The sequence below is a fragment of the Parapedobacter indicus genome, assembly GCF_900113765.1.
GTDB lineage: Bacteria > Bacteroidota > Bacteroidia > Sphingobacteriales > Sphingobacteriaceae > Parapedobacter > Parapedobacter indicus.
The window spans coordinates 403,700-789,661 of record NZ_FOQO01000002.1 but is presented as its reverse complement, the minus strand read 5'-3'; the positions used below and the strand labels follow the sequence as shown (position 1 = coordinate 789,661).

Below are 385,962 nucleotides of genomic sequence, written 5' to 3'. Positions count from 1 at the left end.
ACGGATGCTGCGGGCAATGAGACCACCGTGAACTTTACGATTGATAAAACTGCTCCTGTAGTGACGGGTGTTGAAGATGGCGGATATTACAATGAAAACGTGACCCCTGCATTTAACGAGGGCACGGCCACATTGAACGGCAATGCCTTTACTTCGGGTACAGAAATCACCGACGCGGATGAATATGCATTGGTGGTCACCGATGCAGCGGGCAATGAGACCACCGTGAACTTTACGATTGATAGAACAGCGCCAGTAATCACCGGTGCGGAAGACGGCGGATATTACAACGAGGACGTGACGGTAACCTTCGATGAAGGCACGGCGACGCTGAATGGCCAGCCTTACGTGGCCGGCACGCCGGTTACCGGGGAAGGTGAATATACATTGGTGATCACCGATGTTTCGGGCAACGAGACCGCCATAAGCTTTACGATTGATAAAACCGCACCGCAAATTGACGGTGTGACAAACGGTTCAAACTACGAAAATCTTGCCACACCTGCTTTTGAAGAAGGCAGTGCGCTATTGAACGGTAAGCCGTATCAGTCGGGTACACCGATTACGGAAGAGGGAACGTACGAATTGATCGTTACGGATGAGGCTGGAAATACGACCATCACCCATTTTGCGGTGGCAGATCTGCCGGGTACGCCTACTGACCTTCGGGCCATATCAGGAAACAAACAGGCCACGCTGAGTTGGCAGGCACCCGCAGGCGAGCTGCTTCCGATAACGGATTACCTCATTCAATACTCGGGTGATGGCGGGCAGACCTGGACCACAGCCGAGCATCCACAATTGACCGGCACACGGGTCGTAGTGATTGGGTTGGACAACAACCGGTCGTACCGGTTCCGTATAGCTGCGGTCAATGAGTTTGGTGCCGGCACCTTCAGCAAACCGCTGAATGGTATCATTCCAGCCGAACCGACGCCGGACAACGAAGGGAATCTTCCCGAACCTGCTGCGGGGGAAACGGTGGTGATCACGGATGGCAAAGTGGAAGTAGTAACGCTGGAAGTGGTCGACCAAGAATACCTGCGACTGCGGGGTGACGGTTATGAAATGGCACTGGCTTCACTGGGCGTAGACGGCGAACGGATCCCGGTATCGGCGATCGACGCGGTGATCAGATTGGTGCGCGGCGTGGGGGCAGGCGTGTACGTCAGCGGCGACGGCTTTGAGCCGGGCACGGTGGTGACGGTATACCTGTTTTCAGTACCGGAGCTGGTAGGCCATATATCCGTGAAAGCGGATGGCACTTTTGCAGGTACGCTGCCGGTCCCAGTTCACCTCGAAGCCGGGCGCCACACCTTGCAGGCCAACGGCATTGTGGCCGGTGGTGGCCAGCGCTCGGTGTCGGTGGGCTTACTGCTGGTGGATAACAAGCCGCAGGAGATTGCCTTTGATACGCTTGCGGACCGGACCTACGGCGATAGGCGGGTGGAGCTTTCGGCTTCAGCTACGAGCGGACTTCCGGTGAGCTATACGGTGACGGATGCGGAAGGAAACGAAACGGAAATCGCCTCGATAAAAAATAACGATGAATTGCTTATCCATGGTGCGGGCGAGGTGTTAGTCACGGCTACCCAGGTAGGCGATTTGGAATACGGACCGGCAGATCCGGTATCCCGGACGCTACGTATCGCCAAAACACCGCTGCAGGTTGGTGTATCGGATGTAACCCGTGCTTATGGCCAATCCAATCCGATGTTCGAACTGTCGTATAGTGGCTTCGTGAACGGTGAGGGTGCCTCCTCGCTTGATCGGATACCTACAGCATCCACAGATGCAGATGCGATGAGTGTGCCAGGCAGTTATGCAATTACCATAGACGGCGGTGCGTCGGACAACTATACTTTCAGGTACCAGGCAGCTACCTTCACGATAACGAAAGCTACGCAGACGGTCAGCTTCAATGCCCCTGCGGAGGTGAACCGGGATGCGGGTACGGTGCAGCTGGATGTAACGGCCAGCAGCGGGCTGCCGGTAAGCCTGACGATCGACGACGGGCAGGTGGCAACGCTCAGCGGCACGGCGCTGAACGTGCTGCGGCTGGGCACGGTGACGATCACGGCCACGCAGGCGGGCGACGTGAACCACGAAGCGGCTGAGCCGGTAACGGTGACGGTACGGGTGGTCGACCCGGCCTCGGACTTCCCGGTTAGGGTGCATCGAGCGGTATCACCCAACGGCGATGGCATCAACGAGTTTCTGATGATTGAGGGTATCCGCGATTACCGGGGCAACCGGGTGAGCATATTCAACCGCAACGGCACGGTGGTGTGGGAGGCCTCAGGCTACGACAACGACCGGGTGGCATTCCGGGGTATCGGAACGGGGCAGCAGCTGCTTCCTGCGGGCACGTACTTCTACATCGTGGAGATCGACACAGGCAGCGGTACGGAATACCGGAAGGGTTATTTCGTGCTGCGGTATTAAGAGAAAGTAGCCTGGGTGGCTGCGAGCACATGGACTATAGCCTACGCACAGCAGCCATTAACCCATACGCAGCACGGACAGCTGCGTACGGTGATCAACCCGGCGGCGAGCCTGATGGCCGGCGGCGGTGAGGTGAGTGTGATCGGGCGCCGGCAGTGGGTGGGGATGGACGGTGCGCCGACGGTGTTCTGGGGCAGCGGGCATGTGGGCTTCGAAAGCTTCGGGGCGACGGCGGGTGTGAACATCCGGCATGAAAGCCTGGCGGTGGAGAAGCTGACGGAAGCCTCGGCATTCTTTGCCAAGAGCGTGCGGATATCGGAATCGGAATACGTGGGGCTGTCGCTGAATGCGGGGATAAGCTACCTGGACGGGCGTTTCTCGCAGCTGGACCCGATGGATCCTGCCTTCCGGGAAGACGTGCGGGAGACGGACGCGCTGGTGGGCTTCGGGGTGCTGCTGTACCGTCCGGAGCGTTACTATGTGGGCCTGTCGCTTCCGCGGCTGATGCTGGGGAGCCTGGGGGTGGACAGTGACAGCAGGTACAACTTCCGCAACCTGTACCACCTCACGGCAGGGGCGCTGTTTAACATGGGGCCGGACTTCCAGTTCCGGCCGAGTGTGCTGGTGACGTATGCGGAGAGCCTGCGGCCACAGGCGGAGGCCTCGGCACTGGTGTTCATCAAGCGGACGTTCGGCATCGGTGCGAACGTGCGGAGCTACGGTGAGTTTGCGGGGATGGCGCAGTTCAATTTCAGTGGCTTCGGCCTGGGCTACAGTTACCAGTTCAACCCGGGCAACGAACCGCTGAACCGCCGCATCGGCAACACCACTCACGAAATCGGTTTGCAATACAGATTTGGTGGGATGGTTGGACTATTGTAATGTATTCCACGTATCGATGTAATCGTGCAGTCAATAGGATATTCCAAATTAATAGCGATCGCTTGATCTCCAATCCCGGTATCCTGCAATAGGCGTATGACCTGCTCTGGCAGTGTTGCAGGAACCTGTATTCGTACCCGCCGGTATATTCCATGATAAACAGCGTGAGCTTCAGATCGATGCCATGCGCCCGGCACCACCTGCCAAGCTCGGTGAAGCCTTTGCGGCCATTGTCAACCTTGATGCGTATCCGGCGGCTGGCACAGCACTTTTTAACATCCCCACGCCCCCCGATTCCAACAACAATAAACAAGTGAAAAACTAACCTTTGAAAACAAAGGTTTCGTTGGGATTTCTACTCGCGACAATACTTCACTATTTCTTAATTTCCGATGAAGGTTGCCGTAACATAGGCCGGATAGCTTTGCAACCGAATTTAATCGTTGCAAAAACATGGTTCTTAACTACGTCAAACTAGCATTGCTTTTAGTTATGGGTTCATTCGCGGCGTTGGTGGCAACCAGCGGCACGTTGCGTGCAGGCACCCGGGGCTTGTATGTGCAGCAAACCACCCTTTCGGGTACGGTAACCGACGAAGCGGGCACACCGATTGCCGGTGCCACGGTCACCAACACGTCCAACCAATCCGCTACGCAGACCAACAACGACGGAGCGTTTACGGTGGGCGGTAAGGTCGGCGATCAACTGCTTATCCGGTACTTGGGATACACCGAAGTGACGCTGGACGTTGCCTCGCCAACCGGCAACCGGGTGGTGTTGAAAGGGGCAGAGACCCTGATGGAAGAGGTACTCGTATCCATCGGTTATCAGCAAGTGCGCAAATCCGACGTTACCGGAGCAATCGCCAATGTAAAAGCCGGTGAGCTCAACCTTACGTCACCCAAGCTATCCCAGGCACTGGTGGGTAAGCTGGCCGGTGTGCAGGTATCGCAGACCAGCGGTGCGCCCTACGATGGCATGAAGATCCGCGTGCGGGGCATGGGGTCGATCAATGCCGGTTCCGAACCCCTGTATGTGATCGACGGATATCCGGCAGGCAACAACCTGAACATCAATCCGAATGATATCGAATCCATCGATGTATTGAAGGATGCGGCCTCCGCGGCCATCTACGGATCGCGGGCTGCCGGCGGGGTAGTGCTGATTACCACAAAAAGAGGGAAAGAGGGACGAAGCACGGTCGACTACGAGGTGCTGGCAGGCTTTGGCCAATTGTCAAAAAAAGTAGACCTGCTGAATGCAGCGCAATTCATCGACCTGATTATCGACGGTAGGAACAACATGTATAGAGACCTGGTGGTAAACGGGGGGCTCACTTGGACCGACGATATGCTGAAAGACGACAACGCCACCCGCGTAGCCTTGGTGGGCAACGCCGGATCGGTCAGCATCCCCGAAGAATATTACGATTTCAGCACTGGTCTTGCCAAACCTTCCCAGTACGATACCGATTGGCAGGACGCATTGTACCGCAATGCACCGTTCCAGCGTCATAATTTATCTATTTATGGCGGCAATGACAAAACCCGGTACTTCCTGAGCGGATCCTACCAGAACCAGGACGGGATTATGCTGGGCACGGACCAACAGGTATACAATTTCCGGGTCAACGTGGATTCGAAAGTCAGCAAGCGCCTTACGATAGGGGCCAACGTGGCGTTTACCTACAATGACAACAACGAGGTTTCGACGGGCCGTTACAACCAAAGTCCGTCCATGGCTGCGCTGCTCTATTTGCCCACCCTGCCGGTGTATAACGAAGATGGCAGCTATGCGCAGTACCTTATGGCCGATCTTTCGGCGAACAACTACGGGATACAGAACCCGGAAAACCCACTGGCGTATGTGACCATGATTAAAGATAACCGCCGGGGCAAGCGCGGTTTTTACAATGCGTTTGCGGATTTCAGCATCCTCGAAGGCCTGAACCTGAAAGTAAACGGCGGTATTTCCACGTACGATGAAAAGTACGATTATTACCTGCCAACAAGTCTTTCAAACGGCAACAATCCGCCGTTTTCGGATAATGCAAAGACAGCGGCTTACGCCGATGCCAATACACGGGGTGAAATCGATAAGTTGGTCGAAACGACCTTGAATTATAACAAGACCTTCAACGAGGTCCATCAACTCAACGCCTTGCTGGGGTATTCGGCCCAGCAGACGAACATCGACTACGTAGCGGTCCGTGCCAATGGATTCCAGAGCGACGCGATCGGGGAGATCACCGACAAAGGGGCCGATCCGTCCAATTTCCAGCTGCGCGATGCCTATAAGCGAAACACCACGCTGCAATCGTACTTCAGCCGGGTGATGTATACCTACGATTCGCGGTATTTCCTGTCGGCTTCGTTCCGTACCGATGGCTCCTCGCGTTTTGGTCCGGAAAGCAAATGGGGCACATTCCCTTCGGTTTCCGCCGGTTGGACACTATCCAACGAGGGCTTTTATGACAACTGGCTGGGTGAACGGTCTACCGTGAAGCTGCGTGCCAGCTGGGGGTTGAGCGGCAATAACAACATTGGCGATTACCGGGCCATTACAGTGTACAATGCACCGGGTGGCGTGATCATCGGCGACAAAGTGGCCACCGCATACTGGCCAGGCGACCTGTACGATCCCAAACTGGGTTGGGAGTCGACCTCCCAGTACAACGCCGGCCTGGACCTGGGGCTGCTTCGCGGAAGGCTCAACATCTTTACGAACCTGTACCTGAGCCAGTCGTTTAATCTGTTGTTTAACCAACCCATTACCGCGGTATCGGGAGCCACCACGATCCTGACGAATCTGCCGGACAGCAAGGTCGAAAACAAAGGGTTCGACATACAGGTGGACGCCACGATCGTACGGAAGCAGGATTTCGATTTCGGTTTCAGCGGCAACATCATGGTGAACCGCAACAAGGTGCTCGACCTCGGCGGTGCGTCAACCATCATCACCAACGGGGCCGAGCGTTCGTACCTGACGCACATCACACAGGAGGGCAGCCCCATCGGGATGTTCTACGGCTTTAAGGTGCTGGGAATCGCCACCGAAGAAAATTACCAAGACGTGGCCCCATCCGCGGCATCGACCAATCCCATGCAGCCCGGCGATCTTTACTTTGAAGATGTGGACGGCAATGGCGTGGTAAACGACGATGACAAACGCGTTATCGGCAACCCGCACCCGAAATTTACCTACGGATTTGCGTTGAACGGCCGGTACCGGAGTTTCGATCTGCGTGCTTCGTTCAATGGATCGCAGGGCAACCAGATGCTGGATGGCTACGACTACTACCTCTACAATATGGAAGGTTCAGGCAACCAATATGCCGATGTGGCTCAACGGTGGCGGTCGGCGGCCGAACCGGGCAACGGCCAGGTATACCGGGCGTCGCGGGGCGGTACCCAGAGCAACAGCACGCGGCTGTCTACATTTTACCTCCAGGACGCTTCGTATTTCCGGATGACCAATGTCCTGCTGGGGTACAACCTGTCCCAAGAAGCGGCTAGCAAAATACGGTTGAGCGGGTTGCGTATCTATGCCAGCGTAGATAACCCCTTCACCATCTCCAAGTACAAAGGGTACAATCCGGAGTCCGATTACGACCAGCGCGGCAACCTGACACCGGGTGTCGATTACGGCTTGTATCCGTTGGTACGCTCGTTTAATTTAGGTTTGAAAGTGACGTTTTAATTGTGATAGCCATGAAGAAAAGATATGTATTGCTCGTTGTCCTTTTTGCACTCGCGGCCTGCGAGCAGGATTTCCTGAATCAGCAAGATCCGAATGCGGTGTCTGTGGATTCGTATTTTAAAACAGAAAATGACGTGCTGCTCGCCGTTAATGGGATTTACCAAGTGCTGCGTTCGGGCAACACCGTGGGAGAAGGCAGTGCCTTGTACAGCGAAGAGCGCTCGGACAATGCCGGAAGGAACGACAACCAGTCGAATGCGGGCGAGCCCTTCCAGTTCAATGATTTTTCACTGCTCGCGGGCAACACCTACCTGCGTACGCATTGGTCATCGATGTACGATGGCATCGCGCGGTGCAATACGTTACTCTCACGCATTGACCAAGTAGCGTTTAGCGACGACGCGCTGAAGCAGCGTTATATCGCCGAAGCGAAGTTTGTGCGGGCGCTGCTGTACTTCCACATGGTCAGGAAGTTCGGCGATATCCCGCTGTCCGTACAGGAAATCAGGACCAAAGAAGAGGCCTCCGCCATTGCCTACCGGCAGCCGGAGGCAACGGTATACCAGCAGATCGTGGCCGACCTGACCGACGCACTGGCCAGCAACCTGCCCGATACGCAATGGGAGTATGCGGTAGGCCGCACGTCCAAAGCAGCCATCAATGCCCTGCTGGGGCAGGTGTACCTCACCATGGGGGCTACACTGGCCGACAATAAGACGGAACACTTCCAACAGGCCGAGCAATACCTCGCGGCCGCGTATGACATGCGTACGTTTGACAAGCTTTCGGAAATCCCCTATGCGCAGGTGTTCGACGTCGCCGCCAAAAATACCTGTAAGGAATTAATCTTCCAGGTACAGTACCTACAGGGCGACCCAAGTTACAGCTCTAGCATCGCCCGCAACAACCAGGCGCGCGGAGAGACGATCAACTCGCAGTTCAACTCGACGGGCAGCGGCACCAACCTCAAGCTAGACCTGGTCAAGGATTACGAAGCGGGCGATCTCCGCAAGGAATTTTCCGTGAAGTTTGCCCCACATGCACAGGTAAACGACTGGTTCATCACCAAGTTCAGGGACAATAGCGACGCCGCCGGCACAGCCGGATGGGGCGGCAACGACTGGATACTTATCCGCTATGCGGACGTGATGCTGCTGCTGGCCGAAGCCAAGATGCATTTGAATAAAGACGCCGAGGCGATCGCGTTGCTGGACGAGGTCCGTGAGCGGGCAGGGTTGCCAGCTTATGCCGAAGCACGCGCAAACGCGACCTATAACGCGAAGTATCCGACGTTGAAGGATGCGATCCTGCATGAGCGCCGGGTGGAACTGGCGTTTGAAAACCACCGCTGGTTTGACCTGATCCGCAATTATAACGCGGAGGAATTGGTTGCGTACTTCGGCCAAAAAGAGCAGGCCGATTACGGCAATGCGCAGCTTTCCAACATTTCGACGAAAGACCGGTACTATCCGATCCCGTTTGACGAATACAAGCTGAACCCGGAGAAAATGTACCAGAATCCCGGGTATTAAAAATCCCAGGTAGTAATATAACTCTTGGAATCAGATGATGAAATATGGTATAAGCGTTGTGTTCTTAGTGCTGGTGATGGGCTTAGGACCCCGAGCCGCGGGACAGTATCATACGGATTACCAGTCGCGACAGGACTGGGTCATTGTAAAAAACTATTTGGCTACCTCGCTTTTGTACCAGGATAGTACCCTGAGCAAGCGGTTGCTGGGAACTCCGGAGTTGCGGCAGGTGCTTTCCCAACGGCACGAACGCTACGTTCGCAGCCTCGATTGCCGAGATGTCGCTTGTTTTCTCGAAGCCTTTAAATGGCAGGAAGCAGAGGTGGATGTGCTAGTGGGGTTGTTGGTCAGGGAGGCGGAAAAGGACGACGCATTGAAGGCGAAACTAAATGAGCGGTTGCTTCCTTCCATGGCTTATGGCGTTCCGGCACAGACAACCGCCAGCCAGTATTTCGGAAAGGCGTTGCGGCAGGACCTGAATGCGATGAACTATGTGATTGATGTCTACGCCGGAGCAAAGAAACCCAATTATCCGCGCATTGATTCCATTTCTTTTGACGTTACCCAGCGTTCCTATTTAGCGTTGCTGTCGGACGTCAGGCAGGATGTGTTGCGCGACAGCAAGTACCCTTATCAGGCGTTTTACGAGACAGTCCTTACGGCTGTGCGATTACTGGAAATCAACGAACGGTGGGACGCCGCGCAGTTGGAACCGCTGATCGAACGGGAAAACAAACCGGCATTCGAAGCCATACGTAAAACAGATTTTGAGCAGTATCCGTATGCGTTGCTGCTCACATTGGGGGCGGGTCCATCGGTCTACGACCAACCGATCAGTCCGGGAGGGATGCTCCGCACCCGCATGGCGGCACGTAGTTATTTCGACGGGCTGGCCCCGTTTATCGTGGTTTCGGGAGGCCGGGTACATCCGTACAAAACTCCGTATATCGAAGCGCTTCAAATGAAAAAGTACCTGATGGAGGTGCTGAATGTTCCGGAAGAAGCCATTTTGATCGATCCGCATGCGCGTCATACGACAACCAATTTGCGCAATACCGCCCGGATTATGCTAAGCTATGGATTCCCCGCGGACAAATTTGCCATCGTAACAAGCAGCAAACCGCACATAGACGCCGTTGAAAATATGGCGGAGCGCTGCATGAAGGAGCTGGGATATGTGCCTTACGAGCTAGGTAAGCGGGTTAGTGATGTGGTTATTGAATTCAAGCCAAGGCCGGAGGCACTTACCATTGATCCGGATGAGCCGCTGGACCCGTAGTAATTTTTGGGCTTCCTAACTGTATAAAGAACGAAGAGATTTCAAATAACGCTCCGCATGCTGCATGCGAGATTGCGGGAAATATTTGATTTTTACATGGCAATGTCTTATCATTGGACGTTTTCAATCCAATCGTGCATATGTCAGTCGAAGAAGAAGGAGATCATAATAACAGTTCGAAATACCACGTTCCCAATTTAGAGCGCGCCCTTTACATGATTGAACTGCTTTCCAGTTCGCCCGCTGGGATGGGGATCACCGAGATCAGCAACCAGCTCGGCATTTCGAAAAATAGTACCTTCCGGATCGCCATGACATTGTTGCATTATGGATACCTGACGCGGGATGAAAACTCAAAAGCCTTTAATCTTTCCGGTAAGCTCCTATCTGTGGGCTACGCGGCAGTAACTGAGCAAAATCTACTGGAGAAGTCGATGGATGTGTTGCGCGACCTACGGAATACGACAAAGGAGACCGTGCTGATCGGGATTATTTTGGCAGATGAAGGCGTGGTACTTGAACAGGTGCCGGGCTTGCACTCCTTTAAATTCTGGATCGACGTGGGTACCCGGTTTCCCCTCCACACCGCGGTGCCCAGCAAAGCGATCTTAGCGTACCTTCCGGAAAAGATGCAGCAATCGATTTGTTCACGCATTGAATTCAAAAAGTATACCAACAAGACCATTACCAAGCTGAATAAATTTCTAGATGAGCTAAAAACGGTAAAGGACACGGGGTATGCCATTGATGGAGGAGAAGAGGTGGAAGGGATGCACTGCATCGGAGCACCGATTTTCAATGGCAATTCATACCCTGTCGCTGCTATCTGGGTTACTGGCCCATCAGATCGCCTTCCGGTGACGCAATTCGGTCACGTAGGGAAAGTAGTCAAAGAACACGCACTACGTATTTCTCAACGGTTGGGCTACTTCGCTAAATAACAGCTACTTCACTATTCGTTTCTAAACAACATTTTTCGCTGGGAGCACACAAACGTGCTTCCCTGGGGACTTGTTTTTTTTAAATATTTTGTTTGATATATAAAATTAGTTTCTACATTTGAAACTGTAAGCTATATTATAAACGAATTATGGGACAAAAGAAATTCATGAAGGCTATGCTGATGATGGGGATATTGGCGTTGGCCGTATGCTTAAATCAGGTGTGCTATGCTGTTGAGATGATACAGCAAGCGGTACAAGGTACCGTACGCGACGCACAGACTTCGGGGCTACTCGCGGGTGTAAGCGTAAGTGTAAAAGGAACGGGCCATTCGGTAACGACCGATGCGGACGGTAAGTTTAGCATAACGGTTCCGGACCGGTTGGCAGTGCTCGTATTTACCAATGTAGGCTACATCAGCAAAGAAGTGGCAGCGGAGGGTGGAAGACTCGACATATCACTGGCTCCGTCGGAGACGGAATTGGACGAGGTAGTTGTCGTGGGCTACGGCACCCAACGAAAAGCGGACCTTACCGGGTCGGTATCGATTGTAGGCGCCAAGGAAATTACGCAGCGGCCGGTCGACCGAGTCGAACAGGGATTGCAGGGAAGGATACCGGGGGTGCAGGTAACGTCAACCACGGGTGCTCCGGCCGGCGGTATGCGCATTCGTATCCGCGGGAGTAACTCCATTCAATATGGAAATAGCCCGTTATATGTAATAGATGGCTTTCCGATGGGCGGATCAAGTGAGTTTATGAATCCGAATGATGTCGAGTCCATCACGGTGCTCAAGGATGCTTCCGCAACAGCGATTTATGGCGCGCGAGGAGCAAATGGGGTGGTATTGATCACGACTAAAAAAGGCATTCAGGGTGCCACCCAAATTACGTATGATGCGTATTATGGCAGCCAAAGCGTAACGAAAAAGCTTGACTTGCTAAACGCGAAAGACTATGCAACATTGGCACGGACGTTTTGGAGCAGATTCCGGAACGGTAGTTTGGTCAGTCGGGCCTATTCGGAAGCGGAAATTGCTCAGATGGGCGATGGCACGGATTGGCAGGATGCGATTTTTCAAACCGCGCCAATGCACAGCCACAACTTATCGGTACGAGGAGGAAATGAAAAAACACGGTTTGCAATATCCGGAAACTACTTCGATCAGGATGGCATCGTCATTTTCTCCAAATTTCAAAAAGGGAATGTGGCCCTGAACTTAGATCATTCGGTGTCGGAACGATTGAAGATTGGCGCAAACGTATCCGTTGGGTATAACAAAGATCGCCCCATCCAGCACAGTACATCCGGCCATGGCAATTCCGGTGTGATCTATGCGGCGCTGCAATCGGATCCGGTGCAACCGGTAAAGTACGAAGATGGGACGTATAGTTCGCAAGACCGACTGTGGACAACCCAAGGCATCTACGCCAATCCAGCCATCCAAAATCCGGTAGAAATGGCCGAAAAGGCGGAAGCACTCAATACGCGGATGCGGTTGCTGGGTAATTTTTATGCGCAATATGAACTGGCAGAAGGACTGATTGCAAAAACGACCTTCGGCACGTACCTCACCAATGGACGGAGCAGAAGCTACCTGCCGTCGTACTTTGTCAATTCACGGACTACCGGGGGCAGTGGAGGCGTTTCTTCCTCTGAACTGTTTAACTGGGTAAACGAGAATACGTTGACCTACAAAAAGTCAATTGACGACCGGCATAACCTGGAGGTATTGGGGGGATTTACCATGCAACGCGAATCGGAGGAATCGCTTTCGGCCACTTCGTATGACTTTTTTACCGATGTGCTCGGTTTTTACAACCTGGGCCTCGGCGAGGATCCACAATATCCGTCCACCGGATATTCCCGTTGGTCCATGGTTTCATTCCTCGGTCGGGTGAATTATGATTTGGATAGCCGATATCTCCTCACGGTTTCGGCAAGGTACGATGGATCCAGCCGGTTTGGAAAGAATAACCGCTTCGGTTTCTTTCCTTCGGCGGCGGTTGCCTGGAATATCAAAAACGAGGAGTTTTTGGAACCCATTACCTGGCTTAGCGAGCTGAAAATACGTTCCAGCATTGGGGTTACTGGCAATCAATCGATTCCGCTTTATCGCAACTTACAGACGTACGGATTGGGGAGCCCATATTCGTTCGGCGGCCAATTCGTCACATCCATCGTGCCGGAAGCGCTTGTGAACGAGGACATGAAATGGGAAAGCACCCGGCAGATTGATGTGGGGCTTGACATCGGGTTCTGGAATAACCGCCTGAGTCTGGTAGCCGACTATTACCACAAAAAAACAAGTGATCTGCTCTTTAGCGTAGAAATACCCCGGCAGGGTGGGTTTACGTCCATGTTGCAGAATATCGGCAGCGTACAGAATAAAGGCATCGAGCTCGGTATAACGGGTGTGATCAGTGAGGGCGATTTCCGGTGGGATGCATCTGCTAACATTTCCTTCAACCGGAATAAAGTGTTGCAATTGGCAGATGCGGATCGCTTTTTCGGCTCTTCCATCAGCTCGTATATGATTCAACGCAATGGCGGGGCGGGAACCGTCGTGATGGTGGACCAACCCATTGGCATGTTTTGGGGAAATATCTTTGATGGGCTCTGGCAAACGCAAGCTGAATTTGATGCCGGCCACATGGCAGGAAATGGCAATTCAGGCCCCGGATTTGAGAACTTTAGGGACATCGATGGAAATGGTAAGTTTGAAGAAGGGTTGGACGAGACCATTATCGGCAACCCGCATCCCGACTATGTGTTTGGATTCAATACCAACTTGGCTTATAAAGGGATTGATCTCAGTGTCTTCCTGAACGGGGTTCAGGGCAACGATGTGCTCAACCTCAACTTGATTGACCTGACTACCCAGGTGAACGGCATGAACGGACTGGCGATTTACAAAGAAGCGTGGGATGGCCCGGGAACCAGCAACCGTATTGCGAAGATCGACCGTCCCGACGGAAGGCAGGGCACGTTCCCGAACCGCGTGGGTACGAATTACCTGGAAGACGGATCGTTTGTGCGGCTGAGCAATGTGACACTGGGGTATACGCTTCCCTTGGCGAATAGCAAGTTACGCACGGCACGGGTGTATGTGGCCGGCGAAAACCTATATACCTGGACAAACTACACCGGGTATGACCCGGAAGTCAATTCGCTCGGCGACAACAACACAGTATTCGGAGTAGATATGAACGCATACCCGCGGGCGCGGATGTTCCGCTTAGGTGTACAGGTTGGGTTTTAACTAATTTTAATCGATAAGAGCAATGAAAACTTCGATTTATAGCAGTTTGGTCATCATGGGGTTACTCACCATGGGATGTGAAAAGTTCCTGGATGAACAGCCTCGATCTGCCATTGGAAGCGATGGTTTTTTTCAGACGCAAGCCGATGCACTTGCGGGCGTAAATGCTGTCTATTCGGCATTGAGTGGTCATTACAATGGGAATGCCTGGTATTTTGGCGATGTATCTACGGAAGTGGCCAATAGGGGAGAATTGACAGGGGGCCTCGATGTGATGGACTATACGGCCGCCGATCCGGTATTCCGTGATTTCTGGACAAGCATGTACCGCGGGATCAACTACGCGAACAACGTCGTCAAGTGGGTGCCCGCAATGGAGATCAATGAGCAGCTTCGCGATCGGTACGTAGGGGAAGCGAAGTTCCTGCGCGCGTTGTTTTATTTCGAACTGGCCCGCGGGTTTGGTGGCGTGCCGTTGATTACGGAGCCGACCGAAAACACCGCAAATAATGGTATTCCGCGTGCGGATTTGGCAGACGTTTATGCGCTGATCGTTAGTGACCTACAGGCAGCGTCGGCTGCGTTGCCACCGTCTTACAGCGGTTCGGAACGCGGCCGCGCAACCAGCGGCGCGGCGCTGGGTTTGCTAGCGAAGGTTTACCTTACTCAGGGCAATTGGCAGGAGGCCCGCGAAACGGCGAAGGCAGTTATGGAGAGCGAAACGTATGGTTTGTTTGCAAATTTTGCAGACGTATTTAAGCCGGCCAATGAAAATGGAAAGGAACACCTGTTTTCCGTGCAATACACTTCGGGAAATTCAAGGGGGGGCGGTAGCTCACTGACGTCGGCGTTTGCGTCCCGGAACCCGAACATCTTGCTGAACGGTGCCATCGCAGGTACAGCCGTTGCCACCGAGCGGGCGTTCTATGATGCCGTGCCGGATCATTACCGGAAACGGATTTCCATGGTGGCTGAATTTCCAAGCGAAAACTATCCGGAAATTACAGTTTCGGGTCCTGCGCAGGCAGGGCCAGCCCCGATGAAATATTGGGATCCCACCTTCGGCATGAATATCGGTGGAGACGCCAATTGGATTGTCTTGAGGTATGCCGATGTGCTGTTGGTATTTGCGGAGGCTGAAAACGAATTGTCCGGCCCTACCGATGCGGCTTATGAGGCCGTTAATGCCGTCCGTAAGCGCGCAAGGGATGAAAATGCGAATGGAATGGACGAAGCGGAGGAATTGGCAGAACTGCCCAATCTCGAAGGACTATCAAAAGAGGGTTTCCGGGAGGCGGTGTGGGCCGAGCGCCGGATGGAACTTTGTTTTGAAGGGCATCATCGGTGGGATTTGCTGCGCACCGGACGCTTCGTGGACGTGATGAAGGCCAGTGGCCGGAACGCGGAGGCGAAACATGCATTATTTCCAATTCCGCTGCTGGAACTGCAGGCCAATCCGGCGTTGATCCAAAATGATGACTATTAGCGGTAATTGAGGATGGGATTGACAACAGGTCAAAAAACACTAGCGGTAGGTTGCGGCTGGTGGGGGTTCCGCGAACGTTCGTTTGCGGCCCACCTGGACTTATGCGCAGCCACCGGGTTCCGTACGTTGGAGATCGGTATCGGCGATGAATTTGCGGCAACCTTCCCCATGAACACAGGTCAGCAACAGGCTGCCGAAGCCATGGCCGCGGCAACGGCGGCCGGCATCAAGCTTCCCTTTGCGACCGCGGAGAACGATTTTTCACTCGCCGACCCGCAAGCGCACCGGCGGATGGTGGCGCACGTGCTTGCCGTGCTCGACATCGCCCGTTTGTTCGGCATATCGCATCTCCGCCTGTTTGCCGGGTTTACACCGGCAAAGGACGTGACTGTCCGGCTGTATGAACAGGTTGTCGATGCATTCCGGGTCGTGAATGAACGGTGCGTGGAATATGGGATTGCGATCAGTGTCGAAACGCATGGAAAAATCACTTGGAAGGGCGGGGTGGCCTACCATGAAAATACCATCAGTACGGATCCGCATTACCTGGAGCGGCTCATGCGGGATCTGCCAACCAATATCGGTTTTAACTACGATCCCGGAAACATAAAAGCCGTTTGGCCCGAAGAACCGGATTGTTGGGTGTCCATCATTAACGAGCGTATCAACTACTGCCACCTGAAAGACTGGATGGCGCGCGACGGCGGATGGGTGGCCGGCGCGATAGGCGATGGCACCCTTGACTACGGCTCGCTGCTGCCTAAGATTTCATTTGACGGAATTTACCTGATCGAATACGAACCGCTTAGCGATCTGGAAGCGGGGATCAGGCGGAGTTTGAGGTATCTGGAGCAACTTGATTATCAAATTGATCTGAAATAATGCGTCATAAAGAAGAACAGGTGAACCGCATTGCCTTGGTAACGGGTGCTTCCAAGGGGTTGGGTGCTGCCATCGCTGCACGGCTGGCTGACACCGGGCTTGCGGTGGCGGTAAATTACCACCGCGACCGAAGCGGTGCCGAGGCCGTTGTTAAGCAGATCAGGAAAGCGGAAGGAATGGCGGAGGCGTTTCAGGCGGATGTGACCGATGTGGACGGGGTGAAGGCATTAATTGAGGCTGTCAGCCTGCGCATGGGCGCGCCAACGGTTTTGGTAAACAACGCAACCGGTCCGCAGCCGTTTATTCCAATCGAGCGCCAGGAGTGGCGCGATTACCAGGCCCAGCTTGATTTTTTCCTGAAGGCGCCGCTCCTGCTTGTACAACGGGTGTTGCCGTACATGAAAAGTGCGGGTTTCGGGCGGGTGATTAATATCGGTAGCGAGGTGGTAGAACTGGGAAACGCTGAATTCAGCCACTACGTCGCCGCGAAGGCAGCGATGCTGGGTATCACCCGGTCTTGGGCGAACGAATTGGGGCAGTATGGGATTACGGTGAACCTGGTGGCCCCCGGCTGGATACCGGTGAAACGGCACGAAGGGACACCCCAATCGGAATTGGATGCGTATGGCGCCGGTTTGCCATTGAACCGCATGGGTAAGCCGGATGAGGTGGGGGATGCCGTGGCGTTTTTAGCGAGTGAGCGCAGTGGATTTATTACCGGACAACGGATTGCGGTAAATGGGGGCAAGACACTCAGTTAACGACTTTTTAAACGATAATTACATAATAGATAAATTAGAATGAGCGAACTAACGAATAAGGTAGCATTGGTTACAGGGGCGTCCTCGGGATTTGGTGTAGGTATAGCAAAAGCGTTGGCTGCCAGTGGGTGCAAGGTGTGGATAACGGCTAGAAATATTCAAAAGCTGGAACAAACAGCGGCTGAAATCGGCGCGACTCCGTTGCAGGCGGATGCAACCAATCCGGCCGACTGGGATCGGGTGATCGATCACATCCTAGCGGATGCCGGGCGGTTGGATATTTTGGTGAATAATGCCGGTGGTGCATTGAAAATAGCGCCGATTACCGAATTCAGTGATGAAGCAATGGCGGAGGTAATTAACGTAAACCTGATTTCGGCCATGATGGGTAGCAGACGTGCAGCTGCGGTGATGAAAGCGCAACAATCGGGTACCATTATCAACATATCTTCCATCTGCGCGCAACAGGCGTGGACCGGCTGGGGGATCTACGCGGCGGCAAAAGCGGGGCTCGACCAGTTTACGCGTTCGTTGTATGTGGAAATGCGACCATTTAATGTGCGCGCCACCGCACTGATCCCTTCATGGGGTGCCACCGATTTCAATCGGAATGCGCAACTGGAACATCCCCTGCCGGAGGTTGCCGCACGGATGATTAGTCCGGAGCAAATCGGGAAGTTGGTGGTGCAAATCTGTTCGCTGGATGCAAACCTGGTCGTTCCCGAACTCACGGTCTTACCGCTTATCCAACAAATTGAACCGTATTAAATAGACATGATGAAGACATCTCAAAAGGAGCATCTTAACGTAGACCTGGTGATCATCGGTGCGGGAAGCGGTGGGGTTGCCGCGGCGATCGCTGCGGGCCGGTTGGGCATAACGGTGTTGTTGGTGGAGAAACAACACGGGTTGGGGGGCAACGCTTCGCTGGGTGGCGTAAACGTGTGGGAAATGGGCGTTGGCGGTACGGGGATACCCTTTGAGATCTATAAGCGATTAAAAACAAAAGCCGATGGCGTGGGAATCTATCGGTTCAATATCCATCGGAAATGGCAGCAGAAGCGAGGGGAGCAGCCACTGCATCCGGGAGCGGAGCTGACCATAGACCCCAGCTTGCGGTACATAGACACCCTGCTTCGGCACGGCTCGGAAACGGGTATTGACAACGAGGCGTTTGTACGCGCAAACTGGCATGGCGTGCCGTTTGACCCCCATGCGTATCAGGAAGTATTGGGTGAGTTGCTGGCGGAACCGGGGTGCATATCGGTTAGGCTGGGTACCACGTTTAAGCGGGTCATCGATGATGGTAACGGTCGGCTGCGCGCGGTTGAGCTGGACGATGGAACGTTGGTTCACGCCCGATATTTTATCGATGCGACGGATAATGCATACCTCTGTGCGGCCGCGGGTGCGCAATTGTGCATGGGGCAGGAAAGCCGCGACGTGTATGGCGAACCGGATGCCCCGCTGCAGCCCACGCAGCGGTTAAACGGCGTGTCGCTAATCTACCGGATAGGGGACGCCGGAAACGGAGAGCTGCCGGTATCGGCTGCTGAATTGGATGCGGTGCCCGGCCAATGCTGGTGGGCGGCTGATTTTCCGTTGGCCAGTATGGTGCAATACCCCAACGGTGACTTGAATGTGAACATGCTCCCCACGATGGAGGGCGTGGAATTTGCCGGTTTTGAACGTTACGAAACGGCATATGCCGAATGCCGGAGGCGGGTGCTCGCGCACTTCCGTTACCTCACGGAAACCTATCTGCCATACCGGAACTATGTGATTAAATGGATAGCCCCACGATTGGGCGTGCGTGAGGGGCGTCGCATCATCGCAGCCTACCAGCTTACCCAGCACGACCTGCTAAAGGGGCTCGCAGGTCAGGACCACCCGGATAGCATAGCGATTGCCGATCATCCGATGGACACCCATGGCTCGACGACCGGGCGCGCTGGCTGTGTGGAGTTGGACCAACCGTATGGGGTTCCGTTCCGGTCACTGATCCCTAAGGGCTTCCGCAACCTGTTGATTGCCTCAAGGGCGGCGGGGTTCAGCTCATTGGCGGCTTCGAGCTGCCGGCTTACCCGGACCATGATGCAACTGGGCCAGGCCGCCGGAACGGCTGCTGGGTTGGCGAGCGTGCAGGACAGCGATTTCTCCGAACTTGACCCGGCCAAACTGCGGGAGAGCCTGAAACAGCAGCATGTTCAGCTCACGTACCCGATGGATGATCACTTAAAAAATTACCTGACCCATGAATAACCTCGATATCACCATCGTTGTGTTTTACCTGCTCGCACTGCTGGCAGTAGGGCTCTACGTCAGTTTTACACACAAGCAGAAAAAGAGCAGCGACCTGTTTTTGGCAGGCAAGTCATTGACGTGGAAAACCGTGGGACTTTCTATCTTCGGAACCAACGTGAGTCCGCTTAACATCATCAGTACCTGCGGGCTGGCCTACACGTACGGGATGGTGGCATGCAATTTCCAATGGTTGGCCTGGATTTACATCCTGTTGCTTAGTTTGGTGTTTTTGCCGTATTACCTACGGCACAACATCCAGACGATGCCCCAATTCATGCTGAGGCGGTATGACGAATCCTGTAGGAAAGCCCTGTCCTGGATTGTGTTCCTGCAGATTTCCATCGGAGCGGGGTCGGTACTCTATGCCGGATCCATGCTGGTCAGCCAACTGATCGGTTTTCCCATTTGGCAATGTGTGATACTGATGACGGCATTTGCGATGAGTTTTACCGTTACCGGAGGGCTCAAAGCCGTGGCGATAACGGATTCGTTCCAATCGGTGGTCATGGTTTTCGTGTGTGTGTTCATTGGCTACGTTGCCCTGACTGATGTATCCGACTGGAGTCTCTTCACCCAAAAACTGGATGTGGATTACTGGAAACTGCTGCGTCCATCGGACGATCCGAATTACCCGTGGCAAGCCATTGTTTTTGGTTACCCCATCATGTCCATTTGGTATTGGTGCGCCAATCAGAACATTGTACAGACCACACTGGGCAGCAAAAGCCTCGAAGAAGGTAATAAGGGGATATTGTTTCTCGGCTATTTGAAATTACTGATTCCGGTGTTGTTTATCTTGCCGGGTATTCTGGCGAAAGTGTTGTTGCAGGATCTCGAAAACCCAGACGATGCCTTATTGCGCTTGATCTACCAATACCTGCCGCATGGCCTCGTAGGACTGGCGATCGGGGTGTTGATAGCGGCACTGGTTGGATCGCTAACGGCCATGTATAATTCAGGGAGCACGATTTTCGCATTGGACATCTTGCCTAATTTCAGCAAGTCCGATGCACCCCCCACACTGGCGCAGGGGCGGATGGTGATGGCTACACTGGCTGTGCTGGCGATGTTGATAGCCATCGGGCTGGACCGGGTGGAAGGGTTTAACCTGTTTGAAAAGGTCAATGCCATATTCTCCTTTTTGTGCCCATCATTGGTGGCGGTATTCATTTGGGGCATCTTCTGGAAAAAGATTTCTTCGAAGGCGGCATTGTATACGCTCATCGCCGGGAATATTCCCTGCATCCTGATCAGCATCCTTTACTTGTCGCAATACCCAAGCCGGGAATTCTATCCGAATTTTTTCCTGATTTCCTTTTACTTGTTTGCCGCACTCAGCGTGTTGTTGATCGTGCTCTCCTACCGATATCCCGACACGGACGGGAAGCCGCGGCCCATATTTGAAAAGACGCAATGGAACGAAAATCCGTTTTCACGATCGCTGAAGTGGGGTTGGGGAATCTTAGCAGTGATCATGATCGCGCTGTATAGCTATTTTAACTAATTAAACCGATTGAGATGATGAATCAATTCAAACAAATTTTGGTACGCACGCGCATCGCATTGCTGGCAGCGGGTGTGTTGATGAGTTGCGCGGTAAAGGGCCAAACGGTGATCTACGTTGCCCCGGAGGGGAGTGATGCAGCAGATGGCTCTGCACAACACCCCGTTGCAACCCTCGAAGCTGCCATCCGGATGCTTGAAAAGCGCCCCGCTGCGGATTCCTTGACCCTGCAACTGGCTGGTGGAACGTATCGGTTATCAACACCGCTTGTGCTGGACGGCACGTCGCCCATCGCAAAATGGAAGCACGTGGCACTCAAAGCCGCTCATGGGCAGCAAGTTATTATTTCCGGCAATCGGTTGATGGAAGGGAAGTGGCAGGCCGCGGGCGATAACCTCTGGAAATGCCCTGTGGAAGGTGTTTTCAATCAGCTGTTCGTGAATGGCAAACGGGCAACCCGGTCGAGGTATCCCAATGCAAGTGAATGGTTGGAGCCGGATTCGATTAATTTCGGGAAGCATGAACTGTACTTCCAAGGCAAGCTACCCGCCGCCTTCGAAAAAATAAAAGGGGCCGAACTTCATGCCACGGGTATGTGGCATTGGAACCGTCAGTACATCGAACGTTTCGATGGTAAAAAACAACGCGTCGTGACGGTAACCTATCCCGGTACCGAAGCGAGCTATACCAAGATCGGTAAACGGGACCGTGTTCATTTCGAAAATGCCAAGGCGTTTTTAGACACCGAAGGCGAATGGTACCTGGACCGCGAAAAGCGGTTGCTGTATTATTTTTCCAAAGAAAAGCCGGACGATCAGGTCTTCGAATACCCGGCGTTAACCCAGCTGTTTCGCCTGTCGGGGTCGGTCAACCAGCGGATCAGTGATTTTTCAATCAACGGGATTACGTTTGAGGGCACCGAATGGGACATGACGGCCGTCGAACGGAAAGGATTGCAGGCTGGTTTCTGGGGTACAGGGCGGACGGATTCCGTGTATGCTCCCCCGGCTGCGCTTTCGCTGGCATGGGTTGCGAATAGCCGGATTACGGATTGCACCTTCCGCAACCTGGGTGAGGGCGCCATTTCGCTTGGCGATGGGTGTACTTATAATGCAATTGAGGGTAATCGATTTGAAGACGTTGGCAGTAATGTGATCCAAATCGGATACCGCCGTGCGTACCTGGGCAAGGGGCATCCGTTGCACCTGGACTTTGAAGATGCGGCCCTCGTATCGCACCACAACCTCATCCGGAACAATGTACTGGATAATTTCGGTACCACGGATCGCGGGGCCGTCGGCATATGGATCGGTTATTCACACAATAACCGGATTGATCATAATCGGATATCCAATTTCCCCTATGCGGGAATCAACGTGGGATGGTATTGGGGAACGGATACCACATTGGTCGCGACCCATTGCCACCACAATACCATTGCTTGGAATGATATATCCAAAGGTATGCGCTACCTCTCGGATGGTGCAGGGATTTATTTAGTAGGTAACCAGCCCGGTACCGTCATCCACGATAATTTTGTGCACCAGATCGGCGGTGGATTTACCATCACATCGGGTATCTATGTGGATGAAGGCGGGGCGAATATGACCATCACCGGCAACTATTTCGATGCCTTGGATAACCCGAACGAAGCCCACGCGATTAAACTGCACAAGAATGCCATCCCGACTATGACCATCTATAACAATGGCGGTGAATACCGGGTAAACCCCATCCATACCAATCCGGCGTATAAATACGGTAAATATGCGGAGGTGAGGTTGGTGAGACCGCCGTTCCCGCGGCTTTATGGCGTCCAGGAAAAATAGCGGGGTGGATATGACAAGGTCACGATCGGAAACCATCGCTCGTTTTCAAAGCCAGCCGGAAATACCGGTATTGATCCTTGGTGCGGGAATCAATGGCGTGGGGTTGCTGCGCGAGCTTGCGCTCCAAGGCATCGATGCGCTTTTGGTAGATAAGTCGGATATCGCTGCGGGTGCCAGTTCGGCACCTTCGCGAATGATTCATGGGGGGCTGCGCTACCTGGAAAACCGGGAGACACGCTTGGTACGGGAAAGTCTGAAAGAGCGAAATCTCCTCCTGCAGAACGCGCCGCATTATGTGAAGCCGTTGGCAACAACGATTCCCGTTTTTCATCGGACATCTGGCATTTTTAATGCTATGAAGGTTTTTTTTGGCTTAAAAGGGAAGTCGGTAAATCGGGGGGCACTGTTGGTCAAAATTGGATTAACCGCGTACGATTGGTATACGCGTCGCAACCGGGTAATGCCGAAACATCGGCTGTGGTCCAAAGCGGAGTCGCTGCGGCATCGGCCAGCGCTTAACCCGGCTATCGTAGCCACCGCAACGTATTACGATGCGTGGATATCATATCCGGAACGCCTCTGCGTAGAGTTGGTCAATGACGCGCTGCAGATAAACCCGCGGTGCGCCTTTCTGAATTACTGCAGTCTTGCGCAGCTGACACCAAACGGCGGGGTCATGCTGCAAGACCATCTCACAGGCGAAGCCTTCGAGGTGAAACCAGAGGTGGTGGTCAATGCTACAGGCGCGTGGATCGACCAAACCAACTTGGCAATGGAAAGCAAAACGTCGTTCATTGGCGGTACGAAGGGCTCGCACCTGGTTATCAACAACCGGGAACTTTATGAGGCCACACAGGGCCAGATGCTTTTTTATGAAAATGCGGAGGGACGGATTTGCATTCTTTTCCCGATACATGGCAACGTGTTGGTGGGATCCACCGACGTACGTATAGATCATCCCGATAAGGTGATCTGCGAACCGTGGGAGGTGGAATATATGCTGGAGTCTGTCAAACAAGTGTTTCCTTCCATCGATATCAAGACTTCGGAAATTGTATTCCGGTTTACCGGCGTGCGCCCACTGCCGCATTCGGGGGCGACCGTAACGGCGCAGATATCCCGCGATCATGCCATCCAGACGTTGCCACCCGTTGGTAGGCGTCGGTTTCCCGTTTATTCACTGGTTGGGGGCAAATGGACGACCTTCCGTGCTTTTTCAGCCATTGCCACTTCACAGATCGCGGCTTACTTAAACGTACCGGTGGTTGCCGACAGCGAGCAAATGCCCATCGGCGGTGGTAGGGACTTTCCGACGACCGATTTGGCGAAGGATGCATGGTTGGCGAAGATGAAGCGGTTACATCCGGCGCTTACCGATCAACGCTTGGAAGTGCTGCTAGCGCGCTACGGCACCACGGCCGAAGCAGTCTGTGATTTTTGCGGTGCGGACGAAGACAGGTCGCTGCATGCTCTGCCCGACTATACGTGGCGTGAAATCGAGTTCCTGATTCGATTCGAATACGTGGTACACTTGGATGACCTCATCCTTCGCCGCACGGTGATGGCCTTTACCGGCGCCGTAAGCCGGCCGCTGTTGGAGGAACTGGCCACAATTTTTGCAAGCGTAAAGGGGATGCCGGGCATCGAGGCGCAAGAAATAGCACGAACAATAAGCATTTTACAGCAAAAACATCAAGTTAATAGTAACTAATTATGTATCAATCAACAAAGGTCCGATTAAATCGGATGTTTAACGAATCCGGCAAATGCTTGGATGTGGCCGTAGATCACGGTGTTTTCAATGAGTATGACTTCCTAGACGGACTGGAAAATATGGAATCGGTTGTCTGGAGTCTGGTCAACGCAGGTCCGGACGCCATACAGACCAACTATGGGCAGAGCGATATTCTGCAACGCATACCCGGTAAATCAAAACCGGCATTGGTGATGCGGGTCGACTACGGAAACCCGTATAATGCCCAGACCCATAAGGTGATGTTTAGCGAGCTGCAGAACGAAGAGGAACCGATACTGGAGGCTTTACGCATGGATGCATCCTGCATTGTGGTCAATTTGCTTTTGGTGCCGGGCGAGCCCGCGCTTCACCGGGCAAGCCTACGGAATATCAGCAGACTTCGTGGGGTATGTGATCGCTATGGGATGCCGATGATGATCGAGCCCCTGGTGATGAAGGGCAACGACAGCCGCGGCGGATACCAAGTGGATGGCAATAAAAAGCTGGTGGTTCCTTTGGTGAGGCAGGCACGGGAGCTGGGGGCAGATGTCATCAAAGCCGATCCTACCGACCATGTGGAAGATTATCACGAAGTGGTGGAAGCGGCACGCTGCCCGGTATTGGTGCGCGGCGGCGGCAAAGCGGATTTAAAGGATCTGTTTACAAAAAGTTATGGGTATTTACAACAAGGGGCTATGGGGCTGGTGTACGGCAGGAATATTTACCAACATCCCAACCCGTCACAAATCGTGAAGGCATTTATGCAGATGATCCATAACGGGGCTACTCCGGAAGCGGCCTGGCAAATCTATTCGACCGATGGAAAAGGCAACTGATTTTATCGGCCGGTTTAGCCATGTGCCATTGCTGATCGGCAATCAGTGGACAGGCAGCAGGGGTAACGACACCACACCGGTGTATAACCCATCCAAGGGACAGGTCATCGCGCATACGCCCTCCGGCATTGCAGAGGATGTGGACCGGGCCGTGAAAGCGGCCAACGACGCGTTCCCATCGTGGGCAGCTGTCCCCGCTCCCAAGCGGGCCGATATCCTGTTTCACTACCGGGAGCTGCTCGCGGAGCACCTCGAACACATCGCCTGGCTGATCGCTACCGAAAACGGAAAAACCATCGAAGAGGCGCGCGGGGATATACGCCGCGGATTTGAAGTGGTTGAGTTTGCCTGCGGCATTGCGCACCTGACCAAAGGAGAGAACCTGGGTCAGCTTGCGGCCGAAATTGACGGATTGACCATGCGTGAACCATTGGGTGTATGCGTGGGCATCAGCCCGTTTAATTTTCCGGCTATGGTGGCCATGTGGATGTTTCCCCTCGCGATAGCGTGCGGAAATACGTTTGTATTGAAACCAAGTGAAAAAGTGCCGTTAACGGCATTGTACCTGGCTGATTTATTGGTGCAAGCGGGTCTTCCTGCCGGCGTATTCAATGTGGTACACGGAGGCCGTGAGGTGGTGGAAGCGCTGTGTGTGCATCCGGATGTTGCCGCCATCAGTTTCGTGGGGTCGTCTGAAATTGCCTTGCGGGTGTACCAACTGGGTACCAGTCGCGGTAAACGTGTTCAGGCAGGTGGGGGTGCCAAAAATGTCCATGTAGTGATGCCTGATGCAGATTTTGATTCGGCGGTCCGGGCAGTTGTTGGGGCAGCATTTGGATGTAGCGGCCAGCGTTGTATGGCCGGATCGACGTTGATGATTCCGAATGGAACCGACGCTGCATTTCTGCAGCAGTTGAATGCGGCGGTTGATCAGCTGGTCGTTGGCGACACAACTGGCCAAGTGGATGTGCAGATGGGGCCGGTCATCGATGGGCTGGCAAGAGATCGGATATCTGACACGATTCAACATGCCGTTTCGCAGGGTGCCAAACCGATGCGCGATGGACGTAGGTTTCAAGATACCGACGGCTTTTTCTTGCGACCTACGTTGTTGGATGAGGTAAGCCCGGATATGGAAGTGTTCCGTCGGGAGGTCTTCGGTCCGGTATTGTCGATCGTACACACGAGTACGTTGGATGAATCCATCCGCCTTGCAAATACACTGCCTTTTGGGAACGGCGCAACAATCTATACTAGCAACGGCGGAGCAGCACGGAAATTTGCGCGGGAAATGAAATGCGGGATGATCGGCGTGAATGTGGGGGTTCCGGCGCCGATGGCTATTTTCCCGTTTTCGGGGTGGAACCAGTCGTTTTATGGCGATTTGCACCTTCAGGGAACCGAAGGAATACTGTTCTATACCCGTCAAAAGGTATTGCTTTCCCGATGGGATACGAACTACGAACGGATAAATGGATGGTAATGGAACAACCGATTGTAACTGCTTATGACTTTAACGCCCCCCGGCAAATCATTGCCGGGGGCGGGACATTCGGGAAGCTGCCCGAGCTGGTCATCGGGTTGAAGGGTACCCATGTGTTGATCGTAACCGACGGATACCTTTTGGAACAGGGGTTGGTCCGCGAGGCGATCAGCAGCCTTTCGGAAGCCGGCATCAAGAGCGTCGTTTTCCACCGCATTTCTCCCGACCCTACAATGGATAGCGTACTGGAAGGGTTGGCACTGCTGCGGCAGCATTCCTGTGATGCGATCGTCGCATTGGGTGGGGGCAGCCCCATCGATGCAGCAAAGGCCATTTCAGTATTGGCAACCAACGACGGGCCGTTGACCCGTTACGCCGGCTATCACCTGATTCCAAATCCTGGCTTGCCGTTGATTGCCGTGCCCACCACCGCAGGCACGGGGAGCGAGGCGACCCGGGTAGCTGTAATCACCGATGAACTCCGGCAGGTAAAGATGATGCTATTTGACAATGCCCTTTTACCGGACATCGCGGTGGTAGACTACCGGTTATCGATGACGATGCCGCCCCAACTTACGGCGTATGTCGGTGTGGATACACTCACGCATGGATTGGAGGCCTACGTGTCAAAAAAGCGGAATCCCTTCTCGGACCCGATTGCGTTATCTTGTATCGGGCTCGTTGGCCAGCATCTCCTTAGGGCGTATACATGCCCTACAGATGAGGCTGCACGTGAAGGCATGGCTATCGCAGCATGCCAAGGCGGACTGGCGTTCTCCAACAGTAGTGTCTGCCTCGTTCATGGCATGAGCCGTCCATTGGGTGCGGTGTATCATTTGGCCCACGGCCTGTCCAATGCAATCTTGTTGCCCGCGGTCACCCGGTTTTCAGTAGCGGGTTGCGAGGCGCGCTATGCTACCGCGGCACGGACCATGGGCGTCGTAGCGCCTGAATTGACCGATGTAGAGGCGGCTGATGCCTTGGTTTACGCGTTGGAAGCGATGAATCGGCAGCTAAACGTTCCGCGATTACGCGATTGCGTCGGCGTATCATGGGCCACGTTCGAGCAGTCGGTCAGCAAAATGGCGGCCGATGCCCTGGCATCCGGAAGTCCGCAAAACAATCCGGTGGTGCCGACAACGACGGAAATTGAGCAATTGTATTTGACCTGCTGGTAACCTAAAAAAGTGAATGCATGGAATCGTATCTATTGGGGATAGATTGCGGTAACACCGTATGTAAGGCGACCCTCTTTTCCCTGACAGGGCGATCCGTTGGCACCGCTTCGAGCCGTCTGAACACGCGGTTATCCAAACCGGGTTTTTACGAGTATGACCTAAGCGAATTATGGACGGTCGTGGCCGGTGTCATCCAGACAGCCATCCAGTCTGCAGGCATTTCTTCATCGGCGATTTTAGCCGTGGGTGTTTGCGGCCACGGAAATGGCCTTTATGGCTTGGATGGAGATGGCAAACCGCTGGTGGGCATCCAGTCGCTGGACTTCAGGGCCGAGGCGATTTGCCAACGGTGGAATGACGACGGGGTGTCCGCCGCTGCGCTTCCGCTTTCGAGGCAATATTGCTGGCCGGGGCAGACCAATTCATTATTAGCTTGGTTACGACTGCATGATTTGCCGACTTATGGCCAACTCGGAACCGCGTTTTTCTGTAAGGACTACCTGAATTATTGTTTAACGGGAGTGGTTTCTACTGACTATTCAGACCTGTCGGTTACCAATTTAATGGCCATTGAAGACCGCAAGCTGAATACCACATTGTTCGACCTGTTCGGGCTATCCGAGCTACAAACCCTAATCCCGCAACCCCGCCGAAGCGAATCCGTGATCGGGGGGATTACCGCGGAAGCATCGCGCGAAACCGGATTGCCCGAGGGCATACCTGTGATTGCCGGAATGATTGATCTGGTTGCCAACATGGTTGGCTGCGGCTCAATCCACCCGAGTTCAGCAACGGTCATCTCCGGATCGTGGAGCGTTAACTGCTTGCTGTCTGACGGTCAAATTCAAGCCGAAGAATTGGCCATGGTTTCCCTGTTTGCAGATCCTATGTTGCAAATCGCCGTGGAAGCCAGCCCTACGGCCATGACAAACCTGGAGTGGTTTGTCAATCAATTTATGAAAAGAGCGAAAAAGAAATGCATTCGCAAAGGCACATCCGTTTTTGCTTATTGCGATCAAAGGCTGGCGGATCGCGGCCGTGTGGACTCGGACGTCCTGTTCTTGCCCTTTTTGCACGGTAACAACCTAAACGGGATTATCCGTTCGGGGTTTTACAACCTATCGGGTTCCCATACGAAAGACGATCTGTTGCAGGCGGTGTATGAAGGGATTGCATTCAGCCACTTGGCTCACGTGCAGCGGCTTCGTTCGACCGGTCCGGAAATCCGCAGTGCACGGTTTACCGGCGGTGGTGCCCGCAGCCCCGTTTTCTCCCAATTGCTTTCGAGCGTTTTGCAGACGCCGCTGGAATCCGTGCAGGTAGCAGAAACCGGTTGTTTGGGTGCGGCCATAGCAGCCGCTGTCGGCATTGGCCGGTACCCCGATTATCACGTGGCTTGCGGGCAGATGGTCATCCCCGGAAAAACCTATGTTCCCGATGAAGCCATGGCGAGTTATTATCAAGGAAAATTTGATGGCTATACAGCATTGGTGCAGTCAATAATCAAACGAAGGGCATAGCGTTTGTAAAACTGCGGCTATTCCATTTTTGTCACCGATTTTACTCCGCGTATTTCTTTGACGCATATACACAGGCAATCACCCCCACGGTAACCGCTAGCATGCCGGGGCTTATGTGTTCGTGAAGCAACGTTGCCGCGAGTGCCAGGCCGAAAAATGGCTGCAGCAGCTGCAACTGACCCACCGAGGCGATGCCGCCCTGTGCCAGGCCCCGGTACCAGAAGATAAAACCGATGAACATGCTGAACAGCGACACGTAGGCCAGACCAATCCACGCGGCGGGACGAACGCCTGCCACAGAAGGAGGTAGGTAGACAAACGCGAGCGGCAGCATGACGGGCAACGAAAGGACCAGTGCCCAGGAGATGACCTGCCACCCGCCGAGTTTCCGGGATAGTGCGGCGCCCTCAGCGTAGCCCAGTCCGCACAGGAAGATGGCACCCAGCATCAGTACATTACCCTTCGGCGATGCCGTAATGCCCTGCCACACTGCATAAGCAATTACCAATAAACTCCCGATGACAGAGAAAAGCCAAAATAGGGGGTGTGGGCGCTCTCCGCCGCGTAATACACCGAATGCAGCGGTTGCAAGCGGGAGCAGCCCGAGAAAGACAAGAGAGTGGGCAGACGTAATGTATTGCAATGCCAACGCGCTTAACAGCGGAAAACCCACCACCACCCCGATGGCTACGACAAGGAGGGAAAGGAGCTGACTTGGCGCAGGGCGCTTTTCGCCCGAAATCAACAGCACGGCGAGAGCAAGTACCCCCGCAATAGCGGCGCGGGCCAACGTAAGAAACACCGGATCAAGGTCGAGTACCGCGGCACGTGTGGCGGGCAATGAGCCACTGAAGAGGACGACGCCGATGAATCCATTGATCCAGCCGCGGGTCGTCTGGGGAGTCGTCATACACGATCTATTTTTTTGTCAACGCGGTGCCTTTGTGAGCAGCGATGTGATCCGATTTATCGCTTTTGATTTCATACTGCGGATCTGCTTCGGTAGCGTGATGGGTATACCCTTTATAATCGAAATCCGCCGTATGCACCTTAATGATGGTGCCCGAGACGCGGCCGGCTTCCGAATTCCAGCTTACTTTATCGCCGACTTTAAATTTTTTGGCCATGATGAGGAATTTTGTCGATTTTACAAATTTTCGTCTGAATAAACAACTCGGTCGCCCACAATTCGGGCAGGCGACGTATAGGGGTGCTCCTGCGTTTTACCGGGCGCCATAATATGTAATACCGTCCAGCCTTTTGCCTTTAAATAGTCGGACACCATTGAGCGATGACACCGCCACCAAACGGCCTCCGCACACATGTACGCGATTGGATGTTTCAAAGCAACCGTTTCAAGCTGGACGATAGCCCGTTCAAAATCTTCGGTTTCCATATAATCGGCATAACCGCGGAATGAAGCATTATGCCATCGATTGTTCCTCGAATCTTTTTGTACCTGTCTTCTGCCACCCAGCTCTTTCAGATACAAGTAATGTATCCCATTTTTTTTCAGCGAGATTTTCAGATTTTCTTGGTCAAACCAAGGGTACTTCCGTGAGCCGGGAAGCCTTCGTATGTCTACCAGCTCCTTGATGGCGAAGGACTGTAGCATCGTCACAAAATCATCCAGACAATGGTTGGAATGTCCGACGGTATATACGACAGGTTGTTCGGGTGGCTTCACAAAGTAGCTAACGGACTATCCGCCGGAATGTTTTCACCAGGGTATCATCGTGCCCTCCTTGGCATGATCCGCAGCAGCCACTGCTAATTTGTTTGAATAGATGGTTAAACCACCTGAATCATTGTTGCCGCATTTATGTGTTCTTTGTAATCCATAGGGCGGCCGGTGTACCAATGATAAACCATGCCTTTGGCTTACCCTGAAGTTCCTGCTATGGATGTGGTGTGGGAAACGGATAAAGATCACTGAAGGGCAATTATGAAAAGAGCTACTTGGGATATTTTCGTGAAAGAGCTGTACGATCGGTACTACCTGCGCATGTGTGAATTCGCGTACCGGTTAGTTGCATGCCGTGAAGCCGCCAGAGATATCGCGCAGGATGCTTTTGTAGTGCTATTGGAAAGTCAGTCGCGGGTAAGTGATAATCCGGCAGCCATAAAGAGCTATTTGTATAGTATCGTGAAAAATGCTGCGCTTAATAGGGTACGGCACCAACACATCGCAGCTCGCATCCACACGCAACATAAAATGGATGAAGCCGATGAAATGGGTGCGCTTCAGGCGATGGTACACGCTGAAATCATCGGCGAACTCCATACCGCGCTTGATTCATTGCCCGGACGATGTGCCAGCGTATGCAAAATGGCTTACCTGGAGGGTAAGAAGAACCAGGAAATAGCCGATGAGTTGGGCGTCAGCATCAATACCGTTAAAACTCAGAAACAACGAGCAATTTTCCTGCTCCGCAATAAACTGTCGCCACAGTCATTTGCCGTGATCCTTTCGCTCCTGTTATCCTAGAACCGGAGTTTCGCTTTTTCAAAAAAAAATCTTCGCGGCTTTTCACCCATTTTTTAAGTTCATGTTTCTTATTCATAAACCAACGGGAAAGATCGGTTATGGACAAAGATCATATAGAATTGGTACAGCTTGTTTTGGCGCATATAAAGGGTACGCTGAATGAGGCTGATGCCGCGTTGCTGAAAGGGCGGGCAGCACACGATCCCTTTGTCCGCGAATTGCTGCGTGAATACCAAGATGACCTCATGACAGCAGAAAAGCTGGATGCGCTGGACGCAATTCCACAGGCAGCGGATTGGGAAGAGGTGTTATCCAAACGCCGTGCACGACGCAGAAAGATAATAAAGCGGATGTGGATGGGAATGGCCGCTGCCGTACTGCTCATGGTTGGAATGGCATGGCTGATGATGTGGCCAACGATAAACGGAACAACAGTTCCGGATACGCAATATGGCCACAAAAATGATGTCTTGCCCGGGGGCAATAAAGCGATACTTACCTTGTCCGATGGCAAACAAGTAGTCTTGAACGACCGGGAATCAGGGCAGCTGAACGATGCATCGTCTGTTGTTGACCTGCAAGCAGGCAGGTTGGTATACCACGGCGGGGCCTCCCAAACCCAGGGAGCGGCTAAGCATCAGATAGTCGTGCCGGTAGGGGGTACCTATCAACTGGTACTCAGCGACGGTACGAAAGTATGGGTGAATGCGGATTCCAAACTGATCTTCCCCGCAGGGTTTGCTACTCACGAACGCCGGGTAACCATAGCCGGAGAAGCGTACTTCGAAATTGCCAAAGATGCCGCCCGCCCATTTATCGTGGAAGTAGACAAGCTGCAGATTACCGCGCTGGGTACGGCCTTCAACGTGAACAGCCACGCGCGAACCGGTCAGGTAAAGACGATCCTGACAGAAGGAGGAATCAAAGTAAGCAACGGCAGGCGCGAACAGCTATTGCAGCCTGGTTTTGCATTGGTTTCACAGGCGGATGACATGCGCGTAGAGGCCGCAGATCTCGAAGAGGCACTGGCCTGGAAAGATGGATATTTTTATTTTAACCATAAAAACATGGAGGAAATCCTCGATGAAGTGGCCAGGTGGTATGGCGTGGAGGTGGTAAGCACCGTGGCGTGGGGCAGCAAAAAATATATCGGCGATATCAAACGGAGCTCCACACTGGGTGGGGTGTGTGCACTGCTCGCCGACCTGAGCGGTAAACAATTTTCCATCGAGGGAAAAAAACTCATTGTAAATTAACTGAAAAAGGAGGTGCGTTTTGAAAAAAACTAGCTAACACAATACGATGCATCACTAAAAGTCCGAAGGTAAGCCACTACCTCCGGACACGATAAGGTAGGATGTACAGGAACGATTATAACCCAATACAATAACCTTAATAATCAAATTTATGGATAAAATTTCGCACGGCCAATTTATACGTATCATGAAACTTACGTGGATTTTCATCAGTATATTTTCATTGGGAGGATATGCGAACACATCGGGGCAGACCGTAGACCTCGATGTGAAAAACAGTTCAGTAAAAACGGTTTTTTCGGAAATCAGGAAGCAGACAGGCTACCGGTTTATCTACGAGGAAAGCCTGCTCAGGAGCGGCTTGAAAATAACGCTCACCGCTAAGGGAGCGTTGAAGGAGGTATTGGATAAAATGACCGAAAAATACCCATTGGAATACTACATGCATGAGGGTACCATCGTGGTAAAAGAGAAGGTGGGCGTTCCCGTGGCCGTCAACCCGGGCCCAAACCCTCGGGCACAGGTTCAGGATCGGATAACCGGCAATGTGTACGACCAAACAGGCACGGCCTTGGCGGGCGTGTCTGTAAAGGTAGCGGGTAAACCGACGGAGGCAGCCACAGATGAGAAGGGGCGGTTTCGCATTGCAGCCGTTGTGGGGGATAGCTTGGTGTTTAGCTACCTTGGCTATGAGACCGCTACGGTACTGGCCGATAGATTGTCCGTAAACGTGACCATGCGGCAAGCAGAGGCGGCAGACTTGGATGAAGTGGTCGTAGTGGGCTACGGCACCGTGCGACGTTCAGACCTGACGGGCTCCATCGCATCGGTATCGGCCGAGAAGCTGACGCAGGTCAATGCGGTTTCCACCATTGCGCAGGGATTGCAGGGACATGCCGCAGGTGTGCAGGTAACACAGGCGTCGGGCCAGCCCGGCGAATTTATGCGGATAAAGATAAGGGGGACCAATTCGCTGGGTGCCAGTAACGATCCCTTGTACGTGATAGACGGCATGCCGGTGGATGGCCTCACCTCGCAGCTTAACCCCAACGATGTGGAAAGTGTCAGTGTATTGAAAGATGCTTCATCAACGGCTATCTACGGCTCGCGCGGAGCTAACGGCGTCATCATGATCACGACCAAAAAAGGAAAGGCGGGCGAACCGTCCATTAGCTACAGCGGCTACGCGGGAGCACAAGACCTCCGCAAAAAGGTGGAGTTGATCAATGCTGCGGAATTCGCGCAATTGCAGAACGAGGTGGCCACCAATGACGGAACCTCCTTGCCATGGACACCGCAGGAGATTGATGCACTCGGCGAAGGAACCGACTGGCAGGACCTGGTGTACCGCACGGCGATGGTACAGAGCCATGACCTGTCCCTCTCGGGCGGGAATGAAAAGACCCGGTATTTTAGCTCCTTCGGTTATTTCAATCAGGATGGGATTATCCGTAACTCGTCGTTCGACCGATACTCGTTCCGGGTTAACCTGGATCAGAAAATTAGCGAAAAGCTGCAGTTCAATACGAACCTTTCGGTGCAGCAATCAAACTTTGAACGGGCGCAATACCAAAGCGCCGACGGCAGCGGTGGCATCCCTTTTACCACCATGGTGATGCCGCCTACGCAGGGCGTGTACAATGCCGATGGGGTATATACTCGATTTACGGGTGTACCATGGGGAGAAACCAACCCAGTGGGCCTCTCCGAAAACTGGCACAACCCTTCCAAAAATCTTCGCTTGCTGGGTAACGTGAACCTCTCGTACCAGATCATGGACGGCCTGAAGCTGAATGTGAGTGCGGGCCTGGACCACAGCAGCGATAAATCGGAAATCTATTATCCGGGCAACATTACGCTTGGGCAAGGTACCGATGCCGACGGCCAACCGGTATTCGGCAGAGCCTCCAGAAATTACGGAACCAGCTTTTCGTTCCTGAACGAAAATACACTGGAATACGCCAGGGAGATAGGCAGCCACAACCTGAACGTAGTGGTGGGGCTGACCTACCAGGACAGCAGGAGCGACGAACTGAAAAGTGGATCAGGATTGGGTTTTCTCAGTGACATCTTTGGGGCAAACAACATCCAGGCGGCAGTTACCAAAGCGCAACCATCTTCGTCTTTTGGCGATAACAAATTGGTTTCCTACCTGGGACGCGCCAATTACCATTACAACAACAAATATTACGTAACCCTCACCGCGCGCTACGACGGCTCTTCGCGATTCGGTGCGAATAACAAATTTGCATTTTTCCCTTCGGGTGCGCTAGCGTGGGCGGTCTCTGAGGAAGATTTCCTGAAAGACAGCGAAGCCATTTCCAATTTGAAACTGCGGACAAGCTTCGGCTTCTCCGGAAACCAGGCCATTGCCAATTACCAGACGCTGGCCAACCTGACCAGTGTGGATATTGCATTGAATAACACACAACATACGGGCTTTTCATTGTCGGCACTGGAAAACAGGGATTTGAAGTGGGAAACCACGCGGCAGTTGGACCTGGGGCTAGACCTGGGTCTGCTCAACGGCAAGCTCAACATCACGGCCGATTGGTACGACAAAAGGACAACGGATCTGTTGCTGGGGATCAATCTGCCGGGTTCGAGCGGATTCAGCAGGGTGTTGCAAAATGTGGGCGCAGTGCGCAACAGGGGGGTGGAATTCCAGGTGTCCTTACAGCAAAGCCTTGGCAACGTTACCTGGAATCCGATCCTTACGGTATCACACAACCGGACAAAGGTGCTGGACCTAGGGGTGGATGCGCATAACAATCCGATCTCCTTCATGGAAATCGGTACAGGAGGCAATTGGTTTCCCACCATCGTGGGACAGTCCATGATGCAGTTGTACGGCTATACCGTGGAAGGCATCTACCAAACCGATGCCGAAGCGGTGGAAAATGGCGAACCGACGAAGAAGGCGGGCGACTACCGGTTTAAGAACTGGGACGGAGAAGGGGTAGTCAACGACCAGGAGGATCGTACGGTGCTGTCTAACTTCGAACCGAAGTTTACTTTTGGTTTCAACAATCACTTTACGTATAAACGGCTGGATTTTTCATTCCTGATCGTAGGTAGCTATGGCAATGACATTGCCAATGAATTCCGTAAATACAACATTACGATGAACGGCAATTGGACGCCTACCCGCGAAGCGTTTGAGCAACGCTGGCAGGGTAGCGGCAATGTGATAGACAAGCCTTCCGCGGGCAGCGGAAGCGCAGTGAGAGATTACGCCAACAGCCTTTGGTTGGAGGATGGTTCGTACCTGCGGCTGCGGGATGTGACGCTTGGTTATTCATTTGCTCCACAGGTATTCCGCAGGGAGAAAGCATCATCCATTAGGGTATACGTAAGCCTACAGAATTACCTCACCTTTACGAACTATTCAGGATATGACCCTGAAGTATCGTGGGCTTCGGCCAGCATCGTGGGATGGGATAGGGGCAACTACCCATCTACTAAATCCATTACTGCAGGACTGAATATTACTTTTTGATAGAAACATAGCGTAGTTATGAAACGATATATAAAATACACATGGGCCGGGTTATTTTTGGTGGTTGCGGCTGCCCACACCGGCTGTGAAAAAATGCTAGCAGAAGATCCAAAAACGGTGCTTAGCCCAGGAGGTATTCTTACTAATCCGGACGGCTATGAGGCGGTTGCGAAAGGTATGTATGCTTCTTTTCCAATGTATGTGACATTTACACACGAACTGATCGCTGATATTTACCGCGCACCGGATGCAGGCGTGGAGCAGGCGCTGCCGATCTATAACAACAATCCTACGCCTTCGTATTACAATGCACGGGATGCCTGGAACGGTCCCTATGGAGTGATCAAAAACGCGAATTTCCTGCTTGAATACTTGCCGGAAGCGCCGCTTGACGACACCAAGCGTGCACAGCTGACCGCCGAGGCACGGTTTCTCCGGGCATACGCATTTTTCGACCTGGTGCAACTTTTTGGCGATGTACCGATGCCAACCAAGGTGGCTCCTAGCTACGCCGAGCTTCAACTGCCCCGCACGCCGCAAGGAGAAGTGTATAACCTGATCGTGGATGACCTGCTTTTCGCAGAGTCGAATCTGCCGGATGTAGGCCCCCAAGAGGGGCGCGTATACAAAGCGGTGGCCACGGCATTGCTGGCCCGGGTATACCTTACGATGGCCGGAAACCCGCTCAACCTGACGGATTATTATACACAAGCACGCGACAAGGCCCTAGCGGTAATCGGTGATGGCCGCTTTGCACTGCTGGATGATTATACGGCGGTATTCCATAACGAAGCATACACCTCCGAATCGATCTGGGAACGGCAATATGTGCCGGGAAGAGGCGGTAATGGCCTGCACAATACGATGTGTACAGCAGAAGGTTACCGCCCTGTACTGATGCCCACAGATGCTTTTGTCAGCAGTTTCCCCAACGGCGATCGACGGAAAACCTGGGGTATACAGCAAAACTACGCAGCACCCAACGGCCCCCTGCGGTTGCCTTTTTTTCAGAAATTCGTGGATACCGACTTGATTGACCGTGGAGTGGGGCCCTCACAGGCGATGGTCTCCTGGTCGCGGCCGATCATTCGGCTGGCTGAAATGTACTTGATTGCGGCGGAGGCTGAAAACGAAATCAATGGCCCGGCAGATGCGTATCGCTACATCAACAAAATCCGCGAAAGGGCACGTTTGGATAAGGGCAATGCTTCTCACGTGCCGGATCTGGCCGGATTGACCAAAGAACAGTTTCGCGAGGCGGTAATCAACGAACGGAATTGGGAACTGCATGCAGAAGGACTGGGCTGGCAAACCATGAAACGAACCAATACGTTTAGCCGGATACAGGAAGCTAGGGGCAGTTCGTTGAATGTACCGATTGGACCTTACAACCAAACTTGGTTGATTCCGGTGGAAGAAATCACGACAAATAACATCCCGCAGAATCCGTTGTACCAATAAATGAAATCCCATGAACGATACGATTTTTATGTACGGTGTAATACGACTGCGGCAGATGATGTGGATCTGCGGTGTGTGGGTCCTGGCCTCGTGCGGTACCGACGTAACCACCTACTACGTGGCACCCACAGGTGCCGAAACGGCAGCTGGCACGAAAGACCACCCGTTTGGCTCGTTGGCAACTGCCAAGCGTGCGGTGGCCGAAGAAAAGGCATCGGGAAACACGAATCGGTTTGACATCGTAATGCTTCCGGGGACCTATTTCTTGTCCGAACCGCTGGTTTTTGGGCCTGAAGAGTCGGGAACGCCCGATGCACCCTATACAATCCGGGCGGAAGAAGGGGGCAGTGTGGTGCTAAGCGCCGGTGCGCCGTTGCAACTCAGCTGGCAAAAACAGGGTGACCATATTTGGAAAGCTCACGTGCAGACAGTGGATTCGATCGAAAGCTTATATGCAGGAGGGAAGGCACTAACCCGGGCGCGCTATCCCAACCGAGCGGAAGGCGTATATCCCTTCGGCGGGTTTGCGGCGGATGCGCTGGCGCCCGAACGTGTGGTCCGTTGGGCAAACCCCGAAGGGGGATACATTCATGCCATGCACAGCGGCAGGTGGGGCGGCATGCATTACCGCATCACCGGCAAAGACGCAACCGGCATGCCTACCTACGTGGGTGGATGGCAAAACAACCGGCCCAGTGCAATGCATCCCACCATGCGCTTTGTGGAGAATATCGCCGAGGAACTCGACGCGCCGGGCGAATGGTACTTTGACCGGGCGGAACGGATGCTCTATTACCTCCCTGAAGAAGGCGAGCAGATCGATGAAATGGACTTCATTGCAGCACAGTTGGAATCGGTGATTCAGTTAAAAGGGAATGAAGAGCATCCGGTTACGGACATTTTCTTTGAAGGACTCACCTTCCAGCATACAGTGCCGACGTTTATGAAAACGCAGGAACAGCTCATGCGAAGCGATTGGAGCATCTACCGCAACGGAGCAGTGCTGTTTGATGGCACCGAGCGGTGCGGTATACACAACGCCACATTCAGCCTGCTGGGAGGGAACGCGGTATTTGTGAGCAACTACAACAGGCAAGTCGACATCACGGGAAACCTCATCGAACACATCGGTGGGAGTGGCATTGCCTTCGTGGGGAACGCCGCGGCGGCACGTTCGCCATCCTTCCGCTACGAGGAGTACGTGCCCGCCAACGAGATAGATACCATCGCCGGCCCGAAGAGCGAAGCGTACCCGGCGGATTGTATCGCGGAAGACAACCTCATTCGCTACATCGGTACCATTGAAAAACAGGTAGCTGGGATACAAATCCAACTGGCTGCCCGCATCGGTGTGCGCCATAATACAATTTATCAGGTGCCGCGCGCCGGAATCAACATCGGCGACGGTGCCTGGGGCGGCCATGTCATCGAATACAATGATGTTTTCCAGACGGTGCTGGAAACAGGTGACCACGGCGCGTTCAACTCCTGGGGTCGCGACCGTTTCTGGCACCCAAACAGGGCGGTAATGGACAGCCTGGTAAAGGTACACCCGGAATGGATTTTACTGGATGCGGTAGAGACAACGGTGATCCGCAACAACCGTTTCCGGTGCGACCATGGGTGGGATGTTGATTTGGATGACGGGTCGAGCAACTATCAAATCTATAACAACCTCTGCCTGGCCGGCGGACTGAAACTCCGGGAGGGGTTCTACCGGAAGGTGTATAATAATATTTTAGTAAACAATGGCTTTCATCCGCACGTGTGGTTTGAAAATAGCCACGACGTCTTCACCCGTAATATCGTGATGACCGCCCATCAACAGATTCAGGTAAACCATTGGGGCGATACAGTAGATCACAATTTTTTTGTGGACAGCACAGACCTGGAGGCAACCCAAAAGTATGGCATCGAACGCAACGGCGTGGTGGGCGATCCACGGTTTGTGGATGCAGCAGCCGGGAATTTTACCTTGGGAAAAGATGCTGATTTTTTGGCGGATGGGTTTGTGAATATACCGATGAACGAATTCGGCGTAGTAGCCGACCGCCTGAAAGCCTTAGCCGATGCGCCGGAAATTTCGCCGCTCGCGATAGGAAGTTCCCTAGCTGCGGGCGAAGTAATACAATGGTACGGCGGCAAGCTGAAAAATGTAGAGACTCTGGGAGAGCAATCGGCTGCAGGTTTGGCGGAGGTTGCCGGAGTGCTACTATTGGAAGTGCCTGCCGGATCTCCCTTGGCACGTGCCGGAATACAGCCGGGAGATGTGATCTTGGCTTGTGAGGATACTCCTACGGAAGACGTGCTTGCCCTTCGGAAAGCGGAGGCATCACACAAATGGAAAGGCCGCCTGCTGCTGGATATATGGCGGAACCAACAACGTAATCGGGTGGAATTGCCGCTGGAATAACTTTCGTTGCATACTAGTTTCCTAAAATTGTGTTAACTTAGGAGGGCATCAATAACCCATACCTATGAAAACCGATAGGAAACGCCTCACATGGCTATGGCTGGCTATATGCTTGCTGGGAACACAGGTGGTATCCGCGCAGGTGGATGAAACTACAGGCTTAAAACGGTTGCTGGAAAGGATTACGGACAGCACGGCGTATGTAGACGCATTGAACCGCTTGGCGATGATTTCGTACGAAACAAGCGCAGATACCACTTTTTACTATGCCGTCCGTGCTCGCAAGATAGCGGACCGCCTGGATTACGACAAGGGAAAAGCGGATGCGCTCAACAACCTGGGAGTAGTATACGACATCAAAGGAAACCAACAGCTTGCCTTGAAATACTATAACGATGCACACCAGGCATACACCCAATTGGATGACTCGGCCAACCAAGTGCAGACCGCCATGAACATCGGGGGCGTATATAAACAGCTGGGAAAAGACCAACGCTCTCTTGAGCACTTCAAATCGGCACTCAAAATCGGGCACCAGCTTTCCAACGATTCGATCTTGTCTTTGGTGATGTATAATTACCTGCTGTTGTTTCCAGACCGAATTCCGCATGGGGAGAAGCAAAGGTACATTCAGGAGGCAAAGGCCATAGCAACCCGATACAACGATGTGCGAGTGCTGATCGCATTGGATCACCTGAGTGCGACAGAATTGATTGAGCAGGGCAATCGGCAAAGAGGTGTCGCCCTGTGGGATAGTGTCATTAACAGGGCAATCCAGAAACAGCTTTACTACGTGAGCATGGACATGCTGGTGGGAATAGCAGACTACTTCGCGCCGGATCATGGGGATCGGGCCGTAGCATATTACCGGCGCGGGTTAGAGATCGCAAGAGGTCATCAGTACCTATTTTATAGTCAGCTATTTGCCCGGAAACTATTTGACTTGCATACAGCGCACAACGAGCAACAAGAAGCGGCAACCTATAGTCAGTTGCTCATTCGTTTGTTTGATGAACAGGAGCGACTGGATAACAGTGCGGGCATTGATTACCTGGATTATGCCATCAAAGAGCAGCAACTGGAGCGACTGGCTGAAAGATCCAGGTATCAAACGTTCTTTCTGGCACTGGCGGTGCTGGGATGTGTGCTGGCGGCTGGAATCATTGTGGTTATCCGGCGGACACTGAAGATATCCCGACAATTGAACGCACAGATCGTCGAACAGAACCAGCAGATGCAAATCACATTAAACGTACTGGAGCAAAGCCAGGCCGAGAACGGTAGGATGATGCGTATTGTGGCACATGACCTACGCAATCCCATCGGAGCAATCGGCTCCGCTGCATCGCTAATACTTGATGCAGACAATCTGCCAACCAACGAACAGAAAATGCTTGAGCTGATCCATAAATCGGCAACAGATTCCCTGGAATTGGTAAATGACCTCCTGCATACGCATAAACATACCGATGATATGCCTAAGGACACCGTAGATCTCGACCGGCTGCTTCTTTATTGCATAGACCAGATGTCAACTAAAGCGGCTGCAAAGAATCAGCTTATCACGTTGCATAGCCAACCGTGCGCCATTACGGCCAACCGTGAGAAACTTTGGTGTGTTTTCAATAACCTAATCGGAAACGCCGTCAAATTCAGTCCCCACGGCGAACGGATTTCAGTGTCGCTTGAGGCAAATCTGGACTATGTCCACATTTCCGTCCAAGACCGAGGTATCGGCATACCGCAACATTTGCATACCAAGGTATTCGATATGCTTACCCCTGCACAGCGCCCGGGTACTGCGGGCGAACAACCATTTGGTTTGGGATTGGCTATTTCTAAACAAATAGTGGAGGCGCATGGCGGCCGGATGTGGTTTGAAAGTGATCCGGAGCGGACACGGGGTACTACATTCGTTGTCGAACTGCCGCGCTGATTGGGGAGTTTGCTGGAAAGTGGTGGTCCCCCCATAGGGTATCTTATTTTGTTGGATGGTAGGTGTCGGCAGATTTTTTTGTTTCTTTGAACAATGAGAATTTCAAGTAGCCTAATTGGTCTGATAGTCGGTTTGATCGGAACTATGAGCACGCAGATAGTCGTTGCGCAAGCGGTGGAAAATGTACTGGACCATCCGAAACTTCGCGATGGATTGCCGCATTTTTTTTCAAGGCTGGAAGCGGGGGATTCCGTAACGATTGCTTTTCTTGGCGGTAGTATCACCGCGGCTGCTGAAGGTTGGCGCGATCAGACGATTACCTGGTTACAGCACCGTTTTGCAGCGGCAACGATCAAGCAAGTCAACGCTGGTGTGGGCGGTACAGGGTCTGACCTGGGTGTGTTCCGGTTAAAAAAGGATGTGCTGGTGCATGCGCCGGATCTGGTATACGTGGAATTTGCCGTGAATGACAACGGCAAATCGCAGGAAATCGTCCGCCGGGCGATGGAAGGTGTTGTGCGGCAGGTCCGGGCGGCAAATCCGAGCGCCGACATCTGCTTTGTATATACGCTAACGGCGGATATGGCGCCCGTATTGGGCGAAGGACGGCTGACCAACACGATTGAAAACATGGAACGTATTGCTGACCATTACGGCCTGCCGTCCGTATTTATGGGACGTGAGGTGATTCGGAAATTCCGAAACAATACGCTTGTTTTCCGCGGTGAGTTGGATGAATATCCCGGAAAAATGGTGTTCTCAAAAGATGGGGTACATCCCTATCCGGCAACGGGACATCGGCTATATACCAACGAGCTGACCCACACCATGCTTGCACTGCAACCGGTAGGGAAACCAACCGTTCGGGAGTTGCCAATGGCGTTGGACCCTTCCAATTGGGAGGATGCGACCCTGGTTACACCGGATGAGCTGATCCAGCAGGGCCATTGGGAACAAATTGCCGACTCGGATACCATCCTGCCAGCATACCTGAAAAAAGCATTTCCACAGTTACTGCGGGGTGCAGCGGATGATCAACCCACTGCATCGATAACGTTCGAAGGCCGAGCCGTTGGGTTATATGACATCGTCGGACCGGGAACAGGACAATTAGCTATTTATATTGATGGGCAACTGGTAGAAAAAAGAACACGTTTCGATAGGTATGCCACGTACTATCGTCCGCAGTATTTCCTGCTTCCTGAAATTCCGGCAGGCAAACACACGGTACGTTTTCGTGTTCTGCACGAATCGATAGATAAGGTTGGAATTTTGGGCGACAAAGCTCTCGCGGAAGGCGAGCGGCAAGCTTATGAACGTGCCGATGTTTATATTGGCTATGTGATGCTGTTGGGTGGCTTAACTCAGTAGCTACCTTAAGAGAATAAGTGGCTCAAGGCTTTGAAACTAGCCAACGCCGGATGTTCGGTTTGGCGATGGTGGGCCATGACAATTTCGGTGTAGACGGGGATGTCCGCCAGTTCGGTGAATTGTAATTTCAAATAGGGGTATTGATGCCGGATGGATGACGGGACCAGCGCAATGCCAAGTCCACTTTCAACGAGGCTAAGGATGGAGTGCATGTTATTGCATTCATGCATTACTTGTGGGGTAAAGCCCAGTCGCTGACAGCACGTAATAAATTGCTGGTGATAGTACGGGGCGTACCTGCTGTTATAGGAAATGAACGGTGCATCTGCTAAGTCGGTCATCCGCAAGGTGTAAGAGCCGCTGGCTCCGCAAACCAATGTGAAGTGGTCCTGCCGCAGGGAAATAATTTCTAACTGTATGGAAGTGACCGGTGCACGGAGAATTCCGATATCCAACTTGCCTGCTTCCAGGGCTTTTACCTGCTTGGCGGTAGAAAGCTCATAGAGACGGGTTTTCAGTAACGGATATTGATGGTTCAGTTGTTGCAGGACCTTGGCCAGGGAAGTCAACGGCGTGGAACTGATATAGCCGATCTGAAAATCACCGCTTACCGATTCGTGGATCTGTCTGACCACTTGTTTGCTGCGGTCCAATTGCTGGATGAGCGATTCGCATTGACCCAGAAAAAAATGTCCGGCATCGGTCAGTATAACTCGTTTATTGTTCCGGTGAAACAACACGGCACCTAATTCTTTTTCCAATTCTTTGATTTGCCGGGTAAGGGGCGGTTGTGAAATATGTAACTGCTCTGCCGCTTTAGTGAAGTGTAATAACTCGGCCACGGCTTTAAAATAAATGAGGTGTCGTAGTTCCATGATACTTCAAAGGTATTAATAATTGCAATTATTAGTATTTTTAAAGTATTACTTGAACCTATAGATTTGTACACAAACAACGATAGCAATGGAAAATTTTTCAGACAAATCGACCGTACAGGAAATTAAAGCGCGTTTTGATACCGACGTGGACCGTTTTTCAAATTTGGAAACGGGGCAACAGACCACTATCGATGCATCCTTTAGCATGGAACTGATCGTCGACAGCATCATGGCTTATTCGCCTAATTTGAAAACGGTGTTGGACGTAGGCTGCGGTGCGGGAAATTATACCCTTAAGCTGTTGTCCCGAAAGGCACCGCTGGATTGCACCTTGTTAGATCTTAGCCAACCTATGCTTGATCGTGCGAAAGAGCGTATTGCGGCGGTAAATACCGGAGCCATTACCCTCATGCAGGATGACATCCGTACAGCAAACCTACCGGAGAATCACTATTGCACCATCATGGCTGCGGCGGTATTGCATCACCTGCGCGACGACAGCGATTGGGAAGCGGTATTTTCCAAGTTGTACCGCCTGCTGAAGCCCGGCGGCAGCCTGTGGATTACGGATTTGGTTGTTCAGGAAACGCCGGCTATTCAGCAACTGGTGTACCGCGAGCGCTATGGAAGTTATTTAGCCGGATTGAAAGACGAAGCGTACCGTGACGGCGTATTTGCCTATATTGAAAAGGAGGACAGTCCGCGCTCGGTGAATTTTCAATTCAAACTGTTGGAGAAAGTAGGGTTCCGCAGCGTCGAACTCCTCCATAAACACCTGTGCTTTGCTGCTTTCGGGGCCATTAAATAGCTTCCATCCGCTTCCGGATCAGTTGGCTATCCAACGGGTTCTGGGCGAGGGATAAAGCCTCCTCATAGGCTGCACGCGCCCGGGTTGTATTTCCGGCACGCTGGTAAACATGCGCCTTCGTTGCGGCAAGAAGAAATGCGATTCCGGGAGTTCCATCCACGGCGATGGTTTCCAACTCGGTAATAACCGGAAGCGGCCCAATGGCGTAGCTTTTGGCAATAAGCCGGTTCAGACGGATGAGTGTGGAGGCAGGTTCCAGGTTTTCCAGCAGTTGATACAGGTGGTGGATGGCTTTCCAGTCGGTTGCTTCGAAATCAGGCGCTGCACAATGGTGCGACGCGATCAATGCTTCCAGGTAATAGTTGCCTGCATAGCCGCTGTGCTGTGCCTGGTCAAGGTACCGGAATCCTTCCGCGATCAACTGCTGATCCCATAGCGAACGGTTCTGGTCTTCCAGCGGTATCCAGTCGCCATAGGCCACCAACCGCGCCGGAAAGCGTGCAACACCGAAAAACATCAACACCAGCAGCGCATCCACTTCGGCTTCGGCAGGCGCCGCGGTGTGCAATAACTTCGCGAGGCGCAGGGCTTCATAGCAGAGGTCGAAGTCGATACCCTTGGCATTACGCGTCGCTTTATATCCTTCGTTGAATACGAGGTAAAGGATGGTACAGACGGTGGGCGACTGCCGGGCAGCGTCTGCTAGGTTCAGTTGGCGCAGGTTGGGCGTTTTTTGCCGCAGCAATGCTTTGCTGCGCTGCACGGCCTTTTTGACAGCTTCTGTTTTCATTTGCAAGGCATTGGCGAGTTCAGGTATTCCAAAGCCGCAGAGGATGTGCAACGTGATGATGATGCGGTCGCGCTCGCCGAGTGCCGGATGGCAGCACGCCACCAATAATTGGAGCTGGCCGTCGGTGTTTGCCTCATCAGCCGGCCAGGGATCCGGATCGGTTGTCGATACGTCGTGCAGCAGCGCTTCAGTGTCGCCCACGTGATGGTGCCGCGAGGCATGTTTCAGGGCGTTGATCAGCTTGTTGCGGGCCACCCGCGAAAGCCATGCGCGCGGATGGTGGGGAGGACCGTGATAACGCCAGTGTGTCAAGGCGGTCTCAAACGTATCCTGTACCGCATCCAGAATAGCATCCAGGTGCTCCATGCCATACACCCGGGCGAGGGATGCTACCATCCTGCCCGAGTGTTCACGGAAAAAGTGCGCCGCAAGCTGTCCGCTCGTGTCCATGGGTTGATCAATCTTCCATGGGCATGATTTCGCGCACTTCCACCGCGCGGTCCCAATCCAGATCGGGATTTCCCTTGGCAATCTCGATGGCCTCTTCCAACGATTCGGCCAACAGGATGTAATAGCCGCTGACGCATTCCTTGCCTTCCAGGAAAGGACCATCGGATACGATCCGCTGCTTGCCACGGATATGGGCGCCGCCGGCTTCCAAGGGCTGCGCCTCTTTAAATTGTCCTTTTTCCGTAAGCTCTTCTACCCAACGGTAATGCTTCTCGATACAGGCTTGCATTTCTTCCGCCGATAATTCACCGTAGTTGGCGTCTTCGCGGATCAACATCAAAAATTCTTTCATCTGAAAATAATTTTGTTTTTAATTTTTGTTTATACCCCAGACAATCGGCGCTTGCTTTTGGGGACAATTATTTTTTAATCCTCCCGGCTACCGTCGTCGGCCATGCGCACAAGCCGGGGTGTGAACGTAGCCAGCACAGCTACCAAATCGGTCTGGGCAGCCATTACGGTGTGGATATCCTTATAAGCCATGGGAGCTTCATCGAGCCCGGCACCTACCAACGTGACACCGTGTTGCTTCAGCTGTGCCCTCATGGTTTCGTGGCTGATGGTCTTAATGGCCTGTGTACGGCTCATTTGCCGTCCTGCTCCGTGCGATGCGGAGTTGATGGACGCTGTTTCACCCTTGCCCCGTACCAGGAAGCCCGGTGCAGTCATGGAGCCGGGAATGATGCCCAGCACATCCTTGCCCGCAGGGGTGGCTCCCTTGCGGTGTACGATCACCTCCTGCCCATTCCATTGTTCTTTCCACGCAAAGTTATGGTGGTTTTCTACCTTGGCCAGTACTTCCGCTCCCAGTGCTGCCGCCATCTTGCGGTGGATGACCTCGTGGTTGGCCGAGGCGTAGTCGCCCGCCAAGGTCATCGCTTGCCAGTATTCTTGTCCGGCTTCGGAATCCAGTCCGAGGTACGCCAGATTTTGCGCTTCATATGGCAGCCGGCACAGCTCTTTGGCCAGCTTGGTGTAGTGACCGGCCAGCGTGGCACCCAATCCCCGTGAACCGGAGTGGGAGAGGAGCGCTACGTACGTTCCGGCGGGTACACCCAGGGCAGGGTCGCCTTCCGCGAATTCGATGATGCCAAATTCCACGAAGTGGTTGCCGCCGCCGGAAGTGCCCAATTGCGCCCAGGCCTTGTCTTTCAGGTCGGCTACGAACGGATTCATGCCAAAGGCTGCGTCGGTCAGCACAGCATGATCGGCCCGCTCATCGGGCTTGAAGCCATGCCCTGCGCCGAAACGTGTCTGGGCAATCAGCTCCCGCTTGAACTGTGCCTGGTTTGTCTCGAAAAAAGCCTTGGGGATGTCATAGATAGACAACGCCATGCGGCAACCGATATCCACACCCACGCCGTAGGGAATGACGGCATTCTCCACCGCCAGCACGCCGCCGATGGGCAGGCCATACCCCTGGTGCGCATCGGGCATCAGCGCGCCCGCTACAGTTACCGGCAGTTGCATGGCTACGGCCATTTGCGTGCGTGCACCGGCTTCAATGTGCGATTCGCCGTAGATAGCATAATCGGCACCGGCATCCCGCAGGGGAATATAAGCATCTTCGGGAATGCTGGCTTCATCGATGAGGGCAGCCGCTAGTTTGCTACACACGGCGTCTGTCAAATAGGCTTCGGGTGTAGCCAGCACGTCCGCGAGCTGGGCAAGCAACACTTCTTTGCCAAGGTGCTCATGCTTGTGTGCGACGCGGAGGGCGATGCCGAAGGCACGGCCGGGTGTATATCCGAGAGACATCAGCTCTTCGCTATTGATTAGGTAATTTGTCGATGTATTCATTTTTGTTGACTCTTTTGACAGTTAAACCTTGCCGAGCGCAAACTCCCTCGGCAAGGTACGTGATTTTAATTATTTGGAAAACAACTCCTTCAACTGCCCGACGATGTTTCCACCACCCGAGAGGGTGATCTCACCGATTTTTTCGGCGATTTTCTCCACATGTTCCATCTCTTTCATTTTCCAGAGCATAGCGTTGTCTTCCATCAGCTTCGCTGTATTCAGCAGGCTGCGCATCGCGGCGGTTTCCTCCCTGCGGGTGATGCCGTTGGCTTGGGCGCGCTTTTCGGCCACCAGCACCTGATTCATGATCTCCTTCACGTCACCCGGCAGGATGATGTCCTTCACGCCGCAGTCGACAAGCCGTACCCCAAGGGCTTCGGCTTTGTCCATGCAGGCAGTTTTTACCGCATTGCCGATTCCCTGCTTGCCTTCCATCAGCTCGTCGAAGCCCTTGTTGGAAATCAGCTCGCGCAGGGCCAGTTGCACCAGCACATAGAGCTGTTTTTCAAACTCTTTGTTTTGCACTACGGCTTTCACCAGATCCACTACCTGATAGGTGAGCGTGAAGTTAATGCGCAGCTGTGCCTTGTCCTTGGTCAGGATCTCTTGTCCGAGGATCTCCATACCCAGTTGGCGCATATCCGTCTTCGTTACCGCAATGGTCGTGCTGTTTTTCCAGTACACATAGGTGCCCGGTTCCAGCACGCGGTCAAACTTGCCGTCTACAAACAAGAGCCCCTTTTCGAAGGATTCGACCGTATAAGCTCGCACATATTGATAGAGCGGCTGCCTACCCAGCAGGTTGCGGTCAATCGCTCCGTCGATTTCCAGCTCCGCGGTTTCGGTACGGATGAAACGGTAGCCGCCCACATCTTTCCAGAAGGCATATTTGCCCGCAGTGAGCACAGTGGCAAAGCGTTGGTCCTGGTAAACGAGCACCAGTTCATTGTCGGCCACGTCCACCACTTCCAGCAAGGAGGCCAGCGGTTCGTAGGCAAGTAGCGTGCGTAGGTCCTGCTCCGGCGCAAATGCCTTGGTCATATCGAAACGTTGTACGCGCTCTCCCCAGAAAAGCCAGTGGGAGCCCTTGCCCAGTACGCGTTTCAATTCACCATTCCTGAAAACCAGACCAACCGTGTTGGTAGTGATGTTTACCTTTTCCATCGTGTTATTGTTTAAAAATTAATCCATTCGTTTAAATAAAGTTGGGCATGCCGGGATTTCCCGTCGCTGCGGCGGAGCCGGACGCGGCGCTGGCGTATCTCCGTTCTGTGGGCATTCTCCCCGTTCGCCGGCATGTCCCTGCCCGTAGGCAGGGCGGCTGGCATGACGGGGCGGTAGCCGTCCAGACCGGGGCCTCTTCCTTCGTTGCCCGGCTGCAGGCCCAACGGCGGTTGCGGTGCCCGAATGGTACCACGGATGCCGTGCCTGCCCAACTTTCTGCTGTGGGAAATTTGAAAAGTATCCCTTCTTTGCATGTACCAATTTTGCGATTCCAAACCTAACTTGGAAGCAGGACTCGAACCTGCATGGGAGTTGTGCTCTAACCACTGAGCTATACCGGCTTGGCCGGCAGTGGGAGTCGAACCCACGACACCAACGTAATAAAAACAACCTTTGCTTCCCTCGGCCAGTATATGGACCACCAGTGGTGGCCACACCGCTACGCCATTTGAAACGTGTGCCCCAGGGCCTCGTGTCAACTCAGGTCGTTGTCAAAGAACAAATTGTCATCTGCTGACGGTACAAAGATGCACCCAGTACTGCGCAGTGATTTTGCGTAGTTTGGAACGGGTGGGTAATTTTGTTATAAGTGATTGTATAATAGTATTATAAAATTATTTTCCTGTCGGATTATTCGAATGGTAATTATAACTGCGCAATTGTATTGCGTAGTTATCGGCGGAACGATTATATTTGAACCGCGAAAGATCAACACCAACTGCTATGGCAACAAACAAACTTGCCCTCATCCGTTATAAAACCATCGACAATTGCCTGCGTAATCGCTATCGCAAGTGGACACTGGAGAACCTGATTGAAAAGGTTTCCGATGCGCTATATGAATATGAAGGTATCAAGGATGGGGTAAGCAAACGTACTATCCAGGCTGATATTCAGTTGATGCGGAGTGATAAGCTGGGATACAATGCACCCATCGTGGTCAATGATCGGAAATACTATGCCTACGCCGATCCGGATTACAGCATCTCTAATTCGCCCATCAACGATGCAGATATGGAAAAAATGCGGGAAGTGGTATCGGTACTGCGCCAGCTGAACGGATTTCAGTACTTCGAAGAGATGAGCGATCTGGTGGCCCGGCTGGAAAATACCCTGCAACAACGCACTACCGGCGGGCACAGCCATATCCAATTCGAGGGCAATGGCCAGCTGAAAGGGCTTCACTTCATTACCCCCCTGCATCAGGCGATCCTTCGTAAGGTGCCGTTGCTCATTGAGTACCAATCTTTCAAGGCTGCGGTGCCTACGCAGGGTGTCTATTATCCCTACCTGCTGAAAGAATACCGTAACCGCTGGTTTCTTATCGCCCGGCCGAAGAAGGGAAAGGTGTTGGCAACGCTGGCATTGGATCGCATCGTAGAGGTACAGGAAATGGCTGCCAATGGGTTTGTGGAGTATGACGGGGTGGATTTTGAGCGATACTATGCCGACACGGTCGGTGTAACTAAATCAGGACGTGACCGCGGAAGGAAGATTGTTTTATGGGTACATCCCCGCCATGTGCCTTATGTATTGACGAAACCACTGCATGCATCGCAGGAGTTGTTGAAACACGATGAAACCGGTGCCATTATCTGTATTTGCGTAGTGCTCAACTTCGAATTGGAACGGGAGCTATTAGGCTTTGGTGAAACCCTGAAGGTGCTGTCGCCGCGTGATCTGCAGCGACGCATCACCCGGCGCATTGGGCAGATGCAGGCGTTGTACGACGAGACTAGACTAATGGCTGAAACTTCGGATAAACCGCTCGTAACCCTGCCGCAGTAATGCCAGTTTGGAATTAAACAAGGAGAATTGTACCATTGTTAACCGTATTATCTTTTTGTTAAAAAACAGATAAGCTTGGAGAGGCAGTGATCTTTCTTCCTGCTTTGTGATATATTCGCGACCAATGAATGCCGGGGATTACCATCATTTGAGTTTATTAAAGAAAGGTCGCCAACAGGGCCTGCGGTATTTTATGCAGCGGCATATGCGAGCACTTACCTACTTCGCCCAGAATTTGGTGAACGATACGGCTGTCGCGGAAGAAATTGTTCAGGATTGCTTCGTGAAGGTTTGGGAATCGCGTGAGCGATTTGTGTCGATTGAAAACATAAAGGCCTTTCTCTATATCGCAACGCGCAATGCATGTATTAACCATTTAAATGCGTCTGCTACGAAGCGCCAGGCGCAATCCGAGGAACTATCGGAAGGCCTCCCGATACCCGATAACGACATACTCACCAGGATGATCCACGCAGAGACTATAACGCGTATCCATGCGGAACTGGATCGGCTACCACCACAACAAGCTACGGTTTTCCGGCTCAGTTATTTCGAAGGTTTCACGACCGACGAAATCTGCCGGACGCTGGGCATCAGCAACAACGCCGTATTCCTCGCCCGCTCAAGGGCTACACAAGCCCTACGGCTGATTTTTAAGGGTAAGGGCTTGCCTTATCTGTTGTTCATTTTTTTTATTTTCTGAGGGTTAGCTAAACATAATAAAAAAAAGTCATTTTTTGTGACAGGTTCTTTCGGCTTTCTTGTATCTATTAATAGATAGGAAAAAGAGAGCATGCCGTTGCCTGAAGATATACCCACATTGATTCTGAAAAAACTTCAGGAGCGCATTACGCCCGAAGAAGCATCCCGGTTGGAGGCGTGGGTGGCAGCCGATCCGGCCAACCGTGCGCTATTAGATCGTTTGCTGGATGAGGAAGCCCTTATGGCCGACACCAAAACGTTTGACGAGCTTTGGGGAAGTGAAAATGGCGTCGCACGATTCGACCGCATGGAAGAGGCTGTATTGGCGAAAACCGCTGCGACGATGGCGAAATTTGGCCGCCCGTGGCTGCGATATGTTGCCGCGGCTGCGATTATGCCGTTGATGATTACCGCTTGGCTATTGCTCGATCATCACATGCGCTCATCCGTTGACCAAACGCTTGTTGCTGCCCAAATAGCTGATATCCCGCCGGGAAGAAATCGAGCTATGTTGACCCTTCCCGATGGTCAGACGGTTACACTGGATGAATCGCAGCATGGTATTTTGGTCAGCGATACATTGAGGTATGCCGATGGCAGTGAAGTGCTGTCCACCGCCGGGAAGTATCCATCATCGGACGTCTCGGAACCGATGGTCATTTCCGTACCCCGTGGCGGTCAGTATCAGATCACGCTTTCGGACGGAACCAATATATGGCTTAATGCCGGGTCCACATTGCGTTACCCAAGTAAATTTGGAGCAGGCGACCGCGTGGTAACGTTTGAAGGTGAAGGTTATTTCGTCGTCGCGCACGACAGTAACAGGCCTTTTAAAATAGTGAACCAACGGCAGACGATTGAAGTGCTGGGTACAGCATTCAACTTTAGTGCCTACCCGGATGAATCCGAAGCTCGGACAACACTTGTAGCAGGAAAGGTACTCATAAATTATGGAAACTCCCTCAACCGTGAGTATATACCGCTTGTCCTGTCACCCGGCCAGCAGGCGGTGGTCAACGGATCATCCGGGCGTGTTGAAACGGTAGACACCGGTGCCTTTACGGCTTGGAAAGATGGATTTTTTTATTTCGATGGAGACTCGCCGGAAAGCGCATTCGCGCAACTGTGCCGATGGTACGACTTGGAGTTGGTTTACCCGCACAAAATACCCAATGTGGAATTCTATGGCAAGATTGAACGGAATAAATCGTTGGGAGCGATCTTGAAAATACTGGAAAAGGCCGGATTGGAATTTCAGGTTATCCCGCGAGAAGCGGGATATCAACTCATCATTAACAGTGAGGAGTAAAATAGCCGCATAGCATATGTAACCAAAATAAATAACCGATTAAATTGAGCGTAATGAAAGAGACAGTTCCTGAATAACCCTTTAGAAACAGCAATAAAAAAGCCGGATGGTGTTAGCAGCACCATCCAGCCGATATGTCTGGACCGTTGTATGCCAGCGTATTGCTACGTGGAGTTTAACCAATTTTACTATCCAAACATCCAAATATATGAGTTTTTTACAACTTGTGATGGGAGATACTTGTCCCATACGATACCGGTTCATCCTGATTATGAAGATAACGGTTTTTATTACACTGGCATTGGTCCTGCAAGCTACAGCGGAAACCAAAGCGCAGAAAATCACGTTGACAGCGCGTGGTATGACGCTTCAGGAAGTCATGAATACCATACAGCATCAGCAAGGATATTCATTCTTTTTTCTGGGCGACCAAATAGCCCAAACGCGTATTGATGCCGAGGTAAAACAGGCAGATTTGGTCGATGCAATGGCTGTTATATTAGCCAAAAAAAATCTTGATTGGTATGTCGAAGACCGTACGATTATCATCACGCGTTCAAATCGCCAACAGTCACGTACTAATCCTACTGTATCAGAACCCCAAACCTTCGCGCAAAACGCCGTTGTCGGGCGGGTTACCGATGGGGAAGGGAGGCCGCTCGACGGGGTAACGGTCCGGGTGAAAGGCACTTCCGTCGCGACTACAACCGATACCAATGGGCAATATACGCTTACTATTCCCGAAGGAGGCACTGTAATTTCCTATTCAATTGTCGGATTTGAGGCCGTTGAACAAACGATCGATAGCCGAATGAGGATAGATGTTTCGCTGCAGGCGACTGTCAGCGATCTGAATGAGGTCGTAGTGATTGGGTACGGTACCATGAAGCGCAGCGACCTGACCGGCTCGGTTACCGATATTTCGGCAGAAAAGCTGGGCGATCAGCCCGTCACTTCGATCGATCAGCAATTGGTAGGCAGGATAGCCGGGGTGCAGATCCAGCAGGGGTCCGGTGCGCCCGGTGTCGGTACGTCTATCCGGATCCGTGGAGCCGGCTCGCTGGGTGCGGGCAATGAACCGCTCTATGTCATTGATGGCATGCCCTACTCATCGTCTACCAATTTCGATCTGAACCCGCTTTCATTTATCAATCCTGCCGATATCGAGAACATATCGGTGTTGAAAGATGCGTCTTCCACTGCTATTTATGGCTCGCGGGGAGCCAATGGGGTTATTTTGATTACCACCAGGAATGCTGGAAAAGAGACGGATGAGATCAACATTTCCGCCTATGTCGGTGTCAATCAGATTCCGCAGCGGGGCCGGCCGGAGATGATGAACGCGCAGGATTTCGCGATTTACCAGCGTGACCGGATCGCGGCAGGTGTACGGCAGCGGCTGAACCGCGAACCTGTTGAGTCTGATTACCCCGTAATTTACCAAAACGTAGAAAACATCGGAGAAGGGACCAATTGGTACGATCTGATCCTGCGTGATGCCGTGGTGCAGAATTATACGGTTGATTTACAGAAATCAATGGATCGTTCGAGGTTTTACCTCGGTTTTGGTTATTACGATCAGGATGGCGTGGTTTATAACTCCGGATTCAAACGCTTTTCTACGAATTTCAACTACACCTATAAATTCAATGACAAGATACAGATCGATGCCTCGTTACGACCTTCTTACGTCGATCAGGATCGTATAGCAAGTGGTGGAAGTCGCAGCGAGGCCATGAGCATCGCACTGTGGGCTCCTCCCAACATGGATGCCTATGACGAGATGGGGAACCTGATTCCCTTTATCCAGATGCCAGCCAACGTCTATGCATCTAATCCATGGAGTTTCCCCAATCCGCTATTTATGTTGGAAGAAACCAGCAGCAGATATAATGAGCTCCGTAACTTGGGGAATGTTGCCTTTCAATGGGACATCATTCCCGGGCTTCGATTTCGGACGGCTTTGAGTACCATATACAATACCACCAATAACAATGTGTTCGTGCCAAGCACGGTCGGCTCGCCCAATGCAGCGCCGCGCGACGGGTCCGCAACGGCGGGCCGTGTACGTGCGGGAAGCTTTAATTGGCTGGTGGAAAATACGCTGAATTATCAACAAGCGTTTGGTAACCACGTTGTTTCCGGCTTATTGGGCTACACAACACAAAAGAGCAGGGCAAGATCGCTCAATCTCAACGCGGGTCCTTTTGCCAATGACCTCATCGAAACGATCAATGCCGCGCCTGGAATTACTTCTTGGGGTGAAAGCATCAATGAATGGAGCATGATTTCCTACTTAGGGAGGGTCAACTATACGTACAACGATAGGTATCTGTTTACAGCGACGCTTCGCAGCGACGGATCGTCGCGGTTCGGTACGAACAACCGCTTTGCCCTGTTTCCGTCGGCGGCGGTTGCCTGGCGCGTATCGGAAGAGGACTTCCTAAAGGATGTCAGCGCAATAGACCAATTGAAGCTACGGGCGTCTTATGGTCGAAGCGGTAACAATAACATCGGAAACTATTCGCATCTTTCGTCCGTCAATGCCACGCAGTATGTCTTCAACAATAAAACGGTATCTGCGGCTACAATCAGTCTTTCCAATCCAGATTTGGGATGGGAGGAGTCGGAGCAAATCGACGCTGGATTGGATTTGAACCTGTTGAATAACCGGATTTCCTTTACTGCCGATCTCTATCGGCGCCGGAGTGTAAGAATGCTGCTTAACGACTATATCCCAACGATTACAGGGTTTTCCACGCAGTTGGTAAACAAGGGAACCGTGGAAAATAAAGGGGTCGAACTGGCCATCGATGCTATTCCGTTTCAAGGGGCATTTACGTGGAATCTGGGCTTTAACATCGCGTTTAACCGCAATAAGATTATAGCCACCAACGAGAATAACGACCCCATTCTCTCGGGCAGCGTCGACGGGCGCGCCTCCAATTATTCCGAAGTCGGGAAGCCAATCGGTATGTTCTATGGCTTTATCCTCGATGGCGTTTATTCGCAAGCGGATATTGACAATCCTGAAGTTCCAAAATACCCCGGTGCTACCGCAGGATGGCCTAAATACCGGGACCTCGACGGCGATGGCTCCGTTACAGAGATATTGGACTACACGACATTGGGCAGCCCGCATCCTGCCTTTACATTTGGCTTCTCGAGTACGATGACTTATCGTGATGTTGATTTTTCCATTGCTTTAAACGGGCGCCAGGGCGGGTATATCATGAACGGTGTCCGGCAAACGACCGATAATTTGCAGGGGTTGTTTAATATCGGGAAAGAATGGGTGAATCGCTGGCGTGGCCCGGATAACCCCGGTGATGGGATGCACGCGGCCGGTCCACAGATTGTTCACCGTGTGAATACCTTGTGGTTGGAGGATGCATCGTATCTACGCGTCACGAATCTATCCCTGGGTTACACTTTGCCCACAGGACTGTTTAGCGGAACAACCACTTTTAAACGTTTTCGGGTGTACGTAAGCGCACAAAACCTGTTGACCTTGACTGATTATAAGGGGGCAAATCCGGAGGGGCAAGCGTCAAACGTGGATGATACGCTCTCCCCGGGTTTTGATTTCAATGCCTATCCGATTCCCCGTATTATTACCGCTGGCCTAAATGTTAAATTCTAATCTGCAAAATCATGAGAATTCGTCCAATCATATTCGCCCTGGCGCTGCTATCTGTTTCATGTTCTAATGAGTTTCTGGACCTCTATCCGGAGACGGGCCTCAACGAATCCAATTTTTACCAATCTGACGAGGAGTTTATCTTACTGGTCAACGCAGGTTACATTCCCCTGCGAAATCTGGGGAAAACGGTGAACTGGGATATCAACGAGGTAAAATCAGACAACATGACCACGCAAGCCCTGAATACCAACATTGAGCAATCGCGGAGCGATGGGTTTACATTAAGTCCTGCCAGCATCACGCATGAGAGCTTCTGGAGTAATTCCTATACCGGGATATACAATTGCAACACCGCTATTCGGGCTTTGGAGACGCTGGAACATGTCTGGTCAACGCCAAATCTGGAAAACCGATCGCTTGGCGAGGTGTACTTTCTACGTGCGTTGTATTATTTCGATCTCGTACGTCAGTTTGGAGGGGTACCGCTGGTTACCAAAGAGGTCACGGGCCAAGAGGCGGTGGGTATCAAGCGTTCGCCCGTTGAAGCAGTTTATGCGCAAATTGTCTCAGACCTCGAAACCGCCATCGGATATCTCGGTAATATCGGCGATACGGAAGAACTGGGACGGGCAAATATAGGAGCTGCCCAAGCCTTATTGGGTAAAGTTTACCTGACCAGTAAAAATTATGCCGCTGCCGAGCAACACTTGCATGCCGTCATTCAATCAGGCCGCCATGGATTGCTACCTGATTATGTGGATGTATTTGACCCCATGAATAAGGATTATTATGAAACGCTGTTTTCCATCCAGTATTCGGAAAGTGCATCGGCGTTGGCCAATACGTTTATCTTCTTCAATGCGCCTGCCACGTCCGCTGGTGAGGTGACGGGCCGGCCGAATGTCGCGCTGCCAGTGGGCAGTTCAATACGGCCCACTGCCGAACTTTTGGAGGCCTTTGAGGACGGCGACAAGCGATACGAAGTATCCATCGGTAAGTGGGTCGGCCCAGATTTGAACGGCATAGATGATGAGTTTTTTTACTGTGCCAAATACAAAGGTCCGCAGAGCGCGACGTTGGGGTGGAGCGGTGATAATTTTCCCATCCTCCGTTATTCCGATGTACTGCTGATGTATGCGGAAGTACTCAACGAACAGGGGCGCACCGACGAAGCAATTCCTTTTGTGGAACAGGTACGGTTTCGTGCCGGATTGATGGACGATCTATCGGGCTTAACCAAAGCCCAATTGACATCGTTGATTGAACAGGAGCGGCAAGTGGAATTCTGCTTCGAGAACCAGCGTTGGTATGATTTGTTGCGTACCGACCGTGCCCTGGAGGTATTAAGGGCTCAGGGGAAAAATATTCAACCTTTTCATCTGCTGGCCCCGATTCCTGCGGAGCAGATATTAATAAATCAGCTCGAACAGAATCCAGATTATTAAATTAGAAAATTATGAGATTGCTCTTATTATTTTGCTCATTATCTCTGCTTGGCTGCTCCAAGTCGGCGAAGCCCGAATCGTCCAACCCACCTCCCTCGGAGTCCAAGCCCAATATTGTCTTCATTGTCGTAGACAGTCATCGGGCGGATGCCCTTGGAGCGGCGGGGAATCCGTTTGTGATTACTCCCAATTTGGACCAGTTGGCCCATTCGGGCGTTATGTTCAGCAATGCCTATGTAACGACGGCGATTTGCTCGGTAAGCCGGGCCAGTTTGTTGACCGGGCAGCACCGTGCCCGTCACGGCATCAACGATTTTACCACCAATTTTACGCATCAGGCGATGCTGGAAACTTTTCCCATCGTGCTGAAGGCAAACGGTTACAGTACGGCATCCATCGGCCTGTATGGTGTAGGTAATATCGCACCCAGCGGCTATTACGATTATTGGGAATCAGGCGTTCCATGGATGGCCGATGGAGTTCACAATACGGATAATATTGTCCGTAAGGCCGAAGCGTGGTTGGAAAAACAGACAAACGATAAGCCCTTTCATCTGTACCTAGGGTTCAGTGCAGCCCACGAGATCGATCCTACTGCCGATGCGCCCGCCCATTACCTTGTTCCGGAAAGGCATCAAGTTCTTTACCAGAACGTTACGATTCCTAAGCCGGAAACAGCGGATGAACGCTATTGGAATGCATTTCCGGATTTTTTTCGCACAGACGAAAATATAGCGCGGGAACGCTGGCATGGCTTCTTTTCCTCCGACGAGCTTTTCCAGCGGAATGCAAAGGATTATTACCGTCTGATTACAGGTTTGGATGAAGCGGTGGGGAGGATACGCGAGAAACTGGCATCCCTGGATCTTGAAGATAACACCATCATTGTTTATACAAGTGACCATGGCGTTTCCCTCGGCGAGCATGGAATCATGGGGAAATGGTACGGGTTTGACGTGGGTATTCATGTTCCGCTGATCATTTATGATCCCCGGGAGCAAGCGTTGAAGGATGTTAAAAGCTCATCGATCGCGTTAAATATAGACGTAGCGCCTACTATTTTGAAAATGGCCGGACTACCCGTGCCGGTACGGATGCAAGGAATTGACCTGGTTGATCTTGCGCGTGGCAATGTCGATGAACGTGCTGCTTTTTTTTATGAACATACGGTATTCAGTACCCCCAAATTGCCCAAAGTGGAGGGCGTGGTCACGAAGACGATGCGGTATATGAAATATACGGAGCACAATTATGAGGCGCTTTACGATTTTGCGACGGATCCGCAAGAGCGCGTTAATGTAGCCAATGACCCCGCTTATGAGGACACCTTGGTAAAGATGAGGACAACATATGAGAAAGAACGGGCTGCTGCTCGATGACCGATGAGATCGGCTTGTTTTTAACGCTAGCCCCGCGATAAGCGGGGCTTTTTTTAATATCGGCGGTATATTAGCGGGTGGCAATGGTAATTTCGTCGGAATCAGCCAACAGCATGTCGACACGTTCGATGGATTCATTTACGTAGCTTTCCACTTCTGCGAATACAGGCAACGTATTTGCAAGGCCTGCATACGTACGTTTCGTTTTGTTCAATGCCTTTGCTTCGCGCTTCAATGCATTTTTCAGTTGAATTTGCAACGCAGCGATGCGAAGGGCTTCTTCAGCGGAGCGTTTTTCGTGCGCACTGAGGTACCGTGCTTTAATGTCGGTAATGGCTTTTTTGCTTTCTTCTACTCGGATGTCATTGTCGATGTCTTGCTGGTACACGCTTATGAAGAAGGCTTCGTCGCGTTCAAGACTGGCGTGGTTTCCTACGCTGTTGCGGATCCGTTGAACCGCTAGATCGTATTGTTTCCACAAGGTGCTGATCGTAAATTGGTGAAAGGCGATCTGCGATTTGAAGGCAGTCGCAGGAGTAGCGTCCGGTGTTTCAGTCGGATTGGCAAAAAGGGAAGTTCCTAGGTTGGCAGTGGCAAAGAGTGCGATAATTACGAGCGTTTTCATGATTTCTTTTTTTACAATTATTGTTTTGTTCTTTTTTATTTCCAGTGGCTTTCGCGTTACCGGGCGTCCCCAGGTTTTGGCGTTGTCCTATGTGCCAATCCATTACATTTTTATACCAAAACTGTAATGTTCTGAAAAACAATAAGATGTATTTTGGACGGAAAGAGAGGCTGTTCGATAGCGGACAGTCGGGTGTCCGCTTGCGCACAAAGCGTACAGGCAATTTGCTTGCAGAACTGTAAATTTGTGGCCACGAAACATGCAGGGTGAAGCGCCTAACCCTGTCCGGCACCAGGCATGAGTTGCATGCCCGGTGCCAGCCAACCAGCGCGAAGGGAATCGAAAACGGGTCGATCAGTAATCATGGTTTCCAGAAGTCATTAGGCGCGCACCAATTCCAATAGGGTAATTTCGGGGGGCATTCCCAACCGGCCGAGGTAGCCCAGGAAGCCGAAACCACGGTTTACATACAGGTACTGGCGGCCTTGCTGGTACAGACCCGCCCATTGTTTGTAAAAATACTGCACGGGACTCCACCGAAGCCAACGCGATTCAAAGCCGAATTGCATGCCATGCGTATGCCCGCTTAAAGTAAGGACAATCTGTGGATGAGTGGTCACTACCTCGGCCATCCAATGCGAAGGGTCGTGGCTCAGTAAAATAGCCGGTTGATTACGGGATGTACCCGAAAGCGCCCGGGTTAGGTTGCCATACCGGGAAAAAGCACCCCGGCCACTCCAGTTTTCGACACCAAGTAAGGTAAGGTAGTCTCCATCTTTATGTAATGTCGTCGATTCATTCAGCAACAGCTGCCAGCCAGCCCGACGCTGATAGTCCATAAGCCGGCGAAGGTTTTCCTGTTTAGCGGCGAGCGAAGGCCAGCGAACGTAATCGCCATAGTCGTGATTGCCCAGCACGGAATAGACACCCAGCGGCGCACGGAGATGGGTGAAGATATCGAGATATGGCTCGAACTCGTCCGCTCGGTTGTTTACGAGATCTCCTGAAAAGAGGATGAGATCCGGTTTCAGCGCCATCACCTTGTCCACACCCCTGCGCACAGCAGCAGGATTGTCAAAACTTCCCGAGTGGATATCCGAAAGTTGAACGACACGCAACCCGTGAAATGCCTTGGGAAGACCGCCAATCGGAACCTGCACAGTCCGGACCTGATACCGATAGCGCCGCGACACCCCGTATAACAAACCGAGGAACAACAGACCACCTGAAAAGAGGGCTAATTGGCCCACAAAAGGACTTCGGGAAATGACGGTGCTTTCGGCAGACGCCGGGGCGGCCCACGCCACATGCAACCCGGTAAACACGGCCTTAATGCCAATCAACACATCGCCGACAAACATGACGGCGGCTGTGGCCAACATCCCCAGGAATACGGCAATGAGCGTGTGCACGGTATATTTGACAACGGCATTGGGCCAGCCGTTGTCTGACAAACGGCGGTAAACGACCAGACTGGCCAAGGCGCAAATACCAATGACCGAATAGCCTGCCAGCCATAGCTGACGGGCAGGTTCATCTAGGTACTCAAGTCCGATGGATGCCGCCGTAAAGGCGTAATACACCAGCCAAGCAAAGAATATAAGAAGAAAAAGAAGGGTTTTCATTGTTTTTACATGTAAAGACGCAAATATCGGACAAACATTACGTAAGCTGTGTTGACCTAACGTCATATAAAGGACCGACATTTATCAAAAAATCCTTGTAAATGTGAAATACCTTTCTTTACTTTGTAACTCAAAGTGCTTTTATTATGAATCATGAGCAACTGCAATCCGAATTGCTTTCCATCCGTCACCTGATGGAGCGGTCGGCCAAATTTATCTCATTGAGCGGTCTATCCGGAATTCTGGCCGGATGCTATGCCCTGGTGGGAGCGGCATTGGGTTATCGCGAGGTTTACGGGTTGTCCAGTAAGGTAGGATACCGCGACCATTACGTGACAGAAGAGGCGGTGTTGGTTAAGCTGGTGATCATCGCTTCGGTGGTGCTGCTGCTGTCGATAGGCACGGCCATTTGGCTATCGGCACGGAAAGCACGCAAACAGGGACAGGGCATTTGGAATCCAGCGAGCCGTGGATTGCTTAACGCAGTGGGTGTACCGCTGGTTGCGGGTGGTTTATTCGTGCTGGTGATGATTGCCCGCGGAACCTACGGCCTGGTTGCCCCCGCCTGCTTGATTTTCTATGGATTAGCGCTGGTGGCCGGGAGCCAGTATACCTACCGCGACGTGAAAGGATTGGGAATCTTACAGATTGTACTGGGACTGCTGGCGGCATGCCTGCCGGGTTATAGCCTCATTTTTTGGTCGCTTGGATTCGGTGTGCTACATATCCTCTATGGATTTATCATGTACGTCAAATACGAGCGGGGGGTAGCGTGATGCTCGAACATTTCGATAAGGCATTTGAAAACCGGGTGCGCCTGCAAATCATGGCAGTGCTGATGGCCAATGAAAGGTACGATTTCAACGCGCTCAAGGAATTGCTCGGAGTAACCGATGGCAATTTAGCCTCACACCTTAAAGCATTAGAAAAAGTGGCTTACATCGAAGTAAATAAAGCATTTGTAGGCCGTAAAACGAATACCAGTTATTGCGCCTCTGAAAAGGGAAAAAAAGCATTTGCCAAACACCTGGAAACATTGGAAAATTTAATTAAACAACAGAAACAATAAATTTTTTTGACTAATTACTTTGTAATGCAAAGTGCTTTTAACCTTGAGAAAAATGGAAACAAAAACACAGTTGACATCCGGATTAGGCTATTGGCTCAATAATTCGGTAACCCTTAAGCTTTTCGTAATCGGTCTCTTAGCCATCGTATTATTAATTCCTTCGTTTCAGATTACCTCACTCATTCAGGAACGACAGCAACGGCAGCGGAGTGTAGTCGCTGAAATTGGCCGCAGTTGGTCTGGTCCACAGGTGTTGGGTGGTCCTGTATTGGTGGTGCCTTATAAAACGATGGTCAAGACGATGGTGGGTGAAGTGGAAAAACTCGAAGAGCGCATTCAGTACCTATACCTGCTGCCGGAAGATCTTCAGATTACTGCCGAGACGGATACCAAATTGCTGCACCGGGGTATATTTGATGCGGCCGTATACGAAGCCAAGGTAGGTATGAAAGGCCGGTTTGGAGCACTTGACCTAGCCAAGGCCGATGTAACTCCCGAGCAGGTATTGTGGGAAAAGGCGCGGCTTGCCATCGGAGTAGGCGATCTCCGGGGCCTTAAAAACAGTCCGACCATTACGGTGGGTGAACAGGCCTACGAACCGGAAACGGAATACGCAGATATTGGGGTATTTAACAGCAACCTCGTGGTCGCACCCAAGCTTTCGGGCGAGCCATGGGAACAGCTACTCTTTGCGTTTACCCTGGATCTCCGCGGCAGCGAAAGTCTCCGCTTCCTACAACTGGCCAAACATACCCACGTGGAGGCTACGGGAAATTGGGGTGCACCGAAGTTTTATGGGAAATTTCTGCCCGATGAACGTGAAATCCGTGATTCGGGTTTTTCCGCGCAATGGGAGGTGCCGCACTTTTCGCGGATGTTACCCCAGCAATGGACGGCCGCTCAAGCAACCATCGGCGAGCGTATGGAACCGGATGATAGTGGCGATTATTATGCAGGTGAGGGGACATTTCCTGATGTCCCTGCCGCCGTAGCGCAGCATAAAACACACGAAGCTACGGGATTTGGTATCCAGTTTCTCCAGCCGGTAGATCATTATCAAAAAGCGGAACGCACAGCTAAATACGCCATCTTGATTATTGTGCTGACATTCGTGGCACTGTTTTTTACGGAAGTGATCACCCAACGGCGGATACACATCATCCAATATGTGCTCATCGGTGCGGCTATGATTGTATATTATACGTTGCTGCTTTCTTTTTCAGAACACGTGGGCTTCAATGCGGCGTATGCGATTGCTTCGGTGGCTACCATTGCTCTGATTGGGGGCTTCATTGCACAGCTTTTGCACCGGCGCCGGGTAGCGCTGATCTTTTCGGCAATCCTTGCGGTATGTTATGTGTTTATTTTTGTGATCATCCAACTGCAGGATATGGCACTGTTATTTGGTAGCATTGGGTTGTTTGTCACGGTAGCCCTGTTGATGTATTTTTCCGGACGCATTAACTGGATGCGCGATGATGCGGAAGAGACCACCGTACCTACGCCCCTAAACTAGCGATTGGTTGGAATTTTCGCGCCAGCCGACTGTGAGCGGCTGGCGTTTTTTTCTAAAAAGTAGAAATTTCCGATGGGGTTTTAAAATTCGTCTGTTTTTTTATTATAATTGAGCATGGTAATAGTTAATCGATCGATGTGGTTGTTACTTTTTGTATTCATCGCATTCAACCTGCATGGGCAGGCTACAGATACACTCCGCGTCTTAGCAATTGGCAACAGCTTTTCGCAGGATGCTGTTGAACAATATTTACATGAATTGGCCGAGGTATCGGGCAAGCCGATGATCATTGGTAACCTGTACATCGGCGGGGCACCTTTGTCGTTGCATTGGAAAAATGTGCAAACGGATAATCCGGCTTATAGCTACCGGAAGATCGGTGTGGACGGCGAGAAAACCACCACAGAAAAAATCCGTATTTGTACCGCGTTGCAGGACGAGCATTGGGATTACGTATCGCTTCAGCAGGCCAGCCCGCTATCGGGCAAGTTTGATACCTATGTGGAACCGCTCAAGGGAGTATTTCAATATATAGATAGTGTAACCGGTGGAAGCGTTCACGTGGTTTGGCATCAAACCTGGGCGTACGCACCTACTTCTACGCACAAAGGCTTTGCCAATTACAACCACGATCAACTGACCATGTATCGTGCCATTATGGATGCATCTGCAAAAGCGGAAGCATTGATGCCCTTCGATCGGTTAATTCCCAGCGGTACAGCCATTCAAAATGCACGGACCGCGCTGGGCGATAACCTGACACGCGACGGGTATCACCTGGATTTGCACATTGGGCGGTTTATCGCTGCTTGTACGTGGTTTGAATCTTTATTTGGCCAACAGGCCCCGGTAGCCGAATATCGCCCGGAACAGGTATCCCTAGCGGAAGCGCAGGTAGCGCAACAGGCCGCGCACGCGGCGGTCCAACAACCGTTTTCGGTGACGAATATTTCAGTGGATGAAATCGAGGAGGTAAGCCCATAGGTCACATCCGCAGTGATGATACTGCAGTTAAATGCATGCCCAAATGGAAGTACGTCATCCCCTTACTACCCGGATACATTCCATAGACCGGGTGCGCGGATTGGTGATGCTTCTCATGGCACTTGACCATATCCGCGACCTGATGCATATCGGATCACTTTCGGGAGATCCAACCGATCTGTTGTCTACCACACCAGCTTTATTTCTCACGCGGTGGGTTACACATCTGTGCGCACCGACATTTGTGTTTCTGTCGGGTGCATCGGCTTATCTTTCCTCCCAGAAACGGTGCGATGTAGGAACTACTCGACGATTTCTCATTAGCCGGGGGCTATGGTTGGTGGTGCTTGAGTTTACCCTTGTCAATTTCGGAATTTGGTTCGATGTGCATTTCAATGTGTTTCTCATGCAGGTCATTGCAGCCATCGGTTTGGGCCTTATTACGCTGGGTGCCTTACTTACCGTGAATCCGAAAGTAGTTGGCGTAATTGGTCTGGCCGTTATTGGACTGCATAATTTTTTCTCCCTGACCTCACCGTTGTTCGCGCCAGGTTTGATTCCCCTCGGGGAAAATCACAACTTAGTGGTTGGTTATCCGCCTATTCCTTGGATCGCCATCTTATTTGTCGGTTTTTGGTGTGGCAGGTGGTTTGAACGCCCCCGGCTCGATAGGCGGCGGCTGTTTGCCATCGTCGGACTCGTCTGCATTGGCGTGTTTGTCGGATTGCGGACGTTCAATATCTATGGCGATCCACTGCCTTGGAGTGATCAGAAAAATGGATTATTTACGTTCTTGTCTTTTATCAACGTTACCAAATACCCGCCGTCGTTGTTGTTTGATTTGGGGATGCTCGGGTGGATGTTTTTATTGCTTTCCTCGGCCGAATGTGCGGGTAACCGCATGACAACTGTATTGGAAGTGTATGGTAGGGTACCGCTGTTCTATTACTTGTTGCATTGGTATGTAATCCACCCGCTTTTATTCGTCGTGCTGCTTGCACAGGGTTTCTCACCGGCCGATTTTAGGTTTGGTTTCAACTTTGGCCGACCGGAAGGCGCCGGTGGCCTGGAGCTTTGGGCGGTTTATTTGTTGTGGCTTGGCGTGGTTGGAGCGCTGTATCCAGTTTGCCGCTGGTACGGGGCTTACAAGCAGCGAAACCGGGATTTAATGTGGCTGAGCTACCTGTAGCAGTCGTTTCCTAACAGCAACGGAGAGATCGATAACTGTGCAGCAATAACGAACGCTTATGAAATCAGGCCGCTGCAAATAACGTTGCTTTATATGAATGGAATTATTGTATAAAATTTTTGATTATATTAAAGCAAATTTATCTAAGTTTGGCAGGTATAAATAAATAATTATGACGCAACCTCAGGATGCTAAATCGAATTACAGCGTTTCTTTAGCCACTTTGACCACTTTGTTTTTTATGTGGGGTTTTATTACCTGCATGAATGACATCCTCATTCCGCATTTGAAAGCGTTGTTTCAACTGAATTATTTTCAGGCGATGCTGGTGCAATTTGCTTTTTTCGGGGCCTACTTCATCGGATCAGTAATTTATTTTGCCGTATCTTATTTTTCCGGAGATCCGATCAATAAAATTGGCTATAAGGGAGGGATTATCATCGGACTGTTAATTTCCGCACTGGGTTGTTTATTGTTTTATCCGGCAGAACAGATGGCCGTATACCCGATGTTTTTACTGGCGTTATTCACGCTTGGCTTGGGATTTACGTTGCTGCAGATTTCTGCCAATCCCTACGTGGCCATTCTAGGACCGCCCGAAGGGGCGTCCAGCAGGCTCAATCTGGCCCAGGCATTTAATTCATTAGGAACGACCATTGCACCCGTATTGGGAGGATACTTGGTTTTTGAATTTTTTGCCGAAGGCGGTGAGATTACACCGGATGCCACCAAGATTCCGTACCTGATATTCGGATTACTGTTTGTATTGCTGGCAGTGTTTGTAAGAATGATCAAGCTACCGAGGTTTCAGGCTGAGGAAGTAGGTGGCGGTAAACTGGGGGCGTTGGCCTTCCCGCAGTTGCGCGGCGGTGTGCTGGGCATTTTCTTTTACGTCGGTGCGGAAGTGGCAATCGGAAGCTTGATCATCAGTTTTATCAGTCAACCGGATGTGATGGGACTGGATGAACAGGTCGGCAAAAACTACCTGGCCCTGTATTGGGGCGGCGCGATGATCGGCCGGTTCCTGGGCTCGATTTCACTGAATGACAGATTGAATGCAACGAAAAAGATGAGTTATATGGTGGTGGCGGCAATAGCGGTTTTTCTGGTGATTTACAGCATCGTGAATCTTTCCTTTAATCAAATCGCTACTTTCCTTATTTTTATTGTATTAAATTTCGTGGCATTTGCCATCGGAAAGTCGGTGGCTGCCCGCGCGCTGATGGTGTTTGCCTTAGTGAATATTGGACTGATACTCGCCACGGTATTGGGTACAGGAAGCTGGGCCATGTGGACCTTATTGGCCGTAGGGTTATTCAATTCGATCATGTGGTCCAATATCTTTACGCTGGCAATTACCGGGCTGGGCGCACATACTAGTCAGGGCGCGTCCTTGCTCGTAATGGGAATTTTGGGCGGTGCACTAATTCCGCTTCTACAGGGCTGGCTGGCTGATACCGTTGGGCTGAAACCTTCTTTTGTCATTCCAGCAGTGTGTTATGCGTATGTCGCTGGATATGGGTTGTATTGCAGTCGCAAACTGGGAAAGATTACGCAATCTGAGCCGGTGGCAGGGGGGCATTAGCCCCCGTTTGCTATAAATTCCGTGGTTTTACCTTTTTTACCGATAACCTGGTTCATCTGTCGATATTCCTTCGGTGAGATTCCAATGTTTTTTTTAAATAGCCTAGAAAAGTAATAGGGATTGTCATAGCCAAGTTCCATCGCAATTTCTTTGACGTGATTGGTTCCAAAATAGAGAAGCTGACAGGCTTTTTGCATTTTTAATTGAATAAAGTAGTCGATGGGAGGCATGTTGGTGGCTTTGCGGAAAAGCGTGGAAAAATGAGATGCTGACATTCTATTTTTTAACGCCATCTGTTCGACTGTAAGCTTTTTGTGTAAGTTATTGCGCATCTCTTCAATGGTTTTTATAATAATGTCTCCGCGATCTTTATCGTCTACATGCCGCTCAGGGAATAAAAAAGTTGCGATCAGATAAAAAAGAGAGAAGGATGCACTTACCAAATTTTCGTGACTATAACCCATCTCCAGGGTTTTATAGATCGTATGCCAAACTCGGATAGAATTTTCATTTGCCGGGATAGCGATGGGTGAGGCGGAAACGGTAATGTGTAGTGACTTATTAATCACATCAATCTGGTCGCTTGTATAATGAAACCAGTAAATAGTCCACGGCGTTGATTCGTCTGCCCAATAGCATATATACTTGTCGGTAGCTGGTATTAATATGAATTGGTTGGCGCTAACCTCATGCTGCTTGTTATCAAGTATACAATGTCCTTTACCCCGGGTACAATAAATAAGAATATTTTCATGGCATCCTGTTTTTCTTTCCCTATAATGATGTGCTGCTTTCGGAAAGTAACCTATTTGGGTAATGTAAATAGGAAATAGTGCCGGTGTTCGATCTTTGGCATCTTTCAAGATCTTTTCGGGTATATAAATCACTTTTTCCCCCTCAAATCCGTCTCTTATTTTTGGTTTTCTAAGCAAGTCTTTCATACAGGCTAATCTAATCGAATAATGCATGAAATATAAGTAAAACCTTCGTCAATCCTATTTGAGATAATATAAATACATTGTTTATGAGGGTGAATAAATCGAAAAGTGTATTTTTATAGTGGGATAATGCATTTTTTGCTCCCGTTGGAGTGCCTAACTTAGCCATGTAAACTTAATAACATGCCGATAGATTTATCCGTTTCCAGAAGGGGGTTCCTCCGTGCGGCGGCACTGCTTTCCCCGGTACTGCTTGGTAGCAACGCCTTTTCAATGGGCCGTCTTCCTTTCCCTTTTATCCAACATCCGCCGGTTCCATTCCCGCATTTTCCCGGCCGGTTGCACGCATTCGTGTGGCGAAATTGGAACTTGGTTCCCCTGGCGCGAATGGCGTCGATACTGGGAGCCAGCGAAAACCAACTCCTCAAGCTGGGACAGGCGATGGGGTTAGATAGGCCGAAGCCGGTGTCCGATGAACAATGGCGGCGGAGTTACGTGACGATTATCCGGAGGAATTGGCACCTGCTTCCGAAAACGCAACTTGAAGCGCTGTTGGGCTGGACTGCGGAACAAATGGAGTTTACGCTTCAGGAAGACGATTTTCTGAATGTGAAATTGGGTAATCTGAAGCCCGATTGCGAATTACTCACTTGGTCTTCTTCGACCGATAAAAGTGCTGAAAATTGGATTCGGGAAGTGGTCAAACAGGAATTTTCGGAGTTGCAGATAACCCGGGAGGAGCCACTGTTTCAGTTCGTTAAGGACCTTTCAGCTGCGCCTAAACACCGCACAGAAACCTTAGCGTCAAACTTTTCACCCCGGTTTGGATACGGATATTTTACGTTATTTGGAGATCCGCTATTGGACACAGACCTCGATCCGTATCCAGACGGATACCTGCAGCGGATGGCGGCTACGGGGTTAGATGGCACCTGGATGCACATCGTGCTGAGTAATCTGACGCCTTTTCCCTGGGATCCCGCCGTTAGCAAGGGCTGGGAGACGCGATTGGCCAATCTCAAGAAGTTGATCGAAAAGTGCAAGCGTCAGGGTATTGGTATCTATCTGTATCTCAATGAGCCGAGGCGTCAACCGTTGTCATTTTTTGAGAAGCATCCGGAGCTTAAAGGCGTGACAAGCGGGCAGCACGCGGCGTTATGCACCAGTCATCCCGATGTCCAGAACTACCTGGAAAATGCAATCGCGCAGATTGTGTCGGCAGTGCCCGATTTGGCTGGTTTCTTTACGATCTCGGCATCCGAAAACCCCACGCATTGCTGGTCGCATTTTAAAGGGGATACGTGCCCCCGTTGCGCTTCGAAGGGGCCAGAAGCCGTCATTGTGGAGCTCCATCGCGTCTATGAAAGCGGAATCCGGAAGGGAATGGAAAGGTACCGGAAAGAGGTGGGTGACTATAAGGGGGCCGGCCCTCAACTGATCTTGTGGGATTGGGCTTGGCCGGATGGGTGGGCTGAAAATATTATTCCGAAGTTGCCTTCCAATATTTCGTATATGTGTGTCAGCGAATGGAGTTTGCCCATCAACAGAGGCGGAGTAGAGAGCAAGGTGGGTGAATATTCCATTTCCGCAATCGGTCCGGGTCCGCGGGCGAAAAGGCACTGGGCAATCGCGCGCGAACACGGCCTCCGGATTTTGGCAAAGATACAGGCCGGCACGACTTGGGAGTGCGGCGGCGTACCTTATATCCCGGCACTGGAAAATGTGGCACAGCATATTGTCAATCTCCGGGATGAAAAGGTGAGTGGATTGCTGACCGGGTGGACACTCGGCGGCTATCCGGGTTCGCCAAATCTGGAAGTGGTTTCGGTGATTGGAAGCGATGATCGTATTTCTGTGCGTGACGCCCTGACACAGGTGGCGAAAAGGCGTTACGGCGCAGCGGCCGAAGATATGGTGGACGCTTGGTATGGGTTTAGTAAAGCTTTTCGGGAATTTCCCTACCACATTGGTGTAGTCTACCAAGCACCCGTGCACTCAGGCCCGGCCAATCTATTGTGGAAGGAGGCTACAGGCTATTCCTCAACGATGGTAGGCATCGGTTACGACGATTTAAAAGGCTGGCGATCGATTTATCCCGAAGAGGTGTTTATCAACCAGTTGTATCGGGTTGCGGAAGGATTTGACCGTTCGTTGGCTACGTTGAATGAACGAACGAAATCCCTGACGTTGACGAAGGAACAACGGTTGGAATTTGAGCGGGAGCTGAGTATCGCCGAAGCGGTAGCGATCCTGTATAGAAGCGTGGCCAATCAGGCGGATTTTATCCGGCACCGCGATCAGCTCGGCACCGTAGCCGATCGCTCGGGGGCGAAATCGAGGCTGAGGGAGTTGCTGTTGAGTGAAATCAAGCTGGCCCGTCGCCTTTATGAACTGCAATCCGCGGATTCGCGCATCGGTTTCGAAGCCACGAACCATTATTTTTATGTGCCTGACGACCTGATGGAGAAGGTGCTCAATTGCCGGTACCTGCTCGAAAATTGGGTGGAGAAGATTTAGTAACGAAGTAGATAAACCAAGGTAGATGCGATACGAATTCATGTTTCCTTCCCAAATACGGGAGGCGATTGCGAACAACACGCCCGTTGTGCTGGCGTTGGGGGTGTTGGAATACCACGGCGAGCACCTTTGCACCGGCGTCGATACACTCGTGATTACCCGGGCGCTGGACGAACTGGAAAAGGAGATGCCACTGGTCATTTTTCCGCCGTTTTATTACGGTGCCAGCAGCTTTGCCGTGGCGCCGGTAAGCCAGGGCAGTGTCCACAGCGGTCCGGAGCTGTTGTATCCGTTTGCGCAGAACTTATTCGATAACCTGCTGCGCATCGGATTCCGCAACATCCATGTGCTGGTACACCACCAAAGTGAAAACTTTACGGCCGGGATGCCCACGGATCTATCGTTCAAGCTGGGCGCGCGGCAGGCGATTTTTAGCTACCTGGAACGGGAACGTGGTGCGGGTTGGTGGGGCAATGCGGATGGAGCAGACTACTACGAACAGCACGAAGCGGGTGACGACCCATTCAGCTGGATACAAATCCATCCGTTCCTGAGCGACGAGATACAAAAGAAACATCCGATAGATCATGCCGGTAAGCTGGAGACGGCCATGATGATGGCATTCTGCCCGGAAGGGGTATCCATGGAGCAATGGGAGCAGGGAACCTGGTATACACGAACGGCGGCAGCGGCCACGCCAGCCTACGGGGCACAGGTAAAGACACTGGTGATGGAACATTTGCGCAACTTATTAATACCGGTACGCCATGATACCTAATGCGAAGACTCCCTTGTTGCCCTTGCTGATTATCGGAAGTATGTACGTGATCCTGGGCTTCAGCGTGGGGATCAATGCCTATTTTATTCCATTCGTGCAGGAGGCTTTTACGGTTTCTACAGCCGCCTCTTACCTGATCATGACGGCTACCTTCTCGGCCTATATCCTTTTTGGGCTGCCTTCGGGGCGGATATTGAAACGGGTGGGCTATCGCCGGGGAATCACCGTTGCATTCGCCATGATTGCGGTGGGATTTGCGCTGATCGGTTATTCGGCCACCGTCAGACAATTTCCGCTCTTCCTGGCAGCGCTATTTATTATCGGAATGGGACAGACCCTGCTCACGGGTGCGATCAACAGCTACGTGACCATCATTGGGCCTGCCGAAAGCGCCGCGAGCCGCATCAGTGCGATGGGCATCGCCGATAAGCTGGCGTTGGCTGGAGCTTCCTTGGTGCTGGGCTCGTTCCTCGACCTGTCTGCGATCCGGTTGACGGACGCCGTTATCCCGTTCTATGCCATTGCCGTAACCCTGTTTCTCCTGGGATTGGCGGTACTGCGCTCGCCACTGCCGAATATTCACGCCGAGGGTGAAGCAGACGAAACGTCAAACGGAACTTCAAACGGTCACGATACACGGGGAATATGGGCGTACCCGCATGCGGTTTTGGGGGCTGTGGCGATCTTCTTCGACGTAGGGGTGGAGATCGTGGCGTTGGGTTCAATCAACGACTATGCAAAGGTATTGGGGTTGCCTTCGCCCGAACATTATGTGTGGCTGACTACCTTTGGCATGGTGGGCGGCTACCTGGCCGGTATCGTCTTTATCCCGAAGTTGGTGAGTCAGCGTACAGCGCTGGCCTTATGCTGCCTATTGGGTGTCGCTACGGTGGTATCCATTACGTTGGTTCCGCCAGCGATTTCCATCTACCTGGTCGGGGGATTGGGACTGGCCAACTCGTTATTGTGGCCGACCATTTTTCCCCTCGCTTTAACCGGACTGGGTCGATTCACCAAAACCGGCTCCGCCATGCTGGTAATGGGGATCATTGGTGGCGCAATCCTTCCGCTGGTTTACGGATTTGCGGCAGAACGGGTGGGCTATCAATGGGCTTACCTGGTTTGTCTGCCATCTTACCTGTTTATGTTTTACTATGCCCTATGGGGAAGCCGTATCCCGCCGCGGAATGCGCCGCATGCCGTGCTGGCAGAAAGCGAGGGAAGTCATGGATAAGTTGTTGCACATTCATCCCGCAGACAACGTGCGGGTCTTGCGCGAGCCGCTGGCTGCGGGCGAAGCTGTGGTGATAGACGGACAAACCGTCCTTTCGGCGGTACCGCTGAGTCTTGGGCACAAAGTGGCCACGCGTTTTATCCAGAAAGGCGAGCAGGTAATTAAGTTTGGCGTCCCGATTGGTTCGGCGACCGAAGATATCCCCATGGGTACACATGTGCACCTGCATAACCTGAAAAGTGATTATCTTCCCACCTATACGTTGACTGATGAATACATTGCCAAATAGTGAAGCTGCCCCGATACCGGGCTACCTGCGCAGCGATGGGCGGAAAGGTATCCGCAACGTGATATTGGTTGCCTACCTGGTAGAGTGCGCGCATCATGTGTGCAGTGTGATTGCCTCCGGTTACCCCAATGATCCGGTTCAGGTGATCGGGTTCAGTGGCTGCTATCCCAATGCCTATGCCGACCGGATGATGCGGGCGTTGTGCACGCATCCGAATGTCGGGGGCGTGTTGTTGGTATCGCTGGGTTGCGAAAGCTTCAACCGCAGTCGGCTGCTGGAAACCGTTGAGGCCAGCGGGCGCCCTGTGGAGTTGGTGGTCATCCAGCAGGCAGGGGGAACGAGTGCTGCCGTCGCCCGTGGCCGTACATTTATTTCCGAAACCCTTCTGAAGCTCGATGCGGTGCCGCGGGTCTCCCTGCAGCCTCAGGAACTCACTGTCGGAATCGTCTCGGGGGGAAGCGATGCCACCAGTGGCATTACCGCTAATCCGGCGGCCGGTTGCGCATTCGATCGGCTTCATCGGATGGGATGTACGACGATATTTGAGAATACGGGCGAGATGATCGGTTTGGAGCGGCTGATAGCCGCACGGGCCACCACACCGGAATTGGCTGATGAATTGGAAAAGACCATTGTCAAGGCAGCGCGTTATTACGCGACGATGGGGCATGGCAGCTTTGCGCCGGGTAACGCCGAAGGCGGGTTGACCACGTTGGAAGAAAAGTCGATGGGCGCGTACGTAAAAAGCGGAACCGCACCGATCCGCGGACTGATCAAGCCGGCGGATATTCCACCCGCACCGGGTCTGTATCTAATGGACATCGTCCCCGACGGGGAACCGCGTTTCGGTTTCCCCAATCCCACCGATATAGCGGAGATGAATGAACTCATTGCTTCCGGTGCACATATTGTGTTATTTACTACGGGTCGTGGATCCGTGGCCGGATCGGCCATTTCACCGGTCATCAAGATCTGTGCGAACCCCGAAACGTATGCGCGGATGCGCGAAGACATGGACGTAAATGCAGGGCGAATACTTACCGAAGGGGTAACGGCTGAAGAGGTCGGCAATGAGATCGTCGAACAGGTCCTAGCCGTTGCGGGAGGTACACCCAGCTGTCCGGAAAAGTTGGGCCACCGGGAGTTTTCGTTGCAGTACAAAAGTTTTGAGCCGCTGGGGCCTTCGTGCTTGGCGTAAGCTGTTGATCGATGAAGAAAATAGACAGTCACCTGCACTTTTGGAACTATGAGCCGGTGAAAGATGCGTGGATCTCCGATGAAATGGGCGTGCTGAAACAGGATTTCAGTCCCGATCAACTGCTGCCGCTATGTATGGCAGAAGGCATTGGAGCTGGGGTGGCCGTGCAGGCCGACCAAAGCGAGGCCGAGACAGCGTATTTGATTGGATTGTCCCAAGCCTATGATTTTATCCAAGGTGTAGTGGGTTGGGTAGATTTACGTTCGCCCGATGTCGCCGACCGCCTGGATCATTTTTCGCAATACCCGGTGGTTAAAGGCTATCGTCACATCGTGCAATCGGAACGGCAGGACGACTTTCTGCTCAGGGGCGACTTTTGTCGGGGGGTTGCGGAGCTTGGCAGGCGCGGACTGACCTACGATGTGCTGATCTATCCGAAGCACCTGCCTTATGCCCTGGAGTTTGTGAGGCGATTCCCGAACCAGCGGTTTATGATCGACCACATCGCCAAACCCGCTATCCGGGACGGGCAATTTGAGACGTGGCGCCGGGCGCTGGAACCTTTTGGCAGGGAAGCTCATGTTTCGTGCAAAATAGCTGGGCTAACCACGGAGGCCCACTGGCATGTCTGGCAATCCAGTGATTTCGCCCGTTACCTGGATGCGGTGCTGGAAATATTCGGTTCCGACCGATTGGTGTTCGGCAGCGACTGGCCGGTGTGCTTGGTTGGTGCCGACTATACCCAAACCTGCCGCATATTGTCTGAAAATATGGCCCAACTCAGCGAAGCGGAAAAGGAAAAGATCTGGGGAGGCAATTGTGCGCGTTTTTATGACTTGCCGGGATAACGATTGTATCTCTGCCGTCTGACTGCAGCCAGACTGCTGCCAGACTGCTGCGGGTGGCTTAGTGATATACGTGCGGTGAAGGGGCAGTCTGCTGGCGGTTTTTTGCACCGGTATTGCAACGTGACCGCACCGAAAGCGCCAGCGGACCGCTCGATGATGCGGAACGTTTTGACAACGGACATATCAAAACGTCCTCGTCGGGGCTGTCGAAGTATTACTCTGTGCTTAGTTTTTTAAAGTAGACCATCAGGTGCGTGCGCATCTGGCTCCTGAATTGTTCCGGATTGCCGTGTGGCCACCATCGCCGGCAATTTCAATCGGTAGCCGGTGTAATATCACCGGCGAAGAGACCATTGCCAACGCTGCCTTCGGCCGGCTGGCTACGACGCATATAAAATTGGATGTAGTGTAAAAGTCTTGGAAAAAAAATGTAAAATTGTTAGACTTTCAGAATCTCTGAACCAGTATCGTTGGAACATCTGCCAGTTCAGGGTCAGGTAGTGAGTAGTATTTTGGTGCTTTTCGATTTCAGAAAACACACTGAACCTCGAACTTAATATATAGGCCAGAATGACGAATATGATCAAAAACAAACAAGAAAAATAACCAGTTAAAATTATTTAAATGTGTATAAGAAATAGCGGTTGGCAACTTACGATGCTGTGTGTTGTACTCCTGGTGGGAGGTTGTCAGAATTCCAATTCCAAATCGGCTGATAAACCTGTTAATGAGCGGGTACTCCATTTACCGCCCGGCCCTGACAATCCCCGCAATAGCGAAGGAGATTTTATCTCGTTAAAGGATGGACGCATATTGTTTGTATATAGCCGTTACACGGGAGAATCTACGAGTGATCACGCACCCGCTTATTTGGCGGGACGTACCTCGTCCGACGGTGGAAAAACCTGGTCTATGGAAGATCGGCTGATCGTTGAAAGGGAGGGCGATATGAATGTGATGTCGGTATCACTCCTGCGGTTACAGAACGGAAATATAGCCTTGTTTTACCTGCGGAAAAATGCGGTGACGGATTGCATACCGATGATGCGCATCTCAACTGACGAAGCGGAAACGTGGAGCGAACCTATTGCCTGCATTACCGATAAGAAAGGATATTTTGTCTTAAATAACGATCGGGTTATTCAACTGGAGGATGGACGTTTGATGATGGCGGTGGCGCTTCACCAGACCCCCAACGGCGAGTGGAAGAACGAGGCGTCGTTGTACGCGTATTACTCAGACGACAACGGGCAGAACTGGGTGTCAAGTGAAGTCGTACCCAATGAACAAGGGGTCATTACCCAGGAACCAGGGCTGATAGAGTTAACGGATGGCCGGATCATGATGTACATTCGCGCCAGTGGCGGCGCGCAGCAATTGTCCTATTCATCGGATCGCGGAGCTACGTGGAGTCCAATTGAAAAGAGTAATATTGCCTCTCCGCTTTCACCTGCGACAATCAAACGGATTCCGAAAACCGGAGATTTATTGCTCGTGTGGAACAACAACGATGGAAGTAATCCTGATATCAAGGATAAGCGGACACCGCTGACCGTGGCGATATCCAGCGACGAGGGAAAGACGTGGACACACGTTAAAGATATCGAAACCGATCCGGATGGCTGGTATTGCTACATTGCCGTGGACTTTGTAGCGGAAGACTGGGTATTGTTAAGCTATTGCGCGGGTAGTTCATCCCAAAAAACGCATCTTTCAGTTACCGATGTCCGGCGGCTGGATGTAGATTGGCTGTATTTGTAATGGCTGATTGACCAAAATATTGTTGAGAGAACGACGACTAGGCGAGGCAATTTGCATTCTACTGTGTGAAGATGATTTGTTGGGTAAATGAGGCGGATTAATCCGTACTCAATTTTTTAAAGTAAACCATCAGATGCGTCCGCATTTGACTTCGAAATTGTTCCAGATTGCCATTTTTTAATGTGTTAAGCAAGTCACGGTGGGAGACGGGACTCATGTCTTCCGGTATATTGCCCGTATAGGCTTCAGTATCCTTAGAAAGATTCGCATATACATGATCAAATATCGGTAACAGCATTTTTTGGAACCTCATGATCGTTTTATTGCCCGAAAGCTTATAAAGCATGGAATGAAACTCGATGTCGTATTTAACGATATCGATCTTTTTAGTTGTCTTTTCCTCTTTTTCAACAATTCTTTCCAGCTTAGACAGATCGGCATCATTTTTTCGGAGGAAAAGCACATCGCCTAAACCCACTTCAATGACGAGTCGCATTTCAAAAATCTCGTTCATCGTCTCGTCGTCGAGCAATTGCGGGTCGAGCACGCGTTCCATATTATTAAAAACGTCCGGCTTAGCTATGACCATGCCTCGGTTTTTGCGCGATTCGATGATGCCTAAAGTACGAAAGCGGGAAAGAGCTTCCCGAATAGCTGTTCGGCTAACGCCCATTGCTTGGGCGAGTTCTAATTCTTTTGGTAAAGAATCACCGGGCTGGAAATTTTCGCTGCGTAAATATTCCTGCAGGCTCATTTCTATTTTGTCGACCTGACTTAAATTTTCGACAGGTCGTAATTTTTCTAAAGACATCGAAAAGGATCCATTTAATGCGGTTGCAAAAATAAGGCATTTTATTCTGGAAAAATAAATATGTCGTACATTTTTAAAAAATGTTTGGAAATTGAACATTTAGTTTCTATGTTTGCTATACATATGTCGTACATATGTATTAAATCTAACGCGTTATATATTATGAAAAGACTTTTATTTTATCTCCTTTTGGTTTCGGGGTGCGTTCATGTCGCGTTTGGCCAGAGATTGGTAACAGGCAAAGTACGCGATACGGGCGGTAATCCGCTGGTCACGGTTACGATTACAACCGACGATCAAGCGGTTCAAACCCAAACAGACGACAATGGCAGCTTTAAACTGACAGTGCCGGAAACATCGAAATTTCTGATTTTTTCGTTGGTTGGAAAACAAGAAGTAAGGAGCTCGATAGGTGCGAAAGAGACGTTCGACATCGTCCTTGAAGATGCGCAGACCGAGTTGGACGAAGTTGTAGTCGTGGGATACGGCACACAAAAACGGGTAAATCTAACTGGATCTGTAGATCAAGTGGGATCGGAGTATTTTGAAAACAGACCGGTACCATCGGTTTCAAGAGCACTACAAGGAGTTATTCCCAACTTGAATGTTAACCAATCCAATGGAAACCCAACATCCAACCCTGCGTTCAATGTGCGGGGTTTGACTTCTATTGGTGCTGGTGGAGAAGCGCTGGTACTCATTGACGGCATAGTAGGGGACCCCGCTTTTCTGAATCCGAATGACATTGAGAGTGTCACTGTGCTGAAGGACGCCGCCTCAGCAGCGGTCTATGGAGCCCGAGGTGCTTTCGGCGTGATTCTGATTACAACCAAGAGTTCAAAGGGGTCGAGAAGCCAGATTGACTATTCAGGGGCGTTTTCATCATTGGATCGTACGGTCAAACGCAATTTAGTAACCGATGGGTATAGATGGGCGAAAATGTTTGCAGAGTCGTACGCAGGATGGTATGATAATGCATCTTTTCCCGCAACCGTGGGGGCAAGTGGCCTGCTATTTTCACAAGAATACCTCGATGCGTTGAAAGAACATTCGGAGAATCCGGGTTTGCCGGAAGTGGAAGTTGATCCGGCTACGGGCAATTATGTGTACTATGGAAACACGGATTGGGAAAAATTACTCTATGCCGATGGGATACAGGGGATGGATCACACTATCTCTTTCTCGGGAGCCAATGAAAAGCTGGATTATATGGTATCCGGTAAATATTACAAGCAGGACGGGATTTACAGGCTTGCAGATAACGGATTTGACCGTTATAACGTTAGGGTTAAAGGTGGTGTCCAAGTGACCGATTGGCTAAAGGTATCAAGCAATTCCAACTTTTCGAACTATAATTATACCGATCCTTTTAGGGGCGCCAATGTATTTTCTTTGTTAAATGTTAATGGGTATGGTGCCCCAATGGGGATTTTGTATAATCCAGATGGAACACTGACTCAACAGGCTGCAGGCGCATTGGGAATCAGTATGGCTGGTAATGAAAATCAATCAAGCAGATTTTTATTTCAACAGGATATTAGCTTGGCGGCGTCGTTTCTCGATGGTAAACTGAATATTCGGGGCGATTTTTCTTATCAGAATACACGTACCCAAGACATGACTAAGTTGGTATCGGTGCCTTATAGCCGGAGACCGGGTGAGGTAATTGACCAAAACGTACGTCAGCTCACTAAAGCCTCGATTTTGCAGAACTATTTTACCTATAACCTATACGGCGATTACCAGTATACAATCGGTAAACATAATTTCAAAATTTTGCTTGGCGGCAATTTAGAGGACAATCGATTGGAAAATCAAAGTGTTACCCGCGACGGGTTGCTCATCCCCGAATTGTCCGACTTGAATTTGGCCGTAGGGCAGAACTTCACAATAACCGGAGGGGGTAATCAGTGGGCTATCGCGGGTGTGTTTGGACGTATCAACTATAATTTCGATGAGAAATATCTGTTAGAAGTGAATGGGAGATACGATGGCTCATCGAAATTTCCAAAAAGCCAGCAATTTGGGTTCTTTCCTTCGGTGTCTGCCGGTTGGAGGATTAACGAAGAAAGCTTCATGGATTGGTCGGACATTTGGCTGAACGATTTGAAGGTACGTGCATCATACGGTGCTTTGGGCAATAGCCAGATTGCTCCATACCTCTTTGTTGAACAGCTGCGAGCCGCAAAGGCCACCTATATCCTTAACGGACAACAACCAGCCTATATCCGAAACCCGGCGGTCATTGCAGATGATTTTACTTGGGAAACCGCTCGGACTTTTAACCTTGGGTTGGATGCCGCATTATTGGATAACCGGTTGAGTGCTACCTTTGATTGGTACCGGCGTGAAACCATCAATATGATTACTGCCGGCCCACAGATTCCCGTGGTATTCGGCGCGGCAATCCCAACCGGCAACTATGCAGATCTACATACCAAAGGGTATGAATTGTCCGTTCAATGGCGGGATCAGATCGATATGGCCAAACCACTGTTCTATGGAATTAGAGCGATCTTCTCAGATAATATATCTTATATCACGCGATTTAACAATCCGTTGGGACTGATTACGCAAAATGACTATACATTCGCTACTAATTTTTACGAGGGACAACGATATGGCGATCTGTGGGGTTATGAAACAGAAGGATTTTTCACTTCTGCAGAAGATATTGCGTCACACGCTGATCAGTCGGCGGTGATTGCTTCCGGAGGCAATATTCCATTGCCGGGCGATGTCAAATTCAAAGACCTGAATGGTGATGGAATGATCAATAAAGGGAATAGAACCCTCGATGATCACGGCGATTGGACCATTATAGGCAATACAACGCCTCGCTACAGTTATGGCCTTACGGCCGATTTGAGTTGGAGTAATTTTTCGGTTTCTGCCTTCTTTCAGGGGATAGGTAAACGTGATTGGTACCCAAGTTATGGCGCGACGGAATTTTGGGGCCAATATACGGTTTGGTACGGCAGTTTGCCGGTTCATACCTACGAAAACCGATGGACACCGGATAATCCGGATGCGTATTTTCCGAGGTACAAAGCCCCGATGCCTTATGGCGAACGACAACTGCAACCGCAAACTAAGTACATTCAAAATGCCAGTTATGTGCGGTTGAAGGATTTAACAATCACGTATCGGATTCCACAGCGAATTTCAGAACGTATAAGACTAAAAAACGCGGCTATCTATCTATCCGGTCAAAATATCTGGACGTATTCCCCCATGTTTAAATTGACCAAAGATATCGACCCGGAAGCGATTACGGGGAATCCGGGAACCGGTGGTCAGCACGGGCATGCTTATCCTATGCTGAAAACCTATTCCATTGGAGTGAACCTAACCTTATAAATAATTAAAAGAAACAAAGTCATGAAAAGGTTATATGTAATTTTAATGGTTACCACCTTATTCTCCTGCGAGAAATATCTTGATAAGGGCCCGTTGGATAGTCTAACCAATGAGCAGGCTTTTGCGAGTGAAGAAAATCTGCAACTGTACGTCAACTCTTTTTATGGAGCATTGCCATCCGCACAAGCAATTTATGGCACATCGGGCGTGCTGGAGGGATATTATTTTATCGGAGACGTTATGAGCGATGTGAACGCTTGGACACAAAATATTACATACCTCACGGGCGGATTTACCAGCCAGAATTCTCAAGGTTGGATATGGACAGAGTTGCGTAATATCAATTATTTTCTGGCAAATTATCACAAAGCCAATACGACAGCAGAGCGGAAAAACCATTTTGCCGGGATTGCGCGTTTTTTTAGGGCGAACTTCTATTTCGAAAAAGTGAAGCTATTTGGCGATGTGCCGTGGTACGGTACCCCTCACTCGCCGACCGATGAAGCGCTGTATAAACCCCGTGATTCCAGAGAACTGGTTATGGATTCGGTGCTGGCTGATCTTGACTTTGCAGTACAGCATATTGTTGATGTAAAAGATAATTCGGCTACGATGATTACCAAGAGTGCGGCGTTGGCGTTGAAATCGAGAATTTGCCTGTTTGAAGGAACGTTCAGGAAATACCATGACGAATTGGGTTTGGTTAGCTCCGCAAACTTTTGGCTTGAAGAGGCTGCCGATGCTGCGAATGATTTAATTCAATCGGGGGCATACTCGTTAGTAAACAACGGTAATCCGGCTAGTGATTACAGAAGTCTTTTCACAAGTACAACTCCTCCAAGCAATGAAATTATACTGGCGAGAGTATTTAGTGACAATCTGCGTATATGGCACAATGCAACAGATGTATACGCCAACACGGGCGCATATCAAACCAGCCTGACCAGGAGGTTTATCAATACCTATCTGAATGTAGACGGAACGCGGTTTACCGATCAGCCAGGATTCAATGAGATAGAATTTAACGAAGAGACAAAGAATAGAGATTTCCGGCTGTCTCAAACAATCCGGACTCCGTCTTACCGCCGTGCAGACGGGTCGGTGGAGCCCCCGTACTTGGGGCAGGCCCGCACCGGATACCACATACTGAAATTTTCATTGGACGATCGTCGGTACGATAATCTAGGCCAATCGAACAATGCCATTCCATTGATCCGTTATGCAGAGGTATTGCTGAATTACGCGGAGGCGAAAGCGGAGCTGGGATCCCTATCCGACGCCGATTGGAATACAACAGTCGGTGCGCTTCGGAAACGGGCTGGCATCGCATCCACTGCAATGCCCGCAACACTTGATCCCTATATGAAAGCGAATTTTTACCCAACGATCAATTCAATTGCGGTAATGGAAATAAGAAGGGAACGTGCTATTGAACTGGCTGTTGAAGGATTTAGGTATGCGGATTTACTACGTTGGAAAGCAGGTGATTTGCTCGAAAAGTCCAAGGACGGCATTTATGTGAAGGCAATGAATGAACCGATTGATCTCAATGAGGATGGTCAAACCGATGTGATGTTCGTTGCAACAGCGCCGTCTGAACCACTACCCCGTGTGTACTATTATGTGGTTGATAATGCCGTGATTAGGCTGTCTAATGGGACTTCGGGGAATGTAGTGTGGCAGGCCAATATGAATCGTCAGTACCCGGATTATAAATATTACATGCCCTTGCCGTTTGGTGAGTTAGTGATAAACGATAATTTAGTGCAAAACGACGGATGGGATCATCCATAATTTAAATAAAATAAACCAAAATTTTAGTCTTTAACTTCTAACAATTATAAATGATGAAATTTTTCAGTTATGTACTTGTATTGGCCTTAGGAATCGGTTTTTGCCACGCACAGAATGTTTTGGATATAGGGTCCCGAAGAGAGTTATTTGTGGATGATTACCTAATTGGGGAATTGAGCGGCGCGACGCTAAAATTGCACGAACCCGTAAAACGAGAGATCGTATTGGTGCATGACGAACCCTGGGAAGGCAGCGGAAGCGGATATCACAGTGTGTTTAAAGATGGTAACTTATATCGGATGTATTACAAAGCGTGGCAGCATGATGCAAGCAGCGATTTGGCCAATTATCACCCACTGTATTGTGCATACGCCGAAAGTAAGGATGGGATCCATTGGTATAAACCCCATTTGGGTTTGCATGAGTTCAAGGGCTCAACAGATAATAATATTGTATTTGCGAGTGAGGAAGTAGGTGGACTGGAAGTCGATGCTGGGCATCCCGCAGTGTTTAAAGATGAAAACCCGAATGTGCCCGTCGACGAACGCTATAAAGCTTTTTTGGTACAATGGAAGAAACCTAATGCAGGGTTGGTTGCGTTTAAATCTCCCGATGGGATCCACTGGTCATTAATGGCTTCCGACCCGGTTATCAAAGATGGTGCTTTTGATTCCCAGAATTTGGCATTTTGGGATCCGACTATCAATAAATACCGGGCGTATTGGAGATACTTTAATAAATTGGATTCTGGAAATGTATCCGATGTTGTGTCAAAATCAAAAACCATGCAGGAATTTGGCGGGTTCCGGGCGATTCGCACCGCCGTCTCGGATGATTTCGTCCATTGGGAAAATCAGACCAATGTAACTTACGCAGATTCACCACCGGAAGAACTTTATACAAACCAAATAAAACCGTACCATCGGGCTCCCCATATTTTGATGGGGTTCCCTGCTCGTTATGTCGACCGTGGATGGTCAACGTCTATGAGAGCATTACCGGAATTGGAAGAACGGGAAAAAAGAGCAAAAAAATCACAACGGTACGGTACAGCGATAACGGAAACACTCCTTATGACGAGTCGTGATGGTCAATTGTTTAAACGATGGAATGAAGCTTTTCTCCGGCCAGGCATTGAACGGCCAGGCACGTGGACATATGGGGATAGCTACGCTGCATGGCATGTAGTTGAGACCAAATCTGAAGATGCGGGAGCACCCAATGAACTGTCTTTTTACGTGACCGAGACTTACTGGAAAGGCCATGCTAGTTCCGTAAGGCGATATACATTGCGTTTAGATGGGTTCGTGTCGGTAAATGCGTCAGCAGCTGGCGGAGAATTGTTGACTAAGCCGTTTACTTTCGAGGGCGATGAGTTAACACTTAATTTCTCGACTTCTGCTATGGGAGATATTTACGTTGAATTGACAGACGAAAAAGGTGATCCCCTGCCGGGATTCTCAATGGATGACTGTGAGCCAATATTTGGTGACGCCGTTGAACGTGTTGTGTATTGGAAAAACGGAAGCGATGTTTCTGCATTAGCTGGCAAGCCGGTAAGAATTCGGTTTAAAATGCACGATGCGGATCTCTACGCATTGAAATTCCAATAAAGGGAGGCGCCTTGCCCGTCAACGGCAAGTTTTTGGTCACCGCCATTGAATTTAAGGCGCTATAATATCGAAGAGAGTATGCATTCGCGTAGAAACTTTTTGAAGGCTGGTTTGCTGATCGCGGGAGCGATTCCGTCGACGGCTGCGTACCAGGCCTTTGCCGGCGATCAGCGATTCCGGGACGATAACCAGGGCATCGACGACCTCCGCGCGATAAAATCGCGCCTGGAGGGCGGGGATCCCTCGGTCTGGCTATTTACGGGCGACAGCATCACCCAAGGGGCAAAGCATACACACGGATGGCGATCCTATCCGGAGGTGTTTTCCGAGCGGGTCCGGTGGGAACTGAGCCGCGTACGGGACGTGGTCATTAACACCGCCGTGAGCGGGAACACCACGGCCGATTTGTTGGCGGATTGGAAATGGCGAGTGGATCATTTCAAGCCGCAGATCGTATCTGTGATGATGGGAACCAACGACTGCGCGACATCCAAGAAGGTAAATCGTACCGATTTTGAACGGAATCTATCGGCAATCGTTAGTCGGGTGCGCGACATGGGTGCGATTCCGGTGCTCCATGTGCCTACGCCTATTATCGCGGCAAAGGCGACGGAAAGAAGCAACCTCCCTGCCTATGCGCAGACCGTGGCCGAGGTGGCTGAACGCAATGGGGTGGTCGGCGTAGACCATTGGGCGTATTGGCAGGATGCGATCCGGCAAAAAGGCGAATCACAGGTGTTTGCGGATTGGCTGAATGACCCGTTGCATCCCAATGGGATGGGGCATTTGGAAATGGCACGGTTGCTTTTCAAACGGTTGCAAATTTTTGACGAGAGTGCGGCTACATGCGGTGCACCCTATTACGAAGGCGAGCATTGATATGAAACAAACCTGGCAGATCAACGGCGATGAAACCGGCCCGCATGTGCTCTTGCTGGCGGGGGTGCATGGCGATGAATATGAACCGATGATTGCGTTGGTCGAACTGGCAGACGAACTGGCTCGGACCATCCGCCGGGGCCGCGTCACCATAGACCCATTGGTCAATGCGGGGGCTTACGTGAAGCGCAATAGATTGGGCGATGATGGATTGGATTTGGCGCGGGTGTGCCCGGGATCGGAGACCGGATCGTCGTCCGAACGGGCGGCGCATGCCGTGAGCCAGCGTATCCGTCAAGCCGATGCGGTGATCGACCTGCATACCGGTGGCCTGGCGTTGGAGATCTATCCGCTTGTGGGCTATATGCTGCATCCGGATCGCCAGGTGCTGGCGCAGCAGCAGCAGTTGGCCGTCGCCACGGGAATGCCGTTGATATGGGGTACGGATCATCGGCCCGACGGACGGACACTTTCCGTTGCACGGGACGCCGGCGTACCGGCAATCTACCTGGAATACGGGGGAGGAAGCGGCTTCCGCGAACAGGTGGCTGATCGCTATAAAGATGCCGTTAGGCGGGTACTGACGCAACTGGATATGTTGGAATCAGGCGAAGTCGCCGCGCCGGACTGGCAATATTGGCTGGAAGACCACCGCCGCGATAGCGGGTACCTGCAGGTAAAAATGCCGGCTCCGGGATCGGGGGTATTCATTTCAGCAGTATCGATTGGCGATTGGGTTACCGCCGGCCAACGCTTCGGTCGCATCGTGGATCCCGCAAGCGGGCAATCGACGACCGTACTCGCGGAAGAAACCGGATTGGTATTCCTGCTGCGATGCTCCGTACAGGTGGTAAAAGGCGATGCGTTGGGTGGAATTATGCCGATAAAACGAAATGAAAAACTGATAATAAACGATGGAGAAGGTAGCATTAATTAGTGGTGCATCGCGGGGTATCGGATACGAAACAGCCTTTAAATTTGCTGAGCAAGGTTACCGGATTGCGGTGATGGCAAGGGATGAACATGAACTGATAAAATTACGGGACGCTGCGGAAAGTAAGTGGGGTGCTGAGGTGCTTATCGTAGCGGGCGATTTGGCCGATTCGGCCTATTGGAAAGCGGCTGTGGAAACTACGGTGGCCCGCTGGGGGCGTGTCGATGTGTTAGTGAACAATGCGGCGTGGCGGACCATCGAAACGATGAAAACTATCCACCTGGAGGACTGGGAACGAACCGTGCGGATATGCCTGACCGCCCCGGCTTTCCTGGCTAAATACGCCGCGGCGGTAATGGCAGCGCAGCAAGATACAGGTGTGATCATCAATATCTCCAGTGTGATGTCGCAACGCGCAGGCGGGTATAGTCCGGCTTATATAGCCTGCAAGGGCGGTATGGAGAGCTTGACCTACGAACTGGCAACGTGTTACGGAAGGGACCGCATTCGCGTGGTGGGGGTAAGTCCGGGGAATGTACAAACCGCCATGAGTGGGGATTATCAAGATGCGAAAGGAAATAACATTTCCAAGCAGCTGGAGGCGGAAATGAATGAGATGACACCCCTGGGAAGGGCCGCCTCACCCCGTGAGATAGCCGAACTCGTCGCTTGGCTGGCGTCAGATCAGGCGTCTTTCATTACGGGAACAACGATCCTTGCCGACGGCGGGTTCAGCCACAATTTCAATAGTTATGCCAGTAAGAAACTCCAATTTCCCCGCGCGTTTTGAGATGAAGAAAATGATAAATCGCCGTCGCATTTGGAGGCCCCTACCGATTCTTGCGCTCGTCTTGTTTTTAAATTTCTCGGTTGGGGAAGGAATTGATCACCTTCCATTCCGTGTGCAAACCGAAGTCGCCCACCAAGCGTTGAATCCGACATTCGCGTGGTTTCATCCCCGTACAGCAGCAATTCCGGGGTACGGTGAAAAAGGAAAACCCGCAGTGATTATGACGCTGCAAAAACACCTGAAAGTCAGCGATTTTTATTCCGGACTATACTATATGAGAACCGACGATCTTGGCAAAACCTGGACGGATCCCATAGAGGTGCCCGAACTAGCGTGGACCTATGAACCGGATGGTACGACCGTCAGTGTTGCCGATGTGACACCGGGTTGGCATGAAAAGACAGGGAAGCTTCTCGGCATTGGGATCAAAGTAAGATATGATCGAAACGGGAAGCAACTGACGGAGAAACCACGTGCACGTGATGCCAATTATACCTTATTTGATCCGGCGAAAAATACGTGGACCCCTTGGCAGGCGATAGCGGGCATCCCGGAGGAAAATGGGAAATTTTTTTCGGTTAACCCCGGTTGTACACAATGGCTGGTTAAGCCGAACGGGAATATTCTGCTGCCCATTTACTTCCGGGGGCCGGGCGGAGGGGACTACTCCGTTACCGTGTTGGAGTGTTCGTTTGACGGTGTGCGGTTATCCTATCTGAAACACGGTACGGAAATGACCGTGGAAGGAGGCCGGGGTCTCGTCGAACCGTCGCTTGCTTTTTACAAGGATACGTATTACCTGACCTTGAGAAACAATGACGCCGCATATGTCTCGAGAAGTCAGGATGGGCTAAACTGGGAGGAGATAAGACCGTGGAAATTTGATGATGGGACCGCGCTGGGTAGCTATAATACGCAAGCACATTGGTTGGTTCATAGCGACGGATTATTCTTGTCTTATACGAGAAAGGGAGCAAATAACGACCACATCGCGCGCAACCGGGCGCCCTTGTTTTTGGCGCAGGTACACCCAGAAGAACTGTACGTCATCCGGGCGACCGAACAAGTCCTGATGCCGGAACGCGGGGTCATGCTGGGTAATTTTGGGGCCGCATCGATCACAAAGGATGAATCATGGGTTACCGATGCGGAATTCATGATTGGTAACGAACCCCATCCAAGAGGTGCCAATGGGACCTTATGGAACGCGCGGGTTATCTGGGGAAAAGAGAATAAGCTGGTATTTTGAAAGGAATCTGGACATATCACGCGTTGCTTCCTGAGGTGGAGAACCGTGCGCGGATGTCGCTCGGAGAAGGACATACGCCTTTGGTAAAATCCCGATTTATCGGTCCGTCGCTCGGGTTAAATAACCTCTACTTCAAGTTGGAAAACCTGAACCCGACGGGATCATACAAAGACCGATTCGCGGCCATGGCCCTATCACGCTTCGTGCAGCAAGGGATAAAGGTGTGCTTGGCAACATCCAGCGGAAATACCGGGGCCGCACTCGCAGCGTACTGTGCCGCGGCACAATTGCCCTGCATCATGGCCGTCGTGGACGGCGCGCCGGAAGGCAAACTTCAGCAAATGCGGCTGTACGGGGCTGCAACGTTGATGGTGAAGGATTTTGGTAAGCGCCCGGAAGTGACGGAACAGGTGATGACGATGCTTGGGCGGTTGGCCGAAGAACAGCAGACCTCCGTGCAGATCAGTGCGTACTGCTTTTGCCCGGAGGCGATGGCAGGTGTGCAGACCATTGCCTATGAAATCGCGGCTGCGTTTGACGGCGGAACACAGGTATTTGTGCCGGCCGGCGGGGGCGGGCTTACCTTGGCGGTCGCACGAGGCTTTGAGCGCTGGCAGCGACAGTACGGTTCGGCTGGCCATCATGTCGTGCACTGTGTGCAGCCCATGGGTAATGACACGATCGTGTCGGCGTTGGCCGGCGGAGAGATGCATCCGACGGCTGTGCCACAGAGTACGACAGCAATCAGTGGTTTGCAGGTACCGAATGTGTTGGATGGCTTTGAAGTGATCGCCGCATGTCGGAGAAGCGGAGGAACGGGATTCGGCGTGCAGGACGAACAGGTGTGGGAATGCCAGGATTGGCTGGCGAAAAAAGAGGGAATCTTCTGTGAACCCGCTGGTGCCGTGGCGTTGGCGGGCGTACGCCGGGCGTTGGCTGCGGGAGCGTTAGATCCCGACCGGCCCATCGTTTGTCTAATAACGGGACACGGTTTTAAGGATGTGCAGCGTGCGTCAGTTATGGCGTCGACCAGTGCAAATGCCTATTTGGCTAATGAAAAAGAACTTAAAAATTACATCATACAATTAATCAATAAATAGAATGAGCGATAAATTTAGTGGGTTGTGGCCTGCCATGTTCACCCCCGTCGATGATGAAGGAAACCCAGCGTTGAATGAGCTGGCAAAGTTGGTGGAATTGTTAATCGGACAGGGACTCGACGGCTTGTATATACTGGGCTCAACGGGACAGGGTGTCCTGTTTACCGAGGCGCAGCGGAAATTGGTGACGGAACAGGTTATGCAGGTAACGGCCGGACGGGTGCCCGTCATGGTGCAGGTCGGCTCGATGACGACCGACGAATCGGTTCGGCTGGCAAAGCATGCAGCGGCGAAAGGCGCGGATGCGGTTTCATCCGTAGGGCCTATTTATTTCACAGGCAACACGACAGCGGCCTTGGCTCACTACCGGCAGATTGCTACGGCAACCGATCTTCCCTTTTTTCCGTATCAATTGGGTAGCAATACCATGGGCGATATCGGAAACTTCGTCACCCGGTTGCTGGACATTCCCAACGTGGCGGGAATGAAGCTGACGACCGGGCAATTGATGGAAATCAGCACCATTCATCTCCATGCGGGGGAACGCCTTCGGCTGTTCAGCGGTGCAGACGAATTGTTTTGCCAAGCATCGCTTTGTGGTACGGTTGGCGCAATCGGCTCCTTTTACAACCTTTGGGGTGAAGCGTGCAAGCGGGTATTGGAGGCATTTCAGCAGGGGGATTATCAGCAGGCGAAGGAGTTTATGCTGGAATTCCAGCGGATCATCTTGTTTGTATTGCCCAATATCTGGACATTCCTGAGGAAGGCAATGCAGCTAAAATATGGCATTGACATCGGCCGGACAAAGGCTCCCCTCGGGACCATGCAGCAGGAATGGGAAGATGCGGAGGTACGATCGATACTGGACCGGATGGAAACCTTTGTGGCGTAATAAAAAAGAACGTAATAAAAAGAGACGATACAATGGAAAATGTAACATACATCACTGGTGACGGGGTACCGCAGAGCTTTTTGCCTTTCTCCCCGGCTGTTCAGGCAGGGCAATACGTATTCATTTCGGGACAGGCATCCGTAGACGAAAGCGGTACCATCGTAAAGGGCACGTTTGAAGAGGAATGCAGGCGGTCTTTTGACAATTTGGGGAAGATACTGAAAGCGGCTGGACTCGGTTTTGAAAATGTGGTGCAGGTGCGGAACTACGTGGGTAGCCAGGAAGACCTGGCCGCCTTCAACCAGATTTACAAGGAATATTTCAGCGCTCCGTTTCCCGCCCGGACCACGTTGATCGGGTGCTTGGGCGATTTGCTGAAATTTGAGGTGGATGCCGTGGCGATGGTAAAACAGTAGGCATGGGGTTCCGGGTAGCCTTAGTGGGGATTTATCACGAGTCGAATACGTTTATCGGCGACCTGACTGATGCGGCTGATTTCCGCAATAGCCATTGGCTGTGGGGCGCCGACATCCGGAAGGAATACGAGCATGCCCATCATGAAATCGGGGGGATGCTGGAGGTCATGGATCGGGAAGGGATCGAGGTGATTCCCGTTGTATTTGCCGAGGCAACGCCGGGGGGTGTGGTACGCGGGGAGACGTATCGGGCGCTACTGGACGGAATACGGGAAGGGTTGCAACGTTCGATGCCGATAGACGGTTGCCTGGTGGTGCCGCATGGAGCGGGGGTTAGCGAACCGGAACGCGACATGGATGGGCATTGGCTGGAAGCGGTGCGGAGGATCGTCGGACCCGGGGTGCCGGTGGTAGGCACGTTGGACCTTCACGCCAATGTGAGCGAGCGGATGGTCAACGCGACCGATGGATTGGTTATTTATAAAAGGAACCCGCATCTCGACCAGCGCGAGCGGGGAAAAGAGGCAGGGGAACTGATGATCCGTTGCCTGCGGGATAAAATGAGGCCTTGTCAGAAACTGGTGCAACTGCCGCTGGCGATCAGTATCGAACAGCAAGGCACGGATGTGCAACCCTGCAAGGGGATCTATGCGTACGCCCGGCAGCTCGAGAAGGAGCAGGGAGTGTGCTCTGTGAGCGTGGCGCTGGGATTTCCCTATGCTGATGTGCCGGAGATGGGCAGTTCAATCATCGTGATAACCGAGGGCGATGCCGTGCTGGCGGACCGTATTGCGCAACAGATGGAGGCGTATATCCTCGAAAGAAGGGCTGATTTTGTGGGCGATAAGATCGGTGTCGTGGAAACCATGGCCAAACTGTCCGACTTGCAGAAACCGGTTTTATTACTGGATATGGGCGACAACATTGGTGGCGGTACGCCGGGCAATGGACTGGCCCTCGTGAAGGCATTGGAAACGCGTGGACTTCGGTATTTTAGCTATCAACCCGATGCTGAGGCGGTGAGGCAGGCAGCTGGCGTGCCGGTTGGAACTGCATTCGATCTTTGCCTTTCTGGCTTTGACGATGAAGGGCAGGGGCCATGGAAGCAGCGAGTGGTGCTGAAAAACCGGGTGGCGGGAAATTTTACGGAACCGACCCCGAGGCATGGCGGACAGGTCCGGTTTGACATGGGCGAGACCTTGATCGTAAATACGGAGGGCGGAGGTACCCTCATGGTGAGTACGCTGCGCATACCGCCCTTCAGCCTCCGGCAGCTGACGGCTTTTGGCCTCGACCCGGAAGCGTTCGACGTGTTGGTGGCCAAAGGGGTCAACGCGCCGCTTGCGGCGTACGGGCCGGTTTGCCAGACCGTCCTGCAAGTGGATACGCCCGGTCCAAGCCGGGCGGACGTGAGCAAACTGACTTATCAATTCAGGCGGAAACCGCTTTTCCCCTTTGAACCGATCTAGCATGGCAATCGATTTTACGCAGCAGATATCCGTTCGTCGGGAGGTCCTGTTTGAAGGTGCATTTTACACCGAAGGACCGGTCTGTGACGACCAGGGCGGCATTTATTTTACGGACCTGATGGGTGGAACCCTTTGGTATTGGCGCCGAGAAAGCGGCGCATCGCGCTGTGTGGAAGGGGGATGGCCCAATGGGCAAGCCCGGGATTCGATGGGCAATTGGCTGGTATGCGACAGCAAAACCCGGCAATTGAGGCGCTACGATGCCAAGGGGAATTTTACGGGGAATGTAGTCGACGGACATTGCGCCGGCAGACCGGTGACCACACCGAACGACGTGATTACGGACAGCGGGGGCGGTTTTTATTTTACGGATTCGGTGCGCCATCGGGGCTATGTGTTTTACCGGTCGAACACGGGTACGGAACGTGTCGTAGCAGAAGGATTGGACTATCCGAATGGTCTTGTACTTTCTGCCGATGAACGGCATCTTTTCGTGGCAGAGAGTTATGCCAACCGGTTGGTCCGGATCCAGTTGGACGGGCCGGATGGTGCGGCAGATTGGGACGTGTTCTGTGAGTTGCCATACCATGCTTCCGGGCATCCGCAGGCAAATCTGCCGGATGGCTTGGCCATTGACAGCGCGGGCAACGTTTGGGTAGCTCACTACGGGATGGGCGCCCTTCAGGTGGTGGACAAGCAAGGGAGGTTACTTGCATCCATTCCGACAGGTATTCCGTTGACCAGCAACGTTTGCTTACTGGAGCCGGACAGCCTCATCGTGACCGGTGGTGATGCCGAACCGGGTCCGGGAAGGGTTGTGAAACTAACGCTGACTACAAATGAACACGACGAATAAATTGATATCGATGATCGGATTGATCGTAACGACGATGATAACGTATGAGATAAAGGCACAAGAGTCCATTGTGTGGTCAGAATTGCCACCGTTGCCTGATACCGCGGGACGTGCGGGCATGTTTGCCGGGGTAAGCCACGGGCGTCTCTTCTGCATGGGAGGGGCCAATTTTCCGGATGGCTACCCGTGGGAAGGGGGGCGGAAGAAGTGGCACAACGATATATTCATGCTGGAAGCCGGGGCCAACCAATGGCAGCAGTTAGGTAACGTATTGCCCGGCGGGCTAGCCTACGGGGTGTCGGCATCGTACCGAGATCGTATGGTGCTGGTGGGCGGAAGCACCGCTACCGAACACAGTGACGGAACGTGGCTATTTCGCTGGGAAAATGGGGCGCTGAAAATGGAAGCAGGACCGCGGCTTCCCCATCCACTGGCGAATATGGCTGGAACACGGGTGGGGTCACTGCTGATTGTTGTGGGCGGAATGGAAAAGCCGGATGGGGTGCCGCTCCTTTGTTGTTATGGTCTGGACCTGGATGCGCTGGATAACGGCTGGTTTGCGTTGCCGGAATGGCCGGGCGAAGGACGGATTTTGCCGGTAACGGGAAGCTTCGGTGGTAAATTTTACCTCTTTAGCGGCGAGAACAAGAAACGGAACGCCGCCGGACTGGATCAACGGCATATTTTCCAGGATGCATTTTGTTTTGCGCCTGCAAAGACCGGTAACCGCTGGAGCGGCGAGTGGCAGCGGCTGAGTGATCTGCCGGTGGGCATGTCGGCGGGCGCAAACCCGGCGCCACTGGTGGCCGGCCGGGCATTTCTTTTCTGGGGCGGGGTAGACCGGTTGACGGCCCTGCATGCCCTTCCGCAGACGCATCCCGGTATCGGCGGGGAATTGCTCTGGTATGATCCGGCAGCGGATCGTTGGGGGTATCAGGAGGAGGCGGAGCGGGAGCCCGGCAGGGTGACGCTTCCGACGGTCGACTGGAATGGCCGGACTTATTACATCAGCGGTGAAGTTAAACCGGGTATCCGCACGAACCGGATAACGGGAGTGACGGCGGAGAAAGGACAACGAAAGCCATGAAGGTATCACCACTTACACTGGGAACGGTTCAGTTAGGGTTAAACTACGGTATTGCCAATGACGGTGGTAAACCGGATCGGACGGTGGGCGAGGCGATACTGAAAGAGGCGTTGCAATCGGGAATCACGACCTGGGATACTTCCCGGTACTATGGCAATTCGGAAGAGGTGATCGGAGGCTTCCTGGCCGCCAATAGCCGGGAGGCGGCAGATTTGCTGGTCGTCAGTAAATTTAAATGGAGCGCTGAGGCGGTGACCGATTTGCAGAAAGCCCGCCAAGAGGCGAAGGATAGCGTACGGCAGAGCCTGAAAGCATTGGGCATCCCGGTGCTGCCTATCTTGCTTTACCACAAGGGTAAGGATGAACCTATTGATCAGCTGCTGCGGTTTCTGCCGATGGTTGTAAACGAGCTGCAGGAAGAGGGGTTGATCCGCAAGGGCGGGATATCGCTGTATTATCCGGACGAGGCAATGGCCGTCGTGGAGGAACGTTCGTTGCAGGCGGTACAGGTGCCGATCAATATTTTTGACCAGCGGGTGGTCCGCAATGGCGGATTGGCACGGATGAGGGAGCGGGGAAGTTTGGTGTTTGCCCGCAGTGTCTTTTTGCAGGGACTGTTCTTTTTGGACGAGGGCAAAATTCCGTCGCACCTCCGGGATGCCCTACCCTTTTTACAGCGGTTGCGGCGGCTCGCTCAAAAAGCACAGATGGATGTTGCGCAGCTGGCATTTTCGTATGTAAGGGATTTGACAGGTGTAACCAGCGTGGTGTTCGGTGCGGAAAATCCGGATCAGGTGAAAGAAAATGCGGCATTGCAGCAAGCTCCCGCGCTCCCGTTGGACATACGTGAAGAGATTGCAGATGCATTTCAACAACTTCCCCTGAAGGTGATTACCCCGGGGATGTGGTAAATTTTAACTCGTTTGATGATGAATGTTCGAAACAGTTTTGAATTAACGGACCGCCTATGCGTGGTAACCGGCGGCGCGGGATTATACGGTAAACCCATCGCATTGGCGCTGGCCGAGGCGGGGGCATGCGTGGTAATCGCGTCGCGCAATGCAGAGCAATGCCAGGCGGCTGCAACGGAACTGGTTGCCAACGGATACCAGGCGGTAGGCATGCAACTGGATCTGGGGGAGGAAACGTCTATTGCGCGGTTTATAAAGGAGGTAATCGAACGGTTTGGCCGACTGGACGTGCTGGTGAACAATGCGGTCTCACGCGAGGGCTTCAAAACGCTCGACCAAATGGAGAAGTCGGAATGGGAGGCCTCGCAACGGATCAACTCAACCGGGTTGATGTTGATTACGAAATATGCCGTGCAGCACATGGTTGCCAACCGAATGGGGGTAATCATCAATATCGGATCCATACAAGGGGTGGTCGGACCTAATTTTCCGGTCTACGGCGATACGGGCATGACCAGCCCGGTAAACTATACGTACGATAAATCCGCGATGGTTGGCTTTACCAAATGGCTCGCCAATTACTACGGGCGGTACGGGATCCGTGCCAATTGCATAAGTCCCGGTGGATATGGGCCGGGCGTGGAAGAACAATACGGAGACAACGAATTTGTGGCCAACTACAAGCGCCTGACACCGCTGGGAAGGTTCGCGAACGAGGACGACATTAAGGGGCCGATCGTTTTTCTTGCATCGGATGCCTCAGCTTACGTAACCGGACATAATTTGCTGGTGGATGGGGGATGGACAAGTTGGTAAGCGTTTAAAAAATTAGATTATGCAGAAGAGATACCATACCGATAAACCGGCACCGAAGGCGTGGCTGACCGTTGGATTGCTGTTTGTCATTGCGTTATTGAACTACATCGACCGGACGATGATTACGACCATGCGGGGATCAATCGTCGACGCGATACCCATGACGGATGCGCAATTTGGATTGCTAACCGCGGTTTTCCTGTGGATATACGGTTTCCTGAGTCCGCTGGCCGGCTTCATGGCTGACCGATTGGGAAAGAGCCGGGTGGTGCTGGGTAGCCTGTTCGTCTGGTCGGCGGTGACCTGGCTCACGGCCTATGCCACGACGTTCGAGCAGCTACTGCTGACGCGGGCACTGATGGGGATCAGCGAGGCCTGTTACATACCGGCTGCGTTGGCATTGATCATGGACTACCATCGGGGCCCTACGCGGTCGCTCGCCACCGGAATCCATATGGCCGGCATCATGTCCGGACAAAGCTTAGGGTTTCTGGGCGGTTGGATCGCCGAAAAGCATACATGGAATACCGCATTTCTGCTGTTTGGTATTTTCGGTGTTGTCTATTCCCTTTTGCTTATCTTTTTATTGAAAGAAGCTCCCCGGGAAAAGACACCAGATACCAATGAGGGGAATAAGATTGGATTTGGAAAGGGGTTGGTGTACCTATTCAGGCAGCGATCGTTTATTCTTTTGGTTGTGTTTTTTGCATTGGTTAGCATTCTGACCTGGTTGGTCGTGGGGTGGTTGCCGACTTATTTCAAAGAGCAGTTCGGGCTTTCGCAGACCATGGCGGGTGTGTATTCAACGGCTTACGTCTTTACGTCTGCCATTGCCGGTGTGTTATTAGGCGGCTTCTTGGCCGATCGATGGGGACGGCGTGATCCAAGAGGCCGGATATGGGTGCCTGCAATCGGGCTTTGCATTGCAGCGCCTGCTATTTTTTTGGCAAGCTATACAACGATGTTGCCGATAGCCGTTTTCTGCTTCATAACCTATACCGTGACCAAATCGTTCAGCGACGCGAATACGATGCCGATACTCAGCATGATTATCGATCATCGGTACCGGGCTACCGGCTACGGTATTCTCAATTGCTGCGGTACGTTGGTAGGTGGGGTTGCACTTTATTACGGCGGATTTTTACGGGATACGCACATCGGGTTGAGTACGATCTATCAATTTGCCGCATTGTTTATCGTTTTGGCGGCGATTTCCCTTTTCTTGATCCGTCCAAAAAAAGAACTGATTGAACAGTAGGTTTTGATTTAACTAATATTTTCCAATGATGTACGAGAAATCGAAGGAGCTGCTCAATCGGGCAGAAAAAGTTTTGGCGTCGGGTGTATCTTCCGAATTCAGGAAATACAACCATCCGCACGCATTGTTCTACACCCACGGGAGCGGAAGCCGTATCTACGATGTAGACGGCAACGAATACCTGGATTTTACGCTCAGTCAGGGTCCCTTGATACTGGGACATTCCCATCCGGAGGTCCTGCGTAAGGTGGAGGAATATTCGCGGGAAGGGCAGCTCTATGCCGGACAGCACATCCGGGAAATCGAGTTGGCCGAGAAACTGAACAAACTGATTCCCTCGGCCGAATTAATGCGTTTCTGCCTGGACGGCTCCGAGGCAGTGCAGACAGCCTTTCGGGTAGCCCGGGCAAAGACCGGCAGGCAGAAATTTTTGCGTTTCGAAGGACATTACCATGGCTGGTTGGATAACGTGGCTTACGGAATCTCCACACCCGGGATCGAAGCATTAGGGAGCAGGGAGCAACCGAATGTGTTTCCGTGGACGGCGGGTTTACCGGAATCTTCCCGGGAAGATTTTATCGTCCTACCGTGGAATGATTTAGCACTGGTGGAGCAGACGGTTAAGCGCTATCACGAAGAAATCGCCGCGATTATTACCGAGCCTATCATGTGTAACAACGGATGCATACTGCCGAACGAGGGGTTTTTGGAGGGATTACGGGCTCTTTGCGATCGGTTTGGAATCGCGTTGATTTTAGACGAGGTAATCACCGGGTTCCGCGTAGGTCTGGGCGGTGCTCAGCAGTACTTCGGCGTGACGCCGGATCTGTCTATTTTTGCAAAAGCCATGGGCAGTGGCTATCCCATCAGCGCCATTGTGGGCAAACGCGAATGGATGGAGCTGATCGCCGAAGGAAAGGTAATCCATGCCGGGACGATGAATTCGGGCAATCCGACGGTAGCTGCGGCACTGGCGACTATTGAGGTCTTGGAGCAGGAAAATCCTTATGAACGCATGTATCGCTTGGGCAGAAGATTAATGGACGGGTTACGGGAAGCGGCAGTCGATACGAAACAAGATCTCGTAACACAGGGATTAGGCCCGATGTTCGTGACCTATTTCGGCAAAAAAAGGCAATGTAATGATTATCGGGATACCCTGGGGAATGATAAAGCTAAACTTTCGCGATTTATCGCTGGATTACACGACCGGGGTATCAGGGTAATCGGCAGGGGCCTGTGGTATGTCAGTGCGGCACATACAGAAAAAGATGTCGATAAGGCCATCCAAACGGCTGCCGACGTATTGAAGGAGTTGCCAATCACGTAGGTTACATTTACTGGATTGTTCTCGCAAACATACCCATTGCCTAGGCTTTTCTTACCCTTTGCCTATCGGTTATTGAGCGCCAAGGTACAGAATACAAGGTACGGAATAGGTACAGAGTAGGTACGGGATCGGTAACCGAAAGACAGGTCGTTTCTAGCAGGTGCATGCGCTTGGCATTTGTGCACGGTAGGTGTTTTAGCCTGCTGCTCACAAGCTGGAATCCACTGCGCTGCGCTTGCGTCTTCAAGGCTTGCTCTGCAGCAGACGTAAAACACCAGATGTGGCGAGTACCCCGGATAATATTGGATGCGCAAAAGAAGCCTAGTGACGCGGAGCGTTACCGCTGCGTTGCGTATCCAAAGTTATCCGTAGCATCCATTTCTTTCGGATCCGTCTCCCTCGCTTTGCGGCGACCGTGAAATCAAAACAAGGACCGATTAGTGACCGGTTGAACAGCGTAGCCCCCGGCGCATGTATTTGCTACCAAAACTTGCATAGCTAAATAGGTTTATCTAAGTTTGCGCTAACAATTCGCAGTGTGAGCGGTTCTTTCGGATAAAAAGCAATTGTAACCTATAGGATGAGCAAATGAACAGAAGAACATTTATCGGCCAGACGGCTATCAGTATTTCAGCAATGGCAGTAAAACCTGTATTTTCCGACAAAAAGGAAGTTCCCTTTTATGGACACAATGGGCGAGTATATCGTCAGGTAAAAGGTTGGGGCGAATTAAACGCCTCCCAATTCCCGGTCAAGGATTGCCATGAAATGGTGCAAGATAGAAAAGGTCGTATTCTGTTGCTTACCAATGAGACCCGAAATAATGTATTGATATACAATACTGGGGGAAAATTGATAAACAGCTGGGGCAAGGAATACCCCGGTGCACATGGCTTAACCCTAGCTGGAGAAGGTAAGGACGAATTTCTGCTCATTACGGATACGGCAAGGCATGAAGTGTATAAAACAACATTGGATGGCGAGCTATTGATGACGTTGGAATTCCCTGAAGCAGCTGAACTATACGAAAAGAAAGAAGCTTATGTGCCTACTGAAACGACCGTAGCGCCGAATGGTGATATCTATGTCGCAGACGGATATGGACAACAGTATATTCTCCATTACGGCGCTGATGGAAAATTAAAGGGTTGGTTTGGCGGTCGGGGCGAGGGAGATAAGTTTCTGGATAATGCCCACGGTATCTGCGTCGACAAGCGGAAAGGCGATGCGACATTATTGGTGACCGATCGGACCCGGTGCTGTTTCAAGCGATTTACGATGGCAGGAGATCTATTGGAAATCATTGAAGTGCCCGGTGCTTGCGTATGTCGGCCGGTAATTCATGGAGATTTGTTGTATGCCGCAGTGTTACGGTCGCCCGACATGAATCACGCTAAATCTGGCTTTGTTACAATTTTAGATAAAGAAAATCGTGTTATCTCGAACATTGGCGGTTCCGAGCCTGTGTACAAAGATGGAAAACTCCAGCCGATGTCACAGCAGACACCCTTATTCATACATCCCCATGATGTATGCGTCGATCGGGATGAAAACATCTATGTGGCACAATGGGCATCCGGTAACGTGTACCCCTACAAGTTTGAGCGGGTTTGATATGTGATGGGCAGTGCCTCAAAAATAATCCTGAATAAAGTATTCCTCTGTATTGCAGTAAAGGAACGAATAGATGATCAGGTTCGATTTGTTGGTGTGCATACTGCGCTTCATGTGTAGTATGGGCTTGCCTGGTTTGACAGAAAGCAGGTCGGATACAGCTTTGTCAGCCGCTACCGCCCATATCTTTTGTTCGCCTTCTTTAATCTCAACCTTGTGATACTTGTTCAAGGTTTCAAACAATGAGTTTTTTTCGAGGTTATGCATCGTAAAGCGAGGCAGGTCGATATCCGTAATATACGTTTCTTCGTACAATGTGGGCAAGCCATTTACAAAACGTAAGCGAGATAAGTATAGGCAGCCTGCATGACGTTGTGCTTCGGTAAGTTCGTAAGGAAAATCGATAGGCCAGTTTGTTTTTGCCGTTTTTGCCAACACTTTCGTTTGTAGATTCTTTTTACCCACGCCAGCCGTGGAACCTTTAATGGAAAGAATGCCGAGTCCGTTTTTTGGCTCCGAAACAATACTTCCTTTTCCATGATGCCTGACGATATATCCCAAACGGGCTAACTCACTCAATGCTTGTCTGACGGTGGGTCTGGTGGTACTGTATAATTTGCATAAATCATTTTCCGACGGAAGTAAATCCCCCTTTTTATAATGTCCATCATCAATCTGGCCCTTCAGATTGTTAAAAAGCACTCGGTATATAGGAGTTGTCGGTGTCCTCACCATGTAATAACAATTTGGGCAAAGCTAATCAAATTTTTTGGTTGTGTACACAAGTACGGTATGCTGTTCGTAAATCGAATCGGATACAATTGGTTTTTGTTCTGGTTCTTGTATAGACAAATAAATTCAATTATTCATTTGTTTTCCATTTGTTTAAAAATAAAATTATTTGTGTTCTTGTATATACAAGATTTTTTGTCTTAGTTTGTTACTAACTAACTGATAGGGAAAGATTAATCTGGAAACAAATCTGATTATTATGTGGAGAAATGCATCTTGTAAAAAGGGAAAATATGCCTTAATACCTTTTTTAACAATCTGTCTGACCATCATAGCTGCTGCCGCTTCGGGACTGCCGACCGCCGCTCCGGTTTTCAAAGCGGGTTTCTCGCAGAAAGACATTACACCGGATATCGGTATGGAGCAACCGGGGAATTATGGTAAAAGTTACCATCGGAAATTTCATGATCCGTGTAAGGTTCGGGTTGCCGTTTTTGATGATGGCAAAAAGCGGGTAGCATTTGTTGGTGTGGATTTATTATTTATTACCCGGAAAGTTGTGTTGATGGCGCGGGCGGAGATTCAGGAACGCTGCGGGATTCAACCTGAAGACATCATGATCGGCGCATCGCATTCTCATTCGTCAGGACCGATTGCGATGTCAGAACCGGGGGATTATGACAACGCATCCCCGTTGGTAAAAGATTTAGTTACCAACAAATCCATTATTTCTGATCCGGGTTTTATTCAGCACCTGGTACATCAAATCGTTGAAGCAGTTGTTGACGCTGATGCGAATCGGCAAGATGCAAAGCTCGCGGTTGGTGTCGGCCACGAGGATAAAGTATCCTTTAATCGTCGCCTTCGTATGAAGAATGGGTTAACCTACTCGCATCCCGGTGTCGGAAATCCGGATATTATCGACTATGCCGGCCCTATCGATCCGGATGTTGGTACGATCGGGGTGTGGGACATGGATGACAATCTGCTGGGCGTAATGGTAAACTTTGCTTGTCACAATACGACGAACCCGGGTGGGATATCTGCCAATTGGGTGGGATCTATGGAGCGGACGCTACGCGGTGCCACAGGCAATGCGGCATTGCCGGTAGTTTTTCTGCAAGGCGCATGCGGTGATATCACACAGGTAGATAATCTGGCAAAATATGCAAATCCCGATCCAGAGGAATGGTGGGAGCTTGTTGGGGGGCGTGTGGGTGCGGAGGCGTATAAAACGCTATTGCTTGTTCGCCGGGGTGCAGGGAGCGATATTCCGTTGGACTCAAGGCAAAAAGTGTGGAAAGTAAAACGAAGGATACCGGCCCCCGAAAAAGTTAAGCGGGCGCTCGAATTGGTAAAACAGGATCCGCAAAAGGTTGGCCCTGTTGAATGGACATTTGCGAAAGAAACGGTCATGCTCGATGCGTTGATCAAACAGCGTCCCGAAGTTGAAGTGGAGGTACAAACGATTCAAGTAGGGCCAGTTGCTTTTGTATCCAATCCCGCAGAATACTTTGTCCAATACGGACTCGATATCAAAAAAGGGAGCCATTTTCCATTTACGTTCGTCGTCGAATTAGCCAATGGTATTGTTGGATATGTGCCAACCGAGGAAGCATTGGGGCCTAACGGCGGCGGGTATGAAACCCGCCTAACCTCTTACTCTAATTTGGAAGTCTCTGCGGGCCGTCAGTTTGCCGATACGGGCATTGAGTTGGCCAATCAGATGACACCGGGTAAAACGCCTGTGCCACCCCCACCCCCGCCATTCGTTGCTCCATGGGCGTATGGGAATGTTCCACCGGAACTGGAATAAGTCCGGAGTCGTTTGAAAGAATGAGACAGTCATGACGAAGAAATATAATCGGCGTCGTTTCCTTGGCGATACTGGAAAAGGAGTAATCGGCACGGCGGTAGCAGCGACATTTCCGTCTTTCCCGGTTTTGCCATCTGTTACACCAGCAGCGCCGGACGCGGATCCTCCATCGATTTCTGCTGAGCAGTTCGCTCAGGAAATTGAACGAGTGCTACCACCAGATAAACTATTTGGTTATCATGAACGTGTAAGAAATGCGCTCATCCATGAAAATAACCGCAATCCGGAAATACAGCCGCGTCCCGGAGAAATGGCGCTTCCGACGGATGGATGGAAGTTGATCATTGTGGATGGTAGTGAGGAAGCTTTCTTGGATCTTGCAAAAGATTTTCAAGACTATCTCGAAGGATCCATGGGCGTCCGGATAACCGTCGAAAGCCGTGATTCGCTGGTAGACTGGAAAAAGCTAACACGTAGTATTTTGCTGGGGGTAAGGGAGCATTTCCCAGGCTTGGGCAGTTCGCTGGATACGCCAAAAAGCTACGAACTGTTAGCGGATTCTGAACGAATTGTTGTGTGTGGATACGATTTATCCGGCGTTCGGCAGGGCCTTTTTAACCTGGAAGCCCGAATGAATCTGCGCGAGGCACCGTTTTTGCCCCAAGGGTTACACGCCGTTCGAAACAGCTTGTATCAACGTCGCATGGCCCTCTCATGGCTGGGGTGGATGGAGTGGCCCGATCAGCAACTTTCCCGGTTGGCGCACGATGGATTCGATGGTCTGTTTACTTCTGTCTATGCTAATCCGAACGGCGACCGTAACACGGCTGAAAACTCAACCGATTTTTATGCACGCCTGCTAAAACGGGTGCGTAAGCAGGATCCGTCCAGCATACATGATCTGATCCGGCGGGCGTCCCGGTACGGTATCCAAGTATTTACACCCATTATTTACCAATATACGGGTACGCCGGACAGCGAAGCCGGATTGCGCACGCTCGTAAAAGACATCATCCGGGAGTTTCCGGATATGGGAGGCTATGTGTTGCTTACGGAAGGATTTTGGTATGGAAAGTGGGGTGGATTGCACGGAGCGCCGGAAGACGAAGTTAAAGATTGGGCACGGAACTGGAGCCGAGCTATCGGCATTGTAACCGAGGAATGTCATCGGGTAAATCCAGCAACCGAAGTACTGGCTTGGGAGTATAATATTGATTTCCGGCCGCAAAATGAAAAATTAAAGCGATATTTTGTCCAGCAACTACCTGCTGCTGCCATTCCTATGCTCACCTGGGAGAATGGAAAGAGTTTTGAGCTGGACGGAATGAAAGGATATCTCCGCGATTATTCCCTTTCCCAAATCGGTCCCGCAGAAGTGACCCGTGGTCAGTTGGAAGAGGTAGCGGCACGCGGGATGAAAGCTTATGCCAAAGTGGATACCTTCGCGAGTTGGCAGTTTGGAACGCAACCTTACCTGCCGTTCCCGGGTCAGTGGAAAACCCGCTACGATGCACTGGAAAAATACAAGATTAGCGGTACGCTGGAAAGCTGGAGCAGCGGATACAGTGCAAATTTTATCGTAGCATTGCGTGCATGGTCTTGCTGGAGTGATGCACCTCCTTTTGAAGAACTGCTAGCAAACTACGCATCGTTTATTTTTGGCGACGACCAAGAAGAACGCGTGCTTCAGGCATGGCATTATTTTGATGAGGCAATCCGACTGGTTCCCGATACGGGACCCAATATGGGTACGAATCATGCAGTCGCGAATCCCTTGTTCTTTCAGGAGCCTCCGGCCCGCACTGCAACGTTCAATTATTCGTGGACGGACCAATCCCAATGGATGGGGTATCTCGGGAGTAACCTCAATCCTTACTGGCCTTTTACCGTTTCCCGGATGGTTTTTTACCCCGATTTCACTAATCGAACGAATCAGGCGGAGCGCTATGCACAACGGGCAACGGGTATCGTCGTCCCCGAAGGAAAGTTAATTCTTCCCGTTTTTTTGGATTATTTAAAACGGGCTTCCCATACCATGGAACAGGGACTTAAGTTGTATCGAGAAGCCGCTTTAAATAGCCCGGAGCGTAAGCGGAAAAGAGCGGTCCGGGAGGTACTCATTGCTGAACAGCTGAACAGAATGATGCAAAGCAATGCAGCCGTATTGGAATTTGAAAATTTGCGGCTGAAATGGGCTTCGTCGAACGATCCGGTTCGATCGTCGGCAATATTGGAACGCATGGAGTCATTGCTAAAGGAAGAGATCGCACGCACCCGTTTGTCGTTGCTGGCAGCAACCAGGGATTCCCGGCTGGGTTTTCAGTTTGAACAGGACTATGTCTATACACCTTATTCGCTCCAGCAAAAGCTGGAACTGCTCGAGGAAACGTTGCATAAGCAACTCGCTGCCGTCCGGAAGTAGTTGCTGGACAAAATTGAAATCTTTTCTCTTGTATATACAAGTTGTATTCTTATCTTTGCTTTATATTGTTCGGAACGAACATATACAAAGAAAGACCTTTAATTATGAGCGTAAATCCAGGTAGTCTTGTGTCTGCTCCTCCTCTCACCGCTTTACTCTTGGCGATGATGTGCGGCGCTACGTTACCTGTTTGTGCGCAATCCTATGCGGGTATTGCGCAAGCCAACATCACGCCACGTAGGCGGGCTGTCAAAATTCGTTCACTATATCGGATGCGACAAACAGGGGAAGCGATTCCGCCCACCGTGGGTTCATTACCTTGGACATTGCCGCTCCATGTGCAGGTAATGCAGATCAGTGACAGCGCGGCAATCGTCGGGTTGCCGGGGGAACTTTTTGCAGCGTTAGGAATGGCGATCAAGGAAAAGTCGCCTTTCCCGACCACGCTGATCATAGAATTGACCAACAGCCATATTGCATACGTCCCAAACAGGGAAGCATTCGCTCAAGGGAGTTATGAAACGATTAATTCGAGGTTGGCACCGGGAGGAGGAGAACTAATGCTTGACACGGCTGTTCGCCTTCTTCATGAACTAGCAGGCGACGATCGGAAAGTAGTCCGGCATTTGACAAAAACGATCAGGCAATGAATCAACTATTAGGAAGAAAATGAAAGCAATAACCCGATTTATTGAAGTAAGGAAAATTTCCATTTTGGTGGGTTTTCTCTGTTTGTCCGGCTTACAAACAAGGGGGCAATCCAATGCCGACCCCACCAAACAACTGGTTTTCAGAGCCGGAGCATCCATCAGTAACATCACGCCTTATCTGGGTGGGGGCATTGTTGGCAACTTTGGCATTCCGCCGGAGGCGAAAAATGTACACGACCAGCTGCATGCGCGTGCGCTGGTGCTGGATGACGGTACGACGAAGCTGGCCTTCGTTGTTTCGGATAATATATCCATCGCGCGAGAGGTGTATGATGAGGCAAAACGGATTATCCACAAGCGAACGGGTATACCTCCCGAACACGTGCTAACCTCGTCTACGCATACCCATTCTGCTACGAGCGCGCAAGGCGACGGCGCATTAAGAAGAGCATGGAATTTCGGCAAACCATTGGATGAATATCAGCAGTTTGTCGCCCATCGGATCGCCGATGGCGTGGCCATCGCGTTGGAGCATCTGGGGCCCGCCCGGATCGGCTGGGGTGCGGTGAACGTGCCGGAACATGTTTTTAACCGCCGCTGGAAAATGAAAAAGCCGGTAATCAACCCCTTTGGCGGGATGGATGCCGTGAAGATGAATCCTGGAATCGGAAACCCTGATCTGGTGGAACCAGCAGGGCCAACGGATCCCGAAGTATCCTTTATTTCCGTCCAAGCGGTGGATGGTCGTCCAATTGCGCTGTTGGCAAACTATTCGCTGCATTATGTAGGCGGCGTGCCGAAACACGATATATCCGCGGATTACTTTGCCGTTTTTGCGGATCGTATCCAGGAATTGCTCCATGCAGATCGGCAAGAGGTGCCATTCGTAGGCATCATGAGCAACGGCACTTCAGGAGACATCAATAACATCAATGTAAAGGGGCCGAAGCCCAAAGATCCTCCTTATGCCAAAATGCATTTTGTTGCGGATGATGTCGCTAAAGAAGTTTTTCAGGCTTACGAATCCGTGAATCATGTGCCTTGGGTGAAACTTGGGGCCGCACAGACCATCTTGCCGCTCCAGGTAAGAAAACCAGATGCAGAGACGCTCAAGTTAGCCAACCAGATCCTGTCTCGACCCGAAAATAGTAAGCCCCTGCACCATTCATTGGAACGGGAATATGCGGTGAGGGTTGTCGATCACGCGGCGGGATGGCCAGATCAGATTGACGTGATTTTACAGGTATTCCAAATCGGTGACCTGGGCATTGCCGCGATTCCGTTTGAAACCTTTGCAGAAACCGGACTCGAAATAAAATCAAGGTCTCCGATGAAAAAAACATTCACGATTTCGTTGGCAAATGGTTCCTATGGCTATCTGCCAACGCCCGAACAACATGAAGTAGGGGGATATGAAACGTGGCTGACCACGAACAAAGTCGAGAAAAATGCATCGCGAAAGATTGTAGAGACATTGCTGAATATGTTTGGAGAGTCTGAATAAAAAATGAATTTGATGAAACCGAGATGTAAATCGTATTGCCACACAGGGCAATCATTATTTACATCGAGCTCTCATCGGCCGCTTAAAAGAAAATAATTCGATGAAAAATTTTGGTTATTATTTTTTCGTTTGCGTGGCACTGATAGCCACATCCAACCGGGGTTTTGCTGTTGCTGATTCGCTGATCTTCCAGGCAGGCGCGGCTACCAGCAACATCACACCTAAAATTGGCGGGTCGATCAATGGCAATATGCAGGATGGATTAGTCAAGAATATCCACGATGAGACGCACGCGCGGGCCTTGGTGTTGGACGATGGTCATACCCAGTTGGCATTCGTGGTGCTTGACCTTTGTATGGTATATCGCGAAGTACTGGATAAAGCCAAGCAGCGTGCACACGAGTTTACCGGAATCCCGACCAGTCATATGCTGATGTCTGCCACCCATACGCACTCCGCTGGAACGGCATGTGGCTTGTTTCAAAGTGATCCGGATCCAGCTTATCTGGAATTTTTGGTCGACCGGGCCGCGGATGCGTTGATCCGGGCCTATCGCAATCGCGTGCCGGCAAAAATCGCTTGGGGCGTGGGGGAAGAACCGGGCGAAGTATTCAACCGCCGCTGGCACATGAAACCGGGTACGCCACTGCCAAACCCGTTTGGTGGTCAGGATCAGGTAAAGATGAATCCGGGCGTGGGAAATCCGAACATGTTAAAGCCGGCAGGGCCGGTCGACCCGGAAGTACCGGTCATCTCCTTGCAAACACTGGATGGCACCCCGATTGCACTATTGGCCAATTATTCTCTGCATTACGTTGGGGGCACAGGAAGCGGCGAGATCTCTGCCGATTATTATGGGATGTTTGCAGACCAGATCGGCAAGTTGGTAGGCGCAGACCAATCGCCACAGCATCCTCCTTTTGTCGGCATGATGACCAATGGTACAAGTGGCGACATCAACAATATTCCCTGGACGGCCAAGAAGCGGGAGACGTTTTCTCCTTATGTAAAAATGAAGTCTGTTGCCGATAACCTGGCGGCTGCGTCTTTTGAGGCCGTGAAGGATGTACCGTACCAGAACTGGGTTTCGCTCGCCGCGGAACAGGAAGAAATCACGCTTGGCGTGCGGAAGCCAACCGATGCAGAGGTTATGCGCGCGGAGGAGATCGTCGCAAAAGCCGCAGGTCCGACCATGAAATCAATGGAAGAGATTTATGCACGCGAGACGTTGTTCATGAAAGACTATCCTTCCCAAGTAGCTATCTTGTTGCAAGTGTTCCGGATCGGGGATCTGGCCATAGCGGCCGTCCCGGCTGAGGTCTTTGTTGAAATCGGCCTGGAACTGAAAGCGAAAAGCCCATTTAAGCCGACGTTCACCATCGAATTGGCCAATGGATACAATGGATATTTACCCACGCCGGCGCAACACAAGCTGGGCGGCTACGAAACATGGCGGGCACGTTCTAGTTACTTGGAGGAGCAAGCTTCTGACAAAATTTTACAGACACTTTTTAGACTACTAGCAAACCACAAAACCAAAACTAACTGAACTCGTACGCAATGAATCGAAATTTTTATATCCTCTTATTCGCCTTAATAGGAATAGTCGGTTGCCAGACAAACTCAACGAATCAGCGCATACGTCAAGCCTTGGAAAGTTTCCAAGTGGAAGAAGGCATGCGTATTGAATTGGTGGCTGCTGAACCCATGGTGATTGATCCGGTGGCATTTGCTTTTGATGAGGACCGGCGGCTATACGTGGTGGAAGACAGGGGATATCCCGACCCGGCAGAGGGAGGGAACCCGACAACATTGGGGCGCATTGCACTACTGGAGGATACCGATGGGGACGGACATTACGACAAGCGCTATGATTTTGCGACCGGATTGACTTATCCCAATGGAATTCTACCCTGGAAGGGAGGGGTATTTGTAACCTGCGCGCCTCACATCTATTATTTTAAAGATACAAATGGCGACGGAGAGGCCGACATCAAAAAGATCGTACTGACCGGATTCAACGATACAAAAACTTCGCAAATCCGGATGAGCCATCCGACGCTCGGCCCGGATGGCTGGATTTATGTCACGGGAGGACTAAATGGAGGAAGTGTTACTTCACCCGATCACCCCGATCGTGCACCGGTTACGTATACGGCCGCCGATGGGCGTTTTCATCCCGAAACGCTGGAATTCCAGGTAACTGGCGGCAAAAGCCAATTTGGACTTACCATTGATCCGTATGGGCGCCGGTTCGGTACATCCAACCGACATCCGGTGATGCAGATCGTGATGGAACCTTGGTATCTTCGTCGCAATCCCGACTTGCTTTTTAATGAAACAGTGGAAAATGTTTCGCCCGTGGAGGCCGATGCGGTGGTATATCCGATTAGTAAAGCGGTGACGACGGCGGATTACATCCCCAAGCTGATCGGACGTTCTCATGCTGGAACATTCACTGCGGCCAGTGGATTGGTGGCGTTTTATGGGAACGGCTTAACTCCCGCGCATAAAGGCAATATTTTTATCTGTGAATCTGCGCAAAACTTGGTGCAGCGGCAAGTATTGCATGCGGACGGTCCAAGTTTCAGTTCGGAAATAGCGGAACACGGTAAAGAGTTCTTGGCATCTACAGATGAGTGGTTCCGACCCGTATTTGCTCAACATGGCCCGGAAGGAGGGCTTTACATCGCGGATATGCATCGGAAGGTGATTGACCATCCTTCTTATGTCCCGGAAGAAATGCGCGATAAGCTTGATTTTGAGAGCGGTAAGACGGATGGGCGTATTTATCGAGTAATCCAGGAGGATTTCGAGCCTTCCGACCGGGACACCGTAGGCAATGTGGAATCCGGTGCGAGTGTTTCGCAGCTTGTGCGAGCGTTGTCTTCGCCGGATGGGTGGAAGCAGGCAACCGCTTTCCGATTATTATTGGAACAGCGTCCGAAAGATGCAATAGCGTTGTTGAAGGATACAGCGGTTCGTGGGGCCCTGCCTGAAAGCCGGGCTCGTGCGTTTTGGCTGCTCCGCTTATTCGACGGCTTGGACACGGAGACCTGGAAACAATTGTTCGCAGACAGCGTAGCTACCGTACGTGAACAGGTAGTTCAGCTGTCGGCTTCCGACAGCGGGCACCATCCGGAGCTGATACCGGTATTATTGGCGGCTGCGGATGATGAATCTCCCCGCGTCCGATACCTGGCGGCCTTGGCGTTGGGAGAGGTTACATCTCCCGATGCGGTGACCGCACTCGCACGAATCGCCGCGAAGGACGGAGCCAATAAATGGACAAGGGCAGCCGTGCTGAGTGGGGTAGCGGCACGCACTTCGACTTTTTTGGAAACTTTTGGCGCGCTTCGATCCATAGATACCGCAGCATTTGCGGCGGTCATGCAGGATTTGGGACGTCTGTTGGGGCATGGGGGAACCGTGTCAGAAACCCGTGCTTTTTTCCAACGCTTGGTATCAACGGACCGAATTGAGGAATGGCAGGTTTCTGCTATGCTGGGTCTAGCAGAAGGATTGGGTGGTACGCTTTACGCAATAGGCGGTTCTGCTGGAACATCCCATTTGGATCGCTTCATCCGTGGTATTAAAGAAGTGGCGGTCGAAGCGGAAACGGGCCACCGATTGCGGTTACGCGCGATCGCATTATTGGGTTTTACGAACTATAAACAATCTTCCGATATATTGCGCAATCTATTGGATGCGCAATATCCACCGGATGTACAGCGCGAGGTTGTTGGAGCCATTTCCAGGTTGCAGGACCCCCGGGGGGCTGAGCTGCTTACAGAAAAAGACAAGTGGTCTGCTTATTCTCCCAACGTGAAGCCTGCAGTCATTTCGGCTTTAGTTTCCAATAAAAAATTCTTACCTGTGCTTTTCTCGGCAATTGAAAAAGGGACCGTAGCAGCGGCGGAAATATCGTCAGTAGACCGCGTCCGATTGATGAAATCGGAGGATTCGGTGATCCGTGAACAGGCTGAAAAACTATTCGGTGAATTAGAGGGTGGTGATCGGATGGCTGTGTACCAGGAGTATCGAAGTATTTTGGAACAAAAGGCAGATGCCAAGGCGGGTGCAGCGGTATTTCAAACACATTGCGGAGTTTGTCATTCCTATGCAGGTAAAGGTGGTCAAGTGGGACCGGATTTAACGGGCGTTAAAAATCAGCCGCCGGACGCGTTATTGCTACATATTTTGGTCCCGAATTACGAAGTATATCCCACGTATCAATCGGTCGTTGTCCGTACGAAAGACGGTGGAGCTTTTTCGGGGTGGGTAGTGTCCGAGACGGAGAATAGCTTAACGTTGCGCACTGCGGCTGGTACGGACGAGGCAATCCTGCGGAGTAATATTGAATCATTAGTCAACTCCGGGCTTTCGCTGATGCCGGATGGATTGGAACAAACCATGACCAAAGAAGAGTTAGCGAATCTAATTGCTTATCTAAAAGAAGGAAATACAAAGTAATAAAAAGGAGAAAGATATGAAAAAAGTACTTTATGCAGGGTGTGTATTGTGGTTGGCCGCGACTTGGTCCACAGACGTAAACGCGCAATCTGGTGCAGGTAAGGCTCCCAAAAAGACCATCCATTTATTCAATGGACAAGACTTAGATGGTTGGTATACATTTATCAGGGACCGAGGTAAGAATCAGGATCCAAAAGGCGTATTTTCCATTCAGGATGGTGTGTTACGTATTTCAGGCGAGGAGTGGGGTTGCATCACCACCGACGAAGTCTATGCAGACTACCGACTGGTGATGGAATTTAAATGGGGAGAAAAGACGTACGGTTCGAGAGCGGACCGCGCGCGTGATAACGGTATCCTGTTTCACTCTGTTGGTGAAGACGGCGGTTATTCGGGAACGTGGATGCATTCCATTGAATGCAATATCATTGAAGGCGGAACCGGCGATTTTATCGTGGTTGGGGATGGAAGCGATCGCTTTTCGATCACCAGTCCCATAGCTTCCGAGCGGCATGGCACAACTCCGGTTTATCAAGCCGGTGGCGAGTTGGTGGAAGTGAACAGAGGAAGGATTAACTGGTATGGCCGCGATCCGAATTGGAAAGATACACTTGGATTCCGCGGTCCTCAGGACGTAGAACATCCAGTCGGACAATGGAATAAGCTTGAATGTGTGGTGAAAGGGGATTCCATCGATATCTATGTCAATGACATACTGGTCAATCAGGCAATCCGTGTGCGCCCTTCCGAAGGAAGGATCCAGGTACAGTCAGAAGGAGCAGAGATGTTTGTCCGCCGGCTCGATCTTGTTCCGCTTGCAGCAGGAAGGTAACGAATGTAACAGTTTGTCGATTTATCTAAGTTTGTTTCTTGTATATACAAGTTATTTTTTAGTTTTGTGATTAACGCGTGCTATTGGCGATGCCAGGTACAATCAGTAGATTTGGGGTTCCAATTATTAATTCTTGTGTAAATTCAGATACTTTAATCAATAACAAATGGAGAAAAATAATTTATCGTTACAATCGGAAAGCCGCCGTTCTTTTTTAAAGACGGCCGGTATGGCAGTCGTTGGCGGCAGTGTTGCTTATCACTTTGGGATGCCTTCGGCGCTGGGGAATATTTCAGGAGCAAAAGAAGTGTTGAAAGTTGGCCTTATCGGTTGCGGCGGTCGAGGTACCGGTGCGGCCATCCAGGCGGTTAAATCAGATCCAAATGTGATTCTCACTGCAATGGGCGACGCTTTTGAAGATCGGTTGGAGAAATCATACGATGCGCTGTCGAAAGCCATTCCGGATAAGATTAAAGTAAAAAAGAGGAATAAATTTATCGGTTTTGATGCGTATCAAAAGGTAATTGACTCCGGTGTGGATGTGGTCCTCTTGACAACTCCGCCAGCATTTCGCCCGGCTCATTTTGCAGCAGCAGTCGCAGCAGGGAAACATGCTTTTTGCGAAAAGCCGATGGCGGTGGACGCACCCGGCGTCAGGTTGGTAATGGAATCTGCACGGAAAGCAAAGGAGAAGAACCTCGGTGTATTTGCAGGATTCTGCTTTCGGCACGACGCGGCAAACCAAGCGGCCTTCCAACAAGTTTTGGCGGGTCGGATTGGGGATGTCCGGACCGTTACGGGATTCCGTTACGGCGGTGAGCTGACTGGCTACTCAAGTACGTTGGGAACAGGGATTGAATATCAATTGCGTAATTGGTATTTTCAAAATTGGTTGTCTGGGGATTTTGTCGTTGAAGTCGCCTGCCACAGCGCGGACATGATGAGTTGGGCGCTTGGTGACGTTATGCCGATCAAAGCGATCGGATCTGGAGGACGTCAGCAGCGGGTGGAGGAGCGGTTCGGTAACGTTTTCGACCATTTTTCTGTTGAATATGAATATGCCGGAGGCGCCAAAGGGTTTCTTTTTACGCGCCAACAGCGAGGAGCATTTTCAAGAAACACGATTGACGTCACGGGAACGGAAGGGGATGCAAACTTTGTGATGGGGCAACGCCATGAAATTACCGGAAAAAATCCGTGGAAATTTGATGGAGCGCCCAACAATATGTTTCAAGCAGAGCACGATGCTTTTTTTGCCTCGATACGGGCAGGAAAACCCATAAATGACGGCGAATGGATGGCCAATAGTACCATGATGGCCATTTTGGGTAGAATGGCTGCATACAGCGGGCAGGAAATCACGTGGGACCAAGCCCTTAATTCCAACCAGGTGCTGGGGCCAAGGTTCGAAGACTATAGCTGGGATTTGCAATATCAATCACCACCGGTAGCGATTCCGGGTGTTACCAAAGTACTATAAGCGACGATGTCAGAAACACGTTTGATGGTCCATATCATGGTGCTGCTATCCATAGTCTGTATGACTGATTTGGCGGTTGCTCAACCGTTTTTGAAGTTTGGCCAGGAGACACAGGACGTGGTCGAGTGGGGGCCAAGTAATCGACTTCACTGGAGGGGATTGGAATGGCATGCGGTAAATACCGGGAGCGATACGTGGAAAGTGAAAGGCAAAACACTGGTTTGTTCGGGGCATCCCATCGGCGTGATACGCTCGGCAAAGCAATATGAGAATTTCATGCTTTACGTTGAATGGAAACATATGGAAGCGGGTGGAAACTCTGGTGTCTTTGTGTGGAGTGACGCGGTACCTGGTGAAAATCGGCTGCCGGGTGGCGTAGAGGTACAAATGCTAGATCTGGAATGGGTGGAACTCAATAAGCGAGACGGCGTGAAGCCTCCCATTGCCTATGTCCATGGCGAGCTGTTTGGTGTGGGCGGTGTAAACGTCGTGCCCGATAACCCCAGGGGTTCGCGAAGCAAATCGATTGAAAACCGGAGTAAAGGCAAAGGAGAGTGGAATACCTATCAGGTTATTTGTGTGGATGGCACCATCAAGCTTTCGGTGAATGGAAAGTTTGTGAACGGTATCCAAAAAAGCTCGATAAAGAAAGGTTATCTATGTCTTGAATCCGAGGGAGCAGAAATTCATTTCAGAAATTTGAAACTGATTGAATTGCCGCCTGGGGTGACTTCGGCCGACCAGGTTGCAACGGAGGTGAATTGAGGCATAAACGAAAAAAAAAGAATTGATGGATATTAAATTAGGGTTGTTCCACACGCCGATGAGTTGTTTACTGTCTCTATTCGCATCGGGGACACTACTTGCGCAACAGGTTGACTTTTCCGATTACCAGCAAACATTGGCCGGAACGGATCAATCGATTGACATGGTGGCCATCCCAGGTGGAACGTTTAAGATGGGAAGCGCTACGGGTGAAGCGAATCGGCGCACCGACGAAGGGCCTCAAATTGATGTGGAAATAGCGCCTTTTTGGATCGGAAAATATGAAATTCCATGGGACGTTTACGAATATTATATTTATGAATCTGGCGATCCGACCGCGGGGCAGGAGCAGGCAATGCAGGAAGTGGATGGAGTTACCCGGCCGACAGCACCTTTCCTGGATATGACGATGGGGATGGGAAAAGAGGGAAAACCTGCCATTGCTATGACCCATTACAATGCTATCCAGTTCTGCAGGTGGCTGTATACGCGGACGGGTGTCTTTTACCGTCTACCGACTGAAGCGGAATGGGAATATGCTTGCCGTGCAGGAAGTGAAACCACCTATTTTTTTGGCGATAATGTAGATGAATTAGGTGAATACGCTTGGTTTTCGGGTAACAGTGAAGAAAAGACACATCCTATCGGTACCAAAAAGCCGAACAGTTGGGGATTATACGATATGTTGGGAAATGTTTGCGAGTGGACATTCGATCAGTATATCCCCGATGCGTATAAACAATGGAAAAAAGAGAAACGCGCGAACAATCCGGTTAACCCACCTACGGAACTATATCCACATACGGTGAGGGGTGGATCTTTTCAGGATGAGGCGGTAAATCTTCGATCCGCCGCCCGGGCTCATTCGGATCCAGCCTGGAAAGAACTCGACCCCCAAACGCCCAAAAGCAATTGGTGGTTTCCCTTTACGCCTTTTGTCGGATTACGGATCGTCCGCCCAGCAGTACAGCCTTCACAAGACGAAATCGAGGGTTATTATACCATTGAACCCATTCCAGAATATTGAAACCAAAAATAAAATAACATGATACCAAATTCGAAAATTTTGTTGGCAGCACTGTGTATGCTCATTCATTTTGGCGCTTTCGGCCAACGTAAAAGTTTATTTAACGGGAAAGACCTGACTGGATGGACCATTCACGGTACAGAGAAATGGTACGTGGAAAACGGAGAACTGGTCTGTGAAAGCGGTCCCGATAAACAATACGGCTATTTATCAACCAATGAGACCTACAAAGATTTTGAGCTGACCGTTCACTTTAAACAGGAAGCTGACGGCAACAGCGGGGTGTTCATACGCTCCGACATCGAAGGGGTCAAAATCAGCGGGTGGCAGGTCGAAGTAGCGCCACCTGCGCACAACACCGGCGGTATTTATGAGTCTTATGGCCGTGGGTGGCTGATACAACCCGAGCCGGAAAAAGACAAGTACCTGAAGGTAGGTGAATGGAATACCATGAAAATACGGGCGGTCGGCAACGAAGTTACCACCTGGCTGAATGGAAAGAAAATGGTCCATTTATCAGACGAAAAAATCGGAGCGGCAAAGGGCTTCATCGCTTTGCAAATCCACGACGGCGGCGGCATTAAAGTACGTTGGAAAGATTTGACAATTAAGGAGCTTTAGGATAGAAGCAATTCTTAACCAGAAAAAATAGAAGCAAGTTAACGGATAATAACAAGATCAATGATGGAAGGACCAAAGAAAACAGTCAAGGTATTGGTAGTGGGATGCGGTAACATGGGGGCATCGCATGCGCAGGCTTATCACGATTTGCCGGGTTTTGAAATATGCGGCTTGGTTTCCCGTGGCGGCAGTAAGAAAAAATTGAATGAAAAATTGGGTAGCGGTTATCCGCTGTTCGATGATTTCGAGATGGCTTTGAAAGAAACGCAGCCAGATGCGGTATGTATATCAACGTATCCGGATACCCATGAACCGTATGCTGTCCGTGCGATGGAACAGGGCTGCCATGTATTTGTGGAAAAGCCGATTGCCAGTACGGTCGAAAGCGCAGAACGCGTGGCCGCGGTTTCGAAACAGACCGGAAAGAAAGTAGTGGTTGGTTATATCCTTCGTCATCATCCTTCCTGGCAACGGTTTATTTCAGAGGCTCAGCAATTGGGCAAGCCATTAGTGATGCGGATGAACCTGAACCAACAGAGTGAGGGTGACATGTGGACGTTGCACCGCAACCTGATGGCCAGCCTAAGTCCCATCGTCGATTGTGGGGTGCATTACATCGATGTGATGTGTCAAATGGCGCGTTCCAAGCCCACACAGGTCTACGCCATAGGCGCGAAGCTGACCGACGAAATCCCGGCAGATAATTACAATTACGGTCAGCTGCAGATACGGTTTGAAGATGGTTCGGTGGGTTGGTATGAAGCAGGCTGGGGCCCGATGGTTAGTGAAACGGCCTTTTTCGTGAAAGACGTTTTCGGCCCGAAAGGTTCGGTATCGATTGTGGCAAAGGACGCCGGAGCTTCGGGAAAATCAGATTCCATTGAAGCCCACACCAAAACCGAATCATTGTTAGTACATCATGCCGAACTGGATAGTAACGAACGGTTTGCTAAAGCGGACGCGTGGATCGATTTGACCGACGAGCCGGACCATCAGGAATTATGCAACCGGGAACAGGCTTATTTCCTTCGGGCCATTCAGGAGGACATCGATCTGACTGATCATTTAGCCGATGCGGTAAATAGCTTGCGGATCGCCTTTGCTTGCGATGAATCGGTAAAAACAGGTAATGTAGTGATTTTATAACAGATAAATAATGAGCAGAAAAATCAGCAGACTTGCGGAGGGTTGGTGGGATTATACAACACTTGACGATCAAATTCACCGGGATGCGGCCAAATTAAGTGTCAAGGATATCGAGCAGCTTTCGCGCCCGGGTTTCCAAGTGGTTTTACATGATACGTTGGAATCTCTCTATCTTGCGGAAGCCTTGGAGTATATTAACGCCTGGAAGCAGTCCACACCTTCCAATCCGGTAGGTATTTGCGGACCCATAGGGCCTACCGAGCAATTGCCGCTGGTTGCCCAGTTGGTGAACGACCTGGAAATTTCCCTGGAGCATGCCCATTTTTGGGGGATGGACGAATGGTATGAAAACGGGAAAGAGGTGGATGAAACACATCCCCTTTCTTTCGCGCGCGCAAATCGGGAGTTGTTGTTTGATCGGATAAAGCCCCAGTTCCGGATGCCGGATTCCAATATTCATTATCCCGGTGCGGGGAATCTGGACGCTTATACACGCAGCTTTGACGAAATCCGATGTGCCGTCATGCAGGGCGGACAGGGTGATGTTAAACATTGGGCATTCAACGATCCGTTTAAACGGGAGGGCAACTATGTGGATGCACCGCCTTCGCCGGACGAATACCGTCAGTTGTCTGCGCGGATCGTGGATCTTCATCCCATAACACTGATGCAGAATGCACGCACTTCGGGCGGCGGATATGTGGTAGGTGTACCCATGCAGGCGTTGACAGTCGGACCACGGGAGACATGGAAAGCAGAAAAAGTATCAATTTGGCAAGCCGGAAATCACGACAATGCTTTTGGTATGCGTTTGACTGCATTTATGATTTCAAAGGGTATTGAAGATACATCCGTTCCGATGTCATTGTTGGCCAGTCATCCCCAGGTGGAGTTCCATTATTATCGACACGCGTTGAAGGATGTGGCTACAGAAATGCACTAAGGGGTCGATATACGGAAAAGATGAAAGAGAACGTAAATAACACGGTGCTGGCTATCGTAGCCCATCCCGACGATGCGGAGTTACTCTGCGCCGGAACACTTGCGTTGTTGAAAGACAAAGGTTGGCGAGTAGAGATGGCTACCATGACGCCGGGAGACGGTGGTACAGTTACGCTTAGCCGGGAAGAAATCAGCGCGGTTCGTAAACGGGAAGCCGCAAGCGCAGCCGCTTTGCTGGAGGCGCCTTATCAATGCCTGGAGTGTGAGGACATCTTTGTAATGTATGATAAACCAACGCTGCTGAAAGTCATTGAGTTGATCCGTCGGACAAGACCTCGGATGGTCTTTACCATGAGCCCGTCCTGTTATATGGTGGATCACGAAATGACCAGCAAATTGGTTCAGACGGCTTGTTTCAGTGCGGGTGTCAAGAACATCGAGACCGCATCTCCACCTTTCTTTTTTACGCCTTATCTCTACTACGCGGATGCCATGGAGGGAAAGGATCGATACGGAGCGGAAGTGGTACCGGGTATGGTGGTCGACATTACGGATAAGATTGCCTTAAAAGAACAAATGTTGGCTTGCCATGAATCGCAGCGCAATTGGCTACGTGAACACCACGGCATGGACGAATACTTGCTGGCGATGAGAGCTTTTTCCGCAAAGCGGGGTGAAGCGGTTCGTGTAAGATACGGCGAAGGTTTTCGGCAACACCTTGGTCACGCCTTTCCGCAAGAAAATCTGCTGGAGGCAGAATTAGAAAATTATGTCAAATAGGTTCCATCCCATGAAGAGGGGACAAGTTTGACAATTGCAAAATAGAAATAAATAGATGAAATCATATCGATTAAATAGATTATTCAATAGCCGATCGGGAAATTGCTTTGATGTCGCAATTGATCACGGATTTTTCAATGAATACCCGTTTCTTCATGGGATTGAAAATATCCGTACGGCAGTGGACGTATTGGTATCAGCGGCACCGGATGCGATCCAACTTACGGTAGGGCAGGCACATTACCTACAAGCGATACCCGGTCGAGAGAAACCGTCGCTCGTGCTTCGAACGGACGTGGCGAACGTATATGGAAAACAGCTGCCACGGGCGTTATTCAGCCGGATGATTGAAAATCCCGTGGAGCAAGCCATTCGTTTAGACGCAGTTTGTGTGGTGGTCAATCTGTTCAGCATTCCGGACGAACCGGAAGTGACTGACCAATGCATTCAGAATATTCTAAAGATCAAGCCCGAAACCGATCGGTATGGGATTCCGTTGATGGTGGAGCCTCTGGTCTTTCGGCCGAACAGTGAAGCGGGCGGGTACATGGTAAACGGAGATCCAGAAAAGATTATCCCCCTGGTTAGGCAGGGAGTAGAATTAGGAGCCGACATCATCAAAGCAGATCCGACGGATGATGTGGAAGATTATCACCGTGTCGTGGAAACAGCGGGCGATATCCCTGTATTGGTACGTGGTGGAGGAAAGGCGAGCGACGAGGAAATTTTACAACGTACGTACGGCCTGATGCAACAAGGAGTAAAGGGCATTGTGTACGGTAGGAATGTTATCCAACACCCTAATCCGAGTGGCATGACACGCGCGTTGATGGCCCTCGTACACGAAGGAGCCAAACCTGAAGACGTGATTGGGCTATTAAAATAGTACAGGGTCGAATGAAAACAGTAAAAATAGGAATAATAGGTGGCGGGTTGATGGGCAGGGAAGCTGCCAGTGCGTTCGGAAGGTGGTTTGCATTGAAGGACTTCCCGATACGCGTGCAGCTTACCGCAGTGTGCGACCTAAATGCACAAATACTTGAATGGTATCGGCAGATTGAAAGTGTCACACTGCTGACAACAAATTACCATGAGTTGATTAGCAGTGAGGAAGTCGATGTTGTGTATATTGCCGTTCCACATAATCTTCACCGGGAATTGTATATTGATATCCTTCGTGCGGGAAAGGACCTGCTCGGTGAAAAGCCTTTTGGAATTGACCTGGAGGCATCGGAGGCCATTGCATCGGAAGCAGTAAGGTTAGGCAGATTTGTGCGGTGCAGTTCCGAAATGCCGTTTTTGCCGGGACCGCAGCGGGTCATTGCGGAAGTGGAATCGGGAAGATTGGGCCGGATATTTGAAATCCGGTCCGGCTTTTTACATGCGAGCGACATGAACGCCCAGAAGCCCATTAATTGGAAACGCCAATCACAATACTGCGGTGAAATCGGGGTGATGGGTGACCTAGGCATGCACGCTTTGCATGTGCCGCTTAGGTTAGGCTGGAAGCCGTCCAAAGTGTTTGCCCAGTTGCAAAAAATCATTACCGAGCGACCCGATGGAAAAGGAGGGACCGCCGTATGCGACACGTGGAATAACGCGACGCTGAGTACGCAAGTTGATATCAATGGCGAACAGGTGCCCATGCAGTTGGAGATGAAACGTTTGGCACCAGGTGAAACGAATACTTGGTATATCGAGATTTATGGGACGGAGGGTGGTGTGCGGTATAGCACCAAAGATACCAAGGCTTTTTGGCAATTTTCCAACGGCGCCGAGCAATGGTGGAAGCGTACGGACCTCGGATTTCAAATGCCGTTTGAAACCATAACCGGCGGTATTTTTGAGGCGGGTTTCCCCGACTGTTTCATGCAGATGTTCGCTGCCTATATTGCCGAACGTGAAGGTTTGCTGAACGGAAAATTTGGTTGTGCAACACCGGAAGAAGCCGTAGATAGTCATCGAGTTTTCAACGCAGCCTTACTTTCTCAGGAGACGGGCACATTCGTGGAAATCCAGTAGATCATGGCTACAAATCATCTGAATCGATCGGGACTATTGGTAGCGGGCAATTGGATATTGGACCAGGTCAAGCTCATCGATAAATTTCCGGCAGAGCAATCGCTCGTAAATATTCTGCACGAATATACGAGCAATGGCGGATCAGCCTATAATATCCTGATGGACTTAACCAAATTGCAAGCTCCTTTCCCCTTGGAGGCGGTCGGTCTGGTGGGCAACGATTTTAATGGTATTCGAATTGTCGATCATTGCCGCGAAGCTGGCATTGACGTCCGGCAATTGCAAATGATACCCGATACGCCGACGTCCTATACCATCGTAACATCGGTAAAGAATACCGGGAAACGTACGTTTTTTCATCATCGTGGAGCTAATTCCCTACTGGATATCGATCATTTTGATTTCCGAATTTCACAAGCGAAGATCTTTCACTTGGGGTACCTCCTCCTGTTGGATCGTCTGGATGAAATTCAAAAGAATGAAAGAACAAGGGCATCGCTTGTATTGGAGAAAGCCAAGCGCGAGGGGTTTTTAACTTCCGTCGATTTGGTGAGTGAGGATTCGGATCGTTTCACCACTATCATTCCTTGTGCGCTGCCGTACGTGGACTATTTATTCCTGAATGAATATGAAGCAAGTCGGCTGTCCGGTATCGATTTGATGGAAATAACCGATACGGTAGAAATGGGAAATCGATGTAAGAACGTTTTTGAGGTAATCTTTCAGATGGGAGTCAACGAGTGGGTAATTATCCATCACCCCGATGGCGTATGGGCTTCGCACCGTGACGGTAGGCAACTCTTTCAACCCAGCCTGCAGCTTCCCCAAGAAAAAGTGGTGGGAGCAAATGGAGCAGGTGATGCGCTGGCAGCAGGGGTTTTACTGGGCCTACATGAAGGTTGGAACATGGACGTATGTCTTGATCTGGGCGTCTGTGCGGCAGCAGCTAGCCTGTCGCATGCGACGTGCTCAGATGGAATACTTTCCCAAACAGACTGCTTGGCTCTTTCTGAATTATACGGGTACCGGAAAAATGAGGACGGCGAGCGTTCTCTTGAACGCCGCTGAATACAGACAAGAAGTGAAAAGTAAATCAGCTCATGCAAACAGGTAGATTTATAGGCAAGACGGCGATCATCACAGGAGCAGGTCAGGGCATTGGTTTTGAAATTGCCCGCCAGCTGGTGTTGGAAGGAGCTACCGTGCTGCTCAACGATATCGATGAAGCATTGACAGAACGTGCAGCAGCACAGATCGGAAAAGAAGGACGGTGCTTGACATGTCCGGGCGATTCGGGCGATCTTGCGTTTATTGATAAGGTAGTGAAACGTGCGGTAACCGAGACCGGTACATTGGACATCGTCATTGCGAATGCAGGGATTACGCTGTTCGGTGACTTTCTGCAATATACGCCGGAATCATTCCACAAGGTAATGGCAGTGAATCTCGGTGGCACATTTTTTCTCGCGCAGGCGGCAGCAAAGGAGCTGATCCGGCATGGACGTGGCGGATCGCTATTATTTACCTCCTCAGTAACCGGACACCGGGCTCACAAAAATTTAGCCGCTTATGGGATGTCGAAAGCTGCCTTAGAAATGCTAGCCAAGCACCTGGTATTGGAGCTTTCGCCGCATGGCATTAACGTTAATACGGTCGCGCCCGGTGCGACGCTCACCGAGCGAACGGTAGAAGATGCTGAATATGCCGCCACCTGGTCTTCGATCACCCCGATGGGACGTGCAGCGACAACGGGAGATATTGCTGCAGCAGCGTTATTTCTGGTGAGCGATGCTGCCCGCCACATCACCGGGCAAACGGTGGTCGTCGATGGAGGCTGGACGACAGTGAGCCCTTCACCTTATCGGACTTGACAAATACTCCCGCATGACTCCGGTATCGCGTTCCATACCCATCACTCCATCCCAATCTTTTGCAGTGAAACACCTGCGGGGCACGGATTGCAATATCCCCTACCATGTGCATAGTGCACATGAGTTGATACTGATCCGATCAGGTTCGGGAAACTTTTATGTGGGCAATACCATCAGGCGGTTTCGGACAGGCGATGTATATTTACTGGCACCGGGAGTACCGCATTGGTTTAAATGTGAACAATCGATCGAATGGAACACAGCGGAAGACGAATTCATCGTTCTCCAGTTTTGCAGATCGTTTTTGGGCGAAACATACTTCAATCTTCCAGAACACGGGAAATTGAAGCGATTGCTTACGATAGAGGGACTGGCATTGTCATTCAAAGGCGTGACACAGGATTCATTAGCTGAATTTCTTCTATCAATGCCGCACGCCATCGGGCAAGGACGTTTACTGCTTGTACTTCGGCTGCTCGCCTTGCTGGGTGAAAACCCGGGTTGTGCACCGTTGCATCATACCATATCTACCGATATAGGCTTGCAGGGTAAGGAACCGCTGGATCGTATACAGGCGTATGTAGCTAGTCGGATGCGTAACCGAATTTACCTCGAAGAGGTGGCCGAACTTGTGAATATGAGTGTGCCCACCTTTTGCCGCTATTTCAAACAGTGGACGGGGGAAACGTTTACAGATTTTGTACAGGAAATGCGGATAGAATATGCATGTGAATTGCTGAAAGATACCTCGATAGCAATTCATGAAGTTTGCAGAGATAGTGGATTCCAATCAATGGCGCATTTCATCAAACTAATCAAGCGACTGAAGGGAATGACACCACAGGAGTTTAGGAAAATGTTTGCCTAAACAGACTATTTCAAAAAGACATCTCTTTTAAGTAGCTTTACCCAAACCCGCTGATCATGCACACTTTTACGTTTAATACGGTTATTTTTGCGTTTATATTGTTGCTTGTCGGATGTGGTCCCGATGCCGCAAGTCGCCGAAAGGGAGAATTAGCCCGTAACAATCCCAGGAAACGGCTGATAAATAAACTTGCCGGAGATATAGATGTAGTACCAACAGCCGAAACAATAGACAAAGGAAGGGTATTGATGTCTTATTCCGATTGCTTTACCTGTCATAAAGAAGCAGACCGCAAGCGTGGCCCCGCATTCAACGACATTGCAGCCCGTTACCCTATGAACAGCACGTATATCCGTATACTTGCCAAACGAATTGTTTTGGGAACCAAGGGTTCCTGGGGTAATGTCGTGATGCCGCCACATCCAACGATTTCAGAAGGAGATGCCGAAAAGATGGTCATGTATATTCTTTCATTGGATGGACTTGATTAGGGAACGATCAGCGATTACTCCTACTTCGTTTCCATTTGACCGGATATCACGTTATCCAATCTTATCAAAATCGCATGCTATATTGCCATCGTGGGCACAGTATACCAAGGCTTGTCTATTTTTGGAGAGAAAGCGAAAAAAAAAAACATCATCATGAGATTAATCCGTTTTGGGAGCCCGGAGGCGGAGCGCCCGGGTATTTTGGATGAACACAACGTTAGACGGGACCTTTCCGATCGCTTCAGCGATTGGGACCGTGATTTTTTCAACAAAGGTGGCTTGGAAAAACTGCGCGAATACCTGGCTATCAATCCTCGACCAAATGCCGTAAGCGAAAATGAACGTTGGGCAGCGCCTATTGCCCGTCCGGGCAAGGTCATCTGTATCGGGCTGAATTATTCCGATCACGCCAAAGAATCGAATATGACGATTCCGCAGGAGCCTATTGTTTTCCAGAAAGGATCCAATACGGTCGTTGGTCCATACGATCCCATCGTCATTCCAAGGGGCAGCGAAAAGACAGATTGGGAAGTTGAATTGGGCGTGGTGATCGGCAAGGATGCACGCTACCTGCAGTCTACGGATGAGGCGAAGCAGTATGTTTTGGGATACTGTGTAGTCAATGATGTGTCTGAACGTGCTTTCCAACTGGAACGTGGCGGACAGTGGACCAAAGGTAAGTCGTGTGATAACTTCAGTCCTACCGGTCCATGGTTGCTGACGGCCGATGAAGTGGCTGATGTACACAATTTGCAGCTGAAACTTTGTGTGAATGGCCAGATCATGCAAAATGGCAATACGGAAAACCTGATCTTCGGTGTATACCACGTTATCCATTACCTATCGCAGTTCATGACCTTGGAAGCTGGAGACCTGATTCTGACAGGTACGCCTGCTGGCGTGGGCCTGGGAATGAAGCCACCGCTCTACCTGAAAGCAGGCGACGTAGTGGAACTCTGTGTGGATGGACTTGGTGAGCAGAAACAGGTTTGCGAACAGGCATAAATCCATAGAGGGAGAAACATATGAACATCAGAAAAGTACTCATCGCCAACCGCGGTGAGATTGCGATCCGAATTAGCCGGGCTTGCAATGAGTTAGGTATTGGTACGGTAGCCATTTATACGTTTGAAGATCGGTACTCGCTGCATCGGTATAAGGCGGATGAAGCGTACCAGATCGGGTTGGATAGCGAGCCGCTCAAGCCATACCTGGATATCGAAGCCATCCTTGCTACGGCCAAAGATTGTGGTGCCGACGCGATCCATCCCGGCTATGGGTTCCTTTCGGAAAATGCCGACTTTGCCCGCCGTTGTGCTGACGAAGGAATCGTATTCATCGGACCCTCGCCCGCGGTAATGGACATGCTGGGTGATAAGGTACGTGCCAAAGCGGTAGCCCAAAAAGCGGAGGTGCCCATCATTGAAAGTAGCAAAGGGGTATTGGATGTGGTTGCGGCGGCATTATCCGAAGCGTGGCGCATTGGCTATCCCCTCATGCTGAAAGCCGCCGCGGGGGGCGGTGGCCGTGGTATGCGCGTAGTACGCAACGATGTTGAACTGGAAGCAGCCTTCAACAGTGCCCGCAACGAGGCACTGAACGCATTTGGCGACGGTACGGTTTTTCTAGAAAAATATATCGAAAATCCCCGACATATCGAAGTGCAAGTGGTGGGTGATCGGCATGGCAACGTGATGCACTTGTATGAACGCGATTGCTCCGTGCAGCGTCGATTCCAGAAGGTGGTGGAAGTAGCGCCGGCGGCAAACCTACGTGCAGAAACCCGCGATAAGCTATATACGTATGCGACAGCTATTGCCATAGCGGCTGGATACGATAACGTCGGTACGGTTGAATTCTTGGTTGACCCCGATGGCCAGGTTTATTTTATCGAAGTAAATCCGCGTATTCAGGTCGAACATACGGTTACGGAAATGGTGACGGGGATCGATCTTGTAAAAACACAGTTATACATCGCTTCCGGATACAAACTATCCGACCGGTTGGTAGGATTGGCGGAACAGACGGCCATTCCACTTAATGGGTTTGCTATACAATGCCGGATAACCACGGAAGATCCGTCAGACGGTTTTAAACCCGACTACGGTACCATCGTTACCTACCGCAATGCAGCTGGCTTTGGCGTGCGGTTGGATGAAGGTAGCGCCTATCCGGGCATGAAAGTAAGCCCGTTCTTTGATTCCATGTTGGTAAAAGTCAGCACCCACGGCAATACACTGGCTGAAGCGGCTAAACGGATGGACCGGGCGCTTCGGGAATTTCGTATCCGCGGAGTAAAAAACAACATCGGTTTTCTGGAAAACCTGGTAACCCACCCGGTTTTTTTAGCAAGTGAGGCTACGGTGGAATTCATTGCTACGCATCCTGAACTGTTTAAACCAGCTGGCAAACAAGACCGCGGCACCAAGTTGCTGGCCTTTCTCGGCGATATATCCGTCAATGGGAACCCCGATATCAAGGGGGAAGTGCGGTTGGCTAAATTGGAGCCACCGGCAATTCCTGCCATTGATTCACAGACGCGTTTCCCGAAGGGAACCAAAGATCGCCTGACCGAATTGGGTCCTGAGGGGTTTTGCGAATGGCTGGCCAATGAAAAGCAGATACATTATACCGACACAACATTACGCGACGCCCACCAATCGCTACTTGCTACCCGTGTTCGTACCTATGACATGTTAAAAGTTGCTTCCGGATTCGCCAAAGCACATCCCCAAACGTTCAGCATGGAAGTGTGGGGCGGCGCAACGTTTGACGTGTGCCTGCGCTTCCAACTGGAAGACCCTTGGAAACGGTTGGCAAAACTGCGCAAAGCCATCCCGAACATACTGTTACAGATGCTCATTCGTGGATGCAATGGTGTAGGGTATGCTGCCTATCCGGACAACCTAATCGAAGCGTTTGTGGAAAAAAGCTGGGAAACCGGGGTCGATATATTTCGCATTTTTGATTCGCTCAACTGGGTAGAGAACATTGCTCCTTGTATCGAAATGGTGCGAAAACGTACCGATGGTATCGCCGAGGGGACATTGTGCTATACAGGTGACATTCTAAACCCACAACGCAACAAATATAACCTCAACTATTACCTGCGGATGGCCAAAGATTTGGAGAATGCAGGAGCTCACATGTTGGCCATCAAAGATATGTCGGGATTGTTGAAACCGTATGCCGCATCGGAACTCGTTACTGCATTGAAGGATACGGTAAAAATACCCATTCATCTGCATACACACGATACCTCTTCGCTGCAGACGGCTACCTACCTAAAAGCCATCGAAGCAGGCGTCGATGTTATCGATTGTGCGTTGGGTGCACTATCGGGATTGACATCCCAACCCAATTTCAATGCCATCATCGAGATGATGCGTTTCAACGAACGGGAGAACTTTTTTGATATCGATAGCCTCAATGCATATAGCGACTACTGGGAAGCGGTGCGCACCTATTACAGTCCTTTTGAATCGGGGATGAAGGCTGGTTCGGCCGAGGTTTTCAGTCACGAAATACCCGGTGGGCAATATTCTAACCTGAAACAGCAGGCGAATGCGCTTGGTTTGGGGGGACGTATAGGAGCTATCAAACGTAGTTATGCAGAAGCAAATCAGCTATTTGGAGACATCGTCAAAGTAACACCTAGCTCCAAGGTGGTTGGTGATATGGCGCAATACATGGTGGCCAACAACCTAACAGGGAAAGACGTATTATTACGGGGCGACAGCCTATCGTTCCCCGACTCGGTGGTATCCTTTTTCCGCGGAGATATCGGTCAGCCGGAGGGTGGCTTTCCTGCTGACCTGCAACGAATGGTATTGAAAGGACAGCACGCATATTCCGATAGGCCCAACAAGCATTTGCCACCGCTTGACCTCGATTTGGATTTTAAGCGTTTCTTAAGGGAATATGGTGAGGATCTGACATTTACGGATTACTTAAGTTATCAATTTTATCCCAAGGTGTTTGTTGATTATTTAACCGCTTATCGAAAATATGGAGACGTTTCGGTAGTACCCACGCAGTATTTCTTGTATGGCATGGAACCGGGAGAAGAAACAACGGTGGAGCTGACAAAGGGAAAAACACTTCTGGTGAAGTTGGTGTCCATTGGCCCAACCGACATGGATGGCAACCGCACCGTATTCTTTAAGTTAAATGGACAGACACGTAACCTGGAGATACGAGACGGTAAGTCAGAGATTGCACGGAAGGAAAATAGAAAAGTAGATGCCACCAACCCCCGGCAGGTGGGTTCGCCGTTGCAGGGTTTGCTGACCACGGTATTTGTGGCGGCGGGCGATGTAGTAGCGATAAATCAACCGCTTTTTGTCATCGAAGCCATGAAGATGGAAACTACCGTTACCGCTGCCGTGCAGGGCACAGTGAAACAAGTTGAACTCGGTGCCGGAACATTGGTGAATACCGACGATATGGTACTGGAGTTGGAGTAATTGCGTTGCATATAAAAGCGAATTTATCTAAGTTTGATGGCTAGCAAAATAATGAAGGCATTGAATAGGAAAGAAGGGCTGTCGGAGCTGGGTAATAACTTGAAGGGCTCGTTTTATCACGACGAAAGCCCCGAACATCAAACCCTATTGCGGGCGTATTCAACGGATGCATCCGTGTATCAGGAGCGCCCTTTGGCCGTAGCTATCCCCAAAGACACCGATGATTTAAAGCGGCTCATAGGGTTTGCGCAAGCGCATCAGGTAACGTTGATTCCGCGGACCGCGGGCACTTCACTTGCTGGTCAGGTGGTAGGCCGCGGCATTGTTGTGGATGTGTCGAAACACTTTAATCAGGTGTTGGAGGTAAATGTGGAGGAACGCTGGGTACGTGTACAGCCCGGTGTGATCCGTGATGACCTGAACGCCTACCTCCGCCCATATGGATTGATGTTTGGCCCAGAGACGTCAACCGCTAGTAGGGCGATGGTGGGGGGTATGGTAGGCAATAACTCCTGTGGCTTGCATTCCATTGTATGGGGGGATACGCGCAGCCACCTGCTCTCGGCAAATGTGCTGGTGGATGACGCATCGGAAGTTGTGTTCGAAGCGCTAAATGAAAAGGCACTGTTTAATAAGCTGAAACTTGCAGGTAGGGAAGGCGATATTTATCGCAGAATGAACGATTTGTTGTCTGATCCTGAAAATCGCGAAGCAATTAAAGCGGGCTATCCGAAACCAGCGCTCACCCGGCGCAATACGGGCTACGCGCTGGACATGCTCAGCGATACTTCCCAACCCTTCAACTTCTGTAAGCTGTTTGCTGGATCGGAAGGAACCTTGGGTATTCTTACGGAAGCGAAGCTCAACCTGCTGCCACTGCCCCCAAAGGAAATAGGGTTGCTGTGCGTACATTGCAACACGATTGTCGAATCGCTTCATGCAAATGTGGTAGCGTTGCGCCATCGCCCTGAAGCGTCGGAACTGGTGGATAAGTACATCATGGACTTCACGAAAGGACACCCTACCTATCAATATAACCGTTTTTTCATTGAAGGCGATCCGGAAGCCTTATTGATGGTGGAATTCCGAGGGGCAACGCCGGCAGAGATTGAGGAAAAAGCTGCGGACTTGAAAGCGGACTTGCTGGCGGCGGGGTTAGGTTATGCCTACCCCCTGATTACCGGACCGGATACCAACTTGGTTTGGGATGTGCGCAAAGCCGGATTGGGTTTGATCCGCAATTTGCCGGGAGACACACAGCCTGTGAATCTAATCGAAGATTGTGCGGTATCGCCCGAAGACCTGCCGGCTTATATCATCGATGTTCAACAGTTGCTGGACAACCATGGGCTGAAAGCTTCGTATTACGCGCATGCGGGTGCAGGTGAGCTGCATGTGGAGCCGCTGATAAATTTGAAAACCGCGGAAGGGAAAAAAGCGTTTCGGGCCGTGCTGGCAGAAACCACCCAACTTGTCAAAAAGTACAACGGTTCGTTGAGTGGCGAGCATGGCGATGGGCGCTTGCGCGGGGAATTCATTGGCGCTGTTTTGGGAGACAAAGTCTATGCATTACTGAAACAGGTGAAGGCAATATTTGATCCCTCCGGTGTCTTCAACGCGAATAAAATTGTAGACACGCCACCCATGGATGAATTCTTGCGCTATGAGCAAGATACGCCAACAGTAAAGATAGACACTGTTTTCGATTTCAGTCGACAGGAAAGCATCTTAAGGTTGTCGGAAAAGTGCTCGGGTTCGGGCGACTGCCGGAAATCGCATATCACAGGTGGTACGATGTGCCCCTCTTATATGGCTACACGGGAGGAGAAAGATACAACACGTGCGCGGGCGAATATATTGAGGCAATTTTTAACCCATTCACTGAAAGTCAATCGCTTCGACCATGCCGAAATCAAAGAAGTGATGGACCTCTGCTTGAGCTGCAAAGGCTGCAAGACCGAATGCCCATCTGGTGTGGATATTGCCAAGATGAAAGCGGAGTTTCTTCAACATTATCACGACGCCAACGGTACACCTTTCCGGACCTGGGTAATTGCCAACTTTACCAAATCTCAGCAATTGGCGTCTTATCTGCCCGGCCTTTATAATGCTGTTATCAGAAACAAAGCATTATCCGGTTTGGTAAAGAAGATGCTGGGTTTCGCGCAGGATCGATCGCTGCCTGAAGTGGGAAAAACAACGCTGCGCAGGTGGATAGCGAGGCAACGGAGACACCAGAAAGTCGAGCAGCGGAAACGGCGTGTCTACCTGTTTTGTGATGAGTTTACAGACTACAACGATGTCGCGATCGGTCAAACTGCGTACCGGTTGCTCACCGCATTAGGCTACGAAGTAGAACTCGCGGAACATGTGGAAAGCGGCCGTACCTACCTATCGAAAGGATTGGTTCGGCGGGCAAAGGCGATTGCTAACCGCAATGTCCGGAACCTGAAAGGTATCGTTACCGCAGATACGCCACTGATTGGTATTGAACCTTCGGCAATTCTTACGTTCCGGGATGAATATCCGGATTTAGTGGATAACGAGTTGGTGACCGATGCTTATAATTTGGCGAAAAACGCATTGCTCATCGACGAGTTCTTATTGACTGAAATGGAGGCAGGGCATATTGCCGAGTCGATGTTCACAGAGTTGCCTCGTAAAATAAAATTGCATGGACATTGCTACCAGAAAGCATTTCATTTGGTGGAGACCACTGCGAAAATTCTTTCCTTCCCCAAAAGCTATCAAATAGAGACCATTCCATCCGGTTGCTGTGGAATGGCGGGATCTTTTGGGTATGAAAAGGAGCATTATGAGGTGTCGATGAAGGTAGGGGAGTTGGTGTTGCTACCCACGGTCCGGAATACTTCCGAAGATGTCCTCATTGCCGCCCCTGGCACAAGCTGCCGGCACCAGATCAAAGATGGGGTGGGGAGAAGAGCATACCATCCCGTTGAGATTTTGTGGGAGGCATTGCGTAAATAACCAGCATGCATTCAATGACCGATAAATAACTCGGATAGCGGGGCAATCCGCTTTAAGGATAATACCTGTTCGTATTTTAAAGGTTTAATAAAATAGCCTACGACACGCTCGTAAGATGCGGCGCGTCGTCGGTCTGCGCTATCAATTGAAGAAGTAGCAATGACAACATAAACTTTCCGGTGGATGGTCATCTCTTCCAATTGGTCCAATACTTGCCAGCCGCTGATCTCCGGCATATTAATGTCCAGAAAAAGTAGGATGGGAGTGTGGGAACGGCTGTGCTCCGTTATAAATGAAAGCGCTTCCTTACCATTGGTAAACGTATAGGGCCGTGTCGAAATGCCAGCATTGACAAGCTGAAGCCTGGTCATCAGATTAAAAATTTGGTCATCATCGACAATCATTACACAAATATCCATCGCTTCAGTGTGTTATCACGTTTATTTGTTCTGCTTTGTCTGTAATCGCGTGGATTACCTCGTCCAGCTCGGTGGCCGCGCGACCTATCGCACCCAATAGTTCACTGTAATTAACAACCGATCCGGGAAATTGTTGGATAAGGTCAACCAACCCCATAATACGGGCTAATGGTGCTCTTACAACATGAGATTGCATCCAGGCGATTTCCTGCAACTTGCTGTTCTGGGTCTCGATTGCCGTCACATAATTGCGCTTTTCGGTAATGTCGTTAACCAATACGACCTCTGCTTTCTGTCCCTGAAACTGTATAATGTTGCTTTGAATTTCAACATGTATTGGTTTTCCGTCTTTTTTCCGATGCAGATAAACGCCTTTCGTAAACAATTGATCGTGTTGTTTGGAGTAAGCTACTGCGGCTTCTATTTTAGCGATCTCCTCGGGCGGGCGGATCTCTTTTATCGTCATCGAAAGAAACTCTTCCCGCGTAAATCCATAAAGAATGACGGCAGCGTGATTCACGTCGAGAAATTGGTATGTTTCCAAGCTATATACCCACATAGGTTGTGGGCTGAGATGAAATAGATCGCTATATTTCTTTTCGGACGCTTCGATCTCCTTTACATGTTGTTCTAATCGCGTGTACAGTTCATTCAGCTTTTTTTCGGCCAATTTAGTGTCCGTAATATCGAGGCTTGCACCGATCATTTTCTTCGGAACATTGCTATCCCCGATAAGCCTTACCCATGAGCGTAAATGCCGTATTTCTCCATTTGGACATACAATCCGCTCTTCAAAGACCGTGTCCTCGCCCGTCTCTTGGATACGTCGCACAACATCCATAACCTGTTGTCGGTCATCGATGTGTACCGACTCAAGGTAACTTTCAAATGCGGGGGCAATAATTTTTGCGTTAATTCCATAGATATCATACAACGTGTCGGACCAAGAAACCTTACCGGTTTCTAGCTCGCGCTGCCAGATGCCAAAGTGGGCCAATTCCTGCCCCTGACTAATCATGGCCGCTGTCTCGTGAGCCAAATCCGCGTTTAGACGGTTCTCGATGATGACTTTCAACAGCGAGGTCGTACGGTCCACAACGGCCAGTTCGTCCGGTTTTGGCGACTGGACCTGTTTATAGTACATGCCCAACACCGCTAGGGTGTTTCCCTCAGAATCAAGAATTGGGTAAGACCAACAAGCTTTTAAATCATAAGCCAACGCCAAGTGTTTGTATGCCGTACACCGTGCGTCTGTGTCGATATCGTTAACAATTATTGGTCTTTTTAGGTAGGCGGCGGCACCGCATGATCCCGTGTTTTCACCGACTATCAGGTTATCGATCGTCTGGAGGTATGTTTCAGGTAACGATGGGGCCACCCATGTACGTAAACGATTATCTTGAATCCGATGTATGGAGCAATACATTCCCGGGAAAAGAGATTCAATGCCGGTCAAATAGTTGGATAAAACATGGGCTAACGGTATTTGTCGTTGTTCATTTAGTTCAAGAATGGTCTTTTCCAAGCGATCTAAATCGGCGAGACGCTTTGTTTCGGTAATATCTACCATAATGCCACGGAACCATCGGGGGACGTCTCCTTCATAGGTGACGGAAACAATGTCCTTGATCCACACGATCCCGCCGTCTTTTTTAACCATTCGGTAATCGAATGCCTGATTTGCCGGAAACTGGTTTTTTTCCGTTAGATAGTAATGCCGTGCAACGTGTTCGCGGTCCGCTTCAACAATATGATTTAACCAAAACAAGTCATCCGCTAGCCAGTCTTCGGCGGTATATCCTAATATCTGCGCTACTTTTTCGCTTATAAAAGTTGTCTTATACGTCTGCGCGTCCACTTCCCAAACGATTCCGTCAATCGTTTGAACAAGATTCTGGAATTTATGCTCGGATGCGACCAACGCTTCATCTTGGTACTTTTTTTCTGTAATGTCTTGTGTAGTCCCATAGATACGTACACAGGTGCCGTTTACCAGATCGGCTTTACCTACGGAAAATATCCAGCGTGTACGCCCTTTTGCAGTGGTGATGGGAAATGTAGTATGAAAAACAGTACCGTCGTGCATGGCTTTTTCGAAAGCCAAAGTGAGTTTTTTCCGGTCATCTTCATGGGTATAGAAAGCGATACCCGAATCAAAGTCCGGTTGATAGTCCGGACTTACCTCAAAAATTTCGCGTATTCCCTGCGACCAAATAACCGTTTGGTGTGCCATGTTCACTTCCCAGCTGCCTATGCGTGCCAATTGTTGGGTATCTTGGAGAAATTGGGCGTGATTGATTGATTCGGTGACATCGGTCATCGAGCGGATAATAAGCTGTATTTCACCGCAGTCGTCAAGTACCGGCGTCTGTTGAATTTCGAGGTATCTGATATCGAAACGTGTAGGCGAGGTGGTGATGGGAAGCGCATATTTTTGCGGAACTATTTTGTGGTTTTTTTTTTCTTGAAGTATCGCATCGAAGCTGTTTCTCCATTCGTTATCCGTTAGGTATGGATTGCTGGGGAAGACTTCAAAGAACCCTTTTCCCACAAGTTCTTCCCTGCTTTTGGTAAGAAGAGCTAGGTATGCGTCATTGGCATCGACAATGGTAAATATAGGTGCATTGGGGCGCAGCACGATACTGGGAGTAGGCAATGCCCGAAATACAATCGAATAATCGACCATGTCATTCATAGCTAAATGTTTTAAGTAGAAGCGTAAAAGTAGGTCGATTTTTTTAAAAGTCCTAACATTTTGGTACGGAATCGGCAAGCGACAGATTCTGCAGGAAGAGGCGGCTTCAAAGAAGCCATGAAAATACAAAGCCCCGATTTTGTTCGGGGCTTGTAAAATGGGAGCCGCCATTTACGGCCAAATGCCTAAATTTTGGTAGGAGATAGCAATCTTGTCAATTGATCCCACAAAAGCTGCTGTCCGCAAGGTATCAATGGCTGCATTTGCGTTTTTTATCGCACGTATTTCATGATATGACCGAATCATGGTATCTTCCAGCCCCGAATTTACCAATTCCAATTCGTCTGCTCCTTTCACAATGGCCATTCGTTGGGCAGATGTGAGTGATTTGCCAGTAATGGTTTCTACGGTATTTACCAGGTTAAGATTGGACATTTCTTCGTAGCGTTTATCCATACGGCCAAAGGCTACATGAGAGAGGTTCTTCAACCATTCGAAATAAGAAACGGTTACCCCTCCGGCATTGCAATACATGTCCGGAATGATGATTCCACCATTTTTGACAAATGCTGCTTCAGCGCCGGGGGTGGTCGGCCCATTTGCACCCTCAGCAATAATCTTTGCTTTTATACGACCTATATTATCTTCCGTCAATTGATTTTCCAGCGCAGCAGGTACAAGGATATCACATGCCTGTTCCAAGCCTTCCGCTGGAGTTTTGAACTGTTTTTTAGCCTTTTTATAGTTGAGAATCGAGCCAGTGTTTTTTCTGTGTTCAAGAATGGCATCCGGATCTAATCCGTCGGGGTTATAAAGTGCGCCGTCGTATTCGCACACACCAACGATAATAGCTCCAAACTCCATCAAAAACTTTGCCGTATTGTATCCCACATTACCTAACCCCTGTACGATCACTTTTTTCCCCGCAATGCCAGGGGTAAGACCGATCTCCTTCATGTCTTCGGCCACATCCACGCATTCGCGTATTGCAATGGCTACCCCTCGTCCCGTTGCCGCCTTACGACCGTTAATGCCGTGCAATGACAACGGCTTACCGGTCACACAGCCGAATGCATCCAATTGGCCGGGATTCATGGTGGTGTATGTGTCGGCAATCCAGCTCATTTCCCGTTCACCGGTGCCATAATCCGGAGCGGGTACATCGATGGCTGGTCCAATGAAGTTTTTCTTGATCAGCTCTACCGTGTACCTGCGTGTGATGGTTTCCAGTTCGCTCACCGAATAATTTTTTGGATTGATGCAAATACCTCCTTTTGCTCCGCCGAAGGGTACGTTGACGATAGCGCATTTATAGGTCATCAGTGCAGCTAACGCCATCACCTCATCTTCGTTGACCAGTTCGCTATATCGGATACCTCCTTTGGTGGGCGACATGTGTTGTGAATGCTCTACCCGCCAGGCATGGATTACCTCAATCTGATCGCCTCTTCTAAAAGGAAAGCTGAACCGGTAAATGCTGTTGCATACTTTAATTTGGTTCAATAAACCTTGGGGATGCTTGGTGAATTGCGCCGCATGATCAAAAAACTGTGATACATCATCAAAAAAATGGGCATTTTGCACGGGTTTCGCTACTGACTTAGCCATAGTTAATCATCGTTAATGGTAATTGGTAACTTATTGTTATCGTTATTCTTTTTGCTGTTTTTCCAGCCGGGAAATTTTTCTGTCGATGGTAATCAAATAGATGGCCAACCCCAGGAACAATACAGCCAACACGGCTACCACAACATAAATTTTGCCCGAACTGCGCAAACCCGTAGCCATCTCGACCCCGGTATTTGATTGGGCAAAACTACTCATTAACCCATTGATAACTAGTAGTAACGAAAGAATTATCTTTTTCATATTGTTTTGCAATAAACGTTGTCAATTTTCAGTATTTAATCGTTTTATGGTTGTCAATCTGCCAATTTTAGTCCACCCGGATGTCGTTTTGATATTCCAGTTTACGGATGCGAAATCGGAGTGTCAACAACCAGGTTCCTAAGAGGATCCAACCCAACGACGCAGGGTATAATACGGCTTTCATAGATCCATCGAGGTCAAATTGCCCAAAACCCGAATTTCCACCACTACCCGGATGAAGTGAGTCGGTTGTCTTGGGGAGGATATACATGAGTACAATCATGATGGGAAAGGCAAACACATTGTAAATAGCGGATATACGCGCTCGCTTTTGTTCTTCTTCCAACGCGTTGCGAAGTACTAAGTAAGCGAGGTACATCAACGTAGCAATGGCGGATCCGTTCAATTTAGGGTCATTCGGCCAGGGATCGCCCCACGTGAAGTTTGCCCAAAGCATTCCACTTACCAACCCAAACACACAAAAGACGATGCCCACATTGACACTTTCTACAGCTACCAAATCATGCTGCGGATTGCTTGAAGAGAGATATTTTATACTGTACACAACTGAAATGATGTACAGGGTAAACATGGTAAACCACATGGGCACGTGAAAATATACGTTGCGAATGGTTTCATGCACGATGGGCAGCGCCGGCACGTGCCCCAATAATCCCATAATAATACTGTATAAAAGCAACAGAATTGCCAGAATTTTCCACCAGTAATTTTTCATTGAAAGTCAAAAGTCAAATTTAAAAATTAAAAGAACCTGGGTTGTTTAACTAACATCCGAAATCATTAGTCTCTCCAAAGGTAAGGAAATAACACTAAAGAAATGGCCACTGTAATAACATTGATGGCTAGTAAAACAAGGATTTCGTCTAAGCTGATGCTTCGGTCCAAACCATCCATCGCGTTTTTGGAAACTTTGATCAACACCAGAAGTAGAGGAATGACAATCGGGAAACTGAGGATTGCCATTAAGGTACTGTTATTTCCTGCTTTCGCGCTGATACCGGATACCATGGTAAATACCGCAGCAAAGCCAATGCTTCCCAGCACTACCACTACGAAATACAGACCAGGGTCGCCCAGTGGATTTTGAAAAATAATAGAATATACCAAATACGCTAGTGCAGAAAGCAGTAGCATGATGAGCATATTATAGCTGATTTTGGATAGGATGACAGCCCTCGCGCTGGCAACGGTATAATAATACAACTGCCGACTAGGACTTTCCTGAACAAAGCTTTTATTTATTGCATTGACAGATGCAAACAGAAGAATAATCCAAAAGAGGGCATTCCAAGTTGTGGGATCTACGGATTTAAATGCTTGATAGCAAACAAAAACCGTAGATACCACATAGAGTAAAATACCGTTAATGGCATATTTGAAACGCCACTCTAACAAAATTTCTTTGCGAACGAGAGAAGTAACCTCCTTGAGTAAACTCATCCCCGCAAAGATACGATTCGTGGGCTAAGTAGCGGCTATATTTCTTCTTCAACCCGTCGGCTTGCTGAGTTTGCCGCATCACTGGCCTTGGAAATACCTTCTTTGGCCAACTTATCTGCTTTACGGATCGCCGACTTGCCTTTACTTTTGGCTTGCGAACGAAGCTCATCCATTTCTCTGGTGGCCCGATCGGCTAATTTGGAAGCCTTGTGCAGACCTTCTTTTGTACTCTTTCTAATGGAATCTGATAATTCGCGTATACCCTCGCTCGCGCGATCCAATTGTTTACGGCCTTCTTTAGTGCCCAATAGTAACCAAGCTACCGTACCAGCTGCAAGTCCTATCAATGCATACGTAACAATGCTGTTTTTCGTGTTCATCTCCATGTCCTTTTTTTGTTATGACTTTCTTTAACCGTTCTCGGTTCTATAACGTAAGAACAAGAAATTTAAAAAAATGTTTGCAGCGAAGGTCAGCCGACTACATCCCACACGATCGCCTGTTTATCATCTCCAACGGATATCAATTGGTTTTTATAGGCATTCCAGATGATGTCGTTGACCGAAAGCAAGTGGCTGTCAAAGCCCCGCTCGAAGCTGATCACACGCAGTAGCCGGAAATCATCCGATGACCAGATTTTAATACTTTTATCTCGGCTGGCGGTGGCGAAGATGGGTGAAAAGGGGTGGAACTTGATGGCGTACACCGTAAATAGATGGGGTGTAAACGTATTGACAACGGTAAAGTCGGATGTGTCAAGAACATTAAGCTGTGCGTCCCGTCCGCCGGTGAGTAGATACCGTCCGTCGGGTGAAAAACACAGCGAGGTGACAGGCATGGCATGTGCGGGCAATTCTTCGACAAAAGAGTAGTCCAACGCATTATACAATTTCACTTTGCCGTCTTTGGTTCCAAAGACTACCCAGTTTTCGTCGATGCTAATGGCAATGGTTCGGACCGTATGGTCGGATACCTTAAAATGGTATAACAGGTCAAATGCGTGGGTGTTCCAAATGGATACGGTGCCGTCTTCCGATGCCAGGATGAGTTCAGGTTTAGTCTTGAAAGATTTAATGGCAAAGATCGGTCGTTGGTGGTGGTCAAGTTTGGCGATTCGCTCTCGGGTATCGGTATGTACCACGTGGCCTTTGCCATCTCGGGTACCAATGGCAAGTAATGGAGTGCCAGCTATCAGGTGCAGCGCATATACAGAAAACTGTACTGGATACAAAATACGTTTAAACGCCATTTCCGCCAGATCCCACTCAACTACACCTTTGTCGTTACCTCCTGTATACACGACAGAGGCAACGACTCCGTTTTCAATGGCAAAAATCGGATTTTGATGCCCTGATAAGGTCCCTGCTTTATGTATATCGAGTTTGTTCATCGTAGCCAATTATGCCTACCGATGCCTATTTTCTAGATTTTTAGCGATCGTTTCCAAGGGAATACCCTTTTCCTTTAGCAGCACCAGTAGGTGAAACACCAGGTCGGACGCTTCGTTGATGAAGTCTACTTCATCTTCAGCTAACGCGGCGATTACGGTTTCCACTGCCTCTTCACCCACTTTTTGGGCGATTTTGTTCAATCCACGCGTATGTAAGCGGCTTACATAAGAATCAGCAGTTGGAAATTCATAGCGACTGGCGATGATATTTGCCAGTTCGAAAATAAAATTTTGATTATATTCAGTGCTGAAGCAGCTTCGGCTACCGGTGTGGCATGTTGGGCCTTTTGGCAGGGCCTTAATCAATAAGGTGTCACAGTCGCAATCAATATGCGTACTGACTACTTCGAGAAAATGGCCGCTTTCTTCACCTTTGGTCCATAACCTGTTTTTACTTCTTGAGAAAAACGTGACACGTTTATCAGACTGCGTCTTTTGCCAGGCCTCTTCGTTCATATAGCCCAGCATCAATACTTCCAATGTTTGTACATCCTGTATAATTGCCGGAACGAGGCCGCCGCTTTTTTCGAAATCTATCTGATTGCCCATTCGTTTATTCGTTTATTGCATATCCGCTTGATTTGCGTATTTGTTTATATCCGCTGATTCAGCTATTTACTTTTCATTGGATTAGCAAATCCACAACTTCACCAGTTAACTGAATTACTGCCTTATTTCAATTCCATGCTGTCGTAGTTCGCCTTTCAAACGGGGGATCAATATTTCGCCGTAATGGAATACCGAAGCAGCCAAGGCGGCGTCTACATTGCTTTGCTGAAATACATCTATAAAATGCTGTTCATTGCCGGCACCACCCGAAGCAATCAGCGGGATGGATAAGTGATCATTGATTTTTTTTAGCAACGTACAATCAAATCCATTCTTGGTGCCATCGTGATCCATAGACGTCAGTAAAATTTCCCCAGCTCCTCGACTTTCTGCATCCTTAATCCACGCTTCGGTTTCTAAATCCGTTTTCAGTCGGCCACCGTTAAGGTGCACATAGTTTTTGCCGTCTACATGGCGTGTATCTACCGCTACTACGACAAACTGTATACCGAAAGCTTCCGCCAACTGATTAATAAGATCCGGATTGCGCACAGCCGCCGAATTGATGGAAATCTTATCTGCGCCGGCGTGCAAAAGTATATCGGCATCGGCCAACTCGTTGATACCCCCGCCAATGGTAAACGGGATGTTGACTTGCCTCGCAACGGATTTTACTAAATCTACGGTAGTCTTGCGTCGTTCGTGTGTGGCAGTAATATCTAAAAAAACCAATTCATCGGCTCCCTGCCGAGAATACTGCCAAGCCAGTTCCACAGGGTCCCCTGCATCGCGGAGGTCTACGAAGTTAACGCCTTTTACCGTACGTCCATCTTTGACGTCTAAGCAGGGAATGATGCGCTTAGCCAGCATGATACCTTAAAAACGGATGAGGGACTTCAAATTCCACTCCTTGATTTGTTCAATGGTAATGCGGTTCTCATAGATGGCTTTTCCTACTACGCATGCCTCAACCTTGATGGCATCCAGCGCGTAAATATCATCCATCGAACTGATACCTCCAGAAGCGATGAGCTTAATGATGGGGGAGTGATCCAATAACTTCTTATACAATTCCACACCGGCGCCACCCAATTTGCCATCCTTGTTGATATCCGTGCATAGAAAACGGAAAAAACCCAACGAAAGACACCTGTCGATATAATCGAGCAGTTTAACAGGGGAACTTTCCATCCATCCGGAATATTTAATGACCTCATCCAGCACATCAATGGCGATGACCACCTGATCCGCATATTTATCCTTGCCACGATTGAGCTTGCTAAGCTCATCCAGAAACGACGGATTGGTGATGGCCTGTGTACCTACCACCACCCGGTGTATGCCTGCATCAACCAGTTCCATGACTTTTTCAATGCTCCGTACCCCACCACCATATTGTACCTTCATGTCGGTATGACGTACAATGTCAAACAAGTAGGATTGATTTGAAAAGTCCCCTTTGGCTCCATTAAGGTCAACAATATGCACAAATTCGGTGCCATTGGATTGATACTTTTCGATCATCTCCTCAAGACTGACCTCATATACCGTCGCATCGTTGTAATTGCCCTCACGTAGGCGGACAACTTTCTTGTCCAATACGTCTATTGCCGGAATGATATACATATTTTTTTAAGGTTGATTTTAATACAAGTTTGAAAAATTCAATAATAACTGCTCACCTGCTTCTCCCGATTTCTCAGGATGAAACTGTACCCCATAAAAGTTTCGATCCTGTAGTGAAGCTGAAAACTTCAATCCATAATCGGTAAAAGCGGCCGTAAAAGTAGCATTATATTCAATAAAATAAGAGTGTACAAAGTAAAAGTAGGCATCTTTTTTTATATTGGCGAACAATGCAAACCCATTTTCATGAAAAACCTGATTCCACCCGATATGCGGAACCTTCTCGGAAATCCGATTTTCGAAATGTAACGTTTTCAGTGGAACAATATTCAGCAGCGAACTATTGCCTTCTTCCGAATATGCGGTGAGCAACTGCATGCCCACACAGATTCCCAAAACAGGCTTTGTAAGCTGCCCGATTGATGCGGCTAATCCCGACGCCTGTAATTTCCGCATGGCTGCACCGGCGTGTCCCACTCCTGGAATAATAATCCGGTCATAGGCAATCAATTCGTCTTGCGTGTTGACCATTCCATACGGAATGCCCAAACGGTCAAGCGCCGCTGTCAATGAGAAAATATTTCCTGCTCCGTAATTGATGATTCCTGTCATATTCAGCTATTCGCTGTCGGCTTAACTTTCTATCGCTAACTTCGTGCTTATCAAAGCACTCCTTTCGTACTTGGAAGTTCCATGTGCTCCGCATCCCGTCTTACTGCCTTTTTGATTGATTTGGCAAATGCTTTGAATATCGCCTCGATCTTGTGATGTTCGTTTTCGCCTTCTGCTTTGATATTCAGGTTACATTTAGCGGCATCCGAGAACGACTTAAAAAAATGGAAGAACATTTCGGTAGGCATATCGCCTATTTTTTCGCGCCTAAACTCAGCATCCCAAACCATCCAGTTTCTGCCACCGAAGTCAATGGCAACCTGTGCCAGGCAATCGTCCATGGGCAGTGTAAAGGCATATCGCTCGATGCCTCGTTTGTCGCCCAGGGTTTTGGCAATTAGCTCCCCCAATGCAATCCCCGTATCTTCGATGGTATGGTGTTCATCGATATGCAAATCACCAGTTGCCTGTATGGTGAGGTCAATGTTTCCATGACGCGCGATCTGGTCGAGCATGTGATCAAAAAAAGGCAATCCGGTATGGATATCTGCCTTTCCTTTGCCATCGAGATTTAGTCGAATGTAAATATCGGTTTCGTTCGTCTTCCGGCGATGTTCACCTGCGCGAACGCCTAACTTCAGAAACTCGTAAATGGCTTTCCAGTCCGGAGTTTCCAAGGCCACTGCGGATACGTCGATTTCATGCGCCTCGGCGGCGCCAAGCAAATCGTTATTCCGCAGCCAGATGGCTTTCGCACCTAAATTTTGGGCCAGTTTTACGTCGTTGATGCGATCGCCGATAACGAAGGAATGTGCAAGATCATATTTCTCCCGGTCAAAGTAGGGGGTAAGCAATGCCGTTCCCGGTTTGCGTGTCGGTGCTTGCTCATGCGGAAATGTCCGGTCGATATGTTCCGCTGCAAATATAACCCCCTCATTGGCAAATGTCTCGATGACAAACCGGTGTACCGGCCAGAAATTGACTTCGGGGTGTGAATCCGTACCCAATCCATCCTGATTGGATACGAGTACCAATTCGAAGTCGAGCTCGCTCGCTATACGGGGCAGATATTGCAAGGCACCAGGATAAAATTTTAACTTTTCAAAAGAGTCAATCTGCTCGTCTTCCGGTTCGATAATCAGCGTACCGTCGCGGTCTATGAAAAGTAGTCGTTTAATTGCGTCAGGCATTCATTGTGTTTTTATTGCCTTAATTTTTATGGTTGTATTGAAACGGCCAAACATAGCTAAATTACCGCGCAAATGCAAATTCACCCAGGGCATCCATCAATAGCTTGTTTTCATCGGGAGTGCCCACCGTAATGCGCAGACATCCTTCGCATAACTCCACTTTAGATCGGTCGCGTACAATCACACTCCTTTCCACCAAATAGTCGTATATCGGCCGCGGGTTGGCGGTCTTGGCCAGAATAAAGTTAGCGTCAGAAGGATATACGTGCAGTACAAATTCCAGCGCGCTTAATCCCGCAGAAAGCTTATCCCGTTCGGAGACCGTCTCCCGGATCCATCCATTCACTTTGTCTACATTTTCCAACGCCTTTAGCGCAAGTTCCTGTGTTGCCTGGTTGATGTTATAAGGCGGCTTTATTTTGTTGAATATTTCGATGATTTCCTCACTCGCAAACGCCATTCCCAAGCGTAACCCTGCCAACCCCCAAGCTTTTGAAAGCGTTTGCAAGACCACGAGGTTACTGTACTCAGTCAGTTCTTGAATGAATGTCTTTTGGCGGGAATAGTTGATGTATGCTTCATCAATGACGACCAGACCATTGAAGTTAGCCAGGATGGTCTCTACATCTTCGCGGTGCAGCGAATTTCCTGTCGGATTATTCGGAGAGCAAAGAAAGATAATGCGGGTATGGGCATCGATGGCTTCTGCAATACCTTCCAGGTTAAGCTGAAAATCAGCGGTGAGATTTACTTTCTTGGTTGCGATGTCATTGATGTTAGCCGAAACTTCGTACATGCCATAGGTGGGGGGCACGAGGATTACATTATCCACCCCTGGACGACAAAACGCCCGGTAAAGGATATCAATCGCTTCATCGCTGCCGTTACCCAGAAAAATATTCCGTGGCGGTACACCTTTAATGCCGCTTAACTTCACTTTTAGTTGTTGCTGTAACGGGTCGGGATAGCGATTGTAATTGCTGTCCAATGGGGAACCGTAGGCGTTCTCATTGGCGTCCAAAAGGACGGATGCTTCCCCTTTAAACTCATTACGGGCCGAGGAATAGGGGGTCAGATTCCGGATGTTATCTCTTAAAAGAACGGTCAAATCAAATGAATTAGCCATTGCCAATTTATACTAAATTTTTAGAATTATACACGATACCAATTTCCCTCCAGTGCCAAATCACAATTGGGGAATATAGATTTACTTTCTTCTAGTAAAGGTTTCAGGTCTTTGTATCTCGCGGAGTAGTGCCCGATGAGTAATTTTTTTGCGTGTACCTCCGTCGCAATCTGTCCGGCTTGGCGCGCTGTGGTATGGAAAGTTTCCGTAGCCCGATCCAGCATTTCATGCAAAAACGTGGCTTCGTGGTACAACAGGTCCACCTGTTGGATGAACGGCTGGTATCGCACGGTCATAATGGTGTCCGAGCAATACGCATAACTTCGAGGCACAGGCGGGGCGATAGTCAGATCCTGCCAGCGATATACCGTTCCATCTGCCGCCGTATAATCGTTGCCCCGTTTTATCAGCGGAAGATAATCCGTAGGTATGCCGATGGCGTCGGTTTTCTCCCGGTTAATGGCAGGCATCCGTTTCTTTTCATCAAACCGGAACCCGGTGCAGGCGATCCGGTGGTCTAACGGGAAACTACGAACGGCCAGATTCTCGCTTTCGAAGATTAGCTCACTGCTTCGATCCTGTGTAGGGTGGATATGTAAGGGATAGCGCAGTACCGTTTGCGAATGCAGAAAATGCAGCTCAATTATTTCCTTTAATGCAGGCGGTCCATACACATGCAATTCGTCCCTACGACCCACCAGGTGCATGGACGAAATAAGGCCGATCAAGCCCAGGTAATGATCGCCATGTAGGTGGCTGATAAAAATATGTTTGATGCGGTTACTTCGGATTCCGTATTTGATGAGTTGTACCTGCGTACCTTCCCCGCAATCCAACAGATACAGTTGTTCATTGATATTAATTAACTGCGCGGTTGGATGACGGCCATATATCGGTGTGGCAGAACTACTCCCTAATATCAATACTTCAAATCTCATCCCTCTTCTACCGCACCCCTTAGATCTTTTTCCAGCTCTTGTGAAAAGATCAGATCTTCCGCTTCCGCTGTGTTGTGAGCGAGCGTCAACGTCCCAGCCAAATTGCACACCGAAATAAGACTCTTGATCTGTTGGTTTGCACAAGCCAATACAAATACACCGCCCGCAGCTTTGCAAAGACGGTGAGCCAACAAGCCGGTTCGTAAGCCAGACGAATCCGCTTCTTTTACCTGTGACAAATCAAAGATGATGTTTCGTTGTCCACCTGAATTCCGTAAAAGAAATTCGGCCTTAATCTTTGGTGCAGAGTCGCCATCCAATATCTCTACGTGAGGCTGGATGATGACATATTTTTCATGCTTATCAATTGTGAATTTCATAACGGAAATTTTATAATGGGTGCTTACTTGTTTTCATACTGGAAAGAGCTGCTGTTGTGTTGCGTTCTACTCGCTCTGCAGCTGCCGTATCGTTGGGGTATTCAAAACGCTCTCCGGTGATGTGCTCGAAGAGTTCGACGTATCTTTCGGAAATCGATGATACAATTTCATCGGTCATTTCAGGTATTTTTTGTCCATCTTTTCCCTGAAAGCCATTTGCTATCAGCCATTTCCGGACAAACTCTTTGGATAATTGCCGTTGTGGCTTGCCTTCATTTTGTAATTGAGCATAACTATCTGCATAGAAATAGCGCGATGAATCTGGCGTATGGATTTCGTCGATCAAAAATATATCGTCGCCTATTTTTCCAAATTCATATTTAGTATCTACCAAGATCAATCCTCTTTCTGCGGCTAAATCGGTGCCTCGTCTGAACAGCGCAAAGGTATACATTTCCAGCTGTTGATAATCGGCCTCTGATACAATCCCTTTTTCAAGAATTGCGGCGCGCGATATATCCTCATCGTGTCCCACAGCGGCCTTTGTGGTCGGAGTGATGATGGGATGGGGCAGTCGGTCATTTTCTTTCAGTCCGTCTGGAAGAGGCTCCCCGCATATTTCACGTTTTCCTGCTTGATACTCACGCCATGCATGTCCCGATAGGTATCCACGGATCACCATCTCCACCTTAAAAGGGAGGCATTGCCGACCGATGGTCACACAGGGATCCGGTATCGCTAATACCCAATTGGGTACGATATCTTCCGTTGCTTTTAAAAATTTGGCAGCAATTTGATTGAGTACCTGTCCTTTATACGGTATTGCCCGGGGAAGTACTACATCAAATGCAGATATACGGTCGGTAGCGACCATCGCTAGATAGGTGTCGGCTATCGTATAGACATCGCGTACTTTACCTCGATAAAAGGCAGTTTGACCCTCGAAATGGAAATTTGTTTCTTTTAATGTATTCATTTTTTTCTATTATCGGCAATCAGCTTTCGGCAATAGGCTATCACTTTCCACTCAAATATCCCCATATGCCTCTAATATTCGCCTTACCAGTTTATGCCGTACCACATCTCCACCACTCAGATAGATCATATCAATGCCTTCAATTCCGTCAAGTAACTTCAGGGCGGTTTGTAAGCCTGATTGTTGTTTCTTGGGAAGGTCGATCTGCGTGACATCGCCGGTTACAATGAATTTGGCAGTCGGCCCCATTCTGGTAAGAAACATTTTCATTTGCATGTCCGTAGCATTCTGGGCTTCATCCAGAATAACAAAGCAGTTGTCGAGCGTACGACCACGCATAAAAGCCAACGGAGCCACTTCTATCGTTCGGTTTTCCAAAAAAGCTTTTAGTTTTTCAGCGGGAATCATATCGTCAAGTGCGTCATAAAGCGGTCGCAGGTACGGATCAACCTTTTCCTTAAGGTCTCCCGGGAGAAAGCCCAGATTTTCGCCTGCCTCCACGGCCGGTCGTGTCAGGATGATCCGTTTTACCTCTTTGTTCCGCAGGGCACGAACCGCCAACGCCACGGCGGTATATGTCTTGCCGGTGCCGGCCGGGCCGATGGCAAACAAAATATCATTTTTCAGGATGCTTTCCACCATCCTCCGCTGGTTTGGCGTCCGCGCCTTTACAACGATGCCATTGGGTCCAAAAACAATCGGTTCTCCAACGCCGATAGGACCTGTATCTGTTTTTTCCGTCTTTTTTGCTAGCTTACCATTAACAGGCCTTGTATCCAAAATGTTTTCTATGTCGTTTGTCGTTAAATTATTGTATTGTTCGACATGCGCAACTATTTTATCAAAACCTTCTTTAAATAACGAAATTTCGCGCTCATCCCCCAGTACCTTTACTTCGTTGCCACGGGCAACGAGCTTTAATTTTGGAAACTGCTTTTTGAACACTTCGAAATGTTCATTATGTGTGCCCCACAACACGGCAGGATTCACATATTCCAACGTAATGTTTAATTCGTTCAAATTCTATCTCCAATGAATGATATGACTCCCTGTGCGCTGCATCACGCTGATGCTTCGCAGTTTTCAAAGATAGCGATAAATTACCATTCGTAGTTTTGCAAATTCGCAGTTTTGCAAATTCGCAGTTTCGCTAATTGGATATCATGGCAACTTTATCTAAGTTTGCATCGATTGCAATCAAGGCGGGTATGGGTATTATTACCTTAACAACAGATTTAGGACATAAAGATTTTTATCAAGCAGCATTAAAAGGCAGTATTATCAGCCAATTTCCCGCTGTGCGACTGGTTGATATTTCTCATGAGATACCTCCTTTTGATATCCAGTATGCCGCATTTGTCGTGAAAAATGCGTATCCGTATTTCCCGCCTCAAAGCGTCCATCTTGTCGGCATCGACTCCGTATTCAACGAAAACAACCGTTATCTTGCCCTGCAATACAAGGGTCACTATTTTATCGGTACAGATAATGGCTTATTTTCGTTAATATTAGATGGGCCGCCTACGGAAGCTGTGGAAATCAATATTATTCAGGATCTGAAATATTTACACTTCCCATTAACCGATATTTTTGCCAAGGCTGCCTGTCATCTTGCGAAAGGGGGTAAATTAACCGATATCGGAGATCCGGTAGACGGCGTGGTTGACCGTACCCTGGTGCAGCCCGTGGTCGAAAAAGATAGCCTACGTGGCAGTGTGGTATTTGTCGATTCATTTGGTAACGTTATCAGCAATATCAGCAAAGAGTTATTCAATAAGGTCCAACGCGGTCGCAATTTTGTAGTCCATTTCAGACGCAACGAAACGATTGATCAGATGAGTTGGCATTACAACGAAGTGCCGGAAGGCGAAAAGCTTTGCCTCTTTGGAATTACTAACTACCTGGAGATCGCTATCAACAAAGGAAATGCCAGCGGTTTATTAGGGCTGAATAAAGGCGATATCATCCGCGTGGAATTCAAAAAATAAACTTGGTCCGTTTTTTGAGCAAGATAGACAACATGCGACCGTATCAGTTCAGCTGCATTTGCGTAGCAACATTCTTTTTGGCAAGTTGTTTGATTTCGTTTTCATTCGGTCAGGAAACGTCAGATACGGTGGGCTACGAAGTCCAGCGTCAAAAAGTGAATAGATTATTGACCGAACGGGGTCAGCGATTCGGTCAATTTAATGAAAGCCTTCAAAAGCGTACGGGTATTTTCGGGTTGAAAACCAAAAAGGACATGCAGGCGTCCATAGATATCCTGAAGCAGATTGTCCTTACGGACAATGATATTTTTCAAGAAACCAAAGCCCTGCTGGATTATAAGGACTTCGAGAAATCAAAAATCGCTGAAAGGGCTTCTGAGTTTGACGGGCGCATTAACGGGTACATCAAGACCATCAGCAAACTGCAACAGGAGCACGAACGGATGGTTAGCGAAATAACCACGTTGGAAAAAGCAAATCAATTTTACCGAGGGTTGACCCTTCTTTTTGGTTTGGCAATTGCTGGCGCCGGTGTCTTTTTCCTTATAAAACGTCAAAAATTGACGAAACCGTGATAAGTGACCGCGTTATTGTCATTACTTTTGCCCCTATAGTTTTTAATTATAGGACATGGCAAGACAACGGTTAAATAGTGGGGATACGCCATCGGAGGACCTACCCAAACCGAAACTTACAAAGACAACACTCAGAAAAGCAGCTAAACTACTAGCCTACCTAAGACCTTACCGGACGAAATTCATCGTGGGGATGGTATTTTTGTTTTTGTCAAGCCTTACTGCACTTACTTTTCCTGCCTTGCTCGGAGCCATGATTGATGCGGCCCAGGGTAAAGTGAAATACGACTGGCTTGCAGTCGAGATCCATACGATCGGTGCGATTTCTTTCTTGATCCTGTTTGTCCAATCCGTGGTATCTTTTTTCCGGATACGTCTTTTCGTCGAAGTCGCAGAAAAGTCGCTCGCAGACATTCGTCGTGATTCCTATTACAACCTGATTACGTTTCCCCTTGATTTTTTTGCTAACCGGAGGGTAGGCGAACTCAACAGCCGCCTGTCGGCCGATTTGGCACAGATACAAGATACCATGACGACGACGGTGGCAGAAATGATTCGGCAGATCATTTTATTGATCGGCGGAGTGTGCTGGTTATTCATTGTTTCCGCCAAGCTCACGCTACTCAATTTGAGCATTCTGCCCATATTGGTGGTTGTTGCCGTCATTTTCGGCAGGTATATCCGAAAGCTTTCCCGCAAAGCACAAGACAAGCTCGCCGAATCCAACACCGTGGTTCAGGAAACCTTGCAGGGCATCAGCAACGTCAAGGCCTTTGTTAATGAAGCTTATGAAGCGTCACGTTATTCCCGTACGCTTGACGCCGTTGTCAAAATTGCTGTCAAGGGTGCTACGTATCGCGGCATCTTTGCCTCGTTTATTATTTTTTGCCTCTTCGGTGCGGTGGTTGCCGTTATTTGGTATGGGTCGTCTTTGGTTGCCGCAGGTAGTATTTCGGTGGGCGATTTGACCACCTATATACTGTATTCCATATTTGTAGCCGGTTCCATGGGTAGTTTTCCGGAACTATACGCGAATATTCAGAAAGCAATCGGCGCAAGTGAGCGGGTCATCGAAATTCTTGACGAACAACAGGAAGATGTCGGTTTGCTGGAAGAAGAAAAGGCGATTAAAAATCCCATAAAGGGAACTATTGCCTTCGAAAACGTTACCTTTTCCTATCCTTCGCGCAGGGAGATTACTGTGCTGAAAAATGTTTCATTTAAGGCACAGGCGGGTGAGAAAATAGCGATTGTAGGACCAAGTGGCACGGGTAAGTCGACCATCGCCGCATTGGTGTTGCAATTTTACAAACCAGATAGCGGACGTATTTTGTTCGATGGCCGCGAAGCTGACAACTACCCATTGACTGATATTCGTAGCCAGGTGGCCATCGTGCCTCAAGATGTGCTGCTTTTTGGTGGAACCATTCGTGAAAATATTGCGTATGGCCGTCTTTCAGCCGACGCTGACGAAATCATCACCGCTGCTGAACGCGCAAATGCACATGATTTTATCATGGATTTCCCCGAAGGATATGATACCGTCGTGGGGGAGCGTGGCGTAAAATTGTCCGGCGGGCAACGACAACGGATTGCTATCGCACGGGCATTGCTCAAAGATCCCGCCATTTTGATTTTGGATGAAGCAACTTCTTCGCTCGATTCGGAATCCGAACGTCAGGTACAACAAGCGTTGGAAGAGTTGATGAAAAACCGTACGTCTATCATCATTGCCCATCGCCTTTCTACCATCCGTGAGGCCAATCAAATCGTGGTGGTCGAATGTGGACAGGTGGTGGCCTCCGGCACGCATGAAGAGCTGATGGAAAAAGGAGATGGACTGTACCATCATTTATATAGGCTTCAGTTGGATACAGCCCGTTAATCGTTCCGCGATCCGTTGCAAGTAGCGCACATCCACTTCGTCAAAGTAGTCGAGGTACTCACTGTCTACGTCCAATACGCCAATGACGGCCCCTTCCTTCATGAGCGGTATTACTAGCTCCGAATTTGATTGTGAACTGCATGCAATGTGACCGGGGAAGGCATTCACATCCGGTACGACGAGTATCTCCTGTTGTTCCCAGGCCCGGCCGCATACGCCTTTGCCCTTACCAATACGTGTGCAAGCCAGAGGGCCTTGGAAAGGGCCGAGTACCAATTCATCCTTCCTAACCAAATAAAAACCTACCCAAAAGAAATCGAACTGCGCCTTGAGTACCGCAGATAGGTTGGCCATATTGGCAATCAGATCGCGCTCTCCGGCAATCAACGCATCAATCTGGGGCAATAACGCCTGATATTGCTCTTCTTTGGTTCCCGCTGTTACGTAGAATTCTTCTGCCATAGTAAATAAGAACTGATAATCGGACAAAAATATCGAAAATTTTACGCAATGTACCACCCCGCGACGGGGGAAGTAACCTAGATGTTTTGAGGATGTATTTTAAAAAGTTACTTTTTAAAACTTAATCAAAGTTGATTATAACTTTATCATTAAACGTAATTATATCATAAATTCATCGTGTTTTCATCGTTATTATTCGATGAAAATACGATAAAAAATACGATGAAAATAGCTGTATTTTATCCGGCATCTAAAATCTGATTCAATTTTTTAAAACGGCTATTGAGAAAGCTTTCTTGAGACTGGCCGGAAACATTAAAAAACGCTGACTCTCGGTAGGATAAGCAAGCAGACTATATCCGCCATTTTAGAAATTCAACAAATCAGTTATTTTTGGCATTATTATGAGCTTGAAAAAAAGACAACCAACGGGACATCTTTCTGGCGTGAAAGAAATAGCGAGACGGGCTAACGTTTCAATAGCTACGGTTGACCGTGTTATCCACAATCGGAAAGGTGTCTCGGAGACTACCCGGGCGAAAATCAATGAGATTATTAAAGAAATTGGATTCCAGCCTAATATTCTGGCGAGTCGGCTGGCCTCGAAGAAGACGAATCGCTTTGCTTTTTTAATTCCCAATGCCCGGGAAACCGATTACTGGAAAGCATCATTGGACGGTCTAGAGCGTGGCTATCAGGAAATCAAACAATATGGTATTTTCTTGGATAGATATCTGTTTGATCTCAATGATAAAAGTACGTTTGTCAAACATGTCAGTAGCATCGCCCAAGATAATTATGATGGCATCATTGTGGCTCCTTCGTTTATTGAAGAAGCAGCTAATTTTGCTTCGATCTGTCAAGACCGGCAAATTCCCTATGTATTTATCAATTCTGACGTGCCAAGCAAGAACAGCCTTACTTACATTGGTCCTCACTTATATAAGAGTGGCTACCAAGCCGGTCAACTCGTTCGATTTGGATTGAAGCAGGGAAAAGTGTTGATCATCAATATATCCAAGGAAATCGATGCCTATCACCACCTGCTTCGTAAAGAAGAAGGTTTTCGGCATTACATCGAAGATACCAACACTTCCGAAGCCCGTATTACCATTGAAAAGATAGATATCACCAACACAACCGATGAGTCTGTCAGTAGTCTCCTGGATGATTTCCTAAAAACGCATACGGATATAGATGCCTTTTTTGTTACCAACTCCCGAGTAAAGAGCGTTGCAAAATATCTTCGCGGCACCGCACTGCACCATCAAATCCTGATTGGATATGATTTGTCTGAAGAAAATATCAACTATTTAAAAGATGGCACGATTGATTTTCTTATTGGTCAAAAACCCGAGGAGCAAGGATATTTGGGTATTATGTCGTTATTTCAGCATGTGGTGGCAGATAGGAAGATTGAAAAGGAGCAATATATGCCGATTGATATTATCACAAAAGAAAATTTTGAGTTTTATAAAAATTGACTTGATTCCATAAAAAGTCTTGCAAATTCAAAATGGATTCGCTTATTTAGCGGGTACGTTACCGATACGATTATAAACAAATTATCAAATTGGGCTAAGGAGCAAATGAAATCGAAGCGTGCTTCGCCATCTTTTATTTTCACGGATTGCGGGTGCGTACACGCAGAGGTTAGGTCGGATGTATTGCAACAAAACGAAGGGTATAATTAACGATTATGGACATTTCTAGGAGAAAGTTTATTGTCAGTAGTTCCGTATTAGGTGTTGGAATGGTCGCCTCTCCAATGATCTCCGGTAAAGGAACTTCGATGGCGGGGAAACCGGCTCTAACGATGTTGCTATTTGCGGTTCTGCTTTTAAGCGCCGTCAGCGGATTTGCTCAGCGCTCGGGAGAAGATTATCCAATCGTTTCTCATGACGCAGCATGGTGCTGGTTTTCTGATCCAAGAGCCGTTTACCATGCAGGGACACATGAACAAGTCTATTTTGGATACATCAGCAGTCAGGGAGATGTGGTCATCGGCGCCAATGATTTTCTGACGCATGAGATAACTACGTTTGTGCTGCACGAAAGATTACAAGTGGATGACCACAATGTACCTTCGATACTTATTCTTCCGGACGGCCATATCCTTGTTTTTTATACGGAGCATAATGGGCGTTTTTTTATGCGCAAAAGTAAAAGGCCAGCAGATATTCGTGAGTGGAGCGACGAACGGATCATTCCATTTGGGGGAGATCGCATCACGTATTCTCATCCGGTTATGCTAGCCGGGGAACAAAACCGGATTTATGTCTTTTGGAGAGGGAGCGATTGGCAGCAAACTTTTGCATATAGCGACGACCAAGGCGATACGTGGAGCGAACCCCACGTGCTCATTGCGAGTAAAGGGACCAAAAATCGCCCGTATCTAAAAGTCAGCTCAGACGGCCTTAGCCGAATTGACCTGGTTTTCACAGATGGTCATCCCGGTGTGGAGCCGACCAATTCGGTTTATCATATGTATTATGAAAAAGGAGTATTTTATCAAACCGATGGTCGCCTCCTAACAAAGATGGATCAACTGCCTATTTTGCGGGAATCAGTTGACAAAGTTTACGATGGGAAGCAAAACGGAGTGCGGAGTTGGATAGCTGACGTGGCTTTGGGCGACGACGGCAAACCGGTTGTTTGTTATACGACATTTCCGGAAGACACGGATCATCGATATCACTACGCCTCGTGGGACGGCGACCGATGGATGGATGAGGAAATTTGCAAAGCGGGGGGGTGGATGCCGCGAGTGGCGCCAGGCGAAGCGGTTAGGGAACCGCATTATTCGGGAGGTCTTGTCATTGACCACAGCGATGTAAGTAGTGTCTATCTATCGCGTGAAATAGGTGGCTATTTTGAATTGGAGCACTGGAAGAAAGGGACGACCGGATGGGACACCACTCCGCTCACCGTTCATTCATCCACCCATAATGTGCGGCCTTATGCCGTAAAATTACCAGCAGGTAGACCGCCGGTTGTTTTATGGATGACAGGACACTACAACCATTATACAAAATTTGATACGATGTTGCGCATTCACAGGTCGAATCGAGAAAAGGAATAGTACATTTAAATATAATATAAATACATCATGGATAGAAGAAAATTTATCACAAATGCATCACTGGCGGCCGCCGGTATTGGAATGGCAGGGTATGCAAAGGCGGTCAGTGGTCAGATGCCTGCATCAGGAAAGCGAGTTGGGATTATTGGATTGGATACGTCACACAGTATGGCATTTACGAAAGGATTAAACGATTCTTCAAGTGCATTAAGCAATTCAGGTTATCGGGTGACGGCGGCTTACCCATACGGAAGTACGATTGAAGTCAGCACCAGCCGAATCCCTGGTTACCTTGAGCAAATTAAACCCTATGGAGTGAAGATTGTTGACTCCATTCGCACGTTGTTAGCAGAAGTTGACTATGTATTGTTGGAGACCAACGACGGTAATCCGAGGTTGCAACAGGCCATAGAAGTTATCGAAGCGGGGAAACCGGTGTTTATTGATAAGCCGGTAGCGGCTTCATTCGAAGATGTTCGGAAAATCTACAACTTGGCTGAAAAGCGTAACGTTCCGGTTTTTTCCACGTCATCGCTGCGGTACATGGGCACGATTCAGGACGCTATTAACGGTAAAATAGGTAAAATCTTAGGAGCGGATACGTATAGCCCGGCGACGATTGAACCTCATCATCCTGATTTATTTTGGTATGGAATCCATGGTGTGGAATCGCTGATTGCCTTGATGGGAGTTGGATGCAAAGAACTAAGTCGTGTCCATACCGAAGGTACGGATATCGTGGTGGGCACTTGGGCGGACGGTCGTATCGGTACGTTCCGGGGTACGCGTACAGGTAAGCATACATACGGCGGCACAGCCTATGGAGAGCAGGGAGATCTGACGTTGGGCCCCTATAAGGGATACGATACATTATTGAGCAAGATTATTGAATTTTTTGACTCAGGACAATCTCCAGTGGATGCAAACGAAACGTTGGAGATTTATCGGTTTATGACGGCCGCTGATCTCAGTAAGGCCCGAGGTGGTGCCAAAGTGGCATTGGCAGAGCTTGGTTAAGGAAGCGGTAGCCGCTAGCGCATAATTTCGAAGCTATGGTTTGCCAACTATACATTTATCAATTAAAATCGGCAATTTTTAAGCTGACACTGCTTGTTGTGTTCTTACAGAACGCGTGGGAAGTGTGTGCGCAGACCGATACAACCAAACGGAAAGCGTATTTGGAGCAACTGCGATTAATTCGGTATCCGCATCCAACGAATAGGCCGCGCGACGTATTTTCTTCTTTCGTAAGGCTTAGCTATCGGGATAGTACGTGGGATGATTGGCAGCAACGTACCGGGGAATTACCTCCGGACTTTGATACGTTGCCCGTCAATGCGTTTTTACCTGATCCTTTGATGTGGGAAGAAAACGGACAAAGTCAACGGATTGAAAGCCTAGCCGATTGGAAAAAAAAGAAGGCTTGGATAGGTGAGCAAGTGAAACATTTGTTTTCGGGGACGTTTCCCCCTCCTCCCAATAATTTACGGGCACACATCTTATCGGAGCGATCGGAGAACGGTGTGAAAATACAGCAGGTGGAGTTGCGGTTTGGTGAGTCAGAAGCGGCTAAGCTTACCCTTGAATTGTTGATACCCCCCGGCAAAGGACCATTCCCGGTTTTTATGTCACAATGGAATCACCGGGTCTGGGCTAAAATTGCAGTGCGACGGGGATATATCGGATGTCTATATGCTGGTGCGGATATCAACGACGATACGGAGTCGTATCAAAAATTATATCCCCAATACGATTGGAGCATCTTGATGACTCGCGCTTGGGGAGCGCAACGAGCAGTTGACTATCTATACACGCGCGAAGAGGTCAACAAACAACAGATCGCACTGGCAGGCCACTCACGAAATGGAAAGCAATCGCTATTTGCTGCGGCGTTTGATCCCAGAATTACAGCGGTGATTAGCAGCAGCGGAGGCACAGGTGGAGAGATTCCTTATCGATATACGGACGAACGGTATGACAACGAATCCATCGATTTCCTGTGCTCCATTCGGCCGCAGTGGTTGCACCCTCGTTTGCGCTTTTATGCGGGACGTGAGCACCAACTTCCCATCGATCAGAACTCATTGATGGCGCTGATAGCTCCCAATGCCTTACTGATGAGTTCCTCCGTAAGAGAAGGTGGCGGGGGCGATCCGTGGGCGATCGAGCAAAATTTTAAGTCTGTAAAACGCGTATACGCGTTTTTAGGTGCGCCAAACAATGTGGGTGTCCGCCTTCGCGACGGCGGACATAGCGTTTCCGCAAGAGATATTGAAGCCTATATAGACTGGCTTGACATCCGATTCAGCCGCAGACAACTTCCGTGGGAAAACAAGCTGGTATACGATTATTCTTTTGATAAATGGAAGGAACTTAGCGGGGAACGAATTAATCCCGACCAATTTCCACAGGCTCCTGGTTTGTTGGATGAAAAGAAGACCTTCGTAAATACGTTGGATTGGAATCAAACGAAGCAAGAAGTCCGGGAGCGAGTTCAATGGCTGTTGGGAGAAGAGCCTCCGGGTTTGAAAGGCGACTCGTTGAAGCAATTGGTGCCCGCGGAAGATTACCTGAGTAAACTCATTGATCGACCGGTCGTTCGCAATGGTAAAAAGCAAAGTTTGGGGCCTTACTCGAACGCTGTAGGCGATAACCTTTTTGCCTCACTGTACTACCCCGTTGACGAATCCGGTGGTATGAAATTCGGAAACCGGGCAAAGTTGCCGGTTGTTATTTTTTTACACGACTATGCAAATACGGGATTCGGGATGAGATACCGCGACCTGTTTGAGGGATTCCTTTCGAAGGGAGTCGCTGTGCTGGCAATTGATCTGTTAGGGTACGGAGAACGGATTGACGAGGGTACGTTATTTTATGAGCGATATCCACGGTGGTCAAAGCTCGGTAAAATGGTTGCGGATACACGCGCGGCTATTGATGCAGCAGAAAGCTTGGATTTTATCGATTCCGATCATATCTATATCGCTGGGTATGCCCTGGGAGGAACCGTCGGCCTGTTTACAGCGGCATTGGATGATCGGCTAGCCGGAGTTGCCGCGGTCAGTGCTTTCACATCGTTTCGAGATATGCAGGGGGATGGGCAGCGTGAGGGTATTTTGGCGTTTTCTCATTTGCATGGCTTGCTTCCCAGGCTTGGTTTTTTTGTCGGTAAAGAAGATCATATCCCAACAGATTTCAACGAAATTATTGCAGCCGTTGCACCCAGACCTGTATGGATAAACTCGCCGACGCTAGACCGGCATGTCAATCCCGATGCGCTACGGAAGTGTGTGGAAGAAGCGCGGGGTGTGTATCAATTATATGGTGCGGAGGACGCACTCAGCTTAGAAACACCGCTGGGTTTTAACCGGTTTACCAGCGAGCAGAAACAGGGAATGATTCATTGGATATCGTCGTGTGTTGACGAACCGATGTAAGGTATTTCACGCTACTGAAAATGAAAAGATTAACGCCCATCAATGAACAATATGTACTTCAGCAGCTACGGAAGGGGAATGAAACAGCTTTTGAAACTATTTATAATGCGTATTACCAGCAACTCATCGGGCATTTACTCCGTTTGCTGAAATCTGCCGAGCTGGCTAAGGAGGTCGTACAGGATACTTTTTTGGCTTTATGGGAACACAGGGAACGTGTAGACGAGCATAAACCCATTAAAGCCTATCTGTTTAAGATCGCAACGAACAATGCGTATAATATCTTTAAGAGAGCGGTTCACGATGAGAAAGTAAGAGCCTACCTTTATCCGGCGACTGAAGCGGGTTACGAACATATTGAAACCCATCTATTGGAGAAGGAAAACGAACAACGTTTCCGCGAAATACTGCAACGGATGCCCGCTAAACAACGGATCGTATATACACTTTGCAAACTCCACGGGAAAAGCTACGACGAAGTTAGCAAGGAACTCAATATATCAATCGGTACCATACACACCCATATCAAGCGAGCAAATCAATTTCTGAGGAAAAGAATAGCAAGCTACGCGGAATTTTCCATATCAATTTTGTTTTTTTTATTTTCTATGTACCCATAAATCCTTTCAGGATTGTATAAACCTACAAAGCACTTGTTTTGGAAGGTCGGGAACATATTAAGTACATTTTTGCCAGATACCTTAGTGGTAACTATACCCAAGAAGATTTGGTAGCTCTGCTTAGTTATTTTGATATCGATGACGAGGGAGACGCCCTAAAAGCATTGATTGAAAATGAGCTGGATACTGAATTGGATATCGATGAGCATCAAGTACAGATAGACGAGGTAGATCGTTGGGTAAGAAAATCGCTCAAACGAAAAACACGCCGCCGTCCGAAACACCTCCGTGGTAACCGTATGCTATTGGGAATAGCTGCTTCGGGTCTCCTGATAGCGGGTATCGGCAGTTGGATTTTCTTTGGAGATTCGGTTTCGGAAGGCCCGGTCACAGCGCCCCGTGCACAGGAAATAGAACCCGGCAAAAACCGCGCTGAACTTGTGTTAGACAACGGCCCGGCCATTGCATTGAGCGAAGACCAAACAGGGATCGCTATGGAAGGCGGTGGGATCGTATATGTAGATGGTACGGCCATCGTTCAGGCGAAAGAGGTACAATACGTTTCCCTTTCGACTCCGCGGGCGGGACAGTATCAGGTAACGCTGCCCGATGGTAGTAAAGTGTGGCTGAATGCTGAGTCGGTGTTGCGCTATCCAACGGCTTTTACAGGAGACAGACGGGAGGTGGAAGTAACTGGCGAGGCGTTTTTTGAAATTGTACCTGATGCCTCACATCCATTTGTGGTGACGAGCCAAGAACAGGAGCTGATTGTGCTGGGTACATCATTTAATGTAAAAGCTTATCAAAACGAACAGGCAATTACGACAACATTGGTCACAGGAAGTGTCCGATTGGAGAAGAGCAACGGTGGATCCGCCACAACCCTCATGCCCGGGCAACAGGCAGTTCTGCGAGACAATGAAATTGAGGTGAGGCAGGTAGATGTGATGGAAGCGATTTCGTGGAAAGATGGTATCTATGTGCTTAGCAACTCAGATTTAGTCGAACTGCTGCAACAGCTGGAGCGTTGGTATGATGTGGAAGTGACGATGTGGCCACGACGTGAGACACGTTTGTCGGTCATCATCCCGCGAGATGCCAAGCTACGGGAAGTACTCCAGGCCATCGAATTGAAAACCGGATTGAAGTTTAACGTAGAAGGAAGGAGGGTTATAACAATAGAATAATTACAAAAAACTGCCGAGGTGGTTGCAACACCTCAGACAGTATGTTGAGTGACTTCATTAAAAATGCATTAACCAAAGTTTAAACCCAACAATACAAACGTAACGATTTCTATCGAGAACGTCTGTATTGCTCATGAAGCAAAAGAAATGAAAAGCGAAAGACTTCGATACCACCTTGATGATCCGGTATCGCCACAAATCTATTTAGCCATGAAATTGACCCTAATTATCTTTTTTGCATCCATTACGGTTGCATTGGCTAAGGTCCATGCGCAACGCATTAGCTTAAATCATCACCAAATTCGGCTGAAAACAGTATTGGTTGAGATCAGCAGGCAGTCTGGTTATACGTTTATTTATGACGAAAAGGAGCTAAATCAGGCCAGTCCTGTCACCATCCGAGTCAAGAATAAAAGCGTAGACGAAACCTTGGCTATTTTATTCAAAGAGCAGCCATTGCAATACCAAATCAGTGGTGAATCTATCGCCATAACGCTAAAAGAATTACCAACCCTTGCTAGAACCTCAGCAGCATTGCGACAGGAACAAACGATTACCGGTCTTGTAACCGACGAAGAGGGTCAACCGCTGGAGGGGGTAACGGTAATCATCCAAGGTACTTCTATAGCTTCCAAAACTGACGCCAATGGTCGCTACCGTATAAATATGCCTGCAGATGATGGTACGTTGATGTTTTCCATGCTTGGTTACAACACTATGGAACAGCCCGTAGGAAACCGACAAACTATAGACATTGTAATGAATTTATCAGTTAGCGATTTAGAAGAAGTAGTTGTAGTTGGCTATGGCACGCAAAAGAAAAGTGATTTAACAGGGTCGGTTACACGTGTCGATGCAACAACGTACGAAAATCAAAGCATGACGCAGCTAAGCGAGATGCTTACAGGTACGGTAGCTGGCTTTAATGCGAATCAAGCTACTTCTGCTGAAGGAGGGAGCTCATTGGAAATCAGAGGACAAACATCATTAAGCGCTAGTACACAACCATTAATCGTATTGGACGGCGTGATTTTCAACGGTAGCTTAGCAGACATAAATCCGAAAGATATTGAGGCAATTGATATTTTGAAAGATGCGAGCTCTGCAGCTGTATTTGGTTCAAGGGCGGCCTCCGGCGTTATCATCATTACGACAAAAAAAGGCCATACGGGTAAGCCGTCAATCAATTTTCAATCCACGATAGGTATTACGGAAGTTACCAATAAAGACATCCGGGCGTTAACGGCAAAAGAATATACCGATTTCAGAAGGGATTTATTGATCCAGACGAACCCCAACACTGTTGATTATTACTTTCATAATCCGGACGATCTTCCTTCAGGTATCAGTAAAGAGGAGTGGTTAAACTACAATAACAATCCCAACGCGGACATCACAAAAGAATGGCTTAACCGACTCCTTTTCTTTCCAGCTGAAGTTGAAAATTACATAGCCGGGACCGGTGTCAACTGGTATGATGAGGTTATACAAAAAGGGCTTAGACAGAACTATGATATCAGTTTGAGCGGAGGATCAGAAAGGGCTAAATATTACTGGTCTTTAGGTTATACTGATAATGAAGGTATCATCGTGGGAGATGAATTTTCCACGATACGTTCCAGATTGAATCTTGATGCGGAAATTACTGACTGGTTAACGGTTGGAGTTAACACGCAGTTTGCTAATCGGGATGAAAGTGCCGTGGCGGCAAATGTGGAACAAATGCTGATCTCCAGCCCCTTCGGTTCCATGTATAATGAAGACGGTACGTTAAAATGGTTCCCAAACGATTACCAGGGAGGTCAAAACCCACTGATCAATCATAAATACCAAGATAGATTAAGTACCACAAATAGTCTGTTTGGTGTTATTTATTCTGAATTAAAACTTCCCTTTGGCATTAATTACCGATTATCCTACCAACCCAGATTGTCGTTCACCAAAGATCATAATTTTTGGGATTCGAGAACGATTAACGGAGGGCGAACTCATATTAACGGGTATGGTACCCGTGAGGACTCCCAGATGTATGAATGGATGGTAGATAATCTCATTAAATGGAATAGAAAGATTGGCTTACATCATTTCGACGTAACGCTCCTTTACAATATTGAGAAGTTCAGAAACTGGTCTTCTTTTCAAAGCGGGGAAGATTTCAGTCCTAACCAAAACCTTTCCTTTCATGGGCTACAATTTTCCGCTAACGATGTAATCAGAAATGATGATAACGAATCAACAGGCGACGCCCTGATGGCCCGACTAAATTATACACTATTAGATAAATACCTACTAACCGCTTCGTTAAGAAGGGATGGTTATTCGGCTTTTGGTCAAAAGAACCCAAGGGCAACTTTCCCTGCTTTAGCATTTGCCTGGAAGATCGACGAAGAGAAATTTTTCTCAAGTAACCTGATTAACAATCTGAAATTAAGACTATCATGGGGCATTAATGGAAACCGGGAAATCGGGCGATACGCTGCACTGGCACGTTTATCTCAAAATTTATACTCCAACGGTTCGCAAGTGTTGGTTGGGGTATTTAACAGCTCTTTGGCAAATCCCAGTTTGGTCTGGGAAAAAACGAAAGCTTATAATCTGGGCTTTGATCTGGGCATACTCCATAATCGGATCAACGCTACCCTCGATGCATATCAAATGACGACCTTGGATCTGTTGATGCAGCGGAACCTGCCACGCATAACAGGTTTTGATGATATTACAACAAACCTAGGTGAGTTGGAAAACAGGGGAATTGAATTAGGCATTACGACGGAAAATATCAATAGGGAAAGCTTCCAATGGAGATCAAACCTGGTTTTTTCCTTAAATCGAAATAAGATCAAAAGGCTTTTCGGAGATTTTGAAGAAGTGGAGATAGATGGGGAAATAGTAAGACGGGAGATTTCAGATATTTCCAATCAATGGTTTATCGGACAACCGATCGACAGAGTATGGGATTACGAGATCACAGGAGTTTGGCAGGAAAGTGAAGCAGAAGAAGCAAACCTGTACGGACTTTTACCAGGAGACTATAAGGCTGTTGACGTGAACGGGGATAAGGTTTATTCAACCTTAGTTGATAAGCAATTCATAGGTTGGAGGCAACCCCGGTACCGGATTGGATTAAGAAATGACTTTACGTTTTTAAGAAACTTTTCTGCATCCATTTTTATTCGTGCCGATCTTGGCCATATCGGTAGTATAGCCGAATTTAAACACAATAATACCGAGCTTTATGACAGACGAGGAATGCGTGCAGTTCCCTATTGGACCGCGGCTAATCCATCAAATAAATATGGTTCATTAACCGCTAGTGCTGCGCCCTATAGCGGGGGATACAACCTGTATTTTCCGCGCTCTTTTGTAAGAATTCAGGATTTTACCGTGTCGTATAAATTACCAGCGAAGATTATTCAGAAGGGAAATTTGACTAATACGCGGATCTTTGGCGCTGTTCGGAATCTCTATAGCTTTGATCAATGGGAAGACTGGGATCCGGAATCGGGAGGCTCTCCAATGCCCCGGATTTATTCATTTGGTCTGGATGTAACTTTCTAAGTTCATTAGTTAACAATGATAAATTATAAAGACATGAAAGGAATAACCAATATACCGCTGTTATTTTTGCTTTTAGTTCTTACAGCATGTTCAAAAGACTGGCTGAAACCCAAGCCTCTTTCTTTTTATGCACCAGAAAACGTCTATATTAATGAAGAAGGCTTTGAAGCATTAGTGGTGACGATGAGCAAAGATATTAAGCAGGAGCATTATAATGGTCGCTCCCTGATGGTGAATGAATACGCTATGTCAGATATGGCGGTACCGGGAGCCTTGGCAAATGCCGTAGTAAAAGATTTTCCACAGGTATTAACGCCGGCGGGAGATGGAGGTACCCATGATTATCCAGGTAAGCTGTTTACGCATGCCTATAATTCCATAAGGAGTGCCAATGTGTTAATTTCCAGGATTGATGAGGTACAATGGGATCTGGAAGAAACGAGGAACCACTTACTGGCATCTGCTTATTTTTATCGGGCATACTGGTATTACCGCTTGGTAAACTCTTATGGCGATGTACCGTTCATCGGGGAGGAAATAACCGGTCCGAAATTGGATTTTTATACCCATTCCAGGTGGGCGATACTTGACAAGATCCAAGCGGATCTGGAATGGGCCGTGCAGTGGCTTCCGGTATCAGCGCAGCCGGGGGCAACGACCAAAGGTGCCGGCAATCATTTATTAGCCAAGATTTCATTGGCTAACCTAGATTTTGACAAGGCAATAACTGCAGCTACAAACGTGATCGAAGGACCTTACGCATTGATGACAGCGCGGTTCGGACAAGATGCGGGCAACTCTGGATATAATGTCATATGGGACCTTTTTAGGCCGGCTAATATTAATAATTCCGCCAATACAGAAACGATATTCAGCGTAATTGATCGGGTTGAGGACCCTGATGGAGCCCGGGAGGTCGGTTCATTTTTACCCCAGGCATATAATCCGGCCTGGTGGCATGCAAAAGTCCGGGATCATAGCGGAGGTGCAGGGATGGTAGATGTGGGTGAACAATACGAAACATATAAGAGAGGAAATGCGAATGCCCGTTTGACACCTTATTATCTTTACGAAATCTGGGATTATCAGCATGACTTAAGAAGAAGCGACGCGAATTGGGTGGAATGGAATGAGTTATTATACAACAATCCATCTTCTCCCGATTTTGGAAAACCTGTTGACCGTTCGAATTTTGCCACTCCGGCTGATACGTTTCAGCATAGCTTTTCTTTTCCCCATTATAAGACTTATTACCCCGGGCAAAATACAGGGGGAGGAAACGGAGATATTTACATCTTTCGCTTGGCTGGTACATACCTCATCAGGGCCGAAGCTTATTTCTGGAAAAATGAACTTGACCAGGCAGCGATGGATCTGAATAGAGTCCGCGAAAGGGCGGGTGCTCTGCCCATAACCGCTAATGATGTTACCATTGATTTTATTTTTGATGAACGTGCCCGCGAGTTGGCTACGGAAGAACCCAGGCACGGTGAGCTGGTAAGAGTATCTTTTATCATGGCGAGACAGAACATGAACGGATATAATCTGGAAAACTTTAGTCAGAATAACTGGTTTTTTGATAGAGTGATGGCCAAAAACCTCTTTTTTCAGATAAATTTTTCGTGGGGACAACAATCGTATCGAATCGCTCCACATAATGCGTTGTGGCCCATCCCTGAAACCGTCATCTCGGAAAATACGTTGGGGATTATCAATCAAAATAAAGGCTATTCCGGAACAGAACGAAATGTTCCACCCTTAGAGATCATTGAGTAACGTTTTTAGAAATTACAATAGCTCTTTTAGTGGCTTTTAAAGTATCAGACGATGGATACATTAGGTTTGTATGTAGCCCGGATCCTTATTTTGCTTATGGGATACCACTTTATATTTCCAATGGCATTATATGGCCAAGGCTATGATAAAAAAGCAAAAAATTTGGATTTTCCAAATGAAAATCTGGAACAATCCTTTCCCAACATCATCATCATTACAGTCGACAATGTAGGGTACGGTGACTATAAACTTTATAATAAAAGGTCACCCATTATTACGCCCAATTTAGATAGAATCGCAGCAGAAGGAGCTGTACTGACTAACTTTTATACAGCCGGAGCAACATGCACGACGTCAAGGGCTACCCTATTGACAGGCAGGATTCCGCAACGGAATAAACTGGATTATCAAATGAATGGTTTAGCCGACAATTACGGGATTGGGCTGCGTCAATCAGAAATTTTACTTCCTCAGGTAATCAAGAACAGCCCGGGAAATTATGCAACAGCAGCCTTCGGGAAATGGAATATCGGCTTTGCGCCCGGCTCAAGACCTACGGACCGGGGTTTTGATGAATACTTAGGAATCGTTTCAGGCAATGCGGATCATTTTACACACGTATATGCCGGCAATCCTGATCTGTATCATAATACGGAGGCCGTTAGCCGGTCAGGTGAATACAGTACAGATATGTTTGCCAATGCAGCCATCGATTTCATAAAAACGAATGCAAAGATGTCCAGGCCGTGGTTTATCTACCTGCCATTTGATGCCCCGCACTCGCCCGGGCAGCGAAACATTCCACCGGATGAACTCCCTATCTTCAAAGCACCGGATGCTGCTTTTGAACCCTATGGGATTTCGCCTGATGAAAAAGACCCCATCATGCGGTATCATGTCGTAGTTACGGCAATTGATAGGGCTATTGGCCGACTTCTAAGTACATTGGACTCACTAGACATATCAAAAGACACCTTTATTTTCTTTTACTCAGATAATGGCGCTAATGTAAAGGCTGTCCAAGAGCGTATCATGGGCGTTCAATTCAGCACAAATACACCGCTAAGAGGAGGGAGCTCGACGTTGTATGAAGGAGGAATACGTATCCCGGCCGTCGTAAAATGGGGCAATAAGATAAAACCCGGTTCCCTGATCAATACCCGCCTGTGGTCTCCTGACTTTTTTACCGCATGTGTTAAATTATCCGGAGCTGAACTACCAGCAGATCGTGTTATTGACGGGAAAAACCCTTTACCGGTACTTCTTGGAGAAACAGCATTTTCACCCCATGCTACTTTGTATTTCGAGATAGGGGAATTTGATGCTTTACATTGGGGGGATTGGAAAATAGTTCGGGAGAATACCAATGACGCCTGGCAGTTATTTAATATAAAAGAGGATGTGTCAGAAGCAAATGACCTTGCCCTGTCCAGACCAGATTTGGTTCAGAAGCTAAGAGAAACGTTTAGTCAGAAACAGCGGGAGGTTCAACACGCTTCAGCAATAGAGGAAAATAAACGAGTTGTTCAGACAAACAATTACATATATTGAACGATCATATGAAACAGTTAATTCACAAGGTATTGTCAACCAAATTGTCCATCCTATTCCTTTTTATTTTTCCCTTGAGTCTTGTAAAGGGTCAACAGCTCCCTTCCAGACCGAATTTCGTCATCGTGATGACGGACGACCAGGGGTATGGGGATGTTGGCTACAGGGGGAACAGTAATGTACAAACCCCGAACCTGGACGACATGTCACGGAATGGGTTGCGGCTGGACCGTTTTTATACCGCACCGGTCTGCTCCCCGACGCGGGCGGGGGTGATCACGGGCCGGTACCCTACGCGAACGGGCGTTTTTTCCTGGGGGCACATCCTCAGGCCGGAAGAGCAAAGCTTCATTAACCACCTGAAAGCAAGCGGCTATCAAACGGGCTTTTTTGGCAAGTGGCATATCGGATCGATCACTTCGGATCACCCGACCAACCCCGGGGCTCGGGGTTTTGACACCTGGTGCGCAGCGGCGAACTTTTATGAGAACGACCCCTGGATGAGCAAGAACGGCGAACCGGTGCACCTGAAAGGAGAGAGTTCTGAAGTAACGGTGGACCTGGCTTTGGAATATATTGACAAGGCCATGCAGGCAGAATCACCGTTTCTTGTGTTTATCTGGCTGGGATCTCCCCATCTTCCCCACCAGGCCTCGGAAGAATTAAAAGACCTGTACGCGGACGAGCCGGAGAACCTGAAGAACTATTATGGGGAGTTGACCGGAATCGACCGGGCCATGGGGAAATTGCGGGACCAGTTGAAAAGCAAGGGGATTTCAGATGAGACGCTGCTCTGGTTTTCGAGTGACAACGGTGGGAAGCTGCCCGAGGCCGATAACGGTCCGTTGCGGGACCAAAAAGGGTCGCTGCATGAAGGGGGGATCCGCGTACCTGCACTGATCGAATGGCCGGGGAAGATCGAGCACAGGATCTCGGACATGCCCGCAAGCACGTTAGACATTTTCCCTACGGTTCTTGAACTGGCCGGTGTAGACCTATCGGGCATCAAATATCCGCTGGATGGAATCAGCCTTGTACCCCTGCTTCATGACAGGATGGCTCGCAGAGCTAAACCGCTTGGTTTCTGGGATTATGGAGAAATTAAGGGGAAGGGCATGAAAAGCGATCAGATCATTCAGGACTACCAGCGAGTGCTGTCGGGTGAGCTGCCGGCCGATTCGCTGAATGAAGGTTTATTGAATCCGCCGGATATGGCCTATGTGGGCCTGGACCGTTATCCTTACTCGGGTGAGTTCGCATGGATTGATGGCGAATGGAAACTGTACCAGGAGGGGGAAGTCCTGGAGCTGTACAACCTGAAAAGTGATGTCCGGGAGGAGCATGACCTAGCGGACCGTTATCCCGATAGAGTCGAAAAGATGCGGAAAGCACTTTTAGACTGGCAACGGTCGGTCATCAGGAGCATCCGCGGCGAAGATTACAAGTGAGTGATAAATTAATTATCTGATGATAAGAAACATTTATTTACTGTTTTTTTTAACGCTGAATACTGGGATCAGCAACCCATTATGGGCACATACTAGTGGCCGGCCTCCCAATCGACCTCCCAACATACTGATCATCACAGTCGACAATGTAGGGTATGGTGATCTTAGCGTTTATAACAAAGAATCTCCAATTATTACTCCCCACATTGAGCAGCTGGGTTTGGAGGGGGCACGCCTGACAAATTTTTATACTGCAGGCGCAACTTGTACCGTATCGAGAGCTTCGTTGATGACAGGCAGAATCCCCCAACGGCATAAACTGGTTGATCAGCTGAATGGTATAGCGGGGAATTATGGGATTGGTCTGCGGCAATCTGAAATATTGATCCCCGAAATGTTAAAAGAGGCACCAACGGAATATGCAACGGGAGCTTTTGGAAAATGGAATATTGGTTTTGCACCTGGATCAAGACCGACCGAAAGGGGATTTGACGAATATCTGGGCATTGCATCAGGCAATGCTGATCATTTTTCTCATGTATATGCAGGAAAACAAGACCTTCATCACAATACGGAAGCCATTAACAGGAACGGAGAATACAGTACCGACCTATTTGCGGACGCTGCTATTCATTTTATCAGGAAAAACACCTCACAAGCGAAACCGTGGTTTGTTTATCTTCCATTTGATGCCCCGCACCATCCTGGCGAACGGAATATTGGTCCTGACGAAGAAAATATATGGAAAGCACCTGATTATGCCTTTAAACCCTATGGGATTTCCCCAGATGAAAAAGATCCTAAGAAGCGGTTTAATGCGGTGGTTACCGCAATTGACATGGCCATTGGCCGGGTATTGAATACGTTGGACTCACTGAACATCTCTGAAAATACCTTTGTGTTTCTTTATTCAGATAATGGCGCGTTTTATCCCTATTTGGATATTCAATCAAATGCCCCGTTAAAAGGAGCGGGAGTCACGTTGTGGGAGGGGGGAATACGAGTCCCGGCTTTGGTAAGGTGGCCTGGAAAAGTGAAAGCAAACTCAGTCATCGATGTACGCCTTTGGTCTTTGGATTTATTTCCGGCATGCGCTAAGCTATCCCAGGCTGAACTGCCAAAAGACAGGTTTATAGACGGCAAGAATCCTTTGCCTGTATTAACACAAGAGAGCCCCCATTCTCCACATGCAACACTGTTTTTTGAATATCGGAACTTTGCAGCGCTTCATTGGGGAGATTGGAAAATTATTAGAGATGAACCTGCTAAAGCGTGGCAATTATATAATCTGCGTGATGATATAGCTGAAACAACTGATCTTGCCAAAAAACGTATTGACCTCGTCGAAAAGCTAAATGGCGCATTTGTACAGAAAAAAGAGGAAATAGAAAGCTATTTGAAAATAGAGGATTCGTTTATGAGTCGGCCAAAGTGACAATAACTACGAAATAAAATAATGAGAGCATTCACCATTCTATGCTGTTTTTTCACGTACCTGCACGTCTGTGTTGCGCAAAAACACGATAAGCTTAATGTATTATTCATCATTTCTGACGACCTGACGACTACCGCGGTTTCGGCATATGGCAATGCCGCTTCCCGCACACCGAATATTGACCGTCTGGCTGCTAGCGGTGTAAAATATACGCATGCGTATTCACAATATCCGGTATGCGGTCCTTCGCGGGCATCCTTGATGTTTGGGTACTATCCCACCGCTACGGGTACGTATGGCTACGTAAGTGGACGGGAAAATGTAGGGACAGATAAAAAGTCCTGGTCACAGTTGTTTAGGGACAATGGCTACTATACGGCACGGGTAAGCAAAATCTTTCACATGGGGACGCAGGACATCATCGAAGGTGCCGATGGTACCGACGATGAGGCTTCCTGGGATGAACGGTTTAACAGTCAGGATCCGTTGTGGAACGCTGAAGGGGAGGGCGAACTCGTGCAAAAAAATCCTTATGGTCTGGAACCTCCTAAACAAGGCAATAACTTAATGTCCATTGTCAGAGCGGATGGAGATGATGCCGATTATTCCGATGGGAAAACTGCGGATAAAGTTTCGGATTTGCTTCGTACGCACAAGGACGAGCCCTTTTTTATTGCGGCAGGGTTTTTCCGTCCCCATGTTCCGTTTGTGGCACCGAAAAAATACTTTAGCGCGTATCCATATGAACAGGTGGTATTGCCGCCAAAAGTCGTAAACGATTGGGACGATATCCCGGCGCCGGGTATTAACTATGTGACAAGCCTGAACGGAATGATGAGTGAGGAACAGGAAAAAAAGGCAATTGCCGCCTATTATTCCACGGTATCTTATATGGATACGCAATTGGGTAAAATCCTTCAAACATTGAAGGAGGAAGGCCTGGAGGATAATACGGTAGTCATTTTTACTTCCGATCACGGTTATCATCTGGGTGAACATGATTTTTGGATGAAGGTGGGATTGCATGAGGAATCGGTACGGGTTCCGTTAATTATTAAGGTGCCGGGGAAGCAACCGGCTATATGCCATTCGTTGGTTGAGCTGATAGACCTGTACCCTACTCTTGCGGAACTTGCCGGGCTGACGGCTGAATCCCAGCTGCAGGGAAAAAGCTTGGTAAACACATTGAATGATCCGACACATAAAGTAAGGGATGCTGCGTTTTCGGTAAGTAAAAACGGAAAAGCGTTCCTGTTACGCACGGAAAAATGGAGCTACATCCAATACGGCGAGGAAGGGGAGCAGGGAATGGAGTTGTATGATATGGAATATGATCCGAAACAACATAATAATCTGGCTGGCCTCCCTGCGTACCAATCGGCTGTGAGTAAATTACAGATTCAATTGAAACAGAAATTGGAATCGGTCCGGAAGAATGATTTAAACACCCAATAGACAGTGAGAGAGATCAAAAATTCATATGGGCAAAAACGCGTATAGTAAATGTTTCCGTGAAAAATTCAATAACATTTGGAAGTGAAAAAAATATTAACGTAATTGGCGGGTACGTTACCGATATCAATTATAAACGGATTAGGAGGTAATGATAGTATTTCGAACGAAAACGACACGTATGCGTACGCGTAATGTGTAGGAAGAAATATAGATTAATAAGCCATGGAAGTAAATCGAAGAAAATTTTTAAAAGGCTTGACTGCAATGGGGGTCGGCTTATCTGCAATGTCTATTGCTAACGTTGGTTTTTCGCGGGAGGCTGTTGCAGGAAAGCGCGTGGGAATTATTGGCTTGGATACGTCGCACAGTATCGCATTTGCCAAGGCATTGAATGCCAGTCAGCCGGATAGTAAGCTAAACGGTTATCGGGTGGTAGCAGCATACCCTTATGGAAGTAAAACGATTGAGAGCAGTGCAAAGCGTATTCCTGGGTACATTGATGAAGTGAAGAATTTGGGGGTGGCGATCGTCGATTCAATTGAGGCATTGTTGGACCAGGTGGATGTGGTTCTGCTGGAAACAAACGATGGACGGCTGCATCTGGAACAGGCGATACCTGTGTTTAAGGCAGGTAAACGGGTATTTATCGACAAGCCGATTGCCGCCTCATTGGCAGATACCAAAGCTATTTTCGCAGCAGCAAAACAACACAACGTTCCTACGTTTTCGTCGTCTTCGTTGCGATATGTCGAAAACATTTCTGACCTCGCTGCAGGAAAATTAATAGGAGACATTACCGGCGTGGATGCATTTGCTCCCGCAACACTGGAAGCCACGCACCCCGATTTATTTTGGTACGGCATACATGGTGTCGAAATGTTATTTGCACTGTTGGGAACGGGTTGTAAAGAAGTCCGCCGCACCTTCGCTGAAGGAACGGATATTGTGGTCGGCACGTGGTCCGATGGTCGGGTAGGGGTTTTCCGTGGAATCCGGGCAGGGAAAGGCGGGTATGGCGGAATGGCCTACGGAACAGAGGGACAACAGGCAATCGGGAAATTTGGCGGATATCTTCCGCTTCTCTACCGTATTGTTGATTTTTTTGATACCGGCATCGTTCCGGTCAATCCGGCGGAAACCACCGAACTGGTAGCATTTATGGCGGCGGCGGATGAAAGTAAACGAAAGGGTGGTGTGGCCGTAAATGTTCAGAATTTATTGAATAGCTAAGATTTAAAAATGGTAAACAGACAGGAAACCCTGCAGCATTGGGACTAACCGTTTACTTATGAAAATTTCAAGGTGCTTTTTATTGATAGCGCTGTTTTTCCTGCCTATCTTGTGTTCTGCACAGGACAGTACATTGTGGAAAGAAATCGTACCCTTCTTTAGCCCTCCCGATTCCCTGAGCGGGAAATTGGGCGATTTCCGTTCGCCCTTGCAATTCTACGATGGTACATCGGTGAAAACGAAGGACGATTGGCAGCGCCGCCGTAAAGAAATTCTGGAACAGTGGCACGGCTTGATGGGCACATGGCCTCCGTTATTGGAACAGCAGAAGTTGACCATTGACTCGACCGTTCAAAAAGACGGATATGCGCAGCACCACGTACGGTTTAAATGGTTGCCGAATGAGTGGACGGACGGTTATTTACTAATTCCAGATGGAGACAACAAACGTAAGCGCCCAGCGGTGATTACCGTGTTTTATGAGCCCGAGACTGCGGTAGGCATCGGCGGAAAGCCCCAGCGCGACTTTGCGCGGCAATTAGTCAAAAGAGGGTTTATTACCTTATCCCTAGGCACCCGTGAGGCGTCTAAACGACGGGAGTATTCGCTTTATTACCCTTCCCTTGAACATGCAGCGGTTCAGCCGCTGTCCATGCTGGCCTATGCGGCTGCCAATGCCTGGCATGTGCTGGCTAAAGTGTCCGGAGTAGATTCGACACGTATCGGTATTACCGGTCACTCGTTTGGTGGAAAATGGGCGATGTTTGCCTCCTGCCTATTTGATAAGTTTGCCTGTGCGGCTTGGTCAGATCCGGGGGTCGTCTTCGACGATACGAAAGGGAGCGGTGTAAACTATTGGGAGCCTTGGTACCTGGGTTATTATCCGACTCCCTGGGAAAACGTATGGCGAAAAACAGGTGATTTAGCCAATGCCAAGGGGGCTTATCCTAAACTCGTCCGCGGGGGCTATGACCTGCATGAGTTACATGCGCTGATGGCACCGAGACCGTTCTTGGTTTCGGGGGGATCTTCCGATGGAGTAGAACGATGGACACCGCTCAACCATGCCATCCAAGTAAATAAATTTCTGGGTTTCGAAAACCGGGTGGCGATGACAAATAGAGAAAAACACGATCCCAATGTACAGTCGAATAAAATACTAGGTGATTTTTTTGTGTATTTTTTGAAACCTTCGCTGTCTTTGACAGAATAAACCAATCGAACTTTTGGTTTTTTAGAAGGAAACGAGGAATTTTTATAAAAAAACTTGCAAATCCAACGGCTGTTTTTTTAATTAGCGGTTACGTTACCATTTATAAATTATAAACAATCTGAGGTTTTAAACTAAGAAGAGACGGTTGTGACCCTTTCTTTCGGTTTCGTGGTTTCGGGTGCGTACCCGATGGGCGTTGGTTATAAGTAGATTAAGTGAATTGTTAACATGGTGCATTTTGATGGTCATCTTCCTGCTTGCGCAAATGAATATGCAAATTATTCAGATGAGCAACTATTATCTCTATTAAGGTTGCGTGATCGACAAGCATTTACGGCGATTTATAACCGCCATTGGGGTTCCGTATATACCCATATATTCAAGATGTTGCGCAATGAGGAAGATGCGAAAGATGGTGTGCAAGAAATATTCAGCCAACTTTGGCTTAAAGCCGATCAAATCCAATCGAATCAGAATCTGGCAGGTTTCCTTTTCCGTTCGGCAAGAAATCTGGTCTTTAATTTAATAGAGAAAAGCCAAGTCCGCCAAAAATACCTGAAATCAATAACATCTTTCGTCAATGAGGTCGATCCCAATACGGTTGACCGGATTGATGAAAAAGAATTGCAAGCGCTAATTGAGCTTGAAATCGAAAAATTGCCTCCTAAAATGCGGCGAATTTTTGAACTGAGCCGCAAAGAAGAACTTTCCCATCAAGAGATTGCCCAGCAGGCAAATCTCTCTTATCAAACCGTAAAAAAGCAGGTGCAGAATGCACTGAAAATAATCAAACCAAAAATAAGCCATTTTAGTGCTTTTCTTTTTTTTTATTTTTTCTCTTAATCAACCTACCCCCAAACCGTCGCTTTCCTGTTTTATAGATAATTAGCCGACATATTCATCTGGTAAAAGCTGATTGGCGGCACCAATTAATTAGGACCGAATGTAACCACATCTGATGATGACAGAAAGAGAGGTGAAATTACTTTTAGCGAAATATAACAGTGGCCACGCTACGTCGCAAGAAAAAAACTTGCTGGAGATGTGGTATTACAACGAATTCAAAAACCGCGATTTTGATACGGAAGGTCTCGATTTGGATAACTTAAAGAGCGAAATCTGGCATGGAACGCTTCAAAAAAGCCGACTGATTCATCGGAAGAGCACGGGTGGGTATCGACGATTGTACGCAGTCGCCGCTGCGACGGTTGTGTTAGTAAGTGTCAGTATCTACCTTTATCATATTTCTGGTACACGTGTCAATCGGTATACAGTTGCCGAATTGACGGATCCGGCGGTGGACATTAAGCCGGGAGGGAATCGAGCGACCTTGACGTTAGCAGATGGGCGGGTAATTGATCTTCGGGACGATAAAAAGGGCGTCATCATCAATACGTCTTCGCTGACTTATAACGACGGAACTGAAATAGCAAAAAGTGAAGATACAAGGGGGGCGAACCATACCATCACTACCCCGAAAGGTGGGCAATACCGTATCGTACTTCCCGATGGATCGCGTGTATGGTTAAATGCCGCGTCAACATTAAAGTACCCCAGCCAGTTCGATTCAAAAGAAAGAAGCGTAGAACTCATTGGGGAGGCCTATTTTGAGATAGAAAAATCAAAGTTGGCTGATGGAAAAACAGCCAAACCATTCATTGTGAAATCCGAGACACAAAATGTGGAGGTCTTAGGTACTCATTTTAATATCAATGCCTATGCGGATGATCCCCTAACCACTACCACGTTACTGGAGGGATCGGTCAACGTGCTTTCAACAGGGCGGCCCACGATGTTAATTCCGGGCCAGCAAAGTGTGGTGCAAAGCGGAGTGAAAACGAAAATTCTGTCTGCAGATATAGACAAAGCGATCGGATGGAAAAACGGCGAGTTCATTTTCTATAATGAGCGCATTGAAAAAGTCATGAAAGACATTGCCCGGTGGTATGATGTCGAAGTTATTTACCAAGACGATGTCAAAGATAAAATGATGTGGGGTTCGGTATCCAAGTTTGAGAATATTTCTAAGGTGTTGAAGATGATCGAACTAACGGGTGTTGTTCGTTTCGATATACAAATACAGGAAGGCGGAAGGAGGGTCTATGTTATGAATTAAACCTTTACATAAAAAAACCGGAGCAAGTTGCAGCTCCTCCGGTTACCAAAGCATTGGGAATAAGAACAAATAAATTATCCATTAAACTTTAGTTATGGCAAAGATAATCAAAATATCATTTATCAAATACCTGATATTCATGAAACTAGTTATTGTGTTTGTGTTAGTAGGTATCGTTAACGTAAACGCCAATGTCTTGGCGCAGACGATTACGTTATCGAAAAAGAACATGCCGATTGAAACCATTTTCAAAGAAGTCAAGAAACAGACGCACTATAATCTGATTTGCGACATCTCCATTATTCGGGAAACGTCGCACATCGATGTCGATGTAAAAAACAAGCCACTTGACGAATTTCTGGATGAAATTTTAAGCAAGCGTAATTTAACCTATGTGGTTAACGACAAAACGATTGTTGTCAGGAAAGTACACCGCGCTTCACAAAACGCGACACCAGCGGTGCTGACCCCTGTATTACAGCGCCGGGAAATTTCGGGTAAAGTCTCTGATGAAACAGGTGCAGCATTGTCGGGTGTAACGGTACAGGTGAAAGGTGGCCAAAGAGGAGCTACCACCAACGAAGATGGCATTTATCGAATAACAATTGACGATAACAATGCAACGCTTGTATTTTCTTTGTTGGGCTATGGTGTAGAAGAGCGACCCGTTGCGTCGGATGCACAAATCAATGTGGTTCTCAAAGCGACGGTATCCGATTTGGAAGAGGTAGTCGTTGTCGGATATGGGACGCAAAAGAAAGGTAATTTAACCGGGTCTGTTGATGTGGTTTCGGGTGAACGCTTATCGAATCGTCCAGCCAATACCGTGGCTGACCTGATTAAAGGCGTTTCTCCCAACCTCAATATTTCCATGAATATGCGAGGTGGTGAACCGGGGTCGGTAAGTGGCTGGAATTTAAGAGGCATGGCCTCTATTTCTGGCGGTGGAGCACCACTTATTCTGGTCGACGGGGTCGAGATGAATATTACAAACGTCGATCCGGAGTCGATCGAGAGTATTTCGGTATTGAAGGATGCATCTGCTTCGGCTATCTACGGATCGCGGGCACCGTTCGGTGTGATACTCATCACTACCAAACAGGGGAAAAGAGACGGTACGGTCAATATTCAGTATTCGGATAATTTATCGTTTAACACACCCATTCGGCTCCCCAGCCAAGTGGATTCCTATACGTGGGCAACGGTTTACAACCAAGCCCAGTCGAATGCAGGATTGGCCGCTCTTTACAGTGATGAACAGGTGGAGCGAATTAAGGGCTACATCGATGGAACCTTCCCGTACGAATATGATCCGGAAAACCCCATTGACAATATTTGGGCGGGGCGCCGGAACGGTAATGCGAACAACGACTGGGCCCGGCTGTTGCTTAGAGACAATGCGTTTAACCAGAAACACAACCTGAACGTTAGCGGCGGGAATGAAAAAAACCAATATTACATTTCGGGAGGCTACATTGAACAAAATGGCGTATACCGATGGGGAAATGATAGCTATCAGCGCTATAACTTCATGACAAATTTCAATTCAGCGGTTACGCCTTGGTTAACGTTTAAATCGAGCGTTAAGTATGCGGCGGGAAAAACGGATCGTCCGATGGGCGAAACGACGGTGGGCCGGGAGCATACGTTTCGGGAGATGTTATTCTTTGCCCCGATGATGCCATTTCATAACATCAACGGCACCGTACAAAGTCCGCTCGTACGGTTGTTGCAGGGGTCTGGCCGAGATGTTGGACATATCAGCGATTTTTTCTTAACCTTGGGTGGCGAATTGGAACCTATAAAAGGGTGGAAGACTAATTTTAGTTACAATTACAACAACCGAGGTGGCCGGGCCACTTCGAATCCGAGGCCGATTGATGTTGAATTGGGAACAGGCGAGTTCGGTAACATCGGAAAACCCGAAGCTTCTTACAATACCTCATTTTCGCAAGACATCTACACGCTGATTAATGGAACATCGGCTTACGAGCATACATTCAACGGGCATTACTTCAAAGCGCTTGTAGGCTATGAGCAAGAGTATCGGTACACCACCGGATTAAACGCTACGGCGACAGGCTTAGTTTCGGATGATATCGTCTCACGCTCCACCGCACTCGGAGGCGTAACCGTTGATGATAATATTGTACATACAGCGACACAGGGCTATTTTGGGCGCTTAAACTACAATTATAATGAAAAATACCTGGTCGAATTCAGCGCAAGATATAACGGGTCATCCCGTTTTGCGCCAGGGAAACGATGGGGCTTTTTCCCTTCTGCTTCTGTTGGTTATAATATTTCAAAGGAACATTTTTGGGAGCCGGTGTCGTCTTACGTCAACGACTTGAAATTTAGGGCGTCTTATGGATCATTGGGAAATCAAAATGTTGCCAATTACCTCTACCTTCCCACGATGGGGACAGGAAGTGAGCTGAATTGGATCATTGATGGTGAACGACCAGGGTATGTGAACGTACCGGGGTTGCTCAGTGACAACCTCACCTGGGAAACCATCACAACCCTTAATATTGGTCTCGATGCGCGGTTGCTTCGAAACCGATTAAGTGTAACTTTTGATTGGTATAACCGGGTGACAACCGACATGATGGGGCCAACGATTACGCTGCCTTATCTACTTGGCGCGTCTACCCCGCGCGCCAATAATGCAGAGTTAACTACCAAAGGTTACGAGTTAATCGTGGGGTGGGAAGATAGTCCTTCATCCTCGTTCTCCTACAACGTGAGCGTGAGCTTGGGCGATAACCGCTCGAAGATTCTGAAATATTTTAATGAAAAAGGAACCATCACTACCTGGTATGAGGGCAAAAGAGTAGGGGAGTTATGGGGATACATCAGCGATGGCTTAATACAGACGGAAGGTGAGTCGATGCCCGATCAATCTTTTTTTCATTCGCTTTGGGGTCCTGGCGACATGAAGTATCGAGATGTCAATGGAGATGGAGCGGTTAATCCAGGGCAAAGCACGTTAACTGACCATGGTGATTTAGTGGTGATCGGAAACGACCAACCCCGTTATAACATTGGGATAAACGGTGGTGTGCAATGGAAACAATTCGACTTTTCCATGTTTTGGCAGGGGATAGGCAAGCGCGACTATTCACCTGATCAGATTTCCGCCGTATTTTGGGGAACGGTTGCCGCGTGGGGAAACTCCGGCATCTTTAAAGATTCCTATAACCTGGATTATTGGCGTCCGGCAGACGAAACCAATATACTGGGGCCTAATACCGATGCTTTCCTCCCTAAACCCTATTTTACGGCAGAAACCAACAAAAATCGATATCCACAGAATCGGTATGTATTAAACGCATCGTATTTGCGTTTGAAAAATCTTCAGGTAGGTTATACCTTGCCGGGTGATTTTCTGAAAAGATACAGCATTAGCAACGTCCGCGTTTATCTATCTGGGGAAAACTTGCTGACCATTACTAAGTTGCCAAAAGTTTTCGATCCGGAAACGATCTTCGCATCGGATACCCGTTACAGTGGTTATATCACAAGCGGCGCGATCTATCCGATTCAACGTTCGTTATCTTTTGGTTTAAATGTTACCTTTTAGTAATCACCCATCATACTGGAAGTCATGAAAAAACACCTCTTTATTATAGCAACAGTGATTGGAACCCTCGCGCTCCATGCGTGTTCGGATTTCCTTAACCGAACACCTCTCGACGCGTTTTCCACACCTGATTTTTTTAAGTCGCCCGCCGAATTGCGCGCGTATATGAACACATTTTACACCGCGACTAATTTTCCGAAATATGCGAATCACGGCAATGATTTCAATAGCGATATCCAAACCACCGGCGCACCCGATACGCGGCTGCAGGGGACAAGAACGGTGGCTACATCTGGGTCTATCGGATTTGGTGAAGTCCGCCGCGTAAATTATTTCTTTGACCACTATAAAGCAGTCGAAGAAAAGCATTCATTGGAAGAGTACCAACAATATCTTGGCGAGGCCTATTTCTTCAGGGGATTAATCTATTTCAACTTGATGCGTTCGTATGGCGATATTCAAATCCTGACCAGCGAATTAAATACAAACTCTCCTGAACTATATAATCCTCGGAATCCCCGTAACGAAGTAGCTGATTTTATTATCGGACAACTTGATTCTGCGGCGATGTACCTTACACCCGATAAAACAAGCGGAGCGGGGAGGATCAATCGGTGGATAGCCTTGTTGATTCAGAGCCGGGTTGCATTGTATGAAGGGACGTGGGAGAAGTATCATGCAGGATCAGAATTTGGCGTCGAAGGTGCAAACCCAGAGAAGTATTTGGAAAAGGCAGCGGAAGCAGCGCTTGAAATTATCAATTCAGGCGTATACGAGGTCTACAACACCGGTGACCCCGAAAACAGTTATAAGGAGTTTTTTGCGTTGCAGGACTTTACTTCCAATAGTGAAGTGATGTTTTGGCGTAAGTATGATAACGAATTAACACGCGGAGAAAGCGGTTTTACAAACGACCGGAATTTTCGGATGGAAACGCCGACCAGTCGAACAATTACGAAACAATTGGCCGATGCGTACCTCTGTATCAATGGACGTCCGATCAGTGGTAATCCGTTGTTCAAAGGGCATACTACCTTAAGTGAAGAAGCGGAAAACCGGGATCCACGATTTTATCAAACCATTGCTACGCCAGACGATACGTGGAAAATTCATGAAGATGGTCGGGTCGAATATTGGAGTGGCGCGTACAACCGACTGAATTCGTCGGCAGATTACAATGCACCGAGTGGGTATATTATTCAAAAAGGATATAACCCGAACATGATTTATCATGTTCAACAATATGAAGAATCACCCGGTATGATCTACCGGTATGCCGAGGCGTTGCTCAATTATGCCGAGGCAAAAGCCGAATTAGGAACGATTAGCCAAGCTGATATCGATCTGTCAATTAAACCGCTCCGGGATCGGGTAGGAATGCCGAATCTGGTGACGGGAGAGATTACTCACGATCCAAATTGGGAATTTCCGGATTTGTCCCCGCTGATTAATGAAATTCGACGGGAGCGTAAGGTAGAGCTTGCGGCAGAAGGTTTTAGATGGGACGACATCGCACGTTGGGCAGCAGCTGATGAACTGATTGTCGGAAAACGGCCAAAGGGCTTTCTTGCATCGCAGATTGATGAAAGTCCATTCCCGGTCGACGAAGATGGTTTTTTGGATCCGCTGAAAAATGCAATGCCCTCCGGATGGGGCTTTAAGTTGGATAGAGACTATTTGAACTCAGTCCCCATCAGTGAAATTGTGTTGAATGATAATTTAACTCAAAATCCGGGCTGGTAAGATGGGGGACTCGGAGCGGCGATAGCCGCTACCGAGTTTCTCTGGTATACTTGCAATAAAAAAGGACTTATCGAAACGGTAGTGAATGGATGGAAAGGCAAGTAATAAATTAGCATTTCCTTTACAAGATAATTATTTTTCTGATATTAGCGGGTGCGTTACCGCGCTACAGTAAATTATGATACTTCTATGCCCAGAATAAGAAATTTTTTCCTTGCATTAGCTCCTGGTATTGTTACAGCCGCCATCGTGTTTGGCCCCAGTAAAATTACAATCACCTCCAAAATGGGGGCGATGTATAGCTATAGCTTGCTCTGGCTGGTGGCTGTTGCTATATTTTTCATGATTATTTATGTGAATATCGCATCCAGAATCGGTTTGGCAACCGATGATTCACTGCTTGTGACCATACGGAAGCATTACGGGAAATGGGCCTCCGGACTCATTGGGTTTGGGATTTTTATGGTGGCTACTTCTTTCCAGGCTGGAAATTCGATCGGCGTCGGGCTATCGATTGCCGAAGCGAGTGGTACATCCATGGCGCCATGGATCATTCTATTCAATGCGATTGGGATTGCACTCTTGTTTTTCCGCGACTTTTATAAGGTACTGGAACGGCTGATGATTACGATCGTGATGCTGATGCTATTTGCGTTTATCACCACGATGTTTTTGGCAAAACCCTCGGTTTCGGGGATGGTATCGGGGTTGGTGCCTGAAGTGCCAGAAGGATCATTGGGTCTGTTGATTGCTTTTTTTGCTTCTTGCTTCTCCGTAGTTGGCGCTTTCTATCAAACGTATTTGATACAGGCACGCAAAAAGGCGAGTCCAACATTAGTTATCCATGCAAGTAGAGGAACAGGGGGCATGATCGTTTTAGGTCTGATGTGCATAGTGGTGATCATGTGTGCGGCAGCGGTGTTGCATGAACAGAATATCGCCGTCAATAAAGCTTCGGATATGGCGAAAGCTTTGGAACCTTTGTTTGGCAGCGCTGCTTCTTATTTATTTCTGATCGGATTGTTTGGAGCCTCATTTTCTTCGGTGGTTGGCAACGCCACCATCGGTGGTACACTTTTATCGGACGGGTTAGGTTACGGAAGCTCCCTGGATTCAAAAGTAGTAAAGGGTCTTATCGCCGCGGTTATGGTAATCGGCAGCGTCATTGCAATCGGGTACGAAAAACCGCCTTTGGAGATGATTGTACTCGCGCAAAGTGTCACCATTTTCTTGGTTCCTTTTATTGCGGTTGTCATGTACCTGTTGGCTAACAATCAGAAATTAATGGGGCAATACACCAATTCACTGTTTGTGCGTATCGCTGGTCTGATTGGTCTCATCGTGCTGGTCGTGCTGGCCGTATATAATTTTAACGAATTGTTTTTGAAATAATGTTGAAAGATGGAATGAATATGGATGAATTAATCAGATTAGAGCAACGGATGCTTGAACCATCGGCGGCGTTAATAGAAGATGTAAGCCGTATTAAAGGAGATATTTTGCTGCTTGGTGTGGCGGGAAAAATGGGCCCGACTATGGCGCGCGTAGCCCGCAAGGCCGTGGATGCTGCCGGAACGGGGCAACGGGTCATCGGTGTTTCCCGGTTTTCGAATCCGGCATCGCGGGTTGAATTAGAGGAGGTGGGTGTAGAGACTATCTCAGCCAACCTGCTGGATGACCAGGAGCTGGCTAGCTTGCCAGATGCGCCTAACGTTATTTATCTGGCGGGGCATAAATTTGGTACAACAGGCAATGAGTCGTATACGTGGGCGATGAACACCTATTTGCCGGGACGGGTAGCGGATAAATATCGGAATTCAAATATCGTGGCGTTTTCTTCGGGCAACGTCTTGCCTTTTGTGCCGGTCACTTCGGGAGGGGCTTCCGAAGAAGTAGCTCCTGAACCGATCGGCGAATATGCGCAGTCCTGCTTGGGCCGGGAGCGGATTTTCGAATATTTCTCGGAAAAGAATGGGACGCCTATCTTCATTTACCGATTGAACTATGCCGTCGATTTTCGTTATGGCGTGATATTGGAAATTGCAAAGTCAGTATTTCAAGGAAAGCCCATCGACCTAAGAACGGAGAATGTGAATGTAATCTGGCAGGGCGACGCCAATGAAATCGCGATCCGCTCGCTCCTCCATTGTGAATCCCCGGCGAAGGTCGTAAACGTTACCGGGCCTGAGACACTATCAATCCGCTGGATAGCAAGACAGTTCGGAATGTTATTGGACAAAGAGCCCCAGTTTGTTAACGAACCTCAGGGTACCGCACTTCTGAACAATGCCTCGGAGTGTCATCGTCTTTTCGGTTACCCACGTGTAACCGTGCGGGAGATCATTGAGCTGACGGCAAAATGGTTGCTTGGGGGTGGCGAGCAATTGGATAAACCCACACATTTTCAGGAACGGGCAGGTAAATTTTAATTCATGGCAACACAACAATTATCTTCGGTCAAAGCTACGTTATTGAGACAGGGAACGGTAATCCCTGCGCACCCGTTGGCGCTGAAGTCGGACAGGCAGTTAGATGAAGAATACCAGCGTTTATTGACTCGCTATTACCTCGCTTCCGGAGCTGGCGGCGTTGCAGTTGGCGTGCATAGTACGCAATTTGCCATACGCGATCCGGAGGTGAATCTATACGAAAAAGTATTGGCTCTTGCTGCAGAAGAGATGGCCGCATCTCCCAAGCGGGATACGTTTATTGCCGTGGCTGGTATCTGTGGGGATACCGATCAGGCATTGAAAGAAGCTGCAATTGCCCTACGGCACGGTTATGATCTGGGGCTATTAAGTATGGGAGGTCTTCAGGGAAAAACGGAAACAGAAATATTGGATCGCACACGAGCTGTAGCCGAAGTGATTCCAGTTTTCGGATTTTACCTGCAACCCAGTGTCGGGGGGCGTATCTTTTCCTATGACTTTTGGAAAGCTTTCGCGGAGATTCCGAATGTTCACGCAATTAAAGCCGCACCGTTCAACCGGTATCAGACATTAGACCTGGTCCGAGCGGTATGCCATTCTAACCGGAGCAATGAAATTACCCTATACACCGGGAATGACGATAACATTGTGGCCGACCTGCTGACAACCTACGAGTTTGAAATAAACGGCAAGACCGTAAGCAAACGTTTTGAAGGAGGATTGTTAGGGCATTGGGCGGTATGGACGCACGCTGCCGTTAAGTTGTTCAACGAAGTGAAACAATGCCGGGAACATGGATACGAGGGGACTGCCGATCTGTTGAAGAAAGGGGTGGCGGTTACCGATATGAATGCAGCAATCTTTGATCCCGCACATCGCTTCCACGGTTGTATCCCGGGTATACATGAAGTGCTGCGTAGACAGGGACTTATGAAAGGAATTTGGTGCCTGGATCCAGATGAAAAGCTTTCTCCGGGTCAGGCGGAAGAAATTACGCGGGTGTGTGAGGCCTATCCTGAGCTGATAGATGACGATTTTGTGAGGGAATTTCTGAGAACCAATTCCTAACGGATGGGCGCGATGAAACAGATACGGGTGGTTCATACCGCAGCTGATTTCGAACGGGAAAAACTCTTACAACCTTTTGGGTTTAAGGGGGGCTACTTGACCGAACTTTGGCAGGTTGCAGCAAAGATGAAATCGGAGGCAGGGCACAGTGCGATCGGACTGGCAACGCAAAGTGTCCTGTATGGCGATGCGAATCTGTTTGCACGGTCATCCGAAGCAGAAGGGAACGCCCTGATGTTCGTACTGATGGCTAAAGCCATGCAGCGCGTTAGCGAAACCCGCTTTTCAACACCGATCGACCTGATGGACACGATTCTTCCACAGGTGCATACCGATGCACAGTTACTAACGGGCCGTAGCGATGTGAACCTTAATTTCGTATATAACGCACTGGTCAGTGTGGATAACTCGGCGTGGCTACTTTACGCGGTAGAAAACGGGTATGCGGACTTTGATCACATGGTGCCGGAAGCGTACCGGCCGGCATTAGCGTCGCGGAATAAGCAAGTAGGGATTCTGTACCAGGTGTCGTACAACATGTCTGTGCAGCAATTAAAACAGGCCGCTGAGAACGGCTATTTCCTGTTTAAGATCAAAACGGGATACCCGGGAAGTCAGGAGGAGATGCTGCAGAAAGACATGGAGCGGCTGACGCAGATACACGAAGCATTGAAAGATGTCCGCACCGATCGGACATCGCACGGAAAAGTGTGGTATACCTTGGACGCCAATGCGCGATATGAAAAAAAGGAGACGCTTATGCGCTACCTGGATCACGCGCGCCGTATTGGCGCCTTTGCCCAAATCCTTTTCTACGAAGAACCGCTCGCGGAAAGGAACGACGAGGACGTGCATGATGTGGGAATCCGGATTGCGGCCGATGAAAGTGCGCACGACGAACAGGCAGCAGTGCGACGAATCGAACAAGGATATGGTGCAATCGTGCTGAAAGGGATTGCGAAAACACTAACTCTTACCCTCCGTATTGCGAAATCAGCGCATGAACGCAACATTCCATGCTTATGTGCAGATTTGACCGTAAATCCAATACTAGTGGATTGGCACAAGAACCTGGCCGCTCGGTTGCCGCCGTTCCCGGATGTCGATATGGCACTAATGGAAACGAACGGCGACAGTAACTACGTGAATTGGGCACAAATGTCAGCGGACCATCCCTATGCGAATGCGCGTTGGACGCAGCGTATAGGCGGAGCCTTTGAACTGGACGACGATTTTTACGAAAAGAGCGGCGGTATTTTTGTGCCGCCATCGAAATATTCGGCATTATTCGGGCGGTAATTTAACTAATGATTCGATACATATTCATGCTACTCCAGAAGCGATTATGGATTACACTCCTGTTTACCGTGAGTATAAGTGCGGTTGCACTTGGTCAAACGGACCGCTTAACAACGGTCGAAATGGAAGTATTGCCTGGCCTGCAATTCAGTGTGGTCCGTTTTACCGTAAAACCTGGCGAACGGGTAAAACTGGTTTTAAATAACACCGACGACATGAGCCACAACCTGATAATTACCTTACCGGGTACACGGGAAAAAGTAGTAGAAATGGCCAATAAACTCGGTGAATCGGGACCGGCAGCGGGATACGTTCCCAAGACTTCAGATGTGCTTTGGACAATTCCTGTGACCGCGCCCGAGAAAGCTAATGAGCTCGTTTTTAAGGCGCCCGAAAAGGAAGGGGTATATCCATACGTGTGTACGTACCCCGGCCATGGTACGATTATGTTCGGCGCGATGTACGTGAGCAAATCCGGTAAAATGCCTGAACTTACGAAAGATCTGAATATTCCGGAAAGCCGTCGTGGGGATAAGGTTGATGGAGACGCTGAGCATCCGGGGCATGCGCACGAAAAGCCGGCTCCGCTACATCCTTACACACCGGTGCCTCCCTACCATTATCGGGTATTTATTGATGGGGCTAGCCCTGCGGCCATAGCCGTGGCATTGCCTAACGAAGTTTCGTATTGTTGGGATGCCGGTACAAGCTATTTACGATTTGCTTGGGGGGGTGGTTTTTTGGATAATTCAGATCTGTGGAAAGGAAAAGGAAATGCAGCCGCTAACGTGGTCGGATCCGTGTTTTTCCGTAGTAAAACAGGCTTCCCAATCCGGATTGGAGAAGAGAAGCCAAGCGAGATCGTGTACAAAGGCTATCAACTGAAAAAGCGCTACCTGGAGTTTCATTACCAGGTAGATGGTACGGATGTCTACGAATTGATTCACGAGGCGACCGATGGAACGGGATTGGAACGGATTTTCCGTATTCCGGAGGTGACTGATCCGGTAACATTCTATACTTCCTCGGATGAGGGCGTCACGTATGCTGCTTCGGCGGGTGTTTGGAAAGGAGGAGCATTGCAGCTGACCGCTGATCAGGCACGTTCGTTTACGATAACCATGAAGAAAATAGGAAAATAGGGATGGAAAGGTTTTTTTTAGCGGTGTTGTTAGGCTTGCTGATGGCGGCATGCTCCACCCGTCCGGAACCGGGGGAGGCCTACATCGTCGAAAACATTGAAATGCCTGAGGGACTGACCAGCCAGGTTGGAGCACTGGAGTTTCTTCCCAACGGAAAATTGATAGCTGGATTTACGCGCGGGGAAGTGATGACCTACGATACGACCACAAAAGAATGGCACCTGTTTGCCGAGGGCCTGCACGATCCGTTGGGAATCCATGTGGTGAGTAACGATGAAATCCTGGTGATGCAGCTTCCGGAATTGACACGGTTAAAAGATACAGATGGTGATGGAACCGCCGATCTGTATGAGAAAGTAACAGACGCATTTGGTGTTACCGGCAATTACCACGAATTCAATTATGGTCCTGAAATAGACAGTAAGGGCGATTTCTATATCGCATTGAATTCATCGTCGTCTGGAGGCACCATGCGCGACGAGGTGCGGGGAACGATCAATCTGGAAGGCCGTGACGGCGAAACCGGAAACCGGCAAATGTTTTCTACCGTTCCTTACCGGGGTTGGGTGATGAAACTGACCAAAGACGGTGTATTACATCCGGTGGCAGCTGGCTTTCGCTCGCCGAATGGGATCGTGGTAGATAATGAAGACAACGTATTTGTAACCGACAACCAAGGCGACTGGGTGGGGACAAGTCCCTTATTTCATGTGGAGCCCGGCAAATTTTATGGCCATCCGGGGAGCCTCGTATGGACAAAGGGTTGGAACCGTGGCAACCCGTTCCGCCTTCCGCTCGACACACTTGATAGCATGCGTACGCGGCCGGCGATTTGTTTTCCGCATGGTATCCTGGCCAATTCACCCTCGCAGCCGGTCTTTGACCGTACCGGAGGAAAATTCGGACCCTTCGAAGGCCAGCTTTTCATCGGAGAAATGAACCGGGAACGGATTGTGAGGGTAATGCTGGAAAAAGTGAATGGAAAATTCCAGGGGGCTTGCATTCCGTTTTTGGACAGTTTAGGACTGCGCAAAGGCAACAACCGGTTGGTATTTGCACCAGATGGCAGTTTGTGGGTAGGGCAGAATGCGCATGGCTGGCTCGGGGATGTCGGAATACAACGGATCGTGTTTACCGGCAAGCAGCCGGTGGATGTATATACCATGAAGCTGACAACCGATGGATTCCAGCTGACTTTCACTCAGCCCATGCAGGATACGGCAGCCCTGAATCCGGAGAACTATCTGTTCTCCAGATACTATTATTTGTATCATCATAATTACGGTTCGCCCCAGCAAGACCTGGAAAAGATTCCGGTCACCGCTGTTAAGCTTTCCGACGATAAGAAAACCGTGACCCTCCAGTTGGCTTCACTGACGCCGGGTTATGTCTATGAACTGAACCTGGGGAATATCCCGAGCAAATGGGGTCAGCCGTTGCGTAACAGCTTGGTGTGTTATACGTTAAATGAATTACTGAACAATTAGGTCATGACTAATCTACGACTTACATTTCTTGCGGCCCTGCTGCTTTTTCTAGGATGTGATGCCGGGGATCGGGGGGCTCCCGATGAACAGTTTCGTATGGGTGCTACACCGCTTGGGGTTCAGACGATAGCGACACACCTTGATGTGCTCTGGGAACTGGTTTGGGGGCCGGATAATCACATATGGTTTACCGAACAAGGAGGTACCGTGAGTAGGCTTGATCCTAAAACTGGGGAAATCACTCACTTGTTAACCTTGGAGGTATTGCGCGACCGGACATCGGGCCTGCTGGGAATGGCTGTACATCCGGATTTAAAAAACCAACCCTACGTTTTCTTAAATTACAGCGGCGAAAAAGCAGATAAATCGCGCTTTTCACGCGTGGTTCGCTATACCTATAAACCAGACACGTTGATTGATTCATTGGTTATTTTGGAGTATCCGGGGTGGAAGGGGCATTTTGGCGCGCGTGTCGCAATCGCACCCGATGGTAAATTGATGATTGCGACGGGTGATGGAGCACAGTTTGGAAATGCACAAAATACAGCCTCCCCCAATGGTAAAATACTTCGATATAACATCGATGGAAGTATTCCGGACGATAATCCAATACCCGGAAGCCCGGTGTGGGCCTGGGGGTTCCGTAATCCACAAGGGCTGGTATATGTAGGCGACAAGCTGTACAGCTCAGGCCATGGGGATGCGGTCGAAGATGAAGTGAATCTCGTAAACAAAGGAGGGAATTATGGCTGGCCGCACGTAGAAGGGTTTGTGAATACCGAAAAGGAGCGTCAGTTTGTAGTCGATTCAGTGATTGTGCCACCGTTACGTTCATGGACACCCACGATTGCGCCGGCAGGACTAACGTATTATGCTTCCGATAAGCTTCCGGAACTGAAAGGGAGACTGTTATTAACGACCTTGAAAGGCAATAGCATACATGCGCTTGAATTGAATGCTTCAGGTGATAGCATTGTTGGAGACGTGAATTACTTTCAACAGCTATACGGAAGGCTGCGTTCGATTTGCGTGTCTCCCGATGGCGATGTTTATGTGGGTACCAGTAACCGCGACTGGAACCCGAACGGCTTCGCAGATGAAAAAGATGATCGAATTTTGCGGATCTATGCGTTGGCGGAGAAATATGTGGATAAGCAGGCAAAAAATGCAATTGTGGAACATAAAGGTGCGGATGTGGTGAGCCGAGGTGAAGCGTTGTATGTGAATTATTGTGCTTCCTGTCACAAAACCAACGGTCGCGGTGTAGATGGCACGTTCCCGCCATTGATCAGATCACCTGTCGTAACTGGTAACGCCGACTCGCTGATCCACGTTGTCTTAACCGGTAAAAAGGAAATGCCGCAATTTTCGTTTATTGAAGACAAGGATCTTGCAGTCATCTTGACGTATGTCCGCAAACGGTTCGGCCCACAGTCCAGTCCAATTTCGGCATCGGCGATACAGGCCCAGCGGGCAGATCGATAAAATCTCGAACGGATGATCGTGAAAAAAAGCCGGGGCAAGCATCAGGAATCGATCTCATTGATGGCGCTAAAACGCAACAAGACATCAATAAACAATCATTCTAGGGAAACCAAGATGTAACTAATATTGACGCAAGGGCAATAATTAGTTGCATCGAGCTCTCATCAGCCATTGAAAAGACGATAATTAGATGAAAATAAAATAAAAATATGAACTATAAAAAAAGATTTCTATCTTCGTGTACGTACACGGAACGGTACTTGGCCTATTTTTTACGAGGCGCACCAATTAATGATCATACGATTGCTAACAAAAATACAATACGATAGATTATGAAACCGTCATGATTTTCAAAATCACATAATGGAATAATTGAGCTTGCGAGCTCCTGAACACTCATTAAATAAATACTTGTGAAGAATCATGACAGCTTCATCACCAATAAAAAACAAATTTAATTAAGATGAAAAATAAAAACGATTCACGAAGGGATTTTATCAAAAAAACCACGATTGGTGCCGCGGCATTGTCAATAGGTAGTGCCTTCAACGGTGTAAGTGCTCGGAGTTATGCAAACATCATGGGTGCTAATGATCGCATTCGTGTAGGTATGATGGGCGTTAATGCGCGTGGACTGGCACTTGCCAATAATTATTCATCGCAATCAAATTGCGAAGTCGCTTACATTTGTGATGTCGATACGCGGGCTGCTGATAAATGTGCCGAACAGGTAGAAAAAAAGCAGGGTAAACGCCCCAGCCTTGAGGGAGACATCCGGAAGCTGTTAGAGAAAAAAGATTTTGACGCCTTGGTGGTAGCAACGCCGGATCACTGGCATGCACCCGCAGCAATAATGGCTTCTCAGGCAGGAAAACATGTATACCTTGAAAAGCCGGCTAGCCATAACCCCAGGGAAGGGGAACTCTTAATTGCTACGCAAAAAAAACATGGCAACGTAATCCAGATGGGCAACCAACGGCGGTCGTGGCCCAATGTTGCGAAGGCGATTCAGGAGCTTCACAGCGGTATCATTGGTAAAACTTATTTTGCCAAAACATGGTATACCAATAATCGGCCATCCATTGGTGTCGGTAAGGCCGTTGCGGTGCCCAATTGGCTTAATTACGATTTATGGCAAGGCCCGGCTCCCCGTAGGGAATATAAGGACAACTTGATCCATTATAACTGGCATTGGTTTTGGCATTGGGGAACCGGTGAGGCGTTAAACAATGGAACGCATATGGTTGACTTGGCTCGCTGGGGCCTGCAGGTGGATTATCCAACGAAGGTAACTTCAGCGGGTGGTCGCTACCGGTATCAAGACGATTGGCAAACACCCGATACGCAAGTGATTAATCTGGAATTTGCCAACAAAAGTATGATTACGTGGGAAGGTAGAAGCTGTAATGGCACCCCGATAGAAGGGTCCACGGTTGGCGTAATATTTTACGGAGAAAATGGCTCTTTACAGATCGACGGAGGAAATGCATATAAAGTGCTTGACCTAAAAGGTAAATTGGTAAAAGAAGTTAAAAACGACTTCACGATAGACGCCCGTAACCTAACCAACCCTTCGCAAGCCTTGGATGCGATCCATATCCAGAACTTTTTCGATGGTATCAAAAAAGGTCAGAAATTGGCTTCTGATATCGAGAGTGGCCACATCAGTACCCTGCTGGTACAATTGGGCAACATCGCGCAGCGCAGTGGCGGGCTTTTAGAAACAGATCCGTCCAACGGTCATATCCTGAACAATAAGGAAGCGCGGAAACTATGGGGTCGCGATTACGAAAAAGGCTGGGAGCCGAAAGTCTAAGGGATAGCAGAAAACACGATACATAGATGGGAGCATCAGTAAAGACGACGGTCAGCGTAGCTTCGCTGTCACGCCGAGACACGACGATATCCATTGTCATTATCGCCGGGATGTTTTTTATTTTCGGATTTCTATCCTGGATCAATGCGATACTTATCCCCTATTTCAAAATCGCCTGCGAGCTGACCCACTTCCAATCCTATTTGGTGGCATTCGCGTTCTATATTGCTTATTTCGTGATGTCGGTGCCTTCCTCGTATCTATTAAAGGCTGTAGGGTTTAAGAAGGGCATGATGGTCGGCTTTTTTGCGCTCAGTTTGGGCGCATTTATTTTTGTGCCCGCGGCGATGACACGTACCTACGAGGTATTTCTACTTGGCTTGTTTACGATCGGCATTGGCTTGGCAATCCTACAGACGGCCGCTAATCCATATATTACGATCCTTGGCCCAAAAGAACGTGCCGCACAGCGCATCAGCATCATGGGTATCTGCAACAAATTTGCAGGGATTGTGGCGCCGTTGTTGTTCGCCGCAGCTGTGTTACGGCCCACGGATCAAGCGCTGTTTGATAGTTTGGCTTCGATGACCGATGACGTGCGTGCCGCGACGCTGGACGAATTGATTGGCAGAGTCATCGTTCCCTACTCGGTTGTAGGGGCTGTATTGTTGCTCATAGGCATCGGAGTACGTTATTCGCCATTGCCGGAAATCGACACCGGGGAGGAGGAATCCAGTGTTGCCGACTCGAATTCCGGAAAAACGAGTATTTTTCAATTTCCTCATTTGGTTTTGGGAGCAGTGGCGATCTTTATTCACGTCGGCGCGCAGGTCATATCCATTGATACGGTTATCAACTATGCCGGTTCTATGGACATATCGCTGATCGAGGCGAAAGTATTTCCTTCGTATACGTTAGGGATGGCCATTGTCGGGTATGTGGTCGGAATTTCGGTTATACCGCGATGGATCAGTCAGAAAAATATGCTGCGTGTCGTGACGCTCATGGGGGCGGTGCTTTCCCTGCTGATTGTTTTTGTCCACGGCGACGTAACGATTTTTGGACACAGAACCGACATATCTATCTGGTTTGTCGTACTCTTGGGAATACCCAATTCGCTCACCTGGGCCGGTATCTGGCCATTGGCAATTGATGGCCTTGGCCGTTTCACCAAGGTAGGTGCTTCCCTCATGATTATGGGGCTGTGCGGAAATGCCATATTGCCACTTATATATGGGTACTTCGCCGATCAAATCGGCCTGCGGGAGGCATATTGGATACTCTTTCCTTGTTATTTGTACTTGATTTATTATGCGATGTGGGGTCACAAACTTCGAAGGTGGTAAACGCTCGCAGCATCCAAACACGTAAAAATTCCATGTCGAAAAGCGATATAAAGATCACAAACGGTCATATCATTACCCCATACCGTATCATCAAAAATGGGGAACTATTCATACGGGACGGCCGCATTGAGGCAGTAAGCGAAAGCAATATCGACGCACCGGGAGCTCACGTTATCGACGCCAAAGGGCAGTACGTTGCACCGGGATTTGTCGATATCCATGTACACGGTGGGGGCGGGAGCGATTTTATGGACGACAGTGTCGAAGCATTTCTGACGGTCGCCGAAACGCATGCCCGCTACGGCACTACGGCAATGCTACCCACCATGCTAACCAGTACAAAAGCGGAAATTATCCGGTCGCTCAAACGGTACGAACAGGCAGCAGCGAACAACGTCCTTGGCGCGCGGTTCTTGGGCATACACATTGAAGGCCCCTATTTTGCAATGGAACAACGCGGTGCTCAGGACCCCCGTTATATCCGCGATCCCGATCCGGATGAATATTTAGAGATTTTAGCAAGCTCGTCTTCCATCAAACGGTGGAGCGTTGCCCCGGAAAAAAAAGGGGCAATCCCGTTCGGAAGTATATTGCGCGAGCGCGGTATTTTACCGTCTATTGCCCATTCTGATGCGTTGTACAGCGATGTAGCCCAGGCGTTCGAAAATGGTTATTCATTGGTTACCCACCTATATTCAGCGATGTCCGGTGTGACAAGGCGAAATGCCTTCCGCTACGGTGGGGTGATTGAAGGTGCCTATCTTATCGATGAACTGGATGTAGAAATTATCGCCGATGGCAGGCATCTGCCGGCCGAATTGCTTCAGTTGGTGTATAAGATCAAAGGACCCGATCGGACGGCCTTGATTACCGATGCCATGCGTGCCGCTGCCATGCCCGAGGGGAATAGCATGTTGGGCAGCCTGACCGATGGCATGGAAGTGCTCGTGGAAGATGGGGTGGCAAAGTTGCCCGATCGCTCGGCTTTTGCTGGCAGTACAGCAACCGCCGACCGGCTGATACGTACCGTGCGAGATGTAGCGGGCATCCCGCTTATTGACGCTGTGCGCATGATGACGGCTACTCCGGCCCGTATACTGGGACGTGAAGCCTCCGTAGGGTCACTCGTGCCTCGAAAAGATGCTGACATCGTAATTTTTGATGAAGGGATAACGATTAAAATGACCATGATTCAAGGTCGGATTGTTTACAGTTCCGATGAGCGGATTCCAACAAACGTGGCTGAGCAAAAGATTACCAGTTAAACGAAAATGACAACGAATAAGATCGACTTATTAACGGTAGCTCAGTTTGATGACCGCCCCTCGATGGGTAGGGCAGCTGCCGATGCGGCAACAGGCCGGATAAAGGAACTTCTTGGTCAACAGGAAGCCGTAAATATAATTTTTGCTGCAGCGCCTTCACAGAATGAATTCTTGGATGCGCTTACCGGACAGAATGGGATTGAATGGGGCCGGATCAATGCGTTTCACATGGACGAATACATTGGGCTGCCCGAAAATGCACCCCAGCGGTTTGGCCAGTTTCTCAGCGAAAGGTTGTTTGCCAAAGTGCCTTTCCGCTCAATTAATTATCTTAACGGGAATGCGGCAAACATCGAGGAAGAATGCAAGCGATATACAGATTTGTTAGCGCAGTATCCTACAGATATCGTGTGTATGGGGATCGGAGAAAACTGCCACATTGCGTTTAATGATCCGCATGTGGCTAACTTTGAAGATGATGTATGGGTTAAAGTTGTTGACCTTGATGTAGCCTGCCGGCAACAGCAGGTTAACGACGGTTGCTTCGCCGAATTGGACCAGGTACCCACACATGCACTGACGCTTACCATTCCTGCGTTAATGGCAGCGCCTGCCGTTTTTTGTGTTGTGCCAGGAAAAAACAAGGTTTCGGCCGTTCGATATACGGTCAACGCGGAAATCAGCACTTTATTTCCATCCACGATATTGCGAACACATCCCAATGCAGTACTGTTTTTAGACGACGAAAGCGTGTTGGGCATGCAATAGCCAAAGCCGAGAAGTGGCTTTTCTTAGCACCTTTGTGACTTGGCGTGCGCTATTTAACCCGTAAAGGCCTGCTTCGAGCGCAAGGGCAGAATCTGTCGTGCACGCTATGGAAAGATTTCCAAATACCACTTCAGTTTTCTAACTTTGGGTGACTAACTGTGCCAAGGAATGGAACCGATGCTTCCGGCCGATGAAAAGAACTTATTGCTTAGGCTGCGCGATGGAGATCACGATGCGTTTGATACCCTGTACAATAGGTATGCCCATCGGGTTGCGGCGATCTTATTGAGGCTTACCCGTTCTCAGGATACTGCAGAAGATTTACTGCAGGATACCTTTATACGGGTATGGGCTGCGAGACAGACGATCAAGATTGACCATGCATTCATTGCTTTTGTATTTACAATAGCAGCCAACTTGGCAAGCAACTCGCTTCGAAAACAACTGCGTGAGGCCCGCATGCAGACACAACTGTGTACACAAGGGTCAGTGGGATACGTCCATATCGAGGAAAAAGTTGTGGCGCAGGAAGAATATGATCAATTCCAGCAGGCACTCTCCCAATTGGAGCCCAGGCAACGGCAGGTGTTCGTGTTACATAAGATCGAAGGGAAGAGTTATAAAGAAATCAGTAAGGAATTGGCGATAAGCCACTCGGCCATCAACCACCTGATCCAGCGTGCCAATAAAAAACTGGAAACGCTGCTGAACCCCAAATTGCTCAGTACGCTGGCGTTATTATCGGCACTTTTACACCGATAGCAAAAAAAATCATTTTTTTTTTTCAGGGTGGGTGTGCTATTTTTCCATGTATCGGTGTATTAGTAGATAAAGGGGGAGATAAAAGACCCCGGTCCAACGTTGGAAAGAGACGAAACGGTCATGATAAAAAAAGGAACATTGGGGCTTATAAATAACACCCCCTTAGTTGTTTTAGATAAATTGCTTACTAACCAAACCCTGTATGCTAAACTTGAATATATTCAACCGGGGGGAAGTGTAAAAGACAGGCCGGCGTATCAAATCATTAAAGACGCTTATGCGAAAGGCGAACTCAAAAAAGGACAACTTGTTGTGGAAATGACAAGTGGAAATATGGGAGCGGGTCTATCGGTTGTTTGCAAGCAATTTGGCAACCCATTTTTAGCAGTCATGTCAGAGGGAAATAGCTCCGAAAGACGAAAAATTTTAAAAGCCCTTGGCGCAGAAGTATTTTTAACCAAGCAGGTTGATGGAGTACCGGGAATGGTTACCGGAAAAGATATTGAATACGCAGCACAGGTTGCCAAACAATATGCAAAAGAAAACAATGCTTTTTATGTTGACCAATTTAATAATCCTTCCTGTGTCTTAGCGCATTATAACACCACAGGTCAAGAAATTTGGAATGATTTGCCAGAAATTGAAGCATTCGTTGCGGTAGTTGGAACCGGCGGAACGTTTGTGGGAACTTCAAAATTCTTAAAAGAGAAAAATCCCAATGTAAAATGTATAGCGGTTGAACCTGAAAATACGGCAATTCTGAAAAAGGGAACCATCAAATCCCCAAAACATATCATTCAGGGAACAGGCTACGGCTTCGTTCCTCCACACTGGGAAAAAGAGTTGGCAGACGAAATCATAACGGTTACCGATGAAGAAGTGGGAGAAATGACAAGCAAATTAAGTCAAGAACAAGGGTTGTTTGTTGGTTTTTCGGCAGGAGCAAATGTTGCTGCCGCCATTAAATTTTTGCAATCCAATCCGGAAACTAAAAATATGGTAACCATACTTTGCGATACGGGATATAAATATTCAGCTCTCTAGAAGATCTACGGGCATCTGTCCGCTCTTTTTGAATGCTTTTTTCGTAATAAGACCCAACTCGGCAATGGAGAGAGATCTATATGTACTTTTGGAACGATACCTGGATAACCGCTGCTCCGCTGCGGATGTGCAGCGTCTCTACGAATATTTCGGTCATCCGGATGATGACGCCCGGTTGGCTGCAGCTATTAGGGAGTACATGATCCGTCATGACGCAGCAAATCCGGAAATACCACCGATAGCCCATGAAATCGCAGGCAACGTCCATCAGCGTGTTTGGGACGCAACACAGCCGGTAGAACGCCGCCCGATTTGGCGCCGGATTCCGTGGGTGATCATACGCTCGCCGTACGCGGCGGCTATTCTCATCGCAGCGGTAGCCGCTGCCTTGATTTTTGCTGCAGACCCAATAGCCAACTGGTCGAACGGACGGATAAGACCCCAAGCTAATACCGTCAATGCAGCAGAAATTGCACCAGGTACCAACCGTGCCACGCTTACATTGGCCGATGGCCAGGCGATTGATTTGAGCGAAGCGCAAGCTGGAATTATTGTCGGGGAAGCGATTACGTACTTGGATGGAAGTTTGGTAATCGATTCGGAGTCTGAAGGTGAAAGTCGGGAAGATAAACCGCAGGCAGGGCCAAAGACTTACAACTTACAACTTACGACTCCGAAAGGCGGCACATACCAGATCACGCTGCCCGATGGCAGCAGGGTTTGGCTCAATTCGGCCTCTACTCTTAGTTACCCAAGCCGTTTTGAAGGCAAAGAGCGCGTAGTGCAACTTGCAGGCGAAGCGTATTTTGATGTGAATGAAGCGCGCACGCTCACCGATTCACAGAAAATTCCTTTTCTGGTACATACACAAAATCAAGTGGTTGAGGTATTGGGCACCGAATTTAATATCTCGGCGTATGCTGATGACCAAGAAACGAAGACGACGCTGGTGACGGGCAGTGTGCGCGTAAGCTCGGATAATGAAACCCTCCAATTATCCCCCAATCAGCAGGCAACATTACGTGGTGATGTGCTACAGGTAAAACAGGTTGATGTTAGGGCTTATACAGACTGGAAAGCGGGTTTTTTCAGCTTTCGGGAGACAAGCTTAACGGATGCGATGAGGCAGCTAAGCAGATGGTATAATTTGGACGTTGCGTACGACGAATCGGTATCCGAAATGTATTTCTTTGGGAAAATCAAGCGAGATAACAACCTGAATAAAGTGTTGTCGATTTTGGAAAAGAGTGGATTGAATTGCCGGATTACAAACGAGAATAATAGGATTAAACTGACGGTACTTCCGTAATTACAACCGTCAACAACATAGTTAACAATTTTATTAACCCCTTAATAGCTAACCGTATGAAAAGGACAAAGACTTAATCAGACGAGACGGTACGGATCCCATAAAAAACCGAATAGTGGTTGCGACACTATCCGGTAACTGTTGGGGTACGCCTATCGAATTGTAAACCAAGGATTAGTTAACCATTTAATAGCACACCCAAACGCTACAAACTTATGAATTTTTACTTATGTGTTAAAGGTTTGCAAAAACCTTTGACTTACCAATTGTTGCTGATTATGAAGTTGGCAATTTTCCTAACCGTATTGACGGTACTTCAGGTCACTGCATCTACGTACGCCCAGCGTGTATCGATGCAGGTCCGAAACATTTCCCTTGACGCCGCCATGCAACAAGTGCAGGCCCAAACGGGCTTCCTTTTTTTCTTTCGGGGTAAAGATGTAGCCTATACCAAAGTAAGTGTAAACATTGCTGATGCCGAGGTGGCGAAAGCGATGGATATGCTGCTGAAAGATTTGCCCCTTTCCTGGACCCTCGAGGATGAAACGATTATCATTTCGCGCAAGACGGGACGAATCACAGCGAACCGGTTAAAGGGACCGGAAAGCGCAGTACAGCAGTCGCAGGTTCGGGGGCGCGTAACCGATGAAGCAGCTAACCCCTTACCGGGCGCTACGGTGACCGTCAAAGGCACGTCATCGGCGGTCACGACGGATGAGGCGGGCAATTATCAAATCACGGTACCCAATCGGGAAAGCACATTGATATTTACCATCCTGGGATTTGATCCACAGGAAATACCCGTTGGAGGGTTGTCCGTTATCAACGCGGCCATGAAAGCATCGCTCAGCGAATTGGATGAGGTAGTGGTGGTTGGTTACGACGTCCAGAAAAAAGTTAACCTGACCGGCGCCGTGGATGTGGTTTCGGGCGAGCAGCTGGCCAATCGTCCGGCACCCAACGTTTCCCTGCTGCTCCAGGGTGCCTCACCCAACATGAACATCAATCTGAATAGTTTCGGCGGCGAGCCGGGGGCTACACAAACCTGGCGGATACGGGGTGTTGGGTCGATATCCAGCGATACTCGGCCGCTCATCCTGGTAGACGGGGTGGAGAGCAACGCCGATTACCTCGATCCGGAAACCATCGAGAGCATCTCGGTGTTGAAAGACGCATCGGCATCCGCAGTGTATGGTTCGCGTGCGGCTTTCGGCGTCGTGCTGATCACCACTAAAAAAGGCAGCAAAGATCAGCCCGCCCGGATTAGCTACAACAATAATATCTCCTTTTCAGTACCCATATATGTACCTGACATGGAAAATTCGCTCATCTATGCAACGGCTTTTAACCAGGCACAGGCAAACGCGGGGCTCACACCCACATTTCCCGATGAGCAGATCGAACGCATAAAAGGCTACATGGATGGCACGTATCCTTACGAATACAACCCGGATAAACCTCCTTACAGCCAATGGCGTGGACGCTGGGATGGCAACGCCAACTACAACTGGGCCCGGGAGTATTACAAACGATACGTCCTGCAGCAAAAACACAACGTCAGTTTGAACGGCGGCGACCGCAGGAGTCAGTACTACATCAATGCAGGGTTTTTTGACCAGCCCGGCGCTTACAGCTGGGGGGATGACGGATTCAAGCGGTATAACGTGCTGGCAAATGTTAAATCGCAGGTCGCTGATTGGATTTCATTCGACTTCAGTGCCCGGTATGCCCGTACGGAAACCGACGCGCCACTGGGCATGGTAGGGCTGGAACGCACGTATACTTGGTCGCAATTCATCGATTTCTGGCCCACTATGCCGAAGTATAACATCGATGGCTCCATTGCTAACCCACTGATTTTGGTGCTTGAACAGGGTGGGCGCATCGTTACCGAAAACCACGACTTATGGCTGAATATCGGCACCGAAATTGAGCCTATACCGGGGTGGAAAACCAACCTGTATTACCGGTATAATTACCGTTGGGGTTCGGAAACCCGCAATCCCAAGCCCGTACCTGTGCCCATACCCAATGGTACGACCGGAAATATCGGCGAAGCGACGAGTGGGTACCGGTCTGTCATGAACCAGGGGCAGTATGATAAGATTACCCTGTTCACCTCTTACGAAAAGCGCTTGGAGCGGCATTATTTCAAAGTGCTCGCGGGATATGAGCGGGATGCCGATTTCAACCGCGGTCTCAATGGGTTTAAAACGAACCTTATCACCGAACAGGTGCCGTCTATACACACGGCTACAGGTGATTTTACCTTGGACGACTGGATGAACCACTGGGCTACCGAGGGTATATTCGGCCGCATCAACTACAACTACGATGAAAAGTACCTGTTCGAGGCCAGCGGCCGCTACGACGGCTCATCCCGGTTTCCTTCTGGCCAGCGGTGGGGCTTGTTCCCTTCGGTATCGGCGGGCTATAACATCTCCAAAGAAAATTTCTGGACACCGGTATCGCCCTATGTCAACGCCCTGAAATTAAGGGCGTCCTACGGCTCCCTCGGAAACCAGAATGTCGCCAATTACCTGTACCTACCCACCATGGGGGTTAAGTACCGGCGGAATGCAGATAGCTATAACAATCCCGGTTACCTCATCGGCGACGAAGTGCCGCTCTATGCATTGGCACCAGCGATCATTAGCGATAACCTGACCTGGGAGACGATCACCACGTTTGACATCGGCGTAGAGGCTGGATTCCTTAAAAATAGGCTGGATGTAATGTTTGACTGGTACAACCGTACCACATCAGATATGCTGGGGCCGTCCGTCCAGCTGCCGTCGGTACTGGGCACCGGCGTACCGTTGACGAACAATGCCAAATTGTCTACCAAGGGATTTGAACTGTCGGTGGGCTGGAAAGACCGGCTGCCGTCGGGATTGTCCTACGATGCCAGGCTCGTGCTGGGTGATTCCAAGACGACCATTCTGGAATACCGCAATGAATCGGGCTCAATCAATGGCTGGTATAAAGGTCGGGTACATGGTGACCAGTGGGGACTGACCACCGACCACGTTATGCAGAATGCCGGTGAGCCCATGCCAGATCAGTCGTTTTACTATAAAACCTGGGGGCCGGGCGATATCGTCTATAAAGACTTGGATGGCAATGGGATTATCAATGAAGGCGGGCGTACGTTGGAGGATCATGGCGATCTTTCAGTCATTGCCAACACCACGCCGCGATACACTTACGGATTCACCGGTGGCCTCAACTGGAAAGGATTTGACCTGAACATGATCTGGCAGGGGGTGGGTAAGCGAGCGTTTCTTCCAGGCGTTGACGCAGAATATTTCTGGGGGCTGAATGTCGGGCCCAGTAACTCCGGTATTTTTAAGGGTGGCCGGATGCTCGATTACTGGAGGCCAGCCGACGAAACCAACCTGTTGGGCGCCAATACCGATGCGTACTTCCCCAAGCCTTATTTCTCCGCAGAGCGATACAAGAATGCCCGTTATCAGAGTCGGTATGTGCTGAATGCGGCGTACCTAAGGCTTAAAAACCTGCAGATAGGGTACACGGTGCCGTCACCTGTGCTGAATAGGCTATCCGTGAAAAGCGCACGGATTTACCTCTCCGCAGAAAATCTCCTCACGTTCTCCAGGTTGCCCAAGATGTATGAGCCGGAGACAGCGGTTGCATCCAATCCGCTGGATGGCGGTGTGGATCTGGGTGAAACTTACCCCATCAGCCAGATGTACTCATTGGGTGTTAATTTTATTTTTTAAGTACCGATAACCAAAGAAACAACGACATGAATCGACTCAGAATTATCCTGTTCTCCTTCATCGCCATCGCCATTGCCGCCTGCGAAAAAGGAGGTCACCTCGAAAAATATCCACTGGACGCCATTACTGCACCGGTTTTCTTCAAGACACCGAACGACCTGAAACTATACGTTAACCAGTATTACGACCGGAGCAACTTTCCGATCATGGACAAAGGCCGGGGAGATGTCGGCACCGATATCTACATCAGCGAAACATCCGTCAATACCCGCTTCCAGGGAATCCGGACGGTGAATAATGCTCCCGCTCTCAACTATTCCGGTGTCCGGAGCATCAACTACTTTTTCGCCAACTACCACAACGTGGAAGCGGATTTCGAAGCATATAAGCAATATGTAGGAGAGGCCCATTTTTTTAGGGCGATGTTCTATTTCAACCTGCTGAGGACCTTCGGCGACGTACAATGGATTGACAAGGTGCTGACCATGGAATCCCCTGAACTTTACGAAGCACGGGCTCCACGCAATATCATTGCCGATAAAATTGTGGCTGATTTGGATACGGCAGTTGAATACCTCTCGGCTGAGAAAACCAACGGTTATACGCGAATCAATAAATGGATCGCTCTACTGTATCAATCGCGGGTTGCCCTGTATGAGGGCAGCTGGGAAAAATACCATGCCGGTACGGCATTCGGTGTCGCTGATGCCTCTCCCCATAGATATTTCGAAAAGGCCGTCGCTGCTGCTGAACAAATAATGGCTTCCGGATTATTCGATATTTATGCGACAGGCCATCCCGGCAGTGATTACAATGACCTGTTCGGATTACGGGATTATTCGACCAATCCCGAAGTAATGTTCTGGACCAAAATGGACCGTGACCTGGGTATACACAGTCACAGTAAGCTTTACCGGATGGAGACGCCCGAGGGCTATGGGATCACAAAGGAAATGGCGGATTCTTATCTTTGTGCCGATGGAAAACCCATCGGCAAAAGCGATCTTTTTAAGGGTTATTCTAATTTAACGGTGGAAGCAGAAGGCCGGGACCCCCGTTTCAGGCAAACGATATTCATCCCCGATGCCCCTTGGATGGTTGCACCCGATGGAACCGTTCGTACGTGGCAGGAGGTTTACGACCGCCTGTATACCAACTCGACGAATTCGTCCGCCACGGGGTATATGCGCCGGAAGGATTACAATCCGAATTCAGTCTATCACGACCTCAATTTTGAGGAGACGCCATCCATCCAATTCCGGTATGCGGAAGTACTGCTCAACTACATCGAGGCCAAGGCTGAGTTAGGTCAAGCAACCCAAACCGATATCGATAATACGATCAAGAAACTGCGTGACCGCGTGGGCATGCCGAATCTGCTGCTGGATGCCATCGACGCGGATCCAAATTGGGAGTTTCCCGCATTGTCGCCGCTGATTAACGAAATCCGGCGGGAGCGTAAAGTGGAATTGGCATTGGAGGACTTCCGCTGGAATGATATTGCACGGTGGGCCGCCGCCGATGAGCTCATCATCGGCAAGCGACCAACGGGGGCGAGGGCTGCACAGTTCCCCAATAAACCGGCATTGCCCGTAAACGCGGCCGGCTTTTTGGATCCGTTTGCCAATGCAGTACCGGGAGGCTATGGATTTGATGCTGACCGCGATTACCTTGATCCCCTCTCTATTAATGAACTTACACTCAATCCGGCATTGGGACAAAATCCGGGTTGGTAACCAAAATGACTATGTATATTACTTGTTTAGAAAAAAGGCTAGCCGTATTAACGGCTGCCTTTCTGCTGATTACGATTACCCATCCGGTATGTGCGCAGGATGCCAAGGTGCTCACGGAAGCAGAAGACGAAATGCGTATCGACGCATATGAGCAAGAGCTCGAAGATTACCTCACCCATTACCTCGTGGATGAATATGACGCACGCGCCGCGATGGCGTGGAACCGCGACTACAGCAGCGCCGACGCACTGGTACGCAGTGTTGCACCCAATCGGCTGCGCTGGGAAAAAGAGGTGATTAAACCGCCACATTTACAAAAGACAGGTCCGCTTTTGAGCAAACCATATAACCTGTTGGGCACTGACGCTGAGTGGTTGGAACTTCCATTGGGAAATATTGCAGCCAGGGCGGTGATCGCATACCCAGAAGGAGCCAGCAAAGCAAACCCTGCGCCCCTGGTCATTGCGTTGCATGGTATCGGAAGCGGCCCCGAAACGGCCTTTGAGGACGGAAAAAGCTACCATGCATATGCAAAAGCATTGCTGGATGCGGGGTTTGCCGTAATGGCCCCCCTGAACATGCGTAGCATACCACGCCGAAACAATATCGAACGGCTGGCGCGGCTGGCTGACGTGAGTCTTCCGGGTATCGAATTGGCACGACTTCAGCATCTGCTGGACGTGGTGTTGCAGGACGAACGTATCGATGCCGACCGGGTGGGTGCCTGGGGGGTGTCGCTGGGAGGAATGGCCACTTTGTTCTGGATGCCATTGGAACCACGTATCAAAGCCGGTGTCGTGTCGGCGTGGTTCAATCACCGGATCAATAAGATGGTGGTGCCGGATGAACGTTACAGCAGTTTCGCAGCGGGCAATGAAGAACATGCTTTTTTTAGCGGCTGGCTGACCGAATTTTCCGACCACGACGTCGTTTCGCTGATCTGTCCGCGGCCCATTCAGATACAACATGGTAAAAAGGATAATATCGCTTACTGGCCGCAGGTTGTGGAAGAGTTCGAGCGCTCGAAAGTGCATTACGAGCGCCTGGAACTATCGAATCGCATCGATTTAGTTCTCCACGAAGGTAGTCATGAAGCGTTGGTGGCCGAAGGCGTGGCGTTTTTAAAAAAATGGCTTGACAACGACGAATAGATACTACCCGTAACTAAAAAAAGATAATGCCGGCACAACCAGCCGCGGACTCACATGGGTTTATTTTTATATTGTTTCTTGACAGAGAAAGTGCATCTTTGTTATAAGAATCTGATCGCAATCAAAAACAAAAAAAATGAACGTAACGGTTAAGTCCGCAGTCAGGTGGTTATTCGGGTTATGGATAGCGATGCCTTTGTTGATTTTCGCCCAACAGCGGGATAGCACGTTCCATCTTTACATACTGATGGGGCAGTCGAATATGGCCGGTCGCGGTCCGCTGACGGAGGAATACAAATCGATAAGCCATGAGCGGGTGCTCATGTTTGCAAAAAATCAGCAATGGGTGCCGGCAACGCACCCGCTGCATTTCGACAAACCGAAGGCGGCGGGCGTAGGCCCCGGTCTTTCCTTTGGTATCGCGATCGCCGAGGCGTACCCAAACGCTACCATCGGGTTGGTGCCCTGCGCGGTTGGGGGTACATCCATTACGAAATGGACGCCAGGAACGTTTGATCCCCCGACGAAGACCTATCCCTATAATGATGCCGTTGCCCGCATTATGGAAGCCATGAAATACGGGGTAATAAAAGGGATCATCTGGCATCAGGGCGAAGGAGATAGCAATCCGGATGCTGCAGCACGATACATTGATCGGCTAAGTGAGCTCATCCAACGGATACGTACAGTGGTCGGTGACCCTGATTTGCCTTTCGTTGTAGGCGAATTGGGACGGTATAAGGAGCAATATGACTATATCAATAAACAACTGCCGACGTTACCGACTAAGGTAGCCCATACTCGCGTTGTCTCATCCGAAGGGTTGTGGCACCACGGCGATGGCACGCATTTCGACAGCCCTTCGGCCGCTGAATATGGGCGGCGCTATGCGGTGGGCATGCTGCAGCTGCAGGGCAAACAGACGGCGGTCGCCGTTGATACAGCAGGAAGTGATAAGATATACCTCTCACAGAAGGAGCAGGCGGAAGGTTGGGAATTGCTGTTCGACGGCCGCGATCCAGCGATCAGGTGGCAAAGTGTTCGGGGAGACCGGTTTCCTTCAGCAGGTTGGGTCGTGGAAGATGGCGTACTGACCCTATTGCCGGGGCGAAAGGGAGGCGATATCATCACCCGTGAACAATTCTCGGATTTCGAGCTGGTACTCGATTTTAAACTTGCCGATTCGGCGAATACCGGTATCAAGTATTTTGTAGCTCCCTTAGAAAATGGCAAGGGAGAGGTGACACTGAATGGCCCCGAGTATCAGCTCATCGATGATTTCCGGCACGAATCCGTCAAAAGCGGCAAAAGCCCAAAAACAAGTACAGCATCCCTGTACCTCTTGTATCGACCAAAACGGAAAATACTCAAAGATGGGGCCTGGAATGAAGCTAGGATCGTGGCCAAAGGCAAACATGTGGAGCATTGGTTAAATGGAAAAAAGATGCTCGAGTATGAGCGCGGCTCGCCGGAGTTCAGGAAGCGCGTGTCGGGTACAAAGTTCAACGAATATCGCACCCCGTATGGAGAGGCCGCTTTCGGACATATTCTCCTGCAGGATCATCAAGACGGTGCTTACTTCAAGAATATCAAAATTAGGCGATTGGATTAATTGAAATTCATTGAATTCACGATTCTTTTGCGCTTATTCCATAAATAATATTACTTTAGCACGCTAACATTTTTTAGATAGCTACTCATTCTGTTATAAACCGATTTTATGGAAGAAAATTCTGCAGGCGTCACCGTCTCCTCCAAGAAAACATTGTGGAAAGTGATCGGTGCATCCTCCTTAGGCACGTTGATCGAGTGGTACGATTTTTACATCTTCGGAAGTCTCGCCCTCATTATCTCTACCAAGTTTTTTCCGTCGGACAATCCGACAGCGGCCTTTCTATCTACATTGGCAACATTCGCCGCCGGCTTTGTGGTGAGGCCCTTCGGGGCACTTTTCTTTGGCCGTTTGGGCGATATTATCGGCCGTAAATATACCTTTATGGTGACGTTGCTCCTGATGGGCTTGTCTACGTGTGCCATCGGGCTCGTGCCCGGGTACGAGACGATCGGTTTCGCAGCTCCTCTCCTGGTACTGTTGCTGCGTCTCTTGCAGGGACTGGCCCTCGGGGGAGAATACGGCGGGGCGGCTACCTATGTAGCCGAACATTCCGAACCGCATAAGCGGGGTTTCCGCACCTCCTGGATTCAAACGACGGCAACCGTGGGATTGTTTATTTCCCTGGCGGTTATTATGCTGACCAAAAGCAGCATGTCTGCCGAAGCTTTTGACGATTGGGGATGGCGGCTGCCGTTCCTGCTCTCGTCGGTAATGGTTGTCGTATCTTATTTTATCCGCCGCAATATGGACGAGTCACCATTATTCAAAAAGGCGAAGAGCGAGGGGAATACATCCACTAATCCGCTGAAAGAGTCATTCGGAAACAAGTTTAATTTTAAGTTTGTATTACTGGCCCTGTTCGGTGCTACCATGGGACAGGGAGTTATCTGGTATACGGGTCAATTTTATGCATTGTCGTTCTTGCAGAACGTGTGCCATGTAGATTTTGATCAGACCAACTTTATTATTGGTGCCGCTTTGCTGGCGGGAACGGGTTTTTTTGTGTTTTTCGGTTGGTTATCTGACCGGATCGGACGGAAGCCTGTGATGCTTGCAGGTATGCTGTTGGCTATCCTGACGTACCGGCCAATTTATGACCGGATGTACCAGTTCACGGATGTTACCACTAAGCAGGAATTAGTCGATCAGCAGCGTGCGGAAGGAGACGCGATTATAAAGGTATATGACGATGGCAGTACGGCCACTTGGGTAACCGAAGGCGCGACGACGACGCAAACCGTGCATGTGGGACGTAGTGCATTTTGGTCCATTGTATTGCTGGTATTTATCCAGGTGTTATACGTAACCATGGTATACGGCCCGATAGCCGCTTTTCTGGTGGAGATGTTTCCTGTGCGGATACGCTATACCTCCATGTCGTTGCCATATCACGTCGGAAACGGTATATTCGGAGGGTTGTTACCGGCCGTGGCAACGTATCTCGTAACCAAAGCGCAAGTAGCCAATACAGCGGTGCAGCAAGCATCGGAAGCGCTTCCTTACGACAAACCGCACCTGGCCGGGCTGTGGTATCCCATACTAATTGCCGGTGTGAGTTTCATCATCGGGCTGCTATATCTTAAAAATAAAAACCAAAATGTCCAGTAAACCATGAATACGATTAAACGAATTTTAGGTGTTGTTTGGATTATTCTTGGACTGGTGGCAGGATACTACCTAATCATCAGTCAAGCCATTCCGCAGTTCACAAGCGGTAAAACGGAGGATTTGGTTCCGGCTATTATTTACACGTTTATTCTGATGCCTATTATAACCGGAGGACTGTGTATTTTCGGGTGGTATGCATTACAGGGCGAATACAACACCAGTGAGTAGCCAAAACGCATCCGAGTTCCGTAAGTAGGTGTTTTCGTCTGCTGCGGAGCAAGCCTTGTAAAGACGCAAGTGCAGCGCAGTGGATTCCAGCTTGCGAGTGGCAGACCGAAACTCTTGCGGCGCACAAGCCCTGCCGAGATAGGAGTAAATACACGCGCGCGGTTACTTGCAGCTGTCAAAATGATTCGTTACGTTTAAGGCAGGATTCTGTATGTTAACAGGTTCGGGTAATTGAACGCATATGAATATTCATGTCAGAAAGCTGTCATTGAAGGACTACAATGACTTAATCGACTCCATGACGCAGGCCTATGGAGGTGTGGGTGGCCTATGGACACGGAATAACATCCGGGACCTCATTGGTATGTTCCCCGATGGTCAGTTGGGAGTGGATGTGGATGGCCGTGTGGTGGCCTGTGCATTGGCGATTGTGATTGATACACAAAAGACGGATATTACCCATCCCTATCGGGAGATCATTGCCGAAGGAACATTTTCCACGCATGATCCGGAGGGCAATGTACTGTATGGAATTGAGGTATTCGTACATCCCGAGTTTCGCGACTTACGATTGGGAAGACGGTTATACGATGCGCGTAAGGAGTTGTGCGAACATTGGAATCTGAAAGGTATTCTTGTCGGCGGCCGTCTGCCGAAGTACCATGAACATGCCGATGAATTAACTCCGAGGCAATACATCGAAAAGGTCAAGCGAAAGGAAATTTACGACCCGGCGCTCACCTTTCAGTTGGCCAATGACTTCCACGTCAAAAAAGTGCTGAAGAATTATTTGCCGGGGGATTTGGAATCACGCGAATATGCTACCTTGTTGGAATGGAATAACATTTACTACGAACCCAAAACGAGGGCGGCATCGCCGACCAAAAAAACCATCAGGCTCGGGCTGGTGCAGTGGCAGATGCGTACCTTCCGGGACATTGCGGCGTTCCATGAGCAGGTAGAATTTTTTGTGGATGCCGTGAGCGGATACGGGGCGGATTTTGCGCTGTTTCCAGAATTTTTTAATACGCCATTGATGGAATCTTACAACCACCTGCCCACTACGGAGGCCATGCGCGAACTGGCCAAACTGACCGAACAGACGCAGCAGAAGATCCAGCAACTTGCAGTTTCCTATAACGTCAATATCATTGCCGGGTCCATGCCATTTGTAGATGAAGCCAACAAACTCTATAATGTTTCGTACCTCTGCCAGCGTAATGGAAAGACCGAAGAATATAGAAAAGTGCACATCACGCCCAATGAAACGAAATATTACGGCATGTACGGCGGAAACGAAGTTCGTGTATTTGATACCGACTGTGGAAAGGTCGGTATACAGATCTGTTATGATGTAGAGTTTCCGGAGTTGGGAAGAATATTGGCCGATCAAGGGGTTCAGATCTTGTTTGTACCCTTTCTGACCGATACGCAGAACGGATATACTCGCGTTCGGAATTGTGCCCAGGCACGGGCCATAGAAAACGAGTGTTATGTCGCGATTGCCGGCTCGGTAGGCAATTTGCCCAAAGTCAACAACATGGATATCCAATACGCCCAGTCAGCTGTGTTTACACCCTCCGATTTTGCGTTTCCCACGAATGCCGTTAAAGCGGAAGCCACGCCCAACACAGAGATGGTGTTGGTAGTGGATGTAGATTTAAATTTATTGAAGGAACTTAATCAATATGGTACGGTGAAAAATCTGCTCGATCGACGAAAAGATTTGTATCGCGTGTCGCTAACTAAATAACTAGCTGCCATTAAATATGGTACGGATGCAGGACACCGCAGGATAGTTTTTTGTATCATTTTAGATAGCATTGTGTGGCAAATGAATGCAGAAGATAACCCTGTATTCTAAACTAACCGTGGAAGGTAAACCGCCATTGCGGTCTGCGCAACTTGTTGGACAACTGAAGTGAGCCGCTATGCAGTTGTAAAATGAGTCTTTAATATAAACTTAACTTTGAGCAATGTTATCCAACAATAAAACGGGAATATCGCAACAGACCTTCAATGAAATATTTGAACGGTATTATCGGGCAATTTGTTATTTCGTTTTTCAGCTAACCAATAATGAACAACAAGCTGAAGATATCGCAGCTGAGTGTTTCCAAAAAGTATGGGTCAATCGGATGAAGTTCAATGAATTACCATCCATAAAGGCTTTTCTGTATAAAGCAGCCAAAAATGCAGCACTTAATTATTTAAAATCGCTGAAAGTGCGGTCAACAGCACACGAGGAAATCCTCTATTTATCGGAAAATAGTGAGGATTTTATCCTGGCTAAAATCATGAAAGCACAATTGCTTAACTACGTCTACGATAAGGTGGAAGAATTGCCACATAAAATCAAGGTCATCTTCAACCTGATTTATCTCGATGGTCTTTCAACGAAGGAAATTTCTGAAAAGCTAAACACCTCAGAGCAAAATGTTCGCAACGCCAAAACCCGGGCACTGCACCTAATCAAGAAATCGCTGGGGCACAAAAGCTTAGTGTAACCAGCTAAAACGTTTTTTATTCTTTTTGTAAAAAAAGTTCGATTCGTTGAGTTGAAATTCTGTGTCAGTTGTTATAGTAATGAAACAGGCCAAATATGAACCCGGAATCAGAACGAATAGAAGAATTGTTCAGGTTGTTTATCGACGGTAGTTTAACCGAGTTACAACGCATCGAATTGCAAGGATATTTAACGAAATATCCGGAGTTGAATACGTTGTACACCGAGCTTGCCGACGACGATTCTTTTTTACTTCACGAGTGGGCTGATTTTGCTGGGTTTAACGACACAAAGCCTACAGAAATTTCAGGCCGCAAAACTTATTTTTCGTTTTCTTCAATACGATTGGTTGCAGGCTTGGCGTTGTTCTTTACTGTATTTGCAGCCGTTTGGCTTTACAGAAGCCACACGGATAAAGCCGACTATCTGACTCGAAAGGAGCGATACAAAAATGATATCAATGCGGGTTCGAATAAAGCAATGGTCACATTGGCGGACGGTAACTTACTTTTTCTCGGCGACGCATCAATAAGTAATAAATTCAAGCAGAGCGGAGCCCCCGGAGTTGAACTTTCAGAAGGGCAGATCACCTATTTGCCTGTAAATAAGGAGAGATCGGCAGGTTTTAATACCGTTCGAACGCCGGAAGGTGGGCAGTATCGTGTTGTGTTGCCGGATGGCAGCTCGGCAAAGTTAAACGCGGCGTCGAGCATCCGCTTCCCGGCTGTTTTTGGTCATAAGAAGCGTGTGGTAGAAATACAGGGAGAGGTTTACTTCGATGTTGTTTCGGACAAAGCGCGGCCCTTTGTTGTAAATTTGCCGAACCGCGCGCAAATCGAGGTACTAGGGACGTCCTTCAACGTGAAGGCTTATCCCGACGACATGTTCATCAACACAACGTTGGAAAAAGGCAGTGTAAAGTTCAAAGCAGGAGAAGATGCCCTACTGATAAAATCCGGTGAACAAATACAGCTGACTACGCAAGTATCAAATCCTGTACTGTTGAAACGAAGGGTGGGATTGAATACCGAAACTTCCTGGAAAGATGGCTACTTCAACTTTGAAAATGCGGAGTTGAAAACGATCATGAAGGAGGTTGCCCGGTGGTACGATGTAGATGTTGAATATAAAACACAGATTACGGAGCAATTCAGCATACTCATGCTCCCCCGAAGCTTCTCTATTTCCAGGCTACTGGAGTTGCTGGAACTGACAGGTCACGTCAAATTTATAATCGATGGGAGGAGGATTACCGTTATGACATAAAGAATACTACCGATATAAAGCTGGAGAAGCCACACCGGAGGCAACCGGTGCGGCTGATTCGTCCAGTTCAGTAACACCTATAAAGCTTTGCGATCACTTTTAGGTTATGTGTTATATAGCTAAACGAAATCAAAATTATGCATTTTTTTTCTTTTATGGGGAGAAATATCTACTTATCCCCTTTTACTAGCTTTTTATTGTATTTGAAAATCGCCGCGTTTTTTATTGTATTCGCTTCCCTTCAAATCCATGCAAAGGGAGTGGCGCAAACTGTCCGCTTGGACATGTCCAACGGTAGTGTAACGGCATTGATTAAAGATATACAGCGGCAAACCGGATTTGCCTTTCTGTATAACCGCAACGATATTGAAGAGCTCGATGCAGTCAGTATTTCCATCGAATCCGATAATATCAGTGAGGTGCTTGCCGAAAGCTTGAAAAACCTTCCCCTCGATTTTGTGGTGAAGGAAGACGAGAAAGTAGTCATTCTAAAAAGAAGCGCCAGAAAAGTAAATCGGGAGCGGCTTCTTGCAAGCTTGCGGCAGCAATCCACGGTTCAGGGAATTGTTGTCGACACATCCGGAACCCCACTCGCCGGGGTTACTGTATCAGTGAAAAATCGGACAACCATGGCAACGAGTACCGACCTGAACGGCAGGTACGTGTTGCAGGTGCCTGATGGTGCTGTTCTTGTATTTACAATGGTCGGGTATCACACCCAAGAAATGGACGTCGGTAGCCAGCGAGAAATCGATGTGGTGCTTGAAATGTCGGCTTCATTACTGGATGACGTTGTCGTGGTTGGCTTCGGTACGCAGAAACGGAGGGATGTGGTCGGCTCGGTCACGTCCGTTAGCCCCGGTGACCTGAAAGTGCCTTCCAGTAACCTAACCACCGCATTGGCAGGCCAGGCGGCTGGTATTATCGCGTATCAGCGAAGCGGGGAACCGGGGCAAGATAATGCCGATTTCTTTGTCCGAGGGATAACTACCTTTGGGACAAACACCAACCCGTTGATATTAATTGACGGTATCGAACTCTCAGCAAACGATCTTGCTCGCCTTCGCCCAGACGACATTCAAAGTTTCTCCATATTGAAAGATGCCACCGCAACAGCGTTGTACGGTTCCCGCGGTGCAAACGGAGTGATTTTGGTCGTTACCAAACAGGGTAAAGAAGGTCCTGCAAAATTTTCATTCCGCGTCGAAAATTCGATATCGGCTCCAACGCAGACAGTTGATGTGGCTGATCCCGTAACGTATATGAAAATGCACAACGAAGCGATCCTTACCCGGGATCCCCTGGGAACCATTCTATATTCGCAGGAAAAGATTGAAATGACGGAGGCAGGCAGGTATCCGCTTATTTACCCCGCAAACGACTGGAAAAGCATGTTGTTTAAGGAGTATACGATGAATCAGCGGAGTAATTTGAATGTCAGCGGAGGTGGTGGAGTTGCGCGTTACTACGTTGCCGGTTCATTCAATCGCGACAACGGGATCTTGAACGTGGACAAACGCAATAACTTCAATAACAACATTGCCATTAATAATTACGATCTGCGTTCGACCGTAAACATTGACCTGACCAAAAGCACTGAATTGATTGTACGTTTGAGTGCCAATTTCGAAGAATACAAAGGTCCCTTGCGCGGGGGAGCGGATATGTATAATTTAATGGTCCATTCCAATCCGGTGCTGTTCCCTGCTTATTACCCCGCGGACGAAGATTTCCAATACGCGCAACATATTTTGTTCGGCAACTTCAACAATAGTAAAATCAATCCCTATGCAGAAATGGTCCGTGGTTACAAAGAGAAGTCCCGCTCACAGATATTGGCTCAATTAGAATTGAAGCAGGGTTTGGATTTTATTACCCAGGGACTGTCTGGCAGGGCAATGTTAAATATCAGCCGCTTATCGCAATTTGCGGTCAACAGATCATATAATCCGTTTTATTATGAACTTAGCAGATATAACAGGTTAACAGGAGATTACAATTTAGTAGAAACTGACATTGGTACAGAATATTTAGGATACGGGGAATTGCCGAATGACAGAGAACAATATTCCTCGTTTTATTTTGAAGGAGCCCTAAACCATGTACGTGATTTCGGGAAACACAACATAAGCAATATGTTGGTGTTTCAGGCACGGGAGACGTTGAAAGCCAACACCGGTTCGCTGCAATTGTCGCTTCCTTCCAGAAATCTAGGTTTGGTGGGGCGGGCAACCTATTCATATGACGCCCGCTACTTCGCTGAATTTAACTTTGGATATAATGGAAGCGAACGTTTTGATAAAAATAACCGTTTCGGCTTTTTCCCATCGGCAGGCGCGGCATGGCTTATATCCAACGAAAAGTTTTGGGAGGATATAAAGCCCGTTGTTAGCAATCTGAAACTGCGCTATACCTATGGTTTAATCGGGAACGATCAGATTGGTTCTGCCGAGGATCGGTTTTTTTATCTTTCCGAAGTGAATATGGATAACGAAGGAAGACGAGCCATTTTCGGATCGGAATATAATACGATTTATAACGGAATCACGATTAGTCGATATGCCAATCCTTATATATCCTGGGAAAAATCCTATAAACAGAATTTCGCACTTGAACTGGGTTTATGGAATGAACTGAATATCGTTGCGGAATATTTTACTGAAAAAAGAGACAATATCCTGATGACGAGGGCAAGTATTCCCAATACCATGGGCTTGACGGCAACACCGCGAGCAAATGTAGGCGAAGCATCGGGCAAAGGTGTAGATATGATGTTGGAATACCAAAAAAACTGGAATAGCAACTTCTGGTCTTCGGCGCGTGCAAATTTCACGTATGCAACCAGCCGATTTGATGTGTACGAGGAACCGGAATACAACGAACCTTGGCGCTCAAGAGTAGGAATGTCATTAAATCAGGCAATCGGGTATATTGCCGAACGGCTTTTTGTTGATGATGAAGAAGCTGCCAGTTCGCCACCGCAAAATGTCGGTACTTCTCAATATGGTGGCGGAGATATCAAATACCTGGATGTAAACCGTGATGGTAAGATTACCGAAGCGGATAAAGTTCCCTTAGGTTATCCTGAAGTTCCTGAAATTGTTTATGGATTTGGGATTTCAACCGGATTTAAAGGATTTGATTTTTCGGTATTTTTCCAGGGGGCTGCCCGGCAATCGTTTTGGATCAATGCGTATAGTACAGCCCCGTTTCTGGCTGATGCCCAGATCCTTCAAGCTTATGCCGACAGCTACTGGTCTGAGGAAAATCAAAATTTATATGCTACCTGGCCCCGACTGGATACAAGGATCAACACAAACAACGTCCCGGGAGCCTATATTGATTCAAATGGTGCCTATCAATGGCCTTCAGACCAACGGAATACCTGGTTTATGCGAAATGGCAGTTTCTTGCGCGTTAAGCAGGCGGAATTGGGCTATACAGTACCCGACCGGTTAACTGATCGGATAAAAATGAATAATCTCCGGATCTATCTCAGTGGAACCAACCTGCTTGTTTTCAGTAAATTTAAAATGTGGGATGTGGAAATGGCCGGTAATGGATTGGGCTATCCGAATCAGCGGGTATTTAACATCGGGGTAAATTTTAACTTTAACTAGTTAAGTGTAAGCGATATGAAAAGATTTAAAATTATAATAGTTGCCGCTATAATGACCTTAACTGCCTGCAGCAATTGGTTGGACGTAGTACCCGACGGTATTGCTACCTTGGATATGGCATTCAATTCGAGAACACAGGCCCGTAAATATTTGGCGACTGCCTATTCCTATATGCCAAAGAATGGAGGGGCCGGCGATCCGACCACCTTAGGCGGCGACGATATATGGACGAGAAGAACCACCCACTTTTCTAACCGGTTTTCACTTGCCGGTTTGGATATCGGCGAAGGATTGCAAAACGCAACCAGTCCGATACTTGCAAGATGGGGCGGTATGTATGAGGCGTTACGTGTTTGCAACACGTTTTTGGAAAATGTCGATTTAGTCCCTGACTTACCTGCATGGGAGCGGGAACAGTGGACCGCCGAGGCAAAGGTTTTAAAGGCTTATTACCATTTCTGTCTGGTACAGATGTACGGTCCGATACCGCTGATCCGCGAAAATATGCCGGTAGATGCGGATGTATATGCGGTGAAAGTCGAACGGGAACCGGTAGATGAATGTTTCAATTACATCGTGCAGTTACTGGATGAGGCAGCTGAGGGCGACATGCTGCCCACCATTATACTGGATCCGGCAAGTGACTATGGACGTATTACCAAACCCATCGCGCTTTCATTGAAGGCAAAAGTGTTGGTAACAGCGGCAAGTCCGTTGTTCAACGGTAATAATGATCAGGCAACGTTGAAAAATCACGACGGCACGCTCCTGTTCGATGCAGCTTTCAAAGCCGAGAAATGGGAAGCGGCAGTGGCCGCATGCAAAGAAGCGATTGATATTTGCCATGAAGCTGGGATCAGGTTATATACGTTTGACGATGCGGCCAACCGATACAACGATACAACCGTCTTGAATGTAACCCTTCGCAATGCTTTTAACCTGCGTTCAAGCAGTGAAATTATCTGGGCAAATACGCAAATGATTTCAATTCCCACGAGTGGGGGGATGATCCATGCATCCATGCCGAAACTAAATCCAGATTACGTCAATAGCAACGACATCTGCCAGTGGTTGGGTATGCCCATCAAAATTGCCGAAATGTTTTATACAGAAAACGGTGTACCGCTTGATGAGGACAAAACGAGAAGTATCGGAGATCTTTACAACCTCCGGACCGCACAAGCAGCGGATAAACTTTATATCCGGCAGGGAAGAACCACGATTGATATGCATTTCGACCGTGAACCCCGTTTTTATGCCTGGGTAGGCTTCGATGGCGGTGTATGGTTCGGAGCGGGGCAATATAATGATAAAGATGCTTCGTCGTTAAGATACCTTGCCTTTAAAGTGGGCGAAACAGACGGCTCGCAGGGACAGGGTAACTGGACCGGCTATATCCCCAAAAAATTCATTCCTTATGAGGCCCAACTTAATGCGATCAACAGCATATCTTCACCAAGTTATGCCTGGCCTGTCATGCGGTTGAGCGATCTGTACCTGTTATATGCCGAAGCGATAAACGAAGTCGAAGGTCCCAACGGATCCAATAGCGCCGAACTGTTTCGATACATCGATCTGGTTCGTGCCCGTGCCGGTTTAAAAGGTGTGAAGGAATCGTGGGATAGGTACACGAATAACCAGAAATACAACACCCAAGCTGGTCTGCGTGGAATTATACAACAGGAACGCATGATCGAACTTTCGTTCGAAGGACAACGCTTTTGGGATATCCGGCGGTGGAAAACGGCGCCAACTGAATACCATACCCCCCTGCAAGGGTGGAACATGATGGTGTCTACCGTTGATGGGACAGAAGAAGAAGTTAACCGGCTGATGTACCAACCGCAGCTTTTGTTAAAACAAGAATTTGGCGTCCGCGACTATTTCTGGCCGATCAGAACCAGCGATATTGAAGTGAACCCAAATTTAGTACAAAATATTGGGTGGTAACGATTAACATATTAAATCATGAAAAATAGAATTATAGCTATCGGTATCTTACTAATGTCGATTCTATGGATCAGTTGCAAGGAAGAGGGGCGTATTGATTTTATCGACGATACAGCAGCAGCTCCTGGTCAGGTGACAAATGTAACCGTAGAAAACAGACCGGGAGGAGCTGTATTGAAATATGCATTGCCTGTAGATAGAAATCTGCTTTACGTCCGTGCTGAATATGAAATCAAACCTGGGGTAATACGCGAAACAAAATCTTCGTACTTCAAAGATTCCTTGGTTCTGGAGGGATTCGGCACCACGGATACGTACGACGTTAAACTATATTCCGTAGGGAAAAATGAAAAAGAATCAGCACCTTATGTTGTACAGATTAACCCAACGACGGCTCCTGTACGGCTAGCAACGAAAAAGTTCAGGGATACTTTTGGAGGGGTAGCGATCGATTTCGAAAATCCTGAAGAAGCAAATTTGGCCATCGTATTGATGGCGGATACAGCGAATTTGGGATATATGAGTGAGTTAATCACGTATTATACCGCTACGCCAAAAGGAACGTTTACGTATCGCGGTGTTGACGGATTGGATCCCGAAGAACATGAATTTGCGGTGTACATCCGCGATAGATGGGGTAATCTTTCCGATACCTTGACTTCTAAGGTGACACCGTGGTTTGAAGAGTTTATCCCCAAATCTACCTGGAATGCTTATACGTTGCCCGGTGATATACCTCCGGTTAATGCAAGTTACCCAACGACAAGAATATGGGATGAGAATTATGATCAGGATGGATTTCACGGCCTGGAAACCCAAATGCTTCCGCACAACATCACGTGGGACCTGGGAAGGACCGTCAAATTAAGTCGTTTGAAATATTGGCCCCGCAAGCATTCAGACGACAGATGGAAGAGAGGGCATGCCAAAGTATTTGAAATATGGGGTTCTGTTTCGCCCAATCCTACCGGGGAACTTGACGACAGTTGGATCCCGCTCGGTCGATTTGAGAGTTTGAAACCATCCGGCCCCGGCTCGCAGATTACCCAAGAGGACATAGCCTTTGCTGATGAAGGCATCGAATTTGAATTTGGCGTGACTGATTTCGCCCCGAATCCGTTCACCCCGGTAAGGTACATCAGGTTCAGGACCGTATCTACCTATGCCAATGCATCCTTTTCGACCGTTCACGTTTTGGAATTGAGCTTTTGGGGAGAATTAATCAATTAAACTTGGATCATTAAAAATCATTTATGATGAAGAATACACTATTTGTCATCTTTATTGGGGTCATTTTGGGATTCTCTTCATGCGATAGCGAAACGGATATTTACGAGGGTTATGTCGTTCCAAACGGATTGATATATCCGGGGCCGGCACATACCCCGATTGCATATCCCGGCGATAATCGCATCAAAATAGCGTGGCTGAGAGGTACCGATCCCAGAATACAGAAAGCAAGAATATTCTGGAATAATTACACCGACTCGGTTGAACTGCCTGTGGCTGCAGACGTAGATACGGTCAGCTATATCATCGACCCGATTAGCGAAGGCACCTATTCATTTATGATTCACACCTATGACGACGAAGGGAATAAGTCCATTCCTATTGAAATGCTGGGTGCGGTGTATGGCGATAATTACCGCAGCTTGCTGACGAATCGTTTGTTGAAGAGTACCTATTATGATGGACAGGATCTTAAACTGAATTGGGGTACAGCCGAAAGCTCTGAAGTAGGTATCCATCTGAACTGGACGGATATAAATGGTGATAGTCAGACCACGGATGTCGATACATCGGACATCGAAACGCTGCTTCCAGATTTCAACATTGATAGGCCTTTGTCCTATAGTACGACATATAAACCGGACTCGCAGGCAATCGACGTATTCCAGGCGGCAACGGTCGAAACAATGATTGATCCGGTGGTATTGATTCCAAAGACTACCTGGGTTGAAAAGCCTATGCCGGGTGATCTAGGAATTAACGGTAGTTATCCCTTAACGCAATTATGGGATGAAAACACAACCAATTTCATGCACTCGGATGATCCTGCAACCTTACCAGGTACACTTACATGGGATTTAGGTCTGAAAACCAAACTGAGTAGGATGAAGCTGTGGCCGCGGAACAATAATGACGATCGCTGGAACAGAGGTCATCCGAGGGTATTTGAAATATACGGATCCTTAGCCCCGAATCCGGATGGCAGTTTGGATGGTAGTTGGACGCTTTTGGGTAAATTTGAATGTGTTCAACCGTCAGGTAATGGAACTGCTGATCCTTGGCAGGCTCCTACAAATGAAGATATTGCGCTTTCTGATAACGGGTTAGAATTTGAATTTGTGCCGGGCGCTTCGGTTGATCCCGATGCGACGGTAAGGTACATCCGGTTCAGAAGCATTGAGCATTTCAATCCTACGCAACCCCCGCGTATTTTACTTGCTGAAATCAGTTTTTGGGGAGAGTTGATAAAATAAACTATTTTTTATTTTTTCTCGCAAAGCCGCAGAGTCGCGAAGTAACTTTCTTAGCGTCTTTGCGACTTTGCGAGAAACTATTTTAAGCCGCAAGGCCCGCCTCGCAAAGGAGCTAGTGGCCTATTACTGCAACATCAACCTCAAATTAAAGCCAAAGTTGGCATACGAGGTCGCAAACGTCTGTGACGTGTAGGGTCGCACCGAATTACTGTCGAAGAACAGACGGATGTTGAATCGTTGGTTGATGACGTAATCAACCGAGGGCCGATAGGAAATACTCTTATTCCCAGCCGATACTTCCGATTCGTTGATGTCTGAACGATAAACAAGTGTCTTGAGATCATTAAGGGATACATCCAGCCGGAAATTAAGATCGTTGTTCATTTTGAAATTACTGAACCACCCGAAAGGCATTCGGAATCCAGTTGCTCGGTAACCTGCGCCAAATACAAAAGATTGATCGCTGAGCATGGCTAACTGGCTGTTTTGCAGACTCAGGTTCAGGGTGCGCGCCCGGCCGTATTCCGCATTTGCAGTTAAATTGTTTTTAAATCGGGCATCAAAACCGAGCAAGGGGGCAAACTGCTCAAAAATGGAAACCTGTTGAAATTGAAATTCCGGAAGGAAGTTTTCGTTGGCATCCCGCTCAGAAGGGAATCCGCTGGTCTCGGTATATCGGATCAGCGAATTATACCCATTGATGGAGTAACGCGTGTTGTATCCATGACGCAGGGTAAGGGATGTGATAAATTCGCTGAACAAAGGAATCTTGTTCAGCCCATTATAAGTGACATTCCAATTCGGAATCGGAATATTCGGAAAACTACCCAGCTTAATGCGTTCGGCATCCTTTCCACGATACGCTGCGAGAAACGAGTTCACCACGACATCCTGTGCCGTTTGATCGTATCCATCCGCGAAACCGCCGGTTTGGCCAGACGAATTGGGATTCAATTGACCAAAACGTTGAGAAATTGTTTGCCTATTGCGCTCAAACGTGCGGAACAGCGCCTCATGATCTTTAAAAGATGTCCCAATGGCTAGGTAAGAAATGCTGTAATTCCCTGTCGTGACAGGGGTGAGGCTTTCAAAATCAGCTGTTTGCCCCGAATATTGGAACGACGTTGTGTAATTTTGATTGTTCAACTTCACAGCTGTCAGTTCGATACTCAAATCACGGAGGGGCTCCAGGATAGCGCGCACCGAGAGGTCTTCCGTAAGTGATGTCATGTAAAGCTGCGTTTGCAACGTATCTGTGGTAATCCATCCATTGCTGGCTGCCCGCTCACGGATGTCACGCTGGCTTCCGAAGAGAAAGCCCCATCCGGGCGCATTGTGATCAAAGTCATACCCAAGTACGTTAGTGCGCGGCGTGTAACCCGGCAGGAAAGTGTTCTGAACCCGTGTATAGGCAGCGTTTACGTTTTTGATACTCGTAAGCAATCCGGTGAAGAATGCGACGGTGCCACTGGCATCTAATCCAGTATTGTTACGGATAAATCCAAATTTATTATACAGCCCGGCCATATTCAGCGTCGGGTTCACCTGGATGGTACGGGAGTTCTGGATGCTATTGCCCATGTTGATATCCTGGCTCTGAATGGATAATAGCGGCTCGGTCTGCCAGTTGAATTGCGCACCATAACGGGCATCCACATTCACCCAATCCAGTCCGGGGAGTTTGTTGATAGGCACCGTATAGGTAATGTTCATCATGTGGTTATAGTCCGTGGTCCGTCCCAGCCTCCAGAAATTTTCCCACAGCGTATCCCGCTTCAGGCCGTTCAAGCGTCCGTCCGGTTCATCCACGATAGCATAATTGGTTGCGTTGAAATCCAGCTTCAGCGATTTGGATAGGTTCCAACTGATGCCATAAATGCGGTTCATCGTGAAATTTTTGTTATACAACGTGCCCATGCTGGGCAGAAAATTATCTGCCGAATTGTTTTCCCTCAGCGTGTTCTCGTTATATATCCGGTTCACATCAATACGGAAGTTGAGCAGCGATGGCATGAGGTTGAAGTTAAAATCGCTCAGAATGCCCAAATGCTTATTTTTGATGAATTTCTTGAACGGTTCAAACGTCAGGTCGTCGCTGCTGGCGAATGTGTAGTCAAATGCCGCGCGGTAGTTTTTCTGTAAAGCGACCTCCGTCAAGTAGTCACGGTGGTAGTTTTGTGAGAATGCGTATGTCGCGCTGATGTTTTCGATATCCCAGGGGCGTACGGGCTTTTCGATGTTCGTACGTATTTTACGCACGTTGGTTAGGTTGAAACTGCGCCGTATGGTAAAGTCCTGAGTTACGCGGAGTAGCGAATCCCGTCGGTTGCGCGATAGGTTTGCCAACGCGCTATTTAACTCGATATCGGGTACGAGCGGGTTGTATTCGGGTGTGCCAACCTGACGTGTATAGCTGAAAAACAGTGGAATCCGCAATCCATAGTCCACAGGGAAGAATTTACCAAGTTCCGCATTGGTTGCTAGGTCGAAATACAAATCGTCACTGCGGCTGCGCTCACCGATACGCTGCTCAATGGAGCCAAATCCAACGGTGCTTTTGCTTCCTGAAACGGTTACATTGGCAAAATCGGCCAATTGCGCATTCATACGCGCTGTCACGGCCCACCCGCCCTTGTCGTCAAACTCAGTGAGCCGCATTTCGTTGAACCAGAATAAGCCCGATTTGTCCAAGCCATCGTCATTGGGAAGCGCCACTTCACTGCCCCGTAACGGATTTATCACACCGATCATGTAAAACCGCACTTTGCTGATATCCGGTTGCCCCACGATCGTTACACGGTTTTCACCGTCGAAGAACGTAAAGGGTTCATTGATGGGCCACGGCTGACCATCGCGCATAGCCCGGTTACGGGCCTCCTTGGCTTCCTGAAAAATGTTGATGCGAATGTTCATCCGGTTTTCTTGCGGCCAGATCAACTCGGCGTCTCTCGTGCCCGGCGGGGTGATTTTCAGGGGCATGTCGTACTGGTAGTAATTATATTGGTCGTCTGTACCTACGCGGATGAATGCCCTGAAATCCCGGTCTTGCAAATACAGGCCTTCTGCATGGATAAACATTTCCAAACGCCCGTATGCCCTAAAGTCGTTGGTTGCGGTGCGGTACGCGGCCCGACCATACCCGTCGCGAAGGTTTTTCACATCGAGCGAAAGCGACTGTTCATTGAGCTGCACATTGTTGTTGAGGTTGCCCCAGTCCAATTGCCGCTCAATGCCGGGCGGTACTACGTAAGGAATGGGTTGGCGATTGCCATTCTGTTCGATATTCACGGCAGCGACCTCCACCGTAGAGTTGTCAAGCGGTACATTGCCCATAGCGGGATCCGCTATTACCTTGGCATTGTTATTTTCCGAGTTATACCGGCGCCATTCGCCACGCACCAATTGCAGTTGCGCAAGCCGTACTACGGCCGTATCCGCAAAATTTGTCATAAACGTACGTATGAAGCGAATGGATTTAAAATCACGGATGTCGCCTACACGTTCTTGATACTGCGAGAGTGGGATGCGGAACTGATACCACTTTACTTGGGTTTTACGGCCATCCCGTAACGCTACATCCGCGGTATGCATCTCTGAAATGTAATTCTGACCCACCTGCATATCCTGAGGGCGCAACGAAATGCGGTATTGGTAATATTCCTCAGCCTCATTCATGTTGTTGTCGCGGTTGATATCTTCGCCATCGGGAAGAAGGGTGGAGGCCGATGTTTCCACACCTACCGACTGTTCGGGTGTTTTAGAATTTCCCTCCGGACCGTTAAACCGCTCGTAACGTTTGAGGATGCCTGCGTTTTGATTATCAAGTTCCGGACCACGGAAATACTGAAAATTGTCGCCCGATGGGTCGTTGACTACCTCTTGTGCTGCCGTCGGATTGAGCAGTCCTTGCATTTGGCTTAAGAAATCACCATGGAATCCGCGTTCATCGACATCGTTTAGCCCATCAAGTCCGATATCTTGGCGCGCACGTGCAGCTGGGTCGTTGTCAAATGCCTGAATGACCGGCTGGTTCCGTGGTACCCTTCCCCAGTTGGTTTCATCAATCTGGGAAAGGTCGCCCGAAGGGGACATGCCATTTTCCATCGCTTTCCGGCCGTCTTTCAGGATATCTTCTGAAATATTTCCCAGGTTAAAATAGAGATCGCCACCCTCAGATTCCGGATTGGTCAAGAACGGATCCATCATCCATATTTCAATAAATTCGATGTTCTGTGCCTCAAAATCGGGGGCGTCAATTTTGCGGAACATACCACCCCAACGGCTTCGGGGATTGGCTAACGTACCGTCCGGATTAACGCCCCGGGTGGTGTAGTTATAGGGGCCACGTATCGTGGGATAGAATGCTAAATCCAGCGTTGACAGAAAGATAGGTAAGCCCGTGGTGGACTCACGGTAAGGAAATACTTCCTGTTCAAGCACCTCCCGTACGCGGTGGTTGGAGAGCTCTGAACTGTTGATATTGTTCGGGGTGAGGTTAATGTTCCGATAGAATATGGGATCGATGTTATAAAACGCTAACCGGGCCCTGTTAAACCCGTACTCCAGATTATCCATCAATTGGGATTCGGGAAAAAGCTGGGGCGTACCGGATAGTTGCCAGTTGTAGGCGCCTTTGATATCAATAAACGAACGGCTATTTTCAAAATCGTCGATGTAAGAAATACCACTGCGTGTACCGGCAAAATTAAGCGCCCGTGGATGGCCGGGCAATAATTGCGCAAACTCGCCATAAAACGAGATCGATGAAGGCTCTTTTGTATCCAGAAAAGGAATTTTATCCACCATCCGGGTAAGCCAGCGAGACGGTGAATTGTAGGTAAGATCTAATCCCCACATCGTGTTTGAAATGGGCTCCTCACCGATGTTTACCTTCTGCGTGAGCGGTCGCTCGGTAAGGTTCATGATGGTACCCCCCAATTGCAGCTTGTCATTCACTAGGTAATCGAGTCTTCCTCCCAGCATAGTGCGTTGTTGCAGCCCAAATAGCTGATTGTTCTCCATTTTGATGCGGATGGGTTGTCCGGATTGTAACAATGCCTGGTTGAGAATCCGGACACGGCCAATGTCGTAATCGACCATGAAATCTACCCCTTCCTGGAGGGGGGCCGGACCTGCAAAGACCTGCACCGATCCCCGCGGCACATTGATGGCGCCCAGTTGAAACTCGGTACCCACCTCCGACTCATAAGAACCTTTGATCAGGTAGCGGTTTTGATTGGGAAAATACTGTTGTGCAATGACTTTGGTCGAATCGTATAGTGCTTGGTACGAATATTTATCGATCAGCGCCTGTTCGGCCCCCGGCATAAATTGGCTGGCGAGGTCATTACCGAAAGGTTCTACCAACGGGAACATGATGCGCCCCCGTTCGGGATCGATGGTAATGCCGGGAAGGAAATCGAAAAAGCCATCCGGCTGCTGCGAATTCTGTGGATTGAGCCGATCCAGTCCGGTAAGTTGTATCCACAGTTTGTTTTGCGTATGCTGCCCTTCATACATGGCCGGGCGCTCCACGCCGCTTTCGTCTTCGATACGGAAGATGTTAAACCTGAAATTGTTCTGTCCCACGCCGTATGCACCGATGGAATAGATGTTTTTCATCATCAGATCCCAGATGGGTAGGTTGGTTTTCAGGATTTCATTTTTGAGCAGTTTTGCAACCAGCATCCGCGGTTCAGAGGGAGTCACGGGAACGTCCGTCGAAAACTCACCCACCTGGTATTCGCGTCCGCCAGCGGTATATCGATAGGCCACCGCCAATATTTGATCGTTGTTGAGCGGCATATTGAGGGAGATGAATCCCAGTCGTCTATTTATGGTATACTCCGTGCCTTCGCGAAGTTTCCGGGCGTAGGTGAGTTTTGCATAGTTATCGTTGCCACCAACTCCCTGAAAGAAGCTCTGTGCACCGTTTGATTGAGTAAGACGGGCATCTTGCGGAAGAATTTGTAAGAGGTTGTTGGAATAAAACTGCAGTTGCTCCCCCGGAATGCCGGTAGAAGGATATCGGGTATTGCCCGGTGTGATCCGTGCCGTATTGTAAGGTGCATATTCCCCAAGATCCATCAAAGCTAGCACATCCCGCGAGTCATCTACCGAATTACTCCGATTGCTGACCCATACCTCAATCTGTGTGATGTTTACATCCGTGGTGAGGACGGGAGCAATGGCCATTGCGCGATTGAAGTTATCGCGAAAATAGTGCGCGAGGAAATAGTGTTGGTTGTCTTCGTATTCATCCGCTTTCAGAGCAAATTCGCTTTCCTGTGCACCATTTTTGATCGTAATTTCCCGTTGCTGTGAGCGTTGCTGGGAAAATATACCCGTTACATTCAGTTTGCCGAATTGCAATTGTGTTTTCAGACCGAAGAGTGCCTGTGTTCCGTTAATCAGGGTGGTATTGAGTGGCATGCTCACATTCCCCAATTCGATCCGTTTGATGATGTCATCGTCTTTTCCGGTATAATCCAGCCGGATCTGATTTTCAAAATCAAATTGAGCCTCGGTATTGTAATTGGTTGTTAATTTCAACCGGTCACCGATTTGCCCCGTCATGTTCATCTGGATGCGCTGGTCAAAGTCAAAGCCCCACTGCCTGCGTTGCCGTTCGTTGAACATCGGATTGGCATTTTTATTGTGCTGGGCCATGATGCTGATATCTGCACTTCCACGGGGGATGATGTCGATGGTGTTTCCACCAAAAATCCTTTCGAAAGCCTCGCTCTGCACGTAAATGGTAGGAATCAGCCGGTCCTGCCGATAGTCTGTCAGCTGTTGATCGGAAAGTTCACGCCAATAGTTGCGTTTCAGCAAATTACTTTCATACTCCTGGTACTCATCAATGGTGAGGTATTGTGGAGGACGGTACAAGCGGCTTCCCAATTTTTCGCGGATGATGTACTGCCGCGTCAGCGGGTCAAATATTACTTCGCGATCGATATTCGACGGTACACCGAGGTCAAAAGCATTCTTTTTTTGGTATAGGTTAAGAAAGGGGAGGTCTTTGAATGGATATTTCAGTTTCACACTATCCCGCCGGAGCGAATCAGCAGGGGCCTGTGCATACGTGCTACCGAGCACTGTTGCTGCAAAAAGCAGCACAGACAAACAAAAGCGTAGCACGAACGTCTTGTCCAAGTGGTAAATGTTTTTATAAGTTTTATTATGCGCCGCAAATTTAGTCAAAATTCCGAAACCACACTTAAAGCTTTTTCAACGCTTCTTTGATCAGTGCCTCCACGGTCAGGTTGGGTTCCACCCGGACGATGCCTGCCAGTATCTTCTCTGCCTGTGTACGCGCGAATCCGAGCATCACCAACGCGCTGAGTGCCTCTTCGGGAACGCTTTGCGCCGTATTCACCGCAGTCAATGCATCAGGTCCTTGTTTTTTGAGCTTATCTTGCAATTCAAGCACCATACGTTGGGCAGTTTTGGGACCTATCCCTTTGATCCGTTGAATCAGGGGTACGTTTCCCTGGATAATGGCCGATTGGATTTCTTCGGGTGTAATGGATGATAGGATCATTCGTCCGGTATTGGGGCCGATTCCCGATACGGAGATTAAATGTTCAAATAGACGACGCTCGCTTTCGTCAGCAAAACCAAAAAAAGTATGTGCATCCTCGCGTACCTGGAAACTGATGTACAGTTTGCATTGCTCGTGGTCTTTGATTTGCGAATACGTATGCAGCGAGATGTGAACATGATAGCCCACACCGCCTACGTCGATTACTACATGGGTAGGAGCTTTATAGGCTAATCTGCCGTTTAAATATGCGTACATGGTTGATCTTATTTTTTCTTTCGGGCCATCGGCGCCCTCGACTGTACATCGACAACCGCAATGGTTACCATATTGACAATTTCGCGTACGGAACTATCCAGTTGCAGTACATGCACCGGTTTATCCATCCCCAATAAAATCGGACCTACGGCTTCTGCATTGCCAATTTCCTGAAGCAGTTTGTAGGCAATGTTGCCCGATTCGAGGTTGGGAAATACGAGGGTGTTTGCCGGCGTTCCCTTCAGTGAACTGAACGGGAAATTGGAAGCCAGCAGGTCACTGTTCATGGCGAAATTCGCTTGCATCTCTCCGTCAACCAAGATTTCCGGATGGCGTTCATGGAGCAGGCGTGCGGCCTCGCGCGTTTTATTGGGAACCTCCCCGTCATTCGAACCAAAGTTCGAATAGGAGAGCAGTGCGATACGCGGCGTTACATTCATTTTCTTTACCGCCTCATGTAGCAACAGCGTGATGTCTACCAGCTCTTCCGCAGTGGGGTTGGCATTGACCGTAGTATCTCCGAAGAATACGGGCCCCTTGGACGTGAGCATCATGTACATGCCTGCAATGCGGCTACCGGGCTGCGACCCGATTACATGCAGAGCGGGGCGGATGGTTGTTGCGTAATTTTTGGTCAGCCCCGAAATAAGTGTATCCGCTTCCCCGACTTGCACCATACTTGCTCCAAAATAATTGCGGTCTAACATCAACTTTTGCGCATCCAAGTAGGAAACCCCGCGACGTTGACGTTTGGTATAAAGGAATTCGACGTAGCTGAGAAATCGGGGATTTCCCTTCTCTTCCAATGGGTCGATGATTTCCACCTCACCCAATTCCAGTAAGTTTTCGTCAATGAGTTGCTGGATTTTCCGTTTATTGCCCAGGAGGATCGGAATGGCTATGCCTTCCTCCTTTACAATTTGGGCGGCACGGAGCGTTTTGTAGTTGTCGGCTTCGGCAAAAACTACCCGTTTAGGATCGCGCTTGGCGGCTTCTGTAAGATTCCGCATGATCCGATCATCCTGTCCAAGCCGCTGGCGCAGCTCCTCTGCGTATTTGTCCCAATCGGTAATTGCTTTCCGCGCAACGCCGGAATCCATAGCGGCCTTGGCAACGGCGAGCGACACCTCGGTAATCAGCCGCGGGTCGGTCGGTTTCGGAATAATATATTCGGGCCCGAATTTTAAATTATGTGTATCATAGGCTTGGTTGACGGCCTCCGGTACGGGCTTCTTGGCCAGTTCAGCAAGTGCCTTTACCGCGGCGATCTTCATCTCCTCATTGATGACGGTTGCCCGCACATCCAGCGCACCGCGGAAGATGTAAGGGAAGCCCAATACGTTGTTTACCTGATTCGGATAATCCGAGCGCCCCGTTGCCATGATGACGTCTTTGCGGGTTTCGATTGCCAGCGGGTAGGAAATTTCTGGATTGGGATTGGCCATCGCAAATACAATCGCATTTTTTGCCATACTCTTCAGCATTTCCGGCGTCACCACATCGGCTATGGAGAGACCAATGAATACGTCAGCGCCTTTTAAGGCTTCTTCCAACGTTTCTATTTTCTGGGATGTGGCAAATTCGGCTTTGGTGGGATCGAGATTGCCGCGGTCCTCGCGGATGCATCCCTTGCTATCCAACATCACGATGTTTTCCTTGCGGGCGCCCAATGCGATATACATTCGCGTGCAGGATATTGCCGCTGCTCCTGCACCATTGACTACAATTTTTACTCGCTCAATCTTTTTCTTCTGCAATGCACAGGCGTTGACGAGGGCTGCACCCGAAATAATAGCCGTGCCATGCTGATCATCGTGCATGACGGGGATGTTCAACTCTTCTTTGAGCCTGCGTTCAATTTCAAAGCATTCGGGTGCTTTTATGTCCTCCAGATTGACACCGCCAAAGGTGGGCTCGAGGCATTTGACCATGCGGACAAACTCGTCCACGTTTTTTGTGTTGAGTTCAATATCAAACACATCGATATCGGCGAATATCTTAAATAGCAATCCCTTACCTTCCATAACCGGTTTACCGGCTTCGGGACCAATATCTCCCAGCCCCAATACGGCAGTGCCGTTACTGATCACCGCGACCAGGTTGCCCTTTGCGGTATATTTATATACATCTTCCGTGTTCTCGGCAATCCGCAGGCAGGGCTCAGCTACACCCGGCGAATAAGCCAGCGATAGATCTCGTTGTGAATGCGTAGGTTTCGTGGGTATAACGGCAATTTTGCCTGGCCTTCCTTTAGCATGATAGTCCAAGGCATCTTGCTTACGATTTGTTTTGCTCATGTTTTATTGGTTTTCAGCGCGCAATCCGGCTGCAAAGGTAGGGGTTTTTTTTGATCCTCCTGCATTCACTACGAGCCAAAAAGTTCACCGCTCCTGTTGGAATTGTTACTTAAAGTTATTAACTTTATATCTTCGGCCGCTCCCATTCAATATATCTTAGTTAATTTCCCATACTATCCGGGTACCTTACAGGTATCTTCTTTGTACCATCTTTACAATGAGTCCAACATGAGTCCGAGATGAGTCCGACATGAGTCCAGGTTTTTCTAGAAAAACCTGGACTCATGTCGGACTCATCCCAGATGCGATACGGAACTATCGTAAAGTAGGTATAGACAGGGCACGGGCCAGGTATTAACCCCGGTCACCCGATATAGCCTAAAAGATACAGAATTAGGATAGGTTGGACTAAGATACGAATTTTGAGAGAGTATGAGATATTTTGTATTATTGAAAAAAATGGAGGTAAAGAACGAAATGATATCAATCCGATTAACAGGCGTGTGTGCTTTCTGCATATTTTGTGTGCACCTATTGGTTGCCCAACAGGATCCTACGTGGGACAATACAGCTAAAACGGCTTGGTCCACCGCTTTTCAGCAGGTGCAAATCCCTTCCAGCGCTGACGGTACCCTACAACAGGCCTATTTCTTCAAGTCAACGCAGAAACACCCCCAACCGTTGATTGTAAGTCTTCACACGTGGAGCGGTGACTACCAACAACGCGATCCAATGACCAACGAAATTCTTGCCAGGGATTGGAACTATATCCATCCGAATTTCCGGGGAGCAAACAACAAACCGGAAAGCATGGGAAGTTCATCGGTCCTTTCCGATATTAAGGATGCAATTGAATACGCCATAAAAAATGGAAATGTGGATCCTGCTGACGTTCATGTTATTGGTGTGTCGGGAGGCGGATATGCGACGCTTTTTGCCTACATGCGATTGGACTATCCGGTTAAGTCATTTTCAGCTTGGGCGCCAATTTCGGATATCGAGGCTTGGTATTGGGAATCCATTGGACGGCGTCAAAAATACGCAGATGATATCGTCGCTGCATTGGGAGGTACGTTTGATGACACGGAGGCGCGGAGACGATCACCGATTTTTCAGGATTTTCCTAAGGAGAAACGACAAAATGCATCGTTATATATTTACGAGGGAATACACGACGGGTACACCGGCTCGGTTCCGATCACCCATTCCCTGAACATGTATAACCGCCTGGCTGCTGAATTGAAATACAAGGTTACCGATTTAGACAGCATCGGTCAATTGGCGCGATTGGACAACGACCTGGTATCAGCCAACGAAATCATCGATTTACTTACAAAACGTACCTTGCCACTATCGATACAGCCGGAGAAGGATCTTTTCGGGCGACAAGTGTATCTGGAAAAAAGTGTGGGTACTATTCATTTGACTATCTTTGAAGGAGGGCACGAGCAGTTGCCACAGGCGTTGTCTTATATCCCTGTGAACGACCAAGTGCATACACCTTACCATATTTTAACGATCGGTGATTCAAATGGGCAACTAGCAGGGGGATGGGTGGATCAGCTACAAAATAGGCTGCCTCATGCCCGGATTATCAATATTTCACAATCCGGACGCACAATCGGCTTCGACAACGGAGGTAGAGAGGAATTAAATGCGTTAAAAAATATAGACAACTACCTCGCAGAGGGCCAGAGGAAATCGGACCATACGGCGTACGATTTCATCATCGTTTGTTTGGGTACAAATGATGCCAAATATGAATTTAGAGACCGACAGCAAGAAGTACTTGAAAATTTCTCGGCACTCTTACGCAGGATTCGTAAACATCGGATTGCAACCAGGAAAACCCGTTTGCTATGTATTTCGCCCCCTCCGATCCGGGAAAAAGACATCGAAAATAAATATGTGGGCGGTAACGAACGGTTGGCCAAATTGGTGCCTCAGTTAAAAGCAAAGGCTATTGCGCTTGGATTCGAATTTGTCGATGTATATCACCCCTTGCTCGGTGTGTCAGATTACTATGCGAAAGATGGGGTTCATATGGCAGCCGCAGGGCAAGCTATCATAGCAAACAGCATTGTGTCAACACTGGAACAGCAGTAACTAAGGTTCACTGGATAGCTGGTGAGTAATACGGCGGTATGCAATCACTTCAACTGATCCAGCAACCTAAACATCCGTTGCCGCATCGGCGTTGCAGTACCCTGGTAATTGTTAACCAACAACGCAAATACAAGCGGAGTACCGTCTTTGTTGGTTTGATACCCTACGTAACCCAATACACCTCCGATGGTGCCGCTTTTCATTTTCATGCCATTATACACCGGGAGGCTTTCAAAAAAACCGGCAAACCAAGGCTCTTTTTTTGCAGCCAGGAGAATGCGCGCAAGCACGTTGGTTGTCACACGGTTTTCGGGCGATAGACCACTTCCATCCATCATGCGAAGTTCGCCTTCGGGAACACCGATTTTATTCGTCCAGAACTTCTGCAGCAATTCCGCTGCATCCCGTGTATCCGTTTTTGCCTCCAATTTATATGCCATGGCTTTAAGCAATACTTCGCCATAGAGGTTAATACTTTTCTGGTTGAACCAATAGATCAGTTCACCGAGTGCGGGCGAACGGTGCGTATGCAGGGTAGTGCCGCCGCTGGGCACTTCACTACCCGCCAGAAGCAAAAGATGGGTAGTGGTAGGGGGATGGGTTTGCGGTATACTCGTCTGCTCCAATGCGTTGTGCAGCTGATAGGCTGCGTCATAGGCACCGTCCGGCAAGGACAGGTAAACGGTCTTTTTCAGATCGATTCCATAAGTGCCTCGCAGGTAGATGCGAGAAGAATAAGGCGCAGCAAAGGCATACACGCGGTCGCCCGTGCCACGATTTCCCGTGGTTGTTTCATTGACCAGCTGCAGGTAGCTAACATCGGCGGTGGTGCTGGCGATGCGGGTTAGCGCGCCTGGCGTAGCACTCGGAATGAAATCTACACCCACCGAATTTTCGCGCCAGTTGAGCGAGGAAATGCCGGCGCCGTAATAATTACCCATATCCTGCCACGTCCAGCCCCGCGGGGCGGTTTGGCCATCATAGAGCCGGTCGTCAGCAATGATGCTGCCGTCTATTTTACGGATACCGGCAGCTTTTATGGCCTGCACCCAGGTAGACAGCAATACCGTGTCTGATGTCTGCGGGAATCGGTCGCTGCCCAGGGAAGGATCTCCCGTTCCACGGATTACAATGTCACCCTTCAATGTGCCCGAAGCATCCACTTGACCGGTATAGGAAAGTGTGGTCTCAAACGTGAAATCTGCCCCCAATACTTGGTAGGCCGCCGTGGAAGTAACCGTTTTGAGTGTAGATGCAGGCGCCATGCCGAGTTTCTCATTTTTGGCAAAAACTACCTGCCCCGTGCTGGTATTGAGGACGATAAATGACGCCATTCCGTTAGCAAGGCTCTCGTGCGACTCAAAAGCCCGAAAAGCCGTGGCAATCTTTTGCGCCAATGGCTGGGCAACTGTGTAATGGACGAAAAACGGCAGGAACAATAAAAACGATAGTAACTTCTGCATCTGGTAATCTGTTTTCACAAGCGAAGTTAGCCAAAGTTGCCGAAAAATAAAGACAATGTATTTTTGCTTTATAAGCAATGACCAACAAAAAAAGGATTGCGCTGTTGTCTTACAACAAGCAGGAGAAATCGGAATGGCCATCATTGGTGAACTCATCAAACGAACAATCGACGTAACAGGATATATCAGTGGAGAATCTCCACCGGCAAAAGCACAATTAAAGGTCTTATGCGATTTATTGGAAAAGGCCAAATACACAGCATTTGGAAAGGAACATCACTTTGAAGCGATTCTTGCTGATGCAAATCCGATCCACGCTTTTCAACATGTGGTGCCGATCTATGACTATGATAGATTGCATGCGGAATGGTGGCATTACCTGCACAAAGGCCACCAGAATGTAACCTGGCCGGGAGGGCAACGTTACTTCGCGTTGAGCAGCGGAACCACGACCAACAGTAAAGCTATCCCCGTAACAGACAATATGCTCGATGCCATCAAGCGATCGGGTATTCAGCAGATTATGAGTCTCCGGAATTTTAACTTGCCCGCCGATTTTTTCGAAAAGGACATCATGATGCTAGGGAGCAGTACCGCATTGGCGTCCAACGGCGAATTTCTCGAAGGTGAAATCAGTGGCATCAGTGCGGCTAATATTCCATTTTGGTTCAGGCAGTTTTATAAACCCGGTGCACGGATTGCAGCCACCCCAAACTGGGAGGACCGTGTGCGTAAAATTGCCAAATATGCGCCGAGATGGGATATCGGTAGCATGACCGGTATTCCCTCTTGGTCCGAATTGTTGCTAAAAGAAATTATCCGTTACAATAACGTGCGTACCATACATGATATCTGGCCCAACCTGCAGGTGTACACCTCGGGTGGTGTGGCTTTTGAACCCTATAAAAAGAGTTTTGAATCGCTGTTGGACAAACCGCTCACGTACATCGATACGTACCTCGCTTCCGAAGGGTATTTAGCCACCCAGAAGCGGCCAGATACCCAATCCATGGCTTTGATTGTAGACAACGGAATATTTTTTGAGTTTGTCCCTTTTATCGAAGAGAACATGGATGAAGAAGGTAGGGTGCGACCGGACGCAGAGGTACTGACCATTGAAGAAACAAAGCCCCATGTTCAGTATGTACTGCTCATTTCCACCGTGGCCGGGGCATGGCGGTACATGATTGGTGATACCGTGATGATTACGGATGCCGAACGCGCAGAGATTATCATCACAGGCCGTACCAAGCACTTCCTGAATGTGGTAGGAGAGCAACTATCCGTGCATCAAATGAACGCCGCTATAAAAAGTCTGGCCGAACAATTTCAGACAGAAGTGCTGGAATTTACCGTGGCGTCTGTACGGAACGGAGCAGATTACATCAATAAGTGGTATCTCGGGACAGATGGAACCTTCGATACTACAGCTGCGGTGGCATTTTTGGATCGCGAATTGGCAGCAAGTAATAAAAACTATCGCGTAGCACGGAACAAAGCACTGAAAGGAGTGGAAATGGAAGTCATTCCGGTAGATTATTTCTATCGATGGAGTAAAATCACAAAAAAGATGGGTGGCCAGACAAAAATACCTCGCGTCATGAAAGAGGAGGATTTTAACGAGTTTGAGGACTTTATTAAAAGCCTCAGCTAAGAGGCTAAGAGGCCGAAGGCTGTCCTCCGTTCAATTCCGATTCGGCTTCGTTTACGATGTTCTCTTCTTCTAGCAGTAATTTTTCTTTTTTGTCTTCGTCTCTTTCAGTTTCCAGTTCCGCTACGAGTTCCACGATATCGTCGGGGGACAAGTATAGCGTCGCAATTTTTTCCTGGTAGGCTTCCGGCAATTCGGTATGATCCAGAATAAACGATTTGGTTGCTACCAGATGTTCTCCCAGTCCATGCTCAACGGCAAAGCGGTCTGCGATGCGTTCGGCCTTACGGATGTATTTTTTTGAGACCCCATAAGAAACGCCAAAACCCAGTAGCCCCCATGTGCTTCTTTTTTCATAATCCATGATATGGCCAAGTTCGTGACCAATCCAACCGATCATCACGCTGTCTGGTATTTGGCGAATGGTTTCAAAACTGTGTTCCAATTTAAAAACCGGATTGATCAGCACGTCATACACGCGTTTTTCACGCTTCCTGAGTAACGACGCAACTACCGGCCGTGCAGCCATGACCGAACGTTTTAATTTCCGGCTGAACGTAAATCGGATCCTTGTGTTTTTTAATTCAGGATAATGGGACAAGGCAATCAACGTTTGTTTTTCAATTACCGCCGGAATCTCCTTGTTACATTTATAGTCGAGTAATTTTTTTTCGGTAGAATCTTGCTGGACGAAAGGGGTGGAAAATAAGGCCAATAAAAAAATGTTCATACTAGTATAACGTGCCGTTGATGAGAATGTTTCCCGTGAAGGCCTAAAAGTTTCGTAACTTGCATCCCTCAAAACGTAAACGCAATGAACCATGCAGGAAAGCTGGCTGCGATCCGTGGCCTTATGAAACAACAACATATCGATGCATACATTATCCCTTCGTCAGATCCGCATATTAGCGAATACCTGCCGGATCGTTACCAATGCATAGCCTGGGCCTCGGGATTTACCGGATCTGCCGGAACTTTAGCCATCACATCCGATTTTGCAGGATTATGGACAGATTCCCGGTATTTTGTGCAAGCAGCCGAGCAATTAGCTGGAAGCGGATATGAGCTGGTCAAGCTGCAGGTGCAGCACGCTCCGGAGTATGCCGATTGGCTGGCTGGAAAGCTACCAGAAAATGCGGTGGTTGCTTTCGATGGCGAGCTGACATCCGTATCATTGGCAAAAGTCCTGTTAGGTAAATTGGAACCCTTACGGATACAGGTGCGCGGAGATGTAGACTTACTTACTCAACTGTGGAATAATCGCCCCGCATTGCCTATTTCACCTGCCTATGTGCTGGATGAAGACATAACTGGCGAAGCGACCCCCGCTAAGCTGCAGCGGTTGCGTGTGGAAATGAAACAGAATAGGGTGGATGCCCATTTTATTTCTTCGCTCGATGACCTGGCTTGGCTGTTCAATATACGTGGAAGCGATGTGAACTGCAATCCGGTGGTGCTGGGATTTGGACTGATCACGGCTGACAGCGCTACGTTGTTTATTGACCGGCAGAAACTGAAGCCGGCAGACCGTGTGCGACTGGACGATGCCGGTGTGGAACTGGCTGATTACGCGGAAGCGGAAGGAGCCTTGAAGCGGCTGGACGAAGGGATATCCCTGCTTTTGGATCCGAAACGTACGTGCTTTGCCAGTTACCGTGCCGTTTCATCTTCGGTTACTGTTGTTGAACAAACCAATCCAACAACCTATTTGAAAGCGGTAAAAAATACGGTAGAAATCGGTCATACCCGCAATACCATGGTGAAGGATGGTGTGGCGTTAACCCGGTTTTTTAAGTGGCTGGAAGAAACCATCGGGCGGGAACCTATCACGGAAATTTCGTTGGCCGAGCGGCTACGCGGGTTTCGTGCCGAGCAAGAAGGCTTCGTGGGCGAAAGCTTTGATACCATTGCTGCCTATCGGGCACATGGGGCCTTACCGCATTACAAGGCTACGCCGGATAGCAACAGTGTGTTGCAATCTGAAGGGTTGTTGCTGGTGGATTCAGGAGGACAATACCGTACGGGGACCACGGATATTACCCGTGTAATATCGCTTGGGCACATTACAGACATACAACGGACGGACTACACACTGGTGCTTAAAGGTATGATTGAAGGAAGCACGGCCGTTTTTCCTAAAGGTACCCGGGGCTATCAAGTAGACGCGATTACGCGCAAACCCCTGTGGGATCATTTGCGTAACTACGGACATGGTACTGGACACGGTGTCGGCTTTTTTCTGAATGTGCACGAGGGACCACACATATTTAATACTGCAGCGGTGGATATACCGGTGACGCCGGGAATGATCACTTCGATTGAGCCGGGGTTATATCGTGAAGGAAACTACGGTATCCGGATTGAAAACCTGGTGCTGGCGGTGGATAACGAGAAAACTGTATTCGGCCCGTTTTTGTCGTTTGAAACCCTAACACTGTGTTATATTGATACCGATCTGGTAGATAAATCGCTGTTGGAAACCAGGCATATTAACTGGCTGAACGACTATCATAGCCTCGTCTACAATAAGCTGGCATCTTTTTTGACTACGGAGGAGCAGCAGTGGTTGGCCCAAAAAACGGCGGCCATCTAGCGACAAGCCAAAATAGAAGCGCCGATTGCCGGGGAGGCAACCGGCGTCTTCCTACCTAATTAAAACAAACCAAAATCGTTATCTCGTAGCACGTCACTGCATTAAATCAGATGCTTCGTGCCGACGTTCGTTAATTTCTAAAAAGAAAACCTCTGCTTGGCGGTCGAAGTTTGTGCAAACTTACAATTATTGCCGAATTATCCGATGTTAAAAAATGTTAAATAGTTTTCTTACTTCACCGGGTATTGATCAGACAGCGGAATAAAGATTGCCGACAGATCAGGGTCTTTCATATCCGCATCCAAGGGGAACATCGGTCGCTGAATACGTTTATAGGGAAGTTCCGATAGATTTTGATCCACACCCCCTGCTGTCAGCGCCATTACCCAATCGCCTCGCATGTTATATAATTCGGGTTCCAGGTAGCCGATCTTCACCATGACGATATCGGCTTCCCGCGGTTTGAGATTCAGGTCGGTGAAGTCATGCTCTTTGTGATAGGGTTTTCTTTTTTTGGTGACGATGATGTAGTTGTTGTTGACTTTTACCACGACTTCCACTTCTGCGTCTTTGTCGCCCTCCTTAATGGCGTAGACCGTGCCTTTCAAGGGAAGAGGCGGCGCGAAACGGTGATCCACTTCTGCTCCGACAAGTCCTTCCACAGGTTGTCCGATGCCTGCTTTCAGCGCCTGCTCAACGAGCTGCGGCCCGGGAATGGATGCATAGATGAAAGTAGGGCCGTCGGGTGATTGGAAAGCGGGATTTGCCAGCACATCTGTGAGGGTCTTGGTCACATCGCCTGCACCGCCGGCAGTGGGGTTATCTCCGGTATCACTGATGATAAAAGGTTTCTTTTTGCTCCGTATTGCAAGGGTGAGGGCCGTATCCAAGGTGGTGGTCGGTGCCACGAAGTCGAATTGCCGGCGGACATCCCAGAATCTTTTGGCTAGGTCTTCGGCAGTGGCTTTCACCGCTTCCCGGTCGTCGCCAACGGCCATAACACAAGCATGATTCCGGGGTTCATCGGCCCAAGCGTAGCCTACCCAGATTGCCGCGTCCACAATCCCTTCCTGCGCTGCAGCGGGTGCTACCGCTGCATACAGGCTTTTTCCGGGTTCGATACGTGTGCTGGTCTGTTCGCCGGGCAATAGGATCGGGATGGATACCATGGCTTTATAGGCGGGTTTACCCTCGCCGCTCCGAAGCCTGTCTATCAGATTTTGGACGGCACGTTCTTTCGATTCCATGGCATCTTCATGGGGTGCCATGCGGTAGCAGGTGATGAGGTCTGAATGGCCGGCGAGCCGCTCGGTGACATTGCCGTGCAGGTCCATGCTTGTAGAGATCATCGGTTCGGTACCGATCACCTTCCGTATGCGGGCGATGAGATCGCCCTCGGCATCATCGAGGCCGACCACACTCATTGCACCGTGAATATCGAGGAACACACCGTCATAGGGAAGATTTTTCTGAAGGGAATCGAGCATTTCAGACACCAATGATTCGTAAGCTTCGCGCGTCACCGCCCCGCCGGGTAACGATTTCCCGATCAGTGTGGGTACCCATTGGGCTGCTTCCCGTAAGGCAGATCCTTGTTCAAAAAAGGGATAATAGCTGAAAATCTCATCACCCCGTCTGGGGTGGAAGGCTGCTGCTTCTGTTGTGGCAGGAGAGAATGTGCTCGACTCGATGGCTAAGCCAGCAATGGCAATCCTGGGCATGGATGTATCCGTAGCCGATGGTTGGCAGGAATACAAACACATCGCGACTGATGAAAACCAAAGAAATAACCGCATATTGCTTTGTTTTTTATGCTTGATTAGCTGTATTTTCTACTAACTTATGAAAAAATATTAATAAGTTGCTTTGTTTTTTCTATTTTTATGAAGTTGGCCGCTAAGCCATGTTGGTTTGCCAAACTTGTTGTGCAAGGGATGGAATGCGGTTTAGGATTGAAAGAAGTGAATTAATGAGGAATCTAATGAACAACACACACCCACTTTTGATGCTGGTTCTTATGTTGATGGTGGCAATGCAGGGAATCTGTCAATCCGCTCGCGATTTTTCGGTCATTGCGTATTATACGGGAGATGACAAAGCCATCGACCGTTACCCCGTTGATCAGTTAACGCACCTAATTTTCAGCTTTGGCCATCTCAAAGCCGGGCGTTTTCATATAGATAATGCACGGGATACAACTACGATCAAACACCTGGTGGGCCTGAAAGAAACATATCCGGATTTGAAAATTATGCTTTCGTTGGGTGGATGGAGCGGCTGTGAGCCTTGTTCCGATGTGTTTTCGACCGCAGCGGGGCGGAAACTTTTCGCGGCATCGGTTAAGGAAGTCAACGATTATTTTGGCACGGATGGCATCGACCTGGACTGGGAATATCCGGCTATCGAAGGGTTCCCCGGCCATCCTTTTAAGCCGAAAGATCGGGAAAACTTTACGGCATTAGTGGTGGAATTGCGAAACGTGCTGGGCGATACAAACGAATTGAGCTTCGCAGCTGGTGGATTCCAGAAATTTCTCGACCATTCCATCGAATGGGACAAGGTGATGCCATTGGTGGATCGGGTCAATATCATGAGCTATGATTTGGTGAACGGCTATTCGACAGTCACCGGTCACCATACGCCGATTTACAGCGTGCACGCCAATGAGGAGTCTACCGACCGGGCGGTCTCTTACCTGCTGGATCACGGCGTTGCAGCTGAGAAACTGGTGATCGGTGCAGCATTTTACACCCGAGTATGGAAAAACGTTGCCGCCGCAGACAACGGTCGCTACGAGACCGGTGAACATACACGCGGTTATAATTTTAAGCGGTATGAAACCGAGTTGACGCCGGAAAAAGGCTGGAAATACTTCTACGACGAGCAAGCCGGTGCTCCGTACTGGTACAATGCGGAGGCCGGTCAATATGCCACGGGTGATAATATCCGTTCCGTCAAGGCCAAAACACGGTATGCGCTCGATAAAAAACTGGGCGGCATTATGTTTTGGGAGCTGACACTGGATAAGGAAAAAGAAGGGATGGTGGACGCCATTGCCAATGAAATCGGTATCGATTAACTATTATTAATCACGATCATCCGGCTTGCACGACCGGTCTTCTTGTGAAAGGCTTTGAACCGATAGATACCCTTCCCCTTCAATGGACCGTTGACTTCCGCGTCGGTAACCGATGGAATACCGCCATCAACGGTATAGCGTACGGTCAATGCTTCCGATTCGGTATTCACCAACACTTGGTTGCCGGCAATTTTAACACCCGGGGCAGGTATCCGATAATGAATCTCGGCCCAATACCGGTCAAATCGCGGCAGGTCGTTGTTCCACAACACGGTATTGAACCGCTGCCATGCCTCCATATAGCGCGTGTCGAACGTTTCGTTTGATGCCGTTGTCCATGACGGTTGCGGCGCCCAGGCCCGCTCTGCGAAGGCGATCAGCTTGGGATATAACATGTAATCAAAATTGTCCTCATTAATCAATGTTTCCGACCACAATGCGCATTGTAACCCCTGGATGTGCTTCTTCCCTTCTGCTGTCAGTCGCGCTTTGTTGCGTAGCGACGCGGTATCTATCGGTTGATCCAGGTCGTCACGCAGAAACGTGCGGTAGTAGTTCTCCGGTAGGAAGGAAAATATTTTTTCGGGATTGACATACCCGCCCCAATACATGCCCGGTTCATAAAAGCTTCGGGTCGATGCCAGATCGAGATACATATGGGTCACATTCGACAACACGACATCGAACCCTTGGTTGGCCAACCGGTAAGCCAAGTCTTCAGCGCCTGTGCCATATACGTTATTCCATACATCCAACAGGTATCTGTTTTTCCGGATTTCCGGAACGATTTCCATTTTCTTTCTGCCGTTTACATCCACACGTCTCATTCCGATTTCTTCCCAGCCATGCATGCGGATATCCTTCTTCGCCAGAATCCCGCCCACCCGGCTGTAAAAATATTCCCAAAGGTCGTCCGCCGTTTTAAACGAAGGGTGCTCACTCAGAAGATGTTGTACGGCTGCGGACTGTTCCCATACGCCGGCCGGCACTTCATCGCCGCCCATGTGGACCGTCTTTAATTCCGCTCCCGCATCCTGATACATCAGCGCTAATTCGGTAATCACTTTCTCAACGAAGCGGTAGGTGGATTCCATTGCAGGGTTGATCGCATCGTCGCGCCAACCCTGTACCGTGCGGTATTCCGATGAATCCCGAAGGTCGCTAAGCAGGTATTCCGTTGCTTTATTGCTATCGGTGTGGGCATACGTACGGTATCGATGCTCCATCGATTTGATCGCGGCCCGCGCATGCCCGGGTGTTTCAAGCTCGGGAATTACGGTGATAAATCGGTCCTTGGCATAGGTTAAAATATCGACAAAATCTTTCCGGCTGTAAAACCCACTGCCGCGTGCAGAAGCGGAATCGGGTCCCGAGCCATGTGACGGGGGCAGGTATCCCGCCCCGTCGGCGGTATGCCCGCGGTATCCACCGAAGGAAGTCAACTCCGGCAACCCCGGAATGGCTATGCGCCAGCCTTCATCGTCGTTGAAGTGAAAATGCAGGATGTTGATTTTATAAGCCGCCATCCGATCCAGCACCTGTAATAGCTTCTCTTTCGGTAGAAAATTGCGTGCAACGTCCAGCATCAGCGATCGATGACCAAAGCGGGGGCGGTCATCCACTTCAAGACCCGGCAGGATACATTTTCCGTCGCGATACTGATCAAGTATCAATCTTTTTAACGTCTGTATCCCATAAAACATTCCGGAAGCGGTACCTGCACTGATTTCTATCCCCGTGTTTCCAATACGTAGTTGGTAGGCTTCTTCTTCCAGGTTCCAATACTTCAGTTTAATTCCGGCCTTGGTGGGGTCGTTAACGGTGCGAAGGCCAAGCTGGGTGTATTTTTTTAGTTCGTCCGTCAAATAGGTAGCTTGCCCCGCAAACGGATTATCGGCAATGATTAATGACCCGTTGGTAAGGGTATAGGACTGGCCATTGGATTTCACAGCCTTCGGAGAAGGTAATAGCTGGCTTCCCAAGTCAAGGGTCTGCTCTGGTATCAGCCGTTCGTTGCGTTCGTAAATTTCTTGTGCCAATACATTTTCAGGAAAAACCAGGTGGTCGTATTGCGGATTCTCGTTGGTGAACGGGTAATATTGATCCGGTTGGTCGTCGTATACCAGGTAAAACCCGGTTGGAAAATCCGAGATGTTCCGTAGCCGTGCCTGCCGGATGGGGATGACCAATCTGTCGGCTTCCATATGGAAATCAGCTGTCGGCGCTATGTAATTTAAATCCCCGTTGACGGGAATAACAGTAAGCTGACCGGCTCCCACACTGTCTATCTGCGGATTCTTATACGAGTTGAAATATAGTTTCCAGTTCTTTCGGTTTAAATCAAGTGACGGAGAAACCCGTAGGTTGATATAGCAAACCGGCTCCAGCTGTCTGTCGGCATCCGTGTGGATTTCAACGTTGTACGTCAGATCGTGCTGAGATTGTCTGCCTGCAATACAGGCCGACAAAAAATATCCAAAAACCAATCCAATAACCGGTATATTCATTTTCATATGAAAGGCAAAGCTAAGTGGCCGCATTGTAATCTTTTTTACCATATTCCTGAAAACTTGGGCTACAGTCCGGCTACGGATTCGGATGAATGGACAAAAAATAAGGACTATAGGAATTTTAAGTCATCTTTGGAGCGGTACATTTGTGGGTATGTTGTTGGTGAAGCCAATAATACCCTAAATACCCAATGTACTACGTAAATTAACTAACACTATGGTAAATTGTAAACCCAAGTTTATCCGACTGACAAGCCTACTGTTGTTTTTGTGGATGGGAGGAAGTGCCCTGTTGACAAATGCTCAAACGCAGATCAACGTTTCCGGGACTGTCACCGATGAAAACGGAACCGTGCTCAGCGATGTCAATATAGGCGTCGTGGGTGGCGCAACGTTAACCAAATCCACTGAGGCGGGTACGTTCACGCTTGTGGCACCGGCAAATGGTCAGCTGGTGTTTTCGCGTGTGGGCTACGCCCGTCAGACACATCAAACCGGCGGATCGTCGGTTGCCGGACTAATTATTACACTGGCGGCGGAACAGGAAACGCTGGAAGAAGTGGTCGTGGTGGGATACGGTACCCGGGATAAGAACCTGTTTGCAGGTTCAGCCGTGTCGCTCAATGCCGAGGACCTCAACAGATCGTCCATTTCCGTGGGAAACATGTTGCAGGGGCGGGCTGCGGGTGTGCAGGTCAGTCAAAATAATGGCACGCCCGGTGCCGGCTTATCGATCCGCATCCGGGGCACCAACTCGATTAATGCGGATAGCGAACCGCTCTACGTCATCGATGGGTTTCCCGCATCCGAAGGAATCGGAATGACCATCAAACCCGAGGACATCGAAACCATCACCATCTTGAAAGATGCTGCTTCCACGTCCATCTATGGTGCACGCGGCGCAAACGGTGTGGTATTGGTCACCACCAAAAAAGGAACCGACAAAAAAAGTAACCTGAATGTGAATAGTTCGGTGGGGTACCAGCGTGTCATCGATCGCTATGACCTAATGGGCTCTTATGATTTCGCGCTGCGGCGCAACCGGATGTCAGAGGCAAATGGGGAACTACCTCCGTATTCCGCCGGGCGTTTGGATTCGCTGCAATCGGGGATACTGGGTACCGACTGGCAAAACGAGGTTTTCCAGGTGGGCCGTGTGAACGACCATTCCCTTAGCTTCATCGGCGGAACCAATAAAACCGGCGTGTACACCAGTTTCGACTACCTGGGGCAGGAGGGGGTCGTCGTACATTCCAAATACAAACGGATCGGGGCACGTATCAACGTAGATCATCATGTGAGCGAGCAATTTACGCTTTCGGGTCGTGTATTCGGAAACTATGGTATCCAGAACGATCTTCCCCTGGCTCCGTCAACCATCAACGGATTCCTGAAACAGGTGCTGAGTGCGAATCCTGCGTCGACGTTTGATTCGGGTGTTCCCCCACGGCTGGATGCACAGAACCCGTTGCACTTCGTGGAGGCGGAAGACCGCGAAAACACGAGCTATCGGACCAATGGATATTTCTCGATGAAGTATGAGCCGATCAGGGACCTCTTTCTGCAAGCGGATTTCGGAGCAGACTTGAATAGAACGGAGCAATTTTATTTTGCGCCGTCTACGGTGCCCAATGCATCAGCTACCAAGGGTCGGGGATCTATCGTGTCATTTGATTCAAAAGAGCTGATCTTTAACCCCACTGCCCGATACAACCGCACCTTTGATAAACACAATATCGGACTACTGGCCGGTTATAACTATCAAACGTATCTCTATTTCGAGTATGGAACCAATGCTACCAATTTCGCTAGCGATAACCTCGGATATAATAACCTGGGTACTGCGCAGAATTTTACCAGCTACTCGGCCCGTAACCGTACCAACCGTGCCAGCTGGTTCGGCCGTGTCGACTATGACTACGACGCGCGTTATAGCTTGACAGCAACCTACCGCATCGATGGATCGTCGGTATTCGGCAAGTCCAATAAATTGGGTTATTTTCCTTCGGTAGCTGCCGCGTGGAATGTGAAGAACGAAAGTTTTGCCGAAGATTTGACGTGGCTTTCGCAAGCCAAGCTGCGGGCCAGCTACGGCCTTACCGGCAACGACCGGATCAGCCCGGGTATTTCCCTGGCCACCTATGCCAGTAACAACTCCACCAAATACACGGAAGACGGTCTCACGACGGTCAATGGGATTGCCGTGACCCGGCTTTCAAACCAGAATCTGAAATGGGAAAGTACAAAGGCACTGGATATCGGAGTGGATATCGGTTTTGTTAACGACCGGATCGTCGTAATAGCCGATTACTATGACAAGTATACCGATAACCTGTTGCTGGATCGGAACATCGCACCCTCCACGGGATTCTTATTCCGGACAGGCAATGCAGGGGCAGTATCCAATAAAGGATGGGAATTTGCACTGCAGACGGTTAACGTGCGGAATGATCACTTTGAGTGGAATACATCGATCAACTACTCCAACAACCGCAACCGCGTCCGCGAATTAGGCAGCAACAATGCCGATATCTATGTGGGATCTGTCAAACCCGACGGTGCTGCAAATTTTGAAGACCCTTTCATTATCCGTGTGGGCGAGTCCATCGGTTCCATTAACGGATACCTGTACGACGGTATCCTGTTGCCCGACGACCCCGCACTGACAACCACACACCCAAACGCCCAGGCGGGTGACCCCAAATACGTGGATGCGAACGGAGACGGCATCCTCAACACGGAAGACCGCGTGGTACTCGGAACGGGTGTGCCCACGTCCTTTTTCGGGATGACCAATAGCTTGGGCTATAAAGGATTTAATCTGACGGTGGTGCTTCAGGGTCAGGCGGGAGGTAAATTGGTAAATGTGCAAAGCCTGGATATGATGGATCCGCTATCGACCGGAAACGTACTGGCTTCCACGGAAGCAGAAACGTGGACGCCGGATAATCCAAACGGCACGCTGCCTCAGCGCGGTTTTTACGGTACCAGTCACGGCGGGTGGGTGAATTCCCGGTTTGTGGAGAGTTCCGATTACCTGCGTGTCAAGAATGTAACGCTGGCCTATCAGGTTCCGTCTTCCCTGTTGTCGAAAATCCGGGTGGCGCAGTTGCAGCTTTACGTCAATGCGCAGAACCTGCATACCTGGACTTCGTATACCGGACTGGATCCCGAAATCGGGAACCTCGTTTCGAACGACCAGCAAAATAGGAATGTCGGAAGAGGCCTTGATTTCAATGCCTATCCACTGGCCAAAATGTATATCTTTGGATTGAGGTTGACTTTTTAACTATACAAATCGAACAGTAATGATGAACTACGTAAAACCAACCTTATATATGTTCCTGCTCTGCTCATTTTTGCCGATCTCCTGTGAGAACGGCCTGCAGGAAGAGTCGTATTCCGTTTTTGATGAGACCACGCTCACCAAACCGGAAAATGGTTTGCAGGGGGTGCGCGGTGTATACGCCGCACTCCGGGATAACGGTGGAAATGGCTATTATGCCGGTTACTTGCATCAGTTAACGGAATATCCATCGGATATCGTTACGACCAAACCCGACAGTCGGCAGGGAATCCAGCTCGACCAATTGACCTACGATGCCAGCAATTCCATTATCAACGACGTGTGGGCGAGCATCTTCCGGTTGATTTCAAGAGCCAACGAGTCGGAATACCTCATCGGCAAGATCGACTACACGGGCAACGGCGAGTCGGAAGAAGTCAAAATGCAGCATCTGGCTGAAGTCCGTTTCCTGCGTGCCCTGGCTTATTACGATGCGACATCGCTTTGGGGGGATGTGCCGCTGAACCTGAAATCGTCGGCTGATTTTACCGAAGCAGACGAGAACCCACCGTTGGTGGCACAGGCAACTGTTGAAGAGCAGATCGTTATCGATCTGCAATATGCCCAAGAACACCTTCCGCTGAGTTATCCCGTGGAACTAAACGGCCGTGCCACAAAGGCTGCTGCCCAAGGACTATTGGCCCGGTTGTATATGCGGCGGGGAGAATGGCAAAAGGCCGCCGATGAATGTGGCGAGATTATCACAGCGGGTGAGTATGATTTGCGTGCCGCAGGCGAAGGCGGTGTGGTTGCGTTGTTTGACAACATGAACCGGTCGGATAATGAATTTATCTTTGTGATGAAATCATCGAGCGAACCGGGATCGTATGGCATTCTCTCCAACAGTTTCGGTATCCAGTCCGTACCCTGGGATTATAACCGCGGTTGGGGTAACTTCCCGATCCATCGTGAATTTTATGCGAAGTTTAATCCGCAGGATCAGCGCCGTCAGTTACTGCTGGGTACCTATAAAGCGTTGTACGGACAGATCATCACGTTACCCAAGGAGTTTGGCGGCGAAGGCGGGAGCTTGCCCGATACGGTGCAAGCGCAGTTTACGTTCGGTCTTAAATATCCCCACGTCAACAATTATAACTACGCCGGATACAACAACGTCAGCATCATCCGGTATTCGGATATCCTGCTGATGCGGGCAGAAGCGCTCAATGAACTGAACGGCCCCAATGACGAATCGGTATCGTTAATCAACGAAGTGAGGGAACGCAGTAACGTATCTGCGGTTCAACTGGCTAGCTATCCTTCCAAAGAGGCCCTGCGTGATTTTATCTTTGATGAGCGCGGATTGGAATTGTTTATGGAAGGACGCCGTCGGGACGACTTGATCCGATGGGGACGCAGTGCTACCAACGGAGCCGACCCCTTATTGAAGTTTAAAGAAAAAGTCAAGCCGTTACTTCGCGATCAGAACACCTATTCGGATGCGGTCAACTATGCGTTGTATCCCTATCCGATTCAGGAAATCCAGGCAAATACATCGTTGGATATCAGTATTAACCAAGGACGGGTAAGACAGTAATGAGACGAAACCTCGTCGTGTATATCGTGATTACGGTGCTGATTCTGGTCGGCACCGTATCCCTTTATCAGGCATTGCGGCCGTTGAATATCGAAAAGATTGAGCTGCATTACCTGCCTGAGAACCGATTGCGTGTGCGGGTTAACGTTACGACGAATAAATCGTCGTCGGTGCAGGTCAAGTACTGGCTGGACGGCGGTAGGGATACCCTATGGTCTGATGTGTATGCCGACAAATCCGATCATGCGGTCATCCTGCATAACTTCCTGCCCCAACGCCAATATGCCTATCAGGTAAAAGCACAGCGGGGATCCGATACCGACTGGAGCAACGTATATTCCATTGAAACCAAGTCCATTTATCACGCTACTCCTTATTTTACATTGGATACCCTGGCCGACTCGATCCGGGAGGATATGCAATCGCGGTATTTCCTGACGCAAATCCTGACCGAGCCTGGCGCCGCGGTGATCCTGAACGGACTGGGGGATATGGTATGGTATGAGCCCTTTTCGAAGGGTGTGAAAGTATCTTCCTGGACACCTGATCGCACGGTGTTATGCATTGTCGGTTCGGAAGATATACCGTCATCGGGAGGCGACGAAATTGTGGAGGTAAATCTCAAGGGTGAATACCTGAAACATTTCAAAGTGGGGCAGGGGGATATGGATAAAATGGTGCACCACGAGGTACGCAAGGATGCAGATGGTAATATTTACGCCATTACCTTCGATCATAAAGTGTTTGACCTGAGTGCCGCGGGCGGTGGACCCGCTGATACCGTCAAGGCCGATGGGATTGTGGTTTTCAATTCCGACGGAAAGAAAATCTGGGAGTGGTCGGTGCTGGACCACCTCGACGTGCTGCATTACCCAACCATTTTGAAAGACAAAAACGACCTCGTGCACGGCAATGCGCTGTATGACGACGGAAACGGCCACTTTCTGATGTCGTTCCGCGATTTAAACCAGATTTGGAAAATCAACAGGAAAACCGGGGACGTGGTATGGAAATTTGGTCAGGGGGGCGATTTTCCCATGCAGGAAGACGACCTGTTTTTTGCACAGCATTACGCCCACATAAATCGGCGTGGCGAGTTGATGATACTGGATAACGGGGTTAAGCGAAAACAGTCGAGAGCATTGTCTTTTAAATTGGATGAATCCAACAAACAGTATCGCCGTGTCCTGGAAATCAAGTACCCACCCGCATTCTTCTCATCGGTAAAAGGTAGTTCTGCACTATTGGGTGAAAGCAGTGTACTGACTTGTTTGACAGATCCCCGGCTATTCGTGCTGTCAGACTACGAAGGTAACCTGCTTTGGAAAATCAGTATCGGGGGCGATCCCTATCGCATCGAAGAAGTACCGTTGCTAACTACCACCATGCCATGAACAGCCAGCTGACGACCCATCGCTCGACACACACGGCAGCCTCATCGCTGCTGGAGCTCTCGTGGGGTATTTTCAAGGTGGGAGCGGTGGCGTTTGGTGGCCATGCAGCCCTGGTCGTCATGGTGGAGCGTTACCTCGTTACACAAAAAAAGGTCTTCAATAGCGAGGATGTATTGAATGCCATGAGCTTGGCCACACTCTTGCCAGGGCCGATGGCTGTCAACGTGGTCTGCTACCTGGGATACCGGTTAGGCGGTTGGTTAGGAGCGGGTGTGTTTTTTGTTGCGATTGCGGCACCACCCACCCTTCTGATGATTGCGATTGCGGCCTGGTACTATCAGTCGGCGGGCCAACCCGGAGGGGGCGGTTCAAATCTATTTGTGTTGCTGGCGGTGGCTGCCGTAGTCTTGTCTACGGGGTTTGCCTTGTACAAAAAGCAGATCGGCAAGGATCGGACAGGATGGTTGCTATGTCTGGGCGCATTGACCACAACGCTCCTATACCGTGGTTTTGCCGGCTCCGTTATATTGATTCTGGTGGGTGCGGCAGTAGGTTATCTGAGCTACCGAAAGGGGTCTGTTCCATCGGTCCGGATGCCGCGTACCACTTCCCGGTCGACCGTGAATATCGTTGTCATTTCCCTGCTGTTCGTCATACTTGTTGGGTATTTACTGGGAGGATATCAATTCGCACCGTATGGACCCTGGCAGGTGCTGTCGGTTTTCAGCGGGATGAGCCTGACGCTTTTCGGCGGGGGGATGGTTATTATACCCTACATGCAATCTATCTTGGTCGACGAACTGCATTGGCTACCGGTCAAGGAGTATGTGGATGCCATCGCTTTTGGACAGATTACGCCAGGACCTATTCTCGTCAGTGTTACGTTTATCGGTTATAAAATTGCGGGTGTTCTGGGCGCATTATTGGCAACCTTGGCGATTTTTGTTCCCTCGGCCAGCTTGATGATCGTGCTGGCACAGTACATCAACTACCAGCAAAACGGGATCAAAGCGGTGTTTAAGGGCATCCGACCGGTGGTAATCGGGATGATCCTAGCGGCAGGTGTCCAGCTGGTCATGGTGGTGCCGCATTTTTCGTGGCCCGCCTTATTGTTTGGGTTAGCTGGATTAGCAGCATTATCTTTCACCCGGTTGAATCCGATCTATTTGATTCTGCTAGGATTTATCATCGACTATATTTTTTGATTTATGGAGGAGATACAAGGTATACAAATCATCGGTACCCAACGGTCGGGTTCCAACCTGCTCCGGGTGATTCTCAACCAGTCCGAGCAATTGGTTTCTCCGCATCCGGCTCACCTATTGACTAATTTTGAGCCGTTGCTACCCTACTACGGTACATTGGATGCGGTTTCTTACCGGCGTCTTGTGGATGATGTCGTGGACTATATCCACGTGAATCCGGTAGACTGGGGTGTGCGCCTGGATCACGATGAAATCTATCGGATGGCCGATCAATTCAATCTTTTCGAGCTGAACAAGCATATTTACGAATTTCTGGCCCGCCAATGCGGTGCAGGATATTGGTGTTGCAAAAGTATGGGTAATATGTACTTTTCCGACGAGTTGGAAAAGGCATCGCCCAATTTGAAATATATTTATCTCTATCGCGATGGGCGCGATGTAGCGCTGTCGTTTCAGAAAGCCATCGTCGGCGAAAAACACACATATCACATCGCCAAGCAGTGGCACAAGGACCAGCAGGCCTGTCTGAAACTGCGCGATCGGGTACCGGTTGAACGATTCTTTATGCTGAACTATGAGCAGCTTATCCAGTACCCGGAACAAACCATCCGGCAATTATGTGCATTTTTGGGAATCGACTTTCAGGATGCGATGCTGCACTATTATACCTCGGACGAATCCCGGCGGACGGCCGAGGGGGGCGCGATGTGGACAAACCTAACGAAGCCGGTCATGCGGGAAAACTGCAATAAATTCCTGCGCGAAATGTCCGCTGAAGATATCCGCATATTTGAATCGGTGGCGTTGGAGAGTTTGGTAGCATTGGGCTACGAGCCCGTTACCCCGACAACCCGCCTGTTAAATTTCACGTCGGACGACGTTGCCGTTTTCAACGAAAAAAATGCGCAGTTGAAGCGTGGGTTTACGGCTCCTGAAGACGACAAAAAAAGGAGGCAACCCCAGCTTGATCTGATTAACCGAATCAAGGAAACCGAAGTCAGTGTATATGGATAGCGAAAGAGACATCCTAGCCGTGGCTGACATTGCGCGGAAGGCCGGGAAGGCAATCCTGGAGATCTATCATACCGATACAGCTCAATGGGGAATCCAACAGAAAGATGATCATTCACCCCTTACGCTCGCTGATACGGCATCCCATCGGATCATCAGCGACGGGCTGACTCATCTTTATCCGGAAGTCCCCATCCTATCGGAAGAAGGGAAAGACATCCCTTACGAAGCGCGGAAGAATATGAGCCGTTACTGGTGCGTGGACCCATTGGACGGCACGAAGGAATTTATTTCCCGCAACGGGGAGTTTACGGTCAATATCGCACTAATTGTGGAGAACGAACCTGTTTTTGGCGTGATTTACGTGCCGGTAACGGGTGTATTGTACTACGGTATGAAAGGCCAGGGTAGCTTTAAAATAGCCGAGGGGAGAATCGAACGCATACAGGCGAGCGCAAGCAACGATCCGGTCGCCGTAGGCAGTAAATCGCACAAAACCGTAGAAGAGGAAGCTTTTTTATCTTCCCTGAATATCCGGAACGTGGTCAGCATCGGAAGCTCGTTGAAATTCTGCCTGGTTGCGGAAGGGAAGGCACAGGTATATTACCGGCACGGCCCTACCATGGAATGGGATACCGCTGCGGGACATGCCATTGCTGTAGCCAGCGGCGCACCGGTGACCAATGCGGATGGAAGTGCATTTGTATATAACAAACCCCGTTTGGTCAACGGCAGTTTCGTCTGCTACTCGGTCAACCTACGCCACAAAATATCCATGCTTTCTTCCGGCGTGTGACGGCTTGTATCAATGGATAAAACACCTGCATCCGGGGGCTCAAAAGCCGCGGATACACCCGTGAAATCCGAAATGAGGTGCTTTCTGGCTTGTCGGTAAAGACCTTTTACATCCCGGCGTTCACACTCGGATGCCGGGCAATCCAGATAGACGAGCAGCAGATCTTCGCCCACAATCCGGGATATCAGTTGCCGGTGCGCGTCCATTGGTGTGATAAAACTGCCAATGCAGACCACGTTCCGTTTCACCAATAGGTTGGCGATGTGGCTGGCACGCCGGATATTCTCCGCCCGGTCTTCATTGGAAAACCCCAGATCGGCATTCAATCCTGCCCTTAATTCATCGCCATCCAACAACACGACGCTCCGGCCAAGTTTTTCCAGCTTTTCGGCAAGCAGCCGCGAAAGTGTCGTTTTGCCGGCTCCTGATAAACCGAAGAGCCATATCACCTTTTTGTTAATCATGTCGGGTTCATTTCGGATTTTTCTGATAGGCTTTGGGCGATACGTTCATCTGCTTGGAAAACGACTTCGAAAAATAAGATACTGAATTGAATCCCACGGAATACGCAATCTGGCTAACATTCATTTTGCCTTCGTGCAGCAACTTCTCCGCTTCCGCCAGGCGGATGGATTTGATGTAATCATGCACTCCCTTGCCGGTAATGGCCTTGAATTTGGCATAGAGGATGGAACGGCTCATGCCGAATTGGCGGCACAGGCTTCTGTAGTCGAGGTCGTATTCTGTCATGTGTGTCACCACGAAATCCCGTACATCTTCCATAAAAGCTTTGTCGAGTTCGGATAGTCCCAGATCGGCTGTCTCGGGTGTGCTTTCGTCGATCAGCTCTTTCGAGGTTGGTTTGGGTCTGTCGAGGAAATTGCCGATGACGGCGAGCAGGAGATCGGCATGGAGGGGTTTGGTGAGGTAGATATCCGCGCCCGCTTTATACCCCAGTAGCTGACTGGCTTCCTGATCTTCACCGGTCAGCAATAATACAGGTATGTGCGACGTCATGAGATCGCTTTTTATCGATTTCGTTAACGACAATCCATCGATGCCCGGCATGATCAGATCGGTGATAATCAGGTCGGGCTGCGTTTTGCGTGCCATATCCAGGCCTTCCTGGCCGTTGCAGGCTTCATCCACTTCAAAGTAATTTTCCAGCATATGTCGAAGCAGGGATCGGATGCTTTGGTTATCGTCGACCACCAGGACGCGCACGTTGGCGAATTTATGCAGCGATTCGGCCACCATTGGAGTGGGAGCGAGGAGATCTCGTTGGTGATTTCCGGAGTCGCCCCGCACATTCGGCAGCGAAATGGTGAATACCGAACCCTTGCCTTTGGTACTTTGTATGGACAGCTCACCGTTGTGGGCTCTGATAAATTCCCGGCATATCTGAAAGCCCAGGCCCGTACCGGTTTCACCGTTGGTGCCGATGGTCGAATCCGATTGATCCCGGAAGATTTTCTCGATTTGGGCGGTGTCCATACCAATCCCGTTATCCCGGATCTTGATGTGAATGTACCCTTCATCGTTGATGCATTCGAAGGTTACCCGTCCACCTTCGTTGGTATATTTGATGGAATTACTTAAAATATTCCGGATGATGGTATTGATCATCTGATAGTCTGCGAACAGCCGCACACCGGAGTCTACCGATACGTTGCACTGAATGTGTTTGCCCTGTAGCTGTAGATTGAACAGATAGACGTTCTTTTGGATGAGGTCATATAGATTGAATGACTTCGGCGAGAAATGCAGCTTGTTGGTTTTGGTTTTTCCCCATTCCAGCAGGTTGATGACCAGATTGCTCAGCGAATTGGACGAAAGGCTCAGGTCTTCGATGTACGCCGTAATCTCCTTCCTGGAAAGGTGCGGAAGATTCTCTTTCAGCAAATCGGTAAGTCCGGTGAGTGCAGAGAGCGGATTCTTCAGGTCATGCACCAGAATGGACAGGAACTTGTCCTTCATCTGGTTACTCGTTTCCAGTTCACTGATGACCGTTTCCAGTTTGCCGTTTTGCTCGATAATCTTTTGCTGTTGCCGGCTGATTTCTTCGTTTTTTAGTGCGAGCGTGGTATTCTGATTCCGGATCTCCTGGTTGGTCGTCTGCAATTCGCTGTTGGCAGTATGCAATTGGGTTGTTTTTTCAGCAATTTTTCGTTCCAACAGGGTGTTTTGCCGGCGGATGCTCCGGAGCCGGTAGTAGTAGCTAGATAGAATGCCGACGGATGCCAAAACAAAAGCGAGGGTTTTAAACCACCACGTCAACCAGAACGGTGGGGTAATGGCTATCCGGATACTGGCTACGTTATCCGACCAACTGCCGCTGTTGTCGACCCCTCTCACGAGCAAGTTATACGCGCCGGGCGGGAGGTTGTTGAACGATAGGGTATTTTTGTCTCCCAGCGGCAGCCATTTCTTATCCAGCCCATCGAGCTTATAGGCGTAGGTCTTCAGGGCCGGATCCACATAATTGAGTGAAGCAAATTCAACCGAAAAAATATTTTGTGTATGATCCAGCGTAATGGTTTCTGTGTAGTTGATATCCTGCGCCAACGGGGTCGGTTGTTGCGGCGTGCTGATGGGAACGTCGACATTGCCCAGCTGAAAATTCGTAAATACCAGCGAGGGGGTGTAATTCCGGGGTTTAACGCCGGATTTGTTGATCACGTTGAGTCCGTTGACCCCACCGAAATAGAGGTTCCCTTCGCGGTCTACGAGCTTAGCCCGCCTGAACTCATCGCCCTGCAGGCCATTGGAGGGCATGTAGTTGACCATCGCTTGTGTACGGTCGTCGATTTTTGTGATGCCTTTATTTGTAGCCGCCCAGATATGCCCGTAATTATCCGTCACAATCGCATTGACAATGTCACTTTGGAGGGCAGAATTGGAAGTAAAATACACAGTATTTCGTTTGTGGGTATCATCCAGTTTATTGAGTCCGTAGGAGGTTCCAACCCAGATGTTGCCATGCCGGTCTTCGGCAAAGCTTTTTACGGTGTTGTTGGAAAGCGGGTTGTCGGCTAATTCCGAATCGGTCGTGATTGCATCGAATGAACCGGTTTCGGGACTGTATACCCCGATGCCGCTACCTTCGGTTCCCATCCAGATCGTCCCATCGGAAGATTCAAAGAGGGAAAGTATGTGGTTGCTGTTTATGTCTTTCTCCATCCCGTAATGCCGGAATCGGTCTTCCGCTGGGTCATACACCGTCAACCCGCCCCCGTATGTGCCTATCCAGATCCGGCCGCGCCGGTCTTTCAGCATACTGTTGATATTATTGCTTTTCAGCTCCGGTGTGTTGGTCGTATTTACTCTTTTTGTGCCCTTTCTCCCCCGATGGTAGCGGTAAATCCCCTCTCCCCAGGTACCGACCCACAATTCATCGTCATTGCCTTCGGTGATCGAAACCACGTAGCGTCCCGCACCCGGCTGTTGAAAGGGGACGTCGCGCCCGTTGGCAAAGGCGTTTTGGGCTTTGTCAAACCGGTTCAGTCCGCCTCCGTCTGTACCGATCCAGATATTGCCTCCTGCATCCTGAAAAAGGCAATTTATGATGTTATTATTCAGGCTGTGGGGATTATCGGTATTCCGGAAATGCAGGATGTTGATTTCATCGATATTGACCATGGATATGCCTGCACCGGATGTTCCAACCCACATATTGCCTTTCCGATCCCGTTGGATGCAGTTGATGGAGTTGCTTGTAATGCTCCGGGCATCTTGTTTATCTGCGCGGTATATTTTGCAGCGCCGTTGGGGCAGATTCAGAATATACAGCCCTTCGTTTTCGGTGCCGCACCAAATCTGCCCATCGATATCTTCGCCGATGCACAAAACTTTCGTCTGTCCGATGAGTTTATCGGCGAAATCGAGCCGTGCGTTGGTAAAGCGACTTTGCGCTGGATCAAAGTAGTATATTCCTGACGTTGCTGAACTTGCCCAGATCCGCCCCGATTGATCGACGTGGATATCCGTAACGGGGCCATCGTTGAGTGCTTCGTACCGATGAATGATCCGGCCTTTCCGGTCGGTAACGACCACACCTTGCTGGTAGGTGCCCACCCACAGGTTTCCTTGCGGATCCTGTTCCGTGCAGGTGACCGGGAAGTCGACTTCGGTAGCTGTAATCTTTTTTTGCTGGTGATCGTAAACCAATAATCCGGATAATCGGCTGCAAAGCAATACATCACCTTCCCGGGTTGTCGAGAAGGAAATCACGTTGGACAAATCCGTCGCTTTATCGGCTAGGTAAACATCCGCGCCCTTGATCTGACGGGTAACGGGATCGAAGATGTTGGGACATTCCGAATCAGATGTGGCAATCCATAGCTGTTTGTCGCGATCCTGAACGATGGATTTGATGTCGTTGGAATACAGGGTTTGTTCGTTATCCGGGGTTTTCCGTATGATATGGAATTGATAACTATCATATTTGTTGATTCCATCCTGTGTGCCAAACCACAGGAACCCTAAGTCGTCTTCGAAGATGGTCTGTATGGTGTTTTGGGAAAGGCCGTCCGATGTTTTCAGCTGCTTGAATTTTAAATAATCCCATTGTGCCCGGGCAAGCATGCAATTGCTCAGACAGACCAACAGAAGGCAGCAACGGAACCAGACCCTACTCATATCGGATATATAAAACCTAGCTATATTTACTGGGTATGCAATATAGCTAAGTTTTTGGATTATGGGGTAAAGATGAAATCGTTTACGATGACCTCCACACTCGGACTGTTCAGCTCGTAGTTTATCATATTTTTGTATTTTGTCCATAGCTGGATGTAGACCGGCATTGCCTTGGTCGGCACGGTACCTGGCTCATCAAATACCCATCCTGCGGTGCCGCCCGGTATGTTTGCAAAGCGTGTGGAAGTGCCGTGGCCGTGGTAGCTTCTGAAAGTTATCTTGTCGGCCTCACGCGTGTATGCATGTGTGGTAGCGGTTCCCGCCAAGGGCTCCGAATAATCGACATGCACATAATTTACCTCCGGATTTGAAGTCGTTACCTGATTTCGGTATACGGTATAATTGCACCAATTGCTGGAAGCGTTATTCCAACGCGTAAATTCAAAATCGATTTCGTTGATGTAATCCGTTCCTCCGTATTGGAACAGGCCGAAAATCACATCTTTCTGCAAGGTGCTGAGATCACTGGAGACTTTCCAGGTATAGGTGCCGTATTGATAGGCATTTTCACTTTGTAATTCTGCACATAAGTAGCGGCCATCCGACTGTCTGGTAATTTTCAGATGAAGGTTATCTTGATTATCGATCCACACGTTTCGGCTGCTCCAGGTATTCTCGCCCGGCCCTCTCGGCTCGTCGCGATTGGTGGCATGCTTTACCAGCCAAGTGATTCCTTTCCATTCGATCCGGTATTGGCCATCTTCACCGAGGGTAGGGGTAGTGATATCGGCGGATGGTCCTTCCGGTGTTGTGGGGACTTCTTTCCCGGATTCCGTGGCTTTGGATTCTCCCCGCTCGCATGCCAGGCAAGAGGTAAGTAAAAAAAATGCAGCAATAGAGCTGCTGATCGTTTTCATAAAATTTGCGCTTAAATCTTGAGTTACCATAGCGCCAAATTTAAAGCCGCAGACCGCATAGAATTTTCCTATATACCTTATTTTTGGTATAGGAGTTCTAAGCAGGTGGGTCAATCGATTGTTATTTTTCCATTGTTGAGCGTTAATTTGGCCGAATAGATAAACCCTTCGTCCAATCGCTCGGCGCTGGTTTGGATGTGTGCAGCATTGCGTTTGACACGTCCCCGAAAGATGCGTTTCCCTCGATAGGTGACGAGGATAGGCTTATCCAGGTTGACCAGTTGGTCATTGAGGTAGATAAAGCATGTTTCGTAATCATTTTGCAGGATATCCACGGTCTGGTTGTGGATACGGACGTGCAGGGTTTTACCGGTTGCAGCTTCCGAAGTGGGTACGCCCAGCCAATAAAACCGTTTGTGTATGCGGTCGTCCTGTACCCAAATGACTTTGTCGGGGTACGCGTTGCGTACATGCGCAGCCATCCAATCGACAGCGACGGAATCCTTCCGTTGCATCCAGTGACCGTTTTCGGGATAAATACGTACCAGATGGGTGTATCCATTCGGGTCCTGCTGTTGTAGGCTGTCTAATTGTTTTTCCCAAATCGCAGCCAGTCCATTGCGGTTATACGCGGAATCCAGTCCGCCCATGAAGAGGGCAAATGGAAGATTGCGGAGGTTCACGATCTGCGCATCGCCGGGGTGTCCGGCCATCATGGAGGCGGCAGCCCATCGGTCGGCCATGCGGGGTGCCAGCTGGAAAACGCCGTCGCCTCCCGCTGAGTAGCCCAATAAGTACACTTTATTGGGATTCACACCCTCCATGACGATGGCCGTTTTGATCAGTTCATCAAAAAGATCGTCGATGTGATTTTCATGCCATAACATCCAGGTGTTGGTGGGTGCGCGTGGCGCCACATATACCCCTTCCTTGGGTGTATATAACGAAATCTGGTTGGTCCATTGCTTGTCATTCACTTCGGCAGGGGCATTGCCGCCGCCATGCAGGGAGATGTAAAGGCTCCGGCCGTCGGCAGGTTTATCGCCGAACACGTTGTATTCAAACTTCATTTCGGAACCGTCTTTGTGCCTGATTTTCTTCGCTAGCCATATTTTTGTGGCAGTAGGTCGGTATGCTTCCAAAGCGGCTGTCAGCGCTTCTTGCGCCAATTTGTTGGCCCTTGCTTTGGTCAGCCCCCGTTGTTGTGCGTTGCCCACGGTAGAGAAACAAAGCAGGAGCGCTGCTAATGCGCTCATGCGGTGAATCCTTATTAGGTTGTTCATTGACCTACCTCCCACTGATTGGTGTAAAATCCAGCGCCAACAACATCTTCGGGGCCGTTTTTGAGCATATCAAGTTTGAAGAACACATAATCTGGAAAGCCGCTCGCCCCGGCGAAGTACTGGTTTGCGGTTGCCGCCTGCATACCCTTTAGTCCGGTTCCCGTAATGACGCCTACCGATCCGATGGAAGTCCCGGGCTTTTTCCAGACGAAATACCCGCCCAGGTCGTCTCCCTGGTATTGTTTTGTGCCGATCTGTACGCCATTGGGATTGACGTTGATGGGGCAGTTCGCCAGCAAGGTGTTCCAGGCGCTGTTCGTTTTTGCGTTGCCGATCAGGATGACGTTGCGATCGGCATAAGCCGGGGCATCGAAATCACGGTCGGCAATGATATCAAATGCGCCATTTCCGCGGTAATACCACGATTCGGCATCGTATATCGCCTTTTCCATCGCCCATTGGTTTTCCGCTTCCGTGCCATGGGTGCCGTATACATACACCATACGATGGTTGAAGGCCTCTTTGAACGTTCCGTTGCGGTGTGGACCTTTTTCTCCGGCAGAAGGTCGGTCGACCGCCTGCCAGCCGCTTTCTTGTTTTTTCAGATAAATGAAGGGAGCACCGGTCGGTTTCTCAAGGCTGATCTCATTGAGACTATCCAGTTGGATGCGGATAGACTTTCCGGAAGGGAATGCGTTGACGTCCAGTTGTAGGGTATGGATGTTTTCGGTCGTACCTATGATCGCCCCTTGGTTGATGTCGCGCGAAAGAACCAGGTGGGAATATTCCAGCGGTTCCTGCTGCTGGTAGATGGTGGCCCAGTAATACGAAGCTGAAATACCCGGATTGGCGGTCTTGAAGTCAATGGTGTGCACGGCGGTGTCGACTTTCCGTTTATGCCATTTGAAGTAGTCAAATAGCGGTTTCCAGTCGACACTTTCGTTGCTATACCAATGAGAACCGTTGGGATATTCGTAGTAGTTGAAATCCGGGTGGAACTCGCCGAGCACCGCACGCATCTGGCGGGCATAGGTAACCGGCACGGTTTGGTCGGCATCTCCATGCAGCACGTAGACACCCAGCGGTCTGTAATTCGACGCATAGGCAATGACATCACTTTGGTTGCTGGAACGCAATAATAGTGTTTCCATTGCATTGCGGCCTTTTTCGGGAATCAATCCATCAGCCGAGCCGTATCCCTTTAGCGTGGGATACCCTGCACACGGGGCAATGGCCGCCCATTTGTCGGGATAGGTGGCGCCGAGGAACCACGTGCCGTGGCCGCCCATAGAATGCCCGGTAAGGTAAATGCGCTGGGTGTCCGGTTGGAGCGTTTCACGGGCCAAAGCCAATACTTCCAGTGCATCGATACGCCCCCAATCCTCCCAGTTGAATCCACGGGGCCTGCGGTTGGTAGGTGCCACGAGTGTGCCCCAGTCTTTCGACTGGTAGGCTTGCGCCTGGCCGAGTGCTTCGACACCCGCACCGTGTACCGAAAAGAAGAGCGCATCGCCCGGTTTCTCACCTCCGGCAGCAGGATTGACCGCGTAATATTGCAGGCTGCCGTCGATTTCGCTCACGAAGGTGATGCGGTAAGGCAGGGTAGGAGTTACGCTGCGCAGTAACAGGTACTGTTGATCGACGACTTTCCCTTTTTGTCTCAGCGTTAGCTGGCTTCGTACGTCTCCCGTTTCCGTCACCTTGGATGCGTTGATCGGGACGGTCACTTTGCGTGTGCTGTATGGCGGAATGTCCGGTACGGTCGCTTCCGCCGCCTGTCCTTGGGTGGAACTGCCCATGGTCAGGCCGCTTACCACCTTTGATGAAGTGTTGACGACGACAACGCCGGCTAGGAGGTGGCTTTTATCTTTCCCCTGTACGATGTCGGGCAAGGTAAGATCTTCCGTATTGAGGTACACCGGTTTTTCCGGAAAATGGAGTTCAGCCGCCACCAATAAGCCGCGGACATAAAATTCATTCAATCCCTTCTTCAGTTGCACGGGGATTTCCATCCATCCCATGCGGTAGGGGTCTCCCATATGCAATGTGCCATTGACAAGTACGGCACTGTTGCCCCGTACATTAAGTGTTGCCACCTGTGTTTTGGACGACGAATAGGTGAGGTATAAATAACTCGGTCTCCACCTGCGGCGTTGCGGCGCAGTTTGCCGTTTTCCACTCAAGCGCTCTATACGTCCGGGACCTGCGGGGTTGTTCGGGCTGTTCAGGTTGCCGCCGGTAGTTGGTTGGGGCCGGAAAAATCCTGACGTATCGGCGGTGACCGGCATCCAGTTGGCTGGCTCATCGGTAGCTAGTCCACCAAAAGGCTGTCCTTGTTGCGGTGTGGGCAGTTTGCCCTGGTAATAGTTCCAGAGCAACACATCGGTATAAACCGCTTCGCGGCCGTAGTTAGACGGCACCTGAATGATCAGTCCCTCGGTAAACCGGTGTGTAGTCTGTGCCTGTAGGTCAACCCACAGTACGGCCAGCAGGATGGCGAAACTTGTGATTCGTAAGAAGACGGAAGGTTTTGACATGTTATGACGATTTTCGGATTTAGTGGCTCAGTTTGATCGCAGCGGCGTACCGTAACGCGGTATTGCTGCGTTTGCTTTCAGGAACGGTAATTTCCAATACGTTGCCCTTGGTTTTAAACTTCAGCTTACCCAATCCGAGTATTTCGACCCGTTTGACCGGTTTGCCATCGGGCAGGGTCAGTTGAATGGTGGGAGGAAGGTGTAGCTGATCGTTGTTTTCATCAGATAGCAGAAAAGCATAGCTGGTATGGCCGTCTTTGTGCTGGGTGTAGTAGATATTGTGCTGCGCGTAAGGAGCGATGGTCCGGCTGCTGTAAATTCCTTCGCCGTTGATCGCCATCCATTCGCCCACGGCTTTCAGGCGGTCATATGCATCCGGGGCCCAGTCACCGTCTGGGCTCGGACCGATATTCAGGAGGTAGTTGCCGCCTCTGGAAACGATCTTGACGAGCGTGTGTATGATTTGGCGAGCGGGCTTGTACGTATCATTGGGTACGTAGCTCCATGAATTACCCAGGGTGAGACAGCTTTCCCAGGGGATATCGAGCGGTTCGGAAGGTACTTGTTGTTCCGGGGTCACGTAGTTTTCATACTCACCGGGTACGGTGCGATCCACGACAAGAAGGCCGGGTTGGTGACCGCGGGCCATCTTCGCGATGCGCGCCATATCGATATCCTGCTCGGTTTTGATGGTGCGTTGCCATTCTACGGCCGTATCAATGGTGGCAAAAGGCCGTACCCAACCGCCGTCCAGCCAAAGGATATCGACCTTGCCGTAGCCGGTCATCAATTCCTCGATTTGGTTGTAGGTAAAGTTCTTGAAGTTTTCCCAGCGTTCGGGATATTTAATGGGATCGTAGTTGACATTGCGATCCTTGGGTGGAAAATAAGGCCACCAGTAATCGTCGGAATGCCAGTCGGGTTTGGAAAAATACGTACCGATCTTGAAGCCATCGCTACGGAATGCATTGAAAATTTCTTTGGTCACGTTGGCACGCGGGTTGCTGGAAAAAGGTGTTTTCGAGTCGGTGATTTTATAGTCGCTCTGCTGGGTGTCAAACATGGCGAAACCATCGTGGTGTTTGGTCGTGAAAACAACGTATTTCATGCCGGCCTGTTTGGCCGCATCGGCCCATTTTTCGGGGTTGAATTGTTTGGGATTGAACGTCGTTTGCAGGTTTTCATAGGCTTTTACATAATCAAAATAATTTTGGGCATGCGGCCCCCGCCGTACGGTCCACCCTTCATCTTCAGGGCATAGGCTCCAGCTTTCCACGATCCCCCATTGGCTGTAGGTACCCCAATGCATGAAAAGCCCGAATTTGAGATCTTGCCATTCGGCGAGGTTTTGTTGCACCAACGGGTCGGAGGGAGGCATGTAACCCGCGGAGACATTGTGTTCTTGTGATCGGGCTGAATAGCTTGATAAAAATATAAACACGATCGTGGCGAATTGCTTTTTTCGACTATTCATGGCTTTATACAGTTTTTTTGTTGCGTTTTACATAAAATTGTTTTCACCCTGGTTTTAATGAGGCGAAATTTTTTCTGATCGATTCGTTAGCACCAGCAGGTGAGGGTATTGAGTCGTCTGCTGGCGGAAAAATTGGTTTAGCTCCGCCAAGTTATGAATATAAGCACCCAATACGATATCCTCGTCGCCATCATGGTCGAAATCCGCTACTTCCATGCACAACCATTTACCGGTAGCGGCTGAAGGAAAGGAGTGGGGTTTAAAATCCAGGGATCCTTCGTTGGAAAAATACATGAACCCATTGCCCGGTTCGTTTTCACTGCTATAAAAGGCGATTGCCGCGATATCCAGGTCGCCATCGTTGTCGAAATCACGCGCTATCGCTTTGGATGCGCCATGCAATGGGAAAAACCAAGCTTCGTTAAAGTTGTCGTTGCCGTCATTGAAGTATATGCGTACACCGTGGAAACTTTTATCGATACGGGAGTAATCCCAATTATCGCCATTGGTCAGCAGGATGTCGGCATGGCCATCGCCGTTGAAATCCGCCAACTCGAAGTACGACGAGCCAAAAGCCGGATGGAAGTTTAAGATGCGTTTTTCCTCAAATTGTCCGTTGCCTTGATTGTAAAAAATAGATATCCCTTCCAAAGCCTGTCCCGTCAGAGCCATAATGTCCGGTTTCCCATCCCTGTTAAAATCTTCGATCTGAGCATTAAGGGTGCCTGGCAGAAGGCTTAACACGTGCTCTTGGTCCGACTGAAAGTTGTCGTACCACGATAGTTTACCCGTATAGTGACCAAAGCCACAAACGATCAAGTCTTCCCGGTCATCTCCGTTCAAGTCGGCCACGGAAAATTCAACCGGTCGGGGTAAGTTGGGAATATTAATCAGTCGCGATGGGGGAGTGGAGCCCGTTGTGTCGAACGTAAGGAAGCGACCCCAAGCCAGACCGGACGGATGGATCGTTCCGATGGTCAACAACCGTGGCGGTTGCTGTTTCGGAAAGTCAATATCAACCGCAGGGCTTTCTAACTGCCAAGCTGATTGAAAAGTAAATCGGTGATCTAACACATACAGAAAGTTGGAAGCATCGCCCATGAACAGTTGATTGGTGTTGCGGTCAAATTTCAGCAGGGTTGTCTGTGGAATCAGCTTTTCTTCGACATACAGCGGGTTAATGCCGAATAAATCGAGGGTACGGTCTATGGGCGGATGAGTGGGTTGTGGGGTGGGTTTGACAGATGCCTCTTGCTCGTAGTAATCAACTATTTTCTTCCAGGCTTCCGGAGTAATCACGGGATTATCCGGATAAACATTCATCGATCGTAGAACGGCTTGTTCGGCTGTGTCCATACCGTTGTACGGGTCTTCTCCCGGCTGTCTGATCCCCAGTCTCCATCCCATGTTGGGTAGTACATTGTTTACCCATGTTTTTTTGTCCAGTAATGCGGGGGCTGGGTAACGATGGCACATCCCACAATATTGTCGGGCTAATCCTTCGCCGGATGGTTCGGTGGGAGCTGACTGCATTCCACCCGTTAGAGCGAGTGTGGTACACAGTAATAAGATAGCCGATATACACGTCCATAGCCTCATAAAAATCCCGCATCCCTATAAAAAAATCAGCATGCCGCCCGATATCGGGCGGCACACTGATAAGGTACATCTTTTTATCGATTAGTTTACATCCCAGAATAACTTGGTGTTTACATTATCCTGATCTGCTACGACACTGTAATTTTCTCCGTTGTACGTAGGCTCTGACGAAGGAAGATTCCATTTGACCGGAACGGTTTTCTGATTGTCAGATGGATCTAACCGGAATTCGAAAGTTGGATAGTCCAGTCGACGGACTTCGGCCCAATTTTGATAAGGTTGCATCATGTTGAAGTGTAACCATTTCTGCATAGCAATCAATTGGATGTTGTTTGTTCCCCAGCCAATACGCTCGATGTAGTCGTTTATTGCCGTTTGGGAGGGTGCATCGGCTGCAGGAGTGATGTTGTCGTTGCTGACGCTTCTTATTTCCTGAAATAGCGCAATGGATTCGGTGATGCCGTCTTCAAAATAAGTCTGTGCGGTGCTGCTATTTCCTGCGTTTTGGTAGTATTCGCTAAGCAGGAAGTTTACTTCGGATGCAGTAATGAGTATACCTGGGAAATAGTCGTTCCTGGAAAACGTGGATCGATTATAAATGGCCAGTGTACCACCGCCACTGCTGGCTGGTCCCGTAATGAGATTGGACTGAACGGAGCTGGTCAACATCGGATCTAGTCCGATGAATTCGTCGTCTGCTTCGGCTCCGGGCTCGAATACGAAAGGCAAACGCGGATCTTTATTTTCATTCATGTGATCGATCATTTTTTTGCCAGCGATATTTCCATTCCAGCTCTCTAGGGCATCTTGGAAACCAGTTGCATTGATGCCTGTTGATGGATCAAAGACGTCTAATTGCGCGTTGTCCGCGTTCGTCAGAATCAGGGGATACGTGGATGGATTTTCGATGATTTCAGCCAATTCTGATTGTGCCCTGGACGAAAAGGAACCCGCGTCAGAAATGCGTGTAAGCATCCGTACACGAAGAGAATTACAGTATTTCTTCCATAAATCCAAATCTCCGTTATTAATCAGGTCCTGATTAGCAAAGCCAGAGGTGCTGGGAATGGTTAAACCGTTTAATTCGGTACTGATGGATTTCAGGTCGTCCAACATGGTTGTATAGATATCTTCAGCAGAATCATAGGCGGAGTAGGACACTGTGTAATCCCCTCCGTTTGAACTAAGTTTGCCGGCCTCGGACCAGGGTATGCTGCCATGTATATCGACAATTTGCTGTGTCTGGTCGTAAAAAAATATCTTGGCGGCCAATAGGAAAATCCGGGTTTCGGATTGAACGATTTCGTCCGAACTGTGGTAGACGGTCTCCAGTTCGCGGAACTGGGCCAACCCCTCGTAATACCTTGACCAACGGTCGTCAATTGCAGCGGCGCCGGGGATCAATTGGTTGGCTTCATTAGCCCAACCATCAATTTGGATATACCGTGCGATGGTAGGTAGGATGGTTACAAAATAGTTGCGGTAGTCAGGTACTGTAAGTTGGCGGTAGGCATAAAGCATGCCTGCAAACTGTTTTTCTACCGTTGTTTCGGTTACCTTGGATGGATTTCTATAAAAATCTCCAAAAGATTCCTTCTTACAGGAGGGGATTATTAATAATGCCGAGGCTGCGCACAGCCCCATTACAATATACTTTTTCATCTGATTAATTTGTTCTTTATCGGTGATGAAGCTTGCATAAATTATTCATTGTCTTTTGTATATGGTAATTTATGCAGTTTTCATTTTCTGACAATAATTAGAAACTAGCACGTAACATTAAACCATATGTTCTCGTTGCAGGGCTGGTCCCTGCGTTGCTGACTTGGTTAACCCAGTTCGAGCCGCCAGTCATTTGCTCGGGATCCAAATCTTTTACTGAACGATAAACAAAGAAGAGGTTGCGACCGAATGCAGACAACTGAAGGCTTTTTGCGCGCAGTTTAGCGGCAATGTGATCGGGTAGCCGGTACCCTAACGATAGTTCCCGCATTTTGATGTAATTGTTTTTCTGTACATAAAGCTCATAACGGGAGTCTGAGTATTGCGGGCCACCCCAATTGTACGTGGCAGCATAATAAAGCACCTGCGTGATCACATTCTCATTCGGGTTGCCATTGGCCAATACGCCATCCATAAGAACGCCGTCGTGAAATATTTTTTCACCATTGGGGCCCGACGTTCCTGAATAAGCTACTCCCTTGCCGTTTTCATCGAGGTAATAACTCATGCCGCCGTGTTCGGCATCCATATAATTCAAGCTTTCTTCCGTCAATCCGCGGCTGGTCATCCAAGCAATACCTGTAGGCATCACGTGCCCGCCCCAACGAAAATCGATTAAGGCATCAAGCGTGAAGTTTTTATAGCTGAATGTGTTGATAAACCCTCCTATAGCTTTAGGCATGGCATTCCCGGCCTTAATCCAATTGTCTGCATCCAGCTGATAGAGGCCATTATCCTGTACGATTTTATTGCCATTGGCATCGGTGGCAATCGGATGAACCATGATATCTCCCATGGGTTTACCCACCTTAGATACCAATTGAGCCGCAGCACCATCATAATCACGGTGAAGCAGTTCACCGGCACCTCCCGGTAGCTCTTCGACAATGTTTTTGTTCATGGCAAAATTCAAGGCCGAAGTCCACCGGAAATTACCTTCAGCAAGTGGTGTACCCGTGAGGGCAAATTCCCATCCTTTGTTGCGCAATGTCCCTACGTTAGCCAAAATTGAAGAGGCTCCTGTGCTGATTGGTAACGTGTAATTCAGAATTTGATCACGGATTTGTCCGTTATAGTAGGTGATATCCAGTCCCAGGCGCCCGTTTAGCATCCGGGTTTCCAAACCGAACTCGATTTCGTGTTTGGTTTCCGGCTTGATTTTTTCATTTCCGAAATCAGACGTCGGTAACAAGGTATACGTTATAGGCTGGCCAGAATCCGTTTGTATACCCAAGCTAGTTTGGGTCAGGCTCAATGCGCTACGGTAAATGTCTGGGTAGTTACCTACGATACCCCAGGATCCCCGTAGTTTTGCATAATCAAAGAAGGACGGGAAGTTGAATGCGTCTGAAAGAATCAAGCTGGAGTTGACAGATGGGTAGTAGAGAACATTGTTGTCCGGGTGCATGGTTGAAATCCGCTCCCGGCGCAAGGTGCCCTCCACAAACCAGAATTCCTTCAAATTAAAATTTACCGATCCGAACAGGGCGTCCCGCAGCATGTTGTTCTTATAATTGTACCGATCATTCCATGTGGCAGTGTTGTTTGAAGCGTTCAGGTCGAACCAATCCCGCACACTCAAACCGCCGTTGGTTCCCCTGTGGATATACGTGTCCTGCGATTTTGTGGCCGTATAGCCTACCATCACGCCCAATTTAACCGCTCCGGTGACTTGCTTGTTGTATGTGGCAAGCAGGTCCGTGTAGTAAACGTTGGCGTTTTGTGATCCCAATCCGTAATACCCCGTGTTTTTGTCAATGGATAATGGTTTCTCGCTGGGTTGCTTATCCTCTGTTCGCAATGCAGTCATGTCTGCCGAAAAGCGAGCCCTTACTGAAAAGTCGTCGGTTACTTGCCATGTATTGGTGAACGATCCGATTAAACGATTGGAATATTCGTCGTAATTTTTCGCTTTCACCTGCCACATATAATCGAGCACGTCACCACGATAGCCATTGTATGTAATGTTTTCTTCCGGTGTGAGGCTTGGATCTGTACCGGTCACGAATCGGTATCCCAAGCTGGTCTTGTATTTTTCGATATACCATTCCGGGTTGTCAAACGTAGAAATCATACCCGTGAAGTTATTGATCAATCGGTCCGTTAAGAAGGGCCTGTTGTGGGTATGTTGGTTGATGTAATTAATAACTACATCGGTGGTCAACCTGTCCACAAATTTAAACGACGTGTTCAGGTTAGCAATGTTCTTTTTGTTGTAGGAATCCAGAGAGGTCATTTGGTTGTCTTGGCGGGTCAGAGAAAACCGTGTATTTGAACGATCGCCGGTGTGTCCTAAAGCCAAGTTAAAGACCGTGTTGTTTGGATTGTTGAAAAATTTGTCATAAGCATTCTGTGCCGAATAGGGGCGGATTTCGCCATCCCAAGAACGGATGGGCTGTCCGTCGAATTTCGGACCGAAGTTAAGACTGGTGTTTGCAGTCCCCCTCACCCCGTCATCATAGTAGAAGAACATGTCTTCCGATTGCCCCACGTCTGCGTATGAAGGGTCATATCCGGGGCCCCTAACGTCTTGGAACCTGGGGAGGTAGGCAATTTGATCGTTGGTATAGGTCGCATTGAAATCAATCGAGAAGCCCTGGCCGCCTTTTCCAGATTTGGTTGTCACCAAAACCACACCGTTCATAGCTTCGGAGCCGTAAAGAGCCGCAGCCGAAGCGCCTTTTAACACGCTGATTGATTCGATGTCTTCCGGGTTAAGATCTTCTAATCCATTTCCGCGCGCACGTTGGTCACCCCAGTAGTCGGAGTTGTTAAATGTCGATTGACGCATGGGAATACCATCGATAATTACCAATGGTTGGGAATTGCCGGTGATGGAGTTAGTACCCCGGATATTGATATTGATGCCTGAAGTAGCGCCTCCTGGAGCTGCCGAAATGCGGACCCCGGGTGCTTTTCCGTATAATGCCCCGGCAAAATTCGGACTGCCGGTTTTTGTGAGTTCTTCAGCCTCTACAGTACTCATTGCATAACCTAATTCTTTCGGTGCACGCTGGATTCCCAGCGCAGTGACCACCACCTCCTCGAGTTGTCCGGCATCTTCATGGAGTGTGATGTTAATCGTGTTTGACGAACCTACCACGACGGTTTGTGTGACGTAGCCAATCATGGAAAATTGGATAGTTTCGCCTGACGTCGCCTGAAATGAATAACGTCCGTCTTCATTGGTCTGCGTGGCGCGCGTGGTTCCGTGAACGGTTATGGTTACACCAGGGATCGGGCCCTGCGCATCCGATACCGTGCCGGTAAGGGTTTGCTGCGCAAAAGAAAGGGACACCATACTGGTACAGGTCACGATCAACACGCATAATTTCATGTACAGAATTTTCATGTTTTTTGTGTTGTTTGATTGGTTAAAAAATTAGTGAATTAATGGTTGTTTTTTTGATTATAGCAGCAAATTACTTGTAATTATGTAGTGAGCGGAATGTGGCTTTCTGATCGGTGGGAGAGCCAGAAATTTTCAATCACCAAACTCGCAGCTCCCAAAAGTTCTGCTTGATAACCCAGTTCTGAAATTGCGATATCCGTTTGTTCGGCAAGTTTCGGAATGCAAAACTCGTTGATAGCGCGTTGCACGGGTGCCAATAGTAATTTGCCCGCTGCCGCACCCCTGCCGCTGAGCACTACCCGTTCGGGATTCATGATGTGGATCAGGGTGGCAACACCTTTACCCACCATGAAGGCGGCATCCGATAGCGATTCCACCGCGAGTTGGTCGCCCATTCGGGCGGCCTCAATGAGCAGGTCGCCTTCTGCTTTCCGCTTTTCGGCAAATAGCTTCTGTAGGTTGGAGGTCGTTCCTCCTGCAATCGCTTGCTTGGCATTTTCAACGGCTACTAAAAGCGATGCATCCACCTCCAAGCAACCGCGTTTACCGCATGAGCAAAGTTTGTTGGTGTGAGACAATGGAATGTGGCTAAACTCGCCTGCATACCCATTGTGACCTCTGAAAAGGCTTCCGTTTACAATCATTCCCAGCCCGATGCCCCACCCCATATTAACTACCATGACATCTTTCAATCCTTCGGCTGCGCCGAAATGCAATTCGGAAATAGCAATAACACTGGAGTCGTTTTCGATGTAAACAGGCAATTCCAGCGACTGTGTCAGCCTGTCGCGAAGACCCATTTCGCCCGTGTCGGTACGCAGAAATGAAGCATTGATGCCCTTTTCTACATCGATAAATCCGGGCATGCCGATGCCGATACCAAGCACATGTTCGTGTTTAATGCCTGCTTGGTCGATATACGAACGAATGAATTGGCAAAGTTGTTCAAATGCCGCATCGTTGTCTTTTAAGGGCAATACAATGGAGGCTTCAGGGCTGATAAGGTCGTTCGTTAAGTTGTATGCAACGATCCGGCTCACAAACTGGTCCATTGCGACGGCTACGGTGTATTGCTTTTTCTTATTGTTAAGTCGATACTTTATTGGCCTACGGCCACCAGTAGACGGCGCTAACCCATGCTGTACAGCATACCCCTCCTTTACCAGCTGGTTAATAATGCTGGTGATGTTAGGTACACTCTTATTGGTGTGCATGCTCAATTCGGCCAATGATAAAGGGCCGTTGTAATAAAGTAGTTTAAAGATGGATAATTTAAGTTGATCTTGCCGCTCGTATTTCACAATCTGTTGTACAAATGGTTAATAGTTCATTGTTTAGGCAAACTTAGTGAACAATTGTTGATATATGAAAATACTTTTTAAAAAAAATTATTAAGATTTTATAATACTCTGTTATTTAAGTAATTAATTTTAGTTAATGATTGATTGGAGTAGCAGGCTCCGGTTGCATCTCAAAATTTATGCTATTTTTACTCCAATGAACGGGAGAGTCCTTACAACAGTCAACGTGCTAAATCCAATCTTATTTTATGCCGAAGGATAGCGTTAGCCGGTTTTCGCATAGGGCGGTGCTCTACGATCAGTTTCGGCCGCATTATCCGCCGGAGCTCGTGGCTTTTCTTAAGGAGCATATCGTGCCTGACTCAGAACAGGTGGTGGCGGACATTGCAGCAGGAACAGGCATATTTACAGAACAAATTGCGCAATGGGGCAATACCGTATTTGTTGTTGAACCCAATCGCTCGATGAGCCGGTTAGCACGGCGACGGCTCAAGGGATTTAAGAACTGTATTTTTGTAAATGGAACGGCTGAATCTACGGATTTGCCAGATCAATCGGTAGACCTTGTCGTTTCAGCGCAAGCATTTCACTGGTTTGATCTGACGAAAACGAAACATGAATTCAAACGGATCGGAAGGAATAACCTGTTGGTGGCGGTGGTGTGGAACTTGCGTAATACGGACAGCCCGTTTGAGCAGGCGTATGAGTCGTTGATTTACAAGTATGGGATTGATTACTTAAATGTTAGCCAACGGCGGATGGATACCGAGGAGGTGTTGTCTTTTTTCGCACCCGACTCGCCCGAATACCGCATTTTTGAACACACGGATTTTCTGACGCTGACGCAGCTGCGTGGACGGATGCTTTCGTATTCGTTTATGCCCGAAGAAACGTCACCCGTTTACGAAGAAATGCTGGAAGCAATGACGGTGATCTTTGAACGCTATCAGCAGGAGGGCCGGGTACGGCTTTCGTACAGGTCGAGATTATTTATTGGCGGTATCCATTGAACGCGACCTGATATTTCATACTTCAAAAAAATTCTATATCTTTGCCGCCGATTTATTCATTAAGTTTTTAACGCTTCAATATTATTCAAGTAATGTATTTAAGTAAAGAGTACAAAGCGGATATTTTCGCTGAGTTTGCCGGAGGGGCAACCAATACAGGTTCTGCCGAAGGACAGGTGGCTTTGTTCACCAAACGAATTGCTCATTTGACAGAGCATTTGAAATCAAACAGGAAAGACTTTGCTACGCAACGTTCTTTGCAGAAGCTAGTCGGTAAACGCCGTTCGCTGTTGAAATACCTTTACAACAAGGACATCGAACGCTACCGTGGCATCATCAAGGCTTTGGGCTTGCGTGATATCATAAAATAGCTTTCAGGTAAAATTTTCAAGGGAGCCATCCGCCAATAGACGGGTGGCTTTTGTATTTATTATGCTCACCTGATAAATTTGTGTTTCAAAGGTAGGTGGGCGCCCGATAAGCGCCGGTTAATAGCAGCAGTAGAAACTTGCATATGCTGCGGCGTTTATCTAATTTTGTGCCAAATTAAAAAAGTTAATATAAAATGGGTGTGTTTTAAAGATGACAGCACACCGAATGAAACAACAGATGAGTTACAACGAAATTAAAACAACAATCGATATGGGCGCAGGTCGCCAGATCGAGGTTTCTACCGGAAAATTGGCCAAACAGGCGGATGGTTCGGTGGTGGTGAAGCAGGGAAATACGATGCTGCTCGCCACAGTGGTTTCCGCCCAGGAAGCTAAGCCCGGAACGGATTTTTTGCCGTTATCGGTCGACTATCAGGAGAAATATGCCGCTGCGGGGCGTATACCAGGTGGGTTTTTGCGGCGGGAAGCGCGCCTTTCAGATTACGAAATACTTATTTCACGTTTGGTAGACCGTGCATTGCGTCCTTTATTTCCCGATGACTATCATGCGGATACGCAGGTAATGATCTCATTGATATCGGCCGACAAGGACATCATGCCCGACGCATTGGCTGGTTTGGCTGCATCTGCGGCTATTGCTGTATCAGATATTCCTTTTAACGGCCCGATTTCAGAAGTACGAGTGGCGAAAATCGACGGGCAATTGGTGATCAATCCCTTATTGAGTGAGTTGGAGCGGGCTACCCTGGAATTTATCGTCGCAGGTTCGGCGAACGACATTGTCATGGTAGAAGGAGAAGCAAAGGAAATTTCGGAAGCGGAAATGGTAGAGGCAATTGAGTTTGCGCACCAGTCCATCAAAAAGCAAGTGCAGGCCCAAGTTGAGCTGGCACAATTGGTGGGTAAAACAGCCAAACGCGAATATAACCACGAACCGGGCAATCCCGAGCTGCGCGACCGGATTTTTGCGGCTACCTATGACCAGGTGTATGCGGTGGCTAAATCGGCCTCAGCAAAGCACGAACGCAGCGAGCAATTTAAACAGATCGGCGCCACGTTTGTTGAGACGACGTTTGGCGAGGAGGAAATTGACGACGATACGGCCTTCCTGATTAAAAAATACTACCACGATGTGCAGTACGAGGCGGTGCGTAACTTGATACTGGACGAGGGGATCCGGTTGGACGGGCGGGATGTACGCACCGTGCGCCCCATATGGAGTGAGGTGGATTACCTGCCTGCGGCTCATGGCTCTGCCGTATTTACGCGCGGCGAAACGCAGTCGCTCACCTCGGTTACGTTAGGCGCGAAAGACGACGAACAGATGATCGACGGCGCATTTATTCATGGTTATAATAAGTTTATTCTTCATTATAATTTCCCTGCGTTCTCCACAGGCGAAGTACGACCTAACAGAGGTCCGGGACGCCGCGAGGTGGGACATGGTAATCTGGCTATGCGTTCATTAAAACAAGTGCTGCCCACCGGAGATGAAAATCCCTATACCATCCGCGTTGTTTCCGATATTCTGGAATCGAACGGATCGTCATCTATGGCGACGGTATGTGCCGGTGCATTGGCCCTGATGGATGCCGGCGTAAAAATCAAAGCCCCGGTATCCGGTATCGCCATGGGGTTGATTACGGATGAAAAAACTGAAAAGTACGCCATTCTTAGCGATATCCTAGGAGATGAAGACCATCTTGGTGATATGGACTTTAAGGTGACGGGAACGGAAAAAGGAATTGTTGGTTGCCAGATGGACCTTAAGATAAACGGGTTGAAATGGGAAGTACTCACACAGGCACTGGAACAGGCAAAAGAAGCCCGTTTGCATATCCTGAATGAGATGAAGAAAACCATCGCTGAACCGCGAGTTGATTATAAACCTCATGCGCCGCGTATTGTGAGCTTTACGATTGACAAGGAATTTATCGGTGCGGTGATCGGACCGGGTGGAAAAATCATTCAGGAGATGCAGCGTGAAACCGGAGCTACCATCGCAATCGATGAAGTAGATAACAAAGGCGTCGTACAGGTGTTTGCCGAAAACAAGGCTTCAATTGACGATGCCGTCCGGCGTATCAAAGCCATTGCTGCTAAACCGGAGGTGGGTGAGGTCTACGAAGGTAAGGTGAAATCGATTATGCCATTTGGTGCATTCATCGAAATCATCCCTGGCAAAGATGGATTGCTTCATATCTCTGAAATTGACTGGAAACGGTTCGAAACGATGGATGGTATCTTCAACGTAGGCGACATTGTGAAGGTGAAATTGCTGGATATAGATAAGCAGGGGAAGCTGAAACTTTCACGCAAAGTGCTGCTTCCGAAACCGGAAAAGAAGGAAGCGTAAGAAAGTAAAAGTAAAAAGTAAAAAGCCGGGCTCAATAGCGAGCCCGGCTTTTTTTATAAAAAGTAAGCCAATAATCGAGAGGCACCCGTAGTTCCTTACTTTTCATGTTCCCTAGTTTCCTCCTGGCCAAGATTCTGGTTTCCGGCCATAGCGTTTACCAGGTTTAGGTCCCATTTTGAATACCAGTTTCCCACCGTTGAGTACGTCTTCATGGCGGATATAAGTCTTTTCATAAGGCTCCCCGTTTAACGTGACCGACTGGATGTATCCGTTTTTAGCGTCCTTATCGAGTGTGCGGATCGTAAAAGACTTGTCATTCGGTAAAGCGAATATAACCTCATCGGCACAAGGACTTCCAAAGACATATTCGCCGCTTGCCGGATTAGCCGGATAAAGCCCGGCAATGCTCCATACGGCCCAGGCGCTCATTTGTCCGGCATCTTCATTGCCTGCATAACCATCTGGCCGATCGTGGTACATGGAATCCACGATTTGACGGATCCGCTCTTGGGTTTTCCAGGCTTCGCCGATGTAGCTGTATAGGTAGGCAATGTGGTGACTTGGCTCATTGCCATGTGCGTACTGGCCGATAAATCCGCTTGCATCCGGCGAAATGTTTTCGCCATGCATCTCCGACGGCGCCGCGAAAAGTTCGTCGAGCTTGCTGCTCAAGCCTTCATTGCCGCCGTATAGATGTACAAGTCCATGCACATCATGGGGCACGAAAAATGAATGCTGCCAGGCGTTTCCTTCAATGTATTGACTCTTGTCAAAATCGTGTTCGGACCAAAAGGGATCGAAGGGTTCGACAAAATGCCCCTCGCTCGTTTTGGCGCGCATGAAGCCGGTTTGGCTGTCAAACAGATGGGTATACGATTTTGCCCGGTTCATAAACGTGGCGTAGTCGGCTGTTTTACCCAGTTTCTTAGCTACTTGAGCGATGCACCAATCGTCAAATGCATATTCCAATGTAACCGTAACGCTACCTCCAGCCTTATCTTGGGGTAGATAACCGTATTCGATGTAGTCAGGTACGCCCCGGATGTCTTGATACGCACTGTGGAGCATGGCTTCGTATGCTCGTTCAGCGTTTAAGCCTGGCCAATCTTTTAAGATAGCATCGGCCAATACAGGAATGGCGTGGTATCCGGTCATGGTGTTGGTTTCCCAGGTACTTAAATCCCAGACAGGAAGCAATCCATTTTCATCATGGAAGGCCAACAGGCTATTGAGCATATCCGTATAACGCTGAGGTTGAGTAAGCGTAAAAAGGGGGTTAAGTGCCCGGAAGGTGTCCCAAAGGGAAAAGAGGGTGTACCGGTTAGCGCCGTTGGGCATGGTTCGTAGCTCACCGTTAGCATTTTGGTAGGTGCCATCGGCATCTGAATAAAGGGTAGGGGCTATGGCCGTGTGATACAATGCGGTGTAAAAGACGCGTTTTAAGCGATTATCCGCCGTGGTGATTTTAATCTTTTGCAATTCTTTTTCCCATTTGTCTTCGGCCGCTTTCCGGACGTCCCTGAAATTCCACGAAGGAATCTCACGTAACGCGTTCACTGCTTTATCATAGCTGGTCATGGATAAAGCGACCTTCATTTCAATTGTTCGGTGGGTATTACCGTCAAAGAAAAGCTGGACAGACGCCCCCTTCCCTTTGTCGTAGGTTTCTACCATATCGCTCATATCGGAGGCCGACTGACCGTCGTTGAGAATGCTTCGCACAATGGGCGCAGAGGTGCGGGCTGCAAAATACACCTTTTGTACCTTGGCCCATCCGGTAGAATACCGGTATCCAACCAGCGTACTGTCATTCAGTATGCTGACGTGTGTTTCGGTAGGATTATCCCAATTGACATGAAAAGCGAGGTCAAAGCGGATGATGGGTGTACTTCCCTGCGGATAGGTATACCGGTGGTAGCCGCATCGCTCAGTGGTCGTCAGTTCCGCATTGACACCATTACTCAGCAGGACCTGGTAGTAACCGGGAGCAGCCTGTTCGTTGTCGTGGCTGAAGCGCATCGTCAATCGCTGTACCGTGTCATCAAGCGGTGCAGTCAAGGGCAATACGGAAATGTCCAGCCAGTCACCGATGCCGGTGCCGCTTAAATGCATATGGCTGAATCCGACAATAAGGCTATCGCTGTAGTGATAGCCGCTGCACCAATCCCAGCCTGCGCGGCCATTGTCAGGGCTGAGCTGTACCATGCCGAAAGGGACGGTGGCACCGGGGAAAGTATGGCCGTGACCACCCGTACCAATGAACGGATCTACATAGGAAATTAGCGAATCTTGAGCCTGTACGGACAAGGTGAAACCGAGTAGAACGGCCAAAGTGCTTAAACGCATTAGCATGATTAATTTATTAGAGTTATTCGTGTAATTTGCAGTAAAGCTAATTTATTATTTCAGCTTCACCAAAAAAATCCCTACGTTTGTCGCTGTGCTAAACATAAAGCTGCTTTTGCTAAAATTTAAGGTCGGAGAGCTACTAGCTAATAGTCAAAAACCGATAGCTAATGGCCAAAACTAATTATGAAAAAAAAGATACTCATCAGTGACATTGCAAGGGATTTGGGTGTATCGGTTACAACCGTATCCTTCATCCTCAACGGCAAAGCCAAGGAAAAGCGGATCAGCGACGGGCTGACTAAGCGTGTACTGGATTATGTGAAAAAGGTAGGGTATAAGCCCAACGAGTTAGCAAAGAGCTTACGAACCGGGAAAACCAAGATTATCGGGTTGGTTATTGAAGATATTTCGAATCCATTTTTCGCTAACATCGCCCGGCTGATTGAAGCGAAGGCATATAGCAAAGGCTATCGGATTTTATATTGCAGCACCGACAATCAGCCGGAAAAAACCGTCGAGCTGATTGAACTGTTCCGCGATCGCCATGTTGATGGATATATTATTACACCTTCAGAGGGCGTGCGCGATACCATTGATTCGTTGCTCAACAGTCACTTACCTTTGGTATTGTTTGATCGGTATATTCCAGGGTTGAATGCAAATTATGTGATTTCGGATAATGTGAAGGGGGCCTACGACGCAACAGCACACCTTGCTCAACGAGGGTATAAGCGGATTGCACTGGTTACCCTCTATTCTTCACAAACTCAGATGCGGGATCGTATGAACGGTTACATGCGGGCTATCGATACCTATCAATTGCAGCCTTATGTCAAAAAAGTGAATATGGAAGACGACGAACAGGCTGCAATTCAGGGCATGAGAGCTTTTTTGAAAGATCAGCAGCCCGATGCCATTTTTTTTGCTACCAATTACTTGGCTATCACAGGGCTAAAAGCACTTAAGCAGCGTGATTTGCTCATGCCTGCTGTTGTTTCTTACGATGACCACACGCTTTTTAAGCTGTTTACGCCGACCATTACGGCGGTGTCTCAACCTATAGAGGCCATTGCAGATCAGTTGATCAACACCTTGCTCAATCAGCTCGACGGCCACGGGAAGGAAACGAAACAGGTGGTGTTGCCTTCCGAGCTGATTGTTCGGGAGTCTTCATTGGGACAAACTTCAACGAAAGAGAATTGACACAATGACGTGTGTTTTTGGCGGTAAACCGCTCGCCAAGGAATACATGCCCTAAGTGTCCGCTGCAATTGGCACAAATGATTTCCGTACGCCGCCCGTCGGGATCTGGCACACGCCTGATAGCGCCTTTGATTTCATCGTCAAAACTCGGCCAACCGCAATGAGATTCAAATTTGTCTTCGGAACGGAAAAGCGGTGTGTCACACCGTTTGCATACATAAATACCCTGTGATTTATTCGTTAGCAATGCTCCGGTAAAAGGCCTTTCGGTACCCTTATGGATGATCACATACGCTTCTTCAGATGTCAATTCATTGTATTTTATGGTATCCATCATCGTCGTCTCCTCCCAGGTTGTCAGCAACCGGTCTATGCCAATTATACACAAAAACTTGAAAAAAGTTTTGCAAAGAACTTTAAAATCATACGAATTGATTTGGGTAAGAAAATCCGGTCTTAAAACCAGACAGAGAAGGGAAACTTCTTGTCAGCCTATTCTATTTTAAAAATTAAATGTCAAAAAACAAAATTTTAAAATCCAATTTGAGAGAACTTAACCAATCGGTATTTGTCATAAAATACGCTATACGTACTAGAATCGCAGCTTTTTTTCAATTTAGAACGGTTATAAATTATTAAATTCAGTCATCCAATTGTCACCGATACGCCAATAAGTTATACTTTTGTGGCATTATTAAGAGGGTGTAGTTCCATTGATTCATAGGACCCAATTTTTTACGTTTATCATAATTTGTATAAAGTGCTCAATATGAGAAATATCTCATTAGTTTTTGGAAGAGTTGTCAGGCCAATATCCGTTGCGTTGGTATTGCTGCTTGCGGTTTCTTCGTTGCAGGCTCAGGATGCGAAAGAAGGGGAGACGATTTTTAAGGCAAATTGTTCTTCTTGCCACAAGGTGTTCGGTAAATTCTTAGGGCCTGAATTGGCAGGGGTAAGCGAGCGGCATGATGAGGCTTGGTTGTTGAAATGGATTCATAACGCGCCTGCGATGATTGCTTCGGGTGATCCAGCAGCTTTGGAGTTGGATGCTCAGTTTCCTTCGGCTGCCATGACGGCTTTTCCTCAGCTTCAGGAAGGCCAGATAAAAAGCATTTTAGCCTATATCAAATCAGAGGAGGAGAAGAAAGCCGCAGGTGACGCTGCCGGCGGAGCAACCGGTGGCAATGGTGGTGCAGCGGCTGCAGCTAGCGGTGATGCAAACAACTTCATGATCATCGGGTTGGTGGCTGTGATCGTGCTGGCGTTCGCGGTAATTCTCGTGCTGAATCGGGTAATCCGGACGTTGGAACGTGTCATAGCAACCAATAAGGAACTGATTCCGGAACCTGAGGCTACCGAGACACCTGGCAAAGACTACTTAGGTAAGTTAAAGAAATTGGCGAAGAACAAAAAGTTGGTTTTCTTTGCCGTGCTGATGGTTGCTGTTTTCTTGGGCTCTGCGGGGTGGAAGACGCTTTGGAATGTAGGCGTACATGAAGGATATAAACCGGTACAGCCTATTAAATTCTCTCACCAGTTGCATGCGGGTGTTAACCAGATTGAATGCCAGTATTGCCACGGAGGAGCTTTTAAATCGAAAAATGCTTCAATACCTTCGGCCAATGTATGTATGAATTGCCATAAGGCCATAACGGCCAGCGATAAATACGATGGCGAGTTGTCGCCAGAAATCGCGAAGATTTATCGCGCCTTGGATTATGACCCTGAAACGATGGAATATGGCCCGAACCAACGCCCCATCGAATGGGTACGTATCCACAACCTGCCGGATTTTGCTTACTTCAACCATTCGCAGCACGTGGTAGTGGCGGGTGTAGAGTGCCAAACCTGCCATGGACCCATCGAGACGATGGCAGAAGTATATCAATATTCGCCGCTTACGATGAGTTGGTGTATCGATTGCCACAAAAAAACAGAGGTAAACCACGAAGGGAATGCCTATTACGACCAGTTGATCGCTGCCCATGAAAAACTGAAGAAAGGCGAGAAGGTTACGGCAGCCATGTTGGGTGGGCTGGAATGTGGTAAATGCCATTATTAATAAATACGTTATACAGACATACGCAATACTTAGATATAGCTTAAATGGATAGCAACAAGAAATATTGGAAGGGTTTGGAAGAATTGCAACAGACACCGGCTTTTGTCGAAAAAAGCAAGGGTGAATTTTCCGAATCGATTCCCGTAGAAGATGTTTTGAGTGAAGCTGGCTTGAGTACAAGGACTCCCCGCCGGGATTTCCTGAAAGCGTTGGGTTTTGGCTTGGGGGCCGTTACACTGGCGGCTTGCGAGCGCACACCTGCACACAAAGCGATCCCTTACCTGATTAAACCGGAGGAAATAACACCGGGCGTTCCCAATTTTTATGCGTCCAGTTTCAAAGGACAAAGTGTTTTGGTGCGGACGCGCGAAGGCCGTCCCATCCTGTTGGAGGCTAACCCTTCTGCGGTGGGCTTAAACTGCGGTACCGATGCGTCGGCTCAGGCTTCTATACTGGATCTTTACGATACTTCGAAATTGAAGGCGCCTAAATTCAAGGGGGCAGATATTTCATGGGATGAGTTGGATACCCACGTGGTAACCGCATTGGATGCGGCAAAAGCGGCCGGAAAGCAGATTCGCATCGTTTCGTCAACGATAAACAGTCCGTCGACGATTGCAGCGATTGCGCGTTTCACCGAAAAATACCCGACTGCACGCTTGGTTGAAGTGGAGGCGGTTTCCTACAGTGGTATTCTCAAAGCCAATCAAAATAGCTTTGGTAAATCGGTTGTGCCATATTATCGTTTTGATAATGCAGACGTCATCGTCAGCGTGGCAGCGGATTTTCTGGGTACTTGGCTTAGCGGCGAAGAACATACTCAGCAATACATCAGCAACCGAGATTACAAGAGCCTTCAAAAAGGTAAGATGTCACGCCACATTCAATTTGAAGGTGGGATGAGCCTTACCGGTACGAATGCGGATGTGCGCGTGGCGATTAAGCCATCGGAAGAAGGTCCCTTACTGATCGCACTGTACAACGCCATTACCGGAAGTAACTTGCCCGGCGCGCTAAGCTCCAATCAGAAGGCGCAAACTGCTTTGAAGCTCGTGGCACAGGAACTGCAACAGGCGCGTGGTCGTGCAGTGGTTGTGGCGGGCTCTAATGAAGTCGCTATACAAACGTTGACTAATGCCATTAATGTGGCGTTGCAAAGCTATGGCAGTACGATCGATTTGGATAATCCTTCCTATCAGTATAAAGGTGACGACGAAGCATTTGCTTCGTTTTTGGCGGAAGCAAACCGGGGCGATGTGGATGTGGCATTCTTTTGGGAAAGCAATCCCCTGTACAATTACCCGAATCAGGAAGCAGTGAAAGCTGCATTGAGTAAGATTAAGTTCAAACTATCATTTTCCGACCGCGAGGACGAAACGGCCTCGGAGCTGGATGCCATTGCACCGAACCATAATTTTCTGGAATCTTGGGGCGATGCCCATCCACGTGGAGGTTACTATACCATCGTACAGCCGACCATTAATCCGGTATACAACACCCGCCAAGTGGAGCACAGCTTACTGTTGTGGGCGGGCGAGAAGACCGACTATTATACGTTTGTAAAGAACAATTGGGAACAACAGCTTCTCGTTGGCAGTAGCAAAACGTGGAAAGATGTATTGCAGACAGGATTCGAATACAAAGGCGATCAGCCGGCTACTACGTATAGCTTTGATTTTTCTACACTGGGTGCGGTAGCCAATACCCTAGCTTCCCATAGCAAAGCGTTGGCTAAGGACGTAGAGGTTCAATTGTACCAAAGTATCGCCCTTAAGGATGGTAAACAAGGTAATAATGCGTACTTGCATGAGTTGCCGGATCCAGTGTCCAAAGTGACCTGGGACAATTATGCGGCGTTGAATCCGAAGTTTGCGGAGTCACTTGGTTTGGGCGAAAATAGCTTAGTAGAGGTGGCTGATGATAGCGGTTATAAAGTAACGCTCCCGGTGTTGATGCAACCCGGGCAGGCGATGGGAACCGTTTCAATTGCGCTGGGGTATGGCCGTACGAAAGTTGGGAAAGCGGGAAATAACGTCGGAAAAAACGCTTATCCCTTTGTGAAGTTGGTAAATGGCACCCTGCAGTTCAATACGACTGCCAAGCTGACCAAGGCGAGTGGTAATTATGAATTAGCACAAACCCAAACCCACCATACCATAGAAGGACGTAATATCATCCGCGAGACATCCTTTGCGAAGTACAAGGAAAATCCGGGGCATAATGCCGGAAGTTGGACGGATTCACACAAGACGTACGATCTGTGGAATAAATACGAGCAACCAGGTCACAAATGGGTGATGGCGATCGATTTGAATGCCTGTACCGGATGCGGTTCCTGTATTGTTGCCTGCAACGTCGAAAATAACATTCCTGTCGTCGGCCGCGATGAGGTACGCCGCCGCCGCGAGATGCATTGGATGCGGATTGACCGCTATTATGCGATCGAACAAGGAGGGGAATCGTTTACCGAAGAGGACGAAATCAGACACCTGGACGACATGGAAAATGTGTCCGTGGTGCATCAACCCATGATGTGCCAGCATTGTGAGCACGCTCCCTGCGAGACGGTTTGCCCGGTACTGGCTACGGTTCACTCCTCTGAGGGGCTGAATCACATGGCGTACAATCGTTGTTTCGGTACCCGTTATTGTGCAAATAACTGCCCCTATAAAGTGCGCCGCTTCAACTGGTTCAACTATTGGAACGACTCACGGTTCGATAATTACCTGAACAATGAGTTTACCCAACTGGTGTTAAATCCGGATGTGGTTTCCCGTTCACGGGGTGTGATGGAGAAATGCTCAATGTGTATCCAGCGTATCCAAGCGGGTAAGTTGAAAGCCAAGATCGAAAAGCGGACGTTGAAAGACGGGGACATTAAGTTAGCTTGCAGCTCGGCATGCTCCGCCAACGCCATCATCTTTGGCGATGCCAATGATCCAAATTCCGAAGTGTCTAAGGCGCTGAAGAATGAACGGGTGTACTATGTATTGGAGGAAATCAATGTGCAGCCAGGTATCGGTTACATGACGAAGGTGAGAAATACGTATGAGGCTTAATCATTTTGAATTAATAGACTATGTCATCGCATAACGAATCAATATTAAGAGAACCCCTGATAACCGGCAAGGATATTACCTATGCCAAAATAACCGATGATATTCTGCTTCCGGTAGAAAACAAACCCAATAGAGCTTGGTGGATCGGATTTATTTTGGCGGCGTTAGGTGCGTTGTTGTGGGTGTTTAGTGTAGGGTATACATTCTGGACGGGTATCGGAGCATGGGGGCTTAACAAAACGGTAGGTTGGGCATGGGATATCACCGACTTTGTATGGTGGGTAGGTATTGGACACGCGGGTACGCTGATTTCGGCCGTCTTATTGATTTTTCGTCAGAACTGGCGGAATTCAATTAACCGTTCGGCTGAGGCAATGACCATTTTTGCGGTGATTTGTGCAGCCACTTATGTAGTAGCCCACATGGGGCGCCCCTGGTTGGCTTATTGGATTTTTCCATTGCCCAATCAATTCGGGTCATTGTGGGTAAACTTCAACTCGCCACTGGTATGGGATGCATTTGCAATCTCCACGTATTTTACGGTATCCCTTGTTTTCTGGTACTGCGGACTATTGCCGGATATTGCATCCGTACGGGATCGGGCCGCTGGCTTAAAACGGAGAATTTATTCGATTATGTCATTTGGTTGGAATGGATCCGTAAAGACATGGCAGCGATTTGAGATCGTTTCCCTGATATTGGCAGGTATATCTACTCCGCTGGTTCTCTCGGTTCACACGATCGTATCCATGGACTTTGCAACTTCCGTAATTCCGGGGTGGCACACGACGATCTTCCCTCCTTACTTTGTTGCCGGAGCTATTTTTTCGGGATTTGCCATGGTACAAACGCTGCTGTTGGTGATGCGCAAAGTGATGAACTTTGAGAATTACATTACGATGTTCCACATCGAGTCCATGAATAAAATCATCATGGCTACGGGATCTATCGTAGGAATCGCTTATTTGACCGAGTTGTTCATTGCCTGGTATTCCGGATCCGAATACGAGATGTATGCTTTTGCCAACCGGATTGCCGGACCTTACTGGTGGGCGTACTGGACGATGATGACCTGTAACGTGATTTCTCCGCAGTTATTCTGGTTCAAGAAAATCCGCACAAGCATTCCGATTTCATGGGTGTTATCCATCGTGGTAAATATCGGGATGTGGTTCGAACGGTTTGTGATCATCGTTACCTCGCTACATCGCGATTACCTTCCTTCGAGCTGGGCCATGTTTTATCCTACGTGGACGGATGTCGGGGTGTTCGTTGGGTCTGTTGGCTTATTTTTCACGATGTTCCTGCTTTTCATCCGGTTTTTACCGGGTATCGCGATAGCCGAGGTAAAATTGTTGTTGAAGAGTGCGAGTTTACAGCAAAAGTCTAAGTTGATCAAAGAAGGTCATTTGGATAAGGGACAGGTGGAGTTCTTTACAAACAGCCTGACGAAATTCGATTCGGTGACGGAAGAGGAAATCAAGGAATTAGAAACCAAGTAGCAATGAGTAATTTCAAATATATCATCGGAAGTTTTGCGGATCCAGACGAATTGATGGACGGGATCGATAGGCTGCAAGCCAATAACGTTAGCATTTATGACTGTTTTACGCCGATGCCCATTCACGGTATTGAAGCCAAGTTGGGCGTAAAACCTTCCAGACTTCCCATTGCCGCATTTTGCTTTGGGTTGCTAGGAGGGACATTGGGATTCAGTCTCCTTTATTATACGATGTTTTATGATTGGCCAATGAATATCGGAGGTAAACCGGCGTTGCCCTTGCCGGATTTTGTGCCTGTGACATTTGAATGTACCATTCTGATCACAGCACTGGGAATGGTGGCAACCTTTTTTTATCGCAATCACCTGTTTCCCGGGCGTGCGCCCCGAGTAATGGATTTGCGCGCTACCGATGATCGGTTTATTCTCGCTGTTGATGCAAATGACAACGCCGACCACCTGAAGATCGAAACACTATTGAAAGAAGCGGGCGCTGTGGAAGTGAAGTACAATGAACGAAAATATGTTAGTTATGAATAAGATAAAACTTCTTAGCGCTGTAGGCACGGCGGTTGCGATTGCGGTCGTCGCGGCTTCGTGCGGTGATCAGACCACACGCAGTACGGGCTGGGAGTTTTCGCGCAATATGTATGACCCTATTGGTTATAACCCCGATCAGCCGAATGCAAATTTTAAGGACGGAAAGACGGCTCAGATACCGCCCGCCGGTACGACTCCGGTTGGATTCGAGCGGTTTCCTTATTCCGCGAGCAACGAAGATTATGAACGTGCAGGTGTCGAACTGGTAAATCCGCTTGTGCATACAGCGGAGAACCTTGAGCAAGGAAAAGCACTGTATCAGGTTTACTGCGCGGTATGCCACGGGCCTGAAGGGCATGGAGATGGCTCGATAACCAAAGACCGGACGTTGGAAGCTGAGTCGCGGCAACTTGAAAACTTTCCTCCGCCTCCTTCTTATGCGAGGTCCGATTCGATTAATTCATCACGTGGCGGGCGAATGGCTGATCTTACCGATGGCAAGATTTACCATACAATCACGTACGGGTTGAACATGATGGGGTCCCATGCATCGCAGCTGTCGCCCGAAGAACGTTGGAAAGTGGTTATGTATGTTAGGGAATTACAAAAGAATTAATATTATATCAGCTATATTAAATGGGAAATCATAGTCATCATCACGATTATAACTTCAGCGAGCAGTTTACGTTTACGGGGAAAGCACGGGCATTGAGCTTGGTTGCGGTAGCCGTAGGCATAGTGGCGGTCGCCATCGGCTTGCTTTCCAGCAACCACATCATCGTGGAGCGGACCTACGCAAACCTATTGCTGATGGGGTATTATTTTACAGGCGTGTGTGCTGCAGGTGGTTGTTTCCTGGCATTGGTCTTTGTTACCCAAGCCGGTTGGCCATCGGGTTTGATACGGATCCCGCAGGCAATGGCTTATGTATTGCCTGTTGCCTCATTGGTGTTGCTTGTTATTATTATAGGTGGATTATTTTCACATAACCTGTATCACCATTGGTTTGGCGAAGGACTTACTGACCCCAACAGCCCCAATTATGATGCGCTGATAGCTGGTAAATCAGCATTCCTAAACGCTCCTGGATTTTTGTTTAGGCAGGTTGCTTTTATGGGTGCTTATAGCATTTGCGCATGGCTTTTGGCCCGGTTTTCGTACCGTGAGGATTTAGAAGGCGGTCTCAATTCCTACAAGAAAAGCTTCAAAGTAGCTGCGATATTTTTGGTTATTTTTGGGTTTACGTCGCCTATCTGGATTTTCGATACCATTATGTCGTTGGAAGCCCATTGGTTTTCCACCATGTTCGGCTGGTATAATTTTGCTGCTATATTTGTCAGTGGCCTCTGTGTGATTACACTTATGGTAATTTTGCTGAAAAGAGCAGGTTATTTGAACTGGGTTAACGAAAACCACTTGCACGATCTTGGTAAATTGATTTTCGGCTTTTCCATTTTCTGGACGTATGTTTGGTTCGCTCAGTTTATGTTAACTTGGTACGCCAATATACCCGAAGAATCCGTTTACTTTTATAAGCGTTGGGAGCCGGAATATAAGCCTTGGTTTTGGTTAAGTGTTGCGATTAATTTTGTAGTGCCTGTTTTGGTGTTAGTGAATAGGGACTATGTGCGCAACCCTAAGGTGCTTGGGGCCGTATGTGTTGTATTGCTTCTTGGCCATTGGCTTGACTTTTACATTATGGTGATGCCGGGCACGGTAGAGACCCATCGTGGATTCGGTTGGATTGAGATAGGTACAGCACTTGGCTTTGTAGGATTGTTTGCGTTTCTGGTGTTGAACAAATTGAGCAAGCATGCATTGGTTCCCAGTAAACATCCTTTCCTCGAAGAGAGTTTGCACCATCAGATTTGAGTAATATTAAAACACGGATAATCGTTATAAATAGAAATGGGCTTTATAAAAAGTAGCAAGTTAAAAACAGTTTGGATACTGGCATTCGTTGTGGGAATTGCGCTGGTTGGTCGGGCTTTTGCTCAGGAGACGGATACCACTGCAACGCAAACCGTAGATACTGCGACTGCGGTAGCGGATACTGCGACTGCAGCGGATACAGCCGGCGACGTTGCGCCGGTCTCGCCAGACACTGTGACCGCCGCTGTACCTGCGGCTAAAGCAGACAAACCTGCAGCCGCCGCTGCGGAAGACGCAGGTCCGAACATTGATCCGCAGGTGTATAAGAACTTCTTCTATGGGTTGTTGCTGGTCTTTTTGATCTGTGTGCTGGTGGGAGTAATCGGAAAGATTATTCAAGTGTATGAGTTGACGAGACGGATGAACGGAAAAGATACCACCTATTATCTGTATAACTTCAATGCCGTATTGTTTCTGGTTGCATTAGTACTGGGATTATACGGTGTGTATTGGTCGTATGTTCATCACGGAGGACAATCGTTCCGGGCTGCGGTCACAGAGCACGGTCAGCAGATTGATACCATGTTTATCATCACAACGATCATCTGTACGATCGTATTGGTGGTTATGCACATAGGCTTATTTTCGTTCGCCTATATATATCGTGCGCGGCCTACTCGTAAGGCGTACTTTTATCCGCATAATAATACGATTGAGAAGATATGGACCATTACACCTGCAATTGTGTTGACGATTTTGGTGTTGTTTGGGTTTTTCACGTGGCGGGGCATTACGAATGTGCCGGAAGAGGATCAGAAAAATGCGCTCCATATCGAAGTTGTAGGCGAACAGTTCACTTGGACAGTCCGTTATCCGGGACGGGACGGTCAGCTTGGCGAACGTAATTATCGGTTGACAACGCCATTGAACGGATTGGGAATGGATTTCAACGATAAAAAGAATTGGGATGACCAGTTGGGATCTGAAATCGTATTACCGGTAAATAAGCCCGTACGGGTGCAGATCGGGTCAAAAGATATTTTACATAGCTTTTATATGCCGGATTTCCGGGTACAGATGAATGCGGTACCGGGTATGAAGACATATTTCCAGTTTACACCGACCGTCACCACAGAAGAGATGCGCGACCGGTTGGGTGACTATAAATACGATTTTGTAATGCTCTGCGCCAAAATATGTGGCGGTGGACACTACAATATGCAAAAGAAAGTGCGGATTGTAACGGAAGAGGAATATCAGGCCTGGCTTAATGAACAACCTTATTTCTTTACAGAAGATTTAAGGAAAGAATTTAAAATGTCTCAGGCAACACAGACAGCGGACGAGCCGGCGCAGGAGAGATTGTTGGCTAACGTACATGAATAGGGACTGAAGAATAACGTATTTAATACACAGATATGTCAAGTATAGCAAGCGTAGGTACGCATAATGTGGATCACCATGGTGAGCATGGGCATCACCATGAATCATTTTGGACTAAATATGTGTTTAGTCAGGATCACAAAATGATTGCTAAGCAATTTTTGATTACCGGTATTGTGATGGCAGTTTTCGCCATGATTTTATCGATCTTATTTCGGATGCAGTTGGCATGGCCAGATAAAGAATTCCCAATTTTGGAGGTCTTTCTTGGAAAGTGGGCAGAGGGCGGTCGTATCAACCCAGAGTTCTTTCTGGCGTTGGTGACCATCCATGGTACGATCATGGTATTTTTCGTACTAACTGCCGGCCTGAGCGGTACGTTTGCTAATTTGTTGATTCCCTACCAATTGGGTGCAAGGGATATGGCATCGCCGTTCATGAATATGCTGTCTTATTGGTTTTTCCTTGGGGCATGTGTGGTTATGATCTCGTCATTTTTCATCGAAAGCGGTCCCGCTAGCGCCGGCTGGACTATCTACCCACCCTTGTCGGCAATACCCAAAGCCATTCCTGGCTCGGGCCTGGGAATGACACTCTGGTTGGCCAGTATGGTGATGTTTATCATATCGCAAGTGCTCGGGGGGACAAATTATATCAGTACCGTACTGAATTTGCGTACCAAGGGTATGGATCTTTGGAAAATGCCGTTGACCGTATGGGCATTGTTTTTGACCGCCATCGTGGGGTTGTTGTCATTCCCCGTTTTGGTATCGGCCGTGGTGCTGCTTATTTTCGACCGTAGCTTCGGTACAAGCTTTTATTTATCGGATTTAGTTGTACAGGGGCAGATTTTACCCAATGAAGGTGGTAGCCCGATTTTGTTTCAACACTTATTCTGGTTCTTAGGGCACCCTGAGGTGTATATTGTATTGATGCCGGCCCTTGGCCTTACTTCGGAAGTGATTTCCACCAATTCACGTAAGCCCATATTTGGTTATCATGCCATGGTGTATTCATTGATTGGTATCACGGTACTTTCGTTTATCGTTTGGGGGCACCACATGTTTGTGACCGGTATGAATCCATTTTTGGGTGGTGTATTCATGATCACTACCTTGATTATCGCTGTCCCGTCAGCGGTAAAATCGTTTAACTACCTAGCGACGCTATGGCGGGGGAATATTCGGTTTACACCGGCGATGTTATTTGCCATCGGCATGGTGTCCTTTTTTATCTCAGGTGGGTTGACAGGTCTTTATGTAGGTAATTCGGCGCTGGACATTAACCTACATGACACGTATTTTGTCGTTGCTCACTTCCATTTGGTGATGGGGTCTGCATCCATATTCGGTATGCTTTGCGGCGTATATCATTGGTATCCCAAGATGTTCGGACGGATGATGAATGAAAAGTTGGGGTATCTGCATTTCTGGCTTACGTTTGTCGGTGCCTATTTTGTGTTTTTCCCCATGCACTTCATGGGAATCGACGGAGTGCCCCGGAGGTATTATGCCTTTACTGAGTTTCCATTTATGGAAAAGTGGGTTTCGGTGAATATCTTCATTACGTGGTCTGCAATTATTGCGGGACTGGGACAGATCGCGTTTATTTGGAATTTCTTCGCTTCGATGCGGTTTGGCAAGGTAGCCACTCAGAATCCTTGGGGTGCCAATACGCTGGAGTGGACAACACCGGTGAAACACATTCATGGAAACTGGCCGGGTGAGATCCCTACGGTTTATCGTTGGCCGTATGACTATAGCAAACCAGGGCATCACGAGGATTTTATTCCGCAAACAGTACCGTTTTCGGAAACCATGAGTTCGAATCTTCCACACGACTTTGAAGGAAATGTGGAAGCGGAGCGTATACAACGGGAATGGGAGTTGGCAAATGCTGCTGCCCAACCCGAAAAGGAGAGGGAATAATAACGGATGCTTCCGCCTGCTGAAAAGAGGTTTTTATGGATCAACAAGATTACGATTGTTTCGCTATTTGTGTTGATACTTGCGGGCGGCGTGGTACGCAGCACAGGCTCTGGCATGGGATGCCCAGACTGGCCAAAGTGTTTTGACCGGTTGGTACCTCCTACGGACGTTTCTCAGTTGCCAGCAGGCTATGAGGAAAAGTACATTGCCGGAAGGAAAGCGAAGAATGAGCGTTTTGCCACGATGTTAGAGCGCTTTGGTAAGGATGAGCTGGCGGCGCGCATACGGCACGATGAAAGTATCCTCCATCACGAGGAATTTAATGCGGCGAAAACATGGACAGAGTACGTCAATCGGCTAACGGGGGCAATTACGGGCGTACTGATTTTGGGCTGTGCCATTTTTTCTTTTACGTTCTTTAAAACAAAGCGGTCCATTTTTATATGGAGTGTGATTAACGTAGTGGCTGTAGGGTATCAGGCTTGGTTGGGGTCGATTGTAGTCTCTACCAATTTGATGCCCTGGATCATCACGGTTCATATGCTATTGGCGCTGGTCATTGTTGGAATCAGTATTTACACGTATTTCAAAGCACGGTCGTTACGCGATAAAGACCTATTGATCAATCACACGTCAAGTGGAATTAAGTGGCTAGCCGCCGCTTCACTGCTATTGATTGTTGTGCAGGTTGCCGTGGGTACGGGGGTACGGGAGGAAATCGATGTGATTTCAGATGCATCGAACGGACTGGATAGGAGCCAATGGTTGGAGCAGGTAAGCGACGTATTTGATGTACACCGTACATTGGCATTGGTGTCGGGATTTGTAATTGTGTTGTTATTTTTCATTATCCGTTCACGATTTGCGCCCCATACACACCAAAGCCGGTTTACCAACTTACTGTTGTTATTGCTCCTGTTACAGATTGGGAGCGCAGGCGTGTTGGGATATTTCAATATTCCACCATTTGCACAGACGATACACTTGGTGTTGGCAAGTCTGTTATTTGGCACGCAGTATTATCTAATGCTTCTGTTAGGTAAGGTGACGTGGAAGTAAATTTGATAAAGGAAGTAATTAAATGAAGATATCAAATCGGGATATGCGGTCTAATAAGACGGGGGGAGGTGTCGCTATGCCGGAGTCAGGCAGCCGGCAGATGTTAAGTGAATGGATGTCGTTCATTACAGATTTTAAGCAATTGGTGAAAATCCGGCTTACCATGACGGTGGTGTTTTCTGCTTCTATCGCTTTTCTGATCGGTAGTAAGCAGCAAGGTGATATCAATTGGCTTCATTGGTTGATTTTAACAGCTGGCGGATTTCTGGTTACCGGATCGGCAAATGGATTTAACGAGATTATTGAGCGCGATCTGGATAAATTGATGAAACGCACGGCGGATCGGCCGATTCCTGCGGGGCGTATGACAACCGGGCAGGCATTGGTGTTGAGCTTATTGATGGGAATTGCAGGCACCTATACACTGGTAACGCTTAATTTTATTGCCGGTGTGTTATCGGTTTTTTCCATTGTATTGTATGCGTTTATCTATACGCCGCTTAAAAGAAAATCGCCCATTGCCGTATTTGTAGGCGCATTTCCCGGGGCATTGCCTCCATTGATTGGTTATTATGCTGCATTCAGCCAGAACGATTTGGCACTCTATAGTCAACAGAACGCGGCAGCCATTATCATCATTCCCTTAGTACTGTTCATTATTCAGTTTGTTTGGCAGTTCCCGCATTTCTGGGGTATTGCCTGGGTACTTGATGATGACTATAAACGGGCGGGATTTCGCCTGCTGCCCACTACGAAACGCGATAAGGTAACAGCATTTATGGTGTTTTTATCAACGCTGTTGATGGTTCCGGCAAGCCTGCTTCCTTATTATTTTGGATTTGGAGGGATTGTCGTTTCCTTCGTTTCGGTCGCGGGTGCACTTTTGTTCAGTTGGTATGGATTAAAGTTATTTCTGCGATGTGATTTGGCGGCGGCGCGCAAGGTGATGTTTACCTCATTTTTTTACCTGCCGTTGATTCAGTTGGTATTACTATTTGATTTTAATGCGTTATGATCGCTATGGCACAATATACGCAAAATAAGGAAGATCTGACTCAGCAAAAGGCGAAGAAATTCAATCTTTGGCTTGGCATGATCGGCATGTTTATGATGTTTGCAGCACTGTCAAGCGGTTTCATCGTATATACGGCAGGCGGCGCCGATCGGGGCATCAAGACATTACTTCCGGATGCATTTATATATAGCACGATTCTGATCGTACTGAGTAGTGTAACGATGCAGTTGGCCTACGCCGCTGCAAAGCAGACTTCATTTGATAAACAGAAAATTTTGCTTACGGTTACGATTTTGTTGGGATTGGGATTTTTTGCCATGCAGGTGCATGCCTGGGGAATACTAAGTAGCAGGGGTGTTGTATTTGTGAATAGTAATGCGTCCCAATCGTTCGTGTATGTATTTACGGGGATGCACTTGGCGCACATCGCTGCCGGTATTTTGGTGCTGGTAAGAGCATTGGTAGGGCGCATCCGCAACATTCCGCAGGTAAGCAATGTTTTCCGGATGGATTTAGCCACGTTGTTTTGGCATTTTCTGGGCATTCTATGGATTTATATTTATGTTTTTTTACTTTTGAATCAATAACACTGAACAATGAGTACAACTGTAACGCAATTGGATAAGGTAAAAACCGGACGGTGGAACGGGGGTCGATCGCCTTTCAATGTGGAGTATGGCAAAATCATGATGTGGTTTTTTCTTACTTCAGATGCTTTTACGTTTTCCGCGTTCCTAATTTATTATGGTACGCAGCGTTTTGCCCACCTCACGTGGCCCGATCCCGATAAGGTATTTCAGTCGATCCCGTTTATTGCAGATCACGGCTACCCCTTGGTATTTGTGGGCATCATGACATTTATCTTAATCATGAGTTCGGTGACCATGGTGCTTGCGGTTGAAGCTGGGCATCGTAACGCAAAAAAAGAAGTGGTCGGTTGGATGATCGCCACTATTATTGGGGGCTTGATGTTTATCGGCTGCCAAGCTTTGGAGTGGACCCACTTACATCACGCAGGATTCTGGTGGGGAAGTATTCCGGGGCAAGAAGGCGTTTCGCCTGAGGTAAGTCTGGCACCCTTCTTTTCAAAGGAGATTTCAGAAGTGTCGGCTCAGCAATTTGCCAATCTTTTCTTCACGATTACCGGGTTTCACGGATTTCACGTGTCAATAGGTATCCTACTGAACATTATTGTACTTGGGATGGTATTGGCCAACACGTTTGAGCGCCGCGGTTCTTACCTGATGGTGGAGAAAGTCGGCCTGTACTGGCACTTTGTAGACCTCGTATGGGTATTTGTATTTACATTCTTTTATTTGGTATAAAATTTAAAACACAATAGTAAGCTATGGCTTCTCAACATCACGATCAGCTAGTAGGGCACGAGGAAGGACACCACGAAGGTATGACCAAAGGCAGGATTTGGCGGGTCTTTTTCTACCTGCTTGCCATCACTGCATTGGAGTTTTTTATCGCGTTGGTTCTGGTACACGGAGGAGTTATCAGCAAAGGGCTCGGCGTAAATATTGTTTACATTTTGCTGACTTTGCTTAAGGCGTATTACATCGTGGCCTATTTCATGCACCTCAAATTCGAGACATTTGGATTTATTATGTCCGTAGTCGTTGTGTTCCTGTTTATCATTTATTTCATCGCATTGATGCTGACCGAAGGAACGTATTTGAAAGGACACTTCAATCCATTCCCCTTTTGGCCTAATACCTAATGGAGACCATCAGGCAAACCAATGGTTTGAAGAAGATTATTATCCTGGCAGTTATTTTGATACTGCCAGGATTTTTATATTATTTATTAGAGAAAAAAGGCGAAAACCGCTATAAAAGCCTGCCTATCTACGGGGAGAAGGTTCTTACCGGTACATTTAGCAACCGTATGGGCAAAAAGGTGCCGGATACACTGTTTCACGAGGTAGCGCCGTTTTCGCTTACCGATCAGCAGGGGCGACAGATGGATGTGTTAGCAAATGACACATCCGTGTCGGTGGTCAATTTTTTTTATACCCGATGTGAGACATTCTGTGAGCACATGAACAACGAAATGAATCGCGTAGCGGAGCGTTTCGTAGCTAACAAAATGATCAACTTCTATACCATTACGGTGGATACCGCGTACGACTCGCCAGCGGTGTTGAATGAATATGCAAAAACCTACCATCCCGAATCCAAGAAGTGGTATTTTCTAACTGCGGGCAAAGACGATGTATACGATGTTGCGCGCAATGGATTTTTGGTCGACGCCTTACAGGATACGACAAAGGCCGCAGGATTTATACACAGTTCTTCGTTGATATTAGTGGATTCTAAACGGCATATCCGTGGGTACTATGACGTTAATCATAAAAAAGAGGTGGATCGGTTAATTGATGAACTTAAATTGTTGTTGGTAGAAGAAATTCGAGAAAAAAGCCCTTTATAAGTTAGGGTTGGAAATACGAAGTATATGAAATTGGAGGTTTGAAATGCGCGGGGATAACGATTTAATTGAACGGAAATTTAACAAGTGGATTGTCGTATTGTCGATTGCTATTCCGCTGGTGGTAGCTATCTTGTTTGGGGTAAACCTGCGGGATTTGGGCTACGATGTGAAACCGCTTACTTTTCTGCCTCCCATTTATGCAACCATCAACGGCATTACTGCGGTGCTGCTCGTGTGGGCTGTGTTTGCAATCCGAAAAGGGAATCGTAAATTGCACGAAACGTTGGTGAAGATCTGCATCGGCTGCTCAGCTGCTTTTCTGATGATGTATGTGGCCTATCACATGACGGCTGAATCTACCTCGTTTGGCGGACAGGGTGCCATCCGGTATGTGTATTTTTTTATTCTGATTACCCATATCTTACTTTCTATCGTCATCATTCCTTTTGTGTTGGTTACGTTTGTTCGGGGTTTATCGGGCAATTTTGCCAAGCATCGGAAACTGGCCAAGGTTACTTTTCCGCTATGGTTATACGTGGCCATTACCGGGGTCATTGTTTATCTGATGATCGCTCCCTATTACGGGAGTTGATAAAGGAATGAAACGCCATCGGAATTCAGTATCTTTGTCTTATGGAACGTGTTTGGATCTATCAGGCAGGCCGGTCTTTAACCGATGCCGAAAGCAGGTATGTATTAGATAAGTTGGAAGGTTTCACTTCAGCATGGAAAGCACACGGCAAGCCGTTGGCTGCGAAGGCCGAAATCCGGTACGGTCGGTTTATCATCATCATGGTGGATGACGGTGTTGCTCCGCCAACGGGATGTTCCATTGATAAATCGGTACATCTATTAAAAGAGATTGAACGGGAGTTAGAAGTGACGCTTTTTGATCGGATGCAGATCGCCTATCGAGACAACGGCGCTATTCACGTGGTGTCGCGCGCCGAGTTTGAAAAATTGCTGGAACAAGGTGACATCACGCATCAAACGGTGGTATTCAATAATCTTGTCGCTACCTATCCGGATTTGGAAACCAAGTGGGAGGTGCCGATGAGCGAAAGCTGGCATGCACAGGTTTTTAGGTAAGCAAATGCATTCTTTTTTGTTGTGCAAGTTCAGCGCAGCTTTTTGTTTTATTGGTTTTGTTGGATAATAGTCGTTTATTTACTGCCACGAATAGACGCGCATGGCAGAAACAAGTTTTTTTGATGAGCAGCACGTGCTTCACCGGCTGAAGGTGGGTGATATTGACGCATTCAATGCTACCTATTGGCAGTACCACGGCGCGATCTACCGCAATATTTTACGTTTCACCAAAAACGAGGATACCGCAGCCGATTTATTACAAGATGTATTTGTCAAATTATGGGAAAAGCGGGATACCCTCCAGCCGGGAAAGTCTATCAGCGGACTATTGTTTGTAATCAGCTACCACCTTACGGTAAACCACAGTAAGAAGGCGCTTCGCGAACTGCTAGCAAAAAGCGAACTTTCGCTGCACCAATCGGTAGCGGATAGTAGTGAGGAGGCATCCGACCTGGAATCACAGCATGAGTTGCTTGAGCGAGCCATAGCAAGACTCACGGAGCAAAAACAGCTGGTGTTTACCCGGTGCAAACTCGAAGGAAAAAGCTATGGAGAAGTGGCCCGGGAATTGGGTATTTCCAAACATACGGTCAAGGAACATCTTTCCATCGCGATGAAAACCGTCAAAACCTATATCAGGCAAAACGGTCGCGATTTACTTGCGATAGGCTTGCTCACATTCCTGGATTGCTGGGGTTAAAAAAAAAGCCGACTCCATACCCCCCGAAATTTACCTTTTATTGTATTTAGGTTAAAACGTTATCGTGGATAAACGACAGTTGCGTATCGAGCAAATTCTGCGGCGATCCCAATGGACAGAGGAGGACGTCCGTTGGATGGCTGAATACCTTCGGCACGCCGATCAGCACGAACTGGAAACAATTGCGTCTATCTTATATGCGGATGACCTGCAGAATAACCGTGAACCGCTGGACATTGAGCGCTCTTCTCGTTTATTAGAAGGTATCCACAAGCGTATCCAACCCAAACGTTCGCGTCTCAAACGGTTGAGAGGGATTTTGCCATACGTAGCAGCAATGTTTCTTATAGCTATTGTGACCAGCTACTTCATCGTCGTTTTACAACTTCGTGAGGGGCCGGCAATAGCGGATGTACAGCCCGGTGGCAATCGAGCCACCCTTACCCTCGGCGATGGCCGAACGATTGATCTGAGTGAAAAGCAGGATGGAATTATCGTAGATAATGGCATATCCTACCTCGATGGAAGTACTGTACTTAGCGAGCAAGTGAACGAGGGGATACGTGTAGGGGGCAAGCAACATCTCACACTCACTACGCCCAAAGGCGGAACGTATCAGATTAAACTGCCCGATGGTACCGTGGTATGGCTCAACGCTGCGTCGATATTGAAATATCCTTCTCGGTTTGATGGCAATGAACGTGTAATCGAACTGGAAGGCGAAGCTTATTTTGACGTGGCGATAGCTGGTGCACAGCACGTACCATTCAAAGTTATTGCCCATGGCCAGGTCATTGAAGTGTTGGGAACCGAATTTAATGTCTCCGCATATGCAGACGATCCTGAGACCAAAACCACGCTGGTTGAAGGCAACGTGCGTGTAAAGGCTGTTGGTTCCGGAGGCACTAACCTCAGTTCTTCATTCTCATATCTGAAACCTGGCCAACAAGCCGTCACACGTGGATCGTTTCTCGATATCAGTGAGGTCGATATCTTTGACTATACTGCGTGGAGAGACGGCATGATTGTACTTAATGGAGCCCGGCTTGCCGATGTGATGCGTCAAGTGGAACGTTGGTACGATGTTGTGGTTGATGTTCCTGTACTCAAGACCAACAAGACAGCTTATGTGATAATTAATAGGAATGAGAACCTATCCAGCGTACTCAAAGCACTTGAAGAAACCTACCAGGTTAAACTTAAATTAGAAGGAAGGAGGGTTGGCATTATCGAATAAGAAAAAAGATCTTTGATTGGCGGAGCTAAGGTCATCCGCCTGTCCGGAGGGAAAAAGCCGAATTTCGATTGCCCTCGAAATCCGGCAACTGTCGGGCAGAAAACCAATATTGAACTGTATTTTTTTCCTAACCAACATGACAAAAATAATGAATTATAGCCATTATGCCAATGGTCGCTTTTCGCTTTTTTACGGGCGGTCGATTTACGGCAAGGTGCTCTTACAAGCACTCCTTATTATGAAGTTAATAATTTTGCTTACCTGTGTATTATCCCTCCAATCCATGGCTGGCGCGATGGCACAAAAAGTAGATATTGAAGTTAATAATAGGTCATTCAAATCCGTTATCCAGCAATTACAACGGCAAAGCGGGTATTCTTTCGTATTAGACGAAGGTTATTTAATGCGAGCCAATCCGGTAACGTTGTCTTTGAAAGGGGTAGAGATATTGGACGCACTGCCTCACGTTTTTGCGGATCAACCTTTCGGCTATCGGGTTGTCGGCAACGTAGTGTATTTTTCTCCTAAAAAAAATGTGAGGCCGGCCGCCGACTTACCTGATCAGTTAATGCAACAACCTAAGCTGATCCAACAACGAACGGTAACGGGCCGGGTCACGGATGAAGAAGGGAATCCTTTGGAGGGTGTTACCGTGCGGGTAAAAGGAACAGCGATAGCAGCTACTACACGCGCGGATGGCTTGTACGACATCGTAGCGCCGGAGCAGGGACATGCGCTTGTCTTCAGTAATATTGGTTTTAAAACCAATGAATTGGAGATTGGTGATCAACGGGTTATCAACGTGTCGCTGAAGGCCGATGTTAGCGATTTGGAAGAGGTGGTGGTCGTGGGGTATGGGACGCAGAAAAAGGCAGACCTTACCGGTTCGGTAGCTACTGTAGAAGGACAAGAGGTCGTGAAGTCTGGAGCAACCAATATCACCAATTCGCTTGCAGGGCGGTTGCCGGGCATCACCGCGGTGAATAATAATGGAAAGCCGGGAAGCGGTTCCCAGATTATGATTAGGGGTGTAAGTACTTTTGGAGATAATAGTGCCTTGGTAGTGATAGACGATATCGTAAGGAGCTTGGATCAGATTGATCCCAACGAGATAGAAAGCATTTCGATTTTAAAGGATGCCTCTGCTACCGCCGTGTATGGATCCAGGGCGGCCAACGGTGTGATCCTTGTTACTACCAAACGCGGAAAGGCCGGAAAGCCAACCATATCATACAATGGCTTCGCCGGTATCCAAAACCCGACTATTTACCCAGCGTTGATGACTGGTCCAGAATACGCTCAAACCAAAAATGTAGCACGCCAGAATATGGGATTGCCGCCCGCATACTCCGATGAAGAAATGCAAGATATTTTACAGGGGAAGGTGCAAGAGCAGAACTGGTATGACCTTACGTTGAATAAAAAGGCGTTTCAAACCCAGCAAAATATCGGTGTAAATGGAGGGACCGATGCGATAAAATATTTTATGTCTGTAGGATACATGGACCAGGATGGATTGTATGACAATCTCAACTACAAAAGATATACAGCCCGGTCCAATGTGGACGCCCGTATAAACAAAAACTTCACGCTATCATTGGATATCGATGCCAGTCGCAGAAATAATAACGGCAGTGGATATTCTCCGGAATCTATATTCAGCGATATCATGGCTGCCTATCCCTACGATAAGTTATATAACCCCGATGGGACTATTTTCTACACCCGTGAACAGCATCCGGTGGAAGAGATTAAAACCGGATACCAAAGAGAGCAGACCGACATTTTTCAGGCAACTATTTCAGCGAGACATGAGTTGCGTTTTATACAAGGCCTATACTTACAGGGACGTGCTTCTTTTGGACAGGAAGCGAACACTGCCAAGACGTATCAGGTACCTATCCTGATGAACCGTCAGGATGAGGCGGGCAATACCATTGAAGTATATCCTTATGGCGGGTGGAATGGTAAGACTGCGTTGAGCCAACAATATAGCGACTATAATACAACGACGTTGAACTTAAGTTTAAACTATCAGCGGCAATTTGGTGACCATGAAGTGGGGGGAATTGTGCTGGTGGAACAGTTTGATGCCAAATCAAAAGAATTCAGTGGTTTTAGGACCAATTTTCCGGCTAATGGCCTTGATGAGTTATTGTATGGGGGACAAGAACAAAAAGACGCCAACGGTAGTTCATTTACCGACGGCAGACGCAGCTTTGTCGGCAGGTTGCAGTATGCATACAAAGATAGATACCTGCTGGAAGCATCGTTCCGTTCCGATGGCTCTGTCGCATTTCCCACCAGTAATAAATATGGTAATTTTCCGGCCGTATCAGCAGGATGGAAATTGTCCGAAGAACCATTTTTCAGGAATAGTGAGGGGGTAAGTTTTGTTGATAATTTGAAACTTAGAGCGTCTTATGGTTTGGTAGGAAACGACCGAAACGTATATAATGGAAGAATACCAACCTTTCAGTATCAACAGGTGTATGATCTCTCTTCTACCATTATATCGGGATCAAATGCCTATACCAGCGTCATTCCCGGGGTGCTTCCCAATCCGAACGTAACCTGGGAAAGCGCCGCGATTGCCAATGTAGGCTTGGATGGTTCGATGTGGAGCAGACTCTTGTCTTTTGAGCTGGATTTCTTTTATAAAAGAACATCCAACATCTTGTTGAGCAGAATCCGTTCGATTCCGGCCACAATTGGCGCTGCACTTCCCGCGGAAAACTACGCCAAAGTCGACAACAAGGGCTTCGAAGTCGCACTTACGCATCAAAATAATATTAACAACCTGACCTATTTTGTAAAAGCCAACATGGGTTTCGCTCAAAGTAAAGTGATTTTGTTGGATGAGCCGGCTAATATTCCGGATTACCTATTGCAAACGGGGAGGCCCCTGAACTTCATCGTTGGGTATAAGGCACTGGGCTTTTTCCAGTCGGATGAAGAAGTTGCCGGTTATTATCCGCAGTTTAACGGTGGACAAAAAGCCGGGGATGTTAAATATGCGGATATCAATGGCGATAAGGTGATCGATGCAGAGGACCGCACGGTTATTTCGATGGATAACAACATACCCAAACTACTGGGAGGATTGTCTTTCGGCGGATCGTATAAAGGGTTTGATCTGAATGTGCTGTTCCAAGGTGCAACCAGGATGAAAAAAATGCTGTATGGACGTTCAAGGACATTTTTTAACGGCGGCTCGCACAACAATTTCAGAGACCTATTGGACTATTGGACGCCCGAAAACCGCGATGCAAAATATCCTAGGCCATGGGAAAACCAGCACCCCAATAACTCTCAAGAGTCTAGCTTGTATATCCGGGATGCCAGCTATCTTCGGTTGCGTTCGATCGATTTAGGCTATACCTTACCAAAAAGTATTAGCCAAAAATTGGGTACTCAGTCGTTACGGGTATATTTCTCAGGGACTAATATTTTCCTTTTTGATAAGATGAAAATGTTCGACCCGGAAGTTGAAAATACCGACGGAGCATATTATCCGCAACAGCGTACACTCAACCTAGGTATTAATCTCTCTTTTTAACTATTGAGGCCATGAAAAAATTAAATCTTCATATTGGTATACTAATCTTTTTCAGTTTCCTGACTATTTCGTGTAGTAAGAACTTCTTAGATAGGGAAGCCCCCACCTCTATTCCCGAAGAAGCGATGTTTAGCGATCCCGCGCTCCTACAGCTTTTCGTAAACAAGATGTACGCGGACGTTCCTGCGTTTGATCATGACTTATATGACAACATAACGGATGAATCCAGAAACTTCTGGGGCGGGGCACCTAGGGATGTTGTACAAGGGCAATGGTTTGCCGATAAAAATCCGATGGACTACTGGGCATATGACGAAGTAAGGAGAACCAATATGTTCCTGGCAAATGTCGATGCGTCAGCATTGGAAGAACAAGACAAAACGGTTCTTACCGGCCAAGTGAAATTCCTTCGCGCGAAGTTGTATTTTGATATGGTAAAAAGATACGGTGGTGTTCCCATCATTACCATACCTCAAACGCAAGACGATGATTTGTTTGTTTCCCGAGCAAGCACAGACGAAACTTTTTCCTTTATTATAAAAGAGTTAGAAGAAGCCATTGAATTGCTGCCGGCCTCGTATGGCGACCGGTCTGTGGATGTGGGGAAAGTGAATAAGTATTCCGCCAAAGCCTTCTTAGGTAGGGTACAGCTCTTCTGGGCGAGTAGGTTGTATAATCCTTCTAACGATGAGAGCCGTTGGCAGGCAGCCGCCGCCACGAACCGGGAGGTGATAGAAAGTGGTATCTACCAACTGCACCCGGATTTCAGAAGGATCATGCTAGACAAGAATAATGACGAAGAGGTGTTCAGCGTACAGTTTCTGAAACCGCTGAGAGAGCATGGGTGGGACTCATGGGCTATGCCTGATTCTCGCTCACGGCAGGATGCCTCACGTCGCTCTCCCGTTCAGGAACTGGTGGATGCATTTGAAATGAAAAATGGAAAGCGCATTACTGATCCCTCTTCCGGCTATGACCCGGCCGACCCATATGTGAACAGAGATCCCAGGTTTGATGCCACATTAATCGTAAATGGTTCTATATTTGGCTTTCAGGGACTACCCGTGTACACGTATGTGGGAGGAGATGATGGTATCAATATTCCCTATCAGACGGTAACTGGGTATTTGATGAGAAAAGGTACAGACGAATCGAATCAGGATTATTACGGTGGCGTAGGAAGCGATCAAAATTGGCCGGAATTAAGGTATGCAGAAGTGTTGTTAAACTATGCCGAGGCGCACAATGAAGTGCTCAGCAGTCCGGATGCAAGCGTGTATAAAGCGGTTGAAGATATTCGTCGAAGGGCTGGGTTAGATCCTTATCAATTACCCGCGGGACTTACAAAGGAACAGATGAGAGAAAAAATAAGGCATGAGCGCTACATTGAATTGTGTTTCGAACAAAAACGTTATTGGGATCTGAGAAGATGGAAAATTGCGGCAGATGTGCTCGATGGAAAACAGTTCGGTGCTATGTATATTACAAGGGTAGCAGCGGATACCTATACTTATGAGCGAAAACCGGTAGATGGCGTTCCCTGTGTTTTTCAGGAAAAAATGTACTTTATGCCTATTCCGCAAAGAGAAATGGAAAAAAATCCCAACTTAGTACAAAATGAGGATTGGTAATATTTGTACCTTGACCGTGTTTTATAAATCATTGTCAAGGTATTTTTCATCAGACATCAAACCCACTAACTTGTTACTCATGTTTTTCAGACAACTTATTTTAAGGGCCAGTTTCCTTTCGTTTATTGCTATACTTTCGTCTTGTGCGGATAGCGAGCCCGAAGTTGTGTATAAGTTGAACCCCCAACCCAATAACAGTATCGTCATTATCGGGAACACGTTTGCAGAACGGTTGCAGTATTATAACTACCTGGAACCTTTGTTGTATAAAAGCTTTCCGGATAAGAACATTACGGTCCGGAACCTGGGCTGGAGTGCAGACGAAATTAATATGCAGTCCCGCCCGTTGAACTTTCCCACACAGGATGAATTGATGACGGCATATAAAGCAGACCTCATACTTGCGTGTTATGGACTAAATGAGGCGTTTAAGGGGCCGGATAGTTTAGGTGTTTTTAAGGCACAGCTCACCACTTACCTACAACATTTGCAGCAGCAACAATTTAATGGTAAAACACCCCCACAGGTCGTCTTAGTTTCACCCATCGCTCATGAAAAGATGGGAGGTTTTCTTCCCGATCCTGCCGAGCACAATAAAAACCTTGCGTTATATACTGACGGTATGCAACAGGTAGCAAAGGAACTGGATATCCCCTTTATCAACCTGTTTGAGACCACAAAGAAACTACAGAAAGGAAAGGATAAGATTACCATTAATGGCATCCATCTAAATGAAGCTGGCTATAAAGCTGTTGGCGAAATAATAGCAAAATCGCTGGCTTTGCCGGTTGCTGTCTGGCAAGAAAGTGACCAGCATCTGCAAAATCTGAAGAAAATAATTGACAAGAAAAATCAGCAATTTTTCTACCTCTACCGGGCGGTAAACAGCGAATATATTGTAGGACGCAGAGAGGAACCTTGGGTACAACCCCCGGGTGGCCCCATTTCCTACCCCAAGGAATTCGCCAAACTCGGAAATATGGTGTTACGCCTCGATAGTATTGTCTGGAAACAAAGCGTGGTAGACGATTTGGCGAACTTTGTACAGAGCGATCACATACTTAATGATACGATACAATTCGAACCACTGGATAAGGCAAATCTAAAAAAGCCCTCCACAGATCAGTTTATATTGCCAGAGGGCTTTGAGATTAATCTTTTTGCATCGGAAGTTGATTTTTCACTGACCAATCCGGTTACGATCACGTTCGACCCCCAGGGCCGGATGTGGATAGCCGATATGCCATCTTATCCGCAGTACTTGCCGGGTGTACAACCCAATGATAAGATACTGATTCTGGAAGATACGGACGGAGATGGTGTTGCGGACAGTGAAACTATTTATGCGGACAGTTTGTATATGCCCATGGGTATGGAACTGGGCAATGGGGGGATATATGTATCACAACCGCCTAATCTTTGGTTCATGAGAGATACAGATGGAGATGGAAAAGCGGATGAAAAGGAAATTATTCTCCACGGGTTCGGTACGGAAGATGTGCATCATACACTAGATACCCACACTTGGGGGCCCGATGGCGCCTTATATTGGCATACCGGTACCTTTCTGCACTCGCAAATAGAAACGCCTTGGGGACCACAGCGAAGCGACTACGGTGCTACCTGGCGCTTTGAACCCCTGACAAATAAGCTCGAACCTTACGTTTCATACCCCTATGCCAATCCTTGGGGGCATGTGTTCCTTCGAGACGGTACGGAGATTATCAGTGATGTTTCCACAGGCATGAATTACTTTGCACCCCCCCTTACCGTAGCGACCGATTATCCGGTGAAGCACACAACGATGCGCGACTTCCTGACATCGATGAGCAAACCTAAGACCTGCGGAACAGAAATTATTTCCAGTAGACACTTCCCCGAGGAGCTGCAGGGGAATGTGCTATTCAATACATTCGTAGGTACGATGGGCACTAAACAGCATCGTATAAACGAAAGCGGAAGTGGTATTGTAGCGCAAGAAATTGAACCCTTGCTGCAATCAACAGATCCCAATTTCCGACCGGTAGATCTACAGTTCGGTCCCGACGGCGCCCTGTATATTGTTGACTGGTACAATCCCATTATCAACCACGGTGAAAGAGCTTTGCGGGATCCACTCCGCGATCATACCCATGGCCGGATATGGCGGATAACCTATAAAAACCGAGAACCCCTGAAACCGGTGAACCTTACAAAATTGCCCATTGATAAACTGCTGGATCAATTAAAGGAATATGAAGACAGGGTGCGTTACCGGGTGAGAACACAATTGCGGCAGCTGGACGCCGAGGTGGTTTTGCCGGCGCTGAATCAGTGGATTGCCGGTTTGGATAGGCGCGACAGCCTCTACGATCAACACCGTTTGGAAGGTTTGTGGGTATATCAGCAGTTCAACCAGCTTAACCAGCGGTTGCTGGAGGAATTGTTAAATAGCAGGCATGACGATATCCGGACAGCGGCTACCAGGGTGTTGTTTTTCTGGCGGAATCGTATCAAAGAGGCGGAGAATAAGCTGATCGATCTTTCCAAAGACAGTTCCATGAAAGTAAGGCTGCAGGCAATTATTTCGCTGAGCCATTTTAAAACAGAACGATCCGTTGTTGCATTGTTGGATGCTGCTACGATGCCAACGGATTACTATATTGACTATGCACTGAAGGAGTCGTTCCGCTACCTGAAGCCAGTCTGGTGGAGTATGCTAAAAAAAGATAACGATTACTTGGCTGACCAGCCTGCGAAAGCGGCTTGGCTGCTTGGCTCGCTAGCTGATGAAAAAGAATTGGCAGTGCCGGGCTTTATTGTTGATGACCCACAATGGCCGAAATACGGCTGGCGCGCGCTTACTGACAAGGACTATGATGAATTGAAAGATAATTTTGCTGTGGCATCCTTTCGGAAAGACCAGCTCGCGGCAGCAGAAGCAGCAAAGACGGACAACCGAACTCCCGAAGAAAGAGGTAAAATGCTTATTGCCGACTCGGATTGTGTAGCTTGCCATCAAGAACATGAGAAGCTGGTAGGACCTGCTTATGCGAGGATAGCCCAGAAATACGGAGATAAAGACATCCCTAAGTTGGTGGACAAGATTATAGAGGGCGGATCGGGTGTCTGGGGTGATATGGCTATGACGCCGCACCCAGGATTGAAACAGGCCGATGCTGAAGCAATCGTACGGTATATACTTTCTGTAGAATAGCGTGCGGCTACTAAGCAACGCAATCACGACACTGATCGGCGATTAAGGTACTTCACTATACCCCATATACCGCACGATGGTGCCCGCTTTACGGTTGATAAATGCTGTAGGTTTGGCCGGGGACCATCGTCGCGGGTTGGGCAGCACCGCTATCAAGAGTGCCGCTTGACGCTTGGTAAGACTTTTGGCAGACTTTCCAAAGTAATGTTGGGTAGCGGCCTCAACACCATATAAACCATCTCCCGTCTCAATTACATTGAGATATACTTCGAGAATCCGTTTTTTGCTCCAGAACAATTCGATCAAAAGCGTAAAATAGGTTTCAAACCCTTTCCGGATCCACGAGCGGTTTGGCCAAAGGAACACATTCTTCGCGGTTTGCTGACTGATGGTACTTCCGCCACGTAGCCGGCCACCATCTTTATTACGTTGATAAGCGTCTGCAATGGCCTCGCTGTCAAACCCCCAGTGTGTGAGGAAACGGGCATCTTCGCCTGCGATGGCTGCTCGCTTTAAATTATCGGAAAGGTCTTCATAAGGTACCCACTGCTTAGTGATTTTCCATGCTTCACCATCGCTTTTGCGTTCAAACCCACGTTGTATCATTAACCACGTAATAGGTGGATTGATAAAGCTAAGCAGCATAACCCATACGATGGTAACAACGAAGAAAGCGATGACGATACGCAGCACCCAGCGTAGGTATAAATTGCCTACTTGGGGAATGAACCGAGATACCCACTTCGTCTTTTTTTTTCGTTTTCGCTTTGTTGCCATAGTTTCCGCGATGCGAATATACAAATTGAAGCTTATCAAACCCCTTCAATAATCCTATTTTTCCTCGGCGCAATTTTTTTCAATGGCCGAGGAGAGACCGATAAATTCCCTTTTATATGCAACGTGAAATTGCATATAAAAGGGAATTTATCTAAGTTTACGGCCACGCACAAAATAACCGGCTTGGCAAAGGCAGCAAAAAAAGAAACCCCCTTGATGCAGCAATACAACAGCATCAAGGTCAAATATCCCGGCACATTGCTATTGTTCCGGGTAGGAGACTTCTATGAAACATTCGGGGAAGATGCAGTAAAGGCTGCCGGCATCCTGGGGATTGTCCTGACCAAGCGGGGCAATGGCAGCGAATCGGAGACCGCCTTAGCGGGTTTTCCGCACCATTCCTTGGAGACATACCTCCCTAAGCTGGTCCGTGCTGGACAGCGGGTGGCCATATGTGATCAGTTGGAAGATCCCAAGACGACCAAAACCATCGTAAAACGCGGCGTCACCGAGCTGGTAACACCGGGCGTTTCGTACAGCGACAACATCGTCCAGCAGAAGTCAAATAATTACCTGGCATCGGTCTTTTTTGATAAGCAACAAGCAGGCGTCGCCTTTCTGGATATCTCCACGGGCGAATTTTTGGTGTCACAGGGCAACCCGGCCTATATAGATAAACTTCTGCAAGGATTCAAACCGACTGAAGTGATCATGGGCAAGCGCCAATATAAGGCGTTTGTGGAACAATACGGTACCCATTTCTATACGTATACGCTCGACGAATGGCCTTACACAGGCGATTATGCCGTCGAAACATTACTTAAGCATTTTGAGGTCAAGTCCCTGAAAGGGTTTGGTATCGAACGTTTGCCCTTGGGTATCGTAGCGGCTGGGGTGGCACTGCATTACCTTAACGAAACCGAACACCGCAATCTGCAACACATCACCAACATCTCGCGCATTGAAGAAGACCGGTATATGTGGCTCGACAGGTTCACCATCCGTAACCTGGAATTGGTAGGGTCGGCCAACGAAAATGCCGTGACATTAGCCGATGTATTGGATCGGACCACTTCTCCAATGGGCGCTCGATTGCTTAAACGCTGGATGGTTATGCCGCTGAAGGATAAATCGGCCATCAACGAACGACTTGATGTCGTAGCGTACCTGTATACACATAGGGAGCGGCGCGAGGAGCTGGTCGGCGAAATAAAGCAGATCGGAGATTTGGAACGCCTGATCAGCAAAGTAGGCCTGCAAAAAGCGAATCCGCGGGAAATCGCCCAACTAAAGCGTGCATTACAGGCCGTCGAGAAGCTGCAGGTACTTGCCGGTCAAACGGACACCGAATCCCTGAAAGCGATCGCCGAGAAATTAGACCCATGTATCCCAATCCGCGAGCAAATTGAGACGTACTTGCATGCTGAACCGCCTGTTTCGATAAACAAAGGAAATGTAATTGCTGCCGGGATAAATGAAGAATTAGACAAGCTTCGGAAAGTAGCATATGGTGGTAAAGATTACCTCCTTGAAATTCAAAAGCGAGAATCGGAGGCTACAGGTATTCCCTCGCTGAAAATAGCATTCAACAATGTTTTCGGCTACTACCTGGAAGTAACCAATGCACATAAAGACAAAGTGCCTGCGGAATGGGTACGTAAGCAGACGCTTGTCAATGCGGAACGGTATATCACCGAAGAGCTCAAGGAGTACGAAGAACAAATACTTGGTGCAGAAGAAAAGATCCAAGTATTGGAAGCGCGGCTGTATGCCGAGTTGCTTTCGGCCGTTGCGGCGTATATCAAACCGGTGCAACAAAATGCGCAGTTGATTGCCCAACTGGATGTGCTGCTCAACTTTGCGTTTATCGCGGAAAAAAATCATTATGTGCGCCCCGATGTAACTGACGGAAAAACCATCGATATAAAAGGAGGCCGCCATCCGGTGATCGAGCAAAACCTACCTGTCGGCGAAGATTATATCACAAACGATGTTTTCTTGGATAACGATAGCCAGCAGATTATGATCATCACCGGTCCTAATATGGCGGGTAAATCTGCGTTACTGCGCCAAACCGGGCTCATCGTACTCATGGCGCAGATCGGATGTTTTGTTCCGGCCAAAGAAGCATCTATCGGGTTGATCGATAAGATATTTACCCGTGTGGGAGCTTCTGATAACCTCTCGTCGGGCGAATCGACATTCATGGTGGAGATGAATGAAACGGCAAGCATCATGAACAACCTCTCCGAGCGGAGTCTGATTCTGCTGGACGAGATCGGGCGCGGTACGAGTACATATGATGGCATATCCATCGCCTGGGCCATCGCTGAATTTCTTCATAACCATCCAACCGCCCGGGCCAAAACCTTATTTGCAACGCATTACCACGAACTGAATGAGTTGGCAACCTCATTTCCAAGAATTAAAAACTTCAATGTATCGGTAAAAGAGGTGAATAATAAGGTGATATTCCTACGCAAGTTGGTGCCGGGGGGCAGCGAGCATAGCTTCGGTATTCACGTTGCCAAACTCGCGGGTATGCCGCCCAAGTTGCTGCAAAGGGCGAATGAGATCCTCAAACGACTGGAGCAGGAGCGTACAGGCGGTGAACGCATCAAAGATAGTATCAAAAAAATTCAGAAGCAGGCTTATCAGCTGCAGATGTTTTCCATCGATGATCCGATTCTTGTGAAAATCCGGGATATGCTCAATAATCTTGACGTAAACACCCTTACTCCCGTGGAAGCCCTGATGAAATTGGACGAAATTCAGCGGCTCCTGAAAAACTGATGTTAAACCTTGGCATAACTTCTGCTGTCCTACCGATAGGAGTTAAATCGTATGTTGTACGTAGAAGATTAATGCTATGAAGAAGTTATTGATTTGTATTGCCGCCCTTGTATTTATAGTTGGTTTCACGTTTGACGCCAGTGCCCAAAAGCGGGGTAAAGGGCATTGGAGTAAGGAAAGAAAAGAGCATGTAAAGTACCATAAAAAACGTGAAAAGGCTTTTCACAACTATGCAAAGCACGATCGTCCGTATCACAGGTACTATGAGGAGCGCGATCGAGCATATAAAAGATACGCCAAAGGCAAAGGACTCCGCTACCGCGATCACGACAACTGGTACTATGGAAAGCGGTTTCACCACCATACGGAATACGTTTACTTCCCCAAATACCGCACGTATTATGATCCTTATAGAAGGGGGTATGTGTACCGGCACAATCGTGCTTGGGTATTTGCGCCGACGATGCCATCGTTCCTGGTAGGCTTGGATATCGGAGCACTCAATGTGCAGTTCATGGCAAATCTTCCTTTGTGATAGGAGATAAATAGGTCGACGGGAATCGGCTGTGCATCTGAATAAAATAGGGTTGCCCGGGTCTTGGTTGTATTTATGTATCTTTGCTGAAAAGCAAACGCATGGCGACAACCCTTATTAAAGCAGCTACCCTTGTCAATGAAGGGCAGACAATCACTGCTGATATATTGATTTCCAATGGCCGTATTGAAAAGATAGCTCCCGAAATTTCGGCTTCGGCTGATACCGAGGTGAATGCGGAAGGCTTGCATGCATTCCCCGGCTTGATTGATGATCAGGTGCATTTCCGTGAACCGGGTCTGACTTACAAAGCCGATATCTGGCACGAAAGCCGCGCTGCGGTAGCCGGTGGTACCACTTCCTTTATGGAAATGCCCAATACCGTTCCGAATGCGCTTACGCAACAGCTTTTGCAGGATAAATACGAGATTGCCGCCAAACAGTCGCTGGCCAATTATTCGTTTTATATGGGAGCTGCCAATGATAACCTGGATGAGGTGTTGCGGACCGATCCCCGAGATGTATGTGGTGTTAAGGTGTTTATGGGGTCTTCTACCGGCAACATGCTGGTAGATGACGAACGCACGTTGGAAGGAATATTTTCCAACTCACCGATGTTGATTGCCACGCATTGTGAGGATGAAGCAACGATCCGGCAGAATTTATCCCGGTATAAGGACACGTATGGTGATGCCTTGACTACGGAAATGCATCCGTTGATCCGTTCGGCAGAGGCGTGTTACATCTCGTCTTCGCGGGCCGTTGCACTGGCTAAAAAACACGGCTCACGCCTGCACGTTCTCCACATTTCGACGGCAAGGGAGGCCGACTTATTTGAGCGGGACACCCCGCTGACAGGCAAACGCATCACCGCGGAAGCATGCATTCATCACCTGTGGTTCAGTGATGCAGACTATGCAGCGAAGGGCAATTTTATCAAGTGGAACCCTGCTGTGAAAACAAGTGAAGACCGTGAAGGGATACTCCATGCGGTGCTTGATGGACGAATCGACGTCATCGCAACGGATCATGCTCCCCACACCTTAGCGGAAAAAAGGCAACCTTATTTACAAGCACCATCCGGCGGGCCATTGGTACAGCATGCGTTGCAAGCATTGTTGGATATGCATCGGGCAGGAAAGCTTACTCTTGAGCAGTTAGTTCAAAAGACGGCGCACAATACGGCCATTTGTTTCCAACTGGACCGGCGTGGATTTATCCGCGAAGGTTATTGGGCAGACCTCGTGTTGGTTGACCTAAACAGACCTTATACGGTAGCGAAACACAACATTTTATCTAAGTGCGGTTGGTCGCCTTTTGAGGGGCATACGTTCACATCGACGATTATGCATACGTATGTGTCGGGCAATCTGGTATATACCGACGGTAGGATTGTGGAAGATGGGAATGCCCAGCGACTGAGGTTTAATCGATAATATAGTTCAAAAATGGATAAACGGACGTTCATCAAGGCCATTGGGTTGGGGATGGTGGCTTTGCCCCTGTCGACGACAATGAAATCAGGTCGCGTCGTCGCTCGCCAACACCCGAATATTTATCCTCCCCTCATCCGTAGAGGAGACACGGTAGGGATAATCACGCCATCGTCGCCGTTAGTAGATGACCGCGGATATGCTCTTGCCGATGAAAATTTTGCAACATTGGGCCTCCGTGTCAAATGGGGAGCAAACGTTGGGAAAAGATACGGATATTTGGCGGGAACAGATGCAGAACGGATCGCGGATATTGAACGTATGTTTGCCGACCCCGATATAAAGGCCATCGTATGCCTGCGTGGTGGATCAGGAGCCGCCCGAGTGCTCGATCGCCTGGACTACCAACTGATCGCCCGGAACCCAAAGATTTTTTTGGGATACAGCGATATTACGGCTTTTCATCAAGCCATCTATACGCAAACCGGATTGATCACCTTTCACGGTGCCGTGGCAAACAGTCACTGGACACCCATGGTCATCCGGCAATTCGAGCAGTTGTTTTTTGATGGGAAGTTACCTATGTATACTGCCGATCGGAAACCCAACACAATAACCGGGGGCACGGCCGAAGGTCGACTCTTTGGGGGAAACCTCACGGTTTTAACGGGTATTGCGGGGTCTGCCTATTTTCCTGATTTTGAAGACGGTATTCTGTTTTTGGAAGAAATAGGCGAAGAGCCCTATCGGATCGATCGGATGTTCAGCCAGCTAGCGCTAACGGGCGCCCTGCGCAAAATCAAAGGCTTTGTTTTCGGCCAGTGTACAGACTGCCGATCCAAAAACCCGGCAAACTCGCTAACGGTGGAACAGATATTGTACGATTACATCAGGCCGTTGGGGATACCTGCATTTCAAGGGGCACGGATTGGTCACATCGATGAACAGTTTATCCTGCCCATAGGGGCCAGAGTGCGTATCGATGCGACACAGGGCAGCATCCATATAGTGGAACCTATTTTTAAAACGACATGAAACGGCTAGTTTATTTGTTTGTGATAATCTTAGTATCCACTGCTTGCCAAGGCAACGGGCAAAGCCGCATCACCTACGTGCCCGATACGGCCCGCTTGAGTAATGCGTTCGAAACGTACCGGGAGCCCTCCATCGTTCACAGGCGCTTCAAACATGCGGATATCGAACCGCTCATCAGCAAACGCAAAGGGGCAGGTATCTTTGAGGTGACCCAATTGGGAATCTCGGTACTTAAACAGCCTATTTATCAGTTGAAGTATGGGCAGGGACCGAAAAAAGTGATGCTATGGTCGCAAATGCATGGCAACGAGCCCACGGCGACGATGGCATTGATGGATATTTTTAATTTTCTAGAAGGTCAGGGCGATGGCATGGATAGCATACGGAACCTGCTGAGCACACAGACAAGCCTGTATTTCATACCGATGCTCAACCCGGACGGTGCCGATGTGTACACACGCCGCAACGCCATGGACGTAGACCTGAACCGAGATGCACGGGCGGGTGTAACGGTGGAAGGACAACTGCTTATCCAAGCTGCCAAGGCGGTGCAGCCCGATTATGGGTTTAATCTGCACGACATGAATATTTATTACAACGTGCCCGGAACGCCCATTCCGGTAACCATCGCATTGCTGGCACCAGCTTACAACGAAGAACGTGAAGTCAATGAGGTACGGGGCAATGCCATGAAAATTGCGGCGGGTATAAACCGCCTGCTGCAAGGATATGTGCCGAATGGCGTGGCCAAGTATGACGACACCTACTCGCCCCGCTCTTTCGGAGATAATTTTCAGCACTGGGGAACAAGCACGGTGCTGATCGAGTCAGGTGGCTATAAGGGAGATCCCGAAAAGCAATTCATCCGGAAGCTCAATTTTATGGTCATTCTTAATTCGTTGATTGAAATTGCACAGGATAGTTACGACCAATATAGCATCGCCGAATACGAAACCATACCATTCAGTGATTCCAAACTCTCGGACGTATTGCTACGTCATGTCGGCGCCTCGCGTGATTCCAGGAGTTATACCATCGATATTGCCATCAACCGCGACGAACAGACTGTGGGAAGCCATTATTACGTTCGTTCACGCATCACGGATATCGGTGATTTGAAAGAAAATTTTGGGTACGACGAGTTGGACGCAACCGGTTATCATTTCATGCCCGGTAAAATCTATCCGCAGCCGTTTGGCAGTGTTGCGGATGTTTCCTTGGAGCAAGCCATGGAATTGCTGCAGCAGGGGTATTTTGCGATTCAGGTGACGCACATGCCCGATGATCGGCATCACACATTGCCTTTGGTCGTGTTCCATCAGCGGCAACCCCTGGCAGCCAGTCCGCATCTCGGGCAGGAGGCTAACTTTTTTCTTGCCCGGGGAGAGGTGCCCGCTTACGCCGTTATCAACGGATACCTCATCGATCTTTCGGCTACGCCGGAAACTGAGTTTAGGAATTATGTAGTCGTCCCCTGATATCCCATTGGGAGGCAACATCTCATCCATCTGGAAAGGAGGGATGATTTCCGATTTATAGTATAACGGTTGAATAGCCCCTTAGACGCTAATTTGGCGAATTCACGGTGACTTCTTTTAGTAAATATTCGCTAATCACGTGCTTTTTAATAACTTTAGTGCTGGAATATAAACCAAGCGCTAATTATATGTCAAAGATATGGGTGATGTGTCTTGTGTTAGGTTTGGGAATTGGCCATACCGTTGGCCAGGAGAGCCGGCAACGCAAGTCCTATGCAGCAGAGAAAGGACCCGATGAATTGGTGTTGAAAACCCCGGAAGGCAAATCACTGCTTACCTATCGGTATACCGTGAAACAACCCCCTACTGGAGTCGATAAAGCATACAGCCGATCCGGCTATATCCATCCCTTGTATACCTTGTCTGGGAAGGTGCTTACCTCCATTCAACCCAAAGATCATTACCATCATTACGGCCTGTGGAATCCTTGGACACACGTCGAATACCAGGGGCAACTATATGATCTCTGGAATATCGGCGACAAAAAAGGGACGGTACGTTTTGTGGGTTTCGAAGATACATTCGGTGACGCGGAAAAAGCCGGATTTGAGACCGTACATGATCACGTCGTTTTTAACGATGGAGCCGAAACGGTCATCATGCGAGAACACCTGCGGGTTGCCGTTTCCCAACTGGATGCCAATCGATATCAATGCGACCTTTATTCTACGCTGCAGCCGATCACCGAAGCCGATGTTATTTTGAAGGAATACCGCTACGGTGGGTTGGGATTCAGGGCGACACCGGAGTGGACAAATACCAACAGTCGTGTGCTAACATCCAGCGGGAAGACACGGAACGACGCCGACGGATCGTTGGAACGATGGGCCCTGGTTTCCGGCAAACTGGGGAACGGTGAAGGAGGGATCCTCTTCCTTTCACACCCCGATAATTATAATTTTCCAGAACCGGTGCGGGTGTGGCCCGAAGATGCTAATGGGGGGAGGGGCGATCAATTCTTCAATTTTTCCCCAACCAAAAACAAAGATTGGACGTTGCAGGCAGGAAACACCTACACCTTACGTTACCGGCTGATAATCTTTGACGATACACTTTCTGCTGATGAGGCCGAGCAGATGTGGAAGTCCTTTTCCAAGCGATAACATACAGTTGAGAAATAGCGATGAAAACCATGATTTACAGCTTTTTTTCGCGATGGATACCGCCGGGGCTGGCGGTTTGGTTGTTGTTTTCGTTTGCCCAGGCGGCATTAGCGCAGCCGGTAGATTGGAAGAAGGTCAGGATACTCATTTATACCAAGAACGGGGTGGGATTTGTGCACGACAACATCGAAAACTCGATCTTCGCATTTAAGGAATTAGGCAAACAGCATGGATTTTCCGTGGATGCGACCGATGATCCGCAAGTGTTTACAGATGAAAACCTGCAACAGTACGATGCCTTGGTGTTTTCGAATACCAATAATGATGTGTTTGATACCGATGCCCAGCGGGTAGCACTGATGCGTTATATCCAGGCGGGAGGAGGATTCGTTGGCATCCATTCTGCCTCAGGTACGGAACGCAAATGGACCTGGTTTAAGCAACTCTTAGGTGCAACGTTCTATTGGCATGACAAATTCCAGCCATTTGCCGTGAACATTCTCGATGCCGACCACCCATCGGTAAAACACCTGCCACGGAGGTGGGTCCGCGTAAAAGGGGATGAGTTTTATTACCTCAAACAGCTAAGTGTCAACCTACACGTAGTAGCCGTTAACGATGCAACCACCTTGCAGGGAGAAGATGAACGTCGCTTGGACACCTTCGGCGATGTATTTCCTTCGGTATGGTGCCATGAATTCGATGGCGGCCGGTCGTGGTATACGTCACTGGGACATGACAAGGGCGACTACATGGACGAAGAGTTCAGGACGCATATTCTTGGGGGCATCGAGTGGGTGGTCCGGGGAGCTAAGGGACGCGATTATGACAAGGCCTACGCCACCAGCCCTGACGACGAAGTGAGGAAACGCTAAACGGGGTTATCGAAGCAAATTAATCGGCATGGACAAGCAGCAAAAACAATTGAATAGGCGGGCGTTCATTAAACAAGCAGCGGAGGGAGCGGCCTTGATAGCGGCTGCGTCGGCCTTCCCTACCATTGTACCCGCATCGGTATTTGGGAAAAATGCACCGAGTAACCGCATCCAGATCGGCCAGATTGGCTTTGGACGCATTGCCAAATCGCATGACTTGCCAGAGATTCTGAAACATGATTATGTCCGAGTGGTGGCAGTAGCCGATGTAGACAGCAACCGGCTAGCCGCAGGCAAGCACTGGCTGGAACAACAGCAAGCTGAAAAAAACGGTGGAACATCACACGTTGACGTGAAGACCTATGGCGACTACCGGGATCTGATACGGGATAAAGCGGTAGACGCGGTAGTCATCAGTACGCCCGACCATTGGCACGCGCAGCCGGCGATGGAAGCTGCCATCGCTGGCAAGCATATTTATATGCAGAAACCGACTTCACTGACCATCAAAGAGGGCCGTATGATGGCAGATGTCGTATCAAATAGAGGTGTTATTTTTCAATTGGGTAGTCAACAGCGCTCCGTAAATCCCTGGCCGCAATTCAAACGGGCGTGCGAATTGGTACGTAACGGCCGCATCGGCACGGTCAAGCGCGTCGTCATCGGATTGCCAGGAGACCCCGCGGGCGGCAATCCGATAGAAATGCCGGTGCCCAAAAACCTGGACTACGACCGTTGGCTCGGATCTACACCGTATGTGCCCTATACGTTGGACCGCGTACATTCGCAAACCGATATTTACGAACGTCCGGGATGGTTGCGTTGCGAGCAGTTTGGCGCCGGGATGATTACCGGATGGGGATCCCACCACATCGATATTGCACACTGGGGACTCGATACCGAACTCACGGGCCCGCTGGAGGCAGAAGGCAGGGCAAGTTTCCCAACATCGGGCTTGTGGAATGTACACGGTGATTTCGAAGTGGAAATGCTGTATCCGGGCAACGTCGTCATGCAGATCAGCGGCGCCCATCCCAACGGTGTCCGGTTTGAAGGTACGGAAGGTTGGATTTTCGTATCCCGGGGCAATGTAGGGGTGACGGCAACTGATCCGGGAGCCGACGGCGCCGAAAATGAAGCGTTCAAGGCGAGCGATAGCAACCTACTGAAGTCGGTTATCGGCGAAAATGAGGTCCGCCTATACGAGAGCCCCGAACAGCATACAAACTGGTTGGAATGCATACGTGAGGACAGGCAGCCGATCAGCCACGTGGAGATAGCGCACCGCTCGGGGTCTGCCTGCCTCATTGCGCATGCAGCAATGACACTCGGGCGCAGGCTCCATTGGGATGCAAGCCGTGAAATATTCACCGATGACGACGAAGCCAATAAACTGCTATCGCGCCCCCAAAGGTTTCCATATGGCACCGCATATGTAACGGAAAAGAACGATAAACAAAACAACAAATAGATGAATAAACAAAAACGCCTGATTACGTTGGCAGCTGTCGCTTGCCTGTCGGCATGTAATCCAGCAAATGAAGGAATGCAAAAAAAGGATATCCAATTAATCACCGTAGCGCCGGGCCATTTCCATGCAGCCCTGGTGCAAAAAACCATGTATCCCCAAGTGGATAGCGTTGTGCATGTGTATGCACCCGAAGGGCCAGAATTAGCCGCTTATTTAGCACTCATCGATCAGTACAATACACGCTCGGACGATCCGACATCGTGGGAAGAAAAAGTCTACAAAGGTGACGACTTCTTGCAGAAAATGTTGGCTGAAAAGGAAGGTAACGTGGTGGTGCTCGCAGGGAACAATCAGCATAAAATCGACTACATCACCCAATCGGTTGCGGCGGGATTAAACGTATTGGCGGATAAACCCATGATTATTGACTCTGACGGATTTCCGGAATTAAAGCAAGCCTTTGCTACCGCCTCGGAGAACGGTGTGCAGCTCTACGATATCATGACCGAACGGTATGAAATCAATACCATGCTTCAGAAGGCGTTCTCACAGCTTCCGGACTTTTTTGGGGGGCTGGTGCCGGGCAGTGCCGACAATCCGGCGATCACCAAAGAAAGTGTCCACCACTTTTTCAAGGAAGTATCGGGCAAACCCCTTTCACGTCCTGCATGGTTTTACGATACCAAGCAACAGGGAGAGGGAATTGTTGATGTAACCACGCACTTGGTAGATTTAGTGCAGTGGGAGAGTTTTCCAGATCAAGTGATTGATTACGAGCGGGACATCCAGCTTGTTGGCGCAAAGCGCTGGTCCACTTCCGTTACACCGGCACAGTTCGAGCGGTCGACAGGCCTCAAGGAATTTCCCGAATTTCTATCGGGATCGGTGGATGGCGCGGGCAATCTAGCCGTGTTTGCCAACGGTGAAATCAACTATACGCTGAAAGATATCCATGCGAAAGTGTCGGTAATTTGGAATTTCCAAGCCCCGGAAGGAGCAGGTGATCTCCATTATTCCATCATGCGCGGGCGTTATGCCAACCTCATTGTACAGCAGGGTGCAGATGAGCAGTATAAGCCGGTATTGTACGTGGAATCTACCGGCGAACGGGATGCCCAAGCGTTCGAGGCAGCCTTAGCAAAGGCTATCGAGCAGTTGAGTGGTTCTTATCAGGGGTTGAAGTCAGAGCCGGTGGCAGACGGGCGTTACCGCATCAGCGTAGACCCTTCGTTGGTTACCACGCACGAAGAGCATTTTGCCCAAGTAACCGAGAAATACCTGGACTTCCTGAAATCAGGCACGATGCCCGAATGGGAAGTGCCCAATATGTTAGCAAAATACTATTTGACCACAAAGGCATTGGCAGAAGCCGAAACCGTAACGGCTCCTTAAATTTCCCAACGAAGTCCTGCCCGCTTGATGGCAGGGCTTCGTTGTCTATTGAATCATCAAGCAGTTATGGGGTTGGCAAAGGAACTATTCCGATGCCCGGCCTGTTGGGCAGCGTTATTTTGCCATCAAGAACCTCCATCCCTCGGTATACATCGTTGTGGATTAATAATGCGCCATCCAGATCTGCCCAATCAACCATGGGCGATAGTTGTGCTGCCGCAGAAATGGCACACGATGTTTCTGTCATGCAGCCCAGCATTACTTTCATATCCAATGCCCGCGCTAATTCGGCCATTTGATGTGCTTCCCGCATGCCTGTGCATTTCATCAATTTGATGTTTATGCCGTTGTACACGCCGAATGCCTTCCGAACGTCGGCAAGCCGCTGTACTGCTTCGTCTGCTACCGTCGGAATCGGACTGTTTTCGGTAAGCCAAGCATTGTCATCCACTTGTTCGCTGGGCATGGGCTGTTCAAGGAATAGGACACCCCGTTCGGCCAACCAGTGGGTCATTTCCAGCGCTTCTTCCTTGTTTTTCCATCCTTGATTAACGTCAGCACACAATGGCTTATCGGTTACTTCCCGGATGGTGTTTATCATCACCTTGTCGGTGTCCAGACCCAACTTTACTTTCAATAGTTTATAAGGTGCGGCTTCCCGTACCTTTTGTCTGACCATTTCAGCCGTATCGATACCGATGGTAAACGAAGTGTATGGCGTGTTGGCGGGATTGAAGCCCCATATACGATGCCAGGGCCGATTCATCATTTTTCCCAGCAGGTCATGCAGCGCGATGTCTACCGCAGCTTTGGCAGCTGTGTTTTTAGGAGCTAGGTCATCGATGTAGCGGAGGATGTCGGCTGTGAGGAACGGGTCGCCGAAGCCGGAGAGATCCACTTGATTCAGGAATTTCAATACACTTTCTTCGGATTCACCCAAATAGGGGGGCATGGCAGCCTCCCCGTACCCCGTGATTCCCTCAAATTCGAGGGCTGTCAAGACCGCCGGGGTTGTGCTGCGTGAAGCGGTGGAAACTGTAAATACATGCTTGAGCTCCAGCGTGTGGGGCCGGAAGCGCAGGGTGAATTTTCCGGATTTACGGACCGTCATTGGGAGGGTCATTTTTTATCGATTTCAGCTTTAGGTGTATAAAATGGGTGCCGATCAAGGGGTTGAAGAGCAGGGTCGGTCTGCCCGATATATCGACGTGCTGCAATAAGGGTGCGTGTATCCAGTGCCCCATAGTTTGGTGCCTCCCGCAATAAGCTGTTGATCTGTACCCTCCCAGCTGCATGGATAAATTCACCGTTACCCAGATACAGCGCCACATGCGTAATCCGTGCATCCGGCGGGCGGCCCGTACCCGAGGCAAAAAACAGTAAATCACCGGGCTTCAGGTTCTGCATAGCCTTTTCTGTGTCCAGTGTGTCGACCGACAAGATATCAATCGGCTTGCCTGCGAGAACCTGCTGCGATGCGTCACGAGGAATAATCAGGCCATTCATGTAAAAAGCGGTTTTGGTAAACCCACTGCAATCTACGCCCTTTACCGAGGTTCCACCCCACAGATAAGGCAACCCCATCATGGATTTGGCTATCTTGAGCACGTTTTCGGCGCTGATGTGGCGCGTGCCCAGCCAAGTATCAAATGGCCGTACCGAATGGCTTTTTACAAAACCCTGTCGTCCGTCGGGATATAAAACATGTACAAAGTCGCCGGCCGTATCCAGTACATTCAGTATATTGCCCATAACGAGATCCGACACCCGCAGCGACTGCCCGTCAGGCTGGGTGTATGCGTGCCCAAAATCCGCCGTAACGATCACTTTTTTACCCGTTTGCCAGTGTGTTAAGTCGGAAACTGATTGAGGTGCGACCGACGTTTCACTGACCCAAGCGATGTAACCTTCCGGCGTCCGCACACGGTAATAGCCGTCAGTACGCTGGAGCAAATCCAAAGGAGTGCCCAATAGCACCTGCGTTGCCAGCTCGGCCTGGTTGCTGGGAGCTACGCGTAAGTTAGCCACAGAAAGGTTTACTATCCCGGTAACTTTTCCTGCCACACTGCTATCGGGCAAAAGATTTATCGTTACTTTTGCATGCGGAATAGGATGTTTAACCAACAATTGCGTAAAAAGCGTCTGTGCATCTGATTCCGTAGTGATCACGTGATACACAGGGGAAGGATCACTGGAACGTGTTACTTCGAAAACCGCGGTACGTTTATCCGGGATGAATTGCTGAATGGTTTGAGCGGCTAAGTGCAAGATTTTGTTGTATTCGGCGGAATCCGATAACTTGCTTTGGCCGTGGCTTTTTACGCTCAGTGTCAAGCAAAATACGGATAATACCGGCACATACTGGATTTTCATGTTGGATAAGTTTCTTGTCTAAGATAAAATATAAATCGTTACCTTGCAATTTTTAATATATTCATCACATAAGCCAATTGCCACAAAATTATGATTAGTAGACGAAAATTTATTCTATCGGGTGCAGCGGGCGTGTCAGTGCTTTCCCTAAGCGGGCGGATTCCTGACTCCAAAAGGGGGGTACACAGCGCATCACCGTATAAACCCATTGTGGTAGCTACTTGGAATTTTGGCATAGCAGCTAATCAGGCGGCGTGGAAGGTGCTTAGTAACGGTGGGAGGGCGCTCGATGCGGTCGAAGCCGGCGTACGTGTGCCAGAAGCTGATCTGAGAAATGTCACGGTAGGAAAGGGAGGATATCCCGACCGAGACGGACATGTGACGCTAGACGCCTGTATTATGGATGAAAAAGGGAATTGTGGTTCCGTGGCTGCGTTAGAGCACATCAGTCACCCCATTTCCGTCGCACGTTTGGTGATGGAAAAGACACCGCATGTTATGCTTGTTGGCGAAGGGGCGTTGCAGTTTGCGCTTGAAAGTGGATTTGAACGAGAGAATTTGCTGACACCCGGCGCTGAAAAAGCATGGAAAGAGTGGCTGAAAGAGAAGAAGTACCAACCCGTTATTAACATCGAGAACAAATCATTTACCACCGAGAAGCTGCCTGGTAACGAATACAACCACGATACCATCGGGATGTTGGCATTGGACGCGCAAGGTAACCTGTCGGGTGCCTGCACAACGAGTGGAATGGCATTTAAAATGCACGGCCGGGTAGGAGATAGTCCCATTATTGGTGCAGGGCTATATGTCGATAATGAAGTTGGCGCCGCAACGGCAACCGGCGTGGGCGAAGAAGTGATCCGTACAGTCGGAAGTTTTCTGGTTGTCGAACTCATGCGCCAAGGGTATTCACCCGAAGAAGCATGCCGGGAGGCAGTTGGCCGGATAGCGAAAAAGAAGCCGGATACAGCCAAGCAGATACAGGTAGGATTCTTGGCGCTTAACAAAAAGGGAGCGTATGGTGCTTTTGCATTACAGAAGGGATTTTCCTATGCCGTCTGCCATCAGCAACAGCAGGATATGCTTGTCCGTGGAGAGAGTTTATATTAAAAAAATCAACTAATTATTCTAAACCTATTAGATAATTTTCTAATTTTGGGACGCATCTACCGATGAAAAGCACTAAACCCAACGGCAGAATCAGACGCTTGACATTTACCATGTTATTGTTCATGATCGGTATTTGTTATGCTGATCTCAATGCAGCTCCCTATCACTATACGCAGATACTTCCGGGAATAGATCGGTACCATGCCATGGTTACCCAAGCCGCTAAGGACCCCTCCGGAATGATCTGGCTATTGTCGGGTGGGCAGCTATACCGGTATGACGGGGTAAATGTGGTGCCTTTTTCAAAGTTATACAGCCATGGATTGCCGTTTTACGAGGTAAGCGATTTTCATGCCGATCCTTGGGGACATTTGTGGATCAACACGCGAAACGGACTCGCCATCTTTGATCTCCGGAGCTGGTCGTTTGTTAAGGAAGACCATTACCTGAGTGATTTGGTCGGCCGACCCGTGGCCTCGTGTTTTAAGTTGGATGATCTATTTTATCTGGCAGACGGATTGGGAAGTCTGTGGCGTATCGATGCGCTGTCAAAGCATTTTCTCTTTCAATTTGATCCAAACGCTGTGTACGATCGGCGCCCTGTGGGAAGGATGTTGGTAGCCGATAACGAACATGTTTGGTTGGCATTCGGGGACCATTTATATGAACACGACCTACAAACGCGTCAGACACGCTCGGTTGCATTTCCCGAAGGGTTGTTCAACCGTATCGAAGATTTACTGCCGGTACACGGCGGTGTGTTGATCCGGATTTACTCGAAGGGATATTATGTTTTCGACGGCACGTCTTTCCGGTATTTAAATCGAAGGCAATTCCCTACGAACGATTTTACGAATTGGAACCATTGGTCGTTCGAAAGAGATGACAAAATAATTGTTTTCCATGAAGATAAGTATATGGAGTTCAGCCGGGATACTGCCTTCAGGCTGTTGAATGCCGATAGTCATCAACTTGACGAGCATATTTTACATAAGCGGCTGAATGGTTGGCAGGAAGAAGGAGATGAATGGCTCATTTGCACGGACGGTGGGTTGTTCAGTGTGTTTCCTACAAAAATCACGTTTGATTTTATCAACAGTGGTAGCGCACGGGGTATGATCAAGCAGGGCAATACCTATTATTTTGGTGGATACGGATATTTGGATGCGCTACCAAGTGGAGGTGAACTCCGACCGTATACCAGCGAACCTGAGAATAATTATTATGACTTTTTGAAACTTTCCAATGATACGGTATGCATCGCGTTGGAGGGTGATTTCCTCTGTTACCTCGTCGGTGGCAAAGTAGTGCCGGCACCGCTTCATGTTCCCGGCAATTCAAACGAACGGTTTTCCGGTATGGCGTATTGCGTCGTCCAGCAAGTAGCGGATACGCTGTTGGTGGGTACTTATAACGGCATTTGGAAATATGCACGTTCCTCGGGCAATGTTTATCCACTTGTCTGTCCAAAAAATGGCTTTTTTAGCCGAGGCATGCGGGTGCAGTCGATTTCCTACGTTGGGGCAGGCATTACGTTTACCACCGATGAAGGGTATTTTAACTGGAGGAATAACCAGTTTCGCAAGGTATATCCTGCAGACGAGGCCAAACTGAATATCTATTCGCATACACAATTTGGTGATTCTGTTTACTTAGCTACCAAGGGACGCGGGTTGGTGGTGATCGACCGCATGGGACACCATGCCCGTTCGGTCGGAGCGAAAGAAGGGCTGGCAAGTAATACGGTCTACCAAATGATGTGGGTAGACAGTACGTTGTTCCTGGGCACCCATGAGGGTTTGTCCATGATGAACGGTAATCATTTGTATAATTATTACCATACGGATGGACTTCCGTTTGAAGAGTTCAATCATCAGGCTATCTATCACGACAGGGCTACCGGTGAGTTATTTATGGGCGGTATTGGGGGCTACATCCGATTTCACCCCGCTCAATTGCTGCGGTCTACCCATGAATACATCGATGCACCGCTGATTGCAGGCACGAGCTTGGGGATGAAGAGCAACCGATATGTAGATGCATATGCTGGTAAGATGCTTCAGGACACCATTCAGCTACCTTCGGACGCCGTTTGGTTTTCCCTGAATTTCGCGCGTCCCAATCATTACCGGCAGATGTACAGGATGCTGTTCAAAATAGCACCGTTGATGGATGCGTACCAGGAGTTGCCTGCATCGTCGCAGATCAACTTATCGGGAATGTCTGCGGGCAATTACTACGTATCGGTAAAAGTACAGGCGGTTAATGACCGTACGGTGGAAAAGGAACATACGTGGGTTATCCACAAGGCACCAGCGTTTACGGAAACGTTGACTTTTTATATGTTGTTGATCTTGATTGTCGGGGGAACGACCGGATTTATCCTGTACGAACGAGGGCGCAAGATAAAGGGTGAAAACCGCTTACGACGAAGGATCTCGCGCGATCTTCACGACGAAGTAGGGGGGTTACTTACGGGTATTTCCATGCAGACAGACTTGTTGCGCTTAAAAGATGACCGCGCCCGTATCGAATCTGTCGATTCCATCGGCAGCTACAGCCGCGAGGCGATCCAGATGATGGACGATATTATATGGACGGTCGATTCGCGCAACAATCAACAGGGCAGTTTGAGCGACCGGATGAAGTACCTGGCTGGGCAACTACTGGAGCCGATGGATATAGCGGTTACCTTTGAGGTAGATCAGCAGGAAGACCGGAAGATTCCGCAGAGCGTACGGCAAAACCTGTATTTGATTTACAAGGAAGCAATACATAACATTTGTAAGCATGCGCGGGCAGACAGTGTGTACGTCAAACTGCACCACAGCGGTGCAGAAATAGCGCTTGTGATACGCGATAACGGGCAGCAAGGGCAGCAATCGCGAGTGAAACCGCCTCGGGGCCGATCAGGTCATGGAAAGCGCAACATGCAAATGCGGGCAGAACAAATTGGTGGGGTCTATAAAGCTGGTCATACTGCAACCGGCTATGAGGTGTCTGTAATTGTTTTTCTGTATACGGGGCGCCGTTGGATGAATCCACTAAAATATTTGATAAGCTGATGCATTCCCTCGTTGTTACATTTGCCATTATTGGTATTCTGTTTAGCACATTAGGCATTGCATTCCGTGTTTTTAATGGAAATGTGCGTCGTGATCCAGCAGAAGTATTGCTTGGTATTGCGTTGTTTGCAATTATGTGGCAAGTATTCATTCATTTGATGATCTTGACCCAGCAGATTGTTAAGATTCCGAACTTTTATAACAAGGGGATTCCCCTCTATTACTTAGTCGCTCCAGCATTCTATTTTTTCATTCGGATAAGACTGCAACTGGAACATAAGCTTCCTAGATATTGGTATATCCATCTCATCCCCTTCGTTTTCGGATTGGTTGATATCCTTCCTTATATGTTTGTGGAAGATTCGGAAAAAGTAGCATTTTTGAAGCAGTTGATTATAGATCCCCGTTTAGGTTATGAGCATGAGTATGGGTTTATTCACCAGGAAGCCCACTATATTTTACGCTTGTTTTTAGCTTTAATTTATCTGATGATGCAATGGCGGGTATTGTTCATGACGGATAGTACGGATTCGACGGTGTCGTCAAGCACCTTGAAATATTTGTATTTTCTGACTTCTTTGTATACGTTGTTCATTGCCTTTCAGATCGGGATGTTTTTTAATATCCTTTTCAATCGTACGCAGGGGGGGTATATCCTTATGGACGTTAAACAATTGATTTGGCTCAGTATGTTGTATGTATTGCTTAGTTTATGGGTTTGCTTTGGTCCGGTGTTACGACGATCAAAGTGAAGGTTGTTTTTTTAAAACTACACGAAAAGGGTAGTGTGATGGTCGTCAAAATCAATTATCTTTACGGCTATCTGTGAAAAGTACCATTCTTGGCGATGAGGCGGGAGATATTTAATGATATTTATGAAAAGTGATCAATTTAAGCTGGCGATAATTGAGGATAATTCCATTATATTAAAAGCGTTGGAGGGGTACTTCAGAGCTTCTCAATTTGAACTTTTGTTTACTGCAACTTCTACGGAAGAGTTTATCAATTTATGGAAGGATCAACGTATTGACATTATTCTTTGCGACATTGGTCTTCCGGGAAAATCGGGAATTGAGGCCACTTGGCATGTTAAGCGCAAATCGTATTTGACACAGGTGGTCATGTTTACGGTGTTTGAAGATAAAGAGACGATTTTTCAGGCATTGTGTGCGGGTGCTTCGGGTTACCTGCTCAAAGACACTCCGCTACGTAAGATCGAAGAGCAGCTTATTGAAGTGATAAATGGCGGTTCAGTTATGAGCCCGCAGGTTGCCCGGATGGTTATCGGATATTTTAACCCCCTCTTAGATAAGGTGGAACCGAAGGAAGTTGATCGGTTGACTACGCGGGAGATCGAAATTATTTCGATGCTGCAGCATGGAGCGTCTTATAAAACCGTAGCTGAGCGCCTTTTTATCAGTATTGATACGGTAAAATTCCATATCCGTAACATTTATAGTAAACTGCAGATCAATTCTCGAGCAGAACTTATTAATAAGTACTGAACATTTTCAGAACCACCCTTTTTGGGTAGGTTTTTCAATGACTTAAACCAGTACCTTTGCCAGTGTCTATGATACTGAAGTTTAGAGACGATATTTTTAATCTGGCCTTAACCCTAATACGGCACGCCTATCAGCAAGTGCAGTTATCCCTTTGTTGCGGTGGTAGAACGCAACGACTGCCAGATAGCGTGCTGCAGCTGAACCTAGCCAACCGTTCCTTTTTTGGACGGTTTGGCAGGTAGCTGCGTATTCTGTAAAACCACCCATTCGGGTAGGAAATCATTGCTGTGAAAACACTTACATTTGCAGAGGTTACGAATGGAATACTATCGAATGGTAATAGCTGTCCCAATCAACCCCTGAAATGAAAAACAGAAAATGAGGCCGGAAAAGTATAAATTGGCTGTAATCGAAGATAATGAGATCATATTAGATTCGCTAGTCGAGTTTTTTGGGGCGTCTGATCGCTTCGATCTCATTCTGATGGCCGGATCATCCGAGCAGTTTATGGACAGTTGGAAAGAGCAACGGATTGATCTACTGCTATGCGATATTGGTCTTCCAGGGAAATCGGGTATAGAAGCTGCGTGGTTTGTTAAACGCAGATCGGTATCCACCCAGGTGGTTATGTATACGGTATTTGACGATAAAGAAGCGATTTTCCAGGCCCTGTGCGCAGGCGCGTCTGGCTATCTGCTCAAAAACACACCGTTAATGCAAGTTGAAGACCGGTTAATGGAAGTGCTTAACGGTGGGTCTGTTATGAGCCCCCACGTAGCCCGTATGGTTATTGGCCACTTTAACCCTCACTTGGACAAAGCATATGTCACGGAAACCGAGCGGCTCACCCCGCGCGAGATAGAAATCGTGTCCATGCTGCAAAATGGTGATTCGTATAAAGTTGTGGCCGAAAAGTTTTTTATCAGCGTAGATACCGTAAAATTCCATATTCGGAATATCTATGGAAAGTTACAGATCAACAGCAGAGCAGAGTTGATGAACAAATATAAACGACCGATGTAACAACCACTACAAAAGCCTACATGTAGACAGGCGCGCACCAGTTTCCCCATGTTGCGGTGGTAGAACGCAACGCTGGTACAACGTCGCCGCGGATGCATGTCAAAGCAGGTGCTTGCCGGCCGTCCAAATTGGACGGCTGCGCAACGCTGCTGTTTTCTTTTGAATTTTCCTTTTAGTTTTCGAATATTAAGTAATAAGTGATTTATATCACTTTTTTTCAAAACTACCCTTTTGGGTGGGAAAACATATTGCCTGTTTGGAATATTTTTGCAGTCGTGTTAACCACGTGCATTTACTATTTTGAAGAACATTTACCATGAAGCCAACTAAGTATCGTTTGGCCATTATTGAGAATAAGCCGATTATTCTTGACGCATTGATGGAGTATTTCACTTCATCGCCAAATTTCTGTTTGGTGTTGATGACCCAATCCGGAGAGCAATTCTTTGCCGGCTGGCAGGAACAGCGTATCGATTTGCTTTTGTGTGATAGCAACCTAACCAATACGTCTGCAGTGGAAGTGACCTGGTACGTCAAGCGACGGTCATCATCCACGCAGGTGGTCATTTTCACCGTATTCGACGATCAGGACACGATCTTCCGTTCGCTTTCCGCCGGTGCATCCGATTACCTGCTGAAGAACTGTCCATTGCCCGAGATTGAACGGCAGTTGCTGGAGGTATTGGAAGGCGGTTCGGTGATGAGTCCGCAGGTGGCCCGAATGATTCTCCGGCACTTTGATACCACCAGGGATAAAACAGCCGCATCGAATACCGAGCGGCTCACTGCGCGGGAAATTGAGATTGTGTCCCTGCTTAAAAAAGGGGATTCGTATAAGCAAATTGCAGCGGAACTTTCCGTCAGTGTAGGAACGGTAAAATTCCACATCCGGAATGTTTACGGGAAACTGCAGTTAAATAGCCGGGCAGGTTTGATGGATAAGTATAGAGAGCTGGGTTGAAGCGTGAAGTACTTATGATTAACCTATACTGTAAAAGGTGCCTAAACAAAGACCATAAAGATTTAAACGATAAAATAATAAGATGAAAAGAATTGTACGGAAATGGTTATTCTATTTTGTGAGCTTAACCATCGGTTTGCTTAATTCGTCCGCGCTAATTGCACAAATTGCCGGTTATCAAAACACCGCCGTAGACATAGGAGCCGGATTTAACGGAGTCGTAAATGCAGTGGCATTTCAATCAGATGGAAAGATTTTGGTGGGGGGCGCATTAACTTCCTATAAGGGCATTCCGTGTGGAAATCTTGTTCGTCTGAATACCGATGGAACCCTGGATGATAGTTTCCTCTTCCCCGCAAAAATTGGAGGGTTACCTACATCACAGGCGTTTTATGGCGCTATCAATTCGATTTTAGTTGAGTCAGATGATAAAATCCTGCTTGTCGGTAGTATACGATATGATTGGATACCGGAAACGGATACGGAACTATTTGTGGGTGTCACCCGGCTAAATGCAGATGGTACTTTAGATGCTGGTTATTTAAATGGTTCGAGCACAACTTCCATGGGTAAGGGAGCCAATATGCCAGTTTATGCAATAATCTCCGATGGTCAAGGAGGATCCATCCTCGGAGGATCATTCACGTTAATGGATGGGTCCGTAACACACCGAAGAATTTCCCGATTATTTTCAAGCGGACAGGTCAATACTTCCCCATTTACGGTGTCTACCGGTTTTGACGAAACAGAAAGCACAGATGATGCCAACCGAACGATAAAGACGCTCCTTTTGGATGGAACAAACATTGTTGCGGGAGGTAAGATGGCAAGCTACAAAAGCCCTACTGCAGCGACAACTAACGTGGGCGGCCTCAGCAAGATCAGTCTTACTGATGGAGCTTTAGATGCTGGTTTTCAAACAAATGTTCAGGCAGCAGGTATTAGCAATTCCAATACTGTTTTTTCTGTGATCAAGCACGGTACCGGATATCTTGTCGGCGGCGATTTTGGGCTTATGCGTCTACAAGCGGATGGCACAAAAGATGCAACATTTTCTACCGCTTTGGGTAGTGCTCTCGGTGCCAGTGCCGTTGTAAAGACGCTTTTGATTCAGGACGACAGTAAAGTTCTAGTAGGGGGTACGTTTCCGAACGGGGTAAGGAAAGGTGTTATTCGATTGAATTCAGACGGGACGGTTGACGCTAACTTTATGCCGGGAAGCGTTTCGAGTTTGGGTGACGCTCCCTCAGTAAATGCAATCGGTATATCTCCCGGAAAAATCTTGGTAGGTGGCAGTTTTTCTACAGGGGCGGTAAGCGCGGGGCTGGCTGTGCTTAATATGGATGGAGTGCCTTTTAATACCGTGGTGCCAACAGTAAGCGGCATATGGTCGCTTTCTGCAACAACAGGCACGTGGACGGAAAGTCCTACAGGGTATGCTTATCAATGGCAGCAATCAGATACGGAGGCAGGCACCTATATAGATATTTCCGGAGCGAATTCCTCGTCATATAGCTTAGATGTCAGCGACTTGAATAAGTGGATTCGGGTTCAGGTTGTTGCAAGTAATGTACTCGGTGCTGGGGCAGCTGTAGCCTCCGCAGCTTTTCAGGTAGATATTCAATATCTGATCAATGCGACACCAGCTGGAGGAATACTGGAACTTCCAGAAGGCACATATAATATTACCGCGGCTCTCTTAATAGCTAACAACAAAAATATAACGATAAAAGGTTTGGGTACAGGTGCTGTAATTAAGCAAACCGGAGGCCAGCGCGTAATCAATATAGGTCAGGATGCTACAGGGACGAGCATGGTCGTATTTGAAAACCTGAAGATTACGGGAGGAAATACGACAGGTAACGGTGGCGGAATATATATATATCCAGGCTGCACTGTAACTGGGAATAATATTCGTGTTTCAGGCAATAACATAACAGGTTCCGGAGCTGGTGGTGGCATATATAATGCTGGTCATCTTCTGCTTACTAATTCGTTAATCGGTGGAGATGGCCTTGGGGACGGCAATACCGCGAATAGTTTTGGCGGCGGTATATATGCAGATGGCGGGGCAGAAACGATACTGCAGAATACACAGGTCATTAAAAATATATCTGCAAATTCGGGCGGAGGTATACAGGCCAATACTCATCTACATTTACTGGAAGGCTCCATTATTCGTGATAACAAGGGAACATATGCCGGTGGGGTACTAGCTGCAGGTAATATTATAATTGATCGGGCGACGATCGCTGGGAATACTGCAACAACAGGAGGTTTGGCGGGGGGTATTTTGTTGGGAACTGGTACCGCCAATATCCGAAATACGCTTGTCGTTGGGAATACAGCTGGCAGCGGTACGGGTGGCGGCGTATATAACAGTGGAGCGACAGTAACCATTTCAAACAGTACGATGTACAATAATGAGGCGGGAACCGATGGCGGAATTCACCAAGAAGGAGGTTCTTTGACCGTTTACAATTCTATTCTTTGGGGCAATGCCGGTGCTGAAATCAATACCGGAATGGTTACTTATAGTATAGTTGAAGGCGGCTATACCGGTGCAGGGAACGAGGATCTCGACCCGCTGTTCACGGATGCAAATGCTGGTGATCTTTCTCTTTCAGGTGGTTCACCTGCGATGAACGTTGGGAATAATGAGGTTTATACTGCCGCAGGGGGCGATTTGTTGACAGATACGGATCTTGTAGGCAAAATCCGGGTATATGACGGCGCAATCGATATAGGCGCTTACGAACGTCAGCGCAAGTTGCCGCGTCTAGCAGCTAATGCAGACGATAGTATTATACTGCAAGATAATAAATATACGGTGACTTTCGATGAAGATGCGATTAGTCCGGTTATTTTTCAAGACGGCGGATCTCCTTCGGCCACGTTGCCTTCGCCGGAATATTCATTGGAAGGTTCTGAAAACGTAGTGGAGCTAGAAGGAGACAGGCTGAAGATGCTGAAAACCGGCGAGCAGGTTATAAAAGTGACTTCTGATGCTACAGATCCCGGCATCGATGGGGGTTACGATCCTTTTGAACAGGATATAACATTGAATGTGGTTCCTGGTTCAGCTGTCAAATTATTGGTGCTGATGCCCGGTGAAACACAAGAACCGGGAACAGCTGATGGAAAAGGAGGCACGCCGACTTCGTTGACAGCGGGTACACCGGCCACAGTATCGGTTTATGCTGTTGATGAATACTGGAACATTGTGCCTACAGCTACTGATCAAGTTTTTATCAGTTCTACAGATGGGAATGCAGAACTTCCCGACCCAGCGAGTCTGACACTATCTTCAGGAGTTGGAACGTTTGATATTACATTTAGGACCAGCGGACCACAGGGAGTAACAGGAACTACTTTTGGGAACGTATTGCTGGCATCTTCCGGCAGTGCGACTGTTACACCTGGTGCTGCCGTCAAACTTCAAGTGCTGATGCCGGGTGAAGTTGCTGCCCCGGGTACTAGCAGCGGAAAGACTGGGACACCTGCGACTCAGACATCCGGAAACTCAGTAACGGTCGCCGTCAATGCAGTAGATGCAAACTGGAATGTGGTCACCGGTGCCACGCCAACGGTGAAGATCATTTCCAGCGATGACAACGCCGGATTACCAGATGACGCTGGGTTAGTAGCTGGGACTAAAACATTCAATGTCACTTTTAAAACAGCCGGGACCCATACGGTAACTGCTACAGATCAAGCCGGAAGCGGCCCGCTTGCAGCAAATACGGGTGCCGGAGTTACGGTATCTGCAGGAACAGCAAACAAATTACAAGTATTGATGCCAGGCGAGACCGCGGCACCGGGAACGGTTACCGGTAAAACTGGTACACCTACGCAACAGACAGCAGGGGTCAAATTTGCATTAGAAATAAACATTGTAGATGCTAATTGGAACATTATACAGAGTGCAGATGCAGGAGTTAAATTGACTACCAATGATGCGCTGGCTACCCTCGCCGATGGCACGACCTTATTGCCGGATCTTGCACTGTTTAATGTTCAGGATGGTACCGAAACACTTGAAGTTATCTTTAAGACAGCTGGAATAGATCGTTGGATAGGTGCAGCAGATAATAGCAGTAGTTTAGCTGCGGATCAGGGTACAAATACGGAAGTTGTTGCCGGACCTGCTGCACAGCTATCTTTCGGTGTACAACCGAGTAATGCTGCCGCAGGAGAAGCCATTTCTCCAGCGGTTACGGTCCGCGTAGAGGATGGATATGGCAATTTGGTAACGACTTCTACGGAAAACATTGTCACAGGGTTAGGAAATTCTGGATCGGCGACGCTTTCTGGGGACAAGACGAATCAAGCCATTAATGGAATAGCATCATTTAACGATTTGAGTGTTGACTTAACGGGTACATATCATTTGACAGCACAGTCAATCAGTTTTGATGCAATACTTTCAAATGATTTTACTATTAGTGCGGGAGCTGCGGACAATGGCAGTTCAACGGTATCTTCGGCCCCATCCAGCGGCGTTACGGCCGACGGCAGTTCGGCCTCAGAAATAACGGTTACGGTTCTTGATGCGGAGGGCAACGTGCGTACGGGCGGCGGGGACGATGTGTTCCTTGCTGTTACGGGCGGCACTTTGGGCGACGGTTCCCTTGGCGCTGTTACGGATAACAGCGACGGCACCTACACGGCCGATCTGACCTCTACGGAAGCGAACACGGTTACGGTTACGGCTTACCTGGGCACGGATGCTACGGGTTCGGTTATCGGCACGGCGACGGTCGGGTTCGTTGCGGGAGCTGCGGACAATGGCAGTTCAACGGTATCTTCGGCCCCATCCAGCGGCGTTACGGCCGACGGCAGTTCGGCCTCAGAAATAACGGTTACGGTTCTTGATGCGGAGGGCAACGTGCGTACGGGCGGCGGGGACGATGTGTTCCTTGCTGTTACGGGCGGCACTTTGGGCGACGGTTCCCTTGGCGCTGTTACGGATAACAGCGACGGCACCTACACGGCCGATCTGACCTCTACGGAAGCGAACACGGTTACGGTTACGGCTTACCTGGGCACGGATGCTACGGGTTCGGTTATCGGCACGGCGACGGTCGGGTTCGTTGCCGGGGCGGCGACTCAGCTCGTCATCACTACACATCCTGTTGCAGGTGCAAGCGGTGAAGTATTGACTACCCAACCCGTTATTGAAATCCATGACGCCTACGGTAACGTAGTGACGGCCGATAACAGTACCGAAGTGACCGTTACAATTACGCATGGTGATGGCGGAACACTTACTGGCTCAACCACGTTAACCGCGTCATCTGGTATTATTACATTCACTGACATCGAGCTTTCCGGCGCCGTTGATGAAACGTATGTACTAAACTTTACCGCAAATCCAACTTTAGCTACAACGGAATGGAAAGTATTCGTGATGGGACATGGTGTTGCGACACAGCTTGAGTTGGTGGGAAGTGCAGCGGATTTCGCATCTGGCAGCACCCGCCAATATTCGGCAATTTTGAAAGATAAGGCTGGAAATATAGTTACAACGGGAGCCCAAAGCGTGCTGCAAATCACATTTGTGCAACAAAGTGGCCTAGGATCGGTTGCGGGCTTGTCCGTAGCAACCGCCGATGAAGGTATAGCACAGCTCATTCTAACTGGCGAAAATGCAGGTGAAGTAGTTCTTATAGCCAACACAATTACACCGGCATTGGAATCCAATACGCTGACCATGACAGTTACCGTTGATAAATCAGCTTTACAAACTACCATCGCAGATGCGGGAGAACTGACAGAAAGGGATTACTCATCCGCGAGTTGGGAAACTGTCCAGGATGCCTTGGAAGCGGCTCAAACGGTATACGACAATGCGAATGCGACACAGTCGGAGATCGATAATGCCGAGCAGGCACTGCGCGATGCGATGACGGGCCTGACGGTTGATAAGACAGAATTGGCAACTGCCATTGAAGACGCGGGAGAACTGACAGCAACGGATTACTCGCAAGCGAGCTGGGAAGCTGTTCAGGATGCCTTCGAAGCAGCGCAAACAGTATTTGATAATCCGATTGCGACACAGTCGGAAATCGATGCAGTCACTCAGGCGTTGCGCGACGCAATGACGGGTCTGACGGTAGACAAGACTACACTCCAAAATAGAGTAGAGGAAGGTAAAGAGCTGAATGAAGCAAACTACACCCCAGAAAGCTGGAAAGACCTGCAAAAGGCATTGGAAGCTGCGCAGATCGTCCTTGACAATCCAGATGCGGTGCAGTCTGAAATCGACAAGGCGCTGGAGCAGTTGAATAATGCCTTGACCGGCCTTTCTATAGGCAATAAGCTCGGGGCTCCGGCCAATGCGGAAGCTGAAGCCGGCGACCAACAGGTAGACCTCACCTGGACGGCTCCGCAAAATGTCAGTGGCGCACCGATTATGGATTACCTGATTCAATATACAACAGATAAAGGAGCCACGTGGCATACTGTTAAGGATGGTACGTCGACAGCGACCAACGCAACGATAACCGACTTAACCAACAACATGCCTTACCGCTTCCGCGTGGCAGCGGTCAATGCGGCCGGGACGGGCGCGTTTAGCGCTGCCACAGCCGCAACGGTACCATCAGCACCGGTGCCGGATCAAAAGGGTGAATTGCCGAAACCGGCGCCGGGTGAGACAGTGGTCATCGTGGATGGTAAACCACAAGCCGTCTCCTTGGAGGTCATCGACAACAGCTACCTGCGCCTCAGCAACGACAGCTTCACGATGGACTTGGCTTCTATCGGTATCAATAATCAGCTAATTCCGATTACAGACATCGAAGCGGTCATCCGCATCATCCGCGGCGAGGGGGCTTCGGTACAGGTGAAAGGTTACGGCTTTGAGCCGGGAACAGTAATCACGTTGTATGTGTTCTCCGAGCCACAAATGCTGGGTCACATACCCGTGCAGGAAAACGGCACATTTGATGGGACATTGGCCATTCCTGCTGATCTGGAATTAGGCCGCCACACCTTGCAGGCCAATGGCGTGGTGCGGAATACCAAAGAAGAGCGGTCGGTATCCGTTGGTGTGCTGGTTGTAGAAGAACTTACGCAGCAAATCACATTTAATGCGCTGCCGGAGAAAACCTACGGTGATGATAACATCGACTTGAATGCTACGGCCAGCAGCGGCTTACCGGTGTCTTACCACATTACGGATATACAGGGCAATGATACCGATATTGCTGAAATTGTAAACGGCAACCGTCTCCGTATTAACGAGGCAGGTACTGTTCAGGTAATTGCTTCGCAATCGGGAGGTGGATTCTATGGCGCGGCACAAGAGGTAAGCCGGAAGCTGGTGATCAAACCGGCGACACTCTCGGTTTCCGTAAAAGATAGCGAGCGGCCGTATGGCGAGGCGAACCCTGTCTTTGAGCTCCAATATTCGGGCTTTGTAAACGGCGATACGCAATCGGCATTAGATAAAGCACCGGTAGCGACAGCAACCGCGACTTCCACCACCGGCGTGGGCGAATACCCCATCACCATCAGTGGAGGCGAATCGCAAAATTATACATTTGATTATACGCATGCCGTATTGACCGTCTTGCGTGCATACCAGGAAATCCAGTTTCCCCATGTTGCGGAGGTAGAACGCAACGCTGGTACTATTCCGTTGGATGTAAGCAGCAGCAGTGGCTTGCCCGTGGTCCTTTCGTTGGACGATGAGCAGGTCGCTGCTTTAAATGGTTCCTCGTTGGATATCCTGCGGGTGGGAACGGTTACTGTTACAGCTACCCAGGAGGGGGATGTCAACTACTATCCTGCCGAGCCGGTAAGCGTCACCATCCATGTAACGGATGGCAGCGACTTCCCTGTTCGGGTACATAAAGCCGTATCACCGAATGGCGATGGGATCAATGAATTCCTGATGATCGAGGGAATCAGGGATTACCCGGAGAACAGGGTAACCATCATCAATAAAAACGGGACGGTGTTGTACGAGGTAACAGGGTACGATAATACGAACAGGGTATTCCGGGGTATATCCACCGGACAGTTGCAGTTGCCTGCAGGAACTTATTTCTACATCGTCGAAATCAAAGACAACGGAAGGATACGTGCACAAAAAGGATATTTTGTGATGAGATACTGATGAAGTGCGGATCCGCTTAACGCAAACAGCATAGAACAAGAAAATGAAAAGGATAACAATAAGTATGGTAGCTGCGATCTTGGTATTTGCAGTCGCCGCAAATGCCCAACAGCCACTAACGCATACGCAACACGGGCAACTGCGTACCGTGTTGAACCCTGCAGCGAGTCTGCTGGCTGAAGGTGGAGAGGTAAGTGTGATCGGCCGGCGGCAGTGGGCAAGTATGGAGGGTGCGCCTACTGTATTTTGGGGCAGCGGTCACATCGGCTTCAAAGATTTTGGTGCAACAGCAGGGCTCAGCATTCGCCACGAAAGTCTGGCTGTGGAGAAGCTCTCCGAAGCCAGTGCTTTTTTTGCCAAAAGCGTACGCATCTCCCAGACAGAATACGTGGGCCTGTCGCTAAATGCAGGTGTAGCCTACCTGGATGGCCGCTTCTCGCAGTTGGATCCGCAAGATCCGGCATTTCGCGAAGATGTAAACGAAACAGATGCCTTGGTGGGATTTGGCGTAATGCTCTACAGGCCGGATCGCTATTATGTGGGACTCTCCCTACCGCGGTTGATGCTGGGGAATTTGGGAGTGTCGGGCGACAGCCGTTACAATTTCCGCAACATTTACCACCTTACGGCAGGCGCATTGTTCGCCCTTGGCACGGATTTCCATGTCCGCCCTTCAATTCTCGTCACTTATTCAGAGAGTCTCAGGCCGCAGGCAGAGGCCTCTGCAATATTCTTTATCAAAGAGGTATTCGGTATCGGGGCCAATGTGCGGAGCTACGGCGAGGTCGCCGGAATGGTGCAGTTTTATTTCTCCGGTTTCGGGTTAGGATACAGCTATCAATTCAACCCGGGCAACGAAGCGTTGAACAGACGCATCAGCAATACTTCGCATGAAATCGGATTAAGTTACCGTTTCGGTGGTGCCAAGGTAGGATTGCTGTAGAGACCGTCGAATAACAGCCGTTATAAAAACTTACATGCAGACAGACGCATACCAGATTCCCCAAGTTGCGGTGGTAGAACGCAACGCTGGTATGTCGTACTGAATGCGTGTCAATAGCAGGTGCTTGGCAGCCGTCCAGAATCGGATGGCTGCGCAAGACCGCCGAATTATCTTTCAGCGCTCGATGTATTTGTCAATCTATTTCAGGAATACAACTTGAGCCACAAACCCTGTACTCCGACACATTCGTTACTGCAACGACATCATTAGGAGTTGCCGTGCAGACGTTAAACAAAAAAGATTTTATTTTTTTTCCTGGGCATTAAGCTATACTAAGTTTGTTTAAGATTCAGGCGATACGGATAAAAGGCGCTGGGTGCGTCGGTAAGCCCACTGCTCCTTGTAATCCAGCCACTTTTGGCCCTGTATTTTTCGCATGGTATTATCGATGAGACGCATCATAGACACGTTATAGATCATCTTCAGGAAACGTTTAGGCGTACGGGGTAGTGCCCGCAGCGTCATGGAAAAGCCGCCATCCAGATAAGTGATGTAATGCCACCAGCCACTGGGCATGTACAGGGCATCGCCATGTTTCATGTATACTTCATATCCCTTGGCGTGTTTCAACGCAGGATACCGCTCAAAATCGGGGTTATCCATGTCGATTTTGTCGATGTTATGAATAGAAAACGGCACTTTGTATAAGTGGGTGCTCTGTTCGGGGCCGAAAAGCACCACCCGTTTGTTTCCCTCGAAGTGGATATGCAGGTTATCCGGCAAATCGATGTCATAATGGGCAAACACTTTGGATAGACCACCGCCAAAAAATAATGCCGGCAACCGCTTGAAAAATGTAAGTCCAATATCGGGATACTCAAAATCCTCCAGCAATTGCGGACAGTGGTCTTTCAGCGTGTAGAAAAAAATCCGGAGGTCAGTAGGTTGTGTTTTCAGCAGATCGATGTACTCACCGAACTGCATGGTGGTCACTGGTGCATACACACTTTCTTTTCCCTGCGCAGGTTTGTTATCGTATAGCGGTACCGTTTGATCGCCAGCCAATGACTTGATGTGATCGAACGTCCACTTGCTGTTCCAGGAATTCGTCAGGTTTTCGATCAAAACCGGCCGTTGGGGGCGATAGTACCGGTGGATAAACTCAGCCTTGGAAATGGGTTGGATACGTTCTAAAGGTTCCAGATTAAATGTTGCCATAAGCGCCGACAGTTAACGATTCCGATTGGTTGGCCCGGTTGATTTTTGCTAAAAGATACGATTTGCCAAGCAGTTCAGCACAGGTCAATACCGCACTGATGGTGACCCCCAAAATGCCGTGCATGTTTACGCTTTGTCCGGTGAGCAGTAAGTTCTTAATCTTAGTGCGGGGTGGCAGGTAGTTTTTCAACGGATGATTTGCATCTTTAACAAACCCATACATGCCGCCGGTTTCGCTCCCGATGTAATCGCGGTAGGTCAACGGAGTAGATACATATGTAGCTTGGATGTGCTCCCGGAGGTTCGGGAATTTCTTTTCCAATTCATTGAGCATGATTTCCGTTTTTTCCTGCTTAAATTGTTCATAGCCGTTGCCCCGGTCACCGGTTTCAGCTACCGTATTGTGCGTATGCGCCCATTGTTTAACCTCGTCATAGTGCATATAGGTAAATACCGTCATCGCCTCTGCCCACTCACCCTGATTACGTTTTGCATTCATTGACACCATATACCCCATCGGCCAATCCTCCGGAGCGTAGCGGATGTTGTTCCATACACTCGCTTCATCCCGGAAGTGATAGTAATTTTTATTGAGATAGGGCACGCGTTTCGGCTTTAGTACAATATAGAGGCTGAACGATGAGATTGTATGCTCGGCCTGCCGGATGTGGTTTGCGTAGGATTTACGTATGGGATAATCACCGATCAGGTCGAGCGTCTTTTTGGGATCGATATTTGCGATAAATGAGGTCGCTTGGTAGATCTTCCCATCGGAAGTGGCAACCGAGCGGAGCAAGCCCTCCTCGATATGAAACCGGACTACCTCTTTGTATTTCAGGGATTTTCCCCCATGCTTGTGAAGCTCCTGAATGAGGAGCTTGGCGAGTTGCCCGCCTCCGTCTACACACCGCCAGGCACTTTCGATGTACGAATTGACCGATAGTGCGTGCACGTAAAACGGCGTTTTATTTTCAACGCCCGCATACAGTAAGTTGGTGCCGGCTAATACGGCGCGCAATTTGGGGTTGGACGTGCATTCGTTGATTACATCGCTTACTTTCAGACCCAGGGTGTCTTCATTCCACTGATACGTTTCTTCGGCATTTAAACGATACAGGGGAAAGCTTTGACAAACTTCCTTCATTTTAGCGTAAAACCGTTGAATACCTTTGCGCTCATCCGGAAAATGGTGACTAAGTTGGTCCACAAAGTTAGCCCCTCCTTGGGCGTACGGATATTCCGTCGGATCGTCATCAAAGGTCACCTTGTCGAACCCGTTCCGGTCCATTCGTTTGAGGCGAAGCTTCTCGGCAATTCCCAGGTAATGAAAATACTGGTAAAGATTTTGCCCTTTCTCCAAGCCGCCGATATAATGCACACCTGTGTCAAAGATGCACCGATCGCGAACGAAGGTCTGAAGGTTGCCCCCGTATTGGTTGTTTTTTTCCAGCACCAATACATGGAATCCCTCTTTCGCTAGAATGGTTGCACAGACCAGCCCACCCAAGCCACTTCCGATGACAATGATATCGAAGGATTCATGCATACTGGGGTAAAGATAAAAATTTATTGGGAGTTCGATTTTTGGAATTGTCGCTTAATTCGATTAACTTTAAGTTGTCTACGGCCAATCTACAGATTTTAGTTGGCTTATCAGAATTCAGCCCTAATTTGAACCTTCTTTTTTTCGAAATCCAACCAAATAATCGCCTTCAAAAGCGAGCTGAAAGCCTTGTGTTGCTAGCGATGCTTTCGTTTCCGGTGTGGCGTCCTCCACCACCACCCAAGTAGCGGTTCTGGCTTGACCCGCCCAGTCAAAAGATGCCGACTTAGACACGATGAGTACGTCGTATACAGACAATGGCGGAATGTCCGTTACAAACTGCAGCGCGTAGCGGTTTACAGTATAGGTGTGTTGGGCTGCCCGAATTTTTTCTTCATCGGCGTCCCACGCCATAACCTGACGCGCAGCGCTGTCATAAACCAATAGGAAATCCAATACGCCATAACCGCATCCCAGATGCAGAAAATGCCCTTTCAGCGGAAGTTGCCGCAATAACCGGTAGTAACTTTCTTTGTGGGTAGTAAACGTGGCTTTGACCGCGCGTTGAATATGCCGTGGTTTATAGAGAAAATTGAAATATAGCTTCTTTTTGAAATAACCAGCGGGTTCGCGCTCGTTGCGCAGCGCCCGGAATTCGGTTTTGAAATAAGCCGAAATACGTTTCGTTCGTTCGGTATAGGTTTGGCCAAACGTGAGGTCATCGTACTTGATTCTTGGCAGGAACTTTAGCGTGATCGGTCCAGGTTTGAGCATGTTGTCATTTTTCGGCAGCGCATGAACATTGCCATGCACCAATAGGGGAAGAATATCCAGTTTGAGTTGTTCTGCGAGGTAAAAAGCCCCTTTGTGAAACCGCTGAATGGTGGTCGTCATCGACCGGGTACCTTCCGGAAAAATAATAACAGAATATCCCTGACTGACCTTTTTGCGGATTTTTTCCAGGCTTTCGGGTTGATTTTCGGAAGCAGGAGGAGCGCCTACCATCCGCATGGCACGACCAAAGAAAGGCGAACGGAACTGGCGGTCGTTCATCATGAAGATTTGTTTGGGATGCAGAAGTCCCACCGTAGGCGTATCCAAAATCGATGTGTGATTGGCAATCAAAATGACGGGTGGATTATAATTGGAAGACTGGCGGCCGATTACTTCCATGCGCACACCCGGCGTGCGATACATGAGATTGTGGAAAAACAATTGCAACGCACGATGGAAAAGAGCAAATTTTTTCTTTTTGCTTAGGGGGATAGTGGCGATAAATAGCTGTGCCAAAAGACTCAATGCCAGTCCACCGAGAAAAAAATAGCCAAACGTGAAAGCGGTGAGAATCAGGTTGACAATGCGCCATGGGGTGTTGCCCCTTTCCTGGGGTTTGGTGAAAAACACGCGGAAAAGCCAGGGCTGTAGCGAAAAGGACATCAAGACCACAACCAATAAACCGATTAACGGGATGATGGAGATGGAGCGGATGGCGGGATGTTTGGCGAAGATGAGTATTCCGAAGCAAAGCAGGGTAGCAAGGGCAGACATTACAACCCCGGCCTTGTATGCCGGCAGGTCGCGGCTACCGTAGGTGTATTGCTCCAGCAGACCTTTCGTTACAAAAATGGAATAGTCGACCCCCAGGCCAAAGATCAAGGTGGCAATGATGATATTGAATGCGTTGAATTGGATACCAAATGCACCCATGAGGCCCAATGTAACCAGCCACCCCAGGAAGATGGGAATATTGGTGACCAGGGTAATTTCAAGACTGCCGAAAAACAAAAAAGTGACTACAAAAACAGCCACGGACGCAATAAAAAACAGCGTGTTGAAATCGGATTCTAAATTGCCAAGTAACGTTTCCTGTAAATGTTTGCGGTCGATGGCCAGGATGCCGGCCCCTTCATCTGCCAGCGATTGAATGGCTCCGGCAGCAAGGCTATCGTCGGTCTTCATGACGCTGGTGATGGTTGTCAGGTTTTCGCGCGCCGATACGAATTCTTCGAGAAACAGCGTATTCAGCAGCGCTTGCTCGGTGGTATCCAACGGGGAAAAGGTGTGCGAAAGTGTTTCAAAGAAAGGTTGGAAGGTGTTTTTTTTGAAACCTACGCGACCACCTTCGATAAGGAGCTGCTGCGTGAGTCGTTCCTTTTTATCTTCCGACCAAAATCGGTTCCACCGGTTGATTCGCTCCTGCTGCGCAGCAGCAGACAATGCAATACCGCCCACCGACTGGAAACTTTGTATATGCCCATTAGCCTCCTGTTGTTCCAATTGGCTATACAAGCGGGCATTCCGGTCGGCGGCTTCGTCGTAGGTACTGCCATGTGCGACGAGGTAAATGGACTTTGCTGAATAATTTGCCAGTGTATCCAGTCGCTGTTCGGCCAGCTTCAGGTGCTCCGGCTCGTAGTTCAGTGCGGCAAGATCATCGTTGAAACCGACTAGCTGGTAGGTAAAAAGGCTTGCAACGGTGAGCAGAACCCCCATACCCAGTACCCATTTGTTGCGGCTGAAATCATAGCGGGCAATGGCGTCGATGAATGTATGTTGCCTGGCGGAGACCTCCCGGGTAGGCGCATACACCTGAGGGATAAAAACCAAAGCAAAACCTGCGGCACCCAATACGCTCACGGCGGCAAAGATGCCCAGATCTTTCAGTACATCGGAGTGGAGAAACATCAGGCAAAGGAAGTCCACAGCCGTAAAAACCGCACACATCAGCAAGGGTTTGGTGGTGCTCTCAAACAATTTTCGGATATCTCCGGTACCTCGATAGTGACTGAGGATGTGGAGGGAATAGTCAAGCGTGAGCCCCAGCAGTACCGATCCGATACCAATGGATATCGCTGAAATGGTGCCTTTCAGCCAATACAATACGGCCATGCCCAGTAAGCTTCCGAAAATTGCCGGAAAAAGGATGATCAGGGGAATGGTGGCACGGCGGTAGAAATAGATAAACAGGGCAACAAGCATCACCAACGCGATGGACAACGTAAGCTGAATGTCGCGTTTGATCTGCTGGGCATTGGCCACTGCCACGGCGGTGGCACCGAAATATTCGGCATGGGCGCGCCCGTCAAACTGGGTGTTGAGTTGTTGGACCGTTTGATCCAGGATTCGGATGAATTCGGCGTTTTTCGCCGTTTCTCCTGCGCTTCCCGACGATGTGATAAAAGCCAATAGGTTTTTGCGGTTCCGGCCAATCAGGTAACCGTCTTCCAGCGTAAACTGCTCGCCCGATTGCAGTCGCTGGAATTTACGCAATCCTAGAAAGACCAATCCCAACGGATCTTGGCGCACAAATGTTGCGGTTACAAAATTTTGCGGACTGGTGATTGTTCGGTAAGCTTCCTGTACGCTTCCTGCTACGGAATCCGGGTGCAGCAGGGAATCAATACGACGGTAATCGTTGTCATTCAGAAACAGGGGAAGGTTGTTGCTTACCAGGTCCAGCAGTTCTGTGAGTTGGTCGTCTTCCAATCGAACTTGCAGACGGGCGATATACGGATCAGCCCGTTGTTCCATCGCCAGGGCAAAGCTGTCTGCGTATGCCTGTAAAGCGCCCAAATCTCCAGCCGTGGGCGTGGAAATGTTGATGATCGTTTTATCCGCAAATTTAACAGACTGCAATACTTCTGTAAGGGTTTCAGAACCGTCACTGGCCGGAATGAGCTTCGTAATATCTTCTTCAAACCGGATGCGGCTGGCCCAATAAGCCAATAGCGCAAACACCAGGGGCAGGGAAAAGAAGAAAAGCCGCCGATGGCTTTTCAGGAAACAGTATGTGGAATAAAAAAAGGCAGCCAATGCAAAACGTTTGAAATGCAAAGTTAGCAGATATCGGGAATTTACTAAGTCGTTTTCTGTACGTTCCGGCCTGACTGGGTGTTTAGCAGCACATAAGATAAGGCTCCGGCCACTGCAGCGGCAAAAATACCCAATACAAAACTTCCCACCACATACTCGGTAAGATGCTGTTGGATATAAGGGCGGTATGTGTCAAACTGCCGCCAGTTGAAAGATGATACCGTGGTAGATTCTCCCAATACAAACGTGCCAATTTTTAAACATGCGTAAACGATAAATGGGATCAGCGGGGGAATGCTCACGTTTGAAAACGCAAATGCAATCAGCTTATTAAGTCGGAATATCCACGCTAGAAATAGCACGATTACGGTTTGGAACCCCCAGAAAGGAGATAGCCCGATCAGCACGCCCAACGCTACGGAAAGCGACTTTTTCAGGGGCGGGTCTGCACTGTGCAGCAGATCTTCCAAAAAAAATCGCTTAAACCCTTTTTTCCTGAACGTACGGAAGTAATCGCGTGGACGGATATACAGCAAGGCTACCAGCACCAGCCAGGTGTTGAGGATACTGATGCGGGTGAAGTCGCGGAAGGGCCGGAAATGCGAAATCCGCTCATCGGGGTCATATAGCACACGTATAGGTACATTGCGTATCGGTATGTTCCGCCACGCAGCCTTGACAATCACTTCGATCTCAAATTCGAATTTAGTCGTATAAAATCGGATATCGCAGACTTCCCGGAGGGGATAAAGCCGGAAACCGGATTGGGTATCGGAAAGCGCGATTCCTGTTTCAAACCGGAACCAAAAGTTTGAAAACCGGTTGCCAAAACTGCTTTTTCCAGGAATGCCTTCCTGATTCATATTGCGGTCGCCAATCAACAGAGCTAGCCCGTTTTCTTCGATATCGTCCACAAACAAGGGAATGTCATCCGGGAAATGCTGTCCATCTGAATCCAGTGTAATTGCATAATCAAAGCGTTGCGCGCGGGCTTCGCGGAACCCTTCACGCAGTGCGTTTCCTTTCCCCCGATTACGCGGTATGTCAATGCGCGTCAGCGTAGCATAGCGGGATAGGACATGGTTGGTTGCATCCGTACTTCCATCGTTTACCACGATTAGGTGCGACGTATAGGTAAGTACCCCATCGATTACCCGGGAAAGGGTTTTTGCGTTGTTGTAGGTGGGAATGATTACACAAGCGTTGATGGTTGTTAATACGTCAGTGTTGGCCATTCAGGTTGATTCATTCATTTCGTTGAAAACTCTTCAAAATAGCCATTGATCATGGCTGTGAGGCTTTCGTCTTTAAGTGAGGGCAATGCTTGCTGTATAAATTGCCGGTCTTCATCGATGTGTTGGTTGTATTTGAGAAACCGGGGGAGGTGTTCCTGTACGCTGAGCCGGATGAGTCTGATTTCGGCATTCTCTGGATCGGCCGATACTGCCTGTTCGATCCATTGCGCAGCTTCTTTGACACTCGGCCCACGGTTGGCCAGTTTTTCGTATCTCGCTAACAGCATCAGCCCCGCTCCTTTGTAAGCGACCAGAACCGGTTGGTCAGCTTGGGTCACTTCCTTTACGGGTTCATAAAATGCTTCTGCTTGCTCTTTTGATTTCGTGGCATCTTTGTAGAGAAGTCGTATGCTTTCCAGATCCTGGGCATACGTGCCTAACCAACTGATTGTTGTAATAATAAAAAAGGTGATTACTTTTCTCATGACTCGATCTTAACGTGTTTCCTTTTGGAAGACACCGCTGAACTTGAGTGCCACCGTGTCTTCGAACGATGTCGTGCTTTTGACCGAAAGCAGTCCATCTTCTTCTTCAACATCCAAGGTTACCTGAATGTTTGGATGTTCGGTAGGATTGATAATAGCCATGAATTTCACATTGCGTGCTTTTTTCAGTATCAGGGTACTGGCCGCCCACTTTTCGGCCAGCTCCTTGATGATCTGCATCATACACACTCCCGGTGTGACGGGACGGTTCGGAAAATGCCCCCTGAATACCGGATGATCCTTGTTGATCACGATGGAAGCCGACACTTTCTGATCCTGGGCAGAAAATGATGCGATGGAATAGAAGTCGTGTAAAAGCGACATAGGGAGCAAAAGTAAAAAATTATGGAAACTATTTGGCTATGAACTTATCCTCCGGTATGGGTATATTCTTACGTTGGTTTGCAAAGTCCAGTTGCGTGTAATCGGACGAAGGATCGACGATTTTTACTTTTTTTACCAAAAAAGAGGAACCGTCAATCGTTAATTCAATCTGTTTAATGTATTTATTGAGTGCCTTTTCTTTTGGTGTTAGCACGGCCGCATATTCCTGTTTACTTTTGGAGTAGGAAATAGTAAAGCGATCTTCATCAAAAAAAATACCTTCTTGAACCGTTTTCGTTAATAACTCATTCAACGTGCTAAATCTTCTGTTTGCCCCGAGATCAGTTTGTGACGTCTTGCCGGCCTCGTTGCGTGTATACATCTTATCGTGATGGAAAACCACCGTATAAGGCGTAGGGCTGATGTATTCCCAACGGATTTTCCTGGGGGGCTTAAAGTAAAGTTTGCCCGTCGATACGATGACATTTTCCAGGTAGCTCAATTGTTTGGTTTGCGTGAAGCTGCTTTCAAGTGACTGTAGTTTTTTTGCGCTTGCGGCCGTTTTTTCTTTTAATGTAGCAATTTCAGAGGCCGTCAATGGCTGTTGCGCAGCTACCGTCAGACTCACCAAAAACAATACGATTCCTATCAAACTAATCTTGCGTATATGCATGTTGTTGGATTAATTTTTCCACGGTCACCATCTCAAACTTCCGCTTCTTCAGTTCTGGCAACAACTGTTCCAAAACCGGAACTATCCGTTCATGTGTATCATGAAGCAGGATAATGTCGCCAGGTTTCGTTTTCCGTAGAATAGCATGCACAATCTGTTCAGGCGAGCGATTTAATGTGTCGTAGGGGCGTACTTTCCATCCGATGACGGTGTGCCCCGTTTCTTTGATAGCCGTTGCTAGATGAGGGGTGGTTACGCCGTAGGGCGGACGAAAAAATCGGGACTGTTTTCCCGTGGCTTGCTCGATCGCGTCGTCTGTCTGTCGGATTTCCGTCACCCATTTTGCACGGTCATGAAAATCGATGGTAACAGCGTGGGTGAAAGAATGGTTTCCCACTACGTGGCCGCGATGTAGCAATTCCTTCACCACGTGCGGGTATTGTACGACGTGTTTGCCAATGCAAAAAAAGGTAGCGTGAAGGCGATGTCTCCCCAGCTGCTCGAGTACCTGCGATGTATACACGGGATGTGGACCATCATCAAACGTGAGTGCGATTTGCCGGGATGTGGTATCTGCCCGGTGGACAGCCTTCAGGAAGAAATTCCATTGGATGTTGAAGATACCCAACACCAGCGTAGTGACAGCGATCAGCAGTAAACCTATAATTAACCCAATCATTTTTCCACCAAAATCACACTATGGTTCTGTCCGCGGCGTTGCGTATAGATTAAGATCCTTCGTAAGATAGGAGGTATACTGCTATGATTCAGTAGTAAGCGTTGAGGTACGTGTTGGCGCTGAAAGATGCCGAGCGCCAGAAAAAGTGCTGCCGCAACTACCGTGTCGTATTCGCCAACCACGTGCTTAAACGCGATCTGCGGTAAATTAGCAAAAAGGGAACTTCCCAATGTTCGATAGATTTCATCGTAACGGGAATCTCCATTATAGCCTAAAACGACGGCGTCCAGCGTTTCAGCTTCGATGCCGTTTCGCTGCAGGAAACCGCTGATAAATATTTCCGGCGCATCCACTTCCAAGCGTGTTTCCACGGCTCGTATTTTTCCAAAAGTATGGTCTCCCGGTTCTTGGGACGCCACAAAGAAAGTCGCCCCTTCCGTCGCAATCTCGCCGGGTGTCGCTTGCTCTATCAGCGGCGTGGGGATGGTGGCATCATCGCGCTTCAGATAGTTTGCAAGATCCCAGAATTGCGTTGTGCGTTCACCCAATTCATCGACACCTCCCAGTAAAATCGTTGCAGCAGGATGTTCTGTCAGGTAAATCATCGCATCCAGCAAGGCCGATTCAAACGAGTTGGCGTTGTTTACGTAGGTCATATTGTAGCCTTTACACCCCAACGAAAGCGCCAGGGCCGCTGCTGCCATATTGTGCGTGGATTGAATGAAAGGGGTGGGATTCAGCAACGAACCTTCATCGGTCCGCAGTGCTTCAACAAAACGTTCTGAATCACGCAGGCATCCCAGGCCACTGCCGGTGATTATGGCATCTACGGTCGTGATACCGGCCTGTTGCATGGCCATTCTGGAAGCGAAAATCGCCATCCGCATACTTTTGTTCATACGCCGAAGCTGCAGCGCAGGGATAAACGCCTTATAATCGGGATCCAATGCCGGAACAGGATTCTGAGTATAGGATGTTACATGGTCGAAGAAGTAGCCTGCTTCAAATGTGGGTTGGACAGACACGCAGCCGCTGCCGTGAATATAAATGGGCTTAGTCATGATCTTTGGAAAATAACAGGGTGCTGCAATTACCACCGAACCCGAAGGAGTTGGACAGCACATGGTCTATTCTTTGTTCCGTTAATGCCGTTTGCGGAACAATACCCAAGGACGCAATGGGCTGCGAAAAATTCAGATTCGGAAAAACCACCTGGTGTTGCAGGGCCAAGATAGAAAAGACGGCTTCGATGGCCCCTGCAGCCGCTAGTGTATGGCCGGTAAAGGCTTTGGTGGAACTGAAGGGCGGAATTGCCGATGCCGATCCATAGATCCGCAGCAACGCATTACCTTCCGCAAGGTCGTTATTTGGGGTAGCCGTACCGTGTGCATTGACATAGTCGATATCGCGCGGATTCAGCCCCGAAACTTCCAACGCCCTCCGCATGGCCAAGTAAGCTCCTTCGCCATTGTCAGAAGAAGCAGTTTGATGAAACGCATCATTGGCGTTGCCATACCCTGTCAGATAGGCGATGGGCGACTTCATACGCTTACGGGCGACTTCCGGAGCTTCCAACACCAAATAGGCGGCCGCTTCACCCAGATTCAATCCATTGCGATTCTCGTCAAATGGTTTGCAATGGCCGTCTGTATAAATCATCAGCGAGTTGAAACCGTTGATGGTAAACCGGGAAAGGCAGTCAGTGCCGCCTACGATGGCACGGTCCAACTGGCCCGCTCTGATCATCCGGGCTCCCAGCATAATCGCATTGGCAGCTGATGAACAGGCGGTACTGATGGTGGTGATAAAATCCGATACTCCGAAATACTTCCCCATTTGTTCTGCTGCATACCCACAGGGGTGTGTCTGAATAAACGACCGGTTTTTCTCCGATACCAGGTAATCGTCGTAGTATCGTTCGGTCGCATCCATGCCGCCCACTGTTGTCGCAGAAATCAAGCCGGTGCGATATCCGTCTCCAGGTTTGAAAGCAGCAGTTTCTATGGCTTCTTTTGTGGCCATCAGCGCTAGCAAGGTACTGCGCGTATAGGCTGCCTCTCGTGACAGCTGCAAGCGGTCATACAATTCGGCATTGTCCATGTGTATCTCACCAGCCAATAGCCGTTCTCGGTGCCAGGTGTCAAGTTGCCTGATGGGGGCGATGCCGTGCTTCGAATCAACAAGCGATCTGAAATTTTCAGTTACATTGTTCCCGATGGCGGAGATGGCCCCCATTCCGGTTACAGCTATCGGGACAATTGGGGTCATTTGCGGTTTGCCTCGATGAAATCGGCCATCGTCTGAACGGTCTCAAAAACCTTCCGGCCTTCTTTTGGATCTGATAGCTTGATGCCGTAGCTTTTATCGAGCATCACGATGAGTTCCAGTGCATCAATGGAATCCAGTCCCAACCCATCACCGAATAACGGCGTATGGTCATCCAGGTCGTCCACGGTAAGATCCTCCAGATTCAGTTGGGTGATAATTTTTGCTTTCAGCTCTTGTGTCAATTCACTCATGTTCGTTATATATTCGTTTCAACTTCGCAACGGTATGCGGTATACTACCCAACTTACCGATGTGATATAGCAGCAAATCACACGTATGCTCGCTTATTTCTGTCCATCCGCCGATCGCATGTTCAATCTGTTTGTCGTCCAGTGCCGCTTCGGTGTAAGGGACGAGAAACTCGGGCAAATAGCGGTCAAAAATAAAGAAAACATTTTCGCTATGCAATTGATGACGGATGCTGATTTCACCCAGTGCGATATTCGGCAATGTATAGACAAAAGTAGCTGGGCTGGCGGTCTGATTTTCTGTGTCAAAGATACCCGTCGCATGCTTGTTGTCAGATAGGTAACTGGAGGAACGATTGGAGAAAATAAGCGCGGTATCGCTTGCATAAGGACCCGAATGCCGGGCCATGAGCTCGGTCGCGATGAAGATGGCTTTACACAGGCTGTCCATCTTATGGAACTTCGGATAATCGATATCCAATTGGCGATAGGCAGATTTAAGAAAGTCGGCCAATGGGGTGGCGATGTCCATTTTTAAAAAGATCGTTCCATTCAGTACGATGGAGCGATCGCGGATCGTGCAGTAGGATTGGATATAAGAGGGGGAAGCATCCATGGGATTACACTTTTTCAAAAATTAGCGCAATGTTACAGCCACCGAATCCGGATGCTGTTTTCAGGAACCTGCTCATGGGGCGTGCAATTGGCTGGGTAATGACGTTCAGCGGTTTGCTCGTGCCGGGATACTGGAAGCCAAGCGAAGGGATCAGCTCACCGGCCCTGAGTGAGTGTATACCCAAAATGGTTTCCAACAGGCCGCTTGCCCCGAGTGTATGGCCATAATAGGCTTTGAGGCTATGCAGCGGTATGGCTGATAAGCCGCAACGGTGCAGGGCAATGGCTTCCATCTCATCGTTATAAACGGTTGCCGTACCATGCGCCGAAATGAAATCAAGCACAGGCTCTCCGGCTAGCCGCATGGCCTCCCGGATACTCCGGTATAGCCCTTCTCCCGTGCGTGACGGGCCGGAAATATGATTGGCATCGTTGAAGGACCCCGCAGCCCGGATGCAGACGGCGTCGTCGGTGGGATTTTTTGTTACATACGCTGCCGCAACCGCCTCGCCGAGATTTAAACCGTTGCGGTCGCGGTCAAACGGACGGCACCGGCCATCGGATAGCGCTTGGAATGCCTCAAAACCCGAAACAATGAATTTCGAAATCTCGTCGCCACCCACCACCAGCACGTGTTCATAGGCATCGCTGCTTTGCAGGAGCTGCCGGGCTACAGACAGCGCCAATGCACCGGAAATACACGCATTCGAAATCGTGATCGGCTGATTTTCAAATCCGAAGTAGTGTTGGATTTCATGAGCCATCTCAGAAAGGTATACACGGCTTTCGGGGAACCGTGCAGCGGGGTTATGCAGCAGCGATACATTTCCTTTGGTTGTGGACAAGATTACCAACGTACGTCTATCGACCGGAATACCGTAGGTGTCGATGAGGTTTTGTATGGCCAGGATAAATAGTGTTTCAAGACGGGTGTATTTCGATGCGTTCTGGATTTTTCCAACCCACTGGTGGTCGGCAATGCGCGCTGCATGGATGCGATGCTCGGCGAGCGTCGTGTCATCAAGCGGAGCAACCGCAGTTTCCCCGGCCAGGAGCTTTTCAAAATTAAGCGTGCTTCCCATACCCAACGGAGAAATTACGCAATCGCCGACAATGAAGATAGCTGCTTTCATAACAACCCGTGATGTGCTTTCCACGTTTCAAAAAACGGTGGATTGGTAAGCATAAGCTCGCCCTTGGTATCTGTAAACACCTGAATGGTCTCCCCGGTTGCAACGATCTGTTTGGAGGTGCCATAAATGGTATACCGGAACATCATCTTGGCAGCGGGATTATTGATAAAGGTGGTTTCTACGGTTGCCCAATCGCCATGCCGCAACGGCGATTTGTATTCGCACGTACATTTGACCACCGGCGCCAAAAAGCCGTTGCTTTGTATATCCCGGTAGGAAATACCGAATGTTTCTCCAAATGCTTCCCGCCCGTCCTCGAAATACGTGATATAGTGCCCATGCCATACAATGCCCAATGGGTCTGTCTCGTTAAACCGTACACGGAAGCGGGTGGTATGTTGAAGCGGTGAATGCGTCAATGCGTTTGATGTTTTTTGTCATAAAATAGAGCTGCCATGAGAGTGACTGCAAAAAATAGCAATAAATACCCCAGCGGACGTGCGATATCGGTTGCCGTGCCATTGCGTAGGATGACGTCGTAAAAGGCCGAGATACCCCAATTCATGGGTGAGAACGCCGACACTTTCTGCATCACCTCCGGCATGATAAAGGTAGGTACCCATACGCCGCCAAGGGCAGCAAGGATAATCACAAATATAGCGCCGAACGGAGCCGACTGCTCTTGGGTTTCGGCCACCGTTCCGATGAGGATACCCAGCCCAATCGCTGCCAGGCCTGCTACAAATGCAATCAGTATCATCAGCGGGAGCTGAGCCCCCGGATCGAATTCAATCAGTCCGATGAGCGGGAAAATATATTTCGCGATTAGCAGCATCAATGCAAACTGGATGAGGCAGATGACGGTATAGGTCATGATTTTGCCGCCAAGGATGATGGCGTAAGAAACCGGACTTGTACGCAGCCGGATGTAGGTGCCCAGGTTTTTTTCCTTTACCAGGTTAATGCCCAGTGGGACAACAATAAAAAAGATGCCAAATAGAATCCACGCAGGGACATTGTGTTGCACGGCATTGGGAATGATGCCGTCTTCACCTTTTTGAGCAATGGTTTCATTAAACGTAATGATTTCATCATTGAGCAAGCCAGGGTCTTCCGAAAGTTCCATCTGGTTGATGAATACGTCGTAAATTTTCTGCACTTCCACTTTCGAAAGCATCCGCTCGATATTGCTTTTGACACCGTTCCGAAACGTTTGTCCGGCTGCCGGGTCAAAATAGATGGTAATCTCTTTGGCCTTCCATTTTTTTTCAGGTGGATTGGCAGTGGTACTGTCGTTTTCCGTTAATGCAAATTCTCCGAGTATTTTATCAACGTTATAGTTTACTTTGTCATTCAGTTCGTCGCTGATCCCCTTGGGAATAACCAGGGCGATCTGGTATTCTCCGCTGCTCACCAAAGCATGTGCCCGGTTGTCATCAATGGGAGATCCGTCCAATTCGGTTACCAGCTGTATATTGGGCGCTTCCGCAAGATTCTTGGCCACCAGCTGTCCGATTTCTCCTTGGTCCTCATCAACCAATACAATGGGCAGTACAGATTCGCCCACCGCTTTGAAGGTACTTTCCTGGATGAGTGTAATGGTAATGATTAATACAGACGGCATGAAAAACAGGATGGCCAATCCGCCCCAGTCACGCAATAAGAGCAATACTTCCTTGTAGGCAGATACGATCAATTTACGCATAATCCCTGAGTTGGCTTCCCGTAAGATGGATAAAAACATTTTCCAATGTGGTTGCACCCGATACGGATTCGATCAGCTGTTGCGGCTTACCCTCAACAATGATACTCCCTTCGTCAATGATAGCGATCTTGGTGCAAAAATGCTGAGCCTCGTTGAGGTGATGCGAACTGTAAATAATCGTTGTTCCCTGTTCATGGAGTTCTTGCAATAATGCCATGATCACTTCCTTCGAATGTACATCCACGCCCACGGTAGGCTCATCCAAAAATAATACATTCGGCCGGTGCAGGATGCCTGCCAACAGGTTGACCCGTCGCTGCATACCGCCGGAAAATGTTTTGATGGGTTTTTGGGCAAAATCCGCTAAGCCTACACGTTCCAATCCGTGGGCAACATCTTGTTTTAAGGTTGCCGCAGGAAGGCCGTAAAGGCTCCCAAAGTAATAGAGGTTTTCAGCTGCGGTGAGCGTCGGGTAGAGCGCATATTCCTGGGGGACTACACCGATTTGCTGCTGTATCTTTCGCCGATGTTGCCGATAATTAAGGTTTTTAAACCACAATTCTCCGGATGTGGGTTTAATCATGCCGCACAGGGTAGAAATCAATGTAGTCTTGCCTGCTCCGTTAGGACCAAGTAGACCGAAAATCTCACCTTGCTTGATAGAAAGCGATAAATCTTTCAATGCATACCGGTCACTTCCCGCATATCGTTTGGACAGTTGGTATACACGGATGATTTCCTCCATGGGACGAAAATAAGGAAAGTTGTTGAATTGGTCCACTAAACATCCTTTTTCAATCGCATAAAGAACTCTTTTTCCCGTTGGGCGAGACTCAGCAATTTATCGGAGAGTTTTTCATAAACATCGCTGCCGGATTTTCGGTTTTTGTAGATACGTGAAATATCCAATGCAAAATCACGCCACGCGTCGCCGATAGCGGTCATTTCTTCCGACCGCTGGATCAGTGCCGGATTGGTAAGCAACGTGCCCGCCTCTTGAAGGAATGCAGCATAAATAAAGCGGAACCCGCCGCCGCCCGTACCGATTTCTTCCTGCATACGCACGAGCTGGCCGAGGTAATGGTTGGTCTTTTTGATGCCAATGGTTTTTGGCCACTTACGGATGTTGGCAGCTACCCATTTCATGGCACGCACACCCACGATGGGAACAGGTGCCAGCATGTCGTTACATGTTTGACGGATTCCCTTTTTGATGGCCCTTTCAAGATCGTAGTCTGTGGGCAGCCGCTCCAGGTAATAGAGGTGCCCTTTTGGGGGGAGCGCTCCCTTGGCAAAGCGAACGCGTTGCAATTCCTCTTCGGTTAACCGTGTGGTGTAATCCATCACCGGATCGCTGACCAAGTATTCGTCGGCTTCCTTGCCGTACACGACCAGGTTGTGCGCGTTGAAATGAAAACGGTATTCGTCCGGAAAATAGGTGAGGTGGTAAACGCCTACCTGCAAACCCACCGGAATGCCCTGTTTCAATTTTTCATCCAGGACAGCCTTTGCCTTTTCCGGCGATGAAAATCGTTGGTGTTTGACCCCGATTCCGAGCCGTTTGGCTAATTTCCTGAAAATCTTTCCCGGCATCGGCCGGTAGCTGAAACCAGGGGCAAAATTGACTTTGATAAATGGAAGATATACGAAGAACAGACCGCTACCGATACCGAAGACCATTGGTTCGGATAGGATCATGCCCCGATGCCTCAGTAAATTTGAAGCTACCCCATTTTCGCAATGGGCAGATTGTTGATGTTCAAAATTGATATCCATGTGTTGTCTTAGCAGACGCCCGACGTTAATTTTTCAACGGTGATGCCAAAGACATCTGCGTATTTTCGGAGCGTTTTTTTGTTCAATTTTTGGAAGCGCTTCGGGTGAAAATGCCGTTTGACAAACCAACGATGTATCCCCACGTAACTGGCCAGTAGTGGGATATCCATTCGGTTTAGCTCCATGAAATAGGCGATCGGGCTAAGTTCTCCGGCGATGACAGCACTTTTGGTGGCAGCGATTCGTTCTTCGATCAGTTCAAGTGATTCGTTAAGGGCCAATGTCTTGACTTCCCATCCACGACTTGGGACGGTGGTGTAGCGGCCATTTTCATCAACGGCATAGCAGAGCTCATGGACATTTTTCTTTGCCAGGCTCCCTTCATCTTGAGGTACTTCGTTTTTTTTCACTCGAATATAATTTATCCTTAGTGGCCTCATGGAACCTGCATTTTCATCGCCTTTTGTGTCAGGCGCTGACATGGCAGGTTTCATGTATCCCTCACTGGTCCTCCGTTTGCAGGAGCATTTTCATGGATGCTTGCAAGGCCGTTTCGCCATTTACCGAAACCCGGCCCTGAATGTTGCAAATTTTCAAAAAATCTGAGGTAAAAACAAGCTCGGTGTGCGTGCAGGTCAGCAGTTGATCCCCTACGTTGGGCAACTTCTGGACTTCCAGGTCGAGGATGGTACTGATCACACCCAAGTTGTCTTTTTCTTTATCCCATAGGACTTCGTTTGGTCGAATGAAAAAATAGTTTAGAAAAATGAAACTGGTCTGGGCAAGGTTTTCCAGCATTCCCATCTCGGACAACGTTCCGTTCTGTACAAACAAACAGTCGGGGCGTACCACAAAACTGGTCTCCGTTTTGAAGCCGTCTACGGTCACGACACGATCGACCATCACCATCGGTGGCCGATGGGGGATGAGTTCTTCAATATCCGGGAATGAAGCGTGCTTATTCAAGGTCTTTGGCTATAACGGTTCGCATTTCGCCGACAGCGATCATCTGTTCGCGCAATCTGACTTCCCCGCGAACCAGTGTAACGCCAAACAGACGTTGTAAAATCTGGATATGGGTGCGAAGCTCAGTGCCGCTACTGGGCAGCCGGACGATTTCAAAATCCCGGATGGAGCCGATATAGCCGACCGGAGGATCCATTCCGCGTAGAAAATAATCGTATCCCTGGTGCAGAGCGATGGTTTGGGCAAAATGTTCAACCACCCCGGCCTCCGTCAAAAAGCCATCGCGGTTTACCAATACATGCGCTTTGGGGATTTCAAAACCGGAGACAATGTAATCATCTCCGTATTCGAGGAGCTTGTCAACCAATACAAACGGCGGTTGTTGCGGTATCAATTTACAGATTGCCTCTTGTGATGAAATCAGGCTCATATCATTAGGTTACTTCCAACAGTGCGTAAACATAAGAAAATCTTCCGCTTTCCGGTACGGACAGCAGTATTTTTTCTCCACGCTGAAGCGTTTTTCTGTTGAAAAGCTCTTCCAATTGGATATAACTGGAAGCCGAGCCTACATTGCCAATATGATGCAGGTTGATAAACCATTTTTCTTCGGGAATGTCGATGCCAGCTTTGATGAAGGCTTCCGATAATCGATCTTTGAAGAAATAGGATGAGATGTGCGGAAGAAAGTAGTCGATATCGCGTGCGTCCACGTGATGGCGGCGCAATACTTCCTGTATGCTTTGCACACCTTTGGGAATCACATAGGCTTCGAGCAATTTGATATCCTGTTTGATTGCAAAGATGGACGACGAGAGCCACTCATTTGGAGCAGAGTCGCTCCAGGCTAAAAGCTTTCCATCGACCTTGGTAGCCCCCGCGTACATGCAGGGTTCCAGTTCATGGGCGTAGGAAATACCTTCAATCCAATGGATGGCAAGCGAGGTGCCTGATGACAGCGGTTGGGTAGTCAACAACATAGCCGCAGCCCCATCAGACAGCATCCAGCGGAGGAAGTCTTTTTCGAAGGCAATGATGGGGTTTTGTTCGAGGGCGGCAAGCCGCTCGGATTCGTTGATAAACTTGTCTGCCCGTAACCACGATGAAACCCGCTCGGAACCGGTGCAGACCGCTTGCCGGGCACTTCCGGTGGCGAGCGCCATGTACGCGTATTTGAGCGCGTTGATGCCTGACGTGCAGATGCCCGAAGCAGAATTGAGCTCCATGGGCTTATTTTGCCATAATCCGTGTACCATGCTGGCGTGCGAGGGAAGCAATTGATCGGGTGTCGAAGTGCCACAGGAAAGGATATCGATCTCCCTTTTGTCCGTACCAGATTGTTCCATCAATTGGTTGATGGCCTGTACGGTCAGTTCCGCATTATTGTGTGTAGGTTGCCCATCCTTTCCGATCGCATAATAGCGGGATGTAATCCGGTTATTGCGGAGTACGATGGAACGTGCTCGGGAGGGAACACCGTTCACCACACCCAGTACCTGCTCCATGCGTTCGTTGGGAACAGGGTCATTCGGTAAGAACTTCGCTATCGCATTAATGTATACCTTTGGCATTACCTGGGCATTTTTAATTGAATCGACTGATAGTACTTTGTTTCTTTCCGAACAAGGGAAAGAAACGGCAAATGTAGTATTAAAAATAATAAAGTCACGATAGGGGCGAGTACCCATATCGCAAAAAGCAAATAATAGTTGAAGGCTTTGAGCCAGGGTTTGCGCGATTTAGCACCGGGCAAGCCCTTACTCCGGATGAGTTTGGCCCATTTGGCAAATAACATGTTGGCCCGCTTATCGGTAAAGACGAGTACCGGTTTGATGCGGACACCCTCCTGTTTGACCCATTCGGACTGCAGCGAAGTGTAATCAGCACACCGGAGATGCGGCAGCAAGGTAGTACCAAATTTGCGAGATTCATGGATATCCCTGTCGGAAACCCCGGGTTTGGGAAATAGCCCCAAATAGGAATCTTTTCGGCCCTTCATCATCCAGTGCACAATGGTAATGACACTGATGTGGTTGAGGTGGCGGTCTACCCGTGCAACGTTTCCTACAAGATTGGCGCCGACTTCGTGCAGCGCCCTTTTTACTTTTTCCTGTGCCATGACCCACATATTGCGGCAGTTGATGATTGTCACCACCGGTTTACCGTTTAGCAATACCTTCGCTTCGTCGCTCTTCAGAAACGAGTTAAAAGGAATGGAAGGGGAGAGGTACCACACCTGATAGCCCAAAACGATCAGATCATAATCTTCCTGAAGAACCTCTTGGTCGATTGGCTCCAGTGCACAAGGAATCTGCAGGAATGATTCGGGAAAGGCATCGAAAAAACGGATGCCGTCCCAAGGAAAAGCATAGTCGACAACCGGTTGTATCCGATGATAGGAAAGCCTTACCTCAGGGTCATCCGCCAATGGAGCTAATAAGTGATCCAGGATTTTCTTTTGCTGCCCGGTTTGGGTATAGTATACGACTAAGACTTTTTTCATTTCTTGATTCTTGACATCGGCTTTGGCTATCAGCAGTCAGCTTTGGACTTCCCGACTTTTTTCAAGCTTTCCAAAAATCGTAATAATTAAACCATTGCAAAGGATATTTTGCTAAAATTTGTTCGATGCTTTGCGTGAACGCTTCTAGCAACGACTGCGCATCGCGATGATTGAACACAGCCTTGCGTGCATAAAGGTGATAGTGCCTGTTTCGTTCGCGCATCACATAGACAAAAAGCACGGGAGTGCTGAGCCGTGAACTGATCAGGAAGGGGCCCGCCGGAAAAAGGGCCGGCTGGCTGAAGAGTTTGGACATCAACGTTTTGCTTCCTCCTACAAAACGGTCGCCCGTAAAGCAAATCATTTCCTTTTGTTCAATGACCTGGTTGATTGCAAAAACATGCGACAAGTCATCTTTAACTACAATAAAGCCCGTTCTAGGGGTAGCCATGATGCTGGAAAGGTACGATTTGATAGCGCGCTGCTCCTCGTCGGTCGTAACCAGGTGGATTTGCTTGTCAAATTCCCCCATGAAATACTGGGATACCTCAAAATTTCCCACATGGGCGCTGATGAGGATGCCGGCGCTATTGTCTTTGGCCAGCTGCCGGATGTGGTCGATGCCATCAAATTCATAGGTGTATTTGTGCTCCAGCCCTGCGGTGATCGCGACCTTGTCAATGATGGTTTGTCCGAACACAAAGTAATTCCGGTAGGTGTTTACGAGGCTGCGGATGGCGTTATTTCGGCGACGATAGCGGAAATATTGGTAGATGGCTTTGGTTTGCCGGGGCGAGAAGATCACGTAGTAAAAGGAAACGAATACCAACAGCAGGTATGCGACATTAATCCCCGCGTACTTAATCAGGAAAATAAATATTCGGTAACCGGAAACGGTTCCTCTGGACTTCCCTTCCCATTCAGCCATTGGATGTGATTAGGCGATGGCATGCAGCTTACTGCCGATTAAATCATATAGGTCGTCAAAGGTATGGACGTTGGTGAAATCCTTGCTTTCCAGTTTAATGCCAAAATTCGATTCGATAATGACAACCAGATCCACATAGTCCAGACTATCCAGATCAAGCGATTCCTTCAGGTTCGCTTCCGGCTGAATAACCTCCGACTCCACCTCAAATTCTTCGATTAAAAACGTATTGGTAGTATCAATAATCTCGTCCCTGCTCATGGCTAATGCTGCGCTATTACAGTTTTTTTACAATTAAAGCGGAGTTTGTCCCGCCGAATCCAAAAGAATTTGACAAAAATACATTAAAATTTTGGTTTATGGTATTTTTTACCAAACTCAGGTTCTTGGCGGTTTCGTCCACTTCTTCCAGGTTGATATTCGGGGCGATAAATCCATGCTGCGCCATGAGCAGCGAATAGACAACTTCGCTGGTTCCCGCCATCCAGCATTCATGCCCCGTCATGGATTTAGTCGAACTGATGTAGGGAGCCGAGCCGAACAGTTGCGTTAATGCACGGGCCTCATTGGCGTCACCCATGGGAGTAGACGTGGCATGAGCGTTGATGTATTCGATATCGCCCGGAGCGAGGCCTGCCTGCTGTAGAGCCATTTCCATGGCCTGTATAGGGCCTTCCACATTGGGGGTTGAGATGTGATCGCCGTTCGATGAAAAACCATAGCTGAGTACCTCCGCTAAGATGGGTGCCCCGCGTCGGACAGCCGATTCGTATTCTTCGAGAACCAACGTAGCTGCACCGCCACCCGGAACTAATCCATTGCGGTTTTGGTCAAACGGGCGGGAGGCTCTGGTCGGCTGGTCTTCGCGGTCCGAAAATACGCCCAAACCGTCAAAACTAGCCATCGCATACTTGTTGGTTTCTTGGGCTCCTCCGCAGATCACACAGTCCTGCAAGCCTTGTTTGATAAACAGATACGCCAGGCCGATAGCATGTGAGCCGCTGGCACAGGCCGCGCTGATGGTCATGTTGATGCCACGCACGCGATAGATGGTGGAAAGGTTCATCGTGACCGATGAGTTCATCGACTTGAAAATGGCGCCGGAACCCACCAGCATGGTGTCTTTTTTTTGCCGCACAATATCGATGGATTCCATCACTGCTTGAGACACGCTGTCGTTGCCGTATACCAGACCGATGACCTGTTCATCAAATAATGCTTCCTCAATTTTAGCGTTCTGAAGTGCCTCGCGCGTCGCCACGTACGCATATTCACTTTCCTCTCCCATGCTGATGCGTTGCCTGCGGGAGAGCACCTTTGCCAGGTCAGGTTTTTCGACGAAACCGGTGAGAGCCGATCGGTATCCAAATTCTTTGCGATCGGGTGAGAAAACAATTCCGGAACGGCCCAGATAGAGCGATTCCTTCACTTCGGCGAGGTTCTTGCCCAGTGACGAATAAATACCCATTCCCGAAATAACTACACGCCGTTCCATTCACGAATAAATTCCACCGTTGATATGGATTACCTCTCCCGTAATGTACGAAGCCTTTCGGGATGCAAGAAAGCATACCAGATCCGCGACCTCCTCGGCTTTTCCAAAACGGTTTAAAGGTATTAATTTTTTCAGCTCTTTTTCATCCAATTCGCTGGTCATGTCGGTTTCGACGAAACCGGGAGCCACCGCATTGACGGTGATATTGCGTTTGGCCACTTCCTGCGCCAGTGCCTTGGTGGCCCCGATAAGGCCTGCCTTGGCAGCAGAGTAATTAGTCTGCCCGGCTGTTCCTTTTGCACCCGATACCGAGGTGACATTGATGATGCGTCCATACCGGTGGCGGAGCAGGTCCTGAATCAGAAATTTAGTGACATGATAAAACCCATTTAGGCTGGTCTGCACTACTTGATTCCAATCGTCAGGCTCCATCCACATGAATAGCCCGTCGCGTGTGATGCCGGCATTGTTGACAATGACCTCAATCAGACCGTGGGGATGCCGGTCTTTCCATTCGGTTAACTGTTCCCGGGTTTCCGCCGGATTGCTTACATCGAAGCGAATCAGCTCGGCTTGACCACCGTTTGCGGTAATGATTGCCTTGGTCTCCTCAGCGGCCTCGGCATTTGACTGGTAGTTAATCAATACCGGATAATTGAGGTCGCGGGCCAACGCTATACAGATGGCCCTGCCAATACCCCGCGAACCTCCGGTTACTAATGCATAGTTCTTACGCTCCATCAATTCGCTTTTTCGAAAGGTTCTGCATTGTCAAACCACGCATTGCCGAGTACCTGGCCTTTGGTATCGATAAATCCCCACTTTCCTTTATGCTTTACCCGTGCCCGGCCATCAATGAACCCTTTGTCTTCGCCGCTGGTTAAAAACCCAATGAGCGCCACGGAAATACCATATTCGGCCGGTATAACCAGTTCGCCGGATTTATCGATGAATCCCCATTCTTTGTCCACCTTCACCGGAGCCAATCCGTCCAAACTGAATACCTCCGCATCGGGATACTCGGGTTGGATAACCAGTTCGCCCTGTGCGTTTACATACCCCCATTTTTTATCTTGGTAGACCGGAGCAAGGCCATTGCGAAAGGCCCTTGCCTTTTCAAATTTGGGCTCAACGACCCATTCACCTTGTGTGTTGATAAAGCCCAATTTGTCGTCTTTCCGTGCATAGGTCAATGTCTCACCTTCTAAGAATGGCCATATTTTAGTCGCATCTTTTACGTGTTTGAACGAACCACCCTTAGCAATGACGCCGAAGGCCGTGCCCTTGCGGGCCACGAATACCCCGTTACCCGAGATGTCGATCTCATCGTATTCGGGCAGGATGACGGCGTTTCCTGTTTGGGATATAATCCCCCATTTATCACCTCGTTTCACTTTCGCGAACCCGTGTTCAAACGCTTTAATTTCGGCGTACGTGGGCTTAAGAACCATATTTCCCTTTGTATCCATAAGTCCTATCAAATCGCTCTCCCGCAGAATGGCCAGCCCCTGGCTGTTGAAGTCATACAGCTTATCCGAATGAGGCAGCTCTACCGGTTGGCCGTTTTTGTCGATGTATTGCCACTTCTTTTCTTTTGCTACGACGGCTATGCCACTGTGGAAGGCCTTGGCGTTATCAAATTGAGGTTCGATAACGACCTCCCCAGCTGTATTGATGTACCCCCATTTTCCGTCAATGAAGACCGCTGCCAAGCCATTCGAAAATGACTCCGCCTTTGCATAGGTGGGGGCGATGACCAGCTTCCCTTGGGTGTCGATGTAACCGATTTTTTTGTCTTTCTTAACCAAGGCCAGTTCTTGTGCATGCACCAGAGAGACCACCAATCCCAACAAACAGCTAAGGATTACTTTCATGGCTTTAGATTTTAGTGAATTAATTCATGTGTTTTTACATGGTTCTTTATCGCTGCCAAATAAGGCGATAAAACCATATCCTCTTTAAAGATAGGAACAATTGATCGGATATCTGTATAAACTTTTTTACTTTTTGACGAAAGGAGTGGCGCACATTCCAGCGCTTCGACGGCCTGTATCAGCGTGAGCAATTGGATGGCCAGTACTTCGTACGCGTTGTCGATTACCTTTTTGGTAAGCCAAGCTGAATTGGTTCCCATACTGACGATGTCCTGATTGTCTTTGTTGTTTGGGATGCTGTGTGTATAGATCGGAGTAGCCAGTGTTTGGTTTTCGGCAGTGGTAGATGTTGCCGTAAATTGGGCCCCTTGCATACCAAAATTTAGTCCGAGTTTCCCCAGGTTGACAAACGAGGGCAATATTTCGTTCAATGATGAATTGAGGAGGTAATTCAATTGCCGCTCCATCAGCATGGTTAACTTCGTGATGGCGATACGGAGCTTGTCCATTTCGAAGGCAACATAATCGCCATGGAAATTGCCTCCATGATATACGGTTTCTGAAGCCACATCGATGATGGGATTGTCGTTTGCGGAGTTAACCTCTTCGATGAGCGTAGCGGTACAATGCTGCAGCGCATCCCATATGGGCCCCAATATCTGCGGTACGCAGCGGATGGAATAATATTCCTGTAATTTATCTTTGAAAATGTTTTCTTCCACCTTTCGACTGTATAGGTGTTCGTGACGCTTGCGGATCAACTGGCTGTCGGCAATGATTTCCCGCATGCGTGCGGCGACACGCTGCTGTCCTTCGTGTTTTTTTACACCATTAAGTGTCTCGGAAAGGTGGTCATCATAAGCACGCACCAGTTCATTCATCAATGCGGAACAAGCGATGGACCAGTTTAGTAATCGCTTGCCATAGATTGCATTAACGATACCAATACCCGTCATGACTGAAGTGCCATTGATAAGGGCGAGCCCTTCGCGTATATGCACCTGCATGGGTTGCAGCCCTTCATTGGCCAGGGCGGTAGCAGCAGGCATTTCTTTGCCTTGGTAAATGACGTTTCCTTCACCGATCATGTTCAGTGCCAGGTGCGCCAGCTGTACTAAATCGCCGCTGGCTCCTACACCGCCGTGCTGGTAAATAACGGGTAGGATGTCACGGTTTAGCATTGCTACCATCAATTCCACAGCGTTGAGGTGTATCCCTGAATAGCCGAGCGACAGCGTATGCAGGCGAGCTAATAACGTCGATTTCGCATAAATAGGGTCCAATATGTCACCCATGCCCGTAGCATGGCTGCGGATCAGGTTATATTGCAGTTGGATTTGATCGGCTTCGTCGATCCGGTATTGTGCCATGGGACCGAAGCCGGTGTTCACCCCGTAAATGATCTTGTCTTTAGCGAAATGCTTGAGAAAGTTGTGGCTCTGGGTGACCCGATCCGACATGCTTCCCGGCAATTCGACCCCTTTACCGTCAAAGAGCACAGCATGGAAATCAGCTAACGTAATCGGATTCGTCAGTTCTGTCATCTGGATTAAAAGCGCATAAATAAAGCGGTTGCAAACTTAGGTAAAACGCTGTGCATATACAACTGTCAAACCGAATCCAACGCTTAGCCTATTCCCATATAAGACGAAGATATAGCCATTGAAGCTGATAAATAGCATACCAAAATCAATGAATTATGTTTCTCTTAAATTAAGTAAAACTGCCGGAAATTCGCGCGAGGCTGCTTGCGGGACGTTGGAATCTCAGTCGGTGGTCGACGTATCTGGTTCCGTCTGTACAAATTCTTTCACTGAAATAAAATGAACAACTGCATCGGTTAAATCTGTTACACTTGTAAACAATGCCTTGTAGGTATAGGGGAAGCACGATACCTTGACGCGACCAGCGTTGGCAAAAAGGGATTTGGGATTGATGCGGGTTAGCGAAGTATTTAGGTACATTCTCCCATAGAATGTACGGAATTGTTCTGTCGAAACCAGTTTTTGACTATATTTAGAAGCCAAAAGTTATAAACCATGAGAACAAAAAATGCGACGTATCGGGAGTATGGAAAAGTTTACCGGTCTGACTCCTGTGACCCCCTTATTATTGCCTGGCAAAATGGTAAGGTACAACTGGAAGCTTGGGCAAAATTAAGTTATCCCGGGTATGGTGTTAGTGACAAAGTGTTGCCCGGAATCAATACAATTGGTTTTTGGGACGCTCACCATGCGCAGGAATGGGGGCTTGGCTACCACCGAAATGAAGGGATCGAAATCACTTTTCTGGAAACCGGAAGTATGTCATTTTCGGTAGAGGACGATGAGTTTCTGCTTACTTCAGATAATTTTACAATTACAAGGCCCTGGCAGCTTCATAAAGTAGGCAATCCGAATATCGGGGTGGGTAAACTGCATTGGCTTATCCTGGATGTCGGGGTACGGCACCCGCATCAGGAATGGAAGTGGCCATCCTGGATATTATTAAACAAAAAGGACCTGGAAGAGCTTTCGAAAATGCTTCGGCAAAATGAACAGCCCGTCTGGAAAGGCAACGCAGAAATGAAACGCTGTTTTCTGAAAATTGCCCAACTGATCCAAAATGACAGAACCGCAGCAAATGAGTCGTGGGTAGTGATTTATGTCAATGAATTACTGATGCATATGCTGAGCGCTCTCAGACAGGGGTCCGCACATTTCAATGAATCCCTCACGGATAGCATCCGCACAGTCCGGTTATTCATTAAAGATCTCAAAATGAATTTTTATGAACCTTGGACACTGGAGTCTATGGCCGATCACTGCGCATTGGGAATTACCCGGTTCGTTCATTATTTCAGGCAACTCACCAACAACAGCCCCATGCAATACCTTAATTATTTAAGGGTTAAAGCTGCGGCAGAACAACTTATTAAATACCCCAATAGAACCGTTAGCCACATTGGCTATGGCTGCGGTTTCTCCAGCAGCCAGTATTTTGCTACGGTGTTCCGCAAGCATTTCGGCTGCACACCCGGAGACTTCCGGGAGCGGAGAGGCATGGTCAGTGCGAAAATCCGCTGAGCCCAAAACACCCCCCATCCGATGTCACACAATCTGTTTCAGGGAACAGCTGCGTACGCGGCTGTATAATTTTATTCACTGAATCAATGTGAACATTGTGCTTTTAAATTACAGGTAATATTGTCAAGTAAACCAATTGCTTTTTTATGAATATTGAGTTGAACAAAAGAAGGTTATATAATGCCGCCTGCCTTTCATTGGTGGTTACGGCAATGACTTTCTCAATCAGGGCCGGATTACTCGGAACGATAGGTAATGAGTTTAATCTGAATCCAACAGCCGTAGGGCAAATAGCCGCCGCCGCTTTCTGGGGGTTTACGATAGCGATGTTCATTGGCGGACCGCTTTGTGATTGGCTGGGTCTTGGCCGTATGTATCTCTTTGCATTTTGCGCACACTTTCTTGGAATTATCCTAACCATATTTTCCAGTAGTTATTGGCCACTTTTCTTCTCTACCCTTCTGGTTGGAATAGGCAACGGGTTTATCGAATCAGCCAGTTATACGATGGTAAGCAGCATGTATCCATCCGAAAAGACAAAGAAAATTAACGACTGGCATATCTGGTTCCCCGGGGGCATTGTAATCGGTGGCGTCCTTGCATGGTTGTTCTCCCTGGCGGCTGTCGACTGGAAAATCCAGATGGCCGTAATGATCGTTCCAACAATAATTTATGGCGTGATGTTTTACAAGCAAGTCTTTCCTAAATCTGAACGGGTAACGCTGGGCATTTCGAATGCCGCGATGATTAAGGCATGTTTCCATCCCCTATTTATTTTGATGGTATTTTGCATGTTGTTAACCGCTGCCACGGAACTGGGCACCAATCAATGGATCGCTGAATTGTTATCCGGCCTGGGAATTCCTTCAATATTGCTATTGGTATTTATCAATGGCATCATGGCCATCGGCAGGGCCAATGCCGGCTTTGTGCTTACGTTTTTCTCTTCTGCGGGTTTGCTACTCGTCTCTGCGGTATTTGCTTTTGCCGGATTACTCTGGTTAGGTTATGCACAGGGTTACACAGCCTTTGCCGCCGCTGGTGTATTTGCTGTTGGAATCTGCTTTTTCTGGCCAACCATGATCGGATTTATTGCGGAAAATCTGTACCGTACAGGTCCGCTTGGGCTTTCAATCATGGGCGGAACCGGGTTGATGTCTACTGCATTGGTATTGCCTATTATGGGAGGAATCTACGCAGATCAATTGACAATTGCAGAACATCAACTGCAAAGTGCCGGAGTACAGTCGCTGGACCTAATGGAACAGGTAAAAATGCAGGCAGGTGCATCTACGTTGCAGATCGTTGCCATACTACCGGCTGTATTAATTGTGTGTTTTGGATTTCTATATATCTACATGAAGAAGAAAAAATCTATTTATTCAGATAACTAACTAATGTTTGCCAATTATGACTAAAATGAAATCACTTCTGTTAGTATTGCTATGGCTTTGCTCTTTCTTGGCTGGAAGTGCGGCGATCGCGCAAACCAGAATTAATGGTAAGGTTACCAACTCACAGCATGAACCGCTTGAAGGTGCTTCTATCCGCATAAAGGGCGCCGATGGTGGTACGGCTGCAGGACCAGATGGCTCTTTCTCAATCGTTGCCGGACCAACCGATACACTCGAAATTTCCAGCATTGGTTTTCAGCCATTGGAAATGGTTGTGGGTACCCAGCAACATATCGTAGCAACGCTTACACCGATCGAAACGTCAATCGAAGAGGTTGTCGTAACCGGCTATACTTCGCAACGAAAGAAGGATCTGACGGGTGCCGTTGCCGTGGTTGATGTGACACAAATGACCCGCCAGCCTACCGGGCAGCTTGCCAATCAGCTGCAGGGCCAGGCTTCAGGCGTTAACGTACTTTCTTCCGGTCAGCCGGGAGAGAGTCCACGGGTCACCATCAGAGGGATCAATACATTCGGCAACAACAATCCGCTTTATATTGTAGATGGTATACCTATCAATGATATCCGCGATATCAACCCCAGTGATATTTTATCAATGCAGGTGTTAAAAGATGCAGGTTCTGCTTCAATTTACGGATCAAGGGCAAATAATGGTGTGCTTATTATTACCACCAAGCGAGGTACAGGGAAAACACGCGTGCAATATGATGGATATGTAGGCATGCAGACGCCAAAAAGCGGAAACGTCTGGGATTTGTTGACCCCCCAGGAGATGGCCAACCTTCAATGGCAGGTGTATGAAACGGATAATCGGGATGAAATCATACATCCGCTTTACGGACGATGGGCCAGGAACGAAAATACTAGCCCGGTATTACCCGATTACATCATGCCGGTTGGCGCAAAGGAGGGAGACCCGTCTACAGATCCTGCACTGTATAATGTAAATCCCTTTTATACTTCACCTGCGGAACTCAATTCGATGTACCGCATCGTAAGGACAAACAAGGCAGGAACAGATTGGTATCATGAGATCTTCAAACCCGCGCTTATTAATAATCAGAATATTTCAGTGAGTGGCGGCGGACCTTCTGGGAACTATTTGCTTTCTTTCAACTATTTTGATCAGGAGGGTATGCTGATCAATACTTACCTCAAGCGGTATTCTCTCCGTGCCAATTCACAATTTAATGTGTCAAAGCGCATCCGGGTAGGCCAAAATCTTGCCTTTGTCACCGCCAACAATATGATCAGTGGGACCAATACCGAGGGCAGTGCAATCGGACATGCGTTTCGCCAACAACCGATTATTCCTGTCCGGGATATTATGGGCAATTACGCCGGATCGTTTACGGTAGGCGGACAATTACTCGGCAACTCAAGAAATCCCGTCGCAATCCGCGAGCGCACAGGAGACAACCGGAACATGCAGAACCGGTTATTTGGAAATGTTTTTGCCGAAATTGATATTCTCGATGGACTCACGCTCAGAAGTTCATTTGGCGGCGAATTACAAAGCACCTTTGCACGGTCATTCGTTTACCCCGAGTACGAGAACGCGGAGAATTCCTCAGCTAATACGTATACAGAAAATCCTTCCGGATATTATAATTGGACCCTCACAAATACGATTACCTATACGGCCGATCTTGGAAATGATCACACCCTGAAAGTACTGGCCGGTATGGAATCCTACAACGACGTATTGCGTACGCTTTCAGCTTCCAACCAAAATTATTTTGTTTTTGATCCCGATTTTACCACGCTTGGAACAGGACAGGCGGCCCCAACGGCAACCAGTGATCGCGCTGAGTTTGCACTGCTGTCCTTTTTCGGCAGGCTGGACTATGCATTCAAGGATAAATACCTGCTGGGAGCAACACTGCGCAGAGACGGGGTGTCCAAATTTGTTGATAACGTATGGGGAACTTTTCCGGCAGTTAGTGCCGGATGGCGCCTCAGCGAAGAAAGTTTCATGGAAGACTTCGCCTGGTTAGACGACCTGAAGGTGCGCGGATCCTGGGGGATCATGGGTAACCAGACCAATGTAGGGGTGCTGAACTCCTATTATTTATTCGGTGGAACCCGGTCAAATACCTACTACGATATAGCCGGCGGAAATACTGTGCTCACACCGGGATTTTCGCAGACTACCATTGGCAATCCTTCCGCGAAATGGGAAAGTAATATCAACAGCAATATCGGGTTTGACGCTGCCGTTGCAAACGGAAAAATCCAGATCAGTGTAGATTATTACTCGAAGAAAATTAAGGATCTTTTATTTAACCCGGTATTTCCCGGAACCGCAGGTGCTTCCACCGTTCCCTATGTCAACATCGCTAGTATGGATAATAATGGAATTGATGCCTCGGTATCCGGTAATTTTAACCTCTCGAAGGATTTGACGCTCAATACCACTGCTATCGTAACCACTTACAATAATAAGATAACAAAGGTGAGCAATATCTCCGATTATTTCGGCTCGGACCCGAAACGTTTCGGCATAGACATCATCCGAAATGCCGTGGGTAACTCCGTCTCTTCATTTTTCGGATATCAAATAGCGGGCTTCTGGAACAGTGTGGAGGAAATAGCTGCGGCCGATCTCCAGGCACAAACAACTACGGACAATCCGTCGGCCGTATACCAAAATGATGTACGTCCGGGTCATTTTAGGTATGCCGACGTCAACGGCGACAATCAGATCACAGATGCCGACCGCACGTTCCTAGGCAATCCCAATCCCTCACTGACCTATGGGTTGAATATCGGCCTCGCATACAAGAATTTCGATTTCAGTATTTTCCTGTTCGGATCACAGGGAAATGAAATATGGAACCAGACCAAATGGTGGACAGATTTCTGGCCAACGCTTGGCCCCGGCTCAAAAAGTAAGACTGCCCTGTACGATTCGTGGACACCGGAGCGGCAAAATGCCAAGGTAGCTATTCAGGAATCTACAGCCTCTTTCGGTACAAGCAGCGCTCCGAATTCCTATTATATTGAAAATGGCTCTTTTCTGCGCGCAAAAAACGCCCAACTGGGGTATGTTTTCTCCAATACGCGTTTGGGAAACGCCGGCATCGAAAAAATCCGGGTTTATCTGCAGGCGGCTAATTTCTTTACGATTACAAAATACAGCGGTATCGATCCTGAAATCACCGGAACGTCTACCAGCTTTGGTATTGATGAAGGGGGATACGCACAACCCCGGCAATATATCATCGGCGTGAATCTTCAATTTTAACGATTACGAATCACCTTTAAAGAACGAACTAATGAAAAATATAATGAACCTCGTGAAAATTTTGGTGGCGGCGACGGTGCTGTTAGTCATCGGATGTACAAAAGAATTACTCGAAAAACCCGTTCAGGGCGCATTAAATGAATCCATTCTTACCTCCCGGGAAGGAGTAAATGCATTGCTGATCGGCGCCTACGCGGCGCTGGACGGTGTTTCGAGCGGCACCGACGCGTTGGCAGGCGGATCGGGCTGGTCAGCTTCGCCCAGTAATTTTTTACAGGGCAGTATCGCAGGTGGCGAGGCACACAAGGGTGCGGGCGGCGGTTCTGAAATACCCATGATCCCCTATCAGCGGTGGAACGCCATGGACCCATCCAATTCTTACCTGAATAACAAATGGCGGTCGTGCTACGAAGGGGTGAACCGCGCCAATTCAGTGATCCGTATCCTCTCGAAAGCGACCGACCTGTCGCCGGAAGAACGAAGTACTATCGAAGCACAGGCGCGATTCCTTCGTTCTCATTTTTATTTCGATCTCAAAAAAAACTGGAACATGGTGCCATGGGTAGACGAAAATACGACGGATTACAATGTACCCAACGATCAGGATATCTGGCCGATGATCGAGGCGGATTTCACTTTTGCAATGAACAACCTGCCGGAATCCTGGACAGAAATCGGACGTGCAAATAAATGGGCTGCGGCTTCATACCTCGGGAAAGCCTTGGTCTATCAGCAAAAATGGCCCGAAGCCAAACTGATTTTCGACCAGGTAATTACGCAAGGCAAAAATTCAAAAGGCATTAATTACGATCTTACCAAAGCTTTTCAGGATAATTTTGATGCGGCTACCGAGAATAACGAGGAATCGGTTTTTGTCGTACAGATGACCCCCAACCTGGGCACCAACGATGTGTCCAACTCCAATGGTGGCGACCTGTTGAATTACCCGGTGACGATATTCTCTTGCTGCGGAATTTACATTCCGTCACAGGATCTGGTAAATTCATTCCGGACGAATGGACAGGGACTTCCTTACCTCGATGAGTACAATCGGCATCCGGTAAAAAGTGATCAGGGAATCAATTCCGACCAACCATTCATCCCCGACACCGGCCCCCTGGATCCGAGGCTCGACTGGACCGTGGGCCGTAGGGGCGTTCCCTATCTCGATTGGGGGGTACATCAGGGCAAAGCGTGGATAAGGGATCAGGCCGAGGCGGGACCTTACTCTCCGGTGAAAAATGTACACCGCCAGGCCACGCAGGGTCAGCATGGTAATTATACATCTTGGGCTCCGGGAAATGCCATCAACCTGAATTTAATCCGGTTTGCCGATGTACTCCTGCTAGCAGCCGAAACAGAGGCCCAGCTGGGTAACCTTGGTATAGCAGAACAGTATGTAAACCGTTTGCGCCAGCGGGCAGCCAATCCAGAAAGCGTGGTATATACATATGCAAACGATGCAGATCCCACTGGCCCGCGTTCTACCACTCCCGCAGCCAACTACCAGGTTAGCCCCTATCCCGCCGGCACTTTTGCAGTGCAGGGAAAACCGTTTGCACTGAAGGCTATTTATCATGAACGGAAACTGGAACTTGGCCTCGAAGGCCATCGTTATTACGATATCTCCAGGTGGGGAATTGCAGACCAGGTGCTTGCTGCCTATTATCGTTACGAAGCTGATCTTACAACCGATTTGGTCGGCGCATTCTTTACAAAAAATAAAAATGAATATTACCCCATCCCCCAGGCTCAGATTGATCTGACCACGTCGGGCGGCGTTTCAAAACTCACGCAAAATCCGAATTATTAATTGACAGGAATCATTCTAACAGACACTTAAAAATAAAACAAATAATATGGCAAAGTTCAGGATCAGTTTAAACATGGAGTACTGTCGCAGTGCAGACAAGGGATTTGAGGAGGGCGTAAAAATCGCATCGGAAATAGGGTATAAATACATAGAGCCTATGGTACATACCGGCTGGGAGCTGTTAAGTGAAGTGCAGTATTTCCATTCTTTCTCCATGGAGGAAGACTCGTTGCTGATGAAAGAAATATGTGATAAATACAACATCGGGGTAAGCAGCATCAGCGGGCACAGTCCGCTAATGAAACCGGAGGCAGCAGTAAGCAGGCTTACGCGGGCCATTCAATTGGCAGATGCCATGCAAGCCTCCTTTGTGAATACAGACGAAATGGTAAAGCCCGATTGGATGGATGACGAATTTGCCCATGACGCCATGAAGTATTCCCTCACAAAAGCAAATCTGGTTGCCAACCGGCACAAGGTATACATCTGTATCGAGCCACACGGAATTTATACCAAAACTGCCGAAGGCTTACTGCGTATTGTCAATCTGGTAAAATCGCCCTGGATCGGTATTAACTGGGATACAGGAAACTCTTACTTAGCAGGCGAAGAAGACCCGTATGAGGGCTTGTTACAGGTAAGGGATCATGTATTGCATATTCATGCCAAAGACATCAGCATGGAGCACAGTGAGTACGAAAGAGGGAAAGTAACCGGAACGCCCGTGGGCTGTGCCTGCGGCGAAGGGATGGTTGAATGGGATAAAGTGATCGAAATTATGGAGCCGATAGACCGGGAAATTTTTCTCAGCGTAGAATGTGGAAAAATAGATGAAGCAGAAAGAAGCTTGAAATTTATGAAAAAATTATTGGGAAACTTGCTGATCGAATAAGCGAAAGTCTGTTTATCTCTCTTAAAAAAAGCCCTATGTCTTATAACAGAAGAGTATTTATTGCAAAATCGCTAAGCGCATCCTTCATCGGTTTGGCCCCCTTATTCCTCAAGGGGGGCACTCCGGTGTTGCCGGGACGAAAGTTCACCATGAGCCTGAATCCGTACTTAATCGGAGTTGAGCAGTTAGTTACGCAACGCGATCTGTGCACAATAGCCCATCGGTACGGTTTTGAGTCGGTATCGGTGATTACCAACGATCTGATGGAAAAATCAGATCATGAATTGGACGCTTTGCTGGAGGAGATGAAAAAGATGAAGTTGAGCTGGGGTGTTTCCTTCTTGTATGTGGAATATCGAAAAGATGAAGAAACCTATCGGAAAGGATTGGAACAGTTGCCCGCTATGGCAAAGGTGCTGCACAAAATCGGAGCCGACAGAATGATGACGTACATCATGTCCAACCACGATGAGCTCAATTATCTGCAGAATTTCAGGCAGACCGCAACCAGGCTCCGGGAAATAGCGGGAATTTTAGCTGATCAGGATATTCGTCTGGGATTGGAATATGTAGGGCCCAAGTCTATCTGGTCAGCTAATAAATTTCCGTTTATACATACGATGGCAGAGACTAAGGAACTCATTGCTGCTATCGGGCGGCCAAACGTAGGTTTTCACCTGGATACAGCGCACTGGTTTACTTCCGGCGAAAATGTAGCTGATTTGAAAACGCTTGAAAACAGCGATATTGTTGGGTGCGACCTCAATGACGCAATCAAGGGGATTACCTGGGAGAATCAACCCGGTTACCAGCGGGAATTACCGCTTGCAACAGGAGTTATCGATACAGAATCTTTTTTGGAAGCGTTGGTTTCCATCGGATACGATGGCCCTGTTCAGGCAGAGCCTTTTAACGAAGCATTAACTAATATGAACGACGAACAAGCTATCTCGGCAACTGCCAAAGCGATGAAAAAGGCATTTGCATTAGTCGATTAGTCCTATCAAGATTTATACAATAATGAACCAATTTCTAACGTTTCTCTACATGTCGAAATCCAAGGTTATCAGGTTATATACTCCAATACTCTTATTCGGGATTATTGGAAGCTCATTCATCTCTTGTCAAAAGACTAAGCCGCGCATATTGGTGTTCAGTAAGACAGAGGGGTACAGGCACACGGAAGCTATCGATGCGGGCTATGAGGTCCTGTTTAAAAATGCGCAGGAAAAGGGCATTATTGTTGATTCTACAGAAGACGCCACGGCGTTTAATGAACGTAATCTGAAAAAATACCAGGCGGTTATTTTTTTGAATGTCTCCGGTGCACTCTTCAATGATGAGCAAAGAACGAGTTTCAAAAGATTTATCCAAGCCGGCGGCGGTTTTCTTGCCACGCATGCATCTGTAGATGCGGAGCGGGACTGGCCGTGGTATAACAAGCTGATCGGAGCTTATTTTCATAGCCATCCTGCTGTGCAGGAAGCTACCTACATAACGGCTGATAAAGATTTTCCCGCCACTAGCTTTTTACCGGACAGCTTCGTCCATACAGATGAGCATTATAACTTTATGAATGTTAGCCCGGAGATCAATATACTTGTTACGCTGGACGAAAAGACCTATGAGGGAGGCAATATGGGGGAAGGACATCCCATTGCCTGGTATCATCATTTTGAAGGTAGCCGCTCGTATTACATCGGAATGGGGCACACGAAGGAGACCTGGAGCGATTCACTTTATTTGAAACAATTTTGGGCAGCGCTAGACTGGGTGGTAGGCGGTGACCACCCCAAACCGCTGGATTATTCAACGTCGATGCCCGAAGAGAACCGTTTTAGCAAAACGGTATTGGCTGAGAAGCTGGATGAACCCATGCAGATGGCTATTGCCAGTGATGGCCGTGTTTTCTTTGCGGAACGAAGGGGAAATGTTCAGGTTTATGATCCCCAAACGAAAAAGGTAAACACCGTCGGATCCATTCCCGTCTTGGCAAAATACGAGGATGGATTGCTGGGAATAGCGCTTGATCCTGCGTTTGATGAAAATAGCTGGATTTATCTGTTTTACACGGAACCGGGTTTTCCCGATGCTACCTCCAATTACCACGTTTCCCGGTTTACAATGAATAACATGCAGCTGGATAAGGCCTCTGAAAAAATCTTACTGAAAATTCCACATCAGAATACAGATGGCATTCATACCGGGGGCGGACTGCTGTTCGATCCCAGGGGTACGGGAGACCTGTTTGTTACCGTAGGTGATAACACAAGTCCGCGGGCCACGCCGTATACGCCGATCGACGAGCGGAAAGGCCGTGAGACGTTTAATGCCCAGCGCACAGCTGCCAACACCAACGACCTACGGGGGAAGGTATTACGTATTCACCCGGAGCCAGACGGGACCTATTCAATACCTGAAGGGAATTTATTCCCTCAGGGAACTCAACACACACGACCCGAAATTTATTCGATGGGACATCGCCAGCCCTGGCGCCTATCCATGGATACAAAAACGGGGTGGCTCTACGTGGGCGAAGTCGGTCCTGATTCGAAGGTAGATTCGCTGAATAGAGGGCCTGCTTCCGCAGATGAGTTTAATCAAATCCGCGGACCAGGCAATTACGGTTGGCCCTATTTTGTTGGGAATAATAAAGCGTACTGGAATTACGATTTCGCGCAGGAAAAATCAGGTGAAAAGTTCGATCCGATGAAACCGCGAAATAATTCGCGTTTAAATACGGGAAAAACAGAACTTCCGCAGGCACAACCGGCGTTTATCTGGTATCCCTATGCTGAATCTGCGGAATTCCCGGAAATGGGTACGGGCGCCCGCTCGGCAGTTGGAGGTCCGGTTTTTAGAAAACAGGATTTCAAGCATGCGAAAAACACATTTCCCGATTATTATGAAGGAAAATGGTTTATTACCGAATGGATCAGGAACTGGATTCTAGTGGTTACCATGGATGACAACGGCAACTACCAATCTATGGAGCGTTTTATGCCCAATAGTGAATTTGCAGGGCCCATGGATATTCAATTTGGGCCGGATGGTGGTTTGTATGTATTGGAATATGGTAAAGGCTGGTTCAAGGCGAACGATGACGCAAAATTGGTACGCATCGATTTTAATGGTGGCAATCGCGCTCCCATAGCAAAAGCGAATGTCGATCGAAAAGCCGGTGCTTTACCTTTAAAGGTGACCTTGTCAGGTTCCGCGTCCAGGGACTATGACGACGACGAACTAACGTATGAGTGGAGAGTCACTTCTGAAAAGGGATTCTCTCAAGTGCTGCAACAAGCCAGCCCGTCAGTGACATTTGATCAAGCGGGTTTGTATACGGCCACGCTTACAGTAACCGATCGGGAAGGTGCCAAAAGCAGGGATTCCATTCAACTAAAAGCAGGTAATAATGCGCCACTTGTACAACTTGATATTAAAAGTAACCAAACGTTCTACTTTCCCGATGGAGTAATCGATTATGCGGTAAATGTAACGGATAAAGAGGATGGATCCACAGCCGACGGCAGCATTGCTGCAGCCAAAGTAACTGTAACCATCGATTATTTGCCGGGCGGTTATGAGCCTATGCTTGGCGATCCTGTTCCCGGACAGTCAATACCATCCGATTTCAAAATGCTGCTTGGTGGAATGAAATTGAATGCGAGTGACTGTTATTCATGTCATGCAATCAGTAAAGAATCTGTAGGGCCAACCTTTAAGCAGGTTGCCGAAAAATATAAGCATGATAAGAATGCCTCTAACTATTTAACCGAAAAGATCATCAACGGGGGCAGTGGGATATGGGGACCGGTTGCGATGAGCGCCCATCCGGATTTGACACCCGAGGTCGCAAAACAGATGGTGGATTTTATTCTTGGCTTGAGCGAGCCTCCGCAAAAATCCCTGCCGTTGCAGGATACCTATAAAACGACTCAAAAGGGCGACGTCGAAGCGGTTTACATGGTGAAGGCGGGTTATACGGATACCGGAGCTAACGATGTACCTCCGGTATATGCCGACAGCGTTGTTATTTTAAGAAATCCGGAAATGCTTTTTTCAAGTGCGGATTCGCGTAAGGGATCCATGAATATAAAAACACCCAGTACAGGCGGCCAATTGGAACTGATGGTAAAAACAGGGGATTACCTTGTTTTTGAAAAAGTAGATTTAGGAGGCATCAGACAACTGGAAATGTCGGGTTCTGGAGATGGTATAGTTGAAGTTCGATTGAACTCACCTACAGGACCGATGGTTGGGCAATTTCTGCCTGAGCCTGCATCCGGCACTGAAGTTAGCAATTTATCGACAGCTGTGAAATTTCAACGCTACGTGGCCAGACTGCCAGATGTGGATAGTGGGGTGCAACCTGTTTATCTTGTTTTAAATGGTAATTTCTTTATGATGCGCGATACCATTAAATTTGCGAATAGTCGTGCAACGGGATTAAAGAGAAATAAATAAAATTGTTAAATAGTTCTGAATATGCCCCGAAATTAACCGCAAAAGATGTAATTGCTGATTGCGTAATCTTCGGGGTATATTTCGGGGCTGTTTACGCAGTGCTGTGCGCGCAGTCGGTGATGCGCTAAATTTCGGGGTAAGTACGGAAGATTTCAGAACTTGCTTTTATAGGCAACTTTGCCTAAGTTTGGCCCGTTCATATCCCATTTACAAGAATGATTTCAGAGCACGTTGATGTCTTAGTGATCGGAGCCGGGCCGTCTGGAGCCGTAGCGGCTTCGCTTCTCCATCAGAAAGGAATTAAGGTTAAGGTTGTCGAACGGACCCACTTTCCGCGTTTTGTCATCGGGGAGAGTTTAATACCCCGATGCATGGACCATTTTGATGAGGCCGGGTTTGTCGAAGAAGTGGAAGCAAAAGGATTCGAAAAGAAATTCGGCGCCCGTTTTCTCCGCGGAAGTGAGGTATGCTGGTTTGACTTCAGCCAGAAATTTTCGAAGGGGTGGAATTGGACATGGCAGTTGCCCCGGGCCGACTTTGACAAAACCCTGACCGATGTTTTGCAGCGTCGGGGGGTAGATATTGCGTTTGGCACCACGGTAGAAAATGTGGTGTTCAACGGGACAGATTCATTGACCACGGTGAGCGATGAAGCAGGAAACCGACGGGAAATTCACGCGCGGTTTCTGATCGATTGCAGTGGTTACGGACGTGTATTGCCCCGGCTGCTGGATTTGGACGCACCTTCTTCATTCCCTCCCATGGCAGCAACGTTTGTGCATGTCGACGACGTTCGTCGTCCTTCGGGCGAAGAAGGAACGATGATTACTTTTGATATACTTGATCAAAAGGTTTGGTTTTGGGTGATTCCGTTTTCCGACGGCCGCTCGTCACTGGGGCTGGTTTGCCCTAAGGAGCACCTGGAAGCGTTGGATCAAGGTAATAACGCAGATACGTTTCGGCATATCATCCGCCAATCGGACTACTATCGGGCACGATTTGATGAATTGGAATTTCTGTTTGAACCCAAGAAAATCGTATCCTATGCAAAGGCGGTGAAAAAATTGTATGGCACGGGCTATGCCCTTACGGGCAATAGTGCCGAATTTCTGGATCCGGTATTTTCGTCGGGCGTGTGCTTTGCCACCGAATCAGGTGCATTATCAGCAAAATTGGCTATCAGGCAACTGGCTGGCGAGGTGGTAGACTGGGAACACGAGTACGAAGAACATATGCTTTGGGGTGTCGATGTATTCCGTTCATATATACGCGACTGGTATTCCGGGGATTTACAAAAGTTTATTTTTCATCCGGAAGTCAATGAAGATGTCCGCCGTAAAGTATGTTCGGTTTTAGCAGGATATGTTTGGGACAAGGAAAATCCCTTTGTGAAAAAGCACGATCGCGCGGTAAGGGCGGTAACCCACTTATTGCCGTAAGCTTTCGGTATAATCGTGCGCTAAGCCGTATGTCATGAGGCAAAGAATCTATACGCTTCTCGTAGGATGCTCCTCACTGTTGCTTACAGCTTGTGGTGGTGCCCAGCGATTGCCCACAATGGCATCGTATACGGATCAGGTTGGGAAACGTGAAACGGTATCCGCCGATTTTTATACCATGCCCCACGGAAGGCTGCATAGAAACGACCAGGGTATTTGGGAATTGTATGTATCGGGCGAACCGCTGGAAAGGGGGTTGACCAATGGAATCCTTACCAAAGAACTACTTGACCAGCAGGAAGCAGCGTTTGTTTCCCAGATCCGGGAGTTGGTGCCTTCGCGGTTTCGCCAATGGTTATTACGCGGATTCCTGAAGTTTTTCAATCGCCGGTTAACCGACTACGTGCCGGCTGAATACCAAACGGAGATTTACGGGCTCTCGCGCTCGGCCTCCGATACGTATGATTTTATCGCACCGCCTTACAAACGGCTGCTGTATTTTCACGGTGCTCATGATATCGGACATGCACTGCGGGATTTGGCGCTCGTAGGCTGTACTTCGTTTGCCGCGTGGGGACCACATACGGCTGATGGAAAACTATTAATCGGCCGGAACTTCGATTTTTATGTGGGCGACGCATTTTCTGAGGAGAAAGTGGTGAGCTTCATCCATCCCGACCGGGGGTACAAACACGCGATGGTTACCTGGGCAGGTATGGTAGGTGCGGTATCGGGCATGAATGAGAAAGGACTGACCGTAACCATCAATGCTGGCAAATCCGATTTACCCCATAAAGCCAAGACACCGATATCGCTGGTCGCCCGTGAAATTCTGCAATATGCCGGGACGATTGATGAGGCCATCCGCATTGCCGAACAACGCGAGGTGTTTGTGTCGGAATCGATCATGGTAGGCAGCGCGGCCGATCAGAAAGCCGTGTTGATCGAGGTGTCGCCGAAGAAATTCGGCGTCTATGAAGTGGAGAATAATGCGGATTTGCTGATCTGTGCTAATCATTTTCAAAGCCAGGCTTATGATGGGGATAAAAACAACCTGCAGCAATTGAAGGAAAGTCATTCCACATACCGATTCAAGCGTATCAATCAGCTTATTACCTCGGCACCTCCACTCACTCCTCCGTTGGCGGCTGCTATACTGCGCAACCGTTCGGGGATTGACAATGTCAAACTGGGATATGGAAATGAAAAAGCCATTAATCAGCTTTTGGCCCATCACGCAGTCATCTTTCAGCCCGAAGACCGGTTGCTTTGGGTTTCTGCTAATCCGTATCAACTGGGTGCATTTGTAGCGTACGACTTAAAAACCATATTTTCACGCATGGATACGCTTTCCATCGCATTGCCGGTAGACGAAGCGGGTCTTCGCATCCCAGCGGATTCCTTTGTCTATACCGACGCCTTTAAGAATTATGAAATATTTCGGCACCAAACACGTACCTTGGAGGCCGCTGTAGAAAACGGTGAGCAGATGGCCGATACGCTATTAACCGGTTTCATTGCACGCAATCCGGATTTCTGGAAAGCTCATTTTTTGGTGGGCGAATACTACAGAAGGCACGGGCAGCATACAGAGGCGTTGCATTATTTCCGGGCGGCGATCGGTAAGGAAGTCACGACGGAGCCGGACCGCCGGTTGATTGAGAAACGAATTAGACAGTGTGTACGACGGAGTAAATGAATGCGTGAAAAAATGATACCAGCAATCGAGACAGCAGATAGGGGCACGATTAAGCAGTTTCAGGAGGAGAAACTGCAACAGTTGTTGGCGTATCTTCAAAGCCATTCTGTTTATTATCAGACGTTGTTTAAAAATCATCGTATCGATATCAGGGCGATCCGTTTTCTGGAGGACCTAACGCGGATCCCAATGACCACCAAGGCAGACCTGCAAGATCATAATCCGGCCTTCCGCTGTGTAGATACCACCCAGGTAGCCGACTATGTGACTACGTCCGGCACATCGGGTGATCCGGTGCTCCTGGCCTTAACCGATGGAGATTTGGATCGGCTTGCTTACAATGAGGCATTGTCGTATCAATGCATGGGATTGCAAAGGGGACAATCGTTACAGCTTACTACGACCATCGACCGCCGCTTCATGGCGGGATTAGCTTATTTCCTCGGCGCGCGTAAGGCGGGTATCGGTATCGTACGGGTCGGATCGGGTGTGCCCGAATTGCAGTGGGATACCATCGCCCGGGTGCAGCCCGATGCGTTGGTTTGTGTGCCGTCGTTTTTGCTTAAGATGATCGAATTTGCCGAAGCCAACGGCATTGATTATCGAAAGAGCAGCGTCAAAAAAGCACTCTGCATCGGAGAGCCATTGCGCACTCCCGATTTTACCTTCAATGCGTTGGGGCAGCGCATCCGACGTCATTGGGATATCCAGTTGTTCTCTACCTATGCTTCTACCGAAATGGCCACAGCATTCACGGAATGCGAACAAGGGGTCGGAGGGCACCACCATCCGGCATTGATCATCACCGAGTTTGTGGATAACGATGGTAATCCTGTGCCGGAAGGGCAGTCCGGCGAACTGGTGATTACGACGTTGGGTGT

The 385,962-nt window shown here is 48.9% G+C and carries 282 protein-coding genes (1 of these 282 running past the window's edge); 200 read left to right on the top strand and 82 right to left on the bottom strand.

From position 1 onward, the window contains the following. The 20 genes from BMZ56_RS06725 to BMZ56_RS06630 all read left to right on the top strand — a co-directional run. Positions 1-2,445 (top strand): T9SS type B sorting domain-containing protein (locus BMZ56_RS06725; protein ID WP_177195064.1); only part of this gene is annotated, 2,445 nt, incomplete at its 5' end. Positions 2,446-2,460: 15 nt separating this feature from the next. After that, complete coding sequence (locus BMZ56_RS06720; protein ID WP_090625762.1) at positions 2,461-3,327, top strand: PorP/SprF family type IX secretion system membrane protein; 867 nt, start codon at positions 2,461-2,463, stop codon at positions 3,325-3,327. Positions 3,328-3,442: 115 nt separating this feature from the next. After that, positions 3,443-3,652, top strand: a complete 210-nt coding sequence (locus BMZ56_RS06715; protein WP_143072863.1) for a hypothetical protein — start codon at positions 3,443-3,445, stop codon at positions 3,650-3,652. A 128-nt stretch (positions 3,653-3,780) separates the two neighbouring features. Then, positions 3,781-7,026, top strand: coding sequence for a SusC/RagA family TonB-linked outer membrane protein (locus tag BMZ56_RS06710; RefSeq protein ID WP_090625760.1), 3,246 nt, complete (start codon positions 3,781-3,783; stop codon positions 7,024-7,026). An 11-nt stretch (positions 7,027-7,037) separates the two neighbouring features. Continuing rightward, complete coding sequence (locus BMZ56_RS06705; RefSeq protein WP_090625759.1) at positions 7,038-8,558, top strand: RagB/SusD family nutrient uptake outer membrane protein; 1,521 nt, start codon at positions 7,038-7,040, stop codon at positions 8,556-8,558. A gap of 34 nt (positions 8,559-8,592) precedes the next feature. Next, entirely contained in the window at positions 8,593-9,837 is a 1,245-nt protein-coding gene (locus tag BMZ56_RS06700) for a YdcF family protein (RefSeq protein ID WP_245893112.1), read from the top strand. 140 nt (positions 9,838-9,977) lie between these two features. Next, positions 9,978-10,778, top strand: coding sequence for an IclR family transcriptional regulator (locus BMZ56_RS06695; protein WP_090625758.1), 801 nt, complete (start codon positions 9,978-9,980; stop codon positions 10,776-10,778). A gap of 149 nt (positions 10,779-10,927) precedes the next feature. Further along, a complete protein-coding gene (locus BMZ56_RS06690) occupies positions 10,928-14,041 on the top strand; it encodes a SusC/RagA family TonB-linked outer membrane protein (protein ID WP_090625757.1) in 3,114 nt (1,037 codons plus the stop codon). 22 nt (positions 14,042-14,063) lie between these two features. Next, positions 14,064-15,527 (top strand): RagB/SusD family nutrient uptake outer membrane protein, encoded by a 1,464-nt coding sequence (locus BMZ56_RS06685; protein WP_090625756.1) that lies wholly within the window; start codon positions 14,064-14,066, stop codon positions 15,525-15,527. Positions 15,528-15,539: 12 nt separating this feature from the next. Continuing rightward, entirely contained in the window at positions 15,540-16,409 is an 870-nt protein-coding gene (locus BMZ56_RS06680; RefSeq protein WP_090625755.1) for a sugar phosphate isomerase/epimerase family protein, read from the top strand. After that, positions 16,409-17,170 carry an SDR family oxidoreductase gene (locus BMZ56_RS06675; protein WP_090625754.1) on the top strand — a complete coding sequence of 254 codons (762 nt, stop codon included), beginning with the start codon at positions 16,409-16,411 and terminating at the stop codon, positions 17,168-17,170. Before BMZ56_RS06680 ends, BMZ56_RS06675 begins: the two co-directional genes overlap by 1 nt. Before the next feature lie 39 nt (positions 17,171-17,209). Further along, on the top strand, positions 17,210-17,938 hold the full coding sequence (locus BMZ56_RS06670; protein WP_090625753.1) for an SDR family oxidoreductase: 729 nt from the start codon (positions 17,210-17,212) through the stop codon (positions 17,936-17,938). 6 nt (positions 17,939-17,944) lie between these two features. Continuing rightward, positions 17,945-19,432 (top strand): FAD-dependent oxidoreductase, encoded by a 1,488-nt coding sequence (locus BMZ56_RS06665; RefSeq protein WP_090625752.1) that lies wholly within the window; start codon positions 17,945-17,947, stop codon positions 19,430-19,432. Next, positions 19,425-20,978: an SLC5 family protein gene (locus BMZ56_RS06660; protein ID WP_090625751.1), complete on the top strand. Its 1,554-nt coding sequence runs from the start codon at positions 19,425-19,427 to the stop codon at positions 20,976-20,978. Before BMZ56_RS06665 ends, BMZ56_RS06660 begins: the two co-directional genes overlap by 8 nt. A gap of 14 nt (positions 20,979-20,992) precedes the next feature. Next, entirely contained in the window at positions 20,993-22,807 is a 1,815-nt protein-coding gene (locus BMZ56_RS06655; protein ID WP_090625750.1) for a right-handed parallel beta-helix repeat-containing protein, read from the top strand. A gap of 10 nt (positions 22,808-22,817) precedes the next feature. After that, the gene (locus BMZ56_RS06650; RefSeq protein ID WP_177195063.1) at positions 22,818-24,518 is read left to right on the top strand and encodes a glycerol-3-phosphate dehydrogenase/oxidase; all 1,701 of its coding nucleotides are present in this window, start codon (positions 22,818-22,820) and stop codon (positions 24,516-24,518) included. A gap of 2 nt (positions 24,519-24,520) precedes the next feature. After that, positions 24,521-25,378, top strand: a complete 858-nt coding sequence (locus BMZ56_RS06645; RefSeq protein WP_090625748.1) for a class I fructose-bisphosphate aldolase — start codon at positions 24,521-24,523, stop codon at positions 25,376-25,378. Next, entirely contained in the window at positions 25,362-26,861 is a 1,500-nt protein-coding gene (locus BMZ56_RS06640; RefSeq protein WP_090625747.1) for a CoA-acylating methylmalonate-semialdehyde dehydrogenase, read from the top strand. Before BMZ56_RS06645 ends, BMZ56_RS06640 begins: the two co-directional genes overlap by 17 nt. After that, positions 26,861-28,039 (top strand): iron-containing alcohol dehydrogenase, encoded by a 1,179-nt coding sequence (locus BMZ56_RS06635; protein ID WP_177195062.1) that lies wholly within the window; start codon positions 26,861-26,863, stop codon positions 28,037-28,039. Before BMZ56_RS06640 ends, BMZ56_RS06635 begins: the two co-directional genes overlap by 1 nt. Before the next feature lie 17 nt (positions 28,040-28,056). Beyond that, entirely contained in the window at positions 28,057-29,559 is a 1,503-nt protein-coding gene (locus BMZ56_RS06630; protein WP_090625745.1) for an FGGY-family carbohydrate kinase, read from the top strand. Between the two features lie 40 nt (positions 29,560-29,599). Here BMZ56_RS06630 and BMZ56_RS06625 read toward each other — a convergent pair whose 3' ends face one another. The 3 genes from BMZ56_RS06625 to BMZ56_RS06615 are packed head-to-tail and all read right to left on the bottom strand — an operon-like array spanning position 29,600 to position 31,246. Beyond that, positions 29,600-30,469, bottom strand: a complete 870-nt coding sequence (locus BMZ56_RS06625) for a DMT family transporter (protein WP_090625744.1) — start codon at positions 30,467-30,469, stop codon at positions 29,600-29,602. A 7-nt stretch (positions 30,470-30,476) separates the two neighbouring features. Then, the gene (locus BMZ56_RS06620) at positions 30,477-30,686 is read right to left on the bottom strand and encodes a hypervirulence associated TUDOR domain-containing protein (protein ID WP_090625743.1); all 210 of its coding nucleotides are present in this window, start codon (positions 30,684-30,686) and stop codon (positions 30,477-30,479) included. A gap of 20 nt (positions 30,687-30,706) precedes the next feature. Beyond that, entirely contained in the window at positions 30,707-31,246 is a 540-nt protein-coding gene (locus tag BMZ56_RS06615) for a DUF488 domain-containing protein (RefSeq protein WP_245893108.1), read from the bottom strand. 258 nt (positions 31,247-31,504) lie between these two features. Here BMZ56_RS06615 and BMZ56_RS06610 point away from each other — a divergent pair, with 258 nt between their 5' ends. The 7 genes from BMZ56_RS06610 to BMZ56_RS06580 all read left to right on the top strand — a co-directional run bounded on the left by BMZ56_RS06610 (position 31,505) and on the right by BMZ56_RS06580 (position 43,983). Continuing rightward, positions 31,505-32,047: an RNA polymerase sigma-70 factor gene (locus tag BMZ56_RS06610; RefSeq protein ID WP_090625737.1), complete on the top strand. Its 543-nt coding sequence runs from the start codon at positions 31,505-31,507 to the stop codon at positions 32,045-32,047. 98 nt (positions 32,048-32,145) lie between these two features. Further along, entirely contained in the window at positions 32,146-33,303 is a 1,158-nt protein-coding gene (locus BMZ56_RS06605) for a FecR family protein (RefSeq protein WP_090625735.1), read from the top strand. A 151-nt stretch (positions 33,304-33,454) separates the two neighbouring features. Beyond that, a complete protein-coding gene (locus BMZ56_RS06600; protein ID WP_090625732.1) occupies positions 33,455-36,802 on the top strand; it encodes a SusC/RagA family TonB-linked outer membrane protein in 3,348 nt (1,115 codons plus the stop codon). A gap of 18 nt (positions 36,803-36,820) precedes the next feature. Further along, the gene (locus tag BMZ56_RS06595) at positions 36,821-38,263 is read left to right on the top strand and encodes a RagB/SusD family nutrient uptake outer membrane protein (protein ID WP_090625729.1); all 1,443 of its coding nucleotides are present in this window, start codon (positions 36,821-36,823) and stop codon (positions 38,261-38,263) included. 10 nt (positions 38,264-38,273) lie between these two features. Continuing rightward, a complete protein-coding gene (locus BMZ56_RS06590; RefSeq protein ID WP_090625726.1) occupies positions 38,274-40,676 on the top strand; it encodes a PDZ domain-containing protein in 2,403 nt (800 codons plus the stop codon). A 64-nt stretch (positions 40,677-40,740) separates the two neighbouring features. Further along, positions 40,741-42,612 (top strand): tetratricopeptide repeat-containing sensor histidine kinase, encoded by a 1,872-nt coding sequence (locus BMZ56_RS06585; RefSeq protein WP_090625724.1) that lies wholly within the window; start codon positions 40,741-40,743, stop codon positions 42,610-42,612. Between the two features lie 144 nt (positions 42,613-42,756). Beyond that, the gene (locus BMZ56_RS06580) at positions 42,757-43,983 is read left to right on the top strand and encodes an SGNH/GDSL hydrolase family protein (protein WP_177195061.1); all 1,227 of its coding nucleotides are present in this window, start codon (positions 42,757-42,759) and stop codon (positions 43,981-43,983) included. Positions 43,984-43,988: 5 nt separating this feature from the next. Here BMZ56_RS06580 and BMZ56_RS06575 read toward each other — a convergent pair whose 3' ends face one another. After that, positions 43,989-44,858, bottom strand: coding sequence for a LysR family transcriptional regulator (locus BMZ56_RS06575; protein ID WP_090625721.1), 870 nt, complete (start codon positions 44,856-44,858; stop codon positions 43,989-43,991). An 88-nt stretch (positions 44,859-44,946) separates the two neighbouring features. On the opposite strand from BMZ56_RS06575, the gene BMZ56_RS06570 reads away from it, so the two are divergent. Further along, positions 44,947-45,669: a class I SAM-dependent methyltransferase gene (locus BMZ56_RS06570; protein ID WP_090625720.1), complete on the top strand. Its 723-nt coding sequence runs from the start codon at positions 44,947-44,949 to the stop codon at positions 45,667-45,669. Here BMZ56_RS06570 and BMZ56_RS06565 read toward each other — a convergent pair. From BMZ56_RS06565 to BMZ56_RS06550, 4 genes are all read right to left on the bottom strand, one after another. Continuing rightward, positions 45,662-46,909: an RNA polymerase sigma factor gene (locus BMZ56_RS06565; RefSeq protein WP_090625718.1), complete on the bottom strand. Its 1,248-nt coding sequence runs from the start codon at positions 46,907-46,909 to the stop codon at positions 45,662-45,664. The genes BMZ56_RS06570 and BMZ56_RS06565 overlap by 8 nt on opposite strands. Positions 46,910-46,916: 7 nt before the next feature. Continuing rightward, positions 46,917-47,261: a YciI family protein gene (locus BMZ56_RS06560; RefSeq protein WP_090625716.1), complete on the bottom strand. Its 345-nt coding sequence runs from the start codon at positions 47,259-47,261 to the stop codon at positions 46,917-46,919. Positions 47,262-47,335: 74 nt separating this feature from the next. Next, positions 47,336-48,769, bottom strand: a complete 1,434-nt coding sequence (locus BMZ56_RS06555) for an RtcB family protein (RefSeq protein ID WP_090625714.1) — start codon at positions 48,767-48,769, stop codon at positions 47,336-47,338. 69 nt (positions 48,770-48,838) lie between these two features. Beyond that, on the bottom strand, positions 48,839-49,933 hold the full coding sequence (locus tag BMZ56_RS06550) for a slipin family protein (protein ID WP_090625711.1): 1,095 nt from the start codon (positions 49,931-49,933) through the stop codon (positions 48,839-48,841). 47 nt (positions 49,934-49,980) lie between these two features. Here BMZ56_RS06550 and BMZ56_RS25400 point away from each other — a divergent pair, with 47 nt between their 5' ends. The 7 genes from BMZ56_RS25400 to BMZ56_RS06515 all read left to right on the top strand — a co-directional run bounded on the left by BMZ56_RS25400 (position 49,981) and on the right by BMZ56_RS06515 (position 60,259). Further along, positions 49,981-50,274, top strand: coding sequence for a hypothetical protein (locus BMZ56_RS25400; protein WP_143072862.1), 294 nt, complete (start codon positions 49,981-49,983; stop codon positions 50,272-50,274). A 442-nt stretch (positions 50,275-50,716) separates the two neighbouring features. Beyond that, positions 50,717-51,781: a helix-turn-helix transcriptional regulator gene (locus BMZ56_RS06540; RefSeq protein ID WP_090625707.1), complete on the top strand. Its 1,065-nt coding sequence runs from the start codon at positions 50,717-50,719 to the stop codon at positions 51,779-51,781. A 124-nt stretch (positions 51,782-51,905) separates the two neighbouring features. Beyond that, the gene (locus tag BMZ56_RS06535) at positions 51,906-52,484 is read left to right on the top strand and encodes an RNA polymerase sigma factor (protein WP_090625704.1); all 579 of its coding nucleotides are present in this window, start codon (positions 51,906-51,908) and stop codon (positions 52,482-52,484) included. 90 nt (positions 52,485-52,574) lie between these two features. Further along, entirely contained in the window at positions 52,575-53,792 is a 1,218-nt protein-coding gene (locus BMZ56_RS06530) for a FecR family protein (RefSeq protein ID WP_090625701.1), read from the top strand. A 208-nt stretch (positions 53,793-54,000) separates the two neighbouring features. Beyond that, complete coding sequence (locus BMZ56_RS06525; protein ID WP_177195060.1) at positions 54,001-57,435, top strand: SusC/RagA family TonB-linked outer membrane protein; 3,435 nt, start codon at positions 54,001-54,003, stop codon at positions 57,433-57,435. An 11-nt stretch (positions 57,436-57,446) separates the two neighbouring features. Further along, a complete protein-coding gene (locus BMZ56_RS06520; protein WP_218146482.1) occupies positions 57,447-58,880 on the top strand; it encodes a RagB/SusD family nutrient uptake outer membrane protein in 1,434 nt (477 codons plus the stop codon). A gap of 11 nt (positions 58,881-58,891) precedes the next feature. Beyond that, positions 58,892-60,259 (top strand): sulfatase-like hydrolase/transferase, encoded by a 1,368-nt coding sequence (locus BMZ56_RS06515; protein WP_090625697.1) that lies wholly within the window; start codon positions 58,892-58,894, stop codon positions 60,257-60,259. Between the two features lie 70 nt (positions 60,260-60,329). On the opposite strand, the gene BMZ56_RS06510 is transcribed toward BMZ56_RS06515, so the two are convergent. Together BMZ56_RS06510 and BMZ56_RS06505 are read right to left on the bottom strand one after the other, a co-directional pair. Next, on the bottom strand, positions 60,330-60,884 hold the full coding sequence (locus tag BMZ56_RS06510; RefSeq protein ID WP_090625695.1) for a hypothetical protein: 555 nt from the start codon (positions 60,882-60,884) through the stop codon (positions 60,330-60,332). A 380-nt stretch (positions 60,885-61,264) separates the two neighbouring features. Further along, positions 61,265-62,509 carry a metallophosphoesterase gene (locus BMZ56_RS06505; protein ID WP_177195059.1) on the bottom strand — a complete coding sequence of 415 codons (1,245 nt, stop codon included), beginning with the start codon at positions 62,507-62,509 and terminating at the stop codon, positions 61,265-61,267. 146 nt (positions 62,510-62,655) lie between these two features. Here BMZ56_RS06505 and BMZ56_RS06500 point away from each other — a divergent pair, with 146 nt between their 5' ends. The 6 genes from BMZ56_RS06500 to BMZ56_RS06475 all read left to right on the top strand — a co-directional run bounded on the left by BMZ56_RS06500 (position 62,656) and on the right by BMZ56_RS06475 (position 68,852). Next, the gene (locus tag BMZ56_RS06500) at positions 62,656-63,285 is read left to right on the top strand and encodes a hypothetical protein (RefSeq protein WP_090625692.1); all 630 of its coding nucleotides are present in this window, start codon (positions 62,656-62,658) and stop codon (positions 63,283-63,285) included. Continuing rightward, positions 63,285-63,578 carry a winged helix-turn-helix domain-containing protein gene (locus tag BMZ56_RS06495; RefSeq protein ID WP_090625691.1) on the top strand — a complete coding sequence of 98 codons (294 nt, stop codon included), beginning with the start codon at positions 63,285-63,287 and terminating at the stop codon, positions 63,576-63,578. Before BMZ56_RS06500 ends, BMZ56_RS06495 begins: the two co-directional genes overlap by 1 nt. A gap of 52 nt (positions 63,579-63,630) precedes the next feature. After that, a complete protein-coding gene (gene creD / locus BMZ56_RS06490) occupies positions 63,631-65,094 on the top strand; it encodes a cell envelope integrity protein CreD (RefSeq protein WP_090625689.1) in 1,464 nt (487 codons plus the stop codon). Between the two features lie 135 nt (positions 65,095-65,229). Beyond that, positions 65,230-66,078, top strand: coding sequence for a DUF4886 domain-containing protein (locus BMZ56_RS06485; RefSeq protein ID WP_090625687.1), 849 nt, complete (start codon positions 65,230-65,232; stop codon positions 66,076-66,078). A 43-nt stretch (positions 66,079-66,121) separates the two neighbouring features. Beyond that, positions 66,122-67,267 (top strand): acetyltransferase domain-containing protein, encoded by a 1,146-nt coding sequence (locus tag BMZ56_RS06480; protein WP_090625818.1) that lies wholly within the window; start codon positions 66,122-66,124, stop codon positions 67,265-67,267. Between the two features lie 172 nt (positions 67,268-67,439). Continuing rightward, positions 67,440-68,852, top strand: a complete 1,413-nt coding sequence (locus BMZ56_RS06475; RefSeq protein ID WP_245893107.1) for a sugar MFS transporter — start codon at positions 67,440-67,442, stop codon at positions 68,850-68,852. Here the strand turns inward: BMZ56_RS06475 and BMZ56_RS06470 are convergent. Beyond that, positions 68,849-69,793 carry an AraC family transcriptional regulator gene (locus BMZ56_RS06470; RefSeq protein WP_245893105.1) on the bottom strand — a complete coding sequence of 315 codons (945 nt, stop codon included), beginning with the start codon at positions 69,791-69,793 and terminating at the stop codon, positions 68,849-68,851. The genes BMZ56_RS06475 and BMZ56_RS06470 overlap by 4 nt on opposite strands. Before the next feature lie 180 nt (positions 69,794-69,973). On the opposite strand from BMZ56_RS06470, the gene BMZ56_RS06465 reads away from it, so the two are divergent. The 8 genes from BMZ56_RS06465 to BMZ56_RS06435 all read left to right on the top strand — a co-directional run bounded on the left by BMZ56_RS06465 (position 69,974) and on the right by BMZ56_RS06435 (position 78,415). Continuing rightward, positions 69,974-72,307, top strand: a complete 2,334-nt coding sequence (locus tag BMZ56_RS06465; RefSeq protein WP_218146480.1) for a glycoside hydrolase family 20 protein — start codon at positions 69,974-69,976, stop codon at positions 72,305-72,307. Positions 72,308-72,332: 25 nt separating this feature from the next. Continuing rightward, the gene (locus BMZ56_RS06460) at positions 72,333-73,085 is read left to right on the top strand and encodes a creatininase family protein (RefSeq protein ID WP_090625684.1); all 753 of its coding nucleotides are present in this window, start codon (positions 72,333-72,335) and stop codon (positions 73,083-73,085) included. Next, on the top strand, positions 73,075-74,319 hold the full coding sequence (locus BMZ56_RS06455) for an MFS transporter (RefSeq protein WP_090625681.1): 1,245 nt from the start codon (positions 73,075-73,077) through the stop codon (positions 74,317-74,319). The genes BMZ56_RS06460 and BMZ56_RS06455 overlap by 11 nt, the downstream gene beginning before the upstream one ends. Further along, the gene (locus BMZ56_RS06450; protein WP_090625679.1) at positions 74,312-74,608 is read left to right on the top strand and encodes a UxaA family hydrolase; all 297 of its coding nucleotides are present in this window, start codon (positions 74,312-74,314) and stop codon (positions 74,606-74,608) included. Before BMZ56_RS06455 ends, BMZ56_RS06450 begins: the two co-directional genes overlap by 8 nt. Further along, positions 74,589-75,806 (top strand): UxaA family hydrolase, encoded by a 1,218-nt coding sequence (locus BMZ56_RS06445; RefSeq protein ID WP_090625676.1) that lies wholly within the window; start codon positions 74,589-74,591, stop codon positions 75,804-75,806. The genes BMZ56_RS06450 and BMZ56_RS06445 overlap by 20 nt, the downstream gene beginning before the upstream one ends. Positions 75,807-75,817: 11 nt before the next feature. Beyond that, positions 75,818-76,654, top strand: coding sequence for an amidohydrolase family protein (locus BMZ56_RS06440; RefSeq protein ID WP_090625672.1), 837 nt, complete (start codon positions 75,818-75,820; stop codon positions 76,652-76,654). A 250-nt stretch (positions 76,655-76,904) separates the two neighbouring features. Beyond that, positions 76,905-77,066, top strand: a complete 162-nt coding sequence (locus tag BMZ56_RS25575; protein ID WP_177195058.1) for a hypothetical protein — start codon at positions 76,905-76,907, stop codon at positions 77,064-77,066. Between the two features lie 212 nt (positions 77,067-77,278). Beyond that, entirely contained in the window at positions 77,279-78,415 is a 1,137-nt protein-coding gene (locus BMZ56_RS06435; RefSeq protein ID WP_090625669.1) for a sialidase family protein, read from the top strand. Between the two features lie 97 nt (positions 78,416-78,512). Here BMZ56_RS06435 and BMZ56_RS06430 read toward each other — a convergent pair whose 3' ends face one another. Next, positions 78,513-79,226, bottom strand: coding sequence for a FadR/GntR family transcriptional regulator (locus BMZ56_RS06430; protein ID WP_090625667.1), 714 nt, complete (start codon positions 79,224-79,226; stop codon positions 78,513-78,515). A gap of 162 nt (positions 79,227-79,388) precedes the next feature. Between BMZ56_RS06430 and BMZ56_RS06425 the strand changes: the two genes are divergently transcribed. From BMZ56_RS06425 to BMZ56_RS06340, 18 genes are all read left to right on the top strand, one after another. Beyond that, on the top strand, positions 79,389-82,586 hold the full coding sequence (locus BMZ56_RS06425; RefSeq protein WP_177195057.1) for a SusC/RagA family TonB-linked outer membrane protein: 3,198 nt from the start codon (positions 79,389-79,391) through the stop codon (positions 82,584-82,586). A gap of 21 nt (positions 82,587-82,607) precedes the next feature. Next, a complete protein-coding gene (locus BMZ56_RS06420; protein ID WP_090625661.1) occupies positions 82,608-84,380 on the top strand; it encodes a RagB/SusD family nutrient uptake outer membrane protein in 1,773 nt (590 codons plus the stop codon). A 50-nt stretch (positions 84,381-84,430) separates the two neighbouring features. Beyond that, entirely contained in the window at positions 84,431-85,993 is a 1,563-nt protein-coding gene (locus BMZ56_RS06415) for a hypothetical protein (protein WP_090625659.1), read from the top strand. Between the two features lie 78 nt (positions 85,994-86,071). Continuing rightward, on the top strand, positions 86,072-86,872 hold the full coding sequence (locus BMZ56_RS06410) for an SGNH/GDSL hydrolase family protein (protein WP_090625657.1): 801 nt from the start codon (positions 86,072-86,074) through the stop codon (positions 86,870-86,872). Between the two features lies 1 nt (position 86,873). Next, the gene (locus BMZ56_RS06405) at positions 86,874-87,809 is read left to right on the top strand and encodes a succinylglutamate desuccinylase/aspartoacylase family protein (protein ID WP_090625654.1); all 936 of its coding nucleotides are present in this window, start codon (positions 86,874-86,876) and stop codon (positions 87,807-87,809) included. Next, positions 87,787-88,596, top strand: a complete 810-nt coding sequence (locus BMZ56_RS06400; protein WP_090625651.1) for an SDR family NAD(P)-dependent oxidoreductase — start codon at positions 87,787-87,789, stop codon at positions 88,594-88,596. Before BMZ56_RS06405 ends, BMZ56_RS06400 begins: the two co-directional genes overlap by 23 nt. After that, positions 88,559-89,845, top strand: a complete 1,287-nt coding sequence (locus tag BMZ56_RS06395) for a sialidase family protein (protein ID WP_177195056.1) — start codon at positions 88,559-88,561, stop codon at positions 89,843-89,845. Before BMZ56_RS06400 ends, BMZ56_RS06395 begins: the two co-directional genes overlap by 38 nt. After that, complete coding sequence (locus BMZ56_RS06390) at positions 89,842-90,945, top strand: threonine synthase (RefSeq protein WP_090625649.1); 1,104 nt, start codon at positions 89,842-89,844, stop codon at positions 90,943-90,945. Before BMZ56_RS06395 ends, BMZ56_RS06390 begins: the two co-directional genes overlap by 4 nt. Before the next feature lies 1 nt (position 90,946). Then, positions 90,947-91,837, top strand: coding sequence for a dihydrodipicolinate synthase family protein (locus BMZ56_RS06385; RefSeq protein WP_090625648.1), 891 nt, complete (start codon positions 90,947-90,949; stop codon positions 91,835-91,837). A 32-nt stretch (positions 91,838-91,869) separates the two neighbouring features. Then, on the top strand, positions 91,870-92,253 hold the full coding sequence (locus BMZ56_RS06380) for a RidA family protein (protein WP_090625647.1): 384 nt from the start codon (positions 91,870-91,872) through the stop codon (positions 92,251-92,253). A gap of 2 nt (positions 92,254-92,255) precedes the next feature. After that, positions 92,256-93,722, top strand: a complete 1,467-nt coding sequence (locus tag BMZ56_RS06375) for a M81 family metallopeptidase (RefSeq protein ID WP_090625646.1) — start codon at positions 92,256-92,258, stop codon at positions 93,720-93,722. Position 93,723: 1 nt separating this feature from the next. Beyond that, entirely contained in the window at positions 93,724-94,578 is an 855-nt protein-coding gene (locus tag BMZ56_RS06370) for an SMP-30/gluconolactonase/LRE family protein (RefSeq protein ID WP_090625645.1), read from the top strand. Then, a complete protein-coding gene (locus BMZ56_RS06365) occupies positions 94,562-95,665 on the top strand; it encodes a hypothetical protein (RefSeq protein ID WP_090625642.1) in 1,104 nt (367 codons plus the stop codon). The genes BMZ56_RS06370 and BMZ56_RS06365 overlap by 17 nt, the downstream gene beginning before the upstream one ends. Beyond that, positions 95,662-96,576 carry an aldo/keto reductase gene (locus BMZ56_RS06360; RefSeq protein ID WP_090625639.1) on the top strand — a complete coding sequence of 305 codons (915 nt, stop codon included), beginning with the start codon at positions 95,662-95,664 and terminating at the stop codon, positions 96,574-96,576. Before BMZ56_RS06365 ends, BMZ56_RS06360 begins: the two co-directional genes overlap by 4 nt. Positions 96,577-96,591: 15 nt before the next feature. After that, the gene (locus BMZ56_RS06355) at positions 96,592-97,392 is read left to right on the top strand and encodes an SDR family NAD(P)-dependent oxidoreductase (RefSeq protein ID WP_245893103.1); all 801 of its coding nucleotides are present in this window, start codon (positions 96,592-96,594) and stop codon (positions 97,390-97,392) included. A 19-nt stretch (positions 97,393-97,411) separates the two neighbouring features. Beyond that, complete coding sequence (locus tag BMZ56_RS06350; RefSeq protein WP_090625633.1) at positions 97,412-98,650, top strand: spinster family MFS transporter; 1,239 nt, start codon at positions 97,412-97,414, stop codon at positions 98,648-98,650. A 25-nt stretch (positions 98,651-98,675) separates the two neighbouring features. Then, on the top strand, positions 98,676-99,980 hold the full coding sequence (locus tag BMZ56_RS06345; protein WP_090625630.1) for an aspartate aminotransferase family protein: 1,305 nt from the start codon (positions 98,676-98,678) through the stop codon (positions 99,978-99,980). A 588-nt stretch (positions 99,981-100,568) separates the two neighbouring features. Further along, positions 100,569-101,594 (top strand): NHL repeat-containing protein, encoded by a 1,026-nt coding sequence (locus tag BMZ56_RS06340; protein ID WP_090625627.1) that lies wholly within the window; start codon positions 100,569-100,571, stop codon positions 101,592-101,594. 18 nt (positions 101,595-101,612) lie between these two features. On the opposite strand, the gene BMZ56_RS06335 is transcribed toward BMZ56_RS06340, so the two are convergent. Further along, positions 101,613-102,329, bottom strand: coding sequence for a GntR family transcriptional regulator (locus BMZ56_RS06335; protein WP_090625625.1), 717 nt, complete (start codon positions 102,327-102,329; stop codon positions 101,613-101,615). A 256-nt stretch (positions 102,330-102,585) separates the two neighbouring features. Between BMZ56_RS06335 and BMZ56_RS06330 the strand changes: the two genes are divergently transcribed. The 23 genes from BMZ56_RS06330 to BMZ56_RS06220 all read left to right on the top strand — a co-directional run bounded on the left by BMZ56_RS06330 (position 102,586) and on the right by BMZ56_RS06220 (position 133,490). Continuing rightward, a complete protein-coding gene (locus tag BMZ56_RS06330) occupies positions 102,586-104,142 on the top strand; it encodes a hypothetical protein (protein WP_090625622.1) in 1,557 nt (518 codons plus the stop codon). A gap of 31 nt (positions 104,143-104,173) precedes the next feature. Beyond that, positions 104,174-106,564, top strand: coding sequence for a hypothetical protein (locus BMZ56_RS06325; RefSeq protein ID WP_090625619.1), 2,391 nt, complete (start codon positions 104,174-104,176; stop codon positions 106,562-106,564). A gap of 104 nt (positions 106,565-106,668) precedes the next feature. Next, positions 106,669-107,214 (top strand): hypothetical protein, encoded by a 546-nt coding sequence (locus BMZ56_RS06320; protein ID WP_104443694.1) that lies wholly within the window; start codon positions 106,669-106,671, stop codon positions 107,212-107,214. Positions 107,215-107,233: 19 nt separating this feature from the next. After that, entirely contained in the window at positions 107,234-108,718 is a 1,485-nt protein-coding gene (locus BMZ56_RS06315) for a neutral/alkaline non-lysosomal ceramidase N-terminal domain-containing protein (protein WP_090625612.1), read from the top strand. A 100-nt stretch (positions 108,719-108,818) separates the two neighbouring features. Further along, positions 108,819-110,267 carry a neutral/alkaline non-lysosomal ceramidase N-terminal domain-containing protein gene (locus BMZ56_RS06310; RefSeq protein ID WP_090625609.1) on the top strand — a complete coding sequence of 483 codons (1,449 nt, stop codon included), beginning with the start codon at positions 108,819-108,821 and terminating at the stop codon, positions 110,265-110,267. 101 nt (positions 110,268-110,368) lie between these two features. Next, positions 110,369-113,191 carry a PVC-type heme-binding CxxCH protein gene (locus tag BMZ56_RS06305; RefSeq protein ID WP_177195055.1) on the top strand — a complete coding sequence of 941 codons (2,823 nt, stop codon included), beginning with the start codon at positions 110,369-110,371 and terminating at the stop codon, positions 113,189-113,191. 16 nt (positions 113,192-113,207) lie between these two features. Then, a complete protein-coding gene (locus BMZ56_RS06300; RefSeq protein ID WP_090625603.1) occupies positions 113,208-114,023 on the top strand; it encodes a 3-keto-disaccharide hydrolase in 816 nt (271 codons plus the stop codon). A gap of 166 nt (positions 114,024-114,189) precedes the next feature. Continuing rightward, positions 114,190-115,503, top strand: coding sequence for a Gfo/Idh/MocA family protein (locus BMZ56_RS06295; RefSeq protein WP_090625600.1), 1,314 nt, complete (start codon positions 114,190-114,192; stop codon positions 115,501-115,503). A 6-nt stretch (positions 115,504-115,509) separates the two neighbouring features. Beyond that, the gene (locus BMZ56_RS06290) at positions 115,510-116,268 is read left to right on the top strand and encodes a 3-keto-disaccharide hydrolase (protein WP_245893102.1); all 759 of its coding nucleotides are present in this window, start codon (positions 115,510-115,512) and stop codon (positions 116,266-116,268) included. Between the two features lie 25 nt (positions 116,269-116,293). Next, complete coding sequence (locus tag BMZ56_RS06285; protein WP_245893101.1) at positions 116,294-117,295, top strand: formylglycine-generating enzyme family protein; 1,002 nt, start codon at positions 116,294-116,296, stop codon at positions 117,293-117,295. A gap of 18 nt (positions 117,296-117,313) precedes the next feature. Beyond that, positions 117,314-117,916 (top strand): 3-keto-disaccharide hydrolase, encoded by a 603-nt coding sequence (locus BMZ56_RS06280; protein ID WP_218146479.1) that lies wholly within the window; start codon positions 117,314-117,316, stop codon positions 117,914-117,916. A 60-nt stretch (positions 117,917-117,976) separates the two neighbouring features. After that, positions 117,977-119,062 carry a Gfo/Idh/MocA family protein gene (locus tag BMZ56_RS06275; protein WP_245893100.1) on the top strand — a complete coding sequence of 362 codons (1,086 nt, stop codon included), beginning with the start codon at positions 117,977-117,979 and terminating at the stop codon, positions 119,060-119,062. 10 nt (positions 119,063-119,072) lie between these two features. Beyond that, complete coding sequence (locus BMZ56_RS06270) at positions 119,073-120,005, top strand: sugar phosphate isomerase family (RefSeq protein WP_090625594.1); 933 nt, start codon at positions 119,073-119,075, stop codon at positions 120,003-120,005. A gap of 20 nt (positions 120,006-120,025) precedes the next feature. Next, the gene (locus BMZ56_RS06265) at positions 120,026-120,784 is read left to right on the top strand and encodes a PIG-L deacetylase family protein (protein WP_090625592.1); all 759 of its coding nucleotides are present in this window, start codon (positions 120,026-120,028) and stop codon (positions 120,782-120,784) included. Positions 120,785-120,839: 55 nt separating this feature from the next. Beyond that, the gene (locus BMZ56_RS06260) at positions 120,840-121,670 is read left to right on the top strand and encodes a class I fructose-bisphosphate aldolase (protein WP_090625589.1); all 831 of its coding nucleotides are present in this window, start codon (positions 120,840-120,842) and stop codon (positions 121,668-121,670) included. Positions 121,671-121,681: 11 nt separating this feature from the next. Next, positions 121,682-122,806 (top strand): Gfo/Idh/MocA family protein, encoded by a 1,125-nt coding sequence (locus BMZ56_RS06255; protein ID WP_090625585.1) that lies wholly within the window; start codon positions 121,682-121,684, stop codon positions 122,804-122,806. 3 nt (positions 122,807-122,809) lie between these two features. Further along, complete coding sequence (locus BMZ56_RS06250) at positions 122,810-123,874, top strand: carbohydrate kinase family protein (protein WP_090625582.1); 1,065 nt, start codon at positions 122,810-122,812, stop codon at positions 123,872-123,874. Positions 123,875-123,906: 32 nt separating this feature from the next. Next, positions 123,907-124,677, top strand: coding sequence for an SDR family NAD(P)-dependent oxidoreductase (locus BMZ56_RS06245; RefSeq protein ID WP_090625579.1), 771 nt, complete (start codon positions 123,907-123,909; stop codon positions 124,675-124,677). A 13-nt stretch (positions 124,678-124,690) separates the two neighbouring features. After that, on the top strand, positions 124,691-125,545 hold the full coding sequence (locus tag BMZ56_RS06240) for a helix-turn-helix domain-containing protein (RefSeq protein WP_090625576.1): 855 nt from the start codon (positions 124,691-124,693) through the stop codon (positions 125,543-125,545). 56 nt (positions 125,546-125,601) lie between these two features. Beyond that, positions 125,602-126,036, top strand: coding sequence for a c-type cytochrome (locus BMZ56_RS06235; RefSeq protein ID WP_090625573.1), 435 nt, complete (start codon positions 125,602-125,604; stop codon positions 126,034-126,036). Positions 126,037-126,189: 153 nt separating this feature from the next. Beyond that, positions 126,190-127,041: a fumarylacetoacetate hydrolase family protein gene (locus BMZ56_RS06230; protein WP_090625811.1), complete on the top strand. Its 852-nt coding sequence runs from the start codon at positions 126,190-126,192 to the stop codon at positions 127,039-127,041. 20 nt (positions 127,042-127,061) lie between these two features. Continuing rightward, positions 127,062-130,502, top strand: a complete 3,441-nt coding sequence (locus BMZ56_RS06225) for a pyruvate carboxylase (RefSeq protein ID WP_090625571.1) — start codon at positions 127,062-127,064, stop codon at positions 130,500-130,502. Between the two features lie 36 nt (positions 130,503-130,538). Then, the gene (locus BMZ56_RS06220; protein ID WP_245893099.1) at positions 130,539-133,490 is read left to right on the top strand and encodes an FAD-binding and (Fe-S)-binding domain-containing protein; all 2,952 of its coding nucleotides are present in this window, start codon (positions 130,539-130,541) and stop codon (positions 133,488-133,490) included. 11 nt (positions 133,491-133,501) lie between these two features. Here the strand turns inward: BMZ56_RS06220 and BMZ56_RS06215 are convergent, their stop codons facing one another. From BMZ56_RS06215 to BMZ56_RS06130, 18 genes are all read right to left on the bottom strand, one after another. After that, positions 133,502-133,909 (bottom strand): response regulator, encoded by a 408-nt coding sequence (locus BMZ56_RS06215; protein WP_090625565.1) that lies wholly within the window; start codon positions 133,907-133,909, stop codon positions 133,502-133,504. A 4-nt stretch (positions 133,910-133,913) separates the two neighbouring features. Beyond that, positions 133,914-136,604 carry a PAS domain-containing protein gene (locus BMZ56_RS06210; RefSeq protein ID WP_177195053.1) on the bottom strand — a complete coding sequence of 897 codons (2,691 nt, stop codon included), beginning with the start codon at positions 136,602-136,604 and terminating at the stop codon, positions 133,914-133,916. A 171-nt stretch (positions 136,605-136,775) separates the two neighbouring features. Beyond that, complete coding sequence (locus BMZ56_RS06205) at positions 136,776-138,212, bottom strand: Glu/Leu/Phe/Val family dehydrogenase (protein WP_090625561.1); 1,437 nt, start codon at positions 138,210-138,212, stop codon at positions 136,776-136,778. Positions 138,213-138,254: 42 nt separating this feature from the next. Continuing rightward, on the bottom strand, positions 138,255-138,473 hold the full coding sequence (locus BMZ56_RS06200; RefSeq protein ID WP_090625558.1) for a CcmD family protein: 219 nt from the start codon (positions 138,471-138,473) through the stop codon (positions 138,255-138,257). Between the two features lie 67 nt (positions 138,474-138,540). Next, positions 138,541-139,209 carry a cytochrome c biogenesis protein gene (gene ccsA / locus BMZ56_RS06195; protein WP_090625555.1) on the bottom strand — a complete coding sequence of 223 codons (669 nt, stop codon included), beginning with the start codon at positions 139,207-139,209 and terminating at the stop codon, positions 138,541-138,543. A 65-nt stretch (positions 139,210-139,274) separates the two neighbouring features. Beyond that, positions 139,275-139,934: a heme exporter protein CcmB gene (locus BMZ56_RS06190; RefSeq protein WP_090625552.1), complete on the bottom strand. Its 660-nt coding sequence runs from the start codon at positions 139,932-139,934 to the stop codon at positions 139,275-139,277. Between the two features lie 35 nt (positions 139,935-139,969). Continuing rightward, on the bottom strand, positions 139,970-140,314 hold the full coding sequence (locus tag BMZ56_RS06185; RefSeq protein ID WP_090625549.1) for a YtxH domain-containing protein: 345 nt from the start codon (positions 140,312-140,314) through the stop codon (positions 139,970-139,972). Between the two features lie 92 nt (positions 140,315-140,406). Further along, on the bottom strand, positions 140,407-141,324 hold the full coding sequence (locus BMZ56_RS06180; RefSeq protein WP_090625547.1) for a WD40 repeat domain-containing protein: 918 nt from the start codon (positions 141,322-141,324) through the stop codon (positions 140,407-140,409). A 15-nt stretch (positions 141,325-141,339) separates the two neighbouring features. Next, positions 141,340-141,933: a bifunctional phosphoribosyl-AMP cyclohydrolase/phosphoribosyl-ATP diphosphatase HisIE gene (gene hisIE / locus BMZ56_RS06175; RefSeq protein WP_090625545.1), complete on the bottom strand. Its 594-nt coding sequence runs from the start codon at positions 141,931-141,933 to the stop codon at positions 141,340-141,342. A gap of 114 nt (positions 141,934-142,047) precedes the next feature. Further along, complete coding sequence (hisF, locus tag BMZ56_RS06170; protein ID WP_090625542.1) at positions 142,048-142,803, bottom strand: imidazole glycerol phosphate synthase subunit HisF; 756 nt, start codon at positions 142,801-142,803, stop codon at positions 142,048-142,050. Positions 142,804-142,809: 6 nt separating this feature from the next. Further along, the gene (locus BMZ56_RS06165; RefSeq protein ID WP_090625539.1) at positions 142,810-143,559 is read right to left on the bottom strand and encodes a 1-(5-phosphoribosyl)-5-[(5-phosphoribosylamino)methylideneamino]imidazole-4-carboxamide isomerase; all 750 of its coding nucleotides are present in this window, start codon (positions 143,557-143,559) and stop codon (positions 142,810-142,812) included. Positions 143,560-143,577: 18 nt separating this feature from the next. Further along, positions 143,578-144,171, bottom strand: coding sequence for an imidazole glycerol phosphate synthase subunit HisH (gene hisH / locus BMZ56_RS06160; protein ID WP_090625536.1), 594 nt, complete (start codon positions 144,169-144,171; stop codon positions 143,578-143,580). Positions 144,172-144,221: 50 nt separating this feature from the next. Continuing rightward, a complete protein-coding gene (hisB, locus tag BMZ56_RS06155) occupies positions 144,222-145,361 on the bottom strand; it encodes a bifunctional histidinol-phosphatase/imidazoleglycerol-phosphate dehydratase HisB (RefSeq protein WP_090625533.1) in 1,140 nt (379 codons plus the stop codon). 61 nt (positions 145,362-145,422) lie between these two features. Next, positions 145,423-146,487 carry a histidinol-phosphate transaminase gene (hisC, locus tag BMZ56_RS06150; RefSeq protein WP_090625531.1) on the bottom strand — a complete coding sequence of 355 codons (1,065 nt, stop codon included), beginning with the start codon at positions 146,485-146,487 and terminating at the stop codon, positions 145,423-145,425. Between the two features lie 26 nt (positions 146,488-146,513). Continuing rightward, positions 146,514-147,425: a ribonuclease Z gene (locus BMZ56_RS06145; protein WP_090625528.1), complete on the bottom strand. Its 912-nt coding sequence runs from the start codon at positions 147,423-147,425 to the stop codon at positions 146,514-146,516. Further along, positions 147,422-147,805, bottom strand: a complete 384-nt coding sequence (locus BMZ56_RS06140; RefSeq protein ID WP_090625525.1) for an STAS domain-containing protein — start codon at positions 147,803-147,805, stop codon at positions 147,422-147,424. The genes BMZ56_RS06145 and BMZ56_RS06140 overlap by 4 nt, the downstream gene beginning before the upstream one ends. A 10-nt stretch (positions 147,806-147,815) precedes the next feature. Continuing rightward, positions 147,816-148,781 (bottom strand): phosphoribosylaminoimidazolesuccinocarboxamide synthase, encoded by a 966-nt coding sequence (locus BMZ56_RS06135; protein WP_090625521.1) that lies wholly within the window; start codon positions 148,779-148,781, stop codon positions 147,816-147,818. Positions 148,782-148,832: 51 nt separating this feature from the next. Further along, the gene (locus tag BMZ56_RS06130; RefSeq protein WP_090625519.1) at positions 148,833-149,801 is read right to left on the bottom strand and encodes a PhoH family protein; all 969 of its coding nucleotides are present in this window, start codon (positions 149,799-149,801) and stop codon (positions 148,833-148,835) included. A 188-nt stretch (positions 149,802-149,989) separates the two neighbouring features. On the opposite strand from BMZ56_RS06130, the gene BMZ56_RS06125 reads away from it, so the two are divergent. The 3 genes from BMZ56_RS06125 to BMZ56_RS06115 are packed head-to-tail and all read left to right on the top strand — an operon-like array spanning position 149,990 to position 153,229. Continuing rightward, positions 149,990-150,769, top strand: a complete 780-nt coding sequence (locus tag BMZ56_RS06125; RefSeq protein ID WP_090625810.1) for an SAM hydrolase/SAM-dependent halogenase family protein — start codon at positions 149,990-149,992, stop codon at positions 150,767-150,769. A gap of 14 nt (positions 150,770-150,783) precedes the next feature. Beyond that, positions 150,784-151,344 carry a hypothetical protein gene (locus BMZ56_RS06120; protein ID WP_143072861.1) on the top strand — a complete coding sequence of 187 codons (561 nt, stop codon included), beginning with the start codon at positions 150,784-150,786 and terminating at the stop codon, positions 151,342-151,344. A 55-nt stretch (positions 151,345-151,399) separates the two neighbouring features. Further along, entirely contained in the window at positions 151,400-153,229 is a 1,830-nt protein-coding gene (locus BMZ56_RS06115; RefSeq protein ID WP_090625514.1) for an ABC transporter ATP-binding protein, read from the top strand. Here the strand turns inward: BMZ56_RS06115 and msrC are convergent. Continuing rightward, positions 153,197-153,691, bottom strand: a complete 495-nt coding sequence (msrC, locus tag BMZ56_RS06110) for a free L-methionine (R)-S-oxide reductase MsrC (RefSeq protein ID WP_090625512.1) — start codon at positions 153,689-153,691, stop codon at positions 153,197-153,199. The two genes, BMZ56_RS06115 and msrC, sit on opposite strands and share 33 nt — an antisense overlap. 404 nt (positions 153,692-154,095) lie before the next feature. Between msrC and BMZ56_RS06105 the strand changes: the two genes are divergently transcribed. The 45 genes from BMZ56_RS06105 (at position 154,096) to BMZ56_RS05885 (ending at position 222,254) form a co-directional block, all read left to right on the top strand. Further along, the gene (locus BMZ56_RS06105; RefSeq protein ID WP_090625509.1) at positions 154,096-155,175 is read left to right on the top strand and encodes a LacI family DNA-binding transcriptional regulator; all 1,080 of its coding nucleotides are present in this window, start codon (positions 154,096-154,098) and stop codon (positions 155,173-155,175) included. A gap of 215 nt (positions 155,176-155,390) precedes the next feature. Further along, on the top strand, positions 155,391-156,773 hold the full coding sequence (locus BMZ56_RS06100) for a BNR-4 repeat-containing protein (RefSeq protein WP_090625507.1): 1,383 nt from the start codon (positions 155,391-155,393) through the stop codon (positions 156,771-156,773). 27 nt (positions 156,774-156,800) lie between these two features. Next, the gene (locus BMZ56_RS06095) at positions 156,801-157,790 is read left to right on the top strand and encodes a Gfo/Idh/MocA family protein (protein ID WP_090625504.1); all 990 of its coding nucleotides are present in this window, start codon (positions 156,801-156,803) and stop codon (positions 157,788-157,790) included. A gap of 35 nt (positions 157,791-157,825) precedes the next feature. Beyond that, positions 157,826-160,210: an alpha/beta fold hydrolase gene (locus tag BMZ56_RS06090; RefSeq protein WP_090625501.1), complete on the top strand. Its 2,385-nt coding sequence runs from the start codon at positions 157,826-157,828 to the stop codon at positions 160,208-160,210. Between the two features lie 20 nt (positions 160,211-160,230). Then, complete coding sequence (locus tag BMZ56_RS06085) at positions 160,231-160,830, top strand: RNA polymerase sigma factor (protein WP_090625499.1); 600 nt, start codon at positions 160,231-160,233, stop codon at positions 160,828-160,830. Positions 160,831-160,868: 38 nt separating this feature from the next. Then, entirely contained in the window at positions 160,869-162,017 is a 1,149-nt protein-coding gene (locus tag BMZ56_RS06080) for a FecR family protein (RefSeq protein ID WP_090625496.1), read from the top strand. A gap of 147 nt (positions 162,018-162,164) precedes the next feature. After that, positions 162,165-165,575 (top strand): SusC/RagA family TonB-linked outer membrane protein, encoded by a 3,411-nt coding sequence (locus BMZ56_RS06075; RefSeq protein WP_218146478.1) that lies wholly within the window; start codon positions 162,165-162,167, stop codon positions 165,573-165,575. Between the two features lie 33 nt (positions 165,576-165,608). Further along, entirely contained in the window at positions 165,609-167,351 is a 1,743-nt protein-coding gene (locus BMZ56_RS06070) for a RagB/SusD family nutrient uptake outer membrane protein (protein ID WP_090625808.1), read from the top strand. Positions 167,352-167,402: 51 nt separating this feature from the next. Continuing rightward, entirely contained in the window at positions 167,403-168,902 is a 1,500-nt protein-coding gene (locus tag BMZ56_RS06065) for a sulfatase-like hydrolase/transferase (protein ID WP_090625493.1), read from the top strand. Between the two features lie 8 nt (positions 168,903-168,910). Continuing rightward, entirely contained in the window at positions 168,911-170,350 is a 1,440-nt protein-coding gene (locus tag BMZ56_RS06060) for a sulfatase-like hydrolase/transferase (protein WP_090625491.1), read from the top strand. A gap of 19 nt (positions 170,351-170,369) precedes the next feature. Next, positions 170,370-171,785: a sulfatase-like hydrolase/transferase gene (locus BMZ56_RS06055; RefSeq protein WP_090625489.1), complete on the top strand. Its 1,416-nt coding sequence runs from the start codon at positions 170,370-170,372 to the stop codon at positions 171,783-171,785. A gap of 21 nt (positions 171,786-171,806) precedes the next feature. Continuing rightward, the gene (locus BMZ56_RS06050) at positions 171,807-173,240 is read left to right on the top strand and encodes a sulfatase (protein ID WP_090625486.1); all 1,434 of its coding nucleotides are present in this window, start codon (positions 171,807-171,809) and stop codon (positions 173,238-173,240) included. A gap of 222 nt (positions 173,241-173,462) precedes the next feature. After that, positions 173,463-174,470 carry a Gfo/Idh/MocA family protein gene (locus BMZ56_RS06045; protein ID WP_090625484.1) on the top strand — a complete coding sequence of 336 codons (1,008 nt, stop codon included), beginning with the start codon at positions 173,463-173,465 and terminating at the stop codon, positions 174,468-174,470. Positions 174,471-174,528: 58 nt separating this feature from the next. After that, positions 174,529-175,683 carry an alpha/beta hydrolase gene (locus tag BMZ56_RS06040; protein WP_090625480.1) on the top strand — a complete coding sequence of 385 codons (1,155 nt, stop codon included), beginning with the start codon at positions 174,529-174,531 and terminating at the stop codon, positions 175,681-175,683. A gap of 228 nt (positions 175,684-175,911) precedes the next feature. Next, positions 175,912-176,526: an RNA polymerase sigma factor gene (locus tag BMZ56_RS06035; RefSeq protein ID WP_090625477.1), complete on the top strand. Its 615-nt coding sequence runs from the start codon at positions 175,912-175,914 to the stop codon at positions 176,524-176,526. A 115-nt stretch (positions 176,527-176,641) separates the two neighbouring features. Next, positions 176,642-177,799 (top strand): FecR family protein, encoded by a 1,158-nt coding sequence (locus tag BMZ56_RS06030; protein WP_090625474.1) that lies wholly within the window; start codon positions 176,642-176,644, stop codon positions 177,797-177,799. Positions 177,800-177,893: 94 nt separating this feature from the next. Continuing rightward, on the top strand, positions 177,894-181,385 hold the full coding sequence (locus BMZ56_RS06025) for a TonB-dependent receptor (protein ID WP_218146477.1): 3,492 nt from the start codon (positions 177,894-177,896) through the stop codon (positions 181,383-181,385). Positions 181,386-181,409: 24 nt separating this feature from the next. Beyond that, positions 181,410-183,128 (top strand): RagB/SusD family nutrient uptake outer membrane protein, encoded by a 1,719-nt coding sequence (locus BMZ56_RS06020; protein ID WP_090625471.1) that lies wholly within the window; start codon positions 181,410-181,412, stop codon positions 183,126-183,128. A gap of 189 nt (positions 183,129-183,317) precedes the next feature. Then, positions 183,318-184,520, top strand: a complete 1,203-nt coding sequence (locus BMZ56_RS06015) for an Nramp family divalent metal transporter (protein WP_090625468.1) — start codon at positions 183,318-183,320, stop codon at positions 184,518-184,520. A 20-nt stretch (positions 184,521-184,540) separates the two neighbouring features. After that, positions 184,541-185,557 (top strand): NAD-dependent epimerase/dehydratase family protein, encoded by a 1,017-nt coding sequence (locus tag BMZ56_RS06010; RefSeq protein WP_177195052.1) that lies wholly within the window; start codon positions 184,541-184,543, stop codon positions 185,555-185,557. Between the two features lie 3 nt (positions 185,558-185,560). Beyond that, positions 185,561-186,625 carry a dihydrodipicolinate synthase family protein gene (locus tag BMZ56_RS06005; RefSeq protein ID WP_090625465.1) on the top strand — a complete coding sequence of 355 codons (1,065 nt, stop codon included), beginning with the start codon at positions 185,561-185,563 and terminating at the stop codon, positions 186,623-186,625. 12 nt (positions 186,626-186,637) lie between these two features. After that, positions 186,638-187,924 (top strand): enolase C-terminal domain-like protein, encoded by a 1,287-nt coding sequence (locus BMZ56_RS06000; protein WP_090625805.1) that lies wholly within the window; start codon positions 186,638-186,640, stop codon positions 187,922-187,924. Between the two features lie 8 nt (positions 187,925-187,932). After that, positions 187,933-189,066, top strand: coding sequence for a plastocyanin/azurin family copper-binding protein (locus tag BMZ56_RS05995; RefSeq protein ID WP_245893098.1), 1,134 nt, complete (start codon positions 187,933-187,935; stop codon positions 189,064-189,066). A 2-nt stretch (positions 189,067-189,068) separates the two neighbouring features. Beyond that, positions 189,069-190,553 (top strand): DUF7133 domain-containing protein, encoded by a 1,485-nt coding sequence (locus BMZ56_RS05990; RefSeq protein ID WP_143072860.1) that lies wholly within the window; start codon positions 189,069-189,071, stop codon positions 190,551-190,553. Between the two features lie 3 nt (positions 190,554-190,556). Then, positions 190,557-192,038, top strand: coding sequence for a PQQ-dependent sugar dehydrogenase (locus BMZ56_RS05985; RefSeq protein ID WP_218146476.1), 1,482 nt, complete (start codon positions 190,557-190,559; stop codon positions 192,036-192,038). A 463-nt stretch (positions 192,039-192,501) separates the two neighbouring features. After that, the gene (locus BMZ56_RS05980) at positions 192,502-193,854 is read left to right on the top strand and encodes a Gfo/Idh/MocA family oxidoreductase (RefSeq protein ID WP_090625462.1); all 1,353 of its coding nucleotides are present in this window, start codon (positions 192,502-192,504) and stop codon (positions 193,852-193,854) included. Between the two features lie 26 nt (positions 193,855-193,880). Further along, positions 193,881-195,200, top strand: a complete 1,320-nt coding sequence (locus BMZ56_RS05975; protein ID WP_090625459.1) for a sugar MFS transporter — start codon at positions 193,881-193,883, stop codon at positions 195,198-195,200. Between the two features lie 32 nt (positions 195,201-195,232). After that, the gene (gene nagA / locus BMZ56_RS05970) at positions 195,233-196,465 is read left to right on the top strand and encodes an N-acetylglucosamine-6-phosphate deacetylase (protein ID WP_090625801.1); all 1,233 of its coding nucleotides are present in this window, start codon (positions 195,233-195,235) and stop codon (positions 196,463-196,465) included. 6 nt (positions 196,466-196,471) lie between these two features. Beyond that, positions 196,472-197,233 (top strand): glucosamine-6-phosphate deaminase, encoded by a 762-nt coding sequence (locus BMZ56_RS05965; RefSeq protein WP_090625456.1) that lies wholly within the window; start codon positions 196,472-196,474, stop codon positions 197,231-197,233. A 168-nt stretch (positions 197,234-197,401) separates the two neighbouring features. After that, the gene (locus BMZ56_RS05960; protein WP_090625454.1) at positions 197,402-197,995 is read left to right on the top strand and encodes an RNA polymerase sigma factor; all 594 of its coding nucleotides are present in this window, start codon (positions 197,402-197,404) and stop codon (positions 197,993-197,995) included. 99 nt (positions 197,996-198,094) lie between these two features. After that, a complete protein-coding gene (locus BMZ56_RS05955) occupies positions 198,095-199,039 on the top strand; it encodes a PLP-dependent cysteine synthase family protein (RefSeq protein ID WP_218146475.1) in 945 nt (314 codons plus the stop codon). A gap of 64 nt (positions 199,040-199,103) precedes the next feature. Then, positions 199,104-200,348 (top strand): FecR family protein, encoded by a 1,245-nt coding sequence (locus BMZ56_RS05950; protein ID WP_090625448.1) that lies wholly within the window; start codon positions 199,104-199,106, stop codon positions 200,346-200,348. Positions 200,349-200,626: 278 nt separating this feature from the next. Further along, positions 200,627-204,091: a TonB-dependent receptor gene (locus tag BMZ56_RS05945; RefSeq protein WP_177195051.1), complete on the top strand. Its 3,465-nt coding sequence runs from the start codon at positions 200,627-200,629 to the stop codon at positions 204,089-204,091. Between the two features lie 26 nt (positions 204,092-204,117). Next, positions 204,118-205,827: a RagB/SusD family nutrient uptake outer membrane protein gene (locus tag BMZ56_RS05940; RefSeq protein ID WP_090625441.1), complete on the top strand. Its 1,710-nt coding sequence runs from the start codon at positions 204,118-204,120 to the stop codon at positions 205,825-205,827. 11 nt (positions 205,828-205,838) lie between these two features. Next, complete coding sequence (locus BMZ56_RS05935) at positions 205,839-206,978, top strand: dienelactone hydrolase family protein (protein ID WP_090625438.1); 1,140 nt, start codon at positions 205,839-205,841, stop codon at positions 206,976-206,978. A 136-nt stretch (positions 206,979-207,114) separates the two neighbouring features. Further along, positions 207,115-208,590: a sialate O-acetylesterase gene (locus BMZ56_RS25820; protein WP_218146474.1), complete on the top strand. Its 1,476-nt coding sequence runs from the start codon at positions 207,115-207,117 to the stop codon at positions 208,588-208,590. A gap of 108 nt (positions 208,591-208,698) precedes the next feature. Beyond that, a complete protein-coding gene (locus tag BMZ56_RS05925; RefSeq protein ID WP_090625434.1) occupies positions 208,699-210,201 on the top strand; it encodes an MFS transporter in 1,503 nt (500 codons plus the stop codon). Between the two features lie 3 nt (positions 210,202-210,204). Beyond that, the gene (locus tag BMZ56_RS05920; RefSeq protein ID WP_090625431.1) at positions 210,205-210,429 is read left to right on the top strand and encodes a DUF6814 family protein; all 225 of its coding nucleotides are present in this window, start codon (positions 210,205-210,207) and stop codon (positions 210,427-210,429) included. A gap of 241 nt (positions 210,430-210,670) precedes the next feature. Beyond that, the gene (locus tag BMZ56_RS05915; protein WP_090625428.1) at positions 210,671-212,182 is read left to right on the top strand and encodes a carbon-nitrogen hydrolase family protein; all 1,512 of its coding nucleotides are present in this window, start codon (positions 210,671-210,673) and stop codon (positions 212,180-212,182) included. Positions 212,183-212,405: 223 nt separating this feature from the next. Beyond that, a complete protein-coding gene (locus tag BMZ56_RS05910; RefSeq protein WP_090625425.1) occupies positions 212,406-212,936 on the top strand; it encodes an RNA polymerase sigma factor in 531 nt (176 codons plus the stop codon). Between the two features lie 95 nt (positions 212,937-213,031). Then, complete coding sequence (locus BMZ56_RS05905; protein ID WP_090625422.1) at positions 213,032-214,201, top strand: FecR family protein; 1,170 nt, start codon at positions 213,032-213,034, stop codon at positions 214,199-214,201. A 197-nt stretch (positions 214,202-214,398) separates the two neighbouring features. Next, complete coding sequence (locus tag BMZ56_RS05900) at positions 214,399-217,821, top strand: SusC/RagA family TonB-linked outer membrane protein (protein WP_245893097.1); 3,423 nt, start codon at positions 214,399-214,401, stop codon at positions 217,819-217,821. Positions 217,822-217,836: 15 nt separating this feature from the next. Continuing rightward, complete coding sequence (locus BMZ56_RS05895; protein WP_090625416.1) at positions 217,837-219,771, top strand: RagB/SusD family nutrient uptake outer membrane protein; 1,935 nt, start codon at positions 217,837-217,839, stop codon at positions 219,769-219,771. A gap of 18 nt (positions 219,772-219,789) precedes the next feature. Continuing rightward, positions 219,790-221,001 carry a DUF4959 domain-containing protein gene (locus tag BMZ56_RS05890; protein WP_090625414.1) on the top strand — a complete coding sequence of 404 codons (1,212 nt, stop codon included), beginning with the start codon at positions 219,790-219,792 and terminating at the stop codon, positions 220,999-221,001. A 23-nt stretch (positions 221,002-221,024) separates the two neighbouring features. Beyond that, complete coding sequence (locus tag BMZ56_RS05885; protein WP_090625411.1) at positions 221,025-222,254, top strand: DUF4998 domain-containing protein; 1,230 nt, start codon at positions 221,025-221,027, stop codon at positions 222,252-222,254. A 123-nt stretch (positions 222,255-222,377) separates the two neighbouring features. On the opposite strand, the gene sov is transcribed toward BMZ56_RS05885, so the two are convergent. The 3 genes from sov to BMZ56_RS05870 form a co-directional block, all read right to left on the bottom strand. Next, positions 222,378-229,412 (bottom strand): T9SS outer membrane translocon Sov/SprA, encoded by a 7,035-nt coding sequence (gene sov / locus BMZ56_RS05880; protein WP_090625409.1) that lies wholly within the window; start codon positions 229,410-229,412, stop codon positions 222,378-222,380. Positions 229,413-229,476: 64 nt separating this feature from the next. Next, entirely contained in the window at positions 229,477-230,058 is a 582-nt protein-coding gene (gene ruvA, locus BMZ56_RS05875; protein WP_090625406.1) for a Holliday junction branch migration protein RuvA, read from the bottom strand. A gap of 8 nt (positions 230,059-230,066) precedes the next feature. Continuing rightward, positions 230,067-232,355 carry an NADP-dependent malic enzyme gene (locus BMZ56_RS05870; protein ID WP_090625403.1) on the bottom strand — a complete coding sequence of 763 codons (2,289 nt, stop codon included), beginning with the start codon at positions 232,353-232,355 and terminating at the stop codon, positions 230,067-230,069. Between the two features lie 459 nt (positions 232,356-232,814). Here BMZ56_RS05870 and BMZ56_RS05865 point away from each other — a divergent pair, with 459 nt between their 5' ends. Beyond that, on the top strand, positions 232,815-234,461 hold the full coding sequence (locus tag BMZ56_RS05865) for an SGNH/GDSL hydrolase family protein (RefSeq protein ID WP_218146473.1): 1,647 nt from the start codon (positions 232,815-232,817) through the stop codon (positions 234,459-234,461). A 44-nt stretch (positions 234,462-234,505) separates the two neighbouring features. Here BMZ56_RS05865 and dacB read toward each other — a convergent pair whose 3' ends face one another. Beyond that, positions 234,506-235,924: a D-alanyl-D-alanine carboxypeptidase/D-alanyl-D-alanine endopeptidase gene (gene dacB, locus BMZ56_RS05860; protein ID WP_177195050.1), complete on the bottom strand. Its 1,419-nt coding sequence runs from the start codon at positions 235,922-235,924 to the stop codon at positions 234,506-234,508. A 55-nt stretch (positions 235,925-235,979) separates the two neighbouring features. Here dacB and BMZ56_RS05855 point away from each other — a divergent pair, with 55 nt between their 5' ends. Further along, the gene (locus BMZ56_RS05855) at positions 235,980-237,578 is read left to right on the top strand and encodes a GH3 family acyl-acid amido synthetase (protein WP_256213801.1); all 1,599 of its coding nucleotides are present in this window, start codon (positions 235,980-235,982) and stop codon (positions 237,576-237,578) included. Between the two features lie 4 nt (positions 237,579-237,582). On the opposite strand, the gene BMZ56_RS05850 is transcribed toward BMZ56_RS05855, so the two are convergent. Further along, complete coding sequence (locus tag BMZ56_RS05850; protein ID WP_181127799.1) at positions 237,583-238,104, bottom strand: hypothetical protein; 522 nt, start codon at positions 238,102-238,104, stop codon at positions 237,583-237,585. A gap of 285 nt (positions 238,105-238,389) precedes the next feature. Here BMZ56_RS05850 and BMZ56_RS05845 point away from each other — a divergent pair, with 285 nt between their 5' ends. Beyond that, positions 238,390-240,168 (top strand): aminopeptidase P family protein, encoded by a 1,779-nt coding sequence (locus tag BMZ56_RS05845; RefSeq protein WP_090625400.1) that lies wholly within the window; start codon positions 238,390-238,392, stop codon positions 240,166-240,168. 230 nt (positions 240,169-240,398) lie between these two features. Here BMZ56_RS05845 and BMZ56_RS05840 read toward each other — a convergent pair whose 3' ends face one another. Then, positions 240,399-241,964, bottom strand: a complete 1,566-nt coding sequence (locus BMZ56_RS05840; protein WP_218146472.1) for a M81 family metallopeptidase — start codon at positions 241,962-241,964, stop codon at positions 240,399-240,401. 185 nt (positions 241,965-242,149) lie between these two features. Here BMZ56_RS05840 and BMZ56_RS05835 point away from each other — a divergent pair, with 185 nt between their 5' ends. Continuing rightward, the gene (locus BMZ56_RS05835) at positions 242,150-243,247 is read left to right on the top strand and encodes a glycoside hydrolase family 18 protein (protein WP_218146471.1); all 1,098 of its coding nucleotides are present in this window, start codon (positions 242,150-242,152) and stop codon (positions 243,245-243,247) included. Here the strand turns inward: BMZ56_RS05835 and BMZ56_RS05830 are convergent. Continuing rightward, complete coding sequence (locus tag BMZ56_RS05830; protein ID WP_177195048.1) at positions 243,244-245,787, bottom strand: family 20 glycosylhydrolase; 2,544 nt, start codon at positions 245,785-245,787, stop codon at positions 243,244-243,246. The genes BMZ56_RS05835 and BMZ56_RS05830 overlap by 4 nt on opposite strands. Before the next feature lie 187 nt (positions 245,788-245,974). On the opposite strand from BMZ56_RS05830, the gene BMZ56_RS05825 reads away from it, so the two are divergent. From BMZ56_RS05825 to cysQ, 6 genes are read left to right on the top strand one after another with little or no spacing between them, the layout of a single operon-like run. Beyond that, complete coding sequence (locus BMZ56_RS05825; RefSeq protein ID WP_090625391.1) at positions 245,975-249,046, top strand: SusC/RagA family TonB-linked outer membrane protein; 3,072 nt, start codon at positions 245,975-245,977, stop codon at positions 249,044-249,046. 19 nt (positions 249,047-249,065) lie between these two features. After that, positions 249,066-250,640: a RagB/SusD family nutrient uptake outer membrane protein gene (locus BMZ56_RS05820; RefSeq protein WP_090625388.1), complete on the top strand. Its 1,575-nt coding sequence runs from the start codon at positions 249,066-249,068 to the stop codon at positions 250,638-250,640. After that, entirely contained in the window at positions 250,640-252,034 is a 1,395-nt protein-coding gene (locus BMZ56_RS05815) for an aryl-sulfate sulfotransferase (RefSeq protein ID WP_090625386.1), read from the top strand. The genes BMZ56_RS05820 and BMZ56_RS05815 overlap by 1 nt, the downstream gene beginning before the upstream one ends. Beyond that, complete coding sequence (gene chrA / locus BMZ56_RS05810; RefSeq protein ID WP_090625383.1) at positions 252,031-253,239, top strand: chromate efflux transporter; 1,209 nt, start codon at positions 252,031-252,033, stop codon at positions 253,237-253,239. Before BMZ56_RS05815 ends, chrA begins: the two co-directional genes overlap by 4 nt. A 3-nt stretch (positions 253,240-253,242) precedes the next feature. Beyond that, positions 253,243-254,253, top strand: coding sequence for a sulfotransferase family protein (locus BMZ56_RS05805; protein ID WP_090625380.1), 1,011 nt, complete (start codon positions 253,243-253,245; stop codon positions 254,251-254,253). Next, entirely contained in the window at positions 254,246-255,046 is an 801-nt protein-coding gene (gene cysQ / locus BMZ56_RS05800; RefSeq protein WP_090625378.1) for a 3'(2'),5'-bisphosphate nucleotidase CysQ, read from the top strand. Before BMZ56_RS05805 ends, cysQ begins: the two co-directional genes overlap by 8 nt. On the opposite strand, the gene cysC is transcribed toward cysQ, so the two are convergent. The 10 genes from cysC to BMZ56_RS05750 form a co-directional block, all read right to left on the bottom strand. Continuing rightward, entirely contained in the window at positions 254,995-255,510 is a 516-nt protein-coding gene (cysC, locus tag BMZ56_RS05795) for an adenylyl-sulfate kinase (RefSeq protein ID WP_090625375.1), read from the bottom strand. The genes cysQ and cysC overlap by 52 nt on opposite strands. Before the next feature lie 7 nt (positions 255,511-255,517). Then, positions 255,518-259,684, bottom strand: a complete 4,167-nt coding sequence (locus tag BMZ56_RS05790; RefSeq protein WP_177195047.1) for a hybrid sensor histidine kinase/response regulator transcription factor — start codon at positions 259,682-259,684, stop codon at positions 255,518-255,520. A gap of 59 nt (positions 259,685-259,743) precedes the next feature. Next, a complete protein-coding gene (locus tag BMZ56_RS25395) occupies positions 259,744-260,601 on the bottom strand; it encodes a glycoside hydrolase family 16 protein (RefSeq protein WP_177195046.1) in 858 nt (285 codons plus the stop codon). A gap of 110 nt (positions 260,602-260,711) precedes the next feature. Continuing rightward, a complete protein-coding gene (locus BMZ56_RS05780) occupies positions 260,712-261,857 on the bottom strand; it encodes a dienelactone hydrolase family protein (protein WP_143072858.1) in 1,146 nt (381 codons plus the stop codon). Between the two features lie 23 nt (positions 261,858-261,880). Beyond that, complete coding sequence (locus tag BMZ56_RS05775; protein ID WP_090625364.1) at positions 261,881-264,421, bottom strand: carboxylesterase family protein; 2,541 nt, start codon at positions 264,419-264,421, stop codon at positions 261,881-261,883. Positions 264,422-264,440: 19 nt separating this feature from the next. Beyond that, positions 264,441-265,895 (bottom strand): alpha-L-fucosidase, encoded by a 1,455-nt coding sequence (locus tag BMZ56_RS05770; RefSeq protein ID WP_090625360.1) that lies wholly within the window; start codon positions 265,893-265,895, stop codon positions 264,441-264,443. A 54-nt stretch (positions 265,896-265,949) separates the two neighbouring features. Beyond that, positions 265,950-267,428 carry an FG-GAP repeat domain-containing protein gene (locus BMZ56_RS05765; protein ID WP_177195045.1) on the bottom strand — a complete coding sequence of 493 codons (1,479 nt, stop codon included), beginning with the start codon at positions 267,426-267,428 and terminating at the stop codon, positions 265,950-265,952. Positions 267,429-267,575: 147 nt separating this feature from the next. Continuing rightward, entirely contained in the window at positions 267,576-269,156 is a 1,581-nt protein-coding gene (locus tag BMZ56_RS05760; protein ID WP_090625354.1) for a SusD/RagB family nutrient-binding outer membrane lipoprotein, read from the bottom strand. A 97-nt stretch (positions 269,157-269,253) separates the two neighbouring features. Next, positions 269,254-272,568, bottom strand: coding sequence for a SusC/RagA family TonB-linked outer membrane protein (locus tag BMZ56_RS05755; RefSeq protein WP_090625351.1), 3,315 nt, complete (start codon positions 272,566-272,568; stop codon positions 269,254-269,256). Between the two features lie 80 nt (positions 272,569-272,648). Next, a complete protein-coding gene (locus BMZ56_RS05750) occupies positions 272,649-273,869 on the bottom strand; it encodes an ROK family transcriptional regulator (RefSeq protein WP_245893095.1) in 1,221 nt (406 codons plus the stop codon). A 248-nt stretch (positions 273,870-274,117) separates the two neighbouring features. Between BMZ56_RS05750 and BMZ56_RS05745 the strand changes: the two genes are divergently transcribed. From BMZ56_RS05745 to pnp, 3 genes are all read left to right on the top strand, one after another. Continuing rightward, a complete protein-coding gene (locus BMZ56_RS05745; protein WP_090625348.1) occupies positions 274,118-274,879 on the top strand; it encodes a class I SAM-dependent methyltransferase in 762 nt (253 codons plus the stop codon). Between the two features lie 92 nt (positions 274,880-274,971). Continuing rightward, positions 274,972-275,250: a 30S ribosomal protein S15 gene (gene rpsO / locus BMZ56_RS05740; protein WP_090625345.1), complete on the top strand. Its 279-nt coding sequence runs from the start codon at positions 274,972-274,974 to the stop codon at positions 275,248-275,250. Positions 275,251-275,488: 238 nt separating this feature from the next. Beyond that, entirely contained in the window at positions 275,489-277,627 is a 2,139-nt protein-coding gene (pnp, locus tag BMZ56_RS05735) for a polyribonucleotide nucleotidyltransferase (protein WP_090625795.1), read from the top strand. A 111-nt stretch (positions 277,628-277,738) separates the two neighbouring features. Here the strand turns inward: pnp and BMZ56_RS05730 are convergent, their stop codons facing one another. After that, on the bottom strand, positions 277,739-279,979 hold the full coding sequence (locus BMZ56_RS05730) for a GH92 family glycosyl hydrolase (RefSeq protein WP_090625342.1): 2,241 nt from the start codon (positions 279,977-279,979) through the stop codon (positions 277,739-277,741). Positions 279,980-280,159: 180 nt separating this feature from the next. Between BMZ56_RS05730 and BMZ56_RS05725 the strand changes: the two genes are divergently transcribed. Then, positions 280,160-281,179 carry a LacI family DNA-binding transcriptional regulator gene (locus BMZ56_RS05725; RefSeq protein ID WP_090625340.1) on the top strand — a complete coding sequence of 340 codons (1,020 nt, stop codon included), beginning with the start codon at positions 280,160-280,162 and terminating at the stop codon, positions 281,177-281,179. Here BMZ56_RS05725 and BMZ56_RS05720 read toward each other — a convergent pair. After that, positions 281,073-281,513, bottom strand: coding sequence for a methionine-R-sulfoxide reductase (locus tag BMZ56_RS05720; protein ID WP_394341156.1), 441 nt, complete (start codon positions 281,511-281,513; stop codon positions 281,073-281,075). The two genes, BMZ56_RS05725 and BMZ56_RS05720, sit on opposite strands and share 107 nt — an antisense overlap. Positions 281,514-281,948: 435 nt before the next feature. Here BMZ56_RS05720 and BMZ56_RS05715 point away from each other — a divergent pair, with 435 nt between their 5' ends. The 21 genes from BMZ56_RS05715 (at position 281,949) to BMZ56_RS05615 (ending at position 309,446) form a co-directional block, all read left to right on the top strand. After that, positions 281,949-283,241 carry a cytochrome c3 family protein gene (locus BMZ56_RS05715; RefSeq protein ID WP_090625337.1) on the top strand — a complete coding sequence of 431 codons (1,293 nt, stop codon included), beginning with the start codon at positions 281,949-281,951 and terminating at the stop codon, positions 283,239-283,241. Positions 283,242-283,285: 44 nt separating this feature from the next. After that, a complete protein-coding gene (locus BMZ56_RS05710; RefSeq protein ID WP_090625335.1) occupies positions 283,286-286,300 on the top strand; it encodes a TAT-variant-translocated molybdopterin oxidoreductase in 3,015 nt (1,004 codons plus the stop codon). 20 nt (positions 286,301-286,320) lie between these two features. Next, complete coding sequence (nrfD, locus tag BMZ56_RS05705; RefSeq protein WP_090625332.1) at positions 286,321-287,802, top strand: NrfD/PsrC family molybdoenzyme membrane anchor subunit; 1,482 nt, start codon at positions 286,321-286,323, stop codon at positions 287,800-287,802. 2 nt (positions 287,803-287,804) lie between these two features. Next, positions 287,805-288,341, top strand: coding sequence for a DUF3341 domain-containing protein (locus tag BMZ56_RS05700; protein WP_090625329.1), 537 nt, complete (start codon positions 287,805-287,807; stop codon positions 288,339-288,341). Continuing rightward, positions 288,334-288,957, top strand: a complete 624-nt coding sequence (locus BMZ56_RS05695; protein ID WP_317048181.1) for a c-type cytochrome — start codon at positions 288,334-288,336, stop codon at positions 288,955-288,957. Before BMZ56_RS05700 ends, BMZ56_RS05695 begins: the two co-directional genes overlap by 8 nt. A 20-nt stretch (positions 288,958-288,977) precedes the next feature. After that, complete coding sequence (locus BMZ56_RS05690; protein ID WP_090625323.1) at positions 288,978-290,213, top strand: quinol:cytochrome C oxidoreductase; 1,236 nt, start codon at positions 288,978-288,980, stop codon at positions 290,211-290,213. 36 nt (positions 290,214-290,249) lie between these two features. After that, positions 290,250-291,599: a cytochrome c oxidase subunit II transmembrane domain-containing protein gene (locus tag BMZ56_RS05685; protein WP_090625319.1), complete on the top strand. Its 1,350-nt coding sequence runs from the start codon at positions 290,250-290,252 to the stop codon at positions 291,597-291,599. 32 nt (positions 291,600-291,631) lie between these two features. Further along, the gene (locus BMZ56_RS05680) at positions 291,632-293,524 is read left to right on the top strand and encodes a cytochrome c oxidase subunit I (protein WP_090625316.1); all 1,893 of its coding nucleotides are present in this window, start codon (positions 291,632-291,634) and stop codon (positions 293,522-293,524) included. Positions 293,525-293,530: 6 nt separating this feature from the next. After that, complete coding sequence (locus BMZ56_RS05675; RefSeq protein ID WP_090625313.1) at positions 293,531-294,583, top strand: COX15/CtaA family protein; 1,053 nt, start codon at positions 293,531-293,533, stop codon at positions 294,581-294,583. 115 nt (positions 294,584-294,698) lie between these two features. Beyond that, positions 294,699-295,598, top strand: a complete 900-nt coding sequence (gene cyoE, locus BMZ56_RS05670; protein WP_090625793.1) for a heme o synthase — start codon at positions 294,699-294,701, stop codon at positions 295,596-295,598. A 5-nt stretch (positions 295,599-295,603) separates the two neighbouring features. After that, positions 295,604-296,185, top strand: coding sequence for a cytochrome c oxidase subunit 3 (locus BMZ56_RS05665; protein WP_090625792.1), 582 nt, complete (start codon positions 295,604-295,606; stop codon positions 296,183-296,185). Between the two features lie 9 nt (positions 296,186-296,194). Then, a complete protein-coding gene (locus tag BMZ56_RS05660) occupies positions 296,195-296,923 on the top strand; it encodes a cytochrome c oxidase subunit 3 (RefSeq protein ID WP_090625310.1) in 729 nt (242 codons plus the stop codon). Between the two features lie 23 nt (positions 296,924-296,946). Next, complete coding sequence (locus tag BMZ56_RS05655; RefSeq protein WP_090625307.1) at positions 296,947-297,324, top strand: cytochrome C oxidase subunit IV family protein; 378 nt, start codon at positions 296,947-296,949, stop codon at positions 297,322-297,324. Then, positions 297,324-298,034 carry an SCO family protein gene (locus BMZ56_RS05650; protein WP_090625305.1) on the top strand — a complete coding sequence of 237 codons (711 nt, stop codon included), beginning with the start codon at positions 297,324-297,326 and terminating at the stop codon, positions 298,032-298,034. The genes BMZ56_RS05655 and BMZ56_RS05650 overlap by 1 nt, the downstream gene beginning before the upstream one ends. A 43-nt stretch (positions 298,035-298,077) precedes the next feature. Then, positions 298,078-298,626, top strand: a complete 549-nt coding sequence (locus BMZ56_RS05645; RefSeq protein WP_090625302.1) for a DUF420 domain-containing protein — start codon at positions 298,078-298,080, stop codon at positions 298,624-298,626. 41 nt (positions 298,627-298,667) lie between these two features. Continuing rightward, complete coding sequence (locus tag BMZ56_RS05640; protein WP_090625299.1) at positions 298,668-299,123, top strand: ABC transporter ATPase; 456 nt, start codon at positions 298,668-298,670, stop codon at positions 299,121-299,123. Between the two features lie 100 nt (positions 299,124-299,223). Next, positions 299,224-299,823, top strand: coding sequence for an RNA polymerase sigma factor (locus BMZ56_RS05635; protein ID WP_090625296.1), 600 nt, complete (start codon positions 299,224-299,226; stop codon positions 299,821-299,823). 64 nt (positions 299,824-299,887) lie between these two features. Then, entirely contained in the window at positions 299,888-301,060 is a 1,173-nt protein-coding gene (locus BMZ56_RS05630; protein ID WP_090625293.1) for a FecR family protein, read from the top strand. 238 nt (positions 301,061-301,298) lie between these two features. Further along, complete coding sequence (locus BMZ56_RS05625) at positions 301,299-304,619, top strand: SusC/RagA family TonB-linked outer membrane protein (RefSeq protein WP_177195044.1); 3,321 nt, start codon at positions 301,299-301,301, stop codon at positions 304,617-304,619. Positions 304,620-304,630: 11 nt separating this feature from the next. Next, positions 304,631-306,250, top strand: a complete 1,620-nt coding sequence (locus tag BMZ56_RS05620) for a RagB/SusD family nutrient uptake outer membrane protein (RefSeq protein ID WP_090625287.1) — start codon at positions 304,631-304,633, stop codon at positions 306,248-306,250. Between the two features lie 79 nt (positions 306,251-306,329). Next, a complete protein-coding gene (locus BMZ56_RS05615) occupies positions 306,330-309,446 on the top strand; it encodes a PVC-type heme-binding CxxCH protein (protein WP_177195043.1) in 3,117 nt (1,038 codons plus the stop codon). Positions 309,447-309,488: 42 nt separating this feature from the next. Here BMZ56_RS05615 and mtgA read toward each other — a convergent pair whose 3' ends face one another. Further along, the gene (gene mtgA, locus BMZ56_RS05610; protein ID WP_090625281.1) at positions 309,489-310,223 is read right to left on the bottom strand and encodes a monofunctional biosynthetic peptidoglycan transglycosylase; all 735 of its coding nucleotides are present in this window, start codon (positions 310,221-310,223) and stop codon (positions 309,489-309,491) included. Positions 310,224-310,406: 183 nt separating this feature from the next. Here mtgA and mutS point away from each other — a divergent pair, with 183 nt between their 5' ends. The 9 genes from mutS to BMZ56_RS05565 all read left to right on the top strand — a co-directional run bounded on the left by mutS (position 310,407) and on the right by BMZ56_RS05565 (position 322,398). Next, positions 310,407-313,016 (top strand): DNA mismatch repair protein MutS, encoded by a 2,610-nt coding sequence (gene mutS / locus BMZ56_RS05605; protein ID WP_090625791.1) that lies wholly within the window; start codon positions 310,407-310,409, stop codon positions 313,014-313,016. A 76-nt stretch (positions 313,017-313,092) separates the two neighbouring features. Beyond that, on the top strand, positions 313,093-313,551 hold the full coding sequence (locus BMZ56_RS05600) for a hypothetical protein (RefSeq protein WP_090625279.1): 459 nt from the start codon (positions 313,093-313,095) through the stop codon (positions 313,549-313,551). A 101-nt stretch (positions 313,552-313,652) separates the two neighbouring features. Beyond that, on the top strand, positions 313,653-314,987 hold the full coding sequence (locus BMZ56_RS05595; protein ID WP_090625275.1) for a dihydroorotase: 1,335 nt from the start codon (positions 313,653-313,655) through the stop codon (positions 314,985-314,987). A 12-nt stretch (positions 314,988-314,999) separates the two neighbouring features. Next, entirely contained in the window at positions 315,000-316,019 is a 1,020-nt protein-coding gene (locus BMZ56_RS05590) for a S66 peptidase family protein (protein WP_090625271.1), read from the top strand. Beyond that, entirely contained in the window at positions 316,016-317,497 is a 1,482-nt protein-coding gene (locus tag BMZ56_RS05585; protein ID WP_090625266.1) for a M14 family zinc carboxypeptidase, read from the top strand. The genes BMZ56_RS05590 and BMZ56_RS05585 overlap by 4 nt, the downstream gene beginning before the upstream one ends. Positions 317,498-317,685: 188 nt before the next feature. Then, positions 317,686-318,660 carry a DUF6807 domain-containing protein gene (locus BMZ56_RS05580; RefSeq protein ID WP_090625263.1) on the top strand — a complete coding sequence of 325 codons (975 nt, stop codon included), beginning with the start codon at positions 317,686-317,688 and terminating at the stop codon, positions 318,658-318,660. A 20-nt stretch (positions 318,661-318,680) separates the two neighbouring features. Beyond that, positions 318,681-319,535: a ThuA domain-containing protein gene (locus BMZ56_RS05575; RefSeq protein WP_245893090.1), complete on the top strand. Its 855-nt coding sequence runs from the start codon at positions 318,681-318,683 to the stop codon at positions 319,533-319,535. A 28-nt stretch (positions 319,536-319,563) separates the two neighbouring features. Next, positions 319,564-321,006, top strand: a complete 1,443-nt coding sequence (locus BMZ56_RS05570) for a Gfo/Idh/MocA family protein (RefSeq protein WP_090625260.1) — start codon at positions 319,564-319,566, stop codon at positions 321,004-321,006. Beyond that, positions 321,007-322,398 carry a putative oxidoreductase C-terminal domain-containing protein gene (locus BMZ56_RS05565; protein WP_090625257.1) on the top strand — a complete coding sequence of 464 codons (1,392 nt, stop codon included), beginning with the start codon at positions 321,007-321,009 and terminating at the stop codon, positions 322,396-322,398. A gap of 64 nt (positions 322,399-322,462) precedes the next feature. Here BMZ56_RS05565 and BMZ56_RS05560 read toward each other — a convergent pair whose 3' ends face one another. Next, positions 322,463-323,509 (bottom strand): dipeptide epimerase, encoded by a 1,047-nt coding sequence (locus BMZ56_RS05560; protein ID WP_245893088.1) that lies wholly within the window; start codon positions 323,507-323,509, stop codon positions 322,463-322,465. An 8-nt stretch (positions 323,510-323,517) separates the two neighbouring features. Continuing rightward, positions 323,518-324,771 carry a C40 family peptidase gene (locus tag BMZ56_RS05555; RefSeq protein ID WP_090625252.1) on the bottom strand — a complete coding sequence of 418 codons (1,254 nt, stop codon included), beginning with the start codon at positions 324,769-324,771 and terminating at the stop codon, positions 323,518-323,520. 90 nt (positions 324,772-324,861) lie between these two features. Here BMZ56_RS05555 and BMZ56_RS05550 point away from each other — a divergent pair, with 90 nt between their 5' ends. The 8 genes from BMZ56_RS05550 to BMZ56_RS05515 all read left to right on the top strand — a co-directional run bounded on the left by BMZ56_RS05550 (position 324,862) and on the right by BMZ56_RS05515 (position 341,506). After that, the gene (locus tag BMZ56_RS05550; RefSeq protein WP_090625249.1) at positions 324,862-325,884 is read left to right on the top strand and encodes an isoaspartyl peptidase/L-asparaginase family protein; all 1,023 of its coding nucleotides are present in this window, start codon (positions 324,862-324,864) and stop codon (positions 325,882-325,884) included. Positions 325,885-325,946: 62 nt separating this feature from the next. Further along, complete coding sequence (locus tag BMZ56_RS05545) at positions 325,947-328,949, top strand: sensor histidine kinase (protein ID WP_090625247.1); 3,003 nt, start codon at positions 325,947-325,949, stop codon at positions 328,947-328,949. Continuing rightward, complete coding sequence (locus BMZ56_RS05540; protein ID WP_090625245.1) at positions 328,949-329,701, top strand: hypothetical protein; 753 nt, start codon at positions 328,949-328,951, stop codon at positions 329,699-329,701. Before BMZ56_RS05545 ends, BMZ56_RS05540 begins: the two co-directional genes overlap by 1 nt. A gap of 123 nt (positions 329,702-329,824) precedes the next feature. After that, positions 329,825-330,454 carry a response regulator gene (locus tag BMZ56_RS05535; protein ID WP_177195042.1) on the top strand — a complete coding sequence of 210 codons (630 nt, stop codon included), beginning with the start codon at positions 329,825-329,827 and terminating at the stop codon, positions 330,452-330,454. A gap of 378 nt (positions 330,455-330,832) precedes the next feature. Next, positions 330,833-331,477: a response regulator gene (locus tag BMZ56_RS05530; protein WP_090625239.1), complete on the top strand. Its 645-nt coding sequence runs from the start codon at positions 330,833-330,835 to the stop codon at positions 331,475-331,477. Between the two features lie 316 nt (positions 331,478-331,793). Further along, entirely contained in the window at positions 331,794-332,438 is a 645-nt protein-coding gene (locus tag BMZ56_RS05525) for a response regulator (protein ID WP_090625237.1), read from the top strand. An 82-nt stretch (positions 332,439-332,520) separates the two neighbouring features. Then, a complete protein-coding gene (locus BMZ56_RS05520) occupies positions 332,521-340,563 on the top strand; it encodes an invasin domain 3-containing protein (RefSeq protein WP_090625234.1) in 8,043 nt (2,680 codons plus the stop codon). A gap of 43 nt (positions 340,564-340,606) precedes the next feature. Next, positions 340,607-341,506, top strand: coding sequence for a PorP/SprF family type IX secretion system membrane protein (locus BMZ56_RS05515; protein ID WP_090625231.1), 900 nt, complete (start codon positions 340,607-340,609; stop codon positions 341,504-341,506). Between the two features lie 342 nt (positions 341,507-341,848). On the opposite strand, the gene BMZ56_RS05510 is transcribed toward BMZ56_RS05515, so the two are convergent. The 28 genes from BMZ56_RS05510 to flxA all read right to left on the bottom strand — a co-directional run bounded on the left by BMZ56_RS05510 (position 341,849) and on the right by flxA (position 368,591). Further along, entirely contained in the window at positions 341,849-342,724 is an 876-nt protein-coding gene (locus BMZ56_RS05510) for a cupin-like domain-containing protein (protein WP_090625229.1), read from the bottom strand. Further along, positions 342,711-344,270 carry a phytoene desaturase family protein gene (locus BMZ56_RS05505; RefSeq protein ID WP_090625226.1) on the bottom strand — a complete coding sequence of 520 codons (1,560 nt, stop codon included), beginning with the start codon at positions 344,268-344,270 and terminating at the stop codon, positions 342,711-342,713. The genes BMZ56_RS05510 and BMZ56_RS05505 overlap by 14 nt, the downstream gene beginning before the upstream one ends. 120 nt (positions 344,271-344,390) lie before the next feature. Next, on the bottom strand, positions 344,391-348,080 hold the full coding sequence (locus tag BMZ56_RS05500; protein WP_218146470.1) for an MMPL family transporter: 3,690 nt from the start codon (positions 348,078-348,080) through the stop codon (positions 344,391-344,393). A 44-nt stretch (positions 348,081-348,124) separates the two neighbouring features. After that, positions 348,125-349,315, bottom strand: coding sequence for a DUF2062 domain-containing protein (locus BMZ56_RS05495; RefSeq protein WP_090625222.1), 1,191 nt, complete (start codon positions 349,313-349,315; stop codon positions 348,125-348,127). A 14-nt stretch (positions 349,316-349,329) separates the two neighbouring features. Then, a complete protein-coding gene (locus BMZ56_RS05490) occupies positions 349,330-349,800 on the bottom strand; it encodes a hypothetical protein (protein ID WP_090625219.1) in 471 nt (156 codons plus the stop codon). Between the two features lie 9 nt (positions 349,801-349,809). Next, complete coding sequence (locus tag BMZ56_RS05485; protein WP_090625216.1) at positions 349,810-350,184, bottom strand: ApeI family dehydratase; 375 nt, start codon at positions 350,182-350,184, stop codon at positions 349,810-349,812. Between the two features lie 28 nt (positions 350,185-350,212). Then, the gene (lolA2, locus tag BMZ56_RS05480) at positions 350,213-350,857 is read right to left on the bottom strand and encodes a flexirubin biosynthesis/transport protein LolA2 (RefSeq protein WP_090625213.1); all 645 of its coding nucleotides are present in this window, start codon (positions 350,855-350,857) and stop codon (positions 350,213-350,215) included. Continuing rightward, on the bottom strand, positions 350,838-351,536 hold the full coding sequence (locus BMZ56_RS05475; RefSeq protein WP_090625211.1) for a polysaccharide deacetylase family protein: 699 nt from the start codon (positions 351,534-351,536) through the stop codon (positions 350,838-350,840). The genes lolA2 and BMZ56_RS05475 overlap by 20 nt, the downstream gene beginning before the upstream one ends. Next, complete coding sequence (locus BMZ56_RS05470) at positions 351,533-352,597, bottom strand: beta-ketoacyl synthase chain length factor (RefSeq protein WP_177195041.1); 1,065 nt, start codon at positions 352,595-352,597, stop codon at positions 351,533-351,535. The genes BMZ56_RS05475 and BMZ56_RS05470 overlap by 4 nt, the downstream gene beginning before the upstream one ends. Further along, positions 352,590-353,804: a beta-ketoacyl-[acyl-carrier-protein] synthase family protein gene (locus BMZ56_RS05465; RefSeq protein WP_090625205.1), complete on the bottom strand. Its 1,215-nt coding sequence runs from the start codon at positions 353,802-353,804 to the stop codon at positions 352,590-352,592. Before BMZ56_RS05465 ends, BMZ56_RS05470 begins: the two co-directional genes overlap by 8 nt. Then, complete coding sequence (locus BMZ56_RS05460; RefSeq protein ID WP_090625203.1) at positions 353,801-354,055, bottom strand: phosphopantetheine-binding protein; 255 nt, start codon at positions 354,053-354,055, stop codon at positions 353,801-353,803. Before BMZ56_RS05460 ends, BMZ56_RS05465 begins: the two co-directional genes overlap by 4 nt. After that, a complete protein-coding gene (locus BMZ56_RS05455; RefSeq protein WP_090625200.1) occupies positions 354,048-354,668 on the bottom strand; it encodes a hypothetical protein in 621 nt (206 codons plus the stop codon). The genes BMZ56_RS05460 and BMZ56_RS05455 overlap by 8 nt, the downstream gene beginning before the upstream one ends. A 4-nt stretch (positions 354,669-354,672) precedes the next feature. Beyond that, positions 354,673-355,800 (bottom strand): beta-ketoacyl-[acyl-carrier-protein] synthase family protein, encoded by a 1,128-nt coding sequence (locus tag BMZ56_RS05450; RefSeq protein WP_090625197.1) that lies wholly within the window; start codon positions 355,798-355,800, stop codon positions 354,673-354,675. Next, positions 355,797-356,219: an acyl-CoA thioesterase gene (locus BMZ56_RS05445; protein WP_090625194.1), complete on the bottom strand. Its 423-nt coding sequence runs from the start codon at positions 356,217-356,219 to the stop codon at positions 355,797-355,799. The genes BMZ56_RS05450 and BMZ56_RS05445 overlap by 4 nt, the downstream gene beginning before the upstream one ends. Further along, positions 356,216-357,505 (bottom strand): ABC transporter permease, encoded by a 1,290-nt coding sequence (locus BMZ56_RS05440; protein WP_090625192.1) that lies wholly within the window; start codon positions 357,503-357,505, stop codon positions 356,216-356,218. The genes BMZ56_RS05445 and BMZ56_RS05440 overlap by 4 nt, the downstream gene beginning before the upstream one ends. After that, positions 357,498-358,250: an ABC transporter ATP-binding protein gene (locus tag BMZ56_RS05435; RefSeq protein ID WP_090625789.1), complete on the bottom strand. Its 753-nt coding sequence runs from the start codon at positions 358,248-358,250 to the stop codon at positions 357,498-357,500. The genes BMZ56_RS05440 and BMZ56_RS05435 overlap by 8 nt, the downstream gene beginning before the upstream one ends. Positions 358,251-358,285: 35 nt before the next feature. Continuing rightward, on the bottom strand, positions 358,286-359,281 hold the full coding sequence (gene darH, locus BMZ56_RS05430; RefSeq protein WP_090625189.1) for a BtrH-related acyltransferase DarH: 996 nt from the start codon (positions 359,279-359,281) through the stop codon (positions 358,286-358,288). An 8-nt stretch (positions 359,282-359,289) separates the two neighbouring features. Continuing rightward, positions 359,290-359,691 (bottom strand): flexirubin biosynthesis protein DarG, encoded by a 402-nt coding sequence (gene DarG / locus BMZ56_RS05425; protein WP_090625187.1) that lies wholly within the window; start codon positions 359,689-359,691, stop codon positions 359,290-359,292. A gap of 91 nt (positions 359,692-359,782) precedes the next feature. Next, positions 359,783-360,247, bottom strand: a complete 465-nt coding sequence (locus BMZ56_RS05420; RefSeq protein ID WP_143072857.1) for an ApeP family dehydratase — start codon at positions 360,245-360,247, stop codon at positions 359,783-359,785. Next, entirely contained in the window at positions 360,240-360,677 is a 438-nt protein-coding gene (locus tag BMZ56_RS05415) for a hotdog family protein (protein ID WP_090625181.1), read from the bottom strand. The genes BMZ56_RS05420 and BMZ56_RS05415 overlap by 8 nt, the downstream gene beginning before the upstream one ends. A gap of 4 nt (positions 360,678-360,681) precedes the next feature. Then, on the bottom strand, positions 360,682-361,818 hold the full coding sequence (gene darB / locus BMZ56_RS05410) for a dialkylresorcinol biosynthesis protein DarB (RefSeq protein ID WP_090625178.1): 1,137 nt from the start codon (positions 361,816-361,818) through the stop codon (positions 360,682-360,684). Continuing rightward, entirely contained in the window at positions 361,818-362,750 is a 933-nt protein-coding gene (locus BMZ56_RS05405) for a hypothetical protein (protein ID WP_090625174.1), read from the bottom strand. The genes darB and BMZ56_RS05405 overlap by 1 nt, the downstream gene beginning before the upstream one ends. 61 nt (positions 362,751-362,811) lie before the next feature. Then, complete coding sequence (locus tag BMZ56_RS05400; protein WP_090625171.1) at positions 362,812-363,678, bottom strand: lysophospholipid acyltransferase family protein; 867 nt, start codon at positions 363,676-363,678, stop codon at positions 362,812-362,814. Between the two features lie 9 nt (positions 363,679-363,687). Further along, positions 363,688-363,939, bottom strand: a complete 252-nt coding sequence (locus BMZ56_RS05395) for an acyl carrier protein (protein ID WP_090625168.1) — start codon at positions 363,937-363,939, stop codon at positions 363,688-363,690. Positions 363,940-363,955: 16 nt separating this feature from the next. Next, complete coding sequence (locus BMZ56_RS05390; protein ID WP_090625165.1) at positions 363,956-365,173, bottom strand: beta-ketoacyl-[acyl-carrier-protein] synthase family protein; 1,218 nt, start codon at positions 365,171-365,173, stop codon at positions 363,956-363,958. Continuing rightward, a complete protein-coding gene (gene flxB, locus BMZ56_RS05385) occupies positions 365,174-365,914 on the bottom strand; it encodes a flexirubin biosynthesis SDR family reductase FlxB (RefSeq protein ID WP_090625163.1) in 741 nt (246 codons plus the stop codon). It lies immediately after the preceding gene. Next, entirely contained in the window at positions 365,914-367,047 is a 1,134-nt protein-coding gene (locus BMZ56_RS05380; RefSeq protein WP_090625160.1) for a WG repeat-containing protein, read from the bottom strand. The genes flxB and BMZ56_RS05380 overlap by 1 nt, the downstream gene beginning before the upstream one ends. Positions 367,048-367,058: 11 nt before the next feature. Continuing rightward, positions 367,059-368,591 (bottom strand): flexirubin biosynthesis tyrosine ammonia-lyase FlxA, encoded by a 1,533-nt coding sequence (gene flxA / locus BMZ56_RS05375; RefSeq protein ID WP_090625157.1) that lies wholly within the window; start codon positions 368,589-368,591, stop codon positions 367,059-367,061. A 495-nt stretch (positions 368,592-369,086) separates the two neighbouring features. Here flxA and BMZ56_RS05365 point away from each other — a divergent pair, with 495 nt between their 5' ends. The 10 genes from BMZ56_RS05365 to flxY all read left to right on the top strand — a co-directional run. Beyond that, positions 369,087-370,112 (top strand): AraC family transcriptional regulator, encoded by a 1,026-nt coding sequence (locus tag BMZ56_RS05365; RefSeq protein WP_090625152.1) that lies wholly within the window; start codon positions 369,087-369,089, stop codon positions 370,110-370,112. A 146-nt stretch (positions 370,113-370,258) separates the two neighbouring features. Beyond that, entirely contained in the window at positions 370,259-371,506 is a 1,248-nt protein-coding gene (locus BMZ56_RS05360; protein WP_090625149.1) for an MFS transporter, read from the top strand. Between the two features lie 25 nt (positions 371,507-371,531). Then, positions 371,532-374,774 (top strand): SusC/RagA family TonB-linked outer membrane protein, encoded by a 3,243-nt coding sequence (locus BMZ56_RS05355; protein WP_218146469.1) that lies wholly within the window; start codon positions 371,532-371,534, stop codon positions 374,772-374,774. Positions 374,775-374,805: 31 nt separating this feature from the next. After that, positions 374,806-376,587: a RagB/SusD family nutrient uptake outer membrane protein gene (locus BMZ56_RS05350; RefSeq protein WP_090625143.1), complete on the top strand. Its 1,782-nt coding sequence runs from the start codon at positions 374,806-374,808 to the stop codon at positions 376,585-376,587. 46 nt (positions 376,588-376,633) lie between these two features. Then, positions 376,634-377,479 (top strand): sugar phosphate isomerase/epimerase family protein, encoded by an 846-nt coding sequence (locus BMZ56_RS05345; protein ID WP_143072856.1) that lies wholly within the window; start codon positions 376,634-376,636, stop codon positions 377,477-377,479. 35 nt (positions 377,480-377,514) lie between these two features. Next, positions 377,515-378,477, top strand: a complete 963-nt coding sequence (locus BMZ56_RS05340; RefSeq protein WP_090625137.1) for a sugar phosphate isomerase/epimerase family protein — start codon at positions 377,515-377,517, stop codon at positions 378,475-378,477. Between the two features lie 151 nt (positions 378,478-378,628). Beyond that, entirely contained in the window at positions 378,629-381,943 is a 3,315-nt protein-coding gene (locus BMZ56_RS05335) for a ThuA domain-containing protein (RefSeq protein WP_177195040.1), read from the top strand. 215 nt (positions 381,944-382,158) lie between these two features. Then, on the top strand, positions 382,159-383,382 hold the full coding sequence (locus tag BMZ56_RS05330; RefSeq protein ID WP_090625131.1) for an NAD(P)/FAD-dependent oxidoreductase: 1,224 nt from the start codon (positions 382,159-382,161) through the stop codon (positions 383,380-383,382). Positions 383,383-383,416: 34 nt separating this feature from the next. After that, positions 383,417-385,081 (top strand): C45 family peptidase, encoded by a 1,665-nt coding sequence (locus BMZ56_RS05325; RefSeq protein WP_090625128.1) that lies wholly within the window; start codon positions 383,417-383,419, stop codon positions 385,079-385,081. Between the two features lie 12 nt (positions 385,082-385,093). Continuing rightward, positions 385,094-385,962, top strand: the 5' portion of a protein-coding gene (gene flxY / locus BMZ56_RS05320; protein WP_090625788.1) for a flexirubin biosynthesis putative acyl-CoA ligase FlxY. 421 nt of this gene lie beyond the right edge of the window; the window shows 869 of its 1,290 coding nt (coding positions 1-869); it begins with the start codon at positions 385,094-385,096; its stop codon lies off the right edge, out of view.

Excerpts from the sequence above, each read along its gene's own strand:
- BMZ56_RS05580 (WP_090625263.1), top strand. The coding sequence starts at position 317,686 with ATGTCAAAGATATGGGTGATGTGTCTTGTGTTAGGTTTGGGAATTGGC.
- BMZ56_RS05615 (WP_177195043.1), top strand. The coding sequence starts at position 306,330 with ATGTTTTTCAGACAACTTATTTTAAGGGCCAGTTTCCTTTCGTTTATT.
- BMZ56_RS06475 (WP_245893107.1), top strand. The coding sequence starts at position 67,440 with ATGACGCAACCTCAGGATGCTAAATCGAATTACAGCGTTTCTTTAGCC.
- BMZ56_RS05950 (WP_090625448.1), top strand. The coding sequence starts at position 199,104 with ATGGAGAGAGATCTATATGTACTTTTGGAACGATACCTGGATAACCGC.
- BMZ56_RS05560 (WP_245893088.1), bottom strand. The coding sequence starts at position 323,509 with ATGACGGTCCGTAAATCCGGAAAATTCACCCTGCGCTTCCGGCCCCAC.
- hisH (WP_090625536.1), bottom strand. The coding sequence starts at position 144,171 with ATGACAGGAATCATCAATTACGGAGCAGGAAATATTTTCTCATTGACA.
- BMZ56_RS06420 (WP_090625661.1), top strand. The coding sequence starts at position 82,608 with ATGAAAAGGTTATATGTAATTTTAATGGTTACCACCTTATTCTCCTGC.
- BMZ56_RS25400 (WP_143072862.1), top strand. The coding sequence starts at position 49,981 with ATGCCGGGATTTCCCGTCGCTGCGGCGGAGCCGGACGCGGCGCTGGCG.
- BMZ56_RS06055 (WP_090625489.1), top strand. The coding sequence starts at position 170,370 with ATGATAAGAAACATTTATTTACTGTTTTTTTTAACGCTGAATACTGGG.
- BMZ56_RS05475 (WP_090625211.1), bottom strand. The coding sequence starts at position 351,536 with ATGATTGGGTTAATTATAGGTTTACTGCTGATCGCTGTCACTACGCTG.
- BMZ56_RS05905 (WP_090625422.1), top strand. The coding sequence starts at position 213,032 with ATGAACCCGGAATCAGAACGAATAGAAGAATTGTTCAGGTTGTTTATC.
- BMZ56_RS05710 (WP_090625335.1), top strand. The coding sequence starts at position 283,286 with ATGGATAGCAACAAGAAATATTGGAAGGGTTTGGAAGAATTGCAACAG.
- dacB (WP_177195050.1), bottom strand. The coding sequence starts at position 235,924 with ATGCAGAAGTTACTATCGTTTTTATTGTTCCTGCCGTTTTTCGTCCAT.
- BMZ56_RS05960 (WP_090625454.1), top strand. The coding sequence starts at position 197,402 with ATGGAACCGATGCTTCCGGCCGATGAAAAGAACTTATTGCTTAGGCTG.
- creD (WP_090625689.1), top strand. The coding sequence starts at position 63,631 with ATGGAAACAAAAACACAGTTGACATCCGGATTAGGCTATTGGCTCAAT.
- cyoE (WP_090625793.1), top strand. The coding sequence starts at position 294,699 with ATGTCGTTCATTACAGATTTTAAGCAATTGGTGAAAATCCGGCTTACC.
- BMZ56_RS06315 (WP_090625612.1), top strand. The coding sequence starts at position 107,234 with ATGAAAGCAATAACCCGATTTATTGAAGTAAGGAAAATTTCCATTTTG.
- BMZ56_RS05460 (WP_090625203.1), bottom strand. The coding sequence starts at position 354,055 with ATGAGTGAATTGACACAAGAGCTGAAAGCAAAAATTATCACCCAACTG.
- BMZ56_RS06710 (WP_090625760.1), top strand. The coding sequence starts at position 3,781 with ATGGTTCTTAACTACGTCAAACTAGCATTGCTTTTAGTTATGGGTTCA.
- BMZ56_RS06465 (WP_218146480.1), top strand. The coding sequence starts at position 69,974 with ATGCCGATAGATTTATCCGTTTCCAGAAGGGGGTTCCTCCGTGCGGCG.
- BMZ56_RS05485 (WP_090625216.1), bottom strand. The coding sequence starts at position 350,184 with ATGTCGCTTTTACACGACTTCTATTCCATCGCATCATTTTCTGCCCAG.
- BMZ56_RS05850 (WP_181127799.1), bottom strand. The coding sequence starts at position 238,104 with ATGGCTGCACGGCCGGTAGTTGCGTCGTTACTCAGGAAGCGTGAAAAA.
- BMZ56_RS05780 (WP_143072858.1), bottom strand. The coding sequence starts at position 261,857 with ATGAGCGCATTAGCAGCGCTCCTGCTTTGTTTCTCTACCGTGGGCAAC.
- BMZ56_RS06525 (WP_177195060.1), top strand. The coding sequence starts at position 54,001 with ATGAGTTTTTTACAACTTGTGATGGGAGATACTTGTCCCATACGATAC.
- BMZ56_RS06310 (WP_090625609.1), top strand. The coding sequence starts at position 108,819 with ATGAAAAATTTTGGTTATTATTTTTTCGTTTGCGTGGCACTGATAGCC.
- BMZ56_RS06440 (WP_090625672.1), top strand. The coding sequence starts at position 75,818 with ATGAAGAAAATAGACAGTCACCTGCACTTTTGGAACTATGAGCCGGTG.
- BMZ56_RS06205 (WP_090625561.1), bottom strand. The coding sequence starts at position 138,212 with ATGGCTAAGTCAGTAGCGAAACCCGTGCAAAATGCCCATTTTTTTGAT.
- BMZ56_RS06275 (WP_245893100.1), top strand. The coding sequence starts at position 117,977 with ATGATGGAAGGACCAAAGAAAACAGTCAAGGTATTGGTAGTGGGATGC.
- BMZ56_RS05830 (WP_177195048.1), bottom strand. The coding sequence starts at position 245,787 with ATGCGGCCACTTAGCTTTGCCTTTCATATGAAAATGAATATACCGGTT.
- BMZ56_RS05745 (WP_090625348.1), top strand. The coding sequence starts at position 274,118 with ATGCCGAAGGATAGCGTTAGCCGGTTTTCGCATAGGGCGGTGCTCTAC.
- BMZ56_RS06290 (WP_245893102.1), top strand. The coding sequence starts at position 115,510 with ATGTCAGAAACACGTTTGATGGTCCATATCATGGTGCTGCTATCCATA.
- ccsA (WP_090625555.1), bottom strand. The coding sequence starts at position 139,209 with ATGAAAAATTACTGGTGGAAAATTCTGGCAATTCTGTTGCTTTTATAC.
- BMZ56_RS06415 (WP_090625659.1), top strand. The coding sequence starts at position 84,431 with ATGATGAAATTTTTCAGTTATGTACTTGTATTGGCCTTAGGAATCGGT.
- BMZ56_RS06470 (WP_245893105.1), bottom strand. The coding sequence starts at position 69,793 with ATGAAAGACTTGCTTAGAAAACCAAAAATAAGAGACGGATTTGAGGGG.
- BMZ56_RS06395 (WP_177195056.1), top strand. The coding sequence starts at position 88,559 with ATGCCAGTAAGAAACTCCAATTTCCCCGCGCGTTTTGAGATGAAGAAA.
- chrA (WP_090625383.1), top strand. The coding sequence starts at position 252,031 with ATGAACAGCCAGCTGACGACCCATCGCTCGACACACACGGCAGCCTCA.
- BMZ56_RS25820 (WP_218146474.1), top strand. The coding sequence starts at position 207,115 with ATGAACGTAACGGTTAAGTCCGCAGTCAGGTGGTTATTCGGGTTATGG.
- BMZ56_RS06115 (WP_090625514.1), top strand. The coding sequence starts at position 151,400 with ATGGCAAGACAACGGTTAAATAGTGGGGATACGCCATCGGAGGACCTA.
- BMZ56_RS06020 (WP_090625471.1), top strand. The coding sequence starts at position 181,410 with ATGAAAAAACACCTCTTTATTATAGCAACAGTGATTGGAACCCTCGCG.
- hisB (WP_090625533.1), bottom strand. The coding sequence starts at position 145,361 with ATGCCTGACGCAATTAAACGACTACTTTTCATAGACCGCGACGGTACG.
- BMZ56_RS05415 (WP_090625181.1), bottom strand. The coding sequence starts at position 360,677 with ATGAGCCTGATTTCATCACAAGAGGCAATCTGTAAATTGATACCGCAA.
- nagA (WP_090625801.1), top strand. The coding sequence starts at position 195,233 with ATGTCGAAAAGCGATATAAAGATCACAAACGGTCATATCATTACCCCA.
- BMZ56_RS06645 (WP_090625748.1), top strand. The coding sequence starts at position 24,521 with ATGTATCAATCAACAAAGGTCCGATTAAATCGGATGTTTAACGAATCC.
- BMZ56_RS06125 (WP_090625810.1), top strand. The coding sequence starts at position 149,990 with ATGGGTATTATTACCTTAACAACAGATTTAGGACATAAAGATTTTTAT.
- BMZ56_RS06600 (WP_090625732.1), top strand. The coding sequence starts at position 33,455 with ATGGATAAAATTTCGCACGGCCAATTTATACGTATCATGAAACTTACG.
- BMZ56_RS06375 (WP_090625646.1), top strand. The coding sequence starts at position 92,256 with ATGGGGTTCCGGGTAGCCTTAGTGGGGATTTATCACGAGTCGAATACG.
- BMZ56_RS06625 (WP_090625744.1), bottom strand. The coding sequence starts at position 30,469 with ATGACGACTCCCCAGACGACCCGCGGCTGGATCAATGGATTCATCGGC.
- BMZ56_RS06480 (WP_090625818.1), top strand. The coding sequence starts at position 66,122 with ATGGAAGTACGTCATCCCCTTACTACCCGGATACATTCCATAGACCGG.
- BMZ56_RS06265 (WP_090625592.1), top strand. The coding sequence starts at position 120,026 with ATGAAAGAGAACGTAAATAACACGGTGCTGGCTATCGTAGCCCATCCC.
- BMZ56_RS06410 (WP_090625657.1), top strand. The coding sequence starts at position 86,072 with ATGCATTCGCGTAGAAACTTTTTGAAGGCTGGTTTGCTGATCGCGGGA.
- BMZ56_RS05885 (WP_090625411.1), top strand. The coding sequence starts at position 221,025 with ATGATGAAGAATACACTATTTGTCATCTTTATTGGGGTCATTTTGGGA.
- BMZ56_RS06270 (WP_090625594.1), top strand. The coding sequence starts at position 119,073 with ATGAGCAGAAAAATCAGCAGACTTGCGGAGGGTTGGTGGGATTATACA.
- BMZ56_RS05685 (WP_090625319.1), top strand. The coding sequence starts at position 290,250 with ATGGGCTTTATAAAAAGTAGCAAGTTAAAAACAGTTTGGATACTGGCA.
- BMZ56_RS06030 (WP_090625474.1), top strand. The coding sequence starts at position 176,642 with ATGATGACAGAAAGAGAGGTGAAATTACTTTTAGCGAAATATAACAGT.
- BMZ56_RS06610 (WP_090625737.1), top strand. The coding sequence starts at position 31,505 with ATGAAAAGAGCTACTTGGGATATTTTCGTGAAAGAGCTGTACGATCGG.
- BMZ56_RS06190 (WP_090625552.1), bottom strand. The coding sequence starts at position 139,934 with ATGAGTTTACTCAAGGAGGTTACTTCTCTCGTTCGCAAAGAAATTTTG.
- BMZ56_RS06320 (WP_104443694.1), top strand. The coding sequence starts at position 106,669 with ATGAGCGTAAATCCAGGTAGTCTTGTGTCTGCTCCTCCTCTCACCGCT.
- flxB (WP_090625163.1), bottom strand. The coding sequence starts at position 365,914 with ATGGAGCGTAAGAACTATGCATTAGTAACCGGAGGTTCGCGGGGTATT.
- BMZ56_RS06435 (WP_090625669.1), top strand. The coding sequence starts at position 77,279 with ATGTGTATAAGAAATAGCGGTTGGCAACTTACGATGCTGTGTGTTGTA.
- BMZ56_RS06590 (WP_090625726.1), top strand. The coding sequence starts at position 38,274 with ATGAACGATACGATTTTTATGTACGGTGTAATACGACTGCGGCAGATG.
- BMZ56_RS06060 (WP_090625491.1), top strand. The coding sequence starts at position 168,911 with ATGAAACAGTTAATTCACAAGGTATTGTCAACCAAATTGTCCATCCTA.
- BMZ56_RS06355 (WP_245893103.1), top strand. The coding sequence starts at position 96,592 with ATGATGAATGTTCGAAACAGTTTTGAATTAACGGACCGCCTATGCGTG.
- hisF (WP_090625542.1), bottom strand. The coding sequence starts at position 142,803 with ATGCTGGCTAAGCGCATCATTCCCTGCTTAGACGTCAAAGATGGACGT.
- BMZ56_RS05625 (WP_177195044.1), top strand. The coding sequence starts at position 301,299 with ATGAAGTTAATAATTTTGCTTACCTGTGTATTATCCCTCCAATCCATG.
- mtgA (WP_090625281.1), bottom strand. The coding sequence starts at position 310,223 with ATGGCAACAAAGCGAAAACGAAAAAAAAAGACGAAGTGGGTATCTCGG.
- BMZ56_RS05825 (WP_090625391.1), top strand. The coding sequence starts at position 245,975 with ATGGTAAATTGTAAACCCAAGTTTATCCGACTGACAAGCCTACTGTTG.
- BMZ56_RS06285 (WP_245893101.1), top strand. The coding sequence starts at position 116,294 with ATGGATATTAAATTAGGGTTGTTCCACACGCCGATGAGTTGTTTACTG.
- BMZ56_RS05400 (WP_090625171.1), bottom strand. The coding sequence starts at position 363,678 with ATGGCTGAATGGGAAGGGAAGTCCAGAGGAACCGTTTCCGGTTACCGA.
- BMZ56_RS05575 (WP_245893090.1), top strand. The coding sequence starts at position 318,681 with ATGAAAACCATGATTTACAGCTTTTTTTCGCGATGGATACCGCCGGGG.
- BMZ56_RS06085 (WP_090625499.1), top strand. The coding sequence starts at position 160,231 with ATGAAAAGATTAACGCCCATCAATGAACAATATGTACTTCAGCAGCTA.
- BMZ56_RS05920 (WP_090625431.1), top strand. The coding sequence starts at position 210,205 with ATGAATACGATTAAACGAATTTTAGGTGTTGTTTGGATTATTCTTGGA.
- BMZ56_RS05805 (WP_090625380.1), top strand. The coding sequence starts at position 253,243 with ATGGAGGAGATACAAGGTATACAAATCATCGGTACCCAACGGTCGGGT.
- BMZ56_RS06070 (WP_090625808.1), top strand. The coding sequence starts at position 165,609 with ATGAAAGGAATAACCAATATACCGCTGTTATTTTTGCTTTTAGTTCTT.
- BMZ56_RS05330 (WP_090625131.1), top strand. The coding sequence starts at position 382,159 with ATGATTTCAGAGCACGTTGATGTCTTAGTGATCGGAGCCGGGCCGTCT.
- BMZ56_RS06065 (WP_090625493.1), top strand. The coding sequence starts at position 167,403 with ATGGATACATTAGGTTTGTATGTAGCCCGGATCCTTATTTTGCTTATG.
- BMZ56_RS06580 (WP_177195061.1), top strand. The coding sequence starts at position 42,757 with ATGAGCACGCAGATAGTCGTTGCGCAAGCGGTGGAAAATGTACTGGAC.
- BMZ56_RS06680 (WP_090625755.1), top strand. The coding sequence starts at position 15,540 with ATGGGATTGACAACAGGTCAAAAAACACTAGCGGTAGGTTGCGGCTGG.
- BMZ56_RS05675 (WP_090625313.1), top strand. The coding sequence starts at position 293,531 with ATGCTTCCGCCTGCTGAAAAGAGGTTTTTATGGATCAACAAGATTACG.
- BMZ56_RS05915 (WP_090625428.1), top strand. The coding sequence starts at position 210,671 with ATGAATATTCATGTCAGAAAGCTGTCATTGAAGGACTACAATGACTTA.
- BMZ56_RS05890 (WP_090625414.1), top strand. The coding sequence starts at position 219,790 with ATGAAAAATAGAATTATAGCTATCGGTATCTTACTAATGTCGATTCTA.
- BMZ56_RS05600 (WP_090625279.1), top strand. The coding sequence starts at position 313,093 with ATGAAGAAGTTATTGATTTGTATTGCCGCCCTTGTATTTATAGTTGGT.
- BMZ56_RS05700 (WP_090625329.1), top strand. The coding sequence starts at position 287,805 with ATGAGTAATTTCAAATATATCATCGGAAGTTTTGCGGATCCAGACGAA.
- BMZ56_RS05520 (WP_090625234.1), top strand. The coding sequence starts at position 332,521 with ATGAAAAGAATTGTACGGAAATGGTTATTCTATTTTGTGAGCTTAACC.
- BMZ56_RS05655 (WP_090625307.1), top strand. The coding sequence starts at position 296,947 with ATGGCTTCTCAACATCACGATCAGCTAGTAGGGCACGAGGAAGGACAC.
- BMZ56_RS06620 (WP_090625743.1), bottom strand. The coding sequence starts at position 30,686 with ATGGCCAAAAAATTTAAAGTCGGCGATAAAGTAAGCTGGAATTCGGAA.
- BMZ56_RS05975 (WP_090625459.1), top strand. The coding sequence starts at position 193,881 with ATGGGAGCATCAGTAAAGACGACGGTCAGCGTAGCTTCGCTGTCACGC.
- BMZ56_RS05450 (WP_090625197.1), bottom strand. The coding sequence starts at position 355,800 with ATGAAAGCAGCTATCTTCATTGTCGGCGATTGCGTAATTTCTCCGTTG.
- BMZ56_RS06510 (WP_090625695.1), bottom strand. The coding sequence starts at position 60,884 with ATGAAAACGCTCGTAATTATCGCACTCTTTGCCACTGCCAACCTAGGA.
- BMZ56_RS05455 (WP_090625200.1), bottom strand. The coding sequence starts at position 354,668 with ATGGATGCTTCCCCCTCTTATATCCAATCCTACTGCACGATCCGCGAT.
- BMZ56_RS06010 (WP_177195052.1), top strand. The coding sequence starts at position 184,541 with ATGGATGAATTAATCAGATTAGAGCAACGGATGCTTGAACCATCGGCG.
- BMZ56_RS05665 (WP_090625792.1), top strand. The coding sequence starts at position 295,604 with ATGGCACAATATACGCAAAATAAGGAAGATCTGACTCAGCAAAAGGCG.
- BMZ56_RS05790 (WP_177195047.1), bottom strand. The coding sequence starts at position 259,684 with ATGAGTAGGGTCTGGTTCCGTTGCTGCCTTCTGTTGGTCTGTCTGAGC.
- BMZ56_RS06210 (WP_177195053.1), bottom strand. The coding sequence starts at position 136,604 with ATGAATGACATGGTCGATTATTCGATTGTATTTCGGGCATTGCCTACT.
- BMZ56_RS06165 (WP_090625539.1), bottom strand. The coding sequence starts at position 143,559 with ATGTATATCATTCCGGCAATAGACGTATTGGACAAGAAAGTTGTCCGC.
- BMZ56_RS05720 (WP_394341156.1), bottom strand. The coding sequence starts at position 281,513 with ATGGATACCATAAAATACAATGAATTGACATCTGAAGAAGCGTATGTG.
- BMZ56_RS05595 (WP_090625275.1), top strand. The coding sequence starts at position 313,653 with ATGGCGACAACCCTTATTAAAGCAGCTACCCTTGTCAATGAAGGGCAG.
- BMZ56_RS06230 (WP_090625811.1), top strand. The coding sequence starts at position 126,190 with ATGAGATTAATCCGTTTTGGGAGCCCGGAGGCGGAGCGCCCGGGTATT.
- BMZ56_RS06045 (WP_090625484.1), top strand. The coding sequence starts at position 173,463 with ATGGAAGTAAATCGAAGAAAATTTTTAAAAGGCTTGACTGCAATGGGG.
- BMZ56_RS05820 (WP_090625388.1), top strand. The coding sequence starts at position 249,066 with ATGATGAACTACGTAAAACCAACCTTATATATGTTCCTGCTCTGCTCA.
- BMZ56_RS06520 (WP_218146482.1), top strand. The coding sequence starts at position 57,447 with ATGAGAATTCGTCCAATCATATTCGCCCTGGCGCTGCTATCTGTTTCA.
- BMZ56_RS06185 (WP_090625549.1), bottom strand. The coding sequence starts at position 140,314 with ATGAACACGAAAAACAGCATTGTTACGTATGCATTGATAGGACTTGCA.
- BMZ56_RS05715 (WP_090625337.1), top strand. The coding sequence starts at position 281,949 with ATGAGAAATATCTCATTAGTTTTTGGAAGAGTTGTCAGGCCAATATCC.
- BMZ56_RS05350 (WP_090625143.1), top strand. The coding sequence starts at position 374,806 with ATGAAAAATATAATGAACCTCGTGAAAATTTTGGTGGCGGCGACGGTG.
- BMZ56_RS05895 (WP_090625416.1), top strand. The coding sequence starts at position 217,837 with ATGAAAAGATTTAAAATTATAATAGTTGCCGCTATAATGACCTTAACT.
- BMZ56_RS06180 (WP_090625547.1), bottom strand. The coding sequence starts at position 141,324 with ATGAACAAACTCGATATACATAAAGCAGGGACCTTATCAGGGCATCAA.
- msrC (WP_090625512.1), bottom strand. The coding sequence starts at position 153,691 with ATGGCAGAAGAATTCTACGTAACAGCGGGAACCAAAGAAGAGCAATAT.
- BMZ56_RS05565 (WP_090625257.1), top strand. The coding sequence starts at position 321,007 with ATGAATAAACAAAAACGCCTGATTACGTTGGCAGCTGTCGCTTGCCTG.
- BMZ56_RS05555 (WP_090625252.1), bottom strand. The coding sequence starts at position 324,771 with ATGAAAATCCAGTATGTGCCGGTATTATCCGTATTTTGCTTGACACTG.
- BMZ56_RS05470 (WP_177195041.1), bottom strand. The coding sequence starts at position 352,597 with ATGACTAAGCCCATTTATATTCACGGCAGCGGCTGCGTGTCTGTCCAA.
- BMZ56_RS06135 (WP_090625521.1), bottom strand. The coding sequence starts at position 148,781 with ATGAATACATTAAAAGAAACAAATTTCCATTTCGAGGGTCAAACTGCC.
- BMZ56_RS06685 (WP_090625756.1), top strand. The coding sequence starts at position 14,064 with ATGAAAACTTCGATTTATAGCAGTTTGGTCATCATGGGGTTACTCACC.
- BMZ56_RS06670 (WP_090625753.1), top strand. The coding sequence starts at position 17,210 with ATGAGCGAACTAACGAATAAGGTAGCATTGGTTACAGGGGCGTCCTCG.
- BMZ56_RS06350 (WP_090625633.1), top strand. The coding sequence starts at position 97,412 with ATGCAGAAGAGATACCATACCGATAAACCGGCACCGAAGGCGTGGCTG.
- BMZ56_RS05585 (WP_090625266.1), top strand. The coding sequence starts at position 316,016 with ATGAAACGGCTAGTTTATTTGTTTGTGATAATCTTAGTATCCACTGCT.
- BMZ56_RS05725 (WP_090625340.1), top strand. The coding sequence starts at position 280,160 with ATGAAAAAAAAGATACTCATCAGTGACATTGCAAGGGATTTGGGTGTA.
- BMZ56_RS06400 (WP_090625651.1), top strand. The coding sequence starts at position 87,787 with ATGGAGAAGGTAGCATTAATTAGTGGTGCATCGCGGGGTATCGGATAC.
- BMZ56_RS06380 (WP_090625647.1), top strand. The coding sequence starts at position 91,870 with ATGGAAAATGTAACATACATCACTGGTGACGGGGTACCGCAGAGCTTT.
- BMZ56_RS06200 (WP_090625558.1), bottom strand. The coding sequence starts at position 138,473 with ATGAAAAAGATAATTCTTTCGTTACTACTAGTTATCAATGGGTTAATG.
- BMZ56_RS05965 (WP_090625456.1), top strand. The coding sequence starts at position 196,472 with ATGACAACGAATAAGATCGACTTATTAACGGTAGCTCAGTTTGATGAC.
- BMZ56_RS05910 (WP_090625425.1), top strand. The coding sequence starts at position 212,406 with ATGTTATCCAACAATAAAACGGGAATATCGCAACAGACCTTCAATGAA.
- BMZ56_RS06425 (WP_177195057.1), top strand. The coding sequence starts at position 79,389 with ATGAAAAGACTTTTATTTTATCTCCTTTTGGTTTCGGGGTGCGTTCAT.
- BMZ56_RS06340 (WP_090625627.1), top strand. The coding sequence starts at position 100,569 with ATGAACAGAAGAACATTTATCGGCCAGACGGCTATCAGTATTTCAGCA.
- darB (WP_090625178.1), bottom strand. The coding sequence starts at position 361,818 with ATGCCAAAGGTATACATTAATGCGATAGCGAAGTTCTTACCGAATGAC.
- BMZ56_RS05340 (WP_090625137.1), top strand. The coding sequence starts at position 377,515 with ATGTCTTATAACAGAAGAGTATTTATTGCAAAATCGCTAAGCGCATCC.
- BMZ56_RS06530 (WP_090625701.1), top strand. The coding sequence starts at position 52,575 with ATGCCGTTGCCTGAAGATATACCCACATTGATTCTGAAAAAACTTCAG.
- BMZ56_RS06655 (WP_090625750.1), top strand. The coding sequence starts at position 20,993 with ATGATGAATCAATTCAAACAAATTTTGGTACGCACGCGCATCGCATTG.
- BMZ56_RS05660 (WP_090625310.1), top strand. The coding sequence starts at position 296,195 with ATGAGTACAACTGTAACGCAATTGGATAAGGTAAAAACCGGACGGTGG.
- BMZ56_RS06025 (WP_218146477.1), top strand. The coding sequence starts at position 177,894 with ATGGCAAAGATAATCAAAATATCATTTATCAAATACCTGATATTCATG.
- BMZ56_RS05535 (WP_177195042.1), top strand. The coding sequence starts at position 329,825 with ATGAAAAGTGATCAATTTAAGCTGGCGATAATTGAGGATAATTCCATT.
- BMZ56_RS06245 (WP_090625579.1), top strand. The coding sequence starts at position 123,907 with ATGCAAACAGGTAGATTTATAGGCAAGACGGCGATCATCACAGGAGCA.
- BMZ56_RS06595 (WP_090625729.1), top strand. The coding sequence starts at position 36,821 with ATGAAACGATATATAAAATACACATGGGCCGGGTTATTTTTGGTGGTT.
- BMZ56_RS06650 (WP_177195063.1), top strand. The coding sequence starts at position 22,818 with ATGACAAGGTCACGATCGGAAACCATCGCTCGTTTTCAAAGCCAGCCG.
- BMZ56_RS05845 (WP_090625400.1), top strand. The coding sequence starts at position 238,390 with ATGAACCATGCAGGAAAGCTGGCTGCGATCCGTGGCCTTATGAAACAA.
- BMZ56_RS05945 (WP_177195051.1), top strand. The coding sequence starts at position 200,627 with ATGAAGTTGGCAATTTTCCTAACCGTATTGACGGTACTTCAGGTCACT.
- BMZ56_RS05380 (WP_090625160.1), bottom strand. The coding sequence starts at position 367,047 with ATGAAAGTAATCCTTAGCTGTTTGTTGGGATTGGTGGTCTCTCTGGTG.
- BMZ56_RS05355 (WP_218146469.1), top strand. The coding sequence starts at position 371,532 with ATGAAATCACTTCTGTTAGTATTGCTATGGCTTTGCTCTTTCTTGGCT.
- BMZ56_RS05540 (WP_090625245.1), top strand. The coding sequence starts at position 328,949 with ATGCATTCCCTCGTTGTTACATTTGCCATTATTGGTATTCTGTTTAGC.
- BMZ56_RS06630 (WP_090625745.1), top strand. The coding sequence starts at position 28,057 with ATGGAATCGTATCTATTGGGGATAGATTGCGGTAACACCGTATGTAAG.
- BMZ56_RS06515 (WP_090625697.1), top strand. The coding sequence starts at position 58,892 with ATGAGATTGCTCTTATTATTTTGCTCATTATCTCTGCTTGGCTGCTCC.
- BMZ56_RS06450 (WP_090625679.1), top strand. The coding sequence starts at position 74,312 with ATGGATAAGTTGTTGCACATTCATCCCGCAGACAACGTGCGGGTCTTG.
- BMZ56_RS06325 (WP_090625619.1), top strand. The coding sequence starts at position 104,174 with ATGACGAAGAAATATAATCGGCGTCGTTTCCTTGGCGATACTGGAAAA.
- darH (WP_090625189.1), bottom strand. The coding sequence starts at position 359,281 with ATGGATATCAATTTTGAACATCAACAATCTGCCCATTGCGAAAATGGG.
- BMZ56_RS06225 (WP_090625571.1), top strand. The coding sequence starts at position 127,062 with ATGAACATCAGAAAAGTACTCATCGCCAACCGCGGTGAGATTGCGATC.
- BMZ56_RS05995 (WP_245893098.1), top strand. The coding sequence starts at position 187,933 with ATGATTCGATACATATTCATGCTACTCCAGAAGCGATTATGGATTACA.
- BMZ56_RS05840 (WP_218146472.1), bottom strand. The coding sequence starts at position 241,964 with ATGCGGTTATTTCTTTGGTTTTCATCAGTCGCGATGTGTTTGTATTCC.
- BMZ56_RS05690 (WP_090625323.1), top strand. The coding sequence starts at position 288,978 with ATGGGAAATCATAGTCATCATCACGATTATAACTTCAGCGAGCAGTTT.
- BMZ56_RS05980 (WP_090625462.1), top strand. The coding sequence starts at position 192,502 with ATGAAAAATAAAAACGATTCACGAAGGGATTTTATCAAAAAAACCACG.
- BMZ56_RS06105 (WP_090625509.1), top strand. The coding sequence starts at position 154,096 with ATGAGCTTGAAAAAAAGACAACCAACGGGACATCTTTCTGGCGTGAAA.
- BMZ56_RS06665 (WP_090625752.1), top strand. The coding sequence starts at position 17,945 with ATGATGAAGACATCTCAAAAGGAGCATCTTAACGTAGACCTGGTGATC.
- BMZ56_RS06485 (WP_090625687.1), top strand. The coding sequence starts at position 65,230 with ATGTGGTTGTTACTTTTTGTATTCATCGCATTCAACCTGCATGGGCAG.
- BMZ56_RS05525 (WP_090625237.1), top strand. The coding sequence starts at position 331,794 with ATGAAGCCAACTAAGTATCGTTTGGCCATTATTGAGAATAAGCCGATT.
- BMZ56_RS06705 (WP_090625759.1), top strand. The coding sequence starts at position 7,038 with ATGAAGAAAAGATATGTATTGCTCGTTGTCCTTTTTGCACTCGCGGCC.
- BMZ56_RS05650 (WP_090625305.1), top strand. The coding sequence starts at position 297,324 with ATGGAGACCATCAGGCAAACCAATGGTTTGAAGAAGATTATTATCCTG.
- BMZ56_RS06555 (WP_090625714.1), bottom strand. The coding sequence starts at position 48,769 with ATGAATACATCGACAAATTACCTAATCAATAGCGAAGAGCTGATGTCT.
- BMZ56_RS05635 (WP_090625296.1), top strand. The coding sequence starts at position 299,224 with ATGGCAGAAACAAGTTTTTTTGATGAGCAGCACGTGCTTCACCGGCTG.
- BMZ56_RS06300 (WP_090625603.1), top strand. The coding sequence starts at position 113,208 with ATGAAAAAAGTACTTTATGCAGGGTGTGTATTGTGGTTGGCCGCGACT.
- BMZ56_RS05835 (WP_218146471.1), top strand. The coding sequence starts at position 242,150 with ATGAACAACACACACCCACTTTTGATGCTGGTTCTTATGTTGATGGTG.
- BMZ56_RS06140 (WP_090625525.1), bottom strand. The coding sequence starts at position 147,805 with ATGAAATTCACAATTGATAAGCATGAAAAATATGTCATCATCCAGCCT.
- BMZ56_RS05765 (WP_177195045.1), bottom strand. The coding sequence starts at position 267,428 with ATGCAGTCAGCTCCCACCGAACCATCCGGCGAAGGATTAGCCCGACAA.
- BMZ56_RS05545 (WP_090625247.1), top strand. The coding sequence starts at position 325,947 with ATGAAAAGCACTAAACCCAACGGCAGAATCAGACGCTTGACATTTACC.
- BMZ56_RS06100 (WP_090625507.1), top strand. The coding sequence starts at position 155,391 with ATGGACATTTCTAGGAGAAAGTTTATTGTCAGTAGTTCCGTATTAGGT.
- BMZ56_RS06260 (WP_090625589.1), top strand. The coding sequence starts at position 120,840 with ATGAAATCATATCGATTAAATAGATTATTCAATAGCCGATCGGGAAAT.
- BMZ56_RS05760 (WP_090625354.1), bottom strand. The coding sequence starts at position 269,156 with ATGAAAAAGTATATTGTAATGGGGCTGTGCGCAGCCTCGGCATTATTA.
- BMZ56_RS06295 (WP_090625600.1), top strand. The coding sequence starts at position 114,190 with ATGGAGAAAAATAATTTATCGTTACAATCGGAAAGCCGCCGTTCTTTT.
- BMZ56_RS05465 (WP_090625205.1), bottom strand. The coding sequence starts at position 353,804 with ATGACCCCAATTGTCCCGATAGCTGTAACCGGAATGGGGGCCATCTCC.
- BMZ56_RS05590 (WP_090625271.1), top strand. The coding sequence starts at position 315,000 with ATGGATAAACGGACGTTCATCAAGGCCATTGGGTTGGGGATGGTGGCT.
- rpsO (WP_090625345.1), top strand. The coding sequence starts at position 274,972 with ATGTATTTAAGTAAAGAGTACAAAGCGGATATTTTCGCTGAGTTTGCC.
- BMZ56_RS05935 (WP_090625438.1), top strand. The coding sequence starts at position 205,839 with ATGTATATTACTTGTTTAGAAAAAAGGCTAGCCGTATTAACGGCTGCC.
- BMZ56_RS05440 (WP_090625192.1), bottom strand. The coding sequence starts at position 357,505 with ATGCGTAAATTGATCGTATCTGCCTACAAGGAAGTATTGCTCTTATTG.
- BMZ56_RS06385 (WP_090625648.1), top strand. The coding sequence starts at position 90,947 with ATGAGCGATAAATTTAGTGGGTTGTGGCCTGCCATGTTCACCCCCGTC.
- BMZ56_RS06280 (WP_218146479.1), top strand. The coding sequence starts at position 117,314 with ATGATACCAAATTCGAAAATTTTGTTGGCAGCACTGTGTATGCTCATT.
- BMZ56_RS06215 (WP_090625565.1), bottom strand. The coding sequence starts at position 133,909 with ATGGATATTTGTGTAATGATTGTCGATGATGACCAAATTTTTAATCTG.
- BMZ56_RS06690 (WP_090625757.1), top strand. The coding sequence starts at position 10,928 with ATGGGACAAAAGAAATTCATGAAGGCTATGCTGATGATGGGGATATTG.
- BMZ56_RS06220 (WP_245893099.1), top strand. The coding sequence starts at position 130,539 with ATGGCTAGCAAAATAATGAAGGCATTGAATAGGAAAGAAGGGCTGTCG.
- BMZ56_RS06360 (WP_090625639.1), top strand. The coding sequence starts at position 95,662 with ATGAAGGTATCACCACTTACACTGGGAACGGTTCAGTTAGGGTTAAAC.
- BMZ56_RS05365 (WP_090625152.1), top strand. The coding sequence starts at position 369,087 with ATGAGAACAAAAAATGCGACGTATCGGGAGTATGGAAAAGTTTACCGG.
- BMZ56_RS05405 (WP_090625174.1), bottom strand. The coding sequence starts at position 362,750 with ATGAAAAAAGTCTTAGTCGTATACTATACCCAAACCGGGCAGCAAAAG.
- BMZ56_RS06000 (WP_090625805.1), top strand. The coding sequence starts at position 186,638 with ATGAAACAGATACGGGTGGTTCATACCGCAGCTGATTTCGAACGGGAA.
- BMZ56_RS06145 (WP_090625528.1), bottom strand. The coding sequence starts at position 147,425 with ATGAGATTTGAAGTATTGATATTAGGGAGTAGTTCTGCCACACCGATA.
- BMZ56_RS05865 (WP_218146473.1), top strand. The coding sequence starts at position 232,815 with ATGGAGGTAAAGAACGAAATGATATCAATCCGATTAACAGGCGTGTGT.
- BMZ56_RS05770 (WP_090625360.1), bottom strand. The coding sequence starts at position 265,895 with ATGAATAGTCGAAAAAAGCAATTCGCCACGATCGTGTTTATATTTTTA.
- BMZ56_RS06495 (WP_090625691.1), top strand. The coding sequence starts at position 63,285 with ATGCTCGAACATTTCGATAAGGCATTTGAAAACCGGGTGCGCCTGCAA.
- BMZ56_RS05550 (WP_090625249.1), top strand. The coding sequence starts at position 324,862 with ATGATTAGTAGACGAAAATTTATTCTATCGGGTGCAGCGGGCGTGTCA.
- BMZ56_RS05755 (WP_090625351.1), bottom strand. The coding sequence starts at position 272,568 with ATGAAAATTCTGTACATGAAATTATGCGTGTTGATCGTGACCTGTACC.
- BMZ56_RS06035 (WP_090625477.1), top strand. The coding sequence starts at position 175,912 with ATGGTGCATTTTGATGGTCATCTTCCTGCTTGCGCAAATGAATATGCA.
- BMZ56_RS05510 (WP_090625229.1), bottom strand. The coding sequence starts at position 342,724 with ATGGCAACATTTAATCTGGAACCTTTAGAACGTATCCAACCCATTTCC.
- hisIE (WP_090625545.1), bottom strand. The coding sequence starts at position 141,933 with ATGGGCAATCAGATAGATTTCGAAAAAAGCGGCGGCCTCGTTCCGGCA.
- BMZ56_RS05870 (WP_090625403.1), bottom strand. The coding sequence starts at position 232,355 with ATGAGCAAAACAAATCGTAAGCAAGATGCCTTGGACTATCATGCTAAA.
- BMZ56_RS05645 (WP_090625302.1), top strand. The coding sequence starts at position 298,078 with ATGCGCGGGGATAACGATTTAATTGAACGGAAATTTAACAAGTGGATT.
- BMZ56_RS06255 (WP_090625585.1), top strand. The coding sequence starts at position 121,682 with ATGAAAACAGTAAAAATAGGAATAATAGGTGGCGGGTTGATGGGCAGG.
- BMZ56_RS06240 (WP_090625576.1), top strand. The coding sequence starts at position 124,691 with ATGACTCCGGTATCGCGTTCCATACCCATCACTCCATCCCAATCTTTT.
- BMZ56_RS05775 (WP_090625364.1), bottom strand. The coding sequence starts at position 264,421 with ATGTCAAAACCTTCCGTCTTCTTACGAATCACAAGTTTCGCCATCCTG.
- BMZ56_RS06575 (WP_090625721.1), bottom strand. The coding sequence starts at position 44,858 with ATGGAACTACGACACCTCATTTATTTTAAAGCCGTGGCCGAGTTATTA.
- BMZ56_RS06040 (WP_090625480.1), top strand. The coding sequence starts at position 174,529 with ATGAAAATTTCAAGGTGCTTTTTATTGATAGCGCTGTTTTTCCTGCCT.
- BMZ56_RS06535 (WP_090625704.1), top strand. The coding sequence starts at position 51,906 with ATGAATGCCGGGGATTACCATCATTTGAGTTTATTAAAGAAAGGTCGC.
- BMZ56_RS06675 (WP_090625754.1), top strand. The coding sequence starts at position 16,409 with ATGCGTCATAAAGAAGAACAGGTGAACCGCATTGCCTTGGTAACGGGT.
- cysQ (WP_090625378.1), top strand. The coding sequence starts at position 254,246 with ATGGATAGCGAAAGAGACATCCTAGCCGTGGCTGACATTGCGCGGAAG.
- BMZ56_RS05515 (WP_090625231.1), top strand. The coding sequence starts at position 340,607 with ATGAAAAGGATAACAATAAGTATGGTAGCTGCGATCTTGGTATTTGCA.
- BMZ56_RS06250 (WP_090625582.1), top strand. The coding sequence starts at position 122,810 with ATGGCTACAAATCATCTGAATCGATCGGGACTATTGGTAGCGGGCAAT.
- BMZ56_RS06050 (WP_090625486.1), top strand. The coding sequence starts at position 171,807 with ATGAGAGCATTCACCATTCTATGCTGTTTTTTCACGTACCTGCACGTC.
- BMZ56_RS06540 (WP_090625707.1), top strand. The coding sequence starts at position 50,717 with ATGGCAACAAACAAACTTGCCCTCATCCGTTATAAAACCATCGACAAT.
- nrfD (WP_090625332.1), top strand. The coding sequence starts at position 286,321 with ATGTCATCGCATAACGAATCAATATTAAGAGAACCCCTGATAACCGGC.
- BMZ56_RS25395 (WP_177195046.1), bottom strand. The coding sequence starts at position 260,601 with ATGAAAACGATCAGCAGCTCTATTGCTGCATTTTTTTTACTTACCTCT.
- BMZ56_RS05490 (WP_090625219.1), bottom strand. The coding sequence starts at position 349,800 with ATGAGAAAAGTAATCACCTTTTTTATTATTACAACAATCAGTTGGTTA.
- BMZ56_RS06015 (WP_090625468.1), top strand. The coding sequence starts at position 183,318 with ATGCCCAGAATAAGAAATTTTTTCCTTGCATTAGCTCCTGGTATTGTT.
- BMZ56_RS05985 (WP_218146476.1), top strand. The coding sequence starts at position 190,557 with ATGACTAATCTACGACTTACATTTCTTGCGGCCCTGCTGCTTTTTCTA.
- BMZ56_RS05815 (WP_090625386.1), top strand. The coding sequence starts at position 250,640 with ATGAGACGAAACCTCGTCGTGTATATCGTGATTACGGTGCTGATTCTG.
- BMZ56_RS05680 (WP_090625316.1), top strand. The coding sequence starts at position 291,632 with ATGTCAAGTATAGCAAGCGTAGGTACGCATAATGTGGATCACCATGGT.
- BMZ56_RS06365 (WP_090625642.1), top strand. The coding sequence starts at position 94,562 with ATGAACACGACGAATAAATTGATATCGATGATCGGATTGATCGTAACG.
- BMZ56_RS06090 (WP_090625501.1), top strand. The coding sequence starts at position 157,826 with ATGGTTTGCCAACTATACATTTATCAATTAAAATCGGCAATTTTTAAG.
- lolA2 (WP_090625213.1), bottom strand. The coding sequence starts at position 350,857 with ATGCATATACGCAAGATTAGTTTGATAGGAATCGTATTGTTTTTGGTG.
- BMZ56_RS05640 (WP_090625299.1), top strand. The coding sequence starts at position 298,668 with ATGGAACGTGTTTGGATCTATCAGGCAGGCCGGTCTTTAACCGATGCC.
- BMZ56_RS06430 (WP_090625667.1), bottom strand. The coding sequence starts at position 79,226 with ATGTCTTTAGAAAAATTACGACCTGTCGAAAATTTAAGTCAGGTCGAC.
- BMZ56_RS06635 (WP_177195062.1), top strand. The coding sequence starts at position 26,861 with ATGGAACAACCGATTGTAACTGCTTATGACTTTAACGCCCCCCGGCAA.
- BMZ56_RS06455 (WP_090625681.1), top strand. The coding sequence starts at position 73,075 with ATGATACCTAATGCGAAGACTCCCTTGTTGCCCTTGCTGATTATCGGA.
- BMZ56_RS05505 (WP_090625226.1), bottom strand. The coding sequence starts at position 344,270 with ATGCATGAATCCTTCGATATCATTGTCATCGGAAGTGGCTTGGGTGGG.
- BMZ56_RS05620 (WP_090625287.1), top strand. The coding sequence starts at position 304,631 with ATGAAAAAATTAAATCTTCATATTGGTATACTAATCTTTTTCAGTTTC.
- BMZ56_RS05495 (WP_090625222.1), bottom strand. The coding sequence starts at position 349,315 with ATGGCCAACACTGACGTATTAACAACCATCAACGCTTGTGTAATCATT.
- BMZ56_RS06505 (WP_177195059.1), bottom strand. The coding sequence starts at position 62,509 with ATGAAAACCCTTCTTTTTCTTCTTATATTCTTTGCTTGGCTGGTGTAT.
- BMZ56_RS05730 (WP_090625342.1), bottom strand. The coding sequence starts at position 279,979 with ATGCTAATGCGTTTAAGCACTTTGGCCGTTCTACTCGGTTTCACCTTG.
- BMZ56_RS06445 (WP_090625676.1), top strand. The coding sequence starts at position 74,589 with ATGAATACATTGCCAAATAGTGAAGCTGCCCCGATACCGGGCTACCTG.
- BMZ56_RS06335 (WP_090625625.1), bottom strand. The coding sequence starts at position 102,329 with ATGGTGAGGACACCGACAACTCCTATATACCGAGTGCTTTTTAACAAT.
- BMZ56_RS05695 (WP_317048181.1), top strand. The coding sequence starts at position 288,334 with ATGAATAAGATAAAACTTCTTAGCGCTGTAGGCACGGCGGTTGCGATT.
- BMZ56_RS06370 (WP_090625645.1), top strand. The coding sequence starts at position 93,724 with ATGGCAATCGATTTTACGCAGCAGATATCCGTTCGTCGGGAGGTCCTG.
- BMZ56_RS05390 (WP_090625165.1), bottom strand. The coding sequence starts at position 365,173 with ATGGAACGGCGTGTAGTTATTTCGGGAATGGGTATTTATTCGTCACTG.
- BMZ56_RS05435 (WP_090625789.1), bottom strand. The coding sequence starts at position 358,250 with ATGGAGGAAATCATCCGTGTATACCAACTGTCCAAACGATATGCGGGA.
- BMZ56_RS05530 (WP_090625239.1), top strand. The coding sequence starts at position 330,833 with ATGAGGCCGGAAAAGTATAAATTGGCTGTAATCGAAGATAATGAGATC.
- BMZ56_RS06550 (WP_090625711.1), bottom strand. The coding sequence starts at position 49,933 with ATGGAAAAGGTAAACATCACTACCAACACGGTTGGTCTGGTTTTCAGG.
- BMZ56_RS06235 (WP_090625573.1), top strand. The coding sequence starts at position 125,602 with ATGCACACTTTTACGTTTAATACGGTTATTTTTGCGTTTATATTGTTG.
- flxA (WP_090625157.1), bottom strand. The coding sequence starts at position 368,591 with ATGACAGAACTGACGAATCCGATTACGTTAGCTGATTTCCATGCTGTG.
- BMZ56_RS05855 (WP_256213801.1), top strand. The coding sequence starts at position 235,980 with ATGTATTTTTGCTTTATAAGCAATGACCAACAAAAAAAGGATTGCGCT.
- BMZ56_RS06330 (WP_090625622.1), top strand. The coding sequence starts at position 102,586 with ATGTGGAGAAATGCATCTTGTAAAAAGGGAAAATATGCCTTAATACCT.
- BMZ56_RS06640 (WP_090625747.1), top strand. The coding sequence starts at position 25,362 with ATGGAAAAGGCAACTGATTTTATCGGCCGGTTTAGCCATGTGCCATTG.
- BMZ56_RS05345 (WP_143072856.1), top strand. The coding sequence starts at position 376,634 with ATGGCAAAGTTCAGGATCAGTTTAAACATGGAGTACTGTCGCAGTGCA.
- BMZ56_RS06405 (WP_090625654.1), top strand. The coding sequence starts at position 86,874 with ATGAAACAAACCTGGCAGATCAACGGCGATGAAACCGGCCCGCATGTG.
- hisC (WP_090625531.1), bottom strand. The coding sequence starts at position 146,487 with ATGGCTAATTCATTTGATTTGACCGTTCTTTTAAGAGATAACATCCGG.
- BMZ56_RS06605 (WP_090625735.1), top strand. The coding sequence starts at position 32,146 with ATGGACAAAGATCATATAGAATTGGTACAGCTTGTTTTGGCGCATATA.
- pnp (WP_090625795.1), top strand. The coding sequence starts at position 275,489 with ATGAGTTACAACGAAATTAAAACAACAATCGATATGGGCGCAGGTCGC.
- BMZ56_RS05990 (WP_143072860.1), top strand. The coding sequence starts at position 189,069 with ATGGAAAGGTTTTTTTTAGCGGTGTTGTTAGGCTTGCTGATGGCGGCA.
- BMZ56_RS06345 (WP_090625630.1), top strand. The coding sequence starts at position 98,676 with ATGATGTACGAGAAATCGAAGGAGCTGCTCAATCGGGCAGAAAAAGTT.
- BMZ56_RS06700 (WP_245893112.1), top strand. The coding sequence starts at position 8,593 with ATGATGAAATATGGTATAAGCGTTGTGTTCTTAGTGCTGGTGATGGGC.
- cysC (WP_090625375.1), bottom strand. The coding sequence starts at position 255,510 with ATGATTAACAAAAAGGTGATATGGCTCTTCGGTTTATCAGGAGCCGGC.
- BMZ56_RS06460 (WP_090625684.1), top strand. The coding sequence starts at position 72,333 with ATGCGATACGAATTCATGTTTCCTTCCCAAATACGGGAGGCGATTGCG.
- BMZ56_RS05940 (WP_090625441.1), top strand. The coding sequence starts at position 204,118 with ATGAATCGACTCAGAATTATCCTGTTCTCCTTCATCGCCATCGCCATT.
- BMZ56_RS06560 (WP_090625716.1), bottom strand. The coding sequence starts at position 47,261 with ATGAAAGAATTTTTGATGTTGATCCGCGAAGACGCCAACTACGGTGAA.
- BMZ56_RS05925 (WP_090625434.1), top strand. The coding sequence starts at position 208,699 with ATGGAAGAAAATTCTGCAGGCGTCACCGTCTCCTCCAAGAAAACATTG.
- BMZ56_RS06585 (WP_090625724.1), top strand. The coding sequence starts at position 40,741 with ATGAAAACCGATAGGAAACGCCTCACATGGCTATGGCTGGCTATATGC.
- BMZ56_RS05360 (WP_090625149.1), top strand. The coding sequence starts at position 370,259 with ATGAATATTGAGTTGAACAAAAGAAGGTTATATAATGCCGCCTGCCTT.
- BMZ56_RS06565 (WP_090625718.1), bottom strand. The coding sequence starts at position 46,909 with ATGGACACGAGCGGACAGCTTGCGGCGCACTTTTTCCGTGAACACTCG.
- BMZ56_RS05395 (WP_090625168.1), bottom strand. The coding sequence starts at position 363,939 with ATGAGCAGGGACGAGATTATTGATACTACCAATACGTTTTTAATCGAA.
- BMZ56_RS06500 (WP_090625692.1), top strand. The coding sequence starts at position 62,656 with ATGAATCATGAGCAACTGCAATCCGAATTGCTTTCCATCCGTCACCTG.
- BMZ56_RS06075 (WP_218146478.1), top strand. The coding sequence starts at position 162,165 with ATGAAAAGCGAAAGACTTCGATACCACCTTGATGATCCGGTATCGCCA.
- ruvA (WP_090625406.1), bottom strand. The coding sequence starts at position 230,058 with ATGTACGCATATTTAAACGGCAGATTAGCCTATAAAGCTCCTACCCAT.
- BMZ56_RS06570 (WP_090625720.1), top strand. The coding sequence starts at position 44,947 with ATGGAAAATTTTTCAGACAAATCGACCGTACAGGAAATTAAAGCGCGT.
- BMZ56_RS06095 (WP_090625504.1), top strand. The coding sequence starts at position 156,801 with ATGGATAGAAGAAAATTTATCACAAATGCATCACTGGCGGCCGCCGGT.
- BMZ56_RS06660 (WP_090625751.1), top strand. The coding sequence starts at position 19,425 with ATGAATAACCTCGATATCACCATCGTTGTGTTTTACCTGCTCGCACTG.
- BMZ56_RS06005 (WP_090625465.1), top strand. The coding sequence starts at position 185,561 with ATGGCAACACAACAATTATCTTCGGTCAAAGCTACGTTATTGAGACAG.
- BMZ56_RS06695 (WP_090625758.1), top strand. The coding sequence starts at position 9,978 with ATGTCAGTCGAAGAAGAAGGAGATCATAATAACAGTTCGAAATACCAC.
- BMZ56_RS05570 (WP_090625260.1), top strand. The coding sequence starts at position 319,564 with ATGGACAAGCAGCAAAAACAATTGAATAGGCGGGCGTTCATTAAACAA.
- BMZ56_RS05325 (WP_090625128.1), top strand. The coding sequence starts at position 383,417 with ATGAGGCAAAGAATCTATACGCTTCTCGTAGGATGCTCCTCACTGTTG.